This window comes from Pigmentiphaga sp. YJ18, assembly GCF_038066655.1.
In the GTDB taxonomy this organism is placed as follows: Bacteria; Pseudomonadota; Gammaproteobacteria; order Burkholderiales; family Burkholderiaceae_B; genus Pigmentiphaga.
In genome coordinates this window covers 55842-383338 of sequence record NZ_JBBUKU010000005.1, presented here as the reverse complement: position 1 = coordinate 383338, position 327497 = coordinate 55842, and the positions used below count along the sequence as shown (strand labels likewise).

Below are 327497 nucleotides of genomic sequence, written 5' to 3'. Positions count from 1 at the left end.
TTGCGCCGATGATAGTGGACGGACGTCTGTGAAAGTAGGTCATTGTCAGGCTATCTACAACCAAAACCCCCGACCGGGACTCCGGCCGGGGGTTTTGTCTTTTACGCGCCCCTTTTCTTAATCGCGGATGCGGGAACCGTCGGGTAGAAAACGTTCGCTTCGTATGACGGCGCCGGACGCATCGTAGCTGCGTTCGGATAATCGGCCGCCGCGCGCGTCATACGTCACTTCCCGCTTGAGCTGGCCCGCTGCGTCATATTCCTTGTGTGTGCCCACCGGGCGGAACTGTCCCTGGAAAACCCCCGCAGATAGCAGCTTGCCCTGGTCGGAAAACCGTTCCACGTACTTGCCAGGCAGTCCCCCGGGTTCGCGCACGGATTGATCCACGCGGGTTTCCTTGACCTGGCCGTTCAGGTACCAGGCCGTTCCCTTGATTTCATTGCCCCCCACGAAGGTCTGGTCGCGCAAAGGCTTGCCGCTTTCGCTCCATTCCCGTTCGATGGCTTCCGTGACCGTCTTGCCGCCGCGAGTTCGCTGGCGCTCGATGGATTCGTAGATCAACTGGCCGTTGCGGGCGTATTCCTTGGTATGTTGGCCGTCGTCCACGGGCTGGACGACGGTCTGGCCGGCCAGCGAGGTGTTGCGTTCGGCGTGGGACGTGGTGGCAAGGAGCGCGATGGCAAGCGCTGCCGCGCAGGCCGTCAGGTGCCGCGGTGAAACCTTCATGGACGAGGACCTCTGGATGCGATCCTCAACCATACCTTCCAGGGCGGCGGCTTGTCGCGGCCGCCCCGTAAATCAGTGTTACCGCGTGCCGAGGATGGACGCGTCGTAGATGGCCGATAGCGGGGCTGACTCGGGCGTGATCAGGCCGTTCTCGATATAGTGGTTGCGCATTTTCTCTATGGTCGACAGCTTGATCTTGCCCGAGGGATTCAGCGATACGGTGGCGAACAGCCTTTCGGCCATGGCCTGGTCCACCTTGAACAGCTTCATCAGGCGGTCGAGGTTTTCCTGGCGCGGTGCCTTGTCGATGTGCTGGACGGCCTCGAAGATGGCCGTGGCGGCTTCCCGGACGAGTCCGGGTTTCTCCTTCAGCGTGCTGCGCTTGGCCAGAACCACGTAGGGGTCCCAGTCCGTGCCCACGTAGTCGGAGATCTTGGCCATGCTGTGCAGCAGGTTTTCCCTGTCGGTCAGGATGCCCGTATGCTCCGTCGTGACCCAGATGTCGGCCTTGTCTTCCCTGAGCGCCGTGTAGTTGGTGCCCACGCCGCCGGTGGGCACATAGACGATGTCGTCCGGGCTGACCTCGAGCGACTTCAGGAAGAGATCGACATAGAAGCGGTCGGTGCCCGCCATCTGGGTGACGGCGAAGCGCTTGCCCCGGAGTTCGGTCAACGCGATGGGCTTGTCCGCCAGCGTCCACATATGCCATTCGGCCCGGGTGCCCAGGTCGCCGATGATGGTGAACTGGACGCCTTTGCTCAAGTAGTTGATGGTCGCGCCCATGCCATACAGGCGGACGTCGCAGTTGTTTTCCGCCTCGGGCGTCCATTCGCGGCGATCGTCGATGGGGACGGGGTCGACGGGCTTGATGCCGTGCTTGTCCCAAAGCCCCAGGTCCTGGATCGTCGCGTTGATCAATGCGGTGCCGGGAACGGTCCGCACGCCTATCTCATAGGTGAAGGCAGTGGGCTCGCTGGTGGCCGGAGCGGGGGCGCCGTCGCCGCCACAGCCGGGTAGCCAGGCGGCGGCCGGAAGCACGGCCATGGTCTTGAGCAGGCGCCGGCGTGCCGGTTGCAGGGTGGAGGCGCAAGGGGAAAGCGGAAAACGCTGCATGGGATGTCTCCTGGGTGGGGGGAGGTCAGGCAACCGTGCCGACGACCGACGCATCGAAGATCGCGTCCAGCGGCAGGGCATTGCGTTTGATCACGCCGGTGTCCACGTAGTGGTTGCGCATCTTTTCTATCGTCGACAACTTGATCTTGCCGGCAGGATTCAGCGACACCGTGGACAGCAGCTTGCCGGCGACGGCCTCGTCGACCTTGAAGCGCTGCATCAGGCGGGTGACGTTTTCCTGGCGCGGTGCCTGGTCGATGTGCCGGACGGCTTCCAGGACGGTGGCGACGGCTTCCTTCACCAGCGCCGGCCGTTCAGCCAACGTGCGCCGCTTGGCGACGATGACGTAGGGATACCAGTCCTTGCCGACGAAGTCGGAGATCTTGGCGACGCTGCGCAGGCGCTGCTCGCGGTCGATCAGGATGGCGGCGTGTTCGGTGGTTACCCAGATGTCGGCCTGGCCGTTGCGCAGCGCCTGGTAGTTCTGCGGTACGCCGCCGGTGGGGACCAGGGTGACGTCGTCCTGGCTGACGCCCAGCGACTTCAGGAACAGGTCGACGTACAGCCGGTCCGTGCCCGACAACTGCGTGACCGCGAAGCGCTTGCCCTTGAGCTGCCGGGCGTCGACGGGACGGTCGGCCAGGGACCACATGTGCCATTCGGCACGCGTCCCGAGATCCGCGACGATGACGAAGTCCACCCCCTTGCTGAGGTAGTTGATGGTCGCGCCCATGCCATATAGCCGCACGTCGGAATGGTTTTCTTCCTCGGGGCTCCAGGTCCGCCGGTCGCCGCCGCCCAGCGGAGGCGGCACGACGGGCTTCAGGCCGTGCTTGCGCCACAGGTCGAGGTCCTGGGCGGTGGCATCGATCAGGGCCGTGCCCGGCACGGTATTCACGCCCATGGTGAAGGTGAATTCGGTCAGGCCCGTCTGGGCGGCCCGGGCGGGCAGCCAGGCCGCGGCGGGCAGCAGCGCGGCCGTGGCCAGCAGCCGGCGGCGGGTGGGTAAGAAGGGGAAGTCCATGCTCGCTGTCTCCTCTGTGAATGTTTTGTATATAAAAATAGTTTTCGAATACTAAACTTTCACGGATCAAGGCGGCAAGTCAGGTCATTCCCTGCGTTCGGGGATTTTCATAATCTGGACCAAATGGTCCGGCATGCTGGCGCAAGCTGGCGAAAGGGAGCAAAGGCCGTCGGGGAAGTCCGTGGCCAGGATTTCCCCTAGAAAAGGGCGGGAGATGGGCGCCACACTAAAAGTTGCACTTTCGCCCGCCATTGCGGGCGAGTGCTTACAAGCAACTAATAGGCGGTGTCAGCGGGAGATGAAAATTTTGCGTATTTCGCAAGCAAGGCACGAGTCGGAACGCGTCTTATTTTTTTACATATTGAATTGTGCGCCCAGTTATGCAATAACGCTCGTACGCCAACGTTAACGGCGGCGCCGCAGGGAACTTTAGCGTTCGTTTTCCGTGCGCCGACGCATTACGCCGTTTTCCGTGTGCGGGCTTTGCTTCGATTCTGGCTGTGTTGTCCATGGCGTGCCGCCGGCGCGCTGGTATCCAATTTAGTCACTGAGCTGTCCCGCCATGTCCTACCTCACGGATTCTTCCAAGTTGTCCGGCTTCTGGAGCGCGCGCTCGCAAGGGTTGCACCGGTTCTGGTGGGGGTTGCGCTACGCCCAGCCCATGACCCTGCTGGGCGCTCACCTGGGCCGCAAGGATGAGTATCTGGCCTGGTTCAACACGGTCGAGACGCCCGTGCTGCGCCACCCGGCCAGCCACTGGGCCTTCTGCCAGCGGCCGCCGAGCATGGTGGGTGCGCAGGCCTTCCATTTCTTCGGTGTGGAACGGGTGCTGTCCGACAATCGTGGCTGGCACTGGCGGCCCTGGGGCGAGAACTGGCTGCACAACCTCCATGCTTTCGACGACCTGGTGGCCGATGGCGCGGAAGGCCGTTTCGAATGGCACGAGAAACTGGTCACCAACTGGATCGTGGCCAATACGCCCGGCAAGGGCGTGGGCTGGCGGCCGCACAGCTTGTCGCGGCGCATCGTGAACTGGGTCAAGTGGGACCTGGACAAGCGCGGGCTGAACGAAGTGGGGCGGCGCAACCTGGTCGTGCAGGTGCGTTTCCTGCGCCAGCGGCTGGGTGCGTCGATGACGGCGGCCTATCCCACGAAGGCGGGCAAGGCGCTGCTGTTCGCCGGGGCCTTCTTCGACGGGGCGGAAGCGGCGGCGTGGCGCAAGACGGGACTGTCCGTGCTGCGCACGGCGCTCAAGCCCAGCTACATGCGGGCCCGCCTGGGCGGGGGCGATGCCTATCGCATCGCGATCATCGAAGACCTGCTGGATGTCATCCAGCTCGACAAAGTCTATCCGGGCCTGCTCGGCCGGGACGAGTTGGCGCGTTCGCAGGACCTGGTGCTGCCGCTGTTGGCGATGGATGGCGAGCGCCGCGCCGCGCCCGGCCTGGACGAGGCCGAGCCCGTGTTCTTCGCCGAACCCAGGGTGCAGGCGCTGCGGCAGTACGCGCAGCGGCTGGGCCTGAGCGCGGCCGCCTGATTTCTTCCGGCGACTCCTTACCCCCTTACAATAGGCGCTCCTCCGCAAAGGAGGGGTGCCGGCGTTCGCCCGCCCCGCATGCCGGGCATCTTCTTCGTGGGGCCTAGTCCGAGTCTGTCCATGCTTCGCACATCGCTTGCTTCCGGTTTCCTCGGTTTGTCGATCCTGCTGGCCGCGCCCGCGCCCGCGCACGCCGCCGACCCGCTGCGCATCGGCGAGATCAACAGCTACAAGGCGCAGCCCGCCTTCCTCGAACCCTACCGCAAGGCCATGCTGCTGGCCCTGGAGGAAGTCAACGCCGCCGGCGGCGTGAACGGGCGCCCGCTGGAGCTGTTGATCCGGGACGACAACGGCGTGCCGGGCGACGCGGTGCGCGCGGCCGAGGAGCTGGTCTCGCGCGAACGCGTGGCGATGCTGGCCGGCGGCTTCCTGTCCAACATCGGCCTGGCGCTGGGCGACTATGCCCGGCAGCGCAAGGTGCCGTTCCTGGCCAGCGAGCCGCTGACCGACAAGATCACCTGGGCCAACGGCAACCGCTATACCTTCCGCCTGCGGCCGTCGACCTGGATGCAGGTGTCGATGCTGGTGCCCGAGGCGGCCAAGCTGGGCAAGAAGCGCTGGGCCATCGTCTATCCGAACTACGAGTACGGGCAGTCGGCGGTGCAGACCTTCAAGACGCTGCTCCAGGCCGCGCAGCCCGGTGTCGAGTTCGTGACCGAGCAGGCCACGCCGCTCGGCAAGCTCGATGCGGGACCCGTCGTGCAGGCGCTGGAAGCCAGCAAGCCGGACGCGATCTTCAACGTGCTGTTCGCCACCGACCTGACCAAGTTCGTGCGCGAAGGCGCCACGCGCGGCCTGTTCAAGGGCCGTGAAGTGGTCAGCCTGCTGTCGGGCGAACCCGAGTACCTGGAGCCGCTGAAGGACGAGGCGCCCGAGGGCTGGATCGTGACGGGCTATCCCTGGTATGCGATCAAGACGCCCGAGCACCAGCGCTTCCTGGATGCCTATCGGAAGAAGTACGGCGAGCCGCCGCGCCAGGGTTCGGTGGTGGGCTACGTGACCATCCATGCCGCGGCCGAAGCGCTGCGGCGCGCCGGCGGCACCAATCCCGAGAAGATCGTCGACGCATTCCGCAACATGCCGCTGTCCTCGCCGTGGGGACCCATCGTGTTCCGCGCGCAGGACAACCAGTCGACGCTGGGTGCCTTCGTCGGGCGGACCGCGCTGCAGGGCACCGGGGCGCAGCGTACGGGCGTCATGGTGGACTTCCGTTATGCCGACGGCGCCAGGTACCAGCCCACCGATGCCGAGGTGGCGAAGTTGCGGCCGGCGCGCTGAGCGGTGCTGGCGCAACTGCTGAACGGGCTGGCCAGCGCCAGCAGCCTGTTCCTGCTGTCGCTGGGGTTGACGCTGATCTTCGGCGTGTCGCGCGTGGTCAATTTCGCGCACGGCTCGCTGGCCATGCTGGGGCTGTATCTGGGCGTCACCCTGGCCCAGGCACTGATCCCGCTGTGGGGCGCCCTGGGGTTCTGGGGCGCGGTGGCGGGCGCGGCGCTGGCGGTGGCCGTGGTGGGCGCGCTGATCGAGCGCGGCGTGCTGCGCCGGCTCTACGGCAGTCCCGAACTCTTCCAACTGGTCGCGACCTTCGCGCTGGTGCTGATCATCCGCGATGCGACGCTGGCCGCCTGGGGCGCCGACGACCGGCTCGGGCCCAAGGCGCCGGGGCTGACGGGCGTACTGGCTCCCGGCACGCTGAACCTGCCGTCGTATGACTTCGTGCTGATGGCGATCGGCCTGCTGGTGCTGGCCGGCGTGCAATGGATCATGGCGTCCACGCGCTGGGGCCTGCAATTGCGCGCCGCCACCGAGGACCGCGAGATGGCGCTGGCCGTGGGCGTGGACGAGCGGCGGCTGTTCACACAGGTTTTCGCGCTGGGCGCCGGCCTGGCGGGGCTGGCGGGGGCGTTGCAGATGCCGCGCGAGCCGGCGTCGCTGGCCTACGATCTGCAGGTCGTGGCCGAGGCCTTCGTGGTGACGGTGGTGGGCGGCATGGGCAGCGTGGTCGGCGCCTTCGTGGCCGCGATGATGATAGGCGTGGTCAAGGCGGCCTGCGTGGCGCTGGGGACGGTGTCGATAGGCGGCCTGGAACTGGTGCTGCCCAAGCTGACGCTGGTGATCGAATTCCTGCTGATGGCCATCGTGCTGGCCTTCCGGCCTTGGGGGCTGTTCGGACGGCCGGTGGCGCCGCCGCGCGCGGCGCGCGCCGAGCTCAATCCGCTGCCGCCGCCCACGCGCCGCGGCGGCCTGTTGCTGGCCGCGGGCGTGGCGGCGCTGGCGCTGTTGCCCTGGCTGGCCGGCGACATGGCTTATGTGCTGGTCCTGGCCGTGGATGTCCTGATCGCCGGTCTTTTCGCCGCCAGCCTGTATGTCCTGATGGGGCCGGGCGGCGTCCATTCGTTCGGCCATGCGGCCTTCCTGGGCCTGGGGGCCTATGGCGGGGCGCTGGCCGCGCCGCTGGTGGCGGCCGTGCTGCCGGGGCTGGCCGACTCGGGGCCAGGCGGCATCGCCAGCATCCTGCTGTGCCTGGCGGCGGGCATGCTGCTGGCGCTGGCCGGCGCGGCGGTGTTCGGTTTCGTCGTGCTCAGGGCGGCCGGGGTCTACGCGGCCATGCTGACCCTGGCTTTCGCCCAGATCACCTGGTCCATCGCCTTCCAGTGGGATGCCGTGACGGGAGGCAGCAACGGCCTGTTCGGTTTCTGGCCCCAGGGGTGGCTGGCCACGCGCGAAGGGTTTTACTGGTTCGTCCTGGGCGTGGCATGCGCCGGCGGCCTGCTGCTGCGGCACCTGATGCACGCGCCTTTCGGGTTGACGCTGCGCATGGTGCGCGATGCGCCGCTGCGCGCCGAGAGCCTGGGCCTGCCGGTATTCGCGGTGCGCTGGACGGCTTTCATGCTGGCGGGGGCGCTGGCGGGCGCCGCTGGTGTCCTGACGGTGTTCGCCAAGGGCTCGGTCGCGCCCGACCTGCTGGCCATTCCCCGGTCGGTCGACGCGCTCGTCATGGTCCTGCTGGGCGGCCTGCAATCGCTGGCCGGCCCCTGGCTGGGCGCCCTGGCCTATACGGTGGGGCAGGATTTCCTGGCGCGCGCGACCGAATACTGGCGCGCCGCGGTCGGGTTGGCCATGCTGGCGGTGATCCTGCTGGCGCCGGGAGGGCTGACCGGCGTCAGGCGGCTGGGAGGCCTGGCCACGTGGGGGCGGGCGAGCGAAGGGAGGGCGCCGCGATGAAACTGGTCGTCGCGGGTCTGTCCAAGTCGTTCGGGGCCGTGCGGGCGGTGGATGACGTCGGATTCACGCTGGAAGGCGGCCAGATGCTGGCCTTGATCGGTCCCAACGGCGCGGGCAAGAGCACCTGCTTCCAGTGCATCAACGGCCAGCTCCAGCCCGATGCCGGCCGCATCGTGTTCGATGGACGCGATCTGACCCGCCTGGGCGTGGCCGCGCGGGCCCGGCTGGGCCTGGGGCGGACGTTCCAGATCGCCCAGGTGGCGGCGTCGCTGAGCGTGGGCCAGCATGTCGCGCTGGCGCTGGCCGCCCGCGCCCCTGGCGTCTGGCACGATGTGCGCGGCCGCGGAGCGGGCGTGGACCCGGCCGAGCTGCAGGCCTGGCTGGAACGCTTCGATCTGGGGGCGCTGGCCGGCAGGCTGTGCGGAGAACTGCCCTATCCCGAACTCAAGCGCGTGGAGCTGGCCAGCGCGCTGGCCCTGAAGCCCCGTGTGTTGCTGATGGACGAGCCCACCGCGGGCATGACGCGGGCCGACCGGCGCAGCCTGATGGCCATCGTGAAGCAGGAGGCCGCCGGCGGGCTGGCGGTGTTGTTCACCGAACACAGCATGGACGTGGTGTTCGGCTTTGCCGACAAGGTCCTGGTCCTGGTGCGCGGCCGCGTGATCGCCGAAGGGCCGCCCAGGCAGATCGCCGAGGATCCGGCGGTGCGGGCGGCCTATCTGGGCACGGCCGAGGCGGGGGAGCCGGCATGACGGCGTTGTTGCAGACACGCGCGTTGTGCGCCTTCCATGGCCGGGCGCAGGCGTTGTTCGACGTGGATCTGGACGTCGGAGCGGGGGAAATCGTCGCCCTGGTCGGCCGCAACGGTGCCGGCAAAAGCACGCTGATGCGCGCGCTGGCGGGCCTGGTCGAGACTTCCGGCGAGGTGTTGCTGGATGGCCAGTCCATGGCCGGCTGTCGTGCCGACAGGCGGGTGCATGCGGGCCTGGCCTGGGTACCGGAGGACCGGCGCATCTTCACCCAGCTCACGGCGCGGCAGAACCTGGAGGTGGCCATGGGCCGGCCGCGTCCGGGCGCCGAACCCTGGACCGTGGAGCGGGTCTGCCGCCTGTTCCCGGAGCTCGAGCCGCTGGCGCATCGCCCGGGGGGCGCGCTGAGCGGCGGCGAGCAGCAGATGCTGGCGATCGGCCGGGCGCTGATGACCCAGCCCCGGGTGATCCTGCTGGACGAGCCGTCCGAGGGCGTGGCCCCCATCGTGGTGCAGCGGTTGGTGGAGGCGATACGCGTCCTGCGCGGGCAGGGGCTGGCGATCCTGCTGTCCGAGCAGAACGAGGCGCTGGCCGCCCCGCTGGCGGACCGGAACCTGTACATGGATGACGGCGTGCTGGGGTTGGCTTCGCCCGGGGCGCCGGGGTAGGGATCCTGGGCACCGACGGGTCCGGGCCGGGTGGCTCGTCCATATAGTTGTTATCGTCAACAAAGTAGTGTATAAAAACAACTATCGTAGGCCACCAGACATCCAGGGGTTCGCATGAGCAGTGCATATTCCACCATCCGCGTCGAGGTCGAAAACCACGTCGCCACGCTGACACTGAACCGGCCCGAGAGCCGCAACGCGCTGAATACGGCCATGTGCGGCGAGCTGATCGCCGCGACCGAGGCGCTTGCCGCCGACGAGGCCGTGCACGTGGTCGTGATCCGGGGAGAAGGGCCGGTGTTCTGCGCCGGCGCCGACCTGAAGGAGCGCAAGGACATGTCCACCGCCGAGCTGACCGCGCGCCGCGTCAAGGGCTTCACCGCCTACGCCGCCCTCGAGCGCCTGCCGCAGGCGGTCATCGCCGTGGTGCATGGCGCGGCCTTCGGCTCGGGCTGCGAGATCGCCGGCGCCAGCGACTTCATCCTGGCCTCCACCGAGGCGAAGTTCCGCTACCCGGAGGTCGGCTGGGGCACCATAGGCGCCACCCAGCGGCTGCCGCGCATGGTGGGCACGCGCATGGCCAAGGAGCTGCTGTTCACCGGCCGCACCGTGGAGGCGCAGGAAGCCAAGGCCATCGGTCTGGTGAACCACGTGTACGAGCCGGCGGAACTGGAGGCGCGTGCCATGGAAATGGCCCGCCACATCGCCGCCGCCGCGCCGCTGACGGTCAGGCTGACCAAGCGTTGCGTGGACCAGGGCGTGGAGACCACGCGCGAGGGCGCGATGGCCGTGGAGCTGCTGGCCATCGAGGAGAACCTGCGCCACAGCGACTGGAAGCGCGCGATCTCGGGCTTCGGTGCGGGAGCGCAGAAAAATGCTTGACCGGCCCACCACGCTCTATCGCACGCTGGAACACACCGCCCGCGAGTACGGCTCGCGCGAGGCTTTCGTCTGCCAGGCCGACCGCCTGACCTGGGAAGAAGTGCTGGCCGGCACCCGCCGCATCGCCGCCGCGCTGCACGCCAGCGGCGTGCGCAAGGGCGACCACGTCGGGATCATGCTGGGCAATGGCGCCACCTGGCTGCAGACCTTCTTCGCCTGCGCGACCCTGGGCGCGGTGACCGTACCGGTCAATACCCGCTTCAAGACCGACGAACTGCAGTTCTGCCTGAAGCAGGCGGACGTGAAGCTGCTGGTGTTCGCCGACGCGTTCCTGGGCATCGATTTCGTCCAGTTGCTGACCGCGGTCGAGCCGGCGCTGAATGCCGGCCTGCCCGGCCAGGCGCTGCCCGAGCTGCGCCGAGCCGTCATGGTGGGCGACGGCCCCTGCCCGGCGGGCGCCGAGCGCTACGCGGATTTCCTGGCCCGGGGCCAGCAGGTGGCGCCCGATACCGTCGAGGCGGTGGCCGCCGGAATCACGCCCGACGATCTGCTGCTGATGCAGTTCACCTCGGGCACCACGTCGTTCCCCAAGGGCGTGATGCTGACTCACGCCAACATGCTGACCAACGCGTGGGCCGCCGGCCAGCGCATAGGCGTGCGCCACGACGACCGCTATTTCAGCATCCGGCCGTTCTTCCACGTCTCGGGCACGACGCTGTCCGTGCTGGTCAGCCTGGTGGCCGGCTGCTGTCTGCTGACGCTGCCCAAGTTCGACGTGGCCGAGACGCTGCGCGTGATGGACGAGGAAAAGTGCACGCTGACCTCGGGCAACGACACCATCTTCCTGATGATGATGGGCCATCCCGATTTCGATCCCAAGAAGCTGCACCTGCGCGGCGGCTGGGCGGCGGCGGGACCCGAGGTCATGCAGCAGATCCGCGACGTGATGGGCGTGGACCATGTCTGCAACGCGTACGGGCAATCCGAGGCTTCGCCCAACGTGATCATGTCGTCGCGGGATGACCCCTTCGAACTGCGCGCCCATGGCTGGGGCCTGCCGCATCCCGGCACCGAGGTGCGCATCGTCGACCAGGACAGCGGCGAGGTCCTGCCTCCGGGCGGCCAGGGCGAGATCCAGGTGCGGGGCTGGCACGTGATGCGCGGCTACTACAAGATGCCCGAGGCGACCGCCAAGGCGCTGACGCCCGAAGGCTGGCTGCGCACGGGCGACCTGGGCGAGATGTCGCCGGAGGGCCGGCTGCGCATGGTCGGCCGGCTCAAGGACATGTATCGGGTCGGCGGCGAGAACGTCGCGCCGGCCGAGGTCGAGGAGACGCTGCACGCGCATCCCGCGGTGCAGATGGCCCAGGTGATCGGCGTGCCCGACGCGCGCCTGGGCGAGGTGACGGCGGCCTTCGTGCTGCTCAAGGAAGGCAAACAGGCCGAGCGCCAGGAACTGATCGACTGGTGCAAGGCGCGCTGCGCGAACTTCAAGGTGCCGCGCTACCTCGAGATCGTGGATACGTTCGACAATATCGGCATGACGGGCAGTTCCAAGGTCCAGAAGAACAAGCTCAAGGCGCATGCCATCGAGCTGTTCGGCCTGGCGAACGTCCATGGCGCGAAGGGAGGCTAGACCGATGAGCGACGTTACGCTTTGCGAATGCTTTGCCCGGGATGGCCTGCAGCACGAGGAAACCTTCATCCCGACGGCCACCAAGGTGGCCTTGATCGACCGCTTCGCCCGCATCGGCTTCCAGCGCGTCGAGGCGACCTCGTATTCGAATCCCAAGGTCGTGCCCCAGTTCGGCGATGCCAGCGAGCTGCTGCGCACGCTGCCCCGCCGCGACGGGGTCTGGTACAAGGCCACCTGCGCCAACGTGCGTGCGGTGGAGCGCGCGGTGGCCGACCTGGACGCCGGCTTCGGCGCCAACGAGATCAGCCTGCTGGTGTCGGCCAGCGAATCGCATTCGATGAAGAATTTGCGGCGCAGCCGCGCCGACCAGTGGCAGAACGTGGCCGACATGGTCGCGGCATCGCAGGGGCGTTTCCGCATGATCGGCACGGTGTCGGTCGCCTGGGGCTGTCCCTTCGAGGGCCGGGTGTCGGCGGACAGCGTGCTGGAGGACGTCAGGCGCTTCGCGCAATTGGGCGTCATGCACGTGGCGCTGGGCGACACGACCGGCATGGCCTCGCCGCAGACCGTCAAGCAGTTGATGTCGGCGGTGCACGCCGAACTGCCGGACGTGGCGACGGTGGCGCACTTCCACGATACGCGGGGCACCGGCCTGGTCAACTACGTGGCGGCGCTGGAGGCGGGCTGCCGCTATTTCGACTGCGCGTTCGGCGGCGTGGGCGGGCATCCGGCCAAGGTCAAGTACGGCGGCGGACACACCGGCAACGTCTCGACCGAGGACCTGGTGAACCTGTTCGAATCCATGGGCGTATCCACCGGCATCGACCTGGCGGGGTTGATGGAAACCGCGGCGATGTGCGAGGAAGCCCTGGGCCGCACGCTGCACAGCCGCGTCGCCCAGAGCGGGCTGAATCCCCTGCTGGGGGTGGCCGCGCATGGATAGTCCCGAGTCCTGCGCGGTGCTGGAGCCCGAGGCGGTCATTCCCACCGGCCCCCTGGCGGGTTCGGCCCTGGCGCCATTCGCCGCGTGGCTGGGCATTGCCGTGCGCGAGGCCGACCTGGGCCGTTCGATGCTCGTCATGACCGCCAGCGCGCGGCTGGCGAACCGGCGCGGGGTCATCCATGGCGGGGCCATCGCCACGCTGATGGATTCGAGCATGGCCATTGCCACGCGCACGATCGAATCCGGCCTGGAGACCTCCGGCACGGTGGACCTGAACATCCATTTCATCGCGCCGGGCCGGGGCGACCTGACGGCCCGCGCCGAGGTCAAGCATGCCGGCGGGTCCATCGCCTTCTGCCAGTGCGAAGTGCGGGACGAGGCGGGTACGCTGGTCGCCACGGCCATGAGCAGCTTCAAGCTGAGGCGGCCCAAGCCGTCCCCGGCCGGGCCCGAGTGAGGTAAATTCCTGCGTTCACCTATCGAGAAAGACGTATGACAAGACCCGTTCCCGCGAATCTCAAGGAATTGTTTTCCTACCGCCTGAACCGCCTGGCCTTCGTCTCCAGCCGCATCGCCGCACGGGTGAACGAGAGCCAGTACGAACTGGGCTCGCGCGACTGGCGCATCGTCGGGTTGCTGGGCGCGTTCGCCCCGCTGTCGCTCAATGCGCTGGCGCACGAGGCCAACATCGACAAGAGCCAGGCCAGCCGCAGCGTGGCCGAGCTGATCGAGCGCGGCCTGGTCAAGCGGGGCGCCGACGAATCGGACGGACGGGGTGTGCGGCTCGACCTGACCCCGCAGGGCCGGGCGCTGTACCGCAAGGTGTTTCCCAAGGCGGTCGATCGCAACGAGAAGATGCTGTCCGTGCTGACCGACGAAGAACGGGAAGTGCTCGAGCGGGCGATCGACAAGCTGACCGAGCATACGATCGGGTTGCTGGAAGAATTAAAGCTCCCCCGTACGCGCTGACGCGCGCCCCCCAGGGGGCGGGCGGCGGGGGACCGGCGGAGCCGGATCCCCCGTGCCCTGGTCTGGGGCGATTTTCTCAGGGGGTGGCAGCGGGGCTGTGGGGGCGTTTTCCGTCCATATAGTTGAATTTATCAATTAAGTAGTATATAAAATCAACTATATTGGAAACCACGAGCATGAGCATGTCCGAACTCCTGATTGAGACCCGAGGGGCCGTCCGTATCCTGACGATGAACCGGCCGGAGAAGCACAATGCGTTGAACACCGCGCTGACACAGGCGCTGGTGGATGCGCTGTGGCAGGCCGAGCGGGATGCCGAGGTCAATGCGGTGGTGCTGACGGGGGCGGGCAAGTCGTTCTGTGCCGGCGCAGACACGTCGGAGTTCAGCGCGCTGGTGCCCGAGGATCCCCAGGCCGTCAATGCGCGCGCCGACCTGACCACCGGGCTGCACCTGGCCTTCTCGCGCATGTCCAAGCCCGTCGTGGCCGCGGTGCGGGGCAATGCGCTGGGCGGGGGCGCCGGGCTGGCCATCGCCTGCGACCTGGCCGTCATGGCCGAGAACGTCCGCTTCGGCTATCCCGAACTCAAGCACGGCATCGTCGCGGCCGTGGTGATGTCCAACCTGGTCCGCCAGCTGGGCCGCAAGCATGCGTTCGAGCTGCTGGCCATGGGCGAGCCCATCAACGGTCCGCGCGCGCTGGCGCTGGGCCTGGCCAACCGGGTCGAACCCGACGACCGGGTGCTGGAAGCCGCGCTGGAAGTCGCCGCCAAGCTGGCGAGCTGGAGCCCCATCGCGATGGGCACCACCAAGCGGCTGTTCCATCGCGTGGCCGAGCTGACGCTGGAGGAAGGCCTGGCCGCCGGACGCGATACCAACGTCATCATGCGGGGCTTCCGCAAGGCGGCGAAATGACGCGTCCGCTGGAGAACGTCACCATCCTGGACCTGTCGCGGGTCCTGGCGTGTCCCTTCGCCACGATGATCCTGGCCGAGCTGGGCGCGACGGTGATCAAGGTCGAACAGCCCGGCACCGGCGACGAGACGCGCAGTTTCGAACCCAAGGTCGAGGGCGAGGGCGGTACCGAATCGGCCTATTACATGGCCTTCAACCGCAGCAAGCAGTCCATTACCGTCAACCTGCGCAGCGCCGAAGGGCAGGATCTCATCCGCAAGCTCAGCGCCCAGGCCGACGTGGTGCTGGAGAATTTCCCGGTCGGTACGCTGCAGCGCTACGGGCTCGACTACGCCCGCCTGTCCCAGGACAACCCCGCGCTGGTCTACGTGTCGTGCACGGGCTTCGGCATGACCGGCCCCTACGCGCCCCGCAAGGGCTACGACACCGTGTTCCAGGCCATGGGCGGCATCATGAGCCTGACGGGCGAGCGGGGCGGGGGCCCTGTCAAGCCAGGGCTCCCGGTGGCCGACCTGACCTCGGGCCTGTGGGTCGCGATCGCCATCCTGTCGGCCCTGATGGGGCGGCAGGCCACGGGCAAGGGCTGCCACGTGGACTTCTCCATGCTGGACGGCCAGGTCGGCCTGCTGTCGCTGGCCGCGGCGCGCTTCTTCGCGCTGGGCGAGGTGCCGCCCCGGCTGGGAACCGAGCATCCGGGCCGCGTGCCGTCGGCGGCGTTCCGTTGCCGCGACGACAAGTGGGTGCAGGTCACGGGCAGCGACCAGCACTGGAAGCCGCTGTGCGATCTGCTCGGCCTGCACGAGTGGGCCGAGGATCCGACCCTGATGCGCAACATCGACCGGGTCAACCGCCGCGAGGAGGTGATGGCCGGCTTGTCGGCCGCCGTCGCGCGCTTGGACCGCGACGAATTCTGCCGGCTGTGCGACGAGGCCAAGGTGCCGGCCGGCCCGATCCTGAGCGTGGACGAGGTGCTGAGCAATGAGCACGTGCTGGCGCGCGGCATGGTGCGCGAGTTCGCGCATCCCCAGCTCGGTTCGTTCAAGGCGCTGCCGGTGCCGTTCAAGTTCGACGGCTTCGACGACCCCAGCCTGGGGCGGCCGCCGCTGCTGGGCGAGCACACCGACCAGGTGCTGGCGGACAGGCTGGGCCTGGGCAAGGAGGACATCCAGGCGCTGCGCGAAAGAAAGGTCATCTAAGGCCGTGCCGGCGACAGCCGGATCTCGCCTCTCCCGGCGGTACGAGGCCGGAGGAGGCCTAAAACCAGGAGACTCACATGAAGCAGTTCAAGCAATCGTTGTTGGCGGCGGCGCTTGTGCTGGCCGCCTCGGGGGCGCAGGCCCAGTCCTATCCGACCAAGCCCATCGTGCTGGTCAATCCCTATGCGGCGGGCGGTCCGGCCGACCTCGTGGCGCGCAGCCTGGCCAAGGAGCTGGGCACCGAGCTGGGGCAGCAGGTGGTGGTCGAGAACAAGGCGGGCGGGGGCGCGACCATAGGCGCGGCCTACGTGGCGCGGGCGGAGGCGGACGGCTATACGCTGCTGTTCGGCACCGCGGCGGCCCACATCGTCACGCCGCTGATCCAGCCCACGCCCTACGATGGCATCAAGGATTTCACTTTCATCGCGCTAGCGGCCAACCAGCCCAACCTGCTGGTGGTGAACCCCTCGGTCAAGGCCAATACCGCGAAGGAGCTGATCGAGCTCGCGCGCAGCAATCCCGGCAAGCTGAACTACGGTTCGTCCGGCACCGGCACCTCGCCCCACCTGGGCGGGGAACTGATCAAGCAGCAGGCCAAGATCGACATGGCGCACATCCCCTACGGCGGCGCGGCGCCCGCGATTACCGACCTGGTGGCCGGGCGCCTGCAGGTGGGCGTGATGAACCTGTCGGGCGAACTGCCCTTCGTGAAGGCCGGCAAGCTGCGCGCCCTGGCCTATGCGTCCAAGACCCGCTCGCCGCTGCTGCCCGACGTGCCCACCTTCGCCGAGGCGGGCCTGGGCGGCGCGGAGTCCGCGTCGTGGTATACGGTGGCGGCGCCCAAGGGCACGCCCGCGGCGGTGGTGAACAAGCTCAACGCCGCGCTGAACGCGGTCGCGAGGAAGGCGGAGTACCGCAAGCTGATGGAGGCCCAGGGCACCGAACTGGCCACGCTCTCGCCCGAGGAAACCACGCGTTTCGTCGTCGATGACGCCCAGCGCACCAAGGACCTCATCAAGTCGGCCAACCTCAAGCTCGAATGACCATGACCGCCAACACCCCGCGCACTCCGGCCTCCACGATAGACCGCGTGGACATCATCGCCTGCTCGCAGCGCCAGGACGATCCCAGCTGGCGCTTCGCGCGCGGCACCATCACCCACGTGGACGGCTGGATCGTGGCGCTGACCGCGCGCAACGGCCTGGTGGGGTACGGACACGTGTTGGGCACGCCCATCTTCAAGCCCGACACGGCCCGCATCGAGCCCGTCCTGGAAGCGCTCCGGCGCGAGGCACAGGGGCAGGACGCGTTCGCGCTGGAAACCCTGCACCGCCGGCTGGAAGCGGTGGCCGGGGCGGAGGTCTGCGCGCTGTCGGGCTTCGTCTGCGCGGTCTACGACCTGCAGGCCCGGATGCTGGGCATTCCCCTGCACGTGCTGCTGGGCGGCAAGGTGCGCGATACCGTCGAGGCCTCGCGCATCGTCTCGATCAAGTCGCCCGAGGACATGGCCGAACAGGCCGCCAAGCTGGCGCGGCAGGGCTATCGCTATCTCAAGCTGAAGCTGAGCGGCGAATCGGAGCTCGACCTCGCCCGCGTGCGCACCGTGCGCGAACGGCTGGGCGAGGCCGTCACGCTGACCGTGGATGCCAACCAGGCCTACCAGGCCGACGAGGCGATCCGTGTGTGCGAGGCGCTGCGGCCGATGGGCGTGGTGATGATGGAGCAGCCGGTGCCGGCGGCGGACATCGAAGGATTGTGCCGGGTGCACGCCGCGGGCGCGCTGCCGATCGAAGCGGACGAGGCCATCGCCGGGCTGCCGGGACTGGTGCGCCTGATCGGCATGGGCGCCGCCGATTCCTACAACCTCAAGGTGCATTACCTGGGCGGGATACGCAACACGCTGATCGCGGTGCGCCTGTGCGAGGCGGCGGGCGTGGGCTACCGGTTCGGCGCCATCTTCGGGCCGCGCCTGCTGGCGGCCCAGGGGGTGCACGTGGCCAGCGTTGCCGGCAGCATCCACGCCGGCGCCGAACTGGCCGAGTTCGATCACCTGCTGGACGACCCGTTCGTCGGCCTGGAGGTCGAGTCGGGCGAGCTGGCGGTGCCCGAGGGCCTGGGGTCGGGCGTGGACTACCAGCCCGCCAGCATCGGGCAGGCCTGAATCAGCGGATGCAGGAGGCGGCGCCGGCCAGGGCCGCTTCCGCGTCGCGCGCCAGCCGTTCGACCAGTTCGCCGGCAGGCTCCAGTTTGTCGATCAGGCCGGCGCTTTGCCCGGCCTCCACCTTGCCCAGCGCCACATCGCCGTCCTTGGCGGCTTGCCGCAGCGAGCTGCGGGCGAACAGGGCGTCCAGTTCCGCATCGTCGGCGCCGCGGTTGGCCGCCGCTTCGTACTCGGCCGAAAACGCGTTCTTGACCATGCGGATGGGCGAACGGCCACGGCCGACGATGGCGGTGTCGCCGATGCCCGTGTTCAGCACCAGGTCCTTGTAGGCGGCGTGCAGGCCCGATTCGGGGGTCAGCAGGAAACGCGTGCCCAGCTGCGCGCCGCTCGCGCCCAGCGCCAGCATCGCCGCAATGCCCGCGCCGTCGGCGATGCCGCCGGCGCCGATCACCGGTACCGTCACGGCGTTGACCGTCGCGCGCACCAGCACCAGCGTGCCGACCTCGTCCGGGCCGGGATGGCCGCCGGCTTCGCCGCCCACCGCGATCACGGCGTCCACGCCGGCGTCCTCGGCCTTGCGGGCGTGCAGCGGGTTGGCGGTGACCTGTATCCACGTCACGCCGGCTTCCTTGAAGCGACCGATATGGGCCTTGGGCCCCCCCTGCGAGGCGATGATTACCGGCACTTCGGTTTCCAGCACGATGTCCAGGAATTCCGCCGAGCGCTTGTTGTACAGCGGCACATTGACCGCGAAAGGCTGGCGCGTGCCGGCGCGCACGCGGGCGATGGCCGCGCGCAGGTCATCGGGATACATGGGACCGGCGGCGATCACGCCCAGGCCGCCGGCCTCGGAAACGGCCAGGGCCAGTTCCGCGTTGGACGAGGCCCAGCTCATGCCCCCCTGGACGATGGGATGGCGGATGCCGAGGAGGGAGGTCAGTCGGGTAGCAAGCATGATGAAGAGGACCGTGTTGGAGGATTCGTGGGGACGTTCAGCCGGCGGAGGCGCGGATCCGGTCGTTGACGTCGCGCGCGGCGCGCACCGCGTCTTCCAGCGACAGCTCGTAGGCCTGCTGGAACGCGCGCTTGGAGGCCACGAGACCGGCCGGCGCGAACTGGGCCAGGCGCTCGGCCAGCGCGAGCGCGGCGGGCAGCAGTTCCGCCTCGGGCACGACGCGGTTGATCATGCCCAGCGCGTAGGCGCGTTCGGCGTCGATGGGGTCGCCGGTGGCCACCAGTTCGAAGGCCGCCTTGGGGCCTACCTGCCGGATCAGGTTGGGAATCAGCATGCCGGCCGAGATGCCGTGCTTGACCTCGGGATAGCCGAAGCGGGCGGCGGGCGCGGCCAGGACCAGGTCGCTGCCCAGCGCCAGGCCGGCGCCCGCGCCTATGGCCGGACCGTTGACGGCGGCGATGACGGGCGTGCCCAGGCGCGCCACGATGGTATTGATGTCGACCAGCAGGTCGCTGCGCCGGCTGGCCAGTTCCGGCTGCTCGCGCGCCAGGCGGCGGGCTTCTTCCAGGTCGGCGCCGGCGCAGAAACAGCTGCCCCGGGCGGCGATGACCACGCATCGCGTGTCGGGATCGGCATCGGCGCCATTGAAGGCGTCGACCAGGCCTTGCAGCATAGCCAGGCCGAGCGCGTTGCGCTTGGGATGGCGGTTCAGCGTCAGCAGCAGGACATGGCCGTGTCGCTCGGCCAGCAGTTCGTTTTCCTCGACCACGGTGGCGTTTCCTTGAAATATAGTTGAGAAAGTAAACTATGTAGTTAATTTCGTCAACTTTATGGCGGGATGCCAACTCTGGCCGGGACGGGGCGCCAGACCGCCCCGGGGGGCTACAGGCCCAGCAGCTCGCAGGCCGCCGCGAACAATGCCTGTCCCGGGTCGGCCAGCCGGTCGCAGATGTCCAGATGGTGGCAGTCGGGCACTTCCAGCGTGCGCTTGACGTTGCGCGGCCAGCAGGCGGCGATCAGCCGGTTCTGGCGGCGGAATTCGTCCGTTTCCGATGCGCCGACCGCGGCGATCAGCGGTGTGCGGCGCTCGGGCACGAAATAGGCGGGCGACAGCGCGTCCACGCGCGCCGGCGTGAGTTCGAGATTGGCAAGGAATGGCGCCTTGGCGACCGGTTCGAGATCGTACAGACCGCTTAGCGCCAGTCCGCCGCTGACCAGGTCGGGCGGCAGGCCGGCGGACCAGGCCTGCCAGCGCGCGGCCAGCATCATCGCGGTCAGCTGGCCGCCGGCGGAGTGTCCGCTGGTCACGATGCGGCGGGCATCAAAACCCAGTTCGGCGGCATGGCGGTACAGCCAGGCGTGGGCGCGCAGCATCTGCCGCACGATTTCCTCGATGGGCGTGGCGGGCGCCAGTCCGTAGTCCACGATGGCCACGGCGGCGCCGCGCGCCACGTAGGCGGGCGCGATCCAGGAAAAGTCGGACTTGTTCAGCGCGCGCCAGTAGCCGCCGTGGATGAAGACCAGCAGCGGCGCGCCCGGCTTGCGGGGCGGGAAGTAGTCCAGGGTTTCGGCCGGCGCGTCGCCGTAGGGCAGTCCCAGCTGCGCGCCTTGCGTGCGCCGGGCCAGCGCGCCGTCGGCGGCCCAGCGGGCGGTATAGGTGGGATGGTCGGGGATGCGGGCGAGGTTGTTGTACTCGCGTTCGCAGAAGTCGGACGTGAAGGCCGGATGGTCGTGCAGGGGATGGACGGGCATGGCGTGTCAGTCGGGTCGGGGCCGCGTGGGCCGGAAGCGGCGCTTTGGGGCGCCGCCCGCCAGTTTAACCACTCCGTCAGGGGAAGGTCCCGTCCAGGTAGTACCAGCGGCCGTTCTCGCGCACGAAGCGGCTGTTCTCGTGCATCCGCTGCGCGCGCCCCGCCAGCCTGCTGCGGGCCACGAATTCCACCGTGGCATGGTCGGCGTCGGACTGCGCCGAGGCCCGCACCTCCAGCCCCAGCCACTTCAGGCCGGGCGGGTCGGGTTCCAGGGCGGCCGGCCGGGTGGAGGGATGCCACGTTGCCAGGACATAGTCGTGCCGGCCCAGCACGTAGGCGCTGTAGCGTGATCGCATCAGCGCCGGCGCGTCGGGCGCCTGCAAGTGGCCGGGCCCCTGGTGCCACCGGCCGCAGCATTGCGCATAGGGGCGCGGCAGCCCGCAGGGACACAATTGGTCTACATTAACGCCTGACTTCATTTGCTCCGGTATCCGCCATGCTGTTTCTTCTTTCTCCCGCCAAGAAACTGGATTACGACACGCCCGCGCACGTCGAGACGTCCACCCAGCCCTTGTTCGTGGATCGCGCCAAGAAGCTCATCTCGGTGCTGAAAACCAAGTCCGCCGACGACGTCGCGGGCCTCATGAGCCTGAGCCCGGCGCTGGCCGAACTGAACGTGGCCCGCTACGCCAGGTGGACGCCGAAGTTTACGGCGGAAAACGCCAAGCAGGCGGTGCTGGCCTTCAACGGCGACGTCTACGAGGGGCTGGATGCCGGCAGCCTGACGGGCCGGCAACTGGACTGGGCGCAGGAACACGTGGTCATCCTGAGCGGCCTGTACGGCGCCCTGCGGCCGCTGGACCTGATGCAGCCGTACCGGCTGGAGATGGGAACGCGGCTGGCGACCCCCAAGGGCAAGAACCTGTACGAATACTGGGGCAGCGAGCTGTCCGACTACCTGAACCAGCGCCAGGAGGCCGACAGGCATCCGGTCGTGGTGAACCTGGCTTCCGAGGAATACTTCAAGGCGGTCGACCGCAAGGCGCTGAAGGCCCGCGTGATCCAGTGCGTGTTCGAGGACTGGAAGGGCGGGGCCTACAAGGTGATCAGCTTCCACGCCAAGCGTGCGCGGGGCCTGATGGCCCGCCACGCCATCGAGAAGCGCATCGCCAAGCCCGAGGGCCTGCAGGGCTTCGATGCCGAAGGCTACGGCTACGACGCCTCGGCATCCAGCCCCGACCGGCTGGTGTTCCGCCGCAAGGCGGCCTGATCGGGGCGCGGCTGGCGCAGCAGCCGCAGCCCGTTGAACACCACCAGCAGGCTGGCGCCGGCGTCGGCGAACACCGCCATCCACAGGGTGGCCTCGCCGGCGAAGGTCAGCACGAAGAACACCAGCTTGATGGCCAGCGCGAACACGATGTTCTGCCACAGCACCCGCGAGGTCCCTTGCGACAGCCGGATGAACTCGGGCAGCTTGCGCAGGTCGTCCTGCATCAGCGCGACGTCGGCCGTCTCGATCGCGGTATCCGTGCCCGCCGCGCCCATCGCGAAGCCGATGTCGGCGCGGGCCAGCGCCGGGGCGTCGTTGACGCCGTCTCCCACCATGCCCACGGGCGCAGTCTGGCCCAGCGCCTCCACGGCGGCCAGCTTGTCGTCGGGCAGCAGGTTGCCCCGCGCATCCTCGATACCCAGTTCGGCGGCCACCGCGCGCACCGTGGCGGCGTTGTCGCCGGACAGGATCACCGGCTCCACGCCCAGCCGGCGCAGATCGGCCACGGCGGTCCGGCTCGAATCCCGGATCGTGTCGGCCACCGCCAGGATGGCCACGGCCACGTTGTCCTCGCACAGGATGACGGCCGTCTTGCCCTGGCGCTCCAGCGTCTCCAGCCCGGTTTCCAGCGCGTCGTCCGCCGCGCCCAGCTCGCGCGCCAGGCGCAGGCTGCCCAGCGCATAGGTTCTGCCCTCGATCCGGCCCGTGACGCCGCGTCCGGCCAGCGAGGCGAAATCCTCGACAGGCAGGGCGGCGCCGTCGTGGGCCGACACGATGGCATGCGCCACCGGGTGGGACGACAGCGCGTCCAGGCTGGCGGCCAGTTGCAGCGCGCGGGGTCTGGGCAGGGGCGAAGCGCCCAGCGGGACCACGTCGGTCAGGGTGGGCTTGCCGTGGGTGAGCGTACCCGTCTTGTCGAGGGCCAGGCGGCGCAGGCGGCGGCCCTGTTCCAGGTACAGGCCGCCCTTGATCAGGATGCCGCGCCGCGCGGCCGAGGCCAGGCCGCTGACGATGGTGACCGGCGTCGAGATGACCAGCGCGCACGGGCAGGCGATGACGAGCAGGACCAGCGCGCGGTAGACCGAGTCGAACCACGACATGCCCAGGACCAGCGGTCCGGCCAGCGCGACGACGATCGCCACCCCGAACACGGCGGGCGTGTAGACCTGGGCGAAGCGGTCGATGAAACGCTGCGTGGGCGCGCGCTTGCCCTGGGCGTCCTGCACGGTCTGCGCGATGCGGTCCAGCATGGTGTGTCCCGCGGTGGCCGTGACGCGGTATTCGAGCACGCCCTGCTGGTTGACGGTGCCGGCATACAGCGCGTCGCCTTCCTGCTTGGCCACCGGCATGCTTTCCCCGGTGATGGGGGCCTGGTCCACGCTGGACGCGCCGCCCACCACGATGCCGTCCAGCACGATGCGCTCGCCCGGCCGCACGCGCACCACGGCGTCCACGCCGATCAGCCGCGCGGGCAGTTCCTGCCACGAGCCATCGCCCTGGCGGACGAGGCCGCGTTCGGGCGCCAGGGCCGTCAGGCTGCGTATGGCATTGCGGGCGCGCGTCAGGCTGAGCGCCTCGATCATCTCGGCCACGCCGAACAGCCAGATCACCATGGCGGCCTCGGGCCATTGCCCGATCAGGGCCGCGCCGATCACCGCCACGGTCATCAGCAGGTTGATGTTGAGGGTGAAATGGCGCAGCGCCAGCCACCCCTTGCGCAGCGTGCCGAGGCCGCCCAGCAGGATGGCCGCCAGTGCCAGCACCGCCACAGGCAGCGAGGTATCGGCGCCGGTGGCGTAGGCCAGCACCTCCGAACCGATCGCGAAGGCGCCGGCCAGGCCCATGCGGACCCACGGCTGGCGCGGCGCGGCCTCGGCCGGCTGGTCTTCGGGCGCGGCGGACGCGTCGATCGGCACTGGCGACATGTTCAGGCCGGCGATGGCCGCCATGATGGGCTGCGTGTCGTCCAGCACGTGGCCGACTTTCAGCGTGCGGCCGATCAGGTCGAACGACAGCGTGCGCACGCCCTCCATGGACTCGAGCGCCTTGCGCAGCAGCCGTTCCTCGGTCGGGCAGTCCATCTGTTCGATCTTGAACAGGGACGTGCGCAGTCCTTCGTCCGTGGCCGGCGAGGCGTCGCGGGGGCGGGTGGTTTCAGGCGCGGCCTCGGGGCCGTCGCAGTGGCAGTGTTTGCAGGAATCGGACATCCGTCGGCTCCATAGGCGTTACGGATCCATTTGAAACCCTGTAGCGGGTATAGAGTCAAGCGGGGACATAGGCGTATCCTAGAACGAGGAAACAGCCCCGCGGGGAATGCTATGAAGATAGGCGAACTGTCCACGCGCACCGGCACGCCGGTCGAAACGATTCGTTACTACGAACGCGAGGGCCTGCTGCCGCCGCCGGCCCGCACGGCCGCGAACTACCGCATCTACGGAGAGCCGCACGTCGAGCGGCTGCTGCTGGTGCGCAACTGCCGCGCGCTGGACATGACGCTGGACGAGATCCGGCGGCTGCTGCGGTTCTGCGACGATCCGGCGGACAACTGCGGCGAGATCAACGCGTTGCTGGACGAACACATCGGCCACGTCGCCACCCGCATCGCCGAACTGAAGGCTTTGGAAAAGACGCTGAAGGCCTTGCGCGGCCAATGTTCCGACGAACGGGCCGCGCGCGACTGCGGCATCCTGCAGGGGTTGGCGGCGGGACCGGAGCCGGCGCGCCGCGACGCCGAGCACAAGCACGGGCTGCTGGGGCCGACCCACGGTTGAGGCGGTCCAGCCAGGCTAATGCACCTGGGGGACCGTGGCGCGTATCAGCAGCGCGGTCTTGGCCATCTGCTTGACCTGGTAGGCCAGTTGCTGCAAGACCAGCACGCGCTCGGCGTCGGCCGGCGCCGTCCCCGCCTGGGCGGCCGCCACGGCGCCGTCCATGTCCCGGGTCAACTGCCTGAGCCGCTCGTCCTCGTCCGGCTGGACCGGCTTGCCGGCATTGGCGTCGCGCAGCAGGCGGTCCACCGTTTCGAACGTCTCGGTCATGGGCGGCGGCAGCGCGGGCAGGGCGGCGATCAGCGGCGCCGCCGCGCCCACCTGCGCGGCCAGGTCGTGCAACTGGATGACCAGGCTGTTCAACTGCGCCGGCGAACGCTGCTTGGACTTGGGCTCGAGCATCATCCGGTAGAACGAGTTGGTGAAGTTGCCGAAGGCGATGTGCACGTTCTTGCGCGCCAGGCGGTAGTCGACGTTTTCCTGGTGCATCTCGACGTTGTCGAGCGAGGTGCCGACCAGTCCCAGGCTGGCCGTCAGGTAATGGCGGTTGGCCTCGACCGCGCGCCGCAGCAGCGGCCGCAGCATCCGGTATTCCCAATAGGGAAAGACGTAGCTGCAGGCCAGCGCGATGGCCGAGCCGACCAGCGTGTCGATGGCCCGTTCGCCCACCACCATGAGCGAGCCCGGCGCCAGGAAGTGGAAGCTCAGCAGCACGAAGGCGGTATTGAAGGCCGAACTGCCGACGTAGTACAGCAGCACCAGGCTGTTGGCCATGACGACCGCCACGAACATCGCCGCCAGCAGCACGAACTTGTTGTGCACGAAGAACAGCAGGGCCAGGACCAGCGCGCAGCCGATCAGCGTGCCGGCCAGGCGCTGCAGGTTGCGCTGCTTGGACAGGGCGAAGCCCGGTTTCATGATGACGAGTATGGTCAGCACCACCCAGTAGCCGTGGATGGCGTGGTGGGGCATCAGCCACTCGCTGGAAATGGTCATGCCTATCGCCGCCGCCAGGGTGACCCGCAGTGCGTGCCGGAAATACGGCGAGCTCCATCTGAGGTTGCTGCTCAGGCGGCCCAGCTTGAAGTCCTGGCGGGACAGGAAGCGCTGCAGCGAGGCGTCGACCTGGAGCGAACTGGGTTCGTCCAGGTGGGCGACGTCGGTATGGCGGTGCAGCCGGTCGACGATGTAGGCGGCGTTGCGGGCGCGGCGGAAGGTCGAGATCAGCGCGGCGTAGGCTTCCGGCTCGGCCTCGGGGAAGCCGCGCTGCTTGAGCAGTTCGATCTCGTATTCGATGGCGCGCACTTCGGCCTTGACGGTGATCCGGCTCTTGCTGGGCATGCCTTGCGTCACGGCCAGGCCCACGGCCTCGGTGTCCTGCGAGAGTTTGTGCAGCAGGTCGCGGAAGAAGACCAGCAGGTCGGAGTCCTTGAACATCCGGCGCAGCAGCAGGTAGTCGGTATGGACCGCGACCATGGTCTCGTGCAGGTCGACGATGTCGATGAACAGGTTGAACAGCATGGTGCGGTACTGGTCGCGTTTGCGGTCGGAACGGCGCGGCAACTCGCGCAGCACCACGTCGCGCGCGGCTTCCTGCTGTTCGGCCACGGCCGCCTGGCGGGCGATCAGTTGCCGGTAGTTGTCCTCGATGTCGATGTCCGGATCGTAGAAGCGGGCCTTGGCTTCCAGGTATTCGGCCGAGGCGAAGATGCAGACGGCGATCGCCTGCTGCGCCTGCCGATACCAGAGCAGGCGGTTGACCGCCAGGCTGAACGCCGTGTACCACAGGCCGCCGACCAGGACCGCGGCGGTGTGCAGGGCCGCGGCGCGCGCGTCCAGGACGTCGTGCATGGTCAGCGTCATCAGCAGCAGGCAGCCGAAACCGATCAGCCCGCCCTTGCGGCCGTATACCGCCAGCAGCGAGAACCCGAAGCACTGCACGATGACGGCCACCCACAGCGCCAGCGGATACGGCGAGGCGAGCGCGGTGATGGCGGCCGCCAGCGTGCCCAGCAGGGCGCAGCCCAGCATCTCGTTGCGCCGGTGCCGGAAGGGGCCCGGCTGGTCGACGATGGCCACGCACATGGCGCCGAACGTGGCCGCCAGGCCCAGGGCCGCTTGATGGAACAGCCCCAGCAGCACCAGCGCCGGCATGAGCACGCCCAGCGCCTGCCGGATGCCCATGTAGAAGTACTGGCTGTAGATGAATTTCTTGATGTTCTTGGTGGAGTAATCCATCGAAGCGGATTCCGGGCGGTGTTCTGCGAGTCTATTGGAAAACCCGGCGGCCGGGGGAGGCCCCCCGGCGCGGTCAGGCGCCGCCGCCCGGCGGATGGTATTGGTACAGCCACGTCTCCGACAGCGTCTTCTCGCCGCTCTTCAGGTACAGGCGCATCTCCACGGGATCGGCGCCGTCCACGGTCAGGTCGAACTGCGCGCGCCAGTGGCCGGGGACGTCGTCGGGCACCGCCTCGACATACACATAGGAGAAGCTGCCGCGCGAGGCCCACAGCACGGCTTCCGGCGTGACGCCGTAGGGCAGGCCGGCCAGCGGGCCGCCCAGGAATTCCACCATGAACTTGCGCACCCCCTGGGGCCGCGGCTGGCCCGGCTGCCCGCCGTTGCCCAGGCGGGTGGCCACGCAGCGGGCCGCGGCCGGCGGATAGGGCTCGCGGTCGGTCCAGTGCAGGCGGTACTTCAACCGGTGCTCGCTGCCCTTCGTTGCCGGGGCGGCGGGCACCCACATCGCGACGATGTTGTCGTGGATCTCGTCGTCGGTGGGTATCTCCACCAGGTGGACGGCGCCCGGGCCCCAGTCGCCCAGCGGTTCGACCCACAGCGACGGGCGGCGTTCGTAGTGGACGCCGTCCAGGTAGTGGTCGAAGTTCCGGTCCCTCTGGAGCAGGCCGAAGCCGCGCGGGTTGTCGTCGCCGAACGCCGAGGCCATGATGCGCGGCGGATTGTTCAGGGGCCGCCAGATGTACTCGCCGCCGCGCGTCCACATCGCCAGTCCGTCCGAATCGTGCACTTCGGGCCGCCAGTCGACGGCGGCGGGCTTGGCGGCTTCCGAGAACCAGTACATGGAGGTCAGCGGGGCGATCCCCAGGCGTTCGATGTCCCGGCGCAGGAACAGGGCCGCCTCGATGTCCATCAGCACGGCCTTGCCGCGCGTCATGTCGAAGCGGAAGGCGCCCGTGATGCCGGGGCCGTCCAGCCGGGCGTAGACCGTGACGGTGTCGCTGCCGGCCGCCGGCGGCACGAAGTAGATGTGCGTGAAGGCGGGGAATTCCTCGGCGTGGTCGGGCACGGCGATGTCGATCGCGATGCCGCGCGCCGACAGGCCGTATTGATAGAGTTCTCCGATCGCGCGGAAGTACGAGGCGCTCAGGAAGGCCACCCAGTCGTTCGTGCGCCAGTCCGGCGCGGGCGGTTCGGCCACGCGGCTTTCCTGGAAGCGGAAGCCGGCGAAGCCGATGCCGGGCGGCAGCGCATGGGCGGGGCTGTCGGCCGGCATGTCGAAATAGCTTTCGTCGTACAGGATCTCGCGCGCCTGGCCGCCGTTGCCGTCCAGGACGTACATGCGTACCGGCGTGGGCGAGAAGCGGCCCAGATGGAAGAAGGTGACCGGGAATCGGCCGGGACCATCGGCGAACAGGGCATGGTCCGGCTTGAAGCGGATTTCTCCCACGGCGGCGTAGTCCAGGCGTTCCAGGATGGGCCAGTTCGGCATGGGGGTGGCCTGGAACGGGCGCGTGGCGGCCTCGCGCGCTTCGCGCACCAGGCGGTCGAACGAGAAGGGCGTGCGCGCGCCCAGCTTGAGCGGCGCCGCCGCGCCGGCCGGCGCGTAGCCCAGCGCGGCCAGGGCCAGGGCGCTCGTGGTGGCGAGAAAGGTACGTCGGTCGGTCATGGAGGGAGAGCCATCCGGTTTCATCGGCGTGCCCATTTTTTCATCACGCCGGGTAAGTCGTTGGTGAAAAAAGGTTTTTTTGTGTAGTCCCAAGGCTGTCCCCAAAGTTGTCCACACCGGGGGTGGGTAACTTGGAGAGGGCGGACCGGGTATCCGTCAGGAGCGGATGGGCAGCAGCCGGCGGGACAGGACGACGAAACCCGCCGACGCGGCGATGGCGGTAAGAAGCAGCGTCATCGCCGCGGTCATGGGGCCGGCGTGATCGGTGATGAAGCCCAGCAGCATGGGCCACGCGTTGCCGATGTAGCCCGCGATGTAGAACAGCGAGACCATCAGGCCGCGCCGCTGGGGCGGCGCGATCTGGTTGACGATGCCGGCGGCGCCGATGAATGCCGCGCCGAACCCCAGGCCGGTGATCAGCACCGCCACGCCCATCAGCCAGGCCTGGGTGGCCAGCAGCGAGGCGATGGCACAGGCCAGGCCGCTGGCGAAGACCACGTTGCCGTAGCGGAAGGCGGACGTGCTGGACGTCCGCTGGCTGAGGAACTGCGCCGTGCCGGCGCAGGCCGCCAGCAGCGAGCTGGCGTAGCCGCTGAGCGCGTAGTCGTGGATGCCCAGCAGTTTTTCGCCCAGCGATGGCCCCATCGCCATCAGCGACGAACCGACGCCCCAGACGATGGACAGCGTGATGCAGCAGAGCAGCATCAGCTGGGTGACGCGCCGGGCCGGCAGTGCGCGGGCGGACGCATGCACGGCCTGCGGCGAATGCGGGGCCGGGGCGGGCGCGGCGGCACGGCGCAGCGGCAGGCGCCACAATCCCTGGCCGACGGCGAGGACGATCAAGATGATGATCAGGAAGGGCAGGACGGTGGGATAGAACCCGGCCTGCAACGCCACGCCGCTCAGGATCGGCCCCAGGATGGAGCCCAGCGTGAAGGCCGCCGTGCCGAACAGCGCGGCGCGCTGCTTGTGCTGCGGCGGCTCGAGGTCGAGCAGCGCGGCGTTGGCCGCGCCGGTCAGCGTGCCGGTGCCCAGCCCCGCCAGCAGGCGGCCCGCCAGCATCATGCCCAGGTTGTGGGCGAGGGCCAGCAGGATCGCGCCGGTGGCCACCATGGCCAGTGCGGGCAGCAGCAGCCGGCGGCGGTCCGCGACCCGGTCCGCCAGGCGGCCGCCGACGAGCAGCGCGCTCAGCACGCCGACCACATAGGCGAAGAAGATGGCCGTGGTGGTGAACGAGGGCAGGTGCAGTTGCGCCTGGTAGAGGGGATAGAGCGGCGTGGGGACGCTGCTGCCCATGACGCCGGTCATGAGCGAGATCGTCACCAGCGCGCGGGCTTTCCAGAGCGGGCGCGTCGAGGCCGGAAGCGAAGGGGAATCGGAGTTCAAGCGGCAGGGCTCGGGAAGAGGCGGCCGGCGGTGGAGTCCTCGCCGCGGGCCGGAATACGAGAGCGCACTAGTCTACACCCATTCATGGATGGGCTACGGGTTTACCATTAGATTGACCGTCGGTTGATCTGGCGGTCCACGCCTTCCATAATCGGACGGCGGGTACGGCCACCGCAAGCCTGCGCCTGCGCGCCGCCCGCCTCACCTCTCCTTTGGAGCATGCCATGAAGCGAATGGACACCGAACGTCAAGGCAAGTTGAAGAAGCGCCGCGCGGCCCCGCTGGCCACCCCCACCGACCTCGGCGCGGAGGCGACACGGGAACTCAGCGGCGTGCTCAACGGGATCCTGGCCGACGTTTTCGCCTTGTACCTGAAGACCAAGAATTTCCACTGGCACATGAGCGGTCCGCATTTCCGCGACTACCACGTGCTGCTGGACGAGCAGGGAGTCGAGATCTTCGCCATGACCGACGTCATCGCCGAGCGCGTGCGCAAGATAGGCGGACCCACCATCAAGTCCATCGGCCATATCGCCAGGCTGCAGCGCATCCTGGACAACGACGCGGACTACGTCCAGCCGCTGGACATGCTGGCCGAACTGCGCGAGGACAACAAGACCCTGGCCAGCCACCTGCGCGAGGCCCACGACATCTGCGACACCCATCGCGACATCGCCACCGCCAGCCTGATCGAGAACTGGATAGACGAGACCGAGCGGCGCACGTGGTTCCTGTTCGAGGCCAGCCGCAATTCCGACGGCACCGGGCATTGACGGCCGGCCCGGCCCGCGTCACAGCAGGGGTTCTATGGGCAGCCACGACATCAGCCGGATCGCCAGCCGCTTGAGCAGGCTGGTGCCGGGTTCGGTGTCGTGCCGGATGGTGCGGCCGTCCCGGCGCTCCAGCCAGTACAGGTTGCCCCCGGGAGCCAGGCGGACCTCGTAGGCGCTGTCGGGGACGGTGGTGTCGAACGCTTCCGAGATGCCGCGGGCCAGTTCGGGGCTGTCGATGACGAAGCCCAGCTCCGTGTTCAGGTTGGCCGAGCGCGGATCGAAATTGAAGGATCCGATGAAGGCCCGGGTGCGGTCCACGCCGAAGGTCTTGGCGTGCAGGCTGGAGCCCGAGCTGCCGAACAGCGGCTTGCCTTCGGGCTTGCCGCTGTGGTGCGAGGCGCTGCGCATTTCGTACAGGCGCACGCCTGCTTCCAGCAGATCCTTGCGCCGCCGGGCATAGCCCGAATGCACGACGGGGACGTCGGTGGCTTCGAGGGCATTGGTCAGTACCCGCAGCTTCACGCCCTGCCGCGCCATGGCCGCGAATGCGGCGGTTCCCTGGGCGCCTGGCACGAAGTAGGGCGACACCAGGTCCAGTTCCTTTTCCGGCGTGCCGATGATGGCGGCCAGTTGGTGGGCCAGCAGCCCTTCGGGCCCGGCCTGGCCTTGCGCCTTGGCTGGATCGTCGCTGACCATGCGCGCGGGGGCCCAGGTCAGCGGCAGCGTGCCCGCCAGCAGGTCGCGCACGAAGGGCTGCTCGCGCATGGCCCCGACATAGGCGGCCGCGGACGGATTGGCTTCGATCGAGGCGGAGTCGGCGGCCAATTCGTCCAGCCTGGCGGCCGGGACGGCCGGCAGCAATTGGTCGACCGGGTAGGCCGAGACGCTGGCCCAGTAACGATCGAAGTCGGCCGAGACGTCGTTCACGATACCGCCCACGGCCAGCACGTCGAGATCGGCGAACAGCACGCCGTCGGTGGCCCCGAAATATTCGTCGCCGATGTTGCGGCCGCCCACGATGGTCGCCTGATTGTCGGCCGTGAACGACTTGTTGTGCATGCGCCGGTTCAGGCGCGAGAACTCGAACAGGTAGCCCACCATCTTGGGACGCCGGATGGCGAACGGGTTGAACAGCCGGACCTCGATGTTGGGGTGGGCGTCCAGCGCGGCCAGGGTCTCGTCCAGGCCGGCGATGCCGTTGTCGTCCAGCAGCAGCCGCACCCGTACACCACGGTCGGCCGCGGCGTGCAGCGCCTCCAGCATCATGGTGCCCGTCATGTCGCCGCGCCAGATGTAGTACTGGATGTCCAGCGTGCGTTCGGCCGCATGGGCCAGCAGCATGCGCGCGGCGAAGGCGTCGCGGGCGTCGGCCAGCGGGTGGAAGCCGGTCCTGCCCGGATGAGCGTCGGCCTGCGGCCCGATCACGCGGCCGAGCGCGGTCTGGCGCGAGGCGTCCGGGTCCAGGGCCGACGACACGGAGCGGTCGGCCAGCGGCGGCAGCGAGCAGCCGGCCAGCCAGGCCACGGCCAGCGACGAGGCCGCCAGCTTCGCGGCCCGCGTGCCGAGTCCGAGCGTGGTGCGCGGCATGCCGCCGCCGGGGTTCGAGATCCGTCTGTCCATGCCGCATTGTTGGGCAAGACGGGGCGCAACTCAAATCGCGCCGGCGGCGCGGGCGCGCTAGCCGCGCATGCGGGTTACTGCGCGCTGGTACTGCACCGGCCAGTCCGGCGCGGCGGCCTCGAGTTCGGTGGCGGCGCGCAGCGGCCAATAAGGATCGCGCAGCAGCGCGCGTGCCAGCAGGATCAGGTCGGCGTCGCCGCGTTGCAGGATGGCCTCGGCCTGACGGGCCTCGGTGATGCCGCCCACCGCCGCCGTGGCGATGCCCGCGTCCCGCCGTATCGCGGCAGCCAGGGGGACCTGGAAGCCGGGTTCGCCGCTGCCCTGCGAGCCGGGCCGGATGGAGCCGCTGGAGCAATCGACCAGGTCCACGCCCAGCGCCTTGAGCCGCTGCGAGAGAGCGATGGACTGGGGCAGGTCCCAGCCGCCGTCCAGCCAGTCGGTGGCGGACAGCCGCACGAACAAGGGCAGCTCGGACGGCAGGCTGTCGCGGACCGCGGCGGCGACGCGCAAGGGCACGCGGATGCGGCCTTCGAAGTCGCCGCCGCAGGCGTCGCGCCGCAGGTTGGCCAGGGGCGAGAGGAACTGGTGCATGAGATAGCCGTGGCCCATGTGCAGTTCGATCACCCGCATACCGATCGCGGCGGCGCGGCGGGCGGCGTGGGCGAATGCCTCCACGACGCCGGCGATGTCGGCCTCGGACATCTCGCGCGGCAGCGGATAGCCGTCGGCGAAGGGCAGGGCGCTGGGCGCCATGACCGGCCAGCCGCCGCGTTCCGTCGGGATGCCGGCCTTGCCTTCCCAGGGGCGGCTGGTCGAGCCCTTGCGGCCCGCGTGCGCGAGCTGGATGCCCGGGACCGCGCCCTGCTCGGCGATGAAGCGCACGATGGGCGCCAGCGCCTGCGCCTGGGCCTCATTCCAGATGCCGAGGTCGCCCGGGCTGATGCGTCCGTCGGCCGTGACCGCGGCCGCCTCCAGCAGCACCAGGCCGGCGCCTCCCACCGCGCGGCTGCCCAGGTGCACCATGTGCCATGCGCTGGCCAGGCCGTCCACGCATGAATACTGGCACATGGGCGCGACGCCGATGCGGTTGGGCAGGGTGACGCCGCGCAGCGGCAGCGGGGAGAACAGGCGATGACTCATGGCGGGTGTGCTGATGCGGCCCTTCATTCGATGCTGACGTGCGCTTCTTGTACCACCTCGCGCCACTTGGCGGTTTCGCTTGCCATGTAGGCGCCGAAGTCGGCGGATTTGCCGCCGCGGGGCTGCAGGCCCATTTCGGCGAACCGGCGGCGTAGGCCTTCAGTGGCCAGGGCGCGGTTGACGGCGCCGTTGAGCGTGGCGACGACCGCCTCCGGCGTGCCGCGCGGCGCCACCATGCCGTACCACGGCGTGACGTCGTAGCCCGGCACGCCGGCCCGGGCCAGGGTGGGCACGCCGGGCAGCACGTCCACCGGCTCGGGGCTGGTCACGCCCAGCGCGCGCACCTGGCCGGACTGGATGCGCGGCAGGGCCGCGCCCACGCCGTCTATCATCACGGCCACGCGGCCGGGTATGAGGTCGTTGTACGCCGGTGCCGTTCCCTTGTAGGGCACGTGCGCCATTTTCACGCCCGCCTTGTACAGCAGGACCTCGGTCGCCAGGTGCGCGGAGCTGCCCGCGCCGGCCGAGGCATAGGCGATTTGCCCGGGCCGCGCCTTGGCGGCGGCCAGCAGTTCGCCCAGCGTCCGGTAGGGCAGTTGGGCGCTGGCCAGCAGCACGTGCGGCGCCACCGCGACCAGGGCCACGGGCGCGAGGTCGCGCAGGTTGTCGTAGGGCAGGTTCTTGTGCAGGCTGGCATTGACGGCCAGCACGCTGAACGGCGCCATCATCAGGGTGTAGCCGTCGGCCGGCGCTTTGGCCACCGCGTCGGCGCCGATGATGCCGCTGGCGCCGGCACGGTTTTCCACCACCACCGGCTGGCCGAGTTGGTGGGCCAGTTCCTCGGCCACCGCGCGGGTCATCAGGTCCAGCGTCGCGCCGGCCGCGAACGGCACGATGATACGCACGGCGCGTTCGGGGTAGGCGCTGGCGGCGGGCAGGGCCGCGGCCAGCAGCAGGCCGCCCAGCAGTGTTTGCGGCAACTTCGGCATGGTGGGTCTCCTCTGGGCCGCGGCTGAGCGCGGCGCGCCTCGTGGCGGGCGCGGTGGTGGTGGGGGGGCGCGAGGCGGCAGTATAGGCAGCGCCCCGGCGCGCGGACCAGCGGCGTCGGGAGAAAACAGTGTTTCCGTTTTGGAAACTATGAGGCGACGTCTTCCCAGCGCGGCTGGCTGAACCAGCCCTTCAGGAAATCCAGGAAGGTGCGCACGCGCAGCGGCAGGTTGCGGCGGCTGGGAAAGACCGCGTGGATCTCCAGTTCGGTCGGCTGGTAGTCCGTCAGCACGGCTTCGAGCCGGCCCTGGCGCAGGTCCTCGGACACCATGTAGGTGGGGTGCATGGAGATGCCGTGGCCGAGCAGGGCGGCATGCCGCAGGGGCTCGCCGAAGTTGGCGCGTATGGTTCCGCCCACCCTGACCGTCACCTTGCCGCCGGGTCCCTGGAAGGACCAGGCGTTGGTGGGCGACTTCAGCGCATGCACCATGCAGTCGTGGCGCGCGAGGTCCTCGACCGACGCCGGGTGGCCGCGCCGGGCCAGGTAGGCGGGCGCGGCCACCAGTACCTGCGGCACCCGGGCCAGCCGGTGCGAGACCTGGCTCGTGTCCTTGAGCGACGAGGCGATGCGCACCGACATGTCCAGCCCTTCGCCGACCAGGTCGGTGCGGCCGTCGTCCAGGTACATCACCACGCGGATGTCGGGGTGCGCGGCCGAGAACGCGGTGATCACCGGGACCAGGTGGAAGGCGCCGAACGAAGGCGGCGTACCCACGCGCAGCATGCCCTTGGGTTCCTTGACCGAGCGGCGCACGGCGGTCTCCACGCCTTCCATGTGCTCGAGCAGGTCGCGGCCATTCTCCAGCAGCGCCAGGCCGGACTCGGTCAGGCTCACGCTCTTGGTGGTGCGCTGGAGCAGTTGCACGCCCAGTTCCCGTTCGAGCCAGGCGATGTGCTTGGTGACGTTGCCCTTGGCCATGCCCAGCCGCTGGGCGGCGCCGGAAAAGCTCAGGCCCTGGGCGACCTCGATGAACACCTCGATGCAGCGCAGCTTGTCCAACGTGCCTCCCGATTGGGCATGAGTCTGTTTTCGTTCTGGAAACGATGATTTCCCGGTTGGATTCTATCGCGACCTGAGTCGCGTCGATACACTGCGACCGCATCGCCGATGCCCATCGTTCACGAGCATGACACCAGGCCCCTTTGCGTTTCCCGCAGCTTTCCAGTCGCATTCCTTGCTGACGCGCGTGGTGTTCCGGCCGGGCGCGGTGGACGAGGCCGGGCCGGAGCTGGCGAGCTTGGGCGCGCGCCGTCCGCTGCTGCTGGCCAGCCGCCGGTCGCGAACCATGCCGCAATACGGCCGGCTGGTTGATGCGCTGGGCGACCGCGCCGCGCAAAGCGTCGACGTGCCGCCGCATTCCTCGGTCGACACCGTCGAACGCGTGGCGCACGACATCGCGAAACACGAGGCCGACTGCCTGGTCGCCTTCGGCGGCGGCAGCGTCATCGACACGGCCAAGGCCGCCGCGCTGCTGGCGGCCGAAGGAGGAGAACTGGCGCGGCATGCCACGCGCTTCACGCCTCCGGATACGGTGCAGGTGCCGGCGCTGCGCCGCGCGAAGCTGCCCATCCTGGCCGTGCCGCTGACCGCCTCGGGCGCGGAGATGACGCCCTCGTTCGGCATCGCGCATGGCCCCGGCAAGCTCTTGTTCCGGGACGAGCGCTGCGCCTGCCGCGTGGTGCTGGTGGACCCGGCCCTGAATGCGGAAGTGCCGGCGCGGATCGTGCTCGACTCCGGCCTGAACGGTCTCGCGCATTGCCTGGAGGGCCTGTATTCCCGCCAGCGGTCGCCCTACGCGACGGCGCTGGCGCTGGAAGGCCTGGCGCGCTTCGCGGCGGCGCTGCCGGCCGTGGCCAGGCGGCCTCGCGACGCCGGAGCGCGCGGCGAGCTGCTGGTGGCCGCCAACCTGGGGGGCATGGTGCTGGCCTCGGCGGGCAGCTGCCTGCACCACGCGCTGTGCCATGTGCTGGGCAGCCGCTGCGGCGTTGCCCACGGCGCGGCCAACGCGGTGATGCTGCCGTTCGTGGCGGACTACAACCTGCCGGCCGCGGGCGCCGAACTGGCCATGGCGGCCGCGGCGCTGAGCGCAGGACGCGAGACCCGGCCCGAAGCGGTGGCGGGCAGCCTGCGGGACTTGGGGCAAGCGGTGGGCGCGCCATCGCGGCTGCGCGACCTGGGCGTGGCGGCCGAGACGCTGCCCGAGGTGGCGCGGCACGCGCTGGGCGAAAGAGGGCTGGCATTGAATCCGCGCCGGGTGGCCGGCGAGGACGAATTGCGGCAGTTGCTGGAGGCCGCCTGGTAGCGGCTCCGGACGATCGCACTCATGGAGAAAGGAATGATCAAGGTGGTGGAAAGCGGCCAGAGCCTGGGCGCGCGGATCGAGAACCTGGACTTGTCCCGTCCGCTGGACGACGCGCAGTTCCGGCAGGTCGAGCAGTTGCTGGGACGTCATGGCGTGTTGAGTTTTCCCGGGCAGGACCTGACCCCCGCGCACTTGCGGTCCTTCGCCGCGTGCTTCGGCACGCTGGAGGTCAACGTGGCCAACAGCTACCAGGAGCCGGGCATGCCCGAGGTCATGATCCTGTCCAACATGGTGGAGGACGGCAAGCCCGTGGGGCTGGCCGATGCCGGGCAGGACTGGCACACCGACATGTCCTACAGCAGGATGATCGCCTTCGCCAACATCCTGTACGGCATCCGCATACCCGTGCGCGGCGGCGAACCGCTGGGCTGCACCGAATTCAGCAATATGCACGCCGCCTACGACGCGTTGCCCGAGGGCCTGCGGCAGCGGCTGGACGGCATGACCGTGCTGCACGACTTCAACAAGTTCTGGGAAATGATGCGGCGGGAAAAAGGCAGCCAGCGTCCGCCGCTGACCGAGGCGCAGCGCCGCGCCAAGCCTCCGGTCTCGCATCCCGTCTTCCTGACCCATCCCATCACCGGGCGCAAGGTGCTGTATGCCAACCCCGGGTACGCGGTGCGCATCAACGAGCTGCCCGAGCACGAAAGCGACGAGATCCTGGCCTTCCTGTTCGCCCACCAGTTGCAGCCCGCCTTCCGCTATCGCCATCGCTGGGCGGTGAAAGACGTATTGATGTGGGACAACATGGGGACCATCCACAATGCCGTGGCCGACTATGGCCCGGACGAGCCCCGCCTGATCAAACGCTGCCAGGTCATGGCCGACCGGTATTTCGCTGCGGCGGCATGACGCTGGAGATCACGAGGAGGAGACCCCAATGAAAAAGACATCGACACTGTTGCTGGCCGCCACGCTGGCCGCCGCCGCGGGATCGGCCGCCGGCGCCTATCCGGACCGGCCCATACGCATGATCGTCGGCTTCGCGGCCGGCGGCCCCACCGACGTGATCGCCCGGGTGCTGGCGCAGGAAATGACGCGTTCGCTGGGGCACCCCGTGGTGGTGGAGAACAAGGCGGGCGCCAATTCGCTGATCGCCACGCGCGAGGTGGCGGCGGCCGGGGCGGACGGATACACCGTGCTGTTCGCCTCGCTGTCGCACAACGTCAACTGGCTCCTGTTAGGTGCCAAGGCGGGCTACGACCCGCTGAAGGACTTCACGCCGATTTCCAACGGGGCATCGCTGCCCATGGTCGCGGTCACCGCCTACTCGTCGCCGATCCAGTCCATGAAGCAGTTGATCGAGCAGGCGCGCGCCAGGCCGGACACCATCAGCTATGGTTCCGCGGGCAACGGCGGGTCGGCCCACCTGGCGGGCGCGATGCTGTCGACCATGGCCAAGGCGCGCATGATCCACGTGCCGTTCCGCGGCAACGGTCCGGCGTTGACCGAGGTCATGGCGGGGCGCGTCTCGTTCATGTTCTATCCCATCATAGGCGTGGCCGCCAACGTCCAGGAGAAGCGCCTGAAAGTGCTGGCGGTGGGGACGCCGCAGGCCGGCGCCGAGTTTCCCGGCGTGCCCACGATGGCCGACGTCGGCTTCCCCGATTTCCAGGACACCGCGCCATGGGTGGGACTGCTGGCGCCGGCCGGCACGCCGCAGCCGGTGGTGCTGAAGCTGAACCAGTCCATGGTCGAGGCGCTGCGGCAGCCCGACGTGCGGAAGCGCCTGAAGGAACTGGGGGCGGAGGTCATCGGCGATACGCCCGAGGCGTTCGGCAAGTTCCTGGTCCAGGACCAGAAGCGCTGGGCCGAGGTGATCAAGGCCGCCGGCATCACGGCGGAATAGGCGCGGGGCCATGACCGGACTGCCACGTGCCCACAGCATCGAAGACCTGCGCCGCGCATCGCGGCGCCGCCTGCCCCGCGCCATTTTCGATTTCTTCGACGGCGGCGCCGAAGACGAACAGACGCTGGCCGATAATTGCGCGGCCTTCCGCCGGGTACGGCTGGCACCGCGCGCGTTGGTCGACGTATCGGCGGTGGACCCCGGCGCGCAGGTACTGGGCGCCCCGTCCAGCCTGCCGCTGGCCGTCGCGCCCACCGGCGCGGTGGGGTTCGGCCGCCGCGGCGGCGACATCGCCATCGCCCGCGCGGCCGCCCGGGCGGGTGTGCCCTATACGCTGTCGACCTCGGCCACCGCCTCGATCGAGCAGATCGCCGATGCCGCGCCGGGACGCCTGTGGTTCCAGGCCTACATCCTGCGCCACCGGCCGCTGCTGGAGTCGCTGATCGCCCGTGCGCGGGCGGCGGACTACGAAGGCCTGATGATCACCGTCGACCTGCCCGTGGGCGGCAAGCGCGAGCGCGACTTCCGCAACGGCCTGTCCTTCCCGTTCCACTACACCGCGCGCAACCTGCGCGACTTTGCCAGCCGGCCGGCCTGGGCGCTGGACATGCTGTGCCGCGGCCTGCCCGTGATGGAAAGCCTGAAGGGCCTGGAAGCGCCCGGCGCCGACGCCACGCGCCTGGCCTCGTCGGTGGGCCGCAGCTACGATCCCTCGTTCGACTGGGCGCGCCTGGAGGCCCTGCGCGACCTGTGGCCGCGCAAGCTGATCGTGAAGGGCGTGCTGCGTCCGGACGACGCCGACAGGCTGGCGCGCCTGGGCTGCGACGCCGTGGTCGTGTCCAACCACGGCGGCCGGCAGCTGGACGGCGCCGCGGCGACGCTGGACGCGCTGCCCGGTGTGGCGCAGGCCGCCGCCGGCCGCATGGAAGTGCTGGTGGATGGCGGTGTACGGCGCGGCGGCGACATCCTGAAGGCGCTGGCGCTGGGGGCCAACGCCGTGCTGGTGGGGCGGGCCACGCTGTGGGGGGCGATCGCCGCAGGCGAGGCGGGCGCCGTTCGGGCACTGGACATCCTGCGGGAAGAGTTCCAGCGCGGCATGCAGCTTTGCGGTGCCCGCCGCGTGGCGGAGATCGGTCCGGACCTGCTGTTCCAGGCGCCACGCACGTATCAAAAAAATACGGTATAGTTGCGGTCTGCACGTGGGGCGGTAGCTCAGCTGGGAGAGCGTCGCGTTCGCAATGCGAAGGTCGGGAGTTCGATCCTCCTCCGCTCCACCAGGGTTTCATTCAAAAACGACGTACTGCATCTTGCGATGCGGACGTCGTTTTTGTTTTGGGCGAGCCTCTGATTTAATGTAATGAATATGATGCATTAAATGAGTTTCTTCTTTTAATGTCTCGAATAAGAGATATGGGCTTGTGACAGCGTAGTGTTTTATATACGATTCATTATCTATGATTTCGCCAATAATGTTCCGGATATAGAACATGAACCTTGCCGAGCTGGGAGAAGCCTTCCGTAGTGCCCGGATGGCGGCCGATCTGACTCAACAGCAGGTCGCCGAGATGAGCGGCGTGGCGCGCGGCCGCATCAGCATGTTCGAGACGGGGGCCTTGCCCGAAATCGGCGCCGTCAAGATGCTGAGCCTTTTCGATGCCGTGGGGCTGGAGTTGATCGCGCGTCGGCCAGGGCATCAGCGCACGCTCGACGACGTCCTGGCCGAGCCTGCCGAGGCGGGCGATATCCCCACGCGCCAGCGGGTGCGCAAGCGTTTCGCGCGCGGTCCGAAAGCGACGAAGCGCCAGCCATGAGCCGCGCGACGCTCGATGTCCATGTGAGCGGCGAACTGGTGGGAACGCTTGCCGAGGAAGCCGCCCGGTATGTCTTCGGCTACCTGCCCGACGTGCCGCCGAATCGCTTCGTTTCGCTGCTCATGCCGGTGCGCGCGGCGTCGTACGACTGGAAGACGCTGCATCCCTTCTTCCAGATGAATCTGCCCGAGGGGTTCAAGAAGAATCTGATGATCCGCCGCCTGGGCCCGCATGCCGACGTCAGCGATTTCGGTCTGCTTGCGCTGACGGGCGCCAACACGATCGGACGCGTCCAGGTGGTGCCGCGAGGCGCCACGCTTGCCGCGGCCTCCAGCAAGGCCGACATGGCGGGATTGCTCGCGTCGGCCAATTCGCGGGAAAACCTGTTGCGGCTGCTGGAAGGCGGGGTGGCGGAAGGGGTGTCCGGCGTCATGCCCAAGGCGCTCGTGCGGCCCGAGGACAGGGCGACGGTCTGGACGGACGAGTTCATCCTGAAGACGGGTTTCGAGGATCTGCCGGGACTCGCGATCAACGAGTTCCTTTGCCTGGAAGTCGCTCGTGCGGCCGGCCTCGAGGTGCCCGAGGCACGGCTGTCCGCCGACGGGCAGGTGCTGGCGGTACGGCGCTTCGACCGTACCGCGGACGGTCGGATGCTGGCGGTCGAGGATTACTGCGCGCTCAAGCCCAATGACGCCGTCAACAAGTACAAGGGGACGCTGGAGGATCTGGCCAGGCTCACCCGTGCCTACGTGCCGCGCGCGGCATTCAAGGATGCGGCGCGTCGCCTCTATGTGTTGATATTGCTGAATTACGCCATCCGCAATGCCGATGCGCATCTGAAGAATTTCGCACTGGTCTATACCGATATCGACGATGTCCGGCTGGCGCCGGTCTACGACGTCCTGAGCAGCACCGTCTATCCGAGATTCGCGACGAGCCTGCCTGCGCTGCCCTTGCAGGGCAAGCGCGTGTGGGCGTCGGGCAGCATGCTGGCGATCTACGGGGCCACGTGGCTGGGCCTGAGCAAGGCGGACATGGACGAAGCGCGCGAACGGATCACGCAAGCCGTGCACGGGATCGCGCCGATGATCACCGACCATGCCGCGCGCTACCCGGGCTTTCGCGATGTCGCGCAGGGCATGCTGGCCGCCTGGGGTACCGGGCTGGCCGATATCAGGCCCGACGCCAAGCCTGGAAAAACCGTTCCCGTTCCATTGCGCGGATAGGCGCGGGGCACGCCTCGCGCCATATCCCTCAATGCGGCTTGACCGCCACCTTCAGCACATTGTCCCGCTGGTTTGCGAACAACTCGTAGGCCGCCACGATGTCGTCCAGCTTGAACTGGTGGGTCACCAGCAGCCCCAGGTCCAGGCGCCCGGATTCCAGCACGTTGATCAGCCGCCGCATCCGTTCCTTGCCGCCGGGGCACAGCGCGGTATTGATCTTGTGGTCGCCCAGTCCGGCGGCGAAGGCCGATAGCGGCAGGGTCAGGTCCTCGGCATAGACGCCCAGGCTGGACAGGGTGCCGCCCGGCTTGAGCACGCGCAGCGCGGACGCGAAGGTCGACTGGGTGCCCAGGGCCTCGATCGAGGCGTCCACGCCGCGGCCGCCGGTCAGCTTCATGATCTCGTCCACCACGTCGCATTCGCGGAAATTCAGCGCGACGTCCGCCCCCAGCCTGCGGGCGATGTCGAGCCGGTGCGGGTTCCCGTCGATGGCGATGATGGTCGTCGCGCCCGACAACCGGGCGCCGGCGGTGGCGCACAGGCCGATGGGGCCCTGGGCGAACACTGCCACGACGTCGCCGATGCGGATGTTGGCGTTCTCGGCGCCCTTGAAGCCGGTGGACATGATGTCCGGGCACATCAGCACCTGTTCGTCGGTCAGGCCGTCCGGGATGGGGGCGAGGTTGGCCTGGGCATCGGGCACCAGCACGTATTCCGCCTGGGTGCCGTCGATGAGGTTGCCGAAGCGCCAGCCGGCGGTGGCCTTGTAGCCGTGGCAGCCGCACAGGCCCTGCGGGACCAGGTAGCTGCCGTCCTGCGACGGCACGCCGTCCTGGGCGGCGTAGGAATTGAAATTGGGGCAGATGGCGCCGGCGATGACGCGCTGGCCTTCCCGGTAGCCGGCCACGGCGCTGCCGAGTTTCTCGATCACGCCCACCGGCTCGTGGCCCACGGTCAGGCCCGGCGCGACGGGGTATTCGCCTTTCAGGATGTGGATGTCGGTCCCGCAGATGGTCGTGGTGGTGATGCGGACCAGGGCGTCGTTCGGGCCCACGCCGGGGATGGGCTTGTCCGCGATCTCGATGCGCCCGGGCGCAACGAACACGGCGGCTTTCATCATGGCAGTCATCGTTCGGCCTCCGGAAGGTGAGGGGGATGGAACCATTACACAGGAGATCCGGGACAGTTTGATTGATCCAGGTCAGTCGCGGCCATGATGGGAAGGAAACAGCGGGTTACCCCGGCCGGCGGAAATATGCTTAAAACCCATGTTCATAAGATGCGGTCAATTTCGCCTTACTGCCCGCTAATCCGCATAAAATCTAAGGTTTACGTCCGACGGCCAGTCATGGTTTGGTAAACTGGCCCGACTATCTAGATGGGATCCGACAGGCCATGGCCGCTTTCAATACCGAACGCGTCACGAGCGTTCATCACTGGAACGAGACGCTTTTCAGCTTCAAGACCACGCGCGATCCCGCGCTGCGTTTCCATAACGGCCATTTCGTCATGATCGGCCTGGAGGTCGAGGGCAAGCCGTTGATGCGCGCCTACAGCATCGCCAGCGCCAACTACGAGGAACACCTCGAGTTCCTGAGCATCAAGGTGCCCAACGGTCCGCTCACGTCGCGCCTGCAGCACCTGAAGGAAGGCGATTCCATCCTGGTCAGCCGCAAGCCGGTCGGTACCCTGGTGGTGGACGACCTGCTGCCCGGCAAGAACCTGTATCTGTTCGGCACGGGCACGGGCCTGGCCCCCTTCATGAGCATCATCAAGGATCCCGACGTTTACGAGCGCTTCGAGAAAGTGGTGCTGGTGCACGGCGTGCGCTGGGTCAGCGAACTGGCCTATTCGGACTACATCGGCAGCGAACTGCCGGGCAACGAATATTTCGGCGACATGGTGCGCGACAAGCTGATCTACTATCCCACGGTCACGCGCGAGCCGTTCCGCAACCAGGGCCGCATCACCGATCTGCTGACCAGCGGCAAGCTGGCGGCGGACATCGGCCTGCCTCCCATCAATCCCGAGCATGACCGCGCCATGCTGTGCGGCAGCCCGCACATGCTGGCCGACGTCACCGCCATCCTGGACGGCCTGGGCTTCAAGGCGTCCGAGCACACCGGCCATGCCGGGGACTACGTGGTCGAGCGCGCCTTCGTCGAGAAGTAATCCGGATCAGTGCACGAGCCGGCCGGACTCGGCCAGCTCCCGGATGCGCTGGACCGTGTCCATGTCGGCGGCGATGTAGGCCTGCTTGCGCAGGGCCACCACGGTTTCGTCCAGCTCGCTGTGGCCTTCCTGCAGGTCCAGTTCGTAGATGAAGCGCAGGAACAGCACGTCGGGCTCGGGTTCCTCGATGCGGACCGTGGCTTCGCTGCGCGGCCACAGTTCGGTGGCGGTGGCCAGCACCCTGACCTGCCGTATGGGCGTCAGCGTGACCTCGTCGTGGACCTGGAACGGTCCGAAGTCGAGCACGCGCTTGAGCACGGTGTGCTCCTGCCCGACCGCTTCCGCCTCGATGGTGCAGCTTTCCAGCCCCATGACGAATTCCGTGGGCTCGTGGGCCCGGATGAACAGCCCGCGCCAGATCTGCTCGCGGGTGAGCGGCGTCAGCAGGGGGACGAGCGGGTCGTTGATCTGGATGAGGTGTTCGAAGCGAAGCATGGAGAGCGCGGTTCCCGGAGTGTTCTCCTAAGGATACCGCGCTCCGGCGCGCCCGGGCGCTAGTCGATCAGCATGGGCAGCACCATCAGTTGCTGGCCGTTGACGTGCATGCGCCGTTGCAGCGAGTTGATCGCCTGGTTGTGCAGCAGGCGGGTGACGAAATTCTCGCGCTTGAACACCAGCTTGCTGGCGAAGACGATGGTGTTGGGATATTCCTGCAGGACTTCGGTGATTTCCTTTTCCAGGGTCCGCACGGCGTCGGTGCCGAAGCGGAGGCGGCTGGTCGCGGCCATGCCGTAGCTGTTGCAGAAACGCTCGAAGAATTTCAGCGAGGTCGTCGCCTGGAGCTTCATCGCCTCCATCGCTTCCGGGCCGCCGTAGACCTGCGCGTCCACGGTCCGTGCGTTGATGAAGATGAAGTTCTTGAAGTGATCGGGGAACATGCGCTGCACCCACAGCAGCGCGTGCAGGCCGCCGCCGCGGCTGGAGCCGACCAGGAAGGCGGCCGTGGGGGCGTAGGGGTCGAGCGCGGGCGGCGAGCAGTCCGAGCCGAAGGCCTGGTCGGCGAAGATGTCGTCGATCGCGGCGATGCGGCGCCGCGTTTCCCGGTAGTGCGACCGTATCCCCAGGCAGATGAGGATCAGCACGCTGGTGATGAGCAGCGTGGCCCAGCCGCCTTCGAAGAATTTCTCGACGATGGTGACGACCAGGATGGAACTGGTGATGGTGACGGCCACCAGCGACAGGGCCAGGCGCTGCCGCCAGTGCTTCTTGTGCAGGGGCTTGTGGCGGTTGCGTATCCAGAAGAGCGACAGGCCCGCCAGCGACAGCGTGAAGGTCAGGAACACGTTGATCGAATACAGCACCACCAGGACGGATACCTTGCCGCCCGTCAGCAGCAGGATGGCGAAGGCGGAGATGCCCATCAGCAGGATGCCGTTCTCGGTAACGAGCCGGTTCGACAGGTAGCGGAAGCGGTGCGGCATCCAGGAGTCGGAAGCCATGTTGGACAGCACCGAGGGGCCGCCCAGGAAGCCGGTGTTGGCGGCTACGAACAACAGGCCCGCCTCGAAGGCCAGCACCACGGTCAGCGCCACGACCAGGTTGCCGCCGCCGAAGCCCATTTCACCGAGCACGTTGCCGAACACCACGGCGTTCAGCGTCTGGCCCTCCACCGGCGCCGCGTTCCACAGCAGGTACAGCAGTATGATGCCGCCGGCGGTGAAGGCCAGGCTGGTGGCCATCAGCAGCATGGTCGCCTTGCCGGTATGGACCACCGGCTCGGCCAGGCGATCGACGTTGTTGGAGACCGCCTCGATCCCGGTATAGGTGCCGCCGCCCAGCGAATAGGCCTTCAGGAACACCGCCAGCACGAAGAACCAGCCGGCCTCCTGTGAGAACTCGCGCACTTCCCGGATGGTGTCCGGAATCAGCAGCGGCAGGCCCTCGGCGTGGGCGAAGATGCCCCAGGCGATCAGGATGGCATGCGTGACCACGAAGCCGGCGAAGATGGGCAAGAGGACCTTGATGCTTTCCTTGGCGCCGCGCAGGTTCAGCCATATCAGCAGGAGCACCATCACACAGGCGGTCCACAGCTTGAACGTCTGCCAGCTTGCCGGCAGCAGCGAGAACAGCGCGTCGGTGCCGCTGGCCACGGAGATGGCGATGGTCAACACGTAGTCCACGATCAGCGCCGACCCGGACACCAGCCCGGCCGTGGGACCCAGGAGCGCGGTCGAGACCCGGTAGCCGCCGCCGCCGGTGGGGAACAGCTCGATGACCTGGTTGTAGGCAAGCGCGACGACGAACACCGTGATGGCGGTGGCGATGGCCAGGAAGAGGGCGAGGTGGGTATGGGAGCCCAGCGCGCGGAAAGCTTCCTCGGGGCCGTAGGACGAGGAAGACAGGCCGTCCGCGCCCAGTCCCACCCAGGCCAGGAAGGCCGCCAGCGCGAGGGAATGCCGGGTGTCCGGGGACAGCGGGTCCCGGGCCTTGCCCAGCAGACGCTCGCGCCATGAGGTTGCTTTCATACGAAGGGATTCCTGCTGCCTGGTGTCGGGTGGCTTCTTGATCGCGCGGCGCGCAGCGTACGCTTTTGGAGGAAATCGCGCTTTGAAGGCCATTCTAGCAACAGGGAAATTGTTACCCTGGGGCGGGGCAGGCACTATGACAAACGAATTTCTGATAGCTTTATGCATAGGCGCCCATGGGCGCGGATTCCCCATTCCTCGAGGCAAGCATGAGCAAGCAGATCATCCACACCGATGCCGCGCCGGCGGCCGTCGGCCCGTATTCCCAGGCCGTGGCCGTACCCGCTTCCGGCAAGACCGTCTATCTGTCGGGCCAGATCGGGCTGATTCCCGCCACCGGCCAACTGGAGACGGGCAGTTTCGAGGCCCAGGTGCGCCAGGCCTTCGCCAACATGGAAGCGGTGGTGCGCCAGGCGGGCGGCACGCTGGACCAGGTCGTCAAGCTGACGCTGTTCCTGACCGATCTGTCCAAGTTCGGCACGGCCAACGACATCATGGCGCAATTGATCCCCCAGCCTTTCCCCGCCCGCTCCACGGTGGGCGTGGCTGCCTTGCCCAAGGGCGCCGAGTTCGAGGTCGAGGCGATCCTGGTCATCTGATCCGGGTCCAGCCATGAGCGCGCGCACCGCCGCCCAGGACGAGGCCGAGCTGACGCCGCAGCAGCGCAAGATGCGCAAGCTCGGGCTGCGCGTCGCGGACGACTTCGTCCTGCACCTGCCCATCCGCTACGAGGACGAGACGCAGCTGACGCCGATCAAGCGGCTGCTGCCGGGCATGTGGGCGCAGGTCGAGGGCGTGGTCACGCGCTGCGAGGTCACTTATCGTCCGCGGCGCCAACTGGTGGCCGCGATCGAGGACGACACCGGCGAACTCGCGCTGCGCTACCTGAATTTCTACCCCAGCCAGCAGAAGCAACTGGCGGTGGGGCGCCGCATCCGCGCGCGGGGCGAGGCGCGCGGCGGTTTCTTCGGCATGGAGATGGTGCATCCGCGTACCACGGTCGCCGACGGCGACACGCCCTTGCCCGACCGCCTGACGCCGGTTTATCCCACCACCGAGGGGCTGCCCCAGGCCACGCTGCGCAAGGCCATCGCCGCGGCGCTGGCGCAGGCGGACCTGCGCGACACGCTGCCGGAGGCGCTGCTGCAGCGCTATGGCCTGATGCCTTTCGGCCAGGCCGTGCGGCTGCTGCACGCGCCGCCGCCCGACGTGGCCACGCAGCCCCTGGTCGATCGCGCGCATCCGGCCTGGCTGCGCATCAAGTTCGACGAACTGCTGGCCCAGCAGTTGTCGCTGGCGCGGGCGCGCGCCGCCCGGCTGGACAAGCGGGCCCCGCCGCTGGCGCGCTCGACCGCGGCGGACGGACTGGTGGCGCGGCTGCTGCGCGCGCTGCCGTTCGAGCTGACCGGCGCCCAGCAGCGGGTGCGGAACGAGATCGCCGCCGACCTGACCCGGCCGCACCCCATGCAGCGGCTGCTGCAGGGCGACGTGGGCAGCGGCAAGACGGTGGTGGCGGCGCTGGCCGCCGCGCAGGCCATCGACAACGGCTATCAGGCGGCGCTGATGGCGCCCACCGAGATCCTGGCCGAACAGCATTTCCGCAAGCTGGTGGGCTGGCTCGAGCCGTTAGGTGTGAAGGTGGCCTGGCTGACCGGCAGCCTGACGCCCAAGGGCCGGCGCGAGGCGGCCGCGCTGATAGAAAGCGGCGAGGCGCCGCTGGCGGTGGGCACGCAGGCCCTGATCCAGCAGCACGTGCAGTTCGCGCGGCTGGGCCTGTCCATCGTCGACGAGCAGCACCGCTTCGGCGTGGGCCAGCGGCTGGCCCTGCGCAACAAGGGCGGCGAGGACGAGGTATTCCCCCACCAGTTGATGATGTCGGCCACGCCCATCCCCCGCACGCTGGCGATGACCTTCTTCGCCGACCTGGACGTCTCGGTCATCGACGAACTGCCGCCGGGCCGCGTGCCGGTCATCACCAAGCTGCTGTCGGATACGCGCCGCGACGAGGTGGTGGCGCGCATCCACGAGGCCGCCCGCACGGGCCGCCAGGTGTACTGGGTGTGTCCGCTGGTCGAGGAAAGCGAGACGCTGGAGTTGCAGACCGCCGTCGATACCTTCGAGACGCTGCGGCAGGCGCTGCCGGAACTGCGCGTGGGACTGGTGCACGGCCGGCTGCCGACCTCCGAGAAGGCGGCGGTCATGCAGGCCTTCAAGGACGGCGATCTCGACCTGCTGGTGGCCACCACCGTGATCGAGGTCGGCGTCGACGTGCCCAATGCCTCGCTCATGGTGATCGAGCACGCCGAACGCTTCGGCCTGGCGCAGTTGCACCAGTTGCGCGGCCGGGTAGGGCGGGGCGCGGCCGAATCGGTGTGCGTGCTGCTGTACCAGGCGCCGCTGTCGCAGGTCGCCAAGGCGCGGCTGCGCACCATGCACGAAACCACCGACGGCTTCGAGATCGCGCGGCGCGACCTCGAGCTGCGCGGGCCGGGCGAGTTCCTGGGCGTGCGGCAATCGGGCCTGGCGCTGATGCGGTTCGCCGACCTGGACGCCGACCTGGAGATCGCCGAGCAGGCGCACGATGCCGCCGCCCAATTGCAGGCGCACGCGCAGGACGTGGTGTCCGCCCACCTGGCGCGATGGATGCGCGGGCGGGAAGATTTCCTCAAGGCTTGAAAAGAGGCGAGAGATGACCCTGACAGAACTGAAGTACATCGTGGCGGTGGCGCGGGAGCGGCACTTCGGCCGTGCCGCCGAAGCCTGTTTCGTCAGCCAGCCCACGCTTTCGGTGGCCATCCGCAAGCTGGAGGACGAGCTGGGCGTGACGCTGTTCGAGCGGGGCGGCACCGAGGTGGGCGTGACCCCCATCGGCGAGCGCATCGTGGCCCAGGCCCAGAAGGTGCTGGAGGAAAGCGCCAACCTGAAGGAGATCGCCAAGCAGGGGCATGATCCCTTGTCCGGCGCGCTGCGGGTGGGCGTGATCTACACCATCGGCCCCTATCTGCTGCCGCAACTGGTGCCGCGCCTGATCGAGAGCGCGCCGCAGATGCCGCTGCTGCTGCAGGAATATTTCACCACGCGGCTGCTGGAGCTGCTGCGCCAGGGCGAGATCGATTGCGCCATCATGGCCCTGCCGCTGCCCGACGCCGGGCTGACCATCCAGCCGCTGTACGACGAGCCCTTCGTGGTGGCCGTGCCCAAGGGGCATCCCCTGGCCAGCCGCAGCCACGTCAAGGCCGAGGAACTCAAGAGCGAAACCATGCTGCTGCTGGGCACGGGCCATTGCTTCCGCGACCAGGTGCTGGAGGTCTGTCCCGAGCTGTCGCGCTTTTCGGCGACCACCGAAGGCATCCAGCGGACCTTCGAGGGATCGTCGCTGGAGACCATCCGGCACATGGTGGCCTCGGGCATAGGCATCACGGTGCTGCCGATGTCGTCGATCCCGGCCCAGCCCGACGACCGCGACCTGCTGCGCTACATTCCCTTCGAGGCACCGGTGCCCGACCGGCGCGTGGTGCTGGCATGGCGCAAGAGCTTCCCGCGCACGGCCGCCATCGACACCCTGATCGCCGCGATCCACGACTGTCGGCTGAACGGCGTGACCATGCTGGAGGCCAGCGCGCAGACGGCCTGAGGCCACGGCGCTTGTCATGCCGCGATTCATCCCAATCTAGTATCCTGTGACGTCGGTTTCGACTTTGACAAGGAGTCAGCTATGGTGAAGAAAGCAACTGCCAAGAAACCCGCAAGCAATGGTGGCGCGGCCCGTTCGGCCGCCGGTGCGCTGCGCATCGACATCGGCATCTCGGACAAGGACCGCGCCGCGGTGGCCGGGGGCTTGTCCAAGCTGCTGGCCGATACCTACACGCTCTACCTGATGACGCACAACTTCCACTGGAACGTGACGGGGCCGATGTTCAACACCCTGCATGCCATGTTCATGACCCAGTACACCGACCTGTGGAACTCCATCGACGACGTGGCCGAGCGCATCCGCGCGCTGGGACACGTCGCGCCGGGCACCTACCGCGAGTTCGCCAAGCTCACCACGATCAGCGAACCGGCCGACGTGCCCGAGGCGCTGGAAATGGTGCGCCAGCTGGTGGTGGGGCACGAGGCGGTGGCCAAGACCGCCCGCAACATCCTCAAGGTGGCCGACGCCGCCAGCGACGAGCCGACCGCCGACCTGCTGACCCAGCGCCTGGAATTCCACGAGAAGACCGCCTGGATGCTGCGCAGCCTGCTGCAATAACCCCGAGGCCCGGGCGCCGTTCCCGGCGCCGTGTCATGGAAATCCCTGCCTCGCGGGCGACGCGATGCAGGGATTTTTTTCTAGGTTCTTTCCCTGCCTGGATGCGGAAAATTATTTGAGGTTTAAAAATTTTAAGTTAAATTAATCTTCGACCCGTCACTGCCGGCCGCGAGGCCGCGCATACCGCTGGAGACCACTCATGGAACGCTCGGGGCATCTCGATACCTTTGCGCGCGATCATCTTCCGCCGCCCGAGGCCTGGCCGGCATTCCTGCTCGATCATCCCGCCGTCCGCTATCCCGCCCGCTTGAACTGCGCGGCCGAGTTGGTCGACGGCGCGGTGGCGGCGGGGCACGGCCAGCGTCCGGCCATCTGGACGGTGACCGACGGCAAGCCGTCTGCCATCACCTATCTCGAACTGCAGCAGCGGGTGGACCGCCTGGCGCGCGTCCTGGTCGAGGACATGGGCCTGGTGCCCGGCAACCGGGTCCTGCTGCGCGGACCGAACAATCCGGCCATGGCGACCGCCCTCTTGGCCACGATCAAGGCGGGTCTGGTGGCGGTGCCCACCATGCCGCTGCTGCGCGCGGTGGAACTCAAGCCCGTCATCGACAAGGCGCAGGTCAGCGCGGCGCTGTGCGACGTGCGCCTGCGCGACGAGATCGACGCCTGCATGCGGCCCGGCCCCACCCAATGCCCCACGTTGGCACAGGCTCGCTTTTTCAACGACGACGGTCCTGAGTCGCTGGAGACCCTGGCGCGTGGCAAGGCCGTACCTTTCCCCGCCTGCGATACGGCCAGCGACGACGTCTGCCTGATCGCCTTCACCAGCGGCACCACGGGCAGCCCCAAGGGCTGCATCCACTTCCACCGCGATGTGCTGGCGATGTGCGATCTGTTCCCGCGCTCGATATTGCAGGCCACGCCCGACGACATTTTCTGCGGCACGCCGCCGCTGGCGTTCACCTTCGGCCTGGGCGGCATGCTGTGCTTCCCACTGCGCGCCGGCGCTTCCACCGTGCTGTCCGAGAAGCTGACTCCGGCCTCGCTGCTGGAAACCATCCAGGCCACCCGCGCCACCATCGTCTTCACCGCGCCCACCTTCTACCGCCAGATGGCGGCGCTGGCATCGGGCTACGACATCTCCAGCCTGCGCCATTCCGTCTCGGCCGGCGAGGCCCTGCCCGACGCCACGCGCCAGAGCTGGAAGCAGGCCACCGGCGTGGAAATGACCGACGGCATCGGCAGTACCGAGATGATCCACATCTTCATCTCCAGCGCCGGCCAGGACGTGCGCCGGGGCGCCATCGGCAAGGTGGTGCCCGGCTACGAGGTCTGCATCGTCGACGAATCCATGCAGCCGCTGCCGCCTCGCACCGTCGGCCGCCTGGCCGTGCGCGGCCCCACCGGCTGCAAATACCTGGCCGACGATCGCCAGGCCAACGCCGTGCGCCAGGGATGGAACCTGACCGGCGATTCCTTCATGATGGACGAGGACGGCTACCTGTATTACCAGGCCCGCACGGACGACATGATCATCTCGGCCGGCTACAACATCGCCGGCCCCGAGGTCGAAAGCGCCTTGCTCCAGCACGAGGCCGTGGCCGAATGCGGCGTGATCGGCGTTGCGGACGACGAGCGAGGCCAGGTCGTCACCGCCTTCGTCGTGCTGCGTCCCGGCTTCGCGCCTGGAGACGATCTGGCCAAGATTCTCCAGGAGCACGTCAAGCGCACCATCGCTCCCTACAAGTACCCGCGCGTCATCCGCTTCGTCGATGCCTTGCCCCGTACCGAAACGGGCAAGCTCAAGCGTTTCGCGCTGCGCGGGCTGAACTAGCGGTGTCCGGGGCCCGGCAGGGCCCCGCCGCTGTTATTGGCAGGTGGTCACGTTCGTGACCTCGACCACGGCTTCCCGCACGTCGCAGGCCAGCTTGCGCGGCAGGTCGCCGGTTTCGGTGCAATTGCCCATGCCGTTGTAGGCCCAGATCGACCCGGTCATTCCCGTGCCGGGACGGTCGGCGGGGCAGCGGGCTTCGAAATGCACCGTGATGCAGTTGGCGACCTTGGGCTGCACGCGGGGCCGGATGCCGATCACCGAGGGCAGTCCCCCCTTGGCGGGGCATTGGGCCGCCTGCAGGCGTATGGCGCGCCGCTCGGCGGCGAGATGATTCAGCAGCGCCTGGGTCCGGCGCTCCTGTTCCTGGCGGGCGAGCTCCGCCTTCCTGCGGGTTTCTTCCTCGCGCTGTTTTTCCTTGGCCTGCCTGGCCTGTTCCGCGGCGCGGGCTTCTTCGGCCTTGCGCTGTTCTTCCTGCTTGCGCTGGGCTTCTTGCAGACGCCGGGCCTCCTGGGGGTTTGCCGCCGGCGTCGCGGCTGCGGTCCGTTGCGGCGCGGACGAGGCGGGGAACGTCGGGGAGGGGGCCGCGCGGGCCTGCGCCGCCGCGGCGTTCGCCGCCATGATCCGGTCGGCGCGCTCGGCGGCTTCGCGCTCGCGCTGCTGTTTCTGCTGCCCGATCTGCCGCAGTTTCTGGTTCAGGTTGCGTTCGAAGTCCTGCGATTGCTGCGCCATGCGCATGTTGGTCTGGTTGGCCTGTTGGAAGCCGCTGGCCAGGCCGCTCATGATCGCGTTCATCGTGGCCTGTGATTCGGCCGCCCGTTCGGCGGCGCGACGCTGGGCATATTCCCGGGCGCGTTCGCGCTCGATCCGGTCCTTTTCCCGGTTTTCCATGGCCGCGGCCAGGCGTTCGCGTGTCACGGGAAGGTAGATGTTGTTCCAGGTCGAGTACTCGTCATCGTCTGGATCCTGCGATCGTCCCATCATGCGGATGGAAGTGCCGCGGTTGGTGTAGACGTTGAGATAGTCGCCGTTGAAGGTGAAAATATTCTCCGTGCCCGTGTAGTGGTGAATCAGGCGATCGTCCGCAGTCAGCTCGAGCCGTCTGCTGTCGAACTCGTCGCCGGACCGGTTCGGCAGGCTCAGTGCGCGAAAAGCCTTGAGGTCGGTCTTGGAGGGCGGGCGGTAGATTTCCCGGCCAGGGCGCGATCCGTCGAGCAGGCTGTACTCCAAAACCAGGTTGCCTGCCTCGTCTTTGTCGACCTTGAGCAGGATGGTGCGGCCGACGAAGGTCTGGCCCACACTGTGTTCCCAGATGCCGAACGGTCCGGCGGCGCGCAACTGCTGGTAGGGAGAGCCCGGATCGAGGCTGACGGGAACGGTGCTGCCGTCGGGCAGGGTGTAGACGTCGCGGCGCAGCGGCTTGGGCGTCATGCTGAACGGGCCGATCGACGCCGCATAGGAAAAATGCGCCGCAGACTCGGTCAGGGTCAATTGCAGATCGTTGAGAGAGCCGTTCAATACCTGCATGCGACCACTCTGGTCGAAGCGGATGGTCGCCTCGTCGTCGCTGAACATGCCGGAGTTTTCGATCAGCACGTGGTAGGTGTCCTGGGTCGCCGTGGTGCGAACCAGGAGCCGGACCGAGTTGGCATGTACCAGGCGGTTGGCCGAGTAAAGGCTGATGGCCAGCGCTCTCTTGTCCGGTTCTGCCGCTACCCGCAACTGGTCGCCGTCGTCATTGACGTACAAGTGGCCGATGTAAGGCTGCAAAAAGCCCCATTGGATCTGTTGGAAGGCGGCCTGGGCCGCCGCGATGGCTTCGGGCGAACGGGCGGTATCCGCCGGGTCTGTCGTGGCGCAGCCGGCGAGGGCTGCGCATAGCAGCGCGGGTGCGAGCAGGAGTTTTCTCATGCGCGCATTCTAGGAATCGGAGGGTGGGCACGCATCACCCGATCCTGTGAGAGGCGCTGTTACCATAACGGCATGGACCCTACGCTTCCCGTCTCTCTTTCCCACCGCCTGGGCCTGTACATGCGCCTCGTGCGCCTGGACAAGCCGATCGGCATCCTGCTGCTGGTCTGGCCCACGCTGTGGGCCCTGTGGGCCGCCAGCAACGGAGAGCCGTCGCTGTACCTGGTGTTCGCGTTCGTGATGGGTACGGCGCTGATGCGTTCGGCCGGCTGCGGCATCAACGATTATTTCGATCGCGACGTCGATCTGCACGTCGAGCGCACGCGCGACCGGGTGTTGACGTCCGGCCTGATCTCGGGCCGCGAGGCGCTGGGCGTGACGCTGGTGCTGACGCTGCTGGCGCTGCTCCTGATCCTGCCCATGAACCGCCTGGTCTGGGCCCTGTCCGTGGTGGCCGTGTTCCTGTCCGTCACCTATCCCAAGTTCAAGCGCTTCTTCGCCATTCCCCAGGCCTACCTGGGCATCGCCTTCGGCTTCGGCATCCCCATGGCCTACGCGGCCGTGCTCGAGACCGTGCCGCTGGAAGGCTGGATCATGCTGGCCGCCAACATCTTCTGGGCGATCGCCTACGACACCGAGTACGCCATGGTGGACCGGCCCGACGACCTCAAGCTGGGCCTGCGCACCTCCGCCGTCACCTTCGGCAAGTGGGACGTGGCCGCCGTGGGCGCGTGCTATGCGGTGACCCTGGCGCTGCTGGGCGTGGTCGGTGCCATGCTGGACTACGGGTGGGCTTATGCCGCGGGCCTGGCGGGCGCCGCCGCCATCGCCGTGCGCCACCTGTGGTGGATCCGCCATCGCGACCGCGCGGCGTGTTTCCGCGCCTTCCTGCACAACACCTGGTTCGGCTTCTCGGTGTTCGCCGGCCTCTTCGTGCAGACCACGCTGCTGGGCTAGCGCGGGCGGTTCGGCAGGGTGGGCCGGCCTATATAATCGTCGCTTTTCCCCCGAAGCCATGTCGTCCATCGCCGACAACCTACGCGCCGTCCGCCAGCGTATCGACCATGCCGCCCGGGCCTGCGGCCGCGCGCCGGGCGAGGTGGCGCTGCTGGCGGTGTCCAAGACCTTTCCCGCCCAGGCGGTGCGCGAGGCCCACGGGGCCGGGCAGCGGGCCTTCGGCGAAAGCTACGTCCAGGAGGCCGTCGACAAGCTGGCCGCGCTGGAAGACCTGCGGGCCGGCACCGAATGGCATTTCATCGGACCCCTGCAAAGCAACAAGGCGCGCCAGGTCGCCGCCCATTTCGACTGGGTCCACAGCGTCGACCGCCTGAAGATCGCCCAGCGCCTGTCCGATCTGCGGCCGCCCGGCATGGCCGACCTCCAACTGTGCATCCAGGTCAACATCGACGACCAGCCGACCAAGAGCGGCGTGGCGCCCGCCGAGGCGCTCGGGCTGGCGCGGGAAATCGCCGCGCTGCCGCGCGTTCGGCTGCGCGGGCTGATGTGCATTCCCGCTCCCCAGCACGATCCCGGCCGCCAGCAGGCCGTCTTCGCCAGCCTGGCGGCGCTCATGCGCGACCTGAACAGGGAAGGCTTCGGACTGGATACCCTGTCCATGGGCATGTCGGACGACCTGGAGGCCGCGGTGGCGGCCGGAGCGTCCATCGTCCGGGTGGGCACCGCCATCTTCGGCGCCCGGGATTATTCGTCCTGACCGCGCGGCCGCAACGCTATCCAAGGAAATCTCAATGACCCAATCGCTTTCCATCGCATTCATCGGCGGCGGCAACATGGCCGCCGCGCTGATCTCCGGCCTGGCCGGCAAGTTCTGCCCCATGGGGAACATCCACGTCGTGGATCCACACGAGTCCACCCGGCAGGCCTGGGCGGCGCGCGGGGCCACGGTCGCGGCGGCGCCGGACGAGGCCCTGTCCCGCTGCGCCATCTGGGTCTACGCGGTCAAGCCGCAGGTCATGAAAGAGGTCGCGACGGCCAGCCAGCCCTGGCTCAAGGACAGCCTGGTGATCAGCATCGCCGCCGGCATCCGGGCCGCCGACCTGGCGCGCTGGCTGGGGTCCGAGGCACGGCCTTGGCCGCGCGTGGTGCGCTGCATGCCCAACACGCCGGCGCTGATCGGGCAGGGCGCAACCGGACTGGCCGCGCTCGACGGCGTGGGCGAGGCCGACCGGGCGCAGGCCCAGGCCGTGCTCGAAGCCGTCGGCAGCACCGTCTGGGTCGCGCGCGAGGCCGACCTGGACGGCGTGACCGCGCTGTCCGGCAGCGGGCCGGCCTATGTGTTCCTGTTCATCGAGGCCCTGATCGAAGGCGGCAAGGCCGTGGGGCTGGACGACGAGCAGTCGCGCGCGCTGGCGCTGGCCACGCTGTCGGGTGCCGCCAGCCTGGCCGCGGCATCTTCCGAGCCGCCATCGGTGCTGCGCGAGCGCGTGACCTCGAAGGGGGGCACCACCGCCGCGGCGCTGGACGTGCTGGCGCAGGCGAATTTCCGCCAGGCCGTGGTCCGGGCCATGCAGGCCGCCGCCCATCGCGCGCAAGAGATGGGTGATGAGTTCGGCAGATAATCCCGCCGGCATCCAGTCGGTCGCGCGCCACCCGCCCTTCGTCCTGTTCTGGTTCAGCCGGGTCATGTCGACCCTGTCGTTCCAGATGCTGTCGGTGGCCGTGGGCTGGCAGGTCTACGAGATCACCGGCAGCGCTTTCGACCTGGGGCTGGTCGGGCTGGCGCAGTTCCTGCCCATGGTGCTGCTGACCTTCGTCGTGGGGCAGGTGGCGGACCGCTACGACCGGCGGGCCATCGCCAGCGTCTGCATGGTGGTGGAGTCGGTCGCGGCGGGCCTCCTGGCCTTCGGTACCTGGGAGGGCTGGCTCACGCGCGACGCCATCCTGGGGCTGGTGGCGCTGGGCGGCGCCGCGCGCGCCTTCGAGTCGCCCACGATGGCGGCCCTGGTGCAGGGCGTGGTGCCGCGCAGCCTCATTCCCCAGGCGGCGGCCTGGTCCACCTCCGCCACCCAGACCGCGCAGATCCTCGGGCCCGCGATGGGCGGGCTGCTGTACGGTTTCGGGTCCATGGTAGCCTACGTGGTGGCCTGCGTGTTCTTCTTCGTCGGCGGCGGGCTGGTGGCGCTGATACGGGCGGAACGCACCGCGTCCACCCGCGAGCCGGTCACGCTCAAATCCGTGTTCTCGGGCATCGCTTTCATCCGCAGCCGCCCGGTCATCCTGGGAACGCTGTCGCTGGATCTGTTCGCGGTCCTGCTGGGCGGCGCCACCGCGCTGCTGCCCATCTACGCGCGCGACATCCTGCACACCGGGCCATGGGGGCTGGGGCTGCTGCGCACGGCGCCCGCCGTGGGCGCGCTGGCCATGTCGGTCTTCCTGGCCCATCACCCCATCCATCGCCACGTCGGCCGCATCCTGTTCTCGTCGCTGGTGGTCTTCGGGCTGGCCACGGTCGTGTTCGGCCTGTCCACGCATCTGGCTGTCTCCATGGCGGCGCTGTTCGTGCTGGGGGCGTCCGACGTGGTCAGCGTGGTGATCCGCTTTACGCTGGTCCAGTTGCAGACGCCGCCGGAGATGCTGGGCCGCGTCAGCGCGGTGAACTCCCTGTTCGTCGGCACCTCCAATCAACTGGGCGAGTTCGAGTCGGGCGTGACGGCCGCGCTGTTCGGCGTCGTGCCGGCGGTGCTGATCGGCGGCGCGGGCACGGTCGCGGTGGCCCTGCTGTGGATGGTATTGTTTCCCCAGTTGCGCCGCTTGAAGTCGCTGGAAGGCTAGCGGGCCCGATACTTGCGGGCGCGCCCGCCGCGCGCAAGTATCCCGGAGGTCGACCGCCATGTCCTTGCATCCCGTCTTACAGGAAGTCACCGACCGCATCATCGCGCGCGGCGGAGACCGCCGCGCGCAGTGGCTGGAGGAAACCCGCGCGCGGGCCGGCACGAAGGTCGAGCGCAGCCAGCTGTCGTGTACCAACCTGGCGCACGGTTTCGCGGCCATGCCCGATCGCGCGAAGCTCATGCTCAAGGTGCAGGAGCAGCCCAACGTGGCCATCGTGTCGGCCTACAACGACATGTTGTCGGCCCACCAGCCCCTGGCCGAATTTCCCGCCTGGATCAAGGAAACCGCGCTGGCGGCCGGCGCCACGGCGCAGTTCGCCGGCGGCGTGCCGGCCATGTGCGACGGCGTCACCCAGGGCCAGGCGGGCATGGAGCTGTCGCTGTTCTCGCGCGACGTCATCGCCATGGCCACGGCCGTGGCCCTGTCGCACCAGATGTTCGACGCGGGGGTGTACCTGGGCGTGTGCGACAAGATCGTCCCGGGCCTGGTCATCGGCGCGCTGTCCTTCGGCCACCTGCCGGCCGTGTTCATCCCGGCCGGGCCCATGACCACTGGCGTGGGCAACGACGAGAAGGCCAGGATCCGCCAGTTGTATGCCGAAGGCAAGGTCGGCCGCGCGCAATTGCTGGAGGCCGAGAGCCTGGCCTACCATGGGCCGGGCACCTGTACCTTCTACGGCACCGCCAATTCGAACCAGATGCTGATGGAGTTCATGGGCCTGCACCTGCCCGGAACCTCCTTCGTCAATCCCCACACTCCGATGCGCGAGGCCCTGACCCGCGAGGCGGCCAGGCATGCCGTGTCGCTGTGGCACGGCGGCGGGCGGTACACGCCGCTGTGCGACGTCCTGGACGAGAAGGCCTTCGTCAACGGTATCGTCGGGCTGATGGCCACCGGCGGTTCGACCAACCACACCCTGCACCTGGTGGCGATGGCGCGGGCCGCCGGCATCGTGCTGAACTGGGACGACTTCCATGCCTTGTCCGAGGTGGTGCCGCTGCTGGCGCGCGTCTACCCGAACGGCAAGGCCGACGTGAACGGATTCCATGCCGCGGGCGGCCTGCAATTCGTCATTCGCCAACTGCGGATGGGAGGGCTGCTGCACGAGGACGTCACCACCATCATGGGCAAGGGGCTAGAGGCCTATTGCCGCGAGCCCTATCTGCAGGACGGCCGGCTGGCCTGGCGGGACGGCGCCGAGGTTCCGGGCGACGAGACCATCGTGCGTCCGCTGGACCGTCCGTTCTCGCCCAACGGCGGGCTGCGCGTGCTGGAAGGCAACCTGGGCCGTTCCATCATCAAGATCTCGGCGGTGGCGCCCGAGCACCAGGTGGTGGAAGCGCCCGCCATCGTGTTCGAGGACCAGGACGAGGTGCTGGCCGCTTTCCAGCGTGGCGAGCTGGAGCGGGATTTCGTCGCGGTCGTGCGCTGGCAGGGGCCGGCCGCCAACGGCATGCCCGAACTGCACAAGCTCACGCCCACGCTGTCCGTGTTGCAGGGAAGAGGGTTCCAGGTTGCGCTGGTGACCGACGGCCGCATGTCGGGGGCTTCGGGCAAGGTGCCCGCGGCCATCCATGTCACGCCGGAAGCCTTGAAGGGCGGTGCCATCGGCAGGGTGCGGACCGGAGACCGGGTGCGGCTGGATGCGGGGCGCGGCGTGCTGGAGGTACTGGCGGACCTGGCGGCCCGCCCGGCCCAGGCCGTGCCCGACCTGCGGCCGCATCGCCGCGGCGTGGGACGCGACCTGTTCGGTCACATGCGGCGGGCGGCCAGCGCGGCCGAGGAGGGAGCCTGCACCTTGTTCGTCGACGAGGATTAGGCTCCTGCTCCCGTTCGCGGATCAGGCCGCGAAGAAGGCGAAGCGGATCAGGAACAGGATGGCGATCAGCCAGGCCGCGGGATGAATTTCACGGACGCGGCCGGTGCAAGCCTTGAGCACGACGTAGCTGATGAAGCCGAACGCGAGGCCGGTGGCGATCGAGTACGTGAAGGGCATGGCCAGCGCGGTCAGCGCGGCCGGGATGGCTTCGGTGATGTCGTCCCACTTGACGTCGATCAGTTCGCGCATCATCAGGCCGGCCACGTACAGCAGCGCGGGCGCGGTGGCGTAGGCGGGCACCGAGCCGGCCAGCGGCGAGATGAACAGCGCGGCCAGGAACAGCGCGCCGACCACCAGGGCCGTCAGGCCGGTACGGCCGCCGGCCTGGACGCCCGAGGCGCTTTCGACGTAGGCCGTGGTGCTGCTGGTGCCCAGCAGCGAGCCCGCGGTGATGGCGGTGCTGTCGGCCAGCAGGGCGCGGCCGATGCGGTTCTTGCCCTCGGCCAGCAGGCCGGCGCGCTTGGCCACGCCCATCAGCGTGCCGGTGGCGTCGAACACCTCGACCAGCACGAACACCAGCACCACGTGCACGAAGCCCATGTGCAGCGCGCCCAGGATGTCCAGTTGCAGGAAGGTGGGCGCCAGGCTGGGGGGCGTCGAGAACACGCCGTGGAATTCGTTGATGCCCAGCACCATGCTGAGCACGGTGATGATCAGGATGCCCAGCAGGATGGCGCCGCGGACCTTCAGCGCGTCCAGCACGGCGATGATGAAGAAGCCGAGTATCGCCAGGAGCGGGGCGGGCTTGTGCAGGTCGCCCATGGTGATCAGCGTGGCCGGACTGGCGACCACGATGCCCGAGCTGCTGAGCGCGATGATGGCCAGGAACAGGCCGATACCGGCCGCGATGGCGCTGCGCAGGGAAGGCGCGATGCCCGCGATCAGCCAGCTTCGCACGCCCGTGACGGTCAGCACGATGAAGATGACGCCCGAGATGAAGACCGCCCCCAGCGCCTGCTGCCAGGTAAAGCCCAGCGTGGCCACGACGGTGAATGCGAAGAATGCGTTCAGCCCCATGCCGGGCGCCATGCCGATGGGGTAGTTGGCGACGAAGGCCATCATCAGCGAGCCGATCGCCGCCGCGATGCAGGTGGCGGCGAAGACGGCGCCCTTGTCCATGCCGGTGGTGGACAGGATCTGCGGGTTGACGAAGATGATGTAGGACATGGTCAGGAACGTGGTGATTCCCGCCAGCAGCTCGGTGCGAGCATTGGTGCCGTGTTCGTGGAGTTTGAATAGGCGCTCTAGCATGGTGGCTTCCAGGTGCGTGGACGATAGTGGGAAGCCATGCGCAGCGCCCGTTGCGGCGCGCGCCGCCGCTGCGGCTTGGCGCGTGCCGATCCGGCCCCGTCTACGGCCTGTCCCCCCAGGCGCATATTAGGGGCGGTTCATCAAAATGAAAAGCCAGGTATGGCAGGACTTCAGGCGGGCTGTTCGGGGCTTTCCGCCTGGAGCCGGGCGGCGGTCGACGGCGCCGCCCGTGGCGCACCGATCAGCGGTCGCCCGTCTTCTTGAGCTGGATGTCGTTCCTGACGTCCTGGACGCCGTCGATGCCGCGCGCCACCCGCACGGCCGAATCGATCTGCGCGGAGTCGTCCGCCGAGCCGGACAACTGCACGACGCCCTTGACCGTCTTGACCTTGATGCTGAGCGACTGCGTCGCCTGTTCCTTCAGCAGCGCGGCCTTGACCTTGGTGGTGATTACCGTGTCGCCGGCGAAGCTGCTGGCCGACTCCTTGGTGCTCTGGCCGTCGCCCTGAGCCATGGCCAGGGGCGTGGCGGCTGAGAAGGCTGCAATCATGGCGGCGATCATCAGGTTGCGTGTCCTCATCGATCTCTCCTTGAAAGCGGCCGTTCCAGCGGGGTGGAGGTGGCCGATGCTTTCAACATACGAGGGCGGCCGATCGGGTGTCAAAGCAGGCTGTGTGCATTTGTAAGGCGTGATGCCGGCGCAGGCCGGTTTCACGCGGATTCCGGTGCAAGCCGTCACGATTGCAAGGGATGCGTGGCACATGTAACGCGGCGTGGGCGTCCTTCACGCCTGGCGCCTACAATGGGCGCTCTTCTGGAAAGTCCATGTTCAGCTATCGCCATGCCTTCCACGCCGGCAACCATGCCGACGTGCTCAAACACCTCGTCCTCGTGCAGTTGCTGCGCTATTTCGCCCAGAAAGACGCGCCGTACTGGTACATCGACACCCACGCGGGCGCCGGGATCTACGCGCTGGAAGGCGACTGGGCGGGCAAGAACGCCGAGTTCGAGACCGGCATCGCGCGCCTGTGGACGCGCGACGACCTGCCCGGCATCGTGGCCGAATACGTGGACGAGATCGCCGCCTTCAACGAGGACGATCTGCTGCGCCACTATCCCGGGTCGCCCTTCATCGCGGCGCAGGCGCTGCGCGAACGGGACCGCCTGCGGCTGTTCGAGCTGCACCCCACCGAGATCGACGTCCTGCGGCGCAACTGCCGCCACCTGGGCCGGGAGATCGAGCGCCACACCATGATCTATGCCGCCGACGGCTTCGACGGCGTGAAGGCCCTGCTGCCGCCCCCGACGCGGCGCGGCATCGTGCTGATCGACCCGTCGTACGAGGACAAGCGCGACTACGCCCGTGTCCTTCACTGCCTGGAAGAGGGCTTGAAGCGTTTCGCTACCGGCTGCTTCGCGGTCTGGTATCCGCAGGTGCAGCGGCTGGAATCGCAGCAACTGGCGGGGCGGCTGGCGCGCGTGCCCGGGCGCGCCTGGCTGCACGTCAGCCTGACCGTGCGCAAGCCGTCGAGCGACGGCCTGGGCCTGTACGGCAGCGGCATGTTCATCGTCAATCCGCCGTGGGTGCTGGAGTCGGCCCTGAAGGAAATCATGCCCTGGCTGACCGAGGTCCTGGCCCAGGACGCCGGCGCCACGTTCACGCTGGAAAGCCGCGAAGGCTAGGCCGCTACGCCCCCCTAAACACGCCGGGTTCCCTCCCGCCACGCCGAGTCCTCTCCAGGAGGCTCGGCGTTTTTTATGGTTGAATTCAATTGAATTCAGTTGAATTTAGCTGAATTCAGGAATAGCATCGCCCACTTCGATACGCTGATTGAGGCCCCCGCATGAGACTCGCCACCTTTACCGTCCCTGCCGAATCCTCCGCCGCCCGCGTCGGGGTGCTGTGCAAGGACCGCATGCTCGACCTGGCCCGCTGCGCGGCCGCCGTGGAGCCGGGGGAAGGAGCCTTCCCGCGCTCGATGCGTACGTTGCTGGAGGAGGGGGACGCCGGCCTGGCGCGCGCCCGGCGGCTGCTGGATGCGGCCTCGGGCGACGCCGCGCTGCGCGATCGCCATGCCTACGCGCTGGAAGCGGTCCGGCTGCAGCCGCCCGTGCCCGATGCCGAGAAATTCCTGTGCGTGGGCAAGAACTACCGCACCCATCTCGAAGAACTCAAGCGCACCGATCTCATCAAGGAACTGCCCGAGGAACCGACGGGTTTCATCAAGCTCAACGCCTGCCTGGTGGGGCAGGATGCCGAGGTGGAGCGGCCGGTCGATGTGCCGCACCTGGACTACGAACCCGAACTGGTGTTCGTGATCGGCAAGCCCGCCTATCGCGCGCGCCGCGAGGACGCCTTCGACTACGTGGCCGGCATCACCATCCTGAACGACCTGACCTGCCGCGATACCCAGAAGCGCGAGGTCGCGTCGGGCTCGCGTTTCTGGACGGCCAAGAACGCACCGGGTTTCGGGCCGCTGGGCCCGTACCTCATCACGATGGACGAGGTGCGCGACGCCTACGACATCTGGGTGACCTGCCGCGTCAACGGCGAAGCGCGCATGCGCGTCAATACCTCCGACCAGATCTGGAAGCTGCCGGACATCATCGAGCATTTCTCCAGGCTGCTGCCGCTCAAGCCCGGCGACATGTTTTCCACCGGCGCGCCCGGCGGCGTGGCGGTGGGCAAGCCCAATGCCGAAGAGTTGTTCCTGAAGCCGGGGGACGTGGTCGAGTGCGCGTTCGAGGAACCCGCCATGGCCTTGCGCACGCGCATCGTCGCGGCGCGCTGAACCCCGCCGGGAACGATCAATAACAACGCCTGGCGACTGTTTTCATATTGGAGGAGATGGATCATGAAATGTGCAATCGATACGGCGCGCCGCACGGCCTGCGCGGCGGCGGCCTTGCTGCCGCTGGTCGCGGTGCTGCCCGCCCCGGCCCAGGCGCAGGCCTTTCCGTCGCGGCCGGTGACCATCGTGGTGCCGTTCCCGCCCGGCGGCGGCGCCGATACCCTGGCACGCATACTGGGCGCCCACTTGACCAAGGTCTGGAAGACCCAGGTGATCGTGGACAACCGGCCGGGTGCCAGCGGACACATCGGGGCCAACTTCGTGGCGCGGGCGCCGGCCGACGGCTACACGCTGATGATGAGTTCGACCGCCTCGCTCGACAAGAAGAACGTCGGGCAGTTCGCGCCCATCTCGCTGGTGTCGGCCTCCGCCTACGTGGTGGTGGTCAACCCCCGGCTGGGCATCAACAGCATCAAGGAGCTGGTGGCCAGGGCCAAGGCCGAACCCGGCAAGCTGACCTTCGGTTCGTCGGGCATAGGCGCGGCCTCGCATCTGTCCGTGGAACTGTTCAAGGAAGTGGCGGGCATCGAGATGATGCACGTGCCCTACAAGGGGACGGGCCAGGCCGTGACCGACCTCCTGGGCGGGACGCTGAGCCTGATGTTCGCGCCGGCGCAGACGGTGATGGGCTATGTCGACACGGGCCGCCTGAAAGCGCTTGCCGTGACGAGCGCTGAACGCTCCAAGGCCCTGCCCAATCTGCCCACGGTGGCCGAGGCGGGGGTGCCGGGTTACGCGGCGGTGGGCTGGTTCGGCCTGCTGGCCCCGGTGGGCACGCCCGCCGCGGTGGTCGACAAGCTGAACAAGGACGTGAATGCCGCGCTGCGCGAGCCCGAGATCGTCAAGCAGATGATGGAGCATGGCGCCGAGCCCTCGCTGACGACGCCGGCCGAGTTCGGGACTTTCATTCGCGCCGAGCTGGAGCAATGGACCCGCTTGATCGACAAGCTGGGTATCGTCGTGGGCGGCTGAACGCCGGCGGCCCTAGTCGGACTGCCGGTTGAGCAGGTAGCTGACGCGGGCACGCTGCCCGCCGGTCAGGTGCCGGACCATGGCCGCGCGGGCGCCGTCGGCGTCATGCGCGGCAATGCACTCGACCAGCTCGGCATGTTCGGCATAGGCGTCCTGCAGGCGCTTGGGGTTAGTGGCCGTGGCCGGTCCCAGCAGGATCATGGGCGTCTGCAGGGCGCGCAGCGTGCTGATCACGTAGCGGTTGTGCGCGGTGCGGTACAGGGCGTTGTGGAAGCGCCGATTGTGGCGCTCGCGCTCGATGGGCTCGTTCAGGACCGAGCGTTCGAACTCGAGCATCTCGCGCAGGACGTCGATCTCGGCATCGGTCGCATTCTTGGCCGCCATGCCGACCGCCGCCGGTTCGATCACGAAGCGCAGCGCATAGAGCTCGTTCACCATCTGATGGTCGAGTTCGGCGATCACGCGGCCCAGATAGGGCTGGTGCACGATCAGGCCGTCGGTCTCGAGCCAGGCGATGGCTTCGCGCACCGGCGTGCGGCTGATGGCGAGCCGGTCGGCCAGGGCGTTCACGCTGACGCGGTCGCCCGGCTTGAGAACGCCGGTCTCGATGGCTTCCTGCAATTGCCGATAGGCGGCCTGGCCTAGCGATTCAGGCTTTTTTTCTGGAATGTGTGGCATGGATTTCACCGCTCGACGAGAAGGTACGGGCAGGGCGGTCGTAATGGTGCCACGTTTCGTGCTTGCGGTGGTTCGAGGGGACGCGCGCAGGCCCCGCCTGGACGGGGCCTGCGCGCGCGGGGCGTCAATCCGCGCGGATGTTGTTGCTCCGGATGATGTTTCCCCACAGCGCGATCTCGCTCGCCACGTAGGTGGTGAAATCGCGGCTGCCGCGGAACGCCACCTGGACGCCGGTCTTGCGCATGACCTCGGCCACCGTCGGATCTTCCAGCGCGCGGCGATTGGCATCTTCGAGCTTCTGCACGACGGCCGCCGGCGTACCCGCCGGCGCGAACACGCCGGCCCAGGTGGCCGACACCACCGAGGGATAGCCTTTCTCGGCGAAGGTCGGCACGTCGGGCAGGGCGAAGTGGCGCGCGGGCGCCGCGACCGCCAGCGCGCGCGTCTTGCCCGCGCGCAGGTTGGGCAGCGAGACCGCCACCGTGTCGAACATCATGGTGATGTTGCCGGCCAGGAGATCGAGCGAGGCCGGGGCGCCGCCCCGGTAGGGCACGTGCACCAGATCGACTTTCGCGGCCTGCTTGAACAGTTCCCCCGCCAGGTGCAGCGAGGTGCCGTTGCCGGCGGAGCCGTAGGTCAGCTTGCCGGGCTCGCGCTTGGCCTGCGCGACCAGGTCCTCGACCGACCGGATGCTGGACGTGGCGTTGACCGCCAGCACGTTCGGCACCGAACCCCAATGGGCCACGGGCACGAAGTCCTTGACCGCGTCATAGGGCATCTTGGCGTACAGCGAGGGATTGACGCCGTGCGTGGCCGAGGTGCCGACCAGCAGGACATAGCCGGTGGGGGCCGCGCGGGCCACCTGCTCGGCGCCGATGTTGCCGCCGGCGCCGGGTTTGTTCTCGATCACGACGGGCTGGCCGAGTTCGCGGCTGAGCGCCGAACCCACTGCGCGGGCCATCTGGTCGATGGCGCCGCCGGGTGCGAACGGGACGATGAGCTGGACCGGCCGGGTGGGGTAGTCCTGCGCGGCGGCGGCCAGCGGCCAGCCGAAGGCGGCGGCCAGCGCGAGCACGCCGGCCCGCCGGGTGGGGCGGAAGAAGGAAGTCATGTTGTCTCCTGGTTATTGTCTGTGGTGATGCCACGCGGCGATTGTGTGGATGAAAAGGCCGGGTCGCCGAGGCCGGCCGGCTGTATCAGCCCTGGGATTCCTTCTTGTTCTTGGTTTCGTGGTCGGCGATGTTGGCCAGCAGCTCGGCGCCGCGGTTGGCGGCCGAGAGCCCCCGGAACAGGAAGCACAGGCTGACGACCGCCTGCATTTCCTCCCAGGTCGCGCCGGCGCGGCGCGCGGCGATGCCATGCAGGACGGCGGCGTCGCTCAGGTCCATCAGCAGCATGCCGAACAGCATCAGCTGCGCGGTTTTCACGTCGAAGCACTTCGGGTACATCGCGTGCTCGCGCATCTTCTCCTGCAGGTCCACCAGCTTGGGATCGAGCGCGCCGGTCACGGCCAGGCGGGCCTCGATGCGGGGCGGAACGAAGCCGATCAGTTCCTGGTAGATGGCGGCGCGCTCGTCCAGGCTCTGTTCGGTGTCGGCGTAGGGGCCGATGCGGGCGTCGACGGCGGCACGGTCGATACGTTTGGGCAGCATGGGAAAATCCTCCTGGTTGTCGATTTTCGTTTATATTTATTTAAATCGATTTTACAGTCAATATCGATTTTATGGCTGACACCGGTCCATGAGCACATCCCTGACCTCCCAATTGACCCAGTCGCTGCGCGACGAACTGCTGAACGGCACCTTCCGCCCGGGCCAGCAATTGCGGCTGAACCAGCTCAGCCAGCAGTTCCATGTCAGCCTGAGTCCGCTGCGCGAGGCCTTGTCGAGGCTGGCCGCCGAGGGGCTGGTGATCGCGCAGGACCAGCGCGGCTACCAGGCCGCGCCGGTGTCCGTGCGCAACCACCAGGAAATCACCGAGCTGCGCACCATGCTGGAGCCGCACGCGCTGCGGATTTCCATGCAGCAGGGCGGCGAAGACTGGGAGGTCGCGGTGCTGGCGGCGCACCACCGCCTGCAGCAGGTCGAGAAGCGGGCCGCTTCCGATCCCGAGGCGCTTGCCGAATGGGAGATCCGCCACCGCGAGTTCCACCTGATGCTGATCGGCGGCGGCCAGATGCCCGTGCTGGCCCAGTTCTGCGAGAAGCTGCTGGCGTTCTCCGACCGCTACCGCCGCATCTTCCTGCGCGAGCGTCCGCTGGACCGCGACATTCCCGACGAACACGAGGCCATCCTGCGCGCCACCCTGGACCGCGACGAGGCGCGCGCGGGCGAACTGCTGGCCCAGCACATCGGGCGCACGGCGGCCAACATCGCCATCCTGCTCGAGCAATGGGAGTCCGGCGACGAAGCCGCCTAGGCATTCATGGGGGCGTCGATGCCATAATGCCCGGCATGGAAATGGTTTTTATCTATGGACCCGTCGCATCCGGCAAATTGACCATTGCACGGGAGCTCGGTCGCCTGACCGGTTTTTCCGTCTTCCACAATCACCTGATTGTCGATGCCGTGGCTTCCGTGTTCCCCTTCGGTACGGAACCGTTTGTCAGGCTGCGGGAACGCATGTGGCTTGAAATGATGCACGAGGCCGCTGTGGCCGCGCGCTCCCTTGTCTTCACGTTCGCGCCGGAGCCGTCGGTTGCCGCGGGCTTTCCCCGGCGGGCGCTCGACGTGGTGAAGGCCGCCGGCGGCAGGACACGGTTCGTCCGACTGAGCGTTCCCGTGGCTGAGCAGGAAAAGCGCCTGGTCGCACCCAGCCGTGCCGAGTTCGGGAAGCTTCGATCGCTCGATCTCCTGCGGGAATTGCGCGAGCAGTTTGCCGCGTCCGAGCGAGCCATGCCGGAGCCGCACGTCGCCATCGATACCTGCGCGCTGGCGCCCGCGGACGCGGCCCGCGCGATCATCAAGGCATTGGCCTTGCCCTTGGCGCCTACCAAATAAAAAAGGCCCGCGAGGCGAACCTCGCGGGCCTTGGACCGCCAACCCAGCAACGGAATCAGGCGGGCACTGCAGCCGTTTCGGGCGCGTCGGCTTCCACCGACGAGCGGATCAGGTGGTCGAAGGCGCTGAGCGCGGCCTTCGCGCCTTCACCCGCGGCGATGATGATCTGCTTGTACGGCACGGTCGTCACGTCGCCCGCGGCGAACACGCCGGGCACCGAGGTCTGGCCCCTGGCATCGACCTCGATTTCCCCATGTTTGCTCAGCGCCAGGGTGCCCTTGAGCCATTCGGTATTGGGCACCAGGCCGATCTGCACGAACACGCCTTCGAGTTCGATGTGGTGCTCGTCGCCCGATTGCCGGTCCTTGTACTTCAGGCCGTTCACCTTCTTGCCGTCACCGGTGATCTCGGTGGTCTGCGCCTGGGTGATGACCGTGACGTTGGACAGGCTGTTGAGCTTGCGCTGCAGCACCGCATCGGCACGCAGTTCGGGGGCGAATTCCAGCAGGGTCACGTGTTCGACCAGGCCGGCCAGGTCGATCGCCGCTTCCACGCCCGAGTTGCCGCCGCCGATCACGGACACGCGCTTGCCCTTGAACAGCGGGCCGTCGCAGTGCGGGCAGTACGCCACGCCGTGGTTGCGGTACTCGCGCTCGCCCGGCACGTTCACCTCGCGCCAGCGGGCGCCGGTGGCCAGGATGACGGATCGGCCCTTGAGCACGCCGCCGTTGGCCAGCTTGACCTCGATCATCTTGGCGCCGGGCACCAGGGCCTCGGCGCGTTGCACGTTCATGATGTCGACGTCGTAGGCCTTGACGTGTTCTTCCAGCGCGGTGGCGAACTGGGGCCCCTCGGTCTCCTTGACGGAGATGAAGTTCTCGATCGCCAGCGTGTCCAGGACCTGGCCGCCGAAGCGCTCGGCCACGACGCCGGTGCGGATGCCCTTGCGCGCCGCGTAGACGGCCGCGGCCGCGCCCGCCGGCCCGCCGCCGACGATCAGCACGTCGTACGGTTCGCGCGCGCTCAGCTTCTCGGCGTCGCGCTGGCCCGCGCCGCTGTCGAGCTTGGCAAGGAATTCTTCCACGCTCATGCGGCCCTGGCCGAACACTTCGCCGTTCAGGTAGACCGTGGGCACGGCCATGACCTGGCGCTTCTCGACCTCGTCCTCGAACAGCGCGCCGTCGATCGTGACCTGGCGGATGCGCGGGTTCAGCAGCGACATCACGTTCAGCGCCTGGACGACCTCGGGGCAGTTCTGGCAGGACAGCGACACATAGGTCTCGAACGAGAAGTCGCCGTCCAGGTTCTTGATCTGCTCGATCACGTCGGCATCGAGCTTGATCGGGTGGCCGCCGACCTGGAGCAGGGCCAGGACCAGCGACGTGAATTCATGGCCCAGGGGAATGGCGGCAAAGCGGATGCCGATGTCCTGGCCGGGGCGGTTGATGGTGAAGGAGGGCTTGCGCTCGGCGTCGTCGCGTCGCTCGATCAGCGTGATGCGTTCCGACAGTCCGGCGATTTCCTTCAGGAGTTCAGCGAGCTCGCGAGACTTGTCGCCGTCGTCGAGGGACGCGACGATCTCGATCGGCTGCGTGATTTTTTCCAGGTAGGCCTGCAACTGGGTCTTGAGATTGGCGTCCAACATATTTCGCTCCCTTCGCTCCGTATCTTGTGTTCTCGGATGGCGCCCGGGCCGCTTGTGGCGCCCCGGGCGGTACTGCGTTTGTTTCTGCTACTGCCGTTGCGTGACTTAGATCTTGCCGACCAGGTCCAGCGAAGGAGCCAGCGTCTTCTCGCCTTCCTTCCACTTGGCGGGGCAGACTTCGCCCGGGTGGTTGGCCACGTAGATGGCGGCCTTGACCTTGCGCAGCAGTTCCTTGGCGTCGCGGCCGATGCCTTCGGCGGTCACTTCGACGGCCTGGATCACGCCTTGCGGGTCGATGATGAAGGTGCCGCGGTCGGCCAGGCCCTGGCCTTCACGCAGGACTTCGAAGTTCTGGGTGACTTCCCAGGTGGGGTCGCCGATCATCGTGTACTTGATCTTGCCGATGGCGGGCGAGGTGTCGTGCCAGGCCTTGTGCGAGAAGTGGGTGTCGGTCGAGACCGAGAACACCTCGACGCCCAGCTTCTGGAATTCGGCGTAGTTGTCGGCCAGGTCTTCCAGCTCGGTCGGGCACACGAAGGTGAAGTCGGCCGGATAGAACACCACCACGGCCCACTTGCCCTTCAGGGTCTGGTCGGTGACTTCGACGAACTTGCCTTCCTTGAAGGCGGTCGCTTTGAACGGCTTGACCTGAGTATTGACTAGAGACATTGCAGTTTCCTCTCTTGCTGGGTTGAAAAGACGTATATGAATGGTATACGTCACTGGATAATTGATCAAATTGATTGATTCAATATGGTCGATCGTAAAATGCTATCAACCATCGTAGGCGACGGATGCTTCAGGAGCATGTCGGAAGAGGCGATCGTCCGTCCGGCGCCGGCACGGATGGCAAAGGATATGAGGCCGGCCCGCCCGCTTACAAGCGATGTTGCAGTTGGACGTGCCGGGTTCAGGCGCGCAGCGACGGCATGCGCCGCGCCACCGGGCCCGCGGCCTCCAGCATGCGCTCGAGCCACTGCGCGACCACGTCGTCGTCGGCCAGGATGGGGAAGTCGCTGACGCAGCGGGCCCACTGGAAGCCGCCGAAGACGATGTAGTCGGCATAGGCGGGGGCGTCGCCGCACAGGAAGGGCTGGGCCTTGAGCACCAGCCGCAGCGGCATCAGGCCGGCCCGGAAGTCCTCGACGCGGGTGTCGCGGTCGGCGCAAGCGGCAGCCAGCGGCATGCCCAGGCGCTGCTCGCGGCTGCTGTGGAAGTAGGACAGGTCGCCTTCGTGCAGCGTGGCGGGGATATCGACCAGCACCAGGCGCGTCAGGCCGGGCAGTTGCACGGAATCGGCCCAGCCGTTGACGAACCTGGCCATGGCCTGGGCCTGCGGTCCACCGAACAGCGACGGCGCGTCGGGATAGGCCGTTTCGAGATACAGCGCGATCTGCCACGAATCGGATACCACCCGGTCGCCATCGACCAGCACGGGCACGCGGCCCTGGCCCGAGAACGCGAGCTTGTCCTTTTCCGTGAAGCGCCATGGCACGGTCTCCACCTCCAGGCCCTTGTGCGCCAGCGCCAGCCGCGCGCGCCAGCAATAGGGGCTGAAGCGGAAGTCGGGATTGGCGCCGGCAAGGTCGTACAGGAGTCTGGCCATGGATCGGGTCTCGGGTGAAAGCGGGGCGAGCGACAACTATACCGCCTGCATGGGGAACGAGGCTTGCTGGCAGGTGGGACCAACCGCACATCGAGTGAGCACACCATGGAATCCAAAAAAGAGGACGAGAAACAGCGCCCGTCGAACGAGCAGGGCGTGGGACAGCTCGCGTCGCTGCCCGAGAGCACCGGCGCCGAGGAAGGTGCGCCGCCATCCAGGCGGGCGGAGCACAAGCCCGCCACCCGCTACGACGGATCGCCGCAGCCCGACCCCCGGCAGGACCGGCCCGGCCTGAGCGCGCCGCAGGACGATACGCCCGCGGTCCTAGAGAAGCGGGAAGGGCGCAGGTAAGGCGTCGCAGCCGATGGCTGCGTCGTCCGGGTACGGGGATTGCTGAGACCCCGGTGTCTTGATCACAGGAGAATTGCCATGCATCGATTGCAGACCGCCGTATTGGCCGCTGCGCTGGCGTTCGGCGCCGGCTCGGCCGCAGCCGCCGACCTTGCCCGCAAGGACGCGCGCTTTCTACAGGACGCCGCCGAGAGCGGGCAGCTGGAGATCGGCGCCAGCCAGATCGCCGAGCGCAACGCCTCGCATCCCGACGTGAAGAGCTTCGCCAAGATGATGGTGGACGATCACACGAAGGTGGACGGCGAGCTGAAGACGCTGGCTTCCAGCAAGGGCGTGCAACTGCCGGCCGAGCCCACCCGCAAGGTCCGCTCGTCGCTGAGCGACCTGCAGAAGAAAAGCGGCCCGGACTTTGACAAGGAATACGCCGACGACATCGCGGTCGATGCGCACGAGGATGCCGTCAAGCTGTTCGAGAAGGCGGCCAAGGATGCCGAGGACTCGGACGTGAAGGCCTTCGCCAGCAAGACGCTGCCCAGCCTGCAGCAGCATCTGGCCAAGGGCAAGGAACTGAAAAGCCTGGTCAAGTCCACCCAGGACAACGCCAAGATGAAGCGTTAGCGCCCGAAGAAGCGCTCCCGGCGGGGAGCGTCAGAACAGGCCCGGCTGGCGGCCGCTTGCGCGCGACGCCAGCCGCACGCCTTCGTGTTCCAGCAGCCAGACCTTGCGGTGCAGCCCGCCGCCGTAGCCGGTCAGGCTGGCATTGGCGCCGATGACGCGGTGGCAGGGGACCACGATGCTGACCGGGTTGGCGCCATTGGCCAGCCCCACCGCGCGCACGGCCTTGGGCCGCCCGATGCGCTGGGCGAGTTCGGAATAGCTGATGGTCTGTCCCACGGGTATGCGCCGGAGTTCGCGCCAGACGTCGCGTTGGAAGGCCGTCCCGGCGGTGGCCACTTGCAGATCGTCGATGGCCGGCAACTCGCCTTCCAGGTAGGCATCCAGCCGCCGGCGCGCCTCGCTGGGGGCGCCGCGGTCGCGCAGCGCATAGCCCTGCCTGCCGTAGTGATGGCCCAGCAGTTCATGCATGCGCGGCTGGTAGTCTTCCCAATCGACCGCCCGCAGGCGGCCGTCTTCGTCGGTCAGTATCAGCATCTGCCCCACGGGAGTGGGGCGGTATTCCACGAGCAGTGTCAGAGTCGTCATGAGGAATGGCGGGCGGTTCGCAGCAGCGCGTCGCGCAGCACGAGCGCATGATTGTGGTCGGGGTCCTTCGCGCCGTACAGCAAGGTGATGGGGCGATCGCCGGCATCGTGCAGCAGGGCGGACAGGCCCTGCCGCTGCGCGTCGCCCTTGAGTTCGGCCGCGTAGCGTTCGTGGAATTCGGTCCATCGTTCGGGGCGATGGCCGAACCAGCGGCGCAGTTCGGGGCTGGGCGCCAGGACCTTGGGCCATGCGTCGTACGTCAGGTCCTCGCGGCGGACGCCGCGCGGCCACAATCGGTCCACCAGGACCCGGTAGCGGCCTGGTGCGACGCCTGCGTGGTCGTAGACCCGGTGCAGTTCGATCTCGGGTTTCATCGCAATGTCTCTCAAGCCAGGCGGCCGTCGCGGAAATCGCTCAGCGCCTGGAAAATTTCCTGCTGGTCGTTCATGACGAACGGTCCGTATTGCGCGATGGGTTCGTGCAGCGGATGGCCGGCGATCAGCAGCGCGCGGGCCGGTCCGCCGTGCGCGGCCAGGACGGCGCCGTCGGCATCGGGCGTGTTGGCCAGGATGGCCATGCGGCCGGCCTCGACCGTGGTGGCGCCGACGGCGACAGTGCCGCGATACACGTAGACGAAGGCGTTGTGGCCGGGGGGCAGGGGCTGCTCGAACCGCGCGTCCGCCGGCAGGTGCACGTCGAGGTAATACGGGTCGGTCGCGGGCCGCGACACCGCGCCTTCGACGCCATGGCTGCGGCCGGCGATGACCGTGGCCTCGACGCCCGAGGCGGTCCTGGCGCGGGGCAGGTCCGCAGCCTGGAAGTCGCGATACCAGGGCGTCGACATCTTGTCGCGCGCGGGCAGGTTCAGCCAGAGCTGGAAGCCCTCCATGACGCCTGCTTCCTGCTGCGGGAGTTCGGAGTGGATCACTCCCCGGCCCGCGGTCATCCATTGCACGCCGCCGTTCTCCAGCAGGCCCTCGTGGCCGGCGCTGTCCCGGTGGCGCATGCGGCCCGCGATCATGTAGGTGATGGTCTCGAAGCCGCGGTGCGGATGGTCCGGGAAACCCGCGATGTAGTCATCGGGGTTGTCCGTGCCGAATGCATCCAGCATCAGGAACGGGTCCAGGCGGCGCTGCAGGTGCTGGTCGATGACTCGCGTGAGCTTGACGCCGGCCCCGTCGGAGGTGGCGCGGCCGGCAACGATGCGTTCAATGTCGCGGGGACGGCTGACCGTGTCGGAAGCGGCGGGCGGAGTGGACATGATGGGCTCCTTCGTAGCCTTCCAGCATAGATCCAAGTCGGCGAGGGGGGCAAAACACCCGCGTGCTTGCTCTTGATAAGGTGCCCGCCGATAATAAGCATAAGTGAAACAAATTGATAAATAGGCAACAGGGGGTATCGAATTGATTCGACATTGTGATTTCTCGAATTTGCGAGTACGTGCCTTGGCCGGAGGGCTGGCGGCCGCCGCGCTGGCCGCGCTGGCTGCCTGCGGCGGCGACGGCGCCGTTCCCGCTCCGGTCGACCCCCTGCAGCCCTACCGCGACCAGGTCGTGAGTTGGCATGAATGCGATCCTGAAACCGTGGGCGGCGAATCTCCCGCCTATATCACCCTGAACAAGCGTCTGAGCTGCGCGACCATACGCGTGCCGCTCGACTATTCGAACCCTACGAAGGGCGACGCCGTCGTGGCCGTGTCCCGCGTGGCGGCGGGCGAGCCCTCGCAGCGGCTGGGCGCCATCCTGGTCAATCCGGGCGGCCCCGGCGGCGACGGCCTGGCCTGGTCGCTGAACCTGGCCGCGCTGTGGGGCAACGCCAGCGAGTCCACGACCACGGGGCAGCAGCTTCGCACGATCACCCAGCGTTACGACATGATCGGCTTTTCGCCGCGCGGCGTCGGCGCCAGCAGCCGCATGTACTGAGGCACGAGCGGCATGCTCAGGCCCGAGCACCACAGCTCGGACCGTAGCGAGGCCAACGTCGCGGCCATGCTGTTCAACGCCAATGCGCTGGGCGATGCCTGCCTGCGCAATCCGCTGGTCAAGTACATCAACACCGACGCCACGGTCCGCGACATGGACCTGATCCGCGAACTGCTGGGCGACGCCAAGTTCAACTACGTCGGCATTTCCTACGGAACCTGGCTGGGGGCCTGGTATGCGTCGCTGTTCCCCGAGCGGGTCGGGCGCGTGGTGCTGGACAGCTCGATGGACGTCACCGGCAATATCGACGTCAACGTCGTGATGCAGCCCATGGCCATGCAGCGTGTGCTGGACGAGTTCATCTCTCCCTTCGCGGCCCGCCATCCCGATCGCTTCGGAATAGGCACCGACGCGGCCAAGATCGCGAACGTCTACCGCGCGTTGCCAGAACCCATGCGGGTGGCGTTCGGCCAACAGGCCGGGCTGCACGCCATCCTGAGCAAGACCAACCGCGTCGCCAAGGGGGCGCAGCTCATCGCCGCCGCGCGTGGCATGAACCAGGTGCTGATCGACAACCCCGGCATCGATGATTCCAGGGAGCTGGACGCGAAGCTGATGGAGTACGAGTTCGTGCCGGACTCTTTCGGCGACGACATCGAGATCCGGGGCATGGCCCAGGCCATGATCGAGCCGTATTTCCGGGCCTTCACGCCAACGCCTTCGCCGGTGGAGCTCAGCACCTTCAATTCCGTGTTCAACACCGTGGTGTGCAACGACACGGTGGCCACGAGCACCGACCCGCAATACTGGGTGAAGCTGGGCAACGAGATGGCGGCCAGCTATCCCTACGAGGGCGGTTCGGTTACCCGCAGCCTGTGCGCGACCTGGGGCGGTCCTTCGGTCGCCAAGCCGCCGTTGTCGCGCGCCGGCGCGTCGGCCCCCATCCTGATGCTGCAGAGCGAGTTCGATGCCCAGACCGCGACTGAAGGCGCCCGGCGCTCTTTCGACGCGCTGCCGCAGGCGCACCTGGTCGTGGTCACCGGCGCCTACTCGCATGGTGTGGTGCCGGAAAGCAATGCCTGCGTCGATGCGACGATCGGTACCTACTTCGCCAACGGCGTGGTGCCGGGGCGCAGCAGTACGTGCGCCGAGCCGCCGCTGCCTTACGAGGACACGGCGGCGGCTACTCGCATGGCCAAGGCCAGTGCCGGCGAGACCGAAGAGGCCGCCCAGGCGCGCGAGGCGCTGCGCCGGAGCCTGGACGCGATTTCCGGCTCGGGCGCGCGGTTCTAAGCGCCCCGGCAGGAGTCTTCCAGCCGCCCGGCTTCAGGCCGGGCGGTTTTTTTTCGCTCCGCGATGCCTACTGCTTGCAGGGGTAGGCTTCCCCCAGCGCGTTCACCAGTATCACCACGGCGGGCAGGCCGTGATCCTGCGGCCGGCTGGCCAGCCGCTGCCGGAAGAGTTCGACCGTGCGTCCGGTGGACACATTGCCGGGCGCGCAGAACGGCAAGGGCGTTTTGGTGGCCATGGATTGGACGCGCATGCCGTCGATCGCACCCATGACGAAGGACGAGCAGCCCAGCGAGGCCTCGCCGCCGGCGCCGGGAGCGCATTGCTCGTTCCAGAACGCGCCCGTCCAGGGTTCGGCGGCCAGCGCGGGCTGAGCCGTCAGGGCGGCCAGGGACAGCAGGGGGACGAAGAGTTTCATGGCGATCCTGGAAACGCGGATTCCGGAGGGATGGGTTACTTGCCGCAGCTTTCGCGCGCCTTGTCGATGTCGATCTTGCGCGTTTCCATGACGCGCACCAGTTGCGCCGTCGCGGTCAGGCAGGCATTGCCGGTGGGGGCCGCGGCGCGGGGCCGGGCATTCGGCGAACCCGGCAGCGAGGGCAGCGACGGCATCGGCGTGGGTGCCTGGATGACCGACTGCGCGCGCGCGTCGCAATAAGCGGCCTTCAGGTCGTCGTTGCTCATGGCCTTCAATTCATCGTCGGCGCGCGGCGCGCATGCCGCCAGGGCATTGTGCGCGGTAAGCAGGCCGGCGGCGATCAGGGCGAGTGTCGGGATGGGCGTCATGGCTGCAAGAGGGGGCGCGATCCTGGGGAAGGCGGCCGCCGCGTTGCGGCCCGCCGTGGCATGCCGGATAGTATATGAGCCTTCCAGGGGAACGTCGTCCCCGCTGGCTGTTCGAGCAGGGGGCCCGGGATCAATCCGTTTGGGCGTACCGCGAACGGCGCGGCGCCGCGGTGCATGCTGGTCCGATAATAATCATCAAGATAATCAAGAAAAACCCATGGGGCGGTGTGGGAGGTGTTTTCGATTCGCGAGGATAGTTTTTGATTCTCGCCATTGGCCGCCGAAACCGGGTGGGCGCGCAAAAGAAAACCCCGCAGACGGGAATCTACGGGGTTTGTCAGGGGAGTTGGTGGAGCCGGCGGGAATTGAACCCGCGTCCGGAAGCCCTCTACAGACAGTTCTACATGTGTAGTCGATTTATTTGGATTTAACCGTGTGCTTAGCCAACCGACAGGCCGGCACACAGCGATTCACGTAGTTTAAGCATGAACCGTGTGACCCCAGTCCATACCGATTCCCTGAAAATGACACTGCTGCGGTTCAGAATCAGCTGCTTCGGGGGTTATGGCCCTAGACAGGGATTCTTAGGAAAGTTGCCCTTCCTCCGCCCGACCCAAGGACAGATCGGTGCAGCGGCTCACCGCTTAAGCGGCGAGAGCGAAACGCTCGTCGTTGGCGTTTATTTGCGTTTCCAGTGGTTTAACGAGCTTACTGGTGCTCGACATGCCCTGTGCTGCTTCGCGACCCCCGTCGAAACCGGTACGGCCCCTTGAGGAGGATTGTATCCCATATGGAGGCATGAGGCGGGTTTTCAAGAGGGCCGCCCCAGCTGGGGACCGTTACGCGGCCAGCAGGCGCCGTATCGCGGGCAGCAGGGCCGGGACCGAGTCGACCACGGTGTCCGCTCCCCAGGACTCGACCGGCACGCCGTTGCCGCAATAGCCATACGCGGTGGCGATGGTCTTCATGCCCGCGGCCTGGCCGGCGATGATGTCGCGCTGGTCGTCGCCCACGTACAGGCAGTGCTGCGGCGCGACGCCGACTTCCCGGGCGGCGTGCAGCAGCGGCTCGGGATGGGGCTTGGAGTAGGCCGTGGTGTCGCCGCAGACGACCACGGCGCTGTGCTGCTCGAGCGCCAGATGGCGCACCAGCGGCGTGGTGAAGCGGGTGACCTTGTTGGTGACGATGCCCCACGCCCAGCCTTCCTGGACGAGGTTGGCCAGCAGGTCTTCCACGCCGGGGAAAAGCACCGTGTGCACGGCGATGTTGGCGGCGTAGTCGTTCAGGAATTGTTGCTTGCACGCCTCGTATTCGGGGGCGTCGGGCGTGAGCCCGAGGGCCACGCCCAGCAGGCCGCGCGCGCCGTGCGAGGCCATGGGGCGCAGTTGCTCGTAGGGCAGGGCGGGCAGGCCGCGGCGCAGGCGCTGCTGGTTGGCGGCCGCGGCAAGATCGGGAGCGGTATCGGCCAGGGTGCCGTCGAAGTCGAAGAGAACCAGCGGTTTCATGAACGTATCGTTGCCACCATGTAATTGACACTGCTGTCGCCGCTCAGCCGGTAGATCTTCGTCAGGGGGTTGTATTCCAGCCCCTTGATGGCCACCGCCTCGAGCCCCGCCTGCCGGGCGGCGCCCAGCAGCTCGCTGGGGCGGATGAAGTGGTCGTAGCTGTGCGTGCCCCGCGGTACCAGGCCCAATATGTATTCGGCGCCCAGTATGGCGAAGGTAAACGATTTCAAATTGCGATTCAGTGTGGAGAAAAAGACACGGCCCCCGGGTTTGACCAGCGAGGCGCACGCATGAATCACGGATTCCGGATCGGGCACGTGTTCCAGCAGTTCCATGCACGTCACGATGTCGAAAGCGGCGGGCTGGTCGGCGGCCAGCTGTTCCACGCTGATATTGCGGTATTCCACTTTCACGCCGCTTTCCAGGCTGTGCAGCTTCGCGACTTTCAGCGATTTCTCGGCCAGGTCGATGCCGGTAACCGTTGCCCCGCGCGCGGCCATGCTTTCGGCCAGTATTCCGCCGCCGCATCCGACGTCCAGCACGGATTTGTTTCCCAGCCCGCCCGCCATCTGGCTGATCCACTCCAGGCGCAGGGGGTTGATGGCGTGCAGCGGCTTGAATTCGCTTTCCGGGTCCCACCAGCGCGAGGCCAGGGCACTGAACTTGGCCAATTCGGCCGCATCGGCATTGACGGGCCGGGACTCCTGGGCGGTGGTCGTCATGACGGACTCCATGTGACGGCACAAGAATGCCCCCCACGCTTGCCGCTGCGCGGCGGGGCTGCCCCCCGAGGGGGCGCTTTTTGCCTTGGGGCGGCCCGGCGGCAAAAAAAACAAACCCCGCAGAGCGGGGTTTCAGCCGGCGGTACCCCGAAGGATACCGCCGGAATCCAGCTGGCAGGCAGTGGATTACTTGTTGCGCGTACCCACGACTTCGACTTCCACGCGGCGGTTCTTGGCGCGGCCGGCGGCGGTCTTGTTGTCGGCGATGGGCTGCTTCTCGCCCTTGCCTTCGGTGTAGACGCGGTTGGCTTCGATGCCCTTGCTGACCAGGTAAGCCTTGACAGCTTCGGCACGACGGACCGACAGGCGCTGGTTGTAGGCGTCGGTACCGATCGAGTCGGTGTGGCCGACGGCGATCACGACTTCCAGGTTGATGCCGCGGATCTGGTTGACCAGCTCGTCCAGCTTGACCTTGGCTTCGGGCTTGACGACGGACTTGTCGAAGTCGAAGAAGGCGTCAGCCGAGTAGGTGACCTTCTGGCTGACCGGAACGGGCACGGGGGCCGGTGCCGGGCGGGGAGCGGGGGCGGGAGCCGGGGCAGCGGCAGGCGCAGCGACCTTCAGCGCGCCATCGCAGGACGGATCAGCGGTGGCGGGGGTCCAGAACCCATTGCGCCAGCACAGGCCGTCAGCGCTTTTGACTTGCACGCCGAACGCGGATTGCCAGTTGTCGTTGACCTTACCGGCTTGAGCAGAGGCCACGCCCGAGGCCGTCACGGCAGCGAAGGCGAGCGCCAGAGAGATTCCAATTTTGGAGCGTTTGTTCATGTTTCTCCTCTTAGCTTGAAATGAAACTCGCAGCGAACCCCCGCCGCAACATGGATATACATGCCCAGTATAGCATTGCGGTTGTTCTCTCATGCCACTCACTCCTGGGATAAGTAAGTGTTTGTGCCAGAAATCACACCGGCTGCACGCAAGCGCCACTGCGATAACCGGGACATTATCCTTTCGAGATCGCTTTTTGATGGTGAATTGGTGAGTTGTAGCTTTTTCGCAACTGATTGGCCGCCTACCCAGACCTCTTCCACGTCCTCCCTGCCGGCCGCGTAGACCACGTGGGAAACCGGGTCGAACACCGGCGCCAGCCGGGCGGAATCGAGCCGGATCGCCACCAGGTCGGCGTATTTGCCCAGCGTTATCGAGCCGATCTCGCGGTCCCATCCCAGCGCCTTCGCGCCGCCCAGGGTGGCCGCATGCAGCGCCCGGTGGGCGGGCAGCGCGCGCGCGTCGCCGCTCGCGCCCTTGGCCAGCAGGGCCGCCAGGCGCAGTTCCGACAGCATGTCCAGGCGGTTGTTGCTGGCGGCGCCGTCGGTGCCTATGCCGAGGTTGACGCCGGCCTCGAGCAGGCGGGCGACGGGGGCGAGGCCGCTGGCCAGCTTGAGGTTCGATGCCGGGCAATGGGCCAGGCTGGCGCCATGGGCGGCCAGCAGCGCGATGTCGTCGGCGTCCAGGTGGACGCCATGCACGGCCACCAGGCGGGGGGACAGCAGCCCGAGGTGGGCCAGGCGCTCGGTGGGGCGCATGCCGTGCATGGCCAGCGCCTCGTCCACTTCCTGGCGGGTCTCGTGCAGGTGGATGGCGATGGTCAGGTCGGCCTCTTCGGCCACGGCGGCCAGGTGCCGCAGCATGTCGTCGCCCACGGTGTAGGGGGCGTGGGGGGCCAGCATGAAGCGCAGCCCGGGTTCGCCGCGGTACTTTTCGTGGGCCGCCAGGGCCTGGGCGAGCATCTGCTCGGCGGGGGGCGCGTCGGGAATCTCGAACACCGTGCCGCCCACGGCCGCGCGGATCCCCATCGACAGCGCGGCGCGCGCGACCTCTTCGGGGTAGAAGTACATGTCGGCGCAGCAGGTGGTGCCGCCGGCCAGCATCTCGGCGAAGGCGAGGACGCTGCCGTCGTAGACGAAATCGGCGGACATCAGCTTGCGTTCCATGGGCCAGATGCGTTCCTGCAGCCAGGTCATGAGCGGCAGGTCGTCGCCGGCGCCGCGCAACAGGCTCATGGCCGCGTGCGTATGCAGGTTGACGAAGCCGGGCAGCAGGGCGCAGCCGGACAAGGCCTGTTCGGCGGCGTCCGGATGCCGGCTGCGCAGGACGGCGTGCGGTGCGATGTCGGCGATCCGGCCGTCGCGGACGGCAATGCCGTGGCCGGCCAGGACGGCCTGGTCGGGTTCGACGGGAATCAGCCAGTCGGGAAGCAGCAGGGTGGTCGAGGCCATGGACGGGGCGGGTGGGGGCGGGGCCCTAAGCATAACGCCAGGCCGGGGTGATAAACTCCCAAGCTTCGCCCGCCGTTCGTTCGCAAGCTGTTTTGCCCTCGCGAAATGCCTTGCGAGCGGGATGGACAACACCTCTTGATGCAGCTTGCCCATGGATTCCTTCGCCAAGGAAACACTACCGATCTCTCTTGAAGAGGAAATGCGCCGCAGCTACCTGGATTACGCGATGAGCGTGATCGTCGGCCGCGCCCTTCCCGACGTCAGAGACGGTCTGAAGCCGGTGCACCGGCGCGTGCTGTACGCGATGCACGAACTGAACAACGACTGGAACCGGGCCTACAAGAAATCGGCCCGTATCGTCGGCGATGTCATCGGTAAGTACCACCCGCACGGCGACCAGGCGGTCTACGACACGATCGTGCGCATGGCCCAGCCCTTCTCGCTGCGCTACATGCTGGTCGACGGCCAGGGCAACTTCGGTTCGGTCGACGGCGACGGCGCGGCGGCCATGCGGTACACGGAAATCCGCCTGGCCAAGATCGCGCACGAGCTGCTGGCCGACATCGACCAGGAAACGGTGGATTTCGGGCCCAACTACGACGGCAGCGAGAAAGAACCGCTGTTGCTGCCGGCACGCCTGCCCAACCTGCTGGTCAACGGCAGCTCCGGCATCGCCGTGGGCATGGCCACCAACATCCCGCCGCACAACCTGGCCGAAGTCGTCGACGGCTGCCTGTACTGCCTGCGCAATCCCGAGTGCACGGTGGACGAGCTGATCGAGATCATTCCCGCCCCCGACTTCCCCACGGGCGGCATCATCTATGGCATGTCCGGCGTGCGCGAAGGCTATCGCACCGGCCGTGGCCGCGTGGTGATGCGGGCCAAGACCCATTTCGAGGACGTCGAGAAGGGTGGCCGCCAGGCCATCGTGGTCGACGAGATCCCGTATCAGGTCAACAAGCGTTCGCTGCTCGAGCGCATCGCCGAACTGGTCAACGAGAAGAAGGTCGAGGGCATCTCCGACATCCGCGACGAGTCCGACAAGGACGGCATGCGTGTCGTGATCGAGCTCAAGCGTGGCGAAGTGCCCGAGGTTGTGCTCAACAACCTCTATAAGAACACCCAGCTGCAGGACACCTTCGGGATGAACCTGGTGGCGCTGGTGGAAGGCCAGCCGCGCCTGTTGAACCTGAAGCAGATGGTGGAGTATTTCCTTGCGCACCGCCGCGAGGTCGTGACCCGCCGCACGGTGTTCCAGCTGCGCAAGGCGCGCGAGCGCGGCCACGTGCTCGAAGGCCTGGCCGTGGCGCTGGCCAACATCGACGATTTCATCGCCATCATCAAGGCGGCCCCGACGCCGCCCATCGCCCGCCAGGAATTGATGGCCCGCACCTGGGACTCGTCGCTGGTGCGCGAGATGCTGACGCGCGCCGAGACCGATACGGCCGGCGGCCGCAGCGCCTACCGTCCCGAGGGCCTGCCCGAGGACTTCGGCATGCAGGCCGACGGCCTGTACCGCCTGAGCGATACGCAGGCCCAGGAAATCCTGAACATGCGCCTGCAGCGCCTGACCGGCCTGGAGCAGGACAAGATCGTGGGCGAGTACAAGGACGTGATGGCCAACATCGCCGACCTGCTCGACATCCTGGCCAAGCCCGAGCGCGTGACCACCATCATCGGCGACGAACTGTCGGCCATCAAGGCCGAGTTCGGCACCGACACGAAGGACATCCGCCGTTCGCACATCGAGCTGAACGCCACCGAGCTCGACACCGAGGACCTCATCACCCCGACCGACATGGTGGTGACGCTGTCCCATTCGGGCTACATCAAGAGCCAGCCGCTGTCCGAGTACCGCGCGCAGAAGCGCGGCGGACGGGGCAAGCAGGCCACGGCCACGAAGGAAGACGACTGGATCGACCAGCTCTTCATCGCCAACACGCACGACTCCATCCTGTGCTTCAGCAACCGCGGCCGCGTGTACTGGCTGAAGGTCTGGGAAGTGCCGCAGGGCACCCGCAACTCGCGCGGCCGGCCCATCGTCAACATGTTCCCGTTGTCGGAAGGCGAGAAGATCACGGTGGTGCTGACCGTCAAGGCATACAGCGAGGACCACTACGTCTTCATGGCCACGGCCAAGGGCACGGTCAAGAAGACGCCGCTGTCCGACTTCTCCAATCCGCGCAAGGCCGGGATCATCGCGGTGGACCTGGACGACGGCGACTACCTGATCGGCGCCTCGCTGACCGACGGCAAGCATGACGTGATGCTGTTCTCCGATGCCGGCAAGGCCGTGCGCTTCGACGAGAACGACGTGCGTCCCATGGGCCGCACCGCGCGCGGCGTGCGCGGCATGATGCTGGAGGACTCGCACACGGTGATTTCGCTGCTGGTGGCCGAGAACGAAATCCAGAGCGTGCTGACCGCGACCGAGCACGGCTACGGCAAGCGCACGCCCATCGGCGAATACACCCGCCATGGCCGGGGCACCAAGGGCATGATCGCCATCCAGACGTCCGAGCGCAACGGCAAGGTCGTGGGCGCCGTGCTGGTGGATCCGACCGACGAGATCATGCTGATCACCACCGGCGGCGTGCTGGTGCGCACGCGTGTCAGCGAGATCCGTGAAATGGGCCGGGCCACGCAGGGTGTCACGCTCATCAACATCGACGAGGGCACGCACCTGTCGGGCGTGCAGCGCGTGGTCGAGTCCGATACCGAGGAGCCCGAAGGCGACGGCGCCGACGCCGAACCGCAGGCCCCGTCTTCCAGCGAGGCCGAATAAGGCGGCTGCCATGAATCGACCCTACAACTTCTCGGCCGGTCCGGCCGTCCTTCCCGAGGCCGTGCTGCAACAGGCGGCGGCCGAAATGCTGGATTGGCACGGCAGCGGCATGTCGGTGATGGAGATGAGCCATCGCGGCAAGCACTTCGAGCAGATCTGCGACGAGGCCGAGGCCGACCTGCGCGAACTGCTCTCGGTTCCGGACGACTACGCCGTGCTGTTCCTGCAGGGCGGCGGACTGGGCGAGAACGCCATCGCGCCGATGAACCTGATCGGCCGCCGCGAGGCGCATGCGGCCGACTACGTGGTAAGCGGTTCGTGGTCGGTCAAGTCCTGCGCGGAAGCGCGCCGCTACGGCGACGTGGCCGTGGCCGCCACGTCCGAGCAGGCCGCCGTCGTGGACGGTGCGCAGCAAGGCCCATGGACCTATATGCCGGACCCCGGCTCCTGGCGCGTGCGTCCGCAGGCGAGCTACCTTCACCTGTGCAGCAACGAGACCATCGGCGGCGTGGAGTTCATGGACTGGCCGGACCTGGCCGCGCTGGGCGCGCCCGATACCGCGCTGACCGTGGACGCGTCCTCGCACATCCTGTCGCGGCCGATGGACGTGCGCCGCGCGGGGCTGATCTACGCCGGCGCGCAGAAGAACATCGGGCCGGCCGGCCTGACCATCGTCATCGTCCGCAAGGACCTGCTGGGCCAGGCGCTGCCCATCTGTCCGTCGGCGTTCGACTACGCCATCGTGGCGAAAGAGCGCTCGCGCTTCAACACGCCGCCCACCTACGCGATCTACATCGCCGGCCTGGTGTTCAAGTGGCTCAAGCAGCGCGGGGGCGTGGCGGGCATGGAAACCGCCAACGTGGCCAAGGCCCGACTGCTGTACGACTACCTCGACAGCACCTCGTTCTACCGCAATCCGGTGCACCGGCCCGTCCGCTCGCGCATGAACGTGCCGTTCATGCTGCGCGACGATGCGCTGAACGCGCCGTTCCTGAAGGCGGCCGAAGCCGCGCATCTGCTGCAGCTCAAGGGGCACAAGAGCGTGGGCGGCATGCGCGCGTCCATCTACAACGCGATGTCCATCGAGGGCGTGCGCGCCCTGGTCGACTTCATGAAGGAATTCGAGCGCAGCCATGGATGACGATCTGCAAAAGAAGCTGGGGCCGCTGCGCCAGCGCATCGACGCCATCGACGCCCAGGTGCTCGAACTCCTGTCCGAGCGCGCGCGCACGGCGCAGGCGGTGGGCATGGCCAAGGAGCACCACGCCGGGGCCGTGTTCCGGCCCGAACGCGAGGCCCAGGTCATCCGGCGGCTGCAGGAGCTCAACGCCGGGCCGCTGCCCGGCCAGGCGCTGTCGGCCATCTGGATGGAGATCATGTCGGCGTGCCGCGCGCTGGAGCAGCCCGCCCGCGTCGCCTATCTGGGGCCACAGGGCACCTATTCCGAGCAGGCCGTGCTGGCGCATTTCGGCCACGCGGTCGAGGCCATTTCGTGCGGCACGATCGACGAAGTGTTCCGCTCGGTGGAAACCCGCCGCGCGGACTTCGGCATCGTCCCGCTGGAAAACTCCAACGAAGGCGCGGTCAACCGCACGCTGGACCTGCTGCTGTCCTCGCCGGTGAAGGTGCTGGGCGAGCGTTCGGTCGCCGTGGTGCAGTGCCTGATGACCCAAAGCGGCACGCTGGACGGCGTGAGCGTCATCCGCTCGCATCCGCAGTCGCTGGCGCAGTGCCAGGGCTGGCTGTCCGACCATCATCCCGAGCTGGCCCGGGCGTCGGCGGCCAGCAATGCCGAGGCGGCCCGCCTGGCGTCCGAGGACCCTGCCGTGGCGGCCATCGCCAGCGAGCAGGCGGCGCAGCGCTGGGGGCTCAAGATCGTGGCCTCGGGCATCCAGGACGATCCGCACAACCGCACCCGTTTCCTGGCCATCGGCCATCTCGAGACCACGCCCTCGGGCCGCGACAAGACCAGCCTGATCCTGGCCGTGCCCAACGAAGCGGGCGCGGTCTACCAGATGCTGGCCCCGCTGGCCGAGAACGACGTGTCCATGACGCGCTTCGAGTCCCGCCCGGCCCGCACCGGCCAGTGGGAATACTATTTCTACGTCGATATCGAAGGCCATCGCCAGGACCCCAAGGTCGCCAAGGCGCTGGCCGCGCTGCAGGCGCGCGTGGCGTTCCTCAAGGTGCTGGGGTCGTACCCGGTATCTGCTTGAGCGGAGACGTACCCATGTCGCATCCGGATTCGGCTCGGGAAGCCCCTGGTTCCCCGCAGCCCCTGGTGCCGGTACTCGCGGTGGTGGGCGTGGGGCTGATCGGCGGTTCGTTCGCCGCCGCGCTGCGGCGCGCGGGGCAGGTCGGCGAGGTCTGGGGCGTCGGCCGCCAGGCCGGGACGCTCGAGCAGGCGCGCAAGCTGGGCCTGATCGACCGGGCGGTCTCGCTGGAAGAAGCCGCGCGGGCCGACCTGGTCCTGATGGCCGTGCCGGTGGGCGCGACGCGCGCGACCCTGGACGGCCTGGCGCCGCATCTGGGGCCCGGCACCGTCGTTACCGATGCCGGCAGTACCAAGATGGACGTGGTGCGCGCTGCGCGCGAGGCGTTGGGCGCCCGCATCGGCCAGTTCGTGCCGGGCCATCCGATCGCCGGCAGCGAACAAAGCGGCCCGGCCGCCGCCTTTGCCGACCTGTACCGCGGGCGCACGGTGATCCTGACTCCGCTGGACGAGAACCCGCCCGCGGCCGTCGGCCTGGTCGAACGGGCGTGGGCCACCTGCGGCGCCGAGATCCGGACGATGCGCCCGGGCGAACACGACACCGTGCTCGCCTCGGTCAGCCACGTGCCGCACCTGCTGGCCTTCGCCTACATGACGCAGGTTCTGGAAGCCGCCGATGCGGGCCTGCGGCTGGACCTGGCCGGCAGCGGCTTTCGCGACTTCACCCGCATCGCCGGCGGCTCGCCCGATATGTGGCGTGACATCTTCCTGGCAAATCGCGAAGCCATGATGCAGGAGACCGCCGCCGTGCGGCGGGCCCTGGATGCCTTCGAGCGGGCCATGAGCGAGGGCGACGCGGCGGGCCTGCAAGCCATGCTGGAAGCCGTGTCGAAGTCCCGGCGCGCCTGGCGGGCAGGGCAGCCATCTCCCGATACGAACGAATGACCGCCATGACCGATTCCCCCCGCCATCCACCGTACCTCGACCTGGCTCCGGCGCGCCGCGCGCGGGGCGCCATCGACCTTCCCGGCTCCAAGAGCATTTCCAACCGCGTGCTGCTGTTGTCGGCATTGGCCGAGGGCACGACCCGCCTGACCGGCCTGCTCGATTCGGACGACACCCAGGTCATGCTGGCGGCCTTGCGCAAGCTGGGCATAACGATCACGGCGGGCCCGCGTCCCGACGAAGTGCTGGTCCAGGGCGCGCGGCGCTTTCCGGTCGGCCAGGCCGACCTGTTCATGGGCAACGCCGGCACGGCCATCCGCCCGCTGACCGCGGCGCTGGCGATGATGGGCGGCCACTATGTGCTGCACGGCGTGCCGCGCATGCACGAGCGGCCCATCGGCGACCTGGTGGACGCGTTGCGCATGCTGGGCGCGCGCGTGGCTTACCAGGGCCGCGAGGGCTATCCGCCGCTGTCGCTGGGCTGGGGCGAACTGGACCTGTCCAGGCCGGTCAAGGTCAACGGGTCGGTTTCCAGCCAGTTCCTGACCGCGCTGTTGCTGGCCGCTCCGCTGGCTACCCAGGCCACCGGCCGGGAGTTCGTGATCGAGGTCGAGGGCGAGCTGATTTCCAAGCCCTACGTCGAGATGACGCTGAACCTGATGCGCCGCTTCGGCGTGACGGTCGGGCGCGATGGCTGGCGGCGCTTCACCGTGCCTGCCCAGGCCGCCTACCGGTCGCCGGGCCACATGCTGGTCGAGGGGGACGCCTCGTCGGCTTCCTATTTCCTGGCCCTGGGTGCGATAGGCGGCGGGCCGGTGCGCGTGACCGGCGTCGGCCGCGACAGCATCCAGGGCGACGTGGCGTTCGCCGACACCCTGGCGGCGATGGGCGCCGAGGTCGAGATGGGGCCGGACTGGATAGAGACGCGGGGCGTCAACGTGGCCGAGGGGGGGCGCCTGAAGGCCTTCGACGCCGATTTCAACCTGATCCCGGATGCCGCGATGACGGCGGCGGTGCTGGCCTTGTATGCGGACGGACCGTGCCGCCTGCGCAACATCGCGAGCTGGCGGGTCAAGGAAACCGATCGCATCCACGCGATGCAGACCGAGCTGGCCAAGCTGGGCGCGACCGTGGCGGCCACGCCGGACAGCCTGACCGTGACGCCTCCCGCCACCTGGACGCCGGCCGAGATCGGCACCTGGGACGACCATCGCATGGCCATGTGCTTCTCGCTGGCCGCGTTCGGTCCCGTGGGAGTGCGCATCCTCGATCCGGGTTGCGTAAGCAAGACCTTCCCCACGTATTTCGATGTCTACGCGGGACTGGTGGGGGCTTGAGCCGCGGCGGCCAGATCCCCGGCGCGCCGGCCCCGGTCCCAGAACCTGTCGAAGAAATAGTGCACGACCGTGTTGACGGCGGGTTCGATGAAGGTGACCGCGCCGCTCAGCGCCACGCTGCCGGTAATAATGTAGGTGACGCTGAACGAGGTCACGATGTGCAGGCCGCCGAAGGCAAGGGTCTTGGCCATCACCGTCTTCCTTGATTGGTAATGAGAATCGTTTTCGAATTGTGCGCCGACCCGGGGGTGAGACGCCAATTGATCGATGCGATAAAAACGATAGGTTTCGTAAATGAATGGTTCCACGGTTCCCATGATCGCCATCGATGGGCCGACGGCCTCGGGCAAGGGCACCATCGCGGCGCGAGTGGCGGCCCAATTGGGCTGGCACCTGCTGGACAGCGGGGCGTTGTACCGCCTGACCGCGCTGGCCTGCCTGGAACAGGGCATCGCCGCGACTGACGCCCAGGGCGCAGCGGCCGCGGCGGCGGCGCTGGACGTGCGCTTCGTCGCCGACGGGGTCTCCATGGGCGGGCGCGACGTCACCGCCGACATCCGCCGCGAGGAAGTCGGCAACATGGCCTCGCAGGTGGCGGTGTTGGCGCCGGTGCGGGCCGCGCTGCTCGACCGCCAGCGCGCCTTCCGGTGCGCGCCGGGGCTGGTGGCCGACGGCCGGGACATGGGGACGGTTGTTTTTCCGGACGCCGACCTCAAGATATTCCTGGTGGCCAGCGCCGAGGCGAGGGCCCAGCGACGCTATAAACAGTTGATCGAAAAGGGTTTTTCGGCTAACCTCTTAACCCTTTTGCGCGATCTGGAAGCGCGCGATGCGCGCGATACGCAACGGGCGAATGCGCCACTGGCCGCCGCCCACGATGCCCTGGTGCTCGATTCCTCCCACCTCACCATCGACCAGACGGTCGAACAGGTGATGAGCTGGTGGAGCGAGCGTTCGGGCGCATCGCGTGCCTGAAAGCGCAGCAGCGATTCTTAGCAGCACGTAGTAAAGGCCCTCAGCAATGAGGTATTGCAACTCCACCGATTGGTGCGGTGTCAGGTCGAATGTCTCGACCGCCCCCATGAAGTGCGTAACCCGGTAACACTCAACAATGTCTTCGGTTTCCCAAGCCCCTGCCGGCGAAGAAAGCTTTGCCGCCCTGTTCGAAGAAAGCATCAAGCGCCAGGAAATGAAATCCGGCGAAGTCATCACCGCCGAGGTGGTGCGCATCGACCATAACTTCGTCGTGGTCAATGCCGGCCTGAAGTCAGAGGCCTTGATCCCGCTCGAGGAATTCCTCGACGACAAGGGTGAGCTCGAAGTCTCCGAAGGCGATTTCGTCTCGGTGGCCATCGACGCGCTTGAAAACGGCTACGGCGACACCGTGCTGTCGCGCGACCGCGCCAAGCGCCTGGCTGCCTGGCTGCAGCTCGAGAAGGCCCTGGAATCCGGCGATCTCGTCACCGGCACCATCACCGGCAAGGTCAAGGGTGGGCTGACCGTCATGACCAATGCGATCCGTGCCTTCCTGCCGGGTTCGCTGGTCGACCTGCGTCCCGTCAAGGACACTACCCCGTACGAAGGCAAGACCCTCGAATTCAAGGTCATCAAGCTCGATCGCAAGCGCAACAACGTCGTGCTGTCGCGCCGTGCCGTGCTCGAGGCCAACATGGGCGAAGAGCGCCAGAAGCTGCTCGAGACCCTGCACGAAGGCGCGATCGTCAACGGCGTCGTCAAGAACATCACCGACTACGGTGCGTTCGTCGACCTCGGCGGCATCGACGGCCTGCTGCACATCACCGACCTGGCATGGCGCCGTGTGCGTCACCCCTCGGAAGTCCTGTCCGTCGGCCAGGAAATCCAGGCCAAGGTCCTCAAGTTCGACCAGGAAAAGAACCGCGTCTCGCTGGGCGTCAAGCAGCTGGGCGAAGATCCGTGGGTGGGTCTGGCTCGCCGCTACCCGCAAGGCACCCGCCTGTTCGGCAAGGTTACCAACCTGACCGACTACGGCGCGTTCGTCGAAGTCGAAGCCGGCATCGAGGGCCTGGTCCACGTGTCCGAAATGGACTGGACCAACAAGAACGTCGACCCCAAGAAGGTCGTCACCCTGGGTGACGAAGTGGAAGTCATGGTTCTCGAGATCGACGAAGACCGTCGCCGCATCTCGCTGGGCATGAAGCAGTGCCGTCCCAACCCGTGGGAAGAGTTCTCGATCAACCACAAGCGTGGCGACAAGGTCCGCGGCGCCATCAAGTCGATCACCGACTTCGGCGTGTTCGTCGGCCTGCCCGGCGGCATCGATGGCCTGGTCCATCTGTCCGACCTGTCCTGGAGCGAGTCCGGCGAAGAAGCCGTGCGCAACTTCAAGAAGGGCGACGAAGTCGAGGCCGTGGTGCTGGGCATCGACACCGAGAAGGAACGCATCTCGCTGGGCATCAAGCAGCTGGAAGGCGATCCGTTCAACAACTTCGTGGGCACCCATGACAAGGGCGCCGTCGTCCAGGGCACCGTGAAGTCGGTCGAGGCCAAGGGCGCTGTCGTGACCCTGTCGGTCGACGTCGAAGGCTACCTGCGCGCTTCCGAGATCTCTTCGGGCCGCGTGGAAGACGCCACCACGGTGCTGAAGGCCGGCGACAACATCGACGCCATGATCCTGAACATCGACCGCAAGACGCGTTCGATCCAGCTCTCGATCAAGGCCAAGGACAGCGCCGAGACGGCCGAGGCCATCCAGCGCATGTCCGATGCCAGCGCTTCGTCGGGTACCACCAACCTGGGCGCCCTGTTGAAGGCCAAGCTCGACCAGCAGAACGGCTGATAGGCCCACCCCCTACGCGCTCACGCGCGCCCCGGCGGCACTGGCGGGACCGGCAAAGCCGGATCCGCTGTGCCCAGGGGGGAGTTACCTGGTAGTCCGGTATAGCCCGGTACGGCGTTCTAAGAGGTTTCATGAACTCAATGACGAAGTCCGAGTTGATCGCCCGATTGGCCGCCCGGTATCCGCAGCTGGTCGCCAAGGACGCCGATTACGCCGTCAAGACCATCCTCGATGCGATGGCTCAGTCCCTCTCGGAAGGGCAGCGCATCGAGATCCGTGGTTTCGGCAGTTTTTCGTTGTCCAAACGTCCGCCGCGTATCGGGCGCAATCCCAAGTCCGGTGAAAAGGTGCTGGTTCCCGAAAAACGGGTCCCGCACTTCAAGGCCGGCAAGGAGTTGCGCGAGCGGGTCGACGCCCCCGTGCAAAAGCCTTCCGGGAACTGACTCGGCCGGACCTCCGGTCGCAGCAAGCCCGAACAACCCCGACAGTCTCCGGCTGCCGGGGTTTTCTTTTTCCGGGAGCCGGCTTCCAGTTACCTGGCAGCAGTGCAAGTAGTTAGAATCGCCAGTCTCCCCGCATCGCCGCCCGGGAGGGCGCGAAGCGCGTAGGGGGGCGATACAATTTGTTTTTTCCTCACCTGGAGCAAACCATGCGATATCTCGTCTGGGCGCTGAGACTGGTCATATTCGTGGTCGTCCTGCTGTTCGCGCTCAAGAATACCGACCGGGTGAACGTGTATTTCTTCGCCGATCACCTGATCAGCGAAGTGCCGCTGATCGTGGTCATGCTGGCCAGTTTCGTGGTCGGCGCGGTGTTCGGCCTGTTGCTGACCGTGCCGGGCGTGATGCGCCGCCGCCGCGAGATCGCCTCGCTGCGGCGCGAGCTGGACCAGACCCGGGCCGTGGCGAAGGGCGGGTCGTCCGCGGATGCGCCGCCGTCGCCCGACGTCATCCTGCCCGTGACCCCGTTGTAAGGGAGCGATGTGGATTTCGAACCCTGGTGGCTGATTGCCATACCCTTGTTGTTCGGACTGGGCTGGGTAGCCGCGCGCGTGGATATCCGGCAGATGTTGTCCGAACATCGCAGCGTGCCCGATTCCTATTTTCGTGGACTGAATTTCCTGCTGAACGAGCAGCACGATCGCGCCATCGATGCCTTCATCGAAGTGGCCAAGCTCGATCCCGAGACCACCGAGTTGCACTTCGCCCTGGGCAGCCTGTTCCGGCGCCGGGGCGAGATCGAGCGTGCCATACGGGTGCATCAGAACCTGCTGCAGCGCGCCGATCTGCCTGACAACCAGCGTGAACAGGCCTTGCACGAGCTGGCGCAGGACTATCTGCGCGCCGGCATGCTGGACCGGGCCGAGGCGGCCTTCGACCAGTTGAAGGGAACGCGATTCGCGCCCGACGCGCTGCGCGCGCTGATCCGCATCCACGAGACCGAGCGCGACTGGCCGCATGCCATCCAGGCCGTGCAGGCCCTGCAAGGGCTGATCGACGAACCGGTGCCGCAGGCCGTGCATTTCCATTGCGAGGAAGCCGCGGCCGCCCTGGCCGCCGGCAACACCGACGCGGCCCATGCGGCGCTGGACGCGGCCACGCATGCCTCGGTCCAGGCCCAGCGGGGCGGCGGCACGGCCCCCCACGTGCGCGTCGCCATGATGCGGGCCGACCTGGCCAGTCGCGAAGGCGACTTGCGGGCGCAGCGCCTGCACCTGGAGTCCGTGCTGTCCGCGCATCCCGAATACGCGGGCCTGGTGGCCGAGCAGTTCCTTGCCAATCACGAGGCGCGCGGTACGGCCAACGAAGGGCTGGAGAAGCTCGAGGCGCACTACATGCGCCATCCCTCGCTGGACCTGTTCGACGCCATCTTCCAGGCGCTGCGCCGGCAGCGCGGCCTGGCGCAGGCCTGGAACTTCGCGCGTGGGGCCTTGCAGCGCAATCCGTCGCTGCTGGGGCTGGACCGGTTGCTGGAAGCGCAGGTAGCGGGCGACAAGGCGGCGCAGGTCGAGCCGGGCCAGCAGGCGGCCGCGAACGTGGTGACGTTGAACAACCCGCAGGCCGATGCCGCCTCGCCGTGGACGCCCGCGGACGATGCCGTGCTGATGCGCAGCCTGATACACAAGCATACGCAGCGCCTGGATCGCTACGCCTGCCAGGCGTGCGGTTTCAAGGCCAAGCGGTTCCATTGGCAATGTCCGGGCTGCAACGCCTGGGAAACCTATGCGCCCAAACGATTGGAAGAACTTGATGCTGTATAAGGATGATGCCCCCCCCTGCGCGCTGACGCGCGCCCAGTATGGTGAGCCCCCAGCCGCTACGCGGCAGCCCCCCAGGGGGGCCGGGACCCGCCTTGGGGCGGCCCGGCGCCGGGTCCCGGGGGCGACGCTGGCGGACCGGCGGAGCCGGATCCACCGCATCCTGGAGTTGTGTGACGTCTTAGGGTGTGGCAGTGTTGGTTTGCCGTTGGGGAGCAAGGCATGAGCGCGTCGGCGTTGGGGGTGTTTCCCTCGGATGGGCAGCGCGCGGCGGCGCGGGTGTTGGTGGTGGGGGATGTGATGCTGGACCGGTATTGGTTCGGCGAGGTGCATCGCATTTCTCCCGAGGCGCCGGTGCCGGTGGTGCATGTGTCGCGCAGCGAGGACCGGCTGGGCGGGGCGGCGAACGTGGCGCGCAACGCGGCGACGCTGGGGGCGCACGTGACGCTGGTGGGCGTGGTGGGCGACGACGATTCGGGGCGCGCCATCGCGCGGCTGTGCGAGGACGAGGGCGTGCACGCGGATCTGGTCGCGGATCCGTCGGTGCCGACCACGATGAAGATGCGCGTGCTGGGACGCCAGCAGCAACTGCTGCGCGTGGACTTCGAGCAGCCGCCTTCGCCGGGCGTGCTGGCCGACCTGGCGGCGCGGGTGGCGGTGCACATCGCCGACCACGACGTGATCGTGCTGTCCGACTACGCCAAGGGCGTGCTGGACCAGGTGCAGGACCTGATCGCGCTGGCGCGCGCGCGCGGCTGCGTCGTGCTGGTCGATCCCAAGGGCGACGACTACGGCCGCTATCGCGGCGCCACGCTGGTCACGCCCAACCAGTCCGAGATGCGCGAGGCCGTGGGCCGCTGGCGCGACGAGGCGCAACTGGCCGAACGTGCCCAGCACCTGCGCCAGGCGCTGGACCTGGAGGCCTTGCTGGTGACGCGTTCCGAACTGGGCATGACGCTTTTCACGGCCGAGGGGCGTGACCACGTCGAGGCACTGGCGCGCGAGGTATTCGACGTGTCGGGCGCCGGCGATACCGTGATCGCCACGCTCGCCGTCATGCGCGCGGCGGGGCTGGATCTGCATGCGGCCATGAGGTGGGCCAACCTGGCGGGCGGCATCGTCGTCGGCAAGCTGGGGACATCGATCGTGACGCCGGACGAATTGCGTGCCGGCCTGGCGATCTAGATTGAGGAATTTGCCATGATCATCGTAACGGGAGCCGCCGGCTTCATCGGCAGCAATCTGGTCAAGGGCCTGAACGCCCGCGGCGAGCGCGACATCATCGCGGTCGACGATTTGCTCGAAGGCGACAAGTTCGTGAACCTGGTCGACGGCGAGATCGCCGACTACCTGGACAAGAACGATTTCCGCCGCCGCGTGGCGGACGGATCCCTGCCCAAGGTGGACGCCATCCTGCACCAGGGCGCGTGCTCGGACACGACCGAACGCAACGGCCAGTACATGATGGACAACAACTACCGCGTCACGCTGGAGCTTTTCGAGTATGCCCAGCGCGAACGGATTCCCTTCCTGTATGCCTCGTCGGCCGCCGTGTACGGCGCGGGCCCGGTCTATGCCGAGGACCTGCGCAACGAGAAGCCGCTGAACGTCTACGGCTATTCCAAGTTCCTGTTCGATCAGGTGCTGCGCCGCCGCCTGGGCGCGCTGACCGCGCCGGTGGTGGGGCTGCGCTATTTCAACGTCTATGGCCCGCGCGAGCAGCACAAGGGCAGGATGGCCTCGGTCGCCTTCCACAACATGAACCAGTTCCTGAAGGAAGGCCACGTGCGCCTGTTTGGCGGCTGGGACGGCTATGGCGACGGACAGCAGCAGCGGGACTTCATCTCGGTCCATGACGTCGTGGAAGTGAACCTGCATTTCCTGGGGCGTCCGGTGTCGGGCGTCTACAACTGCGGCACCGGCCGGGCCCAGCCTTTCAACGACGTGGCGGCCGCGGTGGTCAACACGCTGCGCGAGGAGCGCGGCGAGGCGCCCCTGGCGCTGGCCGACCTGGCGGCGCAGGGGCTGCTGCGCTACATCGAGTTCCCCGAGGACCTCAAGGGCCGCTACCAGAGCTACACCCAGGCCGACACCACGCAGTTGCGCGCGGCCGGTTTCACCGCGCCGATGCGGGACGTGCAGACCGGCGTTTCCGAGTACATCCGGGAACTGCGCGGCATGTCGAAGTAGGGACGCCCCGGTTTTCCTACGCATTTTCCCCCTTGGACAGCGGACGGTACGCGCCCGCTTTCCGGGAGGCTCCAGGAGCAAGCTTGCGGTGACGCCGGACGGTGTCGCGGCGGCCGGACCGGTCGCCGGCAACTCTCAACGGAGCCTAGCCATGAATCCCTTTCTCGATCCCACGCGCGCCGAGCCCGACTCCAGACCCTATCGCCTGCGCGGCGCCCGGCTTTGCGCGGGACGGCTGGCGGTCGCCGCCGGCCTCGGATTGGCCACGCTCGGTGGTACCCATGCCGCCGGCGTGGACGCGAACACCGCCACGCCGGCCCAACTGGAAGCCGTACGCGGCATCGGACCCCGGACCGCCGCCCGCATCGTCCAGGAGCGCCGCCGGGGCGGTCCGTTCTCGTCGTTCGACGACCTGGCCGGGCGCGTGCGCGGGCTCGGCACGAAGCGGCTCCACGGGCTGCGGGCCGCCGGATTGTCCCTCGGCCCGGCCGGCCGCGAGGGGCCGGCCATCCTGGTCAATATGCCTCCAGGCAGTAAGGGGAAAGGGAACTAAACCGGGTCGGCTGGATTATGATGGGGCGCATGAGAAGCTACCCCACCATCGAACAGACCATCGGCAACACGCCTCTGGTCCGGCTCCAGCGGATTCCCGGAGAAGGAAATGCCGCGCGCGGCAACGTCATCCTCGCGAAGCTGGAAGGCACGAATCCGGCCGGTTCGGTCAAGGATCGCCCGGCCCTGTCCATGATCGCCCGGGCCGAGGCCCGGGGCGAGATCAAGCCGGGCGATACCCTGATCGAGGCAACCAGCGGAAACACCGGAATCGCCCTGGCGCTGGTGGCGGCCATACGCGGCTACCGCATGATCCTGATCATGCCGGACAATCTGTCGCTCGAGCGCCGCGCGGCCATGACCGCCTACGGGGCCGAGCTGATCCTGACGCCGGCTTCGCAGGGGGGCATGGAATACGCCCGCGACCTGGCCTTGCGGATGCAGGCGGAAGGCAAAGGCAGGGTACTCGACCAGTTCGCCAATCCCGACAATCCGCTGGCCCACGTCGAGACCACCGGGCCGGAAATCTGGCGCGACACCGATGGACAGGTCACGCATTTCGTCAGCGCCATGGGTACGACGGGAACCATCGTGGGCGTCTCGCGTTATTTGAAGAGCCGTAATCCGGCGGTCCAGGTGGTGGGCGCGCAGCCCGCCGAAGGCTCGCAGATCCCCGGCATCCGCAAGTGGCCCGAGGCCTATCTGCCCAAGATCTACGACCCGTCGGCGGTGGACAGCCAGGAATCCGTCACGCAAGCCGAGGCCGAGGACATGGCCCGCCGGCTGGCCGCCGAAGAAGGCATCTTCGGCGGCATCTCGTCCGCCGGTGCCCTGGTGGCGGCGCTGCGCGTGGCCGAGACCGTCAGCAACGCCACCATCGTTTTCATCGTCTGCGACCGTGGCGACCGCTACTTGTCCACCGGCGTGTTCAACTGACTGACCCGGCTCGCCACCCGGTTGCGCCGTTCCAGTTCCACGGCCAGGTCGGTGACCGAGGTGGCGTAGAAGTAGCTCCGGTTGTATTCGGTCAGGGCGAAGAAGTTGGGCGCGGCGACGCGGTATTCGGTCGTGCCCGTCGCGCCGTCATACAGGTCGATGACGGCCAGCGGCCATTGCATCCAGGCGTCCGACATCCCCGCCACCTTGGGCGCTCGCGCGCCGGCGGCCTGCAACCGGGGCCAGTCGAGCGTGGGCTTGAGCCCGCCATCGACCAGCGCGGCCGGGTCGCCCGGTAGCCGGACCGGCAGGAACACCGGCTGGCCGCGCTGCCATCCATGTTCGACCAGGAAGTTGGCCACCGAGGCGATGGCGTCGGCGGGACTGGCCAGCAAGTCGATGCGGCCATCGCCATTGCCGTCCACGGCGAACTGGCGCAAGCTGCCGGGCATGAACTGCGGCAGGCCCATCGCGCCCGCGTACGAACCCTTCACGGCCAGCGGATCGGCGCCGGCTTCCTGGCACCAGATCAGGAACTGCGCCAGTTGTTCGCGGAAGAACGCGCTGCGGTCGCTGCGCGCCTGGGCCGGATAGTTGAAGGCCAGCGTCGCCAGCGCGTCGATGATGCGGAAGTTGCCGGTGACCCGGCCATAGAAGGTTTCGACGCCGATGACGCTGACGATGATGGAGGCGGGGACGCCGTAGCGAGCCTCGGCCCGCGCCAGGTCCTGCGCGTGTTCCTCCTGGAACGCGACGCCTTCCTTGATGCGGCGGCTTTCGATGAAGCGCGCGCGGTACCGGGGCCAGCTGCGGACGGTGGGCGACGAGGGCGGCAGCACGAGCCGCGCGACGGTTTCCGAATATTTCGCCTGGTCGAGCAGGGCGCCGACCCGGGCGGCGTCCAGGCCCCGGCCGGCCATGTCGGCCACGAAGGCGCGCCGCGCCTCGGCGGCCGACTGGGGGCTGGAGGGCGCGGGCACGGGAACCGGGACGGCCACCGGGGCGGTTGGAGCCGGCGCCGCAGGTGGCGCGGCCGGGGTGGCGGCGCGCGGAGCGGCCTGCATGTCGGGCGCGGCCGGAACGCCCTGCATGGGCGCCGCGGCCGGGGGCGGATGCGAGGCGCAGCCCCACAGGGCCAGCGCGGCCAGGGCGGCGGCGATCGGGCCGCTACGCGACCCGGTCGGAAAACGGGGTGTGGAATTCACGCGTAAGATTTCCGGAAAAGCGATATCGATAGCGTGATGCTGCCGGCTGTTCGGCCGCGATGCAAGTCGGGCGCATAATGGAGTCCATGGCTACGCTTTACTTCACGCACCCGTCGTGCAGGCAGCACGAGATGGGCGAAGGGCATCCCGAGTGCCCGGCTCGGCTGGACGCGATATCCGACCAGTTGCTCGCTTCGGGCGTGGCGGCGCACCTGATCGAGCGCGAAGCGCCGCGGGCCACGCAGGAAGCGCTGCTGCGCGTGCATACCTCCGAATACCTGGAATCGCTGGTCGAGCGCTCGCCGGTCCACGGCTACGTCGAACTCGATCCCGATACCTGCATGAATCCCCATACCTACACGGCGGCCCTGCACGCGGCGGGCGCCGCGATCGCGGCCGTCGATGCCGTGCTGGCGGGCGAGGGCGAGTCGGCGTTCTGCGCGGTGCGGCCGCCCGGTCATCATGCCTGCCCCGACCAGGCCATGGGCTTCTGCTTCCTGAACAACGTGGCGATCGCCGTGCGCCACGCCATCGCGCACCACGGATTGACGCGCGTCGCGGTGGTGGATTTCGACGTGCACCACGGCAACGGCACCGAGGCCGCGCTGGCCGGCGACGAACGCGTGCTGATGTGCGGTTTCTTCCAGCATCCGTTCTATCCGTTCAGCGGCACCGCGCCCTGGGCCGGCAACATGCTGAACGAGCCCGTGCCCGCCTATACCGAGGGCGCGGCGATACGCGAACTGGTGTCGGCCCGGTGGCTGCCCCGGCTGGAGCAGTTCCGGCCCCAGCTCGTGCTGGTGTCGGCGGGCTTCGATGCGCACCGCGAGGACGATCTTGGGAGCATGGGGCTGGTCGAATCGGACTTCGCCTGGATTACCGGGCAACTCGTGGCGCTGGCCGGGCGCCACGGGGCGAAGGTCGTCAGCAGTCTCGAGGGCGGTTACAACCTGTCGGCGCTGGGGCGCAGCGCCACGGCCCACATACGCGCGCTGGCGGGGATCTGAGCCCCGTGCGCGCGCGGTCGTTACGCAGGCACGAATATTCGCCTGCGTCCGTATTTACCCGTATTCCAAGCCCGGGAGAGGAAAATGTCGATTACCTATAATCGACAGGTTTCCCTGTGGTGGGGCGACCGTGGCGCGAGTGGGCCCGGTACTCCGTGCTCCCCCGTGCCCGTTACCCAGGCGTAGCCGGTTTATCTACAACGAGGTCGCAAACAATGAAGGTGTTAGTGCCAGTCAAGCGAGTGGTGGACTACAACGTGAAGGTCCGGGTGAAGTCGGACCAGACGGGCGTGGACATCGCCAACGTGAAGATGTCGATGAATCCGTTCGACGAGATCGCCGTGGAAGAGGCGACGCGCCTGAAGGAGAAGGGCGTGGCCACCGAGGTCCTGGCCGTGTCGTGCGGCGTCGCCCAGTGCCAGGAGACGCTGCGCACGGCGATGGCGATCGGCGCCGACCGGGCCATCCTGGTCGAGACGCAGGAGGAGCTCCAGCCGCTGGCGGTGGCCAAGCTGCTGAAGGCGCTGGTCGACAAGGAGCAGCCGCAGCTGGTGATCCTGGGCAAGCAGGCGATCGACGACGATGCGAACCAGACGGGCCAGATGCTGGCCGCGCTGCTGGATTGGCCGCAGGCGACCTTCGCGAGCAAGGTCGAGGTGGCCGACGGCAAGGCGACGGTGACGCGCGAGGTGGACGGCGGCCTGGAAACGGTGGCGCTGTCGCTGCCGGCCATCGTGACCACGGACCTGCGGCTGAACGAGCCGCGCTACGTGACGCTGCCCAACATCATGAAGGCCAAGAAGAAGTCGCTGGAAACCGTCAAGCCGGAAGACCTGGGCGTGGACGTGGCGCCGCGGCTCAAGACGCTGAAGGTGGCCGAGCCGCCGGCGCGCAAGGCCGGGGTGAAGGTGGCGGACGTGGCCGAGTTGGTGGGCAAACTCAAGAATGAAGCGAAGGTGGTGTGAAGATGGCGATACTGGTCATAGCGGAACATGACAATGCGCATCTGCGCGCGGCGACGCTGAACACGATCACGGCGGCGCAGCGCCTGGGCGGCGACGTGCACGTGCTGGTCGCGGGCGCGGGGGTGGGCGCGGCGGCGCAGGCTGCCTCGCAGGTGGCGGGCGTGGCCAAGGTGCTGTCGGCCGACGGCGCTTCGCTGGCCGACGGCCTGGCCGAGAACGTGGCGGCGCAGGTGCTGGCGGTGGCCCAGGGCTACAGCCATATCCTGTTCCCGGCCACGGCGTATGGCAAGAACGTGGCGCCGCGCGTGGCGGCCAAGCTGGACGTGGCGCAGATCTCGGACATCATCGGCATCGAGTCGGCCGATACGTTCGAGCGTCCGATCTACGCGGGCAACGCGATCGCCACGGTGCAATCGGTCGATGCCGTCAAGGTGATCACCGTGCGCACGACGGCCTTCGACGCGGCCGCGGCCGCGGGCGGTTCGGCGCCGGTGGAAAGCCTGTCCGCCGTGGGCGACGGCGGCAAGTCCTCGTTCGTGGGGCGCGAGGTCGCCAAGAGCGACCGTCCGGAGCTGACCGCGGCCAAGGCCGTGGTGTCGGGCGGACGCGGGATGGGCAGCGCCGAGAACTTCAAGTTGCTCGAGCCGCTGGCGGACAAGCTGGGCGCGGCCATGGGCGCTTCGCGCGCCGCGGTCGACGCGGGCTACGCGCCCAACGACTGGCAGGTGGGCCAGACCGGCAAGATCGTCGCGCCGCAGCTGTACGTGGCGGTGGGGATCTCCGGCGCGATCCAGCACCTGGCGGGCATGAAGGACTCGAAGGTGATCGTGGCGATCAACAAGGACGCCGAGGCGCCGATCTTCGGCGTGGCCGACTACGGGCTGGTGGCGGACCTGTTCACCGCCGTGCCCGAGCTTACGAAAGCGCTGTAAGCGCGAACGCCGCCGCGCCCTTGGGGGGCGGCGGCGCACCCGAACAGGGCCGGGCCGCCGGTCTTGCCGCCGCACGGCCCTCGGTGCCCAACTGACCGGAGGTTTGCATGGCTTACGTGGCTCCACTGCGGGACATCCGATTCGTGCTGAGCGAATTGGCCGGCCTGGACAAGGTTCATCAATTACCCGGTAGCGAGGACGCCGGCCAGGAAGTCGTCGATGCGATCCTGGACGAGAACGCGCGCCTGCTGCAGGACGCGATCGCGCCGCTCAACCGCGACGGCGATCTCCAGCCGCCCGTCTGGTGCGACGGCGCCGTTACCGCTTCGCCGGGATTCGCCCAGGCATTCCGCAGCTTCGTCGAGGGGGGCTGGCAAGGCTTGCAGCATCCCGTGGACTTCGGGGGGCAGGGCCTGCCCAAGGTGGTCGCCACCCCGTGCATGGAAAACCTGAACGCCGCCTGCCTGTCGTTCGCGCTATGCCCGCTGCTGACCGACGGCGCCATCGAGGTGCTGCTGACGGCCGGGACCGAGGAGCAGAAGCGGCGCTTCATCCCCTCGATGATCGATGGCTCCTGGACCGGAACCATGAACCTGACCGAACCGCAGGCCGGGTCGGACCTGTCGCTGGTACGCACGCGCGCCGTCGCGCAGCCCGACGGCAGCTACCGGCTGCACGGGCAGAAGATCTTCATCACCTACGGCGAGCACGACATGGCACGGAACATCGTGCACATGGTGCTGGCCCGGCTGGCCGACGCGCCCGAGGGTGTCAAGGGCCTGTCGCTGTTCGTGGTGCCCAAGTTCCTGGTGAACGACGACGGATCGCTGGGCAAGCGCAACGACGTCTGGTGCGCCTCGATCGAACACAAGCTGGGCATCAAGGCCAGCCCCACGGCCGTGCTGCTGTATGGCGAGGACAAGGGCGAGGTCGGTCCGGGTGCCATCGGCTACCTGGTGGGCGAGCCCAACCGCGGCCTGGAAACCATGTTCATCATGATGAACGCCGCGCGCTTCGCGGTCGGCTTGCAGGGCATCGCGGTGGCCGAGCGCGCCAGCCAGCATGCCGTGGCCTATGCCAAGGACCGCGTGCAGAGCCGGGCGGTCGAGGGTTCCACGGGGCCCGTGGCCATCGTCCATCACCCGGACGTGCGCCGGATGCTGTTGACCATGCGCACGCTGACCGAGGCGGCCCGCGCCGTGGCCTACGTGGCCGCCGGGGCGCACGATTTCGCGCACAGGCATCCCGATGCCCAGATGCGCGCGCGCAACCAGGCCTTCTACGAATACATGGTGCCCATCGTCAAGGGCTTCTCGACCGAGATGGCGGTGGAGGTGGCCTCGCTGGGCATACAGGTGCACGGCGGCATGGGCTTCATCGAGGAAACGGGCGCCGCCCAGTACTACCGCGATGCCCGCATCCTGTCGATCTACGAAGGCACCACCGCCATCCAGGCCAATGACCTGGTGGGGCGCAAGACCGCGCGCGACGGCGGCGCGGTGGCGGCCGCCATCATCGGCCACATGCGCGAGACGCTGGCCGAGCTGGACGGCGACGCGGAACTGTCGGCGCTGCGCGGACAACTGGCCGACGCCATCCAGGCCTACGAGGAAGTGGTCCGCTTCGTGGTCGAGCGCTACCGCGACGACGTGCGCGAGGTCTACGCGGGCAGCGTGCCCTATCTGATGCTGGCCGGGCTCACGCACGGCGGATGGCAGATGGCGCGCGCCGCGCTGGCCTGCCGGCGCCGGATCGCCAAGGGAGACGTCGACACCTTCTATCCGGCCAAGCTGGCGGGGGCACAGTTCTATTGCGCCCACCTGCTGCCGCGGGTCGAGGCGCTGCGCCGCGAGATATTGCAGGGTGGCGCCAGCACGCTGGCCATGCCGGTCGACGCATTCTAAGGCCGCCGGCCGGCGGCGCTCAGGGGGAAGGGCGGTGGTGGCCGGGCGCCTGCGACGGCGGCAGCGGAGGCGTGCGGCAGGGGGCGACGGGGATGCGCCAATGCGACCGGCGCCGCAGGGCCGCCAATAGCTTCAGGCCCTGCGGCCATTCACCGTAGCCCGATTCGGCATTGATGTGGCCGGCGTCGTCGAGCTGCTCGAAGCGGCTGCCCCAGGCTTCGGCGAATTCGCGGGCACGGTCCAGCGAACAATACGGGTCGTTGGTGCTGGCGACCACCACGCTCTGGAAAGGCAAGGTCTGCATCGGCACGGGGCAGAACGAGCGCAGCCGCGCCGGGGCGTTCGCACGCTCGACGTCGGCGGGCGCCACCAGCAGGGCGCCCGCCACCTTTTCGCGCACGCGCAGCGGCAAGTGGCAGATCGTGATGCAGCCCAGGCTGTGGGCGATCAGCAGCGGCGGCCGCTGGGCCGCCTCGATGGCGGAGGCCAGGGTCGCGGTCCACGCATGCAGGTCGGGCGAGGCCCAGTCGTTCTGCTGCACGCGCACCGCGCGCGGCAGACAGGCCTCCCACCGGCTCTGCCAATGGGCGGGGCCGGAGTTGTTCCAACCTGGGACGATCAAGGGTTGCAGTCGCATGAGCGCATGATGGCGTCGCTGCTCATTACTGGGAACGAAGAATTTTGCGTTTGTTAATTACCTCAGCTTGGATGGCGGGGTCCGGCGGGAGGCGGGCCCTTATGTGAAAAAATAAGTATCCGCCTTTCTCTTATGGTGGAAAGCTATATGGATATGTGCAAACATTTGTTCCCGCTTCCCGGGCTGAACGCCAGAATGCTTCATTTGGAAACGTAGGAGACCGACATGGCCGCATTGCGTCTGGGCGACACCGCTCCCGATTTCGAACAGGATTCCTCCAAGGGACATATCCATTTCTACGACTACCTCGGCGACAGCTGGGGCGTGCTGTTCTCGCACCCGGCGGACTTCACGCCGGTCTGCACGACCGAACTGGGCTATACCGCCAAGCTCGCGCAGGAATTCGCCAAGCGCAACGTGAAGGTGCTGGCGCTGTCGGTCGACCCGGTCGATTCCCACCAGCAATGGATCGGCGACATCAACGACACGCAGAACACCCGGGTGGACTTCCCCATCCTGGCCGATGCCGACCGCAAGGTTTCCACGCTCTACGACATGATCCACCCGAACGCCAGCGCCACCGCCACGGTGCGCTCGGTCTTCGTGATCGACCCGGCGAAGAAGGTCAGGCTCATCATCACCTATCCCGCCAGCACGGGGCGCAACTTCGACGAGATCCTGCGCGTGATCGATTCGCTGCAATTGACCGATAACTACAGCGTCGCGACGCCGGTGAACTGGAAGGACGGCGAAGACGTCATCATCGTGCCGTCGCTGCAGGACCCCGAAGTGCTCAAGCAGAAGTTCCCCAAGGGCTACAAGGTCGTGCGCCCCTACCTGCGCACCACGCCCCAGCCCAACAAGGAGTAAGTCCGGGGAGGGAGGAAGTGCCCGTGTCACGGACATGTGCTGTAATGCGGGCCTTCGCTTCCCTCCGATAGGACTTCCATGCTCCAGACCGCCGACGATCTCGGAAAACTCCTGCTGCGCGTGTTCGTAGGGGTGCTCATGCTCATGCATGGCATTCCGAAGGTCATCGGCGGCATCGGTTTCGTGAAGGGGCTGGTCGCCTCGCACGGGCTGCCTACCTTCCTCGCCTACTTCGTCTACGTGGGCGAGATCGTCGCTCCCATCCTGCTGCTCGTGGGGATCTACAGCCGGCTTGGCGGCTTTCTGGTCGCCATCAACATGGTCGTGGCCATCGCGCTGGCCCACTCCAACCAGATATTCTCCGTGGCCAAGAACGGCGCCTGGGCGCTGGAGCTCCAGGGGCTCTACCTGTGCGGGGGCCTCGTCATCGCGCTGATCGGCGCGGGCCGCTTCAGCGCCGGCGGCAAGGGCGGCACGCTGAACTGATCAGGCTCCGGCGGGCTCGGGCTGGCCTGTCACGGCCGCGTCCTCGTCCTGCTGCGCGGTGATCGTGTTGCGGTCCAGGTGCGGTGCGAACATCTCGATGAAGGCAATCGCGAAATTGCGCAGATAGGCGCCGCGGCGCACCGCCAGGCGCGTCATGTTGGACGCGAACAGGTGGTCGGCCGCCAGCGACCGCAGCTTGGTGTCTTCCTCGCTGTCGTAGGCCATGGCGGCGATGATGCCTATGCCCAGGCCCGCCGCCACGTAGGTTTTGATGACGTCGGCGTCCATCGCCGTCAGCACGATGTCCGGCACGATGCCGGCGCGCGCGAAAGCCTCGTCGATGTGCGAACGGCCGGTCAGGCCGGTGTCGTAGGTGATCAGCGGATGCCGGGCCAGTTCCTCGACCGTCGGCCGATCGCGCGCCAGGATGGGATGTCCCGGCGGCGCGACGATGACGTGGTTCCACCGGTAGCCGGCGAAGGTCGATAGCCTGGCGTCGGCCTGCAGGCCCTCGGTGGCGATGCCGATGTCGGCCTGGCCGCTGGCCACCCATTCGGCGATGTGCAGGGGCGAGCCCTGCTGCAGGTTCAGGTGGACCTGGGGAAAGCTGCGCCGGAACGCCTGCACCACCACCGGCAGCGCGTAGCGGGCCTGGGTGTGGGTCGTGGCGATGGTCAGCCGGCCCTGGTCGCGGGCGCCGAACTCCTGGGCCGCGCGTTTGAGGTTCTCCTGTTCGAGCAGCAGGCGCTCGATGATCGTGACGATCTCCTTGCCCGGCTCGGTCAGCCCGGTCAGGCGCTTGCCGGCGCGTTCGAAGATCGTCGTGCCCAGTTCGTCTTCCAGTTCGCGTATCTGGCGGCTGACGCCCGGCTGCGAGGTGTACAGCGTATTGGCGACCTCGGTCAGGTTGAAATTGCGGCGCAAGGCTTCGCGGACGGAGCGCAGTTGCTGGAAATTCACGAGGGTTCTCCTGCTTGGGCCGGCGCGACAGCGGGCCGGCGGCGATCAATCATGTTGCGTCGCAAACAAAAAAATCAGAACGAAAATTTGAAAATGATCTAATGCGCATCCGGGCATAACGGCGCGTTTGTTCTGTGTCGCTACGGGTTTATACCGCCGCGGAATAAGTAACCATCCAAGATGTCGTTCCCAAGCATGGGGCTTGTGAACGACCATGCATTCCTCGAAAGACGGAATGGAGCCTGGGATGGCCGGATTGCTGGGAAAGACGCTGGGTGTTGCCGTGCTGGCCATGGCGGCGGCCGTGTCGCCTGTTGCGGCACAGCAGAAGCAGACCCTGCTGAATGTCTCCTATGATCCGACGCGGGAGCTGTACAAGGATCTGGACAAGGCCTTCGCGGCCGAATACAGGAAAAAGGCCGGTGTCGACCTGACCATCCGCCAGTCCCACGGCGGCTCCGGCGCCCAGGCGCGCTCGGTCATCGATGGCCTGGACGCCGACGTGGTCACGCTGGCCCTGGCCTACGACATCGACGCCCTGCACGAGCGCGGCAACCTGCTGCCGGCCGACTGGCAGAAGCGGCTGCCGCAGAACAGCTCGCCGTATACCTCGACCATCGTGTTCCTGGTGCGCAAGGGCAATCCCAAGGGCATCAAGGACTGGGGCGACCTGATCAAACCGGGCGTCTCGGTCATCACGCCCAATCCCAAGACATCGGGCGGTGCCCGCTGGAACTATCTGGCGGCCTGGGCCTATGCGCTGAAGCAGCCGGGCGGCAGCGAAGCCAAGGCGCGCGAGTTCATCGCCGAGCTGTTCAAGCACGTGCCGGTGCTGGACAGCGGCGCCCGCGGCGCGACCACGACCTTCGTCGAGCGCGGCCAGGGCGACGTGCTGCTGGCCTGGGAGAACGAGGCGCTGCTGTCGTTGAAGGAACTGGGTCCGGACAAGTTCGACATCGTCGCGCCCTCGCTGTCCATCCTGTGCGAGCCGCCCGTGGCCGTGGTCGACAGGAACGTCGACAAGAAGGGCACGCGCCAGGCCGCGCAGGCCTACCTGGAATACCTGTACACCAAGGACGCGCAGGAGATCATCGCCAGGAACTACTACCGTCCCCGCAATCCCGAGGTGGCCGCCAAATACGCGTCGGCCTTTCCCAAGGTGAACCTGATCACGATCGATGACGTTTTCGGCGGCTGGAAGAAGGCCCAGAAGACCCACTTCGCGGATGGCGGCACGTTCGACCAGCTCTACCAGCCGGGCAAGCGTTGAAGGCCTCCGTTTCCACCCTCGGCATCCTGCACCCGCTCCCGGCCAGGCCCAGGCGGGCGCAGCGCTTCGGTGTGCTGCCCGGGTTCGGGCTGAGCATGGGCTTCACCGTGTTCTACCTGAGCCTGATCGTGCTGATCCCGCTGTCCACCTTGTTCTTCAAGAGCGCGACCCTGGACTGGCAGACGTTCTGGTCGGCGGTGACCGCCCCCCGCGTGCTGGCCTCGTACCGACTGACCTTCGGCGCCGCGCTGCTGGCGGCGCTGGTCAACCTGGTGGCGGGGCTGGCCGTGGCCTGGACATTGGTGCGCTACGAGTTCCCGGGCAAGAAGGTCGTCGACGCGCTGGTGGACCTGCCGTTCGCGCTGCCGACCGCGGTGGCGGGCATCGCCCTGACCGCGTTGTACGCCTCGAACGGATGGATGGGCCGCTGGCTGGAACCGCTGGGCGTCAAGGTGGCCTATGCGCCGCTGGGCGTGGTCGTGGCCCTGATCTTCATCGGCCTGCCGTTCGTGGTCCGGACAGTGCAGCCGGTGCTGGAGGATGCCGAGCGCGAGCTGGAGGAAGCCGCGGCCAGCCTGGGCGCCAGCCGGTTGCAGACCTTCCTGAAAGTCCTGCTGCCCACGATCCTGCCCGCCTTGCTGACCGGCTTCGCGCTGGCCTTCGCGCGCGCCGTCGGCGAATACGGGTCGGTGGTGTTCATCGCCGGCAACATGCCCATGGTGTCCGAGATCACGCCGCTGCTCATCATCACCAAGCTCGAACAGTACGACTATGCCGGCGCGGCTTCGATCGCGCTGGTCATGTTGCTGCTGTCCTTCGTGTTGCTGCTGTTCATCAACCTGTTGCAATGGTGGCAGGCGCGGCGAGGCCTGGGAAAGAACGTATGAGTGCCGCCAACCTGCCCGTCCACCTCGATGAGCCCGCCTGGGTGCGGCGCCTGCTGCTCGCGGCGTCGCTGGGCTTTCTCGCGCTGTTCCTGCTGCTGCCGCTGGCCGTGGTGTTTTCCGAGGCGTTGAAGAAAGGCTGGGAGCTGTATGCCGAGGCCCTGATCGAGCCCGACGCGCTGGCCGCGATCCGGCTGACGCTGCTGGTCGCGGCCATCGCCGTGCCGCTGAACCTGGCGCTGGGCGTGGCGGCGGCGTGGGCCATCACCAAGTTCCAGTTCCGCGGCAAGCAGGCGCTGGTCACGCTGATCGACCTGCCGTTCTCGGTCTCGCCGGTGGTCGCGGGGTTGATCTACGTGCTGCTGTTCGGCTCGCACGGCTGGCTGGGGCCGCTGCTCAACGCCAATGAACTGAAGGTCGTCTATGCCGTCCCGGGCGTGGTGCTGGCCACGCTGTTCGTGACTTTTCCCTTCGTCGCCCGCGAACTGATTCCGCTGATGCAGGCCCAGGGCAGCGAGGAAGAACAAGCGGCGCTTACCCTGGGCGCCTCCGGCTGGCAGATGTTCCGCCGCGTGACGCTGCCCAACATCAAATGGGGTCTCTTGTACGGCGTGATTCTCTGCAATGCCCGGGCCATGGGAGAATTCGGCGCGGTATCGGTGGTATCGGGCCATATCCGCGGCCTGACCAACACCATTCCGTTGCACGTGGAAATCCTCTACAACGAATATGCATATCAAGCCTCGTTCGCGGTTGCCTCGGTGCTCGCGCTGCTGGCCTTGGTCACGCTGGTTCTCAAGAGCGTGGTCGAGTGGCGCGGCGGCCGGCAGCTCAAGGACCTGGCGCTCCCCTCCGAATTTCCAGGCGCCGCGCCGCTGCAACTGAAGGCGGCCGGCTGACCGTCCCGGAAAGGTAAAAGACATGAGTATCGAAGTTCGTCATCTCTCCAAGCATTTCGGAAACTTCCATGCCCTCAAGGATGTGTCCCTGCACATCGAATCGGGCGAACTGGTCGCGCTGCTCGGGCCGTCGGGCTGCGGCAAGACGACCTTGCTGCGCATCATCGCCGGGCTCGAGACGCCCGACGAAGGCAGCGTCTATTTCTCGGGCGAGGACGCCACCGACGTGCACGTGCGCGAACGCCAGGTCGGTTTCGTGTTCCAGCACTACGCGCTTTTCCGCCACATGACCGTGTTCGAGAACGTGGCCTTCGGCCTGCGCGTCAAGCCGCGCGGCCAGCGGCCTTCCGAGACGCAGATCAAGGACAAGGTCCACCAGTTGCTGAACCTGGTCCAGCTCGACTGGCTGGCCGACCGCTACCCCTCGCAGCTGTCGGGCGGGCAGCGCCAGCGCATCGCGCTGGCGCGGGCGCTGGCCGTGGAGCCGCGGGTGCTGCTGCTGGATGAGCCGTTCGGCGCGCTGGACGCCAAGGTGCGCAAGGAGCTGCGCCGCTGGCTGCGGCGCCTGCACGACGAACTGCACGTGGCCAGCGTGTTCGTGACCCATGACCAGGAAGAGGCGCTGGAAGTGGCCGACCGGGTGGTCCTGATGAACTCCGGCCGCATCGAGCAGGTGGGTACGCCCACCGAGGTCTGGGAGCGGCCCGCCACGCCCTTCGTCTACGGCTTCCTGGGCGACGTCAACCAGTTCCACGGCCAGGCCCATGCCGGCGTGCTGCACGCCGACGGGCTGACCATCCCCACGCCCGACCTGGCCGACGCCCAGCACGCCAAGGCCACCGCCTACATCCGGCCGCACGAGTTCGACGTGCAGCGCTACAGCGACGGCGACATCGGCCTGGTCACCACCTTCAACCGCGCGTATCTGTCGGGCCCCAGCGCCTACCTGGAACTCACTCGCCAGGGATCGGACCAGCCGGTCGAGGTGGAGCTGCCCGCCGAGGTCTTCCGCCAACTTGACCTGAAGGGCGGCGAGGCGCTGGTCGTCAAGCCGCGCAACGCGCAAGTCTTCCTTACCTGAGCCATGGCCGCCGTGACCGCTTCTTCCTTCCCCTCGCAACGCTGGTCCGAACTGATCGACCGGCTGGACGGCATCGCCCGCGCGCATGCCGACGTGGCGCTGGCCTCGTCGCTGGCCGCCGAGGACATGGTCCTGACCCACGCCATCCTGGATGGCGGGCTGCCCATCGAGATCTTCACGCTGGACACCGGCCGGCTCAACGCCGAGACCGTGGCGATGATCGATCGCATCGCCGGGCGCTACGGCCGCGCCATCGGCATCGTGCGGCCCGATCCGGCCGCCGTCGAGGAATACGTGTCCGCCCACGGCCTGAACGCGTTCTACGAAAGCGTGGAACTGCGCAAGGCCTGTTGCGAGATCCGCAAGGTCGAGCCGCTGCGGCGCGTGCTGGCGGGGCGGGGCGCGTGGATCACCGGGCAGCGCCGCGAACAGGCCGTGACCCGCGGCGAATTGCCGCTGGACGAACCCGATCCCGTGTTCGGGCTGCACAAGTACAACCCGCTCGCGCTGTGGACCCAGGAAGAAGTCTGGGCCGCCATCCGCGCGCTGGACATTCCCTACAACCCGCTGCACGACCGGGGCTATCCCTCGATCGGCTGCGAACCCTGTACCCGCGCCATCCGGCCCGGCGAGGACCTGCGCGCGGGCCGCTGGTGGTGGGAATCGTCCGACTCCAAGGAGTGCGGACTGCACGCCGGCAACCTGTCGGCCATCCCGGTCTCCGTCGTCACAACCAAGCAACCAGGCTGAATCATGCCCGCTATCCTGAACACCACGCGCAGCCATCTCGACTGGCTGGAATCCGAAGCCATCTTCATCATGCGCGAAGTCGCGGCCGAATGCGCCCGGCCCGTGCTGCTGTTTTCCGGCGGCAAGGATTCCTGCGTGCTGCTCAGGCTGGCGGAAAAGGCCTTCCGGCCCGGCAAGTTCCCGTTCCCGCTGATGCATATCGACACGGGACACAACTTCGACGAGGTCATCGCCTTCCGCGATGCCCGCGCCGCCGAGCTGGGCGAGCAACTGATCGTGCGCAGCGTCGAGGACTCCATCGCGCGCGGCTCGGTCGTGCTGCGCAAGGAGACCGATTCACGCAACGCCGCGCAGGCGGTCACGCTGCTGGAGTCGATCGAGGAATTCGGTTTCGACGCCTGCATAGGCGGCGCCCGCCGGGACGAGGAAAAGGCGCGCGCCAAGGAGCGCATCTTCTCGTTCCGCGACGAGTTCGGCCAATGGAACCCGAAGGCCCAGCGCCCCGAGGTCTGGAACCTGTACAACACGCGGGTCCACGCCGGCGAGAACATGCGCGTGTTCCCGATCTCGAACTGGACCGAGCTGGACGTGTGGCAATACATCGCGCGCGAGAACCTCGCGCTGCCGTCGATCTACTACGCGCACCAGCGCGACGTGGTCCGGCGCAAGGGCCTCCTGGTGCCGGTGACGCCGCTCACCCCGCCGCAGGACGGCGAATCGGTCGAGAACCTGACGGTGCGCTTCCGTACCGTGGGCGACATCTCGTGCACCTGCCCGGTGGCCTCCGAGGCGGCGGACCCGCTGGCCATCATCGCCGAGACGGCGGTGACGGACATCACCGAGCGCGGTGCCACCCGGATGGACGACCAGACCTCGGAAGCCTCGATGGAGCGCCGCAAGAAGGAAGGATATTTCTGATGAACGCCATGACCGATTCCGCATTCTTCTCCGCCGCCGACAAGGGCGTGCTGCGCCTGATCACCGCCGGTTCGGTGGACGACGGTAAATCGACCCTGATCGGCCGGCTGCTGTACGACAGCAAGGGCATTTTCGCCGACCAGCTCGACGCGATCTCGCGCGCCAAGTACAAGCGCACGGTGGGCGACACCATCGACCTGTCGCTGCTGACCGACGGGCTCGAGGCCGAGCGCGAGCAGGGCATCACGATCGACGTGGCGTACCGCTATTTCTCGACGCCGGTGCGCAAGTTCATCATCGCCGATGCCCCCGGGCACGAGCAGTACACGCGCAACATGGTGACCGGCGCGTCCACGGCCGACGTCGCGATCATCCTGATCGACGCGACCCGGGCGGCGGACGGCAAGCTGCTGACGCAGACCAAGCGCCACAGCACGCTGGCGCACCTGCTGGGCATCCGCCACATCGTGGTGGCGGTCAACAAGATGGATCTGGTCGATTGGGACCGCGAGGTGTTCGAACGCATCCGCGGCGCCTATGCGGCGCTGGCCGCGAGGCTGGGCATCGCCGGCTTCCACGTCCTGCCGCTGTCGGCGCTGACGGGTGACAACGTCGTCGGCAAGTCCCAGCGCACGCCCTGGTACCAGGGGCCGGCCCTGCTCGAGCTGCTCGAGGCGCTGGAAGCGCGCGCGGATGATTCGGACAAGGCCCTGCGCTTTCCGGTGCAACTGGTCGCGCGCCATGGCGGCGACCGGGCCGACGATTTCCGGGGCTACATGGGGCAGTTGGCCAGCGGTTCGCTGGCCGTGGGCGATCGGGTGCTGGTCCAGCCCTCGGGCGTGGCGGCGACGGTGAAGTCGCTGGTCGTCCATGGCGGAGAGGTAGAGGGCGCCATCGCCGGCGACTCCGTTACCGTCGTGCTGGACGAGGACGTGGACGTGTCGCGCGGCGACGTGCTGGTGCACGCGTCGGCGCCGGCCTTTGTCGCACGGCAGTTCCAGGCCGAGATCTGCTGGCTGGATACGCAGGCCCTGAATCCCGCACGCAAGTACCTGCTCAAGCACGGCACCCGCCTGACCTCGGCCAGGATCAAGTCGGTGCTGGCGCGGCGCGACATCCACGAACTCGGGGAAGTCCCGGCCGCCGACACGCCGTTCGCGATGAACGACATCGGCCGTGTGGAAATCGCCACCCGCGACGCGCTGGCGCTGGACGCCTACGACGACATTGCGGCCACGGGCGCCTTCATCCTGATCGACGAAGCCACGCACCAGACGGCCGCGGCCGGATTGATCCGGCTTTCTCCTGCCCAGGCCTGACGCGCGGCTAGCGGGGTTCCGGCCGCCGCCATAGCCACACGGCCACCGCCAGCATGATGGCGGTGGACAGCCCGGCCGTCCAGCGTGGCACGGGGGCGATGAAAAGGATGGCGGCGCACAGGACCATGGTGGCGGTGGCGCTCCATTTGGCGCGGCGGCTGACGGAGCGGTCGGTGCGCCAGTTGCGGATCATGGCGCCGAAGAGCGGGTGGCGTTCCAGCCAGGCCAGCAGGCGGGGCGACCCCCGGGCGGCGAACCAGGCCGCCATCAGGATGAAGACCGTGGTCGGCAGGCCGGGCACGAAGATGCCGACGATGCCCAGCGCCAGGCATGCCAGCGCCGCCAGCAGCATCAGGCCGCGGATGACGATGCCGGGATCGGAAGAGGGTTTCACTGCCGGCCCGGGCCGCCGTCGGCGGGCAGCCACTTGGCGAAGAGCCGGCGCGGCATGGCCGGCGAGATCCACCATTTGCGCTGCACGTTGTCCCACTGCGCGCCCAACTGCTTGGCCGCGTCCTTTTCGCCGTAGGGCACGTCCAGGTAGACGCGGGGTGGCGTGGCCGGCGCGACGGCGGCGGCCGGCCGGGCGCGCGCGGCCGCACGCGCCGCGGGCAGGTCCAGCGCACGGATGAAATGGCTGTCGTGGCCTTGCGGCGTATACAGGAACAGCTTCTCGCTGGTCCGCGTCATGGCGACGTAGAACAGCCGGCGTTCCTCGGCCGGATCGGCATGCGCCTGCGGAAATTCGCCGTCGGCGACGAAGGGCATGTGCACGAAGCGCCATTCCTTGCCCTTGGCCGCGCGCGCGGTGGTCACGGCGAGCGGTTGCCGGTTCTTTTTCAGCGCGCCGCTGCGGCGCTGGGCCTGGTGCAGGTGGTCCAGCAGGCCGGCGGCGTCCAGGCCCGTAGCACGGGCATAGGCGATGAAACCATCGATGGAGCGGGTAACGGCCTGGGCGTCCAGCCGGTGCACGAACAGGCGCCGCGTGACGTCGGCCAGTTGCAGCTCGGTCGCGGCATGGGCCAGCAACTCGCCTGCCGAGAGCGAGAGCGCCTGGGCGATGAGGTGGTCGCAGACCTCGGCGAAGCGGGCGCGCCAGCGGCGGGTGGCGGGATCCACCGTTTCCTGCGCGTCCGTGGCGCGGCTGAGCCGGCCGCTGTAGAAATAGCGGATGGTCTCGGGGTCGGTGGCGATGGTGCGTTCGGCGTCCGCCCACTCGCTTTCCGTATAGTCCAGTCCCGCGAACAGGCCCAGCGCCCGCAGGATGGCCTTGACGTCGCCGCGCTCGCGCACCGGCGCCATCGACAGCCGGGCGATGTGCAGGATGCCGCGCAGCATCAGGATCTCGATGCGGTCGAGATAGCTCTGGCAGCCGTCCATGGCATAGGGCAGGCCGCGCGCGATCAGCGCGTTCTCCAGGGCGATGCTCTGGTGCGCGTCGCGCAGCACGACGGCGCAGTCGGCCAGGCTGCGCGCGGCGCCCGACTCGACCAGGCCTGCCAGCGCATCGACCACCTGGCGGCAGCAGTCGTCTTCCGGTCCCGTGCCGTAGCGCACGACCTCGACCTCGGTATCTTCCTCCCGCCCGGATTGGAAGACCTGGGCCGTCAGGGCCTGGGCGCACGCGCCCAGCGTCGCGCCGCAGCGGAACGAGTTGGTCAGCGGCAGGCGCCGGGTGCCGGGGAAAAGATGCTCGAAGGCCTCGCCCATGTAGCGGGGATCGGCGCCGTTCCACGAGTGGACGACCTGCTCCTTGTCGCCGGCCGCGATGATGCGGGTACGCGGGCCGGTCAGCTTGCGCAGCAGGCTGATCTGGGCCGCGTTGGCGTCGTGCCATTCGTCCGCCACGACCAGCGCGGGGCAGGGCAGGGGCACGATCTCGCCCAGTTCATCGGCAATGGCCAGCACGTCGGTGACGAGATCGTGCTCGCTCTGGAACGCGAAGTACCCGGCATCGATCCGGCGCAGCCGTTCGTAGGTGCGGCAGATGGACAGCAGTCCGCGCGGCAGGTCGAACTCGTCGGCCAGTTCCGCGTCGGAGACGTCCTCGAAGCGGGCGAACGCCAGCGTGCCCTTGAGCCGGGACAACTGGTTGATCACGATCTCGGCGTGCAGGTTGTTCAGGTCGTAGCCGTATTCCCGATCCGCCTGCGGGTCGGCCGCGGCTTCCTCGATGGCTTCGAACACGCAGGGCCGCATGGCTTCGGCGTCGGGCAGGTAGTCCTGGGTGCCGTCGATCAGGCCTTGCGCCTGCCAGTCGGCCAGCAGCCCGCGCGCGAACTCCGCATAGGTGGCGACCCGGATCGAGCGCGACGCGCCGGCCTGAGCCAGGCGCTGCAGGAAGACCTGCCGGGCGGCCTCGGTGAAAACCAGCGCGAGGATGCCATCGGCCGGCATGCCCTGGCGCTCGCGATAGGCCACGCACTGGGCCAGGGTCGTGGTCTTGCCCGAACCGGCCACGGCGTCGATCAGCAGGAATTGGCCGGCATGCGAGACGATCTGCCGCTGTTCCGGCGTCAGCAATAGAGGGGAACTCATGGCCGGAAGTGTAAACCGCCGGCCTTGGATGCTAGATGCCCAGGCCGCCCAGCGATTTGCCGCCGTCCACGAACAAGGTCTGGCCGGTAATGAACTTCGTGGCGGGCGAGGCGAAGAACTCGATGGCGACGGCGATGTCGTCCGGCGTCGCCGGCGCGCCGCCGGGCTCCAGCGCCACGGCTTTCGCGTACTGGTCGGGTGGCATGGTGCGCGTCATCGGGGTATCGGTGAAGCCGGGCGCGATCGAATTGACCGCGATGCGGCGCGCGCGTAGTTCCAGCGCCATGGCCCGGGTCAGGCCGATCACCCCGGCCTTGGAGGCGACATAGTCGGCGAAGCCGTAGCCGCCCAGCGCGCCCCGCGACGATACCGTCACGATGCGACCGCCGGGGAGCATGCGGCGGGCGCCTTCCTGCGCGGGCACGAACACGCCCAGCAGGTTGACGTCGACGGTGCGCCGGAAATCCTCGTCCGAGATTTCGTCGAACTGGCGCGGCGTGTAGACGCCCGCCGCGCAGACGACCACGTCGACGCGGCCTTCGCCATCCATGATGCCGGCCACGGTCTCGCGGTCGCGCACGTCGGCCACGTAGCCGCGCGCGTCCAGCCCGAGCGCCGACAATTCCCCCGCCGCCGCCCGGACCCGGTCCTCGCCCAGGTCCAGAAGGGCCACCCTGAATCCCGCCAGGGCCAGGCGCCGGGCCGCCGCGTAGCCGATGCCCGAGGCGCCGCCGGTGACGTAGGCGACCTCCTTGCCGATGGGGGGAACGTCGTGCATGGCTTGCTCCTTCATCGCGCCGTGGCGCTCAGAACTGATGGTTGATACCGACGCTGAACGCGCGGTTGCCCGCCGTCATGTTGCCGATGTCGTTGGCGTTCCACACCCGGTAGAAGCCCGTGGGCGAGGTGTTGGAGGCCTTGTTGTCGATATAGGCGTACGACGTGTACAGGCTGGTGCGCTTGGACAGCGAATAAACGTAGCCGATCGCGTATTGCTGCGCGTCGAAGTTGTCGGCCGACCGGTCGTTCTTGTTGATGTAGGAAAGGATCAGCCGCCCCTGGCCGATCGGTACCACCGCGCCCACCAGGATGTCCTGGGACTTGTAGTTGGGGGTGCCGGGCACGATGGCGCCGCGGTTGATGACGTAGTTCAGGTAGCCGATTACCGGGCCGAAGTCGTAGCGGATGCCCAGGAAGGTTTCCTTCGCGTCCTTGCCGGGGCCGTTCGCGTCCTTGGCATAGGCGTAGGCGATCTTGCCGCGCAAGGGGCCGCGCACATAGCCCAGCGCAGCGCCGTACTGGTCGTTCTGGCTGCCGTTCGTGGTCTCGCCCGGCGCGTACGAACCCTCCAGTTCCAGGCCGTGCAGCGACGGCGAGTTGTACTTCACCGCGTTGTCGAAGCGGTTGCTGCCGCCGCGCCCGCCGGCCGAGATCAGGTTCGCCGACGTGCCGGCCATGCCGGTCGAGAACGGGTCGAGTTCCGCCTGGGCCACGGCCAGCGTGGTGTATTGTCGGCCCAGCGTGAGGCGGCCATAGGGCGTGCCCAGCCCGACCAGCGCCTGCCGGCCGAACAGGGTGCCGCCCTGGCCTGACATGCCGGTGTCCATCAGGACGCCGGCCTCCAGCGCGAAGAAGGCGCTCAGGCCCGAGCCCAGGTTCTCCTGGCCGCGGAAACCCAGGCGCGAGCCGGACATCATGCCGCTGGTGAGCTTGTTGCGCGAGCCGTCGGCGGCGCCGCTTTCATGGACGAAGCCCATGTCGGCGATGCCGTACAGGGTGACGCCCGTGGTCTGGGCGTGGGCGGAGCCCGCGCCCGCCAGCAGGCAGGCGAACGCGTACCGCTTCATGGTGGTGTGACCGACCTTGAACATTGTTGTCTTCCAAAGGAGAAAGCGTGCCCGTGCGTGGGCAGGGGAGGGGCGCGGGCGACCAGCCCCCCGGCGTGGTCGCCCGCGTACGGCGCTCAGTTGGCCTGGATGCCGAATTCCTTGATGATGCGGGCGTAGCGGGTGTCCTCGGCGGCGATGCGCCGGGCCAGCGCGTCGGGCGTGCCGCCCGTGGGCGTCAGCCCCATCACCGCCGCGCGGGAAACGATGTCCGGCATCCGGATGATCTCGTTCACCGCCGCGTTCAGCTTCTGCACGACCTCGGCCGGCAAGCCGCGCGGCCCGAGCAGGGCCTGCCAGGCGCCGACCTCGACGTTCTTGTAGCCCAGCTCGGCGAAAGTGGGGACCTCGGGCGCGAAGGGCGAGCGCTGCGGGTCGGCCACGGCCAGCAGGTGCAGCTTGCCGTTGGCGACGTACGAGGTGATGGGGCCGAGGGTGGTGTACATCAGCGGGACCTGTCCGCCCACCAGGTCGACGATGGCCGGCGCGCTGCCGCGATACGGGATCTGGTTGATCCGGGTGCCGGCGGCCTTGTCGAACAGTTCGGCCAGGATGTGCATGGGCGATCCCGCGCCGGGGCTGGCATAGCTTTGCAGCGTGCCCGCCTTCACGCCCGCCACCACTTCCTTGACCGACTTCACGCCGGATTGCTGGGAGCTGGCCAGGAACAGCGACTGCGTACCGATCTCCGCGATGGGCGTGAAGTCCGCCTGGGCGTTGTAGTCGGCGCCGGTGCCGGGCTTGAGGACGTGCGGCACGATGGCCAGCGTGTTGGGCGCCAGCAGCAGCGTGTAGCCATCGGCGGCGGCTCGGGCCACGTAGGCGCTGCCGATCGAGCCGGCCGCGCCGCTGCGGTTCTCGACCACGACGGGTTGGCCCCATTTGGCGCTGAGCTTCTCGCCTATCCAGCGGGCCAGGACGTCGGTGTCGCCGCCCGCGGGATAGGCGACGATGATCTTGACGGGTTTGTCGGGATAGCCGGCCGCCGCGGCGGGAGCGGACAGCGCGGCGAGGGAAACCGCCGCGGCGAAGGCGGCGAGCGTGGTGCGTCTTGCGAGATCGGTCATGGCCATCCCTGTAAGCCCTAGGAGTAATTTATATGAACTACTTAAAATATAAGAAGTGTGGAAAATATAAATTATTTGTTGTTGTATGAATTTAGGGAAAAACCCTGGCCTTACGCGAACCACCCATGAAACAAGGTCATGGGCTAAAATTTATGAATAACGTATTTTGTATATATTCAACCGTCGTCGGAGCGGTACCTCATGCGATCAGCCGAAACGCCCGCCAAGGCCCGGACGCCCGCCCCCAAGGCACCTTCGGAGACCATGTCCGAACGGGCGTACCAGCACCTGCGCGCCGACGTGATCGCCGGCGCGCTGGCGCCCGGCCAGAAGCTCAGGCTGCAGGCCTTGCAGCAGCGCTACGAACTGGGCATCAGCCCCATACGCGAAGCCCTCATGCAGCTGTCCGGCGAAGGCCTGGTCAGCAACGATGGCCAGCGCGGCTTCAGCGTGTCGCCGTTGTCCAAGGAGGACATGCTCGACCTGATGCATGCGCGCACCTCGGTGGAGACGCTGCTGCTCCAGGACGCGATCGAACACGGCGACGACGACTGGGGCGCCAGCATCACGGCCGCCTACTACAAGCTGACGCGGGCGCGCCTGCCCCAGGATCCCAACGACCTGGTGGCGGTGGAGCTGTGGGAAGCGGCCCACCGGGGTTTCCACGCCGCGCTGCTGGCCGCCGCGCGGTCGAAGTGGCTGATGCGCATCGACGAGCAATTGATCGATCATTCCGAACGCTACCGCAGGATCCGGCTGGCCTATACGGCCTCGGCGCAACAACTCGAGGACGATGTGATGAGCGAACACGCGCAGTTGATGGAGGCCGCCCTGGCCCGCAACGCCGGCCTGGCCTGCGAGCTGCTGCGCACCCACTTGATGCGGACCGCACAGGTGCTGGGCGAGCGCTTCGCCGAATAGGCGCTAGCGGCAGGTCCGCGCCACCAGCGACTCCAACTGCCCGTACCAGGCGTGGGCCGGGTCGGCCAGCATCAGGTGGGTGTCGAAGTGATCCAGGTCCTGCCAGGCATGCAGGCCGGCCCCGGCGGGCTGGCGTTTCAACAGTTCGTGCATGCGCGTGTTGGCGCCGATCACGCGGGCGCTGTCCCGTTCCCCGTAGCTCGACATCATCGGCACGAGATTGCCGGCGGTCCAACTGATGGCGCTCATCAGCGCGTCCTCGCACGGCTGCTCCAGCAGGGTGGAGTACACCCGTTCTTCAAGGCTGCCGGGCTCGGGGCGGGGGTCGTGCAGGTCCATGACGCCGCTGATGGGCAGGCAGCCGCGGATGTCGCCGGGCGGCACGCCCGCCTGTTCCAGCGCCGGCTTGCGCAGGGCCGCCATCGCCGCGGTGCCGCCGCCGGCCGAGTGTCCCGATAGATAGAGATTCCGGCAATCGCCCCCCCACTTGCCCACGGTTCGCCGCAACTCGCCCAGCAGCAGGGCCGCATCGTCGTACGCGGCGGGCAGCCGGTGGCGGGGTGCCAGCCGGTAGGTAGGCGCGACGAACACCAGCCCCCGCCGGATCACGGCCTCGGCCATGAAGTGCACATATTCCTTGTAGCCGTTGGTCCAGCCGCCGCCGTGCCAGAACACCAGCACCGGCGCGTCGCGCATGCCAGCGGCGGCGAACACGTCGTAGCGGTGTTGGGGATCGGGCCCGTAGGCCTGGTCCCGGGCGCGCAGGGAACTGGCATCCAGGCCGCGAGCCCATTCCAGCACCGTGTCTTCATAGCGCTGCGCGGCGGGAAAAGGCAGGGGAGGTTGCGCGAGGAGTGGGGGGTGGTGCATGGCTCGTCTCATTAATTTCTAATTAATTATAGAAATTATATATTTTTAATAAAATATTTTTTGTTGTGTGACCAACAGTCGATTGTGTCGGGATACTGTATAGATATACAGTATCCCGGGTGGAAAACGATGATCTGCCGCCAGACGGCTACCCCCAGGCGCCCCCCGTGCCGCAGCGCGGGCGCGGGGCCGTGCTCAACGTCAGGCACCGGTTCGAGGGCGACCAGCGCGACGCGGTCGACGACGGCTGGGCCGCTCCGGAAGAAGCGCCGCCCCCGCTCAGGACCGAGGTCGCCATCGAACGCGCGCGCAAGATCCTGTCCCGCAACGATTCGCCCGACATCCCCTTCGACCGGGCCATCAATCCCTATCGCGGCTGCGAGCACGGCTGCGTCTACTGCTTCGCGCGACCCACGCACGCCTACCTGGGCTGGTCGCCCGGCCTGGATTTCGAGACCCGGCTGGTCGCCAAGGCCAATGCGGTCGAGGCACTCCGGGCCGAGCTGGGGCGTCCGGGCTACCGGGTGGACGTCATCAATATCGGCTCGGCCACCGACGCCTACCAGCCCATCGAACGCCAGTGGAAGCTGACGCGGGGGCTACTGGAACTGCTGCTGGAAACCCGGCACCCCGTCTCGCTGGTCACCAAGGGTGGGCTGGTCGCGCGCGATGTCGACCTGCTGGCGAAACTGGCGGAACTGAAGCTGGTCGCCGTCTATGTCTCGATACCCACGCTGGACGGACGCGTGGCGCGGACGCTCGAACCGCGCGCGGCCGCGCCGTGGCGGCGGCTGGATGCCATCCGGACGCTGGCCGGCGCCGGCGTGCCGGTCGGCGTTTCGCTCGCGCCGGTCATCCCTTTCATCACTGACGACCACATCGAACACGTGATGGAAGCGGCCAAGGAAGCCGGTGCGCGGGCTGCTTTCTACACCATGCTGCGCCTGCCCTGGGAGGTCAAGGACGTGTTTTCGGACTGGCTGGACGCGCATTTCCCCGACCGCAAGGCTAGAGTGCTGCACTGCCTGGAGGACTTGCGCGGCGGCAAGCTCAACGACGCGCGCTTCGGCAGCCGCATGCGCGGCCAGGGCATCTGGGCCGACCTGGTCGCGCAGCGCTTCGGGCGCGCCGCGCGCCGGCATGGGCTGGCGGACCGGCGCATCGAACTGGATACGGGGTTGTTCAGGCCGCCGCCCCGCGAGCCCCGGGGCAGGGAAGCACCCGCCGACACGCGCCAGATGCCGCTGTTCGGCTAGCGGCCCGCGATCAGGCCGGGATGCCTTCGAACAGGCTCTGGAACAGCAGGACGATGCCCAGCATCAGGATGGCGGTACCCACGGCCAGCGTGATGCCGGCCACCAGCACCGGCCCCCAGCCGGTGCGCGACTGCCGCGCCTGGCCCGGGTTGTACCTGGCATCGAACTTGGCATCGGAGGTCAGGCACAGGACGATGGCCTCGATGAAGCCCACGACGGCCGGGACGAGGAACAGGAAGAAGGCGGGATGGAAATACCACGTTTCGCTGCGCAGCGCGGTGCCTATCATGATCAGCGAGAACAGCAGGACGATCCAGCCGTGGCGGCGGCCCAGGTACCACCAGTGCGCGCCGGCCCAGCCCAGCACGGCGGCCAGCAGTCCCGCCACGGTTTTATGGCGGAATCCTCGGGTCGGCTGGGGGATAGGGGACGTATCGTCGGCGGAAGAGGTGGACATGTGGTGGGAATCCATCGTAGAAGAGCTTGATTTTGAAGGACTTTACCGCATCCTTGCTTGCTAGGCCTAGCAGGCCGGGCTATACTTTAGGGCTTTTCTCAGTCAACTTTTCCAAGGAATTACCTATGGTGGTGATTCGTATGTCCCGCGGCGGCTCGAAGAAGCGCCCCTTCTACAACCTCGTTGCTGCCGATTCGCGCAATCGCCGCGATGGCCGTTTCATCGAGCGCGTGGGTTTCTACAACCCCGTTGCTTCCGAGGGTGAAGAAGGCCTGCGCATCGCGCTCGACCGCGTCGAGCACTGGACCAAGAACGGCGCCCAGCTGTCGCCGGCCGTGGCCCGTCTCGTCAAGGAGTACGGCGCCAAGGTCGCGCCGGCTGCCTGATTTCGTGGTGTCCGCTGCGCCCACGGGGTCCGGTAGCGATCCCGCCCTTCCCGCCGACCTCGTCGAGGTCGGGCATGTGGCGGAGGCCTTTGGCGTGCGCGGCGGTCTCAAGATCCAGCCGTACTCGGCCCAGTCCGAAGCCTTGTTGGGCAGCCGCGCGTGGTGGTTGCGCAAGGGCACGGAAGTGCGCCGTATCGAAGTGGCCGACGCCAAGCGCCATGGCGCGGTGGTGACGGTCGCTTTTCCCGGCGTGTCCGACCGGGACCAGGCCCTGGCCTGGAAGGGTTGGACGGTGCTGGTGCCGCGCAGTCAGTTCCCCCGGCTCGCCGAAGGCGAGTTCTATTGGGTGGACCTGATCGGCTGTACATTGACGGGCAAGAATGACTCGGACCAGGAAGTCGTCCTGGGCACGGTGTCGGAAGTCAGCGATAACGGGGTGCATGCGATTTTGCACGTGGCCTGTGTCGAACCCGTGGCTCCCGGCCAGCCGACGCAGCCGCTGCTCGATGCGCGCGGCAGGCAGCGCGAGACCCTGGTGCCTTTCGTCGACGCGTATATCCGCGGCGTCGATCTGGACGCCCGGCGCATAGACAGCGATTGGCCCGAGGGTTTCTGACCCGTCGGGCGTGAACAAAGGGCTTGGGCCCGGGCCATGGACGAGATGTTGCGGTTCGACGTGATCACGCTGTTCGGCCCGATGTTCGAGGCCATCAGCCAGCAGGGCGTGACCGGCCGGGCGCATGCGCAGGGCCGGTGGCGGTTGCAGGCCTGGAATCCGCGCGACTTCACGGTGGACGTGCATCGGACGGTGGACGACAGGCCCTATGGCGGCGGACCCGGCATGGTGATGCGGGTCGAGCCTCTGGAGAAAGCCGTGTGCGCGGCGCGCGACCAGCGCGCGCAGGCCGGTTTGCCCGAGGCGCCGGTGGTGTTGCTGTCGCCGCAGGGGCGGCGTTTCGACCAGGCCCAGGCTCACGCGCTGGCCGGCGGAACGGGCGCCATCCTGGTGTGCGGTCGCTATGAAGGCATCGACCAGCGGTTCATCGACCGCTGGGTGACGCAGGAAGTGTCGCTGGGCGACTTCGTGCTGTCCGGCGGGGAAATCGCGGCGATGGCGATGATGGACGCCGCGGTCAGGCTGTTGCCCGGTGTCCTGAACGACGACGAATCCGCCGTGCAGGATTCGTTCAACGAGCGGTTGTCCGGCCTTTTGGACTGTCCGCACTATACTCGGCCGGAAGTCTATGACGGCCAGCCGGTGCCCGACGTGCTGTTGTCGGGGCATCATGCCAACATCGAGCGTTGGCGGCGCCGGCAGTCGCTGGAAGCGACGAGCGGCAAGCGCCCCGATCTGATCGAGGCGGCACGCGAGCGCGGCTGGTTGAGCCGCGACGATGAGAAGTTTCTGTCCGACCTGCAAAGGGAAGACAAGCGCTGACCGCCTCGGCGGCCGGCGTTGCAGCAAGCCTGCCGGGCATGAGTCCGGTGGGAGTTCCCATCCTCTGGTAGCGGTGCCATCAAAAGCAGAATCGCTACGTATGATGGTCATTGGAGATAGAAATGGACCTGATCCAAGTCCTCGAGCAAGAAGAGCTGGCCCGCTTGACGGCCAACAAGACCATTCCGGAATTCGCCCCCGGCGACACCGTGGTGGTCAACGTCAACGTGGTTGAAGGCACCCGCAAGCGCGTCCAGGCCTACGAAGGCGTGGTCATCGCCAAGCGCAATCGTGGCCTGAACTCGTCGTTCATCGTCCGCAAGATTTCGTCGGGTGAAGGCGTGGAGCGTACGTTCCAATTGTACGCGCCGACCATCGCGTCGATCGAAGTCAAGCGCCGCGGCGACGTGCGCCGTGCGAAGCTGTACTACCTGCGTTTCCGTTCGGGCAAGTCGGCCCGGATCAAGGAAAAGCTGGTTCGCAATACGCCGGCTGCCAAGGCTTGATCCTCGCGGTACTGCAAGACGAAGCGCCCCTTGTGGGGCGCTTTTTTTTGCCGACGCGTGGCGGCATTTTTCGCTGGAGCGGCCTGCGGGAGTATGCTCTAGCCATGCCGACAACGACGGCGTTTTTCGCCGGGATTTCCGTTTCACATGTCATCAGCCATTCCGACCGATCAACCTAGCGACGCTCCGGCAGACGAGATCGACGATACGCCGGAGGAAATTCAGCCCGACTCCCTCGCTCCGCCCGTCCCGCGGCCGTCGCAGCGCCCGACCTTCGATCCCGTCGCCCAGCCGTGGGTCGCCAATCCGGGCGGATTGGTGGCGGTGCCCGACACACGCCTGACGCCGATGGCGCTGCGCGACCGTTTCGCCGCGCCGCCCGCATGGACGCCGGATGCGCAGGACATCAATCCGGCGCGTGCGGCGGACCGTTCCCTGCGGCTGGCGTCGGTGCTGGTGCCGATGATGCTCCGGCCCGATGGCATCCAGATCATGCTGACGCAGCGCACCGCGCATCTGCACGACCACGCCGGTCAGGTCAGTTTTCCGGGCGGGCGGGTGGAGCCCAGCGATTCGTCGGTGACGGATGCCGCGCTGCGCGAGACCGAAGAGGAAACCGGCCTGCCGCGCGGGCTGGTGGAAGTCATCGGGCAGTTGCCGGACTATTTCACCGGCACGGGCTTTCGTGTCGTGCCGCTGGTGGGGCTGGTGCGCCCGGATTTCGCGCCGCGTCCGGATCCCTTCGAGGTGGCCGAGGTGTTCGAGGTGCCGCTACGCTTCCTGATGGATCCGTCCAACCATCGGCTGCACAGCGCCGCGTTGCCTGCCGGCGGCCTGCGTTCCTATTATTCGATGCCATGGAAGCAGTTCTTCATCTGGGGCGCGACGGCGGGCATGCTGCGCAATCTCTACCAGTTCCTGCGCGCGTGATCTCCGTGTCCTCCTCGCGCATGCGAGGGATGATGCAAAATCATGGCTATGCAATCTAGAATGCGCTCATGAGCTTCTTCGCACTCCTTCTTGCCTTTCTTGCCGAACAAGTCCGGCCCCTGCCGCGTTCCAACGCCGTCCATGAAGCCGCCCGCGCCGCGTGCCGGTGGGCCGGCCATGCGCTGGATGCGGGTAGCCGTGGCTATGCCCTGCTGGGCTGGCTGCTGGTGGTGGGGGTGCCCACGGTGGCGATATGGCTGATCGGATCGCTGGCGTGGTCGGTGCACCCTGTCTTCTCGCTGGTCTTCCACGTCGTCGTGCTGTGGTTCACGCTGGGGTTCCGGCAGTTCAGCCATCATTTCACCGAGATCCAGTTCGCGCTGGCCCGTGGCGACGTCACGCTGGCGCGCAGCCACCTGCAGGAGTGGCTGCGGGCATCCGGCGACACCGTGTCCGCCGAGACCATGACCGTGCCGGAGATCTGCCGGACCGCGATCGAGGAAGGCGTGGTCGCCTCGCATCGGAACGTCTACGGGGTGTTGTTCTGGTATGCGCTGCTGCCCGGTCCGTCCGGCGCCGTGCTGTACAAGCTGGCGGGCATCGCGCGGCAGGAGTGGAACGATCGCCCCGATGCCTTCGGCGACGTGGCGCGCCGGGCGTTCTACCTGCTGGACTGGATTCCTGCCCGGATGACGGCGGTCGGCTTCGCCATCGTCGGCAATTTCGAGGATGCCCTGTACGGGTGGCGCCAGCGGGCCTCCGGCTGGGACGATCCCCAGCGCGGCGTGGTGGTCGAAAGCGCGGCGGGCGCGCTGGGCGTGCGCCTGGCGCCGGTATCGGGCAAGTGGCAGCCGCCGGCCGAGGCCGTCGATCCCGACCTGGTGGGACCGGTCCAGCCGGCTTCCGCCGCCAGCGAATTCACCGCCGCCACCGAGGCGCCCGACGAGCCGGTCCGGCTGCCCGATCCGGCCACGCTGCATGCGGCGGTGGGGCTGCTGTGGCGGGCGGTGGTGCTCTGGATGGCGCTGCTGTTGCTGCTGTCGCTGGTGTCCTGGGCGTCTTGACGCCTGACTACGACGGCGGGCATGCCGCCATGCTGCACTGCATGAGGCCAGACGCGGTTTCCGGCGCTATAGTGGCCCGGTTCGAACTGACCGGAGCGGGGCCAGCCATGTTCTCTTTCCAATATTGCCCGAATCGCACTTCCCGTGTGCTGGAAGTGGAGATAGACCCGCTGCAGCGTGGCCCGGGCACGTGGGATGTCAACTGCAAGATCTACGAACAGAGCGAAGGCAGGCGGTTGCTGCTCGGACCGACCCTGGCGCTGCGCGACATTCCGGCCGAGTCCGAGCAGGAATGCCTGGACGAAGCCGAGATCCGCATCGCCGACGAAATCGAGAACGACCGCTGGTTCAAGCTGTAGCGACCGACGTTTCTCAGTTATTGCATCCCGTTACATCCCAGGGCTCGGCACCCTGCGACGGTCTATACAATCGTCCGCAGGCATGTGCCGTTCACGACGATTAGGGGGAAGATGTGAGCATTTTCAAAGCCATACTCGACAAGATTTTCCCATCCAGCCATCCCGCGGTGGCCCAGGAAGCGCCTCCCGCCGCTCCGGCGCCTGGTGGCGCGGCTGCTCCGGCCATGCCGGCCGTGGATGTGGAAACCATCCTGAACGCCCTGGCGGCCAAGAGCCCCGAGAAGCTGAACTGGAAGACTTCCATCGTCGACCTGATGAAGTTGCTGGGACTGGACAGCAGCCTGGCGGCCCGCAAGCAGCTCGCGACCGAACTGCACTACAGCGGCGATACCAACGATTCGGCCTCGATGAACATCTGGCTGCACAAGCAGGTGATGCAGAAGCTGGCGGACAACGGCGGCAAGGTTCCCGACGACCTCAGGAAGTGATCGACGGCAGGGCGCTCCACCGAGCGCCCTTTTTGTTTCAGGTCCTGTTTTATCTCATTCTGGCAGGATGTCGATTTCCCTGGTGATCCGCGCCCATCGCGCATGTTCGCGCTTGAGGAAATCGCCGGTCTGGGCCGGGCTGTAGCCCGGCGCGGCGATGGGACCGATGGTGGCGATGCGCCCGGCCACTTCCTCGTCGGACAGCAGCGCATTGATGTCGCGGTTGACCCGCTCGACCGCCGCCGTGGGCGTGCCGGCGGGCGCGACGATGGCGAACCAGCCCACCATGTCGAAATCGGGCAGCAGCTCGGACACCGCCGGTACCTGCGGCCAGTCCGCCAGGCGCTTGTCCGAAGTCACGGCAAGCAGCCGCAGCCGTCCTTGCTTGGCGAGCTGCGCGGTCGAGGCCACGTCGGCCACGATGGCATCCACGTGGCCGCCCATCAGGTTCTGCGCCGAAACACCTACCGACACGTAGGGCACCAGGTTGGCCTGGGCGCCGGAGCGGGCGTTGAACAGGCGGGCGATCATGCCGCCGAAGGTGCGCGGCCCCTCGTTGCCCAGCGTGAACGTGCCCGGCGCGGCCTTGGACTTGGCGACCAGCTCTTCGACGGTGCGGATGGGCGAGTCGGCCTTGACCAGGATGCCGAACGGGCTGCGGGCGACGAAGGCCACGGGCACGAAGTCCTTGGCGGGGTCATAAGGCAGTTGCTTGAACAGGAAGGCGTTGGTGACCAGCGCCGCGGTCGTCGCGAAATAGAAGTTGTAGCCGTCGGCGGGTGACCGCGCGGCCGCCTGCGCGCCCACCGTGTTCTGGCCGCCCGGCTTGTTCTCGATCACGACCGCCTGGCCCCAGCGCGGATACAGCCGCTCGGACAGCAGCCGGGCGATGTTGTCCGGGCCGGATCCGGGAGGCTGCGACAGCAGCAGCCGCACCGGTTTATCCGGCCAGGCCTGGGCCAGCGCCGAGCGCAGGGGGGAAAGCGCCGGGACGGCGGCCAGGGCGGCCAGAGTCTGGATGGCGTGTCTTCTGTTCATCGTTGTCTCCTCGCTTGGTGGGGTCAATGCAGCGCGTTGCGTAGTTCGTCCAGCAAGGCGTCCAGTTCGCGCGCATCGGACGCGACGCCATAGACATAGCGGTCGGGGCGTACCACCGCCGCCGTGCAGCGGTGGCGTTCGAACCACGCCGCGCACACGCCTTCGGTTTCGGCCAGTTCGCCCATATCCAGCGTGGCCATGCTCCATCCGGATGGAAGGGCGGGCACGGCTCCCGCGTGGCGGGCGTCCAGCACCAGCCACCAGCCGTCTCCCGCCGCCTGGTCCAGGCGGACCGCGGTGCCGGCCTGCATGATCCAGGGTTGGGGGAACAGCGTGCCGCGCGCGGGCGTGCCGGCGCGTGCCAGCAGGCCTTGCTCCAGCGGCGGAATGACCTCCTGGCGCGGCATGTCGCGCACCGTGCCGCCGCATTCGTCCAGCAGGTGGGCGTCGCGGGCGCGGGCCCGGGCCTCGTCGCGTTCGCAGATCACCGCGCCTATGGCCTTGATGCGGCCGGTCAGGCTGCGCACGTGCTGCTTGCGCTCGATGCCGTAGCTGTCCAGCAGCGCGTTGGCCTGGGCCTCCGTTACCGCCTGCCGCAGCACGGCGGCCAGCTTCCAGTTCAGATTGGCGACGTCGCGTATGCCCTGGCACATGCCCTGGCCCAGGAAGGGCGGCTGCTGGTGGGCGGCATCGCCGGCGACGAACACGCGGCCGCGGCGCCAGTCGCGCGCAACCAGTGCATGGAAGCGGTAGCTGGCCTGGCGCCAGAGCTCGCCGTCGTCCGGGGTCAGCCAGCGCGACAGCAGCTTCCACGTTTCCTCGGGCTGGGTGATGGTACGGGGATCCTCTCCGGTTTTGAGGGAGATCTCCCAGCGGCGGTGATTGCCCGGGCCGATGACCAGCGTGCAGGGCCGGTCAGGTTCGCAGTACTGCACGCTGGTGCGCGGCAGCTTGGCCAGGCCGCGTTCGTTGGCCAGGACGTCCACCACCAGCCAGGGTTCGTCGAATTCCAGGTCTTCCAGTTCGATGCCCGCCAGTTCGCGCACCGTGCTGGAAGCGCCATCGCAGCCGATGACGTATTTCGCCCGCAGGCTGGCGCGGCGGCCGTCCGCGTGGGCCAGGTCCAGCCGGGCGCCCGCGGCGTCCTGCTCCAGGCCGACCAGCGTCGTGTCCAGCTCGACGCGTACGTTCGGCAATTGCCGGACGTGGTCGCGCAGGATGCGTTCCACCGGCGGCTGGGTGAAGACGTTCGAGGGCGTATAGCCCAGGGGGTAGGGCGGCTCCACCATCGTGAGCCGCTTGATCAACTGGCCGTCCACGCCGAAGTATTCCGACGGCGTGAAGGGCTCCACGTACCGGGAAATGCGATCGACCAGCCCCAGTTGCTGGAAGACCCGCATGATCTCGTGATCGACCGCGATCGCGCGCGGCTTGTCGTAGACGTCGTGCTGCCGGTCGCAGACGTAGACCTTGAAGCCCTGGTTGCCCAGCAGCCCGGCGGCTACCGCCCCGGAAGGACCGAAGCCGACGATGGCGACGTCGTAAAGAGGATGCGCGAAGGCGTTCATGCCCGGCCTCCGGGCGCGGGGTGTTTCTTCAGGGCGAGACGGGCCGTGCCCGCCAGCCGGACGTGGGGGTGTCGCATGATGGATCCGTGGTTCGGGAAAAGAGGCGTCAGGCGGACGAGGGCACGAAGAACACTTCGCTTTGCGCCGTCTTCAGGCGCGCCGACGGCGGCGGCGAGATGCCCCACTGGTCCACGCGGCCCGGCGGCCATTTCCAGTCGTCGGGGCTGCCGGCGACGTAGCCGTCGTCGATCTGTTCCACTTCCGCCGTGTATTCGATCACTTCGCCGAACGGGCCGATGAAATAGTTGAAGGCGTTGTCGCCGGGGCCGTGGCGGCCCGGGCCCCATTCGATCGCGTAGCCGGCGTCCTTCATCCGGCCGCCGCCGCGCATGACCGACTCCAGGTCCGGCATGACGAAGGCGATGTGATTCAGCGCGTTGTTGTCGGTGATCCCCACCGCGATCGTGTGGTGGTCGGCATTGCAGTTCATGAATGCCATGATGCGGGTGAGGTCGGCCAGCCGGAAGTCCAGCGCCTGCTCGAAGAAGCGCCGGGTGGCGGCGACGTCGGCGCTGTTGAGCACCGCGTGCGCGAGGCGCACGGGCCGGTCGGGCACGCCGTCCGCCTGGGCATGCCGGGCATCGCCGGTCACGACCTGGATCAGCCTGCCGTCGGGGTCGCGCAGCAGCAGTCCGCGGCCGCCGGCCGGGTCGGCCACGGGGCCGGCAGGGGCCGCCAGCGTTCCGCCCGCTTCGATGCCGGCGCGGGCGATCGCGTGCAGGGCGTCCTCGCCATGCGCCCGCAGCGTGACGTGGCGGATGGCCGTGCGCGGGCCGCGGTGCAGCGCCAGCAGGTGGTGGTCCGGGCCGGTGCCGCGGAAATACAGGGCGTCGGGCTCGCGGACGACGACGTCCAGGTGCCAGATGCGGGTGTAGAAGTCTTCCGCCTTGTCGAGGTCGGGGACTTCCAGGGCCACGCTGCGCAGCCCTTGTATGGTGGAAGATGCCATGGGTGATTGCTCCGTGATGCGTGCCGCGTCAGCCCGCCTGCAGGCCGGCGGCGGTGATGCCGGCGATGCAGATTTCCTCGTCCTCGTCGCCCGTGCCTCCGCTGGCGCCGGCCGCGCCCAGGATGGCGCCGCCGGTATCGCGGATCAGGATGGCGCCGGTCTGCGGCAGGAAGCGTCCCTGCGCGGTGGCCGCCAGGGCGACGAAGAAGTTCGGGTTGTCCTTGGCGCGCTGCGCCAGCGCGCGGCTGGAGGCGTCCATGCCCACCGCGGCCCAGGCCTTGCCGGTCGCGACGTCCACGCGGAACATGCTGGCGCCGTCCTGGCGCTGGGCCGACTTCAGATGGCCGGCGTCGTCCAGCACCACCACGGCCATGGGCTTGTAGCCCTTGCGGGCGGAATGGGCCAGCGCGCCGGCGATGATGGCATTCGCCTGTTCCAGGGTCAGGCCGGACATGGGGCGTCTCCGTTGGTATAAGTGATGCGGGCAGTCTACGGGCCGGGTGAGTATCTATCCAGACGATTGGGCGAATAGTTAAAATCCATGCCATGGATATTCGTCATGTAGACCTGAACCTGCTGCGCGTGTTCGACGCCATGCTGGAGCACCGCAGCGTGTCGCGCGCGGCCGAGGCCATCGGCCTGAGCCAGCCGGCCATGAGCGCGGCCGTGGCCCGCCTGCGCACGCTGTTCAACGACGCCCTGTTCGTGCGCACCGGGGCGCACATGCAGCCCACGCCACGCGCGCTGGCGCTGGCCCCGGCGGTGCGCCGCGTCATGGAGACGGTCAAGAGCGAGATCCTGCAGGCCCATACCTTCGACCCGGCCACCAGCGAACGCACCTTCACGCTGATCACGCCCGACATCGGCGAGATCAACTTCGTTCCCAAACTGCTGGCGCGCTTCGTCCAGGCCGGCCCCGGGCTGAACCTGCGCACCCTGACCATGCCGCGCCATGCGGCGGCCGAGGCACTGGAGTCGGGCGAGGCCGAGCTGGCCATCGGCTATTTTCCCGACCTGCACAAGGCGGGCATGTTCCAGCAACTGCTGTTCCGCAATCCCTACGTCTGCATCGTGCGCCGCGGCCATCCGGATGTGGGGGATGCGCTCACGCTCAAGCAATACCTGGCCTTGCCGCATGCGGCGGTCAGGCCGGGGCGGGAACACCTGTTCGAGGAATATCTTCAGCGCAAGGGGCTACGGCGCAGGATTCTGCTGGAGACCTCGCATTTCACCAGCCTGCTGCCCATCATCGAGAGTTCGGACCTGATCGCCACCGTGCCGCACGACATGGCCACCGTTTGCGTGCAGCACGCCGACATCCGCATGGTGGACGTGCCGCTGAAGGTGCCCACCATCGAAGTCCACCAGTTCTGGCCGCGCCGCTTCCACAAGGACGCCGGCAACATGTGGCTGCGGGCGCAGGTGCACGAGCTATTCCGAGAGTAGGGGGGACACCCTCTACCCTATTGCAGTTCGCAAGTCGTCGGGCAGGGCGATCGATTTGTGCGTGTCCAGCGAGGTGGTGACCAGGGTTTGGACCGCCGACATCCGTACGACGTCGTCCGTGCCCACGCAGCGCCAGGCCAGCGTGAGCGAGCGGTTGCCCACGCGCGTGACCTCCAGTTCCAGCCATACCTGTTCGCCGAAGCGGCTGATCGCCCGGAAGTCCGATTCGATGTGCACGGTCGGCATGCCCACCCGTCGCTCGCCCACCAGGCCGTGGTAGCCGCCGGGCAGGATAGCGTCTATCCAGCTCTCGACCAGGTCGTTGAACAGGATGAAGTACTGCGGATAGAAAATGATGCCGGCCGGGTCGCAGCGCGAGAAGTGGATCTTGTAGGGCAGCCGGAAGGTGTGCGCGGTTTGCATGGGAGGCGGGCAGGGCTCGTCAGGAAAGGGCGGGCGCGATCGGCTTGCGGAAGCACACGCGATGCTGGCCTGGGCCGGCATGGTCGAGATGGACGGGGACGCCGTCGACGACACCGGTTCCGGGCGCCAGCTCGAAGCCCATGCGCCGGTGGAAGGCGATCGAGCCCGTATTGGCGGGCGAGGTGATGCTGCGCACTTCGCGGCAACCGCGGGCCCGCACGGTATCGAAGAATCGCTCGTACAGCACCCGCCCCAGGCCTGCGGCGCGCAGCGCCGGCTCGACGCCGACGAAATGGATGTAGGCCACGCCCGCTTCCGACTGCGAGACGAAGCCGATCAGGAAGGCGCGCACTTCTTCGGGCCGGCCGGCGACGAAGCTGGTGTCGCGGAAGTGCTCGAAGAACAGGCGCTGCAGCAGGCCGCGCATGGGCCGGCCGCCCCACCAGTCGTCGACCACGGAGGCGATGGGTTCGTAGTCGTCGATGGAGAGGGAGCGCAGGGATGGGAGCGTCATGGATGGCTGCAAAGAGATATGCCGGGTGTCAGGAGCGCCTCGTAGACACGATACACGAGTTCAAACCCGACCCATGCCTAGGCCGCGACTGCGTGCGCATGCCGTTTGATCTGCGCCAGGGTTTCCTTCCCGATGGCTTCCCTGGCTCGTTCGGTATCGTAGTGCGCTTGCAGATTCATCCAGCTTTGCGCGTCGGTCCCGAAATAAACGCCCAGTCGCACGGCGGTATCGGCGGTGATGGCGCGCTGTCCCTTGACGATTTCGTTGATGCGCCGGGGCGGCACACCGATGGCCTTGGCCAGGGCGTATTGTGTAATACCCATCGGCTCCAGCCAGTCGTGGAGCAGGATCTCGCCGGGAGTGGCGAGGGGGATTTGTCGGGGCACGGCGTTCTCCCTGTTAGTGATAATCCACGATCTCGACGTCGCTGGTGATCCCCGCGCTGAAGCGAAAGCACACGCGCCATTGAACGTTGATCCGGATGCTGTATTGTCCGGCCCGGTCGCCTGAGAGCGCCTCCAGCCTGTTTCCGGGGGGCACGCGCAGGAAATCCAGTGTGGCAGCTGCGTGGATCTGCTGGAGTCTACGCATCGCCACCACTTCGATGTTGGCGAATCGTTTGACGTGTCTGCCCAGGAACAGGGCTTCAGTGTGGGGACACTTGAATGACAGGATCATTGGATGGATGGTAACGTGTCGCGTTATTAATGTCGAGCGTTAATAACGCGGTGTGTGGGGGGCTTGCGGTGCGTTGTGCACCGCAAGTCTGCCATCCATTCCCCCGGTGTCGAGCGGATCCAGGACATCCGCATCACATCAAGATAATGTCGTACTGCTCCTGGCTATAGATCCCCTCGACCTGCAGCGAGATCGGCTTGCCGATGAAGTCGCCCAGCGACGCCAGGTTCTGGCTTTCCTCTTCCAGGAACAGGTCCACCACCGCCTGCGCGGCCAGGATGCGGAATTCCTTGGGGTTGAACTGCCGCGCCTCGCGCAGGATCTCGCGCAGGATTTCGTAGCACAGCGTGCGTGCGGTCTTGACCTGGCCCCGGCCCTGGCAAGTGGGGCAGGATTCGCACAGCACGTGGCTGAGCGATTCGCGCGTGCGCTTGCGCGTCATCTCGACCAGCCCCAGCTGGGTGAAGCCGTTGAGCGTGATGCGCGTGCGGTCACGCGCCAGCGCCTTGCGCAGTTCGCCCAGCACCGATTCCCGGTGCTCCAGGTTCTCCATGTCGATGAAGTCCAGGATGACGATGCCGCCCAGGTTGCGCAGCCGCAACTGGCGTGCGATGGCCTGCGCCGCCTCGAGGTTGGTCTTGAAGATGGTGTCGTCGAAGTTGCGTCCGCCGACGAAGCCGCCGGTGTTGACGTCGATGGTGGTCAGCGCCTCGGTCTGGTCGATGATGAGGTAGCCGCCCGACTTCAGTTCCACCCGCCGCGACAGGCCCCGGTTGATTTCCTCGTCGACGTTGTAGAGGTCGAACAGCGGACGCTCGCCGGTATAGTGCATGACCTTGTCGATGACCGAGGGCGTGAACTCCCGGGCCCAGGCCAGCAGCCGGGTGAAGCTGCTGCGCGAATCGATCTGGATGGACGCGGTCTCGGTGCTGACCACGTCGCGCAGCACCCGCTGTGCGAGGTTGAGGTCTTCGTGCAGCAGCCACGGCGCGCCCTTGGTGCGGGCCTGCTGCTGCATGATGGTCCACAGCTTGCCCAGGTAGGCGATGTCGGCCGCGAGTTCCTCGTCGGAGGCGTCCTCGGCCTGGGTGCGCACGATGTAGCCGCCTTTTTCCTCGGCGGGCACCAGGCGCTGGACGCGGTCGCGCAACTGGTTGCGTTCGGCCTCGGACTCGATGCGCTGCGAGATGCCGATATGCGGATCGTAGGGCAGGTAGACCAGCATGCGGCCGGCCACGCTGATCTGCGTGGACAGGCGGGCGCCCTTGGTGCCGATCGGGTCCTTGATGACCTGCACCATCAGGGTCTGGCCCTCGAACAGCAGTTTCTCGATGGGGGTGGCGGGGTGGCCGCCGTGGGCGCGCTCCTGGCGGCTTTCGCGGATGTCGGCGATGTGCAGGAAGGCGGCGCGGCCCAGGCCGATGTCGATGAAGGCGCTTTGCATGCCCGGCAGCACGCGCGCGACGCGGCCGAGGTAGATGTTGCCGACGTAGCCCTTCTGCGAGGTGCGCTCGATGTGGAGTTCCTGGACGGCTCCCTGCTGGATGACGGCGACCCGGGTTTCGTAGGGGGATACGTTGATGAGGATGTCTTCGGTCATGGAATGTGCCGGTGGCGTGCGCGACTATCCGCAGCTTACCGCGAGTCGGGTGCCGGCGGGGCGGGGATCAGGGCAGGACGATGCCGGCCAGCCCCAGCAGCCGTGCCGTTTCGTACAGCGGCAGGCCCATCACGCCGGTGAAGCTGCCGGCGATGTGCTGCACGAACACGCCGCCCAGGCCCTGTATGCCGTAGGCGCCGGCCTTGTCGTAGGGTTCGCCGGTGTCGCAGTAGCGCGCGATGTCGAGCGGCGTCAGTTCGCGAAAGCGTACGCGGGTGATCGAGACGTCTTCGTGCAGCGTGCCGCGATGGACCAGCGCGAGGGCCGTGTGTACTTCGTGCTCGGATCCCGACAGCCGTCCCAGGATGCGCATCGCGTCGTTCCGGTCGACGGGCTTGCCCAGTACGTCGCCGCCCAGGATGACGGTGGTGTCGGCGGCCAGGATGGGGCGCTCGGCCAGCTTGCGTTGCTTCAGCAGTTCGGCGCCGGTCAGCGCCTTTTCGCGGGCCGTGCGGCGCACGTAGTCGGCGGCGGGTTCACCGGGCAGCTGCGGTTCGTCGGGGCCGTTCACGGGCGGCGGCAGCAGCAGTTCGTGCTCGACGCCCAGTTGCGCCAGGATTTCCCGCCGGCGCGGGCTGCGCGAGGCGAGGTAGATGGGGGGCATGTCAGCGCCCCATGGCGCGATGCGCCTTTCGTGACGGATGAAGCGGGTGCTGGTTGATCCAGGACGCCGCGGATCCGGCTTTGCCGGTCCGCCAGCGTCGCCCCCTTGAGGGGGCCCGCGTAAGCGGGTAGAGGGTGGGTTTCATCCTAGCCGCCTCGATGATAAGGGTGGTTGGCCAGGATGGACCAGGCCCGGTACAGTTGCTCGGCCAGCAGCACGCGCACCATGCCGTGCGGCAGTGTCAGGCTGGACAGCCGCAGCATGCCGTGGCAGCGGCGCTTCAGGTCGGGGTCGAGCCCGTCGGGCCCGCCTATCAGCAGGGCGACGTCCCGGCCGTCGTCGCGCCATTGCTGCATCTGCCTGGACAGGTCCATCGTGGTCAGGTCGCGGCCCCGTTCGTCCAGGGCCAGCCAGCGTCCGCCGGCGGGCAGGGCGGCTTCGATGCGCCGGGCTTCCAGCGCCTGCATCTGCGCGGCGGTCTTGCCCGTGGTACGCGGTTCCGGCCGCACCTCGCGCAGCTCGATGGGCAGGTCGGGCGGCATGCGCTTGGCATAGTCCGCGTAGGCCTCGTCCACCCAGCCCGGCATGCGATGCCCCACGGCGATGATGATGAGCTTCATGCCCCCAGCCTCGTTAGTCAGATGTCCAGACCCAGGATGCGGTGGATCCGGCTTTGCCGGTCCACCCGCATCGCCCCCTGGGGGGCGCGCGTCAGCGCGTAGGGGGGGGGCTCAATTTCACACGGACCGGTTTGCCGCCCCACACTTCTTCCAGGTTGTAGTACTGGCGGATGGCCGGCTGCATGATGTGGACGACGATGTCGCCCAGGTCCACCAGCACCCACTCGCCGGTTTCCTCGCCTTCGGTGGCGATGACTTCGCCGCCCAGGGCCTTGATCTTCTCGCTCACGCTGGAAGCCAGGGCGCGGGTCTGCCGGTTCGAGGTGCCGCTTGCGATGACGACGCGGTCGAACAGGCTGGTGAGGTGGGTGGTGTTCAGCACCGTGATGTTCTGCGCCTTGACGTCCTCGAGGGCATCGACGACGGCGCGTTGTAGTTTGCGTATGTCCATATTCAGGCCTGATACAGGCGATGCTGTGTGATGTACCGAAGTACGGCGGGGGGAACGAGTCCGTTGACCGATTCGCCGCGGGCCAGCCGCTGCCGGATGCCGGAGCTGGACACCGCCATCTCGGGCATGGGCAGCCGGTGCAGGGTGCGCCCGTGCCGTGCCAGCTCCGTATGGAGCGCGGCGGGCGGCTCGGGTTCGTTGCCAGGGCGGCCGGCCACCGCGAGATCGGCCAGCGCGACGATGCCCTGCCATTCATTCCAGGTGCAGAAATTCGCCAATTGGTCCGCCCCCAGGATCCAGACGTAGCGGGCGTCTCCAGCAACCGGCGTACCCGTGCCGCCCGCCAGGGCGCGCAGGGTGTCGATGGTGTAGCTGGGGCCGCCACGGTCGATCTCGATCCGGTTCAGGGCCAGGCCGGGCTGGCCGGCGATGGCCAGCGCGACCATGTCGGCGCGCTGCTCCGCCGTGGCGGCCAGCGGCTGGCGCTGCCAGGGCGCGGCGGCGGGTATGAGCTGGACCGAAGCCGCGCCCAGATGGGCGAGCGCGGTGCGGGCCAGGGTCAGATGCGCTTCGTGGATGGGGTCGAAGCTGCCTCCCAGCAAACCGATGCGCGGTGCCGTGGACGCGCTCAAACCCAGTCCCGGGGGGGCAGCAGTTCGTAGAGGCGAGCCTCGGGCGAACCGGGTTCGGGGTGCCAGTCGTAGCGCCATTGCGCCAGCGGCGGCATGGACATCAGGATGGACTCCGTGCGCCCGCCCGATTGCAGGCCGAACAGCGTGCCACGGTCGAACACCAGGTTGAACTCGACGTAGCGTCCGCGGCGGTAGGCCTGGAAGTCGCGTTCGCGTTCGCCGTAGGGCAGCGCCAGGCGCTGGCGCACGATGGGCAGGTAGGCTTCCAGGAAGGCATCGCCCACCGAGCGGGTGGCGGCGAAGGCATGGTCGAAGCCGCCTTCGTTGAAGTCGTCGAAGAAGATGCCGCCCAGGCCCCGCGCTTCCTTGCGGTGCTTGAGGTAGAAGTACTCGTCGCACCACTTCTTGAAGCGCGGATGGAGATCGCCGCCGCTGGGGTCGAGCGCGGCCTTGCAGGTGCGGTGGAAATGGACCGCGTCTTCCTCGAAGGGATAATACGGAGTGAGGTCCATGCCGCCGCCGAACCAGAACACGTCATCGTCGTCCGAGGCGTGCACGGACTTGGCGATGAAGACGCGCACGTTCATGTGCACGGTGGGCACGTAAGGATTGCGCGGGTGGATCACCAGCGAGACACCCATGGCTTCCCAGGGGCGTCCGGCCAGTTCGGGGCGATGGGCGCTGGCCGAGGGCGGCAGCGTGGCGCCGGTTACGTGGCTGAACAGCACGCCGCCGCGTTCGAACACCCGCCCGCCTTCGATCAGCCGGGAGACGCCGCCCCCGCCTTCGGCCCGTTCCCAGGCGTCCGAGCGAAAGGGGCCGCCTTCGATTTCCTCCAGCCCCTGGACGATGCGGGACTGCAGGCCGGTGAAATAGGCGCGGGTCAGCGCGGTGTCTATCTTCATGCCGTGCCGGGCTCCGCCGGGGCGTTGCGGCGGGTGATGGCCCGCCAGCCGATGTCGCGGCGGTACTGCGCGCCGTCGAAATGGATGGATTGCAGCACGTCGTAGGCGCGCTGCTGCGCCAGCCGGGCGGAGTCGCCCAGCGCCGTGACGCACAGCACCCGGCCGCCGCTGGTCCGGACCTCGCCGCCGCTTTCGGTGGTGCCGGCATGGAATACCATGCTGTCGGGCGTTTCGGCGGGCAGGCCGCGGATGACGTCGCCGGCGCGCGGGGTGCCGGGATAGTTGTGGGCGGCCATGACCACGCCCAGCGCGGTGCGGCGGTCCCAGTCGATGTTGGCCTGGTCCAGCGTGCCGGCCACCGCGTGCTCGAAGACCTCCAGCAGGTCGCTCTTGACGCGCATCATGATGGGCTGCGTTTCCGGATCGCCCATGCGGCAGTTGAATTCCAGCACCTTGATGCCGTTCTGGCCGATCATGAGGCCGGCGTACAGGAAGCCGGTGAACGGAATGCCGTCCTTGGCCATGCCCTGGATGGTGGGCCAGATGACCTCGCGCATGATGCGGCCATGCAGCTCGGGCGTGACCACCGGGGCGGGCGAGTAGGCGCCCATGCCGCCGGTGTTGGGGCCTTCGTCGTTGTCCTTGAGGCGCTTGTGGTCCTGGCTGGTGGCCAGCGGCAGCACGTGCTTGCCGTCGCACAGCACGATGAAACTGGCTTCCTCGCCCTCGAGGCATTCCTCGATCACCACGCGGGCGCCCGCCTGGCCCAGGGTGCCGTCGCCCAGCATGGCGTCGATCGCGGCGTGGGCTTCCTGGGCCGAGGTGGCAACCACCACGCCCTTGCCGGCGGCCAGGCCGTCGGCCTTGACGACGATGGGCGCGCCTTCCTGGTCGATGTAGGCGTGCGCCTGCGCCGGGTCGGTGAAGGTCTGGTACTTGGCGGTGGGGATGCCGTGCCGGACCATGAAGGCCTTGGCGAAGTCCTTGGAGCTTTCCAACTGCGCGGCGGCCTTGGTCGGGCCGAAGATCTTCAGTCCGCGCGCGCGGAAGATGTCCACCACGCCGGCCGCGAGCGGGGCCTCGGGACCGACCACCGTCAGGCCTATGCCTTCCTTCTCGACGAAGTCGGCCAGTTGCGTCGGGTCGGTGATGGGGACGTTCTGCAGGTGCGAGGTCAGGGCCGTGCCGCCGTTGCCGGGGGCGACGAACACCTTCTGGGTCTTCGCGGCTTTGGCCAGTTGCCAGGCCAGGGCGTGTTCGCGGCCGCCGGAGCCGATGACGAGAAGCTTCATGTGGGTTACTCGTCCATGACCGCGGTGGTGTAGACCTCCTGGACGTCGTCCAGGGATTCCAGCACGTCCAGCAACTTCTGCATTTTCTCGGCATCCTCGCCGGACAGGGGTGTTTCGTTCAGCGCCTTCATCACGACGCCGTCCATCTCGGCCTTCAGGCCGGCGCCGTCGAAGGCCTGCTTGACGGCGACGTAGTCGGTGGGGGCACAGATGACCTCGATCACGCCTTCGTCGTCGGTGATGACGTCCTCGGCGCCGGCATCGAGCGCGAGTTCCATGACCTTGTCCTCGGGCGTGCCGGGGGCGAACAGGAACTGGCCGCAGTGCTTGAACATGAAGGCGACCGAGCCTTCCTGGCCCAGGTTGCCGCCGTGCTTGGCGAAGGCGTGGCGGACCTCGGCCACGGTGCGCGTGCGGTTGTCGGTCATGCAGTCGACGATGACGGCCGCTCCGCCGATGCCATAGCCTTCGTAGCGGACTTCCTCGTAGTTGTCGCCGTCGGCTCCGCCGGCGCCCCGCGCGATGGCCCGCTGGATGGTGTCCTTGGGCATGTTGGCGTCGGTCGCCTTGTCCCACGCCAGGCGCAGGCGGGGGTTGGTGTCGGGGTCGGCGCCGCCCGCGCGGGCGGCCACGGTGACTTCACGTATCAGTTTGGTCCACAGCTTGCCGCGCTTGGCGTCTTGGCGCCCTTTGCGGTGCTGGATATTGGCCCATTTGCTATGTCCGGCCATGGAAATCGCTTGTGTCGTAACGATGAAAGGGGCATTTTAGCTTGACCGGCAGTCGGCGGCGCCCGGAGGGATGTCCACTTGCTGCCAATACCACAGACTGCGCACTGTCCCAACCCTGCGAACGGTGCCGAATCGGGGCGCGGAGCCAGGCCTGGCGCGGCTTTTGACAAGAGCGGGGCCTTGCGCACAGAATCCCCGCAAACCTCCGCCGCCCAGTTTGCCCAACGGAACCATCATGGCCGCTCCCATCCTCCTTGCCAAGAACGCCAAAACCGAGCTTTTCCTGCTGCCGGGCATGGCCAACCGCCACGGTTGCATCACCGGTGCGACCGGCACCGGCAAGACGGTCTCCCTGCAGGTCATGGCCGAAGCCTTTTCGCGCCAGGGCGTGCCGGTGTTCATGGCCGACGTCAAGGGCGACCTGACCGGGATTTCCCAGGCCGGCGTACCCACGCCGAAGCTGCAGGAGCGGCTCAAGTCGCTGGGGCTGGACGAACCGGACTGGGGCGCGAGCCCGGCCACGCTGTGGGACGTCTTCGGCGAACAGGGGCACCCGGTGCGGGCCACGGTCTCCGACATGGGGCCGCTGCTCCTGGGCCGCATGCTGAACCTGAACGACACCCAGGCCGGCGTGCTGACCATGGTATTTCGCATCGCCGACGACAACGGCATGCTGCTGCTGGACCTGAAGGACCTGCGGGCCATGCTGCAGTACGTGGGCGACAACGCCGCCCAGTTCAAGACGCGCTACGGCAACGTCTCGGCCGCCTCGGTGGGCGCGATCCAGCGCGGCCTCCTGGCGCTCGAGGCGCAGGGCGGCGACCGCTTCTTCGGCGAACCCATGCTGAACATCGACGATCTGATGCAGACGGATGCCCAGGGGCGCGGCATGGTCAACATCCTGGCCGCCGACAAGCTGATGCAGTCCCCCACGCTGTATGCGACCTTCCTTTTATGGATGCTGTCGACGCTGTTCGAGCACCTGCCCGAGGCCGGCGACACCGACAAGCCGAAGTTCGTGTTCTTCTTCGACGAGGCGCACCTGCTGTTCAACGATGCGCCCAAGGCCCTGCTGGACAAGATCGAGCAGGTGGTCCGGCTGATCCGCTCCAAGGCGGTGGGCGTCTATTTCTGCACCCAGAATCCGCTGGACATTCCCGAGACGGTGCTGGGCCAGCTCGGCAACCGCGTGCAGCATGCGCTGCGGGCCTTCACGCCGCGCGACCAGAAGGCCGTGAAATCGGCGGCCGATACGATGCGGCCCAATCCGGGCCTGGACATCGCCGCCGCGATCACAGAACTGGGCGTGGGCGAGGCGCTGGTCTCGCTGCTGGACGAAAAGGGCCGGCCGGGGCCGACCGAGCGCGCCTACATCGTGGCGCCGGGCAGCCGGATCGGCCCGGCCACCGAGGCCGAGCGGCAGGCGCTGCGCCAGTCGTCGCTGGTGGCGGGGATCTATGAAAAGGCCGTCGACCGGGAGTCGGCCTACGAACTCCTGGCCGCCCGCGCCGGCGGGGCGGACGGGGCCGCCGCGGGCGCCTCGGCGCCGGCCCAGCCCGGGCAGCCACCCGCGTCCGGGGGGGGACTGGCCGATGGCCTGCGCGACATCCTGTTCGGGTCCACCGGCCCCCGGGGCGGCCGCCGCGAAGGCGTGCTGGAGTCGGCCGCCCGCAGCGCCGTGCGTTCGATGGGCACCCAACTCGCGCGCGACCTGACTCGCGGGCTGCTCGGTTCGCTCTTGGGCAAGCGGCGCTGATACCGTCCGCGCGTGACGCGGTCATGAAGTCCCTGTCGCGAGCAGGGACTATAAGTGGGTCTATTACTGCATTGACAACCATTGCCTATGCAGCAATAATGCCGGCATGGCAGATTCCACCTCGTCTCCCCGCATTTCGCCGGAGCTGGCCGAACTGATTCGGCGCTACGATCCGGAGGAAAGCGTGGGCTATCTGATCAAGCAGGCCCATTTGTCGCTGCAGCGCGCCGTCGATGCCGAGATGACCGCGCTCGACCTGACCGCCATGCAATGGGGGCCGCTGATGCTGCTCGCCATGGGGCGGGGGGAAACGGCCGCCGAACTGGCTCGCAGCGCCTGTTCGGACACCGGCGCCATGACGCGCATGCTCGACCGCCTTGAATCCAAGGGGTTGATACGGCGGGTGCGCAGCGCGCAAGACCGCCGGGTCATCAAGCTGGAACTGACGGAAGAGGGCGTGCGCGCCACCGAGCAGGTTCCGCAGCGCCTGCACGACGCGGTCAACCTGCACACCCGCGATTTTTCCGAACAGGAAGTCCAGCAGTTGAAGTCCTTGCTGCGCCGCATGGCGGCCAACGGCGCCCAGCGCGGCTGAGGCCGGGCCGTCAGGGCGCGGCCCTTGTTTCGTTTTTATGACTGCCTAAGCAGTAATAGGCAAGGCAATTAAATTCAGCGGATCGTAAGCTTCCATGAAAAAACTCTTGCTAGTGCCCCTGGTCGCCGCCCTGGCCGCGTGCGCGGGCATGGACCGGGACGGCGCCTCGCACGCCCGCCTGGTCGATGCGCCCACGCTGGGGATGGCGCAGGCCGACGTGCAGTGGCCGGTGCAGCAGTGGTGGCATCGCTACGGCGATGCGCAACTGGATCGCCTGGTCGACGAGGCCATCGCGGGCAACCCGTCCATCGTCATCGCCCAGGCCCGCCTGGCGCGCGCCGAGGCCGCCGTGGGCACCGCCCGCGCCAATGGCCTGCCCCGGGTCGACGGCACCTTCACCGCCACCCGCCAGCGCTATACCGAACACGGAGCCATCCCGGCTCCGCTGGCCGGCGGCGTGCGCACCGACTCGCGGCTGGCGTTGAACGTGAGCTATGAGCTGGATTTCTGGAACAAGAACGGGTCGCTGCTGAAGGCGGCGCTGTCCGAAAGCCGGGCGGCGCAGGCGGAGAACCAGGCGGCGGTGGGCATCCTGGCCAGCGCGGTGGGGTCGGCCTATTTCAACCTGCAGCGGCTGTTCGCGCAGCGCGACGTGCTCCAGGCCGCCATCGGGCAGCGCGAGGGCGTGGCCGACCTGACCCGCCAGCGCTACGCCTCGGGCCTGGATACGCAGGTGGAAGTCAAGCAGGCCGATTCGACGCTGGCCGAGGCCCGCACGCAACTGGCGCAGGTCGATGAAAGCATCGCCCTGCAACGCAACGAACTGGCCGCGCTGGCGGGAACCGGACCCGAGCGCGGCGCGGCCATCCGGCCCGTGCCCCTGGTGTCGCCGGGCACCGAGGTGCCGGCCAGCATACCGCTGTCGCTGCTGGGCCGGCGCGCCGACATCGTCGCCGCCCGGTGGCGGGTCGAGTCGGCCCAGCGCAACGTCGACGCGGCCAAGGCCATGTTCTATCCCGACATCAACCTGGCGGGCTTCGTCGGTACCTCGGCGCTGGGGCTGTCCAATCTGTTCAAGTCCGGCAGCCAGATCATCGGCATCGGCCCCGCCGTCACCCTGCCGATCTTCGAGGGCGAGCGGCTCAACGCCAACCTGAAGGGCAGGGCGGCGGACACCGACCTGGCCATCGCGTCCTACAACCAGGCGGTGCTGCACGCCGTCAACGAAGTGGCCGACACGCTGGCGTCGATCCGCGCGCTGGACCGCGAGAGCGGCGAGCAGCGCAAGGCCCGAGAGGCCATCGAGCAGGCTTACGAGCTGGCGGTCAAGCGCTATCGGGCGGGCCTGGGCAATTACCTGAGCGTGCTGACCGCGCAGAGCGCGGTGCTGACGCAGACCCGGCTGGATACCGACCTGAAGGCCCGCGCGCTGACGCTGGACGTCGCGCTGGCCAAGGCGCTGGGCGGCGGCGCGGAACTGCCCGCCGGCCCGGCCGAGCCGGTCGCCGCGGCCGCGCGCTAGCCGAACGAGTCGAATACCTGTTCATGCCGCGCGCAGCGCGGCGCAAGGGAAAAAGAGATGGAAACCGCACAACAAGCTTCCAAGAACCCCCGCAAGAAACTGCTGCTGGGCGCCGCCGGCGTCTTCGTCGTGGCCGCCGTCGCCTACGGCGCGTGGTGGGCGCTGGTGGCCCGCCACTACGAAGGCACCGACGACGCCTATGTGCAGGGCAACCTGGTGCAGATCACACCCCAGATCGCCAGCACGGTGGTCGCCATCCAGGCCGATGACACCGACTACGTGAAATCCGGCGATCCGCTGATCCTGCTGGACAAGGCCGACGCGCAGGTCGCGCTCGACCAGGCCCAGGCCGCGCTGGCCCAGACCGTGCGCCAGGTGCGCACCCTGTATGCCAACAACGGCGCGCTGAGCGCCAACATCGCGGTGCGCCAGGCCGACATCGAGCGTGCCAAGGCCGATCTTGCCAAGGCCCAGAACGACGCCAAGCGCCGCCAGGAGCTGGCCTCGTCCGGCGCGGTCAGCGGCGAGGAACTGCTGCACGCCGAAACCGCCGTCAGCAACGCCAAGTCGGCGCTGGCCTCGGCGCAGGCGGCCCTGGTGGCCGCGCGCGAACAGCTTGCCACCAATACCGCGCTTACCGATGGCACCAGCGTCGAGCAGCATCCCAACGTCCTGGGCGCCGCGGCCAAGGTCCGCGAAGCCTACATCAACCTGTCGCGCACCTCGTTGCCCGCGCCCGTGACCGGCTATGTGGCCAAGCGCAGCGCGCAGGTGGGGCAGCGCGTGGCGCCCGGCGCTTCGCTGATGACCATCGTGCCGCTGGACCAGGTATGGGTGGATGCCAACTTCAAGGAAGTGCAACTGGGCCGCATGCGCATCGGCCAGCCGGTCACGCTGGAGGCGGATGTCTACGGCTCGAAGGTCGAGTACCACGGCAAGATCGCCGGCCTGGGCGCCGGTACCGGCAGTGCCTTCGCGCTGCTGCCGGCCCAGAACGCCACCGGCAACTGGATCAAGGTGGTGCAGCGCGTGCCGGTGCGCATCGCCCTGGATCCCAAGGAGATCGAGGCGCATCCGCTGCGCGTGGGCCTGTCGATGAACGTCTCGGTGGACGTGTCGTCCACCGACGGCCCGGCGCTGGCCGAGGCGGCGCGCACCGCGCCCGCCTATTCGACCACGGTCATGGACCATGCCCGCGAGGACGCCGACGCCCTGGTGGCCGCCACCATCGCCCAGAATCTGGGCGGCCGCGCGGCCGAGGCCAAGCCGGCGGTGGCCAAGACCTCGCCCCTGCACATCTCGACCTCCGTGCGTGCCGACAACGGCGGCGAGATGGCGGTCGCGCGCCACGGCGCGGGCGTGATGTAGGAAGGCGTCGGCCACGGATGCTGCCATGACGACCAACGCTTCCTCCCCGGCCGACGAACCGGCCGCGCAACCCGCGCCCGGCGGCCCGCCGGCGACTCATCCTCCGCTCCAGGGCGGCCAGCGCGTGCTGGGCACGATCGCCTTGTCTGCGGCGGTGTTCATGAACGTGCTCGACACGTCGATCGCCAACGTTTCCCTGCCGGCCATCTCGGGCGACTTGGGGGTCAGCACCAGCCAGGGCACCTGGGTGATCACCTCGTTCGCGGTGGCCAATGCCATCGCGCTGCCGCTGACGGGCTGGCTGACCATGCGTTTCGGACAGGTGCGACTGTTCATCGCCTCGGTGCTGCTGTTCATCGTCGCATCGTGGCTATGCGGCCTGGCGCCCAACCTGGAGTCGCTGATCGCGTTCCGCGTGCTTCAGGGCCTGGTGGCGGGCCCCATGATTCCGCTGTCGCAGACGTTGATGCTGGGCAGCTACCCGCGCGAAAAATCCGGCATGGCGCTCGCGTTCTGGGCCATGACCACGCTGGTGGCGCCCGTGGCCGGTCCCTTGCTGGGCGGATGGATCTCCGACAACTATTCGTGGCCTTGGATCTTCTACATCAACATCCCGGTCGGCCTGGTGGCGGCATGGGTGAGCTGGAGCATCTACCACAAGCGCGAGTCGCCGATCCGCAAGCTGCCCATCGACACCATGGGCCTGGTGCTGCTGGTGGTCTGGATCGCCGCGCTGCAGATCATGCTGGACAAGGGCAAGGAACTTGACTGGTTCGCCAGCGGCACCATCGTGATGCTGGCGGTGGTCGCGGTGGTCGGCTTCGTGTTCTTCGTCATCTGGGAACTGACCGACCGGCACCCCGTCGTGGACCTGCGCCTCTTCGCGGGACGCAACTTCACCGTGGGCGCGCTGACGCTGTCGATCGCCTATGCGGTGTTCTTCGGCAACGTGGTGCTGCTGCCGCTATGGTTGCAGACGCAGATGGGCTATACGGCCACCGACGCCGGCATGGTCACCGCGCCCATCGGGCTGCTGGCCATCGTGTTCACGCCCATCGTCGGCCGCATGCTGGCGCGCACGGATCCCCGCATCCTGGTCACGATCGCCTTCGGCGTGTTCGCCGCCGTCAGCTTCATGCGCTCGAACTTCACGCCGCAGTCCGACATCGTGACCCTGCTCGAACCCACCGTGCTGCAAGGCGCGGGGATGGCCGCCTTCTTCGTGCCGCTGGTATCGCTGACGCTGGCCGGGCTGCCGCCCGACAAGATCGCCAGCGCCTCGGGCCTGTCGAATTTCCTGCGGATCACCGCGGGGGCATTCGGCACTTCCATCTCGACCACGATGTGGGAAGACCGGGCGGCCATGCACCATGCCCACCTGACCGAGCACATCGCTTCCGGCAGCGGGGCCACGTCGCAGGCGCTCTCGAGCATGCAGGGCGCGGGCATGTCGCCGGAGCAGGCGCTGGCCTCGATCAACAACCTGATCAACGGGCAGGCGCTGACCATGTCGGTGGTGGACATCTTCTACGGTTCGGCCATCATCTTCCTGGTCCTGACCGCGATGGTCTGGCTGGCCAAGCCCGGCAAGCGCGGGGCGGGAGCGCCGGCCGATGCGGGCGGCGCACACTGAAGGCGCGCCGCCTTCCCGGCTTTCAGCGCGGCAGGCGATCGCGGACGTAGGCCGCGATCCGGGCCAGCAGGGCGGTCAGGTCGGCCCGTACGCGTTCGAAGTCCGCGTTGCGTTCGCGGCTGGCCTCGTCCATGTAGACAGGCCGGCGGATCTCGATCTGCAGGCTGTGGCGCCGCTGCGCCGGCTGACCCAGGCGGGCGATGAGCTGCACGCCCTTGTAGGGATCGTTGCGGGCAACGGTATAGCCCATGCCGCGCAGCGCCTCTTCGATCAGCGCGACGAACGCCGGCTCGCAGGTCGTGCCATCGCGATCCCCCAGCACGAAGTCGGCCAGTGGATGCGGGCTGCGGATGCCCAGCCGCTCGTAGACGTCGTTGGGCATGGAGTGCAGGTTCAGGTGCCACAGCGCGCCGAATTGGGCGTGGCGTTCCCGCACCGCCCGGTCCAGTGCCTCGTGATAGGGCAGGTAGCAGGTGTCGATGCGGCGGCGGACCTCCCGTGCCGACAGCCTTCGGTCGTAGATGGGCGTGGCCGCGTCCATCCTGGCCCATATCAGCCCCTTGCCGAGCCGGGTCTTCTCGGTGGGCGCCAGCGCCTGCGGCCAGGGTTCGGCCAGCAGCGCCGGATCGAGATCGGCCAGCGTCCGGTTGGGGTCGATGTAGACCCGGGGAAAGGTGGCGGCGATCAGCGTCGCGCCGTGATCGGGCGCGGCCGACCACAGGGCGTCGACATGCGTGTCCTCGCCCTGGCGCAGGCGTGCCAGGGGCAGCGCCGCGCCGAAGTCCTCCGGATAGCATGTGCCGCTGTGAGGCGAGTCGCACACCAGCGGCAGGACGGAGCCGGTCGGATCGCGCCGTACGACCGGCTGCGGGGGAAGCGCGGCCATGCTTATTGCGCCTGGATGTTCGCCGCCTTGGCGACCTTGGCGTAGCGGTCGAGCGCCTGGTCGATCTGCCGCGCGAATTCCTCGGGCGTGGTCGGCACCAGCGTGCCGCCCGCGTCTTCGGCCTTCTTCTGGAAATCGGGAAGCTGCATGGCCTTGCGCACCGCCTGGTTCAGGCGGGCGATGGCCCCGGGAGGCGTGCCGGCGGGCGCGACCAGCCCGAACCAGCCGCCCGTGCCCATTTCGGAAAAGCCAAGTTCGGCATAAGTGGGAACCTCGGGCAGCAGCGGCGAACGCTGGGCGCCCAGCACGGCCAGCGGGCGCAGGCGGCCGGCCTGCAGATGGGGCAGGGTGGACGACAGGTTGTCCGTGATGGCGTCGACCTGGCCGGCCAGCGCGTCGTTCAAGGCCGGCCCGGCGCCGCGGTAGGGTACGTGCAGCAGCTGGATGCCGGACAGCATCATGAAGTTCTCGATGTTGGCATGGCCCAGCGAGCCGACGCCGGGCGAGGCGAACGAGTACTTCCGGGGCTGGGCCTTCGCCAGCGCGATGAATTCCTTCATGTTGCGGGCGGGCACCGACGGATGCACCGCGAATACGCTGGGAATGGCCAGTACGTTGGCGATGGGAGCGAAGTCCTTGCGCGCGTCGTACTTGAGATTGGGGTAGATGGCCGGGTTCGAGCCGTGCGTGCTGACGGTGGCCATGCCGATGGTGTAGCCGTCCGCCGGGGCGCGGGCCACCATTTCCATGCCGAGCGCGCCGCCGGCGCCACCCTTGTTCTCCACCACGACGGGCTGCTTGAGCTCGCGGCCCGCGTATTCGGCGATGAGGCGAGCCACGATGTCGGTCGAACCGCCGGGGGCGAAGGGCACGATCAGCCGGATGGGGCGCGACGGGTAGGCGTCGGCGGCATGGGCGGCCGCGCCCGGCAGGATCGCACAGGCGGCGGCGAGGAGAAGGTGGCGGGGGCGGACCAGGGATGGGCGCATGGGGAGTCTCCGTAGCGTAGCGGGGTGTTGGGTTGCCACGAAGTGTCAGAAATTTACGATCGTGCGACAAACGACTATATTTCACCGAGGCATTACGTTTGGTAATGCAAGAGCAGTATGCGCATCCATTCTCCCTCCATGTCGGAACTGCACGCCTTCGTGACGGCGGCGCAACTGGGCAGCTTTACCAAGGCCGCCCAGACGCTGTGCGTGACCCAGGGCGCGATCAGCCGCGCCATCGCCCGGCTGGAGGACCATTTCGGGCAGCCCCTGATGGCCCGCAGCGCGCATGGATTGGCGTTGACCGAGGCGGGCCGGCGCCTGGCCGATGCCGCCGGCCCGCTGCAGGCCATCGAGGCGATCAGCGCGGAGCTGCGGGCCGCCGCGCGCCGGCACCAGTTGAGCCTGTCGGTGGTCCCGACGCTTGCCAGCGTCTGGCTGGTGCCGCGCCTGCCGGACTTCCACCGCCGGCATCCACAGGTCGAGCTGAGTTTCTCGGCCTATCGCCGGGACGAGGATTTTTCGGGTGCCATGCCCGATGCCGCCATCCTGAGCGGCGTGCCGGAGCAATGGCCGCAATGGCAGTGCGACTACGTCATCGGTAAGGACATCGTGGTCATCTGCCATCCGGACCGGCTGGCCGCCCGACGGGCCGCGGGGCGCTGGAAACATCCGGCCGAGCTGCTGGACGAGCCGCTGCTGTATCACACCAATGCCAAAGGCAACTGGCCGCACTGGTTCCAGGCGGTGGGCGTCGAGGCGGCGCCCCGCCTGGCCAACGGCTTCGACCAGGTGTCCATACTGGTGCGCGCGGTCATGGCCGACATGGGGCTGGCCGTGCTGCAGCGCTGCCTGGTACGCGACGAGGTCGAGTCGGCCCGGGTGGTCGTGCCTTTCGACGTGCCGGTCGAACTGCCCCGCGGCTACGTGCTTTGCACGCCCGTGCAGCGCCGTGATCATCCGGCCCTGATCGCTTTCCGGGCCTGGTTGCTCGAAACCGCTTCCAAGGAACCCGCCTAGATGACGCGACGTTTCCCGTACTCGCCCCTGGCCATGCTCGGCCTGGCCGGCCTGCTCGCGCTCCAGGGCTGCGCGCCGATGGCGCCCGGCAGGCATGGCCTGGACATCGACACGTCCATTCGCGCGCGCAGCCAGGGCAGCCGGGTGCAATTCATCGTGCTCCACTACACCGTGTCGGAGTCGACGCGGGCACTGGGTACGCTCAGCCGGGGGGAGGTCAGCAGCCACTACCTGGTCACCGACGACGAGCCGCCGCGCATCTACCGGCTGGTGGACGAGAGCCGGGCCGCCTGGCATGCCGGCCAGAGCGAGTGGAGCGGCTACACCTGGCTCAATCGCAGTTCGATAGGCATAGAGATCGTGAATCGCGGGCCGGTCGGGACGGCCGCCGACGGGACGCCGGCGTGGCAGCCATACCGGCCGTCGCAGATCCGGGCCGTGCGGGCGCTGGTGCGCGATATCGCCGACCGCCACGGGATCGCGCCGGAAAACATCGTCGGCCACAGCGACATCGCGCCGCTGCGCAAGCAGGACCCCGGTCCGCTGTTTCCGTGGCGCGAGCTGGCCCGCGAAGGCGTGGGCCGATGGTATGACGAGTCGGTGGCCCAGGCGCTGGGCGCGCGCTTCGCGTCGCAGGGGCTGCCCGACATGGAATGGGCCCGGCGCCAGCTGGCGCGGGTAGGGTACGCGGTGCCGCACGGCGATGCGCCCCCGCACGACATGCAGGCGGTCGTCGCGGCGTTCCAGATGCACTACCGGCCTGCGCGCTACGACGGCGTGTTCGATGCCGAGACCGCCGGCGTGCTGGCGGCGCTGGTGGCCGCGTCGGGGCCGGCGGGCGCGGACGATGCGTCGGCTTGGTAGCGGCCTAGTTCTTGGTGCCGAAGAGCCGGTCGCCGGCGTCGCCCAGACCCGGCACGATGTAGGCGTTCTCGTCCAGGTAGTCGTCCAGCGACGCCAGGTACATGGGGACGTCGGGGTGGTGGTCGCAATAGACCTGCATGCCCTCGGGCGAGGCCACCAGCGCGACGAAGATGATGCTCGAGGCCGGCACGCCGCGCTTCTTCAGCGCTTCCACCGCGTGGGCGGCCGAATAGCCCGTGCCTATCATCGGATCGCACAGGATGAAGGTTCGGCCCTCGAGTTCGGGCAGGCGCACGAGGTATTCCACCGGCCGGTGCTGGTCGTCGCGATACAGGCCGATATGGCCGACCCGGGCCGAGGGCACCAGGTCCAGCAGTCCGTCCGCCATGCCGCTGCCCGCCCGCAGCACCGGCACCACCGCGAGCTTCTTGCCGGCGATGACCGGCGCGTCCATGGCCGTCATGGGCGTTTCGATCGGGCGCTGTGCCAGCGGGAGGTTGCGGGTGACCTCGTAGCCCATCAGTTGCGAGATTTCGCGCAGCAACTGGCGGAACGTCCGCGTCGACGTGTTCTTGTCGCGCATGTGGGTCAGCTTGTGCTGGATCAGCGGATGATCGAGGATGAACAGGTTGGGAAAGCGCGGATCGGTCTTCACATGCGTACCTTGAGGGTGGGCGGACGGCGCCTCGCATCGGGGCGCGGCCGATATTCTCCGCGATTGTATGCGCGATTAGAATGCGGCATGACCATTGCCCATCAAGGAGATTCCAGATGTCCAAGGCGATACGCATCGAGCAGCACGGCGGCCCCGAAGTGCTCAAGCTGGTTGACGTCGACGTGCCCGCTCCCGGCCCCGGCGAAGTCCGGATCCGGCAGCACGCCGTCGGTCTGAATTTCATCGACATCTATTTCCGGACCGGCCTGTATCCGACCCGGCTGCCCGCCGTGCTGGGGTTCGAGGCGGCCGGGGTGGTGGATGCGGTGGGGCCCAAGGTCCGGCACCTGAAGGTGGGCGACCGCGTGGCCTACGGGCAGAGCCCGCTGGGCGCCTATGCGGAAGTGCGCAACATGCCCGCCTTCCAGGTGGTCCGCATTCCGGACGGCGTCGGTTTCGACCAGGCCGCGGCCATCATGCTCAAGGGGCTGACGGTGCAGTACCTGTTCCGCCAGACCTACCGCCTGCAGGGCAACGAGACCATCCTGTTCCATGCCGCGGCCGGCGGCGTCGGCCTGATCGCGTGCCAGTGGGCGAAGGCATTGGGCGTAAAATTGATCGGTACGGTGTCCTCGCCGGAAAAAGCGGCACTGGCCAAGGCCAACGGCGCGTGGCAGGTCATCGACTACAGCCGCGAGAACGTCGCCCAGCGCGTGCTCGAACTGACCAAGGGCAAGAAGGTGCCGGTGGTTTACGACGGCGTGGGCAAGGACACCTGGGAAACGTCGCTCGACTGCCTGCAGCAGCGGGGCCTGATGGTCAGCTTCGGCAACGCGTCCGGCGCGGTCTCCGGGGTCAACCTGGGCGTCCTGGCGCAGAAGGGCTCGTTGTTCGTGACGCGGCCCACCGTGGCGCATCACGTGGACACTCTGGAAAAAATGCAGGCCGCGGCGGCCGACCTGTTCGAACTGGTCGTGGCGGGCAAGATCAAGCCGCGCATCGAGCAGCGCTTCAGGCTCGAGGACATCGCCCAGGCCCACGAATCGCTGGCCGCCCGCAAGACCACCGGCTCCACCGTGCTAGAGGTATAGGGGGATAGGACTGAACATGAAATGGATCATCGTCGCGCTGTACCTGGGCGCCATCGGCTACGTACACTTCCGGGGCAAGGTCCGGCTGCGCTTCTTCAGGCAGTTGTTCGACCATTCCTCGATCGTGGCGCCCGTGAACGCGTTCATGTACCTGTTTTCCCGGGTGCCCGCCGTGCCCTACATCCCGGTGCGGCAGTTGCCGGCGCTGCAGGCGCTGGACGACAACTGGGAGATCATCCGCGACGAGGCGGTACAACTGCGCGACGCGCAGCGCATACGCGCGGCGGAAAAGAACAACGACGCGGGCTTCAATTCCTTCTTCAAGTCGGGCTGGAAACGGTTCTACCTGAAGTGGTACGAGGCCCAGCATCCGTCCGCGCACGAGTACTGCCCCCGCACGGTCGAGATCCTGCGCGGCATTCCCGAGGTCAAGGCGGCCATGTTCGCCGAACTGCCGCCCGGGGCGAAGCTCAATCCCCATCGGGATCCATTCGCCGGTTCGCTGCGCTACCACCTGGGGCTGGAGACGCCCAACGACGACCGCTGCTTCATCGAGGTGGACGGCGAACGCTACAGCTGGCGCGACGGGCAGAGCGTGGTGTTCGACGAGACCTTCATCCACTGGGCCGAGAACGGGACCGACCGTGACCGCATCATCCTGTTCTGCGACGTCGAGCGGCCGCTACGCTATCGCTGGGCGCAGGCCTTCAACAAGTGGATGGGGCGCAAGGTCATGACCGCCGCCAGTTCGCCCAATGAAGACGGCGACAAGACGGGCCTGATCAACAAGCTGTTCTATGTCGTGTGGGTGGCGGGGCAGTATCGCCGCCGGCTCAAGAACTGGAACCGCACGGTCTACCGCCTGACCAAGGCGGCGCTGATCATCGGCGTGGTCGCGCTGATCATCTACATCTAAGGCACGAGGGTTCAGGGAACGGCCATGGCGGCAAGCGCCATGGCCATTTTCATAGCCCCCGCGAGCGGGCGAAGATGCCCAGGCCCAGGCCGATCGTGGCGCACAGCGCCATCAGCGGCAGGGCATGGGACCAGTCCGGCACCGCGCCGGACAGTGTGACGGCCCAGGTCACCAGCGGGGCGGCCGCGAACTGCCCCAGGTTGGAGCCTTGCAGGAACAGTCCCTGCAAGCTGGCGATCTGGTCCGGGCTCCTGGCCAGGCGCGGCGAGGCCGACAAGGTGGCGGCGGGCAGGGTTCCGCCGATCAGGTTCAGGCTCAGGCAGGCCCCGAAGCGGACGGCGTCCGGCAGCCAGTCCGAGAAAATCGCGCAGGCGGACAGGCCGACGACGACATGGGCCGTCATGATCAGTGAGCTGCCGCGCAGGCCGCGCTGCAGCAGCGAAGCCCCCAGCACCGAGCCGCCGGCGTTGAAGAAGATCACGATGGCGGTCAGCAGGGAAGCGGTGCGCAGCGACAGGCCGCGTTCCTGGATGGCCCAGGTCGGCAGGAAGGTCATGACCGTGAAGAACTGGATGGCGTAGAACGTGAACGACAGCGCCAGCACCCAGGGCACGACCTGGCGCAGCCCGCCCGTCAGCTTGCGCCAGTCCAGCGAGCGTGCCGGCCTGGGGTGGATGTAGCGCGAGCGCCAGAGCCCCACCCACGCCGCGCACACCGCCGTCAGGCCGGCGATCAGGGCCCACAGGAGGCGCCAGTGGCCGTCCTCGAGCAGCAGCGGCGCCGTCAGCAGCGCCAGGCTGATGCCCAGCGGCATGTAGGCCGACCACAGGGCCAGCACCAGGCGGGTCTGGTGCGGCGCGCTGAGCGCCGTCAGCATCGCGGGCACCGACACGACGATGGCGATCTGCCCGGTGCCTTCCAGGATGCGGCTGGCTAGCAGCATGGCGTAGCTGTCGGACACCGCGCCCATCAGGCCCCCAGTCACCAGCGCGCACAGGCCGACCAGGGTGAAGCGCCAGGCGCCGACGCGACCGGAAAGAAGCCCCATGCCGGCCGCGCACAGGGTAGCGATGGTGCTGAACAGGGAGACGACCCAGCCCACCTCGCGCAGGCCCAATCCCAGGTCCTGCTGCAGCAGCGGCAGCGCGGGCGGCATCTTGCCCACGCACAGCGCGACCAGGATGCCGCAGGTCACGCCCAGCGCGACGCCAGGCCAGTCGGTATGTTGCGGTCGTCCGTCGGCGGCCATGCGTCAGGCCTTGCCCAGCACGATCTTCATGGCCGGCAGGAGCTGGGCGGCGGTTTCCGGGCGCTCGAGCGCGTATTCCAGGTTCATTTGCGCGACATCCACGTGTTCCTCGGCCAGCGCCTGGGCGCGGGCGCCTTCGCCTTTCTCCATGGCCTGCACCAGCCGGTGGTGCTGGAGGTGGGCATAGACCATCCATTTCTGCCGCTCATCCCCGGTGTTCTGCATCGGCAGCATGGTGCTGGGCGAGGCGAAGGGCAGGCGGTTGTTCATTTCTATGGCGCGCGCCAGCGCGAAGTTGCCGGCGGCGTCGATGACGAGCTTGTGGAAGCGATCGTTCATTTCCCCGTACAGGGCATAGTCGTCGTAAGTCATCTCGGCCTTGTTGACGGCGCGGTCGCCGTCCTGCAGGCAGGCCCGCAGATCCAGCGACAACTGGCGCGAGACGCCGTGTTCGGCCACCAGGCGGGCGGCCATGCCTTCCAGGTGCCCGCGCACCGCGATGGCGTCATGGATCTCGCGCGGGGTGAAGCGCCGCATCATGTAGCCATTGGTGGGCGAGGGCTCGATCAGCCCTTCCTGTTCCAGGGCGGCCAGCGCCAGGCGGATGGGCGTGCGCGAGACGCCCAGTTTCTCGGCCAGCGGAATCTCGGCCAGGCGCTCGCCGGGCGCGAATTCCCCTTTCAGTATCAGGTCCCGCAGTTGCACCAATACGCGCGTCTGTTGCGATTCCAATGTCGCTCTCCTTGGCGAGTGCAGCGCGGGCACGCTCGTGGTGCGGCGCGATTCACTTGGCGCCTCATTGTATCGAATTGAATGACTGGATCCAGTTTTGAGGAAGCCGGCTATTCCTGCCCTATCCGGGCCTTGTGGCTTCAAGGGGTAGGGAAAACGATGTTTTATTTAAGTGTATGAAATTAAACGATTATTTTTATATTTTTGATTTTTTAGGTCTTCGGGAAGCGCAGGGGGAAGGGCACGGGTTTACATCATTGGATCCATAGAATAGTATCTTGCATACATCGCACCACCCCAATGGAGTTCGTATGTCCCCTGAGCAGAATGAACGCATCACCCGTGTGGGGATGGGCACGCCGGCCGGCACCTTGCTGCGCCAGTATTGGCAGCCCGTTGCCCTGGTCGACGAACTGGAGGGCGACCGCCCCATCCGTCCGGTCAAGCTGATGGGGCAGCATTTCGTGCTGTTCCGGGACGAGGAGGGCCGCTACGGCCTGCTCGATCGCGACTGTCCGCACCGCGGCGCCGACCTGGCGTTCGGCCGCCTGGAGGATGGCGGATTGCGCTGCCTGTTCCACGGTTGGCTGTTCGACGTCAACGGCGCCTGTCTGGAGACGCCGGCCGAACCGGAAGGCAGCAAGCTGCCCCAGCGCATCAAGCAGAAATCCTATCCCGTGGTCGAGAAGAGCGGCCTCCTGTTCGCCTACGTCGGCGAAGGCGAACCCCCGGCATTTCCCCACTTCGACTGCTTCGTCGCTCCGAACGAATACACCTTCGCCTTCAAGGGCTACCTCGACTGCAACTGGCTGCAGGCGCTGGAGGTCGGCATCGATCCCGCCCACGCCTCGTACCTGCACCGCTTCTTCGAGGATGGCGATACCGAGGCCAGCTACGGCAAGCAGTTCCGCGGCGCGTCGGCCGATTCCAACCTGCCCATCACCAAGGTGCTGCGCGAGTACGACCGCCCCGAGATCAAGGTCGATCCCGCCAACTACGGGCTGCGCCTGACCGCGCTGCGCCGGCTGGGCGACGAGCAGACCCATGTGCGCGTGACCAACCTCGTCTTCCCGCAGGCCTTCATCATCCCCATGAGCTCCGAGATGACGATCGCGCAATGGCATGTGCCGATCGATGACGAGAGCTGCTACTGGTACGCCATCTTCACCAGCTTCGGCCAGCCGGTGAACAAGCAGCAGATGCGCGACCAGCGCCTGGCGCTGTACGAACTGCCGGACTACATGCCGCGCGTGGGCCGTTTCAACAACTACGGCTACGATTCGAAAGAGCAGGCGACGCAGACCTATACCGGGATGGGGCACGACATCAACGTGCACGATCAGTGGGCCGTCGAATCGCAGGGCAGGATCCAGGACCGCACCCGCGAGCACCTGGGTTCCACCGACAAGGGCATCGTCGCCTATCGCCGCCTGCTGCTCGAGGCCATCGACCAGGCCGGGCGCGGCGAGAAAGCCTTGATGGTGATCGACGAGTCGAAGGCCGGCGAATTCACCGGTCCGCCTTCCATCGACGGCATCGGGCCGGACGATACCTGGAGCGATTACTGGAAGGTCGCGGACGAGAAGCGCCGCAAGAGTTCCGAGTGGGCGGCGTAGGGGGCGACATGTCTTTCGTTGATCGGTTCGGCCTGTGGTCCGAGGCCCAGCAACTGGCCGCGCGCGACGTCATCGCCGCCCTGGAGGGCGGCAAGCTGGACGTCGTGCGCTTTTCCTTCCCCGACCAGCACGGGATCCTGCGCGGCAAGACGCTGGTGGCCCAGGAGGCGGTGCGCGCGCTCAGGAGCGGCGTCACCATCACCACCACCATGTACGCCAAGGATACGTCGCACCGGACGGTGTTCCCGGTGTTCACGTCCGGCGGCGGCTTCAGCCGCCCCGAGATGCAGGGTGCCGCCGACGTCCTGATGGTGGCCGACCCCACCACGTTCAAGGTCCTGCCCTGGGCGCCCAATACTGGCTGGCTGTTGTGCGATACGTATTTCCAGAGCGGCGTGCCGGTGCCGTTCGATACTCGCCAGCTGTTCCGCAAGACCCTGGCGAACCTGAACGAGGCGGGATATGGCCTGATGACGGGGCTGGAGGTCGAGTGCCACGTCTTCAAGGTGGCGCAGCACCATATGCGTCCGGAAGACGCGGGCCAGCCCGGCCAGCCTGGCATGCCCCCGGACGTCGAGTTGATGTCGCATGGCTACCAGTACCTGACCGAGCTGCGCTATGACGCGGTCGATTCGGTCATGGAGCTGGTGCGCAAGACGACACAGCAGCTGGACCTGCCGCTGCGTTCGCTGGAGGTGGAGTTCGGTCCCAGCCAGTTCGAGTTCACCTTCGCGCCGGGCGATGCGCTGAAGACGGCCGACGACATGATCCTGTTCCGCAACGCGGTCAAGCAGGTATGCCGCCGCGAAGGTTTCCACGCCACCTTCATGTGCCGCCCGCGCATTCCGAACGTGGTGTCCAGCGGCTGGCACCTGCATCAATCCCTGCGTCGCCTGGCCGACGGCAGCAATGCCTTCGTGCCCACCGAGGCGGGGCAGGACCTGTCGCCGGTGGGGCGCCACTACCTGGGCGGGCTGCTCGCCCATGCCTGCGGCGCCACCGCGCTGTCGACGCCGACCCTGAATGGCTACAAGCGCTACCGGCCGTATTCGCTCGCGCCCGATCGGGCGATCTGGGGGCGGGACAATCGGGGCGTGATGCTGCGCGTGCTGGGCGGCGTGGGCGATTCCGCGACGCGCATCGAGAACCGGGTGGGCGAACCCGCGGCGAATCCCTATCTGTATTTCGCCTCGCAGGTATTGTCGGGCATGGATGGGATCGCCCGCGGCCTCGATCCCGGGCCGTCGGCTGACGCGCCCTACGAGACCCCGGCCGCCAACTTGCCGCACACGCTGACCGAGGCGCTGGGATGCCTGCGCGAGGATACGGTGCTGAGCGAGGGGCTGGGAGCCGGCTTCGTGGATTACTTCTGCCACATCAAGGAAGCCGAGATCGCCCGCTTCAATCTCGAAGTGAGCGAGTGGGAACAGCGCGAGTATTTCGAACTGTTCTGATCCCCCTGCGCGCGAGGCGCGCAGGGGGCTTTCTCAACCCGCCTCGTGATGATATTTGGTGACGAGGTCGACTTCGTTCTTCGAACCCAGGATCACGCTGACGCGTTCGTGCAGCGCGGCGGGCTCGATGTCCAGGATACGCTGCAGGCCGTTGGTCGATGCGCCGCCGGCCTGTTCCACCAGCATGCTCATGGGGTTGGCTTCGTACATCAGGCGCAGCTTGCCGGGCTTGGTCGGTTCGCGCGCGTCCCACGGATACATGAAGATGCCGCCGCGGTTCAGGATGCGATGCACGTCGGCCACCATGGAGGCGATCCAGCGCATGTTGAAGTCCTTGCCGCGCGGGCCGGTCTTGCCGGCCAGGCATTCCTCGACGTAGCGGCGCACGGGCGGTGCCCAGTGGCGCATGTTGGACATGTTGATCGCGAATTCCTTGGTGTCGGCCGGAATGCGGATGTTCTCCTGGGTCAGCACCCACGAACCGAGTTCGCGGTCCAGGGTGAAGCCGAACACGCCGGTGCCCACGGTCAGGATCAGCATGGTCTGCGGACCGTACAGCGCGTAGCCCGCCACCACCTGCTGCGTGCCGGGCTGCAGGAAGTCCTGTTCGGTGATCTCGCGGCCGCGGGCCTCGGCGGGCGCGCGCAGCACCGAGAAGATCGTGCCGATGGACACGTTCACGTCGATGTTGCTGGAGCCGTCCAGCGGATCGAACAGCAGCAGGTATTCGCCCTTGGGGTAGTGGGTGGGGATGAGGTGGACGGTTTCCATTTCCTCGGAGGCCATGGCCGCCAGCTGGCCGCCCCACTCGTTGGCTTCCAGCAGGATCTCGTTGGACAGCACGTCCAGCTTCTTCTGCACTTCGCCCTGGACGTTCTCGGACTCCAGGCTGCCCAGCACGCCGCCCAGCGCGCCCTTGCCGACCGCGTGGCCGATGGCCTTGCAGGCGCGGGCGACGATTTCGATCAGCAGGCGGACTTCGGCGGGCAGGGCGGCGGATCCGCGCTGCTGCTCGATCAGGAATTGGGTGAGCGTCTTGCGCTTCATGCGGCGATCTCCAGGGCTTTAGAAACGATTTCGGTAACGTTGCGCGACAGGCCGGGGTGGCTGCGCACCTGTTGCAGGGCCTGCCGCATCGGTTCGCTCAGCCCGGGCACGTAGCGGACCCAGCGGTCCAGCGCGCGCGCCAGGCGGGCGGCGATTTCGGGGTTGAGGGCATCCAGCGCCAGGACCTGGCTGGCCCAGTAGCGGTAGCCGCTGCCGTCGGCGCGGTGAAAGCCGTAGGGGTTGTTCAGGCAGAACTGGAAGACCAGCGAGCGGGCGCGGTTGGGATTGCGCAGCGAGAACGCGGGATGGGCCATCAGGCCTTCCACGGTCTGGACCGTGGTGCCCCGGGCGGTTGCCTGCAGGGCGAACCATTTGTCCACCACCAGCGGGTCGTGCTGCCAGCGCTCGTAGAAGTCGGCCAGCACTCGCGCGGCGGCGTCGGGCGCGCCGAAGTTGACCAGCGAGGACAGCGCCGACAACCGGTCCGTCATGTTGCGCGCCGTGTCGTATTGGCCCAGCGCCAGTTCCGTCGCGCCGTCCACGCCGCCAGCCATCAGCGTGGCCAGCGCGAGGTTCTTCAGCGCGCGCCTGCCCGCGCTGATGGGATCGGGCGAGTAGTCGTCCGGCGTCTGGTTGGCCTGGACCGCGGCGCGCCAGTCGTCCGCCAGCGCGCGGCCGAGCGCGCTCAGGGTGTCGTCGCGCACGGCGGCCAGAGCCACCGGATCGACCTTGTCCATGTGTTCGGCCAGCGTCTTTTCCGACGGCAGTGTCAGGGCGCGGGCCCGGTAGGCGGCATCCAGTCCCGGCGCGGTCAGCACCGAGCGCCAGGCTTCGATGAAGTCGGGGTGCAGCGCGAAAGGCTTGCCTTCCTGCCGTTCGCGGGTGGCCGCCAGAATGACGCGGGTGGCCAGCTGCTGCCCGGCTTCCCAGCGGGCGAAGGCATTGCCGTCGTGCTGCATCAGCAGCGCCAGTTCGTGGTCGGAGTAGTCGTATTCGACGATGACGGGCGCGGAGAAGTCGCGCAGCAGCGAAGGCACGGGCCGGGCATCGACGTTCTCGAAGGTCCATTGCGCGCGCTCGGTGGTCAGTTCGAGCAGGGCGGTGTCGCGCACCTCGTGGCTGTCGGCCTGTTTCAGCGGCAAGGGCTGGCCCTGCGCGTCGAGCAGGCCGATGGCGAAGGGAATGTGGAAGGGCAGCTTGGCCGGCTCGCCCGGCAGGCGCTCCACGCCCACCGGCTCGCAGCGCTGGGCCAGTGTGACGGTGCAGCGCCGCGCGGCGGCGTCGTGCTCGATCGTCACCCGCACCCGCGGCGTGCCGGCCTGGCTGTACCAGCGCCTGAACACGGACAGGTCGCGTCCGGGATGATCTTGCGCGTACACCGATTCCATCGCGGCCACGAAGTCGTCGCAGGTCACGGCCTGGCCGTCGTGCCGGCGGAAGTACTCGGCCAGCCCGCGCGTGAATCCCGCCGGCGTCAGCAGCGTCTGCTGCATGCGGATGACTTCCGCGCCTTTCTCGTAGACGGTGGCGGTGTAGAAGTTGCCGATTTCCTGATAGCTTTCGGGCCGGATGGGATGGGCCATCGGGCCGGCGTCCTCGGGGAACTGGGCCGCGCGCAGCGTCACGACGTCGTCGATGCGCTTGACCGTGCGCGCGCTGGCGGCTGCCTCGGCATCCAGTCCCTGCGCCATCATGTCGGCGGTGAATTCCTGGTCGCGGAAGACCGTCAGGCCTTCCTTCAGGCTAAGCTGGAACCAGTCGCGGCAAGTGACACGGTTGCCGGTCCAGTTGTGGAAGTATTCGTGGCCGATTACCGCCTCGATGGCGCTGAAGTTGGCGTCGGTGGCGCTTTCCGGATCGGCCAGCACGTAGGCGGCGTTGAAGATGTTCAGGCCCTTGTTCTCCATGGCCCCCATGTTGAAGTCGCGCGCCGCCACGATCATGAAGCGGTCCAGGTCCAGCTCGAGCGAGAAGCGCTGTTCGTCCCAGCGCACCGCGCGTTCCAGCGACTCCAGCGCGTACCGGGTCTTGTCCTCGCTGCCGGGGTCGCTGTAGACCTGCAGCAGCACCTCGCGGCCCGATCGGGTGCGCAGGCGGGACTCGCGCCAGGTCAGGGTGCCGGCCACCAGCGCGAACAGGTAGCAGGGCTTGGGGAACGGGTCTTCCCAATGCGCCTCGTGGCGGCCGTCGGCAAGGTCGGTCTGCTTGACCAGGTTGCCGTTGGACAATAGCTGCGGGAAGCGTTTCTTGTCGGCCCGCAGCACCACCGAATACCGCGACATGACGTCGGGCCGGTCGGGGAACCAGGTGATGCGGCGAAAGCCCTCGGCCTCGCATTGCGTGAAGAAGACGCCGTTCGAGACGTAGAGCCCCATCAGCGCGGAATTGGCCTCGGGCCGGCAGCGCGAGACGATCTCGACCTGTGCCTGGGCGCCCAGGCCGTCCAGCGTCAAGGTGCCGCCGTCCTCCTGGTAGTGCCCGGTCCAGTCGCGGCCGTCCACCTTGACCGAGACCAGTTCCAGGTCTTCGCCGTTCAGGACCAGCGGGCCTTCGCCGGTGCGCCGTACCTCCAGCAGCGAACGGACCAGGGTGTCCGCGGGGTCGAGGTCGAATTCCAGCCTGACCGTCGTGATGTCATACGGAAACGGAAGGTAATTCTGGCGTCTGATGGTGACGGAGGTATCGGTACGCATGATGGGGGAAACGAGTGACGGCGCAGGGATGGGATTGTAGCGGGGTGGGGCGGCACGCGCCGGCCGAGAACCGAAACACCTCGTGTCGGTCCAAGCGCCATAACGGTTAAATTACGATTCTTGCTGCGGACGCGAAAGCACCATGTCGATATCCAAATGTAATTCTTTCTTCGGGCGACGCGGCTGGACATGGGCCAGCCGCGTCGCGAAGGTCGCCGCAGTGGCCTTGCTCGCGGGCTGCGCGACCACCGTGCCGGCCCGCGTCACCACCTTCCAGCAGTGGCCGGCCGATGCCGTGGGCGCCACCTGGAAATTCGATACGCCCGCGGCACAGCGGGACAGCCTGGAGTATCGCGAATACGCCGACATGATCCGTTCGGGCATCGGCCCCACCGGCATGGTCGAGGCCCAGGCGGGCAAGCCCGCCCGCTTTACCGTCAGCTTCTCGTATGGCGTCGAGCCGGTGCAGGTGCGCGTCGAGCGCCCGGCCTACGATCCTTTCTACGGTCCGTGGGGCCCCTGGGGCTATGGCTGGGGCGGTTTCGGCTATCGCGGCCGCGGCGGCATGGGTTTCGCCTGGGGGCCGCCGTATCCGCCGACCTGGACGTCCACCACGGTGGATGCGTCGCGCGCTTCGCTGCGGGTGGAGATCCGCGATGCGCGCCAGAACGGGCAGAAGGTCTATGAGTCCACGGCCGTGAGCACCGGCTCGGGCGACTCCATTCCGCAGGTGATGCCCTACCTGGTGCGGGCGATCTTCGATCGCTTCCCCGACACGAACGGGCAGGTCAGGGACGTGACCTACGAGGTCGAGCAGCGCAGGTAGCGCCCCACCCGCGCGTCAGCCGGCCGGCGTTTCCGGCTGGCTGATTTTCAGCCCGGCCAGGAAATCGTCGATGACCCGGCCGCCCACTTCGGTGATGTCGAAATCGCCCGGCTCCAGCATCCAGTCCATGAACAGGCCATGCATGATGGCGTGCAGGCCCAGGGCGGCGATCCGGGGATTGGTGTGGGGCGGCAACTGCCCCAGGGCGATGGCGCGGCGGAAGCCGTCTTCATAGCGGCCCAGGGCGATCTTGCGGCTGTCGACATGGCGGCGGCGCATGTCCGCGGTTTCCGCCACATACTCGCACTTGAACAGCAGGATCTCACAGACCCGCTGCGCGCTCGCGCCTTCGGAGATCAATTGCAGGGCGCCGACGGCGCTGCGCCGCAACTGGCTGAGCGGATCGGGGGCGTTGACGTCGCAGCTGCGTTCGAGCGCATCCTCGATAGGCATCTTGACCCGCTGCAACATCGCGTCCAGCAGGTCCGTCTTGTTCTTGAAGTGCCAGTAGATCGCGCCGCGGGTTACATTGGCGGCCGCCGCGATATCTTGCAGCGACGTGTGCGAGACGCCTTGTTCGCTGAAGATCTGCTCGGCGGTTTCGAGTATGCGGGTGCGGGTTTCGAGCGCTTCCTCTTTCGTTTTGCGTACCATGGCCATGCCCAGCCGGTGGTGTCCGGCATCAGCCAGGAAGGCCGCCGGACGGAGGTGTGTGAGTGAACGGGCTATCTAGGTCAGTGCCCCCGTGCAGTACTTATATACATGCATGAATGTATGTAAGCATACCATGTTTTGGCTTGATTGACTGAGGTGGAAGGGGTATGGCTACCCAGATATTGGGGTTCGTGGGACTCCTGGCGTTGTCCAATATGTTCATGACGTTCGCCTGGTACGGGCATCTGCGTTATGCGCACGGCAGTCCCTGGTATCTCGCCTTGCTGGCAAGTTGGGGGCTTGCTTTCTTCGAATATGCAATCATGGTGCCCGCGAATCGCTACGGCTTCGATTTCCTTAGCGTAACGCAGATGAAGATATTGCAGGAGGTGGTGACCCTGACCGTGTTCGTGCCGTTCGCGTTGCTGTTCATGGACGAGCGGTTGCGGCTGAACCATTTATGGGCGGCGTGCTGCCTGGTCGGTGCGGTCTATTTCGCCTTCAAGAAATAATTTCACGACCGTAATAATCGAAGGCTTGAGTGGGTAAAGCTTTCCGGATGGTAACAATCAAAAAGGTGGTTTTACGATTAGGAGTCGTAAAACCACCTTTATAAAAAACCCTGTCGGCCTGCGGCGTGTTACTGGGCGATGAGGAACTGGTCGCGTGTCGCGCCGCCGGCTTCCGCCGCCACCAGCCAGCGCGGGGGTTTGCCGCGGCCGGTCCAGGTTTCGCCGGTTTCGGGATGGCGGTACTTGGGGGCGACCTGCTTGGCGGGTTTTGCCGCGCTGGTCTTGGCGGCGCCACCCACCCGCTTGCGGGGAGCAACGCCCTTGGCCTGGGCGGCTTTCAACTCGTCCAGCGTGATCGAGAATTCCTGCATCGAGCGAAGAATGGAGGCGATGACAGGCTGGCGTTGCTTCTGGCGAACGCTTTCCGCTTTTTCCTGAAGCTTGCGGATTTGGGCCTGCAGGGTTTGGTAGGTATCTTTAGCCATTTTTGTCCAGGTGATTTTCAGGCGATGGGCAGGGAAATGCTCGATTTGGCGCGCGAGGATAACCAGCGCATTTTAGAATCGAATTTTCCTAACTGTGAAGCTGTTATTGAAAACGGATACATTTTCAAATGAATAGAGTGGAACGGGCGCTCGAAGTTCATTCGGAAACTTCCTTAGGTAATTCCCCGGAACGCCCAGCGCAGTGCGCCGGCCTGATTCCGGTTTTCAAGAGGAAAGGCCGCCGCGCGGCGGTCGGTGAAAGACATGGCTCTACGTTCGGTGGTTTACAAGGCGGTGCTGCAGGTGGCGGACATGGATCGGGGTTACTACGCGGAGCATCCGCTGGTCATTGCCCGCCATCCTTCGGAGACCGATGAAAGAATGATGGTGCGGGTCCTGGCTTTCGCGCTGAATGCCGACGAGGAACTGGCGTTCGGCCGGGGCCTGTCGACCGACGACGAGCCGGATTTGTGGCGCAAGGACCTGACCGGTGCGGTGGACGTCTGGATAGAAGTGGGCCTGCCGGACGAGAAATGGCTGCGCAAGGCCTGCGCGCGGGCCGCGCGGGTGGTGCTCTACGCCTATGGGCGCACCGCCGATGCGTGGTGGCGCCAGAACCAGGACAAGCTGGCGCGGCTGGATAATCTGCAGGTTTTCCGCCTGGCCCCCGAGGATACCGCGGCGCTGGCGCGGCTGGCGGAACGGAACATGCAGCTTCAGTGCAACGTGCAGGAGGGCCAGGCCTGGATGGGTAATGGCGGGCGCGACGCGACGTTGACGCCGGAAATGCTGCATCCCTCATTATGAATAGGGTTTTTGAACGTTCCGCGGGCCATGAAAGTCCGCGATTTTGGTGCTAGGATAAAAAAGCAAAGTGGTTACGAAGCTGGTCTACCGAAGAGCGCCGACCTAGGGGGATCTTTGCCTGATGTGGGTTGAGCGCCGATAAAAACGCGTCTGTCGCGACCGACAGGTTGTGGAATACGGAAAACCCTACATGAATGCTCTTTTTTCCCAGGCAGAACGTCAACTCTCCGCATTACCCGTTCCCGTTCAACTCACACTGCCCGACGGTACCCGGCTGGGGGCCGACGATCCGAAAGTCGGGTTCACGTTCAAGACACTCCGTTCCGTGTCTCATCTGGTCCGGGGCCGCATCGGCCAGCTGGGCGAGGACTACGTCGAGGGGCGGGTCGACATAAGCGGCAGCATGCGCGACCTGATGGCGGCGGCCGCCGCCATACTGACCGAATCGCCGGTCGACAATGCCCAGCCCGGCTGGCTCTCGGAACTCGGGCGCAGGGCGACGTCGGTCATGCGCCATACGATGGACCGCGACGCGCGGCAGATCCAGTTTCACTACGACCTGTCCGACGATTTCTACGGTCTGTGGCAGGATCCGCGCCGCGTCTATTCATGTGCCTATTACCGCGATTCCAGCATGACGCTGGCGCAGGCGCAGGAAGCCAAGCTCGACCATATCTGCCGCAAGCTGCGGCTGCACGAGGGGGAGCGCTTCCTGGACATCGGCGCGGGCTGGGGTGGCCTGCTGCTGTGGGCGGCCGAAAACTACGGCGTCGACGCCACGGGCATTACCCTGTCCAAGAACCAGCATGCGCACGTCAACCGCCTGATCGAGGAAAAGGGGCTTCAGAACCGCGTCCGGATGGTATTGCTGGATTACCGCGAGCTGGAAGAAACCCGGCCGTTCGACAAAATCGCATCGGTCGGGATGTTCGAGCACGTCGGGCGTGCCCAATTGACCGCCTATTTCTCGAAAGTGCGCCGGCTCCTGCGTCCGGGCGGCCTGGTGATGAACCACGGCATCACGTCCGGCGGCACCTATAACGCCCAGCTCGGCAGCGGCATGGGCGATTTCATCGAGAAATACATATTCCCCGGCGGGGAATTGGTGCACGTCAGCAAGGTATTGGAGACGCTCAGCGACGGCGGGCTGGAAGCCGTCGACGTCGAGAACCTGCGGCCTCATTACGCGCGCACGCTGTGGGCCTGGAGCGACGGGCTGGAGGCCAGGCTGGACGAGGCTTACCGGATATTGGCGGGCGAGCGGGGCGCCAAGTCCATCCGGGCCTACCGGCTATATCTGGCCGGCTGTGCCATGGCGTTCGAGCAGGGATGGATTTCGCTGAACCAGGTGCTGTGCCAGCGCCAGGGCGTGTTCGATGAAAGCCAGCTTGACGAGCCCCCGGGCCAGGCCTATCCGTTCCGCCGGGACTACATCTATCGCTGATCCGTCCAGGCCCCGGAAACGCGCGAGCCCCGCCTGGACGGGGCTCGCGCGTTTCAGCATGGCGTTCGTAGGGCGATCAGAGCGATGCGGCGGAGAACGTATCGCAATTGCCGGGGTTGCCGGTTTCCAGTCCGCGCTTGAACCAGCGCACGCGCTGGGCCGAGGTGCCATGCGTGAAGGCATCCGGCACCACATAGCCCTGGGCTTCCTTCTGCAGGCGGTCGTCGCCGATGGCCGAGGCGGCGTTCAGGGCCGCCTCGACGTCGCCCGGCTCCAGGATCTGCCGGGCGCGATTGGCGTGATAGGCCCATACCCCGGCGTAGCAGTCGGCCTGGAGTTCCATCCGTACCGACAACTGGTTGGCCTCGACCTGGCTGGAACGGCGCTGCTGCCGGTTGACCTTGTCGGCCGTGCCCGTCAGGTTCTGGACATGATGGCCGATCTCGTGGGCGATCACGTAGGCGCGGGCGAAGTCGCCGGGCGCGTTCAGGCGGCGCTGCATTTCCTCGAAGAAGCTCATGTCGAGGTAGACGCGGGCGTCGCCGGGACAATAGAACGGACCCATGGCCGCCTGGCCGGTGCCGCACGCGGTGTTCGTGGCGCCCGAGTACAGGACCAGCCTGGGTTCGGTGTAGCGGCTGCCGGATGCCGTGAAGATCTGGCCCCAGGTGTCCTCGGTGTCGGCCAGCACCTTCGAGACGAACTGGGCCTGCTTGTCGTCGGCCGGCGGGGGGCCCGACGTTTCCTGGACCGACTGGCCGGGGCCGGACGCCAGGTCCAGCACCACCGAGGGGTCGACGCCGAAGTACATGGCGACCAGCGCCAGCACGATTGCGCCTATGCCCAGTGAACCGCGGCCCGCCAGGCGGGGGCCGCCGCCGCGCCGGTCTTCGATGTTGCTGCTTTCTCGGCCATTATCCAGACGCATGGGGCTTCCTCTGTCGTTCGATGCGGTGCGCGGACGCACCGCCCAGACTATAAACCGATCCGGTTCGGCGCGGCCGTGCGCCGGAAGGGTCGCAGAGAGCGGCGGGGTGTTGTTTATGCCGCAACGACGGTGGAGCAAAATCGCAAAAGGCACAGCAGTTGGCCGCAAAAGTGTGGGAGCATTTCCTCTCGGGAGCGCATACCGGGCCGGGCACGATGCAAGTCGGTAAAAGCCCTAGTCAGCTCAGGGGTTAATGCCCACTTGACATATTCTGGCGCTCAACTGACGAAACAAAAAAATTCGTTCTTTTTATACAAACATCCATGAATGTTTGTATAATTGCCCGCTTCATGATGTCCGCAATGTCTTCTCGTCCGCACCCGGCGCGCGCCAGGCCGCCGGACGCGCAAGGCTTTCGTCATCCCGGGATTTCGACTACGTTTCGGCTTCATCCGTGCCGCGACGTCTATGCCTAGAGGAATGCTATGCAACGCAAAAGACGCTCACCTTATCTACTAGGCGCGGTATCGCTGGCGACCCTGCTCGCGCTGTCGGCTTGCGGCAAAGGAAACGGTGGCGCGCAGCAGGGCGCGGGAGCGCCTCCTCCGATGGAGATCGGCACCGTCACCATCACGCCCACCAAGGAAGTCATCGTCAACGAATTGCCGGGACGCCTGGAAGCGACCCGCATCGCCGAGGTCCGGGCGCGCGTGGCGGGCATCGTGCTCCAGCGCGTGTTCCGCGAAGGCAGCGACGTCAAGGCGGGCCAGCTGCTGTTCAAGATCGATCCGGCGCCTTTCCAGGCCGACTACAACAGCGCCAAGGCCAACCTCGAGCGCGACCAGGCCAACCTGTACCAGGCCCGCATGCTGGCCGAACGCTATGAGCCGCTGGTGAAGGCGAACGCGGTCAGCAAGCAGGAGTACGACAACGCCGTCGCTTCGTACAAGCAGGCGCAGGCGGCCGTGTCGGCCACCAAGGCCGCGCTGGACCGCGCCAAGCTCAGCCTGGACTACGCCACCGTCACGGCCCCGATCTCCGGCCGCATCGGCCGTGCGCTGGTCACGGAAGGCGCGCTGGTCGGCCAGGGCGAAGTCACGCCGCTGGCGGTCATCCAGCGCCTGGATCCGGTCTACGCCAACTTCACGCAGTCCGTGGCGCAGCTGAGCCAGCTGCGCGCGGCCTTCGACAGCGGCAAGATCAAGCAGGTCGCGCCGAACGAAGCACGCGTGTCGCTGGTGCTGGACGATGGCTCGCGCTATCCCCTGACCGGCAAGCTGCTGTTCTCGGACGTCACGGTCGACCAGAGCACCGGCCAGGTCACGCTGCGCGCCGAGTTCCCGAACCCGAACAACGTCCTGCTGCCCGGGATGTACGTGCGGGTGCGGGTCGAGCAGGGCATCGACGAGGCGGCGCTGACCGTGCCGCAGCAGGCCGTGCAGCGCGGCGCCAACGGCGATGCGTCGGTGTACGTGGTCGGCGCCGAGAACAAGATCGAGCCGCGCCAGGTCAAGACCGGTGCCGCGGTGGGCGATCGCTGGATCATCACCCAGGGCTTGAAGCCCAACGACGTGGTCATCGTCGAAGGCTTCCAGAAGGTGCGTCCGGGCGCGCAAGTCAAGCCCGTCCCCTGGAAGCCCGCGGCCGAGTCCGCGCCGGCGCAGCCGGCTGGCCAGCAGGGTAGCAAGTCGTGATTGGTACCGTGCCCGGCGCGCAATCCGCCCCGGGTACGCGGGCCGGTGAAGACCGGTCCGGTCGAGACGCAGGCAGGGCGAACCCGGCTTCGTCAAGATCGAGCCGGGTCCTGTCGGGCCGCCCGAAGCATCTCTAAGAGAGTCACCAGACATGTCGCAATTTTTCATTAGCAGGCCGATTTTTGCCTGGGTGGTCGCGCTGTTCATCATCCTGGCAGGCGTCCTGGCCATTCCCAACCTGCCGGTGTCGCAGTACCCGGCGGTGGCGCCTCCGGTCATCTCGGTGTCGGCCACCTATCCCGGCGCGTCGGCCGAAACGGTGGCGCAGTCGATCACCAGCCTGATCGAGGACGAGCTCAACGGCGCCCAGGGCATGCTGTATTTCGAGTCGCAGAGCAACTTTGGCCGCGCCGAAATCGACATCACCTTCGCGCCGGGCGTCGATCCCGACCTGGCCGCGGTGGACGTGCAGAACCGCATCAAGCGGGTCGAGTCCCGCCTGCCGCAGTCCGTGCTGCAGCAAGGGCTGAGGGTGGAGAAGGCCAGCACCAACTTCCTGCTGGTGCTGACCCTGTCCTCCGAGAGCGGCGGTACCGATGCCGTGGGCCTGGGCGATTACCTGACCCGGAACGTGCTGAGCGAAATCCGCCGTATCCCGGGGGTGGGCCGGGCGCAGCTGTTCGCCTCGCAGCGGGGCATGCGCATCTGGATCGATCCGGCCAAGCTGGTCGGCTTCAAGCTGTCCGCGGCCGACGTCAATGCCGCCATCGCGGGCCAGAACGTGCAGTTGCCGGCGGGCGCCATCGGCGACCAGCCCAACCTGCCCGACCAGCAGATCACCGCCACCATCTCGGTGCGCGGCCAGCTGGCCACGCCCGAGGAGTTCGGCAACATCGTGCTGCGCGCGAATCCGGACGGCTCGTCGGTGCGCCTGCGCGACGTCGCGCGCATCGAGGTCGGCGCCGAGACCTACGCGTTCTCGTCGCGTCTGAACGGCAAGCCCACCGCCGCCGTGGCGGTGCAACTGGCGCCGGGCGCCAACGCGCTGTCTGCGGCCGAGGGCGTCAAGGCGAAGATGGCCGAACTGTCGGCCTATTTCCCCGCCGACTACAAGTACGACATCCCGTACGACACCTCGCCCTTCGTGAAGGCGTCGATCGAGAAGGTGCTCCACACCCTGGTCGAGGCCATGGTGCTGGTGTTCCTGGTGATGTTCCTGTTCCTGCAGAACTTCCGCTACACGCTGATTCCGTCCATCGTGGTGCCGATCTGCCTGATGGGTTCGTTCGCGTGCATGCTGATCGCCGGGTTCTCGATCAACGTGCTGACCATGTTCGGCATGGTGCTGGTGATCGGTATCCTGGTGGACGATGCCATCGTGGTGGTGGAGAACGTCGAGCGCATCATGGTCGAGGAAGGGCTGCCGCCGAAGGAGGCCACCCGCAAGGCCATGGGCCAGATCAGCGGCGCCATCATCGGCATCACGCTGGTGCTGACGGCCGTGTTCCTGCCGCTCGCCTTCATGAGCGGGTCGGTGGGGGTGATCTACCGGCAGTTCTCGCTGGCCATGGCCACGTCCATCCTGTTCTCGGGTTTCCTGGCGCTGTCCTTGACGCCGGCGCTGTGCGCCACGCTGCTCAAGCCCATCCCCAAGGGCGCGCATGACGAGAAGAAAGGCTTCTTCGGCTGGTTCAACCGCAGCTTCAACCGCACCGCCGACCGCTACCAGAACTGGGTGGGACGCCTGCTGGCCAAGACCGGACGCTACATGGTCATCTACGCGGCGATCCTGGCGGTGATGGCCTATACCTTCCTGCGCCTGCCCTCGTCGTTCCTGCCGGCGGAAGACCAGGGCTACGTGATCACCGACATCCAGACGCCCCCGGGCGCCTCGGTCAACCGCACCAGCGAAGCAGTCGACGTGATGGAAGCGCACTATGCCGCGCGGCCTTCGGTGAAGTCCATCATCACGATCCTGGGCTTCAGCTTCTCGGGCATGGGCCAGAACGCGGCGCTGTCGTTCGCCACGCTCAAGGACTGGTCCGAGCGCGGCGCGGACGAATCGGCGCAAGCCGAGGCCGCGCGCGCCAACGGCAGCTTCTTCGCGCGCATCAAGGACGCCATGGTGTTCTCGATCGTGCCGCCGGCCATTCCCGAACTGGGCAACGCGACCGGCTTCACGTTCCGCCTGCAGGACCGGGGCGGACTGGGCCACAACGCGCTGCGCGACGCCCGCGACCAGTTGCTGGGCGCCGTCGCCAAGAGCTCCGTGATCGCGTACGCCCGTGTCGAAGGTCTGGAAGACGCGCCCGAACTGCGCCTGCTGATCGATCGCGAAAAGGCCAACGCCCTGGGCGTGTCGTTCGATTCCATCCGTTCGTCGCTGTCCACGTCGGTGGGCTCGGCCGTGGTGAACGACTTCATCAACGCCGGCCGTGTCCAGCGCGTGGTCGTGCAGGCCGAGGCCAGAGACCGCATGTCGCCTGACGACCTGCTGCGCCTGTATGCCGCCAACTCGAACGGGGGGCTGGTGCCGTTCTCGGCCTTCGCCTCGTCCGAGTGGGCCAAGGGGCCGGTGCAGGTGATCCGCTACAACGGCTATCCCGCGTACAAGATCTCGGGCGACGCCAAGCCGGGCTTCAGTACCGGCGAGGCCATGAGCGAGATGGAGCGCCTGGTGCGCGAACTGCCCCCGGGCATCGGCTACGAGTGGACGGGCCAGTCGCTGCAGGAACGCGTGTCGGGTGCCCAGGTGCCCATCCTGCTGACGCTGTCGCTGCTGGTGGTGTTCCTGGTGCTGGCCGCGCTGTATGAAAGCTGGTCCATCCCGTTCTCGGTGATTCTGGTGGTGCCGCTGGGGATCCTGGGCGCGGTGCTGGCGGTGACGATGGTGGGCATGCCCAACGACGTGTTCTTCAAGGTGGGCCTGATCACCATCATCGGCCTGTCGGCCAAGAACGCGATCCTGATCGTGGAGTTCGCCAAGGACCTCTATGCCGAAGGCAAGGGCCTGGCCGAGGCCACGATCGAGGCGGCGCGCCTGCGTTTCCGTCCCATCATCATGACGTCGCTGGCGTTCATCCTGGGCGTGCTGCCGCTGGCCATCGCCACCGGCGCCAGCTCGGGCGCGCAGCGCGCCATCGGTACCGGCGTGATGGGCGGCATGATCTCCGCCACGTTGCTGGCCGTGTTCCTGGTGCCCGTGTTCTTCGTGGTGGTGCTGAGGCTGTTCAAGACCAAGCCCGAATCGCTGCATATCATGGGACACCATGACGACGAGCCGAACAAGGGCGATGCCGGCGCGGCGGGAACGGTCAAGCATGAAGGAAACTGATATGAAACGACCCGCACACTCACTCGTGGCGGTGGCCGTCGCCGCCCTGCTGGGGGGATGCTCGCTGATCCCGACCTATGAGCGCCCGGCTGCGCCGGTGGAGGCGGACTTCTCCGCCCACGGCGCCGCGCCGGCCGGCGCGCAGCCGGCCACGGCCGACATCGGCTGGCGCCAGTTCTTTGGCGACGAACGCCTGCAACGGCTGATCGCGCTGTCGCTGGAAAACAACCGCGACCTGCGCGTGGCGGTACTGAACATCGAGGCGGCCCGGGCCCAGTACGGCGTGACGCGCGCCGACCAGTTCCCCGGCGTCAATGCCAACGCGAACGGTTCGCGCCAGCGTACGCCCGGCGACCTGTCCTACTCCGGCCGCTCGACCATAGGCAGCCAGTACCAGGTCAACCTGGGGGTGACCGCGTTCGAACTGGACCTGTTCGGCCGTGTCCGCAGCCTGAGCCAGGCGGCGCTGGCGCAGTACCTGGCCAGCGAGGAAACCCGGCGCAGCACGCAGATCAGCCTGGTGGCCCAGTTGGCCAATGCCTACCTGAACGAGCGTTCCAGCGACGAGCTGCTGGCGCTGGCGCAGCGTACCTTGAAGACCCGGCAGGACTCGTACGGCCTGATCAAGCTGCGCTACGACGCCGGTGCGGCGTCCGAGCTGGAGCTCCAGCAGGCCGAGTCGCTGGTGCAGAGCGCCTTGTCCGAGCAGGCCATCGCCGAGCGCAACCGCGCCCAGGCGACCAATGCCATGGTGTTGCTGATCGGCCAGCCCTTGCCCGCCGACCTGCCGGCGCCGCGGCCGTTGAGCCAGCAGGCTCTGCTGGCCGACGTTCCGGTGGGCCTGTCGTCCGACCTGATCGAGCGCCGGCCCGACATCCGTTCGGCCGAGCAGCAATTGCGCAGCGCCAATGCCAGCATCGGCGCCGCTCGCGCCGCGTTCTTCCCGAGGATTTCGCTGACCGGCGCGTTCGGCACCGCCAGCAGCCAGTTGTCCGGGCTGTTCGACAGCGGTTCGCTGGCCTGGAGCTTCGCGCCCCAGATCAGCCTGCCCATCTTCGACGGCGGCCGCAACCGGGCCAATCTCGACCTGGCCGAAGTTCGCAAGAACGTCGCGGTGGCCCAGTACGAGAAGACGATCCAGACGGCGTTCCGGGAAGTGGCGGACGCGCTCGACGCCAAGGGGACCTACGACCGGCAGATCCAGTCGCAGCAGACGCTGGTGGATGCTTCCCGCCGCAGCCTGGAGCTGTCCGACATGCGATACCGCAACGGTGTCGACAGCTACCTGCAGCTGCTGGACGCGCAGCGCGCCCTGTTCACCGCCGAACAGAGCCTGTTGCAGGCGCGCACGCAGCGCCTGAACAACCTGGTGGGCTTGTACAAGTCGCTGGGGGGCGGTTGGGAAGAGAATACGGTGGCCGCCAAGGCGGCGGCGCCAACCTCTACCGTGCAATGAAAAAACAAGGGGCGCTTCGGCGCCCCTTGTCATTCAACCCCCGGTCGGTCGTTTTCTTCATGGCCGATGCCTTGCCCCAATGAACAAAGGGCGTCTCCCGTGAGCGGGGACGCCCTTGCCGAGGCACCGCATGAGCGGCGATCAGCCGTTGACGTACTGGACGTTGTAGCGGCGGGCGTTCGCCTTCAGGTCGGCGATCAGGTTCAGGACCTGGTTAGCCGCGGCGCGCAGGGTTTCGAACGGACGGGGCTGTTCGAATTCGTTGGCCAGCTCGCCACGGATCAGTTCGCGCTCGAGCGTGTCGGTCAGCTTGCTGTCTTGAACGTATTTCATGGCTGTATCCTTTACAGTGGTTGCCTAGGTGTTAGTGCCTAGGTGATAACCCTATATTAGGGGAAACCCCAGGATAAGGCAAGCCCTTGTCGCATCGCAGCATGAATGCACGGCGGAGTGTTGCTGTTCAACCTCAGTTTGGATGTTTATGCATAACTAAACAGGGTAAAAAAACGGCGCCTTTCGGCGCCGCGGGAAGGCTTCAGCGGCGGAAACTGCCCTTGACCAGCTGGAAACCGAACAACCGGCAGGCCAGCGCGCCGTTGTAGACCGGCGTGCGCCGGAACGGATCCAGGCGCAGCTTGCGCGGGAATTCCAGGTCGCTGGTGATGACGTGCAACTGCCAGCCGCCGAATTCCCGCTTGAGCGTGCTGGCCCATTCGGTCCAGAGTTGGCGATCTTCTTCCAGGTCCAGGCGTTCCCCGTAGGGCGGATTGGTGACCAGCCAGCCCGCGCGTTCGTCCAGCGGGCAGGTATCGCGCGCGTCGGCCACTTCGAAATAGACCGCGTCCTCGGTCAGCCCCGCCCGGTGGGCATTCTCGCGCGCCGCCTCGATCGCGCGCGGATCGATGTCGGCGCCGGCCAACTGCATGGGCAGCTCGGGCAGGATGCGGGCGCGCGCGTCATCCTTCAGGTCGCGCCAGCGGCGGTCCTGGTGGCCGCGCAGGCGTTCGAAGGCGAAGGGGCGGGAGATGCCGGGCGGCACGCGCAGGCCCTTGAGCGCCGCCTCGATCAGGATGGTGCCGCTGCCGCAGAAGGGGTCGATCAGCGGCACGTCGGCGGGCCAGCCGGACAAGGCCAGGAGGCCCGCCGCCAGGTTCTCGCGCAGCGGCGCCTCGCCCTTGTCCAGCCGCCAGCCACGCTTGAACAGCGATTCGCCGGAGGTGTCCAGGTAGAGCGTGGCGCTGGTTTCGTCCAGGAAGGCATGCACGCGCGCATCGGGCCGCACGGTATCGATACTGGGGCGTTCGCCCTCGAGCTCGCGCAGGCGGTCGCAGATGCCGTCCTTGACCCGCAGGTTGCAGAATTGCAGGCTTTTCATCGGGCTGCGGACGGCCGAGGTGTCCACGCGCAGGGTCTGCTCGGCGCCGAACCAGCGCTCCCACGGGGTGGCGCGGGCCAATTCCAGCAGTTCGTCCTCGTCGCGCACGGTGCCGTGCGCGACCCGGACCAGGACGCGGGTGGCCAGCCGCGATTCCAGGTTGGCGCGCATCATGCCGTTCCAGTCGGCGGTGAAATGGGCGCCGGCGCGGCCGGGGTGGGCATCGTCGTAGCCCAGCGCATGTAGTTCGTCGACCAGCGTGTGTTCCAGGCCTTGCGGGCAGGGAGCGAACATGGCGAAGACCTCGGCCTGCGTGCCGTGGGGACGCCGTTCCGCCCGGGGCTCGGCCGCCGGGGCGGGGGCGGGGCGGCCCGCGTGCCGCTCGCGCGGGCGGGCCGCGGGCTCGTCGTCCCGTCGCGGCCGTGGCTTGCGGGGAGGCAAGGCGGCGTCTTCCAGCCGTGGCCGGTCCCGGTTGTCGCGTGGCGCGGAGGCGCGCGGTTGTCCCGAGCGATGGTCTTGACGCCTTTCGTGGCTTGCACGGACCGGCGCGTCGGGAGCCTGCCCTGGCTCATCCGCCGCGGTGGGTTGCTTGCCGCTTTCCAGCGCCGCCCGTGCCACGCGATGGGCGCGCGGCCCCGACCGGCTGCGCCGCTCGGCGTCCTGCGGGTCGCCGGATTGCCGCGGGCGGGTGCCGGTGGGAAGGGAAAGCGTCGGTTTCTTGCGCTCGGGAGTATCGGACAAGACGTGGGCCAATCAGAAGGGTTTGACGACAACGAGGAGGGTGGCGGCCAGCAGCAGCAGCACGGGAACCTCGTTGAACCAGCGGTAGAACACGTGGGACCGGGCGTTGCGGCCGGCCTCGAATTTGCGCAGCACGCTGCCACAGGCATGGTGATAACCGATGACCAGCACGACCACGGCCAGCTTGGCGTGCATCCAGCCGTTGCCGGGGCCGCGGCCTATACCATAGCCCACATATAGCCACAGGCCCAACAGCACGGCGGGCACGGCCAGGATGGTGGTGAAGCGGAACAGCCGGCGCGCCATGCCCAGCAGCCGTGTGGCGGCGGCCGCGTTGGTTTCCTGCGCCAGGTTGACGAAGATGCGGGGCAGGTAGAACAGGCCGGCGAACCACGAGGCCACGAAGACGATGTGAAAAGCTTTCACCCACAGCATAAGCGTTTCCTTGTCGATGCATGCATGCCGCCAGGGCGGCGGGATCGGGCGGCGGGGCGGGCCGTCGGACCCTGGCCGCCGCATGGAGTCGGGCGAGGCATCAGCCCCGCGTCTGGCCGTCGCCGGTCAGGACCCATTTCAGCGTGGTCAATCCTTCCAGGCCGACCGGCCCGCGGGCGTGCAGCTTATTGGTCGAGATGCCGATCTCGGCGCCCAGGCCGTATTCGTAGCCATCGGCGAAACAGGTCGGCAGGTTGACGTAGACCGAGCTCGAATCGACCTCGCGCTGGAAGCGGCGGGCGGCGGACAGGTTCTCGGTGACGATGGAATCGGTGTGCTGGGAGCCGTGGGCCTCGATGTGGCCGATGGCCTGGTCCAGGTCGTCCACCATTTTGATCGACAGGATGGGGCCCAGGTATTCGGTGTCCCAGTCTTCCTCGGTCGCCGGCACGGCCTGCGGCACCAGCGCCCGGGTGCGCTCGCAGCCCCGCATCTCGACGCCGTGTCCGGCAAACGCCTGTCCCATCGCCGGCAGGAAGGCCGTCGCCACGTCGGCGTGCACCAGCAGGGTTTCCATCGAGCCGCAGATGCCGTAGCGGTAGGTCTTGGCGTTGAACGCGATGGTGTGGGCCTTGGCCAGGTCGGCGTCGCGGTCGACGTAGACGTGGCAGATGCCGTCCAGGTGCTTGATGACGGGCACCCGCGCTTCCTCGGACAGGCGCTGGATCAGCCCCTTGCCGCCCCGGGGAACGATGACGTCCACGTACTCGGTCATGGTGGCGAGCTTGCCCACGGCCGCCCGGTCGGTCGTCTCGACCACCTGCACGGCATCGGCGGGCAGGCCGGCGGCTTCCAGGCCCGCGCGCACGATGCGGCCCAGCGCGGTGTTGGAATGGATGGCTTCCGAACCGCCGCGCAGGATGGTGGCGTTGCCCGATTTCAGGCACAGCGCGGCCGCGTCGATGGTGACGTTGGGGCGCGATTCGTAGACGATGGCGATGACGCCCAGCGGGACCCGCATGCGGGCCACCTGCATGCCGTTCGGCCGCGTGCGGGTCTCGGTCAGCTCGCCCACGGGGTCGGGCATGGCGGCGATCTGCTCCAGGCCGGCGGCCATCAGCCCCAGGGCCTTGTCGGACAGCGTCAGGCGGTCCACCAGGGCCGCGTCCAGTCCATTGGCCCGGGCCGCTTCCAGATCCTTGGCGTTTTCCGCCTGCAGCCAGTCCTTGCGGTCGCGCAGGCCGGCCGCCATCGCGCGCAGCGCGGCGGCCTTGGCGCGGTCGTCGGCGCGCGCGACCAGGCGGGAGGCGGCACGGGCGCTGGCGCCGATCCGGCGCATGGTTTGGTCGAGCGTAGAGGTATCCATCCGTATGAATCGCAGGGGGCGGGGCGCCTCAGGCCGCGAGCCTGAGCGCCAGCCGCGTGATTTCGTGCCACGGATCCGGGAGGCGTCCCGGAACACGCAGTCCTTTGATGATCTTGTCCACCTCGTGGGCGTGGTGGACGGCGGCGGTCCAGGCCTGGGGGGGCACCCGTTTGAGTGCCTGGTTGGCCAATTGTTCATGCGTGCCGAAAAAACGCAGCGTGCGCATCAGCGCCGGCACGCTTTGCCCCTGCTGGCCAGCCTGGGCCAGGCGGGCCAGCAGGCGGATTTCCTCGCCCACCGCCCACAGCACCAGCGGCAGGGCCTCGCCCTCGGCGCGCAGGCCTTCGATCAGGCGCACCATGCGCTTGCCGTCGCCCGCCAGCATGGCGTCGCGCAGCTTGAAGACGTCGTAGCGCGCCACGTTCATGACCGCGTCCTGCACCTGCTCCAGCGTCAGCACCCCTTCGGGGTACAGCAGGCCGAGCTTGAGGATCTCCTGGTGGGCGGCCAGCAGGTTGCCCTCGACGCGGTCGGCCAGCCATTGCAGGACGTCGGCGCCGGCGCGCTGCTTCTGCCGTGCCAGCCGCTCGCCCACCCAGCCGGGCAGCATCGGCCGTTCGATGGTGGGCACGTCCACGACGATGCCGTGCTCGGCCAGCGCCGAGAACCAGGCCGACGCGCGGGTGGTCTTGTCCAGCTTGGGCAGCATCACCACCGTGACGCAGTCGCCCCGCTGGTCCGGCGCCTGCCGTGCCAGCCGCGCGATCACCTCGCCGCCGGTCTTGCCAGGCTTGCCGGTGGGGATCTTCAATTCCAGCAGCCGGCGGTCGCCGAACAGCGAGATCGACTGCGACGCGCTCAGCAGCGCGTTCCAGTCGCTGCGGGCGTCCGCCACCACCGTTTCCCGTTCCGTGAACCCGCCAGCCGTGGCCGCCGCTCGCAAGGCGTCGCAAGCCTCGATCACGAGCAGGGGCTCGTCGCCGGTCACCGTATACAGCGGTTCCAACTGCTCGCCCGCCCGCTGAAGCTGGGCAACCAGCTGTTCGGGACGCAATTGCCTCATAGGGTGCCTCCGGCGGACCGATGAGCATCGAGGCCGACGGCGAGATCGCGCCGCCGTGACCCAGGATGCGGTGGATCCGGCTCCGCCGGTCCACTCGCATCGCCCCCTGGGGGGCGCGCGAAGCGCGTAGGGGGGGGGCTCATCTTCATCATCAGCTGGGTTGCTTGGTCTCGACCGCGGCCATGCGGCGCAGCACCTGCTGCACGGTTTCGTTCTGCATGTCGCGATACAGCAGGTTGGCTTCGGAGTCCTTGGCCAGGGTGTTCGCGTCGCTGAAAGTCAGGTCGCGCTTGAGCGCGATGGTCGTGGGCGGGATGTAGTCCTGGCCCTTGCCGTCGTGGACGCGGAAGGCGAACAGATAGCGCAGCTCGAATTCGCGCACGCGGCCCGAGGCGTCCAGCGACAGGATGCTGCGCTCGCGCGTTTCCTGCAGGATCTGCAACTGCGCTTCCGCGGTCTTGGGGTCCTCGACGATGCGCGTATTGGTCGTGTTGCGCACGTAGCGGCGCAACTGCGCGCCAAGCTCGGAGGTGTCGGCGGCGCCGATGTAGAGCGTGGAGAAGGGCAGGTCGGCCGTGCCCCGCAGCGCGAAGCCGCAGCCCGCCAGCGCGGCCATTCCGCCGGTCGCGGCAGCCAGGCGAAGGAAACGGCGCCGGCCGTGAGAGGCGGCGCCCAGGGGTAGCGACTTCGAGCTCGTTTGCTGCATCAGCCCACCACGTTGACGAGTTTGCCAGGGACAACGATAACGCGTTTGGGTTGGCGCCCCTCGAGGAACCGGCCCACGGCTTCATGCGCGACGGCCAGGGCTTCGATGGCAGCCTTGTCGGCGCTGCTGGGCACCGACAGCGAACCGCGCAGCTTGCCATTCACCTGCAGCATCAGCTCGACCTCGTCAGTCACGAGCGCGGCTTCGTCCAGCTGCGGCCAGGGCGCGTCCAGCAGGTCGCCATGGGCCTGGCCGTAGCCCAGGTCGAGCCAGGCCTGCCAGGTCAGGTGCGGCACGATGGGGTAGAGCACCGACAGCAGGATGCGCGTGCCTTCGGCCAGAGCGGCGTCGCCGGTCTCGCCGTCGAGCTTGGCATCCTCCAGCGTGTTCAGCAGCTTCATGCTGGCCGAGACCACGGTGTTGTACTGGATGCGCTGGTAGTCGTAGTCGGCCTGCTTCAGGATGGCATGGACGTCGCGGCGCAGCAGCTTGACGGCCTGGCTGGCGGACGACCAGTCGGCCGGCGCGGGACGGCCCAGCGCCGCCTGGATGCGTTCTCGGTTCGCGTGGCAGAAGGACCACAGGCGGCGCAGGAAGCGATGCGCGCCGTCCACGCCTGAACCCGACCACTCCAGGGTCTGTTCGGGCGGGCTCGCGAACATCACGAACAGCCGCGCCGTATCGGCCCCCTGGGTATCGATCAGCGATTGCGGGTCGACGCCGTTGTTCTTGGACTTGGACATCGTGCCCACGCCGCCGTAGTCCACCGGCGAGCCGTCGGCCTTGAGCTTGGCGCCGACGATGGCGCCCTTGGCGTCGTAGAGGTTCTCGACCTCGTCGGGCCAGAAGTATTCGATGCCGCCTTTCTCGTTCCTGCGCGAATAGATGTGGTTGAGTACCATGCCCTGGGTCAGCAGCTTGACGAAGGGTTCGCCGAACTTGACCAGGCCCATGTCGCGCATCACCTTGGTCCAGAAGCGGGCGTACAACAGGTGCAGCACGGCGTGCTCGATGCCGCCGATGTACTGGTCCATCGGCATCCAGTAATCGTTGCGCTCGTCGACCATCGCGGCGTCGTTGCCCGGCGAGGTATAGCGCATGAAGTACCAGGACGAGTCCACGAAGGTGTCCATGGTGTCGGTCTCGCGCCGGGCGGGCTTGCCGCACTGCGGGCAGACGCACTTCAGGAACGATTCGCTCTTGGCCAGCGGGTTGCCGCTGCCGTCCGGGATCAGGTCCTCGGGCAGCACGACCGGCAGGTCTTTCTCGGGCACCGGCACGGGGCCGCAGGCCTCGCAGTGGATGATGGGGATGGGCGTGCCCCAGTAGCGCTGGCGCGAAACGCCCCAGTCGCGCAGGCGGAAGGTGGTGCGCTTCTCGCCCAGTCCCTTGGCCGCGAGGTCGGCCGCGATGGCATCGACGGCGGCCTGGTGGCCCAGGCCGTCGTATTTGCCGGAATTCACCGTACGGGCCACCTGCTTGTCGCCGTACCATTCCTGCCAGGCGTCGGTGGAGAAGGCCTGGCCCTCGGCTTCGATGACCTGCTTGATGGGCAGGCCGTATTTCCTGGCGAACGCGAAGTCGCGTTCGTCGTGGGCGGGAACGCCCATGACGGCGCCGTCGCCGTAGCTCATCAGCACGTAGTTGCCGACCCAGACCGGCACGGCTTCGCCCGTGAGCGGATGCACCACGGTCAGGCCGGTCGGCAGGCCTTCCTTGTCGCGCGTGGCCAGCTCGGCCTCGGTCACGCCGCCCTTGCGGCATTCCTCGATGAAGGCGGCCAGCGCGGGGTCCTTGGCGGCGGCATGCAGGGCCAGGGGGTGTTCGGGCGCGACGGCGCAGAAGGTGACGCCCATGATGGTGTCGGCGCGCGTCGTGAAGACGTACATGCGGCCGTCCTGGATCAGCTGGCCGGCGGCGTCGCGGATGTCATGGGTGAAGGCGAAACGCGTGCCCTCGCTCTTGCCTATCCAGTGCTCCTGCATCAGGCGCACGCGCTCGGGCCAGCCGGTCAGGTTGTTCTTGACCTCGTCCAGCAGTTCCTCGGCGTAGTCGGTGATGCGCAGGTAGTAGCCGGGAATCTCGCGCTTTTCCACCAGCGCGCCCGAGCGCCAGCCGCGTCCGTCGATGACCTGTTCGTTGGCCAGCACGGTCTGGTCCACCGGGTCCCAGTTCACCACCTGGGTCTTGCGGTAGGCCACGCCCTTTTCCAGCATCTTCAGGAACAGCCACTGGTTCCACTTGTAGTACCCGGGATCGCAGGCGGCCATCTCGCGCGACCAGTCGATGCCCAGCCCCATCGCCTTCATCTGCTTCTTCATGTAGGCGATGTTGTCGTAGGTCCATTTCGCCGGCGGCACCTTGGACTTGATGGCGGCGTTCTCGGCCGGCATGCCGAAGGCGTCCCAGCCCATGGGCATCAGGACGTTGTAGCCCTTCATGCGCAACTGCCGGTACATGGCGTCGTTGATCGTGTAGTTGCGCACGTGGCCCATGTGCAGCTTGCCGCTGGGGTAGGGCAGCATCGAGCAGGCGTAGAACTTGGGCTTTTCCGAGCCGTCGGCGTTCTTCGCGTGTTCTACCGTCAGGTAGGCGTTGGTCGCTTCCCAGTGCTTCTGGGCAGCGGATTCGATGTCGTTGGGAGCGTAGCGTTCCTGCATGGGTTCCGGGCTGGTCTCTAAGGTATTCTGGCGCGGCGATGACGCCCATGGCCGCGGGCCTGGGCCGGCTCGCGCGGGGCGGCCGACCGGCTAAACCCCTCATTATAGGAGCAGGCGGGGCTCTCCTGGGCCAGCGATGCTAGACTGCCTGCCGCACTCTCTCATTCCAGCCTTCCGCGCCATGTCTCTGCTCGACAACCTCAACGCCCCCCAGCACGCCGCCGTCACGATCGAACCCCGCCACGCCCTGGTGCTGGCCGGCGCCGGCAGCGGCAAGACACGGGTGTTGACCACGCGCATGGCCTGGCTGATCCAGACCGGCCAGGTCAGCCCGCACGGGCTGATGGCCGTCACTTTCACCAACAAGGCCGCGCGCGAGATGCTGACCCGCATCAGCGCGCTGCTGCCCATCAATACCCGCGGCATGTGGATAGGCACCTTCCACGGCCTGTGCAACCGGATGCTGCGCGCGCACTACCGGGATGCCGGGCTGCCCCAGACCTTCCAGATCCTGGACACGGCCGACCAGTTGTCGGCCATCAAGCGGCTGCTCAAGGGCGCGGGCGTGGACGACGAGAAATATCCGCCGCGCCAGTTGCAGCACTTCATCAACGCCGCCAAGGAAGAGGGCCTGCGCCACACCGAGGTCGAGGCGTATGACAGCTTCAACCGGCAGATGGTGGAGCTCTACGGCATGTACGACGCCCAGTGCCAGCGCGAGGGCGTGGTCGACTTCCCCGAGCTGCTGCTGCGCTGCTACGAGCTGCTGACCCACAACGCGCCCATCCGCGAGCACTACCAGCACCGCTTCCGCCACATCCTGGTGGACGAGTTCCAGGATACCAACCGGCTCCAGTACCGCTGGCTCAAGCTGCTGGCGGGCGGCGGCGCGGCCCTGTTCGCCGTGGGCGACGACGACCAGTCCATCTACGCCTTCCGTGGCGCCAACGTGGGCAACATGGCGGAGTTCGAGCGCGAATACGCCCACGAGCGGGTCATCCGGCTCGAGCAGAACTACCGGTCGCACGGCCACATCCTGGACGCGGCCAACACGCTGATCCGCAACAACTCCGGCCGCCTGGGCAAGAACCTGTGGACCGACCAGGGACACGGCGAACCCATCCGCGTCTACGAGGCGCTGTCCGATGCCCAGGAAGCCCAGTGGGTGATCGAGGAAATCCGCTCGCTGGTGGGCGAGGGCAGGCTGCGCCGCGAGGTCGCCATCCTGTACCGCAGCAACGCCCAATCGCGGGTGCTGGAGCATGCGCTGTTCTCGTCGGGCATTCCCTACAAGGTCTACGGCGGCCTGCGCTTCTTCGAGCGCCAGGAGGTCAAGCACGCGCTGGCCTATCTGCGCCTGATGGAAAATCCGCACGACGACACGGCCTGGATGCGGGTGGTGAATTTCCCGGCGCGGGGCATAGGCGCCCGCACGCTGGAGCAGCAGGCCGACATCGCGCGCCTGCACAATTGCAGCCTGTATTCGGCGGTGAGCCAGGTGCCGGGCCGGGGTGGCAACAACCTGGCGCAGTTCGCGAGCCTGATCGACCGCATGCGTTTCGAGACGCAGAACCTGCCGCTGCACGAGATCGTGGACCACGTGATCGAGGCCAGCGGCCTGATCCAGCACTATCTGCAGGAAAAGGAAGGCGCCGAACGCATCGAGAACCTGCGGGAACTGGTCAACGCGGCGGCGGCCTTCGCCGCCGAGGACGGCTACGGGCTGGCCGATGCCGGCGCGCTGGCGCAGACCCTGCCCGAGTCCGGCGTCGAGCTGCCGTCTCCGCTGGCGGCCTTCCTGTCGCACGCGGCGCTGGAAGCGGGCGACAACCAGGCGAGCGAGGGGCAGGACGCGGTCCAGCTCATGACGGTGCATGCGGCCAAGGGCCTGGAGTTCGAGGCCGTCTTCATCACCGGGCTGGAAGAAGGGCTGTTCCCGCACGAGAACAGCGTCCTGGAGCAATCCGGGCTGGAAGAGGAGCGGCGGCTGATGTACGTGGCGGTGACGCGCGCCCGCGAGCGCCTGTACCTGAGCTTCTCGCAGACGCGCATGCTGCATGGCCAGACCCGCTACAACATGCGGTCGCGGTTCCTGAGCGAGGTGCCCGAGGAATCGCTGAAGTGGCTGACGCCTCGCGACGGCCGGGCCAAGGCGGTGGATACCGCCGGCGGCTGGGGGCGCGCCGCCTGGGGCGAGGGCTCCGAGCGCGGCAGCTTTTCGCGGCCGGCCAAGGACGCTCCTTACGTGGGTTCGTCCGAGGGCTATTCGAGCCGCCGCACGTCGGACGCCGGGGTCGAGGTCAACGGCCGCATCTTCAAGGTAGGCCAGAGCGTGGCGCATCCGAAGTTCGGCGAAGGCGTCATCGTCAGCCTCATGGGCAGCGGCCAGGACGCCCAGGTCCAGGTCAATTTCGGCGGCGTGGGCACCAAGACGCTGGCGCTCGCCATGGCCAAGCTCGATCCGGCCTGAGCGGCCTCAGCCCTGGCGGCCGACGGCGTTGTGGGTGGGCAGGTCCGCCCAAACCTTGTAGCGGAACGCCTGCCGCAGCAGGTCAGTTACGGCGTTGGGGGCGGCGCAGGCCGGGCGCGGGCGACGGGCCGTCCTTGTGCCGGAAGCTGATACGTCCCTTGGTCAGGTCGTACGGAGACAGTTCCATCGTGACGCGGTCGCCGGCCAGGATACGGATGCGGTGCTTGCGCATCTTTCCGGATGCGTAGGCGGCAACCTCCATGCCGTTTTCCAGCGTGACGCGAAAGCTGGTCGCGGGCAGCACCTCGGCAACGATGCCTTCCATTTCGATCAGTTCTTCCTTATTCGCCATGGTCAATTCCTCCTGTACATGCGAATGCATAAATGCGAGCTTCGGCCACGGCGGGGCCATGGCATGCGGCAAGGTGGCGCGAGGCGCCAGCGATGACGGGGAAGTTCGCGGTGAAACGCCGGAGCCGTTGCGAGGCCGGGGCGTAGTGGCTGCCGCCTGGGGTTTGGGTTTGCCGTGTCGTGGAAGCTTGGGAGGCTTCCTGGGGGTGGCTCCTGGCAGGAGCTTGTCTTCCAGGCAAAAACAAAAAACCCCCGCAAGCGGGGGTTTTGGCGGATAAGCTGATTATAGCTTATACAGGCTGGATGTTGGAAGCCTGGCGACCCTTGGGGCCGACGGTGACTTCGAAACGAACCTTCTGGTTTTCCTGCAGGGTCTTGAATCCGTCGACACGGATTTCGGAGAAGTGGGCGAACAGGTCGTCGCCGCCCGAGTCAGCCGTGATGAAGCCAAAACCCTTGGCGTCGTTGAACCATTTGACGGTACCGGTTTCCATGGTGTTTATCCTTGAAATGAAAAAACCAAACGAATGTAAGCAAGACAATCAAGGATGGAGACCATGAACAACCGTACCGCAGTGGTAAGCGATTTTGTGCAGCAACTCGTACTCTTGAAAATCATGCCCCGCCGTTATACGGGCTATCTTTGGACCCGTCAACCGCGTTTGCCGGATTGAACCGGAAAATGCCGGCGCTGTGGGCGAAGTCCCGGGTTTTCACTGAGAAAATCGCCCGTGAAATCCCTCACGAACCATTGCCGAAACCGGGTGCGGGAGGCGCTCCGAATACGCTGGTGTAAGTAGGATAGAAACTGCAATACAGCACCGCGGCGGCGACGAAATTGAAAGGCATTTGAATCAGCCCGGAAACCGTCGGCGACAAACCGACGGTTTCGAGCAGACCGCCGCCCAGTTCCAGGGCCAGGACCACGAGCAGCCAGGTCGCGCCGTACATCAGGAATGCCCCCTTGTTGCGCCAGCAGGCGATGCCGGAAAAAAACAGGGCCTTGCGGATGCCCAGCCGGTGCCAGGCCACCAGCGCCGGCGCGTGCCAGAACAATCCCGCGATGATGACGTAGAGGATGCCGAACAGGGCGATGGGCGCGCGCATGGCGGCCAGCACGCCGCCGACGTCGTCCGACGACAGGCCGGACATCGCTTCGCTCAGGCCATCGGCGAAAGGCAGGAAGGCGACCAGGCCCCCGACCAGCACGGCGGCCACGTACAGGGCGCCCATCGCCAGCAGCTTCTTGAACAGGCCCGGCGCCTTGAGCACCAGGAACAGGCGCAAGGGCAGCACCGTGCGGCCCTGTTCGATGGCGCGGCAGGCCTCCAGGGTCATGACCGTGATCGCCGGCATGCCGACCACGAACAGCAGGGGGCCGATGGGGGCGAGGATGCTGGCCACCAGGACCATGAAACCCACGGTCAGGGCCCAGGTGAACATCGCCATGGGCTGCAGTCGAAACAGGGCGAGTCCGTCGCGCACCCATTGCCAGCCGGCGCGGGGAGCCAGGGAGGCGGCTTGCATCAGCGGCCCTCCTGCGGATGCGGGATGCGTGCGTGGGCCCTCGTCGGCGCGTGCCGGTAGGAAAGATGTGTCATGGCTCAGGGAAGCGGAAAAATATCGCCGTCGCGCCGCAGGCGCAGGATGCGTTCGAAATGGGTGGGGTCGTGCGGCGTCAGGGTTTGCGCCGGGCGCGGCAGGTGGAAGTCGCGCAGCCGGGACATCCAGAAACGCAGCGCGGCTGATCGCAGTATGGTGCGCCACGCGTCGCGTTCGCCATCGGTCAGCGGCCGCACCTGGTCATAGGCGCCTAGCATCGCCTGGGCAAGCTCGGGCCGGAATTCGCCGCTGGCGTGGGTTATGCACCAGTCGTTGACGCAGACCGCCAGATCGAACAGCCAGGTGTCGCAGCCGGCGAAGTAGAAATCGATGAAGCCGCCCAGTACCGGCGCTTCGCGCGTGCCGGCGAACAGGACGTTGTCGCGGAACAGGTCGCAGTGCGCCGGGCCCCGCGGCAGCGCGCGGCAGGCGTCGGTCTGGGCGAACGCCGTCTGGACCTCCACTTCGTCGCGCAGCAGGGCGGCGGCGGCCGGGTCCAGGTAGGGAGTGACGACGGGCGCGGTCTCGCGCCACCAGTCCAGCCCGAGCAGGTTGGGCTGCATCGCCGGGAAGTCGCGCCCGGCCAGGTGCATGCGGGCCAGCGTGGCGCCGACCTGTTCGCAATGGGCGGGCAGGGGCGACATCTCGCACTTGCCCGGCAGCAGGGTGGCGATGGTGCAGGGCTTGCCGTTCAACTCGGCCAGCCGGCGTGCGTCGTGCGTCGCCTGGGGGTGGGGGACGGGAATCCCGTGTTCGGCCAGGTGCGTCATCAGGTCGATGTAGAACGGCAACTGTTCGCGCGTCAGGCGCTCGAACAGGGTCAGCACGTATTCGCCCTGGCTGGTCGTAAGGAAATAGTTGGTGTTTTCGATGCCGGAAGGGATGCCGCGCAGGGCGCGCAACTCGCCCAGCGAATAGTCGGCAAGCAGAGCGCGGGCATCCGTTTCGGTGACGGGGGTGAAGACGGCCATGGATAAGCGGGGGGTGAGGGCGGGTATCGACGATTACCCGCATTCTAGCGTCATCGCCCCCGCCCCCGGCCCGTCCGTCGTGGACGCTACAGGTTCAGCAGCCGCTCGCGCTCGCCCGGGGACTGGGTGAAGCCCTCGTGCTGGTAGAAATCGAAAATGGCATCGACGATGGCCTGGGGGTCGTCGATCACCTGCAGCAGGTCGGGATCGTCGGGCGAGATCAGCCCCTGCGCCAGCGGCTGGGCGCGGATCCAGTCCACCAGGCCCCGCCAGTATTCGGAGCCGACCAGGATGATGGGCATCTTCCGGCTTTTGTTTGTCTGCACCAGTGTCAGCGCCTCGAACAGTTCGTCCAGCGTGCCATAGCCGCCCGGCAGCACCACGTAGGCCGAAGTGAACTTGACGAAGGCCACCTTGCGCGGGAAGAAATGGCGGAAGAACAGGCTGATGTTCTGGTAGGCGTTGTTCGACTGCTCGTGGGGCAGCTCGATGTTCAGCCCGACGCTGGGGCTGGGGCCCTCGTAGGCGCCCTTGTTGGCCGCCTCCATGATGCCGGGGCCGCCGCCCGAAATAACGGAGAAACCCGCCTCGGACAGCTTGCGGGCGATCAGCTCGGCCATTTCGTAGCGGGGGTCGTCGGCGGGGATGCGGGCGCTGCCGAAGATGCTGACCGCCGGCCGGATCTGCGCGAGGCGTTCGGACGCCTCGAAGAACTCTGACATAATCCCCAGCACATGCCATGACTCGCGCGCCTTGGTGGCGGTGGCACGCTCCACGCTCACCACGTCCCGCAGGCCGGGGATGCGTCCGGGCTTCTTCGGGACGTTTCCGCTGTCGTGGGCGCTGTCCTGAGCGCCGTCGTGGGTTTCCTTGCCTATTTCGATTTCTCTGTGTTTGATCATGATCAAGACGTTGCTGTTGGTGGACGGGTCCAGCTACCTCTATCGCGCATACCACGCCCTGCCGGACCTGCGCAACGCGCAAGGAGAGCCGACCGGCGCGCTGTACGGCGTGCTGAACATGCTGCGCCGCGCACTGAACGATCATAAGGCAGACTACCTCGCCTGCATTTTCGATGCGCCGGGCAAGACCTTCCGCGACGACCTCTATCCCGAGTACAAGGCCACCCGCGCCAGCATGCCGGAAGACCTGGCGCGCCAGGTCGGGCCCATCGTCGAGGCCATCCGCGCCCAGGGCTGGCCGGTCTTCGCCATCGAGGGGATCGAGGCCGACGACGTCATCGGCACGCTGGCCCTCCAGGCGGCGGGGCAGGGCATACACAGCGTGGTGTCGACCGGCGACAAGGACATGGCGCAACTGGTCAACGACCACGTGACGCTGGTCAACACCATGACCTCCGAGACGCTGGATGCCGAGGGCGTGCTGAAGAAATTCGGCGTGCCGCCCGAGCGCATCGTGGACTACCTGATGCTGATCGGCGACTCGGTCGACAACGTGCCCGGCGTGGAGAAGGTCGGGCCCAAGACGGCGGCCAAGTGGCTCGCCCAGTATGGCACGCTGGAAGACCTGGTGGCGCAGGCCGAGACCGTCAAGGGCGTGGCGGGCGCGAACCTGCGCACGGCGATCCCGAATTTCGAGCTGACGCGTTCCCTGATCACCATCCGCACCGATTGCGACCTGAGCGCCCACATTCCCGGCCTGGATGCGCTGACCCTGCGCGAGGTCGACCGCGCGAAGCTCGAGGTCATGTACGAACGCTACGGCTTTCGCACCTGGCTGCGCGAGCTGACGGGCGACGAGTCCCGCATTCCCGAGGGCGATTCGCGCGTGCAGGGCGACGCCCCGGCCGCGCCGGAAACGGTGAACTACGAGACGATCAGCGACTGGGCCGCCTTCGAGCGCTGGCTGGCCGCGATCCAGGCGGCGCCGCTGGTCGCGCTGGATACCGAGACCGACTCGCTGGTGGAAATGGACGCCCGGCTGGTGGGGCTGTCCATCGCCGTCAAGCCGGGCGAGGCCTGCTACATCCCGCTGACCCACCGGCACCCGGACGCAGGCGAACAATTGCCCAAGGACGAAGTGCTGGCGCGCCTGGCCCCCTGGCTGGAGAACGCCCAGGCCCCCAAGCTGCTGCACAACGCCAAGTACGACACGCACGTCTTCGCCAACGCCGGCGTCACGCTGCGCGGCGTCGCGCACGACACCATGCTCGAAGCCTACGTGCTGGAGTCGCATCGCAGCGTGTCATTGGACGACCTGTCGCAGCGCTGGCTGGGCCGCAAGGGCCTGTCCTTCGTGGACGTGTGCGGCAAGGGCGTCAACCAGCTCTGCTTCGACGAGGTCGCCATCGACGTGGCCACCCAGTACGCCTGCGAGGACGTCGACTACACGCTCCAGCTGCATGCCACGCTGTATCCGCGCATCGAGGCCGACGCCGGCCTGGCGCGCATCTACGCCATCGAGCTGCCCGTGTCGCGCGTGCTGACCGTCATCGAGCGCAACGGCGTGCGCATCGACCCCGAGGAACTGGCCCGCCAGAGCCATGCCATCGGCCAGGAACTGCTGGTGCTCGAACAGCGTGCCTACGAACTGGCGGGGCAGCCCTTCAACCTGAACTCGCCCAAGCAACTGGGCGAGATCCTGTTCGGCAAGCTGCAGCTGCCGGTGGTCAAGAAGACCGCGGGCGGCGCGCCTTCCACCGACGAGGACGTGCTGAGCAAGCTGGCCGAGGACTACCCGCTGCCGCAGGCGCTGCTGAGCTACCGCGGCCTGGCCAAGCTCAAGTCCACCTATACCGACAAGCTGCCCAAGATGATCAACGCCCGGACCCGGCGCGTGCACACCAGCTATGCCCAGGCGGCGGTGGTCACGGGCCGGCTGGCCTCCAGCGATCCCAACCTGCAGAACATCCCGGTACGCACGCCCGAGGGCCGGCGGGTGCGCGAGGCCTTCGTGGCCGATCCGGGCAACCTGATCATGTCGGCCGACTACTCGCAGATCGAACTGCGCATCATGGCCCACATCTCCGGCGACGAAAACCTGCTGTCGGCCTTCGCCCGCGGCGAGGACATCCACCGCGCCACCGCGGCCGAGATCTTCGGCGTCCAGCCCGATGCCGTCAACGCCGAACAGCGCCGCTACGCCAAGGTCATCAACTTCGGCCTGATCTACGGCATGAGCGCGTTCGGCCTGGCCAGCAACCTCGGCATCACGCGCGACGCGGCCAAGCACTACATCGACCGCTATTTCGCCCGCTACCCCGGCGTGGCGCGCTACATGGACGGCACGCGCGAACAGGCGCGCGAACAAGGCTATGTCGAAACCGTCTTCGGCCGCCGCCTGTGGCTACCCGAGATCCGGGGCGGCAGCGGCCCCCGCCGCCAGGCCGCCGAACGCGCCGCCATCAACGCTCCCATGCAGGGCACCGCAGCCGACCTCATCAAGATGGCCATGGTCGCCGTGCAGGACTGGCTGGACGCCGACCAGTTGGGCGCGCGCCTGGTCATGCAGGTGCACGACGAACTGGTCCTGGAAGTCCCGCGCGAGGAAAGCGAAATCGTCGCCCATCGCCTGCCCGAGATGATGTGCAACGTGGCCGAGCTGAAGGTGCCGCTGGTGGCCGAGGTGGGCACGGGCTACACGTGGGAACAGGCGCACTGAGCGGGTGAAGCGGGGCGGTCCAGGCGCTGCAATCAGCCCTGGACCAGGATCCGCGCCCCTTCCATTTCCACCACCTGCCCGGCCCGTATCTTGCAGGTCTTGCGCAACTCCACCTTCCCATCCACCTTCACCATCCCCGCCGCAACCAGCGCCTTCCCCGCCCCTCCCGAGTCGGCAAGCCCCGTAAGCTTGAGCAAATCGCACAACGGTACAAACTCGTTCGTCAGCGTGAACGTGGTCGAAGACATGACGGTCCCGGGAACATAAAAACGCAATCCGCCATTATCCGCCATGCCCGGACGCTCCCGCGCCCGGGAGGTACACTGCGGCTCTACGTTCCATCTTTCCGCTTGTCGCGCTCCGACCCATGAGAACCCGCATCCTCACCGGCATCACCACCTCCGGCACGCCCCACCTGGGCAACTACGTGGGCGCCATCCGCCCCGCCATCCAGGCGAGCCGCAACGACGACAACGATGCCTTCTTCTTCATGGCCGACTACCACGCGCTCATCAAGTGCGAGGATCCCGTCCGCCTGCAGCGCTCGCGCCTGCAGATCGCCGCGACCTGGCTGGCCGCCGGGCTCGACCCCAAGCGCGTCACCTTCTACCGGCAGTCCGACCTGCCCGAGATCCCCCAGCTGTGCTGGCTGCTGACCTGCGTCACCGCCAAGGGCCTGATGAACCGGGCCCATGCCTACAAGGCCGCGGTGGACCAGAACGTGGCCGACAACGAGGACCCGGACGCCGGCGTCACGATGGGGCTGTTCTCGTATCCCGTGCTGATGGCAGCCGACATCCTGCTGTTCAATGCCCATCGCGTGCCGGTGGGCCGCGACCAGATCCAGCACATCGAGATGGCGCGCGACATCGCCCAGCGGTTCAGCCACCTGTACGGCGGCGGCCGCGAACTGTTCGTGCTGCCCGAAGTGCAGATCGACGAGGCCGTGGCCACCTTGCCGGGCCTGGACGGACGCAAGATGTCCAAGAGCTACAACAACACCATTCCCCTGTTCGAGGGCGGCGCCAAGCACCTGCGCGAGGCCATCGGCCGCATCGTGACCGATTCGCGCCTGCCGGGCGAACCCAAGGATCCGGACAATTCGCAGCTCTACACGATCTACCGGGCCTTCGCCGCCGATGGCGAGACCGCCGCGTTCCGGCGTTCGCTGGAAGAGGGCCTGGGCTGGGGCGACGCCAAGCAGGCGCTGTACGAACGCATCGAGAGCGAAGTCGGCCCGATGCGCGAACGCTACGACACGCTGATGGCCCGTCCCGACGACATCGAGGACATCCTGCTGGAAGGCGCGCGCAAGGCGCGTGCCATCGGCGAGCCCTTCCTGGCCGAGTTGCGGGCCGCGGTGGGGCTGGATGCCCCGCGTGCGTCGTCGTCCCCCGCGCAGTCCGCGAAGAAGAAAGCCGGCAAGCAGGCCCGCTTCGTCAGCTTCCGCGACGACGACGGCCGCTTCCGCTTCCGCTTCCTGGCGGCCGACGGCCAGGACCTGTTGCTGTCCGAGTCGCATGCCGATGCCCAGGCGGCCGGCGCCGTCATCAAGCGGCTGCGCGCGCTGGCCGATCCGGCTCAGGCGCTGCGGGCGGAAGGGGAGTCCTACGTGCTGGATCTGGACGGAGCGGTGGTCGCGCGTGGTTCAGGTTTTGCCGATGCCGCGGGCCGCGATGCCGCGCTGGCCAAGCTGGCCGCCGAATTGCGTACGCTGGCCGCCGAGTAAGCGGCCGGCGGCAAGGTTTCCGGACGGTTTCCGGACTGGTCGATGTTTGCGAGGCGTAGTCGTGGCACAGTTTTTCTCCGTTCATCCTCAGAATCCCCAGATGCGCCTGCTCAAGCAGGCGGTCCAGCTGATCCGGGCCGGTGGATTGGTGGCCATACCCACCGACTCCAGCTACGCCCTCGTGGCGCCGCTGGACGACAAGCACGCGGCCGAGGCGCTGCGGCGCCTGCGCGGCGTGGACGAACGACATCACCTGACCGTGCTGTGCCGGGACCTGGCCGAGATCGGCCAGTTCGCCCACGTCGACAACCAGCAGTACCGACTGCTGAAGGCCGCCACGCCGGGGCCCTGGACCTTCATTCTCGAGGCCACGCGGGAGGTGCCGCGCCGGCTGTCCCACCCTTCGCGCAAGACCATAGGCATACGCGTGCCGGATCACCCGATCGCGCTCAGCCTGCTCGAGGAAATGGGCGCGCCGCTGCTGTCCAGCACGCTGATTCCCGCCAACGAGGACGAGCCGCTCAACGACGCCGAGCAGATCCGCGAGCGCTACGAACATGAGCTGGCGGCGGTGGTCGACGGCGGCGCCTGTCCGCGCGAACCGACCACCGTAATAGACCTGACCGGCGCCGAGCCGGAGGTCGTGCGCCGCGGCCGCGGCGATCCCGGCACCCTGGGCGTCGCGGCGTAAATCCCGGGCCGAAAATGCGCGCGGCCGTCGCCGGGCGGCCATGCTCTGCCGCTACAATGCCGCGATGGATTCCATCATTCAGACAATCGCGGTCTATGCGATCCCGTTGATCTTCGCCATTACCCTGCACGAGGCCGCCCACGGATACGTGGCGCGCATGTTCGGGGACGATACGGCCACCCAGGCCGGACGCGTGACGCTCAATCCGATCAAGCACATCGATCCGATCGGCACCCTGCTGGTGCCGGCCTTCATCCTGCTGACCAGCAAGCTGCTGGGCGGGGCGGGCCTGCTGTTCGGCTGGGCCAAGCCCGTGCCCGTCGATTTCGGCCGCCTGCGCCGGCCCAAGCAGGACATGCTGTGGGTGGCCGCCGCCGGCCCCGGCATCAACCTCGTCATGGCCATCATCTGGGCGGTGGGGCTCAAGCTCATGGTCCAGTCCGGCGTGAACGAGACCTTTTTCGTCGCCATGGCGGTGGCGGGCGTGCAGGTCAATCTGATGTTGATGGCCCTGAACCTGCTGCCCATCCCCCCGCTGGATGGCGGCCGCATCGTCTTCAGCCTGCTGCCGCACGACCTGGCCTGGAAATATTCCAAGATCGAACCCTATGGCATGATGATCCTGATCGTGCTGCTGATGACCGGCATGCTGGGCTTCCTGGTCCAACCCATGCTGGCCCTGGGCGACGCCATCGTCAGATTGTTTATTTGATCCCCCCTACGCGCTTCGCGCGCCCCCCGGGGGGCGAAACCGGCGGACCGGCGGAGCCGGATCCGCGGTTTCCTGGGAGGCGCGCGCGGCGCGTAGGAGCGAGCCTCTACAGGCGGTATACTCCATTGATTTTCTTCCTTTTCGTCCCGTTTCGGGCCACCCTGGCAGCGTATGGCAACCACATCTCGCACTCCTATTGAAGGCAGCATCGTCGCAATCGTCACTCCGATGCAGCCGGACGGGAAGCTCGATTTCGAGGCCTTCCGGGCCTTGCTCGACTGGCACCTGGCTGAGGGCACCGATGGCTTCGTGGTGGTGGGCACGACGGGCGAATCGCCCACCGTGTCGGTGGACGAGCATGTCGAACTGATCCGCTTCGCCGTCCAGCACGTGGCGGGCCGCGCACCGGTCATCGCCGGTACCGGCGCCAACTCCACGGCGGAAGCCATCGAGCTGACCGAGGCCGCCAAGAAAGTCGGCGCCGACGCCGGCCTGTCCGTGGTGCCTTACTACAATCGCCCCACGCAGGAAGGCCTGTACCGGCATTTCAAGACCATTGCCGAGGCGGTCGACCTGCCGATGATCCTGTACAACGTACCGGGACGCACCGGCTGCGACATGGCCGGCGAGACCACGGTGCGCCTGGCGCAGGTACCCGGCATCGTCGGGCTGAAGGACGCCACCGGCGACATCGGCCGCGGCGCGCTGCTGCTTGGCCAGGTGCCCGACCATTTCGCGGTCTACAGCGGCGATGACCCCACCGCGGCAGCGCTGATGCTGTTGGGCGCCCGGGGTAACATCTCCGTCACCGCCAACGTCACGCCCCGCCTGATGCATGAGCTGTGCGTGGCGGCGGTGGCCGGCGATGCCCGCCTGGCCGCGAAGATCAACCAGCGCATGGCGCTGCTGAACCGCAACCTCTTCGTCGAACCCAACCCCATCCCCGTCAAGTGGGCCCTGGCCCAGATGGGACGCATGGCGCTGGGATACCGCCTGCCCATGACTGAACTCGGCGCGCAGCATCACGCTGTGGTGCGCGAGGCGCTCAGGGCGGCCGGCGTCGAAATCTGAACCCCACACGCCCCCCATGTTTTGCCCCGACATGACCCGCCGGACCCAACATGGGCTGGCGGTGGCTTCAGGAGTTACCCATCAATGAATGCAGTTCGTATGAATTTGCCGCGCCTGGCCGTCCTGCCGGTGCTGATTTCCTTGTCCGCGCTGTTCGCGGGCTGCAGCAGCGTCAACCAGCTGCTGGGCAAGGAAGAGTCCGTCGACTACAAGAGCGCATCCAAGCCGGCTTCGGCCAAGCTGGAAGTGCCTCCCGACCTGACCCAGCTTCCCACCGACAACCGGTTCCAGGTTCCCTCCCAGACTTCTTCCGGGTCGACGCCGCCGGCGCCCTCGACCACGACCTTCTCCAGCTACTCGACGGTCCAGCCTGAAACCAAGCCGGCCGCCAGCAACGTGCTGCCCGAGCGTTCGGACATGCGTGTCGAACGCGACGGCGACCAGCGCTGGCTGGTGGTGATCGATCGGTCGCCCGAGCAGCTCTACCCCGTGGTGCGCCAGTTCTGGCAGGACCTGGGCTTCCTGATGCGCGAAGACCTGCCCCAGGCCGGTGTGATGGAAACCGACTGGGCCGAGAACCGGGCCAAGATCCCGCAGGACTTCATCCGCAACACCATCGGCAAGGTCTTCGATTCGCTGTGGTCCACCGGCGAACGCGACATGTTCCGCACCCGCCTCGAGCGCGTGGGCAACAGCACCGAGATCTACATCAGCCATCGCGGCGCGGTCGAGGTGCTGACCGGCGCCGAGAAGAGCCAGACCACCTGGACCACGCGTCCCAACGACCCGGGCCTGGAAGCCGAAATGCTGAGCCGCCTGATGATTCGTCTGGGCTCCGATTTCGACCGGGCCAAGGCAGCGGTGGCCAATGCCACGCCGGTGACCCCGGGCGCGGCGCCGCAACTGGTGACCGGCTCGGGCGATACCGGCGCGCTGCAGATCGCCGAACCGTTCGATCGTGCGTGGCGCCGTGTGGGCCTGGCCCTGGACCGCGGCGGCTTCACGGTCGAGGACCGCAACCGCGCCGAGGGTGTCTACTACGTGCGCTACGTCGATACCGACGCGGCCAGCACCGAGAGCAAGCCGGGCTTCTTCGGCCGCCTGTTCGGCCGTGGCAGCGACAAGCCCGAGACCCGTCCGCAGTATCGCGTGAAACTGGTCACGTCCAACGACCGGACCCAGGTTACCGTGCTGAACGCGCAGGGCGCGCCCGAGAACACCGCCACCGGCCGTCGCATCCTGAACGTCCTGTCCAACCAGCTGAAGTAATGGCTGGGATTGGCCATGTGTGCCTGCTGATCCAGGGCGCAGCGGATCCGGCTTTGCCGGTCCGCCAGCGCCGCCCCCTTGAGGGGGAGCGGCCGAAGGCCGCCCGGGGGTGGACTTCCTAGGTGGGCTCCATGCGCTATACGAGTCTTGGCAGCGGCAGCGAGGGCAATGCCCTGGTTGTCGAGGCCAGCGAAGGGCTGTCGGTCACCCGCGTCATGATCGACTGCGGGTTCGGGCTGAAAGAGATCGAAAGGCGCCTGCTCGGCCGTGGCATCGAGCCCTCATCCCTGAACGGCATCCTGGTCACGCACGAGCACGGCGACCACATCGGCGGTGTATTCCGCCTGGCTCGCCGCCATGGCATTCCCGTGCATCTGACCACCGGCACGCGCGCCGCCGTGGCTGCCCGCATCCCCGAAGGCATGACCGCCGTCTGCTGCGACAGCCACACCGCCTTTTCCATAGGCGGCCTGCGCGTGCAGCCCTTCCCGGTGCCCCACGATGCCCGCGAGCCGGTGCAGTACGTGCTGGACGACGGCCAGTGGCGGCTAGGTGTGGTGACGGACCTGGGCGAGGGCACGCCGCATGTCCACCGGACGCTGTCCGGCTGCGATGCGTTGGTGCTCGAATGCAACCACTGTCCGGACATGCTGGCGCGTAGCGATTACCCCGTTTCTCTGAAATACCGGATAGCCGGCCGCTACGGACATCTTTCCAACACGGCGGCGGCGGAGATCTTGCGCATGGTGGACCGGTCGCGCCTGAAATACCTGCACGCGGCTCATCTCAGCAAGCAAAACAATGTGCCGGAACTGGCGCGAGCGGCGCTCGCGCCGATATTGGGATGGCCATCCGAGAAAATAGGGGTGGCCGACCAGGACACCGGATTCGATTGGGTGGCCCTGAAGCCATAAAAAAACCCCGGATATCGGGGTTTTTTTTGCCGCGCGAGGCGGCCATCGATGAGTGGAAACCCGGGCCCGGCGGATGCCGGCCGGGCTCCACGTTCGACTTACTGCTGGGCGGGAGCCGGGGCGGCAGGGGCCTGGTCGGCGGGAGCCGCGGGCTCGGCGGGAGCCGGAGCAGCGGGCTCGGCCGGGGCGGGCGCGGGCTCAGCCGGGGTGGTGACGGCCGGAGGAGTCGATTCGGTCGGGGCCGGAACAGCTTCTTCCTTCTTGCCGCAAGCCGACAGAGCGATTGCCAGCAGCGAGGCCAGGAGCAGGGTCTTCTTCATGATCTCTTTTCCTTTGAGGTGTTAGTCGTAAATACACAAAACACAAACCAGAAATAGCGCTATTTCCCGTTCTTACCCAAACAAGGCTGCTGTGTCTGCCGTTATTCGAGCACGGATAAATTCTAGCAGCGTCTCTAGGTATTTTCCATGGTGGAGGCCGGAAGTAAGATTTGCGTAAGCAATTTGTGTATCCGATTGGTCAATAATGTGCGCAAGGGTTTCGGTTTGTGGTTTTTGACGCACATTCCGGCTCGTTTCCCGTGGGAAATTCCCAGGAAAGTCAGAGCTTCCGGAGCTGTTCGACCAGTTGGGCAATGGCTTCTTCATTGCGCTTGTAGAACACCCACTGCCCGATGCGCCGGGTCGTGACGAGGCCGGCGCGCTGCAGGGTGGCCAGGTGGGCGGACACGGTCGACTGGGACAGGCCGCAGCATTCGAACATGCCGGCGCAGACACCGACGTCGAGCGGGTGTTCCTGCCCGGCGAAATGGCGTTCCGGCTCCTTGAGCCATTGCAGGATGTCGCGCCGCGCCGGATGCGCCAGTGCCTTGATGGTGGCGTCGAGGTCCATGACGAGAAAACGGTATGGGCGAAGAATATCGCCATGGAGCGAATTATAAATCGCCTGGTTTCGATACGTCCGCCCGCACGGGAATATCCCGGCGCGCCGGGACGGGCGCTGCGGGGCGCCTGCCGGTACTATCTGCATCCATGATGAAACGTCAATCCGCGATGGCCGCCGTTCTGGCGGGGGCCTGGCTGGTGCTGGTCCTGGCCGGCGCCGTCGTGCTGTACCGCCAGGCCCTGGACAGGCTGCGCGCGGACCTGGACGGTGCGGCCGACGCCGTGGCCGGCCTCGTCTCGCAGCGCATCGCGCAGCATGACGCCCACCTGACCAGCATGGCGGCGCTGGCGCAGCGATCCGATCGCATCCTGCTCGACGAGATCGGGCAGGTGGCGGGCGCGATCCGCGCGTTCTATCCGCGCATCGAAGGAGTGGACCTGATCGGCTGGGAAAACACCTCGTCCCAGGCCGGCTGGCGCACGCTGGTCTCCAGCCGCCGGTCGGGCCTCCCGCCCCTGGAACCGCAGCACCTGGGTCCGGTGATCGCGACGGCCCAGCCCGGGCGGCCGGTCAGCACGGTGCCGGAGCCGGGCCAGTCCCGCTATCTGCTGGTCAAGCGATTGCCGCCCGCCGTGGGCCGGCTGGCGCTGGTGCTGACCGTGGATCTGGCGGAGCTGGTGGCCGCCGACGAATTGCCCATGGGGACGCGGCTGGCCCTGCGCCTGGACGGGGCCGCGGCCCGGGTCGACCACGGCGCGGCTGCGCCGGAGAAGGGGCTGCACCCGCCTGCCATGGCAGCGGTGCGTATGCTGGAGAACGCCGGCCAACCCATCATGCTGCGCCTGTCCCGGCATCCGGGATGGAGCGATCTGGCGCTGGGCCGGCCGCTGGCGTTGTTGGTGCTGGTGTCCCTGGCCCTGCTGGCGCTGGCGGCGCTGCTGGCCGTGCAGCGCCGCCGCGCCGTGCAGGCTCGGGGCGAGGCCGAGCGGGCTCGGCAGGCGGGGCGGCTCAGCAAGCAGGAAGCCACCCTGGCGCATGCGGCGCGGGTCAACGCGATGGGGGAAATGGCCTCGGGCATCGCGCACGAACTGAACCAGCCGCTGACCGCGCTGCTGAGCCAGAGCCAGGCGGCGCTGCGCCTGGCCGGCCTGCCCGCTGCCGAGCCCGACGCCATGCGCCGCGTGCTGGAGTCCAACGTGCAGCAGGCCCGCCGGGCCGCGGACATCCTGGCCCGCATGCGCGCCTACGTCGGCGCGGATCCGCCCGCGGCGCAGGCTTGCGACCTGGGCGAAGTCGCCGCCGACATGGTGGCGCTGATGGGGGCGGACCTGTCGGCCCGCGGCGTGCGCCTCGAAACGGACGTGACCGTGCCGCCGCCCGTCGCGTGGGTGGACCGGGTGCAGGCGGGGCAGGTCATGCACAACCTGATCCGCAATGCCGCCGACGCCCTGGCGGCGGTGCCCGAGGAACGCCGGCGCATCGTCCTGCGCCTCGGCCAGGCCGACGGCATGGCGCGCATCGTGGTCGACGACGATGGCCCGGGAGTCGCGTCCGACATGCTGGCGCACGTCTTCGAGCCCTTCCGTTCCGACAAGGAGGACGGCATGGGGCTGGGGCTGGCCATCTGCGAAAGCATCGTCCACCATTTCGACGGCAGCATCTCGGCCGCCAACCGGCCAGAGGGCGGCGCGCGGTTCACCGTGCTGCTGCCGCTGGCCGGCGGCCGGCGAACCTCACAGGAGCCCATGGCGTGACCTTTCAACCTCCCGTCTACCTGGTCGATGACGACCGAGCCGTGCGCGACGCGGTGGCGCTGCTGCTGTCCACGTATGGCCTGCGTGTGGAAACCTTCGCCCACCCGCTGGATTTCCTGTCCCGCCAGCCGGAGCTGGAGCCGGGCTGCATCGTGCTGGACCTGCGCATGCCCGCCATCACCGGGCTGCAATTGCAGCAGAAGCTCCAGGAATCGGGCTGCGGCTGGCCCATCGTCCTGCTGACCGGCCATGGCGACATGCAGGCATGCCGGCGGGCCTTCAAGGCGGGCGCGGTGGACTTCCTGAGCAAACCGGTGGACGAGCACGTGCTGATGGAGGCGGTCAACACCGCCTTCGCCGCGCTGGCCCGCTACCGCGAGCAGGACGAGCAGCGCGCGCTGCTCGCGCGCCTGACCGAGCGCGAGCGCCAGGTGCTGGCGCTGGTGGCGCAGGGCTACGCGACCAAGGAGATCGCCGCGGCGCTGGAGCTGTCTCCGCGCACCGTCGAGACCCATCGCGCCCACATCTCCGAGAAGATAGGCAGCACGTCGGTGGTCGAGTTCGCCCGCCTGGCACAGGCGAGCCAGGAGCAGGGGGCGGGAGGGAATCCGTAGGGCTACGGATGCCGGTGCGTAGCGAGCACGATGGGCGGCGGACGCGTCCGCGAGCAAACTGCGGGTGTCGATTCCACAGGAGGAAAAAACGATGTCCCGTCTGCTCAAAACCCTGTTCGTCCTGGCCGCCTGCGCCGGTTCCAGCGCCTACGCGCAAACGCCCGCGTCGCTGACGCTGTCCCAGGCCACCGAGCTGGCCCAGGCCGCCGTACAAGCCTGCGCGGCCAAGAACTACCAGGTCGCCGCCACCGTGGTCGACCGCGGCGGCAACGTGCTGGCCATGCTGCGTTCCGACTTGTCGGGCCCGCACACCGCCGACGCCTCGCGCCGCAAGGCCTACACCTCGCTGACGATGCGCGCGCCCACCTCGGCGCTCGCCAATGCCGTCGAGAACAACCCCGGCGCGCGCCAACTGGTGGCGATCAGCGACTTCCTGATCCTGGCGGGCGGCGTGCCCATCAAGGTCGGCAACGAGACCATCGGCGCGATCGGCGTCGGCGGCGCGCCGGGCGGCAACCTGGACGAGGAATGCATCAACGTCGCGCTGGCCGCGCGCAAGTAAGCAAGGCCGGCAGGGCGCGGCGTCAGGGGCGGTAGTGTAGCCATCCGGCGTCCAGCCATTCCTGCAGGGCCGCGCGTTCGTCGTCGTCCGGTCTTGCCGGGACGCACGCCAGGCGCCGCAGGTCAGCCAGCCTGCGAAGGGCCGGGGTCGCATCGACCTCGGCCCTTTCGCCGTTGATGAACAGCATCCGGCCACGGTGGATCATCAGCGTTCGGCGGTCCAGCACGAGTTCCCCCGATGACGGCCAGTCCGTCTCCAGGTCTGGCAGCACCGCGGGATCGGGCGTGTCGAACACCACTTCCGGCTTGGGTTCGGTCAGCCAGTGGCCCAGGTGGCACGCGGCCAGCGCCGCATCGAACTTCACCGCCGATACGGCCGCCAGCGCGGCCTCGACCATGGCCTCGGGCAGGGCGGCGGGCTGCCGCACCGCGGGCTGGCCGGCATCCTTGTAGTGCCCGCGCAGCGCGGACGGCAGGCGCTCGGTCAGCGATTCGGACGCGAATTCCAGCATGCCGCGCGCCAGTTCGGCCAGCGATGGCGAGCGGAAACCGATGGAGATCGTCATGCAGTCGTCGCCCTCGGCGATGCCGTCGTGGGCGTAGGCGGGCGGCAGGTACAGCATGTCGCCCGCTTCCAGCACGAATTCCTCGGTGGGCTCGAAGCGGCGCAGCACCTTGAGCGGCGCGTCGGGGTCCAGTTCCAGGTCGCGCTGGCGGCCGATGCGCCAGCGCCGGCGCCCGCTGGCTTGCAAAAGGAAGACGTCGTAGCTGTCGAAGTGCGGACCGACGCCGCCGCGATCGGTGGCGATGCTGATCATCACATCGTCCAGCCGCGCGTCGGGAACGAAGCGGAACCGCGCCATCAGGTCGGCCGCCGCGTCGTCGTGCAGGTTCACCCCCTGGACCAGCAGTGTCCATTCCGGTTCGCGCGCCGGCGGCAGCCGCCCGAACGGGCCGCGCTCCATCTGCCAGGCGCCCTGCTCGCGCCACACCAGCCGGGATTCGACCTCGTCCCGGCGGGCCAGCCGCTTGACCTGGGCGATGGACATCGGCGGCCGGAAGTTTTCGAAGGCGCCGCGTATCAGCAGCGGCTTGCGCTGCCAGTGGCGCTGCATGAACTGGGACGGCGAGAGGCCGCCCAGGAGGCGGGTGGGGAGGTCGGGATTCATGGGGATGCTTCGGTCCGGGAGGGGCGGGGCCAGCCTGTAGAATGAAAGGCCATCCAACGTATACGGGAAACCAAGATTATGACCGCTTCCAACAGCGATCCGGCCCTGGCCGTCGGCGAGAATACCGTCGTCACGGTCGAGTTCTGGATCATGAGCACGGACGGGGAAGCGCTCGATGACAGCGATGGCCCCGTGAGCTTTCTCCATCGCGGGCTGGACAGCCTGCTGCCCCGCCTGGACGACGGCCTGGAAGGCAAGACCGCCGGTTTCGAGCAGACCTTCCATCTCGAGCCGAGCGACGCGTTCGGCGACTACGATCCGGAACTGCTGCGGGTCGAGCCGCGTTCGCGCTTCCCGGAGCCGATCGAGGTCGGCATGCAGTTCGAAGGCGTGCCGGGCGACGCCGAGGACGACGAGGATACCGAGGTCGAGCCCGACGACGGCGACAGCGACGAGAATGCGTTGATCTTCTCGGTTACCGACCTGACCGACGACAAGGTGGTGCTCGACGCCAACCATCCCTATGCGGGCATGGCGCTGCGCGTGCGCATCAAGTTGCTGGAGGTCCGCCGGGCCGACCCGGAGGAAATCGAGCAGGGGTACGCCGACAGCGATGAGGAAAGCGACGATGTCCTGGACGCGCTGATCGAGGCCCGGCGCAATCCCGGCACGCTGCATTAAGCCGGGGCTGCCTTGCCCGGCGGTTTGATTAGCGGGGCTGCGGAGGACGCAGCACCGTGTTGATGCCTTCCAGCCGGAAGACGTCCCGGTTGCCAGGCTCCACGTTCACCTTGATCCAATGGGCGGGTTCCGGCACGGCGGGCATCGCGACGCGCGCCACGTTCTGCAGCGTCTTGCCGTTGAACTTGAGCGGATGGTCCGCCAGGGCGTGGCGCGACCGGCCGCGCTCGGGCGAGGGGCCGCCGCCGTGCACGACCAGCACCTGGCCGGCATATTTGGCGGCCAGCCGGGCCAGGTCCGTCTTCAGCGCGGCATACGGATCGACGCCGCCGGCCACGGTGTGCCGCCCTTCGAAGTGCGGGTCGGCGGAGAAGGCCAGGACCAGGCCGCGGGCCTTGAGCCGCGTGGCGGCCGCGAAGGCCTGCCGCAGCCACGAGGCATCGGCCTGGACCCTTTCCTCGTATTCGCCGTTGCGTCCCGCGCCGGTGCGGTAATTGTTCTGGTTGCCCGGGACGTTCAGCGTGACGAACAGCACGTCGCCGTATTCCCAGCGCGCATTCTCGGGATAGCCGCGAAAACGCGCGGTCTCGCTCTGGCGCTGCAGGTCCAGTTTCAGCATGCCCAGCGAGTCGTCCGGATCGAAGAACAATTCGCGCAGCCGGTTCAGGCGCTCCACGGGGCCGAACTGCCCCGCGGCGGGGCGGTCGCACTCGGCCCAGTCGTTCTCGCCCGGGGCCAGCACCAGCGGGACCGGACTGCCGTTCAGCAGGGCGTGCCGGCGCGCATAGGTCTTGTCGTCGCAGCGCTCGTCGCGTCCCTTGATGTTGCCGGTGTGGATGGCCAGGTCGGTCTCGGTGCCGAACTGGGCCAGCATCTGGGCGACGGCGGCCTCGTCGCCGTCGTGCGCGGGCACGCCGCCCAGCAGGGCGAAGGCGAAACCCTGGCGGGCCGCATAGCCGGATTCGGCGTTGGTGGTGGCGGCCGCCGCCGGCGCCATCGCCGCGCACGCCAGCGCCGCCGCCAGCAGCAGGCGGGGCCAGGAAGGCGGGCGCGGCGCGGGTGTGGTCATTGCGGCAGGGCCAGGTTCTTGAGCCGGTAGAGTTCGTCCAGCGCCTCGCGCGGGCTGAGCCGGTCCGGATCGATCCCGTCCAGCGCGTCCCGCACGGCTTCCATGGCGTGGTCCCGCGCCTGCTCCATTTCCTGCGCTTCGGCGGCCCCGTCCTGCGGCGGCGCGAACAGCGCCATCTGCGGGACCTGGGAGCCTTGCGTCTCCAGCTTTTCCAGCTCGCGCCGCGCCATGCGCACGACCGCGGCGGGGATGCCCGCGCGCTGCGCGACCTGGATCCCGTAGCTGCGGCTGGCGGGGCCTTCGCGCACCTCGTGCAGGAAGACGATGCCCTTGTGCGATTCCGCCGCGGCCAGGTGGACGTTGGCGACTTCGGGGCGTACCGAGGGCAGGCGGGTCAGTTCGAAATAATGCGTGGCGAACAGGGTCAGCGCGCGATTCTGCGACACGAGCTGGAAGGCAATCGCCCAGGCCAGCGCCAGGCCGTCGTAGGTCGAGGTGCCGCGGCCGATCTCGTCCATCAGCACCAGGCTGTCGGACGTGCTGGACGAGAGGATGGCGGCGGCCTCGATCATCTCCATCATGAAGGTGGAGCGTCCGCCCGCGAGGTCGTCGGCGGCGCCGATGCGGGTGAACACGCGGTCGATGCGGCCGATGCGCGCCGCCCGCGCCGGCACGAAGCTGCCGATGCGCGCCAGCAGCACGATCAGCGCGGTCTGCCGCATGTAGGTCGACTTACCGCCCATGTTGGGGCCGGTGATCAGCAGCATGCGGCGGGTCTGCGCCAGGCGGCAGTCATTCGGCGTGAAGCGTTCGATGACCCGCTCCACCACCGGATGGCGGCCCTGTTCGATCTGGATCTCGGCCGTGTCCAGCAGTTCGGGCGCGACCCAGTCGTTGGTGCGGGCATGGAAGGCGAGGGCGGCCAGCACGTCGATCTCGGCCAGCGCCGCGGCCGTCCGGGTCAGCGCGCGCACGTGTGGCGCCAGGGTATCCAGCAACTGCTCGTACAGCCATTTCTCGCGCGCCAGCGCGCGGTCCTGGGCGGACAGGATCTTGTCTTCCCAGGTCTTGAGTTCGGGCGTGATGTAGCGTTCGGCGTTCTTGAGCGTCTGCCGGCGGCGGTAGTCGTCGGGGACCTTGTCGGTCTGGCCGCGCGTGACCTCGATGAAGAAGCCGTGCACCCGGTTGAACTCCACGCGCAGATTGGCGATGCCCGTGCGTTCCCGCTCGCGCTTCTCCAGCTGCACCAGGAAATCGCCGCTGTGCGATTCCAGCGCGCGCAGCTCGTCCAGTTCGGCATCGAAACCGGCGGCCAGCACGCCGCCGTCGCGCACGTTGACGCCGGGCTCGGCGGCGATGGCGCGCGCGAGCAATTCGCCGATGGCGGGGTCGGGCGCGAGCTGGGCCGCCAGTTCGGGCAGCCGTGCCTGCGTGTCGGCCGACAGCATCGAGCCCGTGCCGGCCAGGCGCAGCACCATGGCGTGCAACCCGGGCAGCAGCGCCAGCGCGTCGCGCAGGCTGGCCAGTTCGCGTGGCCGCACCGAGCGCAGGGCCACACGCGCGGAGATGCGCTCCACATCGGGAAGCGGCGCCAGCGCATCCTGCAGCAGGCGCGGATCGCCGCCATCGAGCAAGGTTTCGATGGCGCGCAGGCGGCCGGCGGCGGGATCGTTGTCGCGCAGGGGGTGGTGCAGCCAGCGGCGCAGCAGCCGGCTGCCCATGGGCGTCTGGCAGTGGTCCAGCACCGAGAACAACGTGGGGGACTCTTCGCCGCGCAGGGTCTCGGTCAGTTCCAGGTTGCGCCGCGTGACGGGGTCGAGCAGCACGTACTGGCTGGCGCGGTCGGCGGTCAGTTGCTGCACGTGCGCCAGCGCCTGGGACTGCGTGTTCGAAACGTAGCGCAGCAGTGCGCCCGCGGCGCAGATGGCCTCGGGCATGTCCTCGACGTCGAAGCCGGCCAGCGAGTCGGTGCCGAAGTGGTTCAGCAATTGCTGGCGGGCGCCGCTGGTCTCGAAATGCCAGACCGGCACCGGGCTGATGGGGGCGCTGAAATCGACCGGCAGCGGCTGGCCCTCGGCCAGAATGACTTCGGCCGGCGAGATGCGATGCAGTTCGCTCGCCAGCAGGGCCGGCGCGCATTCGGTCAAACGGAATTCACCGCTGGCCAGGTTCAGCCAGGCGATGCCCAGGCGCCCTGTCTTGCCGTTGCCCGGCTGGACCGCGGCAACGGCGCGATCGGCCTTGGCCGGAAGCAGGGCTTCGTCGGTCAGCGTGCCGGGCGTCACGATGCGGACGATGCGGCGTTCCACCGGTCCCTTCGAGGCGGCGGGGTCGCCGATCTGTTCGCAGATCGCGACCGATTCGCCCAGCTTGACCAGCCTGCCCAGGTACTGCTCGACGGCGTGGAAAGGCACGCCCGCCATCCGTATGGGTACGCCATTGGAGGCGCCGCGGGTGGTCAACGTCAGGTTCAAAAGCCGCGAGGCCTTTTCCGCATCGTCGTAGAACAGCTCGTAGAAATCGCCCATGCGGTAGAACAGCAGCAGAGGGCCGGCTTCGGCCTTCAGGCGGAGATACTGCTGCATCATCGGCGTGTGTGCGCTGGTATCCGATTCTTTCATTAACAATCAATAGGTTCGTGAGGCGCTGGATGAGGGCAATGGACAACTTCGACCAGGTTCTACTGGAAGAGCGGAGTGCTGTCCCTGCCAAATATGGCATTGTAGTGAGGGCTGTCGATTACCAGCGAGTATGAGACAGATTGCCACGGATCGATTGTAGGAGATGGAGTCAAGTTGTAAACTAGTCAGATGACTAGTCTTTTATGGGATGCCGCATCATGAAAAGCTGGGCCATACAGGACGCAAAGGCGCGCTTTAGCGAGTTTCTTGAGGCGTGTCTCTCGGAGGGACCGCAGATGGTGACCAAGCGTGGAGCCGAAGCCGCCGTGCTCGTCCCCGCCGCCGAATGGAAACGCCTGCGTGCAGCGGCTAAGCCGTCGTTGAAGGAACTGCTGCTTTCGGATACCGCACGTACGGAGTGCCTCGTGCCGCCACGTGGGGCGGCACGGCGCCGACGCATTGCGCCTATTCGCTGAGCGCGCCGCATGTATCTGCTGGACACCAACGTCATTTCCGAATTGCGACGGCCGCGCCCGCATGGCGCGGTCGTCGCCTGGCTCCGGTCCGTTGCCGATGGCGACCTTTATCTGTCTGCGGTCACGTTGGGAGAGATCGAGGCCGGCGTCGAGTTGACGCGCGACCAGGACCCGGACAAGGCCGACGAAATCGCTCGCTGGGCCGACCTGGTGGCTGCCTCGTACAACGTCCTGCCCATGGATGCGGAAACCTTCAGGCGCTGGGCGCGCCTGATGCACCGGCGCTCCGACACGCTGTACGAGGATGCGATGATTGCTGCCACCGCGCAGCAGCACCAACTGGTAGTGGTGACACGCAACGCCGGCGATTTCGCTCCCTTTGGGGTGGAGGTCTTTAATCCGTTCGAGGCGAAGGCGGTGTGATCGGCAACTCGTCTGCAATGCCTCCGAAGTTCGCTTCTTCGTAATCAGCAGGAGGTAAAATCTTTCGAATGTGGTTCACTTAGAAGCTGTCACGGACTACTTGGGTGGCTTTAGCCAGAGCAGCGCCTGCAAATTGTCCAGGGAACATCATGTTGACTCGTTTAAAGGTCGTCGGGTTCAAGAACCTTCGGGATATCGACGTCCAGTTTGGTCTGTTCACATGCATTGCCGGTGCCAATGGCGTCGGGAAATCGAATCTGTTCGATGCGATTACTTTCTTGTGCGATTTGGCGTCCATGCCGATTCTCAAGGCCTGCAGCAATGTGCGCGGTACGCATGGTCGGGCGTCAGAGTTCGGGTCTCTGTTCTTCCATGAAAAGGGGAAGAAAGAGCTTCGGATGGAATTTCTTGCGGAAATGATTGTTCCCAATGAGGTCGTGGATGATTTCGACCGCAGTGTGAAGCCTACGGCAACGCTGCTTGAATACTCCTTGGTGCTTCGCCTCAATACCGAAGCTCCATCTGGTTCCTCCAAGGATCCGATCTACATCGAACGCGAAGAACTGCGTGCGAAGCCGTCCAGCGAAGCGCAAAAATTTCTTTCTTTCAATGCTGGTGCTGATCTGGCCAAGAATAGAAAACTGATCTTTGGGCCCGGGGCGCGTACGTCCCCATTCATCGAAACAGACAGCAAGGATTCGGATACCACGATTTTGTTGCGCAGCGACCGTGGTGGTGGGCAGCCTCAGAAGATTTCCGCCCGCAAAAGCCCGCAAACCATTCTTTCCGGCGTTAATTTGTCGTCGCATCCGACAGCCTTGGCCGCCCGTCGGGAAATGCAGTCGTGGCGGATGCTGCAATTGGAGCCTTCGGCGTTGCGCGCGCCGGACGATGTATTTGGCGAAGCATCGCTTTCCTCTACGGGTGAGCATATGCCCAATACGTTGTTCCGCCTGGGTGGGTACAGCGACATCGCAAACAGATTGGCCGATCTGATTCCCGGCGTAACAGCCTTGGACGTAGATACCGACGAGACGCGGCAACAGCGCACACTGTCGGTGAAGATGAGCGATGGTCGTCCGTATTCTGCGAGTTCATTGTCGGACGGCACGCTTCGGTTCCTTGCGCTTGCAGTGCTTGCCAGTGATCCAGATGCCAAAGGACTGGTATGCCTGGAAGAGCCTGAGAACGGTATCCATCCTTTGCGCATTCCAGAGATGCTTCGCCTGGTTAAGGAGCTTTCCGATGCCGACCTGCAGGGAGAAGAGTTTGCCGTTCAGCATTCGCTGCGGCAAGTCATCATCAATACCCATTCGCCACTGGTCGTGGCTGAGCTTTTAGACGACGAATTGCTGTTTGCGGAGTCCTTGCGCCTGCGCGGGGCCTCGTTCGCAAACTTCAAACCGATTGGTGGAACGTGGCGCGCACGTGCACCGGGCGCGTCCGATGCGGGATTCATCACACGGGGCGAGTTGCACGCCTACCTCTCTGGCATGAGGATGAGGTCGAAGAGCAATGGTCCCAAACACGTCGTGGACCATTTGCCGATTGAGACACCGGATCTTTTTCAAAGTGCCTGATCGCGTGGTCTGTGTATGAAAACTCTGACAGTTACTCTACTCACCGATGGGACATCGGATCGGACTCTACTACCCATTGTCCAGTTTCTCTTGGATGCATGGAGTCCGCTTCCCCATCGAACGCTATTCGCCGAAGGTCTTCATTCGGGCGCGCTCAAATTCAGAATTCCTCGGGTAATAGAGCTTTTCCCATGCGATTTGCTGTTTATTCACAGAGATGCAGAGCGCGAGCCCCTTGAACACCGCGTTCAAGAAATCCGGACAGCGCTAGCCGAGTCTGCATCCCAGCACTTTCCGCATATCTGCCTTGTACCTGTGCGTATGACCGAAAGTTGGCTGCTGCTGGACGAACTAGCGATCCGTTCAGCCGCAGGCAATCCCGATGGACGTATCCCACTCAAACTCCCCAAAGCGGTTGCCGTGGAAGAGCTTGCAGACCCTAAGAGCAAACTGTTCGAATCGCTGGCGACCGCAGCCGAAGTGACGGGAAGGCATCGGCGGAGGTTCAGTCCGGAAGCCGCACGGCATCGCGTGGCGGAGATTTTCGATCCAGGCACGCTGCGTCAACTTGCGTCTTTCAAGTTTGCTGAAGACCAAGTCAGGGAATTTTTTCGTACCAACTTCAGTGCGATCTCAGGACAAACGCATGAAGCTACCCTGGGCCTATCAGAGCAGCGCAATAGGAGTCAGAGATAGCGCGATCGTCCGCAGCGCGTCCATCGGCAGGTCGATCCCGAAATGTTCGCCCAGCGCCGTCTGCAAGTCCTGCGGACCGTCCAGTTCCTGGTCCCGGGCACTGCCGTCGGCTTCCCGGAACTTCAGGACCTTGCCGAGCAGGCTCACCCGGCGGCCTTCGGGCAGCGCCAGCGCCGCGGTCGGTCGTTGGAGGAAGAACGACCCAGGATGCGTGCTGGTGTACCAGTTCGCCACCTCGCGGTCGACCATGGGCATGTCCTCGCCGGTGAACTCGTAGACGTCGATCCACTGGTCGGCGTGCCGCACCTGGTGGAACCACCTGCCGTCCTCGCGCGCCAGGCGCCGCGTGTCGTGGGACGTGGCCTGGACCAGGCCATCCTCCAGGCGCAGGGCGCGGGTGAGTGAGGTGGCGCCGACGCCGACATCGGTGATCCAGTCCTGTCCATCCAGGGTGACCGCCAGCGTCAGGTGCGTGCGCTGGACCATGATGCTGCGATCGGCCGTGCTCAGGCGTACCCGTGCCGCCAGGGGGCGCACGGCAAAGCCCAGCCGCGCCAGCAGTTCCAGGAACAGGCCGTTCAACTCGAAGCAATAGCCGCCGCGGCGCGCGGTGACCAGCTTGTCGTACAGGCGCTGGGGGTCGAGGTGGATGGGCCGGCGCAGCAGCACGTCCAGGTTCTCGAATGGAATGGTTTGCGAGTGGGCGCGGGTCAGCGCATCCAGCACCGCGAGGGAAGGGGCCGTGGAGCCCTGGTATCCGAGCCGTGCCAGGTACGCGTCGATGTCGAACGTATTGCCCACGGGGTCTCCTTGTCGAGTCAGGCGAACGCCGCCTTCCGGAACAAGACTAACAGGACCAGGGCCGCGGCGAGCACCCATATCGCGATGAACACCGCCGCGGCCGCCCGGCTGACCGGCCGGCTCGACATGTCCGCGGCAGAACGCCTGAATTCGGCCATCAGATCGGCGGGAATGAGGCGCACGACCAGCAGGATGCCGAGCGGGACGATGATGAGATCGTCCAGGTATCCCAGCACGGGGATGAAATCGGGAATGAGGTCGATGGGCGAGACCGCGTAGGCGGCCACCAGCAGGGCGAGCACCTTGGCCATCCAGGGCGTACGAGGGTCCCGGGCCGCCAGCCAGATCGCGACGACATCCTGCTTGATGCGCCGGGCCCATTGCTTCATCCGCTTGATCATGGTGCGCGTCCAGCCCTTACTTCATGTAGGACCGCACGGCGGCCACGACTTCTTCCAGGTCGGCCGCCCGCACGTCGGCGGGCGCGTCGGCGCGGCCCAGGTGCTCGCGGATGTGTCCCTCCAGCACTTCGGCCATGAGCCCGTTCACCGCGCCCCGTATCGCGGCGATCTGCTGCAGGATCGCCGTGCATTCCACCTGCTGGCCAAGGGCGTGCTCCAGGGCCTCGGCCTGTCCCTTGATCCGGCGCACGCGCGTCAGGAGCCGTTTCTGGTTGTGGATGGTATGTGCCATGGACAGCCCTCTTTTTCGCATGAACTATACTGGGGTATAGTATATAACCACCCCCGCGCAGGCCGCATCATGTCGACATCCGCCACCCCCGAAAATTGGACGCACAGCCACGTCTTCGACGAGGGCAACCCCCTGGCCGAACGCAATACCCGCTGGGCGGTCCTGCTTACCGCGACGATGATGGTGGTCGAGATCCTTGGCGGCTACGTCTTCAATTCGATGGCGTTGCTGGCTGACGGGTGGCACATGAGCTCGCACGCGCTGGCGCTCGGGCTGGCGGTGCTGGCGTACGGCGCGGCGCGGCGTTATGCCCATGACCGGCGCTTCGCTTTCGGAACCTGGAAGATCGAGGTGCTGGGCGGTTACACGAGCGCCTTGTTCCTGGCCGGGGTGGCCGCCCTGATGTTGTACGAGTCCGTGGAGCGGCTGATGGCTCCCACGCCCATCCACTACGATCAGGCGATCGCCATCGCGGCCGTCGGTCTGGCCATCAATCTCGCATGCGCCTGGCTGCTCAAGGACGGGCATCACGGGCATGACCATGGCCACGATCACGACCATGGGCACGACCATGAGCACGGCCATGGACACGCGCACGGCAGCGACCTGAACCTGCGTTCCGCCTATCTGCACGTCGTTGCCGACGCCGCCACTTCCGTACTGGCCATCGTCGCCTTGTTCGGCGGCAAGCTCTGGGGCGCGGCCTGGCTGGATCCCGCCATGGGCATCGTCGGCGCCGGCCTGGTCGCGGTCTGGGCCTATGGCCTGCTGCGTGCCTCGGGCAAGGTTCTGCTCGACGCCGAAATGGATGCGCCGGTAGTGGCCGAGATCCGAGAGGTGATCGAGGCCTGCCCGTTCAAGGCGACGATCACGGATCTCCACGTCTGGCGGGTGGGGAAGGGCAAGTACGCCTGCATCCTGGGGGTCGTGACCGACACGCCGGCCACGCCTTCCCATTTCCGGGAGGCCTTGGCCATCCACGAGGAACTGGTCCACGTCACCGTGGAGGTCAACCGGGCACCCGCTGCGCCGCTCAGCGCACCAGGCACGGCTGCTTGTTGTTGAATCGCCAGCCGGGAATCAGGTATTGCATGGCCATGGCGTCGTTGCGCGCGCCCAGGCCGCGCTGGTTGTAGAGCCGGTGCGCGCGCTCGACCGCGTCCATGTCGAGCGTGATGCCCAGTCCGGGAGCCTGAGGCAGTTCGATGCGGCCGTTGCGGATCTGCAGCGGGTCGCGCGTCAGGTGCTGGCCGTCCTGCCAGATCCAGTGCGTGTCGAGCGCGGTAACCCGGCCCGGCGCGGCCGCGCCGACGTGGGTGAACATCGCCAGCGAGACATCGAAGTGGTTGTTGGAATGCGAGCCCCAGGTCAGGCCGAATGCCTGGCAGGCCTGGGCCACGCGCACCGAGCCCTGCAGGGTCCAGAAGTGCGGATCGGCAAGGGGAATGTCGACCGATTGCAGTGACAGGGCATGCGCCATTTCCCGCCAGTCGGTGGCGACCATGTTGGTGGCCGTGGGCAGGCCGGTTGCGCGGCGGAATTCGGCCATGGTCTCGCGGCCGGAGTACGCGCCTTCGGCACCGCAGGGATCTTCGGCATAGGCCATCACGCCGTGCATGTCGCGGCACAGGCGGATGGCGTCCCGCAGCAGCCAGCCGCCGTTGGGGTCGAGGGTGATGCGGGCCCGGGGGAAGCGTTCGTGCAGGGCGCGGATGGCCTCGATCTCTTCTTCGCCGCGCAGCGCACCGCCCTTGAGCTTGAAGTCCTCGAAGCCGTAGCGCAGGTACGCGGCCTCGGCCAGCCTGACGATGGCCTCGGGCGTGAGCGCCTTTTCGTGCCGCAGGCGCAGCCAGTCGTCCTGTTCCTCCGGCGCGCTGTCGTAAGCAAGCGGGGTCCGCGTGCGGTCGCCCACGTAGAACAGGTAGCCCAGCATCTGCACCGACGTGCGCTGTATCCCTTCGCCCAGCAGCGCGGCCACCGGCACCTCCAGGTGCTGGCCCAGCAGGTCGAGCAGCGCCGACTCGACGGCCGTCACGGCATGGATGGCAATGCGCAGGTCGAAGGTCTGGTTCCCTCGGCCCGCATGGTCGCGGCCGGCGAAGGCGTTGCGCATCCGGTTGAGCGTGTCGGTGTAGCGGCCGATGGAACTGCCGACGATGAAGCCGCGCGCGTCTTCCAGCGTCGCGCGGATGTGCTCGCCGCCGGGGACTTCGCCCACGCCGGTATGGCCGGCGCTGTCCGTCAGGATGACCAGGTTGCGGGTGAAGTAGGGCGCATGGGCGCCGCTGAGGTTGAGCAGCATGGAGTCGCGGCCGGCCACGGGCACCACCCGCATGCGGGTGATGGTGGGCGTGTGTCCGGCGGGCGAGGAAGCAGCAGGCATGATCGTTTCCGGCGTGGTCGCGTTACTGGATGGAGATGTTTCCGGTCTCGATCACTTCCTTCCAGCGCGTGCTTTCCTGCCGCTGGAAGCGCGTGAATTCGTCGCTCGAGTTCGCCACGACTTCCAGGCCGACGTCGGTGAAGGGCTTGCTGACCGCGGGATCCCTGATGGCTTCCGTCAGCGCCGCCGATATCTGGTTGCGCAGGTCGGCCGGCAATCCCTTGGGCGCGACGATGGCCTGCCAGGAATAGACCACCAGGCCGGGCACCGCGGCTTCGGCGAAGGTGGGCACGTCGGGCAGCACCCGCGAGCGGGTGTTGCCCGTGACGGCGATGGCCTTGAGCTTGCCGGCCTTGATGTGCGGCAGGACGGCGTTGACGTTCTGGAACGACATGTCGACCTGGTTGCCCAGCAGGTCGGCGATGGCGGGAGCGCCGCCCTTGTAGGGCACGTGCAGCCCCTTCGTGCCGGTTTTCTGCCAGAACAGCTCGGCGGTCAGGTGGTCGGACGAACCCGCGCCCGATGTGGCGAAACTGACGGCCCCCGGCCGGGACCGGAGCAGCGCGAGGACGTCCTGGACGTTGCCCACCTTGGGCGCCAGCGCGGGGCTGACCACCAGCACATTGGGGGCCTGCACCGCGACGGTGAGGTAGGTGAAGTCCTTGGCTGGGGCGTAGGGCAGGTCCTTCATCAGGTGTTCCGCGACGACCAGCGGCGCCAGCGACGTGACCATCAGCGTGTAGCCGTCCGGTGTCGCGCGGGCGACCTGCGCGGCGCCTATGGTGCCGGTGGCGCCGGCCTTGTTCTCGACCACGAAGGATTGCTTGAGCCGCTCCTGCAGCTTGTTGGCGACGGCGCGCGCCACCGAGTCCGTCGCGCCGCCCGGAGGGAAGGGGACCACCATCGTCACCGGCTTGTCGGGCCAGGCGTGAGCGCTGGCGGAGGCGGCCGCCAGGACTATTCCGAGTATCCATGCACGTGCTTGGGCGTTCATGTCGTCTCCATGTCTTTTTATGGATGTTAACGTTACCAATCGCGGATATCAGCGTCGCCTGTGTTTTGTTAACGTTAACATCCGGATGGGCAGAATGTATGATCACAGGCTGCCGGCGACCATAGGTGGAAACCCAGGCCGCGTCGGCCGCTATCCGCCGGCCCGCCGGGTTAGCCTTCTGTCTCGTTCGCGTTGCTTTTCCCTCCCGCCGATGTCTCTGTCCGACCGCAAGTCCGCCGCCGTACCCGCCCCGACCGCCGAACGGAGCGGCGTGACCGTGCGTGAGGTGGCGAAGGCGGCCGGCGTCTCGATGATCACGGTGTCGCGCGCTATCAATACCCCGCAGCAGGTTTCCCCCGCCACGCTGGAGAAGGTCAATGCCGCCATCGCGGCGCTGGGCTATGTCCCCAACCTGATGGCGGGCGCGCTGAGGCTGTCGCGCAGCCATCTGGTGACGGCGCTCGTGCCGTCGGTGGCGGGATCCCTGTTCGCGGGCATGCTGGCGGCCTTGACCGAGTCGCTCGATGCCCGGGGCTACCAGCTCATGGTCGGGCAGAGCGGCTACGACGTGCCGCGCGAGGACGCGCTGCTGCGGGCCATCATCGGCCGCCGCCCCGACGGCATCGTGCTGACCGGCGTGATGCATTCGCCGCAGGGGCGCCAGTTGCTCCAGGCCTCCGGCATCCCCGTGGTCGAGACCTGGGACACCACGGCCACGCCCATCGACATGCTGTTGAGCGTGTCGCACGAAGAGATCGGGGCGGCCGTCAGCCGCTACCTGTTCGAAGCGGGCAAGACCCGCCAGGCCGTGCTGAGCGGGGACGACGAGCGGGCCCGGCTGCGCGCCGCGAGCTACGTGCGCACGGCGCTCGAACTGGGGCTGCCCGAGCCGGTGGTGCTGTATCTGCCGGCGCCGACCACGCACGCGCAGGGACGCGAGGGCCTGCGCGCGTTGCAGCGCACGGGCAAGGGCATCGACGGCATCTTTTGCACTTCCGACCTCATGGCAGCGGGCGTCGTCACCGAAGCCACGGTGCAGGGCGTGGACGTGCCCGGGCAACTGGCGGTGGTCGGCTTCGGCGACATGGACATCGCCGCGTCGATGTCGCCTTCCATCACCTCGGTGCACGTGGATGGGGCCGCGATCGGCGCCCGGGCCGCAGAAATGATCGCGGCCCGCGCCAGCGGACAACGGCCGGCCGCCCCCGTCGTCGAGATCGGGTTCAGCATCGTGGCGCGCGAGAGCGCCTGACCGGCCCCGGGCGGCCGCCGTCGATTACACTCCCGGCCGATCCGCAATGAAGGTTTGCATGGACATAGAAATCAACGAAGAACTGCGGGCCTACATCGACCCGCTGAGCGAAGACGAGTACGCCGCGCTGGAGGGCAGCCTGCTGGCCGAAGGCTGCCGCGATGCGCTGGTGCTGTGGGGCAACGTGCTGGTCGACGGCCACAACCGCTACGGCATATGCAGGAAGCACGGCATCGAGTTCCGCACCGTGCAGAACACGGCCTTCCAGTCGATGGACGACGTGCGGCTCTGGATGATAGACAACCACCTGGGCCGGCGCAGCATCTCCGACTACCAGCGGGGCGTGCTGGCCCTGCGCAAGAAAGACATCCTGCAGTCCAGGAAGCCTGTCCAGGCGCCGCCTTCCGTGGCCTCCGCGGAAGCGGCCGAGCCCTCGCCCGCGCCGCAGGGCACTGCATCCGCGGAACCGGCCCGGCCGGCCCTGGCGACGCGCGAGGCCGTGGCCCGGGCCGCGCGGCTCAGCACCGCGACGGTGGGCCAGATCGAGCGCATCCAGAAGGCGGCCGCGCCCGAACTCGTGGCGGCGGTCAAGTCGGGAACCATCTCCATCAGCGCGGCGGCGGCGGTCGCCACACTGCCGGCCGAGGAACAGGTCGTGGCGGTGGCCGGCGGCAAGGACGAACTGCGCCGCGCCGCGCGCCAGGTGCGCGAGAAAAAGGCCAGGCCCCGGCAGGACGATGCGGCGCCCGCCGGCGAAGGCGGCGAGGAGCCGGCCGACCTGCCGCCCGAGAGCACGGATGTGGGCGAACTGCAGGGACTGGTGCGCGCGCTCAGGGCCGAGAATGCCGACCTGAAGCGGAAAGTGGCGAACCTGACCGTGGCGCTGAAGGAGGCGCGCGGCGCGAAAGCCGAAAGCGGCATGTAACCGCGGCTTCCCGCCCCATTTACAGAGCTTACATGTAGATTACACGCCCCGAACACCGTCCGCCGTATGCTCGCCCCGCGTTCACGCTTTACCGAAAGGAGGTCATCGTGGCGAACAACAGAATTCCGTATGGCATGCTGGTTCTGGGATGTGCGGGGGCATTGGGATTGGCGGCATGCGGGGGAGGTGACGGTTCGTCCGCTCCCGCCCAGGGCACGCTGCAAGTTTCGATGACCGATGCGCCCGCCTGTGGCTTCGATCATATCTTCGTAACCGTCAGTAAGATCCGTGTGAACGGCAATCCGAATGTCGACGACAACGGCTCGGGCTGGGTCGATATCCCGGTCACGCCGGTCCGGCGGATCGACCTCCTTTCGCTGACCAACGGCGTCATGTCCACGCTGGGCAAGACAGCGCTACCGGCGGGCGACTATCAGCAGATCCGCCTGGTGTTGCAGGCCAACGCCGGCAAGCCCTATGCCAATGCCGTGGTGCAGACCGGCGGCAGCGGGGACGAGATCGCGCTGACCACGCCCAGCGCCTCGCAAAGCGGCTACAAGATCATCCGGCCGTTCACCGTCGCCCCGGATACGCTGACCGACCTCGTGCTGGACTTCGACGCCTGTAAGTCCATCGTCGCGCGTGGCAACGGCGGTTTCAATCTCAAGCCGGTGGTAACCGCGATTCCCATCGTGGTGAGCGGCAAGGTGGTCGGCTATGCACCGGCCGGTTCGCGGGTCTACGCCGAGCGCGGCGGCGAGGTGGTCAAGGGTACCGTGGCCACCAGCGAAGGCGCGTTCACGCTGTCCCCCATCGAGCAGAGCAGCACGACCGGCAACGTCGACGTCGTGGTGGTGCCGCCGGCATCGGCCGCGCGCGGCGTGGGCATCATCCGTTCGGTGCCGGTGGTGGCGGGGGCCAGCACGACGGTCTCCACGGCGACGGCGCCTATCGCTCCGCCGCCGTCGGCCTTCAACACCGTGTCGGGAACCGTGACGCCGTTGAGCGCCGAAGCGTCGCTGCGCGCCTTGCAGACGACGGGCGGGGCGAAGTTCGAAGTGGCCTCCACGTTCGCCAGCCTGACGACCGGCGCCTACGCCATGAGCCTGCCCGCCGCCGCGCCGGTGGCCGGCAACTACCAGACCACGCTGCCCATTCCCCTGGTGCCGGACGCGACCGCGGCGGGGCGCTACACGATAGAGGCCACGACCTCGACGGGCACCGTGAAGTCCTCGTCCGTCGATATCGGTACGGGACCGGCAACGCGGGACTTCGCGTTCTGATCCGTACGCAAGGAGCAATCATGAAATCCATCCTGACTGCCATCGCCGCGGCGACCGTGCTGGGCGGATGCGCGGTGTACACCCCCGGAGGCGCCGTCGTGGCGCCGGCGCCGGGGTACTACTACGATTCGCCGGGGTATTACTACGAGTATCGGCCTGCCTATCGCGGCGGCTACTATCCCGGCCCGCGCTTCTGCCCGCCGGGGCAGGCGAAGAAGGGGCGCTGCTAGCGTGGGTAAGGGGGGGGCGGCGCCATGGGCCCGTCCCCCTCGTTGGGCCGTCCGGCTGGTTCAGGCCAGCGCGGGGTAGTCGATGTACCCCTTTTCCGTACCGCCGTAGAACGTGGTGTTGTCCGGCGCGTTCAGCGGCGCCTGTTCGCGCAGGCGCCGCACCAGGTCCGGGTTGGCGATGAACAGCTTGCCGAAGGCCACGAGATCCGCGGCCCCGCTTTGGACCGCTTGCTCGGCGGTTGCGCGGTCGTAGCCGTTGTTGGTCATCCAGGCGCCCCGGCCGCCGGCCTGGGCGTAGGCCGCCTTCAGCGCGGCGTAGTCGAACGGGGCATCGCCCTGGCGGTAATCGCGGGCACCGCCCGTCGCCCCCTCGATGATGTGGACGTAGGCCAGCCCGTAGCCGGCCAGTTTGCGCACCACGTAGTCGAACAGGGGCTGGGGTTCGGGGTCCGAGGCATCGTTGGCCGGCGTGACGGGCGAGATGCGGATACCGGTGCGGCCGGCCCCGATCTCGTCGGTGATGGCATCCAGCACTTCGGTCAGCAGGCGCGCCCGGTTCTCGATGGAGCCGCCGTAGGCATCGTCGCGGTGGTTGCTGCCCGAACGCAGGAACTGGTCGATCAGGTAGCCGTTGGCGGCGTGCAGTTCGACGCCGTCGAAGCCGGCCTCGATGGCGGCGCGGGCGGCGCGCCGGTAGTCGGCGACGATGCCGGGCAATTCATCGAGCCGCAGCGCGCGAGGCTCGGAGGTCGGGGCGAAGCCGCCTCCGTCCGGTCCGACCAGGTAGGTCTTGGCGTTGGCCCGGATGGCCGAGGGCGCCACCGGCGCGCCGCCGTCCGGTTGCAGCGAGGTGTGCGAGATCCGGCCCACGTGCCAGAGCTGGACGACGATCTTGCCGCCCGCGGCGTGGACCGCGTCGGTCACGCGCCGCCAGCCGGCCAGTTGTTCTTCCGAATACAGCCCGGGCACGTCGGCATAGCCCTGGCCCTGGTGGCTGATGGCGGTGGCTTCCGTGATCAGCAGGCCGGCGCTGGCGCGCTGACGGTAATAGGTGGCCGTGACGGGCAGGGGAACGGCGCGCGGCGACCGGTTGCGGGTCAGCGGGGCCATGACGATGCGGTTGGCGAGCTGGAGATCGCCGACGGTGATGGGGTCGTACAGCGTTGTCATAAGGAATCCTGGCTAGGCGGTGTGCCGAATCATATCGATGGACCTCGAATTTTATATCGTTAAATGACGATATATGCTCATGCCCGTTGTGCCAGAGGGGGCATCCGGCGGCGGGGGCGCCCCGCAATCCGGTACTATGCCCGGCTGGTTTCAGTGTGCCGTGCCGTCGTCGCCGTCGTTCCATGTCCGATCGCTCCCCTTCCTCCCGGGTTTCCGCGCCGCGGCCGGGTTTCTCCATTGCCACCCTGCGCGCCTGGCTGGCGTCCTTCCGGCCGGGCCGCATGCGCATCAATGGACGCGAGCGCCTGCGCATCGTCCTGGGCGCGCTGGCAGGGGTCCTGCTGGCCGCCTGGGCGAGCCGGATGGCCGCCGGCGGCCTGGGGAGCGCCGCCTGGATGGTCGCTCCGCTGGGCGCCAGCGCGGTGCTGGTGTTCGCCTTGCCGGCCAGCCCGCTGGCCCAGCCATGGTCGGTCGTCGGCGGCAACACGCTGTCGGCGCTGGTGGGCATCATCTGCGTCAACCTGATCGGCGATCCCGTCCTGGCGGCCGCGCTGGCGGTGGGCGGCGCCATCGTGGTGATGCTGTCGCTGCGCTGCCTGCATCCCCCGGGCGGTGCCGCCGCCCTGACCGCGGTGCTGGCCCAGGCCGCCGACTACCGCTACGCGCTGTTCCCGGTGCTGGCCAATTCGGTACTGCTGATCATGGCCGGCCTGGCCTACAACAGCCTGACCGGCCGCCGCTATCCTCATGCCCAGGCCAAGCCCGTGCCCGGCCCCCGGTCCCGCTTCACGGCGGCCGACCTGGATGCCGCGCTGGCGCACTACAACCAGGTGCTGGACGTCAGCCCCGACGACCTGGAGAACCTGCTGCACCATGCGGAAATGGCCGCCTACCGGCGCAGCCTGGGCGAGTTGCGCTGCCGCGACATCATGACGCGCACGCCGCTCAGCGCCGTGCAGGACATGCCGCTCAAGGAGGCCTGGGCCTTGATGCGCCAGCATCGCATCAAGGCGCTGCCGGTGATCGACCAGGCCCGCGGCGTGGTGGGCATCGTGACGGTGGCCGATTTCATGCGGCAGCTGGAGATGGACCGGCCCGAAGGGTGGGGCGGGCGGCTGCGCGCGCTGGTCGGCCTAGCGCCGGGCGCGGGTGGGCGTCCCCGGGTCATTTCGCAGATCATGACCCGGCATGTCCGGGTGGTCAGCGCCAGCCGCTACGTGATCGAGCTGATCCCGCTGTTCGCCGACGGCGGCCATCACCACATTCCCGTCATCGACGAGGAGCGCACACTGGCCGGCATCATCACGCAAACCGATCTTGTCAAGGCCCTGTCACGGGCGATTGGAGCCGGAAGAGAGGCCTGATTCGGCGTCTTTTCCGCGGCGAAGCGCATCTCAACTTGGCGGCGGGCCCGCCGTTAATACCGTTGCAAGTACGTTGACCGGAGACAGGCCCACTATCGTCCAGCTGTCCAGGCGTGGTTCCGGGTCTCCCTTGAGCCCGTCCCTCCATGCGACTTGATACCTTAGACCGCGTTTGCGCCGATCCGGTGGCCTCTTTCGAAAGCGCCATCGATTTCTTCGCGCGCATCGACCAGCAGGGCCGGTTCCTGTACATCTCCGAGCCGGGGCTCGCGTTCATCGGCTATCACCGCGAGTACCTGCGCATCGTCACGCTGCGCGACCTGGTCCCGCAGGAAGACGCGCCCCTGCTCGAAGCCTGCCTGCGGCAGGCCCAGCAGACGGGCGAGGTGCAGAAGTGCACGCTGCACCTGATCAAGACGCTGACCTATCCCCGGCTGGTCGAGCTGCGCGTCGCACCCGACGCGATCGAACCCGGACAGTTGCTGGTGGTCGGGCATGACGTGTCGGCCTGGGCCGACAACGAGCAGTGCCTGACCTACGCCATGTACCACGACGTGCTGACCGGGCTCGACAACCTGGCGTCGGCGCGCCACGAGATCGAGCGGGCCAAGCAGGAGGCGCTGGACAAGGGCTATCGCGTGGCCCTGCTGCAGATCGACATCGACGAGTTCCATCGCGTCAACCAGGCCTTCGGCTACGAAGCCGGCGACCGCATCCTGCACGAGACCGCGCTGCGGCTCAAGAGCGCCTGCCACGCCCGGGAATTCGTGGCGCGCTGCTACAGCGACGCCTTCCTGATCCTGTTGCGCGACGTGCCCGACCGCGACTACGTCGAGGAATTCGCCCGCCGTGTCTCCGATGCGATCCAGCTCCCGTATTCGCACGAGGGGCAGACGCTGCAACTGTCGGTGCGCATCGGTGCCGTGCTGTTTCCCGACCGGGCCAACGGTTGCGACCAGTTGCTCTACCACGTGGACGAGGCGCTGGCGCAGGCGGGCCGCAATCGCGGCTACAGCTTCGCCTTCTACGAGCGGCGCGCGGCCGGCAACCGGCCCGACACGCTCAGGCTGGAGTCCGACCTGCACAGCGGCATCCGCAACGGCGAGTTTTCGCTGCACTACCAGCCCATCGTCGAGGCGCGCAACGGCGAAGTGACCGGGATCGAGGCCCTGATGCGCTGGCATCATCCGGTCCTGGGCGCCGTCTCGCCCGAGATATTCATCTCGCTGGCGGAGTCGGCCGGCCTGATCAACTTCCTGGGCGGATGGGCCCTGAAGAATGCCTGCATGCAGCTCATGCAGTGGGACGCGCGCGGCATCCACCTGCAATACGCCAGCGTCAACGTCTCGGCCCAGCAGTTCCGCGACAAGCGTTTCCCCGCGGCGGTGCGCGAGGCGTTCAAGCTGACGGGGCTGGCGCCCCGGCGCATCGTGCTCGAAATTACCGAAAGCGTGCTGATGGAGGATCCGGCCCACGCCAAGACCCTGCTCGAGGAACTGACCGATCTGGGCGTGCGATTCGCCGTGGACGACTTCGGCACCGGCTATTCCAGCCTGGCCTATCTGCAGAGCTTTCCGCTGGCCGCGCTGAAGATCGATCGGCGTTTCATCAGCAATCTGCCTTCCTCGCGCAACGACCAGGCCATCGTCGATGCCATCGTGGGGCTGGCCGGCACGCTGGGCCTGGACCTGGTGGCCGAGGGCGTCGAAACCGAGGCCCAGCGCGACCTGCTGGTGGCCAGCGGCTGCGAATTGATCCAGGGCTGGCTGGTCTGCAAGGCCCTGCCCATCAACGAGCTGGCGCACAAGTTCGAAACCGGCGAGCTGCGGCCGCTGGCGAACTGACGCCGGAACACGGATTTTTCATGCCGGACATCCAACAACGTCACGCGTTGACCCGAAAGCTGTGGTCGCGCATCAACGAGCGCGGCGACTTTCCGCTGCTGTCCGACTCCCTGCGCGCCACCATCTCGGCAATGAAGGGGGACGACCACGACATCACGGCGCTGGCCCAGATCGTGTTGTCGGACTTCACGCTGACGCAGCGCGTCATCCGCCTGGCCAACTCGGCCATGTACATGGCCTTCGGCGGCAACATCACCACGGTGTCCCGCGCGCTGGTCGTGCTCGGCATCGAGGCCGTGGGCCACCTGGTGCTGGGGCTCAAGCTGGTCGACCATTTCCAGCAGTCGCACCTGCAACTGCAGCGGCTGGACGCCAAGCTGGAGCTGAACCGGGCGATGCTGGCCGGCTGCGTGGCGCGCAGGGTATGCGAGGTGCGCGAGCTGCTGACCAGCGAGGAAGCCGTGGTCTGCACGCTGATGCGCCAGCTCGGCAAGCTGCTGTGCATCTTCTATCTCGAGAGCGAGTGGACCCAGATCCGCGAGCATGCCCTGGAGTACCGCCGCACCGAGGACGAAGTGTCGGCCGAGGTGCTGGGCATCAGCTTCGAGGAACTGGCCGAGGACGCCGCCGAGCGTTGGGGACTGCCGGCGGTGATCCGGCGCGGCATGGAGCCCTTCGACCTTGCCGGCCTGCCGGCCGACCAGGACATCGTGCTGGACCACGACCCGTGGCTGCGCGCGGTGGCCAGCTTCTCGGTGCAGATGTCGCGCAGCATGACCATCGCGGGCGGCGACGTCGAGCTGCGCGAGCGCCGGATGCGCGAGACGGTGCAGCGCTATGCGCGCGCGCTGGCGGTCGAGCCCGAGCCGCTGTACGAGATCATGGAGGAACTGACCCGCGAGCGGGCCAGCCAGCGCTTCATCCAGGAAATCGACGACTTGCACGCCGAATCGACGCAGGGCGGTTCGCACAATGCCGAGCGCACGCTGCGCGAAGGCATGCGCGACCTGCGCTCGCTGCCGTCCGAGCACCACCTGGGTCCGGTGCTGGCCATGGCGTCCGAGGCCATGCTGGCGGGCATGCAGTTCTCGCGCACCATCGTTTTCGTGCGCGATCCACGCCGCCATACCTTCGAGGCGCGGCTGGGGTTCGGCCGCGGCATCGAACAGTTACTCCCTCAATTGCGCTTCAATGAGATATTCTCGGTGGACGTCTTCCACCTGGCCATCACCAATTCAGTGGGAATCTTCATCGAGAACGCCTGCGACCCCAAGTTCAGCGTCCACATCCCGCGCTGGTTCCGCGATGCCGTGCCCGATTCGCACGCCTTCGTGCTGCTGCCCGTGCGCGCCGACAAGGACACCGTGGCGCTGATCTACGGCGACTGGAACAGCGCGCAGCTGGCTCGCAAGATCCTTCCCGAGGAAATGGCCGCCCTGAACGAGCTGGCGCGGGAACTGGGCCGATTCTTCGGCCATGCCCGCACGGCGGCTCGCGAAGCGCCTTGAGCGGCGGCCGCGACGCCTTGCATCGCCAGTTGATCGAACTGGCACGGCGAAAGGCGCTGTCGGCCCGGGCGGCGGAGGAGGGGCTGCGGTTGGCGGCGGTGCTGCCCGACGGACCGGCCTGGCGGCGTTTCCTCGAACACGTCTGCGCCTACGGGGGTGCGCTGGCCTGCGCCGCGGGCATCATCTTCCTGGTGGCCTTCAACTGGCGGGAATGGCCGCCCATCGCCAAGTTTTCCCTGTTGCAAGCCCTGCTGGCGGCCGCCGCCGCGGGGGCGTGGCGCCTGGGCACGGCGCGGCCGGCGGGCCGGGTGGCGCTGCTGTTCGCGATGATCCTGTGCGGCGCGCTGCTGGCCTATCTCGGCCAGCACTACCAGACCGGGGCCGACAGCTACCAGTTGTTCCTGGCGTGGGGCCTTGTCATCCTGCCCTGGGTGGCCGCGTCGCGGTCGGCCGCGGCGTGGGCGCTGCTGCTGGTGCTGGCCAACTTGGCGGCCCAGCTTTACGTAGGGCGGTTCTCGCCTTTCCTGCTGGCCGCGCTGGACGGCGGATGGCCACATCCCTGGCTGTTCTGGCTGAACCTGGCCGCCGTCGCGGCGGCCGAAGGGTTGAGCGGCCGGCTGATCGACGGCGGCCGGCTGCGTTTCCTGCCCCGGCTGGCTGGCGTGCTGGTGCTGGCCGCCATCGTCGGCGCGCTGTTCGGCGCGATCCTGGGCGAAGCGCGCGCCGGCGGCATCCTGGCCTGGGCCACGCGGGCCGTGATGGCCTTGGTCCTGGCCGGCGGTTTCCTGTTCTACCAGTGGCGCCGGGACCTGCCCATGCTTACCCTGTGCTGCCTAGCGGCGATCGCGGTCGCGACGGCAGGGCTCGCGCGGCTGCTGGCCGAAGGCGATCCGGGCGAGCTCTCGCTGCTTGTCGTAGGCGGTTTCCTGATCGCGGCCTCGGCCGGCGCCGCCGCCTGGCTGCGGCGTTTGCAGGCCCGGTGGGCGGGAGAGGCGGCATGACCGGCCTGCCGCAGGTCTGGGACGAATTACGCCGGCAGGGGCTGGCCGAGGGCGATGTCCCGCCCGCGATGCCGGCCGAAGCCGCCATGCCCTGGCACGTGCGCCTGATGCTGGGCGTGTGCGGCTGGCTGGGCGGCCTTCTGCTGCTGGTCTTCGCCGGACTGGTCGTGCCGGATCCCTTCGACTCGCACAGCCTGGTGGTGGTGGGCGTGCTGTTGCTGATCGTCGCCCGCATGCTGCTGCACGGCCAGCCGCCCGAACTGCGCGCGCAGTTCGCGCTCAGCCTCTGCCTGGCGGGCTACGGTGCCGTCGCCGTCGCCGGCGCGGCCTGGTTGCCCGTCTGGGGGACTTTCCTGGCGGCAGCGGGACTGGGGCTGGTCCTGGCGGCCGTCATGCCGCATGCGATCGCTCGCTGTTTCGGCGTCCTGGCCTTGCTGCTGGCGGGCGAGGGGTGTTTGCGCGAGCTGGGCTGGCCCAGTCCCGTGCCGGCCATCGCGGCCTGGAGCTGCGCGGCGACCTGGCTGGACGAGACCCGGTGGGCGCATCGTCTGGGACAAATCCAGGCACCGCTGGCCTGGGGCGCGACGCTGGCGCTGTGGGTGCTGGGCCTGGCCGGCGCGCTGCTGCCCGGCATGGACCTGTCGGTGCCGCCCGCCTGGCGTGGCCTGGCCTGGGCGGCGTATTTGCTGGCGGCGTTGCCGCTGGCCTGGGTGGCCTGGCGCCTGTCGGCCCGCGCGCGCCCGGCCGTCCGCGGCTGGGCCGCCGGTACCGCGTGCGTGCTGGTGCTGGCCGGGGCCTGGGTCCCGGGCGTGGCCTTCGGCCTGATGACCGCGCTGCTGGGCCATGCCCGTGCCCGTATTCCGCTCTGGGTAGGCGGGCTGCTGGTGGCGCTGTGGAGCATAGGGTGGTTCTACTACGCGCAGGCCTGGTCCCTGCCGCGCAAGGCGGCGGTGCTGCTGGCGCTGGGGGGCGTGCTGCTGCTGGCCTGGCGCGGCATCGCCCGGTTGGGCGCGCCGGAGGCCGGCCATGAGTGAACGCCTGGTCCGCTGGCTGATCGCCGCCGGGCTGGTCCTGGTGCTGGGCCTGGTCAACGCGTCGATCTGGCGCAATGAATCGCTGCTGGCCAGCGGGACGCTGGTGTCGCTGGAGCTGGCGCCGGTCGACCCCCGGTCGCTGATGCAAGGCGACTACATGGCGCTGGACTGGGCGGTCGCGCGCGAGCTGCGCCAGCGCCTGGGCCAGGACTTGCCCGCTTCGGGAACACTCGTGGTCCGGCGCGAGGCCGGCTCCAGCCGCGCCGGACTGGTCAGGCTGGACGACGGCGCGCCGTTGGCCGAGCGCGAACACCGGCTGGCCTATACCGTGCGAGACGGGCGGGTCAGGATCGTGACCGACGCCTATTTCTTCCAGGAAGGGCGCGCCGCGGACTTCGAACGTGCCCGCTACGGCGCGCTGCGCGTAGGCGAGGACGGCCGCGCGCTGCTGGTCGGCCTGCAGGACGCCGACCTGGGCTGGCTGGGCCCTCGCGGCAAGCAGCCGTAAGGGCCCGGCGGCGTCAGTCTTCCTGGTTCTTGGCCTGGTTGACGTTGGTGTCGGCGGGCACGCTCTGGGTCAGCCAGACGTTGCCGCCGACCGTCGAGCCCCGGCCGATGGTGATGCGGCCCAGGATGGTCGCGCCGGCGTAGATGACCACGTCGTCTTCCACGATGGGGTGGCGGGCGATGCCCTTGGTCAGCTTGCCGTCGGGGTCGGCGGGGAAGCGCTTGGCGCCCAGCGTGACGGCCTGGTACAGGCGCACGCGTTCGCCGATGATCGTGGTCTCGCCGATCACCACGCCCGTGCCGTGGTCGATGAAGAAGCTGGCGCCGATCTGAGCGGCCGGGTGGATGTCGATGCCGGTGGCCGAGTGGGCGATGTCCGAGATCAGCCGCGCCAGGAAGGGCGCGCCCAGCTTGTGGATGGCATGGGCCAGCCGGTAATGGATGATGGCCTTGATGCCGGGGTAGGACAGCAGGATTTCGGAAATGCTGGTGGCCGCCGGATCGCCCTGGTAGGCCGCGTGCAGGTCGCTGACCAGGACGGCGCGAATGGCCGGCAATTGCGCGGCGAAGCGTCGGGTGAGCTCGACCGCCTTGCCTGCCAGGTTCTGCTTGTCGTGGGTGTCCGGCGCTTCCGAGAAATACAGCGCGCGGCGAACCTGTTCACAGAGCAGGTTGAGCGTGGCGTTCAGCGTGTTGCCGACGAAATAGTCGATGCTGTCGTCGGTCAGCTTGCAGCGCCCGTAATGCGTGGGGAAGAGCGCGGCCGACAGGCCGTCCAGCACGGTGACCAGGGCCTCGCGCGAGGGCAGCTCGCGCACCCGGTCCAGGTAGCGGATCTTGTGCTCGATCTCGCGCGAGGTGCGCAGCTGCTCGACGATGTCGGCCAGGTGCCACTCGGGAGCGATGTCCGGGGACGGCGTGTGCGGTAGGTTCATGACGGAAAAATAGGTTGCGTGGGCAATGTCCCCAAGCATAGTCGAAGCGGCTTTCCCCGCTAGGGGAAACCCTTTCGACTCGTCTGGTATGGCCCGAAACGGTAGAATATCGCCCCAAGTCGCCCGCGCATGGGCCCCGCGCCGGCTCGCGCCGCAGGAGTCCGGGCACCAGCCCAGGCACAAACCCAGGCGCAAACGCGACACCTATAGGGACACTCACATGAACCGCATTTTCAGTCAATCGCTGGTGGCAGCGGCCGCCCTCGGCGCCGCTGCGTTCGCCCAGGCCGCCGACGTCAAGATCGGCCTCGCGGCCGCCCTGTCCGGCGGTGCCGGCCAGTACGGCGCCGCCATCCGCAACGGCTTCCAGTTGGCCGCCGACGAACTCAACGCCGCGGGCGGCGTCAACGGCAACACCATCAAGCTGGTCATCGAAGACGAACAGGGCAAGAAAGAAGAAGCCATCAACGTCTTCAAGAAGCTGGTGTTCCAGGACAAGGTCGTGCTGATCTTCGGCCCGACGCTGTCCAACTCGGCCCAGGCCGCCGACCCGATCGCGCAGGCTGCCAAGACCCCGGTGTTCGGCACCTCCAACACCGCGGACGGCATCACCTCCATCGGCAACTACGTCTTCCGCAACTCGGTCACCGAGGCCGACGTGCTGCCCGAGACCATCCGCGTCGCCGCCAAGCACAACGGCATCAAGAAAGTCGCGGTGTTCTACGGCAACGACGACGTCTTCACCAAGAGCGGCTACGACAACTTCAAGAAGGCCCTGGCAGACCTGAAGATCCCGGTCACCACGACCGAGACCTTCGCCAAGGGCGACGTCGATTTCAAGGCCCAACTGACCAAGATCAAGGCCACCAATCCCGACGCCGTGGTGCTGTCGGCGCTGATCGCCGAAGGCGGTCCCATCATGGTGCAGGCGCGCCAGCTGGGCCTGAACGTGCCCTTCATCGGCGGCAACGGCATGAATTCGGTCAAGGTGTTCGACCTGGCCAAGGAGCGGGCCGACGGCCTGTGGGTCGGCAGCCCCTGGTCCATCGAGAACGGCACCCCCGAGAACACCAAGTTCATCGCCGCCTACAAGGCGAAGTACAATGTGGCCCCCGACCAGTTCGCCGCCCAGGCCTACGACGCGATGCACATCGTGGCCGAAGCCCTGAAGAAGGTGAAGCTGTCGGGCAACCTGCAGGCCGACCGCACCGCCCTCCAGGCGGCGCTGCCCGCGGTGAAGATCACCGGCGCGACCGGTGCCTTCCAGTTCCGCCAGGCCAAGGGTGTCGCCGGCAAGCCCGGCGGCTACGATGCGGTCCAGACCCCCATCGTGATGGTTACCCGCGGTGGCCGCTACGTCATCGAGAAATAAGCGGTACCCGCGGAACCCGCCGGCCTCGCGCCGGCGATCCGAAAAGGGCGCGGGACTCCCGCGCCCTTTGTAATAGCAAAGTAGGGCTCGTGCCCATTTTCCATTGGTAATCTTGCTGCTTCGCTCCTGTATCCGGCCCTGGCAAAAAATAGGCCGCCCGATCCAGGGCGCCGAGGATCCGGCTCCGCCGGTCCTCCAGCGCCGCCCCCCGGGGGGCGCGCGAAGCGCGTAGGGGGGGGCATGTTCCAACAGCAACTCGTCAACGCACTATCGCTGGGATGCGTTTACGCTCTGTTCGCGCTCGGCTTCACGCTGGTATTCGGCGTGCTGGGCGTCATCAATCTTTCGCACGGCGCCGTGTTCATGGTGGGCGCCTACGTGGCGCTGCAGCTGATCACCCAGTTCGACCTGCCCCTGTGGGCCGGCCTGGCCGCCGCGGCGGTGGGCAGCGGCATCGTCGGCATCCTGATCGACGTGCTCGTCCTGAAGCGCCTGCGCAAGCGCAACGCGCCCCACCTCATACCCATGATCGCCACCATAGGCGTGGCCATCGCGCTCAACAGCGGCATGCAGGGCATCTACGGCGCCGCCAACATGCGCTTCCCGTCCGGCCTGGTGCCCGACGACGCCATCGAGATCGCCGGGCTGCACATGACCGTGATCGAGCTCGTCATCATCTTCCTGTCGTTCGCGCTCATGGCCGCGCTGATGGTCGTCATGAAGCGGACCCAGCTGGGCAGGGGGCTGCGCGCCATCGCCGAATCGCCCAAGGCGGCCTCGCTGCTGGGCATCAACGTCGAGGGGCTGTTCATGCTGACGTCCTTCGCCGCGGCCGCCCTGGGCGGCGTGGCCGGCGTGCTGATCGGCCTCTATTCCAACGCGGTGTTCCCGCTGATGGGCCAGCCCATGCTGCACAAGGGCATCGCCGTCATCATCCTGGGCGGCATGGGCGACATCCGCGGCGCCATGATAGGCGGCCTGTTCCTGGGCTTCGCGGAGGTGCTGTCGGTGGCCTACATCGGCTCCACCATGCGCGACGCCGTGGCCTTCGGCCTCCTGTTCCTGATCCTGCTCGTTCGCCCGCAGGGCTTGTTCGGCAAGGTGCTGGAACGCAAGGCATAAGGACGCAGACAAGAAATGGAATGGTTCGATAACTTCTGGTCGATCTACAGCAACCTGGTGCTGACCCTGGGCACCAACGCCTTGCTGGCGCTGTCGATCTACCTGACGCTTTCGTGCGGCATGCTGGCCATGGCCAATGCCGCTTTCATGGGGATAGGCGCCTACACCGCGTCCATCCTGACGATGAACTTCGAGATGTCCTTCCCCGTGGCGCTGCTGGGCGGCATGGCCGCGCCCATGCTGGTGGCCTTCGTCATCGGCAAGCCCACGCTGCGCCTGTCCGGGGTCTACCTGGCCATGGCCACGCTGGGCTTCGGCGAGGTGGTCCGGGTCGTGATCCTGAACACGGAATCGTGGACGGGCGGCGCGCTGGGCCTGAACGGCATCCCCCAGCTGACGCAGTGGTGGCACATCGCGCTGGCCGTGGTGCTGGCGCTGGCCGTGCTGTTCCGGCTGCTGCGCTCGAAGGTCGGCCGCGCGTTCGAGGCCATCAAGGAGGACGAAACCGCCGCCGGGCTGATGGGCATCGACGTCAACAACACCAAGATGCTGGCCTTCGTCCTGGGGGCGCTGCTGGCGGGGCTCGCGGGCGCGCTGAACGCCCACCTGACGTTCTTCATCGGTCCCAACGAATACGGCTTCGACCGGGGCGTCGAGATCCTGACCATGACCATCCTGGGCGGCATCAGCAGCCTGGCCGGGCCGGTGGCCGGCGCCGTGATCCTGACGCTGCTGCCCGAGACGCTGCGCGCGTTCAACGATTTCCGGCTGGTCATCAACGGCGTGATCCTGGTCCTGATCGTGCTGTTCCTGCCCAAGGGCATCTGGGATCCGGCGCTGCTGCGCAGCTGGTTCCGCCGGCGGAGCCACTGACATGCTGAAACTACAATCCATCTCCAAGAGCTTCGGCGGATTGCACGTACTGCAGGACGTCAACATCGAGGTTCCGCAAGGGACGATCTTCGGACTGATCGGCCCCAACGGCGCGGGCAAGACGACGGTGTTCAACCTGATCACCGGCCTGCTCGAACCCACGGGCGGCTCGCTCACCTTCGACGGCCAGGATCTCGTGGGCGCCAAGCCGCACCAGATCACTCGGCGCGGCATCGCCCGCACGTTCCAGAACATCCGCATTTTCAAGGAAATGTCGCTGCTCGAGAACGTGGTGGTCGGCATGCACCGCCACCTGGACTACGGTCCGGCCGGCCTGCTGCTGGCGCTGCCCGGGTTCCGCGCCCAGGAGCGCCGCGCGCGCGAACGGGCGCTCGAGCTGCTCTCCTGGGTCAAGCTGGAGCACAAGGCGCACCAGACCGCCGACAACCTGTCCTACGGCGACCAGCGCAAGCTGGAACTGGCCCGCGCGCTGGCGACCGAGCCTAAGCTGCTGCTGCTGGACGAACCCGTGGCGGGCATGAACACCGGCGAGAAAGTGGACCTGATGGCCGAGATCGAGAACATCAAGGCGCGGGGCTACACCATCTTCATGATCGAGCACGACATGCGCTTCGTGATGGGCCTGTGCGACCGCATCGCGGTGCTGAATTTCGGGCGGATCATTGCCGAGGGCCTGCCCGAGGAAATCCGCAACAACCCGATGGTGATCGAGGCCTACCTGGGACGCGAGGACGACGTGGCGGACGAGGTGCACGCATGAATCCGCTGCTGAAAGTCGACGGCCTGAAGGTTTCCTACGGCCACATCGCCGCGGTCAAGGGCGTCGACCTCGAACTGCGCGAGGGCGAGATCACGACGCTGGTCGGCGCCAACGGCGCGGGCAAGTCCACCACGCTGCTGGCCCTGTCGGGGCTGATTCCCAAGGAAGCGGGCACGGTCACGTTCCAGGGCGAGGACATCTCGCGCCTGGCGCCGCATCGTATCGTCTCCCGGGGCATCGTGCAGGTCGCCGAGGGCCGTGCCATCCTGACCACGATGACGGTGCGCGAGAACCTCGAGCTGGGCGCCTATACCCGGCGCGACAAGGGCGGGATCGGTGCCGACCTGGAGCGCGTGTTCGAACTCTTCCCCCGGCTCAAGGAGCGCCTGAACGGCATGGCGGGCAACCTGTCGGGCGGCGAGCAGCAGATGCTGGCGATCGGGCGGGCGCTGATGGCCAAGCCCCGGCTGCTGCTGCTGGACGAGCCGTCCATGGGGCTGGCGCCCATCATCGTGCAGGAGATCTTCCGCATCCTGCGCGAGATCAATCGGCAGGGGCTGACGATTTTCCTGGTCGAGCAGAACGTGCGGCAGGCGCTCAAGATCGCCCATCGTGGCTACGTGCTCGAGACGGGCGGCATCGCACTGTCCGGCTCCGGCAAGGAACTGCTGGGCGACCGCCGCCTGGTGGAAGCCTATCTGGGCGGCTGAGGCCCGTCCGGTCATACCGTGAAGCTGCCCCTGCCTCCGATGAAGTCGCTGCGGGCCTTCGAGGCCGCGGCGCGGCTGATGAGCTTCACGGCGGCCGCCGACGAACTCTGCGTCACGCAGGTGGCGGTCAGCCGCCAGGTCCGCGGCCTGGAGGATTTCCTGGGCGTGGAGCTGTTCGACCGGCGCGGGCAGTCGATCGCGCTGACCAAGGCGGGCAGCCGCTATTATCCCGCGGTGCGCCGGGCGCTCAACGACCTGGGGTTCGCGACCTCGCAGCTCAGCCGGCGCGGGCAGCCGCAGGTGCTGTCCATCCTGGCCTACAACACGTTCGCGCAGTGCTGGCTGATTCCCATGCTGCCGGCTTTCCACGAGCAGCACCCCTCGGTGGAGATCCGGCTGTCGGCGTCCTCGGCCCTGGTCGATTTCAATCACCAGGATTTCGACGCCGCCATCCGTTTCGGGGTACCCGATATTCCGGGAATCGAAGTCGACATGCTGGCGCCGATCGAACTCGTGCCGGTCATGAGTCCGGATCTCCTGGCGCAGGCCGGCGGGACGCCGGACGTGTCGGCCATGCTCGAGCTGCCGCTATTGCATTCGCTTGCCCGTCCGGGTGACTGGGAGGGCTGGTTCCGCCACGCGGGGCTGGCCAGCGACCATGCCGGCCGGGGCCACAAGTTCGAGAGTTCGCTGATGGCCTACGAGGCGGCGATACGCGGCCTGGGCGTGGCGCTGGGTGTCCGCATCCTGGTCGAGGGCTATCTGGCGTCGGGGCAGCTCGTCGCGCCGTTCGACACCTCTTATCGGCCCGCGGGCGGCTATTTCCTCGTGCATCCCAAGGACCGCGCCCCCACCGCCGCGTTCCGGGCGTTCCGCCGATGGCTGCTGTCCGAGCTGGGCTCGCGCGCCGACGACGTGATGGACGAGCCGCCGCCGCCCCCCTCGGCCAACCCTACAAAATAGTTGGCCTGATCCGCCGGAAAAGTCATTTCCCCTTCGCCTGGCGTATGCGCAGAATGCACGGCACGACTTTGCGCAGGAGGAATCGACGATGGCTGAACTGGCGGACCTGGGTATCGCATCCATGCGGTCCCGATGTTCCGACGCCGAATGGGAGGCTCGGGTCAATCTGGCGGCATGCTACCGCCTGGTCGAGTTCTACGGGATGGCCGACATGGCCGCCAACCATATCTCGGCCCGGGTGCCCGGCGAGGAAAACGCATTCCTGATCAACGCCTACGGGTTGCTGTACGAGGAAATCACCGCGTCCAGCCTGATCAAGATCAACGCCGACGGCGAAGTCCTGAGCGCGCCCGATTTCGGACCGGACCTGAAGTACGGCGTCAACCGCGCGGGTTTCGTCATCCACAGCGCGATCCACCAGGCCAGGCACGAACTGTCGTGCGTCATCCATACGCACACCTGGCCCGGGATGGCCGTGTCGGCGCTCGAGTGCGGCCTGCTGCCGCTGGCGCAGACATCGATGCGCTTCGTCAACATCAGCTACCACGACTACCAGGGCGTGGTGCTGGACGAGGCGGAGCAGGCTTCCCTGGTGGCCGACCTGGGCGACAACAACGCCATGATCCTGAGGAACCACGGATTGCTGACCGTCGGGCGGACGATACCCGAGGCATTCAACGCCATGCATCGCCTGGAACTGTCCTGCAAGCTGCAACTGGCGGCCATGGCCTGCAACAGTCCGCTGAACCCCGTTCCCCAGGACGTCCTGGACAAGACCTACATGAACTACCAGCCGCAGACCCGGCGGCCGTACGGCGTCATGGAATGGCCCGCGCTGCTGCGCAAGCTGGACCGGATCGATCCGAGCTACCGGCTATAGCCCCACGGCAGAACAGAATCAAGACAACGGAGACATCATGACTTTCCTGGCATCCCCCTGGCGCATGGGCCTCGGCGCCGCGTGCATGGCAATCGCCGGGCCGCTGCTGGCCGGACAGGCCCTGGCGGCTTCCTTTCCCGAGCGGCCGCTCAAGCTCGTCGTCCCCTTTCCGCCCGGCGGCGGGACGGACCTGGTCGGCCGCATCGTTGCCGAGAAGATGGGCGAGTACTTCGGCAAGCCGGTCATCGTCGAGAACCGGCCGGGCGGCGGTACGGTCATCGGCACCGACTACGTGGCCAAGAGTCCGCCCGACGGCTATGCCATCGTGATGGGGACCTTCGCCTACGCGGTCAATCCCAGCCTGCAGCAGAAGCTGCCGTATTCCAACGAGACCTCGCTGATGTCCGCCGGCATGGTGGCCAAGGCGCCGAACGTGCTGGTGGTGAATCCGCAGCGTCCCTACAAGACGGTGGCCGAGCTGATCGCCTACGCGAAGGCCAATCCCGGGAAGATCAACTATGGGTCCAACGGCAACGGGACGTCCGCGCACCTGGCGGGCGCGCTGTTCGCGACGCTGTCCGGAACGGAACTGACGCACGTGCCCTACAAGGGTGCGGCGCCGGCGCTGAACGATCTGATCGGCGGGCAGATCGACGTCATCTTCTCGACCATTCCCGGCGCCCTGAGCTACATCAAGGCGGGCAAGCTGCGGGCGCTGGCGGTAACCTCGGCCGACCGGTCGGCGGTGCTGCCGGACCTGCCCACCGTGGCCGAGGCAGGGGTGGCGGGGTACGACGCCCAGGCCTGGTACGGCTTTCTCGTCCCGGCCGGTACGCCGGCACCGGTCGTCGACAGCCTGAACCGGGCGATCAACCAGGCGGCCGAGACGCCGGTGTTCCAGCGCCTGGTGAAAGAGGAGGGCCTGATCAAGGTGACCGGCGATCCGGCGTCGATGGACCGCTACGTACGCGCCGAGGAGAGCCGCTGGCGCAAGATCATCCAGGACGCCGGCCTGCAACCGAACTGAGGCCCGCGCCCCGGCAAAAGCACGATATCCTCCGCTCTTTGGCGTCCCGGTGTAGCCGGGACGCGCATCAGCCAGGAGATCGCTTCGTGCAAGCAAGGCATTCCCCGCCGACCCGGATCGCATTGCCGGTCGGCTTCATCGTCGTGCTGGGCATGCTGGCCGGCCTGCCGCCCCTGTCCATCGACATCAGCCTGCCGGGGCTGCCCGCCATCGGCGCCGAACTCGGCGCCACCGACTCGCAGATGCAGGCGACGCTGGGCGCGTTCATGCTGACCTTCGGGTTCGGCCAACTGGCCTGGGGACCCTTGTCCGATCGCCACGGACGCCTGCGCGTCATCCTGCTCGGCCTGGCCGTGTACGTGGTGGCGGCCATCGCCTGCACGCTGGCCGCGGACGGCGCGGCGCTGATCGGCTGGCGGGCGGTCCAGGGCTTCGGCGCATCGGCCGCGTCGGTGGCCGGCATCGCGCTGGTCCGTGACGTCTTTCCCCAACCGCAGCAGCGCGCCACCATCCAATCCTTCATCGTCGCGGTGCTGAGCCTGGCGCCCATCGTCGCGCCGCTGATCGGCGCGTTCGTCATCCATGCGGTCGGTTGGCGCGGACTGTTCGCGGTGCTGGCGGGGGCGGGGCTGCTGCTGGCGGTCATCGTCGCGATCCGATTGCGGGCGGGCCGCCTGCGCGCGCTTCGGGGCGTGCAGCCCGCCGATCCCGAGTCCGAAGGCCCCGGGTCCGGTACCGATCAACCATCGCAGGAAAGCGCCGAGCGTCCGGCGGGGTATCGCGGCTTTCTCGCGCTGCCCCATGCGCGGGCCCTGTCGTGCGCGCTGGGTGTCGTGTTCTGCGGCATGTTCGTCTTCATCAGCGGATCGCCTTTCGTGCTGATCGACGGCATGGGCGTATCCAGTTCGGTCTATGCGATCGCGTTCGCGCTGGCCTCGGGCGCGGTGCTGGCGGGATCGCTGGCGACCGCGCGTCTTTCGCAGCGGGGCGTGCCGCCCCAGCGGGTGCTGTACGCGGGCGTGCGCGGCGCGGCCTGCGCCGGCGTGGCCGCGCTCGCGGTCGGACTCGCGCTGCGCGGCGCGCACGGGCAATGGTGGGAGATCGCCCTCTTCGTCGTGGCGATGGCGGCCAGTCTTTTCTTCGGCGGCTTCATCATGCCGACCATCTTCGCGCTGGGATTGCAGGACGCCGGAGCCATGGCGGGCGTGGGCGCCGCGGTGCTGGGCGCATCGCAGATGCTGGGCGGCGCGCTGGGCAGCACGGCGGTGGGCGCGTTGCCGGTCGCGCCCATCGTCGCGGTGGGAACGCTAGCCGCGCTGTGCGGCGTGGCGATATGGATCATCGCTCGCGTGACGTTCGGCCGCACGCCGTCGTGACGATCATGCACGATGCGATGACGTGACAGGGCGCGTGGCGCCGAAGCAAAAAAAATCGTCGCCGGTGTCTAAAAGGGTTGACATTGCTTTGAGCACCATTAACACTTCGGGCCTCGACTTTTAGAGATTGATATGGTTAAGAAATCGCAACCCGTTAAGGCAGCTGCCAAGCCGGCAGCCAAGAAGCCGGCCGCGAAGGTCGCCAAGAAAGCTGCTCCGGCCAAGTCGGCCGGCGTGCTGGCGAAGCTCGAAGCCGCCGCCGTGCGTCTGGGCGATGCCGCCAAGAAGGCGCTCGAGCGTTCGGAGAAGGCCCGCAAGGAAGCCGCTCAGCGCGTGAGCCTTTACGAGAAGGCCGTCAAGGCCGCCGTGAAGGAAGCCAAGGCTGTCGTGGCCGCAGGCGACAAGAAGCCTGCTGCCAAGAAAGCCAAGGCCGCGACGAAGGCCGCCGCTCCGGCCAAGAAGGCTGCTGCCAAGCCCGCCGCCAAGGCTGCCAAGCCCGCGGTGAAGCCGGCCGCCAAGCCCGCCGCCAAGCCGGCTGCCAAGCCTGCCGCGAAGAAGCCCGCCGCCAAGCGCGTGGCGAAGAAGGCCGTTGCTCCGGTTGCCGCTCCGGCCGCCGCCGAACAGCAGGCCGCTTCGGCTCCCGCCGCCTGACAGGCTGCTGGATGAAAAATGCCGCCCCTCGGGGCGGCATTTTTTTTGCCGCCGGGCCGCCCCAAGGCAAAAAACGCCCACTCGGGGGGCAGCGCCGCCGCGTAGCGGCAAGCGTGGGGGCATTTCTTGCCTGGAAACTGCGTCAGAACGGATAGTGCCGCGGCGTGGTCTGGACGGTGATCCACCGCAACTCGGTGAATTCGTGGATGCCGGCCTTGCCGCCGAAGCGGCCATAGCCGCTGGCCTTGACGCCGCCGAACGGCATCTGCGCCTCGTCGTGCACGGTGGGGCCGTTGATGTGGCAGATGCCGCTCTCGATGCGCTTGGCCACTTCCATCGCCCGCGCGATGTCTCGGCTGAACACGGCCGACGATAGTCCGTACTCGCTGTCGTTGGCCACGCGTATGGCTTCCTCGGTACCGCTGACGCGGACGATGCACACCACCGGGCCGAAGGATTCCTCGCTGTAGATTTCCATCGCCGGGGTCACCTTGTCGAGCACGGTGGCCGCCATGATGTTGCCCTCGATGCTGCCGCCGGCAATGAGTTTGGCGCCCTTGGACACCGCGTCGTCGATCAGGCGCCGGATGCGCTGGATGGCCTCAGGCGTCACGACGGCGCCCAGTACGACGTCGTCGCGGCGCGGGTCGCCCGCGGGCAGCGAGGCGGCCTTGGCGGCGAACCTGGCGGCGAAGGCATCGGCGATGGCGTCGTCCACGACCAGTCGTTCGGTGGACATGCAGATCTGGCCCTGGTTCATGAAGGCGCCGAAGGCCGCCGCGCCGACCGCGGCATCGAGGTCGGCGTCGTCGAGCACCAGCAGCGGCGCCTTGCCTCCCAGTTCCAGCAGGACCGGTTTCAGGTGGCGGGCGGCACTCTGGGCGATGATGCGGCCGACGCGGGTCGAGCCGGTGAAGTTGACCCGGCGGATCGCCGGATGGGCGATCAGCGCCTCGACCACCGCGGGCGCGTCGTCCGGAGCGTTGGCGACGACGTTGACGGCGCCGGCCGGCAGGCCGGCGTCGCACAGAGTCCGGGCGATCAGGTGATGCGTGGCGGGGCAGAGTTCGGACACCTTGAAGACGACGGTGTTGCCGCAGGCCAGCGGCATGGCGATCGAGCGCGCGCCGAGGATGATGGGCGCGTTCCAGGGGGCGATGCCCAGCACCACGCCCACCGGCTGGCGCACGGCCATGGCCAGGCTGCCCGGCACGTCGGAGGGGATGACCTCGCCGGCGATCTGCGTCGTCATGGCGGCGGCCTCGCGCAGGATGCCGGCGGCGAGGTGCGCGTTGAATCCGGCCCAGCCGCGCGTGGCGCCGGTTTCGGCGATCATGCGGGCGATGAATTCCGGCGTGCGCTCGTCCAGCAGGTCGGCAGCGCGGTTCAGCAGACGCCGCCGCTCGTTCGGGCCCAGGGCGGCCCAGGCGGGAAAGGCGGCCGCGGCGGCATCGGCGGCGGCGCGGGCATCGGCCACCGTGGCTGCCGCCGCGCGCGTGCTGTCGGCGCCGGTGACCGGGTCGCGCCGCACGAACGTGGCACCGCCCGTGGCGTCGCGGTCTTCGTTGTCGATCAGGAGCTTGATGTCGAACATGGATAGGACTCCAGTAATGGCGGCCCCGCGGCCGCCTTGATTCGTGTCAGGCGGTTGCCAAGCCGAGGTAGGCTTTCTGCACGGCCGGATCGTTCATCAGGGCGCCGGCTTCGCCTTCGCCGGCAATCGCGCCGTTCTCGATCAGGTAGCCGCGCTGCGCGATCGCCAGGCTCAGCCGGGCATTCTGCTCCACCAGCAGGATGCCGACTCCGTCCTGCCGGATGGCGGCCAGGGATTTGAACAGCTCGGCGCTCATCAGGGGCGACAGCCCCAGCGACGGTTCGTCCAGCAGCAGGATCTCCGGCCGCGACATCAGCGCCCGGCCGATGGCGACCATCTGCTGTTCGCCGCCGCTCATGGTACGGGCGGTCTGACCCAGGCGTTCCCCCAGACGGGGGAACAGGGTCAGCACGCGCTCCAGCGTGGTGGCCTCGCTTTCCCGGGCACGGCGCGCATAGGCTCCCAGCCGCAGGTTCTCGCGCACGGTGAGTTCGCCGAAGATGCCCCGACCCTCGGGGACCAGGGCGATGCCCAGCTCGACGATGCGGTGGGCCGGCGTCGCGGCGATGTCCTGCCCCGACAGGCGCACGACGGCCTGGCCGTCGTGCGGGACAAGGCCGGCGACGGCCTTGAGCAGCGTGCTCTTGCCGGCGCCGTTCGCGCCCAGCATGACGACGATCTCGCCCGGCCCGACCGACAGCGCGACCTTGCGCAGCGCCGTATGCTTGCCGTAGGCGACCGACAGGTTGGCGACTTCAAGCACTGGCGTCTCCCAGGTAGGCGCGGATCACTTCCGGATCCGACAGGACGGCGGCGGGCGTGCCCTCGGCGATCTTGGCGCCGGCGTTCATCACGACGCAGCGGTCGCACAGCGAGTGCACGGCGTCCATGACGTGCTCGACCAGGATGATGCTGATGCCTTCGTCCTTGAGCGAGCGGACCAGCGCGATGCCTTCGAGCAGTTCGGACGGGTTCAGGCCGGCCAGCCATTCATCCAGCAACAGCAGGCGTGGCGACAGGGCCAGGGCGCGCGCCAGTTCCAGCCGTTTCTGGTCGATGTAGGTCAGCTCGCCGGCCAGCGTCCGGGCATGGCGCGCCAGGCCGACGCGCGCCAGCAGTTCGCCGGCCCTTGTCGCGGCCCGCGCGCCCCACGCCGGTTCGCGCGAGAAGGCCAGGCCCGCCACCACGTTCTCGGTCGCGTCCATGTCGGCCAGCACCCGTACCAGCTGGAAGGTCCGCGCGACGCCCGCATGCGCCACCTTGTGGGGCGCCTTGCCGGCGATGGGGCGGCCCGCGAGTTCGATGTCTCCGGCATCCGGGGCCAGCGCGCCCGAGATCAGGTTCATGACCGTGGTCTTGCCCGAGCCGTTCGGCCCCAGCAGGCCGACGATCTCGCCGGCCTCGACCGAGAAGCTCAGGTCGTTGACCGCGGTCAGGCCACCGAAGGTTTTCCGCAAGAGGGAGATGCGCAGGCTGTTCATGACGCCTCCTTGGCGGCGGGAGACGCCGGCCGGTCGGCCTTGCGCAGCCGCCGGGCGAGGCCGACGACGCCGTTGGGCAGCAGGTAGACGATGATCATGAAGACGGCGCCGAGCAGGATGCTGTAGTGGTTGGGGAAGTTCGCGCCCAGGTATTCGAACAGCAGCGCGAGCGGGACGACGCCCAGCAGCGGGCCGTACAGCCGCTGCACGCCGCCCAGCAGCGCCATGATCAGCACCTGGAAGGACATGACGGGATTGAACGCGATGGCCGGGTCGATGTAGGTCCAGCGCGGCGCCATGATCGCGCCCGACAGCGTCATGAACACGGCGCTGAGCGCGAACAGCAGCACCTTGGCGCGGGTGGTGTCGATGCCGCAGTGGCGGGCCACCGTTTCGTCCGCGCCGATGATGCGCAGCGCGAAGCCCAGGCGGGAGCGGCCCAGCAGCAGGGTGGCCAGGAACAGGACCGCGCCCAGCGCCAGCAACTGCCAGTAGATCTGTTCCTGGCTGATGTCCAGGAATACATAGCGGCCGATGGAATTCGACACGTTCACCTCGTACCAGGTGACCAACTGGCGGATCAACTCGGTCAGCCCGAAGGTGAAGATGACGAAATAGACCCCGGCCAGCCTGAGCGTGGACAGGCCGACCACGATGGCGACCACCAGCCCGACCAGGGCGGCCGCCGCCAGCACGGCCGGCCAGGGCAGGGCCTCGCCCAGGACCGCCACGGTATAGGCGCCGATGCCGAAGAAGGCGACCGTGGCCAGGGACACATAGCGGGTGGGGCCCGAGAACATCGCCCAGGCGGTGGCCAGCACGGCGTAGTTGAGGATGTTGATGGCCAGCGACAGGCCGTAGCCGTCGGCCACCAGGGGCACGCCGGCCAGCACCGCCAGCATGGCGGCGCTCACGATCAGGGGAATGCGCAGCGGGGCGTTCATCGCGCGGCCCTCCCGAACAGGCCGGTGGGACGCACCAGCAGCACCAGCAGGAACACGCCGTAGGTCACGGCGATCGTCAGTCCCGGGTCGACGTAGGTGGCGATGAAGGATTCCGCCAGGCCCAGCAGCAGGCCCGCGACCAGCGCGCCCAGGACGTTACCCACGCCGCCCATGATGATCACGATCAGCGCCTTCATGGTGAAGATCACGCCCATGTTGGCGTTGAAGGTCAGGAACATGCTGACCAGCACGCCGCCGCCGGCCGCCAGCGCGCCACCGGCGGCGAAGGCCAGGGCCGAGGCCCAGCGCACGTCGATGGCGACCAGGCGCGCGGCCACCGGGTCCACCGCCACCGCGCGGATGGCGGTGCCCAGGCGGGTGCGGGTCAGCGCCAGGTAGAAGCCGATGCCGAACACCGCGGCGAAGCCCAGGGCCAGCAGCCGGTTCAGGGCCAGCACGGAATCCAGGATGCGGACGGGTTCGTTCAGGTAGGAATAGCTGTAGTAGTTGCCGCCGAAGGTGACCTGCATCACGCCCTGCACGATGAACAGCAGGCCGAAGGTGGCCAGGATGCTGTCCACCTCCAGCGCGGCGCGCGTGCGGGTGCGCTTGACCAGCGGCGTCAGCAGGAAGCGGTAGACCAGCCAGTTCAGGGCGAAGGCGATGGGGACAATCAGCAGCAGTCCCCACAGGGGCGTGACGTGGAGACCGGTCATCAGCAGGTAGGCGCAGAAGGCCGCGGCGACGAGAAATTCGCCATAGGCCAGATTCATGATGCGCGAGACGCCGTACTGCAGGGTGAGCCCCATGGCGACGAGCGCGTACATGCCTCCCAGCGTGATGCCGGAGAAGAGTGCATCGATGAACATACGGGATTCCTGTCGCGCGCCGTCCGGCGCCATGCGGCCGGGCGGCGCGGGTTGAGGGTCAGCGCGAGGCGGCGCCGGCCTGCCAGGCGGACTTGGGGAAGACCAGCTTGGCGGCGCCGGCGTGGCTGGCCGGTTCGATGCCGACGAACTCGCCGTTCTGCCATTGCCCCAGCGTCAGCATGTTGGGCACCATGTGGTTCTTCAGGTTGATGCGGCCCAGGATGGTGTCGAACTCCTCGTTCGCGATCTTGGCCGACACGGCCTTGCGGTCCAGCGTCCCGGCTTTCTCGATGGCCTGTTGCAGCACCTGCAGCCCGGCATAGGTGACCAGGCTGGCCCAGCGGTCCGGCTCGGCGCCGGTCACTTCCTTGTGGCGCTGGATGTAGGCCTTGACCGCGGGGCTGCTGGCGTCGATGCCGCCCAGGCTGGCCACGCCCTCGACGTTCGCGCCGAAGCGGTTCTTGTACAACGGGAAGGCGGTGCCCACGCCGGTGTAGAACACCTTGGGATTGAAGCCCAGCACTCGCGCCTGGTCCGTGATGGCCATGGTGTCGGGCGGATAGCTGAACGCGATGAAGACGTCGGGGTTCAGCTTCTTGGCCTCGTTCACGATGGGCGCCAGGTCCTGCGTGCCCACCGGATAGGTCTTGGCGTAGGCCAGCTTGAAGCCCGCCTTCTGGAACGCGGCGCGCGCCGCGGTGGCCAGCTCGATGCCGAAGCCGTCGGCGATGGAGACCATGGCGATGGCGTCGCCGATCTTGCCCGCCTTGCGCAGGCCGGCCAGCTGGTCGACCAGGGCTTCGGCGTATTGCGAGCCGGTGCCCAGCAGCCAGTAGCTGTTGGGCCAGCGCTTGGCGAATTCGGGCGCGCGTTCGGTAACGGCCGAGCCCGCCAGCAGCGGGTAGCCGTAGCGGTGGAAGGTGGGGGCGACGGCCAGGTTCATCGCGGTCGACCACGGAGGCAGCAGGAAGTCGACCTTGTCCTGGGTGATGAGGCGCTCGACCGCGCGCACGGCGTCTTCCGAACTGGAGCGGTCGTCGTATTCGACGACCTTGATGGGCAGGCGCTTGGCGCCAACCTTCAGGCCGCCCGCCTGGTTGACCTCATGGACCCAGAGCTTGTAGTTGGGAATGGTCGTGATGCCCGCGCCGCCCGCGTTCACGCCGGTCTTGGAGATGGCGTAGCCGATGGTGACGGCGTCCTGGGCGTGGGCCGGCAGGGCGAGCGAGAACGCCGACAGGGCGGTGGCCGCGCCCAGCAGGCGCAGCGATTTCAGGGGCGAGGTGAGCATGGTGTGTCTCCCGGTAATTTTGTAACAATCGCGGAGTTTTGTTGTAGCGACGTACAAATTCTGGCCAGAGGGCCCCGCCGTGTAAAGTTGCAGGCATTGATGAAATCGGACGAATACTTGCACTTTTCCGCCCGCCTTACCGAGGACCCGCATGGTGGCTTATCCGCATTCCCTACCCGACGTGCACCCGGACATCGGCGAGACGCCGCTGGCCACGCTGATGGAAAGCGAATCCATGGCGCCCGCGCTGGCGGCGCGCGAATGGGTGATCGACGCCGCGCGCCGGCAGGGGCGCAGCCACGCCTTGCTGCTGACGGCGGGCAAGGGCGTCGCCACGCTGCGCCACGGGCAGCTCGCGCTGCGCGCGCCGTGCCTGGCCTGGCTGCCACCCGGCATGGCGCAGTCCATACGCCTGGAGGCCGGCGGCGCCGGCTACATGCTGTCGGCCGCCGAGGAACTGGTGTCGCGCGCCTCGGCCGCCAGCCAGCACGCGGCGGCCTTGCGCAACGTGGCCGACCGCCTGCTGCATATCGGGCCGGACGAGATGGCGGCGGGGCGGGACATGCTGCGCCCCGTGTTCGAGGCGGTCAGCCATGAATTGCGCCAGGCGGCCAAGGGCGCGGCCGGCATCGCCGTCGCCTATCTTTCCATCGTCCTGACGCATCTCTGGCGCATGAGCGACATCGATCCCGAGGCGCCCACCGGGGACCGGCCCGGCTCCGTCGTGTTCCAGCGTTTCCTGCGTGTCGTGGAGATGCACTTCCGCGAGCACTGGCCCATTTCCCGCTACGCCCGCACCCTGGGCGTGACCGAACGCCGGCTGCACGCCGCGTCCATGCGCAGCGCCGGCTGCGGCCCGCTGGCCGTGGTGCACGAGCGCCTGTTGCAGGAAGCCCGGGTACGCCTGCAGCAGTCGCCGCTGCCCGTGGCCCAGGTCGCCTACGGCCTGGGGTTCCGCGACACCGCGCACTTCAACCGCTTCTTCAAGCGCCACATGGGCGTTCCCCCCGGCAGCTACCGCCGCCGGGTGCTCGAGGAAGCCGGCCGCGAGGACCTGACTTACTCGGCCTGGCCGTAGCGGTCTCCCCTACCGGCAAAGCCGGATCCACCGCATCCTGGGAGAAGATCCAAACGCTATACTTTTTCCCGTCTAGCCTTGGGTGTGAATGTCGTGAAGGTTTTCGTCGGTCGGGATTTGTCGTGGGGAGCGCTGGCCGGGGCGCTGGGACTGATGTTCCTCGTGTCCAGCGCGCTGCGCGGGCCGTTGCCCGAAGGGCCGTTCAGCGAACGGCTGCCGGTGCTGGCGCAGTATGCCGGCTCGTTCCTGGCGGCGGCGCTGATGGGGGGCTTCATCGTGCTGGTCATGTGGGGCTTCCGGCGCTTGCGCTCGCAGCCCTACGAGACGCCCCGGCGCGACCTCGCGCTTGCGATCCTGCTGATGGCCATCGTGACGTTCCGCCCCGCGCACGCCGAGGCGGCCGCGCCGGTTGCCCCGGCCATCGGCATGGCGCACTACGCGCCGTAGGCGGCGCGCCCCTTGGCCAGGTAGGGCGCCAGCGCGAACAGGTCGACGTTGCCGCCCGAGACGATGATGCCCACGCGCTTGCCGCGCGCATCGACCTTGCCGGACAGCAGCGCGGCCGCGCCCAGAGCGCCGGTGGGTTCGAGCACGAACTTCATCCGCTCCATCAGGAAGAACATCGCGCGCAGCAGTTCGTCGTCGGTCACTGTCAGCATGTCGTGGACGTGGGACTGGATGAGCGGGAAGGTGTACCGGCCCGCCGACTGCGTGCGCGCGCCGTCGGCAATGGTATCGGGGTTGTCGACCGATTGCAGCGTGCCGCTGTGGAACGACCGGGTGACGTCGTCGCCGGCGGCCGGCTCCACGCCCATGACCCGGATGCCGGGGGCGCAGGCGTTGGCCGCGATGGCGGATCCCGACAGCAATCCGCCGCCGCCGCACGGCACCAGCAGGTAGTCCAGCGGCCCGGTCTCGCGCAGCAGCTCCAGCGCGGCGGTGCCCTGGCCGGCGATGACGTCCGGATGATCGAAGGGCGGGATGGTGGTCAGCCCTTCGCGGTCGGCCAGTTCGGCCGCGATGTCCTCGCGCCGCTGCGTGGCGCGGTCGTACAGCACCACGCGGGCGCCATAGCCGCGCGTGGCTTCGAGCTTGACCTGGGGCGCGTCCGACGGCATGACGATGGTGGCCGGTATGCCCAGCAGCCGGCCCGCCAGCGCGACGGCCTGGGCATGGTTGCCGGACGAATAGGCCACCACGCCGCGCCGGCGCGCATCATCCGCCAGCCGGGCCAGCGCGTGATAGGCGCCGCGGAACTTGAAGGCGCCCATGCGCTGGAAGTTCTCGCACTTGAAGAAGACCGAGGCCCCGGTGCGGGCGTCGACGGTATGCGAGGTCAGCACGGGCGTGCGGTGGGCGTGGCCGGCAAGCAGCGCGGCGGCCGCTTCGATGGCGGGAAAGGCGACGGACATGGGATTTTCCACCTGGATGCCGGCCGGAGTCGGCCGAGAAGCCAAGCATATACGAAGCGGATGGCCCGGGGGCGCGGCTTGCCGGGGCCCGGGCGGTCCCGTTTTCGGCATTTTCTTGGGGTATCCCCCGATGTTGACGCGAAGCCGAACCCCGGGCGAAAATGCCGGCTGACATGTCTATGGCATGTTCCTCCAAAGGGGAGTAGTTCGAGAGCCCAACAGGCTCTTTCGTACGATCGTCAATACGTGGAAGTCCGCTTCCTCCGGTCGTGCGGATCACCGCCCGGTGATTGAACAAGACCTTTGCAGCCTGGCCTCAGGTCCTGCATGGGTACTCCCGTCCCCCAGTGATTCCTGTTGCCAGCAGAGGCCGTCAACTTCTCTGGAGAACCACTCGTGGAATGGCTTTCGGCTTTCGCCGCAGAAATTTTCACCACCCAATTCCTGTTCGCGCTCGCGTCCATCGTCGTCATCGACATCGTGCTGGCGGGCGACAACGCCATCGTCATCGCGCTGGCCGCGCGCAACCTGCCTCCCGCCTTGCAGAAAAAGGCCATCGTCTGGGGCACGGTCGGCGCCATCGTCGTCCGTACGCTGATGACGCTGGCCGTGGTCTGGCTGCTCAAGATTCCCGGCCTCATGCTGGTGGGCGGCCTGGCGCTGCTGTGGATCGCGTACCGGCTGCTGACCGCCGAAGAGGACGAGCACGGCAGCGGCTCGGTCAACACCAGCTTCGTCGCCGCCATCAAGACCATCGTGATCGCCGACGCGGTCATGGGCGTGGACAACGTGCTGGCGGTGGCCGGCGCGGCGCACGGCAGTTTCCTGCTGGTGGTGCTGGGCCTGCTGATCAGCGTGCCCATCATGGTCTGGGGCAGCCGCCTCATCCTGCGCCTGATGGAACGCTATCCGGCCATCATCTACATCGGCGCCGGCGTGCTGGTCGTGACCGCGGCCAAGATGGTGATGGGCGAGCCCCTGGTCAAGCCCTGGTTCCAGGCCCACGCGTGGGTGCAGTGGCTGGTCTACCCGCTGGCGCTGGTTGCCATCTTGGGCGGTGCCCGCATGGTGGTCAACAATCGCGGCAAGGACAGCCAGCCCGAATCCAACGCGGCATAAGGCCGGCACCCCGGCCGGCGCGAGGGGAATTCCCCCTCTCGCGGCAGGGGTGAACTGAGTTAAGCTTGCGGTTTTCCCGGGGTGGGTCTACCGCTCGCAGCAGAACGGCGCCCGGTTACGGCTGGACGCCGTTTTTCACGTAGGAAGGCCGCGGGCCGCTTGATCGAGTGCGAATGACGACGACTGACTTGACCCTGACGCTCCGGCCCGGGATGTGGAACTGGCGGCACCTTGCCCTGCGGGGAGCGCTGGTCCTGCTGACCACGTCGCTGCTGATGCTGGACGACTGGATCCAGCAATGGTTCACGGTCGCCAACCAGGCCGATTTCGAACTGAACTATTTCGCGGCGCTGCTGGCCTTCAACCTGGGACTGTGGCTGTCGGGCAGCCGGGTGTTCGTGACCTGCATCCTGGTGCTGCTGGGCGGCATGGAACTGGTCCAGCTCAGCCATATTTCCTACGCCGGCCGGCCGCTCGATCCCGTCGTGCTGGCCAGCCTGTTTTCCGAGTTCGGAGACGTCCGGGAAGTGGCGCTGGCCGATTTCCGCGACCATGTCCACGTGCTGTTCGCGGTGCTGATCCCGTATCTGGCCGCATGGTGGCTGTTCATGACCTGCATGCGGTCCGACGTCCGGCGCTGGCAGCGCGCGCTGGGGGTGATGCTGGTGGCCGCGGGCCTGCTGTCCAAGCCTTACCGCGCCACCTACCGCGATCTCAATTCCTTCCTGCCGGGCCCCACCCGCAGCGGCCTGCACAACTCGCTCAACACCTTCAGCTTCTTCCTGGTGCACAACGTCCTGCGCGGATCGCTCCACGCGGCGCCGGCTCCGGTGGCGGCCGCGACCCGGCCCGAGGTCGTGCCATTCCCCTCGGATGCGCAGCACGTGTGGTTGTTCGTGGCCGATTCGCTGCGCAGTGAGCACCTGGGCATCATGGGCTACGAGCGGGATACGACGCCCAACCTGGCGCGGCGCATGGAGCAGGGGCTGGTCGCGCGCCATGGGGTGGCGGCAGCCGTCTCCACGGCGGCCAGCATGCCGCTGATCATGAACGCCGTGCGCGAGCCCGGCCAGCTGGACCAGATCCGGGGCCTGTCCACGAACCTGTTCAAGTTCGCCAAGGAGGCGGGCTTCACGACCTACTGGATCTCGTCCCAGGAGTCCAAGCTGCTCAACGACGTGGGCAGCCGCTACGTCGACGTGTCCATCACGCGCGAGGACGAGCCCGCCCGCTTCCGCAGGCAGGGCGACGAGGCGATCCTGTCGCTGCTGCGGGAGCAGGTGTGGCCGAAGAAGACTTTCGTCGTGGTCCTGCTGCGCTCGACGCATGCTCCCTACGAGGCCAACTATGCGCATGCGCGGGACCGCTATGCGCACTGGCCGGACAGCCATGACCAGCCACGCGCGGTGCGCCAGCGCAACGCCTACGACAATTCCGTGCTGTATCTCGATGCGTTGCTGGACCGCATGCTGGACGAATTCGACCAGTTGCCGGGCCAGCGCCACCTGGTGATCACCGGCGACCATGGGCAGCTGCTGGGCACGCGGGGCATGTGGGGGCACAACGTGATCGAGCCCGAAGTGGCCGATGTCCCGGTGCTGTCCTGGAGCCGCGAGGCGCCCGAGTCCGTGTCCGAATCCATGCGGCAGGCGGGCTGGATCAGCCATTTCGAAATGTCGCGCTGGCTGGCGAACCGGCTGGGGCGCGATGTCCGTTCGCCGTCGGCCATCGATGGCGTGTACTACGTGCAGGGCAAGAACCTGTACGGGGCCAACACCTTCCGCGAAGTGCACGAAGGCGCCTCGCTGGAATTCTCCGACGTTCTGCCCGTGGGCCACAGCCTGCCGGTCCGCCCTTACAATCCGGTCCGCTCGCTGGTCGCACGTTGAGTGCGCGCGTCTACGGACCTACGCATGCCTTCCTCCCAGGAAACGTCTTCTCCCTTCGAACTCATGACCGGCCGCAACGCGCTGCGGTCGCTGGCGCTGGCCGGTGGCGTGGCGCTCCACGCCATCAACGTCTACGTCGTCACCACCATCATGCCCACCATCGTGCACAGCATCGGTGGGCTGGCCTACTACGCCTGGAGCACGACGCTGTTCGTGGTGGCGTCCATCCTGGGTTCGGCCCTGTCCTACCGGCTGATCGACCGGATGGGGCCGCGCCGCGCCTATCTGGGCGCGCTGGCGCTGTTCTGCCTGGGATCGCTGATCTGCGCCACCGCGCCGGCCATGTGGTGGCTGCTTGCCGGGCGGACCGTACAGGGGCTCGCCGGCGGCGTGCTGCTGGCCTTGTCGTACGCGCTGATCAGAATGGTGTACGAATCGCGCCTGTGGCCGCGCGCGCTGGCTTTCGTCTCGGCGATGTGGGGCGTGGCGACGCTGTCGGGGCCGGCCCTGGGCGGGCTGTTCGCCTCGCTGGGGTGGTGGCGGCCGGCCTTCCTGTCGCTGCTGCCGGTGGCCGCCGCGCTGGCGGCTATCGTCTATAGGCTGGTGCCGGCCACCGCGCCCGCCTCGTCGTCGGCGGCGGCGGGCGTGCCCTGGGGCAAGCTGGCGCTGCTGGCGTGCTCGGTGATGGTGGTGTCGGTGGGCAGCCTCTCGCATGAACTGGCCTGGAACGCCGCGGGCGTGGCGGTGGGGCTGGCGCTGGTGGCGTGGATGGGGCGGCTGGACGTGAAGGCCTCGTCGCGGCTGATGCCCACGGGCGCCTATTCGACCCGCACGGTGCTGGGCGCCTGCTACCTGACGATGGCGATGCTGATCATCGGCCTGACCAGCGAGATCTTCGTCCCGTATTTCCTGCAGACCCTGCACGGCCAGACGCCGCTCGTGGCGGGCTACCTGACGGCGGTCATGGCGGGCGGCTGGACGCTGGCCTCGCTGATGTTCTCGGGACGCACCGGCGCGGCCGTCGTGCGCCTGGTCCGTGGCGGGCCCGTGGTGACCACGGTGGGCCTGGCCGCCCTGGCCGTGCTGGTGCCGCAGGGCGAATCGGGCGACGTGGCGTTCGCCGCGCTGTGCCTGGCGCTGGCCGGGGTGGGCTTTGGCATAGGCATGTGCTGGTCGCACCTGGTCACGCGGGTGTTCCGCTCGGCGCCCCCGGGCCAGGAGAATCTGGCGTCGGGCGCGGTGACCACCCTGCAACTCTACGCGATCGCGCTGGGATCGGCCGTGGCCGGCATGGTGGCCAATGCCGCCGGCCTGGCCGACCCGGGTGGCATCGAAGGCGCCCGCACCGCGGCCGCCTGGCTGTTCGGCCTGTTCGCGCTGGCGCCGGCCCTGGCGGCCTGGAGCGCCCCACGCTCGTAGGGCGGCGCGGCGCGCCGCCCCGGCGGCCGTCAGCGCATCGTCGGGGCCTCGCCCCCCAGGGCGTCGACCACGTCGGCGATCAGCTTGGCCAGTTCGCCGGACATCAGCGTGAAATCGGCGTCGAAGCGCTCGGCGTCGTTCTGCGCCAGGGCGTCGGCGTTTTCCTTGAGCACATCCAGCGGCGCGATGCGCTTGATGGCCAGCGATTCGCTCAGCACGAACGAGATGCGGTCGGCCCAGGTCATCGCGAGGCGGGTGCACTGCTTGCCGGCCTCGATGTGGCGGCGCACGTCCTCGGCTTCGATGGATTGCCGCACGTAGCGCACCGTGGCCCGGCCTTCGCCGGTGGAGCGCAGTTCGGTGTCCTGGTCGATCGTGAAGTTGGCGGGGGCTTCGCCGCCGGCCAGCCATTCCGTCATGGCGGCCGCGGGCGAGGTCTGCACGTGCAGGTTGGCCAGCGGGAACTTGTCGATGGCCCGGTTCAGGAGCTGCAGCAGTTCGTCGCAGCGCGCCGCCGAGGAGGCGTCGATGCACAGCCAGCCGTTGCGCGTGTCTATCCACGCGCGGGTGTCGCGCAGGATGCTGAAGGCGCGCGGCAGCAGCGTTTCCTTGACGTTTTCCTTGATCTCCTTCATCTGCTTGCGGCCGGGCTTGAAGCCTTGCTGCTCTTCGATTTCCTGGGCCTTGGCCTTGGCCACCTGGTTGATGACGGTGGTCGGAAGCAGTTTCTTCTCGGTGCGCAGCGTGATCAGCAACTGGCCGTTCACGCCGTGGGCCAGCAGGCTGCCGTTCTCGAGCGGGGGCGCCCATCCCTGCGTCTGCAGTTCCAGGCTGGAGCCGGGGCCGAAGACCTGGGGCCTGAGCAGTTCATCGAGCCCCTCGGCGGTCATGGGCCAGGGGGCGGGAAGGCGATAGATCTGTAGATTCTTGAACCACATGGCGGGCCGCGCAAAAGGGTCGATTCTATACGACGCGGCCGTCGCCCTTCGTTACCCCAGGTCCAGCGAGTCATCCTTCTTGGATTCGCGCGGCACGTCGGGCGACAGTTGCCAGAAGATCCATGCCGATGCGGCCGTGAGCAGGCCGATGCAGATGAAGGTGGCGTGGAAGGCCGCCAGCGCGTCCTGGGGGGCGCCGTGGTCCACGAAGTGGCTGAAGGCCGAGAGGATGCCGCCGGCCACCGTCACGCTCAGGCTGATCGCCAGCATCTGCATCATGGACAGGATGCTGTTGCCGCTGCTGGCGCCTTGTTGCCCCAGGTCCTTCAGCGTCAGCGTGTTCATGGCGGTGAACTGTAGCGAGTTCACCGCACCGAAGAAGGCCATCAGCACCACCTGGGCCCAGACCGGATGCGAGGCGTCGACCAGCGAGAACGAGGCGATGGTCAGGCCGACCAGCACCGTGTTGACCACCAGGACGTGGCGATAGCCGTAGCGGGTGATCAGCGAGGTCGCCAGGCGCTTGCTGAGCATGCCGGCCGCAGCCACGGGCAGCATCATCAGGCCCGAGTGCGTGGGCGAATAGCCCAGGCTGACCTGCAGCAGCAGCGGCAGCAGGAAGGGCATGCCGCTGCTGCCCAGCCGCGCGAACAGGTTGCCCAGCAGGCCTATCGTGAACGTGTGGATGCGGAACAGGGCGGGCGAGAACAGCGGGGCGGCCTGCCTGCCCGCGCGCAGCCAGTAGGTGACGATGCTGATCAGGCCGAACACCAGCATGAGCACGACGGTGGCGTGTCCCGTGGCGCGGCCCGAGAACCCGTCCAGCGACAGCGAGATGGCCGCCATGCCGAAGGCCAGCAGGCCGTAGCCCACGCCGTCGAAGGCGGCCCGTTGCGTCTCGCGCTTGTCGATCATGAAGGTGCGCGTGGCGATTGCGCCCGCCACGCCGACCGGAATGTTGATCAGGAACACCCAGTGCCAGGAGAACTGCTCGGACAGCCAGCCGCCCAACACGGGGCCGATCATGGGGCCGACCATGGCCGGTATGGCGACGAAGCTCAGCGCGGGCAGCAGCCGCTCCTGGGGGAAGCTGCGCAGGATGACCAGCCGGCCGACCGGCATCAGCATCGCGCCGCCGGCCCCCTGGACCACGCGGGAGGCGACGAGCTGGCTCAGGTCCTGGGAGACCGCGCACAGCACCGAGCCCAGCGTGAACAGGACGATGGCCGAGAAATACACCTTGCGCGTGCCGAAGCGGTCGGCCAGCCAGCCCGAGGCGGGTATCAGCACGGCCATGGTAAGCGCGTAGGAAATCACTACCGACTGCATGCGCAGCGGGCTCTCGCCCAGGCTGGCCGCCATCGCCGGCAGCGCCGTGTTGACGATGGTGGTGTCCAGCGTCTGCATGAAGAGACCGATGGCGACGAGCCAAAGGGTGATGTTCAGCGTTTTTCTGTGGTCCACGGTCGGCGGGCAGGGGGGCGGCGGGCGGTGCCATAGGATAGCTTGATTCATGTCCGCAGCTTGGACTAAGGTGGTCTGGCCGGCTTGCGGCGCCGCCACGGCGCCGGGCATGGCCTTTGCTGGCCGGCACCCCAGGCAACCAGGAGACGACGATGTCGGAACACGTGTACAAGCAGCTCGAATTGGTCGGGTCCTCGACGAAGTCCAGCGACGACGCGATCCGCAACGCGATCGATCGCGCGGCCCTGACGATGCGCCATCTGGCGTGGTTCGAGGTCACCCAGGTGCGGGGCCACATCGAGGACGGCAAGATCGCGCACTGGCAGGTGGCCCTGAAGGTGGGCGTGCGCCTGGAAGACTCGAAGTAAGTCCCGCGGCAAGGGCGGCGGCGGGGGGACGCCGCGCCCGCGCCTGGAGGGCGCGCCGGGCGGGCGCTGGCTACAGTGCTTGAGAATTGTTATCATTATTGATCTTAATCATCTCAAGCATGCAGTGCCGCGCACCGTCGTATGGACAAACAGTCGGATCGCTTCCTGGAGCAGAAGCGTCGCTCATTCTGGTTGAAGCATCTGCATCAATGGCACTGGATCAGCTCGGCGATCTGTCTCGTCGGCATGCTGCTGTTCGCCGCCACGGGCATCACGCTCAATCACGCCTCCCAGATCGAAGCCCATCCCCGCGTCGTTTCCAGAGAAGCGCAGGTGCCGGCTGAACTGGCTCGCGCGCTGGCTCCGGAAGGCGGGGCCGACAAGGCGCCGCTGCCGGCCGCGCTGCGGCAATGGCTGGAAGCCCAGTTGTCGATCGCGATCGGCGACCAGGTGGCCGAATGGTCGCCCGACGAGATCTACGTTTCCCTGCCGCGACCGGGCGGCGATGCCTGGCTGAGTGTCGAGCTGCCCGACGGCGCGGTGAAGTACGAGAGCACCGACCGCGGGTGGATCTCGTATTTCAACGACCTGCACAAGGGCCGCAACACCGGCGAGGCCTGGAAGTGGTTCCTGGACGTCTTCGCGGTCGCCTGCCTGGTGTTCTGCGTGACCGGCTTCTTCCTGCTGCAGATCCATTCCCGCAACCGGCCCGTCACCTGGCCCATGGTGGCGCTGGGCGTCGCCGTGCCGCTGTTCCTGGCATTCGTATTCATTCATTGAAGAGGTTCTGGCTATGCGTACATTGATCCCGGTGGCCGTCACCGGCCTGATGGTCGGGCAGGCCCAGGCCGCCGACCTGTCGGTAAGGATCGAGATCCCCCGGCTGAACGTGGCCGAGTACCACCGTCCGTACGTGGCGGTGTGGGTGGAGGGGCCGGATCAGAAGGTGGCCACCAACCTGGCCGTCTGGTACGACGTCAAGCTCAAGAACGACGAAGGTACGAAGTGGCTCAAGGACATGCGCCAGTGGTGGCGCCGCAGCGGCCGCGAGCTGACCATGCCCGCCGACGGCATCAGCGGTGCCACGCGGCCCGTGGGCGAGCATCAACTGGTGTTCAGCGACGGCAAGGCACCCCTGGGCAAGCTGGCCGAAGGCAAGTACGAACTGGTGGTCGAGGCCGCGCGCGAGGTCGGTGGCCGCGAATTGCTGCGCATCCCGTTCCAGTGGCCGCCTCGGGCGCCCGAGAAGGGCGAGGCGCGTGGCCAGCACGAGCTGGGCCGCGTCGCGCTGGAAACCAAACCCTGATTCCCTGGCAACTCTTTCCTAGCAACCCCTTCCGAGGAAAAGAACATGAAGATGTCTCTCAAATGGGCCGCGCTGGCCCTGGCGTTCAGCCTGCCCCTGTCGGCACAGGCGCACCGCATGTGGATGCTGCCCTCGGCCACGGTCATGTCGGGCGCGGATCCCTGGGTGACGGTGGACGCCGCGGTGTCCAACGATCTCTTCTACTTCGAGCATTTCCCGCTGCAACTGAACAACCTGTCGGTGACCGCTCCCGACGGCGCCGCCGCCAAGGCCGAGAACCAGTCCACGGGACGTTATCGCAGCACCTTCGATGTGCACCTGACCCAGACCGGCACCTACAAGATGGCGGTGGTCAACAACGGTGTGTTCGCGTCGTACAAGGAAAACGGCAAGAACAAGCGCTGGCGCGGCACGGCGGAGAAATTCGCGCAAGAGGTGCCGGCCGACGCGCAGGACCTGCGGGTCACGCAGTCCAACAGCCGCCTGGAGACCTTCGTGACCGTGGGCAAGCCGACCGAGACGGTGCTCAAGCCCACCGGCGGGGGGCTGGAACTGGCTCCCATCACCCATCCGAACGATTTGTTCGCCAAGGAAGAGGCCAGCTTCCGGCTGTTGCTGGACGGCAAGCCCGCGGCCGGCATCGAGGTATCCATCGTGCCGGGCGGGATCCGCTACCGCGACCAGCTGCATGAAATGAAGACGCGCACCGATGCCGACGGCAAATTCACGGTGACCTGGCCCGAGCCCGGCATGTACTGGCTGGAAGCCGAGACCAAGGACGACAAGACCACCTTCGACAAGGCGAAGGAGCGCCGCTCGACCTACATCGCGACGTTCGAGGTTTTGCCTGAATAGAATGCCCCCCCCTACGCCCTGCGGGCGCCCCCCAGGGGGCGATGCGGGTGGACCGGCGGAGCCGGATCCACCGCATCCTGGGTCTGGTGCCGCTGTCTGCCAGTCCGCCGGTTTCGCCCCCTGGGGGGCGCCCGCAGGGCGCAGGGAGGGGCGAGTGCTCGTTCCCTTGGCGGTGTCGGAGCAGGCGCGGCGGGGGTATGGGGGCGAGGCCCGGGTGGTGGGTATGGGCGGGCCGACGATGGGGACGAGTTGGGCGGTCAGGCTGGTCGATGACGGCGGGGTGCCGCCGGACCTGGAAGAGCGGGTGCGGGCGACGCTGGATGGGATCGTCGACCAGATGAGCAACTGGCGGGACGATACGGACCTGAGTCGTTTCAATGCCGCGCCGGCGGGTAGCTGGCACGCCTTGCCGGATGACTTGTTCGTGGTGCTGGAGCAGGCCCTGAGCGTGGCCCGCGAAAGCGGAGGTGCCTACGATCCGACCGTGGGGCCTTTGGTCGATCTTTGGGGGTTCGGGCCGCAAGGACCGTGCGCCCGGCCGTCGGCGGACGAGGTCCAGGCCGTGCGCGGGCGGGTGGGCTGGGACCGGATCGAGCTGGACGTGGCGGGCCGCCGGGCGCGGCAGCCGGGCGGGGCCTATGTGGACCTGTCCGGCATCGCCAAGGGGTATGCGGTCGATGCCGTGGCCCGATGCCTGCGGCGCGCCGGCGTGGCCGGCTATCTGGTGGAGATAGGCGGCGAACTGGTCGGGCACGGCGTGAAGCCGGACGGCACGCCCTGGTGGGTCGAGCTGGATCGGGCCTGGGACACGGCGGGCGTATCGTCCGTGCCGCCCACGCTGGTGGCCCTGGAGGGCCTGGCGATCGCCACCTCGGGAGACTATCGGCGCCACGTCTCCGATGGCCAGGGCATGTACAGCCATACTCTGGACCCGCGCACGGGCGCGCCCATCGGCAACGGCGTCGTCTCGGTCACGGTGCTGCACCCCGAGTGCATGGCGGCCGACGCGCTGGCGACGGCGCTGACGGTGATGGGGCCGGACGAGGGGCTGCGCTGGGCGTCGCGTCGCGGGCTGGCGGCGCAGTTCGTGCAGCGCACGGCCCAGGGATACCAGGAAACGATGACGCCCAATTTCGCGGCGATGATGGAATGAACGACAAATCTCGCGCGGTATCCGCGCGCCCCGCGGGCGTGGCCGTGCTGGTGCTGCTGGTCGCGCTGGTCCTGGTGGCCGCCGCCGTGCTGCCGCTCTCGCCGACGGCATACCGGACGGTGACGGGAGCGCTGGTGGTTGCCTGCTATCTGGCGTTCTGCCTGTGGGTAGCCTTGGCAAGGCGCGCCGAGGCGGCACCGTCCGGCGGTGCGATCGCGGCCGATGCGCTGCTGGTGGCCTATGCCAGCCAGACCGGTTTTGCCGAGCAGATCGCGCGGCGCAGCGCGCAGGCGCTCCAGGCGGCGGGGCTGCCCGTGTACCTGGCCAGCCTGGCGGAGATGGGCGGTTCGGCCCTGCAGCGCTTTCGCAAGGCCTTGTTCGTGGTCAGCACCACGGGCGAGGGCGACGCCCCCGACAGCGTCGCCGGCTTCGCGCGCAAGACGCTGGCCGGCGACCTGGCCCTGACCGGCCTGAGCTACGGCGTGCTGGCCCTGGGCGACAGCAGCTACCAGCGCTATTGCGCCTTCGGCCAGTCGCTGGCGAACTGGCTGCACCGGCAGGGCGCCGAGCCCTTGTTCGATCCCGTGCTGGTGGACGACGGCGACGAGGGGGCGCTGCGCCACTGGCAGCACTATCTGAACGTGTTGGGGGCGAGCGCGGAAATGGAAGACTGGGCGGCGCCCAGCTACCAGCCCTGGACGCTGGCCGAGCGCCGCCTGCTGAACGACGGCAGCCCCGGCGATCCCGCGTATCACCTGGCCCTGGTGGCGGCCACTCCGTCGCCAGGGGACTGGGAGGCCGGCGACATCGCCGAGATCGGACCGCGCAATGCCCCCGACGAGGTCGCGTCGCTGCTGGCGGCGCTGGGCCTGGACGGCGCCATGCAGGTGGACGGCACGCAATCGCTGGGCGATGCGCTGGCGGCCCGGGTGCTGCCCCACGACCAGGCCGGGCGCGCCGCGCTGCGTGGCCTGCCGGTTCCGGCGTTGCTGGAGGCGCTGGCGCGCGTCCCTCATCGTGAATACTCGATCGCTTCGCTGCCGGCCGACGGCCGCCTGGAACTCCTGGTGCGGCAGATGCGTTATCCCGACGGCCGGCTGGGCCTGGGGTCGGGATGGCTGACCCGGCACGTCCGGCAGGGCGGACAGGTGGACGTACGGCTGCGGCGCAACAGCGGCTTCCATCCGCCCCCGCCCGAGCGGCCAATGATCCTGATCGGCAACGGTACCGGCATGGCGGGCCTGCGTGCGCACCTGAAGGCGCGCGCCGCGGCGGGCGCGCCTCGCAACTGGCTGCTGTTCGGGGAACGTACGCCCGAGCACGATTTCTTCCATCGCGGCGAGATCGAGGCCTGGCGCGAGCGGGGCGTGCTCGAACGGCTGGACCTGGCGTTCTCGCGCACGGCGGGCTGGCCGCGCTACGTGCAGGACTGCCTGCCCGCCGCGGCCGCCGACCTGCGGGCCTGGGTGGACGACGGCGCCGCGATCTACGTCTGCGGCAGCCTGCAGGGCATGGCGGCGGGGGTCGCCGCCGAACTCGAACGCATCCTGGGCCGCGACCGTCTGGACGAGCTGGCCGGACAGGGCCGTTATCGGCGCGACGTGTACTGATCAGGCGGCATCGCCGCTGCGCCGGTGCCCGCTGACCTCGGCGCCGGCGTCGCGCCGCAGCCGCACGAAGCTCAGCAGGCTGCTCAGGGCCAGCAGGCCCACGACCAGGAAGGTGATGCGGAAATCCGTGACGTCGTAGGTCGCGCCGCCGGTGTCGCGCGCGGCGGCTGTCAGGTGCAGCACCACGGCCCCGACCGCGATACCCAGGCCCATGGACATCTGCTGGGTGGTGCTGAACAGGGTATTGGCGCTGCTCATCTGCGGGTGAGGAACTTCGGCGAAGGCCATGGAGGTCAGGCCGGTGAACTGCATCGAGCGGGTCAGGCCGCACACCAGCATGATCGCCACGACCAGCGGTATGGGCGTGTCGGGAGACAGCACGGCGCACAGCGCGATGGATGCGCCCGCCAGCGCGCCGTTGAAGACCAGCACGTTGCGGAATCCGAAGCGGCGCAGCGCCTGCGTCGTGCCCAGCTTCATGCCCAGGTTGCCCAGCATGCTGGCCAGGTACAGCATCCCGGCCTCGAAGGCGTTCAGGCCGAAACCCACCTGGAACAGCAGCGGCAGCAGAAAGGGCATGGCGCTGATCGCCGTGCGGGCGATCGTGCCGCCGATCATGACGGTGCGGAACGACGGCACGGCCATGATCGTGGGATCGATCAGCGGATGAGAATGGCGGCGCAGGTGCGCGGCCAGCGCCACGCCCAGCGCGATGCTGGCGGCGACGAGCAGGGCGCCCAGCTGCCACCGTCCGCCGTAGCCCAGCAGTTCGACCCCGACCATCAGGAAACTGAGCGCCAGGCCGCTCAGGACGAAGCCCGCCACGTCCAGCGGCCGCCGCGGCTGCGGGGCAGATTCGGGAATGTAGGCGCGGATCAGGAAGATGCCGGCCACGCCCAGGGGTACGTTCAAGAGGAAGATCCACTGCCAGCTCAGGTAGGTGGCCAGGAAACCACCCAGCGGCGGACCGATCACCGGCGCGATCAGGCCCGGCCAGACGATGAAGGCCATGGCCCGGACCAGGTCCTCCTTGCCGGTGTTGCGCAGCACCGCCAATCGCCCCACCGGCACCATCATCGCGCCCGCCATGCCCTGGAACACCCGGGCGGCGGTGAACTGCGCGACGCTGGTGCTGAGCGCGCACAGGATGGAGGCCAGCGTGAAGGCGGCGACCGCCCAGGCGAAGACGCGGCGGGTGCCGAGCCGGTCCGCGACCCAGCCGCTGATGGGGATGAACACGGCCAGGGTCACCAGGTAGGACGTCATGCCTATGCTGAGGTTGACCGGGTTGGTGCCGAAGGTGGCGGCCATCTGCGGCAGCGCGGTCGCGATCACCGTCCCGTCCAGCGTTTCCATGAAGAAGGCGGCGGCGACGATGAGCCAGATGACGTGGGGTTTGGCGGTGGAGGCGGTCATGGGGCGGCGCATGGGGTGAGGCCGAGTCGGGCCCGGGCAGTATATGCCGCGCGCCTCGATATTGGCCGGGACCGCATGGCAGGTTGTCCAAATAACCTAGAATCATAAAAACATCGAATCAGGAACGCCCGCGTACGAGCATGAATGCATTGACCGAGAAGGATGTGCGCCGCAATGCGCTGGTGCTCAGTTGTGCGCAGTCGCTGGGCGGGGCCAACCCCGCCATCGTCATTTCGCTGGGCGGGCTGGTGGGGCAGATGCTGGCCACCGACAAGTCGCTGGCGACGCTGCCCGTGAGCCTCTACAACCTCGGCCTGGCGCTGGGGACGATCCCGGCGGCCATGCTGATGCGCAGGCTGGGGCGCCGTGCCGCCTACATGCTGGGCGCGGTGATCGGCGGCGTGGCCGGGTTGCTGGCGGCCTACAGCATCACCACCGGCATGTTCGCGCTGTTCTGCGTCGCCACCGCCATCGCCGGCACCTACGGGTCGTGCGTGCAGAGCTATCGCTTCGGGGCGACCGACGGGGCCGACGCCAATTTCAAGGCGCGGGCGATTTCCTGGGTCATGGTGGGCGGGCTGGTGGGCGCGGTCATCGGGCCCCAGACCGTGATCTGGACGCGCGATGCGATCGGCGGCATCCCCTTCGCCGGCAGCTTCCTCGGGCAGGCCGTGCTGGCGCTGGCGGCGCTGCCGGTGCTGCTCCTGCTGCGCGGATCGGTGCGTCCCGCGGCCGAGCAGGGCGGTGGGCGGCCGCTGCGCGAGATCGCGTCCTCGAGCCGCTTCGTGGTGGCGGTGGTCGCCGGCATCGTCTCGTACGGGATGATGAGTTTCGTCATGACGGCGGCGCCCATCGCGATGGTGGCGTGCGGCCACACGGTGGGCGAGGCCGCGCTGGGCATCCAGTGGCACGTGCTGGCGATGTATGGGCCGAGCTTCGTCACCGGCAGGCTGATCACGCGCTTCGGCAAGGAGTGGGTGACGATGGCCGGCTTGCTGCTCATGGCGGTGTCCGGCGCGGTCGCGCTGCATGGCCTGAGCGTGGGGCACTTCTGGCTGTCGCTGGTGTTCCTGGGCGTGGGCTGGAACTTCGGTTTCATCGGCGCCACCGCCATGGTCACCGACTGCTACCGGCCCGAAGAGCGCACCAAGGTGCAGGCCCTGAACGACTTCCTGGTGTTCGGCTCGGTGGCCATCGCGTCGTTCTCGTCGGGCCGGCTGCTCAACGCCTCGGGATGGGAAACCATCAATTGGCTGCTGTATCCGGCCGTGGCGATCGTGCTGATACCCCTGCTATGGCAGGCGGGCCGCACGCGTCGCGCGGCCGCCTGACACCGGCGTTCCGTCCCGGATTCAATTAGGGCGGCCGAACAGTTCGGCCCGCCCGAACATGTTCGCGGTTTCCCGCGCCGACGGCGAGCCCAGGTCGGGATTGGCGCCACCGTCGAGCAGCGCCCGCACCACTTCTTCTTCTCCCTTGAACACGGCCCCCGCCAGCGGGCTCTGTCCCCGGTCGTTGACGCGGTTGGGATCGCCGCCGTGTTCCAGCAGTGCCCGGACAGTGGCGGCATGGCCGTGGTAGGCGGCCAGCATGATGAGGCTGTCTCCCTTCTGGTTGGTCAGGTCCGCCGGCGCGCCGGCCGCGAGGTAGGCGGCCAGCGTTTCCGTTTCGCCCTCGCGGGCGAGATCGAACAGCTTGCTGGCCAGGGCCAGCACGGCATCGTTGGGCTGGTAGGAATCGCTAGGGCTCATGGTGTTTCTCTTTTGGTGATCAAAGGCTTCCACGCGGCGCGTGGGAAGAATGTCGTTACAAACCCGGCGCAACGCCGGACATACGCGGCGCACCATGGCATGCATATTGCCCTTGTCTCCGGCAAGGGGTGCCCATCCCGGGAGGGACGCCGCATCGGACGTGTACATCTTACTCACAGCGGTAATTTTTATCGGCGAGGATGGACATTATCCGGCGCGGCACCCGCCCGCCGCACGAGGAAGATCCCTGCGCATGTGAAGTCCCGACCCAATCATCAGCTGCCCCTGGGGAAGCGTCTTTTGCCGGAGAAACATCTTGCTGCCGAGAGTCATGCTAGTAACGTCGGAGGCCCTGCCGCTCGCCAAGACCGGAGGCCTGGGCGATGCGGTGAGCGGCCTGGCGCGGGCCCTGCGCGACGCGCACGTCGACGCGACCATCTTCATGCCCGCCTATGAAAGCGCGCTGCATGCCGCCATCGACCTGGAGAAAGTGGCCGATCTGCCCGGGCTGATCGGCGGCGATGCCGAGGTCTGGGCGGGGTGGGTGGCCGATACCGAGATACCGGTGCTGCTGCTGCGCAACGACGCCCTGTACGTGCGTGCCGGCAATCCCTACCTGGATGCGGACGGAAAGGAATATCCCGACAATGGAATCCGCTTTGCCGCGCTGGCCCAGGCGGCACAGAAGATTTCGGTGGGTGAGACGCCGATCCGGGTGCCGCACGTGGTGCATGCCCACGACTGGCACGCGGCGCTTACGCCGCTGTATCTGCACGCCGCCGGCATCAAGCGGCCGAAGACGGTGCTGACCATCCACAACCTCGCGTTCCAGGGCAACTTCCCGCTGCACCTGGCCGAGCAACTCGGTATTCCGCCCGCTTATCGCGGCAGCGACGGCGTGGAATTCTGGGGCAACCTGAACTTCATGAAGGCGGGGCTGCGCTACGCCGACAAGATCACGACGGTCAGCGCCACCTACGCGCGGGAGATCCTGACGCCGGCGTTCGGCCACGGACTGGAGGGCGTGCTGGGTTTGCGCGCCCATGAACTGCATGCCATTCCCAACGGCATCGACACCGAGGTCTGGGACCCGGGTTGCGATCCCTACCTGCCCGAGCATTTCTCCGCCCTGGACATGCGCGGCAAGATCCGCAACAAGCTGGAAATGCAGCGCGCGTTCGGCCTGCCCACCGATCCGGAGGCGCCGCTGCTCGCCATGGGCAGCCGCCTGACCTCGCAGAAAATGGCGGATCTGGCGATCAAGGTGTTCCCCCTGCTGCTGGCGGCGCATCCACGCCTGCAGATTGCCGTGCTCGGCTGCGGCGAACGCGCGCTGGAAGCGGCATTGCAAGACCTGGCCTCGCACCATCCCCGCAACCTGGGCGTGCACATCGGCTACGACGAACGGCGCGGCCACCTGCTGCATGCCGGCGCGGACATGCTGCTGCACGGCAGCCGCTTCGAGCCTTTCGGCCTGACCCCGCTTTATTCCATGCTGTACGGAACCGTGCCCATCGCGTCCCGCGTCGGCGGACTGGCCGACAGCATTACCGGCCTGTCGCCGGAGCCGGATGCCGAGGTCGGTTCGGCCACCGGCATCCTGTTCGACGGCGACAGGCCCGCCGACATGCTGGCGGCCGTCGAACGCGCGCTGGAGACGTTCGCCCAGCCCCAGCGGTGGTCGGCCCTGCAGAAGAACGGGATGACCCGTCATTTCGGCTGGGAAGCCTCCGCCGCCCAATATGTGGAGCTGTACCGCATGCTCGCGCCGGTTGCTCCCGTGGGCGCGCCCATGGTTGCCCGCCGTCCGGCAGCGGCCGGCGTTCCGGTCGAGGCCAGCATACGGAAACGGGCCTGATGGCGGAGCGACGTCGACCACCGCTGCGTATCTGCCACGCCAGGGCCTCGGCCCTGGGGCCGGTGCTGGATGGCGCGGGCGCCCTGGCCGTACCCTGGCGCGGATGGCTGGAGAAGGCCGCCGGGCTGGGATTCGGACAGGTGCTGGCCGACGCGCGCGACGCCGGCGAGGAGGCCGCGTGCGGGGCGCTGGCGCGCGCCGCGTCCCGGCGTCGATTGGAGTTTTATCTGGATTGCCCGCCAGCCGGCGACGAGGCCGCAGGCGCGGTCGACTGGACGGCGCGCGGCCCGGTGTGGCGCGACCTGGGCGCCAGGGGGCTGCTGATCAGGGACTTGGCGCCATCCGCTTCGTTGTCGAAGCGGATGGCGCCGCTGCGCCAGCGCGAGGATGGCCTGGACCTGCTGGCGTGGACCCCCGGCCTGTCTCGGGAGGCGGTGCGGGGCCTGCGCGGCCTGGGTTTTTCACACGTGTTTTCGTCGCTGGCCTGGTGGGACTTCCGCAGCGCCTGGTTCATGGACGAATGGCATGCGCTGGCGGATACCGGTTGCGCCGTGCTGGCCTTCCCGGCGGACCCGTATGGGGCCGGCGCGGCGGGCGTCGGCGTGCCGGACGCCGAGGTGCGGCGGCGCGCCTCGCTCCGCGCGCTGTGGGCGGCCGCCACTTGCGGTGCCGGCTGGCTGGTGCCCATGGGGTATGAACGGCACGGCCTGGACGGTGCGCCGCACGATCAACTGGATCTGAGCGCGGACCTCCAGGCGGCGAACCGCTGGCTGGCGCGGGCGCCGGCCGATGACGTGGCGCTGTTGCCGCTGGGCGGCGCGGACGCGCCCATCGCCATGATGCTGCGGCGCGCCGCCGGGCAGCGAGGCCGGCTCAGCCATCTGCTGCTGTTCAATCCCGACCTGCTGGCCGCCTCGGCGGTGGACTGGCCCATGATCCAGTCCCGGCTGCCGGATCGCACGCAGCGGCCGGCCGAGGGCGGCGTGCCCGCCACGCTGGAGCCCGGCGGCGCGCACGTCGTGGAGCTGGGGCCCGCGCCGCCCGTGGTGGCCGGGCTGCCGCGCCGCCGGTCGTTGACTGCGGCCATGGGCGCGGCCCGCGTGGCCATCGAGGCGGTCGAGCCCGCCATCGAGCAGGGCCGCTTCGCGGTCAAGCGTACGCCGGGCGAAGCGTTGGCGGTGCGCGCCGACATCTTCATGGATGGCCACGACAAGCTGGCCGCGGACCTGCTCTGGCGCGCCGCCGACGACGAGGCCTGGACCCGGGTGCCCATGGTCCATCTGGGCAATGATCGCTGGGAGGCCGTCTGCCGCTTCGAACGCGTGGGCATGGGGTGCTATGCGATCGAGGCCTGGCGCGATACCTACGCCACCTTCCTGGATGAACTGCGCAAGAAGACGGATGCGGGCGTGGACGTGGCGGTGGAAGTCGACGAGGTTCGCGGCTGGATATCGAAGGTGCTGGGCCGTGCGGCCCAGGCCGGGCACGAGATGCGGGCACGGGCCGGGGAAGCCGCTCGGGGCCTGGCGGACCTGTCCGGCGACGCCTGCCTGGCCTGGATACGTTCGCCCGAGGCCGCCGCCTTGGTCCAGGCGCTGGAGCCCCGCGAGTTCGCATCGCGCTCGGCGGAGTTCCCGGTCCGGGTGGAACGCCGGACCGCCCGGTTCGGCAGTTGGTACGAATGCTTTCCGCGTTCGCAAAGCGGAGACGTGAACCGGCACGGCACCTTCGCCGACGTCGTGGCACGCTTGCCCGCGATACGGGACATGGGCTTCGACGTGCTGTACTTCCCGCCCATCCATCCCATCGGCCGCCGGAACCGCAAGGGCCGCAACAACAGCCTCGAGGCCGCGCCCGGCGATCCGGGCAGCCCTTACGCCATCGGTTCGGAAGAGGGCGGACACGACGCGATACATCCCGAACTGGGGACGCTGGACGACTTTCGCGCGCTGGTGGGCGAGGCGGCCCGGCACGGGCTGGAGATCGCCCTGGATTTCGCCATCCAGTGCTCGCCCGACCATCCGTGGCTGGCCCGGCATCCCGACTGGTTCGCGTGGCGTGCCGACGGTTCGCTGCGCTATGCCGAGAACCCGCCCAAGAAATACGAGGACATCGTCAACGTCGACTTCTACGCGCGTGCCGCGAACGGGCGCGACACCGCCTCGGGCCTGTGGCTGGCGCTGCTGGACGTGGTGCTGTTCTGGGCGGGGGAAGGTGTGCGGATCTTCCGCGTGGACAATCCGCACACCAAGCCCCTGCCGTTCTGGGAATGGCTGATCGCCCAGGTGCATGCGCGCCATCCCGACGTGGTGTTCCTGTCGGAGGCCTTCACCCGGCCCAAGATGATGTACCGGCTGGCCAAGCTGGGCTTCTCGCAGTCCTATACCTATTTCACGTGGCGCGAGACGCGGCGGGAACTGACCGATTACCTGGAGGAAATTTCGCGGCCGCCTGTATCCGATTTTTTCCGGCCCAATTTCTTCGTCAATACGCCCGACATCAATCCGCGCCACCTGCAGGACTCGGGCCGTCCGGGTTTCCTGATCCGCGCCGCGCTGGCGACCACGCTGTCGGGATCGTGGGGCATGTACAGCGGCTTCGAGCTGTGCGAGGGGACGCCGGTGCCCGGCAAGGAGGAATACCTCGATTCCGAGAAGTACGAGATCCGGGCCTGGGACTGGAGCCGGCCGGGCAATATCGTGGCCGAGATCGGCGTCCTGAACCGGATACGGCGCGACAACCCCGCGTTGCATCTCCATACAGGCACCGGTTTCCTCAACACCGATAATGACCAGGTGCTGGCCTATACCAGGACGACGCCGGAGCGCGACAACGTGGTGCTGGTGGTGGTGAACCTCGACCCGCACGGCGCGCAAGGCGCCAACGTCGAACTTCCGCTGTGGGAGTTCGGGCTGCCGGACGATGGCACGCTGCATGCCGAAGACCTGCTGCGCGGGTATCGCTTCGACTGGCGTGGAAAGATGCAGCACGTGTGGCTCGAACCTGGCGGCCCCTACGCGATATGGCGTATATCCCGACGATCCTAGGATCCCTGCTTCCCGGGGATCCATCGGCAGGCGAGGACGCATGAACAACAAGCGCGAGACATCCGTGAATGCCGTCAACCGGGGCGATCCGCTCTGGTACAAGGACGCGGTCATCTACCAGTTGCACATCAAGTCCTTCTTCGATGCCAATAACGACGGCATCGGAGATTTCTCCGGACTGCTGTCCAAGCTCGACTACATCGCGCAGCTGGGCGTGGATACGATCTGGCTGCTGCCGTTCTACCCCTCGCCGCGGCGCGACGACGGGTACGACATCGCCGAGTACCGGGGCGTGCATCCTGACTACGGAGAACTGGCCGACGTGCGGCGCTTCATCGCGGCGGCCCACGAGCGCGGCATGCGCGTGATTACCGAACTGGTGGTCAACCACACGTCGGACCAGCATCCATGGTTCCAGCGCGCGCGCCACGCCAAGCCGGGATCGGCCGCGCGCAATTTCTACGTGTGGTCCGACAACGACCAGGCCTACGCCGGCACGCGCATCATCTTCATCGACACCGAGAAATCGAACTGGACCTGGGATCCGGTGGCGGGCGCCTATTTCTGGCACCGTTTCTATTCCCATCAGCCCGACCTGAACTACGACAATCCGCGCGTGCTCAAGGCCATCCTGAGCGTGATGCATTTCTGGCTGGACCTGGGGGTGGACGGGTTGAGGCTGGACGCCGTGCCCTACCTGGTCGAGCGCGAGGGCACCAACAACGAGAACCTGCCCGAGACCCATGCGATCCTGAAGCGCATCCGGCAGGACCTGGAGGCTTCCTACGACGACCGCATGCTGCTGGCCGAGGCCAACCAATGGCCCGAGGACGCGCAGGAATACTTCGGACAGGGCGACGAATGCCACATGTCCTTCCACTTTCCGCTGATGCCGCGCATGTACATGGCCATCGCCAGGGAAGACCGCTTTCCCATCACCGACATCATGCAGCAGACGCCGGACATACCCGGCAATTGCCAGTGGGCGATCTTCCTGCGCAACCACGATGAACTGACGCTGGAGATGGTGACCAGCAGCGAGCGCGACTATCTGTGGGAGGTGTATGCCGCCGACCGGCGGGCGCGGCTCAACCTGGGGATACGCCGCCGGCTGGCGCCGCTGATGGAGCGCGACCGGCGCCGCATCGAGCTGATGCACAGTCTGCTGCTGACCATGCCGGGCACGCCCGTCATCTACTACGGCGACGAGATCGGCATGGGCGACAACATCCATCTGGGCGACCGCGACGGCGTGCGCACGCCCATGCAATGGTCGCCCGACCGCAACGGCGGTTTCTCGCGCGCCGATCCCGAGCACCTGGTGCTGCCGCCGCTGATGGGCAACCTGTACGGCTACGAGGCGGTCAACGTCGAGGCCCAGTCCGGCGATGCCCATTCGCTGCTGAACTGGATGCGCCGCATGCTGGGCAAGCGGCGCCAATACCGCGTATTCGGGCGCGGCGGTCTGCGTTTCCTCTATCCGGGCAACCGCAAGATCCTGGCGTACCTGCGCGAGCACGAGGAAACCACCATCCTGTGCGTGGCCAACCTGTCGCACACGCCCCAGGCAGTGGAACTGGACCTGGCGGAGTTCGACGGCCGGGTGCCGGTCGAGCTGACGGGGGGCACGGCGTTCCCCGCCGTCGGCCGCCTGACCTACCTGCTGACCTTGCCGCCCTATGGCTTCTACTGGTTCGAACTGAGCGCCTCGGCGACGCCGCCGAACTGGCACCTGGCCACCGCCGACCAGTTGCGCGAGTTCCGGACCCTGGTGCTGCGCGGCAAGACGGGCTATGACCTGACGGCCGAATCGCGCCGCACGCTGGAACACGACGTGCTGCCGGAATACCTGGCGCTGCGGCGCTGGTTCGCCTCGAAGCACGAGCGCATCGTCTCGGGCCGCGTGGTCTACGGCGTGCGCCTGCCGGCCGGCGACGAACTGTATCTGACGGAGATCGAGGCCGACCTAGGCGAGCGGCGCGAACGCTACGTGGTGCCGCTGGGACTGATCTGGGAAGAAACCCTGCCGCAGTTGCAGCAGCAACTGGCCCTGGCGCGCGTGCGGCGCGGCCCCATGGTGGGCATGGTGACCGATGCCTTCAGCCTGCAGAGCTTCGCCGTGGCGGTGTTCGACAGCCTGAGGAACGGCGTCGAGCTGGAGTCGCGCATCGCCGCCTCCGACGGCGGGAGCGCCCGCATACGGTTCCTGCCCGAACCTGGCCTGGAAGCGGTGGCGGTCGATGCCGACACGCCCATCCGGTGGCTGTCGGCCGAACAGTCCAACAGTTCGCTGGTGGCCGGGACCGCGGCCGTGCTGAAGATCGTGCGCCGGGTCACGGCGGGCACCCATCCGGAAAGCGAGATGACGCGCCACCTGACGAAGCTGGGTTTTCGCAACACGGCGGCGCTGCTGGGAGAAGTGGTGCGGGTGGACGAGGACGGCACGCCGCACACGCTGATGCTGGCCCAGCAGTACGTGGACAACCAGGGCGATGCCTGGAACTGGACGCTGGAGTACCTGCACCGGACGCTGGACGATGCCGCGCTGACCGCCGAGAGCGCCGAGGACTACGGCCAGGAGTTGCGCGGCTACGCCACGCTGGCCGCGGCCGTGGGCCGGCGGCTGGGCGAACTGCACGCCGCGCTGGCGCTGCCTTCCGAGGATCCGGCCTTCGCGCCGGTCGAGGCCTCGCGCGAGGACGTCGCACGCTGGGTGGACGATACGCGGCAAAGCCTGGATCAGGCGCTGGCCATTCTCGCCGCGCGCAGGGACTGGGGCGACCTGGCGGCCGACACCGCGCTGCTGCTGGACAACCGCGGCCTGCTCGAGGCCGCCATCGACCGGCTCGGCCAGGCCGTCGGCAATGCCTGGCTGACCCGGGTGCACGGGGATTTCCACCTGGGACAGGTGCTGGTGGCGCAGAACGATGCCTACATCATCGACTTCGAGGGCGAACCGGCGCGCACCATGGACGAGCGGCGGCGCAAGCGCAATCCGCTGCGCGACGTGGCGGGCCTGTTGCGCTCGTTCGACTACGCGTCGGCGGTGGTCGCGCGGGCGCCGGATGCCACGGTCCCGGCCGCCGGTGCCAACCCCATCGCCGGTCCGTCCGTCGACACCGTGGCGCAGCGCCGCGATGTCCTGCTCGAACGGTTCCGCGTCGAAGCCTCGGGCGCGTTCCTGGATGCCTACCGCGAGGCCGCGGCCGCGGCGCCCCGGCCCTGGGTGGACAGCAAGGACGAGGAAGCGCTGCTGGCGCTGTTCCTGATCGAGAAGGCGGCCTACGAGGTGTGCTACGAAGCCGCCAACCGGCCGGCGTGGATAGGGGTGCCGTTGCGTGGCCTGGTGACGCTGGCGGGCCGGATCGAACCGGCCATACGGAGGGAAGAGGATCTTGACGGACAACAGCCGTGACGGCGGGATCGCACCCGCGGATATCGACGCACTGGTAGCCGGCAGGCACGCCGACCCTTTTTCCGTGCTGGGGCCGCAACTGCGCGATGGCCGGCTGTGGCTGCGCGCCTTCCTGCCCGGCGCCGTGACCGTGCAGGCCGTGTCGGACACAGGGGGCGTCGTGGACCTGAGGCCGCTGCGCGCCGGCGTGTTCGAGGCCCGGGCCGATCCCGGCTTCCTGTCCGCCCGCGCGGGCTACCGGTTGCGCATCCAGTGGCCCGACGCGTTCCAGGAGGTCGAGGACCCGTATGCCTTCGGCCTCGTCCTGGGCGACGAGGATCTCGCGCTGCTGGCGCGCGGCGACCACGACGGCCTGGCGGCCTGCCTGGGGGCGCATTGCACCACGATGGACGGAATCCCGGGCGTGCGCTTCGCGGTGTGGGCGCCCAATGCCCAACGCGTATCGGTGGTGGGCGGTTTCAACGCCTGGGACGGCCGCCGCCATCCCATGCGGCTGCGGCATTCCGCGGGCGTATGGGAATTGTTCGTGCCCCGACTGTCGCACGGCGAACCCTACAAGTACGAATTGCTGGGCCCCGATGGCGGCCTGCTGCCGCAGAAAGCCGATCCCTGCGCCTTCCAGGCCGAGCCGGCGCCGGGCACGGCATCGGTGGTCGCCGATCCCGAGCCTTACGCGTGGACGGACGGGGCCTGGATGGCGGGCCGCGCGGCGCGCCATGCGACCGACGCGCCCATTTCGATCTACGAGGTGCACGCCGGCTCCTGGCTCGGGAAAGAAGACGGCGGGACATGGACCTGGCACGAACTGGCCGATCGCCTGATCCCCTACGTGGCCGGGATGGGATTCACGCATCTCGAGCTGCTGCCCATCATGGAGTATCCCTTCGGCGGTTCGTGGGGCTACCAGCCGCTGGGCATGTTCGCGCCCACGGCGCGCCATGGCTCGCCACGCGACTTCGCGGCGTTCGTCGACCGCTGCCACGCGGCGGGCCTGGGCGTGATCCTGGACTGGGTGCCCGCGCATTTTCCGACCGACCCCCACGGGCTGGCGCGCTTCGACGGTACGGCGCTGTACGAATACCAGGATCCGCGCGAAGGCTTCCACCAGGACTGGAACACCTACATCTACAACCTGGGCCGCAACGAGGTCTGCAACTTCATGCGGGCCAGCGCGCTGCACTGGCTGGGCCGCTATCACGTGGACGGACTGCGGGTGGATGCGGTGGCCTCCATGCTGTATCGGGACTACAGCCGCCGCGCCGGAGAGTGGGTGCCGAACAGCCACGGCGGAAGGGAGAACCTGGAAGCCATCGCCTTCCTGCGCGACCTGAACGGCAGGGTGCGGCGCCTTTTTCCCGACGCCATGATGATCGCCGAGGAATCCACCGCCTGGCCGGGCGTGACCGCGCCGCCGGAAGCGGGCGGGCTGGGGTTCCACTACAAGTGGAACATGGGCTGGATGCACGACACGCTGCGCTACATGCAGCGGGATCCCGTGCACCGGCACTACCATCACCACGACCTGACTTTCGGCATGGTGTATGCCTATTCCGAGCAGTTCGTGCTGCCGCTCTCGCACGACGAGGTGGTCCATGGCAAGGGTTCGCTGATCGGCAAGATGCCCGGCGACCGCTGGCAGCGCTTCGCCAACCTGCGCGCCTATTTCGGCTTCATGTGGAGCCACCCCGGCAGGAAGCTGTTGTTCATGGGCGGAGAGCTGGCCCAGGAACGCGAGTGGAACCACGACGCGCAACTGGCCTGGGACGCCCTGGCCGATCCGCTGCATGCCGGCGTGCAGCGGCTGGTGGCCGACCTGAACCGGACCTATGCCGGCACGCCCGCGCTGCATCGGCGGGATGGCGAGCCGGCGGGATTCCGCTGGGTGATCGGCGACGACGACCGCAACAGCGTGTTCGCCTACCTGCGCCTGGACGGCGACCGCTGCGTGCTGGCGGTGTGCAACATGACGCCGGTCCCGCGCGGCGACTACCGGCTGGGCGTGCCGCGGGGAGGGCGCTGGCGCGAGATCGTCAATACCGACGCGGCCGACTATGGCGGCTCGGGCGTGGGCAACGCCGGCGCGGTCGAGGCGCGGCCACAGGCCGCGCATGGCCTGGCCCATTCGCTGGTGCTGACGCTGCCGCCCCTGGCCACCTTGCTGCTCGAAGCCGAATGACCATGGGCGCCATCGCCGACCGGCTGCTGCCCGGCCGCCCGTACCCCCTGGGTGCGCACTGCGACGGGATGGGCGTGAACTTCGCCGTGTTCTCGGCGCACGCGCACCGGATCGATCTGTGCCTGTTCGACGAGTCGGGACGCAAGGAAGTCGCGCGCATGGCCCTGCCCGAATGCACCGACGAAGTCTGGCACGGCTACCTGCCGCGCGCCGGTCCCGGACTGGTGTATGGCTATCGGGCCTTCGGTCCCTACGAGCCGCAGGACGGCCACCGCTTCAATCCCCACAAGCTGTTGATCGATCCCTATGCGCGCAAGCTGGCCGGTTCGCTGCGCTGGACCGACGCGCTGCACGGCTTCAGGCGCGAAGAGCGCGGCATGGACCGCCGCGACAGCGCCGCCGCGGTTCCCAAGTGCGTGGTGGTGGACGATGCCTTCGACTGGCATGGGGACCAGCGGCCGGAATGGCCGTGGGGCCAGACCGTGATCTACGAGGCCCACGTGCGCGGAATGTCGATCTCGCGCGAGGACATGAGGCCCATCGAACGGGGCACCTTTCGCGCGCTGACCGATCCCGCGCTGATCGACCACCTGCTGTCGCTGGGCGTGACCTCGCTCGAACTGCTGCCCATTCATGCCCACGTCAACGACCGTTTCCTGGTCGAGCGCGGCCTGCGCAACTACTGGGGCTACAGCAGCCTGTCCTTCTTCGCGCCCGAACCCTGCTATCAGTCGCGCGACGAGCTGCACGAAATCCGGACCGCCGTGCGCAACCTGCATGCGGCCGGCATCGAGGTGATCCTGGACGTCGTCTACAACCACACCTGCGAGGGCAGCGAGACCGGGCCGACGCTGTCATGGCGCGGGCTGGACAACGCCAGCTACTACCGGCTGGTGCCGGGCGACGAGCGCCACTACGTCAACGACACGGGCTGCGGCAACACGCTGAACCTGTCGCATCCCCGGGTGGTGCAGATGGTGATGGACTCGCTGCGCTACTGGGCCGAGGCTTTCCGCGTGGACGGCTTTCGCTTCGACCTCGGCGTGACGCTGGGCCGCGAGGCCGGCGGCTTCGATCCGGGAGCGGGCTTCTTCGACGCGCTGCTGCAGGATCCGCTGCTCTCGAGGCTCAAGCTGATTTCCGAGCCCTGGGACATCGGTCCCGACGGCTATCACGTCGGCCACCATCCGCCGGGATTCGCCGAATGGAACGACCGCTTCCGCGATACCGTACGCCGTTTCTGGCGCGGCGACGAGGGCGTGCGGCCGGAGCTGGCCACGCGGCTGGCGGGTTCGGGCGACCTGTTCAACCGCCGCCATCGCCGCACCTGGGCTTCGGTCAATTTCGTTACCGCGCACGACGGCTTCACGCTGGCGGACCTGGTCAGCTATGCCCACAAGCACAACGAGGCCAACGGCGAAGAAGGGCGCGACGGCAGCAACGAGAACCTGAGCAGCAACTGGGGCGTGGAGGGGCCGACCCTGGATCCGGCCGTGCTCGGGACACGCGCCACGGTGGCCCGTGCCATGCTGGCAACGCTGTTCTGTTCGCACGGCACGCCCATGCTGCTGGGCGGCGACGAGTTCGGCCGCACCCAGTTCGGCAACAACAATGCCTATTGCCAGGACAACGAGATATCGTGGTTCGACTGGCGCCTGGCCGCCTCGGACGAGGGCCGGGCGATGACGGCTTTCGTCGCGCGGCTGGCCGCGCTGCGGCACGAATATCCGTCGCTGCGCAGCGAGCGCTATATGGCGGACTACCACTTCGTCGAGGAAGGCCTGGCCGAGATCGGCTGGTTCGACGAGCGGGGGGAGCGGGTCGACAGTCACGGATGGAACGATCCGCACCGGCGCGCGCTGGCGCTGCGCCGGGCCGCCCGCCACGACGGCCGCGTCGAGGTCACGCTGCTGCTGGTCAACGGCCATGATCATCCCGTTCCCTTCTCCTTGCCGGCGCCCGTCGGGCGCTGGCGCATGCTGGTCGACAGCAGCCGGCCGGAGGCGCCCGAGGCCGAGATGGTGGAGATGTCGCTGGAACTGGCGCCGCGCAGCGTGGTGTTGCTGGGTTGCCGGATGAACATGCCATGAAGAAGGCCCCGCTTGCAGAGAAATTCGGCGCACGCCTGCTGGGACCGGACCGCACGCGCTTTCGCCTGTGGGCGCCGGGCCAGCAGGCCGTGTCGGTGGAACTGGATCCCGGCACGGCGCACGCGTCCATCGTTCCCATGCCGGCCCGGCGGGAAGGCTGGTTCGAGGTCGAGGTGGCGCGCGGCGCCGGCACGCGCTACCGGTATCGGCTGGCCGACGGAACCGCCGTCCCGGATCCGGCCTCGCGCATGCAGGACGGCGACGTGCACGATGCCAGCGTGGTCGTCGATCCAGCCGCCTACCCGTGGCGCAACACGCGCTGGCGCGGCCGGCCCTGGAGCGAGGCGGTCATCTACGAACTGCACGTGGGCGCCATGGGCGGCTTCGACGGCGTGCGCGGCCACCTGCCGCGCCTGGCCGAGCTGGGCGTGACCGTCATCGAGCTGATGCCCATCGCTGATTTTCCCGGCGCCCGGAACTGGGGCTACGACGGGGTGCTGCCCTATGCGCCCGACCGCGCCTATGGCACGCCCGAATCGCTCAAGGCCCTGATCGACGAGGCCCATGGCCTGGGGCTGATGGTGTTCCTGGACGTGGTCTACAACCACTTCGGACCCGACGGCAATTACCTGCATGCCTACGCGCCGTCCTTTTTCCGCGACGACGTGCATACGCCGTGGGGGCCGGCCATCGACTTTCGCCGCAAGCCCGTGCGGGAGTTCTTCACCGGCAACGCGGCGTACTGGCTGCATGAATACCGCTTCGACGGCCTGCGGCTGGATGCGGTGCATGCGATCGCCGAGCAGGACTGGCTGGAGGAGATGGCCCATGCCATCCGGCAGGCGACCGACCGCCAGCGCCACGTGCACCTGGTCATCGAACACGATGGCAATGCGGTGCCGCTGCTGGAGCACGAGTTCGACGCGCAGTGGAACGACGACGGCCACCACGTCCTGCACCGGCTGCTCACGGGCGAGACGCAGGGCTACTACCGCGACTACGACGACCGGCCGGCGGCGCGGCTGGCGCGCTGCCTGGCCGAGGGCTTCGTCTACCAGGGCGAGGCATCGGCCCATCGCGGCGGCCAGCATCGGGGCCGGCCGTCGGCCCACCTGCCGCCCACCAGCTTCGTGCTGTTCCTCCAGAACCACGACCAGATCGGCAACCGCGCGCTGGGCGAGCGCCTGCGGACCCTGGTGGGCGCGCGCGTGCAGGCCCTGCGCGCGGCGGTGGCGCTGGTGCTGCTGGCGCCCCAGATCCCGTTGATCTTCATGGGCGAGGAATACGGCGTGGAGACGCCGTTCCTGTACTTCACCTGCCACGGTCCGGACCTGGCCGCGGCGGTACGGGAAGGGCGGCGCAAGGAGTTCGAGAGCTTTCCCGCCTTCGCCGACGAGGCCGCGCGGGCCGCCATCCCGGATCCCAACGAGCCATCGACCTTCGAGGCATCCCGGCACGGCCTGTTCCAGGACACGGCGGACTGGTATGCGTACTACCAGGCGCTGCTGCGCTGCCGGCGCGACGCGCTGATGCCCAGCCTGGACGCGACACGGGCCCTGTGGGCGCGGGCGCTGGGCGAACGTGGCGTGGAGGCGCGCTGGAGCCTGGGCGACGGCCGCGTGCTGGCGATCGCCGCCAACTTCGGCGACGACGCGGTGGCGGCGACGGTACCGGGATCAGCCTTCGACCTGCTGTTCGAGAGCCGCCAGGGGCTGGCACGCGGCTTGCGGCACGGCGAACTGGAACCCACGTGTACTCTTGCCTGGACGGAGGCGCAGACGCCATGAGCGGACCGGATGACGACCTCGAACGCCTGGCCGGCGCGGCCGGCGTGGCCGTGCACTGGCGGGACGCCATGGGCCGGGAACAGGCCGTGGCGCCGGAAGTGCTGCGTACGCTGCTGGCCGAACTCGGTTTCGAGGTGGACACGCCGGCGTGTGTCGCCGATTGCCTGGCGCGGCTCGCGCGCGAAGGATCGCAAGGATTGCCCGCGTTGAAGACCGCCTCGCCGGGCGAGCCCATCGAATTGCCATGGACCGGCGACATGGACGAACTGCCGTTCCAGCTGCTGTTCGAGGAGGGCGGAAAGATGAGCGGCATCGCCCGGCGCGGCGCGAGCGGCGCGCTGGTCCTGCCGGGCGTGGATCGGCCCGGCTATCACACCCTGCAGTTGGGTGCGGCGTCCTGCACGCTGGCCGTCGCGCCGGACCGCTGCTTCGCCATCGAGGACGCCCTGCATGGCGCGCCGGCCCGCCTCTGGTCGCTGGGGGTCCAGCTCTATGGCCTGCGCCGCGATGCCGAGGCATCGGTCGCCGTGGGCAGCGCGGGGTTCGGCGATTTCACCGCCTTGCGCCTGCTGGCCGAACAGGCGGCCGCGCGGGGCGCGGCCGCCTTGGCCGTGAGCCCGGTGCATGCGATGTTCAGCGCCGATCCGGGACGCTACAGCCCCTATGCCCCCTCCAGCAGGCTGTTCCTGAACGTCCTGTATGCGGATCCGGCCGCCTTGTTCGGACCGCAGGCGCTGGCCGCCGTCTCGGCGCGAGGGCTGGGAGACGAACTGTCGCGGCTGGCGGGCTTGACCCTGATCGACTGGCCGGCCGCCGGGCAGGCGAAGCTGGCCGTGCTGCGGACCTTGTTCGATGACTTCCCGCGCAATGCGCCGCCGCCTCTTCACGAGGATTTCCAGGCCTTCGAGCGGGAGGGCGGCGAGCCGCTGCGCTCGCACGCGCGCTTCGAGGCCATCCACGCCTGGCGTGTGGCGCAGACGCAGGACCGGTCGGGCTGGCGGCACTGGCCCGCGGCCTTTCGCTCGCCCGCCAGCCCGGAGGTCGCGCGTTTTGCCGCGCAGCACGAGCGCGAGGTGAGCTTCCATGTCTTTCTGCAATGGCTGGCCGCGCGCGGGCTGGGGGACGTCCAGGCCGCCGCCCGCCGAGCCGGCATGCCCGTCGGCCTGATCTCGGACCTGGCGGTCGGCACGGACCCCTCGGGCAGCCATGCCTGGGCACGGCAGGAAGAAGTGCTGGCCCGGCTCTCGCCCGGCGCGCCGCCGGACATCTTCAATCCCCGCGGCCAGGCGTGGGGGCTGACGGCATTCTCGCCGCGCGCCCTGGCCGCGAACGGCTACCGCGCCTTCATCGAACTCCTGCGGGCCAGCCTGGCGCACGCGGGAGGCGTGCGCATCGACCATGCCCTGGGCCTGTCGCGCATGTGGCTCGTGCCCGAGGGCGCTTCGCCGGACGAAGGCGCCTATGTGCGCTATCCCTTCCAGGACATGATGCGTCTGGTCGCCCTGGAGTCGTGGCGCCATCGCGCCATCGTGATCGGCGAGAACCTCGGCACCGTGCCCGAGGGTTTCAACGAGCAGATCGCGCGCGCGGGCATGCTGGGCATGGACGTGCTGTGGTTCACCCGCGAAGGGAGCTGGCCGGGCGCGCCGTTCAAGGCGCCCGGCGACTGGTCGCGGCAGGCGCTCGCTACCACCACCACGCACGACCTGCCGACGGTGACGGGATGGTGGCGCGGCACCGACATTCATTGGCGGGCGGAACTGGGCCTGCTGGCCGAGGGGCGCGACGCCGGAACCGAAGAAGCGGAGCGCGGACAGGACCGTACCCGGTTGTGGGAGGACCTGGGCCGTGCCGGCCTGGTGGACGCCGGCGGGCCGGTTCCGCCGGAGGCGCCGGTGACCCAGGTGCTCGATTTCGTGGCGCGGACGCCGGCGCCGCTGGTGGTGGTGCCGCTGGAGGACATGCTGGGCGTTGCGGAACAGCCCAATCTGCCGGGCACCATCGATACCCATCCCAACTGGCGCCGCCGCATGCCGCTGCCCGTGGAGTCGCTGTTCGACGAACCCGGCGCGGCCGGCCGCGCTGCCTTGCTGGCCAGGACGAGGGGACGGCCATGAGCGCAGCCACTTCTGCCAGGCGGGCGGGCACCGTCGCCTGCGGCGTGCCGCGCGCCACGGCGCGCCTGCAGTTCCATGCAGGCTTCCCTTTCGAGGCCGCGGCCGCGCAGGTCGGCTATTTCCACGCGCTCGGCATCAGCCACCTGTACGCCTCGCCCATCACGCGCGCGCGGCCCGGGTCCATGCACGGCTACGACACCGTGGACTATGGCTGCGTGAGTCCGGAGCTGGGCGGCGAGGATGGCCTGCGCGAGCTGGTGGCGCGGCTGCGCGAGCACGGCATGGGGCTGATCGTGGACATCGTGCCCAATCACATGGGCGTGGGGCGGGACAACGCCTGGTGGTGGAGCGTGCTCAAGCTCGGGCGCGCCAGCCCCTATGCGGAATTCTTCGATATCGACTGGGAGCCGGCCGACCCGGCGCTATGCGGCAAGGTGCTGGCTCCCTTCCTGGGAGACCAGTATGGCCGGGTCCTGGCTTCCGGCGACCTGTCGGTACGGCCAGACGAGGAGACGGGCGAATCCGTCATCGCCTATTTCGATGCGCGCTTTCCGATCACTCCCGACTGCGCGGCCGAGGTCGCGGCCCAGCCGCCCGGGGCCTACGATGCCGCGCGGCCCGAGGGCAGGGCGCGTCTGCACGCGCTGCTCGAGCGCCAGCACTATCGGCTGGCGTGGTGGCGCACGGCGGCCGAGGAAATCAACTGGCGGCGCTTCTTCGAGGTCAGCGACCTGATCGGCGTGCGCGCGGAAAGGGAAGACACGCGCGAGGCCATCCATGCGCTGCCGTTTCGCCTGTACGCCGAAGGCCTCATCGATGGCGTGCGCGTCGATCACATCGATGGCCTGGCCGATCCCGAGGCCTATTGCCGCTACCTGCGCGAAAACCTGGCCGCGCTCGACGCCGACCGGCCGCCGGGCTGCCCACGCGACGTACCCTACATCGTGGTCGAGAAGATCCTGGCATCCGACGAACCGCTGCCCGCGAGCTGGCGCGTGCACGGAACCACCGGCTACGACTTCATGAACGACGTCGGCGCGCTGCTGCACCATCCCGAAGGCGAAGCCCGGCTGACCGCCCAATGGGAGGCCGTCTCGGGCGAGGCGCGCGGCTTTCGCGCCCTGGTGCTGGACGTGCGGCGCCGGCTGGTCGCCCAAAGCTTCGCGGGCGAGTGCGACGCGCTGGTGCGTGTGCTGCACGGCATTGCGCGCGCCGATCTTTCCACCCGCGATTGGGGGGCGCCGGCCATCCGCCGGGTGCTGACCGAACTGCTGGTGCATTTTCCCGTCTACCGGACCTACGTGGGAGGCGAGACACCCCTGGCGGCCGACGAAGTGGCCATGGGCATCGCCTGCAAGGGGGCGCGGCAAGCCCTGCGGCGCGCCGACCATGGGCTGCTGGATCTGCTGGCGCAATGGCTGGGGCAGGTTCCGGACGCGCCGGCCACGCCGGCGCTGCGGGCCTGGCGCAGGGAGGCCCTGCGCCGGTTCCAGCAACTGACGGCGCCGCTGGCGGCCAAGTCCGTGGAGGACACCGGCTTCTACCGCTATGGGCGGCTGCTGTCGCGCAACGAGGTCGGTTCCGACCCCGGCGTGTTCGCGCTGGATGCCGAAGGCTTCCACCGCAAGGTGTTGGCGCGGGCCGCGCGTTTCCCCGACGCGATGCTGGCCACCGCCACCCATGACCACAAGCGTGGCGAGGATGCCCGGGCGCGCCTGGCGGTACTGAGCGAACTCGCCGACGAATGGCTGCGGTTGGTGCAGTCATGGATGCGCCGCCACGAGGCCTTCATGGCACGCGAAGGGCCGCGTCCGGCGCGGGCGGACGAATACATGCTGTATCAGACGCTGTTCGGCGCCTGGCCCCTGGATCTGGCCATCGTCGACGAGGCCGGCATCGCGGCGCTGGCGGACCGGGTGGGCGAGTGGCAGACCAAGTCCCTGCGCGAGGCCAAGCTGCGTTCGAGCTGGGTGGCGCCCGCCGATGCCTACGAACAGGCCTGCGACGCCTTTCTGCGTGCCGTGCTCGATCCCCGCCGCAACGGCCGCAGCCTGCTGGAGCTGTCGGCCTTCGTGGCGCGCGCCGGCGCGGCGGGTGCCCTGAACGGCCTGGCCCAGACCCTGTTGCGGCTGGCCACGCCGGGCGTGCCGGATCTCTACCAGGGCACGGAGTTCTGGGATTTCAGCCTGGTCGATCCGGACAACCGCCGGCCGGTGGACGATGGCCGCCGCCGCGCCGCGCTGGAGGCCGATGCCGACGCCGCCGCGCTGGTGGCGGGCTGGCGCGACGGCCACGTCAAGTTCCAGCTGATCCGGCGCGCCCTGGCGCTGCGCCAGCGGGATCCCGAGCTGTTCCGGCGCGGCGACTACCTGCCGCTGGCGGCGCACGGCGACGCCCAGGATGCCGTGCTGGCCTTCGCGCGCCGCCACGACGACCGCTACGCCGTGGTCGTCGTGCCGCTGCACGCCTCGGCGCTGGTGCTGGCCTCGGGCGCTTCGCCGGTCCCCCACGTCCCGCCCCGGGCCTGGGGCGACACGTTCATCGACCTGTCCGGCCTTGCCCGCGACGGCACCCTGCACAACGTCCTGGACGGCCGCTCCTGCGCCGTGGCCGACGGGGCGGTGCGGGTGGCAGACGTGCTGGCCGCCTTCCCGGTCGCCCTGATGCACGCCTGATCCCGCGTTGGCCGCCGACCACCCGCCGGGCCGGGGGAACCTCTACACTTGCGCTGCCCCCTGTGGGCAAAAACCAAAATAAAGAGAGGGAGTGTATCTATGGCGGGTTCTTACTTTCCGGCCTGGCGCGAACAGCCAGGCAGCCTGGAGGCGGGGCGCGTCATCGCGCCCGACGAGCGTCTGCCGTGGCCGCAGATGCTCGCCATGGGCGTGCAGCACGTGGTCGCGATGTTCGGCTCCACCGTGCTCGCGCCGCTCTTGATGGGTTTCGATCCCAATCTGGCGATCTTCATGTCGGGCATCGGCACGCTGCTGTTCTTCCTGGTGGTCGGGGGCCGGGTGCCCAGCTACCTGGGGTCCAGCTTCGCCTTCATCGGGCTGGTGATCGCGGTGACCGGATACGGGGGGGCCGGGCTGAACGGCAACATCGCCGTGGCGCTGGGCGGCATCATCGCCTGCGGCGTCGTGTACGCGCTGATCGGGCTGGTGGTGATGGCCTCCGGCTCGGGCTGGATCGAGCGTTTCATGCCGCCCGTGGTCACGGGCGCGGTGGTGGCCGTCATCGGCCTGAACCTGGCGCCGATCGCGGTCAAGGGCGTCACCGCCAACACTTTCGACGCCTGGATGGCGCTGGCCACGGTACTGTGCGTGGGGATCGTCGCGGTCTTCACGCGCGGCATGCTGCAACGCCTGCTGATCCTGGCCGGCCTGCTGCTCGCCTACGTGCTCTACGCGCTGCTGACCAACGGCATGGGACTGGGCAAGCCCATCGATTTCACGCCGGTCGCGCAGGCCGCGTGGTTCGGGCTGCCCAACTTCACGGCGCCGGTGTTCAAGCTGGACGCCATGATCCTGATCGCGCCGGTGGCGGTGATCCTGGTGGCCGAGAACCTGGGACACCTGAAGGCGGTCAGCGCCATGACGGGCTACAACATGGACCGCTACGTGGGCCGCGCCTTCGTCGGCGACGGCGTCGCGACCATGTTGTCGGGCAGCGTGGGAGGCACCGGCCTGACCACCTACGCCGAGAACATCGGCGTCATGGCCGTCACCCGCATCTACTCGACGCTGGTGTTCGTCATTGCCGCGCTGATCGCCGTCCTGCTGGGATTCTCGCCCAAGTTCGGCGCGGTCATCCAGACCATTCCCGGGCCGGTGCTGGGCGGCGTGTCCATCGTGGTGTTCGGCCTGATCGCCGTCGCCGGCGCGCGGATCTGGGTCGAGAACCGGGTCGACTTCTCCGACAACCGCAACCTTATCGTGGCCGCGGTTACGCTGGTGCTGGGCACGGGCGATTTCACCCTGCATTTCGGCGGCTTCGCGCTGGGTGGCATCGGCACCGCCACCTTCGGCGCCATCCTGCTCAACGCCTTGCTGGCGGGGACGCGCAAGCGCTGAACGCCAACGCGGCCGACACGCGCAAGGCGTGCCGGCCGCGCCGGTTTCCATCGGGCAACGGCAGGCGCCGTCACGAGGCCGGAAGCCGTGCCTCCCAGCGGCCACCCTGCTGGTAGAACTCGTAGCGGTGGGTGCCCTCGCGGCGATTGCCCTTGACGTCGGCGCTGGTCGTGACGTCGCAGGTCACGCTCTGGGCGCTCGAGGCGCTGCAATTGTCCAGGGCCTTGACCTCCAGCGAGCGCGTCATGCTGGTCGCCGAGGGGCTGTCGAAGCCCTGCTGGTTGTTCATGGACTGGATTTCCCTTTGCATGGCGTTCTGCAGGGCCTGGGTGGCCTGGTCCCGCGTCGGGGCCTGCTGGGCGTATGCCGCGGCGCAGCAGCCGGCCAGCCCGATGGCCAGGACGAAGTGTTTCACCCCGGGGCCGCCCCGGGAAGAAATGCGGCCCCCATGGGGGGGCTGCACCGCGTAATCGGTATGCTTCATCGCGTGCTCCTCGTAGATCGAAAACACCACGCCTTTCAATCTAGTCGGCTTCGCGGCCGCGCTGTGTAAGGTTTTACGTGGAATCTTGTCCGTTGGTAATCGGCTTCGCCTTCACCTCTACCTCTACCATGACGCCACCGAGCCATCGCTGCGCGGGTCGGCGCCGCCCTCCAGCGTGCCGTCGGCATGCCGCAGGATCGCACCGGCATGGCCCATGGTCTCGTCGTAGGAACGCAGCATCTCGACCTCGTGCCCACGCGCCCGCAGGGCCTCGGCCGTGGCCGTGTCGAAGCGCGATTCCAGCTTCAGGGTGTCCGACGACTGGCCCCAGGTACGGCCGAGCAGCCAGCGGGGCGCGTCCACCGCGGCCTGGGGATTCATGCCGAAGTGCACGACGCGGGTGAAGACGGCGCTTTGCGACTGCGGCTGGCCGTCGCCGCCCATGTTGCCGTAGACCAGCGTGCGGCCGTCGGCCAGGTGGGCCATGGCGGGATTCAGCGTGTGGAAGGGCTTGCGGCCGGGCATGAGCGGATTGCGCGAACGCGGGTCGAGCGAGAAGCTGCATCCGCGGTTCTGCCAGTTGATGCCGGATCCGGACAGCACGACGCCGCTGCCGAACTCGTGATAAATGCTCTGGATGAAGCTGACCGCGACACCCTCGGCATCGACCGCGCCCATCCATATCGTGTCGGCCGGCCCCTTGCCCTGGCCCCAGGGGGCGGCCTGTTGCGTGGAGATCCGGGCGGCCATGGCGTCCAGCTCCCGGGGGGCCAGCAGCGACTGCGGATCGACGTCCATGTGCGCCGGGTCGGTGATGTGGGCGTCGCGCACGCCGAAGGCCAGCTTGGTCGCCTCGACGCAAAGATGGACGTAGTCGGCGCCGGCGGGGTCCAGGTCCCGGGGCAGGCGGCGGTCCAACAGCCCCAGGATCAACAGCGACACCAGGCCCTGGGTGGGCGGCGGCACGTTGTAGACCTTGCCGAGGCTGTGTTCCAGCACCAGCGCCGTCTTCCAGACGGGCTGGTGCGCGGCCAGGTCGGCCGCGGCCAGCGGGCTGCCGACGTTGGCCAGGTCGCGGGCGATGGTCTCGGCCAGCGCGCCCCGGTAGAAATCGTCCAGGCCGCTGCGCGCCAGGTGTTCCAGGGTATCGGCCAGCCGGGGTTGGCGGAACGGCGAACCCGTGGCCGGCGCCTGCCCGCCGGGAAGAAAGGTGTCGGCGAATCCGGGAATGGACGACAGCTCCTCGCGCTTGGCCTGGGTGCAGGCGGCCTGGCTGGCGGTGACCGGCATGCCGCGGCGGGCATAGTCGATGGCATCGGCCAGCAGGCGCGACAGCGGCAGGCGGCCGCCGAGTTCGCGGCGCGACCATTCATGGGCGGCATTCCAGCCCGACACCGTGCCGGCCACGGTATTGGCCGCCAGGCCGCCGCGGAACGGGATCGTGTCCAGGCCGCGGTCGCGGTACGAGGCGATGTCCGCGGCGGCGGCTGCCGCGCCGCAGGCTTCCAGCGCCAGCGGCGGCTGGCCCGGGCGGCTGATCAGCCAGAATCCGTCCCCGCCCATGCTGTTCATGTGCGGATATACCACCGCGATGGTGGCGGCCGCCGCGATCATCGCTTCGACGGCATTGCCGCCTTCGCGCATGACGGCCAGCGCGCTTTGCGAGGCCAGTGCGTGCGGAGCGACGGCAATGGCGCGGCTGCCGCGTACGGGATTGGGGCTGAACGAGAGCGACATCGACGCATTCCCTGAACTGTGGAAAGCGTGATTGTGGCCCAGACCGGGCGTGCGCGGAGCATTTTCCCGGGGCGCGCAGGGCAGGGGGGCCGGCCGGAGTATGCTTGGCCGGGACGAGTCCCGAAAAGAACGCAAGCCTGTAAGGGAATTCCAGGGGCACCCGGCCCCACACCTATAATGTGCCGCCCTGCCGCGTAGGCGCGCGGGCGGCAATTGGGATATAAACACGCCCATGCCGGCCGCGGCCATGCGAGGCCGTACGAATTCAAGGACATCCGTGAGTGATCTGCTAGACCGCCGCCTGGCGTTGCTGGACCAGCCCGCGCATCGCGCCGTGCTGGCCCGCAGGCTTCATGGCATAGAACGAGAAAGCCTGCGCGTCGACCCCCGGGGACACCTGGCGATGACCCCGCATCCGGCCGCCCTGGGCGCCGCGCTGACGCACCCCAGCATTACCACGGACTATTCGGAAGCCCTGATCGAGCTGATCACGGGCACCCATGCCAGCCACGAGTCGCTGCTGGGCGAACTGCGCGACATCCACCGTTTCGTCTATGGCGAGCTGGACGGCGAACTGCTGTGGAGCCAGTCCATGCCGTGCGGACTGCCGCCCGAGAAGGACATTCCCATCGCGTGGTTCGGGACGTCCAACATCGGCATGCTCAAGCACGTGTACCGGCGCGGCCTGGCCTATCGCTACGGCAAGGCCATGCAGTGCATCGCCGGCATCCACTTCAATTTCTCGTTCTCCGAGGAACTCTGGCCGCTGCTGGCCGACGCCGGCGAACCCGCCGGCATCTCGGACAAGGACCGCCAGTCGGCCCGCTACGTCGGGCTGATACGCAACTTCAACCGCTACAGCTGGTTGCTGATGTACCTGTTCGGCGCCTCGCCCGCGCTGGCGGTCGATTTCCTGCAGGGCCGGCCGCACCGGCTCGAGCAACTGGACGCGCAGACGCTGTACCTGCCCCACGCCACCAGCCTGCGCATGAGCGACCTGGGCTACCAGAACAAGGCCCAGGCCGGCCTGAAGCCCTGCTACAACGACCTGTCGACCTATGTCGCGCGCCTGTACGAAGCGGTCAGCACGCCCTGGCCCGAGTACGAGAAGATCGGCACGGTGCGCGACGGCGAATGGGTGCAGCTGAACACCAACATCCTGCAGATCGAGAACGAATACTACTCGAGCATCCGGCCCAAGCGCGTCGCCCGCAGCGGCGAGCGGCCCCTGCGCGCGCTGGCCGAACGCGGCGTGCAGTACGTCGAGGTGCGCTGCATGGACATCGATCCGTTCCTGCCCGTGGGCATGGACGAAACCACCAGCCGCTTCCTGGATGCCTTCCTGCTGTATTGCACGCTGCAGGAAAGCCCGCTGTTCGGCGACGGCGGACATTGCCGGCTCAGCGCCAACAATTTCCTGACCGTGGTCAAGCAGGGCCGCCAGCCCGGCCTGACCCTGAACCGCGACGGCAAGGAAATCGGCCTGCGCGCATGGGCCGACGAACTGCTCGATCGCATCGCGGCCTGTGCCGACCTGCTCGATCGGGTCCATGGCGAAACCGGCTATGCCGCCTCGGTGGCGGCGCAGCGCGCCAAGGTCGAGGCGCCCGAACAAACGCCGTCGGCCCGCGTGCTCGAGGCCCTGCGTGCCAGCGGGATGACGTTCCAGGCCTTCATGCTGGAAACCAGCCGCCAGCATGCGGAGCACTTCCGCGCCCAGCCCTGCACCGGCGAGCAACTGGCCGGTTTCCGCGCGCTGGCCGACCGCTCCCTGGCCGAGCAGCGCGAACTGGAACGCGTGCAGACCGGCGACTTCGGCGAATTCGTGGCGGCCTACCAGGCCGGCCTGCTGGGCAAGTAGGCCGGGGCCGGCCCGGTTTGGTGGTAGGCTTGACGACGGTTTTTCCTCGCCAGGCCGCGTTTCCATGCAAATCGTCTTCACCGTACTGATGCTGCTGCTGGCAGTGGCGATGTCGGGGGTGGTGTCCAGGCTTTCTCCGATACGGTTGCCGCTGCCCCTGTTCCAGATCGCCATCGGCGCGCTGTTGGCGGCGCCGGCCTTCGGTCTGAAGGTGAGGTTCGATCCCGAGCTGTTCCTGCTGCTGTTCATCCCGCCGCTGCTGTTCGTCGATGGCTGGCGCATTCCCAAGCGCCAGCTGTATCAGTTGCGGGGCCCCATTCTCGCCCTGGCGCTGGGCCTGGTGATCTTCACCGTGGTCGGCGTGGGCTACTTCATCCACTGGCTGATACCCGCGATCTCGCTACCCGTGGCCTTCGCGCTGGGCGCGGTGTTGTCCCCCACCGACGCGGTGGCGGTGTCGGCCATCGTCGGCAAGAACCGGCTTCCCACCAAGCTGCAGCACGTGCTGGAAGGCGAAAGCCTGATGAACGATGCCTCGGGCCTGGTGGCCTTCAAGTTCGCGATCGCGGCGATCCTGACCGGCTCGTTTTCGCTGTGGCAGGCCAGCCTGAGTTTTCTCGTCATCGCCCTGGGCGGCCTGGCCGTGGGCGGCGCCCTGGCATGGCTGCTGAGCCTGGGCCGCAGGATGGTGGCGCGCTGGACCGACGACGAGCCTGCCATCCAGGTCGTGCTGCTGATGTTGACGCCGTTCGCGGCCTACCTGGTGGCCGAGCATTTCGGCGTGTCCGGCATCCTGTCCGCCGTCGCGGCGGGCATCGCCATGACCTATACCGAATCCGGGCAGGGGTCGTCGGCCATGCGGCTGCAAAGCAACAGCGTCTGGTCCATGCTGGAATTCGTGTTCAACGGCATGACCTTCATCCTGTTGGGGCTGCAACTGCCCAGCGTCATCGGGCTGGCGCACGCCGACGCGAGAGAGGCGGGCAACGTGCCGGTCTGGCACCTGTTCGCCTATGTGGTGGCGATCACGGTGGCGCTGATCGCGCTGCGTTTCCTGTGGGTGTGGGTCACCTACCATCTGAAGAGCTTCCGCATGCTGTTGCAGGGCTCGCCGGTGCGCCGGGTCAACGCCTGGGTGATCCTGACGACCTCGCTGTCCGGGGTGCGCGGCTCGATCACGATGGCGGGCGTGCTGACGGTGCCGCTGGAAATCTCCGCCGGCGTGCCGTTTCCCGGCCGCGACCTGCTGATCTTCCTGGCGACGGGCGTGATCCTGTGCTCGCTGCTGCTGGGCAGCTCCTTGCTGCCGCTGGTGCTGCCCAGGGTTCCGACCCCGGTCGAGACCATGAAGGAAAAGGAAGAGCGCGAAGCGCGGCTGCACCTGGCGCAGGCCGCGCAAACCGGCCTGGAGCAGGCACAGGTCCGCATGGACAGGGAACTGACCGACGACGACGCGAAGGCCATGCTGGCCGACATCGCTGCCATGCTGGCCCAGATCTACCGCAACCGCATCGATGCCGAGAGCGACACGGCCGAGATCGCGCTGCGGGCCAACCAGCATCGCAATTTCGAACGCGACCTGCGCATGGCCGCGATCTACGCCCAGCGCACCGAGCTGTACCGGCTGCGCGATGCGCGCCTGATCGACGACGACGTGTTCGCCGTGCTGCTGCGCGACGTGGACATGGCCGAGAACTGGCTGTCCGGGACGCTGGTCAGCAAGCACTGAGCGGCGGCAGGCCCTACAGCATCGGCGAAAACAGCCGCGCCGACGCGTCGAACAGGCGGCGGACGAAGGACGATGGCCTGTCCTTGGGGACACGGGCCGCGTGGCGCAGGTCGAGTTCGAACTGCCGGCCCAGCTGGCGGGCCATGTCCTCGCCGTAGACCAGGGCGGTGACCTCGAAATTGAGTTCGAAGCTGCGGTTGTCGAAGTTGGCCGTGCCGATGAACGAATAGGTATCGTCCACCACCAGGGTCTTGGAATGCAGCATCCGGTCCCGGTATTCCCAGACCTTGACGCCTGCTTCCAGCAATTCGTCGAAATACGAACGCGAGGCCGCGGTCACCACCAGCGAGTCGCTGCGCCGGGGGACCAGCAGGCGCACGTCCAGGCCCTTGTGCGCGGCGTTCGTCAGGCTTAGCAGCGCCGCTTCACTGGGAACGAAGTAGGCCGTGGTCAGCCACACGCGTTCGGTTGCCGCGTTGATGGCGGCGACCAGCGCGCGGTGGATGGATTGGCGGGGGTCCATGGGGCCGGACGTCAGGATCTGCAACTGATGCGGTCCTCCCGGCACCTCGGGCAGCAGCGCGTCAAGCTCACAGTCGTCGGCGCGCTGGCCGGTGGTGTAGGCCCAGTCCTCCAGGAATACCATCTGCAGCCAGCGCACGGCTCCGCCTTCCACACGCAGGTGCACGTCATGATAGGCGTCCGGGCGCACGCGTTCGTCCTCGTCGTCCGTCACGTTCAGTCCGCCGGTGAAGCCGACCTTGCCGTCGCAGATCAGGATCTTGCGGTGATTGCGATAGTTGGTGACGGGCCGCCAGCGGCGGCCGATGCGGACGTCGTGGAAAAAACCGACCTGGGCGCCGGCCTCGCGCAGCGGCGCCAGGAAGCGCCGTCCCAGGCGCTCGGAGCCGAGCGCGTCGACCAGCAGGCGCACCGTCACGCCCTGGCGCGCCTTCTCGATCAGCAGGTCGCGGATCGCGGTGCCGATGCGGTCGGGCTTGAAGATGTAGAACTCGAGGTGGACATGGTGGCGCGCTTCGGTGATGGCCTTCATGAAGGCGCCGTAGGTCTGTCCGCCTCCCACCAGCAGTTGCACGTCGGTGGCCGAGGACAAGGGGATGTCGCTGGTGGAGCGGGCCAGCGCCGCCATGCGGGCCACTGGCAGCGGTGTGTCGTGGTCATGTTCGCGCAGCAGCGCGCGCTCGGTCTGGCTGGCGATCAGCAGGCGGCTGCGCAGCCTTTTCAGGCGCCGCCGCTTCAGGCGCTGCGGACCGAAGAAGTAGTAGACGGCATAGCCCACGTAGGGCAGCAGCGCCAGCACCAGTATCCACAGCACGGTGGACAGCGGTGGCCGTTTCTGCAGCACGATCCACACCGTGACGCTGGCGATGTACAGGGCCCAACCCACGGACCATGCATTGATCAGGTGATGGTGCAGGTCGGCTTGGGCCATGGCGCGAGGGCTACAGGGGGATGGTGTGCTGTTTGTGGCGCACCTTGGCTTCCAGGTAGCGGCGGTTGTTCGGGTTCAGGTAGACCCCGGTGGGAATGATGCTCTCGATGTCGATGCCGTGTTCTTCGAGCTGGCTGGCCTTGTCGGGATTGTTGGTCAGCAGCCGGATGCGCGCCACGCCAAGCGCCTGGAGCATCTGCGCCGCGGGCTCGAAGCTGCGCGCGTCCTCGGGCAGGTTCAGGTGCCGGTTGGCCTCGAACGTGTCCAGGCCCTTCTTCTGCAGGGCGTAGGCCGACAGCTTGGCATACAGCCCGATGCCGCGCCCCTCCTGCCGCAGGTACAGCAGGATCCCGCCCTCGCGCGAGAAGCACGACAGCGCCTCGTGCAACTGCGGGCCGCAATCGCACAGCTGCGATCCGAACACGTCGCCCGTCAGGCATTCGGAATGCACGCGCACCAGCGGCGGCATGCCGCCCGGCTTGAGCTGCGGGAACACGATGGCCACGTGTTCCTCCGTGATCCCGTTGAAAGTGATGAATTCCGGCGGAATCCCCCCCTCTTCAAGGGGAACGACAACCCGGTTCTTGATGGTCACCATACCGTTACTGTATTCCATGACATGCGCCTTGCCCCGAGACATCGTCCGAGGACCCAGGATGCGGTGGATCCGGCTTTGCCGGTCCACCCGCATCGCCCCCTGGGGGGCGCGCGTAAGCGCGTAGGGGGGATCAGATGCTCATCCAGAGGATGATGATCGCTCCAAGGGCAATACGATACCAGCCGAACACGCGGTACGAATGATTGGCGACGAAGCGCATCAACGCCCGCACCACCACCAGCGCGGCCGCGAAGGCCGCCAGGAAGCCGATGCCGATGGCGGTGACGTCGTTGCTGGTCAGCGATTCGTGGTTCTTCCAGGCGTCGTAGACCGAGGCGGCCAGCATCGTGGGCATGGCCAGGAAGAACGAGAACTCGGTGGCGGTGGTGCGCTTGAGGCCGGCGGCCATGCCGCCGATGATGGTGGCGCCCGAGCGCGAAGTGCCGGGGATCATGGCCAGGCATTGGGCCAGGCCCACCATCAGCGCCTGGAATCCGGTGATCTCGCTGATGTTCTGGGTCTTGACCTCGCCCTGGGGCTTGCGCTCGACGAACAGGATGATGAAGCCGCCGATGATCAGGGTCGTCGCGACCACCCCGGGGGTGAACAGCACCGTCTTGATCTCTTTCAGAAAGGTCACGCCGATGATGGCGGCGGGCAGGAAGGCGATGATGATGTTGCGGGCGAACTTCAGCGAGAACTTGTCGCCGGTCAGGATGCCGGCCAGGATGTGGGCGACCTTCTCGCGGAAGATCCAGATGACCGCCAGAATGGCGCCGAACTGGATGACGACTTCGAATACCTTGGCATCCCCGGAGAAGAAATGGATCCAGTCTCCCACCAGGATCAGGTGGCCGGTGCTGGAGACCGGCAGGAACTCGGTCAGGCCCTCGATGATGCCGAGGAAGAAGGCTTTGATCAGGTACAGCGTGTTTTCGGTCATGAGTGTCGGCGTCCGCGGGCGGACGAGATGGATGGGCGCGGGTGGCGGCTGGGGAGCCGGGAACGGTCGGGGCCGGTCCGGCGGGGCCCCCGCGAGGCCGGTGCCATTGTAGAACCGGCGGCGGGATGGCCAGGCGGGAGGTGTTTCAGCCCCTTGCTTCCTTGAGCGGTTCCAGCAGGGACAGGAGCTGGGGGAAGACCTTGGGCGTGGCGGCGGCGACCTCGCCGCTCTGCATCCAGCCCTGTTCGCCGTCGAAATCGCCGATCAGGCCGCCCGCTTCGAGGATCAGCAGGCTGCCCGCGGCCAGGTCCCAGGGCTTCAGGCCACAGCCGTAGTAGCCGTCGAGCCGGCCGGCGGCGACGTTGGCCAGGTCCAGCACCGACGACCCCTGGCGGCGCACGCCCGAGGTGGTGGCCGAGATCTGGCCGAAGGTCTTGGTCCACAGGGCCAGCCGCTTGCCGCTGGGGTCCGGGGCGAAGCTCGTGCCGATCAGGGTCTCGGGCATGCGCGTGCGGCGCGAGACGCGGATGCGCCGGTCGTTCAGGAAGGCCCCGGCGCCGCGGGTGGCGGTGAACAGCTCGTTGCGCGACGGATCGAAGATGCAGGCCTGGGTGACCTGGCCGCGCTGCATCAGCGCGATCGAGACCGCGTAGACCGGCATGCCATGGATGAAGTTGGTCGTGCCGTCCAGCGGATCGATGATCCAGAGGTTTTCCTGCTGGCCGTTGGCATCGGCGGCGCCCAGGGCTTCGCCGGACTCTTCGGCTAGAATTCCGTGGTCGGGGTAGGCCGTCTTCAAAATCTCAACAATGGCCGCTTCCGCAGCTTTGTCGACTTCGGTGACGAAATCGCCCGGTCCCTTCTGAGACACCTTGACCAGATCCAGGTCCAGGCTGGCGCGATTGATGATGGCGCCGGCGCGCCTGGCCGCCTTGACGGCGGTGTTGAGCATGGGATGCATAAGAGAGCCGATAAGGGCTGGGAATTGGTGAAACCCCTCTAGTTTAAAGGACACATGCTTTCCCGAGTCAGTTTCGTCATGGTCGAACCCAGCCACCCCGGAAATGTGGGGTCCGCGGCACGGGCGATCAAGACCATGGGGTTCGCCCGCCTGGTGCTGGTCAACCCGAGAATTCCCGATACGCCGGCCCATCCGGACGCGATCGCGCTGGCCAGCGGCGCCATCGACGTGCTGGCGGCCGCGCGCGTCTGCGGCACCCTGGAGGAGGCCCTGGCCCCCGTGACCATGGCGTTCGCGATGACCGCCCGCCACCGCGACCTCGGTCCGCCGGCCTGCGACATGCGCCAGGCCGCCGAGCTGGTGCGCGAGCACCTGGCCGGCAGCCCGGACGGGCAGGGCGAGGTCCAGGCGGCAGTCGTCCTGGGCACCGAGCGCTCGGGCCTGACCAACGAGCAGGTCGGCATGTGCCACCGGATCTGCCATATCCCGGCCAATCCCGAATATTCGTCGCTGAATGTGGCGCAGGCGCTGCAACTGGCCGCCTACGAGCTGCGCTACGCGCTGCTGGGGGCCGAGGCGCTGGCGGTGGCCGGCCCGCGTGCCGAGCCGGCCTCGGGCGAGGCGGTCGAGGCGCTGCTGGCCCACTGGGAGCAGGCGCTGATCGCGGTTGGCTACCTGGATCCCAGGCATCCCAAGAAGCTGATGCCGCGTATGCGTCACCTTTTCGCCCGCTCCGGCCTGAGCCGCGAGGAAACCGACCTGTTGCGGGGGGTATGCACCGCAATGATCGCGCAATCCCGAAAGATTTCCCATGGCAGTTCTTAAGATTCCCGCCGCCTATATGCGTGGGGGAACCAGCAAGGGCGTGTTCTTCAATGCCCGGGACCTGCCCCGCGACCCCGAGCAGCGCGACCGCGTGCTGCTGCGGGTGCTGGGCAGCCCCGATCCGTATTCCCGCCAGACCGACGGCATGGGCGGAGCCAGTCCGTCCACCAGCAAGGTCGTGGTGGTGGATGCCTCCAGCCGCGACGATTGCGACGTGGAATACCGCTGCGGGCAGGTCGCCATCGACCGTCCGGTCATCGACTGGTCCACCAACGGCGGCAGCCTGGCGGTGGCCGTGGGGCCGTATGCCATCCAGCAGGGGCTGGTGCCGGCCCGCGAGGGCACGACGGTGGTGCGCATCTGGCAGCCGCATCCCGGACGGTGGCTGGCGGCCCATGTCGAGGTCCGCGGCGGGGAAGTGCTGGAAGACGGCATTTTCACCGAGGACGGCGTGCCGTTTCCCGCCGCCGAGGTGCGGCTGGACTTCCTCGACGATGGCGCTGCCAGCCTGCTCCCCACGGGGCGGGTGCAGGACGTGCTGGACGTCGAAGGCATGGCGCCGTTGCCGGTCAGCCTGGTCCGGACCGACGAGGCGGCCATTTTCGCGCGCGCCTCGGACCTCGGACTCCATGGCCGCGAGAAGCCCGACACCTTCAATCGCGATGCCAAGACGCTGGCCCGGCTCGAGTCCGTGCGGATCGCGGGGGCGGTGGCCATGGGTCTGATGTCCCGCGCGCGCGCCGAGAAACCGGGCGCGGCGCTGCCCAGACTGGTCTGGGTGGCGCCGCCCATGTCGTACAAGAGCGCGGGAGGCGGCGATGTGTCGCGCGACAGCATCGACGTGCTGGCGCGGAGCATCGCGGAAGGGCGCATGCAGCGCGGTTTCGGGACCCGCAGCGCGATTTCGCTGGCGGTGGCGGCCGCCGTGCCCGGATCGGTGGTATCGCAGGTGGCGCGTACGCTGCCCGGCGTGGCGACCCGGATCGGCCATGCCAGCGGCGTGCAGGCAGCCTGGGCGACCGTGGTCAGCAACGGGAACGGCTGGGGACTGGAGCGGGCCACCGTGTCCCGCACGGCACGCTGCCTGATGAGCGGCTGGGTGCACGTACCCGCCGGCCCGGGCCGCCTGTTCTAAGGTCCGAGGCGCAGGCGCGCGCCCGGGTTTCAGTCGTCCAGCGCGATGTCGTGGTAGACCGGGCCGTCCTGGTCGATCGCCAGCCAGCCGCCGCGCGGATCGGCCGCATCGTCCAGGTCCCAGTCCTGCAATACCCAGCGCTCGCAGCGCCGGCCGTTCATCTCGAACACCTGCCGGCCCGGCCGGTGGGTGTGGCCGTGGATCATGCGGGTGACGTCGTGGGCGCGCAGCGCGGCTTCCACCGCCTGCTGGTTCACGTCCATGATGTCGGCCGCCTTGCGGCTCTTCTCGGCCATGCTGCGCTCGCGCATCTGGCGCGCGATGGCCTGGCGGGCCGCCAGCGGCTGGGCCAGGAACTGCGCCTGCCATTGCGGGTTGCGCACCATGGCGCGGAACTGCTGGTATTCGACATCGTCGGTGCAGAAGGCATCGCCGTGCGACAGCAGGAACTCGCCGCCGTCGGTGCGCAGCACGGCCGGCTCGGGTAGCAGGCGGGTGCCGGTGGCTTCGGCCAGGCGCTTGCCCATCAGGAAGTCGCGGTTACCCAGCCCGAGGTGGACCGGAATCCGCGCGGACGCGGCCCGCAGTCCGTCCACGACCGCTTGCAGCCACGGCGCCGGGGTGTCGATCTCGTCGTCGCCCACCCAGGCGTCGAAGATGTCGCCGGGCAGCAGCAAGGCACAGGCGCTGTCCGCCGCGGCCTGCAGGAAGGCCAGGAAGGCCTCGCGCGTGGCGGGCCCGTCGGGGCCCAGGTGCATGTCGGAGGCCAGCCAGACGGGGCCGGAGAACGTCAGGACGGAATGGGAAGCGGATGTCCCGGGAAGAGGGGAGCCGGTCACGGAAACTCTCGATGGGGCCGGGCCGGCTGCCGGCCGGTTCGGGAAGCGGGCGCTTCGCCACCGGCCCCGGCCCGTGGCGTTATTGGACGACTTCTGCCTTGGTGACGACGACGTCCTCGACGGGCACGTCCTGGTGGCCGGCGCGGCTGCCGGTCTTCACGCCTTTGATCTTCTCGACCACGTCGGTGCCTTCCACGACCTTGCCGAACACGGCATAGCCCCAGCCTTGCGGCGTGGGCGAGCTGAAGTTCAGGAAGTCATTGTTGGCGACGTTGATGAAGAATTGCGCCGAGGCCGAGTGCGGGGCGTTGGTGCGCGCCATCGCGACGGTGTAGCGGTCGTTCTTCAGGCCGTTGGCGGCTTCGTTCTCGATCGGGGCCTGGGTGGGCTTCTGCGACATGCCGGGCTCGAAACCGCCGCCCTGGATCATGAAGCCGTTGATGACACGGTGGAAGATCGTGTTGTCGTAGTGGCCGCCGTTGACGTAGGCGACGAAGTTCTCGACGGTCTTGGGGGCTTTTTCACCGTCCAGTTCCAGGCCGATCAGGCCGTGGTTGGTGTGCAGGTTGACACGGGTAGTCATTTGTTCAGGACCTCAGCTTTTTGGATCACGATGGGTTGGAGCGGGACGCCTTCGTTCTGGCCCCGCGTGGCGGTGGGTACGGCCTTGATCTTGTCGACCACTTCCTTGCCCTGTACCACCTTGCCGAACACCGCGTAGCCCCAGCCTCGGGTCGTGGGCTCGCGGTAGTTCAGGAAGTCGTTGTCGGCGACGTTGATGAAGAACTGCGCCGAGGCCGAGTGCGGGTCGGGCGTACGGGCCATGCTCACGGTATAGGCGGTGTTTTTCAAGCCATTTGAGGCTTCGTTACGTATGCCGGGGCGCGTGGGTTTTTCCTTCATGTCGGCGGTCATGCCGCCGCCCTGGATCATGAAGCCGTTGATGACGCGGTGGAAGACCGTGCCGTCGTAGTGGCCCTCGCGCACGTATTGCAGGAAGTTGGCGACGGTGCCGGGAGCCCGGGCGTCGTCCAGTTCGAGCACGATGCGGCCCATGGAGGTCTGCAGCGCGACCTGCTGCGCGGCCAGGGCGGCCGGAGAGGCCAGGACGGCCGCCAGCGCCAGGCTGGAGAAAAGCAGTTTCATCGGGGTGTCCGGGGTGGAGGTTCGGAGGATGTCGGCGCGTCCAGCAGTTTGCGGGTCTCGCTTGCCTTCTGGCCCGCGCCGGCGTCGCGCGGATTCAGCTTGGTGGCCGTGCCGTACGAGCGCGCCGCCAGCATGATATACAAATCGCCCAGGTTCTCGCGCGCGACGGCGTAGTTCGGGTCGGTGCGGATGGCCATTTCCAGGGCCACCTTGGCCTGATCCAGCCGGCCGTCGGCCACTTCCAGCGCGGCCAGGTTGTTCCAGGGCTCGGGCAGTTCGGGGAAGCGTTCGGTCATGTCGCGGTAAATCGCCTTGGCCTCGTCGCGGCGTCCCAACTGGCTGAGCGCGCGGCCCTTCAGGAAGAGCAACTGGGCATTGGTGGCGTCGGGCGATTTCTGCTTGTCGGCGGCCAGGCGGTCATCGACCTCGGCCAGGGTCTCGGCGGCCTTGCCCTCGTCCAGCTGGCGCTCCAGCCGCTGCGCCAGGGCGCGGCTGGACTCGGGCAGGCTGGTGTCGACGCCGGGCTTGAGGGCCTCGAGCAGATTGCTGAGCCACGGGATGGCCTGGTCGTCATCGGAGGAGGGCGCCAGCACCGGCGGCGTGGCCGTGGTGGTCTGGGCGGGAAGCGGGGCGGGCGCCAGCGCGGCGCCCAGCGCCAGCACGCCCGCCAGGGCGGCCGCCCGGCCCGCGCCCCGGCGCAGGCGGGGGAAAGGTACGTGGTTCGTGGTCAAACGATTCTGCCCGCAGATGAGGAGCGGCCAGGGCCGCTCCGTCCAGTTGATATAATCGCCATTCTAATAGCCCAAAGCGCAACGCGCCCTGTACCCCCTACGCTCGACCCAGGGCACAGTGGATCCGGCTCCGCCGGTCCACCAGTGCCGCCCCCTCGAGGGGGCGCGCGAAGCGCGTAGGGGGTGGTCCCCCCCATGCTCCATATCTACAATACGCTCGCTCGTGCCAAGCAACCTTTCCAGCCGGTGGACCCGGGGCGCGTGCGCATGTATGTCTGCGGCATGACGGTGTATGACTACTGCCATCTCGGCCACGCGCGGATGCTGGTCAGCTTCGACGTGGTGCAGCGCTGGCTGCGAGCCAGCGGCTACCAGGTCACCTACGTCCGCAATATTACCGACATCGACGACAAGATCATCCGCAAGGCGGTCGAGACCGGCAAGCGCATTTCCGAGGTCACCGGCTTCTTCATCGATGCCATGCACGAGGACGAGAAGGCGTTGGGCGTGCAGCCGCCGGACTTCGAGCCGCGCGCCACCGAACACGTGGGCAAGATGCTGGAGATCGTGCGCCTGCTCGAGGACAAGGGCCTGGCCTACCGGGCCGAGGACGGCGACGTGAATTACGCGGTGCGCCAGTTTCCCGGCTACGGCAAGCTTTCCGGCAAGTCGCTGGACGACCTGCGAGCCGGCGAACGGGTGCAGGTCGACACCTCCAAGCGCGATCCGCTGGACTTCGTGCTGTGGAAGTCCGCCAAGCCCACCGAACCTCCGGAGTCCCGCTGGGAATCCGAGTACGGGCCGGGGCGCCCGGGCTGGCACATCGAATGCTCGGCCATGAGCCGCGAATTGCTGGGCATGCCGCTCGACATCCACGGCGGCGGGCCCGACCTGAAGTTTCCCCATCACGAGAACGAGATCGCGCAGAGCGAGGGCGCCTATGGCGGCACGCTGGCCAACGCCTGGATGCACTGCGGTCCGCTCATGGTCGATGCCGAGAAGATGTCCAAGTCGCTGGGCAACTTTTTCACCGTGCGCGATACGCTCAAGCATTACGACGCCGAGGTGGTGCGCTTTTTCGTCGTCCGCAGCCACTACCGCAGTCCCCAGAACTATGCCGCCGACAACCTGGCCGATGCCCGGGCCGCGCTGACCCGGCTCTATACCGCGCTGGGCAATGCCGAGCCCGATGCGCGGGGCGCCGACTGGGATGACGCGTCCGGGCAGGCCTTCCGCGCCGCCATGGACGACGATTTCAATACCCCCGAAGCCATCGCCGTGCTGTTCGACCTGGCCGCCGAGGTCAACAAGACCGCTTCGCCCCGTGCCGCCGGCCAGCTCAAGGCCCTGGGCGGCCTGCTGGGCCTGCTGCAACAGGAGCCGCGCGCCTTCCTGCAGGGCACGACGGCCGACCAGGGCGGCGGCGCCGCGGACATCGAGGCCCGTATCGCCCAGCGCGCGCAGGCCAAGAAGGACAAGGATTTCGCGGCCGCCGACCGCATCCGCGCCGAACTGCTGGCCGATGGCATCGTCCTCGAGGACAAGCCGGGCGGCGTCACCGTATGGCGTCGAGCCTGAGTGCCGCGAACCGCTGAACACCAGATGTTGAACATGAAGCTCCATGCCACGGCCGAGCCGGGCGGGTCCGTGCCCGCCGCCTCTTTCGCCGGCACCGACAAGCCCCCGTACTGGGACGCCGCGGTCGCGCACCTGCTCAAGCGCGACCGTATCCTGAAAAAACTGATCCCCCAGCATCCCGAGGTCCACCTGGCCACCCAGGGCGAGCCTTTCCTGACGCTGGCCCGCGCCATCATCGGCCAGCAGATCTCGACCAAGGCCGCCGATGCCGCCTGGGAGCGCTGCATGGCCGCCTGCGGCCGCCGCGTTACCCCCGGGGTGGTGGGCAAGCTGGGCCTGGCCGGCCTGCGCGAGGCCGGCCTGTCGCAGCGCAAGGCCGAATACCTGCTGGACCTGGCCGTGCATTTCCAGCAGCGCCTGGTGCATCCCGACCTGTGGACCGAGATGGACGACGAGGCGGTCATCGCCGAATTGACCGCGATTCGTGGCATCGGTCGCTGGACAGCGGATATGTTCCTGATCTTTAATCTGCGGCGGCCGGATATTCTGCCGCTGGACGACCCGGGGCTGCTGCGCGCCATTTCGCTGCACTATTTCAGCGGCGAACCCGTGTCGCGTTTCGAGGCCAGGGAAGTGGCCCAGGCCTGGAAGCCGTGGTGCACGGTGGCAACGTGGTATCTCTGGAAGAGCTTACCCCCCCCTACGCGCTGACGCGCGCAAGGAAGGCCCACCCCCTACGCCCTTCGGGCGCCCCCTCAAGGGGGCGGCGCTGGCGGACCGGCAAAGCCGGATCCGCGGCGCCCTGAGTCTGGGGCGGGGTGGGTGGGGGTTTTGGAGTGATTGAGTTGGTGATGAACGACGTTGGACGCCTGGGGCGTCCGCTGCCCCATGGGAGGGCCTGATGCGCAACGCATTTCTTGAATTCGAACAACCGCTGGCCGAGCTCGAGGGCAAGATCGAGGAACTGCGCTTCGTGCAGGCCGATTCCGCCGTCGACATCTCCGAGGAGATCAGCCGGCTGCAGCAGAAAAGCCAGGCGCTGGCCAAGGACATCTATTCCAAGCTGACGCCGTGGCAGACCGCCCTGGTGGCGCGTCATCCGCAGCGTCCCTATACGCTGGACTACGTGCGGGACATCTTCACCGATTTCCATGAACTGCACGGCGACCGCATGTTCGCCGACGACCGTTCCATCGTGGGCGGCATGGCGCGGTTCAACGGCATGCCCTGCATGATCATCGGCCACCAGAAGGGCCGGGACACGAAAGAGCGCGCGGCGCGCAACTTCGGCATGCCGCGGCCCGAGGGCTATCGCAAGGCCCTGCGGCTGATGCGCCTGGCCGAGAAATTCGGCCTGCCGGTCTTCACCTTCGTCGACACCCCGGGCGCCTATCCCGGCATCGACGCCGAAGCCCGCGGGCAGTCCGAGGCCATCGGCCACAACCTGTATGCGATGGCCGAGCTGCAGGTTCCCATCATCACCACCATCATCGGCGAAGGCGGCTCGGGCGGGGCGCTGGCCATCGCGGTGGCCGATTGCGTGCTGATGCTGCAATACGCCACCTACTCGGTCATCTCGCCCGAAGGCTGCGCGTCCATTCTGTGGCGCAGCCAGGAAAAGGCCTCCGAGGCCGCCGAGGTGCTGGGCATCACGGCGCATCGCCTGAAGGCCCTGGGCCTGATCGACAAGATCGTCAGCGAACCCGTCGGCGGCGCCCATCGCGACCCCAAGCACATGGCCCAGTTGCTGCGGCGCGCCCTGTCCGACGCGCTGCGCCAGTTCCAGGGCGTCAAGGCGGGCGATCTGGTCACCACGCGTCTCGAGCGGGTCATGGCCTATGGCCGCTTCAAGGAAACCGTCCAGTCCTGACGTCGGCGCGGACGTAGCGGCCCTGCACGCGTCCGAGCTGCTGGACCGGGCGCTGGATGCCATGCCCCCGGTGGCGGAGCGGTTCGCCGTCGCCTTGAGCGCCGGCCCGGACTCGGCAGCGCTGGCCGTGAAGGCCGCCGAGTGGGCCGCGCGGCGGGGCGTGGCAATGCGGCTGTTCCATGTCCACCACGGCCTGCATCCCGACGCGGATGCCTGGACCGGCCTGGCGGCCGATCTGGCGGGCCGCCTGGGCCTGCCGCTGGACGTGCGCCGGGTGCGAGTGGATCCCGCCGATCCCGCCGGCACCGAGGCCGCGGCGCGCGACGCCCGCTACCGTGCCCTGGCCGCCATGGCGGCCGAAACCGGCATCGACACCATCCTGCTTGCCCACCACCTGGACGACCAGGCCGAGACCGTGCTGCTGCGGCTGCTGCGGGGCGCGGGCACCGACGGCATGGGGGCGATGGCGGGTGAAACGCGCAAGGATGGGATTCGTTACCTTCGTCCCTGGCTCGCGGTGCCCAGAAGTCGGATACTTGCGTTCATGCACGCCTATTCGGCGCGCACCGGTTTCGAGGCTGTCCGGGATCCCAGCAACCTCGATGCCCGCTACGCCCGGGGCATCCTGCGCGCGGAAATCCTGCCCGCCATCGAGCGCCACTGGCCGGGGTACCGCGCGACCCTGGACCGCTACGCGCGCCGGTCCGCCGAGACGGCGGCCTTGCTGCGGGAGGTGGCGCAGTCCGACCTGGACGCGATCCAGGAGCCGCGCCCTCCCTACGGCAGCGCGCTGCGCCTGTCGGGGCTGAACCGGCTGGCGCCCGCGCGCAGGGCGATGGTGCTGCGGCTCTGGCTGGCCGGCCACGACATGGCCGCGCCGTCGGAGGCCCGCTTGCGGGAAATGGCCAGGCAATTGCAGGACGCGGCGCACGACAGGCAACTGTTGCTGCGCCATGGCGACAGGCAGGTGCGCCGTTATCGGGATCATGTCATCGTGGACAGCAGGGAGAATGCGCCGCCGGTGGTACAGGCGGCCGGCGTCGAATTCAAGTGGGCCGGCGAATCCGCCATCCGGCTCGAGGCCATGGGCGGCACGCTGGTGTTCGCCGTCGAGGCGTCGGGCATCGCCCCGGACTGGCTGCGCAACACGGCCTTGATCATGCGCTGGCGCCGGGGCCGCGAGCGGCTGAAGGTGACGGCCCAGAGCCCCAGCCGCAGCCTGAAGAACCTCTATCAGGAACGGGGTATCCCCACCTGGGAGCGCGAACGCCTGCCGCTGCTCTACCGTGGCGAAATCATGGCCTATGCCGCCGGGCTGGGCGCCGATGCGCGGCTGCCGCAGGCGTCGCCGGGCATACGCCTGGAATGGGTGCCCGACCACCCCGGCGCCACCGTGACGTCCTGACCGCCAAGGCCCGGCATTCCGGGGCCATCGGCCCGAATCCCGCCGTTTTGCGGAATTGCCGCAGCTGGGCTACCATTTATGGTTAGCCTTTTCTCTGGTGAAACAGGCTTTGCCGGCCATCTGGCCGGCCACCCCCCCAGGCAGTCCAGGCTCAAGCATGCGTTAAGCGACACAAGATAATGGCACTAATCGTTCACAAGTATGGCGGTACGTCGATGGGCTCGGTCGAGCGCATCAAGAACGTGGCACGGCGCGTGGCCAAATGGCACGCCGCCGGGCACCAGATCGTGGTGGTTCCCTCGGCCATGTCGGGCGAGACCAACCGGCTCATCGGCCTGGCCAAGGAAATCCAGGAACAGCCCGATCCGCGCGAACTCGACATGATCGCCTCCACGGGCGAGCAGGTCAGCGTGGGGCTCCTGGCCATGGCGTTGAAGGCGCAGGGCGTGGACGCCCGCAGCTATGCCGGCTGGCAGGTTCCGGTGCGCACCGATTCCGCCTATACCAAGGCCCGCATTTCCTCGATCGACGATACCCGCGTCCGCGCCGACCTCGATGCCGGCCGCGTGGTCATCGTCACCGGGTTCCAGGGCGTGGACGACGCCGGCAACATCACCACCCTGGGCCGGGGCGGCTCGGACACGTCGGCCGTGGCCGTCGCGGCCGCGCTCAAGGCCGCGGAATGCCTGATCTACACCGATGTCGACGGCGTCTACACGACCGATCCGCGCGTCGTGCCCGAAGCCCGGCGCCTGAACGTCGTTTCCTTCGAGGAAATGCTGGAGATGGCCTCGCTGGGCTCCAAGGTCCTGCAGATCCGCTCGGTCGAGTTCGCCGGCAAGTACCGCGTGCCTACCCGCGTGCTGTCGTCGCTGACCGATCCGATGATTTCGCTCGACGAAGAAATGAAGTCGGGCACCCTGATTACTTTTGAGGAAGACGAGAAAATGGAAGCCGCCGTTGTATCCGGCATCGCATTCAGCCGGGACGAAGCCAAGATCACGGTCGTGGCCGTGCCGGACAAGCCCGGCATCGCCTTCTCCATCCTGGGCCCGATCGCCGATGCCAACATCGACGTCGACATGATCGTCCAGAACCAGTCCGTTGCCGGCACCACCGACTTCTCCTTCACCGTCAACCGCGGCGAGTTCAAGAAGGCGCTGGACGTCCTGAACGGCAAGGTCGTCCAGGCCATCGGCGCGCGCGAAGTCGTGTCCGACGACAAGGTCTGCAAGGTCTCCATCGTCGGTATCGGCATGCGTTCGCACGCCGGCATCGCCAGCCTGATGTTCCGGACCCTGTCGGAAGAGGGCATCAACATCCAGATGATCAGCACCAGCGAGATCAAGACCTCGGTGGTCATTGAGGACAAGTACATGGAACTGGCCGTGCGTGCGTTGCACAAGGCGTTCGGCCTGGACCAGGGCGCCGCGCAGTAGTCTGATCGCGCCGCCGCGGGGCACCCGGTGCCAGGGGAAAACTGCAAATTTTTCGGCCGCCGGCGGCTGGATCCCCCCTCGGACCGTGGTACACTGCCGGCTCTTTCGGAAGCGTGCCCGAGTGGCCGAAGGGGCTCCCCTGCTAAGGGAGTATGCGGCTAAAACTGCATCGTGGGTTCGAATCCCACCGCTTCCGCCAGATTTGCCGAAAAACCCCTTGAGAAATCAAGGGGTTTTTTGTTTGGTACCGGGGTTTCTCAACGGTTCCAGCATCTGGCGCATCCACGCCAGCGGGACCACTTCCGCGTACTTGCTCTGCATGTCGATCAGGTTGCTTGCGTGCTGCGCGGCGGAGCGGTCGGCCACGCACTCCTGCACCACGAAAGGCGGGAATGCGTTCTGCATGGCATCGACCACGCTGGCGCGCACGCAACCGCTGGTGGTGGCCCCGGCAACGATAAGGGCGTCGCATTGGCGGGCCGCAAGCAGCGCGGACAGCGGCGTGCCGAAGAAGGCGGAAGCCTGGGTCTTGCGCAGTACGAGATCGGTCGCGGGGTCGTAGTGCAGGCGTGGATCGATCTCGCAGGTGGGCGTACCCTGGATGAGCGTGTCGAGCGAGGTGCATTTCCTGCCCCATGCGCCCATGTCGCTCAGGTTGCGCTGGTAGCCGAGCAGCGTGAAGATGACCGTGCCCACGCCGCGCATGGCATCGATCAGGTCGTTGGTGGCAAGCACGGCCGCGCTACAGTCGGATGCCAGGGGGCTGAGCGCCGGCTCGGTGAAGCCGCGCTGGAAATCGATGATCAGCAGCGCGGGGCGGCGGCCGAATGACAGGGTGCCGTTGAAACCGCTGCGGATGTTGTCCTGGTCTAGCATGGAATGCCTTGTTGAGGGCGATATCGTTTATGGAACTGCGCAACCTTCGCTACTTCGTGGCCCTGGCCGAGGAACTGAGCTTTACCAAGGCCGCGCGGCGGCTGCACATCTCGCAGCCGCCGCTCAGCGTCCAGATCGCGCAGCTGGAAGAAGAGATCGGCGTTCCGCTCTTTACGCGTACCAGCCGCAGTGTGCAGCTCACCCCCGCGGGCGAGGTGTTCCTGAACGATACGCGATCGATCCTGGATCGCCTGAGCGTCGCATGCGACCGCGCGCGTTCCGTGGGCAGCGGCCTGGCGGGCCGCATCGACATCGGTTTGTCCGGCTCGCAGTTCCAGGGGCCGCTGCCCAGCCTGATCGCCAGGTACATGCAGTCGAATGCAGGCGTGTCGATCGTGCTGCATGAGTCTCGGCCCGCCGATCAACTGGACGAGCTGCGCCGGGGCGGCATCGATTTGAGCATCTCGCGTACGCCGGTCAACGATTCGGTGCTGCGCAGCCAGCTGCTGTTCAATGATCCCATCGTCGTGGCGCTGCCCGCGGGACATCGCCTTGCGGAAGAGGAACGCCTCAAGCTGTCGGACCTGTCGGCCGAGCCGTTCATCATGCTGCGCACGGAGTCGTCGGCCTTTGCCCGGCTGCTGTTCGACAGCTGCATCCAGGCGGGTTTCGCGCCCAGGGTCGTGCAATGGGTGCTGGAAGTGCCCGCCATCATGAGTCTCGTGGCGGCAGGCATAGGCGTGGGGTTCGTACCGCGCTCGGTTGCCTGCGCCCGCGACGATTGCGTGTACCGCACGCTCGAAGGCGGCATGCCGCGCTCGGGTGTGTACGTCGTACAGCGCTGCAATGAGACCAACCGCGTGGCGGAGGCGTTCGTGCGCATGCTGGAGGAGAGCGATCTGAGCCGGTGGCAGGACGGCAACTAGGACGTCCGCCGCGGGCCGGCATCAGGTTGCCTGGCATTTCGAATGCAGCGTCAGTACTTGCCGGACAGCAGCGAGCCGAAGCCGGGCACTCGGGTCTTGAGGCCGAGCGACTTGAGCATCATGTAGGCGGTGGACACCGCGGCCGAAACCACGGGCATGCCCACGCGGTCCTCTATGCCCTGGATGGAGGCAAGCGAAGGCATCTGCACGCAGGCCGACGCCACGACGGCATCCGCGCCGGCCGTGTTCAGGCGCTTGGTGATCTCCAGGGGCGCCAGCGGATCGCGGCGGCCCACGTCCAGGTTGTCGGGAATCTCCAGCGAGATGCTGTCGACCACTTCTATGCCCTCGTGCGCCAGGTAGTCGATCACGAGCTGCGTCAGGGGCTTCATGTAGGGCGTCAGGATCGCCACGCGCTTGGCGCCGATGGCGTGCAGGCCGCCCACGAGAGCGCCCGCGCTGGTGACGATGGGGGCGGGGCCGCCGGCCTCGACCGTGCGCTCATGCAGGCGCTTTTCGGAGACGCGGTGATAGCCCAGGCCCATGCTCATGATGGCGACCAGGCAGGCATAGCCCATGACGTCGACCCGGGCGTCGGCCAATTCCATGGCGCAGCGGTCGGAGTCGCGATCCATGGCCGCCAGTTCTTCCTTGGTCACCTTCTGCATGCGCATGCGGCTCGAGTGGAAGGTGAACCGCTCGGGCTCGTGGTTCTGGCGAGCGGTCAGGATGGCGGGGATCTCGGTCTCCATCGTGGTGTTGGAGCTGGGGACGATCTGCCCGATGCGGTAGGTGGTGGTCATCTGCCTTACCTCGCTGGACGCCGCGTGTCCGCGGCGTTGGTTGGTCAATAGCGGCAGAAGATAGTCTCCGAACAAACAGTTGGGCAAATATGTTTTTTGTTTCGATCTATTCTTTTTAAGAATAGATAGATTTGCCTTCAGATCCCCATTTCCGCGAACACCTCCAGCATCACCCGCTGGCTGTCCAGTGCCGCGGGCACGCCGCAGTAGATGGCGGCCTGCAGGAAGACCTCGTTGATCTCTTCCTTGGTCAGGCCGTTGTTGATCGCGCCGCGCACGTGCAGCCGCAACTCGTGCGGACGGTTCAGCGCCGTGATCATGGCCAGGTTCAGGAAGCTGCGGGTGCGGCGGTCCAGCCCCGGGCGATTCCAGACGTCGCCCCAGCAATGCTGCGTGACCAGTTGCTGCAGTTCCATGCGTAGCGGGTCCTCGGCGGCCTTGGCCAGCGAGGCGTCCACGTGTTCGCGGCCCAGCACCTCGCGGCGGGTGGCCAGGCCCCGCTCGAACAGGGATTCGTTGTAGCTGCCGCCAAGCGCGGTGCGGTCGGGTTGGGTCATGCTCGTCTCCTGGATCGGTACTGGGCGAGCATAACCCTTCCATCGGCCGCCGGTCAGTTCACCTGGGCACCGGTTTCCTTCACGACCTTGGCCCATTTGGCGAGTTCGTCGTGCAGGTATTGCCTGGCTTGCGGCAACGTGCCGCCCAGCGGCTCGAATCCCGTGGCGGCCAGCTTGGCCTGGAAGTCGGGGTCGCGCTGGATGCGCGCGACTTCGTCGTTCAGGCGCTGGAGCACCGCATCGGGCGTCTTGCCCGGCGCGAACACGCCTACCCAGGTGACATCGGCGAAACCGGGAAAGCCCGATTCCGCCACGGTGGGCACCTCGGGCAGCGCCGCCGAGCGCTTGCCGCCCGTCACGACCAGGCCGCGCACCTTGCCGGCCTTGACCAGTTCCACCGCCGCCGGCAGGGCCACGCTGGCGAGCTGGGTCTGTCCGGCCGCGGCCGCGGTCAGGGCGGGGCCGGCGCCCTGGTACGGGATGTGGGTGACGGGGGTGCGGGCCAGCACCTTGAACAGGTATTCGGCGGTCAGGTGCGGCGTGGTGCCGGCGCCGGCCGTGCCGTAGTTGTAGTCGCCGGACTTCGCCGCGGCGATGACCTCCTGCAGCGTCCTGGCCTTCAGGTTGGGCGCGGTCACGATCAGGTTGGGGCTCGAGGCCACCAGCGCCGCCAGCGTCAGGTCCTTCTCGGCGTCGAAGCCGAGATTGCGCTGCATGGCAGGATTGACGGCATAGGAACTGGTGTTGATCAGCAGGGTGTAGCCGTCGGGATCGGCGCGCGCCACGGCGGCCGAAGCCACGGAGCCGCCGGCGCCCGGGCGGTTCTCCACCACGATGCTCTGGCCCAGGGCTTCGCCCAGGCGATGCCCCAGCAAACGCGCGATGATGTCGGCCGGGCCGGCGGGCGCGAATGCGACGACGAAGCGAATGGGCTTGGCGGGCCATGCCGCCTCCGCCTGCGCCAGGGCGGGCCATGCCAGGCCGCAGGCGGCCAGTGCGGCCGCGGCGGTGCGTAGGGATGTCATGTTGTCTCCTCCGTGCGCGAAGCGCTGTTCAGATCGTGTCGAGGACGTGGCGGGCCATCTCCTGCCGCGTGCCGACCCAGACGTCGCCGGCCTTGGCCACGCGGCCCATGATCTCGTCGTAGACCCAGGCACCCGAGGGGCGGCCCATGACGTGCGTATGGGCGGTGACGTCCAGCATCAAGGGCGCGGTCTCGCGTTCGCGGAAGGCGGCAAAGCAGTCCTCGAAGGTCTCCAGCATGTGCCGCGGTCCCTGGCCGTAGCGGATGCAGGTGGGCAGGTCGTTGACGTCCATGGTGAGCGGGATGGCGACGATGCGGTGCTGACCGAAGTCCATGACGTAGGGCCGGTCGTCGTCGTTCATGTCGCCGTGGTGCAGATAGCCGGCCTCGGCCAGCAGCCGCGAACTGATCAGGCTGCCCGTGCCGCGCGGGCTGATCCAGCCGGTGGGCGCGGTGCCCGAGGTGCCGGCCAGCAGGTCGTGGTTGCGGCGCAGGTTCGCGCGTTCGGCGGCCTCGTCCAGGTAGACCGGGATCACGTCCATGCCCCACGAGTGGTTGACGATCTCGTGGCCGAGTTCGGCGATGCGACGCACCGTGGCGGGGTCGCGTTCGCAGATGACGCCGTTGACCATCACGCTGGTCTTCACGCCGTGCTTCTCGGCGATGCCGATCAGGCGGTGAATGCCGCGGTTGACGCCGAACGAGGCCCACGAGTGGGCGTTGGTGTCGAAGTAGCCCGGCTTGAGCACGTTGCCCATGGGGCCGATGCCCGGCGCCTGGCCGTCCGACCAGGCCTCGAACGCGATGTTGAAGATCACGGCGATGCGCTTGCCGCCCGGCCAGCGGAAATCGTCGGGCAGGCGGGTGATGCGCGGGGTGTCCGGGTGTGTTGCGGTGTCGCTCATGCGTCGTCCTTCACGGTGTTGGCCAGGATGCCCAGGCCTTCGATCTCGATCTCGATGCGGTCGCCGGGCTGCATCCATACCGGCGGCTTGCGCGCATAGCCCACGCCGGCGGGCGTGCCCATCGCGATGACGTCGCCGGGTTCCAGCGTCAGCGCCTCGGTCAGGAGGCACAGCGTTTCGGCCACGGGAAACAGCATGTTGGAGGTGTTGTCGCTCTGCATGACGCGGCCGTTCAGGCGCGACTCGATCTTCAGGCCCGAGGCGCCGGGAGGCACCGCGTCGGCCGGGACCAGCCACGGTCCGAAGGCGCCGGTGCCATCGAAGTTCTTGCCTATGGTCCATTGCGCGGTGCGGCGCTGGTAGTCGCGCAGGGTCGCGTCGTTGAAGCACGCGTAGCCCGCCACCGCCGACAGGGCGTCCTCCGGCGTGAGATGCCGCGCCCGCTTGCCGATCACCACCGCCAGCTCGGCCTCGAAGTCCAGCTTGTCCGAGACCCGGGGGCGCAGCAGCGGCGCGCCGTGGGCGATGAGCGAGGTGGCGCCGCGCATGAAGAAGCTCGGATACGAGGGCTTGGCGTTGCCGCCTTCGGCGGCATGGTCAGCGTAGTTCAGGCCCAGGCAGATGATCTTGCCGGGCTGGGGCACGGGGGGCAGCAGCCGGACCTCGGCCAACGGAACGCGCTTGGCGCCCGCCAGGGCGCGGTCGGCGGCTTCCCGCATGGCTTGCGGGCCTTGCGCGGCCAGCGCCGCCAGGGCTCCGGGCTTGAACGGATGGCCGGAATCGGCGATTTCGGCGACGCTGCCGTCCGCGACCACGCCGATGCGGACCGTGTCCTGGCCTGGGAGTGTGTAGGAAACGAAAGGATGAACCATTGTCGATAAAACTCCATATGGAGAAAAATATCGACAAAATTCTATCGAGCTAAAATAATGTCGGTAACCTGAGGAAAACCCCCGCATGCTAGATGCCGATATCGCTCCCAGCATGACCGTGCAGATCTACGAACGCCTGCGCGCCGATCTGCTAGACGGTCTGTGGCCCCCCGGGCAGAAGCTGCTGATGCATCGCCTGCGGCAGCACTACGCCATAGGCGCGAGCCCCCTGCGCGAGGCGCTCAGCCGCCTCGTCGCCGAAGGGCTGGCCGTCCATAACGACCAGCGCGGGTTCGCGGCCGCGGCGGTGTCGGCGGACGAACTGGAGGACATCCTGCGCAACCGCGTGGCGCTGGAGTCGCTGGCGCTGGAGCAAGGGCTGGCCCGGCGCGGTCCGCAATGGGAAGAAGAGTTGCTGATCGCCTTCCACCGCCTGTCGCGCACGCCGCGCTCGGTCGACGAGGACAGCTATGAAGAGAACCCGGTGTGGGAGCGGCAACATCGCGCGTTCCACTTCGCGTTGTTGTCCGCGTGCGGGTCGCCGACCCTGATGGGGTTCTGCGAACAGCTCTACGACCGCGCCTACCGCTATCGGCAACTGGCGGCGCGCAAGGCCTACAAGCGGCGCAACGAACTGGACGAGCACCGGGCCATCTTCGAGGCCGTGATGGCGGGGGACCTGGATGCGGCCAAGGCGCTGCTGGCCCGGCATTACGAGCGGACGGCCGCGTTGTCGGGCCAGCAGGGGTAGGGCGGCCCTAGCGGCAGGCCTGGCCTTCGGCGCGGCCCTCGCGGGCCGCCTGCGCGAAGGCCAGGGCATCGTCCATGGCCGCAGGCAGGACGGTGCCGTGCGTGGCGCCGGCATATTCCCGGTACGCGACGGGCGCCTTGGCGTTCTGGCAGAGCGAGGCGATCATGGCCCGGGTGGTCGGCGGCGTGACCGAGGTTTCGTCCTTTTCCCCCTGCATGACCAGGACGGGTACCCGCATCGCGAGCCGGGAGGGATCCTGCGCGTTCACGAAAGCCGCGACCTTGTCGTATTCCCGGCCGCGCGACAAGTACTGGCCGGGCCGCAGCTGAGGCTGCTCGCGCAGCGCGCCCAGACAGGCCTGGCGGGCCGCGTCGACCTGCGGCCGGAAGTCCGGCCGCACCAGCTGGTCCAGCGAAATGGACGGGTCCACGGCATGGGCGGCCAGGACCGTCAGCGACACGAAGGGCTGGGCGGCCACGTGGACGAAGCCGCCGTCGGCCGCGCCATCCATGAATGTCATGACGCCCGGACCGGTGGGGGCGAAGGCCAGCGCGCCGCGCAGGCGATAGGGAGGACGGGGTTCGCGGCTGGCTACCCACAACGCGGCGCCGCCGCCTTCGCTGTGGCCGGCCACCAGCCAGTCGTCGGCCAGTTTTTCGCCCAGCCCATGGGCCGCCGCGACGATGTCGACGACGGCGTTGGCGTTGCTGGGACCGTGCAGCAGCGGCCGCTCGCCGTTGGCGCCCCAGCCTTCGTAGTCGGTGCGCAGCACGGCGTAGCCCCGCCGTACCAGTTCCGCCAGCAACCCGGTTGCGGATCCCGGGCCCATCAGCGAGGGCGAGCATTGCGGCGCGAAGCCGGTGGTGCCGTGGGCCCAACTGACGACCGGATAGCCGCCGGGGGGCGGTGGCGCATCCGGTAGCGTGACCTGGCCGTAGACGACGGTGGGCTGGTTCGTGAACGAGGTCGAAACATAGCTGATCAGCAGCGTGCGGCCGGCGCCGGGAATGCGGCCGAGGGTATGGGGCTTGGCCGTGAGCAACTGGCCGGGCCGCAGCGCGGGTGGGGCCGCCTGCGCGGATGTGGCGCCGGCGGCCAGCAGGGTCAGGGCGGCGGCGCCCGCCAGGATCAGTTCATGGATGCGCTTGGGTAGCAAGGTCGGGTCTCCTGTGTCGTATGGGCGCGGCAGCCCGGCGGGGCGCCGCGACGTCCCGCACTGTTCCATGCGGACGTACACGGGGGAAGCGACATTTGTCGAACGGGTGGCAACCGTGGGTTGCCGCGCCTTACCAGTCGAGCCCGCGTATGGCGTCGAGCACCGCCTGCCTGAACTGCTCGGTGGCCGGCGGCAGGCAGATGCCGGTACGCGTGACGGTGCCCGCGGCGATGGCCGGCAGCGGATCGGCAAGCGGCAGCTCGGCCAGGTGCCCGGCGAACAGGGCGTGCCGCACGAAGGGCCGGGGCATGAGCGCGATCATCTCCGCGTCCATCAGCAGCCGCAGCGTCAGGAACGCCGACTGCGACGACATGACCTGCGCGGGCGGGGGCGCGCCTGTCCGGACGAAGACCTGATCGAACTCGGCCCTTTTCACCAGTTGCCCGGGATAGATCCAGGCATGGCCCGACAGGTCCGCGAGCGTGGTGGAGGACGAGGCCGGATGTCCCCGCCGGGCCACCGCGACCAGCGAACCGCGTCCAGCGATGTCGTGTCCGCAGCCGGCGGGAAGGTCGGGCAATTCGTGGTGGACGACGAGGAAGTCGAGCACGCCCGACTCCAGCAAGGCCGGCGTGCGGTCCATGCTGAGTTCGATGACTTCGATCTCGATCCCGGGTTGTTTCTCGCGGAATCGCGTGATCGCGGGCGGCAGCGCGAAGAACGCCATCGACGCCGACGCGCCCACCGTTATCCGTCCATGCCGTCCGCCCCGCAACTGCGCGAGTTCGTCGCCCGCGCGGCGCAAGTCGGCCAGTATGGTCTGCGCACGGGCCGCGGCGACCTGGCCGTAGCGGGTCAGTTCGATGCCGCGGGAACTGCGCACCAGCAAGGGCACGCCCAGCTCCGCTTCCAGTTCGCGTATGGTCTTGGTCAGCGCCGAATGGGACAGCGCCAGGTGTTCCGCGGCCGCCCGCAGGCTGCGATGCAGCGCGCAGGCGACCAGCGCGCGCATCTGACCAGTCTTCATCAGCATGGTGGCGGCGTGCCCTTTCAGGCGGCCAAGGCTTCCTCGGCCGGCTGGTCGGCGCGCGAGCGCCAGGCCACGATGTCCTCGATCGTCAGCAGCGGCCAGCCATGTTCGTGGCCATAGGCCAGCGCCGCGTCGCCGCGCATCATGCTGCCGTCCTCGTGCATCAGCTCGCACAGCAGCGCGGCGGGGGCGAGGCCGGCCAGCGCCGCCAGGTCCACCGATCCCTCGGTATGGCCGCGGCGGCCCAGCACGCCGCGCGGATCGGCGCGCAGCGGGAACATGTGGCCGGGGCTGACCAGGGCCGCGGGGTCGCCGGTCAGCGCGGCGCGCACCGTGGTGATCCGGTCCGCCGCGGACACGCCCGTGCTGACGCCGTCGCGGGCCTCGATGGTGACCGTGAAGGCGGTGCCGTTGCGGCTGCGGTTGCGCGAGGTCATCTGCGGCAGCCCGAGCGCTTCCACGCTTTCGGGCGTCAGGCACAGGCAGACGATGCCGCTGCAATCGCGGATCATGCGCGCCATGATGGGTTCGGTGATGGATTCGGCGGCGATGATGAGGTCCGCTTCGTTCTCGCGGTCCTCGTCGTCCAGCAGCACGACTGGCTGGCCGAGTTTCAGCGCGGCCAGGGCCGCGAGCAGCCGTTGTTCGGCGGTGGTGGCTTCGAAGTACTGTTGCAGGGACTGCATGAAAACGCTCCATAGGACACAGGAAGCGTTCAGGGCATGGCGCTCGAGCGCCTTAGGAGGCGCGCCGCCCATGGCTGCGCGAACGCAGGCCGGTACGCGGCACGTGTTCCCGTCTTCTTTCATCCGGACTATGACCGTCGGCTCCGGCATGGGACCGGATCTGCTGACCTTGCCGGGAGGCCGGCAAGCGCTCGCGGGCTCGGTGTCCGAAGACACCCTACCGCCGGTGGGGATTTCCACCCCGCCCTGAAGACGCACCACCCAGACAGGCGGCAGGGCTATCGTAGCAGAAGTGCCGCCCGGCCTCGGGGAACGCCCTCACGGCGCCTCGGGTATTCTTGTCGTTCGAGCAGACCAGTCTTTGTCCATGTCCAACGATAACGATACGCGGCCGCCCCAGATCGGCGGACGGCAGTCCCTGTTGATCTTTGCCTGTTTCGCCGCCGCCTATTTCTTTTCCTACGGCCTGCGCTCGGTCAATGCCGCGCTGGCGCCCTTCATCACGCAGGACTTGTCGCTCAGCAAGTCGCAGCTCGGCTGGCTGTCCTCGGCGTTCTTCGTTTCCCTGGCAGCCATGCAGGCGCCGCTGGGCGTCTGGCTGGACCGGTACGGCGCGCGGCGGGTCGAGGCCTGTCTGCTCGCGGTCGCCGCCCTGGGGTCCTTCGTCATGGTCTGGGCCGGCAGCTTCGCGGTCACGTCGGCGGGACGGATCCTGATCGGCGCCGGCGTGGCGGCCAGCCTGATGGCGCCGTTCTCGTATTTCCGGCGCTGCTATCCGGTGGAGCGGCAGGCGCAGCTGGGACTGTGGCTGCTGGTGGCCGGCACGGGCGGCGCGGTGTTCTTCACGTCGCCCGCGGCCGCGCTGGCCGGCCATTTCGGCTGGCGCAGCGTCCATCTCTTGTCGGGGCTGTCGCTGGCGGTGGTCGCGGTCCTGCTATGGCGCGTCGTGCCCGATCACGACGTCAGCGTGCTGGGAACGGGGCGCTCGGGCGCGGCGCAGGTCTCGCTGTGGGGACTGCTCGGGCATCCCGAGATCCTGCGCGTGATGCCGCTGTCGGCCATCGGGCAGGGCGGCATCATCGCCTTGCAGACGCTATGGGCCGGACCCTGGATGACGGATGTCCTGGGCATGAGTCCCTCCGGCAGCGCCTCGATGCTGCTGGTCATGATGCTGGTGATGACGCTGGGCTATGTGGTCATGGGCTTCGCGAGCCCGCCGCTGCAACGGCGCTTCGGCCTGTTGAACGTCGCGCTGGCGGGCTACCTGTGCTGCTTCGCCGTGATCCTCCTGCTGGCCTTCGTCGGCGGACCGCTGGCATGGCTGTTGTGGCTGGTGATGGCGGCGGGCGTGGCACCCATCATGCTGATGCAGCCCTATCTGTCCACGCAGTTTCCCCGCGAGGCGGCGGGGCGGCTCGTGACGCTCTACAACATGTTCGTGTTCGTCGGCGCCTTCGTGATCCAGTGGGGCATAGGCGTGGTCGTCGACGGATTGACGCAGGCCGGGTTGGGCCGAGGCGCGGCGTTCGCGGTGGCATTCGCGGGCCTGGGGGTGTTGCAGATGGCGTCGCTGGGATGGTTCGTCCGCGGGCGCAGGGCGGACTGACCTGCCCGGCAAAAAAAGCCCGCTTTGCGCGGGCTGATGGAGATATCGGTCAGGATGAGGATGGGAGCCTAGCTTCGCCTCTTGTCGTCCGCGGGATGGCGGCGTCCTTCCAGATGCGGAGCGTTGCCGCCTTCTCCCAGCATGCCCAGGGCCTCGGTCTTGAGCGCATGCACGCATTGCGCCAGAAAACCGTGGACCGCGGACAACTGGTCCCGTTCGTAGCGGGCACCGATGTGCGCGACGTCTTCGGCCACGGCCCGCATGTGGCGTTCGATCTCCGAGCATTTCTCGCGCACCGGCCGAATGACGACGATGCGCCGGTCCAGCGGATGCTTGTCGCGGACCACGAAGCCGGTGGCTTCCAGTCTGTCGATCACCGCCGTCGTCCCGCCCGAGCTGATGCCTGCCAGGCAGGCCAGCTGGCCGGTCGTGATGGGCTCGAACTCGATGACGAGTTCGAGCGCCTTCACGTCGACCATGCCCAGCCCCAGTCGTTCGGCCAATGCTGTCTGGTATAGCGAGGTGTAGACCGTCAAGCGGCGGCCCAGCATCGTGACGATGCTGTTGAGCATCTCCTGGCTGTCGCTGTCCGTCTCTTCGGGTTCCCGGGGTATCGATCCGTGGACCGAATGGCTCGAGGAACTCATTACGTTCTCCCAGTGAAGCATGGCCTCTCCTTTCAATGCTTGCCCAACCCGCCCAGCAATCCGCCCAATAGCCCGGTGACCGGGTTCAGCAGGCCGCCGTTGCCTTCGCCACCTCCCGTGCCGCCGCCCAGGCCGGTGCCCTGGCCGACACCAGCCGTCAGGCTGTTCACGGCGCCGGTCAGGTTGGTCAGCACGTTGCCGACCGGGTTGGTGTTCTCGGGCGTGGCATGCACCAGGCCGCCCACGCTGGAGACCGTCTGGCCCAGGCCGTTCACCAGACCGCCCAGGCCCGTGCCGACGGCGGGAACGTTGCCGCCCAGGTTGGTGCCGACGCCGCTCAGGCTGCCGCCCAGCGAGGTCAGGAGGCCGTTGACCGGTTCGCCCAGGCCGGTGGCCGCGCCCACCGTCTGCGTCGTGCCGGACACCAGGCCCGCAACCGGGGAGACGACCGGATCGAGAGCCGTGCCGACGTTGCCCAGGGTTTCCTTGGCGTTGAGCGGCAGGAGGTTGTCGACCGCATTGCCCGTGTTGGCCAGCGAGGGATGGAGGATGGGCTGGGCGTCGCTGCCGATGCCGCCCAGCAGGCCGCTGGTGATCGGGGCGAGGAGGCCGTTGCTGCCGCCCAGCAGGCCTTCGAGGTTGCCGGACAGGATGGGTTGCAGGAGGCCGCCTTCACCGCCCGTGCCGCCGCCGGTCAGGCCGCCGAGCAGGCCGGTGACCGGGGCCAGCACGCCGCCTTCGCCGCCGGTGGCGCCGTTCAGCAGGTTGGTGACCGGAGCCAGGATGCCGCCTTCGCCGCCAGTGGCGCCGTTCAGCAGGTTGGTGACCGGAGCCAGGATGCCGCCTTCGCCACCCGTGACGCCGCCGAGCAGGCCGGTGACCGGGGCCAGCACGCCGCCTTCGCCGCCGGTGGCGCCGTTCAGCAGGTTGGTGACCGGAGCCAGCACGCCGCCTTCGCCGCCCGTGACGCCGCCGAGCAGGCCGGTAACGGGGGCCAGCACGCCGCCTTCGCCGCCAGTGGCGCCGTTCAGCAGATTGGTGACCGGGGCCAGGACGCCGCCGTCACCACCCGTGACACCACCGAGCAGGCCGGTGACCGGGGACAGCAGGCCGCCGTTGGCGCCAGCGGCCGAGGGCGACGCGGCGCTGCCTGCCTTGTCGACCAGTCCGCCTTCGACGCTCAGGCCGAGCCCGGCCGTCAGGCTGTCCACCGAACCGGTCAGGTTGGTCAACACGTTGCCGACCGGATTCTTGTTGGCATCGGACGCATGCAGTACGCCGCCCGCGCTGGCGACCGTCGCGCCCAGCCCGGAGACCAGGCCGCTGACGCCGGTGCCGGCAACGGGAAGCTTGCCGCCCAGGCTGTCGCCCAGGTTGGAGACGGCGCCGCCCACCGAGACGAGGAGATCGTTCACCGGCGCGCCCAGGCCGGTCTTGTCGCCCACCTGCTGGGTGAGCTGTGTGGCCGTGCCCACGATGGGGCTGACCGCCGGATCCAGGCCCGCGCCCACCTGGCCCAGCGTCTGGCCGAGCTTGAGGTCGACGAGATTGTCCACGGCGTTGCCCGTGTTGGCCAGCGCCGGCTGCAGCACGGGGTTCTGGACCGTGCCACCTTCGCCCAAGCCGTTCAGCAGTTGCGAGACGGGGCTCAACAGGCCATCGTCAGAGGCCAGCGTGCCGGTCAGGGTGGAGACCGTGCCGCTCAGGTTGCTGAGCACGTTGCCCAGCGGATTGGGATTGTCTTCGGACGCGTTCAACAGGCCGCCGGCGCTGGCGACGGTATCGCCCAGGCCCGCGACCACGCCGCCAAGCCCCAGCTTGACGGGCAGGCCGGTGTCGTCCAGCGATTGGCCGAGATCCTTCACCGAGCCGCCGACCGAGGTCAGCAGGTTGTCCACGGGAGCACCCAGGCCGGTGGCGGCGCCTACTTGCTGCGTGAGGCCCGTTACCGTGCCGCCCACGGGAGCGACCACGCCGTCGAGCTTGGTGCCGACGTTGTGCAGCGTGCCGGCCAGTCCGGTGTCCACCACGTTGTCGACCGCCTGGCCGACGTTGCCCAGCGTGGGAGCCAGGACGCCGGTAACGGGGGTGCCGCCGGGGTCGCCCGGATTGCCGGGATCGCCCGGGTTGCCAGGATTACCCGGATCTCCCGGGTTGCCCGGATCCCCCGGGTTGCCGGGATTGTTCGGATTATTGGGGTTGTTCGGATCACCCGGATTGTTGGGGTTGCTGGGATTGGTGGGGTCGGAGCCTCCTCCCAACCCGGAGGTGATCGCACCGGATCCGGAGCAACCGGCCAATGTCGAGAATGCGAGTACCAAGGCGGCTACCAGGACGCGAGGACCCGGTTTCGTTTGTTCTTTGTGCATGGTTGTTCCCCTTATCGCTGAAGCGGCGACACTGCCTGCTGCGCCTATCGAGCAAAAGCTGTGCCAATGTGCAACCGGAAGAGCGGCGGGACGTGTGGCGACCACCTCGGAACACCTGGAAAACCTTGCAAACAGGGGATAAATCGAAAACTCAGGGAATTCGTGCGCCTGAGACGATGCGCCCAAATTCCCTGGGAAACGGAACAAAAAGAGGGGGGATGAGGGGGGTCGTTACGTAGCAGGGAACCCCCCGTTACGTAACGAAGACCGCGTGCGAGTCAGTCGAACCGCAGCGAGTAGTTGGCGTTCAGGCGCAGTGGCCGGCCGTTGCTGTTGACCGGCTTGTCGCCGACGGGTTTGGCCAGGTTCAGGTCGAAGGCGTAGCGGCGCTGGTCGGTCACGCGCAGGCCCAGGGCCAGCGAGGTCAGCGTGTCCGTGGCCAGTGTGAAGTTCTTGTTGTTCAGGCTGACGCGGGCGTAGTCGGCCAGCACGTAGGGCGTGATGCTTTGCAGGTAGGGCAGGCCCACGCTGAAGCGCCGGTTCAGTTCGATCGACGCGCCGTAGCCCTTGTCCCCGCCCAACTCGCCGGCGGGATAGCCGCGCCCGAAGCGCTGGCCGCCGAACGTGACCTGCTCGGACGTGGGCAGGGAATCGGAGCTGTACTGGCCCAGCGCGGCCAGCGCCAGTCCGAACTGATGGGGCAGCGCGAAGTTCTGGTTGGCCATCAGCGTATAGCGCGCGAAGCCCAGGTCGTAGCTGCTGTTCGCGCTCTGCTCCGCGCCCAGTCCGTCCACGCCCTTGTAGACCGCGGCGGTGATGCGCCGCGATTGCCTGTCGGTGGCCTGAGCGTAGGTCAGCTCGCCGCGCAGCACGCGCAGGTGGTTGCTGAGCGTGACCTGATTGCCGGTGATGCGGCTGCTGTACGTGTCGTTGTTGCGCGAGGCGTAGAAGCCTGCGGTGCCCGTCAGCGATTCCCGGTTGGCCAGCAGGAAGGGATAGCTTACGCTGAGCCCGGCCCGCTGGTTGCGGACCCGGCGGTCGATGTTCTGCGCGTTCAGGCTGTCGTTCTCGGGATTGGCGGCGTAACTGTAGGCCTCCGCGCGCACTGTCATGCCGTCGCTGCCTACCGGCACGGCGACGTTGGCCGCGTAGTACTCCAGGTGATCGCTGCCGCGCGGCACCGCCGTGGTGACCTGGATCTGTTCGGCCAGCGGCGTCAGGCTGTTGGCCGTCGCGGTCAGCATGGCATGGACGCCGGTGCCCAGGTTGCCGATGCCGGTGTCCAGGCGGAAGGCCTTGTAGTCCACGTTCACGACCAATTCCGTGGAGCCGTCGGCGCGCTTGGGCAGTGCGAGCTCGGGCTTGATCGTGGCGCCGGCCACCGTGGTCATCAGGTTCAGGTAGCGCTCCAGCGTGGCCCGGGTCAGCGGCCGTTCGGCCTCGATGCGCGCGGCATAGTCGCGGATCTTGGCTGCGGCGTTGCCGGCATCGCCTTCGATCCGCGTGTTGCCCACATAGCCTTCGACCACGGTCACCTTGACCAGCCCGTCGCGAAAGTCTTGCGACTGGATCAAGGCAAAGGACAGCGCATAGCCGGCATCGCGATAGAGCTGGGTGATGGCATCGGTGCGCTGGATCAGCTCCGCAACGGTGATTTCCTTGCCCGCCAGCGGCTCCAGCAGGTCGATCACCTTCTGGAAGTCGAGCGCCGTGACGCCGGAGACGTCGAACTGCTTCGGCACCAGCCTATGCGCCAGCAGGGCCTGGATCGCTTCGTTCTGCGCCGGTACCGGGACGGACACGGAAGGGGCCGGAGCCGGGGCCGGCACGGAGACCGGAGGCAGGGATTCCGCAGGGTTTCCCCGGAGCGGGCTGTCCGCCGCCGGTGCCGCTAAAGGAGATAGGGCTCCCGCGATCAACACGGCCAGTTTAAGCGTGCGGAATTCGGGTTTTCCCGATGAAAACGAGGTCATTGGGGAATATGGCGCAAATATGCGTAAACGATCTTCATCGCGCGCAGTGTGCCATATGAATACCGGCTCAGGGGTGCGATCGCAATGGTAGGACGGTGTTTTTCATAGTGGGACGTTTGTAGGACGTTACCGGCAGATACTAAAACTCTTTTAATCGAACGGCTTTCGATCGGAATAAATAATCGCAAGTTTGCGATTATCTGGCGATTAACAAAGATGCGGGGAAAGATTCGCGATTTCCTGGCGCTTGCCTTCATCCGATTAATACGGATTCTTGGGAAAACAGATATTGACAAGCTCGGAACGATGCCTGTAGGGTGTACGTAACCGAGCGTTACAAAAAGAGAATCTATGCAGCCTGGAGATATTCTCCCTCTACGTTTTGACGCTAGCTTGGTCGCGCTGTCCTTTGTGATTTCCGCATTGGGCGCGTATGTGGCGTTATTGGCCGCCAGCCGTATCCGGACGCTGGATAGTGGCGTGCACGTGGGGTATGTCATCGTGGCGGGTATCGCGCTCGGTGGCGTGGGTATATGGAGCATGCATTTCATCGGCATGCTCGCCCAGCTCATTCCGCTGGGCGTGGCCTACGGGCTCTGGCTCAATCTGCTCAGCCTGTTCGTTGCCGTGGCATTCGCCGGCGCCGCGCTCTGGTACGTGGGCAGCGCCCGGTTCTCCCTCGACCGCTGCCTGACGGCGGGCGTGCTGGCGGGGTTCGGCGTGGCCGGCATGCACTATATCGGCATGGGCTCCATGCGCATGGATGCCTTCTTCGACTGGAACATCGCCCTGGTGCTGCTCTCGGTGGCGATCGCCATGGCCGCCGCCACCGCGGCCATCTGGCTGGCGTTCAACCTGACCAGCGAGCTGCAGCGCGTCATCGCCGCCGTGGTCATGGCGCTGGCCGTTTGCGGCATGCATTACACCGGCGTGGCCGCCGGCACCATCATCTGTTCGACCCCGCGCACCTTCTCCGGGTGGCAACTGGACGGCAGCGTGCTGCCTTATGCGGTGTTCCTGATTTCAGCCGTGACGCTGGTCGTCATGCGCATCGAATTGCACCGCAGTTCCGAGGAAGTACGGACCAACGCCGCACAGCGGGTCGACCACGTCATTTACTCGCGCCAACGCCCGGAAAATCGCAAATGACCGCCTGTAGAGATATTCGTTTTTCTGGCATTTTCTTTGGGGAGGTGTCATCGAAAATATAGGAATGCAGTCGTGAATGAATCGGCTGATAATGCCGAGGTAAATGTTTCCTTTTTTTTCAGAGATGGAGATTAGAATGAACCAAGTGATGAAATTCCTGAAAGAAGACGACGGCGCCACCGCTATCGAATATGGCCTGATCGCGGGCCTGATCGCCGTCGTGATCATCGGCGTTCTGACCCAGCTCGGTACCGGGCTCCAGGAAATGTTTGGAAAAGTGGTCGCGAAGCTGCCGACCACTCCCGCTGAAGAGTGATATCGAAAAACTGAGAAATCGCCCGGGTCGATCCGGCCCGGGCGAGTGATCATGGTTAATAGCAGCCAAACTCTCGCGTTTCTTGTTTTTTGTACCTGGGTAATCGGCAGTGACCTGCTTTTCCGCCGGGTATTCAACTGGCTGGTCCTGGCGGGACTGCTGGCCAAACTGGGTTGCCTGCTTCTGGGCGCAACCGCGCCGGCCGGATTCACCGGCCAGTGGGCGAATGCCGGCGTGGGCGTGCTGCTGGCGCTGGTTTTTCTCGTGCCGCTCTATGTGTTCAAGGCCATGGGGGCGGGGGACGTGAAGTTTTTTGCGGTACTGGGTTTCTGGCTGGAGCCGACGCCTTTGCTCGTTGCCTGGCTGCTGGGCAGCGGAATGGCCGGCATCCATGCCCTGGTTTCGGTGGTTCACCGGAATCACCCGGTGGGTAACTGGGCGGTTCTGCAGTGGGCCGGTGTGCAGGAAAGGATATGCGGTCCTGCTGCGGTGCAGCGGATGGCGTCCTGGGTGTCGGGTGTGCGGGCGGGTCGCGCCGGCATCCCCTATGCGGCATATCTCGCCCTGGGCGCGATATGGGCCGTGCATGCGACATAGATGGACGGAACGCGAGGCAATGGTGAAACGCGCTGACATACGCACCGGGGCGAAGGATGGACGGCTGGGCGCCGCCTCGCAGCAGGGCGCCTATGCGACCGAGTTCGCCTTGATCTTCCCTATTTTTTTCCTGGTCTTCTACGGCGTACTGAGCTTCGGCCTGATCTTCACGACCCAGCAGTCGCTGACGCTGGCGGTCGAGGAGGGCGCGCGTGCCAGCTTGCGGTATTACATGCCTGCCGCGGCGGGCACGGGTTTCATGGCGCAGATGCAGGGGCGTCTCGAGCATGGCTGCGAAGTGGCCAAGTTGCGCGCGGCATGGCTGGGTGAGATCGGCGGTGGGGCCATCACGCCGACGTGCACCGCCTCGATCAATGGACCGTGCCTGAAGGCGGACGGCACGCTGGATACGGCGTCGTCGTGCACGACGACGCTGGGCGCGGCGGGCGCGGGGACTTCGGTCGCTTGCGGCTATCGACAGGAAGAGATGTGCTTCGCGACGCTGAACGTCAGCTATGCCTATAGCGCGAATCCGCTCGTGCCTGCGCTGCCCGGCACCTTCCTCGTCGTTCCCAACGTGCTGAGCGCGACGGCCAGGGTGGCACTGGACCCCGGCGCGCTGCAATTGGGTGCGACCGGAGGCGGGGCATGAGCGCCGCGCTGCTCGAGGCCGTCCGTCCGGGCCGTGCGCAGCGGGGTGTCGCCGCGCTGGAGTTCTCGCTGGTCTGCGTGCTGTTCCTGGTCATTTTGTTCGGAATCATCAGCTACGGCTGCATCTTCGTCGCCCAGCAGTCGCTGTCGCGCGCGGCCGAGGAAGGTGCCCGCGTGGCCCTGCAGTCGAGGCTGGCGGGATTGCCGGAAGGGGCATCGCTGCAGGCCGAGGCGTGCGGAGCCGTGGCGCAGTCGGTCGACTGGCTGACCCGGCGCCGGGCCACGATGGGCCAGGCACCCGTGTCCTGCGAGCTCAGGGCATCCCAGGCGTGCACCTATGCCGCGGGCCTGCGCTGCGCTTCGCTGGTCGTGACCTATATCGATTACCGCAAATATCCGCTGATACCGGAGCTGCTGCCGCTGGGCAATTGGCTGCAGTCCCTGTTCGGCGAGAACACGGCCTGGATTCCACAGGACTTGTCGGCCGTGTCGACCGTGCAGTTGGGAAGGAATACGTCGGGCTCGTGACAGGGGTCGGCGCGTGAAGATTTTTTCGAGTATCGAGGCGACAAGCAGATGAACAACGTAACCAAGATCGTCGCGGCCATGCTGGTGTTGCTGGCGGTGCTGCTGGGGGGCTATGCCTTCGTGCTGGCGACCAAGCCGGCTCCGGCCGCCAAGCCGGCGGTCGCTCCCACGCCGTTGTCCGAGAAGCGGATTCCGGTGGTCGTGGCGGACAAGCTGCTTCCCGGTGGCGTGCCCATCGACACGGGCGCGCTCAAGGTCGTTGAGCTGCCCATCGATCCGGCGGGCGCCTATCGGGCGACCAGCGACCTGTCGGGCAAGATTCCCAAGTTCGATATCGGCCCCGGCACGCCCGTGACCGACAGCATCCTGGTCAAGGGCCTGACGCTGTTGCTGAACGATGGTGAACGGGCGGTGGCGGTGCCGGTCGACGAGGTCGTCGGCACGGGCAACCGTGTCGCGCCGGGGGATTTCGTGGACGTGTTCTTCACGCTGAGGCAGGGGCAGAACGTGACCCGGACGCAAGCCAGGCTGCTGCTGTCGCGCCTGCGAGTGCTGACCTATGGCAGCGCGTCGGCCGCGGGCGATGCGCCGTCGGACGACGGCGCGACCGTCGTGCGGGCGAACAACCCGCCGCCACCGGCCCGCACCGCGGTGCTGGCGGTACCCACCGCCGACGTGAATCGCCTGCTGCTGGCCACGCAGAACGGCAAGCTGCAGCTCGTGCTGCGCAATCCCACCGACGCCACCGCGCCCGATGCGAGCCTGTTCCCCGAGCCGCCTCCGGTACTGGCGGGCAAGAACGGCCTGACCAAGGAGCAGCGCGAGGCGCTCGAACTGGCCGACAACCAGGCCTATGCCGGCCTGGAGCTGACCGGCCTGTCGGGGGGCGCGGTGAAGCGGCCGGCGCCGGTGGTGCAGGCCCGCCCGCGGCAATCCGCTCCCGCACCCAAGGTCGAGAGCAATACGGTGGAAGTGGTGCGCGGCACCAAGCGTGAAGTCGTCGGGTTTTAACGGGTAGAACTTCAATGAAAATCAGCAATCAGGCTTTCGTGCGGCGCCTGGCGCCCCTGGCCATGGCACTGACGCTGTCCTTCGCCGTGCCGGCCGGCGCGGCCGACGAGGGCGGTCCGCGCCAGATATCGGTGGCGGTGCGCGATCAATACCAACTCAGCATTCCCGGCAACCTGGAGCGCGTGTCGGTGGTCGATCCCGAAGTGGCCGACGTCGTGATCCAGAAGGGCAGCGGCGGCCGCAAGGGTGGGGTGCTGGTGGTGGGCAAGAAGCCCGGCACCACCATGGTGTCGGTCTGGCAGCGCGGCGCCGCGGCGCCCCAGGCCTATCTCGTGCGCGTGACGGGCGATCTGGCCACGCTGCTGGGAGAAGGGGACGGTGCCAAGGCCCAGGTCTATGGAGACGCGGCCGTGCTGAGCGGGCAGTCGCCGTCGGTCCTGTCGCACCATCGTGCCGCGGCTGCAGCCGGCGATGCGGTGGGGGCCGCCAACGTGTTCGATGCCGCCACTATCGAGACCGGCGGCGTGGTCCAGGTGGAAGTGAAGGTCGTGGAGTTCAGCAAGCAGGTGCTGAAGGAGGCCGGCTTCAATTTCTCCGCCTCCAACCGGCGCGGCAGCTTCAGCTTCGGCCTGGCCAGCGACCTGGCCCCCAGCGGCAAGGCCTTCGACCTGACCCTGGGGCTGAACCGCGGCAATTTCCTGCTCAACACCAATCTGCGCCTGCTGGAAACCAACGGCCTGGCGCGCGTGCTGGCCGAGCCTACGCTGGTTGCGTTGTCTGGCCAGAGCGCCAAGTTCCTGGCCGGTGGCGAATTGCCGGTGCCGCAGGCAGGCGGACTGGGGACGACCACGGTCATGTACAAGCCGTTCGGCATCGGACTGACGCTGACGCCCACGGTGTTGGCCAAGGATCGGATCGCACTCAAGGTCGCGCCCGAGGCCAGCGACCTGGATTGGACCAACGGCATCACGCTCAACAACATCCAGATCCCCGCCATCATTACCCGCCGCGCCGACACCACGGTCGAACTCGGCGACGGTGAAAGTTTCGTGATCGGTGGACTGGTGTCGCGTTCCACCACCTCGAACCTGGACAAGCTGCCGTTCCTAGGCGATCTGCCCATCATCGGCACTTTCTTCCGGAACATGAAGTATTCCCAGAAGGAAAAGGAACTGCTGATCGTCGTGACGCCGCATCTGGTCAAGCCTTTGGCCAAGGGCGTCAAGCCGCCCATGCCGGGCGCCAACGAGAAGCGTGACTCCGCGACCAATGCCTGGGGTCATTTCCTGCTGGGTGTCGCGAGCAATGATGAGTTGCCTGGTTTCTCGAAGTAGTCGGTTGTTACCGGGTATCTGTAGGAGTCGTATATGAACGCCCCGAGCAAGGAGTTGGCGAGTTTGTTGGATACTCGCCGTTTCCTGTTCTTCACCGGCGACAGCTCATCGGCGCAGCGCCTGGCCGCGGTGTTGAGACACGATGGCGTGGTCGTTCAGGAGGATGTGGTTCCCGACCGGCTGTCGGCGCGCCTGGCCGAACTCGGGCCGCAGATGGTGTTGCTGGATTTCGGCGCGGACGACAACGAGCCCGGCAGGCTGCTGCACGCCAGCGACCTGGCGAG

Annotated in this window: 308 protein-coding genes, 2 tRNA genes, 1 other RNA gene and 1 riboswitch (1 of these 312 only partly in view); of the genes, 179 read left to right on the top strand and 132 right to left on the bottom strand. The window is 67.8% G+C overall.

What is annotated here, in order from left to right:
• Positions 1 to 117: 117 nt before the first annotated feature.
• The 3 genes from WKR98_RS26765 to WKR98_RS26755 form a co-directional block, all read right to left on the bottom strand.
• Positions 118 to 726, bottom strand: coding sequence for a hypothetical protein (locus WKR98_RS26765; protein ID WP_341435135.1), 609 nt, complete (start codon positions 724 to 726; stop codon positions 118 to 120).
• 78 nt (positions 727 to 804) lie between these two features.
• On the bottom strand, positions 805 to 1839 hold the full coding sequence (locus WKR98_RS26760) for an ABC transporter substrate-binding protein (RefSeq protein ID WP_341435134.1): 1035 nt from the start codon (positions 1837 to 1839) through the stop codon (positions 805 to 807).
• A gap of 25 nt (positions 1840 to 1864) precedes the next feature.
• Positions 1865 to 2863 carry an ABC transporter substrate-binding protein gene (locus WKR98_RS26755; RefSeq protein WP_341435133.1) on the bottom strand — a complete coding sequence of 333 codons (999 nt, stop codon included), beginning with the start codon at positions 2861 to 2863 and terminating at the stop codon, positions 1865 to 1867.
• Between the two features lie 562 nt (positions 2864 to 3425).
• Here WKR98_RS26755 and WKR98_RS26750 point away from each other — a divergent pair.
• From WKR98_RS26750 to WKR98_RS26685, 14 genes are all read left to right on the top strand, one after another.
• Positions 3426 to 4400, top strand: coding sequence for a hypothetical protein (locus WKR98_RS26750; protein WP_124688580.1), 975 nt, complete (start codon positions 3426 to 3428; stop codon positions 4398 to 4400).
• A 120-nt stretch (positions 4401 to 4520) separates the two neighbouring features.
• The gene (locus WKR98_RS26745; RefSeq protein WP_341435132.1) at positions 4521 to 5738 is read left to right on the top strand and encodes an ABC transporter substrate-binding protein; all 1218 of its coding nucleotides are present in this window, start codon (positions 4521 to 4523) and stop codon (positions 5736 to 5738) included.
• Between the two features lie 3 nt (positions 5739 to 5741).
• Complete coding sequence (locus tag WKR98_RS26740) at positions 5742 to 7685, top strand: ABC transporter permease (RefSeq protein WP_124688582.1); 1944 nt, start codon at positions 5742 to 5744, stop codon at positions 7683 to 7685.
• Positions 7682 to 8437, top strand: coding sequence for an ABC transporter ATP-binding protein (locus WKR98_RS26735; RefSeq protein WP_341435131.1), 756 nt, complete (start codon positions 7682 to 7684; stop codon positions 8435 to 8437). The genes WKR98_RS26740 and WKR98_RS26735 overlap by 4 nt, the downstream gene beginning before the upstream one ends.
• On the top strand, positions 8434 to 9102 hold the full coding sequence (locus WKR98_RS26730; RefSeq protein ID WP_341435130.1) for an ABC transporter ATP-binding protein: 669 nt from the start codon (positions 8434 to 8436) through the stop codon (positions 9100 to 9102). The genes WKR98_RS26735 and WKR98_RS26730 overlap by 4 nt, the downstream gene beginning before the upstream one ends.
• Positions 9103 to 9216: 114 nt before the next feature.
• Positions 9217 to 9984 (top strand): enoyl-CoA hydratase/isomerase family protein, encoded by a 768-nt coding sequence (locus WKR98_RS26725; protein ID WP_124688585.1) that lies wholly within the window; start codon positions 9217 to 9219, stop codon positions 9982 to 9984.
• Positions 9977 to 11620, top strand: a complete 1644-nt coding sequence (locus WKR98_RS26720) for an AMP-binding protein (protein ID WP_341435129.1) — start codon at positions 9977 to 9979, stop codon at positions 11618 to 11620. Before WKR98_RS26725 ends, WKR98_RS26720 begins: the two co-directional genes overlap by 8 nt.
• A gap of 4 nt (positions 11621 to 11624) precedes the next feature.
• Complete coding sequence (locus WKR98_RS26715; protein WP_341435128.1) at positions 11625 to 12563, top strand: hydroxymethylglutaryl-CoA lyase; 939 nt, start codon at positions 11625 to 11627, stop codon at positions 12561 to 12563.
• Positions 12556 to 13020, top strand: a complete 465-nt coding sequence (locus tag WKR98_RS26710) for a PaaI family thioesterase (protein ID WP_341435127.1) — start codon at positions 12556 to 12558, stop codon at positions 13018 to 13020. The genes WKR98_RS26715 and WKR98_RS26710 overlap by 8 nt, the downstream gene beginning before the upstream one ends.
• Before the next feature lie 35 nt (positions 13021 to 13055).
• Positions 13056 to 13532: a MarR family winged helix-turn-helix transcriptional regulator gene (locus WKR98_RS26705; protein ID WP_341435126.1), complete on the top strand. Its 477-nt coding sequence runs from the start codon at positions 13056 to 13058 to the stop codon at positions 13530 to 13532.
• Between the two features lie 182 nt (positions 13533 to 13714).
• Entirely contained in the window at positions 13715 to 14446 is a 732-nt protein-coding gene (locus WKR98_RS26700; protein ID WP_341435125.1) for an enoyl-CoA hydratase/isomerase family protein, read from the top strand.
• Positions 14443 to 15642 carry a CaiB/BaiF CoA transferase family protein gene (locus WKR98_RS26695; RefSeq protein WP_341435124.1) on the top strand — a complete coding sequence of 400 codons (1200 nt, stop codon included), beginning with the start codon at positions 14443 to 14445 and terminating at the stop codon, positions 15640 to 15642. The genes WKR98_RS26700 and WKR98_RS26695 overlap by 4 nt, the downstream gene beginning before the upstream one ends.
• Before the next feature lie 77 nt (positions 15643 to 15719).
• Positions 15720 to 16685: a Bug family tripartite tricarboxylate transporter substrate binding protein gene (locus tag WKR98_RS26690; RefSeq protein WP_341435123.1), complete on the top strand. Its 966-nt coding sequence runs from the start codon at positions 15720 to 15722 to the stop codon at positions 16683 to 16685.
• 2 nt (positions 16686 to 16687) lie between these two features.
• Positions 16688 to 17803 (top strand): mandelate racemase/muconate lactonizing enzyme family protein, encoded by a 1116-nt coding sequence (locus WKR98_RS26685; protein WP_341435122.1) that lies wholly within the window; start codon positions 16688 to 16690, stop codon positions 17801 to 17803.
• A gap of 1 nt (position 17804) precedes the next feature.
• On the opposite strand, the gene WKR98_RS26680 is transcribed toward WKR98_RS26685, so the two are convergent.
• From WKR98_RS26680 to WKR98_RS26665, 4 genes are all read right to left on the bottom strand, one after another.
• Positions 17805 to 18758 (bottom strand): NAD(P)H-dependent flavin oxidoreductase, encoded by a 954-nt coding sequence (locus tag WKR98_RS26680; RefSeq protein WP_341435121.1) that lies wholly within the window; start codon positions 18756 to 18758, stop codon positions 17805 to 17807.
• Between the two features lie 37 nt (positions 18759 to 18795).
• A complete protein-coding gene (locus WKR98_RS26675) occupies positions 18796 to 19527 on the bottom strand; it encodes an enoyl-CoA hydratase/isomerase family protein (RefSeq protein WP_341435120.1) in 732 nt (243 codons plus the stop codon).
• Positions 19528 to 19640: 113 nt separating this feature from the next.
• Positions 19641 to 20510 carry an alpha/beta hydrolase gene (locus tag WKR98_RS26670; RefSeq protein ID WP_341435119.1) on the bottom strand — a complete coding sequence of 290 codons (870 nt, stop codon included), beginning with the start codon at positions 20508 to 20510 and terminating at the stop codon, positions 19641 to 19643.
• A gap of 76 nt (positions 20511 to 20586) precedes the next feature.
• A complete protein-coding gene (locus WKR98_RS26665; protein ID WP_341435118.1) occupies positions 20587 to 20988 on the bottom strand; it encodes a YchJ family protein in 402 nt (133 codons plus the stop codon).
• 17 nt (positions 20989 to 21005) lie between these two features.
• Between WKR98_RS26665 and yaaA the strand changes: the two genes are divergently transcribed.
• Positions 21006 to 21779 (top strand): peroxide stress protein YaaA, encoded by a 774-nt coding sequence (gene yaaA, locus WKR98_RS26660; protein ID WP_124688598.1) that lies wholly within the window; start codon positions 21006 to 21008, stop codon positions 21777 to 21779.
• Here yaaA and WKR98_RS26655 read toward each other — a convergent pair.
• The gene (locus WKR98_RS26655; protein WP_341435117.1) at positions 21722 to 23986 is read right to left on the bottom strand and encodes a heavy metal translocating P-type ATPase; all 2265 of its coding nucleotides are present in this window, start codon (positions 23984 to 23986) and stop codon (positions 21722 to 21724) included. The two genes, yaaA and WKR98_RS26655, sit on opposite strands and share 58 nt — an antisense overlap.
• Before the next feature lie 111 nt (positions 23987 to 24097).
• Here WKR98_RS26655 and cadR point away from each other — a divergent pair, with 111 nt between their 5' ends.
• Complete coding sequence (gene cadR / locus WKR98_RS26650) at positions 24098 to 24550, top strand: Cd(II)/Pb(II)-responsive transcriptional regulator (protein WP_124688600.1); 453 nt, start codon at positions 24098 to 24100, stop codon at positions 24548 to 24550.
• Between the two features lie 15 nt (positions 24551 to 24565).
• On the opposite strand, the gene WKR98_RS26645 is transcribed toward cadR, so the two are convergent.
• From WKR98_RS26645 to WKR98_RS26635, 3 genes are all read right to left on the bottom strand, one after another.
• Positions 24566 to 26785 (bottom strand): FUSC family protein, encoded by a 2220-nt coding sequence (locus WKR98_RS26645; protein ID WP_341435116.1) that lies wholly within the window; start codon positions 26783 to 26785, stop codon positions 24566 to 24568.
• A gap of 73 nt (positions 26786 to 26858) precedes the next feature.
• Positions 26859 to 28454, bottom strand: coding sequence for a glucan biosynthesis protein (locus WKR98_RS26640; RefSeq protein ID WP_124688602.1), 1596 nt, complete (start codon positions 28452 to 28454; stop codon positions 26859 to 26861).
• A gap of 156 nt (positions 28455 to 28610) precedes the next feature.
• Positions 28611 to 29840, bottom strand: a complete 1230-nt coding sequence (locus WKR98_RS26635) for an MFS transporter (RefSeq protein ID WP_341435115.1) — start codon at positions 29838 to 29840, stop codon at positions 28611 to 28613.
• 224 nt (positions 29841 to 30064) lie between these two features.
• On the opposite strand from WKR98_RS26635, the gene WKR98_RS26630 reads away from it, so the two are divergent.
• On the top strand, positions 30065 to 30613 hold the full coding sequence (locus tag WKR98_RS26630; protein WP_124688604.1) for a Dps family protein: 549 nt from the start codon (positions 30065 to 30067) through the stop codon (positions 30611 to 30613).
• 18 nt (positions 30614 to 30631) lie between these two features.
• Here the strand turns inward: WKR98_RS26630 and WKR98_RS26625 are convergent, their stop codons facing one another.
• From WKR98_RS26625 to WKR98_RS26610, 4 genes are all read right to left on the bottom strand, one after another.
• A complete protein-coding gene (locus tag WKR98_RS26625) occupies positions 30632 to 32200 on the bottom strand; it encodes a phospholipase D family protein (RefSeq protein WP_341435143.1) in 1569 nt (522 codons plus the stop codon).
• Positions 32201 to 32290: 90 nt separating this feature from the next.
• On the bottom strand, positions 32291 to 33373 hold the full coding sequence (locus tag WKR98_RS26620; RefSeq protein WP_341435114.1) for an NADH:flavin oxidoreductase/NADH oxidase: 1083 nt from the start codon (positions 33371 to 33373) through the stop codon (positions 32291 to 32293).
• A 23-nt stretch (positions 33374 to 33396) separates the two neighbouring features.
• Positions 33397 to 34362, bottom strand: a complete 966-nt coding sequence (locus WKR98_RS26615; RefSeq protein WP_341435113.1) for a tripartite tricarboxylate transporter substrate binding protein — start codon at positions 34360 to 34362, stop codon at positions 33397 to 33399.
• 146 nt (positions 34363 to 34508) lie between these two features.
• Positions 34509 to 35420 (bottom strand): LysR family transcriptional regulator, encoded by a 912-nt coding sequence (locus WKR98_RS26610; RefSeq protein WP_341435112.1) that lies wholly within the window; start codon positions 35418 to 35420, stop codon positions 34509 to 34511.
• Positions 35421 to 35595: 175 nt separating this feature from the next.
• On the opposite strand from WKR98_RS26610, the gene WKR98_RS26605 reads away from it, so the two are divergent.
• The 7 genes from WKR98_RS26605 to WKR98_RS26575 all read left to right on the top strand — a co-directional run bounded on the left by WKR98_RS26605 (position 35596) and on the right by WKR98_RS26575 (position 41669).
• The gene (locus tag WKR98_RS26605; protein WP_341435111.1) at positions 35596 to 36723 is read left to right on the top strand and encodes an iron-containing alcohol dehydrogenase family protein; all 1128 of its coding nucleotides are present in this window, start codon (positions 35596 to 35598) and stop codon (positions 36721 to 36723) included.
• A gap of 21 nt (positions 36724 to 36744) precedes the next feature.
• On the top strand, positions 36745 to 37635 hold the full coding sequence (locus tag WKR98_RS26600; protein ID WP_341435110.1) for a TauD/TfdA dioxygenase family protein: 891 nt from the start codon (positions 36745 to 36747) through the stop codon (positions 37633 to 37635).
• Between the two features lie 28 nt (positions 37636 to 37663).
• Positions 37664 to 38632, top strand: coding sequence for a tripartite tricarboxylate transporter substrate binding protein (locus tag WKR98_RS26595; protein ID WP_341435109.1), 969 nt, complete (start codon positions 37664 to 37666; stop codon positions 38630 to 38632).
• A gap of 10 nt (positions 38633 to 38642) precedes the next feature.
• Positions 38643 to 39818, top strand: a complete 1176-nt coding sequence (locus tag WKR98_RS26590) for an alpha-hydroxy acid oxidase (RefSeq protein ID WP_341435108.1) — start codon at positions 38643 to 38645, stop codon at positions 39816 to 39818.
• 15 nt (positions 39819 to 39833) lie between these two features.
• A tRNA-Ala gene (locus WKR98_RS26585) sits at positions 39834 to 39909 on the top strand.
• A 210-nt stretch (positions 39910 to 40119) separates the two neighbouring features.
• Positions 40120 to 40443: a helix-turn-helix domain-containing protein gene (locus tag WKR98_RS26580; RefSeq protein WP_341435107.1), complete on the top strand. Its 324-nt coding sequence runs from the start codon at positions 40120 to 40122 to the stop codon at positions 40441 to 40443.
• Positions 40440 to 41669 carry a type II toxin-antitoxin system HipA family toxin gene (locus WKR98_RS26575; RefSeq protein WP_341435106.1) on the top strand — a complete coding sequence of 410 codons (1230 nt, stop codon included), beginning with the start codon at positions 40440 to 40442 and terminating at the stop codon, positions 41667 to 41669. Before WKR98_RS26580 ends, WKR98_RS26575 begins: the two co-directional genes overlap by 4 nt.
• A gap of 28 nt (positions 41670 to 41697) precedes the next feature.
• On the opposite strand, the gene WKR98_RS26570 is transcribed toward WKR98_RS26575, so the two are convergent.
• Positions 41698 to 42798, bottom strand: coding sequence for an NAD(P)-dependent alcohol dehydrogenase (locus WKR98_RS26570; RefSeq protein WP_124688614.1), 1101 nt, complete (start codon positions 42796 to 42798; stop codon positions 41698 to 41700).
• Between the two features lie 266 nt (positions 42799 to 43064).
• On the opposite strand from WKR98_RS26570, the gene WKR98_RS26565 reads away from it, so the two are divergent.
• The gene (locus tag WKR98_RS26565) at positions 43065 to 43841 is read left to right on the top strand and encodes a ferredoxin--NADP reductase (RefSeq protein WP_124688615.1); all 777 of its coding nucleotides are present in this window, start codon (positions 43065 to 43067) and stop codon (positions 43839 to 43841) included.
• Positions 43842 to 43847: 6 nt separating this feature from the next.
• Here WKR98_RS26565 and WKR98_RS26560 read toward each other — a convergent pair whose 3' ends face one another.
• Positions 43848 to 44336: an SRPBCC family protein gene (locus WKR98_RS26560; protein WP_341435105.1), complete on the bottom strand. Its 489-nt coding sequence runs from the start codon at positions 44334 to 44336 to the stop codon at positions 43848 to 43850.
• 59 nt (positions 44337 to 44395) lie between these two features.
• Complete coding sequence (locus tag WKR98_RS26555; protein ID WP_124688617.1) at positions 44396 to 46366, bottom strand: APC family permease; 1971 nt, start codon at positions 46364 to 46366, stop codon at positions 44396 to 44398.
• A gap of 209 nt (positions 46367 to 46575) precedes the next feature.
• Here WKR98_RS26555 and WKR98_RS26550 point away from each other — a divergent pair, with 209 nt between their 5' ends.
• The 5 genes from WKR98_RS26550 to WKR98_RS26530 all read left to right on the top strand — a co-directional run bounded on the left by WKR98_RS26550 (position 46576) and on the right by WKR98_RS26530 (position 52455).
• On the top strand, positions 46576 to 46965 hold the full coding sequence (locus tag WKR98_RS26550; protein ID WP_124688618.1) for a Rid family detoxifying hydrolase: 390 nt from the start codon (positions 46576 to 46578) through the stop codon (positions 46963 to 46965).
• A gap of 13 nt (positions 46966 to 46978) precedes the next feature.
• The gene (gene recG, locus WKR98_RS26545) at positions 46979 to 49042 is read left to right on the top strand and encodes an ATP-dependent DNA helicase RecG (protein ID WP_341435104.1); all 2064 of its coding nucleotides are present in this window, start codon (positions 46979 to 46981) and stop codon (positions 49040 to 49042) included.
• A 13-nt stretch (positions 49043 to 49055) separates the two neighbouring features.
• Positions 49056 to 50000 (top strand): LysR substrate-binding domain-containing protein, encoded by a 945-nt coding sequence (locus WKR98_RS26540; RefSeq protein WP_124688620.1) that lies wholly within the window; start codon positions 49056 to 49058, stop codon positions 49998 to 50000.
• An 81-nt stretch (positions 50001 to 50081) separates the two neighbouring features.
• Positions 50082 to 50618 carry a Dps family protein gene (locus tag WKR98_RS26535; RefSeq protein WP_124688621.1) on the top strand — a complete coding sequence of 179 codons (537 nt, stop codon included), beginning with the start codon at positions 50082 to 50084 and terminating at the stop codon, positions 50616 to 50618.
• Positions 50619 to 50817: 199 nt separating this feature from the next.
• Complete coding sequence (locus tag WKR98_RS26530) at positions 50818 to 52455, top strand: AMP-binding protein (protein WP_124688622.1); 1638 nt, start codon at positions 50818 to 50820, stop codon at positions 52453 to 52455.
• Positions 52456 to 52488: 33 nt separating this feature from the next.
• On the opposite strand, the gene WKR98_RS26525 is transcribed toward WKR98_RS26530, so the two are convergent.
• Positions 52489 to 54363 carry a hypothetical protein gene (locus tag WKR98_RS26525; protein ID WP_341435103.1) on the bottom strand — a complete coding sequence of 625 codons (1875 nt, stop codon included), beginning with the start codon at positions 54361 to 54363 and terminating at the stop codon, positions 52489 to 52491.
• Positions 54364 to 54435: 72 nt separating this feature from the next.
• On the opposite strand from WKR98_RS26525, the gene ubiA reads away from it, so the two are divergent.
• From ubiA to edd, 5 genes are read left to right on the top strand one after another with little or no spacing between them, the layout of a single operon-like run.
• Positions 54436 to 55320 carry a 4-hydroxybenzoate octaprenyltransferase gene (gene ubiA, locus WKR98_RS26520; protein ID WP_341435102.1) on the top strand — a complete coding sequence of 295 codons (885 nt, stop codon included), beginning with the start codon at positions 54436 to 54438 and terminating at the stop codon, positions 55318 to 55320.
• A 58-nt stretch (positions 55321 to 55378) separates the two neighbouring features.
• Complete coding sequence (locus tag WKR98_RS26515; RefSeq protein WP_341435101.1) at positions 55379 to 56077, top strand: YggS family pyridoxal phosphate-dependent enzyme; 699 nt, start codon at positions 55379 to 55381, stop codon at positions 56075 to 56077.
• Positions 56078 to 56111: 34 nt separating this feature from the next.
• Positions 56112 to 56942 (top strand): pyrroline-5-carboxylate reductase, encoded by an 831-nt coding sequence (proC, locus tag WKR98_RS26510; protein ID WP_124688626.1) that lies wholly within the window; start codon positions 56112 to 56114, stop codon positions 56940 to 56942.
• A complete protein-coding gene (locus WKR98_RS26505; protein ID WP_124688627.1) occupies positions 56926 to 58155 on the top strand; it encodes an MFS transporter in 1230 nt (409 codons plus the stop codon). The genes proC and WKR98_RS26505 overlap by 17 nt, the downstream gene beginning before the upstream one ends.
• Before the next feature lie 58 nt (positions 58156 to 58213).
• Positions 58214 to 60034 carry a phosphogluconate dehydratase gene (edd, locus tag WKR98_RS26500; protein ID WP_341435100.1) on the top strand — a complete coding sequence of 607 codons (1821 nt, stop codon included), beginning with the start codon at positions 58214 to 58216 and terminating at the stop codon, positions 60032 to 60034.
• Positions 60035 to 60055: 21 nt separating this feature from the next.
• On the opposite strand, the gene WKR98_RS26495 is transcribed toward edd, so the two are convergent.
• Together WKR98_RS26495 and WKR98_RS26490 are read right to left on the bottom strand one after the other, a co-directional pair.
• The gene (locus WKR98_RS26495) at positions 60056 to 61345 is read right to left on the bottom strand and encodes an NCS2 family permease (RefSeq protein WP_124688629.1); all 1290 of its coding nucleotides are present in this window, start codon (positions 61343 to 61345) and stop codon (positions 60056 to 60058) included.
• A gap of 241 nt (positions 61346 to 61586) precedes the next feature.
• Positions 61587 to 61925, bottom strand: coding sequence for a BON domain-containing protein (locus WKR98_RS26490; protein ID WP_341435099.1), 339 nt, complete (start codon positions 61923 to 61925; stop codon positions 61587 to 61589).
• 245 nt (positions 61926 to 62170) lie between these two features.
• Between WKR98_RS26490 and WKR98_RS26485 the strand changes: the two genes are divergently transcribed.
• The 3 genes from WKR98_RS26485 to WKR98_RS26475 all read left to right on the top strand — a co-directional run bounded on the left by WKR98_RS26485 (position 62171) and on the right by WKR98_RS26475 (position 65169).
• Positions 62171 to 63028: a 23S rRNA (adenine(2030)-N(6))-methyltransferase RlmJ gene (locus WKR98_RS26485; RefSeq protein ID WP_341435098.1), complete on the top strand. Its 858-nt coding sequence runs from the start codon at positions 62171 to 62173 to the stop codon at positions 63026 to 63028.
• A gap of 161 nt (positions 63029 to 63189) precedes the next feature.
• Positions 63190 to 64137 (top strand): fumarylacetoacetate hydrolase family protein, encoded by a 948-nt coding sequence (locus WKR98_RS26480; RefSeq protein WP_341435097.1) that lies wholly within the window; start codon positions 63190 to 63192, stop codon positions 64135 to 64137.
• Positions 64138 to 64200: 63 nt separating this feature from the next.
• Positions 64201 to 65169: a tripartite tricarboxylate transporter substrate binding protein gene (locus tag WKR98_RS26475; protein WP_341435096.1), complete on the top strand. Its 969-nt coding sequence runs from the start codon at positions 64201 to 64203 to the stop codon at positions 65167 to 65169.
• Between the two features lie 12 nt (positions 65170 to 65181).
• Here WKR98_RS26475 and WKR98_RS26470 read toward each other — a convergent pair whose 3' ends face one another.
• The 3 genes from WKR98_RS26470 to WKR98_RS26460 form a co-directional block, all read right to left on the bottom strand.
• A complete protein-coding gene (locus WKR98_RS26470; RefSeq protein ID WP_124688633.1) occupies positions 65182 to 65847 on the bottom strand; it encodes a GntR family transcriptional regulator in 666 nt (221 codons plus the stop codon).
• Positions 65848 to 65971: 124 nt separating this feature from the next.
• Positions 65972 to 66958 carry a Bug family tripartite tricarboxylate transporter substrate binding protein gene (locus WKR98_RS26465; RefSeq protein ID WP_341435095.1) on the bottom strand — a complete coding sequence of 329 codons (987 nt, stop codon included), beginning with the start codon at positions 66956 to 66958 and terminating at the stop codon, positions 65972 to 65974.
• An 85-nt stretch (positions 66959 to 67043) separates the two neighbouring features.
• Positions 67044 to 67499: a carboxymuconolactone decarboxylase family protein gene (locus WKR98_RS26460; protein WP_341435094.1), complete on the bottom strand. Its 456-nt coding sequence runs from the start codon at positions 67497 to 67499 to the stop codon at positions 67044 to 67046.
• Positions 67500 to 67587: 88 nt separating this feature from the next.
• Between WKR98_RS26460 and WKR98_RS26455 the strand changes: the two genes are divergently transcribed.
• Together WKR98_RS26455 and WKR98_RS26450 are read left to right on the top strand one after the other, a co-directional pair.
• Positions 67588 to 68265 carry a GntR family transcriptional regulator gene (locus WKR98_RS26455; protein ID WP_124688636.1) on the top strand — a complete coding sequence of 226 codons (678 nt, stop codon included), beginning with the start codon at positions 67588 to 67590 and terminating at the stop codon, positions 68263 to 68265.
• A 26-nt stretch (positions 68266 to 68291) separates the two neighbouring features.
• Positions 68292 to 68846, top strand: a complete 555-nt coding sequence (locus WKR98_RS26450; protein ID WP_341435093.1) for a shikimate kinase — start codon at positions 68292 to 68294, stop codon at positions 68844 to 68846.
• A gap of 55 nt (positions 68847 to 68901) precedes the next feature.
• Here the strand turns inward: WKR98_RS26450 and ahpF are convergent, their stop codons facing one another.
• The 3 genes from ahpF to WKR98_RS26435 all read right to left on the bottom strand — a co-directional run bounded on the left by ahpF (position 68902) and on the right by WKR98_RS26435 (position 72097).
• Positions 68902 to 70491, bottom strand: a complete 1590-nt coding sequence (gene ahpF, locus WKR98_RS26445) for an alkyl hydroperoxide reductase subunit F (RefSeq protein WP_124688637.1) — start codon at positions 70489 to 70491, stop codon at positions 68902 to 68904.
• Between the two features lie 105 nt (positions 70492 to 70596).
• Positions 70597 to 71160 (bottom strand): alkyl hydroperoxide reductase subunit C, encoded by a 564-nt coding sequence (ahpC, locus tag WKR98_RS26440; protein WP_124688638.1) that lies wholly within the window; start codon positions 71158 to 71160, stop codon positions 70597 to 70599.
• Between the two features lie 241 nt (positions 71161 to 71401).
• Positions 71402 to 72097, bottom strand: a complete 696-nt coding sequence (locus WKR98_RS26435) for a glutathione S-transferase family protein (protein WP_341435092.1) — start codon at positions 72095 to 72097, stop codon at positions 71402 to 71404.
• A 105-nt stretch (positions 72098 to 72202) separates the two neighbouring features.
• Between WKR98_RS26435 and WKR98_RS26430 the strand changes: the two genes are divergently transcribed.
• Both WKR98_RS26430 and WKR98_RS26425 read left to right on the top strand, forming a co-directional pair.
• The gene (locus WKR98_RS26430) at positions 72203 to 72448 is read left to right on the top strand and encodes a hypothetical protein (protein WP_341435091.1); all 246 of its coding nucleotides are present in this window, start codon (positions 72203 to 72205) and stop codon (positions 72446 to 72448) included.
• A gap of 78 nt (positions 72449 to 72526) precedes the next feature.
• On the top strand, positions 72527 to 73066 hold the full coding sequence (locus WKR98_RS26425) for a DUF4142 domain-containing protein (protein WP_124688641.1): 540 nt from the start codon (positions 72527 to 72529) through the stop codon (positions 73064 to 73066).
• A 30-nt stretch (positions 73067 to 73096) separates the two neighbouring features.
• On the opposite strand, the gene ogt is transcribed toward WKR98_RS26425, so the two are convergent.
• From ogt to WKR98_RS26410, 3 genes are read right to left on the bottom strand one after another with little or no spacing between them, the layout of a single operon-like run.
• Positions 73097 to 73651, bottom strand: coding sequence for a methylated-DNA--[protein]-cysteine S-methyltransferase (gene ogt / locus WKR98_RS26420; protein WP_341435090.1), 555 nt, complete (start codon positions 73649 to 73651; stop codon positions 73097 to 73099).
• Entirely contained in the window at positions 73648 to 74025 is a 378-nt protein-coding gene (locus tag WKR98_RS26415; RefSeq protein ID WP_341435089.1) for a DUF488 domain-containing protein, read from the bottom strand. The genes ogt and WKR98_RS26415 overlap by 4 nt, the downstream gene beginning before the upstream one ends.
• An 11-nt stretch (positions 74026 to 74036) precedes the next feature.
• Positions 74037 to 74912, bottom strand: coding sequence for a pirin family protein (locus WKR98_RS26410; protein WP_124688643.1), 876 nt, complete (start codon positions 74910 to 74912; stop codon positions 74037 to 74039).
• A gap of 184 nt (positions 74913 to 75096) precedes the next feature.
• Here WKR98_RS26410 and WKR98_RS26405 point away from each other — a divergent pair, with 184 nt between their 5' ends.
• Both WKR98_RS26405 and WKR98_RS26400 read left to right on the top strand, forming a co-directional pair.
• The gene (locus WKR98_RS26405) at positions 75097 to 75573 is read left to right on the top strand and encodes a hypothetical protein (RefSeq protein ID WP_341435088.1); all 477 of its coding nucleotides are present in this window, start codon (positions 75097 to 75099) and stop codon (positions 75571 to 75573) included.
• A 12-nt stretch (positions 75574 to 75585) separates the two neighbouring features.
• Positions 75586 to 76866 (top strand): alpha/beta hydrolase, encoded by a 1281-nt coding sequence (locus WKR98_RS26400; RefSeq protein WP_341435087.1) that lies wholly within the window; start codon positions 75586 to 75588, stop codon positions 76864 to 76866.
• A gap of 67 nt (positions 76867 to 76933) precedes the next feature.
• Here the strand turns inward: WKR98_RS26400 and WKR98_RS26395 are convergent, their stop codons facing one another.
• From WKR98_RS26395 to WKR98_RS26365, 7 genes are all read right to left on the bottom strand, one after another.
• On the bottom strand, positions 76934 to 77281 hold the full coding sequence (locus tag WKR98_RS26395; RefSeq protein WP_124688645.1) for a Rap1a/Tai family immunity protein: 348 nt from the start codon (positions 77279 to 77281) through the stop codon (positions 76934 to 76936).
• Positions 77282 to 77316: 35 nt separating this feature from the next.
• Positions 77317 to 77649 (bottom strand): hypothetical protein, encoded by a 333-nt coding sequence (locus WKR98_RS26390; protein WP_124688646.1) that lies wholly within the window; start codon positions 77647 to 77649, stop codon positions 77317 to 77319.
• Positions 77650 to 77996: 347 nt separating this feature from the next.
• Positions 77997 to 78418: a transfer-messenger RNA gene (gene ssrA, locus WKR98_RS26385) on the bottom strand.
• Between the two features lie 70 nt (positions 78419 to 78488).
• Positions 78489 to 79154, bottom strand: a complete 666-nt coding sequence (gene gph / locus WKR98_RS26380) for a phosphoglycolate phosphatase (protein WP_341435086.1) — start codon at positions 79152 to 79154, stop codon at positions 78489 to 78491.
• Positions 79151 to 79876 carry a bifunctional 2-polyprenyl-6-hydroxyphenol methylase/3-demethylubiquinol 3-O-methyltransferase UbiG gene (gene ubiG, locus WKR98_RS26375; RefSeq protein ID WP_124688648.1) on the bottom strand — a complete coding sequence of 242 codons (726 nt, stop codon included), beginning with the start codon at positions 79874 to 79876 and terminating at the stop codon, positions 79151 to 79153. Before ubiG ends, gph begins: the two co-directional genes overlap by 4 nt.
• Positions 79877 to 80062: 186 nt before the next feature.
• Entirely contained in the window at positions 80063 to 80704 is a 642-nt protein-coding gene (gene ompA, locus WKR98_RS26370; RefSeq protein ID WP_124688649.1) for an outer membrane protein OmpA, read from the bottom strand.
• Positions 80705 to 80802: 98 nt separating this feature from the next.
• The gene (locus tag WKR98_RS26365; RefSeq protein ID WP_124688650.1) at positions 80803 to 82155 is read right to left on the bottom strand and encodes a TRZ/ATZ family hydrolase; all 1353 of its coding nucleotides are present in this window, start codon (positions 82153 to 82155) and stop codon (positions 80803 to 80805) included.
• 151 nt (positions 82156 to 82306) lie between these two features.
• Here WKR98_RS26365 and gyrA point away from each other — a divergent pair, with 151 nt between their 5' ends.
• Genes gyrA through aroA form a run of 5 tightly spaced genes read left to right on the top strand, consistent with a single transcriptional unit; the run spans position 82307 to position 89434 of the window.
• A complete protein-coding gene (gene gyrA / locus WKR98_RS26360; protein WP_124688651.1) occupies positions 82307 to 84940 on the top strand; it encodes a DNA gyrase subunit A in 2634 nt (877 codons plus the stop codon).
• Positions 84941 to 84950: 10 nt separating this feature from the next.
• Positions 84951 to 86081: a 3-phosphoserine/phosphohydroxythreonine transaminase gene (gene serC / locus WKR98_RS26355; RefSeq protein ID WP_124688652.1), complete on the top strand. Its 1131-nt coding sequence runs from the start codon at positions 84951 to 84953 to the stop codon at positions 86079 to 86081.
• The gene (pheA, locus tag WKR98_RS26350) at positions 86074 to 87156 is read left to right on the top strand and encodes a prephenate dehydratase (RefSeq protein ID WP_124688653.1); all 1083 of its coding nucleotides are present in this window, start codon (positions 86074 to 86076) and stop codon (positions 87154 to 87156) included. The genes serC and pheA overlap by 8 nt, the downstream gene beginning before the upstream one ends.
• Positions 87157 to 87170: 14 nt before the next feature.
• Entirely contained in the window at positions 87171 to 88097 is a 927-nt protein-coding gene (locus tag WKR98_RS26345; RefSeq protein ID WP_124688654.1) for a prephenate dehydrogenase, read from the top strand.
• A 5-nt stretch (positions 88098 to 88102) separates the two neighbouring features.
• Positions 88103 to 89434, top strand: a complete 1332-nt coding sequence (aroA, locus tag WKR98_RS26340; protein WP_124688655.1) for a 3-phosphoshikimate 1-carboxyvinyltransferase — start codon at positions 88103 to 88105, stop codon at positions 89432 to 89434.
• Here the strand turns inward: aroA and WKR98_RS26335 are convergent.
• Complete coding sequence (locus WKR98_RS26335; protein ID WP_124688656.1) at positions 89410 to 89625, bottom strand: DUF2061 domain-containing protein; 216 nt, start codon at positions 89623 to 89625, stop codon at positions 89410 to 89412. The genes aroA and WKR98_RS26335 overlap by 25 nt on opposite strands.
• Positions 89626 to 89728: 103 nt before the next feature.
• Here WKR98_RS26335 and cmk point away from each other — a divergent pair, with 103 nt between their 5' ends.
• The 9 genes from cmk (at position 89729) to cysM (ending at position 98187) form a co-directional block, all read left to right on the top strand.
• Positions 89729 to 90409 (top strand): (d)CMP kinase, encoded by a 681-nt coding sequence (gene cmk / locus WKR98_RS26330; protein ID WP_124688657.1) that lies wholly within the window; start codon positions 89729 to 89731, stop codon positions 90407 to 90409.
• Between the two features lie 136 nt (positions 90410 to 90545).
• Positions 90546 to 92252 (top strand): 30S ribosomal protein S1, encoded by a 1707-nt coding sequence (rpsA, locus tag WKR98_RS26325; protein ID WP_124688658.1) that lies wholly within the window; start codon positions 90546 to 90548, stop codon positions 92250 to 92252.
• Positions 92253 to 92392: 140 nt separating this feature from the next.
• Entirely contained in the window at positions 92393 to 92695 is a 303-nt protein-coding gene (locus tag WKR98_RS26320; RefSeq protein ID WP_124688659.1) for an integration host factor subunit beta, read from the top strand.
• Between the two features lie 206 nt (positions 92696 to 92901).
• On the top strand, positions 92902 to 93225 hold the full coding sequence (locus WKR98_RS26315) for a LapA family protein (protein WP_124688660.1): 324 nt from the start codon (positions 92902 to 92904) through the stop codon (positions 93223 to 93225).
• A gap of 9 nt (positions 93226 to 93234) precedes the next feature.
• A complete protein-coding gene (gene lapB / locus WKR98_RS26310; RefSeq protein WP_124688661.1) occupies positions 93235 to 94512 on the top strand; it encodes a lipopolysaccharide assembly protein LapB in 1278 nt (425 codons plus the stop codon).
• 219 nt (positions 94513 to 94731) lie between these two features.
• Entirely contained in the window at positions 94732 to 95694 is a 963-nt protein-coding gene (gene rfaE1, locus WKR98_RS26305; RefSeq protein ID WP_161567748.1) for a D-glycero-beta-D-manno-heptose-7-phosphate kinase, read from the top strand.
• A gap of 15 nt (positions 95695 to 95709) precedes the next feature.
• The gene (gene rfaD / locus WKR98_RS26300) at positions 95710 to 96699 is read left to right on the top strand and encodes an ADP-glyceromanno-heptose 6-epimerase (RefSeq protein ID WP_124688662.1); all 990 of its coding nucleotides are present in this window, start codon (positions 95710 to 95712) and stop codon (positions 96697 to 96699) included.
• Between the two features lie 151 nt (positions 96700 to 96850).
• Positions 96851 to 97252, top strand: a complete 402-nt coding sequence (locus WKR98_RS26295) for a ComEA family DNA-binding protein (protein WP_124688663.1) — start codon at positions 96851 to 96853, stop codon at positions 97250 to 97252.
• Positions 97253 to 97281: 29 nt separating this feature from the next.
• Positions 97282 to 98187, top strand: a complete 906-nt coding sequence (gene cysM / locus WKR98_RS26290; protein ID WP_124688664.1) for a cysteine synthase CysM — start codon at positions 97282 to 97284, stop codon at positions 98185 to 98187.
• Here the strand turns inward: cysM and mltB are convergent.
• Complete coding sequence (mltB, locus tag WKR98_RS26285) at positions 98160 to 99392, bottom strand: lytic murein transglycosylase B (RefSeq protein ID WP_238160329.1); 1233 nt, start codon at positions 99390 to 99392, stop codon at positions 98160 to 98162. The two genes, cysM and mltB, sit on opposite strands and share 28 nt — an antisense overlap.
• Before the next feature lie 86 nt (positions 99393 to 99478).
• On the opposite strand from mltB, the gene WKR98_RS26280 reads away from it, so the two are divergent.
• The 4 genes from WKR98_RS26280 (at position 99479) to WKR98_RS26265 (ending at position 104200) form a co-directional block, all read left to right on the top strand.
• Positions 99479 to 100399 carry a histone deacetylase family protein gene (locus WKR98_RS26280; RefSeq protein ID WP_124688665.1) on the top strand — a complete coding sequence of 307 codons (921 nt, stop codon included), beginning with the start codon at positions 99479 to 99481 and terminating at the stop codon, positions 100397 to 100399.
• A 215-nt stretch (positions 100400 to 100614) separates the two neighbouring features.
• Positions 100615 to 101364 carry an electron transfer flavoprotein subunit beta/FixA family protein gene (locus WKR98_RS26275; RefSeq protein WP_124688666.1) on the top strand — a complete coding sequence of 250 codons (750 nt, stop codon included), beginning with the start codon at positions 100615 to 100617 and terminating at the stop codon, positions 101362 to 101364.
• 2 nt (positions 101365 to 101366) lie between these two features.
• On the top strand, positions 101367 to 102296 hold the full coding sequence (locus WKR98_RS26270; RefSeq protein WP_124688667.1) for an electron transfer flavoprotein subunit alpha/FixB family protein: 930 nt from the start codon (positions 101367 to 101369) through the stop codon (positions 102294 to 102296).
• A gap of 107 nt (positions 102297 to 102403) precedes the next feature.
• The gene (locus WKR98_RS26265) at positions 102404 to 104200 is read left to right on the top strand and encodes an acyl-CoA dehydrogenase (protein ID WP_124688668.1); all 1797 of its coding nucleotides are present in this window, start codon (positions 102404 to 102406) and stop codon (positions 104198 to 104200) included.
• A gap of 19 nt (positions 104201 to 104219) precedes the next feature.
• On the opposite strand, the gene WKR98_RS26260 is transcribed toward WKR98_RS26265, so the two are convergent.
• Positions 104220 to 104837, bottom strand: coding sequence for an RBBP9/YdeN family alpha/beta hydrolase (locus WKR98_RS26260; RefSeq protein ID WP_124688669.1), 618 nt, complete (start codon positions 104835 to 104837; stop codon positions 104220 to 104222).
• A gap of 225 nt (positions 104838 to 105062) precedes the next feature.
• Here WKR98_RS26260 and WKR98_RS26255 point away from each other — a divergent pair, with 225 nt between their 5' ends.
• Both WKR98_RS26255 and WKR98_RS26250 read left to right on the top strand, forming a co-directional pair.
• Entirely contained in the window at positions 105063 to 105707 is a 645-nt protein-coding gene (locus WKR98_RS26255) for a peroxiredoxin (protein ID WP_124688670.1), read from the top strand.
• A 78-nt stretch (positions 105708 to 105785) separates the two neighbouring features.
• Positions 105786 to 106193, top strand: coding sequence for a DoxX family protein (locus WKR98_RS26250; protein WP_124688671.1), 408 nt, complete (start codon positions 105786 to 105788; stop codon positions 106191 to 106193).
• Here WKR98_RS26250 and WKR98_RS26245 read toward each other — a convergent pair whose 3' ends face one another.
• Positions 106194 to 107153 carry a CysB family HTH-type transcriptional regulator gene (locus tag WKR98_RS26245; protein WP_124688672.1) on the bottom strand — a complete coding sequence of 320 codons (960 nt, stop codon included), beginning with the start codon at positions 107151 to 107153 and terminating at the stop codon, positions 106194 to 106196.
• Between the two features lie 292 nt (positions 107154 to 107445).
• On the opposite strand from WKR98_RS26245, the gene WKR98_RS26240 reads away from it, so the two are divergent.
• From WKR98_RS26240 to WKR98_RS26210, 7 genes are read left to right on the top strand one after another with little or no spacing between them, the layout of a single operon-like run.
• Positions 107446 to 108423 carry a sulfate ABC transporter substrate-binding protein gene (locus WKR98_RS26240; protein WP_341435142.1) on the top strand — a complete coding sequence of 326 codons (978 nt, stop codon included), beginning with the start codon at positions 107446 to 107448 and terminating at the stop codon, positions 108421 to 108423.
• 23 nt (positions 108424 to 108446) lie between these two features.
• The gene (cysT, locus tag WKR98_RS26235; RefSeq protein ID WP_341435141.1) at positions 108447 to 109310 is read left to right on the top strand and encodes a sulfate ABC transporter permease subunit CysT; all 864 of its coding nucleotides are present in this window, start codon (positions 108447 to 108449) and stop codon (positions 109308 to 109310) included.
• Positions 109307 to 110206: a sulfate ABC transporter permease subunit CysW gene (gene cysW / locus WKR98_RS26230; RefSeq protein ID WP_341435085.1), complete on the top strand. Its 900-nt coding sequence runs from the start codon at positions 109307 to 109309 to the stop codon at positions 110204 to 110206. Before cysT ends, cysW begins: the two co-directional genes overlap by 4 nt.
• Before the next feature lie 22 nt (positions 110207 to 110228).
• Positions 110229 to 111287 (top strand): sulfate/molybdate ABC transporter ATP-binding protein, encoded by a 1059-nt coding sequence (locus tag WKR98_RS26225; protein WP_341435084.1) that lies wholly within the window; start codon positions 110229 to 110231, stop codon positions 111285 to 111287.
• A gap of 3 nt (positions 111288 to 111290) precedes the next feature.
• Complete coding sequence (locus WKR98_RS26220; RefSeq protein WP_445936166.1) at positions 111291 to 112037, top strand: phosphoadenylyl-sulfate reductase; 747 nt, start codon at positions 111291 to 111293, stop codon at positions 112035 to 112037.
• Positions 112038 to 112040: 3 nt separating this feature from the next.
• A complete protein-coding gene (gene cysD, locus WKR98_RS26215; RefSeq protein ID WP_124688678.1) occupies positions 112041 to 112955 on the top strand; it encodes a sulfate adenylyltransferase subunit CysD in 915 nt (304 codons plus the stop codon).
• Entirely contained in the window at positions 112955 to 114274 is a 1320-nt protein-coding gene (locus tag WKR98_RS26210; RefSeq protein ID WP_341435082.1) for a sulfate adenylyltransferase subunit 1, read from the top strand. Before cysD ends, WKR98_RS26210 begins: the two co-directional genes overlap by 1 nt.
• A 7-nt stretch (positions 114275 to 114281) precedes the next feature.
• On the opposite strand, the gene WKR98_RS26205 is transcribed toward WKR98_RS26210, so the two are convergent.
• The 5 genes from WKR98_RS26205 to WKR98_RS26185 all read right to left on the bottom strand — a co-directional run bounded on the left by WKR98_RS26205 (position 114282) and on the right by WKR98_RS26185 (position 119765).
• Positions 114282 to 114626: a YbaN family protein gene (locus tag WKR98_RS26205; protein ID WP_341435140.1), complete on the bottom strand. Its 345-nt coding sequence runs from the start codon at positions 114624 to 114626 to the stop codon at positions 114282 to 114284.
• A gap of 38 nt (positions 114627 to 114664) precedes the next feature.
• Positions 114665 to 116812, bottom strand: a complete 2148-nt coding sequence (locus tag WKR98_RS26200; protein WP_341435081.1) for an ATP-dependent helicase — start codon at positions 116810 to 116812, stop codon at positions 114665 to 114667.
• Between the two features lie 31 nt (positions 116813 to 116843).
• Entirely contained in the window at positions 116844 to 117590 is a 747-nt protein-coding gene (locus WKR98_RS26195; protein WP_161567749.1) for an SDR family NAD(P)-dependent oxidoreductase, read from the bottom strand.
• 28 nt (positions 117591 to 117618) lie between these two features.
• Entirely contained in the window at positions 117619 to 118683 is a 1065-nt protein-coding gene (locus WKR98_RS26190) for a porin (RefSeq protein WP_341435080.1), read from the bottom strand.
• 92 nt (positions 118684 to 118775) lie between these two features.
• A complete protein-coding gene (locus WKR98_RS26185; RefSeq protein ID WP_124688684.1) occupies positions 118776 to 119765 on the bottom strand; it encodes a Bug family tripartite tricarboxylate transporter substrate binding protein in 990 nt (329 codons plus the stop codon).
• A gap of 201 nt (positions 119766 to 119966) precedes the next feature.
• Here WKR98_RS26185 and WKR98_RS26180 point away from each other — a divergent pair, with 201 nt between their 5' ends.
• Positions 119967 to 120686: a GntR family transcriptional regulator gene (locus WKR98_RS26180; protein WP_124688685.1), complete on the top strand. Its 720-nt coding sequence runs from the start codon at positions 119967 to 119969 to the stop codon at positions 120684 to 120686.
• 3 nt (positions 120687 to 120689) lie between these two features.
• On the opposite strand, the gene WKR98_RS26175 is transcribed toward WKR98_RS26180, so the two are convergent.
• A complete protein-coding gene (locus WKR98_RS26175) occupies positions 120690 to 121556 on the bottom strand; it encodes an alpha/beta hydrolase (protein WP_341435079.1) in 867 nt (288 codons plus the stop codon).
• 119 nt (positions 121557 to 121675) lie between these two features.
• On the opposite strand from WKR98_RS26175, the gene WKR98_RS26170 reads away from it, so the two are divergent.
• Complete coding sequence (locus tag WKR98_RS26170) at positions 121676 to 122812, top strand: PA0069 family radical SAM protein (RefSeq protein WP_341435078.1); 1137 nt, start codon at positions 121676 to 121678, stop codon at positions 122810 to 122812.
• 10 nt (positions 122813 to 122822) lie between these two features.
• Here WKR98_RS26170 and WKR98_RS26165 read toward each other — a convergent pair whose 3' ends face one another.
• Entirely contained in the window at positions 122823 to 123269 is a 447-nt protein-coding gene (locus WKR98_RS26165; protein WP_238160333.1) for a TM2 domain-containing protein, read from the bottom strand.
• A 125-nt stretch (positions 123270 to 123394) separates the two neighbouring features.
• Between WKR98_RS26165 and rpsP the strand changes: the two genes are divergently transcribed.
• The 8 genes from rpsP to WKR98_RS26125 all read left to right on the top strand — a co-directional run bounded on the left by rpsP (position 123395) and on the right by WKR98_RS26125 (position 128440).
• Entirely contained in the window at positions 123395 to 123655 is a 261-nt protein-coding gene (gene rpsP, locus WKR98_RS26160) for a 30S ribosomal protein S16 (protein ID WP_087840999.1), read from the top strand.
• Positions 123656 to 123659: 4 nt separating this feature from the next.
• Complete coding sequence (gene rimM / locus WKR98_RS26155; RefSeq protein ID WP_341435077.1) at positions 123660 to 124271, top strand: ribosome maturation factor RimM; 612 nt, start codon at positions 123660 to 123662, stop codon at positions 124269 to 124271.
• 48 nt (positions 124272 to 124319) lie between these two features.
• Complete coding sequence (trmD, locus tag WKR98_RS26150; RefSeq protein ID WP_124692276.1) at positions 124320 to 125093, top strand: tRNA (guanosine(37)-N1)-methyltransferase TrmD; 774 nt, start codon at positions 124320 to 124322, stop codon at positions 125091 to 125093.
• A 122-nt stretch (positions 125094 to 125215) separates the two neighbouring features.
• On the top strand, positions 125216 to 125599 hold the full coding sequence (rplS, locus tag WKR98_RS26145) for a 50S ribosomal protein L19 (protein WP_124688696.1): 384 nt from the start codon (positions 125216 to 125218) through the stop codon (positions 125597 to 125599).
• 147 nt (positions 125600 to 125746) lie between these two features.
• Positions 125747 to 126529 (top strand): CoA pyrophosphatase, encoded by a 783-nt coding sequence (locus WKR98_RS26140; RefSeq protein WP_341435076.1) that lies wholly within the window; start codon positions 125747 to 125749, stop codon positions 126527 to 126529.
• A 68-nt stretch (positions 126530 to 126597) separates the two neighbouring features.
• Positions 126598 to 127593 (top strand): CobD/CbiB family protein, encoded by a 996-nt coding sequence (locus tag WKR98_RS26135; protein ID WP_124688698.1) that lies wholly within the window; start codon positions 126598 to 126600, stop codon positions 127591 to 127593.
• 107 nt (positions 127594 to 127700) lie between these two features.
• Entirely contained in the window at positions 127701 to 127952 is a 252-nt protein-coding gene (locus WKR98_RS26130) for a hypothetical protein (protein ID WP_124688699.1), read from the top strand.
• Positions 127953 to 128065: 113 nt separating this feature from the next.
• Positions 128066 to 128440, top strand: a complete 375-nt coding sequence (locus tag WKR98_RS26125; RefSeq protein WP_124688700.1) for a DUF3597 domain-containing protein — start codon at positions 128066 to 128068, stop codon at positions 128438 to 128440.
• Between the two features lie 54 nt (positions 128441 to 128494).
• Here the strand turns inward: WKR98_RS26125 and WKR98_RS26120 are convergent, their stop codons facing one another.
• The 4 genes from WKR98_RS26120 to WKR98_RS26105 all read right to left on the bottom strand — a co-directional run bounded on the left by WKR98_RS26120 (position 128495) and on the right by WKR98_RS26105 (position 132509).
• Complete coding sequence (locus WKR98_RS26120) at positions 128495 to 129478, bottom strand: Bug family tripartite tricarboxylate transporter substrate binding protein (protein WP_341435075.1); 984 nt, start codon at positions 129476 to 129478, stop codon at positions 128495 to 128497.
• A 23-nt stretch (positions 129479 to 129501) separates the two neighbouring features.
• Positions 129502 to 131046: a bifunctional 3-(3-hydroxy-phenyl)propionate/3-hydroxycinnamic acid hydroxylase gene (locus WKR98_RS26115; RefSeq protein WP_341435074.1), complete on the bottom strand. Its 1545-nt coding sequence runs from the start codon at positions 131044 to 131046 to the stop codon at positions 129502 to 129504.
• Between the two features lie 106 nt (positions 131047 to 131152).
• Positions 131153 to 132055 (bottom strand): VOC family protein, encoded by a 903-nt coding sequence (locus WKR98_RS26110; protein WP_341435073.1) that lies wholly within the window; start codon positions 132053 to 132055, stop codon positions 131153 to 131155.
• A gap of 28 nt (positions 132056 to 132083) precedes the next feature.
• A complete protein-coding gene (locus WKR98_RS26105; RefSeq protein WP_124688704.1) occupies positions 132084 to 132509 on the bottom strand; it encodes a GlcG/HbpS family heme-binding protein in 426 nt (141 codons plus the stop codon).
• 92 nt (positions 132510 to 132601) lie between these two features.
• Between WKR98_RS26105 and WKR98_RS26100 the strand changes: the two genes are divergently transcribed.
• Entirely contained in the window at positions 132602 to 133501 is a 900-nt protein-coding gene (locus tag WKR98_RS26100; protein WP_341435072.1) for a LysR family transcriptional regulator, read from the top strand.
• A 12-nt stretch (positions 133502 to 133513) separates the two neighbouring features.
• Here the strand turns inward: WKR98_RS26100 and WKR98_RS26095 are convergent, their stop codons facing one another.
• From WKR98_RS26095 to WKR98_RS26040, 12 genes are all read right to left on the bottom strand, one after another.
• Positions 133514 to 133924, bottom strand: a complete 411-nt coding sequence (locus WKR98_RS26095; protein ID WP_087841010.1) for an acyl-CoA thioesterase — start codon at positions 133922 to 133924, stop codon at positions 133514 to 133516.
• 19 nt (positions 133925 to 133943) lie between these two features.
• Positions 133944 to 134438 carry a GNAT family N-acetyltransferase gene (locus WKR98_RS26090; protein ID WP_341435071.1) on the bottom strand — a complete coding sequence of 165 codons (495 nt, stop codon included), beginning with the start codon at positions 134436 to 134438 and terminating at the stop codon, positions 133944 to 133946.
• A gap of 77 nt (positions 134439 to 134515) precedes the next feature.
• A complete protein-coding gene (locus WKR98_RS26085) occupies positions 134516 to 134824 on the bottom strand; it encodes a HigA family addiction module antitoxin (protein ID WP_341435070.1) in 309 nt (102 codons plus the stop codon).
• Positions 134825 to 134837: 13 nt separating this feature from the next.
• Positions 134838 to 135116, bottom strand: a complete 279-nt coding sequence (locus tag WKR98_RS26080) for a type II toxin-antitoxin system RelE/ParE family toxin (protein ID WP_341435069.1) — start codon at positions 135114 to 135116, stop codon at positions 134838 to 134840.
• A 133-nt stretch (positions 135117 to 135249) separates the two neighbouring features.
• Positions 135250 to 136716 carry a ribonuclease G gene (gene rng, locus WKR98_RS26075; RefSeq protein WP_124688708.1) on the bottom strand — a complete coding sequence of 489 codons (1467 nt, stop codon included), beginning with the start codon at positions 136714 to 136716 and terminating at the stop codon, positions 135250 to 135252.
• Positions 136717 to 136783: 67 nt separating this feature from the next.
• Positions 136784 to 137380 (bottom strand): Maf family protein, encoded by a 597-nt coding sequence (locus WKR98_RS26070; protein WP_341435068.1) that lies wholly within the window; start codon positions 137378 to 137380, stop codon positions 136784 to 136786.
• Between the two features lie 146 nt (positions 137381 to 137526).
• Positions 137527 to 138000, bottom strand: coding sequence for a 23S rRNA (pseudouridine(1915)-N(3))-methyltransferase RlmH (gene rlmH, locus WKR98_RS26065; RefSeq protein WP_341435067.1), 474 nt, complete (start codon positions 137998 to 138000; stop codon positions 137527 to 137529).
• Positions 138001 to 138091: 91 nt separating this feature from the next.
• On the bottom strand, positions 138092 to 138451 hold the full coding sequence (gene rsfS, locus WKR98_RS26060) for a ribosome silencing factor (RefSeq protein ID WP_087841015.1): 360 nt from the start codon (positions 138449 to 138451) through the stop codon (positions 138092 to 138094).
• A 2-nt stretch (positions 138452 to 138453) separates the two neighbouring features.
• The gene (nadD, locus tag WKR98_RS26055; protein WP_238160335.1) at positions 138454 to 139083 is read right to left on the bottom strand and encodes a nicotinate (nicotinamide) nucleotide adenylyltransferase; all 630 of its coding nucleotides are present in this window, start codon (positions 139081 to 139083) and stop codon (positions 138454 to 138456) included.
• Positions 139080 to 139988 carry an oxygen-dependent coproporphyrinogen oxidase gene (gene hemF, locus WKR98_RS26050; RefSeq protein WP_124688713.1) on the bottom strand — a complete coding sequence of 303 codons (909 nt, stop codon included), beginning with the start codon at positions 139986 to 139988 and terminating at the stop codon, positions 139080 to 139082. Before hemF ends, nadD begins: the two co-directional genes overlap by 4 nt.
• On the bottom strand, positions 139985 to 141280 hold the full coding sequence (purD, locus tag WKR98_RS26045; protein ID WP_124688714.1) for a phosphoribosylamine--glycine ligase: 1296 nt from the start codon (positions 141278 to 141280) through the stop codon (positions 139985 to 139987). The genes hemF and purD overlap by 4 nt, the downstream gene beginning before the upstream one ends.
• 5 nt (positions 141281 to 141285) lie before the next feature.
• Positions 141286 to 142011: a YebC/PmpR family DNA-binding transcriptional regulator gene (locus tag WKR98_RS26040; protein WP_124688715.1), complete on the bottom strand. Its 726-nt coding sequence runs from the start codon at positions 142009 to 142011 to the stop codon at positions 141286 to 141288.
• 235 nt (positions 142012 to 142246) lie between these two features.
• Between WKR98_RS26040 and WKR98_RS26035 the strand changes: the two genes are divergently transcribed.
• The 5 genes from WKR98_RS26035 to WKR98_RS26015 all read left to right on the top strand — a co-directional run bounded on the left by WKR98_RS26035 (position 142247) and on the right by WKR98_RS26015 (position 148885).
• Positions 142247 to 143767: a helicase HerA-like C-terminal domain-containing protein gene (locus WKR98_RS26035; RefSeq protein ID WP_124688716.1), complete on the top strand. Its 1521-nt coding sequence runs from the start codon at positions 142247 to 142249 to the stop codon at positions 143765 to 143767.
• Positions 143768 to 143873: 106 nt separating this feature from the next.
• On the top strand, positions 143874 to 144362 hold the full coding sequence (locus WKR98_RS26030; RefSeq protein ID WP_124688717.1) for a MarR family winged helix-turn-helix transcriptional regulator: 489 nt from the start codon (positions 143874 to 143876) through the stop codon (positions 144360 to 144362).
• A gap of 94 nt (positions 144363 to 144456) precedes the next feature.
• Positions 144457 to 145884: an efflux transporter outer membrane subunit gene (locus WKR98_RS26025; RefSeq protein ID WP_341435066.1), complete on the top strand. Its 1428-nt coding sequence runs from the start codon at positions 144457 to 144459 to the stop codon at positions 145882 to 145884.
• Positions 145885 to 145941: 57 nt separating this feature from the next.
• Entirely contained in the window at positions 145942 to 147252 is a 1311-nt protein-coding gene (locus WKR98_RS26020) for an HlyD family secretion protein (protein ID WP_124688719.1), read from the top strand.
• Between the two features lie 25 nt (positions 147253 to 147277).
• Positions 147278 to 148885: a DHA2 family efflux MFS transporter permease subunit gene (locus WKR98_RS26015; protein ID WP_341435065.1), complete on the top strand. Its 1608-nt coding sequence runs from the start codon at positions 147278 to 147280 to the stop codon at positions 148883 to 148885.
• A 22-nt stretch (positions 148886 to 148907) separates the two neighbouring features.
• Here WKR98_RS26015 and WKR98_RS26010 read toward each other — a convergent pair whose 3' ends face one another.
• Entirely contained in the window at positions 148908 to 149771 is an 864-nt protein-coding gene (locus WKR98_RS26010; protein ID WP_124688721.1) for an N-formylglutamate amidohydrolase, read from the bottom strand.
• A gap of 2 nt (positions 149772 to 149773) precedes the next feature.
• Positions 149774 to 150760 carry a tripartite tricarboxylate transporter substrate binding protein BugE gene (locus tag WKR98_RS26005; RefSeq protein ID WP_341435064.1) on the bottom strand — a complete coding sequence of 329 codons (987 nt, stop codon included), beginning with the start codon at positions 150758 to 150760 and terminating at the stop codon, positions 149774 to 149776.
• Between the two features lie 117 nt (positions 150761 to 150877).
• On the opposite strand from WKR98_RS26005, the gene WKR98_RS26000 reads away from it, so the two are divergent.
• Together WKR98_RS26000 and WKR98_RS25995 are read left to right on the top strand one after the other, a co-directional pair.
• The gene (locus tag WKR98_RS26000; protein WP_341435063.1) at positions 150878 to 151780 is read left to right on the top strand and encodes a LysR substrate-binding domain-containing protein; all 903 of its coding nucleotides are present in this window, start codon (positions 150878 to 150880) and stop codon (positions 151778 to 151780) included.
• Positions 151781 to 152644, top strand: a complete 864-nt coding sequence (locus tag WKR98_RS25995) for an N-acetylmuramoyl-L-alanine amidase (protein WP_341435062.1) — start codon at positions 151781 to 151783, stop codon at positions 152642 to 152644.
• A 4-nt stretch (positions 152645 to 152648) separates the two neighbouring features.
• Here the strand turns inward: WKR98_RS25995 and upp are convergent, their stop codons facing one another.
• Positions 152649 to 153299, bottom strand: a complete 651-nt coding sequence (gene upp, locus WKR98_RS25990; RefSeq protein ID WP_124688724.1) for a uracil phosphoribosyltransferase — start codon at positions 153297 to 153299, stop codon at positions 152649 to 152651.
• A gap of 116 nt (positions 153300 to 153415) precedes the next feature.
• Here upp and WKR98_RS25985 point away from each other — a divergent pair, with 116 nt between their 5' ends.
• On the top strand, positions 153416 to 154390 hold the full coding sequence (locus tag WKR98_RS25985; RefSeq protein WP_124688725.1) for a quinone oxidoreductase family protein: 975 nt from the start codon (positions 153416 to 153418) through the stop codon (positions 154388 to 154390).
• A 16-nt stretch (positions 154391 to 154406) separates the two neighbouring features.
• On the top strand, positions 154407 to 155306 hold the full coding sequence (gene lpxO / locus WKR98_RS25980) for a lipid A hydroxylase LpxO (RefSeq protein ID WP_341435061.1): 900 nt from the start codon (positions 154407 to 154409) through the stop codon (positions 155304 to 155306).
• A gap of 49 nt (positions 155307 to 155355) precedes the next feature.
• Here lpxO and WKR98_RS25975 read toward each other — a convergent pair whose 3' ends face one another.
• Both WKR98_RS25975 and WKR98_RS25970 read right to left on the bottom strand, forming a co-directional pair.
• Positions 155356 to 156555, bottom strand: coding sequence for an MFS transporter (locus tag WKR98_RS25975; protein ID WP_124688727.1), 1200 nt, complete (start codon positions 156553 to 156555; stop codon positions 155356 to 155358).
• 3 nt (positions 156556 to 156558) lie between these two features.
• Positions 156559 to 157287, bottom strand: coding sequence for a GntR family transcriptional regulator (locus WKR98_RS25970; RefSeq protein WP_124688728.1), 729 nt, complete (start codon positions 157285 to 157287; stop codon positions 156559 to 156561).
• 311 nt (positions 157288 to 157598) lie between these two features.
• On the opposite strand from WKR98_RS25970, the gene WKR98_RS25965 reads away from it, so the two are divergent.
• Both WKR98_RS25965 and WKR98_RS25960 read left to right on the top strand, forming a co-directional pair.
• A complete protein-coding gene (locus WKR98_RS25965) occupies positions 157599 to 158903 on the top strand; it encodes an aromatic ring-hydroxylating dioxygenase subunit alpha (RefSeq protein ID WP_341435060.1) in 1305 nt (434 codons plus the stop codon).
• 8 nt (positions 158904 to 158911) lie between these two features.
• On the top strand, positions 158912 to 160357 hold the full coding sequence (locus WKR98_RS25960) for a glutamine synthetase family protein (protein ID WP_341435059.1): 1446 nt from the start codon (positions 158912 to 158914) through the stop codon (positions 160355 to 160357).
• A 33-nt stretch (positions 160358 to 160390) separates the two neighbouring features.
• On the opposite strand, the gene WKR98_RS25955 is transcribed toward WKR98_RS25960, so the two are convergent.
• Together WKR98_RS25955 and pepN are read right to left on the bottom strand one after the other, a co-directional pair.
• Positions 160391 to 161404 carry a class 1 fructose-bisphosphatase gene (locus WKR98_RS25955; RefSeq protein ID WP_124688731.1) on the bottom strand — a complete coding sequence of 338 codons (1014 nt, stop codon included), beginning with the start codon at positions 161402 to 161404 and terminating at the stop codon, positions 160391 to 160393.
• A complete protein-coding gene (pepN, locus tag WKR98_RS25950; protein WP_341435058.1) occupies positions 161401 to 164097 on the bottom strand; it encodes an aminopeptidase N in 2697 nt (898 codons plus the stop codon). Before pepN ends, WKR98_RS25955 begins: the two co-directional genes overlap by 4 nt.
• Positions 164098 to 164317: 220 nt before the next feature.
• Here pepN and WKR98_RS25945 point away from each other — a divergent pair, with 220 nt between their 5' ends.
• Positions 164318 to 164923 carry a DUF4136 domain-containing protein gene (locus WKR98_RS25945; protein ID WP_341435057.1) on the top strand — a complete coding sequence of 202 codons (606 nt, stop codon included), beginning with the start codon at positions 164318 to 164320 and terminating at the stop codon, positions 164921 to 164923.
• 15 nt (positions 164924 to 164938) lie between these two features.
• On the opposite strand, the gene WKR98_RS25940 is transcribed toward WKR98_RS25945, so the two are convergent.
• Complete coding sequence (locus WKR98_RS25940; protein ID WP_341435056.1) at positions 164939 to 165577, bottom strand: TetR family transcriptional regulator; 639 nt, start codon at positions 165575 to 165577, stop codon at positions 164939 to 164941.
• Between the two features lie 167 nt (positions 165578 to 165744).
• Here WKR98_RS25940 and WKR98_RS25935 point away from each other — a divergent pair, with 167 nt between their 5' ends.
• Positions 165745 to 166089, top strand: a complete 345-nt coding sequence (locus WKR98_RS25935) for a DMT family protein (RefSeq protein WP_124688735.1) — start codon at positions 165745 to 165747, stop codon at positions 166087 to 166089.
• A 128-nt stretch (positions 166090 to 166217) separates the two neighbouring features.
• Here the strand turns inward: WKR98_RS25935 and WKR98_RS25930 are convergent, their stop codons facing one another.
• Positions 166218 to 166574: an H-NS histone family protein gene (locus WKR98_RS25930; RefSeq protein ID WP_341435055.1), complete on the bottom strand. Its 357-nt coding sequence runs from the start codon at positions 166572 to 166574 to the stop codon at positions 166218 to 166220.
• Positions 166575 to 166838: 264 nt separating this feature from the next.
• Here WKR98_RS25930 and WKR98_RS25925 point away from each other — a divergent pair, with 264 nt between their 5' ends.
• On the top strand, positions 166839 to 167381 hold the full coding sequence (locus WKR98_RS25925; protein ID WP_341435054.1) for a YaeQ family protein: 543 nt from the start codon (positions 166839 to 166841) through the stop codon (positions 167379 to 167381).
• Between the two features lie 190 nt (positions 167382 to 167571).
• Positions 167572 to 168825, top strand: a complete 1254-nt coding sequence (locus WKR98_RS25920) for a class I SAM-dependent methyltransferase (protein WP_124688738.1) — start codon at positions 167572 to 167574, stop codon at positions 168823 to 168825.
• Positions 168826 to 168901: 76 nt separating this feature from the next.
• Here WKR98_RS25920 and ypfJ read toward each other — a convergent pair whose 3' ends face one another.
• Positions 168902 to 169753 (bottom strand): KPN_02809 family neutral zinc metallopeptidase, encoded by an 852-nt coding sequence (ypfJ, locus tag WKR98_RS25915; RefSeq protein ID WP_124688739.1) that lies wholly within the window; start codon positions 169751 to 169753, stop codon positions 168902 to 168904.
• A 485-nt stretch (positions 169754 to 170238) separates the two neighbouring features.
• Between ypfJ and WKR98_RS25910 the strand changes: the two genes are divergently transcribed.
• The 3 genes from WKR98_RS25910 to adeC all read left to right on the top strand — a co-directional run bounded on the left by WKR98_RS25910 (position 170239) and on the right by adeC (position 176237).
• Positions 170239 to 171447: an efflux RND transporter periplasmic adaptor subunit gene (locus WKR98_RS25910; RefSeq protein ID WP_124688740.1), complete on the top strand. Its 1209-nt coding sequence runs from the start codon at positions 170239 to 170241 to the stop codon at positions 171445 to 171447.
• A 151-nt stretch (positions 171448 to 171598) separates the two neighbouring features.
• The gene (locus tag WKR98_RS25905) at positions 171599 to 174781 is read left to right on the top strand and encodes an efflux RND transporter permease subunit (RefSeq protein WP_341435053.1); all 3183 of its coding nucleotides are present in this window, start codon (positions 171599 to 171601) and stop codon (positions 174779 to 174781) included.
• A 1-nt stretch (position 174782) separates the two neighbouring features.
• Positions 174783 to 176237, top strand: coding sequence for an AdeC/AdeK/OprM family multidrug efflux complex outer membrane factor (gene adeC, locus WKR98_RS25900; RefSeq protein ID WP_124688742.1), 1455 nt, complete (start codon positions 174783 to 174785; stop codon positions 176235 to 176237).
• A gap of 141 nt (positions 176238 to 176378) precedes the next feature.
• Here the strand turns inward: adeC and WKR98_RS25895 are convergent, their stop codons facing one another.
• The 7 genes from WKR98_RS25895 to leuS form a co-directional block, all read right to left on the bottom strand.
• Positions 176379 to 176570 (bottom strand): hypothetical protein, encoded by a 192-nt coding sequence (locus tag WKR98_RS25895; RefSeq protein ID WP_124688743.1) that lies wholly within the window; start codon positions 176568 to 176570, stop codon positions 176379 to 176381.
• 202 nt (positions 176571 to 176772) lie between these two features.
• Positions 176773 to 178353, bottom strand: a complete 1581-nt coding sequence (locus tag WKR98_RS25890) for a THUMP domain-containing class I SAM-dependent RNA methyltransferase (protein ID WP_238160337.1) — start codon at positions 178351 to 178353, stop codon at positions 176773 to 176775.
• Positions 178354 to 178365: 12 nt separating this feature from the next.
• Positions 178366 to 178788: a CopD family protein gene (locus tag WKR98_RS25885; RefSeq protein WP_341435052.1), complete on the bottom strand. Its 423-nt coding sequence runs from the start codon at positions 178786 to 178788 to the stop codon at positions 178366 to 178368.
• 100 nt (positions 178789 to 178888) lie between these two features.
• Positions 178889 to 180154: a glutamate-5-semialdehyde dehydrogenase gene (locus WKR98_RS25880; RefSeq protein WP_341435051.1), complete on the bottom strand. Its 1266-nt coding sequence runs from the start codon at positions 180152 to 180154 to the stop codon at positions 178889 to 178891.
• Positions 180155 to 180182: 28 nt separating this feature from the next.
• The gene (holA, locus tag WKR98_RS25875) at positions 180183 to 181217 is read right to left on the bottom strand and encodes a DNA polymerase III subunit delta (protein WP_341435050.1); all 1035 of its coding nucleotides are present in this window, start codon (positions 181215 to 181217) and stop codon (positions 180183 to 180185) included.
• A 151-nt stretch (positions 181218 to 181368) separates the two neighbouring features.
• On the bottom strand, positions 181369 to 181923 hold the full coding sequence (locus tag WKR98_RS25870; protein ID WP_341435049.1) for an LPS-assembly lipoprotein LptE: 555 nt from the start codon (positions 181921 to 181923) through the stop codon (positions 181369 to 181371).
• Entirely contained in the window at positions 181923 to 184583 is a 2661-nt protein-coding gene (gene leuS / locus WKR98_RS25865; RefSeq protein ID WP_341435048.1) for a leucine--tRNA ligase, read from the bottom strand. Before leuS ends, WKR98_RS25870 begins: the two co-directional genes overlap by 1 nt.
• Before the next feature lie 181 nt (positions 184584 to 184764).
• Here leuS and WKR98_RS25860 point away from each other — a divergent pair, with 181 nt between their 5' ends.
• Complete coding sequence (locus WKR98_RS25860; RefSeq protein ID WP_341435047.1) at positions 184765 to 187053, top strand: UvrD-helicase domain-containing protein; 2289 nt, start codon at positions 184765 to 184767, stop codon at positions 187051 to 187053.
• Between the two features lie 82 nt (positions 187054 to 187135).
• On the opposite strand, the gene infA is transcribed toward WKR98_RS25860, so the two are convergent.
• The 5 genes from infA to WKR98_RS25835 form a co-directional block, all read right to left on the bottom strand.
• Complete coding sequence (gene infA, locus WKR98_RS25855) at positions 187136 to 187405, bottom strand: translation initiation factor IF-1 (protein ID WP_124688749.1); 270 nt, start codon at positions 187403 to 187405, stop codon at positions 187136 to 187138.
• A 289-nt stretch (positions 187406 to 187694) separates the two neighbouring features.
• Complete coding sequence (locus WKR98_RS25850) at positions 187695 to 187898, bottom strand: cold-shock protein (protein WP_087841797.1); 204 nt, start codon at positions 187896 to 187898, stop codon at positions 187695 to 187697.
• Positions 187899 to 188145: 247 nt separating this feature from the next.
• Complete coding sequence (locus WKR98_RS25845) at positions 188146 to 188931, bottom strand: BPSS1780 family membrane protein (protein ID WP_124688750.1); 786 nt, start codon at positions 188929 to 188931, stop codon at positions 188146 to 188148.
• Between the two features lie 77 nt (positions 188932 to 189008).
• Complete coding sequence (locus WKR98_RS25840; protein ID WP_124688751.1) at positions 189009 to 189977, bottom strand: homoserine kinase; 969 nt, start codon at positions 189975 to 189977, stop codon at positions 189009 to 189011.
• Positions 189978 to 190063: 86 nt separating this feature from the next.
• A complete protein-coding gene (locus tag WKR98_RS25835) occupies positions 190064 to 190879 on the bottom strand; it encodes an LOG family protein (RefSeq protein ID WP_341435046.1) in 816 nt (271 codons plus the stop codon).
• Between WKR98_RS25835 and polA the strand changes: the two genes are divergently transcribed.
• Positions 190878 to 193598: a DNA polymerase I gene (polA, locus tag WKR98_RS25830; RefSeq protein WP_124688753.1), complete on the top strand. Its 2721-nt coding sequence runs from the start codon at positions 190878 to 190880 to the stop codon at positions 193596 to 193598. The genes WKR98_RS25835 and polA overlap by 2 nt on opposite strands.
• Before the next feature lie 32 nt (positions 193599 to 193630).
• On the opposite strand, the gene WKR98_RS25825 is transcribed toward polA, so the two are convergent.
• A complete protein-coding gene (locus tag WKR98_RS25825) occupies positions 193631 to 193846 on the bottom strand; it encodes an RNA-binding S4 domain-containing protein (RefSeq protein WP_124688754.1) in 216 nt (71 codons plus the stop codon).
• A 119-nt stretch (positions 193847 to 193965) separates the two neighbouring features.
• On the opposite strand from WKR98_RS25825, the gene WKR98_RS25820 reads away from it, so the two are divergent.
• The 6 genes from WKR98_RS25820 (at position 193966) to WKR98_RS25795 (ending at position 199984) form a co-directional block, all read left to right on the top strand.
• Positions 193966 to 195327, top strand: a complete 1362-nt coding sequence (locus WKR98_RS25820; RefSeq protein WP_124688755.1) for a tryptophan--tRNA ligase — start codon at positions 193966 to 193968, stop codon at positions 195325 to 195327.
• 61 nt (positions 195328 to 195388) lie between these two features.
• On the top strand, positions 195389 to 196018 hold the full coding sequence (locus WKR98_RS25815) for an L-threonylcarbamoyladenylate synthase (RefSeq protein WP_124688756.1): 630 nt from the start codon (positions 195389 to 195391) through the stop codon (positions 196016 to 196018).
• 64 nt (positions 196019 to 196082) lie between these two features.
• Positions 196083 to 196730, top strand: coding sequence for a site-2 protease family protein (locus tag WKR98_RS25810; protein ID WP_124688757.1), 648 nt, complete (start codon positions 196083 to 196085; stop codon positions 196728 to 196730).
• A 171-nt stretch (positions 196731 to 196901) separates the two neighbouring features.
• Positions 196902 to 197801: a 4-hydroxy-tetrahydrodipicolinate synthase gene (dapA, locus tag WKR98_RS25805; protein ID WP_124688758.1), complete on the top strand. Its 900-nt coding sequence runs from the start codon at positions 196902 to 196904 to the stop codon at positions 197799 to 197801.
• Positions 197802 to 197900: 99 nt separating this feature from the next.
• Positions 197901 to 199070 (top strand): outer membrane protein assembly factor BamC, encoded by a 1170-nt coding sequence (bamC, locus tag WKR98_RS25800; RefSeq protein WP_124688759.1) that lies wholly within the window; start codon positions 197901 to 197903, stop codon positions 199068 to 199070.
• Positions 199071 to 199201: 131 nt separating this feature from the next.
• Positions 199202 to 199984: an MBL fold metallo-hydrolase gene (locus WKR98_RS25795; protein ID WP_124688760.1), complete on the top strand. Its 783-nt coding sequence runs from the start codon at positions 199202 to 199204 to the stop codon at positions 199982 to 199984.
• Between the two features lie 98 nt (positions 199985 to 200082).
• Here WKR98_RS25795 and WKR98_RS25790 read toward each other — a convergent pair whose 3' ends face one another.
• Positions 200083 to 200304, bottom strand: a complete 222-nt coding sequence (locus tag WKR98_RS25790) for a hypothetical protein (RefSeq protein WP_124688761.1) — start codon at positions 200302 to 200304, stop codon at positions 200083 to 200085.
• A gap of 280 nt (positions 200305 to 200584) precedes the next feature.
• Positions 200585 to 200875 carry an ArsR/SmtB family transcription factor gene (locus WKR98_RS25785; RefSeq protein WP_124688762.1) on the bottom strand — a complete coding sequence of 97 codons (291 nt, stop codon included), beginning with the start codon at positions 200873 to 200875 and terminating at the stop codon, positions 200585 to 200587.
• A gap of 143 nt (positions 200876 to 201018) precedes the next feature.
• On the opposite strand from WKR98_RS25785, the gene WKR98_RS25780 reads away from it, so the two are divergent.
• The 3 genes from WKR98_RS25780 to WKR98_RS25770 all read left to right on the top strand — a co-directional run bounded on the left by WKR98_RS25780 (position 201019) and on the right by WKR98_RS25770 (position 203799).
• Positions 201019 to 202623 (top strand): sensor histidine kinase, encoded by a 1605-nt coding sequence (locus WKR98_RS25780; protein ID WP_341435045.1) that lies wholly within the window; start codon positions 201019 to 201021, stop codon positions 202621 to 202623.
• Positions 202620 to 203237, top strand: a complete 618-nt coding sequence (locus WKR98_RS25775) for a response regulator transcription factor (protein ID WP_124688764.1) — start codon at positions 202620 to 202622, stop codon at positions 203235 to 203237. Before WKR98_RS25780 ends, WKR98_RS25775 begins: the two co-directional genes overlap by 4 nt.
• Positions 203238 to 203328: 91 nt before the next feature.
• A complete protein-coding gene (locus WKR98_RS25770) occupies positions 203329 to 203799 on the top strand; it encodes a GlcG/HbpS family heme-binding protein (RefSeq protein WP_124688765.1) in 471 nt (156 codons plus the stop codon).
• A gap of 22 nt (positions 203800 to 203821) precedes the next feature.
• Here the strand turns inward: WKR98_RS25770 and WKR98_RS25765 are convergent, their stop codons facing one another.
• A complete protein-coding gene (locus WKR98_RS25765) occupies positions 203822 to 204967 on the bottom strand; it encodes a cupin domain-containing protein (RefSeq protein ID WP_341435044.1) in 1146 nt (381 codons plus the stop codon).
• Positions 204968 to 205072: 105 nt separating this feature from the next.
• On the opposite strand from WKR98_RS25765, the gene WKR98_RS25760 reads away from it, so the two are divergent.
• Positions 205073 to 205648, top strand: coding sequence for an FKBP-type peptidyl-prolyl cis-trans isomerase (locus tag WKR98_RS25760; RefSeq protein ID WP_445936168.1), 576 nt, complete (start codon positions 205073 to 205075; stop codon positions 205646 to 205648).
• A gap of 28 nt (positions 205649 to 205676) precedes the next feature.
• On the opposite strand, the gene WKR98_RS25755 is transcribed toward WKR98_RS25760, so the two are convergent.
• On the bottom strand, positions 205677 to 206717 hold the full coding sequence (locus WKR98_RS25755) for a hypothetical protein (RefSeq protein ID WP_341435042.1): 1041 nt from the start codon (positions 206715 to 206717) through the stop codon (positions 205677 to 205679).
• Entirely contained in the window at positions 206714 to 209338 is a 2625-nt protein-coding gene (mutS, locus tag WKR98_RS25750; protein WP_445936165.1) for a DNA mismatch repair protein MutS, read from the bottom strand. Before mutS ends, WKR98_RS25755 begins: the two co-directional genes overlap by 4 nt.
• 218 nt (positions 209339 to 209556) lie before the next feature.
• Between mutS and WKR98_RS25745 the strand changes: the two genes are divergently transcribed.
• The 4 genes from WKR98_RS25745 (at position 209557) to WKR98_RS25730 (ending at position 212513) form a co-directional block, all read left to right on the top strand.
• Complete coding sequence (locus WKR98_RS25745) at positions 209557 to 209814, top strand: type II toxin-antitoxin system Phd/YefM family antitoxin (protein WP_087841819.1); 258 nt, start codon at positions 209557 to 209559, stop codon at positions 209812 to 209814.
• A 9-nt stretch (positions 209815 to 209823) separates the two neighbouring features.
• A complete protein-coding gene (locus WKR98_RS25740) occupies positions 209824 to 210237 on the top strand; it encodes a type II toxin-antitoxin system VapC family toxin (protein ID WP_341435041.1) in 414 nt (137 codons plus the stop codon).
• A gap of 149 nt (positions 210238 to 210386) precedes the next feature.
• A complete protein-coding gene (locus tag WKR98_RS25735) occupies positions 210387 to 211817 on the top strand; it encodes an AAA family ATPase (RefSeq protein ID WP_341435040.1) in 1431 nt (476 codons plus the stop codon).
• Positions 211818 to 211832: 15 nt separating this feature from the next.
• Entirely contained in the window at positions 211833 to 212513 is a 681-nt protein-coding gene (locus WKR98_RS25730) for a hypothetical protein (RefSeq protein WP_341435039.1), read from the top strand.
• Here the strand turns inward: WKR98_RS25730 and WKR98_RS25725 are convergent.
• Genes WKR98_RS25725 through WKR98_RS25715 form a run of 3 tightly spaced genes read right to left on the bottom strand, consistent with a single transcriptional unit; the run spans position 212484 to position 214007 of the window.
• Positions 212484 to 213314 carry an arylamine N-acetyltransferase family protein gene (locus WKR98_RS25725; protein ID WP_341435038.1) on the bottom strand — a complete coding sequence of 277 codons (831 nt, stop codon included), beginning with the start codon at positions 213312 to 213314 and terminating at the stop codon, positions 212484 to 212486. The genes WKR98_RS25730 and WKR98_RS25725 overlap by 30 nt on opposite strands.
• A gap of 17 nt (positions 213315 to 213331) precedes the next feature.
• Positions 213332 to 213715 (bottom strand): YkvA family protein, encoded by a 384-nt coding sequence (locus WKR98_RS25720; protein WP_445936164.1) that lies wholly within the window; start codon positions 213713 to 213715, stop codon positions 213332 to 213334.
• 16 nt (positions 213716 to 213731) lie between these two features.
• Positions 213732 to 214007 (bottom strand): metal/formaldehyde-sensitive transcriptional repressor, encoded by a 276-nt coding sequence (locus tag WKR98_RS25715; RefSeq protein WP_124688771.1) that lies wholly within the window; start codon positions 214005 to 214007, stop codon positions 213732 to 213734.
• 69 nt (positions 214008 to 214076) lie between these two features.
• Between WKR98_RS25715 and dmeF the strand changes: the two genes are divergently transcribed.
• Entirely contained in the window at positions 214077 to 215072 is a 996-nt protein-coding gene (gene dmeF / locus WKR98_RS25710; RefSeq protein ID WP_124688772.1) for a CDF family Co(II)/Ni(II) efflux transporter DmeF, read from the top strand.
• On the opposite strand, the gene gudD is transcribed toward dmeF, so the two are convergent.
• Both gudD and WKR98_RS25700 read right to left on the bottom strand, forming a co-directional pair.
• Positions 215041 to 216390, bottom strand: a complete 1350-nt coding sequence (gudD, locus tag WKR98_RS25705) for a glucarate dehydratase (RefSeq protein WP_341435037.1) — start codon at positions 216388 to 216390, stop codon at positions 215041 to 215043. The two genes, dmeF and gudD, sit on opposite strands and share 32 nt — an antisense overlap.
• Positions 216391 to 216412: 22 nt before the next feature.
• Positions 216413 to 217384 carry a Bug family tripartite tricarboxylate transporter substrate binding protein gene (locus WKR98_RS25700; RefSeq protein ID WP_341435036.1) on the bottom strand — a complete coding sequence of 324 codons (972 nt, stop codon included), beginning with the start codon at positions 217382 to 217384 and terminating at the stop codon, positions 216413 to 216415.
• Between the two features lie 211 nt (positions 217385 to 217595).
• On the opposite strand from WKR98_RS25700, the gene WKR98_RS25695 reads away from it, so the two are divergent.
• From WKR98_RS25695 to WKR98_RS25680, 4 genes are all read left to right on the top strand, one after another.
• Positions 217596 to 218636, top strand: coding sequence for a LacI family DNA-binding transcriptional regulator (locus WKR98_RS25695; protein ID WP_341435035.1), 1041 nt, complete (start codon positions 217596 to 217598; stop codon positions 218634 to 218636).
• Between the two features lie 58 nt (positions 218637 to 218694).
• A complete protein-coding gene (locus WKR98_RS25690) occupies positions 218695 to 219561 on the top strand; it encodes a hypothetical protein (protein WP_341435034.1) in 867 nt (288 codons plus the stop codon).
• A 134-nt stretch (positions 219562 to 219695) separates the two neighbouring features.
• On the top strand, positions 219696 to 220844 hold the full coding sequence (locus tag WKR98_RS25685; RefSeq protein WP_341435138.1) for a DUF4382 domain-containing protein: 1149 nt from the start codon (positions 219696 to 219698) through the stop codon (positions 220842 to 220844).
• Positions 220845 to 220864: 20 nt separating this feature from the next.
• Positions 220865 to 221074 carry a hypothetical protein gene (locus WKR98_RS25680; RefSeq protein WP_341435033.1) on the top strand — a complete coding sequence of 70 codons (210 nt, stop codon included), beginning with the start codon at positions 220865 to 220867 and terminating at the stop codon, positions 221072 to 221074.
• Positions 221075 to 221134: 60 nt separating this feature from the next.
• Here the strand turns inward: WKR98_RS25680 and WKR98_RS25675 are convergent, their stop codons facing one another.
• Positions 221135 to 222244 carry an alkene reductase gene (locus tag WKR98_RS25675; RefSeq protein ID WP_341435032.1) on the bottom strand — a complete coding sequence of 370 codons (1110 nt, stop codon included), beginning with the start codon at positions 222242 to 222244 and terminating at the stop codon, positions 221135 to 221137.
• A gap of 182 nt (positions 222245 to 222426) precedes the next feature.
• Here WKR98_RS25675 and WKR98_RS25670 point away from each other — a divergent pair, with 182 nt between their 5' ends.
• From WKR98_RS25670 to WKR98_RS25645, 6 genes are all read left to right on the top strand, one after another.
• The gene (locus WKR98_RS25670) at positions 222427 to 223608 is read left to right on the top strand and encodes an HPP family protein (protein ID WP_445936163.1); all 1182 of its coding nucleotides are present in this window, start codon (positions 222427 to 222429) and stop codon (positions 223606 to 223608) included.
• A gap of 185 nt (positions 223609 to 223793) precedes the next feature.
• Entirely contained in the window at positions 223794 to 225452 is a 1659-nt protein-coding gene (locus WKR98_RS25665; RefSeq protein ID WP_161567752.1) for a putative bifunctional diguanylate cyclase/phosphodiesterase, read from the top strand.
• Positions 225453 to 225472: 20 nt separating this feature from the next.
• Complete coding sequence (locus WKR98_RS25660; protein ID WP_124688781.1) at positions 225473 to 226960, top strand: HDOD domain-containing protein; 1488 nt, start codon at positions 225473 to 225475, stop codon at positions 226958 to 226960.
• Complete coding sequence (locus tag WKR98_RS25655) at positions 226957 to 227961, top strand: DUF2157 domain-containing protein (protein WP_341435031.1); 1005 nt, start codon at positions 226957 to 226959, stop codon at positions 227959 to 227961. The genes WKR98_RS25660 and WKR98_RS25655 overlap by 4 nt, the downstream gene beginning before the upstream one ends.
• Positions 227958 to 228995 (top strand): DUF4401 domain-containing protein, encoded by a 1038-nt coding sequence (locus WKR98_RS25650; protein WP_341435030.1) that lies wholly within the window; start codon positions 227958 to 227960, stop codon positions 228993 to 228995. The genes WKR98_RS25655 and WKR98_RS25650 overlap by 4 nt, the downstream gene beginning before the upstream one ends.
• Positions 228988 to 229503 carry a GDYXXLXY domain-containing protein gene (locus WKR98_RS25645; RefSeq protein ID WP_124688784.1) on the top strand — a complete coding sequence of 172 codons (516 nt, stop codon included), beginning with the start codon at positions 228988 to 228990 and terminating at the stop codon, positions 229501 to 229503. Before WKR98_RS25650 ends, WKR98_RS25645 begins: the two co-directional genes overlap by 8 nt.
• A gap of 13 nt (positions 229504 to 229516) precedes the next feature.
• On the opposite strand, the gene epsC is transcribed toward WKR98_RS25645, so the two are convergent.
• The gene (gene epsC / locus WKR98_RS25640; protein ID WP_124688785.1) at positions 229517 to 230437 is read right to left on the bottom strand and encodes a serine O-acetyltransferase EpsC; all 921 of its coding nucleotides are present in this window, start codon (positions 230435 to 230437) and stop codon (positions 229517 to 229519) included.
• 220 nt (positions 230438 to 230657) lie between these two features.
• Here epsC and WKR98_RS25635 point away from each other — a divergent pair, with 220 nt between their 5' ends.
• The 10 genes from WKR98_RS25635 (at position 230658) to WKR98_RS25590 (ending at position 240192) form a co-directional block, all read left to right on the top strand.
• The gene (locus tag WKR98_RS25635) at positions 230658 to 231809 is read left to right on the top strand and encodes an ABC transporter substrate-binding protein (RefSeq protein WP_124688786.1); all 1152 of its coding nucleotides are present in this window, start codon (positions 230658 to 230660) and stop codon (positions 231807 to 231809) included.
• A 240-nt stretch (positions 231810 to 232049) separates the two neighbouring features.
• The gene (locus WKR98_RS25630) at positions 232050 to 232931 is read left to right on the top strand and encodes a branched-chain amino acid ABC transporter permease (RefSeq protein WP_341435029.1); all 882 of its coding nucleotides are present in this window, start codon (positions 232050 to 232052) and stop codon (positions 232929 to 232931) included.
• Between the two features lie 15 nt (positions 232932 to 232946).
• A complete protein-coding gene (locus WKR98_RS25625) occupies positions 232947 to 233804 on the top strand; it encodes a branched-chain amino acid ABC transporter permease (protein ID WP_341435028.1) in 858 nt (285 codons plus the stop codon).
• Between the two features lies 1 nt (position 233805).
• Entirely contained in the window at positions 233806 to 234585 is a 780-nt protein-coding gene (locus WKR98_RS25620; RefSeq protein ID WP_341435027.1) for an ABC transporter ATP-binding protein, read from the top strand.
• Complete coding sequence (locus WKR98_RS25615) at positions 234582 to 235295, top strand: ABC transporter ATP-binding protein (RefSeq protein ID WP_341435026.1); 714 nt, start codon at positions 234582 to 234584, stop codon at positions 235293 to 235295. Before WKR98_RS25620 ends, WKR98_RS25615 begins: the two co-directional genes overlap by 4 nt.
• An 18-nt stretch (positions 235296 to 235313) precedes the next feature.
• Positions 235314 to 236258, top strand: coding sequence for a transcriptional regulator GcvA (gene gcvA, locus WKR98_RS25610; RefSeq protein WP_124688791.1), 945 nt, complete (start codon positions 235314 to 235316; stop codon positions 236256 to 236258).
• An 88-nt stretch (positions 236259 to 236346) separates the two neighbouring features.
• Positions 236347 to 237138, top strand: coding sequence for a class II aldolase/adducin family protein (locus WKR98_RS25605; RefSeq protein WP_341435025.1), 792 nt, complete (start codon positions 236347 to 236349; stop codon positions 237136 to 237138).
• A 37-nt stretch (positions 237139 to 237175) separates the two neighbouring features.
• Positions 237176 to 238165, top strand: a complete 990-nt coding sequence (locus tag WKR98_RS25600) for a Bug family tripartite tricarboxylate transporter substrate binding protein (protein WP_341435024.1) — start codon at positions 237176 to 237178, stop codon at positions 238163 to 238165.
• An 86-nt stretch (positions 238166 to 238251) separates the two neighbouring features.
• Positions 238252 to 239541 carry an MFS transporter gene (locus tag WKR98_RS25595; protein WP_124688792.1) on the top strand — a complete coding sequence of 430 codons (1290 nt, stop codon included), beginning with the start codon at positions 238252 to 238254 and terminating at the stop codon, positions 239539 to 239541.
• Positions 239542 to 239673: 132 nt separating this feature from the next.
• Positions 239674 to 240192, top strand: a complete 519-nt coding sequence (locus tag WKR98_RS25590) for a hypothetical protein (RefSeq protein WP_161567755.1) — start codon at positions 239674 to 239676, stop codon at positions 240190 to 240192.
• A gap of 142 nt (positions 240193 to 240334) precedes the next feature.
• Here WKR98_RS25590 and WKR98_RS25585 read toward each other — a convergent pair whose 3' ends face one another.
• Genes WKR98_RS25585 through WKR98_RS25560 form a run of 6 tightly spaced genes read right to left on the bottom strand, consistent with a single transcriptional unit; the run spans position 240335 to position 246371 of the window.
• Entirely contained in the window at positions 240335 to 241786 is a 1452-nt protein-coding gene (locus WKR98_RS25585) for an aldehyde dehydrogenase (protein WP_124688793.1), read from the bottom strand.
• Between the two features lie 46 nt (positions 241787 to 241832).
• Positions 241833 to 242549 (bottom strand): ABC transporter ATP-binding protein, encoded by a 717-nt coding sequence (locus WKR98_RS25580; RefSeq protein ID WP_124688794.1) that lies wholly within the window; start codon positions 242547 to 242549, stop codon positions 241833 to 241835.
• Positions 242542 to 243267 (bottom strand): ABC transporter ATP-binding protein, encoded by a 726-nt coding sequence (locus tag WKR98_RS25575; RefSeq protein ID WP_341435023.1) that lies wholly within the window; start codon positions 243265 to 243267, stop codon positions 242542 to 242544. The genes WKR98_RS25580 and WKR98_RS25575 overlap by 8 nt, the downstream gene beginning before the upstream one ends.
• Positions 243264 to 244211: a branched-chain amino acid ABC transporter permease gene (locus tag WKR98_RS25570; RefSeq protein ID WP_341435022.1), complete on the bottom strand. Its 948-nt coding sequence runs from the start codon at positions 244209 to 244211 to the stop codon at positions 243264 to 243266. Before WKR98_RS25570 ends, WKR98_RS25575 begins: the two co-directional genes overlap by 4 nt.
• Complete coding sequence (locus WKR98_RS25565; RefSeq protein WP_124688797.1) at positions 244208 to 245080, bottom strand: branched-chain amino acid ABC transporter permease; 873 nt, start codon at positions 245078 to 245080, stop codon at positions 244208 to 244210. Before WKR98_RS25565 ends, WKR98_RS25570 begins: the two co-directional genes overlap by 4 nt.
• Before the next feature lie 58 nt (positions 245081 to 245138).
• Positions 245139 to 246371: an amino acid ABC transporter substrate-binding protein gene (locus WKR98_RS25560; RefSeq protein ID WP_124688798.1), complete on the bottom strand. Its 1233-nt coding sequence runs from the start codon at positions 246369 to 246371 to the stop codon at positions 245139 to 245141.
• Between the two features lie 151 nt (positions 246372 to 246522).
• Here WKR98_RS25560 and WKR98_RS25555 point away from each other — a divergent pair, with 151 nt between their 5' ends.
• Both WKR98_RS25555 and WKR98_RS25550 read left to right on the top strand, forming a co-directional pair.
• The gene (locus tag WKR98_RS25555) at positions 246523 to 247449 is read left to right on the top strand and encodes an AraC family transcriptional regulator (protein WP_124688799.1); all 927 of its coding nucleotides are present in this window, start codon (positions 246523 to 246525) and stop codon (positions 247447 to 247449) included.
• Between the two features lie 93 nt (positions 247450 to 247542).
• Positions 247543 to 247896, top strand: coding sequence for a hypothetical protein (locus WKR98_RS25550; protein WP_341435021.1), 354 nt, complete (start codon positions 247543 to 247545; stop codon positions 247894 to 247896).
• Here the strand turns inward: WKR98_RS25550 and WKR98_RS25545 are convergent.
• The gene (locus WKR98_RS25545; protein WP_341435020.1) at positions 247884 to 248861 is read right to left on the bottom strand and encodes a threo-3-hydroxy-L-aspartate ammonia-lyase; all 978 of its coding nucleotides are present in this window, start codon (positions 248859 to 248861) and stop codon (positions 247884 to 247886) included. The genes WKR98_RS25550 and WKR98_RS25545 overlap by 13 nt on opposite strands.
• A 396-nt stretch (positions 248862 to 249257) precedes the next feature.
• Between WKR98_RS25545 and WKR98_RS25540 the strand changes: the two genes are divergently transcribed.
• From WKR98_RS25540 to WKR98_RS25530, 3 genes are all read left to right on the top strand, one after another.
• Positions 249258 to 249980: a TerC family protein gene (locus WKR98_RS25540; protein ID WP_124688802.1), complete on the top strand. Its 723-nt coding sequence runs from the start codon at positions 249258 to 249260 to the stop codon at positions 249978 to 249980.
• Between the two features lie 173 nt (positions 249981 to 250153).
• A complete protein-coding gene (locus tag WKR98_RS25535; protein ID WP_124688803.1) occupies positions 250154 to 251869 on the top strand; it encodes a sulfatase-like hydrolase/transferase in 1716 nt (571 codons plus the stop codon).
• Between the two features lie 24 nt (positions 251870 to 251893).
• Positions 251894 to 253288, top strand: coding sequence for an MFS transporter (locus tag WKR98_RS25530; protein WP_124688804.1), 1395 nt, complete (start codon positions 251894 to 251896; stop codon positions 253286 to 253288).
• 29 nt (positions 253289 to 253317) lie between these two features.
• On the opposite strand, the gene WKR98_RS25525 is transcribed toward WKR98_RS25530, so the two are convergent.
• Positions 253318 to 254226, bottom strand: a complete 909-nt coding sequence (locus WKR98_RS25525) for a recombination-associated protein RdgC (protein ID WP_124688805.1) — start codon at positions 254224 to 254226, stop codon at positions 253318 to 253320.
• Positions 254227 to 254277: 51 nt separating this feature from the next.
• Positions 254278 to 255741, bottom strand: coding sequence for a multidrug transporter subunit MdtD (mdtD, locus tag WKR98_RS25520; RefSeq protein ID WP_445936162.1), 1464 nt, complete (start codon positions 255739 to 255741; stop codon positions 254278 to 254280).
• Between the two features lie 101 nt (positions 255742 to 255842).
• Here mdtD and WKR98_RS25515 point away from each other — a divergent pair, with 101 nt between their 5' ends.
• From WKR98_RS25515 to WKR98_RS25490, 6 genes are all read left to right on the top strand, one after another.
• A complete protein-coding gene (locus WKR98_RS25515; RefSeq protein WP_124688807.1) occupies positions 255843 to 256058 on the top strand; it encodes a dodecin in 216 nt (71 codons plus the stop codon).
• Positions 256059 to 256199: 141 nt separating this feature from the next.
• On the top strand, positions 256200 to 256838 hold the full coding sequence (locus tag WKR98_RS25510) for a PepSY-associated TM helix domain-containing protein (RefSeq protein ID WP_124688808.1): 639 nt from the start codon (positions 256200 to 256202) through the stop codon (positions 256836 to 256838).
• Between the two features lie 13 nt (positions 256839 to 256851).
• On the top strand, positions 256852 to 257364 hold the full coding sequence (locus WKR98_RS25505; protein ID WP_124688809.1) for a DUF2271 domain-containing protein: 513 nt from the start codon (positions 256852 to 256854) through the stop codon (positions 257362 to 257364).
• A gap of 51 nt (positions 257365 to 257415) precedes the next feature.
• Positions 257416 to 258219 (top strand): DUF4198 domain-containing protein, encoded by an 804-nt coding sequence (locus WKR98_RS25500; protein WP_445936167.1) that lies wholly within the window; start codon positions 257416 to 257418, stop codon positions 258217 to 258219.
• 154 nt (positions 258220 to 258373) lie between these two features.
• Entirely contained in the window at positions 258374 to 259372 is a 999-nt protein-coding gene (locus WKR98_RS25495; RefSeq protein ID WP_341435017.1) for an FAD:protein FMN transferase, read from the top strand.
• Positions 259369 to 260982 (top strand): sulfite reductase subunit alpha, encoded by a 1614-nt coding sequence (locus tag WKR98_RS25490; protein ID WP_341435016.1) that lies wholly within the window; start codon positions 259369 to 259371, stop codon positions 260980 to 260982. The genes WKR98_RS25495 and WKR98_RS25490 overlap by 4 nt, the downstream gene beginning before the upstream one ends.
• Here WKR98_RS25490 and WKR98_RS25485 read toward each other — a convergent pair whose 3' ends face one another.
• Positions 260983 to 262398, bottom strand: coding sequence for an MFS transporter (locus WKR98_RS25485; RefSeq protein WP_341435015.1), 1416 nt, complete (start codon positions 262396 to 262398; stop codon positions 260983 to 260985). It lies immediately after the preceding gene.
• Between the two features lie 140 nt (positions 262399 to 262538).
• Here WKR98_RS25485 and WKR98_RS25480 point away from each other — a divergent pair, with 140 nt between their 5' ends.
• On the top strand, positions 262539 to 263729 hold the full coding sequence (locus tag WKR98_RS25480) for an MFS transporter (protein WP_341435014.1): 1191 nt from the start codon (positions 262539 to 262541) through the stop codon (positions 263727 to 263729).
• 21 nt (positions 263730 to 263750) lie between these two features.
• On the opposite strand, the gene WKR98_RS25475 is transcribed toward WKR98_RS25480, so the two are convergent.
• The gene (locus WKR98_RS25475; protein WP_341435013.1) at positions 263751 to 264149 is read right to left on the bottom strand and encodes an ankyrin repeat domain-containing protein; all 399 of its coding nucleotides are present in this window, start codon (positions 264147 to 264149) and stop codon (positions 263751 to 263753) included.
• 331 nt (positions 264150 to 264480) lie between these two features.
• Between WKR98_RS25475 and glgA the strand changes: the two genes are divergently transcribed.
• From glgA to WKR98_RS25430, 9 genes are all read left to right on the top strand, one after another.
• Complete coding sequence (glgA, locus tag WKR98_RS25470; protein WP_124688816.1) at positions 264481 to 266007, top strand: glycogen synthase GlgA; 1527 nt, start codon at positions 264481 to 264483, stop codon at positions 266005 to 266007.
• Positions 266007 to 269054 (top strand): alpha-1,4-glucan--maltose-1-phosphate maltosyltransferase, encoded by a 3048-nt coding sequence (locus tag WKR98_RS25465; protein ID WP_341435012.1) that lies wholly within the window; start codon positions 266007 to 266009, stop codon positions 269052 to 269054. The genes glgA and WKR98_RS25465 overlap by 1 nt, the downstream gene beginning before the upstream one ends.
• 40 nt (positions 269055 to 269094) lie before the next feature.
• Entirely contained in the window at positions 269095 to 272469 is a 3375-nt protein-coding gene (gene treS, locus WKR98_RS25460) for a maltose alpha-D-glucosyltransferase (protein ID WP_341435011.1), read from the top strand.
• Positions 272450 to 274645, top strand: coding sequence for a 1,4-alpha-glucan branching protein GlgB (gene glgB, locus WKR98_RS25455; protein ID WP_341435010.1), 2196 nt, complete (start codon positions 272450 to 272452; stop codon positions 274643 to 274645). Before treS ends, glgB begins: the two co-directional genes overlap by 20 nt.
• A 2-nt stretch (positions 274646 to 274647) precedes the next feature.
• Entirely contained in the window at positions 274648 to 276735 is a 2088-nt protein-coding gene (glgX, locus tag WKR98_RS25450; protein WP_341435009.1) for a glycogen debranching protein GlgX, read from the top strand.
• Positions 276732 to 278522: a malto-oligosyltrehalose trehalohydrolase gene (gene treZ, locus WKR98_RS25445; RefSeq protein WP_341435008.1), complete on the top strand. Its 1791-nt coding sequence runs from the start codon at positions 276732 to 276734 to the stop codon at positions 278520 to 278522. The genes glgX and treZ overlap by 4 nt, the downstream gene beginning before the upstream one ends.
• Entirely contained in the window at positions 278519 to 280639 is a 2121-nt protein-coding gene (gene malQ / locus WKR98_RS25440) for a 4-alpha-glucanotransferase (RefSeq protein ID WP_341435007.1), read from the top strand. Before treZ ends, malQ begins: the two co-directional genes overlap by 4 nt.
• A complete protein-coding gene (treY, locus tag WKR98_RS25435; protein WP_341435006.1) occupies positions 280636 to 283314 on the top strand; it encodes a malto-oligosyltrehalose synthase in 2679 nt (892 codons plus the stop codon). The genes malQ and treY overlap by 4 nt, the downstream gene beginning before the upstream one ends.
• 99 nt (positions 283315 to 283413) lie before the next feature.
• Positions 283414 to 284712: a solute carrier family 23 protein gene (locus tag WKR98_RS25430; RefSeq protein ID WP_341435005.1), complete on the top strand. Its 1299-nt coding sequence runs from the start codon at positions 283414 to 283416 to the stop codon at positions 284710 to 284712.
• Positions 284713 to 284782: 70 nt separating this feature from the next.
• Here the strand turns inward: WKR98_RS25430 and WKR98_RS25425 are convergent, their stop codons facing one another.
• Positions 284783 to 285196, bottom strand: coding sequence for a hypothetical protein (locus WKR98_RS25425; RefSeq protein WP_124688824.1), 414 nt, complete (start codon positions 285194 to 285196; stop codon positions 284783 to 284785).
• A 123-nt stretch (positions 285197 to 285319) separates the two neighbouring features.
• On the bottom strand, positions 285320 to 286933 hold the full coding sequence (locus WKR98_RS25420; protein WP_341435004.1) for a gamma-glutamyltransferase family protein: 1614 nt from the start codon (positions 286931 to 286933) through the stop codon (positions 285320 to 285322).
• A 247-nt stretch (positions 286934 to 287180) separates the two neighbouring features.
• Here WKR98_RS25420 and gshA point away from each other — a divergent pair, with 247 nt between their 5' ends.
• Positions 287181 to 288794 (top strand): glutamate--cysteine ligase, encoded by a 1614-nt coding sequence (gene gshA / locus WKR98_RS25415; protein ID WP_202865606.1) that lies wholly within the window; start codon positions 287181 to 287183, stop codon positions 288792 to 288794.
• Between the two features lie 64 nt (positions 288795 to 288858).
• Positions 288859 to 290523, top strand: a complete 1665-nt coding sequence (locus WKR98_RS25410) for a Na+/H+ antiporter (protein ID WP_124688826.1) — start codon at positions 288859 to 288861, stop codon at positions 290521 to 290523.
• 13 nt (positions 290524 to 290536) lie between these two features.
• On the opposite strand, the gene cls is transcribed toward WKR98_RS25410, so the two are convergent.
• From cls to WKR98_RS25390, 4 genes are all read right to left on the bottom strand, one after another.
• Positions 290537 to 291976, bottom strand: coding sequence for a cardiolipin synthase (gene cls, locus WKR98_RS25405; RefSeq protein ID WP_341435003.1), 1440 nt, complete (start codon positions 291974 to 291976; stop codon positions 290537 to 290539).
• A gap of 10 nt (positions 291977 to 291986) precedes the next feature.
• Positions 291987 to 292574: a GTP cyclohydrolase II gene (locus WKR98_RS25400; RefSeq protein ID WP_202865630.1), complete on the bottom strand. Its 588-nt coding sequence runs from the start codon at positions 292572 to 292574 to the stop codon at positions 291987 to 291989.
• Positions 292575 to 292704: 130 nt separating this feature from the next.
• Positions 292705 to 293517: an undecaprenyl-diphosphate phosphatase gene (locus tag WKR98_RS25395; protein WP_341435002.1), complete on the bottom strand. Its 813-nt coding sequence runs from the start codon at positions 293515 to 293517 to the stop codon at positions 292705 to 292707.
• A 145-nt stretch (positions 293518 to 293662) separates the two neighbouring features.
• Positions 293663 to 294478 carry an inositol monophosphatase family protein gene (locus WKR98_RS25390; RefSeq protein ID WP_124688830.1) on the bottom strand — a complete coding sequence of 272 codons (816 nt, stop codon included), beginning with the start codon at positions 294476 to 294478 and terminating at the stop codon, positions 293663 to 293665.
• Between the two features lie 54 nt (positions 294479 to 294532).
• Between WKR98_RS25390 and WKR98_RS25385 the strand changes: the two genes are divergently transcribed.
• Entirely contained in the window at positions 294533 to 295303 is a 771-nt protein-coding gene (locus tag WKR98_RS25385) for an RNA methyltransferase (RefSeq protein WP_124688831.1), read from the top strand.
• Entirely contained in the window at positions 295290 to 296438 is a 1149-nt protein-coding gene (locus WKR98_RS25380; RefSeq protein WP_124688832.1) for a PrpF domain-containing protein, read from the top strand. Before WKR98_RS25385 ends, WKR98_RS25380 begins: the two co-directional genes overlap by 14 nt.
• A 29-nt stretch (positions 296439 to 296467) precedes the next feature.
• On the opposite strand, the gene WKR98_RS25375 is transcribed toward WKR98_RS25380, so the two are convergent.
• The 4 genes from WKR98_RS25375 to WKR98_RS25360 form a co-directional block, all read right to left on the bottom strand.
• Positions 296468 to 297232 (bottom strand): UDP-2,3-diacylglucosamine diphosphatase, encoded by a 765-nt coding sequence (locus WKR98_RS25375; protein WP_255465729.1) that lies wholly within the window; start codon positions 297230 to 297232, stop codon positions 296468 to 296470.
• Positions 297233 to 297356: 124 nt separating this feature from the next.
• The gene (locus WKR98_RS25370; RefSeq protein ID WP_124688833.1) at positions 297357 to 297860 is read right to left on the bottom strand and encodes a peptidylprolyl isomerase; all 504 of its coding nucleotides are present in this window, start codon (positions 297858 to 297860) and stop codon (positions 297357 to 297359) included.
• Entirely contained in the window at positions 297857 to 298423 is a 567-nt protein-coding gene (locus WKR98_RS25365; RefSeq protein WP_341435001.1) for a peptidylprolyl isomerase, read from the bottom strand. The genes WKR98_RS25370 and WKR98_RS25365 overlap by 4 nt, the downstream gene beginning before the upstream one ends.
• Positions 298420 to 299154 (bottom strand): tetratricopeptide repeat protein, encoded by a 735-nt coding sequence (locus WKR98_RS25360; protein ID WP_161567756.1) that lies wholly within the window; start codon positions 299152 to 299154, stop codon positions 298420 to 298422. The genes WKR98_RS25365 and WKR98_RS25360 overlap by 4 nt, the downstream gene beginning before the upstream one ends.
• A gap of 195 nt (positions 299155 to 299349) precedes the next feature.
• On the opposite strand from WKR98_RS25360, the gene cysS reads away from it, so the two are divergent.
• The 6 genes from cysS (at position 299350) to WKR98_RS25330 (ending at position 305645) form a co-directional block, all read left to right on the top strand.
• Positions 299350 to 300732 (top strand): cysteine--tRNA ligase, encoded by a 1383-nt coding sequence (gene cysS, locus WKR98_RS25355; RefSeq protein WP_341435000.1) that lies wholly within the window; start codon positions 299350 to 299352, stop codon positions 300730 to 300732.
• 33 nt (positions 300733 to 300765) lie between these two features.
• Positions 300766 to 301443, top strand: a complete 678-nt coding sequence (locus tag WKR98_RS25350; protein WP_124688838.1) for a DNA-3-methyladenine glycosylase family protein — start codon at positions 300766 to 300768, stop codon at positions 301441 to 301443.
• A gap of 190 nt (positions 301444 to 301633) precedes the next feature.
• Positions 301634 to 302602 (top strand): acetyl-CoA carboxylase carboxyltransferase subunit alpha, encoded by a 969-nt coding sequence (locus WKR98_RS25345; RefSeq protein ID WP_124688839.1) that lies wholly within the window; start codon positions 301634 to 301636, stop codon positions 302600 to 302602.
• Complete coding sequence (gene tilS, locus WKR98_RS25340) at positions 302571 to 304007, top strand: tRNA lysidine(34) synthetase TilS (protein WP_341434999.1); 1437 nt, start codon at positions 302571 to 302573, stop codon at positions 304005 to 304007. The genes WKR98_RS25345 and tilS overlap by 32 nt, the downstream gene beginning before the upstream one ends.
• A gap of 179 nt (positions 304008 to 304186) precedes the next feature.
• Complete coding sequence (locus WKR98_RS25335; RefSeq protein ID WP_130359580.1) at positions 304187 to 305446, top strand: aspartate kinase; 1260 nt, start codon at positions 304187 to 304189, stop codon at positions 305444 to 305446.
• A gap of 107 nt (positions 305447 to 305553) precedes the next feature.
• A tRNA-Ser gene (locus WKR98_RS25330) sits at positions 305554 to 305645 on the top strand.
• A 26-nt stretch (positions 305646 to 305671) separates the two neighbouring features.
• Here the strand turns inward: WKR98_RS25330 and WKR98_RS25325 are convergent.
• A complete protein-coding gene (locus WKR98_RS25325; protein ID WP_341434998.1) occupies positions 305672 to 306322 on the bottom strand; it encodes an isochorismatase family protein in 651 nt (216 codons plus the stop codon).
• A 29-nt stretch (positions 306323 to 306351) separates the two neighbouring features.
• Here WKR98_RS25325 and WKR98_RS25320 point away from each other — a divergent pair, with 29 nt between their 5' ends.
• Complete coding sequence (locus tag WKR98_RS25320) at positions 306352 to 307248, top strand: LysR substrate-binding domain-containing protein (protein WP_124688843.1); 897 nt, start codon at positions 306352 to 306354, stop codon at positions 307246 to 307248.
• A 50-nt stretch (positions 307249 to 307298) separates the two neighbouring features.
• Here the strand turns inward: WKR98_RS25320 and WKR98_RS25315 are convergent, their stop codons facing one another.
• The 5 genes from WKR98_RS25315 to WKR98_RS25295 all read right to left on the bottom strand — a co-directional run bounded on the left by WKR98_RS25315 (position 307299) and on the right by WKR98_RS25295 (position 311409).
• Positions 307299 to 308051 carry a maleate cis-trans isomerase family protein gene (locus tag WKR98_RS25315; protein ID WP_124688844.1) on the bottom strand — a complete coding sequence of 251 codons (753 nt, stop codon included), beginning with the start codon at positions 308049 to 308051 and terminating at the stop codon, positions 307299 to 307301.
• A 137-nt stretch (positions 308052 to 308188) separates the two neighbouring features.
• Positions 308189 to 308608: a carboxymuconolactone decarboxylase family protein gene (locus WKR98_RS25310; RefSeq protein WP_124688845.1), complete on the bottom strand. Its 420-nt coding sequence runs from the start codon at positions 308606 to 308608 to the stop codon at positions 308189 to 308191.
• Positions 308609 to 308661: 53 nt separating this feature from the next.
• Positions 308662 to 309633, bottom strand: coding sequence for a tripartite tricarboxylate transporter substrate-binding protein (locus WKR98_RS25305; RefSeq protein WP_124688846.1), 972 nt, complete (start codon positions 309631 to 309633; stop codon positions 308662 to 308664).
• Between the two features lie 28 nt (positions 309634 to 309661).
• Complete coding sequence (locus tag WKR98_RS25300) at positions 309662 to 310537, bottom strand: polysaccharide deacetylase family protein (protein WP_341434997.1); 876 nt, start codon at positions 310535 to 310537, stop codon at positions 309662 to 309664.
• Positions 310534 to 311409, bottom strand: coding sequence for a fumarylacetoacetate hydrolase family protein (locus WKR98_RS25295; protein ID WP_341434996.1), 876 nt, complete (start codon positions 311407 to 311409; stop codon positions 310534 to 310536). Before WKR98_RS25295 ends, WKR98_RS25300 begins: the two co-directional genes overlap by 4 nt.
• Before the next feature lie 85 nt (positions 311410 to 311494).
• On the opposite strand from WKR98_RS25295, the gene WKR98_RS25290 reads away from it, so the two are divergent.
• A complete protein-coding gene (locus WKR98_RS25290; protein WP_341434995.1) occupies positions 311495 to 312160 on the top strand; it encodes a GntR family transcriptional regulator in 666 nt (221 codons plus the stop codon).
• Between the two features lie 7 nt (positions 312161 to 312167).
• Here WKR98_RS25290 and WKR98_RS25285 read toward each other — a convergent pair whose 3' ends face one another.
• The 3 genes from WKR98_RS25285 to ribB form a co-directional block, all read right to left on the bottom strand.
• Positions 312168 to 313316: an alpha/beta hydrolase family protein gene (locus tag WKR98_RS25285; protein WP_341434994.1), complete on the bottom strand. Its 1149-nt coding sequence runs from the start codon at positions 313314 to 313316 to the stop codon at positions 312168 to 312170.
• A gap of 130 nt (positions 313317 to 313446) precedes the next feature.
• Complete coding sequence (locus WKR98_RS25280; RefSeq protein ID WP_341434993.1) at positions 313447 to 314349, bottom strand: LysR family transcriptional regulator; 903 nt, start codon at positions 314347 to 314349, stop codon at positions 313447 to 313449.
• A gap of 17 nt (positions 314350 to 314366) precedes the next feature.
• On the bottom strand, positions 314367 to 315032 hold the full coding sequence (gene ribB / locus WKR98_RS25275) for a 3,4-dihydroxy-2-butanone-4-phosphate synthase (RefSeq protein ID WP_341434992.1): 666 nt from the start codon (positions 315030 to 315032) through the stop codon (positions 314367 to 314369).
• A 107-nt stretch (positions 315033 to 315139) separates the two neighbouring features.
• A riboswitch (FMN riboswitch) is annotated at positions 315140 to 315290 on the bottom strand.
• Between the two features lie 109 nt (positions 315291 to 315399).
• Between ribB and WKR98_RS25270 the strand changes: the two genes are divergently transcribed.
• Positions 315400 to 316638, top strand: coding sequence for an MFS transporter (locus tag WKR98_RS25270; RefSeq protein ID WP_124688852.1), 1239 nt, complete (start codon positions 315400 to 315402; stop codon positions 316636 to 316638).
• 68 nt (positions 316639 to 316706) lie between these two features.
• On the opposite strand, the gene WKR98_RS25265 is transcribed toward WKR98_RS25270, so the two are convergent.
• The 3 genes from WKR98_RS25265 to WKR98_RS25255 all read right to left on the bottom strand — a co-directional run bounded on the left by WKR98_RS25265 (position 316707) and on the right by WKR98_RS25255 (position 321456).
• Complete coding sequence (locus WKR98_RS25265) at positions 316707 to 317285, bottom strand: MarR family winged helix-turn-helix transcriptional regulator (RefSeq protein WP_238160345.1); 579 nt, start codon at positions 317283 to 317285, stop codon at positions 316707 to 316709.
• 32 nt (positions 317286 to 317317) lie between these two features.
• Positions 317318 to 319654, bottom strand: coding sequence for a beta strand repeat-containing protein (locus WKR98_RS25260; RefSeq protein ID WP_445936161.1), 2337 nt, complete (start codon positions 319652 to 319654; stop codon positions 317318 to 317320).
• Between the two features lie 278 nt (positions 319655 to 319932).
• Complete coding sequence (locus WKR98_RS25255) at positions 319933 to 321456, bottom strand: ShlB/FhaC/HecB family hemolysin secretion/activation protein (RefSeq protein ID WP_341434990.1); 1524 nt, start codon at positions 321454 to 321456, stop codon at positions 319933 to 319935.
• Between the two features lie 522 nt (positions 321457 to 321978).
• Here WKR98_RS25255 and WKR98_RS25250 point away from each other — a divergent pair.
• The 8 genes from WKR98_RS25250 to WKR98_RS25215 all read left to right on the top strand — a co-directional run.
• Positions 321979 to 322776: an MHYT domain-containing protein gene (locus WKR98_RS25250; RefSeq protein ID WP_341434989.1), complete on the top strand. Its 798-nt coding sequence runs from the start codon at positions 321979 to 321981 to the stop codon at positions 322774 to 322776.
• Positions 322777 to 322912: 136 nt separating this feature from the next.
• On the top strand, positions 322913 to 323092 hold the full coding sequence (locus tag WKR98_RS25245; RefSeq protein ID WP_124688858.1) for a Flp family type IVb pilin: 180 nt from the start codon (positions 322913 to 322915) through the stop codon (positions 323090 to 323092).
• Positions 323093 to 323143: 51 nt separating this feature from the next.
• Positions 323144 to 323689: an A24 family peptidase gene (locus tag WKR98_RS25240; protein WP_124688859.1), complete on the top strand. Its 546-nt coding sequence runs from the start codon at positions 323144 to 323146 to the stop codon at positions 323687 to 323689.
• Between the two features lie 19 nt (positions 323690 to 323708).
• Positions 323709 to 324341: a TadE family protein gene (locus WKR98_RS25235; RefSeq protein ID WP_124688860.1), complete on the top strand. Its 633-nt coding sequence runs from the start codon at positions 323709 to 323711 to the stop codon at positions 324339 to 324341.
• Positions 324338 to 324868, top strand: coding sequence for a TadE/TadG family type IV pilus assembly protein (locus WKR98_RS25230; protein WP_124688861.1), 531 nt, complete (start codon positions 324338 to 324340; stop codon positions 324866 to 324868). The genes WKR98_RS25235 and WKR98_RS25230 overlap by 4 nt, the downstream gene beginning before the upstream one ends.
• A 48-nt stretch (positions 324869 to 324916) precedes the next feature.
• Positions 324917 to 325879 carry a Flp pilus assembly protein CpaB gene (gene cpaB, locus WKR98_RS25225; protein WP_124688862.1) on the top strand — a complete coding sequence of 321 codons (963 nt, stop codon included), beginning with the start codon at positions 324917 to 324919 and terminating at the stop codon, positions 325877 to 325879.
• Positions 325880 to 325893: 14 nt separating this feature from the next.
• Positions 325894 to 327213 carry a type II and III secretion system protein family protein gene (locus WKR98_RS25220; protein ID WP_124688863.1) on the top strand — a complete coding sequence of 440 codons (1320 nt, stop codon included), beginning with the start codon at positions 325894 to 325896 and terminating at the stop codon, positions 327211 to 327213.
• Positions 327214 to 327246: 33 nt separating this feature from the next.
• On the top strand, positions 327247 to 327497 hold the 5' portion of the coding sequence (locus WKR98_RS25215; protein WP_445936160.1) for an AAA family ATPase. Its footprint extends 1033 nt past the window's final position; 251 of the gene's 1284 nt are visible here — the first part of the coding sequence; the start codon lies at positions 327247 to 327249; its stop codon lies beyond the right edge, outside the window.

Coding starts and splice junctions, on each gene's coding strand:
- WKR98_RS26765 (WP_341435135.1), bottom strand. CDS start 726: ATGAAGGTTTCACCGCGGCACCTGACGGCCTGCGCGGCAGCGCTTGCC.
- WKR98_RS26760 (WP_341435134.1), bottom strand. CDS start 1,839: ATGCAGCGTTTTCCGCTTTCCCCTTGCGCCTCCACCCTGCAACCGGCA.
- WKR98_RS26755 (WP_341435133.1), bottom strand. CDS start 2,863: ATGGACTTCCCCTTCTTACCCACCCGCCGCCGGCTGCTGGCCACGGCC.
- WKR98_RS26750 (WP_124688580.1), top strand. CDS start 3,426: ATGTCCTACCTCACGGATTCTTCCAAGTTGTCCGGCTTCTGGAGCGCG.
- WKR98_RS26745 (WP_341435132.1), top strand. CDS start 4,521: ATGCTTCGCACATCGCTTGCTTCCGGTTTCCTCGGTTTGTCGATCCTG.
- WKR98_RS26735 (WP_341435131.1), top strand. CDS start 7,682: ATGAAACTGGTCGTCGCGGGTCTGTCCAAGTCGTTCGGGGCCGTGCGG.
- WKR98_RS26730 (WP_341435130.1), top strand. CDS start 8,434: ATGACGGCGTTGTTGCAGACACGCGCGTTGTGCGCCTTCCATGGCCGG.
- WKR98_RS26725 (WP_124688585.1), top strand. CDS start 9,217: ATGAGCAGTGCATATTCCACCATCCGCGTCGAGGTCGAAAACCACGTC.
- WKR98_RS26720 (WP_341435129.1), top strand. CDS start 9,977: ATGCTTGACCGGCCCACCACGCTCTATCGCACGCTGGAACACACCGCC.
- WKR98_RS26715 (WP_341435128.1), top strand. CDS start 11,625: ATGAGCGACGTTACGCTTTGCGAATGCTTTGCCCGGGATGGCCTGCAG.
- WKR98_RS26710 (WP_341435127.1), top strand. CDS start 12,556: ATGGATAGTCCCGAGTCCTGCGCGGTGCTGGAGCCCGAGGCGGTCATT.
- WKR98_RS26705 (WP_341435126.1), top strand. CDS start 13,056: ATGACAAGACCCGTTCCCGCGAATCTCAAGGAATTGTTTTCCTACCGC.
- WKR98_RS26700 (WP_341435125.1), top strand. CDS start 13,715: ATGTCCGAACTCCTGATTGAGACCCGAGGGGCCGTCCGTATCCTGACG.
- WKR98_RS26695 (WP_341435124.1), top strand. CDS start 14,443: ATGACGCGTCCGCTGGAGAACGTCACCATCCTGGACCTGTCGCGGGTC.
- WKR98_RS26690 (WP_341435123.1), top strand. CDS start 15,720: ATGAAGCAGTTCAAGCAATCGTTGTTGGCGGCGGCGCTTGTGCTGGCC.
- WKR98_RS26685 (WP_341435122.1), top strand. CDS start 16,688: ATGACCGCCAACACCCCGCGCACTCCGGCCTCCACGATAGACCGCGTG.
- WKR98_RS26680 (WP_341435121.1), bottom strand. CDS start 18,758: ATGCTTGCTACCCGACTGACCTCCCTCCTCGGCATCCGCCATCCCATC.
- WKR98_RS26670 (WP_341435119.1), bottom strand. CDS start 20,510: ATGCCCGTCCATCCCCTGCACGACCATCCGGCCTTCACGTCCGACTTC.
- WKR98_RS26665 (WP_341435118.1), bottom strand. CDS start 20,988: ATGAAGTCAGGCGTTAATGTAGACCAATTGTGTCCCTGCGGGCTGCCG.
- yaaA (WP_124688598.1), top strand. CDS start 21,006: ATGCTGTTTCTTCTTTCTCCCGCCAAGAAACTGGATTACGACACGCCC.
- WKR98_RS26655 (WP_341435117.1), bottom strand. CDS start 23,986: ATGTCCGATTCCTGCAAACACTGCCACTGCGACGGCCCCGAGGCCGCG.
- cadR (WP_124688600.1), top strand. CDS start 24,098: ATGAAGATAGGCGAACTGTCCACGCGCACCGGCACGCCGGTCGAAACG.
- WKR98_RS26645 (WP_341435116.1), bottom strand. CDS start 26,785: ATGGATTACTCCACCAAGAACATCAAGAAATTCATCTACAGCCAGTAC.
- WKR98_RS26640 (WP_124688602.1), bottom strand. CDS start 28,454: ATGACCGACCGACGTACCTTTCTCGCCACCACGAGCGCCCTGGCCCTG.
- WKR98_RS26630 (WP_124688604.1), top strand. CDS start 30,065: ATGAAGCGAATGGACACCGAACGTCAAGGCAAGTTGAAGAAGCGCCGC.
- WKR98_RS26625 (WP_341435143.1), bottom strand. CDS start 32,200: ATGCCGCGCACCACGCTCGGACTCGGCACGCGGGCCGCGAAGCTGGCG.
- WKR98_RS26620 (WP_341435114.1), bottom strand. CDS start 33,373: ATGAGTCATCGCCTGTTCTCCCCGCTGCCGCTGCGCGGCGTCACCCTG.
- WKR98_RS26615 (WP_341435113.1), bottom strand. CDS start 34,362: ATGCCGAAGTTGCCGCAAACACTGCTGGGCGGCCTGCTGCTGGCCGCG.
- WKR98_RS26600 (WP_341435110.1), top strand. CDS start 36,745: ATGGAGAAAGGAATGATCAAGGTGGTGGAAAGCGGCCAGAGCCTGGGC.
- WKR98_RS26595 (WP_341435109.1), top strand. CDS start 37,664: ATGAAAAAGACATCGACACTGTTGCTGGCCGCCACGCTGGCCGCCGCC.
- WKR98_RS26590 (WP_341435108.1), top strand. CDS start 38,643: ATGACCGGACTGCCACGTGCCCACAGCATCGAAGACCTGCGCCGCGCA.
- WKR98_RS26580 (WP_341435107.1), top strand. CDS start 40,120: ATGAACCTTGCCGAGCTGGGAGAAGCCTTCCGTAGTGCCCGGATGGCG.
- WKR98_RS26575 (WP_341435106.1), top strand. CDS start 40,440: ATGAGCCGCGCGACGCTCGATGTCCATGTGAGCGGCGAACTGGTGGGA.
- WKR98_RS26570 (WP_124688614.1), bottom strand. CDS start 42,798: ATGACTGCCATGATGAAAGCCGCCGTGTTCGTTGCGCCCGGGCGCATC.
- WKR98_RS26565 (WP_124688615.1), top strand. CDS start 43,065: ATGGCCGCTTTCAATACCGAACGCGTCACGAGCGTTCATCACTGGAAC.
- WKR98_RS26560 (WP_341435105.1), bottom strand. CDS start 44,336: ATGCTTCGCTTCGAACACCTCATCCAGATCAACGACCCGCTCGTCCCC.
- WKR98_RS26555 (WP_124688617.1), bottom strand. CDS start 46,366: ATGAAAGCAACCTCATGGCGCGAGCGTCTGCTGGGCAAGGCCCGGGAC.
- WKR98_RS26550 (WP_124688618.1), top strand. CDS start 46,576: ATGAGCAAGCAGATCATCCACACCGATGCCGCGCCGGCGGCCGTCGGC.
- recG (WP_341435104.1), top strand. CDS start 46,979: ATGAGCGCGCGCACCGCCGCCCAGGACGAGGCCGAGCTGACGCCGCAG.
- WKR98_RS26540 (WP_124688620.1), top strand. CDS start 49,056: ATGACCCTGACAGAACTGAAGTACATCGTGGCGGTGGCGCGGGAGCGG.
- WKR98_RS26535 (WP_124688621.1), top strand. CDS start 50,082: ATGGTGAAGAAAGCAACTGCCAAGAAACCCGCAAGCAATGGTGGCGCG.
- WKR98_RS26530 (WP_124688622.1), top strand. CDS start 50,818: ATGGAACGCTCGGGGCATCTCGATACCTTTGCGCGCGATCATCTTCCG.
- WKR98_RS26525 (WP_341435103.1), bottom strand. CDS start 54,363: ATGAGAAAACTCCTGCTCGCACCCGCGCTGCTATGCGCAGCCCTCGCC.
- ubiA (WP_341435102.1), top strand. CDS start 54,436: ATGGACCCTACGCTTCCCGTCTCTCTTTCCCACCGCCTGGGCCTGTAC.
- WKR98_RS26515 (WP_341435101.1), top strand. CDS start 55,379: ATGTCGTCCATCGCCGACAACCTACGCGCCGTCCGCCAGCGTATCGAC.
- proC (WP_124688626.1), top strand. CDS start 56,112: ATGACCCAATCGCTTTCCATCGCATTCATCGGCGGCGGCAACATGGCC.
- WKR98_RS26505 (WP_124688627.1), top strand. CDS start 56,926: ATGAGTTCGGCAGATAATCCCGCCGGCATCCAGTCGGTCGCGCGCCAC.
- edd (WP_341435100.1), top strand. CDS start 58,214: ATGTCCTTGCATCCCGTCTTACAGGAAGTCACCGACCGCATCATCGCG.
- WKR98_RS26495 (WP_124688629.1), bottom strand. CDS start 61,345: ATGCTAGAGCGCCTATTCAAACTCCACGAACACGGCACCAATGCTCGC.
- WKR98_RS26490 (WP_341435099.1), bottom strand. CDS start 61,925: ATGAGGACACGCAACCTGATGATCGCCGCCATGATTGCAGCCTTCTCA.
- WKR98_RS26485 (WP_341435098.1), top strand. CDS start 62,171: ATGTTCAGCTATCGCCATGCCTTCCACGCCGGCAACCATGCCGACGTG.
- WKR98_RS26480 (WP_341435097.1), top strand. CDS start 63,190: ATGAGACTCGCCACCTTTACCGTCCCTGCCGAATCCTCCGCCGCCCGC.
- WKR98_RS26475 (WP_341435096.1), top strand. CDS start 64,201: ATGAAATGTGCAATCGATACGGCGCGCCGCACGGCCTGCGCGGCGGCG.
- WKR98_RS26470 (WP_124688633.1), bottom strand. CDS start 65,847: ATGCCACACATTCCAGAAAAAAAGCCTGAATCGCTAGGCCAGGCCGCC.
- WKR98_RS26465 (WP_341435095.1), bottom strand. CDS start 66,958: ATGACTTCCTTCTTCCGCCCCACCCGGCGGGCCGGCGTGCTCGCGCTG.
- WKR98_RS26460 (WP_341435094.1), bottom strand. CDS start 67,499: ATGCTGCCCAAACGTATCGACCGTGCCGCCGTCGACGCCCGCATCGGC.
- WKR98_RS26455 (WP_124688636.1), top strand. CDS start 67,588: ATGAGCACATCCCTGACCTCCCAATTGACCCAGTCGCTGCGCGACGAA.
- WKR98_RS26450 (WP_341435093.1), top strand. CDS start 68,292: ATGCCCGGCATGGAAATGGTTTTTATCTATGGACCCGTCGCATCCGGC.
- ahpF (WP_124688637.1), bottom strand. CDS start 70,491: ATGTTGGACGCCAATCTCAAGACCCAGTTGCAGGCCTACCTGGAAAAA.
- ahpC (WP_124688638.1), bottom strand. CDS start 71,160: ATGTCTCTAGTCAATACTCAGGTCAAGCCGTTCAAAGCGACCGCCTTC.
- WKR98_RS26435 (WP_341435092.1), bottom strand. CDS start 72,097: ATGGCCAGACTCCTGTACGACCTTGCCGGCGCCAATCCCGACTTCCGC.
- WKR98_RS26430 (WP_341435091.1), top strand. CDS start 72,203: ATGGAATCCAAAAAAGAGGACGAGAAACAGCGCCCGTCGAACGAGCAG.
- WKR98_RS26425 (WP_124688641.1), top strand. CDS start 72,527: ATGCATCGATTGCAGACCGCCGTATTGGCCGCTGCGCTGGCGTTCGGC.
- ogt (WP_341435090.1), bottom strand. CDS start 73,651: ATGACGACTCTGACACTGCTCGTGGAATACCGCCCCACTCCCGTGGGG.
- WKR98_RS26415 (WP_341435089.1), bottom strand. CDS start 74,025: ATGAAACCCGAGATCGAACTGCACCGGGTCTACGACCACGCAGGCGTC.
- WKR98_RS26410 (WP_124688643.1), bottom strand. CDS start 74,912: ATGTCCACTCCGCCCGCCGCTTCCGACACGGTCAGCCGTCCCCGCGAC.
- WKR98_RS26400 (WP_341435087.1), top strand. CDS start 75,586: ATGCTCAGGCCCGAGCACCACAGCTCGGACCGTAGCGAGGCCAACGTC.
- WKR98_RS26395 (WP_124688645.1), bottom strand. CDS start 77,281: ATGAAACTCTTCGTCCCCCTGCTGTCCCTGGCCGCCCTGACGGCTCAG.
- WKR98_RS26390 (WP_124688646.1), bottom strand. CDS start 77,649: ATGACGCCCATCCCGACACTCGCCCTGATCGCCGCCGGCCTGCTTACC.
- gph (WP_341435086.1), bottom strand. CDS start 79,154: ATGAAACCGCTGGTTCTCTTCGACTTCGACGGCACCCTGGCCGATACC.
- ubiG (WP_124688648.1), bottom strand. CDS start 79,876: ATGACGACCACCGCCCAGGAGTCCCGGCCCGTCAATGCCGATGCGGCC.
- ompA (WP_124688649.1), bottom strand. CDS start 80,704: ATGAACAAACGCTCCAAAATTGGAATCTCTCTGGCGCTCGCCTTCGCT.
- WKR98_RS26365 (WP_124688650.1), bottom strand. CDS start 82,155: ATGGCCTCGACCACCCTGCTGCTTCCCGACTGGCTGATTCCCGTCGAA.
- gyrA (WP_124688651.1), top strand. CDS start 82,307: ATGGATTCCTTCGCCAAGGAAACACTACCGATCTCTCTTGAAGAGGAA.
- serC (WP_124688652.1), top strand. CDS start 84,951: ATGAATCGACCCTACAACTTCTCGGCCGGTCCGGCCGTCCTTCCCGAG.
- pheA (WP_124688653.1), top strand. CDS start 86,074: ATGGATGACGATCTGCAAAAGAAGCTGGGGCCGCTGCGCCAGCGCATC.
- WKR98_RS26345 (WP_124688654.1), top strand. CDS start 87,171: ATGTCGCATCCGGATTCGGCTCGGGAAGCCCCTGGTTCCCCGCAGCCC.
- aroA (WP_124688655.1), top strand. CDS start 88,103: ATGACCGATTCCCCCCGCCATCCACCGTACCTCGACCTGGCTCCGGCG.
- WKR98_RS26335 (WP_124688656.1), bottom strand. CDS start 89,625: ATGGCCAAGACCCTTGCCTTCGGCGGCCTGCACATCGTGACCTCGTTC.
- cmk (WP_124688657.1), top strand. CDS start 89,729: ATGAATGGTTCCACGGTTCCCATGATCGCCATCGATGGGCCGACGGCC.
- rpsA (WP_124688658.1), top strand. CDS start 90,546: ATGTCTTCGGTTTCCCAAGCCCCTGCCGGCGAAGAAAGCTTTGCCGCC.
- WKR98_RS26320 (WP_124688659.1), top strand. CDS start 92,393: ATGACGAAGTCCGAGTTGATCGCCCGATTGGCCGCCCGGTATCCGCAG.
- WKR98_RS26315 (WP_124688660.1), top strand. CDS start 92,902: ATGCGATATCTCGTCTGGGCGCTGAGACTGGTCATATTCGTGGTCGTC.
- rfaE1 (WP_161567748.1), top strand. CDS start 94,732: ATGAGCGCGTCGGCGTTGGGGGTGTTTCCCTCGGATGGGCAGCGCGCG.
- rfaD (WP_124688662.1), top strand. CDS start 95,710: ATGATCATCGTAACGGGAGCCGCCGGCTTCATCGGCAGCAATCTGGTC.
- WKR98_RS26295 (WP_124688663.1), top strand. CDS start 96,851: ATGAATCCCTTTCTCGATCCCACGCGCGCCGAGCCCGACTCCAGACCC.
- cysM (WP_124688664.1), top strand. CDS start 97,282: ATGAGAAGCTACCCCACCATCGAACAGACCATCGGCAACACGCCTCTG.
- WKR98_RS26280 (WP_124688665.1), top strand. CDS start 99,479: ATGGCTACGCTTTACTTCACGCACCCGTCGTGCAGGCAGCACGAGATG.
- WKR98_RS26275 (WP_124688666.1), top strand. CDS start 100,615: ATGAAGGTGTTAGTGCCAGTCAAGCGAGTGGTGGACTACAACGTGAAG.
- WKR98_RS26270 (WP_124688667.1), top strand. CDS start 101,367: ATGGCGATACTGGTCATAGCGGAACATGACAATGCGCATCTGCGCGCG.
- WKR98_RS26265 (WP_124688668.1), top strand. CDS start 102,404: ATGGCTTACGTGGCTCCACTGCGGGACATCCGATTCGTGCTGAGCGAA.
- WKR98_RS26260 (WP_124688669.1), bottom strand. CDS start 104,837: ATGCGACTGCAACCCTTGATCGTCCCAGGTTGGAACAACTCCGGCCCC.
- WKR98_RS26255 (WP_124688670.1), top strand. CDS start 105,063: ATGGCCGCATTGCGTCTGGGCGACACCGCTCCCGATTTCGAACAGGAT.
- WKR98_RS26250 (WP_124688671.1), top strand. CDS start 105,786: ATGCTCCAGACCGCCGACGATCTCGGAAAACTCCTGCTGCGCGTGTTC.
- WKR98_RS26240 (WP_341435142.1), top strand. CDS start 107,446: ATGGCGGCGGCCGTGTCGCCTGTTGCGGCACAGCAGAAGCAGACCCTG.
- cysW (WP_341435085.1), top strand. CDS start 109,307: ATGAGTGCCGCCAACCTGCCCGTCCACCTCGATGAGCCCGCCTGGGTG.
- WKR98_RS26225 (WP_341435084.1), top strand. CDS start 110,229: ATGAGTATCGAAGTTCGTCATCTCTCCAAGCATTTCGGAAACTTCCAT.
- WKR98_RS26220 (WP_445936166.1), top strand. CDS start 111,291: ATGGCCGCCGTGACCGCTTCTTCCTTCCCCTCGCAACGCTGGTCCGAA.
- cysD (WP_124688678.1), top strand. CDS start 112,041: ATGCCCGCTATCCTGAACACCACGCGCAGCCATCTCGACTGGCTGGAA.
- WKR98_RS26210 (WP_341435082.1), top strand. CDS start 112,955: ATGAACGCCATGACCGATTCCGCATTCTTCTCCGCCGCCGACAAGGGC.
- WKR98_RS26205 (WP_341435140.1), bottom strand. CDS start 114,626: ATGCTGCTGGCGGCGCTGGCATGCCTGGCGCTGGGCATCGTCGGCATC.
- WKR98_RS26200 (WP_341435081.1), bottom strand. CDS start 116,812: ATGAGTTCCCCTCTATTGCTGACGCCGGAACAGCGGCAGATCGTCTCG.
- WKR98_RS26195 (WP_161567749.1), bottom strand. CDS start 117,590: ATGCACGACGTTCCCCCCATCGGCAAGGAGGTCGCCTACGTCACCGGC.
- WKR98_RS26190 (WP_341435080.1), bottom strand. CDS start 118,683: ATGTTCAAGGTCGGTCACACCACCATGAAGCGGTACGCGTTCGCCTGC.
- WKR98_RS26185 (WP_124688684.1), bottom strand. CDS start 119,765: ATGACCGATCTCGCAAGACGCACCACGCTCGCCGCCTTCGCCGCGGCG.
- WKR98_RS26180 (WP_124688685.1), top strand. CDS start 119,967: ATGCGATCAGCCGAAACGCCCGCCAAGGCCCGGACGCCCGCCCCCAAG.
- WKR98_RS26175 (WP_341435079.1), bottom strand. CDS start 121,556: ATGCACCACCCCCCACTCCTCGCGCAACCTCCCCTGCCTTTTCCCGCC.
- WKR98_RS26165 (WP_238160333.1), bottom strand. CDS start 123,269: ATGTCCACCTCTTCCGCCGACGATACGTCCCCTATCCCCCAGCCGACC.
- rpsP (WP_087840999.1), top strand. CDS start 123,395: ATGGTGGTGATTCGTATGTCCCGCGGCGGCTCGAAGAAGCGCCCCTTC.
- rplS (WP_124688696.1), top strand. CDS start 125,216: ATGGACCTGATCCAAGTCCTCGAGCAAGAAGAGCTGGCCCGCTTGACG.
- WKR98_RS26140 (WP_341435076.1), top strand. CDS start 125,747: ATGTCATCAGCCATTCCGACCGATCAACCTAGCGACGCTCCGGCAGAC.
- WKR98_RS26135 (WP_124688698.1), top strand. CDS start 126,598: ATGAGCTTCTTCGCACTCCTTCTTGCCTTTCTTGCCGAACAAGTCCGG.
- WKR98_RS26130 (WP_124688699.1), top strand. CDS start 127,701: ATGTTCTCTTTCCAATATTGCCCGAATCGCACTTCCCGTGTGCTGGAA.
- WKR98_RS26120 (WP_341435075.1), bottom strand. CDS start 129,478: ATGAACAGAAGACACGCCATCCAGACTCTGGCCGCCCTGGCCGCCGTC.
- WKR98_RS26115 (WP_341435074.1), bottom strand. CDS start 131,046: ATGAACGCCTTCGCGCATCCTCTTTACGACGTCGCCATCGTCGGCTTC.
- WKR98_RS26110 (WP_341435073.1), bottom strand. CDS start 132,055: ATGGCATCTTCCACCATACAAGGGCTGCGCAGCGTGGCCCTGGAAGTC.
- WKR98_RS26105 (WP_124688704.1), bottom strand. CDS start 132,509: ATGTCCGGCCTGACCCTGGAACAGGCGAATGCCATCATCGCCGGCGCG.
- WKR98_RS26100 (WP_341435072.1), top strand. CDS start 132,602: ATGGATATTCGTCATGTAGACCTGAACCTGCTGCGCGTGTTCGACGCC.
- WKR98_RS26095 (WP_087841010.1), bottom strand. CDS start 133,924: ATGCAAACCGCGCACACCTTCCGGCTGCCCTACAAGATCCACTTCTCG.
- WKR98_RS26090 (WP_341435071.1), bottom strand. CDS start 134,438: ATGACGCTCCCATCCCTGCGCTCCCTCTCCATCGACGACTACGAACCC.
- WKR98_RS26080 (WP_341435069.1), bottom strand. CDS start 135,116: ATGATCCTGTCATTCAAGTGTCCCCACACTGAAGCCCTGTTCCTGGGC.
- rng (WP_124688708.1), bottom strand. CDS start 136,716: ATGACCGAAGACATCCTCATCAACGTATCCCCCTACGAAACCCGGGTC.
- WKR98_RS26070 (WP_341435068.1), bottom strand. CDS start 137,380: ATGCCCCCCATCTACCTCGCCTCGCGCAGCCCGCGCCGGCGGGAAATC.
- rlmH (WP_341435067.1), bottom strand. CDS start 138,000: ATGAAGCTCATCATCATCGCCGTGGGGCATCGCATGCCGGGCTGGGTG.
- rsfS (WP_087841015.1), bottom strand. CDS start 138,451: ATGGACATACGCAAACTACAACGCGCCGTCGTCGATGCCCTCGAGGAC.
- hemF (WP_124688713.1), bottom strand. CDS start 139,988: ATGAAGATAGACACCGCGCTGACCCGCGCCTATTTCACCGGCCTGCAG.
- purD (WP_124688714.1), bottom strand. CDS start 141,280: ATGAAGCTTCTCGTCATCGGCTCCGGCGGCCGCGAACACGCCCTGGCC.
- WKR98_RS26040 (WP_124688715.1), bottom strand. CDS start 142,011: ATGGCCGGACATAGCAAATGGGCCAATATCCAGCACCGCAAAGGGCGC.
- WKR98_RS26035 (WP_124688716.1), top strand. CDS start 142,247: ATGGCCGCTCCCATCCTCCTTGCCAAGAACGCCAAAACCGAGCTTTTC.
- WKR98_RS26030 (WP_124688717.1), top strand. CDS start 143,874: ATGGCAGATTCCACCTCGTCTCCCCGCATTTCGCCGGAGCTGGCCGAA.
- WKR98_RS26025 (WP_341435066.1), top strand. CDS start 144,457: ATGAAAAAACTCTTGCTAGTGCCCCTGGTCGCCGCCCTGGCCGCGTGC.
- WKR98_RS26020 (WP_124688719.1), top strand. CDS start 145,942: ATGGAAACCGCACAACAAGCTTCCAAGAACCCCCGCAAGAAACTGCTG.
- WKR98_RS26015 (WP_341435065.1), top strand. CDS start 147,278: ATGACGACCAACGCTTCCTCCCCGGCCGACGAACCGGCCGCGCAACCC.
- WKR98_RS26010 (WP_124688721.1), bottom strand. CDS start 149,771: ATGGCCGCGCTTCCCCCGCAGCCGGTCGTACGGCGCGATCCGACCGGC.
- WKR98_RS26005 (WP_341435064.1), bottom strand. CDS start 150,760: ATGCGCCCATCCCTGGTCCGCCCCCGCCACCTTCTCCTCGCCGCCGCC.
- WKR98_RS26000 (WP_341435063.1), top strand. CDS start 150,878: ATGCGCATCCATTCTCCCTCCATGTCGGAACTGCACGCCTTCGTGACG.
- WKR98_RS25995 (WP_341435062.1), top strand. CDS start 151,781: ATGACGCGACGTTTCCCGTACTCGCCCCTGGCCATGCTCGGCCTGGCC.
- WKR98_RS25985 (WP_124688725.1), top strand. CDS start 153,416: ATGTCCAAGGCGATACGCATCGAGCAGCACGGCGGCCCCGAAGTGCTC.
- lpxO (WP_341435061.1), top strand. CDS start 154,407: ATGAAATGGATCATCGTCGCGCTGTACCTGGGCGCCATCGGCTACGTA.
- WKR98_RS25975 (WP_124688727.1), bottom strand. CDS start 156,555: ATGGCCGCCGACGGACGACCGCAACATACCGACTGGCCTGGCGTCGCG.
- WKR98_RS25965 (WP_341435060.1), top strand. CDS start 157,599: ATGTCCCCTGAGCAGAATGAACGCATCACCCGTGTGGGGATGGGCACG.
- WKR98_RS25960 (WP_341435059.1), top strand. CDS start 158,912: ATGTCTTTCGTTGATCGGTTCGGCCTGTGGTCCGAGGCCCAGCAACTG.
- WKR98_RS25955 (WP_124688731.1), bottom strand. CDS start 161,404: ATGAAGCGCAAGACGCTCACCCAATTCCTGATCGAGCAGCAGCGCGGA.
- pepN (WP_341435058.1), bottom strand. CDS start 164,097: ATGCGTACCGATACCTCCGTCACCATCAGACGCCAGAATTACCTTCCG.
- WKR98_RS25940 (WP_341435056.1), bottom strand. CDS start 165,577: ATGGTACGCAAAACGAAAGAGGAAGCGCTCGAAACCCGCACCCGCATA.
- WKR98_RS25935 (WP_124688735.1), top strand. CDS start 165,745: ATGGCTACCCAGATATTGGGGTTCGTGGGACTCCTGGCGTTGTCCAAT.
- WKR98_RS25930 (WP_341435055.1), bottom strand. CDS start 166,574: ATGGCTAAAGATACCTACCAAACCCTGCAGGCCCAAATCCGCAAGCTT.
- WKR98_RS25925 (WP_341435054.1), top strand. CDS start 166,839: ATGGCTCTACGTTCGGTGGTTTACAAGGCGGTGCTGCAGGTGGCGGAC.
- WKR98_RS25920 (WP_124688738.1), top strand. CDS start 167,572: ATGAATGCTCTTTTTTCCCAGGCAGAACGTCAACTCTCCGCATTACCC.
- ypfJ (WP_124688739.1), bottom strand. CDS start 169,753: ATGCGTCTGGATAATGGCCGAGAAAGCAGCAACATCGAAGACCGGCGC.
- WKR98_RS25910 (WP_124688740.1), top strand. CDS start 170,239: ATGCAACGCAAAAGACGCTCACCTTATCTACTAGGCGCGGTATCGCTG.
- WKR98_RS25905 (WP_341435053.1), top strand. CDS start 171,599: ATGTCGCAATTTTTCATTAGCAGGCCGATTTTTGCCTGGGTGGTCGCG.
- adeC (WP_124688742.1), top strand. CDS start 174,783: ATGAAACGACCCGCACACTCACTCGTGGCGGTGGCCGTCGCCGCCCTG.
- WKR98_RS25895 (WP_124688743.1), bottom strand. CDS start 176,570: ATGAAATACGTTCAAGACAGCAAGCTGACCGACACGCTCGAGCGCGAA.
- WKR98_RS25885 (WP_341435052.1), bottom strand. CDS start 178,788: ATGCTGTGGGTGAAAGCTTTTCACATCGTCTTCGTGGCCTCGTGGTTC.
- WKR98_RS25880 (WP_341435051.1), bottom strand. CDS start 180,154: ATGGATACCTCTACGCTCGACCAAACCATGCGCCGGATCGGCGCCAGC.
- holA (WP_341435050.1), bottom strand. CDS start 181,217: ATGAGGCAATTGCGTCCCGAACAGCTGGTTGCCCAGCTTCAGCGGGCG.
- WKR98_RS25870 (WP_341435049.1), bottom strand. CDS start 181,923: ATGCAGCAAACGAGCTCGAAGTCGCTACCCCTGGGCGCCGCCTCTCAC.
- leuS (WP_341435048.1), bottom strand. CDS start 184,583: ATGCAGGAACGCTACGCTCCCAACGACATCGAATCCGCTGCCCAGAAG.
- WKR98_RS25860 (WP_341435047.1), top strand. CDS start 184,765: ATGTCTCTGCTCGACAACCTCAACGCCCCCCAGCACGCCGCCGTCACG.
- infA (WP_124688749.1), bottom strand. CDS start 187,405: ATGGCGAATAAGGAAGAACTGATCGAAATGGAAGGCATCGTTGCCGAG.
- WKR98_RS25850 (WP_087841797.1), bottom strand. CDS start 187,898: ATGGAAACCGGTACCGTCAAATGGTTCAACGACGCCAAGGGTTTTGGC.
- WKR98_RS25845 (WP_124688750.1), bottom strand. CDS start 188,931: ATGCAAGCCGCCTCCCTGGCTCCCCGCGCCGGCTGGCAATGGGTGCGC.
- WKR98_RS25840 (WP_124688751.1), bottom strand. CDS start 189,977: ATGGCCGTCTTCACCCCCGTCACCGAAACGGATGCCCGCGCTCTGCTT.
- polA (WP_124688753.1), top strand. CDS start 190,878: ATGATCAAGACGTTGCTGTTGGTGGACGGGTCCAGCTACCTCTATCGC.
- WKR98_RS25835 (WP_341435046.1), bottom strand. CDS start 190,879: ATGATCAAACACAGAGAAATCGAAATAGGCAAGGAAACCCACGACGGC.
- WKR98_RS25825 (WP_124688754.1), bottom strand. CDS start 193,846: ATGTCTTCGACCACGTTCACGCTGACGAACGAGTTTGTACCGTTGTGC.
- WKR98_RS25820 (WP_124688755.1), top strand. CDS start 193,966: ATGAGAACCCGCATCCTCACCGGCATCACCACCTCCGGCACGCCCCAC.
- WKR98_RS25810 (WP_124688757.1), top strand. CDS start 196,083: ATGGATTCCATCATTCAGACAATCGCGGTCTATGCGATCCCGTTGATC.
- dapA (WP_124688758.1), top strand. CDS start 196,902: ATGGCAACCACATCTCGCACTCCTATTGAAGGCAGCATCGTCGCAATC.
- bamC (WP_124688759.1), top strand. CDS start 197,901: ATGAATTTGCCGCGCCTGGCCGTCCTGCCGGTGCTGATTTCCTTGTCC.
- WKR98_RS25795 (WP_124688760.1), top strand. CDS start 199,202: ATGCGCTATACGAGTCTTGGCAGCGGCAGCGAGGGCAATGCCCTGGTT.
- WKR98_RS25790 (WP_124688761.1), bottom strand. CDS start 200,304: ATGAAGAAGACCCTGCTCCTGGCCTCGCTGCTGGCAATCGCTCTGTCG.
- WKR98_RS25785 (WP_124688762.1), bottom strand. CDS start 200,875: ATGGACCTCGACGCCACCATCAAGGCACTGGCGCATCCGGCGCGGCGC.
- WKR98_RS25780 (WP_341435045.1), top strand. CDS start 201,019: ATGAAACGTCAATCCGCGATGGCCGCCGTTCTGGCGGGGGCCTGGCTG.
- WKR98_RS25770 (WP_124688765.1), top strand. CDS start 203,329: ATGTCCCGTCTGCTCAAAACCCTGTTCGTCCTGGCCGCCTGCGCCGGT.
- WKR98_RS25765 (WP_341435044.1), bottom strand. CDS start 204,967: ATGAATCCCGACCTCCCCACCCGCCTCCTGGGCGGCCTCTCGCCGTCC.
- WKR98_RS25755 (WP_341435042.1), bottom strand. CDS start 206,717: ATGACCACACCCGCGCCGCGCCCGCCTTCCTGGCCCCGCCTGCTGCTG.
- mutS (WP_445936165.1), bottom strand. CDS start 209,338: ATGAAAGAATCGGATACCAGCGCACACACGCCGATGATGCAGCAGTAT.
- WKR98_RS25745 (WP_087841819.1), top strand. CDS start 209,557: ATGAAAAGCTGGGCCATACAGGACGCAAAGGCGCGCTTTAGCGAGTTT.
- WKR98_RS25740 (WP_341435041.1), top strand. CDS start 209,824: ATGTATCTGCTGGACACCAACGTCATTTCCGAATTGCGACGGCCGCGC.
- WKR98_RS25735 (WP_341435040.1), top strand. CDS start 210,387: ATGTTGACTCGTTTAAAGGTCGTCGGGTTCAAGAACCTTCGGGATATC.
- WKR98_RS25730 (WP_341435039.1), top strand. CDS start 211,833: ATGAAAACTCTGACAGTTACTCTACTCACCGATGGGACATCGGATCGG.
- WKR98_RS25720 (WP_445936164.1), bottom strand. CDS start 213,715: ATGATCAAGCGGATGAAGCAATGGGCCCGGCGCATCAAGCAGGATGTC.
- WKR98_RS25715 (WP_124688771.1), bottom strand. CDS start 214,007: ATGGCACATACCATCCACAACCAGAAACGGCTCCTGACGCGCGTGCGC.
- dmeF (WP_124688772.1), top strand. CDS start 214,077: ATGTCGACATCCGCCACCCCCGAAAATTGGACGCACAGCCACGTCTTC.
- gudD (WP_341435037.1), bottom strand. CDS start 216,390: ATGCCTGCTGCTTCCTCGCCCGCCGGACACACGCCCACCATCACCCGC.
- WKR98_RS25700 (WP_341435036.1), bottom strand. CDS start 217,384: ATGAACGCCCAAGCACGTGCATGGATACTCGGAATAGTCCTGGCGGCC.
- WKR98_RS25695 (WP_341435035.1), top strand. CDS start 217,596: ATGTCTCTGTCCGACCGCAAGTCCGCCGCCGTACCCGCCCCGACCGCC.
- WKR98_RS25690 (WP_341435034.1), top strand. CDS start 218,695: ATGGACATAGAAATCAACGAAGAACTGCGGGCCTACATCGACCCGCTG.
- WKR98_RS25685 (WP_341435138.1), top strand. CDS start 219,696: ATGCTGGTTCTGGGATGTGCGGGGGCATTGGGATTGGCGGCATGCGGG.
- WKR98_RS25680 (WP_341435033.1), top strand. CDS start 220,865: ATGAAATCCATCCTGACTGCCATCGCCGCGGCGACCGTGCTGGGCGGA.
- WKR98_RS25675 (WP_341435032.1), bottom strand. CDS start 222,244: ATGACAACGCTGTACGACCCCATCACCGTCGGCGATCTCCAGCTCGCC.
- WKR98_RS25670 (WP_445936163.1), top strand. CDS start 222,427: ATGTCCGATCGCTCCCCTTCCTCCCGGGTTTCCGCGCCGCGGCCGGGT.
- WKR98_RS25660 (WP_124688781.1), top strand. CDS start 225,473: ATGCCGGACATCCAACAACGTCACGCGTTGACCCGAAAGCTGTGGTCG.
- WKR98_RS25650 (WP_341435030.1), top strand. CDS start 227,958: ATGACCGGCCTGCCGCAGGTCTGGGACGAATTACGCCGGCAGGGGCTG.
- WKR98_RS25645 (WP_124688784.1), top strand. CDS start 228,988: ATGAGTGAACGCCTGGTCCGCTGGCTGATCGCCGCCGGGCTGGTCCTG.
- epsC (WP_124688785.1), bottom strand. CDS start 230,437: ATGAACCTACCGCACACGCCGTCCCCGGACATCGCTCCCGAGTGGCAC.
- WKR98_RS25635 (WP_124688786.1), top strand. CDS start 230,658: ATGAACCGCATTTTCAGTCAATCGCTGGTGGCAGCGGCCGCCCTCGGC.
- WKR98_RS25630 (WP_341435029.1), top strand. CDS start 232,050: ATGTTCCAACAGCAACTCGTCAACGCACTATCGCTGGGATGCGTTTAC.
- WKR98_RS25625 (WP_341435028.1), top strand. CDS start 232,947: ATGGAATGGTTCGATAACTTCTGGTCGATCTACAGCAACCTGGTGCTG.
- WKR98_RS25620 (WP_341435027.1), top strand. CDS start 233,806: ATGCTGAAACTACAATCCATCTCCAAGAGCTTCGGCGGATTGCACGTA.
- WKR98_RS25615 (WP_341435026.1), top strand. CDS start 234,582: ATGAATCCGCTGCTGAAAGTCGACGGCCTGAAGGTTTCCTACGGCCAC.
- WKR98_RS25605 (WP_341435025.1), top strand. CDS start 236,347: ATGGCTGAACTGGCGGACCTGGGTATCGCATCCATGCGGTCCCGATGT.
- WKR98_RS25600 (WP_341435024.1), top strand. CDS start 237,176: ATGACTTTCCTGGCATCCCCCTGGCGCATGGGCCTCGGCGCCGCGTGC.
- WKR98_RS25590 (WP_161567755.1), top strand. CDS start 239,674: ATGGTTAAGAAATCGCAACCCGTTAAGGCAGCTGCCAAGCCGGCAGCC.
- WKR98_RS25585 (WP_124688793.1), bottom strand. CDS start 241,786: ATGTTCGACATCAAGCTCCTGATCGACAACGAAGACCGCGACGCCACG.
- WKR98_RS25575 (WP_341435023.1), bottom strand. CDS start 243,267: ATGAACAGCCTGCGCATCTCCCTCTTGCGGAAAACCTTCGGTGGCCTG.
- WKR98_RS25570 (WP_341435022.1), bottom strand. CDS start 244,211: ATGAACGCCCCGCTGCGCATTCCCCTGATCGTGAGCGCCGCCATGCTG.
- WKR98_RS25565 (WP_124688797.1), bottom strand. CDS start 245,080: ATGTTCATCGATGCACTCTTCTCCGGCATCACGCTGGGAGGCATGTAC.
- WKR98_RS25560 (WP_124688798.1), bottom strand. CDS start 246,371: ATGCTCACCTCGCCCCTGAAATCGCTGCGCCTGCTGGGCGCGGCCACC.
- WKR98_RS25555 (WP_124688799.1), top strand. CDS start 246,523: ATGGTGGCTTATCCGCATTCCCTACCCGACGTGCACCCGGACATCGGC.
- WKR98_RS25545 (WP_341435020.1), bottom strand. CDS start 248,861: ATGTCCGTCGCCTTTCCCGCCATCGAAGCGGCCGCCGCGCTGCTTGCC.
- WKR98_RS25535 (WP_124688803.1), top strand. CDS start 250,154: ATGACGACGACTGACTTGACCCTGACGCTCCGGCCCGGGATGTGGAAC.
- WKR98_RS25530 (WP_124688804.1), top strand. CDS start 251,894: ATGCCTTCCTCCCAGGAAACGTCTTCTCCCTTCGAACTCATGACCGGC.
- WKR98_RS25525 (WP_124688805.1), bottom strand. CDS start 254,226: ATGTGGTTCAAGAATCTACAGATCTATCGCCTTCCCGCCCCCTGGCCC.
- mdtD (WP_445936162.1), bottom strand. CDS start 255,741: ATGAATCAAGCTATCCTATGGCACCGCCCGCCGCCCCCCTGCCCGCCG.
- WKR98_RS25515 (WP_124688807.1), top strand. CDS start 255,843: ATGTCGGAACACGTGTACAAGCAGCTCGAATTGGTCGGGTCCTCGACG.
- WKR98_RS25510 (WP_124688808.1), top strand. CDS start 256,200: ATGGACAAACAGTCGGATCGCTTCCTGGAGCAGAAGCGTCGCTCATTC.
- WKR98_RS25505 (WP_124688809.1), top strand. CDS start 256,852: ATGCGTACATTGATCCCGGTGGCCGTCACCGGCCTGATGGTCGGGCAG.
- WKR98_RS25500 (WP_445936167.1), top strand. CDS start 257,416: ATGTCTCTCAAATGGGCCGCGCTGGCCCTGGCGTTCAGCCTGCCCCTG.
- WKR98_RS25490 (WP_341435016.1), top strand. CDS start 259,369: ATGAACGACAAATCTCGCGCGGTATCCGCGCGCCCCGCGGGCGTGGCC.
- WKR98_RS25485 (WP_341435015.1), bottom strand. CDS start 262,398: ATGACCGCCTCCACCGCCAAACCCCACGTCATCTGGCTCATCGTCGCC.
- WKR98_RS25480 (WP_341435014.1), top strand. CDS start 262,539: ATGAATGCATTGACCGAGAAGGATGTGCGCCGCAATGCGCTGGTGCTC.
- WKR98_RS25475 (WP_341435013.1), bottom strand. CDS start 264,149: ATGAGCCCTAGCGATTCCTACCAGCCCAACGATGCCGTGCTGGCCCTG.
- glgA (WP_124688816.1), top strand. CDS start 264,481: ATGCTAGTAACGTCGGAGGCCCTGCCGCTCGCCAAGACCGGAGGCCTG.
- WKR98_RS25465 (WP_341435012.1), top strand. CDS start 266,007: ATGGCGGAGCGACGTCGACCACCGCTGCGTATCTGCCACGCCAGGGCC.
- treS (WP_341435011.1), top strand. CDS start 269,095: ATGAACAACAAGCGCGAGACATCCGTGAATGCCGTCAACCGGGGCGAT.
- glgX (WP_341435009.1), top strand. CDS start 274,648: ATGGGCGCCATCGCCGACCGGCTGCTGCCCGGCCGCCCGTACCCCCTG.
- treZ (WP_341435008.1), top strand. CDS start 276,732: ATGAAGAAGGCCCCGCTTGCAGAGAAATTCGGCGCACGCCTGCTGGGA.
- malQ (WP_341435007.1), top strand. CDS start 278,519: ATGAGCGGACCGGATGACGACCTCGAACGCCTGGCCGGCGCGGCCGGC.
- treY (WP_341435006.1), top strand. CDS start 280,636: ATGAGCGCAGCCACTTCTGCCAGGCGGGCGGGCACCGTCGCCTGCGGC.
- WKR98_RS25430 (WP_341435005.1), top strand. CDS start 283,414: ATGGCGGGTTCTTACTTTCCGGCCTGGCGCGAACAGCCAGGCAGCCTG.
- WKR98_RS25425 (WP_124688824.1), bottom strand. CDS start 285,196: ATGAAGCATACCGATTACGCGGTGCAGCCCCCCCATGGGGGCCGCATT.
- WKR98_RS25420 (WP_341435004.1), bottom strand. CDS start 286,933: ATGTCGCTCTCGTTCAGCCCCAATCCCGTACGCGGCAGCCGCGCCATT.
- gshA (WP_202865606.1), top strand. CDS start 287,181: ATGCGAGGCCGTACGAATTCAAGGACATCCGTGAGTGATCTGCTAGAC.
- WKR98_RS25410 (WP_124688826.1), top strand. CDS start 288,859: ATGCAAATCGTCTTCACCGTACTGATGCTGCTGCTGGCAGTGGCGATG.
- cls (WP_341435003.1), bottom strand. CDS start 291,976: ATGGCCCAAGCCGACCTGCACCATCACCTGATCAATGCATGGTCCGTG.
- WKR98_RS25400 (WP_202865630.1), bottom strand. CDS start 292,574: ATGGTGACCATCAAGAACCGGGTTGTCGTTCCCCTTGAAGAGGGGGGG.
- WKR98_RS25395 (WP_341435002.1), bottom strand. CDS start 293,517: ATGACCGAAAACACGCTGTACCTGATCAAAGCCTTCTTCCTCGGCATC.
- WKR98_RS25390 (WP_124688830.1), bottom strand. CDS start 294,478: ATGCATCCCATGCTCAACACCGCCGTCAAGGCGGCCAGGCGCGCCGGC.
- WKR98_RS25385 (WP_124688831.1), top strand. CDS start 294,533: ATGCTTTCCCGAGTCAGTTTCGTCATGGTCGAACCCAGCCACCCCGGA.
- WKR98_RS25380 (WP_124688832.1), top strand. CDS start 295,290: ATGGCAGTTCTTAAGATTCCCGCCGCCTATATGCGTGGGGGAACCAGC.
- WKR98_RS25370 (WP_124688833.1), bottom strand. CDS start 297,860: ATGACTACCCGTGTCAACCTGCACACCAACCACGGCCTGATCGGCCTG.
- WKR98_RS25365 (WP_341435001.1), bottom strand. CDS start 298,423: ATGAAACTGCTTTTCTCCAGCCTGGCGCTGGCGGCCGTCCTGGCCTCT.
- cysS (WP_341435000.1), top strand. CDS start 299,350: ATGCTCCATATCTACAATACGCTCGCTCGTGCCAAGCAACCTTTCCAG.
- WKR98_RS25350 (WP_124688838.1), top strand. CDS start 300,766: ATGAAGCTCCATGCCACGGCCGAGCCGGGCGGGTCCGTGCCCGCCGCC.
- WKR98_RS25345 (WP_124688839.1), top strand. CDS start 301,634: ATGCGCAACGCATTTCTTGAATTCGAACAACCGCTGGCCGAGCTCGAG.
- tilS (WP_341434999.1), top strand. CDS start 302,571: ATGGCCGCTTCAAGGAAACCGTCCAGTCCTGACGTCGGCGCGGACGTA.
- WKR98_RS25335 (WP_130359580.1), top strand. CDS start 304,187: ATGGCACTAATCGTTCACAAGTATGGCGGTACGTCGATGGGCTCGGTC.
- WKR98_RS25325 (WP_341434998.1), bottom strand. CDS start 306,322: ATGCTAGACCAGGACAACATCCGCAGCGGTTTCAACGGCACCCTGTCA.
- WKR98_RS25320 (WP_124688843.1), top strand. CDS start 306,352: ATGGAACTGCGCAACCTTCGCTACTTCGTGGCCCTGGCCGAGGAACTG.
- WKR98_RS25315 (WP_124688844.1), bottom strand. CDS start 308,051: ATGACCACCACCTACCGCATCGGGCAGATCGTCCCCAGCTCCAACACC.
- WKR98_RS25310 (WP_124688845.1), bottom strand. CDS start 308,608: ATGACCCAACCCGACCGCACCGCGCTTGGCGGCAGCTACAACGAATCC.
- WKR98_RS25305 (WP_124688846.1), bottom strand. CDS start 309,633: ATGACATCCCTACGCACCGCCGCGGCCGCACTGGCCGCCTGCGGCCTG.
- WKR98_RS25300 (WP_341434997.1), bottom strand. CDS start 310,537: ATGAGCGACACCGCAACACACCCGGACACCCCGCGCATCACCCGCCTG.
- WKR98_RS25295 (WP_341434996.1), bottom strand. CDS start 311,409: ATGGTTCATCCTTTCGTTTCCTACACACTCCCAGGCCAGGACACGGTC.
- WKR98_RS25290 (WP_341434995.1), top strand. CDS start 311,495: ATGCTAGATGCCGATATCGCTCCCAGCATGACCGTGCAGATCTACGAA.
- WKR98_RS25280 (WP_341434993.1), bottom strand. CDS start 314,349: ATGCTGATGAAGACTGGTCAGATGCGCGCGCTGGTCGCCTGCGCGCTG.
- ribB (WP_341434992.1), bottom strand. CDS start 315,032: ATGCAGTCCCTGCAACAGTACTTCGAAGCCACCACCGCCGAACAACGG.
- WKR98_RS25270 (WP_124688852.1), top strand. CDS start 315,400: ATGTCCAACGATAACGATACGCGGCCGCCCCAGATCGGCGGACGGCAG.
- WKR98_RS25265 (WP_238160345.1), bottom strand. CDS start 317,285: ATGAGTTCCTCGAGCCATTCGGTCCACGGATCGATACCCCGGGAACCC.
- WKR98_RS25260 (WP_445936161.1), bottom strand. CDS start 319,654: ATGCACAAAGAACAAACGAAACCGGGTCCTCGCGTCCTGGTAGCCGCC.
- WKR98_RS25250 (WP_341434989.1), top strand. CDS start 321,979: ATGCAGCCTGGAGATATTCTCCCTCTACGTTTTGACGCTAGCTTGGTC.
- WKR98_RS25245 (WP_124688858.1), top strand. CDS start 322,913: ATGAACCAAGTGATGAAATTCCTGAAAGAAGACGACGGCGCCACCGCT.
- WKR98_RS25240 (WP_124688859.1), top strand. CDS start 323,144: ATGGTTAATAGCAGCCAAACTCTCGCGTTTCTTGTTTTTTGTACCTGG.
- WKR98_RS25235 (WP_124688860.1), top strand. CDS start 323,709: ATGGTGAAACGCGCTGACATACGCACCGGGGCGAAGGATGGACGGCTG.
- WKR98_RS25230 (WP_124688861.1), top strand. CDS start 324,338: ATGAGCGCCGCGCTGCTCGAGGCCGTCCGTCCGGGCCGTGCGCAGCGG.
- cpaB (WP_124688862.1), top strand. CDS start 324,917: ATGAACAACGTAACCAAGATCGTCGCGGCCATGCTGGTGTTGCTGGCG.
- WKR98_RS25220 (WP_124688863.1), top strand. CDS start 325,894: ATGAAAATCAGCAATCAGGCTTTCGTGCGGCGCCTGGCGCCCCTGGCC.